General features: G+C 71.2%; 394 protein-coding genes, 2 tRNA genes and 1 other RNA gene (2 of these 397 running past the window's edge). 234 read left to right on the top strand and 163 right to left on the bottom strand.

Annotated elements, in window-relative coordinates:
• The 9 genes from IE195_RS07105 to guaA all read left to right on the top strand — a co-directional run.
• Positions 1-419 carry the end of a lytic transglycosylase domain-containing protein gene (locus IE195_RS07105; RefSeq protein ID WP_191268655.1) on the top strand. The gene continues 448 nt to the left of window position 1, outside the view, so only the last 419 of its 867 coding nucleotides appear in the window; the start codon falls outside the window, past its left edge; the stop codon is at positions 417-419.
• A 172-nt stretch (positions 420-591) separates the two neighbouring features.
• Positions 592-2,310 carry a glycerol-3-phosphate dehydrogenase gene (glpD, locus tag IE195_RS07100; protein WP_191268653.1) on the top strand — a complete coding sequence of 573 codons (1,719 nt, stop codon included), beginning with the start codon at positions 592-594 and terminating at the stop codon, positions 2,308-2,310.
• Positions 2,311-2,344: 34 nt separating this feature from the next.
• Positions 2,345-3,388, top strand: coding sequence for a tetratricopeptide repeat protein (locus IE195_RS07095; protein WP_191269078.1), 1,044 nt, complete (start codon positions 2,345-2,347; stop codon positions 3,386-3,388).
• A 33-nt stretch (positions 3,389-3,421) separates the two neighbouring features.
• Positions 3,422-3,886: a hypothetical protein gene (locus IE195_RS07090; protein WP_191268651.1), complete on the top strand. Its 465-nt coding sequence runs from the start codon at positions 3,422-3,424 to the stop codon at positions 3,884-3,886.
• A 64-nt stretch (positions 3,887-3,950) separates the two neighbouring features.
• Positions 3,951-5,480, top strand: a complete 1,530-nt coding sequence (locus IE195_RS07085) for a 3' terminal RNA ribose 2'-O-methyltransferase Hen1 (protein WP_191268648.1) — start codon at positions 3,951-3,953, stop codon at positions 5,478-5,480.
• Positions 5,481-5,533: 53 nt separating this feature from the next.
• Entirely contained in the window at positions 5,534-8,071 is a 2,538-nt protein-coding gene (locus IE195_RS07080; protein WP_225942727.1) for a polynucleotide kinase-phosphatase, read from the top strand.
• A gap of 276 nt (positions 8,072-8,347) precedes the next feature.
• On the top strand, positions 8,348-10,786 hold the full coding sequence (locus IE195_RS07075) for a DUF8508 domain-containing protein (RefSeq protein ID WP_229826107.1): 2,439 nt from the start codon (positions 8,348-8,350) through the stop codon (positions 10,784-10,786).
• 163 nt (positions 10,787-10,949) lie between these two features.
• Complete coding sequence (gene galE, locus IE195_RS07070) at positions 10,950-11,963, top strand: UDP-glucose 4-epimerase GalE (protein WP_191268644.1); 1,014 nt, start codon at positions 10,950-10,952, stop codon at positions 11,961-11,963.
• Positions 11,964-12,083: 120 nt separating this feature from the next.
• A complete protein-coding gene (gene guaA / locus IE195_RS07065) occupies positions 12,084-13,664 on the top strand; it encodes a glutamine-hydrolyzing GMP synthase (RefSeq protein WP_191268641.1) in 1,581 nt (526 codons plus the stop codon).
• Between the two features lie 81 nt (positions 13,665-13,745).
• Here the strand turns inward: guaA and IE195_RS07060 are convergent, their stop codons facing one another.
• Complete coding sequence (locus IE195_RS07060) at positions 13,746-15,596, bottom strand: serine/threonine-protein kinase (RefSeq protein WP_191268639.1); 1,851 nt, start codon at positions 15,594-15,596, stop codon at positions 13,746-13,748.
• A gap of 259 nt (positions 15,597-15,855) precedes the next feature.
• Here IE195_RS07060 and IE195_RS07055 point away from each other — a divergent pair, with 259 nt between their 5' ends.
• The 5 genes from IE195_RS07055 (at position 15,856) to IE195_RS07035 (ending at position 21,109) form a co-directional block, all read left to right on the top strand.
• Positions 15,856-16,806 carry a 4-(cytidine 5'-diphospho)-2-C-methyl-D-erythritol kinase gene (locus IE195_RS07055; RefSeq protein ID WP_191268637.1) on the top strand — a complete coding sequence of 317 codons (951 nt, stop codon included), beginning with the start codon at positions 15,856-15,858 and terminating at the stop codon, positions 16,804-16,806.
• Positions 16,807-16,902: 96 nt separating this feature from the next.
• On the top strand, positions 16,903-17,613 hold the full coding sequence (locus IE195_RS07050; protein ID WP_191268634.1) for a thiamine pyrophosphate-binding protein: 711 nt from the start codon (positions 16,903-16,905) through the stop codon (positions 17,611-17,613).
• 12 nt (positions 17,614-17,625) lie between these two features.
• On the top strand, positions 17,626-18,525 hold the full coding sequence (locus tag IE195_RS07045) for a transketolase family protein (RefSeq protein WP_191268632.1): 900 nt from the start codon (positions 17,626-17,628) through the stop codon (positions 18,523-18,525).
• Positions 18,526-18,699: 174 nt separating this feature from the next.
• The gene (locus IE195_RS07040) at positions 18,700-20,481 is read left to right on the top strand and encodes an ABC-F family ATP-binding cassette domain-containing protein (RefSeq protein ID WP_191268630.1); all 1,782 of its coding nucleotides are present in this window, start codon (positions 18,700-18,702) and stop codon (positions 20,479-20,481) included.
• Positions 20,482-20,614: 133 nt separating this feature from the next.
• Positions 20,615-21,109, top strand: a complete 495-nt coding sequence (locus IE195_RS07035; RefSeq protein ID WP_191268628.1) for a glutathione peroxidase — start codon at positions 20,615-20,617, stop codon at positions 21,107-21,109.
• 150 nt (positions 21,110-21,259) lie between these two features.
• Here IE195_RS07035 and IE195_RS07030 read toward each other — a convergent pair whose 3' ends face one another.
• The gene (locus IE195_RS07030; protein ID WP_229826105.1) at positions 21,260-21,508 is read right to left on the bottom strand and encodes a DUF397 domain-containing protein; all 249 of its coding nucleotides are present in this window, start codon (positions 21,506-21,508) and stop codon (positions 21,260-21,262) included.
• A complete protein-coding gene (locus IE195_RS07025) occupies positions 21,505-22,272 on the bottom strand; it encodes a helix-turn-helix domain-containing protein (protein WP_191268626.1) in 768 nt (255 codons plus the stop codon). Before IE195_RS07025 ends, IE195_RS07030 begins: the two co-directional genes overlap by 4 nt.
• Before the next feature lie 98 nt (positions 22,273-22,370).
• Between IE195_RS07025 and IE195_RS07020 the strand changes: the two genes are divergently transcribed.
• Complete coding sequence (locus IE195_RS07020; RefSeq protein WP_308428412.1) at positions 22,371-22,721, top strand: hypothetical protein; 351 nt, start codon at positions 22,371-22,373, stop codon at positions 22,719-22,721.
• Between the two features lie 64 nt (positions 22,722-22,785).
• Positions 22,786-23,289, top strand: coding sequence for a hypothetical protein (locus tag IE195_RS07015; RefSeq protein WP_191269116.1), 504 nt, complete (start codon positions 22,786-22,788; stop codon positions 23,287-23,289).
• A gap of 271 nt (positions 23,290-23,560) precedes the next feature.
• Here IE195_RS07015 and IE195_RS07010 read toward each other — a convergent pair whose 3' ends face one another.
• Entirely contained in the window at positions 23,561-24,874 is a 1,314-nt protein-coding gene (locus IE195_RS07010) for an HNH endonuclease signature motif containing protein (protein WP_191268624.1), read from the bottom strand.
• A gap of 475 nt (positions 24,875-25,349) precedes the next feature.
• Here IE195_RS07010 and IE195_RS07005 point away from each other — a divergent pair, with 475 nt between their 5' ends.
• Positions 25,350-25,895 (top strand): CPBP family intramembrane glutamic endopeptidase, encoded by a 546-nt coding sequence (locus tag IE195_RS07005; protein WP_191268622.1) that lies wholly within the window; start codon positions 25,350-25,352, stop codon positions 25,893-25,895.
• A gap of 90 nt (positions 25,896-25,985) precedes the next feature.
• Here IE195_RS07005 and IE195_RS07000 read toward each other — a convergent pair whose 3' ends face one another.
• From IE195_RS07000 to IE195_RS06985, 4 genes are all read right to left on the bottom strand, one after another.
• Positions 25,986-26,978, bottom strand: coding sequence for a GDSL-type esterase/lipase family protein (locus IE195_RS07000; RefSeq protein WP_191268620.1), 993 nt, complete (start codon positions 26,976-26,978; stop codon positions 25,986-25,988).
• A 99-nt stretch (positions 26,979-27,077) separates the two neighbouring features.
• Positions 27,078-27,587, bottom strand: a complete 510-nt coding sequence (locus IE195_RS06995) for a MarR family winged helix-turn-helix transcriptional regulator (protein ID WP_191268618.1) — start codon at positions 27,585-27,587, stop codon at positions 27,078-27,080.
• A 111-nt stretch (positions 27,588-27,698) separates the two neighbouring features.
• Complete coding sequence (locus tag IE195_RS06990) at positions 27,699-28,355, bottom strand: TetR/AcrR family transcriptional regulator (RefSeq protein WP_191268616.1); 657 nt, start codon at positions 28,353-28,355, stop codon at positions 27,699-27,701.
• Positions 28,356-28,368: 13 nt separating this feature from the next.
• Positions 28,369-29,346, bottom strand: a complete 978-nt coding sequence (locus tag IE195_RS06985) for an acyl-CoA desaturase (protein ID WP_191268614.1) — start codon at positions 29,344-29,346, stop codon at positions 28,369-28,371.
• Positions 29,347-29,814: 468 nt separating this feature from the next.
• Between IE195_RS06985 and glmU the strand changes: the two genes are divergently transcribed.
• The 10 genes from glmU (at position 29,815) to IE195_RS06935 (ending at position 41,383) form a co-directional block, all read left to right on the top strand.
• Positions 29,815-31,281: a bifunctional UDP-N-acetylglucosamine diphosphorylase/glucosamine-1-phosphate N-acetyltransferase GlmU gene (glmU, locus tag IE195_RS06980; protein ID WP_191268612.1), complete on the top strand. Its 1,467-nt coding sequence runs from the start codon at positions 29,815-29,817 to the stop codon at positions 31,279-31,281.
• Between the two features lie 17 nt (positions 31,282-31,298).
• Positions 31,299-32,267, top strand: coding sequence for a ribose-phosphate diphosphokinase (locus IE195_RS06975; RefSeq protein WP_191268610.1), 969 nt, complete (start codon positions 31,299-31,301; stop codon positions 32,265-32,267).
• Positions 32,268-32,604: 337 nt separating this feature from the next.
• On the top strand, positions 32,605-33,201 hold the full coding sequence (locus IE195_RS06970; RefSeq protein WP_191268608.1) for a 50S ribosomal protein L25/general stress protein Ctc: 597 nt from the start codon (positions 32,605-32,607) through the stop codon (positions 33,199-33,201).
• Between the two features lie 135 nt (positions 33,202-33,336).
• Entirely contained in the window at positions 33,337-33,972 is a 636-nt protein-coding gene (gene pth, locus IE195_RS06965) for an aminoacyl-tRNA hydrolase (protein ID WP_191268606.1), read from the top strand.
• 333 nt (positions 33,973-34,305) lie between these two features.
• Positions 34,306-35,850, top strand: coding sequence for a sugar transferase (locus IE195_RS06960; RefSeq protein ID WP_191268604.1), 1,545 nt, complete (start codon positions 34,306-34,308; stop codon positions 35,848-35,850).
• A gap of 3 nt (positions 35,851-35,853) precedes the next feature.
• The gene (locus IE195_RS06955; RefSeq protein ID WP_191268601.1) at positions 35,854-36,645 is read left to right on the top strand and encodes a 3'(2'),5'-bisphosphate nucleotidase CysQ; all 792 of its coding nucleotides are present in this window, start codon (positions 35,854-35,856) and stop codon (positions 36,643-36,645) included.
• A gap of 59 nt (positions 36,646-36,704) precedes the next feature.
• Positions 36,705-37,637, top strand: a complete 933-nt coding sequence (gene cysD / locus IE195_RS06950; protein ID WP_191268599.1) for a sulfate adenylyltransferase subunit CysD — start codon at positions 36,705-36,707, stop codon at positions 37,635-37,637.
• Between the two features lie 176 nt (positions 37,638-37,813).
• Positions 37,814-39,082 carry a sulfate adenylyltransferase subunit CysN gene (gene cysN, locus IE195_RS06945; protein ID WP_191268597.1) on the top strand — a complete coding sequence of 423 codons (1,269 nt, stop codon included), beginning with the start codon at positions 37,814-37,816 and terminating at the stop codon, positions 39,080-39,082.
• Positions 39,083-39,230: 148 nt separating this feature from the next.
• On the top strand, positions 39,231-40,139 hold the full coding sequence (locus IE195_RS06940; protein ID WP_268249158.1) for a sulfotransferase: 909 nt from the start codon (positions 39,231-39,233) through the stop codon (positions 40,137-40,139).
• A 104-nt stretch (positions 40,140-40,243) separates the two neighbouring features.
• Positions 40,244-41,383 carry a glycoside hydrolase family 26 protein gene (locus IE195_RS06935; RefSeq protein WP_191268595.1) on the top strand — a complete coding sequence of 380 codons (1,140 nt, stop codon included), beginning with the start codon at positions 40,244-40,246 and terminating at the stop codon, positions 41,381-41,383.
• A gap of 24 nt (positions 41,384-41,407) precedes the next feature.
• Here the strand turns inward: IE195_RS06935 and IE195_RS06930 are convergent, their stop codons facing one another.
• The 9 genes from IE195_RS06930 to IE195_RS06890 form a co-directional block, all read right to left on the bottom strand.
• Complete coding sequence (locus IE195_RS06930) at positions 41,408-42,004, bottom strand: GNAT family N-acetyltransferase (RefSeq protein ID WP_373295640.1); 597 nt, start codon at positions 42,002-42,004, stop codon at positions 41,408-41,410.
• Positions 42,005-42,135: 131 nt separating this feature from the next.
• Positions 42,136-43,641, bottom strand: coding sequence for a glycosyltransferase (locus tag IE195_RS06925; RefSeq protein WP_191268593.1), 1,506 nt, complete (start codon positions 43,639-43,641; stop codon positions 42,136-42,138).
• Positions 43,638-44,096, bottom strand: a complete 459-nt coding sequence (locus tag IE195_RS06920) for a glycosyltransferase family 28 protein (protein WP_191268591.1) — start codon at positions 44,094-44,096, stop codon at positions 43,638-43,640. Before IE195_RS06920 ends, IE195_RS06925 begins: the two co-directional genes overlap by 4 nt.
• A gap of 70 nt (positions 44,097-44,166) precedes the next feature.
• Positions 44,167-45,741, bottom strand: coding sequence for a lipopolysaccharide biosynthesis protein (locus IE195_RS06915; protein ID WP_373295637.1), 1,575 nt, complete (start codon positions 45,739-45,741; stop codon positions 44,167-44,169).
• Complete coding sequence (locus tag IE195_RS06910; RefSeq protein ID WP_191268589.1) at positions 45,711-46,586, bottom strand: sulfotransferase family protein; 876 nt, start codon at positions 46,584-46,586, stop codon at positions 45,711-45,713. Before IE195_RS06910 ends, IE195_RS06915 begins: the two co-directional genes overlap by 31 nt.
• Positions 46,587-46,736: 150 nt before the next feature.
• Positions 46,737-47,960 (bottom strand): phosphotransferase, encoded by a 1,224-nt coding sequence (locus tag IE195_RS06905; RefSeq protein WP_191268587.1) that lies wholly within the window; start codon positions 47,958-47,960, stop codon positions 46,737-46,739.
• On the bottom strand, positions 47,957-49,369 hold the full coding sequence (locus IE195_RS06900; RefSeq protein WP_373295636.1) for a ligase: 1,413 nt from the start codon (positions 49,367-49,369) through the stop codon (positions 47,957-47,959). The genes IE195_RS06905 and IE195_RS06900 overlap by 4 nt, the downstream gene beginning before the upstream one ends.
• Positions 49,366-50,988, bottom strand: coding sequence for a chain length determinant family protein (locus tag IE195_RS06895; protein ID WP_191268585.1), 1,623 nt, complete (start codon positions 50,986-50,988; stop codon positions 49,366-49,368). Before IE195_RS06895 ends, IE195_RS06900 begins: the two co-directional genes overlap by 4 nt.
• A gap of 230 nt (positions 50,989-51,218) precedes the next feature.
• Positions 51,219-51,611: a DUF4190 domain-containing protein gene (locus IE195_RS06890; RefSeq protein WP_191268583.1), complete on the bottom strand. Its 393-nt coding sequence runs from the start codon at positions 51,609-51,611 to the stop codon at positions 51,219-51,221.
• A gap of 323 nt (positions 51,612-51,934) precedes the next feature.
• On the opposite strand from IE195_RS06890, the gene purN reads away from it, so the two are divergent.
• From purN to IE195_RS06875, 3 genes are read left to right on the top strand one after another with little or no spacing between them, the layout of a single operon-like run.
• A complete protein-coding gene (purN, locus tag IE195_RS06885; RefSeq protein ID WP_191269062.1) occupies positions 51,935-52,546 on the top strand; it encodes a phosphoribosylglycinamide formyltransferase in 612 nt (203 codons plus the stop codon).
• Complete coding sequence (gene purH / locus IE195_RS06880; protein ID WP_191268581.1) at positions 52,543-54,111, top strand: bifunctional phosphoribosylaminoimidazolecarboxamide formyltransferase/IMP cyclohydrolase; 1,569 nt, start codon at positions 52,543-52,545, stop codon at positions 54,109-54,111. Before purN ends, purH begins: the two co-directional genes overlap by 4 nt.
• Before the next feature lie 22 nt (positions 54,112-54,133).
• Positions 54,134-54,994 carry a bifunctional methylenetetrahydrofolate dehydrogenase/methenyltetrahydrofolate cyclohydrolase gene (locus tag IE195_RS06875; protein ID WP_191268579.1) on the top strand — a complete coding sequence of 287 codons (861 nt, stop codon included), beginning with the start codon at positions 54,134-54,136 and terminating at the stop codon, positions 54,992-54,994.
• An 83-nt stretch (positions 54,995-55,077) separates the two neighbouring features.
• Here IE195_RS06875 and IE195_RS06870 read toward each other — a convergent pair whose 3' ends face one another.
• The gene (locus tag IE195_RS06870; protein ID WP_191268577.1) at positions 55,078-55,683 is read right to left on the bottom strand and encodes an FHA domain-containing protein; all 606 of its coding nucleotides are present in this window, start codon (positions 55,681-55,683) and stop codon (positions 55,078-55,080) included.
• A 521-nt stretch (positions 55,684-56,204) separates the two neighbouring features.
• Between IE195_RS06870 and IE195_RS06865 the strand changes: the two genes are divergently transcribed.
• Together IE195_RS06865 and IE195_RS06860 are read left to right on the top strand one after the other, a co-directional pair.
• The gene (locus tag IE195_RS06865; protein WP_191268575.1) at positions 56,205-56,564 is read left to right on the top strand and encodes a DUF3017 domain-containing protein; all 360 of its coding nucleotides are present in this window, start codon (positions 56,205-56,207) and stop codon (positions 56,562-56,564) included.
• 183 nt (positions 56,565-56,747) lie between these two features.
• Positions 56,748-57,965 (top strand): NADP-dependent isocitrate dehydrogenase, encoded by a 1,218-nt coding sequence (locus tag IE195_RS06860; protein ID WP_191268573.1) that lies wholly within the window; start codon positions 56,748-56,750, stop codon positions 57,963-57,965.
• Positions 57,966-58,493: 528 nt separating this feature from the next.
• Here IE195_RS06860 and IE195_RS06855 read toward each other — a convergent pair.
• Both IE195_RS06855 and IE195_RS06850 read right to left on the bottom strand, forming a co-directional pair.
• On the bottom strand, positions 58,494-59,747 hold the full coding sequence (locus tag IE195_RS06855; protein WP_191268571.1) for an LCP family protein: 1,254 nt from the start codon (positions 59,745-59,747) through the stop codon (positions 58,494-58,496).
• A 154-nt stretch (positions 59,748-59,901) separates the two neighbouring features.
• Positions 59,902-61,020 carry a galactokinase family protein gene (locus tag IE195_RS06850; protein ID WP_191268569.1) on the bottom strand — a complete coding sequence of 373 codons (1,119 nt, stop codon included), beginning with the start codon at positions 61,018-61,020 and terminating at the stop codon, positions 59,902-59,904.
• 202 nt (positions 61,021-61,222) lie between these two features.
• Between IE195_RS06850 and IE195_RS06845 the strand changes: the two genes are divergently transcribed.
• The 5 genes from IE195_RS06845 to IE195_RS06825 all read left to right on the top strand — a co-directional run bounded on the left by IE195_RS06845 (position 61,223) and on the right by IE195_RS06825 (position 66,736).
• Entirely contained in the window at positions 61,223-62,338 is a 1,116-nt protein-coding gene (locus IE195_RS06845) for a YihY/virulence factor BrkB family protein (protein WP_191268567.1), read from the top strand.
• A gap of 150 nt (positions 62,339-62,488) precedes the next feature.
• Positions 62,489-63,661, top strand: coding sequence for a glutamate--cysteine ligase (locus IE195_RS06840; RefSeq protein WP_191268565.1), 1,173 nt, complete (start codon positions 62,489-62,491; stop codon positions 63,659-63,661).
• A gap of 27 nt (positions 63,662-63,688) precedes the next feature.
• A complete protein-coding gene (locus tag IE195_RS06835) occupies positions 63,689-64,924 on the top strand; it encodes a M20 family metallopeptidase (RefSeq protein ID WP_191268563.1) in 1,236 nt (411 codons plus the stop codon).
• A 79-nt stretch (positions 64,925-65,003) separates the two neighbouring features.
• Positions 65,004-66,101, top strand: coding sequence for an adenosine deaminase (locus IE195_RS06830; RefSeq protein WP_191268561.1), 1,098 nt, complete (start codon positions 65,004-65,006; stop codon positions 66,099-66,101).
• Positions 66,086-66,736, top strand: coding sequence for a PH domain-containing protein (locus IE195_RS06825; protein ID WP_229826102.1), 651 nt, complete (start codon positions 66,086-66,088; stop codon positions 66,734-66,736). The genes IE195_RS06830 and IE195_RS06825 overlap by 16 nt, the downstream gene beginning before the upstream one ends.
• 452 nt (positions 66,737-67,188) lie before the next feature.
• Here IE195_RS06825 and IE195_RS06820 read toward each other — a convergent pair whose 3' ends face one another.
• A complete protein-coding gene (locus IE195_RS06820) occupies positions 67,189-68,013 on the bottom strand; it encodes a purine-nucleoside phosphorylase (protein WP_191268559.1) in 825 nt (274 codons plus the stop codon).
• 321 nt (positions 68,014-68,334) lie between these two features.
• Here IE195_RS06820 and IE195_RS06815 point away from each other — a divergent pair, with 321 nt between their 5' ends.
• The 3 genes from IE195_RS06815 (at position 68,335) to IE195_RS06805 (ending at position 70,883) form a co-directional block, all read left to right on the top strand.
• A complete protein-coding gene (locus tag IE195_RS06815; protein ID WP_191268557.1) occupies positions 68,335-69,717 on the top strand; it encodes an NAD(P)H-quinone dehydrogenase in 1,383 nt (460 codons plus the stop codon).
• A gap of 148 nt (positions 69,718-69,865) precedes the next feature.
• On the top strand, positions 69,866-70,234 hold the full coding sequence (locus tag IE195_RS06810) for a TFIIB-type zinc ribbon-containing protein (RefSeq protein ID WP_191268555.1): 369 nt from the start codon (positions 69,866-69,868) through the stop codon (positions 70,232-70,234).
• 13 nt (positions 70,235-70,247) lie between these two features.
• Positions 70,248-70,883 (top strand): P-loop nucleotide/nucleoside kinase family protein, encoded by a 636-nt coding sequence (locus IE195_RS06805; protein WP_191268553.1) that lies wholly within the window; start codon positions 70,248-70,250, stop codon positions 70,881-70,883.
• On the opposite strand, the gene IE195_RS06800 is transcribed toward IE195_RS06805, so the two are convergent.
• Both IE195_RS06800 and IE195_RS06795 read right to left on the bottom strand, forming a co-directional pair.
• Positions 70,880-72,118 carry a chemotaxis protein CheA gene (locus tag IE195_RS06800; protein WP_191269058.1) on the bottom strand — a complete coding sequence of 413 codons (1,239 nt, stop codon included), beginning with the start codon at positions 72,116-72,118 and terminating at the stop codon, positions 70,880-70,882. The genes IE195_RS06805 and IE195_RS06800 overlap by 4 nt on opposite strands.
• A gap of 199 nt (positions 72,119-72,317) precedes the next feature.
• Positions 72,318-73,775 (bottom strand): dicarboxylate/amino acid:cation symporter, encoded by a 1,458-nt coding sequence (locus IE195_RS06795; RefSeq protein ID WP_191268551.1) that lies wholly within the window; start codon positions 73,773-73,775, stop codon positions 72,318-72,320.
• A gap of 478 nt (positions 73,776-74,253) precedes the next feature.
• Between IE195_RS06795 and IE195_RS06790 the strand changes: the two genes are divergently transcribed.
• Positions 74,254-74,925 (top strand): Uma2 family endonuclease, encoded by a 672-nt coding sequence (locus tag IE195_RS06790; protein ID WP_229826101.1) that lies wholly within the window; start codon positions 74,254-74,256, stop codon positions 74,923-74,925.
• Positions 74,926-75,000: 75 nt separating this feature from the next.
• Here the strand turns inward: IE195_RS06790 and IE195_RS06785 are convergent, their stop codons facing one another.
• The 3 genes from IE195_RS06785 to IE195_RS06775 all read right to left on the bottom strand — a co-directional run bounded on the left by IE195_RS06785 (position 75,001) and on the right by IE195_RS06775 (position 78,704).
• Positions 75,001-76,770 (bottom strand): acetyl/propionyl/methylcrotonyl-CoA carboxylase subunit alpha, encoded by a 1,770-nt coding sequence (locus IE195_RS06785; protein WP_191268549.1) that lies wholly within the window; start codon positions 76,768-76,770, stop codon positions 75,001-75,003.
• Between the two features lie 87 nt (positions 76,771-76,857).
• Complete coding sequence (locus tag IE195_RS06780; protein ID WP_191268547.1) at positions 76,858-77,097, bottom strand: acyl-CoA carboxylase subunit epsilon; 240 nt, start codon at positions 77,095-77,097, stop codon at positions 76,858-76,860.
• Positions 77,094-78,704, bottom strand: coding sequence for an acyl-CoA carboxylase subunit beta (locus IE195_RS06775; protein ID WP_191268546.1), 1,611 nt, complete (start codon positions 78,702-78,704; stop codon positions 77,094-77,096). The genes IE195_RS06780 and IE195_RS06775 overlap by 4 nt, the downstream gene beginning before the upstream one ends.
• Positions 78,705-78,967: 263 nt before the next feature.
• On the opposite strand from IE195_RS06775, the gene IE195_RS06770 reads away from it, so the two are divergent.
• Positions 78,968-81,613: a phosphoenolpyruvate carboxylase gene (locus tag IE195_RS06770; protein ID WP_225942322.1), complete on the top strand. Its 2,646-nt coding sequence runs from the start codon at positions 78,968-78,970 to the stop codon at positions 81,611-81,613.
• Positions 81,614-81,721: 108 nt separating this feature from the next.
• Here the strand turns inward: IE195_RS06770 and IE195_RS06765 are convergent, their stop codons facing one another.
• Complete coding sequence (locus tag IE195_RS06765) at positions 81,722-82,330, bottom strand: Uma2 family endonuclease (protein ID WP_191268544.1); 609 nt, start codon at positions 82,328-82,330, stop codon at positions 81,722-81,724.
• Between the two features lie 129 nt (positions 82,331-82,459).
• Between IE195_RS06765 and IE195_RS06760 the strand changes: the two genes are divergently transcribed.
• The 4 genes from IE195_RS06760 (at position 82,460) to IE195_RS06745 (ending at position 85,843) form a co-directional block, all read left to right on the top strand.
• Positions 82,460-83,302: a biotin--[acetyl-CoA-carboxylase] ligase gene (locus tag IE195_RS06760; protein ID WP_191268542.1), complete on the top strand. Its 843-nt coding sequence runs from the start codon at positions 82,460-82,462 to the stop codon at positions 83,300-83,302.
• Positions 83,303-83,403: 101 nt separating this feature from the next.
• Positions 83,404-83,925: a PH domain-containing protein gene (locus IE195_RS06755; RefSeq protein ID WP_191268540.1), complete on the top strand. Its 522-nt coding sequence runs from the start codon at positions 83,404-83,406 to the stop codon at positions 83,923-83,925.
• A 142-nt stretch (positions 83,926-84,067) separates the two neighbouring features.
• Positions 84,068-85,063, top strand: a complete 996-nt coding sequence (locus tag IE195_RS06750) for an adenylate/guanylate cyclase domain-containing protein (protein ID WP_191268538.1) — start codon at positions 84,068-84,070, stop codon at positions 85,061-85,063.
• 144 nt (positions 85,064-85,207) lie between these two features.
• The gene (locus IE195_RS06745; RefSeq protein WP_191268536.1) at positions 85,208-85,843 is read left to right on the top strand and encodes an MBL fold metallo-hydrolase; all 636 of its coding nucleotides are present in this window, start codon (positions 85,208-85,210) and stop codon (positions 85,841-85,843) included.
• Between the two features lie 96 nt (positions 85,844-85,939).
• Here IE195_RS06745 and IE195_RS06740 read toward each other — a convergent pair whose 3' ends face one another.
• Both IE195_RS06740 and IE195_RS06735 read right to left on the bottom strand, forming a co-directional pair.
• Positions 85,940-87,700 carry a glycosyltransferase family protein gene (locus IE195_RS06740; RefSeq protein ID WP_191268535.1) on the bottom strand — a complete coding sequence of 587 codons (1,761 nt, stop codon included), beginning with the start codon at positions 87,698-87,700 and terminating at the stop codon, positions 85,940-85,942.
• A 163-nt stretch (positions 87,701-87,863) separates the two neighbouring features.
• A complete protein-coding gene (locus IE195_RS06735; RefSeq protein WP_191268532.1) occupies positions 87,864-88,862 on the bottom strand; it encodes a LysR family transcriptional regulator in 999 nt (332 codons plus the stop codon).
• 131 nt (positions 88,863-88,993) lie between these two features.
• Here IE195_RS06735 and IE195_RS06730 point away from each other — a divergent pair, with 131 nt between their 5' ends.
• From IE195_RS06730 to IE195_RS06720, 3 genes are read left to right on the top strand one after another with little or no spacing between them, the layout of a single operon-like run.
• Positions 88,994-89,644, top strand: coding sequence for a succinate dehydrogenase cytochrome b subunit (locus IE195_RS06730; protein ID WP_268249157.1), 651 nt, complete (start codon positions 88,994-88,996; stop codon positions 89,642-89,644).
• Positions 89,645-91,591 (top strand): fumarate reductase/succinate dehydrogenase flavoprotein subunit, encoded by a 1,947-nt coding sequence (locus tag IE195_RS06725; protein WP_191268528.1) that lies wholly within the window; start codon positions 89,645-89,647, stop codon positions 91,589-91,591.
• Entirely contained in the window at positions 91,588-92,334 is a 747-nt protein-coding gene (locus tag IE195_RS06720; protein WP_191268526.1) for a succinate dehydrogenase/fumarate reductase iron-sulfur subunit, read from the top strand. Before IE195_RS06725 ends, IE195_RS06720 begins: the two co-directional genes overlap by 4 nt.
• A gap of 63 nt (positions 92,335-92,397) precedes the next feature.
• Here the strand turns inward: IE195_RS06720 and IE195_RS06715 are convergent, their stop codons facing one another.
• The 6 genes from IE195_RS06715 to IE195_RS06690 form a co-directional block, all read right to left on the bottom strand.
• A complete protein-coding gene (locus IE195_RS06715; protein ID WP_191268524.1) occupies positions 92,398-92,916 on the bottom strand; it encodes a P-loop nucleotide/nucleoside kinase family protein in 519 nt (172 codons plus the stop codon).
• A gap of 34 nt (positions 92,917-92,950) precedes the next feature.
• The gene (locus IE195_RS06710) at positions 92,951-93,583 is read right to left on the bottom strand and encodes a GNAT family N-acetyltransferase (protein WP_191268523.1); all 633 of its coding nucleotides are present in this window, start codon (positions 93,581-93,583) and stop codon (positions 92,951-92,953) included.
• Positions 93,584-93,691: 108 nt separating this feature from the next.
• A complete protein-coding gene (locus tag IE195_RS06705; RefSeq protein ID WP_191268522.1) occupies positions 93,692-94,327 on the bottom strand; it encodes a GNAT family N-acetyltransferase in 636 nt (211 codons plus the stop codon).
• 49 nt (positions 94,328-94,376) lie between these two features.
• Positions 94,377-95,105: a TrmH family RNA methyltransferase gene (locus IE195_RS06700; protein WP_191268521.1), complete on the bottom strand. Its 729-nt coding sequence runs from the start codon at positions 95,103-95,105 to the stop codon at positions 94,377-94,379.
• A gap of 123 nt (positions 95,106-95,228) precedes the next feature.
• Positions 95,229-95,618: a DUF3054 domain-containing protein gene (locus IE195_RS06695; RefSeq protein ID WP_191268520.1), complete on the bottom strand. Its 390-nt coding sequence runs from the start codon at positions 95,616-95,618 to the stop codon at positions 95,229-95,231.
• 172 nt (positions 95,619-95,790) lie between these two features.
• Entirely contained in the window at positions 95,791-98,016 is a 2,226-nt protein-coding gene (locus IE195_RS06690) for a S9 family peptidase (protein ID WP_191268519.1), read from the bottom strand.
• A 100-nt stretch (positions 98,017-98,116) separates the two neighbouring features.
• On the opposite strand from IE195_RS06690, the gene mshB reads away from it, so the two are divergent.
• Both mshB and IE195_RS06680 read left to right on the top strand, forming a co-directional pair.
• Positions 98,117-98,983, top strand: coding sequence for an N-acetyl-1-D-myo-inositol-2-amino-2-deoxy-alpha-D-glucopyranoside deacetylase (gene mshB / locus IE195_RS06685; RefSeq protein ID WP_191268518.1), 867 nt, complete (start codon positions 98,117-98,119; stop codon positions 98,981-98,983).
• A gap of 92 nt (positions 98,984-99,075) precedes the next feature.
• Positions 99,076-99,555: a hypothetical protein gene (locus tag IE195_RS06680; RefSeq protein ID WP_229826100.1), complete on the top strand. Its 480-nt coding sequence runs from the start codon at positions 99,076-99,078 to the stop codon at positions 99,553-99,555.
• Here IE195_RS06680 and IE195_RS06675 read toward each other — a convergent pair.
• The 3 genes from IE195_RS06675 to IE195_RS06665 form a co-directional block, all read right to left on the bottom strand.
• On the bottom strand, positions 99,552-100,607 hold the full coding sequence (locus tag IE195_RS06675) for a site-2 protease family protein (RefSeq protein WP_191268517.1): 1,056 nt from the start codon (positions 100,605-100,607) through the stop codon (positions 99,552-99,554). The genes IE195_RS06680 and IE195_RS06675 overlap by 4 nt on opposite strands.
• Before the next feature lie 92 nt (positions 100,608-100,699).
• Complete coding sequence (locus tag IE195_RS06670; protein WP_191268515.1) at positions 100,700-102,061, bottom strand: hypothetical protein; 1,362 nt, start codon at positions 102,059-102,061, stop codon at positions 100,700-100,702.
• A gap of 161 nt (positions 102,062-102,222) precedes the next feature.
• Positions 102,223-102,480 (bottom strand): putative acetyltransferase, encoded by a 258-nt coding sequence (locus IE195_RS06665; RefSeq protein WP_191268514.1) that lies wholly within the window; start codon positions 102,478-102,480, stop codon positions 102,223-102,225.
• A gap of 184 nt (positions 102,481-102,664) precedes the next feature.
• Between IE195_RS06665 and fdxA the strand changes: the two genes are divergently transcribed.
• Together fdxA and dapC are read left to right on the top strand one after the other, a co-directional pair.
• Entirely contained in the window at positions 102,665-102,985 is a 321-nt protein-coding gene (gene fdxA, locus IE195_RS06660) for a ferredoxin (RefSeq protein ID WP_014908468.1), read from the top strand.
• Between the two features lie 120 nt (positions 102,986-103,105).
• Positions 103,106-104,227: a succinyldiaminopimelate transaminase gene (gene dapC, locus IE195_RS06655; protein ID WP_191268513.1), complete on the top strand. Its 1,122-nt coding sequence runs from the start codon at positions 103,106-103,108 to the stop codon at positions 104,225-104,227.
• Positions 104,228-104,302: 75 nt separating this feature from the next.
• Here the strand turns inward: dapC and IE195_RS06650 are convergent, their stop codons facing one another.
• Together IE195_RS06650 and IE195_RS06645 are read right to left on the bottom strand one after the other, a co-directional pair.
• A complete protein-coding gene (locus IE195_RS06650; RefSeq protein ID WP_191268512.1) occupies positions 104,303-104,860 on the bottom strand; it encodes a DUF4232 domain-containing protein in 558 nt (185 codons plus the stop codon).
• A 256-nt stretch (positions 104,861-105,116) separates the two neighbouring features.
• Entirely contained in the window at positions 105,117-106,019 is a 903-nt protein-coding gene (locus IE195_RS06645) for a hypothetical protein (protein WP_191268511.1), read from the bottom strand.
• Between the two features lie 334 nt (positions 106,020-106,353).
• Here IE195_RS06645 and IE195_RS06640 point away from each other — a divergent pair, with 334 nt between their 5' ends.
• The 3 genes from IE195_RS06640 to IE195_RS06630 all read left to right on the top strand — a co-directional run bounded on the left by IE195_RS06640 (position 106,354) and on the right by IE195_RS06630 (position 109,333).
• The gene (locus IE195_RS06640) at positions 106,354-107,190 is read left to right on the top strand and encodes a 2,3,4,5-tetrahydropyridine-2,6-dicarboxylate N-succinyltransferase (RefSeq protein WP_191268510.1); all 837 of its coding nucleotides are present in this window, start codon (positions 106,354-106,356) and stop codon (positions 107,188-107,190) included.
• Between the two features lie 188 nt (positions 107,191-107,378).
• Positions 107,379-108,443: a succinyl-diaminopimelate desuccinylase gene (dapE, locus tag IE195_RS06635; protein WP_191269050.1), complete on the top strand. Its 1,065-nt coding sequence runs from the start codon at positions 107,379-107,381 to the stop codon at positions 108,441-108,443.
• Positions 108,444-108,556: 113 nt separating this feature from the next.
• The gene (locus IE195_RS06630) at positions 108,557-109,333 is read left to right on the top strand and encodes an LOG family protein (RefSeq protein WP_191268508.1); all 777 of its coding nucleotides are present in this window, start codon (positions 108,557-108,559) and stop codon (positions 109,331-109,333) included.
• A gap of 64 nt (positions 109,334-109,397) precedes the next feature.
• Here IE195_RS06630 and IE195_RS06625 read toward each other — a convergent pair whose 3' ends face one another.
• On the bottom strand, positions 109,398-109,829 hold the full coding sequence (locus IE195_RS06625; RefSeq protein ID WP_191268506.1) for a hypothetical protein: 432 nt from the start codon (positions 109,827-109,829) through the stop codon (positions 109,398-109,400).
• 61 nt (positions 109,830-109,890) lie between these two features.
• Here IE195_RS06625 and IE195_RS06620 point away from each other — a divergent pair, with 61 nt between their 5' ends.
• The 4 genes from IE195_RS06620 to IE195_RS06605 all read left to right on the top strand — a co-directional run bounded on the left by IE195_RS06620 (position 109,891) and on the right by IE195_RS06605 (position 113,251).
• Positions 109,891-110,388 carry a hypothetical protein gene (locus IE195_RS06620; protein ID WP_191268504.1) on the top strand — a complete coding sequence of 166 codons (498 nt, stop codon included), beginning with the start codon at positions 109,891-109,893 and terminating at the stop codon, positions 110,386-110,388.
• A 221-nt stretch (positions 110,389-110,609) separates the two neighbouring features.
• Positions 110,610-111,215 carry a hypothetical protein gene (locus tag IE195_RS06615; protein ID WP_191268501.1) on the top strand — a complete coding sequence of 202 codons (606 nt, stop codon included), beginning with the start codon at positions 110,610-110,612 and terminating at the stop codon, positions 111,213-111,215.
• Positions 111,216-111,496: 281 nt separating this feature from the next.
• The gene (locus IE195_RS06610) at positions 111,497-111,664 is read left to right on the top strand and encodes a DUF3117 domain-containing protein (RefSeq protein WP_191268499.1); all 168 of its coding nucleotides are present in this window, start codon (positions 111,497-111,499) and stop codon (positions 111,662-111,664) included.
• Between the two features lie 93 nt (positions 111,665-111,757).
• A complete protein-coding gene (locus tag IE195_RS06605) occupies positions 111,758-113,251 on the top strand; it encodes a leucyl aminopeptidase (protein ID WP_191268497.1) in 1,494 nt (497 codons plus the stop codon).
• 68 nt (positions 113,252-113,319) lie between these two features.
• On the opposite strand, the gene IE195_RS06600 is transcribed toward IE195_RS06605, so the two are convergent.
• Entirely contained in the window at positions 113,320-113,910 is a 591-nt protein-coding gene (locus IE195_RS06600; protein ID WP_191269047.1) for an O-methyltransferase, read from the bottom strand.
• A gap of 319 nt (positions 113,911-114,229) precedes the next feature.
• On the opposite strand from IE195_RS06600, the gene sigE reads away from it, so the two are divergent.
• From sigE to IE195_RS06580, 4 genes are all read left to right on the top strand, one after another.
• Positions 114,230-114,847 (top strand): RNA polymerase sigma factor SigE, encoded by a 618-nt coding sequence (gene sigE / locus IE195_RS06595; protein WP_191268495.1) that lies wholly within the window; start codon positions 114,230-114,232, stop codon positions 114,845-114,847.
• A 2-nt stretch (positions 114,848-114,849) separates the two neighbouring features.
• On the top strand, positions 114,850-115,551 hold the full coding sequence (locus IE195_RS06590; protein ID WP_191269045.1) for an anti-sigma factor family protein: 702 nt from the start codon (positions 114,850-114,852) through the stop codon (positions 115,549-115,551).
• Positions 115,548-116,621 carry a transcriptional regulator gene (locus IE195_RS06585; protein WP_191268493.1) on the top strand — a complete coding sequence of 358 codons (1,074 nt, stop codon included), beginning with the start codon at positions 115,548-115,550 and terminating at the stop codon, positions 116,619-116,621. The genes IE195_RS06590 and IE195_RS06585 overlap by 4 nt, the downstream gene beginning before the upstream one ends.
• Positions 116,622-117,127: 506 nt before the next feature.
• Entirely contained in the window at positions 117,128-118,183 is a 1,056-nt protein-coding gene (locus IE195_RS06580; RefSeq protein ID WP_191269043.1) for a S1C family serine protease, read from the top strand.
• A gap of 103 nt (positions 118,184-118,286) precedes the next feature.
• Here the strand turns inward: IE195_RS06580 and IE195_RS06575 are convergent, their stop codons facing one another.
• Entirely contained in the window at positions 118,287-119,426 is a 1,140-nt protein-coding gene (locus tag IE195_RS06575) for an Mrp/NBP35 family ATP-binding protein (protein WP_191268491.1), read from the bottom strand.
• A 394-nt stretch (positions 119,427-119,820) separates the two neighbouring features.
• Between IE195_RS06575 and IE195_RS06570 the strand changes: the two genes are divergently transcribed.
• On the top strand, positions 119,821-120,819 hold the full coding sequence (locus IE195_RS06570; protein ID WP_191268489.1) for a CPBP family intramembrane glutamic endopeptidase: 999 nt from the start codon (positions 119,821-119,823) through the stop codon (positions 120,817-120,819).
• Here the strand turns inward: IE195_RS06570 and IE195_RS06565 are convergent.
• On the bottom strand, positions 120,810-121,334 hold the full coding sequence (locus IE195_RS06565) for a GtrA family protein (RefSeq protein WP_191268487.1): 525 nt from the start codon (positions 121,332-121,334) through the stop codon (positions 120,810-120,812). The genes IE195_RS06570 and IE195_RS06565 overlap by 10 nt on opposite strands.
• Before the next feature lie 195 nt (positions 121,335-121,529).
• On the opposite strand from IE195_RS06565, the gene IE195_RS06560 reads away from it, so the two are divergent.
• Positions 121,530-122,687: a 5-(carboxyamino)imidazole ribonucleotide synthase gene (locus IE195_RS06560; protein ID WP_191268485.1), complete on the top strand. Its 1,158-nt coding sequence runs from the start codon at positions 121,530-121,532 to the stop codon at positions 122,685-122,687.
• Positions 122,684-123,217, top strand: coding sequence for a 5-(carboxyamino)imidazole ribonucleotide mutase (gene purE, locus IE195_RS06555; protein ID WP_191268483.1), 534 nt, complete (start codon positions 122,684-122,686; stop codon positions 123,215-123,217). Before IE195_RS06560 ends, purE begins: the two co-directional genes overlap by 4 nt.
• Positions 123,218-123,275: 58 nt before the next feature.
• Here the strand turns inward: purE and IE195_RS06550 are convergent, their stop codons facing one another.
• Positions 123,276-123,875 (bottom strand): TetR/AcrR family transcriptional regulator, encoded by a 600-nt coding sequence (locus IE195_RS06550; RefSeq protein WP_191268481.1) that lies wholly within the window; start codon positions 123,873-123,875, stop codon positions 123,276-123,278.
• A 69-nt stretch (positions 123,876-123,944) separates the two neighbouring features.
• Here IE195_RS06550 and IE195_RS06545 point away from each other — a divergent pair, with 69 nt between their 5' ends.
• Positions 123,945-125,495: an MFS transporter gene (locus IE195_RS06545; RefSeq protein ID WP_191268479.1), complete on the top strand. Its 1,551-nt coding sequence runs from the start codon at positions 123,945-123,947 to the stop codon at positions 125,493-125,495.
• Positions 125,496-125,507: 12 nt separating this feature from the next.
• Here the strand turns inward: IE195_RS06545 and IE195_RS06540 are convergent, their stop codons facing one another.
• The 4 genes from IE195_RS06540 to IE195_RS06525 form a co-directional block, all read right to left on the bottom strand.
• A complete protein-coding gene (locus IE195_RS06540) occupies positions 125,508-126,233 on the bottom strand; it encodes a TNT domain-containing protein (RefSeq protein WP_191268477.1) in 726 nt (241 codons plus the stop codon).
• Between the two features lie 167 nt (positions 126,234-126,400).
• Entirely contained in the window at positions 126,401-127,807 is a 1,407-nt protein-coding gene (locus IE195_RS06535; RefSeq protein WP_268249155.1) for a UDP-glucose dehydrogenase family protein, read from the bottom strand.
• A gap of 183 nt (positions 127,808-127,990) precedes the next feature.
• Positions 127,991-128,686: a YIP1 family protein gene (locus IE195_RS06530; RefSeq protein WP_191268475.1), complete on the bottom strand. Its 696-nt coding sequence runs from the start codon at positions 128,684-128,686 to the stop codon at positions 127,991-127,993.
• 22 nt (positions 128,687-128,708) lie between these two features.
• Entirely contained in the window at positions 128,709-130,211 is a 1,503-nt protein-coding gene (locus IE195_RS06525; protein WP_191268473.1) for an LCP family protein, read from the bottom strand.
• A 296-nt stretch (positions 130,212-130,507) separates the two neighbouring features.
• On the opposite strand from IE195_RS06525, the gene IE195_RS06520 reads away from it, so the two are divergent.
• The 3 genes from IE195_RS06520 (at position 130,508) to IE195_RS06510 (ending at position 133,628) form a co-directional block, all read left to right on the top strand.
• Positions 130,508-131,503 (top strand): glycosyltransferase family 2 protein, encoded by a 996-nt coding sequence (locus IE195_RS06520; RefSeq protein WP_191268471.1) that lies wholly within the window; start codon positions 130,508-130,510, stop codon positions 131,501-131,503.
• A 104-nt stretch (positions 131,504-131,607) separates the two neighbouring features.
• Positions 131,608-132,492, top strand: coding sequence for a DUF4429 domain-containing protein (locus IE195_RS06515; RefSeq protein ID WP_191268469.1), 885 nt, complete (start codon positions 131,608-131,610; stop codon positions 132,490-132,492).
• A gap of 104 nt (positions 132,493-132,596) precedes the next feature.
• Complete coding sequence (locus tag IE195_RS06510) at positions 132,597-133,628, top strand: DUF4429 domain-containing protein (protein ID WP_191268467.1); 1,032 nt, start codon at positions 132,597-132,599, stop codon at positions 133,626-133,628.
• Between the two features lie 15 nt (positions 133,629-133,643).
• Here IE195_RS06510 and IE195_RS06505 read toward each other — a convergent pair whose 3' ends face one another.
• Together IE195_RS06505 and IE195_RS06500 are read right to left on the bottom strand one after the other, a co-directional pair.
• Positions 133,644-134,423, bottom strand: a complete 780-nt coding sequence (locus tag IE195_RS06505) for a glycerophosphodiester phosphodiesterase (RefSeq protein ID WP_191268465.1) — start codon at positions 134,421-134,423, stop codon at positions 133,644-133,646.
• A complete protein-coding gene (locus IE195_RS06500; protein WP_191268463.1) occupies positions 134,420-135,190 on the bottom strand; it encodes an IspD/TarI family cytidylyltransferase in 771 nt (256 codons plus the stop codon). Before IE195_RS06500 ends, IE195_RS06505 begins: the two co-directional genes overlap by 4 nt.
• A gap of 725 nt (positions 135,191-135,915) precedes the next feature.
• Here IE195_RS06500 and IE195_RS06495 point away from each other — a divergent pair.
• The 9 genes from IE195_RS06495 (at position 135,916) to IE195_RS06455 (ending at position 143,274) form a co-directional block, all read left to right on the top strand.
• A complete protein-coding gene (locus IE195_RS06495) occupies positions 135,916-136,764 on the top strand; it encodes an ABC transporter permease (RefSeq protein WP_191268461.1) in 849 nt (282 codons plus the stop codon).
• Positions 136,764-137,681: an ABC transporter ATP-binding protein gene (locus tag IE195_RS06490; RefSeq protein ID WP_191268459.1), complete on the top strand. Its 918-nt coding sequence runs from the start codon at positions 136,764-136,766 to the stop codon at positions 137,679-137,681. Before IE195_RS06495 ends, IE195_RS06490 begins: the two co-directional genes overlap by 1 nt.
• A gap of 258 nt (positions 137,682-137,939) precedes the next feature.
• Positions 137,940-138,644 (top strand): hypothetical protein, encoded by a 705-nt coding sequence (locus IE195_RS06485; RefSeq protein ID WP_229826099.1) that lies wholly within the window; start codon positions 137,940-137,942, stop codon positions 138,642-138,644.
• Positions 138,641-139,372: a DUF5941 domain-containing protein gene (locus IE195_RS06480; protein WP_191268457.1), complete on the top strand. Its 732-nt coding sequence runs from the start codon at positions 138,641-138,643 to the stop codon at positions 139,370-139,372. The genes IE195_RS06485 and IE195_RS06480 overlap by 4 nt, the downstream gene beginning before the upstream one ends.
• A gap of 33 nt (positions 139,373-139,405) precedes the next feature.
• Positions 139,406-140,137 carry a phosphocholine cytidylyltransferase family protein gene (locus IE195_RS06475; RefSeq protein WP_191268455.1) on the top strand — a complete coding sequence of 244 codons (732 nt, stop codon included), beginning with the start codon at positions 139,406-139,408 and terminating at the stop codon, positions 140,135-140,137.
• 5 nt (positions 140,138-140,142) lie between these two features.
• Positions 140,143-141,192 carry an iron-containing alcohol dehydrogenase family protein gene (locus tag IE195_RS06470; protein WP_191268453.1) on the top strand — a complete coding sequence of 350 codons (1,050 nt, stop codon included), beginning with the start codon at positions 140,143-140,145 and terminating at the stop codon, positions 141,190-141,192.
• Complete coding sequence (locus tag IE195_RS06465; RefSeq protein ID WP_191268451.1) at positions 141,170-141,940, top strand: CDP-alcohol phosphatidyltransferase family protein; 771 nt, start codon at positions 141,170-141,172, stop codon at positions 141,938-141,940. Before IE195_RS06470 ends, IE195_RS06465 begins: the two co-directional genes overlap by 23 nt.
• Before the next feature lie 295 nt (positions 141,941-142,235).
• Positions 142,236-143,066 (top strand): glycosyltransferase family 2 protein, encoded by an 831-nt coding sequence (locus tag IE195_RS06460; protein ID WP_191269036.1) that lies wholly within the window; start codon positions 142,236-142,238, stop codon positions 143,064-143,066.
• A gap of 28 nt (positions 143,067-143,094) precedes the next feature.
• Positions 143,095-143,274, top strand: coding sequence for a hypothetical protein (locus IE195_RS06455; RefSeq protein WP_191268449.1), 180 nt, complete (start codon positions 143,095-143,097; stop codon positions 143,272-143,274).
• A gap of 64 nt (positions 143,275-143,338) precedes the next feature.
• Here the strand turns inward: IE195_RS06455 and IE195_RS06450 are convergent, their stop codons facing one another.
• The 4 genes from IE195_RS06450 to IE195_RS06435 all read right to left on the bottom strand — a co-directional run bounded on the left by IE195_RS06450 (position 143,339) and on the right by IE195_RS06435 (position 148,704).
• A complete protein-coding gene (locus IE195_RS06450) occupies positions 143,339-143,944 on the bottom strand; it encodes a malonic semialdehyde reductase (RefSeq protein ID WP_191268447.1) in 606 nt (201 codons plus the stop codon).
• 135 nt (positions 143,945-144,079) lie between these two features.
• Positions 144,080-145,246, bottom strand: coding sequence for a glycosyltransferase (locus IE195_RS06445; protein WP_191268445.1), 1,167 nt, complete (start codon positions 145,244-145,246; stop codon positions 144,080-144,082).
• 244 nt (positions 145,247-145,490) lie between these two features.
• On the bottom strand, positions 145,491-146,855 hold the full coding sequence (locus IE195_RS06440; protein WP_191268444.1) for a nucleotide sugar dehydrogenase: 1,365 nt from the start codon (positions 146,853-146,855) through the stop codon (positions 145,491-145,493).
• 100 nt (positions 146,856-146,955) lie between these two features.
• A complete protein-coding gene (locus tag IE195_RS06435) occupies positions 146,956-148,704 on the bottom strand; it encodes a glycosyltransferase family 4 protein (protein WP_229826098.1) in 1,749 nt (582 codons plus the stop codon).
• A gap of 253 nt (positions 148,705-148,957) precedes the next feature.
• Here IE195_RS06435 and wecB point away from each other — a divergent pair, with 253 nt between their 5' ends.
• The 3 genes from wecB to IE195_RS06420 all read left to right on the top strand — a co-directional run bounded on the left by wecB (position 148,958) and on the right by IE195_RS06420 (position 154,274).
• Positions 148,958-150,067 (top strand): non-hydrolyzing UDP-N-acetylglucosamine 2-epimerase, encoded by a 1,110-nt coding sequence (gene wecB, locus IE195_RS06430; protein WP_191268442.1) that lies wholly within the window; start codon positions 148,958-148,960, stop codon positions 150,065-150,067.
• Positions 150,068-150,171: 104 nt separating this feature from the next.
• Complete coding sequence (locus IE195_RS06425; RefSeq protein WP_191268441.1) at positions 150,172-151,926, top strand: hypothetical protein; 1,755 nt, start codon at positions 150,172-150,174, stop codon at positions 151,924-151,926.
• Positions 151,927-152,081: 155 nt separating this feature from the next.
• Positions 152,082-154,274 carry a glycosyltransferase gene (locus IE195_RS06420; RefSeq protein ID WP_191269034.1) on the top strand — a complete coding sequence of 731 codons (2,193 nt, stop codon included), beginning with the start codon at positions 152,082-152,084 and terminating at the stop codon, positions 154,272-154,274.
• 23 nt (positions 154,275-154,297) lie between these two features.
• Here IE195_RS06420 and IE195_RS06415 read toward each other — a convergent pair whose 3' ends face one another.
• Positions 154,298-155,584, bottom strand: a complete 1,287-nt coding sequence (locus IE195_RS06415; RefSeq protein WP_191268440.1) for a sensor histidine kinase — start codon at positions 155,582-155,584, stop codon at positions 154,298-154,300.
• 64 nt (positions 155,585-155,648) lie between these two features.
• Entirely contained in the window at positions 155,649-156,317 is a 669-nt protein-coding gene (locus tag IE195_RS06410; protein WP_017570862.1) for a response regulator transcription factor, read from the bottom strand.
• A gap of 217 nt (positions 156,318-156,534) precedes the next feature.
• On the opposite strand from IE195_RS06410, the gene IE195_RS06405 reads away from it, so the two are divergent.
• Entirely contained in the window at positions 156,535-157,251 is a 717-nt protein-coding gene (locus tag IE195_RS06405; RefSeq protein WP_191268439.1) for a hypothetical protein, read from the top strand.
• Positions 157,252-157,418: 167 nt separating this feature from the next.
• On the top strand, positions 157,419-157,952 hold the full coding sequence (locus IE195_RS06400; protein WP_225942323.1) for a hypothetical protein: 534 nt from the start codon (positions 157,419-157,421) through the stop codon (positions 157,950-157,952).
• 98 nt (positions 157,953-158,050) lie between these two features.
• Here the strand turns inward: IE195_RS06400 and IE195_RS06395 are convergent, their stop codons facing one another.
• Entirely contained in the window at positions 158,051-160,159 is a 2,109-nt protein-coding gene (locus IE195_RS06395) for a bifunctional metallophosphatase/5'-nucleotidase (protein ID WP_191268438.1), read from the bottom strand.
• Between the two features lie 383 nt (positions 160,160-160,542).
• Here IE195_RS06395 and IE195_RS06390 point away from each other — a divergent pair, with 383 nt between their 5' ends.
• The gene (locus IE195_RS06390) at positions 160,543-161,031 is read left to right on the top strand and encodes a hypothetical protein (RefSeq protein WP_225942324.1); all 489 of its coding nucleotides are present in this window, start codon (positions 160,543-160,545) and stop codon (positions 161,029-161,031) included.
• Here the strand turns inward: IE195_RS06390 and IE195_RS06385 are convergent.
• Entirely contained in the window at positions 161,016-162,116 is a 1,101-nt protein-coding gene (locus IE195_RS06385) for a serine/threonine-protein kinase (protein WP_191268436.1), read from the bottom strand. The genes IE195_RS06390 and IE195_RS06385 overlap by 16 nt on opposite strands.
• A gap of 167 nt (positions 162,117-162,283) precedes the next feature.
• Between IE195_RS06385 and IE195_RS06380 the strand changes: the two genes are divergently transcribed.
• The 8 genes from IE195_RS06380 to IE195_RS06345 all read left to right on the top strand — a co-directional run bounded on the left by IE195_RS06380 (position 162,284) and on the right by IE195_RS06345 (position 171,539).
• On the top strand, positions 162,284-163,144 hold the full coding sequence (locus IE195_RS06380) for a hypothetical protein (RefSeq protein WP_191268435.1): 861 nt from the start codon (positions 162,284-162,286) through the stop codon (positions 163,142-163,144).
• A gap of 100 nt (positions 163,145-163,244) precedes the next feature.
• Positions 163,245-163,646 (top strand): MmcQ/YjbR family DNA-binding protein, encoded by a 402-nt coding sequence (locus IE195_RS06375; RefSeq protein WP_191268434.1) that lies wholly within the window; start codon positions 163,245-163,247, stop codon positions 163,644-163,646.
• A gap of 19 nt (positions 163,647-163,665) precedes the next feature.
• Positions 163,666-165,918, top strand: a complete 2,253-nt coding sequence (gene recD2 / locus IE195_RS06370; protein ID WP_373295635.1) for an SF1B family DNA helicase RecD2 — start codon at positions 163,666-163,668, stop codon at positions 165,916-165,918.
• A gap of 361 nt (positions 165,919-166,279) precedes the next feature.
• Complete coding sequence (locus IE195_RS06365; RefSeq protein WP_191268433.1) at positions 166,280-166,708, top strand: (deoxy)nucleoside triphosphate pyrophosphohydrolase; 429 nt, start codon at positions 166,280-166,282, stop codon at positions 166,706-166,708.
• Between the two features lie 168 nt (positions 166,709-166,876).
• Positions 166,877-168,769 carry a translational GTPase TypA gene (gene typA, locus IE195_RS06360; protein WP_191268432.1) on the top strand — a complete coding sequence of 631 codons (1,893 nt, stop codon included), beginning with the start codon at positions 166,877-166,879 and terminating at the stop codon, positions 168,767-168,769.
• A 110-nt stretch (positions 168,770-168,879) separates the two neighbouring features.
• On the top strand, positions 168,880-169,545 hold the full coding sequence (locus IE195_RS06355; protein WP_191268431.1) for a DUF6758 family protein: 666 nt from the start codon (positions 168,880-168,882) through the stop codon (positions 169,543-169,545).
• Positions 169,546-169,605: 60 nt separating this feature from the next.
• Positions 169,606-170,481 carry a PHP domain-containing protein gene (locus IE195_RS06350; protein WP_191268430.1) on the top strand — a complete coding sequence of 292 codons (876 nt, stop codon included), beginning with the start codon at positions 169,606-169,608 and terminating at the stop codon, positions 170,479-170,481.
• A 104-nt stretch (positions 170,482-170,585) separates the two neighbouring features.
• A complete protein-coding gene (locus tag IE195_RS06345; protein ID WP_191268429.1) occupies positions 170,586-171,539 on the top strand; it encodes an MBL fold metallo-hydrolase in 954 nt (317 codons plus the stop codon).
• Between the two features lie 88 nt (positions 171,540-171,627).
• On the opposite strand, the gene IE195_RS06340 is transcribed toward IE195_RS06345, so the two are convergent.
• Positions 171,628-172,536: an alpha/beta fold hydrolase gene (locus tag IE195_RS06340; protein WP_191268428.1), complete on the bottom strand. Its 909-nt coding sequence runs from the start codon at positions 172,534-172,536 to the stop codon at positions 171,628-171,630.
• A 52-nt stretch (positions 172,537-172,588) separates the two neighbouring features.
• Positions 172,589-174,097: a DEAD/DEAH box helicase gene (locus IE195_RS06335; protein WP_225942771.1), complete on the bottom strand. Its 1,509-nt coding sequence runs from the start codon at positions 174,095-174,097 to the stop codon at positions 172,589-172,591.
• A 625-nt stretch (positions 174,098-174,722) separates the two neighbouring features.
• On the opposite strand from IE195_RS06335, the gene IE195_RS06330 reads away from it, so the two are divergent.
• From IE195_RS06330 to IE195_RS06320, 3 genes are all read left to right on the top strand, one after another.
• Positions 174,723-175,412: a ferritin-like fold-containing protein gene (locus tag IE195_RS06330; protein WP_191268427.1), complete on the top strand. Its 690-nt coding sequence runs from the start codon at positions 174,723-174,725 to the stop codon at positions 175,410-175,412.
• 175 nt (positions 175,413-175,587) lie between these two features.
• Positions 175,588-175,899: a DUF6401 family natural product biosynthesis protein gene (locus tag IE195_RS06325; RefSeq protein WP_191268426.1), complete on the top strand. Its 312-nt coding sequence runs from the start codon at positions 175,588-175,590 to the stop codon at positions 175,897-175,899.
• A gap of 267 nt (positions 175,900-176,166) precedes the next feature.
• Entirely contained in the window at positions 176,167-176,409 is a 243-nt protein-coding gene (locus tag IE195_RS06320; RefSeq protein WP_191268425.1) for a hypothetical protein, read from the top strand.
• 100 nt (positions 176,410-176,509) lie between these two features.
• Here the strand turns inward: IE195_RS06320 and IE195_RS06315 are convergent, their stop codons facing one another.
• The 3 genes from IE195_RS06315 to IE195_RS06305 form a co-directional block, all read right to left on the bottom strand.
• The gene (locus tag IE195_RS06315; protein WP_191268424.1) at positions 176,510-177,310 is read right to left on the bottom strand and encodes a mechanosensitive ion channel family protein; all 801 of its coding nucleotides are present in this window, start codon (positions 177,308-177,310) and stop codon (positions 176,510-176,512) included.
• A gap of 310 nt (positions 177,311-177,620) precedes the next feature.
• Positions 177,621-178,268 (bottom strand): TetR/AcrR family transcriptional regulator, encoded by a 648-nt coding sequence (locus IE195_RS06310; protein ID WP_191268423.1) that lies wholly within the window; start codon positions 178,266-178,268, stop codon positions 177,621-177,623.
• Between the two features lie 271 nt (positions 178,269-178,539).
• Positions 178,540-178,770 (bottom strand): Rv3202a family protein, encoded by a 231-nt coding sequence (locus tag IE195_RS06305; RefSeq protein WP_191268422.1) that lies wholly within the window; start codon positions 178,768-178,770, stop codon positions 178,540-178,542.
• Positions 178,771-179,052: 282 nt separating this feature from the next.
• On the opposite strand from IE195_RS06305, the gene moeZ reads away from it, so the two are divergent.
• Positions 179,053-180,216: an adenylyltransferase/sulfurtransferase MoeZ gene (moeZ, locus tag IE195_RS06300; RefSeq protein WP_191268421.1), complete on the top strand. Its 1,164-nt coding sequence runs from the start codon at positions 179,053-179,055 to the stop codon at positions 180,214-180,216.
• A 179-nt stretch (positions 180,217-180,395) separates the two neighbouring features.
• Positions 180,396-180,782: an SPW repeat domain-containing protein gene (locus tag IE195_RS06295; protein ID WP_191268420.1), complete on the top strand. Its 387-nt coding sequence runs from the start codon at positions 180,396-180,398 to the stop codon at positions 180,780-180,782.
• Positions 180,783-180,805: 23 nt separating this feature from the next.
• On the opposite strand, the gene IE195_RS06290 is transcribed toward IE195_RS06295, so the two are convergent.
• Positions 180,806-181,048 (bottom strand): DMT family transporter, encoded by a 243-nt coding sequence (locus IE195_RS06290; RefSeq protein ID WP_225942325.1) that lies wholly within the window; start codon positions 181,046-181,048, stop codon positions 180,806-180,808.
• A 94-nt stretch (positions 181,049-181,142) separates the two neighbouring features.
• Between IE195_RS06290 and IE195_RS06285 the strand changes: the two genes are divergently transcribed.
• The 3 genes from IE195_RS06285 to IE195_RS06275 all read left to right on the top strand — a co-directional run bounded on the left by IE195_RS06285 (position 181,143) and on the right by IE195_RS06275 (position 188,346).
• On the top strand, positions 181,143-181,499 hold the full coding sequence (locus IE195_RS06285; protein ID WP_191268419.1) for an MGMT family protein: 357 nt from the start codon (positions 181,143-181,145) through the stop codon (positions 181,497-181,499).
• 87 nt (positions 181,500-181,586) lie between these two features.
• The gene (locus IE195_RS06280) at positions 181,587-184,727 is read left to right on the top strand and encodes an ATP-dependent helicase (protein WP_191269026.1); all 3,141 of its coding nucleotides are present in this window, start codon (positions 181,587-181,589) and stop codon (positions 184,725-184,727) included.
• Positions 184,720-188,346: a UvrD-helicase domain-containing protein gene (locus tag IE195_RS06275; protein WP_191268418.1), complete on the top strand. Its 3,627-nt coding sequence runs from the start codon at positions 184,720-184,722 to the stop codon at positions 188,344-188,346. Before IE195_RS06280 ends, IE195_RS06275 begins: the two co-directional genes overlap by 8 nt.
• A 336-nt stretch (positions 188,347-188,682) precedes the next feature.
• Here the strand turns inward: IE195_RS06275 and IE195_RS06270 are convergent, their stop codons facing one another.
• Positions 188,683-189,354: a DUF4333 domain-containing protein gene (locus IE195_RS06270; RefSeq protein ID WP_191268417.1), complete on the bottom strand. Its 672-nt coding sequence runs from the start codon at positions 189,352-189,354 to the stop codon at positions 188,683-188,685.
• A 258-nt stretch (positions 189,355-189,612) separates the two neighbouring features.
• Positions 189,613-190,155: an EF-hand domain-containing protein gene (locus IE195_RS06265; protein WP_191268416.1), complete on the bottom strand. Its 543-nt coding sequence runs from the start codon at positions 190,153-190,155 to the stop codon at positions 189,613-189,615.
• 162 nt (positions 190,156-190,317) lie between these two features.
• On the opposite strand from IE195_RS06265, the gene IE195_RS06260 reads away from it, so the two are divergent.
• Complete coding sequence (locus IE195_RS06260; RefSeq protein ID WP_191268415.1) at positions 190,318-191,700, top strand: dipeptidase; 1,383 nt, start codon at positions 190,318-190,320, stop codon at positions 191,698-191,700.
• A gap of 119 nt (positions 191,701-191,819) precedes the next feature.
• Positions 191,820-192,770 carry an NAD(+) diphosphatase gene (gene nudC / locus IE195_RS06255; protein WP_191268414.1) on the top strand — a complete coding sequence of 317 codons (951 nt, stop codon included), beginning with the start codon at positions 191,820-191,822 and terminating at the stop codon, positions 192,768-192,770.
• Positions 192,771-192,912: 142 nt separating this feature from the next.
• On the opposite strand, the gene IE195_RS06250 is transcribed toward nudC, so the two are convergent.
• Positions 192,913-193,395 (bottom strand): ANTAR domain-containing protein, encoded by a 483-nt coding sequence (locus IE195_RS06250; protein WP_225942326.1) that lies wholly within the window; start codon positions 193,393-193,395, stop codon positions 192,913-192,915.
• Positions 193,396-193,504: 109 nt separating this feature from the next.
• Positions 193,505-193,765: a mycoredoxin gene (locus IE195_RS06245; RefSeq protein WP_191269023.1), complete on the bottom strand. Its 261-nt coding sequence runs from the start codon at positions 193,763-193,765 to the stop codon at positions 193,505-193,507.
• Positions 193,766-194,026: 261 nt separating this feature from the next.
• Here IE195_RS06245 and IE195_RS06240 point away from each other — a divergent pair, with 261 nt between their 5' ends.
• The 6 genes from IE195_RS06240 to IE195_RS06215 all read left to right on the top strand — a co-directional run bounded on the left by IE195_RS06240 (position 194,027) and on the right by IE195_RS06215 (position 199,234).
• The gene (locus tag IE195_RS06240) at positions 194,027-196,138 is read left to right on the top strand and encodes an ATP-dependent DNA helicase UvrD2 (RefSeq protein WP_191268413.1); all 2,112 of its coding nucleotides are present in this window, start codon (positions 194,027-194,029) and stop codon (positions 196,136-196,138) included.
• On the top strand, positions 196,131-197,018 hold the full coding sequence (gene tesB, locus IE195_RS06235) for an acyl-CoA thioesterase II (RefSeq protein ID WP_191268412.1): 888 nt from the start codon (positions 196,131-196,133) through the stop codon (positions 197,016-197,018). The genes IE195_RS06240 and tesB overlap by 8 nt, the downstream gene beginning before the upstream one ends.
• Before the next feature lie 240 nt (positions 197,019-197,258).
• Complete coding sequence (locus IE195_RS06230) at positions 197,259-197,612, top strand: hypothetical protein (protein WP_191268411.1); 354 nt, start codon at positions 197,259-197,261, stop codon at positions 197,610-197,612.
• A 204-nt stretch (positions 197,613-197,816) separates the two neighbouring features.
• Positions 197,817-198,095 (top strand): WhiB family transcriptional regulator, encoded by a 279-nt coding sequence (locus IE195_RS06225; RefSeq protein WP_191268410.1) that lies wholly within the window; start codon positions 197,817-197,819, stop codon positions 198,093-198,095.
• Between the two features lie 56 nt (positions 198,096-198,151).
• The gene (locus tag IE195_RS06220) at positions 198,152-198,310 is read left to right on the top strand and encodes a hypothetical protein (RefSeq protein WP_191268409.1); all 159 of its coding nucleotides are present in this window, start codon (positions 198,152-198,154) and stop codon (positions 198,308-198,310) included.
• 357 nt (positions 198,311-198,667) lie between these two features.
• On the top strand, positions 198,668-199,234 hold the full coding sequence (locus tag IE195_RS06215) for a M48 metallopeptidase family protein (RefSeq protein ID WP_191268408.1): 567 nt from the start codon (positions 198,668-198,670) through the stop codon (positions 199,232-199,234).
• A gap of 13 nt (positions 199,235-199,247) precedes the next feature.
• Here IE195_RS06215 and IE195_RS06210 read toward each other — a convergent pair whose 3' ends face one another.
• The 6 genes from IE195_RS06210 to IE195_RS06185 all read right to left on the bottom strand — a co-directional run bounded on the left by IE195_RS06210 (position 199,248) and on the right by IE195_RS06185 (position 202,439).
• Entirely contained in the window at positions 199,248-199,508 is a 261-nt protein-coding gene (locus tag IE195_RS06210) for a Txe/YoeB family addiction module toxin (RefSeq protein WP_191268407.1), read from the bottom strand.
• The gene (locus IE195_RS06205; protein ID WP_268249154.1) at positions 199,505-199,759 is read right to left on the bottom strand and encodes a type II toxin-antitoxin system Phd/YefM family antitoxin; all 255 of its coding nucleotides are present in this window, start codon (positions 199,757-199,759) and stop codon (positions 199,505-199,507) included. Before IE195_RS06205 ends, IE195_RS06210 begins: the two co-directional genes overlap by 4 nt.
• A 72-nt stretch (positions 199,760-199,831) precedes the next feature.
• Positions 199,832-200,029 (bottom strand): hypothetical protein, encoded by a 198-nt coding sequence (locus IE195_RS06200; protein ID WP_191268406.1) that lies wholly within the window; start codon positions 200,027-200,029, stop codon positions 199,832-199,834.
• A 29-nt stretch (positions 200,030-200,058) separates the two neighbouring features.
• Positions 200,059-200,442 (bottom strand): hypothetical protein, encoded by a 384-nt coding sequence (locus IE195_RS06195; RefSeq protein WP_191268405.1) that lies wholly within the window; start codon positions 200,440-200,442, stop codon positions 200,059-200,061.
• Positions 200,433-201,005, bottom strand: coding sequence for an NUDIX hydrolase (locus tag IE195_RS06190; protein ID WP_191268404.1), 573 nt, complete (start codon positions 201,003-201,005; stop codon positions 200,433-200,435). The genes IE195_RS06195 and IE195_RS06190 overlap by 10 nt, the downstream gene beginning before the upstream one ends.
• Positions 201,006-202,439, bottom strand: coding sequence for a zinc-dependent metalloprotease (locus tag IE195_RS06185; protein WP_191268403.1), 1,434 nt, complete (start codon positions 202,437-202,439; stop codon positions 201,006-201,008).
• Between the two features lie 120 nt (positions 202,440-202,559).
• Between IE195_RS06185 and IE195_RS06180 the strand changes: the two genes are divergently transcribed.
• The 3 genes from IE195_RS06180 to IE195_RS06170 all read left to right on the top strand — a co-directional run bounded on the left by IE195_RS06180 (position 202,560) and on the right by IE195_RS06170 (position 205,353).
• Positions 202,560-203,630, top strand: coding sequence for an NAD-dependent epimerase/dehydratase family protein (locus IE195_RS06180; RefSeq protein ID WP_191269019.1), 1,071 nt, complete (start codon positions 202,560-202,562; stop codon positions 203,628-203,630).
• A gap of 91 nt (positions 203,631-203,721) precedes the next feature.
• The gene (locus IE195_RS06175; RefSeq protein WP_191268402.1) at positions 203,722-204,159 is read left to right on the top strand and encodes a molybdenum cofactor biosynthesis protein MoaE; all 438 of its coding nucleotides are present in this window, start codon (positions 203,722-203,724) and stop codon (positions 204,157-204,159) included.
• Between the two features lie 126 nt (positions 204,160-204,285).
• Positions 204,286-205,353 carry a YlbL family protein gene (locus IE195_RS06170; RefSeq protein WP_191269017.1) on the top strand — a complete coding sequence of 356 codons (1,068 nt, stop codon included), beginning with the start codon at positions 204,286-204,288 and terminating at the stop codon, positions 205,351-205,353.
• A 487-nt stretch (positions 205,354-205,840) separates the two neighbouring features.
• Here the strand turns inward: IE195_RS06170 and IE195_RS06165 are convergent, their stop codons facing one another.
• Positions 205,841-206,350 carry a PPA1309 family protein gene (locus IE195_RS06165; protein ID WP_268249153.1) on the bottom strand — a complete coding sequence of 170 codons (510 nt, stop codon included), beginning with the start codon at positions 206,348-206,350 and terminating at the stop codon, positions 205,841-205,843.
• Positions 206,351-206,604: 254 nt separating this feature from the next.
• On the opposite strand from IE195_RS06165, the gene IE195_RS06160 reads away from it, so the two are divergent.
• The 3 genes from IE195_RS06160 (at position 206,605) to IE195_RS06150 (ending at position 210,286) form a co-directional block, all read left to right on the top strand.
• Positions 206,605-209,610, top strand: coding sequence for a UPF0182 family membrane protein (locus IE195_RS06160; RefSeq protein ID WP_225942327.1), 3,006 nt, complete (start codon positions 206,605-206,607; stop codon positions 209,608-209,610).
• A gap of 262 nt (positions 209,611-209,872) precedes the next feature.
• Positions 209,873-209,949: transfer RNA gene (locus tag IE195_RS06155), tRNA-Met, on the top strand.
• Between the two features lie 260 nt (positions 209,950-210,209).
• Positions 210,210-210,286: transfer RNA gene (locus IE195_RS06150), tRNA-Met, on the top strand.
• Between the two features lie 108 nt (positions 210,287-210,394).
• On the opposite strand, the gene IE195_RS06145 is transcribed toward IE195_RS06150, so the two are convergent.
• From IE195_RS06145 to hisN, 5 genes are all read right to left on the bottom strand, one after another.
• Positions 210,395-211,114, bottom strand: a complete 720-nt coding sequence (locus tag IE195_RS06145; RefSeq protein WP_191268401.1) for an ABC transporter ATP-binding protein — start codon at positions 211,112-211,114, stop codon at positions 210,395-210,397.
• A complete protein-coding gene (locus tag IE195_RS06140) occupies positions 211,115-212,149 on the bottom strand; it encodes a permuted SH3 domain-containing protein (RefSeq protein ID WP_191268400.1) in 1,035 nt (344 codons plus the stop codon).
• A 10-nt stretch (positions 212,150-212,159) separates the two neighbouring features.
• Positions 212,160-213,395: an ABC transporter permease gene (locus IE195_RS06135; protein WP_191268399.1), complete on the bottom strand. Its 1,236-nt coding sequence runs from the start codon at positions 213,393-213,395 to the stop codon at positions 212,160-212,162.
• Positions 213,396-213,622: 227 nt separating this feature from the next.
• Positions 213,623-214,147, bottom strand: coding sequence for a hypothetical protein (locus IE195_RS06130; protein WP_373295634.1), 525 nt, complete (start codon positions 214,145-214,147; stop codon positions 213,623-213,625).
• A 102-nt stretch (positions 214,148-214,249) separates the two neighbouring features.
• On the bottom strand, positions 214,250-215,059 hold the full coding sequence (gene hisN, locus IE195_RS06125) for a histidinol-phosphatase (RefSeq protein WP_191268397.1): 810 nt from the start codon (positions 215,057-215,059) through the stop codon (positions 214,250-214,252).
• Between the two features lie 170 nt (positions 215,060-215,229).
• Here hisN and IE195_RS06120 point away from each other — a divergent pair, with 170 nt between their 5' ends.
• Positions 215,230-215,817, top strand: coding sequence for a TetR/AcrR family transcriptional regulator (locus IE195_RS06120; protein WP_191268396.1), 588 nt, complete (start codon positions 215,230-215,232; stop codon positions 215,815-215,817).
• A 10-nt stretch (positions 215,818-215,827) separates the two neighbouring features.
• Positions 215,828-216,130 carry a DUF2087 domain-containing protein gene (locus IE195_RS06115; protein ID WP_191268395.1) on the top strand — a complete coding sequence of 101 codons (303 nt, stop codon included), beginning with the start codon at positions 215,828-215,830 and terminating at the stop codon, positions 216,128-216,130.
• 59 nt (positions 216,131-216,189) lie between these two features.
• Here IE195_RS06115 and IE195_RS06110 read toward each other — a convergent pair whose 3' ends face one another.
• Positions 216,190-217,083 (bottom strand): NAD(P)-dependent oxidoreductase, encoded by an 894-nt coding sequence (locus tag IE195_RS06110; protein ID WP_191268394.1) that lies wholly within the window; start codon positions 217,081-217,083, stop codon positions 216,190-216,192.
• 108 nt (positions 217,084-217,191) lie between these two features.
• Here IE195_RS06110 and IE195_RS06105 point away from each other — a divergent pair, with 108 nt between their 5' ends.
• Positions 217,192-217,551, top strand: a complete 360-nt coding sequence (locus IE195_RS06105; RefSeq protein WP_373295633.1) for a winged helix-turn-helix transcriptional regulator — start codon at positions 217,192-217,194, stop codon at positions 217,549-217,551.
• 148 nt (positions 217,552-217,699) lie between these two features.
• Here IE195_RS06105 and rsgA read toward each other — a convergent pair whose 3' ends face one another.
• Positions 217,700-218,731: a ribosome small subunit-dependent GTPase A gene (rsgA, locus tag IE195_RS06100; RefSeq protein ID WP_191268393.1), complete on the bottom strand. Its 1,032-nt coding sequence runs from the start codon at positions 218,729-218,731 to the stop codon at positions 217,700-217,702.
• A complete protein-coding gene (gene aroA, locus IE195_RS06095) occupies positions 218,728-220,068 on the bottom strand; it encodes a 3-phosphoshikimate 1-carboxyvinyltransferase (RefSeq protein WP_191268392.1) in 1,341 nt (446 codons plus the stop codon). Before aroA ends, rsgA begins: the two co-directional genes overlap by 4 nt.
• A 118-nt stretch (positions 220,069-220,186) precedes the next feature.
• On the opposite strand from aroA, the gene IE195_RS06090 reads away from it, so the two are divergent.
• A complete protein-coding gene (locus tag IE195_RS06090; RefSeq protein WP_191268391.1) occupies positions 220,187-221,359 on the top strand; it encodes a cysteine desulfurase family protein in 1,173 nt (390 codons plus the stop codon).
• Positions 221,360-221,402: 43 nt separating this feature from the next.
• On the opposite strand, the gene IE195_RS06085 is transcribed toward IE195_RS06090, so the two are convergent.
• Both IE195_RS06085 and IE195_RS06080 read right to left on the bottom strand, forming a co-directional pair.
• Positions 221,403-222,515, bottom strand: coding sequence for an NAD(P)H-dependent flavin oxidoreductase (locus IE195_RS06085; protein WP_191268390.1), 1,113 nt, complete (start codon positions 222,513-222,515; stop codon positions 221,403-221,405).
• Entirely contained in the window at positions 222,512-223,111 is a 600-nt protein-coding gene (locus tag IE195_RS06080; RefSeq protein WP_191268389.1) for a flavodoxin family protein, read from the bottom strand. Before IE195_RS06080 ends, IE195_RS06085 begins: the two co-directional genes overlap by 4 nt.
• Before the next feature lie 134 nt (positions 223,112-223,245).
• Between IE195_RS06080 and IE195_RS06075 the strand changes: the two genes are divergently transcribed.
• Positions 223,246-223,845 (top strand): TetR/AcrR family transcriptional regulator, encoded by a 600-nt coding sequence (locus IE195_RS06075; protein WP_191268388.1) that lies wholly within the window; start codon positions 223,246-223,248, stop codon positions 223,843-223,845.
• A 46-nt stretch (positions 223,846-223,891) separates the two neighbouring features.
• Here the strand turns inward: IE195_RS06075 and IE195_RS06070 are convergent, their stop codons facing one another.
• Together IE195_RS06070 and IE195_RS06065 are read right to left on the bottom strand one after the other, a co-directional pair.
• Positions 223,892-224,494 (bottom strand): peptidylprolyl isomerase, encoded by a 603-nt coding sequence (locus IE195_RS06070; protein ID WP_191268387.1) that lies wholly within the window; start codon positions 224,492-224,494, stop codon positions 223,892-223,894.
• A 104-nt stretch (positions 224,495-224,598) separates the two neighbouring features.
• On the bottom strand, positions 224,599-225,069 hold the full coding sequence (locus IE195_RS06065) for a PLD nuclease N-terminal domain-containing protein (protein ID WP_191268386.1): 471 nt from the start codon (positions 225,067-225,069) through the stop codon (positions 224,599-224,601).
• A 203-nt stretch (positions 225,070-225,272) separates the two neighbouring features.
• Here IE195_RS06065 and IE195_RS06060 point away from each other — a divergent pair, with 203 nt between their 5' ends.
• From IE195_RS06060 to IE195_RS06050, 3 genes are all read left to right on the top strand, one after another.
• Positions 225,273-226,091, top strand: coding sequence for a helix-turn-helix domain-containing protein (locus tag IE195_RS06060; protein WP_191268385.1), 819 nt, complete (start codon positions 225,273-225,275; stop codon positions 226,089-226,091).
• Positions 226,092-226,271: 180 nt separating this feature from the next.
• Entirely contained in the window at positions 226,272-227,486 is a 1,215-nt protein-coding gene (locus IE195_RS06055) for an amidohydrolase (protein WP_191268384.1), read from the top strand.
• A gap of 213 nt (positions 227,487-227,699) precedes the next feature.
• Entirely contained in the window at positions 227,700-227,867 is a 168-nt protein-coding gene (locus IE195_RS06050) for a hypothetical protein (protein WP_191268383.1), read from the top strand.
• 12 nt (positions 227,868-227,879) lie between these two features.
• On the opposite strand, the gene IE195_RS06045 is transcribed toward IE195_RS06050, so the two are convergent.
• Positions 227,880-228,821: a DUF3592 domain-containing protein gene (locus IE195_RS06045; RefSeq protein WP_191268382.1), complete on the bottom strand. Its 942-nt coding sequence runs from the start codon at positions 228,819-228,821 to the stop codon at positions 227,880-227,882.
• A gap of 68 nt (positions 228,822-228,889) precedes the next feature.
• Positions 228,890-229,696 carry a TIGR03089 family protein gene (locus tag IE195_RS06040; protein WP_191268381.1) on the bottom strand — a complete coding sequence of 269 codons (807 nt, stop codon included), beginning with the start codon at positions 229,694-229,696 and terminating at the stop codon, positions 228,890-228,892.
• A gap of 153 nt (positions 229,697-229,849) precedes the next feature.
• Between IE195_RS06040 and IE195_RS06035 the strand changes: the two genes are divergently transcribed.
• The 3 genes from IE195_RS06035 to IE195_RS06025 are packed head-to-tail and all read left to right on the top strand — an operon-like array spanning position 229,850 to position 234,049.
• Positions 229,850-231,946, top strand: coding sequence for a hypothetical protein (locus IE195_RS06035; RefSeq protein WP_191268380.1), 2,097 nt, complete (start codon positions 229,850-229,852; stop codon positions 231,944-231,946).
• A 10-nt stretch (positions 231,947-231,956) separates the two neighbouring features.
• A complete protein-coding gene (locus tag IE195_RS06030) occupies positions 231,957-232,892 on the top strand; it encodes a glycosyltransferase family 2 protein (RefSeq protein ID WP_191268379.1) in 936 nt (311 codons plus the stop codon).
• Positions 232,893-232,930: 38 nt separating this feature from the next.
• Positions 232,931-234,049: a glycosyltransferase family 4 protein gene (locus IE195_RS06025; RefSeq protein ID WP_191269009.1), complete on the top strand. Its 1,119-nt coding sequence runs from the start codon at positions 232,931-232,933 to the stop codon at positions 234,047-234,049.
• Positions 234,050-234,082: 33 nt separating this feature from the next.
• On the opposite strand, the gene IE195_RS06020 is transcribed toward IE195_RS06025, so the two are convergent.
• Together IE195_RS06020 and IE195_RS06015 are read right to left on the bottom strand one after the other, a co-directional pair.
• The gene (locus tag IE195_RS06020) at positions 234,083-234,856 is read right to left on the bottom strand and encodes a hypothetical protein (RefSeq protein ID WP_191268378.1); all 774 of its coding nucleotides are present in this window, start codon (positions 234,854-234,856) and stop codon (positions 234,083-234,085) included.
• Between the two features lie 98 nt (positions 234,857-234,954).
• Complete coding sequence (locus IE195_RS06015) at positions 234,955-235,944, bottom strand: lysylphosphatidylglycerol synthase domain-containing protein (RefSeq protein ID WP_229826097.1); 990 nt, start codon at positions 235,942-235,944, stop codon at positions 234,955-234,957.
• Positions 235,945-236,047: 103 nt separating this feature from the next.
• Here IE195_RS06015 and IE195_RS06010 point away from each other — a divergent pair, with 103 nt between their 5' ends.
• Positions 236,048-238,675 carry a bifunctional FO biosynthesis protein CofGH gene (locus IE195_RS06010; protein WP_191268377.1) on the top strand — a complete coding sequence of 876 codons (2,628 nt, stop codon included), beginning with the start codon at positions 236,048-236,050 and terminating at the stop codon, positions 238,673-238,675.
• A 126-nt stretch (positions 238,676-238,801) separates the two neighbouring features.
• On the opposite strand, the gene IE195_RS06005 is transcribed toward IE195_RS06010, so the two are convergent.
• From IE195_RS06005 to cofD, 4 genes are all read right to left on the bottom strand, one after another.
• On the bottom strand, positions 238,802-241,174 hold the full coding sequence (locus IE195_RS06005) for a chitinase C-terminal domain-containing protein (protein WP_191268376.1): 2,373 nt from the start codon (positions 241,172-241,174) through the stop codon (positions 238,802-238,804).
• Positions 241,175-241,293: 119 nt separating this feature from the next.
• Entirely contained in the window at positions 241,294-242,529 is a 1,236-nt protein-coding gene (locus IE195_RS06000; RefSeq protein WP_191268375.1) for a glycosyl hydrolase family 18 protein, read from the bottom strand.
• A 418-nt stretch (positions 242,530-242,947) separates the two neighbouring features.
• Positions 242,948-244,243: a coenzyme F420-0:L-glutamate ligase gene (locus tag IE195_RS05995; protein ID WP_191268374.1), complete on the bottom strand. Its 1,296-nt coding sequence runs from the start codon at positions 244,241-244,243 to the stop codon at positions 242,948-242,950.
• Positions 244,240-245,229 carry a 2-phospho-L-lactate transferase gene (cofD, locus tag IE195_RS05990; protein ID WP_191268373.1) on the bottom strand — a complete coding sequence of 330 codons (990 nt, stop codon included), beginning with the start codon at positions 245,227-245,229 and terminating at the stop codon, positions 244,240-244,242. Before cofD ends, IE195_RS05995 begins: the two co-directional genes overlap by 4 nt.
• A gap of 249 nt (positions 245,230-245,478) precedes the next feature.
• On the opposite strand from cofD, the gene IE195_RS05985 reads away from it, so the two are divergent.
• From IE195_RS05985 to IE195_RS05935, 11 genes are all read left to right on the top strand, one after another.
• On the top strand, positions 245,479-246,789 hold the full coding sequence (locus IE195_RS05985) for a hypothetical protein (RefSeq protein ID WP_191268372.1): 1,311 nt from the start codon (positions 245,479-245,481) through the stop codon (positions 246,787-246,789).
• Positions 246,790-247,029: 240 nt separating this feature from the next.
• Entirely contained in the window at positions 247,030-247,317 is a 288-nt protein-coding gene (locus IE195_RS05980; protein WP_014908913.1) for a WhiB family transcriptional regulator, read from the top strand.
• Between the two features lie 311 nt (positions 247,318-247,628).
• Entirely contained in the window at positions 247,629-251,192 is a 3,564-nt protein-coding gene (locus tag IE195_RS05975) for a glycosyltransferase (RefSeq protein WP_191268371.1), read from the top strand.
• A 3-nt stretch (positions 251,193-251,195) separates the two neighbouring features.
• On the top strand, positions 251,196-252,836 hold the full coding sequence (locus IE195_RS05970) for a DUF5719 family protein (protein WP_191268370.1): 1,641 nt from the start codon (positions 251,196-251,198) through the stop codon (positions 252,834-252,836).
• 232 nt (positions 252,837-253,068) lie between these two features.
• Entirely contained in the window at positions 253,069-253,782 is a 714-nt protein-coding gene (grpE, locus tag IE195_RS05965; protein WP_229826096.1) for a nucleotide exchange factor GrpE, read from the top strand.
• A 92-nt stretch (positions 253,783-253,874) separates the two neighbouring features.
• Entirely contained in the window at positions 253,875-255,458 is a 1,584-nt protein-coding gene (locus IE195_RS05960) for an Hsp70 family protein (RefSeq protein WP_191268369.1), read from the top strand.
• Between the two features lie 22 nt (positions 255,459-255,480).
• Positions 255,481-258,180, top strand: a complete 2,700-nt coding sequence (locus IE195_RS05955) for a fibronectin type III domain-containing protein (protein WP_191268368.1) — start codon at positions 255,481-255,483, stop codon at positions 258,178-258,180.
• A 6-nt stretch (positions 258,181-258,186) separates the two neighbouring features.
• A complete protein-coding gene (locus tag IE195_RS05950) occupies positions 258,187-259,380 on the top strand; it encodes a hypothetical protein (protein ID WP_191268367.1) in 1,194 nt (397 codons plus the stop codon).
• 1 nt (position 259,381) lies between these two features.
• The gene (locus tag IE195_RS05945; RefSeq protein ID WP_191268366.1) at positions 259,382-261,844 is read left to right on the top strand and encodes a GAP1-N2 domain-containing protein; all 2,463 of its coding nucleotides are present in this window, start codon (positions 259,382-259,384) and stop codon (positions 261,842-261,844) included.
• Complete coding sequence (locus IE195_RS05940; protein ID WP_191268365.1) at positions 261,845-263,494, top strand: TRAFAC clade GTPase domain-containing protein; 1,650 nt, start codon at positions 261,845-261,847, stop codon at positions 263,492-263,494.
• Between the two features lie 5 nt (positions 263,495-263,499).
• Complete coding sequence (locus IE195_RS05935) at positions 263,500-263,709, top strand: hypothetical protein (RefSeq protein WP_225942328.1); 210 nt, start codon at positions 263,500-263,502, stop codon at positions 263,707-263,709.
• 57 nt (positions 263,710-263,766) lie between these two features.
• On the opposite strand, the gene IE195_RS05930 is transcribed toward IE195_RS05935, so the two are convergent.
• On the bottom strand, positions 263,767-264,162 hold the full coding sequence (locus IE195_RS05930; protein ID WP_191269005.1) for a metallopeptidase family protein: 396 nt from the start codon (positions 264,160-264,162) through the stop codon (positions 263,767-263,769).
• A gap of 236 nt (positions 264,163-264,398) precedes the next feature.
• Between IE195_RS05930 and IE195_RS05925 the strand changes: the two genes are divergently transcribed.
• The 4 genes from IE195_RS05925 (at position 264,399) to IE195_RS05910 (ending at position 268,107) form a co-directional block, all read left to right on the top strand.
• Positions 264,399-264,797, top strand: coding sequence for a DUF3499 domain-containing protein (locus IE195_RS05925; RefSeq protein WP_191268363.1), 399 nt, complete (start codon positions 264,399-264,401; stop codon positions 264,795-264,797).
• Between the two features lie 141 nt (positions 264,798-264,938).
• Positions 264,939-266,309 (top strand): phosphomannomutase/phosphoglucomutase, encoded by a 1,371-nt coding sequence (locus IE195_RS05920; protein WP_191268362.1) that lies wholly within the window; start codon positions 264,939-264,941, stop codon positions 266,307-266,309.
• 63 nt (positions 266,310-266,372) lie between these two features.
• Positions 266,373-266,549 (top strand): Trm112 family protein, encoded by a 177-nt coding sequence (locus IE195_RS05915; RefSeq protein ID WP_014911237.1) that lies wholly within the window; start codon positions 266,373-266,375, stop codon positions 266,547-266,549.
• Positions 266,550-266,727: 178 nt separating this feature from the next.
• The gene (locus IE195_RS05910) at positions 266,728-268,107 is read left to right on the top strand and encodes a serine/threonine protein kinase (RefSeq protein ID WP_191268361.1); all 1,380 of its coding nucleotides are present in this window, start codon (positions 266,728-266,730) and stop codon (positions 268,105-268,107) included.
• Positions 268,108-268,134: 27 nt separating this feature from the next.
• On the opposite strand, the gene IE195_RS05905 is transcribed toward IE195_RS05910, so the two are convergent.
• Both IE195_RS05905 and IE195_RS05900 read right to left on the bottom strand, forming a co-directional pair.
• The gene (locus IE195_RS05905) at positions 268,135-269,286 is read right to left on the bottom strand and encodes a hypothetical protein (protein ID WP_191268360.1); all 1,152 of its coding nucleotides are present in this window, start codon (positions 269,284-269,286) and stop codon (positions 268,135-268,137) included.
• A gap of 82 nt (positions 269,287-269,368) precedes the next feature.
• A complete protein-coding gene (locus IE195_RS05900; protein ID WP_191268359.1) occupies positions 269,369-269,806 on the bottom strand; it encodes a MerR family transcriptional regulator in 438 nt (145 codons plus the stop codon).
• A 128-nt stretch (positions 269,807-269,934) separates the two neighbouring features.
• On the opposite strand from IE195_RS05900, the gene ahcY (IE195_RS05895) reads away from it, so the two are divergent.
• Entirely contained in the window at positions 269,935-271,371 is a 1,437-nt protein-coding gene (ahcY, locus tag IE195_RS05895) for an adenosylhomocysteinase (protein ID WP_191268358.1), read from the top strand.
• A gap of 18 nt (positions 271,372-271,389) precedes the next feature.
• On the top strand, positions 271,390-272,652 hold the full coding sequence (gene ahcY, locus IE195_RS05890) for an adenosylhomocysteinase (protein ID WP_191268357.1): 1,263 nt from the start codon (positions 271,390-271,392) through the stop codon (positions 272,650-272,652).
• Between the two features lie 10 nt (positions 272,653-272,662).
• Here ahcY (IE195_RS05890) and IE195_RS05885 read toward each other — a convergent pair whose 3' ends face one another.
• Positions 272,663-273,544, bottom strand: a complete 882-nt coding sequence (locus IE195_RS05885; protein WP_191268356.1) for an RDD family protein — start codon at positions 273,542-273,544, stop codon at positions 272,663-272,665.
• Positions 273,545-273,660: 116 nt separating this feature from the next.
• Between IE195_RS05885 and IE195_RS05880 the strand changes: the two genes are divergently transcribed.
• On the top strand, positions 273,661-274,656 hold the full coding sequence (locus tag IE195_RS05880; RefSeq protein ID WP_191268355.1) for a stage II sporulation protein M: 996 nt from the start codon (positions 273,661-273,663) through the stop codon (positions 274,654-274,656).
• A 227-nt stretch (positions 274,657-274,883) separates the two neighbouring features.
• Here IE195_RS05880 and IE195_RS05875 read toward each other — a convergent pair whose 3' ends face one another.
• From IE195_RS05875 to IE195_RS05855, 5 genes are all read right to left on the bottom strand, one after another.
• On the bottom strand, positions 274,884-276,182 hold the full coding sequence (locus IE195_RS05875) for a DUF58 domain-containing protein (RefSeq protein ID WP_191268354.1): 1,299 nt from the start codon (positions 276,180-276,182) through the stop codon (positions 274,884-274,886).
• On the bottom strand, positions 276,182-277,165 hold the full coding sequence (locus IE195_RS05870) for an AAA family ATPase (RefSeq protein ID WP_191268353.1): 984 nt from the start codon (positions 277,163-277,165) through the stop codon (positions 276,182-276,184). The genes IE195_RS05875 and IE195_RS05870 overlap by 1 nt, the downstream gene beginning before the upstream one ends.
• A gap of 106 nt (positions 277,166-277,271) precedes the next feature.
• Positions 277,272-278,456 carry a DUF4350 domain-containing protein gene (locus IE195_RS05865; protein WP_191268352.1) on the bottom strand — a complete coding sequence of 395 codons (1,185 nt, stop codon included), beginning with the start codon at positions 278,454-278,456 and terminating at the stop codon, positions 277,272-277,274.
• Positions 278,453-279,103: a DUF4129 domain-containing protein gene (locus IE195_RS05860; RefSeq protein ID WP_191268351.1), complete on the bottom strand. Its 651-nt coding sequence runs from the start codon at positions 279,101-279,103 to the stop codon at positions 278,453-278,455. The genes IE195_RS05865 and IE195_RS05860 overlap by 4 nt, the downstream gene beginning before the upstream one ends.
• Positions 279,100-280,110: a DUF7847 domain-containing protein gene (locus IE195_RS05855; RefSeq protein ID WP_229826095.1), complete on the bottom strand. Its 1,011-nt coding sequence runs from the start codon at positions 280,108-280,110 to the stop codon at positions 279,100-279,102. The genes IE195_RS05860 and IE195_RS05855 overlap by 4 nt, the downstream gene beginning before the upstream one ends.
• Positions 280,111-281,047: 937 nt before the next feature.
• Between IE195_RS05855 and mtrA the strand changes: the two genes are divergently transcribed.
• From mtrA to hpf, 5 genes are all read left to right on the top strand, one after another.
• Positions 281,048-281,725: an MtrAB system response regulator MtrA gene (mtrA, locus tag IE195_RS05850; RefSeq protein ID WP_191268349.1), complete on the top strand. Its 678-nt coding sequence runs from the start codon at positions 281,048-281,050 to the stop codon at positions 281,723-281,725.
• Positions 281,726-281,741: 16 nt separating this feature from the next.
• Positions 281,742-283,523 carry an MtrAB system histidine kinase MtrB gene (mtrB, locus tag IE195_RS05845; RefSeq protein ID WP_191268348.1) on the top strand — a complete coding sequence of 594 codons (1,782 nt, stop codon included), beginning with the start codon at positions 281,742-281,744 and terminating at the stop codon, positions 283,521-283,523.
• Positions 283,524-283,567: 44 nt separating this feature from the next.
• Positions 283,568-285,418 carry an LpqB family beta-propeller domain-containing protein gene (locus IE195_RS05840; RefSeq protein ID WP_191269003.1) on the top strand — a complete coding sequence of 617 codons (1,851 nt, stop codon included), beginning with the start codon at positions 283,568-283,570 and terminating at the stop codon, positions 285,416-285,418.
• Positions 285,419-285,527: 109 nt separating this feature from the next.
• A complete protein-coding gene (locus tag IE195_RS05835; protein ID WP_191268347.1) occupies positions 285,528-286,355 on the top strand; it encodes a ComF family protein in 828 nt (275 codons plus the stop codon).
• Between the two features lie 737 nt (positions 286,356-287,092).
• Positions 287,093-287,764 carry a ribosome hibernation-promoting factor, HPF/YfiA family gene (gene hpf, locus IE195_RS05830; RefSeq protein ID WP_191268346.1) on the top strand — a complete coding sequence of 224 codons (672 nt, stop codon included), beginning with the start codon at positions 287,093-287,095 and terminating at the stop codon, positions 287,762-287,764.
• Positions 287,765-287,854: 90 nt separating this feature from the next.
• Here the strand turns inward: hpf and IE195_RS05825 are convergent, their stop codons facing one another.
• Entirely contained in the window at positions 287,855-288,277 is a 423-nt protein-coding gene (locus IE195_RS05825; protein ID WP_308428405.1) for a hypothetical protein, read from the bottom strand.
• Positions 288,278-288,675: 398 nt separating this feature from the next.
• Here IE195_RS05825 and secA point away from each other — a divergent pair, with 398 nt between their 5' ends.
• The gene (secA, locus tag IE195_RS05820; RefSeq protein WP_191268344.1) at positions 288,676-291,525 is read left to right on the top strand and encodes a preprotein translocase subunit SecA; all 2,850 of its coding nucleotides are present in this window, start codon (positions 288,676-288,678) and stop codon (positions 291,523-291,525) included.
• A gap of 127 nt (positions 291,526-291,652) precedes the next feature.
• On the opposite strand, the gene IE195_RS05815 is transcribed toward secA, so the two are convergent.
• Positions 291,653-292,696 (bottom strand): SIS domain-containing protein, encoded by a 1,044-nt coding sequence (locus tag IE195_RS05815; protein WP_191268343.1) that lies wholly within the window; start codon positions 292,694-292,696, stop codon positions 291,653-291,655.
• Between the two features lie 298 nt (positions 292,697-292,994).
• On the opposite strand from IE195_RS05815, the gene IE195_RS05810 reads away from it, so the two are divergent.
• The 18 genes from IE195_RS05810 (at position 292,995) to IE195_RS05725 (ending at position 314,315) form a co-directional block, all read left to right on the top strand.
• The gene (locus tag IE195_RS05810; protein WP_191268342.1) at positions 292,995-293,732 is read left to right on the top strand and encodes a GntR family transcriptional regulator; all 738 of its coding nucleotides are present in this window, start codon (positions 292,995-292,997) and stop codon (positions 293,730-293,732) included.
• A 48-nt stretch (positions 293,733-293,780) separates the two neighbouring features.
• The gene (locus IE195_RS05805; RefSeq protein ID WP_191268341.1) at positions 293,781-295,247 is read left to right on the top strand and encodes a PTS transporter subunit EIIC; all 1,467 of its coding nucleotides are present in this window, start codon (positions 293,781-293,783) and stop codon (positions 295,245-295,247) included.
• A gap of 119 nt (positions 295,248-295,366) precedes the next feature.
• Complete coding sequence (locus tag IE195_RS05800; RefSeq protein ID WP_191268340.1) at positions 295,367-295,603, top strand: PTS sugar transporter subunit IIB; 237 nt, start codon at positions 295,367-295,369, stop codon at positions 295,601-295,603.
• Positions 295,604-295,694: 91 nt separating this feature from the next.
• Positions 295,695-296,183 (top strand): PTS sugar transporter subunit IIA, encoded by a 489-nt coding sequence (locus tag IE195_RS05795; protein WP_191268339.1) that lies wholly within the window; start codon positions 295,695-295,697, stop codon positions 296,181-296,183.
• Positions 296,184-296,287: 104 nt separating this feature from the next.
• Positions 296,288-297,967, top strand: coding sequence for a glycoside hydrolase family 3 protein (locus IE195_RS05790; protein WP_191268338.1), 1,680 nt, complete (start codon positions 296,288-296,290; stop codon positions 297,965-297,967).
• Positions 297,968-298,062: 95 nt separating this feature from the next.
• Complete coding sequence (locus IE195_RS05785; RefSeq protein WP_191268337.1) at positions 298,063-298,719, top strand: HAD family hydrolase; 657 nt, start codon at positions 298,063-298,065, stop codon at positions 298,717-298,719.
• 91 nt (positions 298,720-298,810) lie between these two features.
• Positions 298,811-299,269 (top strand): DUF6912 family protein, encoded by a 459-nt coding sequence (locus IE195_RS05780; RefSeq protein WP_191268336.1) that lies wholly within the window; start codon positions 298,811-298,813, stop codon positions 299,267-299,269.
• Between the two features lie 257 nt (positions 299,270-299,526).
• Entirely contained in the window at positions 299,527-300,222 is a 696-nt protein-coding gene (locus IE195_RS05775; protein ID WP_191269001.1) for an HAD family hydrolase, read from the top strand.
• A 438-nt stretch (positions 300,223-300,660) separates the two neighbouring features.
• On the top strand, positions 300,661-305,541 hold the full coding sequence (locus IE195_RS05770; protein WP_191268335.1) for an NAD-glutamate dehydrogenase: 4,881 nt from the start codon (positions 300,661-300,663) through the stop codon (positions 305,539-305,541).
• Positions 305,542-305,646: 105 nt separating this feature from the next.
• On the top strand, positions 305,647-306,765 hold the full coding sequence (gene prfB, locus IE195_RS05765) for a peptide chain release factor 2 (RefSeq protein WP_191268334.1): 1,119 nt from the start codon (positions 305,647-305,649) through the stop codon (positions 306,763-306,765).
• A gap of 367 nt (positions 306,766-307,132) precedes the next feature.
• The gene (gene ftsE, locus IE195_RS05760; protein WP_191268333.1) at positions 307,133-307,822 is read left to right on the top strand and encodes a cell division ATP-binding protein FtsE; all 690 of its coding nucleotides are present in this window, start codon (positions 307,133-307,135) and stop codon (positions 307,820-307,822) included.
• An 89-nt stretch (positions 307,823-307,911) separates the two neighbouring features.
• Entirely contained in the window at positions 307,912-308,823 is a 912-nt protein-coding gene (gene ftsX / locus IE195_RS05755; protein WP_225942330.1) for a permease-like cell division protein FtsX, read from the top strand.
• Positions 308,824-308,902: 79 nt separating this feature from the next.
• The gene (gene smpB, locus IE195_RS05750) at positions 308,903-309,367 is read left to right on the top strand and encodes an SsrA-binding protein SmpB (RefSeq protein WP_191268332.1); all 465 of its coding nucleotides are present in this window, start codon (positions 308,903-308,905) and stop codon (positions 309,365-309,367) included.
• 35 nt (positions 309,368-309,402) lie between these two features.
• Entirely contained in the window at positions 309,403-311,439 is a 2,037-nt protein-coding gene (locus tag IE195_RS05745) for a penicillin-binding transpeptidase domain-containing protein (protein WP_191268331.1), read from the top strand.
• A gap of 404 nt (positions 311,440-311,843) precedes the next feature.
• Positions 311,844-312,215: a transfer-messenger RNA gene (gene ssrA, locus IE195_RS05740) on the top strand.
• Positions 312,216-312,494: 279 nt separating this feature from the next.
• Entirely contained in the window at positions 312,495-313,232 is a 738-nt protein-coding gene (locus tag IE195_RS05735) for a CPBP family intramembrane glutamic endopeptidase (protein WP_191268330.1), read from the top strand.
• Positions 313,233-313,242: 10 nt separating this feature from the next.
• The gene (locus tag IE195_RS05730) at positions 313,243-313,575 is read left to right on the top strand and encodes a PadR family transcriptional regulator (RefSeq protein WP_191268329.1); all 333 of its coding nucleotides are present in this window, start codon (positions 313,243-313,245) and stop codon (positions 313,573-313,575) included.
• Positions 313,572-314,315, top strand: a complete 744-nt coding sequence (locus IE195_RS05725; RefSeq protein ID WP_191268328.1) for a DUF2812 domain-containing protein — start codon at positions 313,572-313,574, stop codon at positions 314,313-314,315. The genes IE195_RS05730 and IE195_RS05725 overlap by 4 nt, the downstream gene beginning before the upstream one ends.
• A gap of 12 nt (positions 314,316-314,327) precedes the next feature.
• Here IE195_RS05725 and IE195_RS05720 read toward each other — a convergent pair whose 3' ends face one another.
• From IE195_RS05720 to nagA, 4 genes are all read right to left on the bottom strand, one after another.
• Positions 314,328-314,540, bottom strand: coding sequence for a type II toxin-antitoxin system RelE family toxin (locus IE195_RS05720; protein ID WP_229826094.1), 213 nt, complete (start codon positions 314,538-314,540; stop codon positions 314,328-314,330).
• Between the two features lie 276 nt (positions 314,541-314,816).
• Entirely contained in the window at positions 314,817-315,323 is a 507-nt protein-coding gene (locus IE195_RS05715; protein ID WP_191268327.1) for an SRPBCC family protein, read from the bottom strand.
• Positions 315,324-315,429: 106 nt separating this feature from the next.
• Positions 315,430-315,738: a hypothetical protein gene (locus tag IE195_RS05710; protein WP_191268326.1), complete on the bottom strand. Its 309-nt coding sequence runs from the start codon at positions 315,736-315,738 to the stop codon at positions 315,430-315,432.
• Positions 315,739-315,840: 102 nt separating this feature from the next.
• Positions 315,841-316,974 (bottom strand): N-acetylglucosamine-6-phosphate deacetylase, encoded by a 1,134-nt coding sequence (gene nagA, locus IE195_RS05705; RefSeq protein ID WP_191268325.1) that lies wholly within the window; start codon positions 316,972-316,974, stop codon positions 315,841-315,843.
• Between the two features lie 632 nt (positions 316,975-317,606).
• On the opposite strand from nagA, the gene IE195_RS05700 reads away from it, so the two are divergent.
• Positions 317,607-318,122: an NADPH-dependent FMN reductase gene (locus IE195_RS05700; RefSeq protein WP_191268324.1), complete on the top strand. Its 516-nt coding sequence runs from the start codon at positions 317,607-317,609 to the stop codon at positions 318,120-318,122.
• Positions 318,123-318,190: 68 nt separating this feature from the next.
• Here the strand turns inward: IE195_RS05700 and IE195_RS05695 are convergent, their stop codons facing one another.
• A complete protein-coding gene (locus tag IE195_RS05695) occupies positions 318,191-319,102 on the bottom strand; it encodes a hypothetical protein (protein WP_191268323.1) in 912 nt (303 codons plus the stop codon).
• A 189-nt stretch (positions 319,103-319,291) separates the two neighbouring features.
• Here IE195_RS05695 and IE195_RS05690 point away from each other — a divergent pair, with 189 nt between their 5' ends.
• From IE195_RS05690 to IE195_RS05650, 9 genes are all read left to right on the top strand, one after another.
• Complete coding sequence (locus IE195_RS05690) at positions 319,292-321,097, top strand: SGNH/GDSL hydrolase family protein (protein ID WP_191268322.1); 1,806 nt, start codon at positions 319,292-319,294, stop codon at positions 321,095-321,097.
• Positions 321,097-322,989 (top strand): MmpA family trehalose lipid delivery protein, encoded by a 1,893-nt coding sequence (locus IE195_RS05685; protein WP_191268321.1) that lies wholly within the window; start codon positions 321,097-321,099, stop codon positions 322,987-322,989. The genes IE195_RS05690 and IE195_RS05685 overlap by 1 nt, the downstream gene beginning before the upstream one ends.
• A complete protein-coding gene (locus tag IE195_RS05680; protein ID WP_184366037.1) occupies positions 322,986-323,126 on the top strand; it encodes a hypothetical protein in 141 nt (46 codons plus the stop codon). The genes IE195_RS05685 and IE195_RS05680 overlap by 4 nt, the downstream gene beginning before the upstream one ends.
• Before the next feature lie 231 nt (positions 323,127-323,357).
• Entirely contained in the window at positions 323,358-324,710 is a 1,353-nt protein-coding gene (locus IE195_RS05675; RefSeq protein ID WP_191268320.1) for a glycosyltransferase family 4 protein, read from the top strand.
• Entirely contained in the window at positions 324,707-329,149 is a 4,443-nt protein-coding gene (locus IE195_RS05670; RefSeq protein ID WP_191268319.1) for an alpha-(1->3)-arabinofuranosyltransferase, read from the top strand. Before IE195_RS05675 ends, IE195_RS05670 begins: the two co-directional genes overlap by 4 nt.
• A complete protein-coding gene (pgfA, locus tag IE195_RS05665; protein ID WP_191268318.1) occupies positions 329,146-330,222 on the top strand; it encodes a cell envelope lipid trafficking protein PgfA in 1,077 nt (358 codons plus the stop codon). Before IE195_RS05670 ends, pgfA begins: the two co-directional genes overlap by 4 nt.
• Before the next feature lie 10 nt (positions 330,223-330,232).
• Positions 330,233-331,087, top strand: coding sequence for an SOS response-associated peptidase (locus tag IE195_RS05660; protein WP_191268317.1), 855 nt, complete (start codon positions 330,233-330,235; stop codon positions 331,085-331,087).
• A 232-nt stretch (positions 331,088-331,319) separates the two neighbouring features.
• Positions 331,320-332,987 (top strand): phosphomethylpyrimidine synthase ThiC, encoded by a 1,668-nt coding sequence (thiC, locus tag IE195_RS05655; protein WP_308428404.1) that lies wholly within the window; start codon positions 331,320-331,322, stop codon positions 332,985-332,987.
• A gap of 246 nt (positions 332,988-333,233) precedes the next feature.
• The gene (locus tag IE195_RS05650; protein WP_191268316.1) at positions 333,234-333,413 is read left to right on the top strand and encodes a hypothetical protein; all 180 of its coding nucleotides are present in this window, start codon (positions 333,234-333,236) and stop codon (positions 333,411-333,413) included.
• 90 nt (positions 333,414-333,503) lie between these two features.
• Here the strand turns inward: IE195_RS05650 and IE195_RS05645 are convergent, their stop codons facing one another.
• Positions 333,504-334,322 (bottom strand): class I SAM-dependent methyltransferase, encoded by an 819-nt coding sequence (locus IE195_RS05645; protein ID WP_191268315.1) that lies wholly within the window; start codon positions 334,320-334,322, stop codon positions 333,504-333,506.
• Between the two features lie 357 nt (positions 334,323-334,679).
• On the opposite strand from IE195_RS05645, the gene IE195_RS05640 reads away from it, so the two are divergent.
• The 4 genes from IE195_RS05640 (at position 334,680) to IE195_RS05625 (ending at position 339,161) form a co-directional block, all read left to right on the top strand.
• Positions 334,680-335,354 (top strand): sigma-70 family RNA polymerase sigma factor, encoded by a 675-nt coding sequence (locus IE195_RS05640; protein WP_229826093.1) that lies wholly within the window; start codon positions 334,680-334,682, stop codon positions 335,352-335,354.
• Complete coding sequence (rsrA, locus tag IE195_RS05635; RefSeq protein WP_191268313.1) at positions 335,351-335,662, top strand: mycothiol system anti-sigma-R factor; 312 nt, start codon at positions 335,351-335,353, stop codon at positions 335,660-335,662. Before IE195_RS05640 ends, rsrA begins: the two co-directional genes overlap by 4 nt.
• A gap of 821 nt (positions 335,663-336,483) precedes the next feature.
• The gene (locus IE195_RS05630; RefSeq protein WP_191268992.1) at positions 336,484-337,830 is read left to right on the top strand and encodes an HD-GYP domain-containing protein; all 1,347 of its coding nucleotides are present in this window, start codon (positions 336,484-336,486) and stop codon (positions 337,828-337,830) included.
• The gene (locus tag IE195_RS05625; protein ID WP_191268312.1) at positions 337,830-339,161 is read left to right on the top strand and encodes an HD-GYP domain-containing protein; all 1,332 of its coding nucleotides are present in this window, start codon (positions 337,830-337,832) and stop codon (positions 339,159-339,161) included. Before IE195_RS05630 ends, IE195_RS05625 begins: the two co-directional genes overlap by 1 nt.
• Before the next feature lie 27 nt (positions 339,162-339,188).
• On the opposite strand, the gene IE195_RS05620 is transcribed toward IE195_RS05625, so the two are convergent.
• The gene (locus tag IE195_RS05620) at positions 339,189-339,929 is read right to left on the bottom strand and encodes a GntR family transcriptional regulator (RefSeq protein ID WP_013154702.1); all 741 of its coding nucleotides are present in this window, start codon (positions 339,927-339,929) and stop codon (positions 339,189-339,191) included.
• Positions 339,930-340,073: 144 nt separating this feature from the next.
• Between IE195_RS05620 and IE195_RS05615 the strand changes: the two genes are divergently transcribed.
• Positions 340,074-341,618 (top strand): sensor histidine kinase, encoded by a 1,545-nt coding sequence (locus IE195_RS05615; protein ID WP_191268311.1) that lies wholly within the window; start codon positions 340,074-340,076, stop codon positions 341,616-341,618.
• 174 nt (positions 341,619-341,792) lie between these two features.
• Here the strand turns inward: IE195_RS05615 and IE195_RS05610 are convergent, their stop codons facing one another.
• Positions 341,793-342,047: a WhiB family transcriptional regulator gene (locus IE195_RS05610; RefSeq protein ID WP_191268310.1), complete on the bottom strand. Its 255-nt coding sequence runs from the start codon at positions 342,045-342,047 to the stop codon at positions 341,793-341,795.
• A gap of 286 nt (positions 342,048-342,333) precedes the next feature.
• A complete protein-coding gene (locus IE195_RS05605) occupies positions 342,334-343,266 on the bottom strand; it encodes a diacylglycerol/lipid kinase family protein (RefSeq protein WP_191268309.1) in 933 nt (310 codons plus the stop codon).
• Positions 343,267-343,377: 111 nt separating this feature from the next.
• On the opposite strand from IE195_RS05605, the gene IE195_RS05600 reads away from it, so the two are divergent.
• On the top strand, positions 343,378-343,776 hold the full coding sequence (locus IE195_RS05600; protein WP_191268308.1) for a hypothetical protein: 399 nt from the start codon (positions 343,378-343,380) through the stop codon (positions 343,774-343,776).
• Positions 343,777-343,807: 31 nt separating this feature from the next.
• On the opposite strand, the gene IE195_RS05595 is transcribed toward IE195_RS05600, so the two are convergent.
• From IE195_RS05595 to IE195_RS05565, 7 genes are all read right to left on the bottom strand, one after another.
• Complete coding sequence (locus IE195_RS05595; RefSeq protein ID WP_014909463.1) at positions 343,808-344,566, bottom strand: RNA polymerase sigma factor SigF; 759 nt, start codon at positions 344,564-344,566, stop codon at positions 343,808-343,810.
• Between the two features lie 41 nt (positions 344,567-344,607).
• A complete protein-coding gene (locus IE195_RS05590; RefSeq protein ID WP_191268307.1) occupies positions 344,608-345,033 on the bottom strand; it encodes an ATP-binding protein in 426 nt (141 codons plus the stop codon).
• A gap of 125 nt (positions 345,034-345,158) precedes the next feature.
• Positions 345,159-345,650, bottom strand: a complete 492-nt coding sequence (locus tag IE195_RS05585; protein ID WP_191268306.1) for a GNAT family N-acetyltransferase — start codon at positions 345,648-345,650, stop codon at positions 345,159-345,161.
• Between the two features lie 124 nt (positions 345,651-345,774).
• Entirely contained in the window at positions 345,775-346,365 is a 591-nt protein-coding gene (locus tag IE195_RS05580) for a class I SAM-dependent methyltransferase (protein ID WP_191268305.1), read from the bottom strand.
• A 210-nt stretch (positions 346,366-346,575) separates the two neighbouring features.
• Positions 346,576-347,409, bottom strand: a complete 834-nt coding sequence (locus IE195_RS05575) for an amino acid ABC transporter ATP-binding protein (protein ID WP_225942333.1) — start codon at positions 347,407-347,409, stop codon at positions 346,576-346,578.
• A complete protein-coding gene (locus IE195_RS05570) occupies positions 347,409-348,371 on the bottom strand; it encodes an amino acid ABC transporter permease (RefSeq protein ID WP_191268304.1) in 963 nt (320 codons plus the stop codon). Before IE195_RS05570 ends, IE195_RS05575 begins: the two co-directional genes overlap by 1 nt.
• A 43-nt stretch (positions 348,372-348,414) precedes the next feature.
• Positions 348,415-349,338, bottom strand: a complete 924-nt coding sequence (locus tag IE195_RS05565; RefSeq protein WP_191268303.1) for an ABC transporter substrate-binding protein — start codon at positions 349,336-349,338, stop codon at positions 348,415-348,417.
• 385 nt (positions 349,339-349,723) lie between these two features.
• On the opposite strand from IE195_RS05565, the gene IE195_RS05560 reads away from it, so the two are divergent.
• Positions 349,724-350,917 (top strand): NAD(P)-dependent malic enzyme, encoded by a 1,194-nt coding sequence (locus IE195_RS05560; protein WP_191268302.1) that lies wholly within the window; start codon positions 349,724-349,726, stop codon positions 350,915-350,917.
• 69 nt (positions 350,918-350,986) lie between these two features.
• Here IE195_RS05560 and IE195_RS05555 read toward each other — a convergent pair whose 3' ends face one another.
• The 5 genes from IE195_RS05555 to IE195_RS05535 all read right to left on the bottom strand — a co-directional run bounded on the left by IE195_RS05555 (position 350,987) and on the right by IE195_RS05535 (position 357,561).
• Complete coding sequence (locus IE195_RS05555) at positions 350,987-351,166, bottom strand: hypothetical protein (protein ID WP_191268301.1); 180 nt, start codon at positions 351,164-351,166, stop codon at positions 350,987-350,989.
• An 85-nt stretch (positions 351,167-351,251) separates the two neighbouring features.
• Positions 351,252-352,247 (bottom strand): PadR family transcriptional regulator, encoded by a 996-nt coding sequence (locus IE195_RS05550; RefSeq protein WP_191268300.1) that lies wholly within the window; start codon positions 352,245-352,247, stop codon positions 351,252-351,254.
• Entirely contained in the window at positions 352,248-353,099 is an 852-nt protein-coding gene (locus IE195_RS05545) for a DUF4097 family beta strand repeat-containing protein (protein ID WP_191268299.1), read from the bottom strand. It abuts the gene before it with no gap.
• 630 nt (positions 353,100-353,729) lie between these two features.
• Positions 353,730-353,909, bottom strand: a complete 180-nt coding sequence (locus IE195_RS05540) for a DUF6104 family protein (RefSeq protein WP_191268298.1) — start codon at positions 353,907-353,909, stop codon at positions 353,730-353,732.
• Between the two features lie 10 nt (positions 353,910-353,919).
• Positions 353,920-357,561, bottom strand: a complete 3,642-nt coding sequence (locus IE195_RS05535; RefSeq protein WP_191268297.1) for a multifunctional oxoglutarate decarboxylase/oxoglutarate dehydrogenase thiamine pyrophosphate-binding subunit/dihydrolipoyllysine-residue succinyltransferase subunit — start codon at positions 357,559-357,561, stop codon at positions 353,920-353,922.
• A 563-nt stretch (positions 357,562-358,124) separates the two neighbouring features.
• Between IE195_RS05535 and IE195_RS05530 the strand changes: the two genes are divergently transcribed.
• Positions 358,125-358,520 (top strand): BlaI/MecI/CopY family transcriptional regulator, encoded by a 396-nt coding sequence (locus IE195_RS05530; protein ID WP_191268296.1) that lies wholly within the window; start codon positions 358,125-358,127, stop codon positions 358,518-358,520.
• Here the strand turns inward: IE195_RS05530 and IE195_RS05525 are convergent.
• A complete protein-coding gene (locus IE195_RS05525) occupies positions 358,506-359,732 on the bottom strand; it encodes an MFS transporter (protein WP_191268295.1) in 1,227 nt (408 codons plus the stop codon). The genes IE195_RS05530 and IE195_RS05525 overlap by 15 nt on opposite strands.
• A 142-nt stretch (positions 359,733-359,874) precedes the next feature.
• A complete protein-coding gene (locus tag IE195_RS05520) occupies positions 359,875-360,960 on the bottom strand; it encodes a suppressor of fused domain protein (protein WP_191268294.1) in 1,086 nt (361 codons plus the stop codon).
• A gap of 211 nt (positions 360,961-361,171) precedes the next feature.
• On the opposite strand from IE195_RS05520, the gene rlmN reads away from it, so the two are divergent.
• A complete protein-coding gene (gene rlmN, locus IE195_RS05515) occupies positions 361,172-362,269 on the top strand; it encodes a dual-specificity RNA methyltransferase RlmN (RefSeq protein ID WP_191268293.1) in 1,098 nt (365 codons plus the stop codon).
• 6 nt (positions 362,270-362,275) lie between these two features.
• Positions 362,276-362,749: a YqaA family protein gene (locus tag IE195_RS05510; protein WP_191268292.1), complete on the top strand. Its 474-nt coding sequence runs from the start codon at positions 362,276-362,278 to the stop codon at positions 362,747-362,749.
• 4 nt (positions 362,750-362,753) lie between these two features.
• Here the strand turns inward: IE195_RS05510 and IE195_RS05505 are convergent, their stop codons facing one another.
• From IE195_RS05505 to IE195_RS05495, 3 genes are all read right to left on the bottom strand, one after another.
• Positions 362,754-363,386 (bottom strand): TetR/AcrR family transcriptional regulator, encoded by a 633-nt coding sequence (locus IE195_RS05505; protein ID WP_229826092.1) that lies wholly within the window; start codon positions 363,384-363,386, stop codon positions 362,754-362,756.
• A gap of 3 nt (positions 363,387-363,389) precedes the next feature.
• On the bottom strand, positions 363,390-364,760 hold the full coding sequence (locus tag IE195_RS05500; RefSeq protein WP_191268291.1) for an amidohydrolase family protein: 1,371 nt from the start codon (positions 364,758-364,760) through the stop codon (positions 363,390-363,392).
• Between the two features lie 126 nt (positions 364,761-364,886).
• Complete coding sequence (locus IE195_RS05495) at positions 364,887-365,741, bottom strand: alpha/beta hydrolase (protein ID WP_229826091.1); 855 nt, start codon at positions 365,739-365,741, stop codon at positions 364,887-364,889.
• 142 nt (positions 365,742-365,883) lie between these two features.
• Here IE195_RS05495 and IE195_RS05490 point away from each other — a divergent pair, with 142 nt between their 5' ends.
• Together IE195_RS05490 and IE195_RS05485 are read left to right on the top strand one after the other, a co-directional pair.
• Entirely contained in the window at positions 365,884-366,498 is a 615-nt protein-coding gene (locus IE195_RS05490; protein WP_191268290.1) for a hypothetical protein, read from the top strand.
• Positions 366,499-366,500: 2 nt separating this feature from the next.
• The gene (locus IE195_RS05485) at positions 366,501-366,827 is read left to right on the top strand and encodes a transcriptional regulator (protein WP_191268289.1); all 327 of its coding nucleotides are present in this window, start codon (positions 366,501-366,503) and stop codon (positions 366,825-366,827) included.
• A 23-nt stretch (positions 366,828-366,850) separates the two neighbouring features.
• Here IE195_RS05485 and IE195_RS05480 read toward each other — a convergent pair whose 3' ends face one another.
• From IE195_RS05480 to IE195_RS05470, 3 genes are read right to left on the bottom strand one after another with little or no spacing between them, the layout of a single operon-like run.
• Complete coding sequence (locus IE195_RS05480; protein ID WP_191268288.1) at positions 366,851-368,449, bottom strand: ABC transporter permease; 1,599 nt, start codon at positions 368,447-368,449, stop codon at positions 366,851-366,853.
• Entirely contained in the window at positions 368,446-369,375 is a 930-nt protein-coding gene (locus tag IE195_RS05475; protein ID WP_191268287.1) for an ABC transporter ATP-binding protein, read from the bottom strand. Before IE195_RS05475 ends, IE195_RS05480 begins: the two co-directional genes overlap by 4 nt.
• A 48-nt stretch (positions 369,376-369,423) precedes the next feature.
• The gene (locus IE195_RS05470; RefSeq protein ID WP_191268286.1) at positions 369,424-370,086 is read right to left on the bottom strand and encodes a TetR/AcrR family transcriptional regulator; all 663 of its coding nucleotides are present in this window, start codon (positions 370,084-370,086) and stop codon (positions 369,424-369,426) included.
• Positions 370,087-370,208: 122 nt separating this feature from the next.
• Here IE195_RS05470 and IE195_RS05465 point away from each other — a divergent pair, with 122 nt between their 5' ends.
• Entirely contained in the window at positions 370,209-371,021 is an 813-nt protein-coding gene (locus IE195_RS05465) for a carbon-nitrogen hydrolase family protein (RefSeq protein ID WP_191268285.1), read from the top strand.
• A gap of 240 nt (positions 371,022-371,261) precedes the next feature.
• On the top strand, positions 371,262-371,504 hold the full coding sequence (locus IE195_RS05460; RefSeq protein ID WP_191268284.1) for a hypothetical protein: 243 nt from the start codon (positions 371,262-371,264) through the stop codon (positions 371,502-371,504).
• Positions 371,505-371,786: 282 nt separating this feature from the next.
• On the opposite strand, the gene IE195_RS05455 is transcribed toward IE195_RS05460, so the two are convergent.
• A complete protein-coding gene (locus tag IE195_RS05455) occupies positions 371,787-373,295 on the bottom strand; it encodes a CoA-acylating methylmalonate-semialdehyde dehydrogenase (protein ID WP_191268283.1) in 1,509 nt (502 codons plus the stop codon).
• Between the two features lie 30 nt (positions 373,296-373,325).
• On the bottom strand, positions 373,326-374,615 hold the full coding sequence (locus IE195_RS05450; protein WP_191268984.1) for an aspartate aminotransferase family protein: 1,290 nt from the start codon (positions 374,613-374,615) through the stop codon (positions 373,326-373,328).
• A 183-nt stretch (positions 374,616-374,798) separates the two neighbouring features.
• Between IE195_RS05450 and IE195_RS05445 the strand changes: the two genes are divergently transcribed.
• The gene (locus IE195_RS05445) at positions 374,799-376,403 is read left to right on the top strand and encodes a PucR family transcriptional regulator (protein ID WP_191268282.1); all 1,605 of its coding nucleotides are present in this window, start codon (positions 374,799-374,801) and stop codon (positions 376,401-376,403) included.
• Between the two features lie 46 nt (positions 376,404-376,449).
• On the opposite strand, the gene gabT is transcribed toward IE195_RS05445, so the two are convergent.
• Positions 376,450-377,784 carry a 4-aminobutyrate--2-oxoglutarate transaminase gene (gabT, locus tag IE195_RS05440; RefSeq protein WP_191268281.1) on the bottom strand — a complete coding sequence of 445 codons (1,335 nt, stop codon included), beginning with the start codon at positions 377,782-377,784 and terminating at the stop codon, positions 376,450-376,452.
• A gap of 162 nt (positions 377,785-377,946) precedes the next feature.
• Here gabT and IE195_RS05435 point away from each other — a divergent pair, with 162 nt between their 5' ends.
• From IE195_RS05435 to IE195_RS05385, 11 genes are all read left to right on the top strand, one after another.
• Complete coding sequence (locus IE195_RS05435; RefSeq protein ID WP_191268280.1) at positions 377,947-379,395, top strand: PucR family transcriptional regulator; 1,449 nt, start codon at positions 377,947-377,949, stop codon at positions 379,393-379,395.
• Between the two features lie 138 nt (positions 379,396-379,533).
• Positions 379,534-382,617: a DEAD/DEAH box helicase gene (locus tag IE195_RS05430; protein WP_191268279.1), complete on the top strand. Its 3,084-nt coding sequence runs from the start codon at positions 379,534-379,536 to the stop codon at positions 382,615-382,617.
• A gap of 101 nt (positions 382,618-382,718) precedes the next feature.
• Complete coding sequence (locus IE195_RS05425) at positions 382,719-383,597, top strand: Fpg/Nei family DNA glycosylase (protein ID WP_191268278.1); 879 nt, start codon at positions 382,719-382,721, stop codon at positions 383,595-383,597.
• 164 nt (positions 383,598-383,761) lie between these two features.
• Complete coding sequence (locus tag IE195_RS05420; protein ID WP_191268277.1) at positions 383,762-384,808, top strand: LacI family DNA-binding transcriptional regulator; 1,047 nt, start codon at positions 383,762-383,764, stop codon at positions 384,806-384,808.
• A 172-nt stretch (positions 384,809-384,980) separates the two neighbouring features.
• Positions 384,981-386,675, top strand: coding sequence for an ABC transporter substrate-binding protein (locus tag IE195_RS05415; protein WP_191268276.1), 1,695 nt, complete (start codon positions 384,981-384,983; stop codon positions 386,673-386,675).
• 68 nt (positions 386,676-386,743) lie between these two features.
• On the top strand, positions 386,744-387,739 hold the full coding sequence (locus IE195_RS05410; RefSeq protein ID WP_191268275.1) for an ABC transporter permease: 996 nt from the start codon (positions 386,744-386,746) through the stop codon (positions 387,737-387,739).
• Positions 387,736-388,647: an ABC transporter permease gene (locus IE195_RS05405; protein WP_191268274.1), complete on the top strand. Its 912-nt coding sequence runs from the start codon at positions 387,736-387,738 to the stop codon at positions 388,645-388,647. The genes IE195_RS05410 and IE195_RS05405 overlap by 4 nt, the downstream gene beginning before the upstream one ends.
• Positions 388,647-389,600: an ABC transporter ATP-binding protein gene (locus IE195_RS05400; RefSeq protein ID WP_191268273.1), complete on the top strand. Its 954-nt coding sequence runs from the start codon at positions 388,647-388,649 to the stop codon at positions 389,598-389,600. The genes IE195_RS05405 and IE195_RS05400 overlap by 1 nt, the downstream gene beginning before the upstream one ends.
• Positions 389,601-389,604: 4 nt before the next feature.
• On the top strand, positions 389,605-390,516 hold the full coding sequence (locus tag IE195_RS05395) for an ATP-binding cassette domain-containing protein (protein ID WP_191268272.1): 912 nt from the start codon (positions 389,605-389,607) through the stop codon (positions 390,514-390,516).
• 49 nt (positions 390,517-390,565) lie between these two features.
• Positions 390,566-393,082 carry a glycoside hydrolase family 2 protein gene (locus IE195_RS05390; protein ID WP_191268271.1) on the top strand — a complete coding sequence of 839 codons (2,517 nt, stop codon included), beginning with the start codon at positions 390,566-390,568 and terminating at the stop codon, positions 393,080-393,082.
• 279 nt (positions 393,083-393,361) lie between these two features.
• Positions 393,362-393,565 carry a cold-shock protein gene (locus IE195_RS05385; protein ID WP_191268270.1) on the top strand — a complete coding sequence of 68 codons (204 nt, stop codon included), beginning with the start codon at positions 393,362-393,364 and terminating at the stop codon, positions 393,563-393,565.
• Positions 393,566-393,731: 166 nt separating this feature from the next.
• Here IE195_RS05385 and IE195_RS05380 read toward each other — a convergent pair whose 3' ends face one another.
• Positions 393,732-395,300: a glycerol-3-phosphate dehydrogenase/oxidase gene (locus IE195_RS05380; protein ID WP_191268269.1), complete on the bottom strand. Its 1,569-nt coding sequence runs from the start codon at positions 395,298-395,300 to the stop codon at positions 393,732-393,734.
• 422 nt (positions 395,301-395,722) lie between these two features.
• On the opposite strand from IE195_RS05380, the gene IE195_RS05375 reads away from it, so the two are divergent.
• Entirely contained in the window at positions 395,723-396,577 is an 855-nt protein-coding gene (locus IE195_RS05375; RefSeq protein WP_191268268.1) for a helix-turn-helix domain-containing protein, read from the top strand.
• A 78-nt stretch (positions 396,578-396,655) separates the two neighbouring features.
• Here the strand turns inward: IE195_RS05375 and IE195_RS05370 are convergent, their stop codons facing one another.
• The 5 genes from IE195_RS05370 to IE195_RS05350 form a co-directional block, all read right to left on the bottom strand.
• Positions 396,656-397,405 carry an MIP/aquaporin family protein gene (locus tag IE195_RS05370; protein ID WP_191268267.1) on the bottom strand — a complete coding sequence of 250 codons (750 nt, stop codon included), beginning with the start codon at positions 397,403-397,405 and terminating at the stop codon, positions 396,656-396,658.
• Positions 397,406-397,622: 217 nt separating this feature from the next.
• The gene (gene glpK, locus IE195_RS05365) at positions 397,623-399,122 is read right to left on the bottom strand and encodes a glycerol kinase GlpK (protein ID WP_191268266.1); all 1,500 of its coding nucleotides are present in this window, start codon (positions 399,120-399,122) and stop codon (positions 397,623-397,625) included.
• Positions 399,123-399,411: 289 nt separating this feature from the next.
• The gene (locus IE195_RS05360; RefSeq protein ID WP_191268265.1) at positions 399,412-400,200 is read right to left on the bottom strand and encodes an IclR family transcriptional regulator; all 789 of its coding nucleotides are present in this window, start codon (positions 400,198-400,200) and stop codon (positions 399,412-399,414) included.
• A 180-nt stretch (positions 400,201-400,380) separates the two neighbouring features.
• Positions 400,381-401,385, bottom strand: coding sequence for a threonine aldolase family protein (locus IE195_RS05355; RefSeq protein ID WP_191268264.1), 1,005 nt, complete (start codon positions 401,383-401,385; stop codon positions 400,381-400,383).
• 94 nt (positions 401,386-401,479) lie between these two features.
• Positions 401,480-402,109, bottom strand: coding sequence for a DJ-1/PfpI family protein (locus IE195_RS05350; RefSeq protein ID WP_191268263.1), 630 nt, complete (start codon positions 402,107-402,109; stop codon positions 401,480-401,482).
• A 407-nt stretch (positions 402,110-402,516) separates the two neighbouring features.
• On the opposite strand from IE195_RS05350, the gene IE195_RS05345 reads away from it, so the two are divergent.
• Positions 402,517-403,893 carry a GntP family permease gene (locus tag IE195_RS05345; protein WP_191268262.1) on the top strand — a complete coding sequence of 459 codons (1,377 nt, stop codon included), beginning with the start codon at positions 402,517-402,519 and terminating at the stop codon, positions 403,891-403,893.
• Between the two features lie 24 nt (positions 403,894-403,917).
• Here IE195_RS05345 and IE195_RS05340 read toward each other — a convergent pair whose 3' ends face one another.
• A complete protein-coding gene (locus IE195_RS05340; RefSeq protein WP_191268261.1) occupies positions 403,918-404,631 on the bottom strand; it encodes a FadR/GntR family transcriptional regulator in 714 nt (237 codons plus the stop codon).
• Between the two features lie 142 nt (positions 404,632-404,773).
• Between IE195_RS05340 and IE195_RS05335 the strand changes: the two genes are divergently transcribed.
• A complete protein-coding gene (locus tag IE195_RS05335; RefSeq protein WP_191268260.1) occupies positions 404,774-405,289 on the top strand; it encodes a gluconokinase in 516 nt (171 codons plus the stop codon).
• 98 nt (positions 405,290-405,387) lie between these two features.
• Positions 405,388-405,882, top strand: coding sequence for a hypothetical protein (locus IE195_RS05330; protein WP_308428402.1), 495 nt, complete (start codon positions 405,388-405,390; stop codon positions 405,880-405,882).
• Positions 405,883-405,997: 115 nt separating this feature from the next.
• On the opposite strand, the gene IE195_RS05325 is transcribed toward IE195_RS05330, so the two are convergent.
• Positions 405,998-406,399 (bottom strand): hypothetical protein, encoded by a 402-nt coding sequence (locus IE195_RS05325; protein WP_191268259.1) that lies wholly within the window; start codon positions 406,397-406,399, stop codon positions 405,998-406,000.
• A 341-nt stretch (positions 406,400-406,740) separates the two neighbouring features.
• On the opposite strand from IE195_RS05325, the gene IE195_RS05320 reads away from it, so the two are divergent.
• From IE195_RS05320 to IE195_RS05300, 5 genes are all read left to right on the top strand, one after another.
• The gene (locus IE195_RS05320; protein WP_191268258.1) at positions 406,741-408,411 is read left to right on the top strand and encodes an ABC transporter substrate-binding protein; all 1,671 of its coding nucleotides are present in this window, start codon (positions 406,741-406,743) and stop codon (positions 408,409-408,411) included.
• 183 nt (positions 408,412-408,594) lie between these two features.
• Complete coding sequence (locus IE195_RS05315; protein ID WP_191268257.1) at positions 408,595-409,599, top strand: ABC transporter permease; 1,005 nt, start codon at positions 408,595-408,597, stop codon at positions 409,597-409,599.
• Positions 409,599-410,597, top strand: a complete 999-nt coding sequence (locus IE195_RS05310; RefSeq protein ID WP_191268256.1) for an ABC transporter permease — start codon at positions 409,599-409,601, stop codon at positions 410,595-410,597. Before IE195_RS05315 ends, IE195_RS05310 begins: the two co-directional genes overlap by 1 nt.
• Positions 410,598-410,599: 2 nt before the next feature.
• The gene (locus IE195_RS05305) at positions 410,600-411,670 is read left to right on the top strand and encodes an ABC transporter ATP-binding protein (RefSeq protein ID WP_191268255.1); all 1,071 of its coding nucleotides are present in this window, start codon (positions 410,600-410,602) and stop codon (positions 411,668-411,670) included.
• The gene (locus IE195_RS05300; protein ID WP_191268254.1) at positions 411,667-412,776 is read left to right on the top strand and encodes an ABC transporter ATP-binding protein; all 1,110 of its coding nucleotides are present in this window, start codon (positions 411,667-411,669) and stop codon (positions 412,774-412,776) included. The genes IE195_RS05305 and IE195_RS05300 overlap by 4 nt, the downstream gene beginning before the upstream one ends.
• Positions 412,777-412,885: 109 nt before the next feature.
• On the opposite strand, the gene IE195_RS05295 is transcribed toward IE195_RS05300, so the two are convergent.
• On the bottom strand, positions 412,886-413,938 hold the full coding sequence (locus tag IE195_RS05295) for a type IV toxin-antitoxin system AbiEi family antitoxin domain-containing protein (protein ID WP_191268253.1): 1,053 nt from the start codon (positions 413,936-413,938) through the stop codon (positions 412,886-412,888).
• Positions 413,939-414,659: 721 nt separating this feature from the next.
• On the opposite strand from IE195_RS05295, the gene IE195_RS05290 reads away from it, so the two are divergent.
• Entirely contained in the window at positions 414,660-415,463 is an 804-nt protein-coding gene (locus tag IE195_RS05290) for a hypothetical protein (RefSeq protein ID WP_191268252.1), read from the top strand.
• Positions 415,464-415,648: 185 nt separating this feature from the next.
• Positions 415,649-417,277: a serine hydrolase domain-containing protein gene (locus IE195_RS05285; protein WP_191268251.1), complete on the top strand. Its 1,629-nt coding sequence runs from the start codon at positions 415,649-415,651 to the stop codon at positions 417,275-417,277.
• Between the two features lie 8 nt (positions 417,278-417,285).
• Here the strand turns inward: IE195_RS05285 and IE195_RS05280 are convergent, their stop codons facing one another.
• Positions 417,286-417,966, bottom strand: coding sequence for a response regulator (locus IE195_RS05280; protein ID WP_191268250.1), 681 nt, complete (start codon positions 417,964-417,966; stop codon positions 417,286-417,288).
• The gene (locus IE195_RS05275) at positions 417,963-419,255 is read right to left on the bottom strand and encodes a sensor histidine kinase (RefSeq protein WP_191268249.1); all 1,293 of its coding nucleotides are present in this window, start codon (positions 419,253-419,255) and stop codon (positions 417,963-417,965) included. The genes IE195_RS05280 and IE195_RS05275 overlap by 4 nt, the downstream gene beginning before the upstream one ends.
• Before the next feature lie 105 nt (positions 419,256-419,360).
• Here IE195_RS05275 and IE195_RS05270 point away from each other — a divergent pair, with 105 nt between their 5' ends.
• A complete protein-coding gene (locus tag IE195_RS05270; RefSeq protein WP_191268248.1) occupies positions 419,361-419,795 on the top strand; it encodes a thiol-disulfide oxidoreductase DCC family protein in 435 nt (144 codons plus the stop codon).
• A complete protein-coding gene (locus tag IE195_RS05265) occupies positions 419,795-420,208 on the top strand; it encodes an SdpI family protein (RefSeq protein WP_191268247.1) in 414 nt (137 codons plus the stop codon). Before IE195_RS05270 ends, IE195_RS05265 begins: the two co-directional genes overlap by 1 nt.
• A 24-nt stretch (positions 420,209-420,232) precedes the next feature.
• Here IE195_RS05265 and IE195_RS05260 read toward each other — a convergent pair whose 3' ends face one another.
• Entirely contained in the window at positions 420,233-421,117 is an 885-nt protein-coding gene (locus IE195_RS05260; RefSeq protein WP_191268246.1) for a 3-methyladenine DNA glycosylase, read from the bottom strand.
• Positions 421,118-421,168: 51 nt separating this feature from the next.
• Here IE195_RS05260 and IE195_RS05255 point away from each other — a divergent pair, with 51 nt between their 5' ends.
• A complete protein-coding gene (locus tag IE195_RS05255; RefSeq protein WP_191268245.1) occupies positions 421,169-421,765 on the top strand; it encodes an HD domain-containing protein in 597 nt (198 codons plus the stop codon).
• Positions 421,766-421,787: 22 nt separating this feature from the next.
• On the opposite strand, the gene IE195_RS05250 is transcribed toward IE195_RS05255, so the two are convergent.
• Entirely contained in the window at positions 421,788-423,587 is a 1,800-nt protein-coding gene (locus IE195_RS05250; protein WP_191268244.1) for a mediator of RNA polymerase II transcription subunit 21, read from the bottom strand.
• A gap of 273 nt (positions 423,588-423,860) precedes the next feature.
• Between IE195_RS05250 and IE195_RS05245 the strand changes: the two genes are divergently transcribed.
• Positions 423,861-425,285, top strand: a complete 1,425-nt coding sequence (locus IE195_RS05245; protein ID WP_191268243.1) for an aldehyde dehydrogenase family protein — start codon at positions 423,861-423,863, stop codon at positions 425,283-425,285.
• 120 nt (positions 425,286-425,405) lie between these two features.
• Here the strand turns inward: IE195_RS05245 and IE195_RS05240 are convergent, their stop codons facing one another.
• Positions 425,406-426,491 carry a trypsin-like serine peptidase gene (locus tag IE195_RS05240; RefSeq protein WP_191268242.1) on the bottom strand — a complete coding sequence of 362 codons (1,086 nt, stop codon included), beginning with the start codon at positions 426,489-426,491 and terminating at the stop codon, positions 425,406-425,408.
• A gap of 159 nt (positions 426,492-426,650) precedes the next feature.
• The gene (locus IE195_RS05235; RefSeq protein WP_191268241.1) at positions 426,651-428,285 is read right to left on the bottom strand and encodes a CocE/NonD family hydrolase; all 1,635 of its coding nucleotides are present in this window, start codon (positions 428,283-428,285) and stop codon (positions 426,651-426,653) included.
• Positions 428,286-428,575: 290 nt separating this feature from the next.
• Here IE195_RS05235 and dxr point away from each other — a divergent pair, with 290 nt between their 5' ends.
• From dxr to IE195_RS05200, 7 genes are all read left to right on the top strand, one after another.
• On the top strand, positions 428,576-429,778 hold the full coding sequence (gene dxr / locus IE195_RS05230; RefSeq protein WP_229826119.1) for a 1-deoxy-D-xylulose-5-phosphate reductoisomerase: 1,203 nt from the start codon (positions 428,576-428,578) through the stop codon (positions 429,776-429,778).
• 28 nt (positions 429,779-429,806) lie between these two features.
• A complete protein-coding gene (locus tag IE195_RS05225) occupies positions 429,807-431,165 on the top strand; it encodes a M50 family metallopeptidase (RefSeq protein ID WP_191268239.1) in 1,359 nt (452 codons plus the stop codon).
• Positions 431,166-431,409: 244 nt separating this feature from the next.
• Complete coding sequence (ispG, locus tag IE195_RS05220; RefSeq protein WP_191268238.1) at positions 431,410-432,564, top strand: flavodoxin-dependent (E)-4-hydroxy-3-methylbut-2-enyl-diphosphate synthase; 1,155 nt, start codon at positions 431,410-431,412, stop codon at positions 432,562-432,564.
• A gap of 417 nt (positions 432,565-432,981) precedes the next feature.
• Positions 432,982-434,442 carry an amino acid permease gene (locus IE195_RS05215; RefSeq protein ID WP_191268237.1) on the top strand — a complete coding sequence of 487 codons (1,461 nt, stop codon included), beginning with the start codon at positions 432,982-432,984 and terminating at the stop codon, positions 434,440-434,442.
• Between the two features lie 262 nt (positions 434,443-434,704).
• Entirely contained in the window at positions 434,705-435,508 is an 804-nt protein-coding gene (locus IE195_RS05210; RefSeq protein ID WP_191268236.1) for a carbon-nitrogen hydrolase family protein, read from the top strand.
• 55 nt (positions 435,509-435,563) lie between these two features.
• A complete protein-coding gene (locus IE195_RS05205) occupies positions 435,564-437,285 on the top strand; it encodes a flavin monoamine oxidase family protein (protein WP_191268235.1) in 1,722 nt (573 codons plus the stop codon).
• A 148-nt stretch (positions 437,286-437,433) separates the two neighbouring features.
• Entirely contained in the window at positions 437,434-437,988 is a 555-nt protein-coding gene (locus IE195_RS05200) for a hypothetical protein (protein ID WP_191268234.1), read from the top strand.
• Positions 437,989-438,075: 87 nt separating this feature from the next.
• Here IE195_RS05200 and IE195_RS05195 read toward each other — a convergent pair whose 3' ends face one another.
• On the bottom strand, positions 438,076-438,540 hold the full coding sequence (locus tag IE195_RS05195; RefSeq protein ID WP_191268233.1) for an Lrp/AsnC family transcriptional regulator: 465 nt from the start codon (positions 438,538-438,540) through the stop codon (positions 438,076-438,078).
• A 145-nt stretch (positions 438,541-438,685) separates the two neighbouring features.
• On the opposite strand from IE195_RS05195, the gene IE195_RS05190 reads away from it, so the two are divergent.
• The 3 genes from IE195_RS05190 (at position 438,686) to IE195_RS05180 (ending at position 442,663) form a co-directional block, all read left to right on the top strand.
• Positions 438,686-440,323, top strand: coding sequence for an alpha/beta fold hydrolase (locus IE195_RS05190; protein WP_373295632.1), 1,638 nt, complete (start codon positions 438,686-438,688; stop codon positions 440,321-440,323).
• Between the two features lie 109 nt (positions 440,324-440,432).
• Positions 440,433-441,269 (top strand): GNAT family N-acetyltransferase, encoded by an 837-nt coding sequence (locus IE195_RS05185; RefSeq protein WP_191268232.1) that lies wholly within the window; start codon positions 440,433-440,435, stop codon positions 441,267-441,269.
• Positions 441,270-441,418: 149 nt separating this feature from the next.
• Positions 441,419-442,663 (top strand): multidrug effflux MFS transporter, encoded by a 1,245-nt coding sequence (locus IE195_RS05180; protein ID WP_191268231.1) that lies wholly within the window; start codon positions 441,419-441,421, stop codon positions 442,661-442,663.
• 117 nt (positions 442,664-442,780) lie between these two features.
• Here the strand turns inward: IE195_RS05180 and IE195_RS05175 are convergent, their stop codons facing one another.
• The 4 genes from IE195_RS05175 to IE195_RS05160 are packed head-to-tail and all read right to left on the bottom strand — an operon-like array spanning position 442,781 to position 447,931.
• Positions 442,781-444,469 carry an ABC transporter ATP-binding protein gene (locus IE195_RS05175; RefSeq protein WP_373295631.1) on the bottom strand — a complete coding sequence of 563 codons (1,689 nt, stop codon included), beginning with the start codon at positions 444,467-444,469 and terminating at the stop codon, positions 442,781-442,783.
• Entirely contained in the window at positions 444,466-445,350 is an 885-nt protein-coding gene (locus IE195_RS05170; RefSeq protein ID WP_191268230.1) for an ABC transporter permease, read from the bottom strand. Before IE195_RS05170 ends, IE195_RS05175 begins: the two co-directional genes overlap by 4 nt.
• Positions 445,347-446,282 (bottom strand): ABC transporter permease, encoded by a 936-nt coding sequence (locus IE195_RS05165; protein ID WP_191268229.1) that lies wholly within the window; start codon positions 446,280-446,282, stop codon positions 445,347-445,349. The genes IE195_RS05170 and IE195_RS05165 overlap by 4 nt, the downstream gene beginning before the upstream one ends.
• A gap of 44 nt (positions 446,283-446,326) precedes the next feature.
• Complete coding sequence (locus IE195_RS05160) at positions 446,327-447,931, bottom strand: ABC transporter substrate-binding protein (RefSeq protein WP_191268228.1); 1,605 nt, start codon at positions 447,929-447,931, stop codon at positions 446,327-446,329.
• A gap of 722 nt (positions 447,932-448,653) precedes the next feature.
• Between IE195_RS05160 and IE195_RS05155 the strand changes: the two genes are divergently transcribed.
• A complete protein-coding gene (locus IE195_RS05155) occupies positions 448,654-449,181 on the top strand; it encodes an ATP-binding protein (RefSeq protein WP_191268227.1) in 528 nt (175 codons plus the stop codon).
• Positions 449,182-449,259: 78 nt separating this feature from the next.
• Here the strand turns inward: IE195_RS05155 and IE195_RS05150 are convergent, their stop codons facing one another.
• The 4 genes from IE195_RS05150 to hisS all read right to left on the bottom strand — a co-directional run bounded on the left by IE195_RS05150 (position 449,260) and on the right by hisS (position 457,156).
• Entirely contained in the window at positions 449,260-450,108 is an 849-nt protein-coding gene (locus IE195_RS05150) for an AMP-binding protein (RefSeq protein WP_191268226.1), read from the bottom strand.
• 410 nt (positions 450,109-450,518) lie between these two features.
• Positions 450,519-453,044: a LuxR C-terminal-related transcriptional regulator gene (locus tag IE195_RS05145; RefSeq protein WP_191268976.1), complete on the bottom strand. Its 2,526-nt coding sequence runs from the start codon at positions 453,042-453,044 to the stop codon at positions 450,519-450,521.
• 164 nt (positions 453,045-453,208) lie between these two features.
• Positions 453,209-455,659: an ATP-binding protein gene (locus tag IE195_RS05140; protein ID WP_191268974.1), complete on the bottom strand. Its 2,451-nt coding sequence runs from the start codon at positions 455,657-455,659 to the stop codon at positions 453,209-453,211.
• 177 nt (positions 455,660-455,836) lie between these two features.
• Complete coding sequence (hisS, locus tag IE195_RS05135; RefSeq protein WP_191268225.1) at positions 455,837-457,156, bottom strand: histidine--tRNA ligase; 1,320 nt, start codon at positions 457,154-457,156, stop codon at positions 455,837-455,839.
• 1,272 nt (positions 457,157-458,428) lie between these two features.
• On the opposite strand from hisS, the gene IE195_RS05130 reads away from it, so the two are divergent.
• The gene (locus IE195_RS05130; protein ID WP_191268224.1) at positions 458,429-459,046 is read left to right on the top strand and encodes a GTP-binding protein; all 618 of its coding nucleotides are present in this window, start codon (positions 458,429-458,431) and stop codon (positions 459,044-459,046) included.
• A gap of 121 nt (positions 459,047-459,167) precedes the next feature.
• Positions 459,168-461,373, top strand: partial view of an accessory Sec system translocase SecA2 gene (gene secA2 / locus IE195_RS05125; RefSeq protein WP_191268972.1) — the 5' portion only. It continues 104 nt past the right edge of the window; the window shows 2,206 of its 2,310 coding nt (coding positions 1-2,206); the start codon lies at positions 459,168-459,170; its stop codon lies beyond the right edge, outside the window.

The raw sequence follows: 461,373 nt of genomic DNA, 5'->3' as shown, positions 1-461,373 counted from the left end.
CGGGGATCGGCTACGTGGAGTCCCGCCACGGCACCTACGCGGGCGGCGAGCTCGGCCCGGACGGGAACACCACCGTGGACGTCATCGGTATCCCGCTGGACGGCACCAACAACACGCAGGCCATCCCGGACACCGACAGCGGAGAGCTCGACGGCGACACCGACTGGGACCGGGCGATCGGCCCGATGCAGTTCATCCCCGGGACCTGGGCGCAGTGGGGGGAGTCCCTGGAGGGCGTGACCCCGGACCCGCACAACATCGACGACGCCGCACTGTCGGCCGCCCGCTACCTGTGCGCCAGCGGCCGGGACCTGACGTCGGCGCAGGACTGGGAGTCGGCGGTCCTCTCGTACAACCGTTCCGACACCTACGTCAGCGACGTCCTGGCCTACGCGCACGCCTACGCCGGCGCCGCCTGAGCACCGCCGCGCGCGGCCGCCGCGCACGGGGAGGTAAATCGGTCGTGTCGCGTGTGGCGGCATCCGGCGTCCCCGGCACCCGGTTAGCCTGAGGGCGTGTTCGGCGGACGCTCAGGCCCCACCGGTCGGGTAGGCGCCTCGCCGGGACACCGATCGAGAGGGAGGACGACCAATGGCGACCACCTGGTTGGGGCCGAAGGGGCGCACCGAGGCGCTCGCGGCGATGGCTGACGAGGAACTCGACGTCCTCGTGGTCGGCGGTGGGATCGTCGGGGCGGGCATCGCCCTGGACGCGGTCTCACGCGGCCTCTCCACGGGGCTGATCGAGGCGCGGGACTTCGCTTCTGGCACCTCCAGCCGGTCCAGCAAACTGATCCACGGCGGACTGCGCTACCTGGAGCAGTTCGACTTCGAGCTCGTTCGCGAGGCCCTCCAGGAACGCGGGCTCCTGCTCACCACCATCGCCCCGCACCTGGTCCGCCCGGTGCCCTTCCTCTTCCCGTTCGAGCACCACTGGGAGAGGTTCTACATCGGCGCCGGGGTCACGCTCTACGACGCCCTGGCACTGACCTCGCGGAACAACCGGGGACTCCCGGCGCACCGGCACCTGTCCAGGTCCGGGGCGCTCAAGGTGTTCCCCGCCCTCAAACGCAGTGCGCTGGCCGGGGCCATCCAGTACTGGGACTGCCAGGTCGACGACGCCCGCTTCGTCACCACGGTCCTGCGCACCGCCGCCGGGCTCGGGGCGCGGATCGCCTCCCGGGTCCAGGCGGTCGAGTTCCTGCGCGAGGGCGAGCACGTGGTCGGTGCGGCCGCCGCCGACCTGGAGACCGGGGAGACGAAACAGATCCGTGCCCGCCAGGTGGTGAACGCCGCCGGGGTGTGGACCGACGACATCCAGGAGATGGTCGGCGGCCGCGGCCAGGTCCACGTGAGCGCCTCCAAGGGTGTGCACCTGGTGGTGCCGCGGGACCGCATCCAGGCCTCCTCCGGGATGATCCTGCAGACCGAGAAGAGCGTGCTGTTCGTCATCCCATGGGGCCGCCACTGGATCATCGGGACCACCGACACCCCCTGGGACCTGGACAAGGAGAACCCGGCGGCGAGCCGGACCGACATCGACTACGTCCTGGACCACGTCAACCGGGTGCTGCGCACGCCCCTGACCCGCGACGACGTGGAGGGTGTCTACGCGGGGCTGCGGCCGCTGCTGACGGGTGAGTCCGAGGAGACCTCGAAGCTCTCGCGCGAACACACGGTCGCCCACCCGGTACCCGGGCTGGTCCTCATCGCGGGCGGCAAGTACACCACCTACCGGGTCATGGCCGAGGACGCGGTGGACGCGGTGGCGCACGGGCTGGGCGGGGCGGTCCCCTCCTCGGTCACCGCCAGGCTGCCCCTGGTGGGTGCTGACGGGTACGCCGCGCTGTACAACCAGCGGCACCGGCTGGCCCGGGACTCGGGACTGCACGTCTCCCGGGTCACGCACCTGCTGCGCCGGTTCGGCTCCTCGGTGTACGACGTGCTCGACCTGATCAGGGAGCGGTCCGATCTGGGCAGCCCCCTGGCAGGCGCCGAGGACTACCTGAGGGCCGAAGTCGTCTACGCGGTGGAGGCCGAGGGCGCCCGCCACCTGGAGGACGTCCTGTCCAGGCGCACCCGGATCTCCTTCGAGACCTGGGACCGGGGCATCGCCGCGGCCGAGGAGGCGGCCGAGCTCATGGCCGAACCCCTGGGCTGGGACCGGGAGCAGATCGAGCGGGAGGTGGAGTACTACCGCAAGGGCATCGAGGCCGAACGCGCCGCCCAGGAGCAGGACACCGACCAGGAGGCCGACGCCGTCCAGCACGGGGCTCCGGAGATCGTCCCGGACATCCACGTCGGCCGGTGACACGGGATGCCATAACCTCACTGGCATGGCTGGCATGTGGCGATTCGGACGGAACCCGGCGAGGGTGCTGCGCGGCACCGACCTGGAGACGGCGCTGGTCTCCGCCTCCTACGGGACGGACCCGCTGCTGCGCTCCGGCTGCGAGGCGGTGCGCGGGGGCGACGCGGAGGCGGGCGCGGCCCTGCTCGTGGAGACCCGGGAGGACCCGGAGGTCCGCGCCTACCAGGCCGAGGCGCTGGGACGGGCCGCCGTCGACCGCCCCGACGAGGTCGCAGCCCTGGTGGAGGGTGGTGCCGACCCCGCCGACACGATGCTGTGGCTCGGCCACGCCCTGCTCGCCCGGGCCGTGGCCGCGCCCGCCGGAGGAGCCGACACCACCCGGGCCGACCGGAAGGCCTTCGAGGCCGCCCTGCACGAGGCACGGGTCCCGTTGGAGGAGGCCGCCCGGCGCCGCCCCGACGACGCCGCCCCCTGGGCAGCGCTCCAGACGGTGGCGATGGGGCTCGGCGACCGGGAGGAACGGGAACGGGCCTGGACCGAGGCGACCGCGCGGGCGCCCCACCACTTCCCCGCGCACCTGACCCGGGTGCGCTCCCTGGCACCCAGCCGAGGGGGCTCGGCCGAGGAGATGTTCGCCGCGGCCGGGGCGGCGGCCGACACCGCCCCCGAGGGCAGCCCGCTGTCGGCCGTCCTCGCCCTGGCACACGCCGAGTACCTGCGCGGCGAACAGCGCAGGCTCCTGCGGGAGGGCAACAGCGCCTACATCGCCGCCATGAGCCTGGGCCGCCTGCACGGGGAGGCGGTCCGGGAGCTGTTCGCGCTCGCGCGGGGGTGGGCGTCCGCGGCCGTGCCGCACGTGCGCGGCGTCCAGGCCCACCACCTGTTCGGCTGGGCCTTCCACCGCGCGGGGGAGAAGGACCTGGCCCGGTGGCACCTGGGGGCGGTCGGCCGGTACGTCTGCGACATCCCGTGGGCCTTCTTCGGATCCGCGCGCGCCGAGGCCGCCCTGGCCATGGCCGAACTGGGGGTGGACCCGCGGGCGGACCGGGGGACCGGCACCGGTTCCGGGATCGGGTAGGCGCGCCGCGGCCTATGCGGCAAGAATGGGCCCATGAGCCGCACACCCCCCGTGAGTCCCCGCCAAGCCCTCCTCCTCGGCCTCGTGGCCGGGGCCGGGGCGACCCTGCTGTCCCTGCTGATCGCCTGGTTCTACCTCGTACTCGTGGTCGAGGTCTCCGACACCGGGGTGCTCGGGGTCGACGCCGACGAGCTGCGCGTCACCGTGTTCGTGACACTGACCGCCGCACCCCTCCTGGCGTGGCTCCTGCTGAGGCTGCTCGGCCTGCCCCACCCCCTGCCGACCGCGCTGCTCTCCGTCCCCCTGTACCTGGTCTACGCCGCCCTGCCCCTCACCGAGTACCCGGTCATGCAGCACCCGCTCTGGGGCAGGACCCTGGGCCTGTTCGCCATGACCCTCGCGGTCACCCTTCCGGTCCTGGTGACCAGCAGCCTCCACCGGCGCCGCGCCGCACCCCCGGTCTCCCCCGAGGACGACAGCAGCGATCCCCGGGCCTGACACGTCCGTGCCGCGGGCCGAAAAACACTGGTCGGCCGTGGGCGGGGTCGGACACAATGCACGGGTGCTACTGACGATCACCACCACAGCCCGGCCGGCGACGGACCTCGGACACCTGCTTCACAAGCACCCCGACAAGGCGCAGAGCTTCGAGCAGTCCTTCGGGACGGCGCACGTCTTCTACCCCGAGGCCACCGAGGAGCGCTGCACCGCGGCCCTCCTCCTCGAAACGGACCCGCAGGCGCTGTTGCGTACGCGCACGTCGGTGAGCACACCCGACTTCGCCCTGGCGCAGTACGTGAACGACCGGCCCTACGCCTCCTCCTCCCTGTTCACGGTGGCCCTGGGCAAGGTCCTGCGGACCGCGATCCGGGGCGTGAGCCGGAGCCGTCCCGAGCTGGCCGGCACACCCATCCCGCTGGTCCTGCACCTGCCCGCGGTCCCCTGCCGCCCCGGCCCGGAGAAGGCCAGGGCGCTCTTCGAGCCGCTGGGCTGGACGGTCCGGGCCGAACCGGTCCCGCTCGACCCGGGGCTGCCCGGCTGGGGCGACTCGCACCACCTGTCGCTCACCCTGACCGGGACCCTGCGGCTGTCCGAGGCGCTCAGCCACCTGTACGTGCTGCTGCCCGCGATGGAGGGCGGCAGCAAGCACTACTGGGTGGACTCCACCGAGATCGACAAGCTCCTGCGCGCGGGCGGCGCCCCGGTCGACGGGGTCGAGGACGGGACCGGGGCGGGCGCGGGCTGGCTGGTCGGGCACCCCGAACGGGGGTGGATCGCCCGGCGCTACCTCGCCCGCCGGGACCGCTACGTGCGCACCGCCATGGCCCGGCTGGCCGAGGCCGACGACCGGAGCGCCGAGCCCGAAACCGAAGCCGAGGAGGCGGAGGCGGTCGGGGCGGTCCCGCGCGATCCGGCGGTCGAGGAGCGCGAGCCCTCGCTGGCCGAGCAGCGCGCGGGCGCGGTCCTGGCGGTGCTGGAGGCCGAGCGGGCCACCAGCGTCATCGACCTGGGTTGCGGCGGCGGCAGACTGCTGGAGCGGCTGGCCGGAGTCCGCGCCCTGGACCGGATCACCGGGGTGGACGTCCACGCGGGCAGCCTGGAGGCCGCCCACCGCAGGCTTTGCAAGGGCTGCCACCCGGACGGGGGCGGGCGGCACCGGAGCCTGTTCACCGACCACGACGCCCGCCCCGGCGACCGGTCGGCCCGTCGGCCCCGCCCCGAACTGCTGCTGGGCTCCGTGGTCTACCGGGACCGGCGCTTCCACGGCCACGACGCGGCGGTGCTCATGGAGGTCGTCGAACACCTCGACCCCTCCCGGCTGCCCGCCATGGAGAACGTGGTCTTCGGCGACGCCGCCCCCCGCGTCGTCGTGGTCACCACACCCAACGTCGAGTACAACCGCCACTACGAGGGCCTGGCCGAGGGCGCGTTCCGGCACGCCGACCACCGTTTCGAGTGGACCCGCGCCGAGTTCGCCGCCTGGGCCGACCGCGTCGCCGCCGAACACGGTTACACCGTCCGCCGCCTGCCGGTCGGCCCCGAACACCCCGAGACCGGGGCCCCGACCCAGATGGGAGTCTTCACCAAGTGAACGAGTCGAACGACGAGGCCGCCCGCGAGCCCCGGGTGCTCCGCGTGCCCCGGATGGGACTCGTCCTGTTGGTCGGGGTCTCCGGGTCGGGCAAGTCCACCTTCGCCGCCAGGCACTTCGAACCCACCCAGGTGATCGGCTCCGACTTCTGCCGGGGCATGGTCAGCGACGACGAGAACGACCAGACCGCCACCTCCGACGCCTTCGCTCTGCTCGGCACCATCGTGGACATCCGGCTGCGGCGCGGGCTGCTCACCGTCGTGGACGCCACCAACGTCCAGCGCGGTGCGCGTGAGCACCTGATCCGTATCGCCAAGGACAACAACGTCCTCACCACCGCGATCGTGCTCGACGTGCCCGAGGCGCTGGCCCGCGAACGCAACCGCGTCCGCCCCGACCGCGACTTCGGCGACCACGTCATCCGCCGCCAGCGGCGCGACCTCACCGGCGGGATCAAGCGGATGGCCCGCGAGGGCGTGCGCAGGGTGTACGTCCTCAGGGGGCAGGAGGAGATCGACGCCGTCCGCATCGAGCTGGAACGCCCCTGGCCGGACCGCACCGAGCTCACCGGGCCCTTCGACATCGTCGGTGACGTCCACGGCTGCCGCTCCGAACTGGAGTCCCTGCTGGCGGAGCTCGGCTACGAACTGCGCCGCGACGGCGAGGGCCGCCCGGTCGGGGCCCGGCACCCGCAGGGCCGCACGGCCGTGTTCGTCGGCGACCTCGTGGACCGGGGGCCGGACAGCCCCGGGGTGCTGCGCCTGGTCATGGGCATGGTCGCCGACGGCGACGCCCTCTGCGTGCCCGGAAACCACGAGAACAAGCTGGTCCGGTACCTCAGGAGCGGCAAGGGCCGGCTGACCCACGGTCTTGCCGAGACCGTGGAACAGCTGGGCCGGGAGAGCGAGGAGTTCCGCGCACGGGTGCTGGACTTCTGCGACGGCCTCGTCAGCCACCTGCTGCTGGACGGCGGCAGGCTGGTGGTGGCGCACGCCGGGCTGAAGGAGGAGTACCACGGCCGCGCCTCGGGCCGGGTGCGCTCCTTCGCCCTGTACGGCGAGACCACCGGCGAGACCGACGAGTTCGGCCTCCCCGTCCGGCTGCCCTGGGCCCGCGACTACCGGGGCAGGGCGATGGTGGTCTACGGGCACGTGCCCACGAACAGGGCCGAGTGGCTCAACCGGACCATCTGCCTGGACACCGGCTGCGTGTTCGGCGGAAGGCTCACCGCGCTGCGCTACCCCGAACGGGAGATCGTGGACGTGGACGCCGAGCGCACCTGGTACGAGCCGGTCCGGCCGCTGGTGGACAACCCGCCGGAGCGGGACGAGGGGGGCGCGGGCCAGGTCATCGACATCAACGACGTCGGGTTGGGCGACCAGGGGTCCGGGCTGTTCGTCGAGACCGCCCACGGCACCGTGCGCGCCGACGCCGAGAGCACCATGGCCGCGCTGGAGGTGATGAGCCGCTTCGCGGTGGACCCCCGGTGGCTGGTGTACCTGCCGCCGACCATGGCCCCCGCACCGACCGCCGCCGACCCCGGGCTGCTGGAGCACCCCGACGAGGCCTTCGCCTCCTACCGGAGCTCCGGCGTCGGGCAGGTGATCTGCGAGGAGAAGCACATGGGCTCGCGCGCGGTCGCCGTGCTGTGCCGGGACGAGGCCGCCGCCGAACGGCGCTTCGTCCCGGGTGAGCTCGGAACCGTCTACACCCGCACCGGGCGCCCCTTCTTCAGGGACCCCGCGGTCCAGGACGAGGTGGTCCGCAGGCTGCGGCAGGCGGTCACCGACGCCGGCCTGTGGGACAGGCTCGGCACGGACTGGGTGGCCCTGGACGGCGAGATGCTGCCCTGGTCGGCCAAGGCGCGTTCGCTCATCCGCGAGCAGTACGCGTCCGTGGGCGCCGCCGCCCGGGCCTCGCTGCCCGCTGCCGCGGCCGCCCTGGCCGCGGCGGCCGAGCGGGGCGTGGACGTCGGGGGACTGGCGGAGACCACCGCGCGCCGCACCGAGCAGACGGAGGCGTTCAGCGCGGTCTACCGCCGTTACTCTTGGGAGACCGAGGGTGCGGACGGGCTGCGCTACGCCCCGTTCATGCTGTTGGCCTCCGAGGGCCGGGAGTACGGCGAGGCCGACCACCTCTGGCACATGGGGGTGGCCGAACAGCTGGCCGGGACCGGCGGGATGGTGTCCACCACCCGCTACCGGGTGGTGGACACCACGGACCCGGACGCCTGCGCGGCCGCGGCCGCCTGGTGGCGGGAGATGGTCGACCGCGGCGGTGAGGGCATGGTGGTCAAGCCGCTGCTCGGTGCCCGGGCCAAGGGCCGCAAGGGTCTGGCCCAGCCGGGGCTGAAGGTCCGCGGACCGGAGTACCTGCGGATCGTCTACGGGCCGGACTACACCGACCCGGAGCGGATCGCGGTGCTCAAGGACCGCAAGCTCGGCCGCAAGAGCGGGCTGGCCATGCGCGAACACAAGCTCGGGCTGGAGGCCCTGGCCCGCCAGGCCGCGGGTGAGCCCCTGTGGCGGGTGCACGAGCCGGTCTTCGCGGTCCTGGCCCTGGAGACCGAGCCGGTGGACCCGAGGCTGTGACCGTGCGGGACCGACGGGCGGGGCACCTCGTGCGCCCCGCCCCCTCCGGGGCGGGCGGCGGACCCGGCGGTTGGACCGGTCCGGACCAGTGACTCGGTCGCCCGACCCCGGGAGCCCGGGCTTTGGAGGATCACACCGAAGTCAGAGCTCTCGGTTGTCGTGTGATCACAACAATCGGGCACCGGGCCGCCTTCTTTTCACGTCGTCTCTTTCGGGCGGACATCCGCGAGCGCCATGATGTGGCCGCACCAGACCCCCGGAGAAATCGGAGCAGGCGTGTCCCCAACTCCCTCCAGACCCACAACCCGTGCCTCGGCGGCGGTCGCGGCGGCAGCCCTGGCCGCGGGCCTGCTCGCCCCGGTGCCAGCCCTGGCCGCGGCCGACGGTCCGGTCATCAGCGAGGTGTACGGCGGCGGTGGCAACAGCGGAGCCGAACTGCGGCACGACTTCGTCGAGCTGGGCAACCCCACCGACACGGCCGTCGACCTGTCCGGGTGGAGCGTGCAGTACCTCCCGGCACGGCCCGGCGACGCCACCCGGGTCCAGGTCACCCCGCTCGACGGCAGCATCCCCGCGGACGGGCACCACCTGATCCGGCAGTCGGCGGGCAGGGGCGGCACCACCGAACTGCCCGAACCCGACGACACCGGAAACACCAACATGTCGGCCACCGCCGGGGCCGTCCTCCTGGTGGAGGGCACCGACCCCGTCGAGTGCCGCACCGCAGCGACCTGCGCCGAGGACGGAAGCATCATCGACGTGGTGGGCTACGGCGGCGCCGTGGTACACGCCACCTCGCCCGCTGCGGGAACCAGCAACACCACCTCGGCCTCCCGGGACACCGCCTTCACCGACACCGGGAACAACTCCGCCGACTTCACCGTGGCGGAACCGAACCCCGTCAACAGCGCGGGCGAGACGGTCGGGGACCCCGGCGGCGGCGACCCCGGGGACCCGGTCGAACCCGGTGACCTGGCCGTCCACGACATCCAGGGGACCGGCCGGACCTCGCCCCACGTGGGCGAGGAGGTCTCCGGCCTGTCCGGCGTGGTCACCGCGGTCAACGCCTTCGGCAGTGCCCAGGGCTTCTGGTTCCAGGACCCCGAGGGCGACGGCGACCCCCGCACCAGCGAGGCGCTGTTCGTCTTCACCGGCTCCACCACCCCCGACGTCGCGGTCGGCGACGAGGTCCTGGTCGCCGGACGGGTCAGCGAGTACCGCCCCCAGAGCGGAGCCCAGAGCATCACCCAGCTCGACCGGGCCCGGTGGACCACCGTCTCCCGGGGCAACGACCTGCCCGAGTCGGTCCTGCTCGACGCCGACGCCGTCCCCGGGACCTACGCCCCGGACCACGGCGGCGACATCACGGATCTGGAGCTGCGACCCGACGAGTACGCACTGGACTTCTGGGAGGCCCACGAACACATGCGCGTCCGGGTGGAGGACGCCCCGGTCATCGGCGCCACCGACGGCTACGACGCCCTGTGGGTGACCACCCGGCCCGACGAGAACCCCACGGCCAACGGGGGCGTCCGCTACGGCTCCTACGAGGAGCCCAACAGCGGCCGGGTGAAGATCGAGTCCCTCCTGGACCGGGACGTGCGCCCGTTCCCGAACGCGAACGTCGGCGACACCCTCGCCGGGGTCACCGAGGGCCCGGTCTACTACAGCCGGTTCGGCGGCTACCTGGTCCGCGCCACCACCCTGGGCGAGCACGTGCCCGGCGGTCTGGAGCGCACCCCGGTCCGGGAGACCGAGCGGCACGAGATCAGCGTCGCCACGTACAACGTCGAGAACCTCGGCGGCGCGGACGACCAGGCCGACTTCGACGCCCTGGCCGAGGGCTTCGTGGACTACCTGGGCTCACCCGACATCGTCGGGCTGGAGGAGATCCAGGACAACAGCAGCGCGAGTGACGACGGCACCGTGGACGCCGACGTGACCCTGGACCGCCTCACCGGGGCCATCGCGGCCGCGGGCGGGCCCGTCTACGAGTGGCGCCAGATCAGCCCCGAGGACAAGCAGGACGGCGGCCAGCCGGGCGGCAACATCCGCAACGCCTTCCTCTTCAACCCGGACCGGGTCCGCTACGTCGACGCGGCGGGCGGCGACGCCACCACCTCCGTCGAGGTCCTGGAGGGCGGGCGCGGCGCCGAGCTGTCCGTCTCCCCGGGCCGGATCGCCCCGCAGGACGAGGCCTGGGAGTCCAGCCGCAAGCCGCTGGTCGGCCACTTCCGCGCGCTCAACCGCGACGTGTACGTGGTCACCAACCACTTCAACTCCAAGGGCGGCGACCAGGCCCTGCACGGGGTCAACCAGCCGCCGGAGCGGGTCAGCGAGACCCAGCGCCACGCGCAGGCCGCCCTGGTCCGCGAGTTCGCCGACGAACTCCTCGCGGTGGACCCCGAGGCCAACCTGGTGGTGATGGGGGACCTGAACGACTTCCAGTTCTCCACCACCCTGGACATCCTCACCGGGGACGGTGCGCTCACCAACCCGATGGTGGAGCTGTCGGAGCCGCAGGAGCGGTACAACTACGTCTACGACGGCAACTCCCAGGCTCTCGACCACATCCTGGTCAACGGCGCCCTGGCCGGGCGGGTCGACTACGAGGTCGCCCGGATCAACTCCGAGTTCCACGACCAGGTCAGCGACCACGACCCGCAGGTGCTGCGGATCGACACCCGGCGCAGCACCTCGCCCGGGCGGGGCTGAGCCGCAGGGCCGGGAACCGAATCCCGACCAACCGTGACGGGGCGGGCACCGCGAGGGCGTCCGCCCCCTCACGCGTCCGGGACACCCTCCCGGAGCCCCCGGACGGCTCGGCGGCTGCCCCTATCCTGGAGGGGCCCGCACAGCCCTCTCCCAGGGAAGATCGATGAACGTACTGCTCACCGGCGGCGCCGGGTACATCGGCACCCACACCGCCGTCGAACTGCTCCAGGCCGGGCACGAGGTCGTGGTGGTCGACTCCCTGGTCAACAGCCACGAGGAGGCCCTGCGCCGGGTGGAGCGGATCACCGGTCGCACGCTCACCTTCCACCGGGCGGACTGCACCGACCCCGAGGCGATGCGCGCGGTGTTCGACCGGCACGACATCGACGCGGTCATCCACCTGGCCGGGCTCAAGGCGGTGGGCGAGTCCGTCCAGCAGCCCCTGCGCTACTACCGCAACAACCTCAACGCGCTCCTGACCCTGTGCGAGACCATGGACGCCGCCGGGGTGCGCGACCTCGTCCTCAGCTCCTCGGCCACCGTCTACGGCGACCCCGACCGGATGCCCATCACCGAGGACACCCGGCTCTCGACCACCAACCCCTACGGCAGCAGCAAGCTGTTCTCCGAGCAGATCCTGGACGACCTGGCCACCTCCGACCCGCGGTGGAACATCATCTCGCTGCGCTACTTCAACCCGATCGGCGCCCACGCCAGCGGTCTGATCGGGGAGGACCCCCAGGGCGTCCCGAACAACCTCTTCCCCTACATCGCGCAGGTGGCCTCCGGGCGCCGCGAGCGGCTGAGCGTGTTCGGCGACGACTACGACACCCCCGACGGCACCGGCGTGCGCGACTACCTGCACGTCGTGGACCTCGCCAACGGCCACCTGGCCGCCGTCGACCACCTGGCCGACGCCCCCGGACACCGGGTGTACAACCTCGGCACCGGACAGGGCACCTCGGTCATGGAGGGCCTGCGCGCCTTCGAGCGCGCCACCGGGTCACCCATCCCGTACGAGGTGGTCGGCCGCCGCCCCGGCGACATCGCCGTCTGCTACGCCGACCCCTCCGCCGCCGCCCGAGACCTGGGCTGGAAGGCCGTACTCACCATCGACGACGCCTGCCGGGACGGCTGGCGCTGGCAGTCCGCCAACCCCGGCGGATTCGCGGGCTGACGCGGCCCCGCCGCCCGGCCGGATCCGGGTGCCGGGCGGCACGTCCGCCGGTGCGCCCCGGCCCCGGGCAACGCCCTAGACTGGACGGACATCCCATTTTTCTGCGGAAGGTCCTCCGTCGTGTCCGTTGGTGCTGACAGCACGTTCGACACCGTCCTCGTCGTCGACTTCGGTGCGCAGTACGCGCAGCTGATCGCACGGCGGGTCCGGGAATGCCACGTGCACAGCGAGATCGTGCCCTCGACCATGCCCGTCGAGGAGATGCTCGCCAAGAAACCCAAGGCCATCATCCTCTCCGGCGGCCCCTCCTCGGTGTACGCCGAGGGCGCCCCGAGCGTGGGGCCCGAGCTCTTCGAGACCGGGGTTCCGACCTTCGGTATCTGCTACGGCTTCCAGGCCATGACGCGCGCCCTGGGCGGGGTCGTGAACAGGACCGACCTGAGCGAGTTCGGCCGCACCGAACTGTCCGCCGAGGTCGACTCCGTGCTGTTCGAGGGCCTGCCCGAGGGGCTGAGCGTGTGGATGTCGCACGGGGACTCCGTGGTCCGGGCTCCCGAGGGCTTCAGGAGCACCGCCAGCACCGACGGCGCCCCGGTCGCCGCCTTCGAGGACACCGACCGCCGCCTGTTCGGCGTGCAGTTCCACCCCGAGGTGATGCACACCGAGCACGGCCAGGACCTGATGCGCCGATTCCTCTACGAGGGCGCCGGGTGCCGTCCCACCTGGACGATGGTGAACATCGTCGAGGAGCAGCTGGAGCGCATCCGCGGGCAGATCGGCGACAAGCGCGTCATCTGCGGTCTCAGCGGCGGTGTGGACTCCGCCGTGGCCGGGGCCCTGGTGCAGCGCGCCGTGGGCGACCAGCTCACCTGTGTGTTCGTCGACCACGGCCTGCTCCGCAAGGGCGAGGCCGAGCAGGTCGAGAAGGACTTCGTCGCGATCACCGGCGCCAAGCTGAAGGTGGTCGACGCCGAGGAGCGCTTCCTGTCCGCGCTGGCCGGGGTGAGCGACCCCGAGGAGAAGCGCAAGATCATCGGCCGTGAGTTCATCCGCGTCTTCGAGCAGGCGGCCCGTGAGGTCGTCTCCGAGGGCGGCGACGGCGGCGCCGAGGTCGAGTTCCTGGTCCAGGGCACCCTGTACCCGGACGTCGTCGAGTCCGGCGGGGGCACCGGCACCGCGAACATCAAGTCGCACCACAACGTGGGCGGGCTGCCCGACGACCTCCAGTTCACGCTGGTGGAGCCGTTGCGCGAGCTGTTCAAGGACGAGGTGCGCAAGGTCGGCGAGGAGCTGGGCCTGCCGCCCGAGATGGTGTGGCGCCAGCCCTTCCCCGGTCCCGGCCTGGGCATCCGGATCATCGGGGAGGTGAACCGGGAGCGCCTGGAGATCCTGCGTGAGGCCGACGCGATCGCCCGTGAGGAGCTCACCCGCGCCGGGCTGGACCGCGACATCTGGCAGTGCCCGGTCGTGCTGCTCGCCGACGTGCGTTCGGTGGGCGTGCAGGGTGACGGCCGCACCTACGGCCACCCCGTGGTGCTGCGTCCGGTCAGCAGCGAGGACGCGATGACCGCGGACTGGTCGCGGGTGCCCTACGACGTGCTCGCCCGTATCTCCAACCGGATCACCAACGAGGTGCGTGAGATCAACCGGGTGACGCTGGACGTGACCAGCAAGCCCCCGGGCACCATCGAGTGGGAGTAGAGCTCCCCAGGACATGGGCGGGGCCCGGCACACCGTGTGTGCCGGGCCCCGCCGCCGTTCCGGGAGCCGCTGCTCCGGTGGTCAGTCCCTGGTCGGGAAGACGTCGATCCGGGTGGGCTCGGTGTCCGGGGCGTGGGTGAGGGCCAGCATCTCGGGCTCCTCGTCGATCCGGACACTGAACACCAGTTCGCCCTGGGCCTCCTCGCCGGAGGGGACGGCCGACCACAGTTCGGCCTTCTCCTCGCTCGCGGTCGGGGTGTCCGCGGTGACCCACCGGTTGGTGTCGGTCACCAGTTGCTGTTCCCGCGAGCTGAACACGACGGCGGTGTCGCCGAGGTTCTCCAGGACCAGGTCGGCCATGCAGTACAGGCCGTTGTCGATGTTCGATCGGCCCGGCAGGTTGTCGACGCAGCGGAAGTCGTTGACGCGATACCGGACCGCGCCGTCCTCGGAGACCCCGGTGCCGTCCTGCTCGGTGGGCTCCGCGTCACCGAGGCCGTCGTCGGGCACGGTCGGCCCGGGGACGGAGTCGCCGGTCTCCTCCTGCTGGGTGCCACCGCTGCCGAAGTCCACGTTCCTGACGACGAAGGTGATCAGCAGGACGAGGGCCAGGACGAGGCCGACGGCGCCCAGGAACAGACCCCAGTAGAGTCCGTTCCGCCTGCCGGGGGCGGCGGGCCGGTGCGGCGGCGGCGGGACCGGCGGCACGTACGGCTGGGGTCCCCGCTGCTGCTCCGCGGGGGGCGGCACCATCGGGATGGGGCCGGTGGCCGCGGGGTGCTGTGCGGGTGGCGGGCCGGGTGGCGGACGGCGCTGCTGGCCGTGGCCGCCCGGCGGCGGACCGGGCGGGTGTCCCGCCGCGGGGTGGCCCGGGGGCGGCCCCTGCTGGGAACGGGCGAAGTTGCCGGTCTGGTGGGCGGGGGGCGGCATCTGCGGCGGGGCCTGGTAGGGGCCGGGGACCGGATGACGCATCCCGGTCATGGTCTGGTGCGCCGGGTGGGGCATGCCGGGCGGCGGCCCGGGCGGCATCGGGGGCAGGTTGGGCCGCCACGACTGGTGCAGGGCGTGGGAGACCATGTCGTTGGGGTTGGTGGTGTCCTCGCCGCCCGCGAGTTCCAGGAGGAGGTCCTGGGCGGTGGGCCGACGGCCCGGTTCCTTGGCCAGGGCCCGGGTCACCAGGCGGTCCAGCGGGCTGTCGAGGTTGCCGATCTGCGGTTCGGCGAACAGGACCCGTTTGCCGAGCGTCATCGCGTCGCCGTTGCCGAAGGGGTGCGTGCCGTTGCCGGCGAAGGCCACCAGACAGCCCCAGGCGAAGATGTCCGCCGAGGTGGTGACCTGCTCCTCCAGCAGTTGTTCGGGCGCCATCCAGCCGGGGCTGCCCATGACGATGCCGGTCTGGGTGTGGTTGGTCGCGGTGTTCATCGCGCGCGCGATACCGAAGTCGATCACCCGGGGGCCGGACAGCGAGAGCAGTACGTTGGCGGGCTTGAGGTCGCGGTGGACCAGCCCGGTGCGGTGGATGGCCGCGAGCGCGGCGGCCACGCCCAGGGCGAACCCGTGCAGCGTGGAGGAGTCCAGGGGACCGTTCTCCGCTATGTGCTCGGCCAGGGCCGTGCCCGCGATGTACTCGGTGACCATGTAGGGACGGTTCTCGAACGTCCCGTGGTCGAGCACCTTGGCGGTGCAGAAGGAGGCGACCTTGCGGGCGTTCTCCATCTCGTCGCGAAAGCGCGCCCTGGTCTGCTCGTCGAAGGCGAGCTCAGGGCGGATGACCTTGATGGCTACCTGGTTGTTCTTCTCCGGCGTGCTGCCCAGGTAGACGGTTCCCATGCCGCCACTACCCAGCTTCCCGGACAGCACGTAGGGACCGATGGTGGCCGGATCTCCGGCGGCCAGCGGTTCCAGGTTCTTCGGGAGCCCATCCGACGGCAAGCGACCCTCCCCGACGGTGTCCAAACTCCGCCTTGCCCCAAGGTAGCGGTGTTTGTGCCCTGATTCCCACTCACGGGCCGGATCGGGCCGTTCGGGGGTCGGGCGGTAACTGACATGACAGTGGTGACGAATCCCGGACCGCCGGGTCCCGCCCTCCTCGGCGCCGGTGTCCGCGCCGGTGGGATGCGGTGAACACGGCGGACCCCGTGCGGGGGTGTGTGTTCACGCAAGGTGGGGGTTCCTTTACGATTGGGGACTCGTGACCGTTAATACCACCGTAACCGTGCGGGTACCCGCGAAGGTGAACCTCCAGTTGGCGGTGGGGCCCAGACGCGAGGACGGATTCCACGCCCTCGTCAACGTGTTCCACGCCGTCTCGCTGTTCGACGAGGTTACCGTCAAGGCGGCGCCGCCGCGTCAGTCGCGTGCCCTCACCGAGTTGACCGCCGCCGGCCAGTCGGAGTCGCACCTGGCCAGAGTGCCGCTGGACGGGAGCAACCTCGCTGCCCGTGCCGCGACGCTGCTGGCAGAGGAGACGGGGGCCGGTTCTCCCGTCGACATCCACATCGACAAGCGCATCCCGGTGGCCGGGGGCATGGCCGGAGGCAGTGCGGACGCCGCGGCCGCCCTGGTGGCCTGTGACCGCCTGTGGGGCTGTGGCCTGCCCCGGGAACGCCTCCTCGAACTCGCCGCCCGGCTGGGCAGTGACGTGGCCTTCGGTCTGGTCGGGGACACGGCGGTGGGTACCGGGCGCGGTGAGCTCCTGGAGCCCCTGGCGAGCCCGGGGCGGTTCCGCTGGGTCTTCGCGCTCTCCACCCGCGGTCTGTCCACGGCCGACGTCTTCGGTGAGTACGACCGCCTGCGTCCGGACGCCCCCGAGCCGCGCCTGGACGCCGCCCTGGAGAAGGCCCTGGCCGGCGGCGGGGCCCGGGCCCTGGGCCGCGCCCTGAGCAACGACCTCCAGCCCGCCGCGCTGTCCCTGCTGCCCGAGCTCGAGCGGACCCTGGAGGCGGGGCGCTCGGCCGGAGCCCTCGGGGCCCTGGTGTCCGGTTCCGGGCCCACCTGCGCGTTCCTGCTCGGCGGCGGGGACGAGGACCCCGACGAGGTCGCCGAGCGCGAGGCCGGGGTGGTGGCCGCCCTGCGGTCGACGGGGCTGTGCGAGCAGGTGGTCCCTGCGGACGGGGACGTCCCCGGCAGCACCGTCCTGTGATTGTTGTGTTGTGAGTTAAATCACCTTCGATTTCTCCGGCATGGAAGGGTCTCCGCCAATTGACCTCAACCTTTGTTGAGGAAGAACACTGGCGGCATGACGACCACAGCCACCTTCTCCAGGTACGCCGACCTTCCGGCGCTCATCGGGCTCATGGAGGGTGACGAGAAGCACAACGGGGCTTCCGTCTCCACCCTCGACGTGCTCTGGGTGCTCTACGACCGGGTCCTCGAGGTCACCCCCGACACCGCCGAGGACCCGGCCCGGGACCGCTTCCTGCTCTCCAAGGGGCACGGCCCGGCCGCCTTCTACGCCGTACTCGCCGCCAAGGGCTTCCTCGACGTGCCCACCCTGCGCGGCTGGACCGCCTTCGACTCCCCGCTCGGCCACCACCCCGACCGCGTCCTGGTCCCCGGGGCGGAGATCGGCAGCGGCTCCCTGGGCCACGGGCTGCCCCTGGGCCTGGGCACCGCCCTGGGACTGCGCGCCCGGGGCGTCCGCAGGGCCGACCGAACCGAACCCCGCGTGGTGGTCCTCGTCGGCGACGGGGAACTCGACGAGGGCAGCAACCACGAGGCCATCGCCGCCGCGGGCCGTCTGGGCGCGGACAACCTGACCGTCGTGGTCATCGACAACGCCTCCGCGCAGCACGGTTGGCCCGGAGGGGTCGGGCGCCGTTTCGAGGTCGAGGGGTGGGCGGTCCGTGAGGTGAACGGGCGCGACCACGACGCACTCGACGAGGCCTTCACCCGTACCCGCGACGGACGGCCGCTGGCCGTCGTCGCCCGCGTCCGCAACGGAAGCTGAGGAGCACCGGCCATGCGTGAGACCTTCGCCGCCACCGTCAACCGGGCCCTGGAACAGGACCCCCGCACCGCACTCGTCCTCGCCGTCATCTCCTCCGGTATGTTCCGGCGCTCGGCCGCGAGGTACCCGGACCGCGTCATCGACCTGGGCATCCGGGAACAGGCCATGATCGGGGTCGCCGGAGGGCTGGCGCTCACCGGGATGCGGCCCGTCGTGCACAGCTACGCGCCCTTCCTCGTCGAGCGCCCCTTCGAACAGATCAAGCTCGACCTCGGGCACCAGGACGCGGGGGCGGTGCTGGTGAGCATCGGGGGCTCCTACGACGCCGCCGAGGCGGGACGCACGCACCAGTCGCCCGGCGACATCGCCCTGCTGGACACCCTGCCCGGCTGGACGGTCCGCGTCCCCGGCCACCCCGACGAGGCCTCCGAGGCCCTGGAACTGGATATCCCGGGAGACCACCGCGCCTACCTGCGGCTGTCCGGCACCTCGAACCGGGCGGCCCTGCCGGTCGGCCCCCGCCTGCACGTCCTGCGCACGGGCTCGCCCCGCTCCGCCGGGGTGGTGGTCGCGGTCGGCCCGATGCTGGACCGGGTGCTGGAGGCCACCGCGGACCTCGACGTCACCGTCGCCTACACCTCCACGGTGCGCCCCTTCGACCGGGAGGGGCTCAGCACCCTGGCCGCCGCCGCGGGCAACGCCGACGTGCTCCTGGTCGAGCCCTACCTGCGGGGGACCTCCGCCCACGAGGTCTCCGAGGCCCTGGCCGACCGGCGCCACCGCCAGCTGTCCCTGGGCGTGCCCAGGGACACCGAACTGCGCGCCTACGGCACCCCGGCCGAGCACGCCAGGGCGCACGGTCTGGACACCGAGGGAATCGCCAAGGCCGCCAGGGACTTCTTCCTGGTGTAGGCCCTTTCCGGAGGCCTGACGCCCAGAACCCGCCCGGGACCGTGCGTGGTGCGGACCCGGGCGTTCCCCTGCGTCCGCCCGCCCCGCGTCCGCCTGCCCGGTGCCCGGCTGTGCGGGCTGTGCGCGCGGCCGTGTGTTCCGCGCACTGGGGCGCTGACGCCACAATGGAGAGCGATGACAAATCTGGTCAACCTTCAGGACGTGTCCCTGGCCTACGGGCCGCTCGTACTCCTCGACAAGGTCTCCCTTGGCGTGGACGAGGGCGAACGCATCGGTGTCGTGGGCCGCAACGGTGGTGGTAAGTCCACGATGATCTCCGTGCTGTCCGGATTCACCAAGCCCGACTCCGGCCGGGTCGTGCACAACCGCGGGCTGCGGGTCGGTTTCCTGCACCAGCGTGACGACTTCCCGGACAGCACCGTCGGCGAGTTCGTGCTGGGTGACCGGGCCGAACACGAGTGGGCCGGCGACCCGCGCATCCGCGACATCCTGAAGGGCCTCCTCGGGGGCTGGGACCTGGACCTGCCCATGTCCGGCCTGTCCGGTGGCGAGCGCCGCCGTTCGGGGCTGGCGCGCCTGCTGGTCGGCGACCACGACCTCATCGTCCTGGACGAGCCCACCAACCACCTCGACATCGAGGGCATCGCCTGGCTCGCCCAGCACCTGCGCGGCCGTCCCGAGGCGCTCGTGGTCGTCACACACGACCGCTGGTTCCTGGACGCGGTGACCAACCGGACCTGGGAGGTCGGCCGCGGCGCCGTCGAACGCTACGAGGGCGGGTACGCCGCCTACGTGCTGGCCAAGGCCGAGCGCGACCGCCAGGCCGCGGCCGAGGAGGACCGCCGGCAGAACCTCATGCGCAAGGAGCTGGCCTGGCTGCGCCGTGGGGCGCCCGCGCGCACCTCCAAGCCCAAGTTCCGGATCGAGGCGGCCAACCAGCTCATCGCGAACGAGCCGCCGCCCCGTGACTCCGTGGAGCTCGTCCGCTTCGCCAGCTCGCGGCTGGGCAAGACCGTCATCGACCTGAAGAAGGTCTCGGTCGCCATCCCCGAGCGCACCCTGCTGGACGAGCTCACCTGGCAGCTGGGCCCGGGTGACCGGGTCGGGCTGGTCGGGGTGAACGGCGCGGGCAAGTCCACCCTGCTGAAGATCCTCGCCGAGGAGCGCGAACCCGACTCGGGCACCGTGCGCACCGGCCGGACCGTCAAGCTGGCGCACCTGTCGCAGAACATCGCCGAGCTGGACCCCGCCATGCGTCCGCTCCAGGCCGTGATGGACGTGCGGGAGCACATCACCATCGGCAAGCGGGACTACACCGCCAGCCAGATGCTGGAGAAGTTCGGTTTCCGGGGCGACCGGCAGTGGACGCCGATCGGCGACCTGTCCGGCGGTGAGCGGCGCCGTCTGCAGCTGCTGCGCCTGCTCATGGACGAGCCGAACGTGCTGCTGCTGGACGAGCCCACCAACGACCTCGACATCGAGACCCTCACCGAGCTGGAGGACCTGCTCGACGGCTGGCCCGGCTCCCTGGTGCTGGTCAGCCACGACCGGTACTTCCTGGAGCGGATCACCGACCGGGTGCTCGCGCTCATGGGCGACGGTTCGCTGGCGTTCCTGCCCGGCGGGGTCGAGGAGTACCTGGACCGCCGCGCCGCCACCGCGGACGAGGTCACCGTGCCGCTGGGGGCCTCGGAGACGGCCGCTGCCCAGACGCCGACCGAGCAGCCCGCGGTCTCCCAGGCGGAGCGCCGCGCCGCGCAGAAGGAGATGCAGCGCGTCGAGCGCCGGATGGACAAGATCGCCAAGCGCGAGGCCCAGCTGCACGAGCAGATGGCCGCCGCGGCCGAGGACTACACCAAGCTGGCCGAGCTCGACGCCGAGGCCAAGACCCTCACCGCCGAGAAGGACGAGCTGGAGATGGTCTGGCTGGAGCAGGCCGAGCTGATCGGCGACTGAACGGGGTTCCCTTCGGGGAGTGCCTGCCACGGGCGGTCGCCCGGGCCCCTGTGCCCGGACGGCCGCCCGTAGTCTGCTCACAGGGCGCGTAGCACTGTTTCCGTAGCACTGTTCCGAACGTAGAGGAGACCCCATGGCCGACCTGGACCAGATCCCGGTGACCCTGATCGACGGCCGCGAGACCACCTTCGGTGAGTGGTCCGGGAAGGTGCGGCTGGTGGTGAACGTCGCCTCCCGTTGCGGCCTCACCCCGCAGTACGGCGCGCTGGAGGACCTCCAGAAGCGCTACGCCGACCGCGGGTTCACCGTGCTGGGCTTCCCCAGCAACCAGTTCCTCCAGGAGTTCGGCGGTGAGGACAAGATCGCCGAGTACTGCTCGATGACCTGGGGGGTCACCTTCCCGATGATGAGCAAGGCGAAGCTCAACGGGAAGGGCCAGCACCCGCTCTACGCCGAGCTCACCCAGGTTCCGGACGCGGAGGGCAAGGCGGGGAAGGTGAAGTGGAACTTCGAGAAGTTCCTGGTGCTGCCGGACAACACCGTCCACCGTTTCCGTCCGGCCACGGTTCCCGACGCTCCCGAGATCGTCGAGCTCATCGAGAAGCACCTCCCCGAGTCCGCTGCCTGAGTTCTCAGAGCCGGAGCGTCCGGGCGAAGTGCAGGCCCCGGGGGCCAGGACCCCGGGGCCTTGCTGCGTGAAGAGCCCGGTCGGGTTGGGGCCGTCGTCCCTCGGAACCCGGCGGGGAGGGGCCGGAAGGGTCGGGGGAGGGGCAGGGGGCTAGCGGGCCAGGAGGGAGAGCAGGCGTTCGGCGTCGAACTCGCCGTCCTTGGCTCCGGCGACGAAGGCGTCCCACTCGGCACGGGTGAAGACCAGCGGGGCGGCGTCGGGGTTCTTGGAGTCACGAAGGACGAAGGCCGCGTCTCCCGTGTCCTTGTTCTCTGCCGCGACCTGGTTCCCCGGAACGGCCGCCACCTCGACGCACTGACCAGTCGAAGCGCTGTAACTACTTTTGCGCCAATCACTCACGGTAGCTTTTCCAATACATTTCGTGATTCCCTGTGGGGGAGAGCTGATTGCATGAACCGCTTGACGAGTTCGAGTAGTCGGGGGAGCCCCCCACCCTCTCGGTACACAATATTCCCGGTCGCATGTTCGCTGGTCGCTACTGTGGAGCCGTCTCGCAGTCGGAAGACCATCAAGGGCGACGGAAGACTGACCAGGAGCGTTCCTTCGGGGATCAGCAGTACACGTACGCGCCCTGTGTCCATCAATCGCAGCAGGTGAGCCGATTGCTCTGCGCGCTCGTCCTGAGGGGCGCTGGTTAAGGCGCTCACCGGGAACACCGCTGTCACGCGGAGGTCGGGGAGTTGCTCCAGCCGCTCGCAACGAAGCTTGGCCAGTCTGTCCAGTTCCTTCTCGGGGAAGAAGGGCTGTCCCTCTTCAAACACCAAGCGCGCATATTTCGGTGATTGCAGCAATCCTGGCACGACCGACAGCGGAGACACCCACTCGACCGCAAGGGACGCCCCTTCAAGTTCGGCGACGTCCACTCCCCAGTCCGGGAATGCAGAGCCGCCTGCAGCAGTGCGCCACGCCGCGAACAACTTGCCCTTGGCTGTGACTGCTTTGTCCAAAAGCTCTGCATTCTTCCGCTTTGGGAGTACCTTCCCCGCCTCCCAACGGCAGACCGAGGACGAAGATGTCTGAGCCAAGTCTGCAAGTTGGTACTGCGTCAAGCCAGCAAGTTCACGGTAGCGAGTGAGAGTTATTGCAAAGTCTGCAGCTGCCATATCCCACAGAGTAGCCAGAAAATCCCTCAGGCGACCGGAAAATAGAGGGATCTCAACGGACGCTATGCAATCTCGGTTGTTGCCAGGACGCTGAACCCATGGACGTTTTCGGACAGCGGCAGACGCAGACCACCCGGACCACTCAGAGCCAGAACACCGGCCCTCGGGCGGAGGTCCTGCAGGCCTTCCGTGAGATGCGGGGGCTGACCTTCACCGTGGAATGGCGGCGCTTCCCCTGGACCCGGGGCGCTGATCTCGAACGCGCGCTGGTCGGCCCCGCCTATCTGGGCAATGTCGCCCTGGGGCTGAAGGACCGCAGCCACTGGGCCTACCAGTCCCGGGACGGCCGTACCTGGCGCTACATCCCCCGGGCCCAGGTTCGCCGCCTGGTGCACGAGGTGGTCGAGGAGTTCGCCGGGTTCGTCCCGCCCCTGCCCCGCAGGCCCTGACAACCGAAGCGGCCCGGCGGTGCTGTAACACCCCGGGCCCGGACAAGTGAAGGAAGCACTTGCCATGACGTACGTTACCGCCGCTTTGTGCACCCTGGTGCGCCTGCTCCGCCCCTGTGGCGGGCTGCACGCCGACCCCTCCGGCTACCTGCGCACCCTGGCCGCCGAGTACCGGCGCCGCTCCCGCCGGGTCCGCCGCTACACCCTGCCCGAGTACGGCAAAGTCCCGCCCAGCAGCACCGACACCCGTGCTTCGGAACCGGCTCCGAACCAGGTCGGCCCGTTCATCCCCCGGCCCCGACGTCCGGTCGACAGCCGCACCCCGGTCCCGGGCACGAACACCCCGGCGCCCCCGCACCCGACCGGGCACCTGTCCCCGCCTCCGGCGCTGCTGCCGACTTTCCGTGTTCGTCCCGGCCGTCCCTCGGCTGTGGGTGCCGGCGCTGTGTCCGTCGCCGTACAGACCGACCTGGTGCGTACCTACTACCGGGAGCACGAACAGCGGGCTCGCGCCGCCCGGGGCCGGGTCGGTCAGGGTTTGGGGGTTTCCCCGTTTCCTGCCGCGTGATGGTGGCCGTCTTTCGCTTCGCGCGTCAAGGTCGTACGTCCTCGCTTCGCTCCGGGCGCTCCACCCTGACCCGCTTCGCCACGACGGCGGATCGGCGGCTGTCAGGAAACGGGGGGCGTGTGGTCGGGGTGGGAGCGACGGCCCCCGAAAGGGGCCCAACCACCACCAGCACGACAGCAATAGGAATGGCGGCAGGGGCGGTGGAGGTGGGCCCAGGGCGCCGGGTTCCTGCGGAACGGGCATGCGGGGGTAGGGACCTGGTCCTTCGGGGTCATTCACGCAGTGGGGATGCCTGGACTGGTGGTCCTGGCGGGCGCCCCGGCCGTCCCCGGGTCCGCCCGGCCCACCTCTTCTTGTCCCGGCGCAGTCCCCACCGGTGTTTGAGCCGGTTGTGGGTCGAGCACAGGGGCTGGATGTTGTCGGCGCTGGTCGTCCCGCCCTGCCACCACTCCACGATGTGGTCGGCCTGCGTCCACTTCAGAGGCACGTCGCACCCGTGCTGCCAAGCGCAGGTGGTGTGCCCGAGGAAGGCGGCCGCCCGAATCCGGGGGGTGGCGACCCGGTACTCATGGCCCACATCCAGCACCGCGCCGCTGTTCTGTTCCACCATCAGGTGGCGGACCAGGGAATCGGTGAGGAGTTCGCGCACGGCACTGGTCGGCACTACCTGCCCGTCCCGGGTGGTGGCCGGGTCGTCCCCGTCCAGACCGGCCAGGGTGGTGGCGGGGACGAGGATGTTGATGACCGCCGCAGCCGTGGTGGGCTTCTCGCACTTCTGGTGGGACTGGGCGAACCCCACCGCGTTGCAGAACGCGTCATAGGTGCTCTGGGACCGGGAAAGGCCGTCCTCGGCGTCGTAGGGGTTGGCGTAGCCCTCCAGCGCCGCCTCCAACCGCAGTGCGTCGGCGGCCGACCCCCAGGCCTGGAACAGGAAGCTCCCGCCGAAGGTCCTGGTCAGCTTCGCGCCTCGTTCGGCGTGGGCGGCCTCGTGGTCGAGTTCGGCCCGGTTCGGGTTCAACCGGGTGCTGAGCTGGTGGGCGGCCTGGCCGATCCCGGAGACCGAGGTGTTCGGACGCATTTCCTTGAAGGACAGCAGTCCGGATTCCATCTTCGCCCGAAACAGATCCGGATCTTCGTTGTCCCGGGCATCCCTTTTCTCCACCGCTCGTTCCACGCTCTTGACGATGGCGGCGGACTCTCCGAAGGAAAGTGTTCCGGATTCCAGTGCCTTGATGGTGTCCGGCATCGAATTGCGGGCATCCGCACGCCCCACGGAGGCCAGTTCGCCGGCCTGGGCGGCGGAGATCGCGAAGGAGTGGCGCAACCACTTGGCCAAGTCCCGGTGGCCGCCCTGGTCCAGGAGCTGTCCGCTGGCCTCGATACGGGCCAGGGCCGCGACCATCTGGTGTTTGAGCAGGTCCAGTTCCTCCCAGACCCGGGTCGCCTGGTCCAGGACCTCACCCGCGCACCCGGGTGCGAGCTCCTTGGCGAAGAAGGCGGTGACCTGTTCCCGGGCAGCGCGCACCGCCGCGTCCACCGGGGTGGACCCGGTGGTCGACGTGGGCGCTGCGAAAGAAAAGGTCATAATTCAATAGTAGGAAACTCTCCACTGAGCGCCTATATCCCGGAAGTCTTATTATTGTCACCGCCCGTCCTTGAAATGGCCCATAATCACCCTGTGGATAACCCAGCGAATGCCGCAATTACATGCTAGGAAAACCCCAGGCGCCCTGCCCCCAACCCGATTGCTGCCGTACTGGGGCGCTGGTTGTGGTTGGGCCCCTTTCGGGGGCCGTCGCTCCCACCCCGACCACACGCCCCCCGTTTCCTGACAGCCGCCGATCCGCCGTCGTGGCGAAGCGGGTCAAGGTGGAGCGCCCGGAGCGAAGCGAGGACGTACGACCTTGACGCGCGAAGCGAAAGACGGCCACCATCACGCGGCAGGAAACGGGGTCCCCGACACCCGGTGGGGAACAGGAAAAAGCCTGGCCGAGCCAGCCCGGAATCAGTTCCCTGGCCTTGCCGGGCTACGGCCGCGGCGCTCTCGATAGCCTGCGGGCATGGTGGAGTTCGTCCTGTTCTGCGCGCCCGTGCTTCTGTACGTCCTCGTGTGGTCGCGCCGGAAGGAGCGAACGTTCGGGGAGGCACTGACACGCGTGGGCGCCTCCCGGGGTTCGGCGTCCGCGTACGGGTGGGCGCTGCTGCTGCTCCCGCCGCTGCTGCTGACGAGTTGGCTCTCGATCGTGCTCGTTCCCGCCGGGGTGCTCACAGCCCCCGGGGTCTCGATCGCCCTGATCACCTCGGTCGGTGCCGTGGTCGCGGTGGTGCTGCGCGCCTTCGGTGAGGAGGCCCTCTTCCGGGGCCTGCTGGCCGGTGCGCTGATCAGGCGGCTCGGTTTCCTCTGGGGCAACCTTTCGCAGTCGGCGCTGTTCCTCATCCCGCACACGGCCCTGCTCCTGGTGGACACCCGGCTGTGGCCGGTGCTGCCGGTGCAGTTCGCCGCGGGGTGGCTGCTCGGGTGGCTGCGGCACCGGACCGGGACGTTCCTCCCCGGCGCGGCGGTGCACGCCGTCGTGAACGTCGGGGCCGGGCTGATCGCCCTCTGAGGGCCCCACCCCGGCGCCGTCCCGATGATCCGGGCCCCGGACGGACACCGACCGGCGTCCAACCGGGGCCCGACCGAGGCCCGAGCAGGGCTAGCGGACCTGTTCCTCGAAGACCCCGGCGATCGCCTGGGCTCCTGCCAGGTTGGTGTGGATGTCCGGACCCCGGGTGAGGTCGCACATCCACGTCAGGTCGCAGATCTGCTGGAGGTTGGCGGGCATGCCCGTCTCACTGTCTGCGGGGACCCCGGTGTCGGTGCCGTCGAAGACGGTGTCCACGTCGGCCACGTCGATCCCGGCCGCCTGGTAGGAGTCGGTCAGCGACTCGTTCACCTGGCCCAGGATCTCGACGGTCCGGGCGGCCAGGTCCTCGTCCGCCTCCTCGGCGGGCTCCGGCTCCTCCCCGGATTCCCCGCTCGCCTCCCCGTCCCCGCTCGCCTCCGCGTCCCCGGAGTCCTCGGCGTCCTCCCCGGACTCCGGCTCCTCCAGCAGCGCCAGCGCCAGGAACGGGTTGTAGTAGGTCATTCCGATGATCTGGGTGTCCGGGCCCGCGGCCTCGGTCAGTCGTTCGGCGATCACCGGGACCTCGGTCTCCAACCGCTCCAGGCCGTTCGCGACGCACTCCTCGTCCACACCGACGTCGTCGATGTCGAGTTCGGCCCCGGTGTCGCGGTCCGCGTCCACACCCTCCACGCAGTTGGTGAAGTTGTTGCCGCCGATGGTGAGGGTGACCAGTTCGACCTGGTCGCCGTGCTCCTTCAGGAACGCCTCGGCCCCGTCGAGCTGGGACCCCGCCTCGTAGCGGCTGTCGCAGCCGGCGATACCGCCACCGACGAAGGTCGTGGTGTCCTCGCCGCCGCAGCCCATGCGTTCGTGTTGGAGCGTGGAGTCGGCGTCCTTCAGCGAGCGGTACAGGACGTCCGTGTACCCCTCGGAGGTCTCCTCGGGCTGTCCCTCGGGATCGGGCTGCACGCCCACCGTCAGGGAGTCGCCCAGGGACAGGTAGAAGCTCTGCGCCGTGGCCGGCTCCTCCTCGCCCCCTGCGGAGCAGCCCGCCACCACAACGGCCGCGGCGACCGCGGCCATCCATCGGATTCTCAAAGTGCTCTCCAACCAAGGCCCATACTGGAAATGTCGCGCGCCCAGAGGCGGGTTCCCGGTGAGCAGACGGATACCGCCGAGTAACTACCCTTGCTGACCCGAGGGTGCCCTGTCGAGGGGGGCCAGGAGGCGTCTCAGTAACGATGCCAGCTGTTCGCGCTCGGCGGCCGGCATGGGCGCCAGGAGGGTCTCCTCGTAGCTGAGGAGCGAGGCCAGGGCGGCGTCGATCCGCTCGGCCCCCCTGTTGGTCAGCCGGACCAGGACCCCGCGCTTGTCGGCGGGGTCGGGGCGGCGGCGGACGAGCTCTGCGGCGGCCAGCCGGTCCACCCGGTTGGTCATGGTCCCCGAGGTCACCAGGGTGGCCCGCAGCAGGCGTCCGGGGCTCAGCTCGTAGGGCGGCCCGGACCGCCGCAGCTCGGCGAGCACGTCGAACTCCCAGGGTTCCAGTTCGTGCTCGGTGAAGACGGTGCGCCGGGCACGGTCCAGGTGGCGGGCGAGCCGGGACACCCGGCTGAACACCTCAAGGGGCGTTACGTCCACGTCCGGCCGTTCGGAGCGCCACGCCTCGATCAGCCCATCCACCTCATCGCGCATGGCACCAGCATATCTCTTGACATCAAGATAGTGGGGCGGGTATGCGTCGCACACCCGCCCCACCGGTGCCGGGGGTGGCGCCCCCGCGGCGGTTCCGCACCAAAGATCCGGTCAGCCGGAGCGCCTCCGGCGCGTCTGAAGCTTCGGTTTGGCCTCCAGCGAGGAGAGCCCGTTCCATGCCAGGTTGACCAGGTGGGCCGCGACCACCTCGCGCTTGGGCTTGCGCACCTCCAGCCACCACTGGCCGGTCAGTGCCCACATACCCACCAGGGCCTGCGCGTACATGGGGGCGAGTGCCGGGTCGTAACCCCGCTCGGCGAACTCGTCGGCCATGATGTGCTCGACCTGGCTGGCGATGTCGTTGATCAGGCTGGCGAAACTCCCGGTGCCGGAGGCGACGTGCGAGTCACGGGTGAGCACCCGGAATCCGACACTGTCCTCCTCCACGTAGCGCAGCAGGCCCAGGGCTGCCTTCTCGATCCTGTTCCGTGCGTGGTCGGCGGTGAGGGCCTCGCCCATCATGTCCAGGAGCGTGCGCATCTCCCGGTCCACGACAACGGCGTAGATGCCCTCCTTGCCACCGAAGTGCTCGTACACCACGGGCTTGGACACACCAGCCCGCGCGGCGATCTCCTCGACGGAGGTCGCGTCGAAGCCTCGTTCGGCGAACAGCTCCCGGCCGATCTCCAACAGCTGCTGTCGTCGCTCTCTGCCCGTCATGCGCTTGCGGCGCACACGGGGCCTCTGCTCGCTGTCGGCTACTCCCATATGGATTCTGATCCTAGACCTTGACCCGCTTGGCGGCGAGCCGTTTGTTGTTGGGCCAGCGGACCTTGGTGGCCCAGCCGAACTTCTCGAACGCCCAGATGACACGGGCGGAGATGTCGATCTGGCCCTTGAACACACCGTGGCGGGCGCAGGTCGGGTCGGCGTGGTGCAGGTTGTGCCAGGACTCCCCGAAGGAGGGGATGGCCAGCCACCACACGTTGCGGGAGCGGTCGCGCACCTCGAAGTTCTCCTCGCCGATGGTGTGGCAGATGGAGTTGATCGACCAGGTCACGTGGTGCAGCAGTGCGACGCGCACCAGGCTCGCCCAGAAGAACGCGGTGACCGCGCCCCACCAGGACATGGTGACCAGGCCGCCGATGGCGGCGGGGGCGAACAGGGAGAAGAGCACGATCGGCAGGAAGAGCCTGTCGACGAGGACGACGTCCTTGTCCTTGAGCAGGTCGGGGGTGAAGCGGCGCGGCGAGGTCTTCTTGTCGTCCAGGTACATCCAGGCCATGTGCGCGTAGTACAGGCCCTTGGCCACGGACTTCCAGTCGTCGCCGAAGCGCCACGGCGAGTGCGGGTCGCCCTCGGCGTCGGCGTACTTGTGGTGGCGGCGGTGGTCGGCCACCCACTTGATGACGCTGCCCTCGATGGCCATGCTGCCCGCGACGGCCAGGGCGATCCGCAGCGGCCGGTTGGCCCTGAAGGAGCCGTGGGTGAAGTGGCGGTGGAAACCGACCGTGATGCCCAGGCCGCTGATCAGGTAGAAGACCGTCGCGATGGCGATGTCGGTCAGCGACAGCCCCCAGCCCCAGAAGAACGGCACCGAAGCGACCAGCGCGATCAGCGGGACGAACACGAAGGCGAAGACGGTGTAGCGCTCGGCCTTGCCCCGCAGTTCGGGTTCGTACTCGGGGTTGGCGTCGCGCTTCGGCGCGCCGGGGTCGGTCAGGGCGCTTTCGGTCGGCACCTCAGGGGCTGCGGTCATGGTCTTGCACACCTCGTTATGGAGAACGTCGTCACAGGTCAGGACGGCGTCAAAAGCGCGCAGAGTACCCGCTGGGACGGCCCAACCTATTCCTACGTAACCGTAACCTACGAACCCGTAGGTTTGGCAAGCCCCCGGGGGGAGGCGCTATGTTGGTGGCGAGCGTTCGGACGACACGTCCGCAGCGTTCCCGGATGATGTAATGGCAGCATCTGGGGTTTTGGTCCCCATCGTCCAGGTTCGAGTCCTGGTCCGGGAGCAACTCCGCCGCCGGGGCGCCCCGCGCCCGGGCGCGCCGCGCGATCCCCCTCGCCGCGCTCTCACACGGCTGATGGACGCCCGTGACGCGCATGTATCCTTCCCATGTCGGCCGCTGGTCATCCGACGGCCGCCCGCGCGGCATGCGGGTCGCGCCGCCGCAGGGTGAGCCGACGTTCATATGCCAGCTATCACGAGGGGTCTCCTCCAGTGAGCGTGAACCGTCCGGCTGCCGTGATCATCCTCGCGGCGGGTGAGGGCACCCGAATGAAGTCGAAACTTCCCAAGGTCCTCCACGAACTCAACGGCCGCAGCATGCTCGGCCACGTGCTCCACGCATCCCGCGAACTCGATCCCCGAAGCACGGTCGTGGTCGTCGGCCACGCCCGCGACCAGGTGCGATCCCATCTGGAAGAGGTCGCCCCGGAGGCGACCACCGCGGTCCAGGAAGAGCAGAACGGCACCGGCCACGCCGTGCGCATGGCGGTCGAGGACCTCGCCGCCAGGGGCACCGAACTCTCCGGAACCGTCGTCCTCACCTGCGGCGACACGCCCCTGCTGCGCGGTGCGACGCTCGCCTCGCTCGTCGCGGAGCACGAGAAGGAGGGCAACGCGGTCACCGTGCTCTCCGCCCGTGTCCCCGACCCCCACGGCTACGGGCGCATCGTCCGAGACGCCGACGGGAGCTTCACCGAGATCGTCGAACACGCCGACGCCACGCCCGAGCAGCACGGCGTCGACGAGATCAACTCCGGGATGTACGCCTTCGACGGCGCGCTCCTGAGCAGGGTCGTCCAGCGCCTGTCCACCGACAACGCCAAGGGTGAGGAGTACATCACCGACGCCGTCGCCCTGCTCCGCGGTGACGGGCACCGGGTCGACGCCTGGAGCGCCCAGGACTGGAACGAGGTCCAGGGCGTCAACAACCGGGTCCAGCTCGCCGAGGCCCGGCGCGTCCTCAACGACAGGCTCCTCACCGAACACATGCTCTCCGGTGTCACGATCGTCGACCCCGCCACGACCTGGGTGGACGCCCAGGTGCACATCGGCGCGGACACCGTGCTCCACCCGAACTGCCGCCTCCACGGCACCACCAGGATCGGCGAGAACGCCGAGGTCGGCCCCGGCGCCGACCTGCGCGACACCCTCGTCGGCGACGGCGCGAAGGTTCGCGAGACCACCGCGGACCGGGCCGAGATCGGCCCCGGGGCGGCCGTCGGCCCCTACACCTACCTCCGGCCGGGCACCCGCCTGGCCGAACGGACCAAGGCCGGAGCCTTCGTCGAGGTCAAGAACTCGAACGTCGGCACCGCGTCCAAGATCCCGCACCTGACCTACGTCGGGGACGCGGACATCGGCGTGGGCAGCAACATCGGCTGCTCCTCGGTGTTCGTCAACTACGACGGGGTCACCAAGTCCCGGAGCACGATCGGCGACCACGTCCGCATCGGCAGCGACAACACGATCGTCGCTCCCGTGCACGTCGGCGACGGTTCCTACTCCGGGGCCGGGACCGTGGTCCGTGACGACGTCCCTCCGGGCGCCCTGGCGATCTCCGAGGGGCACCGGCAGCGTAACGTCGAGGGCTGGACGCAGCGCAAGCGTCCGGGAACTCCGTCCGCCGAGGCGGCGGAGCAGGCGGAGCGGCACAGAGCCGACGACGCGAACAAGCAGTGACTGTGGGGGAGAAACACGTGACCGGCATGAAGGCCACCGGCCAGAAACAACTGATGCTTTTCTCGGGGCGCACGCACCCCGCACTGGCCGAGGAGGTCGCGAAGGAGCTGGGGATCGAGGTGGTCCCCACCCGGTTCGACACCTTCGCCAACGGCGAGATCTTCATGCGGTACCTGGAGTCCGTGCGCGGCAGTGACGCGTTCGTCATCCAGAGCCACGCCGACCCGGTCAACGAGTCGATCATGGAGCAGCTCATCATGGTGGACGCGCTCAAGCGCGCCTCCGCCAAGAGGATCACCGTGGTCACGCCGATCCTGGGCTACGCCCGCCAGGACAAGAAGCACCGGGGCCGCGAGCCCATCTCCTCCCGTCTGGTGACCGATCTGTTCCGGACCGCGGGCGCGGACCGGATGATGGCGGTCGACCTGCACACCGACCAGATCCAGGGCTTCTTCGACGGCCCGGTGGACCACCTGTTCGCGCTGCCGATCCTGGCCGACCACGTCGCCCACCAGGTCGAGCACTCCGAGATCACCGTGGTCTCCCCGGACGCCGGCCGGGTGCGCACCGCCGACCGCTGGGCGGACCGCCTGGGCGCGCCCCTGGCGATCATCCACAAGCGCCGTGACCCGGACGTCGCCAACCAGGTGAAGGTCCACGAGGTCGTCGGTGAGGTCAAGGGCCGGGTCTGTGTCCTGGTGGACGACATGATCGACACCGGCGGCACCATCGTGAAGGCCTCCGAGGCCCTCTTCGAGCAGGGCGCGAAGAAGGTCATCGTCGCCGCCACGCACGGTGTGCTGTCGGGCCCCGCGGCCGAGCGCCTGCAGAACTCGCGCATCTCCGAGGTGGTCATCACCAACACGCTGCCCGTCCCCCAGGAGCGCTCCTTCGACAAGCTCACGCAGCTTTCGATCGCGCCGCTGGTCGCCCGCGCGATCAGTGAGGTCTTCACCGACGGCTCCGTCACCAGCCTGTTCGAGTAGGACCTGCCGCCCGCGGCCCACCGGCGGGGCCGACCCCGGCCCCGCCGGTAGGGCATGTACGGAGTCGTCACCAGAGCCAGTAGACTTGGCCGAGTGTCCCCGTGCCCGGGTGGATTCCTGCGTGTCTCCGCCTGGAAACAACGCGGGCAGGGGTGCGCGACGAGCGTTCCCGGGCCGGACGGGTCCGGTGGCGGCTCGCCGGGCACGCCTGGAACCAGGGCGGTTGCGTCCCCTGCAAGCTGGGTGACCCCGCCGCTTCCCCGCCCAGGGCGGGAATCGTTCGTACTACTGGAGTCGTGTTCCCCGTACTGCGGGGTTGAACCCGAGGAGTTTTGTCGTGTCCGAGGTACGTATCGCTGCCGAGCCCCGCACGGAATTCGGCAAGGGCGCCTCCCGTCGCGCCCGCCGCGCGGGTAAGGTGCCGGCCGTCCTCTACGGCCACGGCACCGAGCCCCGCCACCTGAACCTGCCGGGCCACGATCTCATGCTCGCCCTGAAGACCCCGAACGTCCTGATTCGTCTCGACGGCCTGGACAAGGACAACCTTGCCCTGCCCAAGAGCGTGCAGCGCGACGCCATCAAGGGCTTCCTGGAGCACGTCGACCTGCTCGTCGTCTCCAAGGGTGAGAAGGTCGAGGTCGAGATCAACGTCTCCCTCACCGGTGAGGTCAAGGCTCCCGGCGTGCTCAACCAGGAGCTCGTCACCGTGACCGTCGAGGCTGAGGCCACCCACATCCCCGAGGGTGTCGAGTTCGACATCGAGGGCCTGGAGGTCGGCGCCAACCCGACCGCCGCCGACCTGAAGCTGCCCGCGGGCGTTTCCCTGGTCACCGACCCCGAGTCGATCCTGCTCACCGTCTCCGCGCCGCGCGTGGAGGAGGAGCCGGAGACCAGCGGCGAGGCCTCCGAGGCCACCGAGGCCGCCGCCGAGTAGGTCCTGTTCGGCCGAACACGACCTGGCGGTGCGCACACCACGCGCCTGACGACCGAACGCGCGGTCCCCGGAAGACGGGGGCCGCGCGTTCGGCGTTTTCGGGGGTGCCCCCGCTGATCGGTAGTGTCGGTCGGCATGTGGAACTTGTTGGGCAGGTTGGGAATCCGGAAGAGCAGGGACGGCGAGGACATGGCTGAGGCTGAGCGCTGGCTGGTCGTGGGGTTGGGCAACCCGGGCCCCAAGTACGCGGGCAACCGGCACAACGCCGGGTTCATGGTGGTGGACGCCATGGCCGCGGACAAGGGTGAGCGGTGGAAGGCGCACAAGGCGCACGCCGAGGTCGTCCAGACCCGGATCGACGGCGTTTCGGTGGTGCTGGCCAAGCCGCGCACCTTCATGAACCTGTCCGGTGGGCCGATCGCCGGGCTGGCGAAGTTCTACCGGGTCCCGGTGGAGCGGGTCGTCGTCGTGCACGACGAGTTGGACATCGACTTCGGGGCCCTCCGGCTCAAGAAGGGCGGCGGCTCCGGCGGCCACAACGGGCTGAAGTCGACCACCGCCTCCCTGGGCGGCCCCGACTACCTGCGGGTCCGCTTCGGCGTCGGCCGTCCCCCCGGCCGGATGGACGCGGCCGCCTACGTGCTGCGCGACTTCTCCTCGGTCGAGCGCTCCGAGCTGGACCTGAACGTCGAGCGGGCCGCCGACGCGGTCCGCACGATCCTGACCGAGGGCCTGGACCGGGCCCAGAACATCTTCCACACCGCCGCCTGACCCCGGTTCGGACCCGGCCCGCCCGGAGGGCTCTCCCGGCGGGTCACGTTCCGCACAGGGTTTCGGTCCTGGAAGTTCTCGGCGGGTGCCTGTCCCTTGAGGAGGGCCCCGCCGGTCTCAGAACAGACACATTCTCGGTGGGACCGGGACTTCTTCCCCAACAGGCCGCAACTCCGAGCGACTTTTCCACTACTTTTGGTTACTGTTCGGGGTGGCAGTACGCGTTCTGCGCCCGACGACACGCCCCGCTCACATCCTCCGCGTGAGTCCCGTGGCGCCAGGGGCGGTTACTCCTAGTGAGTGCTTGAATCCGTACGCGGTCTTGGGGGACACGTGGTCACAACCAGCGGGGTGGACACCATCCAGGGGAAGCCCTCCGCACAGCAGAAGAAGCGGCCGGAGCCGCGGCGTCCGCACCGGGAGGCGAGGCCGTTCGCGCCCGCCCCGCGGCAGGGCGAGCCGAACACCGGTCCGAGGTCCGAAACCTGGCTCCGCCCCTACGTCATCGGGCTGGTCGTCCTCGACCTGGCAGCCGCGTTCGCCGCGGCCCTCGCCGGAACCGGGGTCCGCTTCCACGGCTCCCTGCTGGCGGACACCACCGTCCCCTACCTCCTCCTCTCCCTGATCCTGCCCCCGGTCTGGGTCGCCTTCGTCCGGCTGGGCGGCGGCTACGAGCGGCGTTTCCTCGGGATCGGAACCGAGGAGTACCGCAGGGTCGCGGTCTCCGGGGCGGTTCTGGCCGCGACCGTCGCGATCGGCGCCTACGCCGTCAAGTTCGACCTCGCCCGCGGGTACGTGCTGGTCGCGCTACCCCTGATCGTCCTGCTCAGCCTCGGCCTGCGCTACGCGCGCCGCAAGGCGCTGCACCGGCGCCGCCGGTTCGGGGCGTGCATGAGCGGGGTCGTGGTCGTCGGCCACGGGGTGGCCGCCAGCGACCTCATCCGCCGGTTCCGCGACGAGAGCCACCACGGCATGCGGGTGGTGGGCGTGTGCCTGCCCGAGCGCGAGGCCCCGAGGGCCGAGGTGGAGGGCTGCCCGGTGCTGGGCACCTTCGCCGACGCCGCCGACGTCGCCGCCCTGACCGGGGCGGACACCGTCGCGGTCCTGGCCTGTCCGGAGATGGACGGCGTGGAACTGCGCCGCCTGGCCTGGCGGCTGGAGAAGACCGGCACCGACCTGACCGTCGCCTCCGCCCTCATGGAGGTGGCCGGTCCGCGCACCACGATCCGCCCGGTGGCGGGCCTGCCCCTCCTGCACGTGGAACACCCCGAACTCGTGGGTGCGCGCCGCCTGGTCAAGGGGGCCTTCGACCGCTGCGCCGCGGCGCTCGCCCTGATCCTGCTCTCGCCCCTCTTCCTCGTGCTGTGCGCGCTCATCCGCGCCGAGGGCGGACCCGCCCTTTTCAGGCAGACACGCGTAGGACGGGGTGGGATCGAGTTCACCGTGTACAAGTTCCGTACGATGGTGGTCGGGGCGGAGACCCTGAAAACGGTTCTCCAGTCCCACAACGAGCACGACGGTGTGCTGTTCAAGATGCGTCGGGACCCCAGGGTCACGCCCGTCGGGGCGTGGCTGCGCCGTTACTCGCTCGACGAGCTTCCCCAGCTCGTCAACGTGGTACGCGGGGAGATGTCGCTCGTCGGACCCAGGCCCCCGCTGCCGGAGGAGGTCGCCCAGTACGGGCACGACGTCCGACGACGGCTGGTGGTCCAACCGGGAATGACGGGCCTTTGGCAGGTCAGCGGCCGATCCGACCTTTCCTGGGAGGAATCGGTCCGCCTGGATCTGCGGTACGTGGAAAACTGGTCGCTGACGTTGGACATCCAGATCCTGTGGAAGACGTGGTCAGCGGTGATCCGTGGGGCGGGAGCATACTAGCCGGTGAAGAGCATCCGAAACGATCATGAGGTGGCCCGAGACCTGGCGAGCGAGGCCGGACAGCTGCTGCTGCGCCTGCGCGCCCGCCACGGCTTCGACGAGCCCGAGGTTCTGCGCACCCTGGGTGACCGCACCTCGCACGAGTTCCTCTTCTCCGCGCTCGGGCGGCTGCGGCCCAGCGACGCGGTGCTCTCCGAGGAGGGCTCCGACGACCTGGCCCGGTTGAAGGCGAGGCGGGTGTGGATCATCGACCCGCTCGACGGGACCCGCGAGTTCTCCGAGCCCGGCCGCACCGACTGGGCGGTGCACGTGGCGCTCTGGGAGAACGGCGAACTGGTCGCCGGTGCGGTGGCCCTGCCCGCCCAGGGCAGCTGCCTGTCCACGGTCGACCCGCCGTGGCTGCCGGAGGAGCGCCCGGAGGGCCAGCGGCTGCGCATCACCGCCAGCCGGACCCGGCCGCCCGCGTTCGTGCAGCGGATGGCCACCCAACTCGGCGCCGAGGTGGTCCCGATGGGGTCGGCCGGCGCGAAGATCTGCGCCGTACTGCTCGGGATCGCCGACATCTACGTGCACGCGGGCGGCCAGTACGAGTGGGACAGTGCCGCCCCGGTGGCGGTCGCGCGCGCCTCGGGTCTGCACACCTCCCGGATCGACGGCTCGGAGCTGCGCTACAACGTAGCCGATCCGCTACTCCCGGATATCCTTGTATGTCGATCGGAATTGTCGGGTATGTTGTTGGCAAGCATCCGCGACGGCGCGGACCTTGACAGCGCCGGTCCGCACGCGGGGGGCTGAACCGAAGACCCTCCGCGGTGGAACCGGCCGTGTGTGTCGGTACTTCTAAGGCGGATTCCATGGGTCAGGCGAGTCAGCAGGCGCTCGGGCGTTACCAGCTCTCCCAGCTGGACGTCCTTGAGGCCGAGGCGATCTTCATCATGCGCGAGGTGGCGGCGGAGTTCGAGCGCCCCGTGCTGCTCTTCTCCGGCGGCAAGGACTCCATCGTCATGCTGCGGCTGGCGGAGAAGGCCTTCTGGCCCGGGCCGATCCCGTTCCCCGTCATGCACGTCGACACCGGCCACAACTTCGAAGAGGTCATCGAGTTCCGGGACCGCAGGGTGGCCCAGGCCGGGGTGCGCCTGGTCGTCGCCTCGGTCCAGGAGCAGATCGACTCGGGCAAGGTCACCGAGCTCACCGGCCGCTGGGCCAGCCGCAACCGCCTCCAGACCTCGGCTCTGCTGGAGGCCATCGAGGACAACGGCTTCGACGCCGCCTTCGGGGGCGCCCGCCGGGACGAGGAGAAGGCCCGGGCCAAGGAGCGGGTCTTCTCCTTCCGGGACGAGTTCGGCCAGTGGGACCCCAAGAACCAGCGCCCCGAACTGTGGAGCGTGTTCAACACCCGGATCAACCGGGGCGAGCACATCCGTGTCTTCCCCATCTCCAACTGGACCGAGCTCGACGTGTGGGGCTACATCCAGCGCGAGCGCCTGGAACTGCCCTCGATCTACTTCGCCCACGAGCGGAGCGTGTTCGAGCGCGACGGCATCCTGCTCGCGGACTCACCGCTCATCCAGCGCGACGCCACCGAGGTGCCCTTCACCGAGACCGTTCGCTACCGCACCGTCGGCGACCTGACCTGCACCGGAGCGGTCAAGTCCACGGCCGTGGAGCTGGACGACATCATCACGGAGATCGCCGCGACCAGGGTCACCGAGCGCGGCCAGACCCGCGCCGACGACCGGGCCAGCGAGGCCGCGATGGAGGACCGCAAGCGCGAGGGCTACTTCTGACCGTGTTTGCTTTGGGCCTCCGCTGGCGCTTCGGCCCGTGTCCGGGCGCCTCATAGGAGGAACCCAAAGAACACCCCCCGGGGTTCCTGTCCCGCTTCGGCCCCGCGCCCTGACCGGCGCACCTCGCACTCCCGGTTGTTGAACCGCCCCACCCTTCGCACATTGGACCAGGCAACATGAGCAACGACATCCTGCGGTTCGCCACGGCGGGTTCCGTGGACGACGGTAAGAGCACCCTGATCGGCCGCCTGCTGTACGACTCCAAGTCCATCTTCGAGGACCAGCTCGACGCCGTGGAGCGCACCAGCGTCGCGCGCGGCGAGGAGCAGACCAACCTGGCGCTGCTCACCGACGGGCTCCGCGCCGAGCGCGAGCAGGGCATCACCATCGACGTGGCGTACCGCTACTTCGCCACGCCCAAGCGCACCTTCATCATCGCCGACACCCCCGGGCACATCCAGTACACCCGGAACATGGTCACCGGCGCCTCCACCTCCGACCTGGCGATCATCCTGGTGGACGCCCGCAAGGGCCTCCAGGAGCAGAGCCGCCGCCACGCCTTCCTCGCGACCCTGCTGCAGGTGCCGCACCTGGTGCTCGCGGTGAACAAGATGGACCTGGTCGACTACTCCCAGGACCGCTTCGAGGAGATCAAGGCCGAGTTCAGCGAGTTCGCCGCCAAGCTGGACGCGCGCGACCTCACCTTCGTGCCGATCTCCGCGCTGCACGGCGACAACGTGGTGAGCCGGTCCGAGAACATGCCCTGGTACACGGGCTGCTCGCTGCTGCACCACCTGGAGAACGTGCACATCGCCTCGGACCGCAACCTGATCGACGCGCGCTTCCCGGTGCAGTACGTGGTCCGTCCGCACAAGTCGGACGACCCCGAGCTGCACGACTACCGCGGCTACGCGGGCCAGCTCGCGGGCGGCGTCCTCAAGCCGGGGGACGAGGTCACCCACCTGCCCTCGGGGCTGTCCACGCGGATCACGAAGATCCTCACCGCGGACGGGGAGGTCGCGGAGGCGTTCTCGCCGATGTCGGTCAGCCTGCTGCTGGAGGACGACATCGACATCTCCCGGGGCGACATGATCTGCCGTCCCAACAACACCCCGGTGGTCTCCCAGGACATCGAGGCGATGGTCTGCTGGATGACGGACTCCCGCAAGCTCACGCCGCGCTCCAAGCTCATCGTCAAGCACACGACCCGTACCGCGAAGGTGATGGTCAAGGACCTGCGCTACCGGTTGGACGTCAACTCGCTGCACCGTGACGAGTCCGCCGACCACCTCGCCCTGAACGAGATCGGCCGGGTGCGGCTGCGCTCCGCCCAGCCCCTGTTCGTCGACGAGTACGCGAAGAACCGGCAGACCGGCGGGTTCATCCTCATCGACGAGGCCACCAACACCACGGTGGGCGCGGGAATGGTCGTCAAGGCCGAGTAGCGCGTGCTGGGAGAACAGCCCGATCCGAGCGGGGCCGCTTCCGGCGGCCCGGCTTCGTGTCACCGGGAAAGGGCCGAGCTATCGTCACGTTCCGGCAAAATCAACTGACCCAAAGTAATAACCTGGGGAAGTGGATGGATATCGTCTGGTGTTCGTCGGTGGGATGGGCCGCTCCGGCTCCACCCTGATCGAACGCCTCCTCGGTGAGCTGCCCGGATTCTGCTCCGTCGGTGAGATCGTGCACCTGTGGCGCAGGGGGCTGGTGGAGAACGAGCGCTGCGGCTGCGGCCTGGCCTTCGCGGACTGCGGTTTCTGGAGCGACGTGGGCAGGAGGGCGTTCGGCGGCTGGGACCGCCTGGACGTCCAGCGGGTGCTGCGCCTCAAGGACAGCGTCGACCGCACCCGTTTCCTGCCGGGCCTGCTCAACGGGCCGACGGGGGAGGGCCCCCTCGCGCTGCGCAGTGAGCGTTACACCGAGTTCTACCACCGCCTCTACTCGGCGGTCGCGCAGGTCAGCGGTGCTCGGGTGATCGTGGACGCGAGCAAGCACGCCTCGCTGGCGGCCTGCCTGCGCCAGCGGTACGGAGCCCGGATGCGCCTCCTGCACGTGGTGCGCGACCCCCGGGCGGTGGCGCACTCCTGGGGCAAGCGGGTGGTGCGCCCGGACGCCGCTCCGGGCAGTAGCGAGCCGGAGATGGCGCGGTACTCGGCCGGTCGTTCGGCGGTGCAGTGGATGACCCAGAACTCCTCGCTGGACGCGCTGGCCCGGCGGGGGACCCCGACCCTGCGGGTGCGTTACGAGGACTTCGTGGCCGCGCCGGAGGACGAGTTCGGCCGTATCGCCGACTTCGCGGGCCACACGGGGGATCCGCTCGTCCTGGGTGAGGGCGGTGTGGAGCTGTCCGGGGGGCACGCGGTCTCCGGCAACCCGATGCGTTTCCGGTCCGGTCCGGTCGGCGTCCGCGCGGACCACGGCTGGCGGGAGGGGCTCGCTCCGTGGCGTCGGCGCCTGGTCACCGCGGTGACCACCCCGACACGCGGTCGCTATGGGTACTGATGTCCGCTAGGCGAACCAGGGGGTGTTGCGCGTGCGAAACATGACGTATGGTCATCATGTGAACACTCTGTGTCGTATTCTGATGACCTAGGGGGCGATTGGCCGTGGGTAGCGGACCGGTACGAGGTACGGCGGTGGCGATCTCGGTGCTACTAGCCCTGGGACTGGTCGGGGCGGGAGACAGCCCCGGCGGCGCTTCGGTGCCGGCGGAGAGCCAGTTTCCCGAAAGCCGTCCGGGCCCGAACACGGCTCCGTTCCTCGGCCTGCCTCCGCCGCGTGAGACCCGCTGCACCGTCTCGGACATCCTCGAACCCTCGTGCGGGGTCTGGTGGGGCGCCAGCCCCTACGGCGGCGACGTGGAGTCGCTGGAGTCCGCGGCCGACCGGAACATGGACATCGTCTACACCTGGCGCGGCATCGACCAGGCCGACGTTCCGGGGGAGCGGGAGCGGAGGCTGGTCGCCCAGGGCCGCTTCGTGCACACCAACATCGAGGCCCGCCGGTTCACCCGGTCGGGGCATCCGGCCATCGCCTACCGCGACATCCTCGCGGGCCGGTTCGACTCCTCGCTGCGCTCCCAGGCCCGGGGCGTCGCCGAGCTGGAGGTGCCCTACTTCATCACCTTCGACCACGAGGCCGACGGCAAGAACCGCTACAACAACCGGGGCACCCCGGAGGAGTTCGTGCGCTCCTGGCGGCACATCGTCGACCTGTACCGGGCCGAGGGCGCGGACAACGCCATCTGGGTGTGGAACGTGACCGGTTGGCCCGGCAACGTGGACCGCCTCCCCGGCCTCTGGCCCGGCAACGACTACGTCGACTGGATCAGCTGGGAGGCCTACAACATGACCGGCTGTGACAAGATGTCGAACTGGGACCACGTCGACTCCTTCGAGGACGCGCTCTCCCCGACCTACGACTGGATTCAGGAGGAGGGGCCCAAACACGGCATCGACCCCGACAAACCGGTCATGATCGGGGAGATGGGCACCACCGACATCGGTCCCGGCGAAACCCTGAAGTGGTACGCGGACATCCCGGACGTCCTCCGGCGCTACGAGCGGGTGCGCGCCGTCAAGCTCTGGGACAGCAAGGTCTCCGACGGCTGCGACTTCCGCGTCCAGGCCAACGATTACGCCCGGCGCGGCTTCGAACTGGCCGGCCAGGACCCCTACGTGCACCTGCCGGACCGGGTCCGGCGCCTCGCGGAGTACGCCGCGACCCGGGACCGGTCCCGGGACTGACCCCGGGTTCGGCCGCCGGGCCGGTCAGCCGCCCGCCGGCCGGAGCATGGACCAGGTGCGCGGTCCGCCGTCGGGCAGGTCGTACTCCGCGGTGGCCCGGAAGCCCAACGACTCGTACAGTCCGACGTTCTCCGGTGCCGAGGTCTCCAGGAACGAGGGCACGCCCGCCGCGTCCGCCTCGCGCAGCCCGGCACTGACGACCCCGCGCCCCAGCCCGCGGCCCCGCGACCCGGGGCGAACCCCCACGGTTCCCAGGAACCAGACGGGTCCGGTCGGGCGGTGCCGCTCCATGGCCTCCTCCGCCGAGGCGTAGGCGTCCGCGCGGTCGCCCGCCAGCTGCACCAGTGTGGGCAGCAGGTCCGCCATGACGGACTCGGCCCCGCCGGAGTCGGGGGTGGACCAGACGGCGACGGCGTCCAGTCCGTCACTCACCCACACCCGGCCGTGCGGCAGCCCGATCTCGGCGAGGAAGAGCCGTTGGAACTCGCGCAGCCTGGCGAGGTGGTCGTCGGCGGAGATGGTGTGCCGGGTGAAGGGGTAGTCACGAAAGGCAGCGGCCAGTGTGTCCGCGGCCCCGTCCACGTCCTCGACGGCGGCTTCCCTGATCGTGTGCTTCCTGATGGCGCTGTCCCCTGGTCCGCTCCGGTGCCTGCGCCCCGTGCGGGGCCGCCCGTGAGGTTATCGAACGGGCCCGGACCGGAGCCACCGGGTTTTCGGCCCGCGGCTGCCGGTCCGCCCCGCGGACGCCGCCGCTACAGGCCTCTGCCGCGCAGGTGCAGCAGGCGCAGGACCCAGCCCGCCGGAAACCCGCAGACCACCAGCAGGGCCAGGTAGGCCCGCCCCTCCACCGGCCGCCTGCGCAGGGTCCGCCCGATCCACCCCAGCGCCCGGCCGCGCCGGCCGGCGGCCGCCTCGGCGAACGCGATCTGCCCCGCGACCCGGGCGTAGCCGCTCGGTACCAGGGCGAACTCCGGGTAGCGCTCCAGCAGCCAGCGCAACGCGGTGGAGATGGTCTGCCACCGCTCGGAGAAGAAGGACTTGCGGTGCCACAGCACCCGCACGCCGGGCTCGGGGATGTTGCGGATCGGGCCCCGCCGCGCCAACCGCAGGAGCAGCTCGTAGTCCTCCGCGTAACTGCCGGGGATCTCCTCGCTCACCGTCCCGCAACCGCCGATCATCGCCCCGCGGCGGATCAGGAAGGTCGACGGGTGCAGCTCGGTCAGGCGGGACCTCAGCAGGTCGCCGAAGGTGACGCTGGTCCGGTCCAGGACCCGCTCCGACTCCACCTTGTCGTAGACCACCTGGATGCCGCAGCACACCATGTCGGTCCCCGGCTCCGCGCGCATCACCTCCACCTGCGCCCGGAGCTTCTCGGGCATCCAGGTGTCGTCGTCGTCACAGAAGGCCACGAGGTCGGTGTCGGCGCCCAGCACACCGGTGTTGCGGGCCCCGGCCAGCCCCGGGGTGAGCGTGTTGGTCACCACCCGGACGGGGCGGTCGCCCTCGGCGTGGGCGAGCGAGGGGTCGGGCTGGTCGTTGTCGAACACCACGATGGTGGTGATCCGCCCCGGGTAGTCCTGCTCGACGATCGCCCGCAGGGTGCGGCGCAGCAGTTCGGGGCGGTCCCGGGTGGGCACGACCACCGTCACCGCGGGCCAGGTGTCGGCCGGGTCGGGGGCCACGGTCGCCGGGGCCGCGCCGTCCTGCCCGCCGTCGGTGAGCAGGTCGATCAGCTCGCCCGCGCGCAGCGCGGCGCGGTCGGGTCCGTCGTCGGACCCGGGGTCCACCCGGAAGTCCTCGGGGGAGGCCAGCGCCCTGTCGAGGAACGCGTGCAGCTGTTGGGCGGTCGAGCAGGCGTGCACCCGGCCCGCCTCCTCCACCCGCCGGACGAACAACAGCTGGTGGTCGTCCACGTGCTCCTCCAGTTCGGGGTCCCGGGCGACCACGACGGGCAGGTGTCCGGCGGCCCGGGCCTGGGTGATGGTTCCGGGGCCGCCGTGCGTGACGACCACGGTCGCCCCGCGCATCGCCCCGGACAGCTCCTCTCCGGGCAGGAACGGGGTCCCCGAGGCCCTCTCCGGGGCTGAACTGTGTCCGTGCTGGACGAGGACGCGCAGGTCAGGGCGGCGGCGCGCGTAGTCGTCGGCCCAGCGCACCAGTCGGTCGAACGCGTGGTGGTCGGTGCCCAGGCTGACCACCACGTCGGGGTGGTCGCTGCCGTCGGGGCGGTGTGCGGAGCGTGCGGTCTGTTCGGTCACAGGAGCGGTCCTACGGTGATGGCGGTCGGCATGAACGAACGCTGTTCCTCCCACTGGGCGAGGAACAGGCGGGTGAAGGGCTTGCAGAGCCTGGCGGTGAGGGTGGGGGTGTCGATGCGGTCGTAGACCTCGATGTAGACGGTGGGGACACGCGTCAGCCAGGCCAGGACGAAGAACGGCAGGGCGACCCCGGCCCCGGTGCTGACCACCACCGCGGGGCGCTGTGCGCGCATCACCCGCAGGGCCAGAACGGTGTTGCGCAGCAGGTTGCCGACGTTCCTGGTGGTGGGGTGGTGGGCCCAGCGCACCGACTCCCCGGCCAGCGCTGACTCGGCGTCCGTGGTGCGGAAGGTGACCCACACGCGTTCCCGCTCCCGCCACCAGGGACGCAACGAGCGCAGTTGGGTGAGGTGGCCTCCGCTGGAGGCCACCAGGAGAACCGGTCGTGCAGACATCTCGTGATCAGTCCATCGCTGTGAGTGTTCGATTGTGGGTACGGGGTGCACAGGAGAGCGAAGACCCGGGTCACCTCCGCGGTTCCAGGTGCCCGCGCGCGAGCCAGACCGTGCACAGGTGACCGGCCGCCCCCGCGAGCACCCCCGCGATCAGCGTCGGCACACCCGGGCCGGCCACCGCCTCCAGCAGCACCGGCAGGGCTCCGAACCACAGCAGGGCGCTACCGGTCGCCACCAGCACCGGCCGGCTGAACGGGTGCAGCACCACGAGGGACCTCAGCTGCCACAACGGCAGGAGTTTGCGGACCAGTACGGCGACCACCAGGGCCCCCGCCGCGCCCGCGGCCCCGTGTGAGGGCACCAGCAGGACACCGGCCACGACGCTGGCCAGGAGCGACATCACGTTGTTGAGCAGGTTCAACCCGGTCCGCCCGGTCATCGTCAGGACGAGGTCGCCCATCCCCAGCACCGAGGCGGCCAGCTGGCCCGCGCACACCACGACCAGTGCAGTCGCCCCCGCGGAGTACCCGGTGCCGAACAGCCGCATCACCTCGGGCGCGAACATCAGCGCCGACAGGTACAGCGGCCAGTTGAGACAGACCAGCCAGGAGGTCCCCGCCTGGTACAGCGCGCGCACCGATCCGTGCTCCCCGGCGGCCAGCAGTTCCGCGAACCGGGGCTGGGCCGTGTACAGCACCGCCTGGGTGCAGAACTGACCGACGACCATGATCCGGGTGGCCGCGGTGAACACCGCCGCGCCGGTCAGTCCGTGCAGCAGCGCCACCATGACCACACCGCCCCGTTGGACCCCGGCCTGGGCGACCCCGCCCAGGGCCCGGGGCAGCGCGAACGACCAGAACTCCGCCGGGGTGACCCGCTCCTGACGGTCTCCCGGCCCGCTCCGCTCCTCCACCGCCGGGGAGACGTCCCCGGGCGAGGGCGCGGCCTCTGCCCCGCGCACGATCCGGCCGAGCCAGAACCAGGCCAGCACCGCCGCGGGCAGGTACGGTCCGGCCCAGGCCAGGGCGAGGAACCCGGCGGAACCGGAGAGCGCGATCATCGCGACCAGGCCCAGCTGTGCCAGCGGACGGCCCACCTTGTCCACCAGGACCGTGACCGACATGTCGTGGTGGGCGCGGGTCGCCGCCAGCACGGAGTCGGTGAGCACCGCGAACGGCAGGAAGAGCGCGAGCAGCCGCAGGTAGGCGGCGGCCTCCTGCGGACCCAGGGCGTCCGCCAGCGGCCGGGCGAGGACCACCAGCAGTACGGAGACCAGGCAGGCCGCCAGGACCGCGGGGCCCAGCGCCAGCCGCAGCAGCGCCGGGACACCGCCGGGACGGCCGAACACCCGCAGCCGGGCGATGAAGTACACCAGACCGTCCGGGGCGCCCGCGTTGGCCACCGCGGCCGTGATCAGGAACACCGACGTGGCCGAGAACAGCAGCCCCGCCGTCTCCTGCGAGAACGCCCGGGTGATCGCCACGATCAGCGCGAGGTTGAGGGCGGCACCCACCACGGCACCCGCCATGTTGACCGCCCCGCCGCGCAGGATCCGCCCGAGGCCGCGGTCGCGGAGACCGCCGGGGCCCGCCGGGGAGGGGGCTCGCGTCGAGGTCACGCGCGCCACGAGGGGGTGCGCCCCCACCAGTCGGCGAGACGGGCGTCGCTGTCGGCGAACCGCTCGGTGAGCTCGGCGCGCAGGGAGTCGGGCATGACCGCGCGTTTACGGGCGTTGTGGCGGCCCGGAGCGGTCTCCGGTCCCGGCGGCAGGCCGAGGAACCGGACGATCCCGCCCAGGGCCCGGGGGGTGCCGTCGAACAGGTCGGCGTAGTCCACCACGTGCATGCGCTCGCGGCCCAGGTGCCGTTCCATCCTGACCAGCTGGTCGACGTAGCGGCCCCGGGCCACGTACCCGTGGTGCTGGTGGGAGTGCGAGTGGTGGCCGGGATCCGCCACCAGCCGCTCCTCGGTACCGGCCAGCCGCTTGTCCTCCAGCTCGACCGCCCGGGCGAACGGCTCCGTCTCGAACCCGCGCGCGCTCTCGTGGGCGTGCGCGGAGTAGGCGCGCTCGACCGGGTCGCGCAGGATCACCACGACCCGCACCCGGGGCAGTTCACGGGCGATCCGTTCGGCGGCCAGGGGGTGGAAGAGGTAGTACGGGCTGGACTCGAACGCCCTGATCCGGGGCCGCCCCCGGCGGGCCCGCAGGCTGGCGCGCAGGGGGAAGTGCGAGCGGTACCAGCCCAGCCCGTTGTGGTGGCCGGTGTCGAAGTAGTGGACCCCCTTGCGCAGGACGGGGCCGGTCGCCGCCGGGTGCTGGGACAGGGCCTTGAACAGCGAGGTGGTGCCCGAACGCTGGGCCCCGCAGATGAGGAAGTCGGGCAGGGCCCGGGCGGTGCTGGTCACACCGCCCAGGCCGTCGGCGATCGGTAGCAGGGCACGCCTGGCCGGGGCGGCGAGGCGGCTCAGAGCAGAGGTGGCCCGGGGCATCGCGAGCTCCTTCGGTGTGGGCGCCGGCGTTCCCCTGGGGCGGGGGCCGGCGCTGCGGGTGTCGGTGCTTGGGTCGCGCCGCTCGGATAGTCGGCGCCGTGCGTGCGGTTGTGTCGGCCGCCGCGGTGGCTCCCGCCCGCGGGCAGGGGCTCACACGGCGTGGGCCGCCTCGTGCGCGGCTCTGTCCTGGAGCCCCTCCAGCGCCGGCAGCAACCAGTCGTCAACGGCGGCGAGGTCGTTTCCGCTCTCCGACTGGCGGTCGTGGAGGTAACGGGTGGCGAGGTCGATCAGGTACAGCGCCATCACGGTGGAGACGGCGTGCTCCCGCAGTCCGCTCTCCGCCAGCAGCGGATCGCGCAGCAGCCGGGAACCGGTGTCCAACCAGCGGTGGACGCCCGGGTGCACCCCGGCCTGAACGGACTCGTTGAGGTCGTAGTGCAGGGCGTCGAACCCGGCGGGCGCGTCCATGGCGAGCCGCTCCCAGTCCCACACGAACGCCCTCCGCGCCGTGCTGGCGATGTTCCACCTGGTCAGGTCCCCGTGCCAGGCCCCGAAGGGCAGCGACACGTCCGGTAGGCGGTGGAGCGCGGCACGCAGGGGAGCGGCCTCGGGGCGGGCACCGAGCTTGGCGATGCGCTCGTCCAGCGACCGTCGGTAGGGGCTCGCCGAGAGTCTGCGCTCCCGCACCCGTGCCAGCCCCACGATCTGGGTGACGCAGCGCAGCAGCTGGTGCCGGGTGGGCCGGTCGGTCTGGTCCCCGACCGGCAGCGCCTCCTGGACCAGCAGGGGGTGGCCGTTCCACTCGCCGTCGTAGAGCAGGCGCGGCACGGTCACGTCCCGGAGCCTGGACTCCGCGAGGTGGCGCAGGGCCCGGGTCTCCGCCCGTACCAGACGGGAGGTGAGGTCGTTGATGGCTACCTTGGCGTAACCGATGGTTCGTCCGCCCGGTGTGAGCAGCAGCAGGACCGGTTTGCGGTTGGCACGCGGCGGACCCACGTGGATCGCGATGGCGAGATCGCGGTCCAGGGCGGCGCTGAGCGCGTGCTCGATCCCCGGACCCGCACCCACGTACAGCCGGTCGCGCAGCAGCAGTGGAGCGATCCCGGTGGCGAACGCACTGGTCAGGAGTAGTGTCCGCAACCGCTCCCGCAGGGAGTGCCCCTGGGAGAAGGAGGTGATGCCGCGGGCGGCCGCCGAACGGTTGTGGGCCGGCAGGATCACCCGCGGGTTGTGCGCGTTGGGCACCGGAAGGTACTGGTTGCCCCGGTTCCGGTGGGCCATCCGCCGCACGGTGCCGTCGTCCGGGCCGAGCAGGCCCCCGCAGGGCCACAGCACCGCCGCGAGGTCGGTCAGATAGGTGGTCTCGCTGTTCACCAGGCACCTCCGCCGGTGCGCGCGGTCCCGCGACTTCGGAGCACCGGTTCCTCGCACCGCCAGAGCAGGGCGACGGCGGTCATGGTGACGGCGAGCGGGGACATGAGCGCGACGTAGAAGAACATGTACCAGAACAGAAGCAGGACGGTGAGCAGGGCGCCCTGCCCGACCGCCGTCGAGGCGGCCCGGTAGCGCCAGGCCACCCGCGCGAAGAACGCGAAGAGCAGGAAGGCGCCCACCCAGCCGCTGGCGATGAGGGTCATCCACAGTTGTCCGGCGTTGCCGATGACGTGCTGACCGCAGCCCGGACAGCCGGGGGTGGGGCCCACGGCGATCGATTCCGAGCTGCCCAGACTCTCGCGGGTGGTACCCCAACCGACCACCGGGGACAGGTTCGCGGCCTCCACGGACGCGATGTTGGTCGCCGCCCGGCCGTCGTCGCTGTGCGGGTTCTCCGCACGGGCCCGTACGACCTCGGCCAGCGGCGACAGGGCCAGGGCGAGCAGGACCGCGACCACGGCGACCGCCCCGGCCCCGACCAGGACGACCCGCCCCCGGCGCAGCGCCTGTGCGGCACCGAACGCCAGCGACAGCGCCAACCCGGCCCAGAGCGCACGGTTCAGGGAGTACACGATCGGGACCACGGCCAGCGCGATCGCGGCCAGGGCGCCCAGACGGGACCACCCCGAGCCCCCGGCGACCCAGCCCACCACCACCCAGACCAACAGCAGGGACAGCATGTAGCCCCAGACGTTGGTGTACTCCCAGGGCGCCTTCGGGCGGGGCGTCTCGACACCGCCGAAGACGTCCATGATCTGCGCCGAGGCCGGGTGGATCAGTGTCTGCACGTAGGGGTCGGCGGCCAGCGGTCCCGGGACCAGGTACTCCATCGGGGCCGTGAACTCGAACCGGGGCGCGAGCATCCCGAGGTAGCCCCCGGCGATCGTGGTCAGGCACAGCACCGCCAGGGACCACACGACCAGCCGCACGGGGAGTTCGCGCTCGGTCAGGTTGCCCGCGTAGAGCAGCAGCACGGTCAGGACGAGGTAGTTGACCACCCGCAGCAGGGCCCCTGGGTAGCCGCCGCTGTCCGGGACCGTCCCGGGCATCTCCAGCGGGATCAGCGCCAGGCCGAGGACCGTCCACACCAGGAAGAGCCCCCACAGCCAGAACCCGGGCGGGACCCGCAGCCCCACCGTCCGGTGGCGGCGCACCAGTTCGGCCAGCATCGGCACGGCGAACAGCCAGTACGCGAACTGGCCCATGCCCAGCGCCCACCACAGCGGGTAGCCGGCCAGCAGCCACACCAGCGGCCACCCGGTGACCGGGGCGGCTTCGCGTCCCGGTAGGGGGTGCCAGGCCGTACCGGGCGCGGACGGGCCCGGTGCGGCGGTGCCACGGCCGGTCAACGCCGGGACCCGGCGGGTGCGGCCTCGTGGTCGGCGGGGACCGGAACGTCCTCGGCGGTACCGGAGCCGCTGGGTTCGCGCGGGGCCGGAGGCACGGGTCGCGGCGCGGCGGGTGCGGTCGGAACGGGGTCCGGTCCCGGCTGGCGCGGGACGGTGATCGCGCCCGGGACGGTGACGCCGAACCGGGCTCCGGCGGTTACCGTGCCGACCAGGTCCGTGCGGCGGCTCCGGCCCAGCTCGACCACGGGCAGGAGCAGGTCGGCGGAGGCGGCCAGAGCGTGGGCGTCCGCGCTCTCACCGAACGCGGCGGTGACGACCACCACGAACTCGGCGTGGCCGCGCAGCAGCTCCACCAGTTCCGCGGCGCTGCTCTGGACCGGCGCGGCCGTTCCGGCACGCCCGTTGCGCAGCACCCGTAGGCGCGGAACGGCGGCGGGGCGGACCTCCAGTCCAGCCGGGTCCTCGCCGTCGACCAGGATCTCGGCGAGGCCGGGGCCCTCGGCCAGCCCGAGCAGCTCGCCGACGGTGCCGGTGCGCGGGTCGGCGCAGACCAACAGGGTCTCGGAGCCGGTCCGGGCGAGGGCCGCCGCCAGGTTCACCGCGGCGGCGGAGCCCGAGCGCCCCGGGGCGGTCCCGGTGACCAGGACGACGCGGCCGGTCTCCCGGTCGGCGAGGCGGGCGCGGACCAGGTGCGCGAACCCGTTGGCGCGCTGGCCGTCCGGGTCCGCTTCGGTGGGCGGGCCGGAGCCGGACAGTTCCAGCAGGACGGGGACGGAGCCGATCCGTGCGGTGTCCTCGGTGTCGTGCACGCGCGGGTCCAGGCGGTCGCGGACCAGGGCGGCGAGGAGTCCGGCGACCAGACCGAGGGCGGCGCCCGCGACCAGCCACAGGAGGGGCGCGGGGGCGGTGGGGGCCTCGGGCAGGCCGGCCGGGGTGATGACCTGTCCGGGGGAGACCGTCTCGCGGAGGGCGCTCAGCGGGCTGATGCCGTTGCCGAGGTCGCTGATCTCCTGGCGTACCGCCTCGGCCTGGGCGTCGGCGCTGACCCGGTCCGCGCCGACCGCCCCGGCGTTCTCCGCGGTCAGGTCGGACAGCCTCTCGTAGAGCCCCTCCTGTTCCCCGCGCAGCGCGTCCAACCGGCCGCTGATGAGGGACCGCGCCTGTTCGCCCCGGTGCTCGAGGTAGGCGGCGGCGAGGGCGTCGGCCCCTTCCCGTGCGGCCTCGGGTGAGCGGTCGGAGTAGTGGAGTTCGAGGATGTTGCTGTTGGAGGGGACGGTCACGTCGATCCGCTGGCGCAGGTCCGCGGGGGCGGGGTCGCCGGGCAGGGAACCGGCCATGACGGTGGTGACCTGGTCGGAGAGTACGACCTGGGCCTCGCTGTCCAGGTTGACGTCACCGGTCAGGCGGCCGGACCGCTCCCCGGTGAACTCGGCCATTCCGGTCGGGCGGACCTGTACGGCGGCGGTCGAGGTGTAGGTCGACGGAACGGCGACCACCCCGGCGGTGGCGAGGACCAGCCCGCCGAGCACCCCGGCGCCCACCAGGCGCCAGCGGCGCCTCAGCAGAGCGGTGTACTCCTTCAGTTCCGGTCCGGATGAGCCGGGGACGTCGGTGTCCATCGGGTCCTCTCCACGCAGACATGGCAGCACTTTTAGTAAACGATTGCATACTAAGTGTAATACCTTTGGTCGCGCCTGGTGCTTTGGGAAACAGCCCTTTCCCCAGAGGAAGCTGTCCGGAAACCGGTCGTGACGTGCGGCGGCCGGGGATGGGTCCCGGGACGCGAGTGAGGGGGCGGCGGGCCCCTGCCCGCCGCCCCCTCATCGGGAGGTCCGCCCTCCTACCTCTCCTAGCCGCCCACGATCGCCGGCGGCAGGCCGGTGTCGGACTCCCAGGCGCTCTCGCACTCCTTCTGGGTGGACACCGTGTGGGCCCTGGCGGAGCAGCCACGGAATTCGGTGACCTCCTCCTGGTAGACGAAGAGGACCGCCAGCATGCTCGTGGACATCACGATCCCGACCACGCCCAGGGCCACGCTCATCAGGGCACCCGGCGCCTGGGAGCTGTGCGCGCGTGCGGCGCGGCGGGCACGGAACCCCTGGACGACACCGAACACGGACAGCACCACACCGTAGGGCGGGAGCAGTAGGCCCGCCAGGCCGAGGAACAGTCCCCACAGGCCTCCTCGCTCGACCTTGGGCGGCTGGCCTTCGGCACGGGGCTCCGGGCTGTTGTCGGTCACAGGTTCACTCCTTCGGGGACGCCCCGTACCGCGGGGCGCCGTGGTCCGCTCGCGCCTGCGCGCAGCGGGTGGCGATGGTGGCGCGGAGCCTCGGCCCCGGTGCCTCCGGGGAGGCGGGGAAGGGCCGGTCCGCGTGAGGTAGACGCTACCCGGCCCGATAGGGTGTGAACGCGGACGGGCCGGATAGGCCCAGGCCTGGCGTCTGTACCAGGCGTACGCGAATCCCGGATGCTGCGCCGTCCCCCGGCGCCCCCGGGGTGGGGACCGGGGGTCCCCACACCGTTCTTCTACACATGAGGGAGAAGCACGCTTTGTCCGCGCGAGTGGTGGTTCTCATATCGGGGACGGGCAGCAACATGGCCGCCCTGATGGAAGCCGCGAAGGACCCCGAATACGGGGCCGAGATCGTCGCCGTGGGATCGGACCGCGAGGGAACACGCGGTGTCGAGGTGGCCCGGGCGGCCGGTGTACCCACGTTCGTCGTACCGTTCCGTTCCTACGCCGACCGGTCGGCCTGGGACACGGCCATGTCCGACCGGATCGCGGAACACGCACCCGACCTGGTGGTCTCCGCCGGTTTCATGCGCATCCTCGGGCCCGCCGTGGTCGGCCGCCACCAGGCGGTCAACATCCACCCGGCGCTGCTGCCCTCCTTCCCCGGCGCGCACGCCGTACGCGACGCGCTCGCCCACGGCGTCCGTGTCACCGGCACCACCATCCACTTCCTCGACGAGGGCGTCGACTCCGGTCCGATCATCGACCAGGTCGCGGTACCCGTCGAGGACGGCGACGACGAGGCCAGCCTCCACGAGCGGATCAAGACCGTGGAGCGGCGGATGCTGGTCGACACGGTCGGCCGCCTCGCCCGCGAGGGCTGGACCATCGACGGCAGGCACGTGCGGTTCGGCCGCACCGACACAAGGAGTTCCAGGTGACCCAGCAGGCCATCAGGCGTGCGTTGATCAGCGTGTACGACAAGACCGGCCTGGAGGCGCTGGGCGTCGGCCTGGCCGAGGCCGGGGTGGAGATCGTCTCCACCGGCTCCACCGCCGCCCGCCTCACCGCGGCCGGCGTCCCCGTCACCCCCGTCGAGGACGTCACGGGTTTCCCCGAGATCATGGAGGGCCGGGTCAAGACCCTGCACCCGGCCGTGCACGCCGGTCTCCTCGCCGACCAGGGCAACCCCGACCACGTCGCCAAGATCGACGAACTGGGCATCGCCCCCTTCGACCTGGTCGTGGTCAACCTCTACCCCTTCTCCGACACCGTCGCCTCCGGCGCCTCCGAAGCCGACTGCATCGAGAAGATCGACATCGGCGGCCCCGCGATGGTGCGTGCCTCGGCCAAGAACCACGGCAGCGTGGCGATCGTGGTCGACCCCGCCGGCTACGACTCCACCCTGGAGGCCGTCCGGGACGGCGGCTTCACCCTGGAGCAGCGCAAGCGGCTGGCGGGCCTGGCCTTCCAGCACACCGCCGCCTACGACGCCGCGGTGGCCGACTGGTTCGCCGGTGCGTACGCGCCCGACGCCGAAGCCGAGTCCACCGGGTGGCCCGCGTTCCGTGCCTCCGCGCACACCCGCACGGCCGCGCTGCGGTACGGCGAGAACCCGCACCAGAGGGCCGCGCTGTACACCGCGGCGGGTTCGGCCGGCGGCGGCCTGGCCGGTGCCGAGCAGCTGCACGGCAAGGCCATGTCCTACAACAACTACGTCGACGCCGACGCCGCCCTGCGCGCCGCCCACGACTTCGACGAGCCGTGCGTGGCCATCATCAAGCACGCCAACCCCTGCGGCATCGCGGTGGGCGCCGACAACGCCGAGGCGCACCGCAAGGCGCACGCCAGCGACCCGGTCTCTGCGTTCGGCGGTGTGATCGCCACCAACCGCGAGGTCGGTGCCGAGCTGGCCGAGCAGATCTTCGAGATCTTCACCGAGGTCGTCGTCGCCCCCGGCTTCACCCCCGAGGCCGTCGAGAAGCTCTCCGGGAAGAAGAACATCCGCCTGCTGGCCGTGGCCGACCCGGCCCGGGGCCCGCGCGTGGAGACCCGCCAGATCAGCGGCGGTCTGCTGGTCCAGGACACCGACGTCGTCGACGCCGAGGGCGACGACCCCGCCACCTGGACGCTGGCCACCGGTGAAGCGGCCGACGAGGCGCTCCTCGCCGACCTGGCCTTCGCCTGGAAGGCCGTGCGCGCGGTCAAGTCCAACGCGATCCTGCTCGCCTCCGACGGCGCCACGGTCGGTGTCGGCATGGGCCAGGTCAACCGGGTCGACTCGGCCGGCCTCGCAGTCTCCCGCGCCGGTGAGCGGGTCAGGGGTTCCGTGGCCGCCAGCGACGCCTTCTTCCCGTTCGCCGACGGTCTGGAGATCCTCACCAAGGCCGGGGTGCGCGCTGTCGTCCAGCCCGGCGGTTCGGTTCGCGACGCCGAGGTCATCGCCGCCGCGGAGGCCGCCGGGGTCACCATGTACCTCACCGGCACCCGCCACTTCTTCCACTAGCCCAGTCAGCGAGGAGCAACGTATGAGCGCGATCGTTCTGGACGGAAAGGCCACCGCGAAGGCCATCCGCGAGGAGCTGGCGGAGCGGGTGGCCAAGCTGCACGCCAGGGGGCTCGCCCCCGGCCTGGGTACCGTCCTGGTCGGCGACGACCCGGGCAGCCACTCCTACGTGCGCGGCAAGCACCGCGACTGCGCCCAGGTCGGCATCGCCAGCATCCGCCGCGACCTGCCCGCTGACGCCACCCAGGAACAGGTGGAGCAGGCGGTGCACGAACTCAACGAGGACCCGGCCTGCACCGGGTACATCGTGCAGCTGCCGCTGCCCCGGGGGCTCGACGAGAACCGGGTGCTGGGGCTGATCGACCCCGCCAAGGACGCCGACGGCCTCCAGCCGGTCAACCTGGGCAAGCTCGTCCTGATGGAGGAGGCTCCGCTGCCGTGCACCCCGCGCGGCATCGTGGAGCTCCTCAACCGCTACGAGGTGCCGATCCGGGGCGCGGAGGTCGTGGTGGTCGGACGCGGCGTGACCGTGGGGCGTCCCCTCGGCCTGCTGCTGACCCGCCGCTCGGAGAACGCCACCGTCACCCTGTGCCACACCGGCACCCGTGACCTGGCCGAGCACACGCGCAAGGCCGACATCATCGTCGCGGGTGCGGGTGTCCCCGGGCTGATCACCAAGGACATGGTCAAGCCGGGTGCGGCCGTGCTGGACGTGGGTGTGACGCGCACCGACGCCGGGCTGGTCGGTGACGTCGCCCTCGACGTCCCCGAGGTCGCCGGGCACATGTCACCCAACCCCGGCGGCGTGGGCCCGATGACCCGGGCCATGCTGCTGGTCAACGTGGTGGAGGCCGCTGAGCGTCAGGCCGGTTCGCTGGTCTGATCCGGTTGTCCGGCGCTCCTGCCGCCTGTCCGAGGGGGCGGTCCCGTGCGGGGCCGCCCCCTCGTCACGCCCGGGCCGGGCGCTCAGCTCGCCCGGCGGGAGGAGCCGCCCAGCGGCATCGGGCGTACCAGGCCCAGGGCCACGACCTCGTTGGCCAGCCGGGTGCGGCGGTTCTGTCCCTCCGGGATGCGGAACTTCTGGTAGAGCCGGAGCAGGTGCTGTTTGACCGCGGCCTCGGTGACCACCAGTGCTTCGGCGATGTCGCGGGCGGTGGCGGGGGCGACGAAGGCCTCCTCGGAGAGCGCGGGCTGGCACAGGGCGGTCAGTACGTCCAGTTCGCGCCGGGTGAGCTCGGGGGCGGCGCCCCGGCGGAGCTCGATGTCGGGGCTGAGCTGTTCGTTGGGCAGGCCGCCGATCCGGCAGCGGGCGGTACCGAAGCTCACGACGTCGCCCTCGGCCAGGACGCGCCGGGCGATCGGACGGCCGTTGACCCGGGTGCCGTTGCGGGACAGGCCCAGGTCGACGACGTAGACGTAGGGTCCCCGGCGGACGAGTTCGGCGTGGAGCTGGGACACGCTCGGGTCGTGCAGCCGGATGTCGGTGCCCTCGCCTCGGCCGACCGTGGTGACCTCGGCGGGGAGCGGGCGGATGTCCCCGGACTCCTCCACCCGCAGATAGGGGCCGTCCACGGTGGCTCCTCCCGTGCTGGTGGGGCGCGGTCGGTGGGGGTGCGGTCGGCGGTGGGGAGGCTGTCGGGGGGTGGCGGCTCGGTCTACGCGTCGCGTGGGCTTCATGGGGGTGGTCCTCGCTCACCGGTGCGCTCATCTCCACTCTGGGTTACCCGGCTGGTACGCGTTCTACGCGCTTACTCCGGAGTTAGGCGGATAAGGCGTGGAAATACGGCTCTGTGGCCGAACCGGGAGCAGGAAACGGTCACTGGTGTCCCCGAAGGGAGACAAGTCCGTTTCCGTGCGCCCTGGGGCTTCGGCGGCGCCGTTCAATACAATGGGCGGGTCCTCTCCCAGGGCGGTCTCCGTGTGCGCACGGGCCCGACCGGGCCACCAGGAACATGAGCCACACTGGAGTGCTGTCCGGTTTCGGACAGCGTCCTTTCGAGGGTTGGCCGGTCTGTGCCAGACGCCCGGGGAGAGGTCGGCAGAACGAGCCGCGCGGCGGCCAAGCAATTCGGAAACGAACAGGTCGGGACTGGGTGGACGACGCGGAGCAGGCTGAGGTGGCGGAGTCGGACGGGCGCACCCCGGACGGAGGTCCGGGCGCGGTGGAGGGCGGCCGGAGGAAAGTGCCCTACTGGCTTTCCCAGGTGCCCTACGCCCTGGTCCTGTCGGCCCTGGCCGCGGGGATCGCGGTCGTGGCCGCGGCGCACTTCAAACGCGGACCGGCGATCATCGCGGGCGCCCTGCTGCTGGCGGCGACCTTCAGGTTGCTCCTGCCCAAGGACTGGATCGGCCTGCTGGCGGTACGTCGGAGGTGGGTCGACCTGCTCACCCTGGTCTCGCTCGCGGGCCTGCTGATCGTGTTGGCCTGGGTGGCGCCGCAACTCTCCGCCTAGGCGTCGAATAAGCTTGATGTCGAGATACTGCGACACCGACAAGCACCGCCTCCCCGGTAAGCACGGATACCGGGCGGGATCAGGGGATTGCCGCGCGCGCGGAACCCGGAACCGGCCACGAACCGGTTCCGGCCCTCCGCCGCACGAGGCGGTTGCGAAGACTGAAGGGACAGCCACACAGCCATGGCCAAGATCAAGGTCGAAAACCCCGTAGTCGAGCTCGACGGCGACGAGATGACCCGGATCATCTGGTCCTTCATCAAGGACCGTCTGATCCTGCCGTACCTCGACATCGACCTGAAGTACTACGACCTCGGCATCGAGGAGCGTGACCGCACCGACGACCAGATCACCGTCGACGCGGCCAACGCCATCAAGGAGCACGGCGTCGGCGTCAAGTGCGCCACCATCACGCCGGACGAGGCCCGGGTCGAGGAGTTCGGCCTCAAGAAGATGTGGCGGTCGCCCAACGGCACCATCCGCAACATCCTCGGCGGTGTCGTCTTCCGCGAGCCCATCATCTGCGAGAACGTGCCGCGGCTGGTGCCGGGCTGGACCAAGCCGGTCATCATCGGCCGTCACGCCCACGGCGACCAGTACAAGGCCACCGACTTCAAGGTGCCCGGCCCCGGCACGGTCACCATGACCTACACCCCGGCCGACGGCAGCCAGCCGGTCGAGTTCGACGTCGCGGACTTCCCCGAGGCGGGCGGCGTCGCGATGGGCATGTACAACTTCCGCAAGTCCATCGAGGACTTCGCGCGCGCCAGCCTGAACTACGGCCTGGACCGCAACTACCCGGTGTACATGTCCACCAAGAACACCATCCTCAAGGCCTACGACGGCATGTTCAAGGACGTGTTCGAGGAGATCTTCGAGACCGAGTTCAAGGACAAGTTCGCCGCCGCGGGCCTGACCTACGAGCACCGCCTCATCGACGACATGGTCGCCGCCGCGCTCAAGTGGGAGGGCGGCTACGTCTGGGCGTGCAAGAACTACGACGGCGACGTCCAGTCCGACACCGTCGCCCAGGGCTACGGCTCGCTCGGCCTGATGACCTCGGTCCTGCGTACCGCTGACGGCCGCACGGTGGAGGCCGAGGCCGCCCACGGCACCGTGACCCGTCACTACCGCCAGCACCAGCAGGGCAAGCCCACCTCGACCAACCCGATCGCCTCCATCTTCGCGTGGACCCGCGGTCTGGAGCACCGGGGCAAGCTGGACAACACCCCGAAGGTGGTCGAGTTCGCGAACACCCTCGAGGACGTCGTCATCAAGACCGTCGAGGGCGGCCAGATGACGAAGGACCTGGCCCTGCTGATCGGATCCGACCAGGAGTGGCTGACCACCGAGCAGTTCCTCGCCGCCCTGGACGAGAACCTGAGCAAGCGCCTCGCCTAGGAGGTCGGTTCGCGGCGGCCATGAGCCGGCGGTCGCGATGAGACCTTGACCACGCCCGGGCACCCGTACGAGGGGTGCCCGGGCGTCGTCGTGCCACCGGCACCGGTGCCGGGGGTGAAAAGCGTGGAAGGCGGTGTTCGCGGGGGTTCGGGGTCCCGTGGCGGTGGAAGTTCCCCGGCGTGTTTCCCGTGTTCGGGTCACATCGCCGGGGCCGCGGTGGGAGGATGGCAGAGCCGGACAGGGGCCCCGGGTCCCGGGTGCGACGTAGGACACGTGAACACGATTCGCACCTTTCGCGAACTTTGACCTATTGTGGAGACACGCCGGTGAGAACCGGCAGGCCAGAGCGGGTTCAACGCCCCTCGGCCACCACGAGCCGACGTGCCGGCCGTGCGCCCGCTGGGGGGTAGGCGCGCACAGTACGGAACGTCACGAAGAAGGGCCCGTCACTCCGGTGACGGGCCCTTCGCTCGTTCGCGGTCCGGTCCGGGACAGGGCGTCCTCGGCCGACACCCGCTCTGCCGCGCCCTAGTCCTCCACGACCTCCTCGGGGATGGGCTCACCGGTGCGCATGGCCTCGAACATCTGCTCGGACCTGCCCTCGTCCCACAGCACGACCGAACCCACGCCGTCCAGGGTCGGGGTGCTGGCCACCGGCACGGCGGTGGTCCGGGTGCCACCGCGCATCGCCAGCAGCATGCTCGCCAGGTGGCGCAGCTTGTCGCCCTCGTCGACCATGAACGTGTCGGTGCCCGCGAGCACCAGCGGCACCGAACGGAACGGGTTGACCATCGTGGCGGGGTCGCTGGCCTTCTGGATCAGCGCGGAGAAGAACTCGCGCTGGCGCTGGATCCGGTCCAGGTCGGCGCGCGCGGTGGCACGGGTGCGCACGTAGCCCAGCGCGGTGCCGCCGTCCATCTCCTGGCAGCCCGCCTCGATGTCCAGGCCCGCCTTCGGGTCCGCCATCGGCTCCTCCGGACACAGCTCCACGCCGCCGACCGCGTCGACCAGGTCGACGAAGCCGCCCATGCCGATCTCGACGTAGTGGTCGATCCGCACCCCCGAAGCCTGCTCGAAGGTCTGCACGAGCGGCCCCGGACCGCCGCAGACCTCCGTCCCCGCCTCGTCGGTGCCGCACACGGCGTCTGCGAAGGCGGTGTTGATCTTGTTGTCCGCGTAACCCGGAATGGCCATGGGGACGTAGGAGTCGCGCGGCACGCTGACGATCGTGGGGTCGCCGTCGCGGGGCATGTACAGCACCATGATGGTGTCGGTGCGACGGCCCTCGGCGCGGCCGGTGGCCAGGTCCTGGACCTGCTGGTCGTCCAGGCCGTCGCGGCTGTCGGAGCCGACGATCATGTAGGTGGTCCCGGGCTGGCGGTCCGGGCGGCCCTCGTAGTCCTGGAGCGCCTCGACCCGTTCCAGCCGCGAGTCAGCCCAGAGGTAGAAGGCGCCGGGGACCACCAGGAGGAGGACCAGCGCCACGACGAGCGTGTTACGGACCCTCCTCCTGCGGCGCTCCTGCGCGCGGCGCTTGATGCCGCGGCCGTCGTACTCGCGTCCGGCGCTGTGGGTGGGGCGCCTCTTCGGGCGGTGCGGGGGGACCCGGTCGGCCGGGGGGAGCCGGCGGGTCTCGCCCACCACCCGCTGCTCGGACTCGCGCGAACGGTAGAGCTTCTCGAACGCGTCCGCCCTGCCGGGGTCGCCCCCGCGCCGGAACACGCCGCCTCTGTTGTGTTCACCGGTCGAGCCGGGTTCCTCCCGCTGCCGTCGGTCAGCCATCGAATCGCCTATCTGCTCCGCGCCGTGCGCCGCTCGGGTGAGTGTTATGTCCCTTGTGATCGCTGAAAGAGTAGTCGGGTTCACTCCGATCTCCCCAGGCGGCCGGGGGCCGGCCCCGGGAGGGCAGCGGGGGCGGGGCTCCGGGACGGTGGGCTCAGGGTTTCCGGCGGGCCCCGTCGGCGGGGACCGCCGCGCGCACCCGTGGCTCGGGCCATCCCCTCTCCGCGAACGCACCGCGCACCGCCTCCGCGACGTCGGCCACGCGGTCCTCGCCGACCAGGGCGAGGGCTGTTCCGGCCCACCCCGACATCCGGCTCCCCCGGGCACCGGCGCGCGCCGCGGTCTCGACCGCCAGCTCCACGGCGGGCAGGGGCAGGCCGAACCGGCGCAGGGACAGGTGGGAGGCGGACAGCACCGGTCCGATCTGCACGGCGCGGCCCGCGCGCAGCAGCCCGACCGTCGCGTTGAGCCGGTGGACCTCGGTGACGGCGTACTCCACCCGGCTGCGCAGCACCGGGTTCTGGAGGCCGCGCAGCGCCTCCGGCAGGTCCTGGACGGCGCGCAGCGGGCCCAGTACGTCCTGGGCCCGCTCCAGCTCGGCGGCGCGGATCGGGCGCGGGTCCCGTCGGGGCAGCTCCCCGGTCTCCAGCACGACCAGCCGCAATCCTGCCCCGGAGAGGTCGAACGGCAGCACGGTGGTCCGGCCGCTGATCCGGTTCACGCGCACCGCGTGCCCGGCGCGGGCGTCCAGTGACACGCTCTGGTCGACGGGACTCCCAGGGGGGAGGCCGGTCCCGGCGAGGTCGGCCAGTGCCAGGGACACCGCCGCGCCGGCCGCAGCGGCACGGCCCAGGGAGGCGTGTGCGGGCAGGCCCGACCCGATGAGGACCCGCACGCCCGCCCCGGTGTCCAGAACGCCCCTGTCTCGCGCGTCGGCCACGGACCTGGCCACGGCCCGGGCCGAGCGGTCCCGGTCGCTCAGCGGGCCGCTGGGCGTCGCCACGCGCAGGTGCCCGTCCGTCGTGGTACCGACCGCGGCGGTCACCCCCCAGGGCAGGGCCGCGTACAGGGCCGGGCCGGCACTGGCCGCGATGTGTTCGCCCATGAGCGCGAGCCGTCCCGGCGCGTGCCACAGGCCCTCGGGCTCGGCTCCGAAACGCTCTCCGAAGGCGAGCGCCAGGGCCCCGTCACCGGGAAGCTCCGGCCAGGCTCCGACCGGGCCCCCGGTCCTCGCCCCCAACACAGCCCGCACCCGCGCCCCGGTGACCCCCACGCGCCGTCTCCGTTCTCGGTTCCATCAATGGAAATCCACGTCGATGTACGGTTCCAGTCTGCCGTCACTTCGGTACCGGACGGGTGTGGGGCTTTCCTCGCGAAGGCGCGGTGACGTTAGGTTGTGCCCCTGCGTACGCGGAACCGCCTGAAGGCCGCCGGGAGTGCGGCGGGCGACGGGGAACGGAACGGACAGGGGGACCATGGCCGCAGCGCTGGACCGGGCGAAGGACAAGGCACGGCACTACCGGAACCTGGCGATGGACACCTACTGGGGGCTGCGGCGCCGGTACCCGTTCGTCGACCACCTGGTGCGTGCCGGTGAGCGCTACTCGGACCGCAGGGGGAACCAGCTGGCGGGCGGGGTCACCTACTTCGCCTTCCTGTCCTTCTTCCCGCTGCTGGCACTGGCCTTCTCGGTCGTCGGTTTCCTGGCGGCCCGGCAGGTCGAGCTCACCTCCTATCTGGAGGAGGCGCTGGACGACGTGCTGCCGGGGCTGTCCCAGCAGTTGCCCATGGAACAGATCGCCGACGCCCGGGTGGGCGCGAGCGTGATCGGTCTGCTCGGTCTGCTGTACGCGGGCCTGAACTCGGTGTCGGCGTTGCGGGAGGCCCTGCACTCGATCTGGTTGAAGAACCTCAAGCACGGGCCCAACTTCGCGCTGCGCAAGGCGGGAGACCTGCTGGTCATGGTCGGGCTGGGGTCGGCCCTGTTCTTCACGGTCGCGTTCACCAGTGTCATGCAGACCGCCACGGTGTGGCTGCTCTCCCTGGTGGGGCTGGACGGGTCGTTGCTGGCGAACCTGTCCCTGCGGGTCCTGGCCCTGGTCATCGCCGTCGGTGTGAACATGTGCCTGTTCCTGCTGACCTTCGCGCTGCTGTCGGGGTCCGGGCGGCCGACCAGGATGATGTGGCGGGGCGCGCTGCTGGCGGCGGTGGGCTTCGAGGCGCTCAAGAACGTCGCGGCGCAACTGCTGGCCGGGACGCTCAGCAACCCGGTCTACGCGTCCTTCGCCGTGCTGGTCGGCCTGCTGGTGTGGATCAACCTGGTGATGCGCCTGGTGGTGTTCAGCGCGGCCTGGACGGCCACCTGGCTTCCGATGCCGCCGCCCTACACCGGTTCCCTCCCGCTGCCGGAGGAGAACGGTATGGACTGGACCCGGCCGATCCCGGTTCTGCGGCCGTGCGCGAAGGAGCTGGCCGAGCGCCGGTTCGCCCGGCGGGTGCTCGCCCTCGGGTTGTCGCTGGTGGGGGCCGTGATCGGTGCGGCGGCCGCCGCGACGGCTCTCCGACCACGGCGGGAGCCCCAAAGGAAGTGAAAAGCACTTGAAAAGAATTCGCTTTTTTCTGGGTGTTTGATTCCGTATGCGCGAGGTGTGTGACGGGTAGTCCTCCCCTGTCCCGGTTGGCCGGTTCGCCGGGATGAGCGGTGCGTCGGTCACAGCGGCCGCCCCACACCTGGAGGGCACATGGGAATCGCATTCAAAACGTCCGAACGTGCGACGCTCGGGGTCGAGTGGGAGCTTCAACTCGTCGACCGGAGCAGCCGCCATCTTCGGCAGGAGGCGCAGCAGCTTCTCGCGGCCCTCCCCGACCTGAGTAGTGCGGCGACGGTCCCCCCGCTGCGGCACGAACTCATGCAGTCCCAGGTGGAGGTGGTGACGGGGATCTGCGAGACGGTGGAGGAGGCCAAGCTGGACCTCTCCCGCAACGTGGCCCGGATGCGCGAGGTCCTCGAACCGCGCGGAACCACCCTGACCTGCTCGGGGACCCACCCGATCGATGACTGGCGGGACCAGGAGCTCAGCCCCGGCAAACGCTACGGCGAGCTGGTGGACCAGATGCAGTGGCTGGCCCGCCGGATCCTGACCTGTGGGGTCCACGTGCACGTCGGTGTGCGCGGGCGGGAGAAGGCCATTCCGATCGTGAACGCACTTGCGAAGTATCTACCGCATTTTCTCGCTTTGAGTGCTTCCAGCCCATTCTGGAGCGGCCACGACACCGGCCTGGCCTCCGCGCGCTCGATCGTCTTCGGTGCCCTGCCCACTTCGGGGCCCCCGCCCAACCTCCCGGGCTGGGCCGCTTTCGAGGAATACCTCGAAACCCTTCTCCGGGCAGGTACCATCGCCTCTATCAAGGAAGTGTGGTGGGACATCCGTCCGCACCCGGATTTCGGCACCATAGAGATCCGGATGTTCGACGGCATTCCCACCTTGCGCGAGGTGGGAATGGCCGCCGCTCTCTCCCAGAGCCTGGTGGAGATGTTCGATCACCAGCTCGACCGCGGGTACAGCTTGCCCAGCCCGCCGTCCTGGGTGGTGAAGGACAACAAGTGGCGGGCCACCCGCTACGGACTCGACGCTCGTGTCATCACGGACGCACACGGAACCACGGTTCCGATCCGTGACGACCTCTACGAGCTGGTCCACGAGTTAACGCCGGTCGCCACCCGTCTGGGGTGCGCGCAGGACCTGGACCTGGTCTTCGAGGTCCTGGACAAGGGCGCCTCCTACGAACGCCAGCGGGCGGTCGTCGCGGCGGGCGGTTCGCTCGAGGACGTCGTGGACCTGCTCTCCGCCGAGTTCGAGGGCGGCCCCACCCGTGCGACGGTCGGTGCCGGCGACGGAGCCGGTGCGCGGTAAGACGTGTAACGAAGAGGGGACCCTCGCATGCAGGGACGTGACCTGCCGGAACAGTTGACCGCTTTTCTGGCGCGCCATGAGCGGGAGCTCAAGGGCTTTCGCCGGGACCTGCACATGCACCCGGAGCTGGCCTTCGCCGAACACCGCACCACCGGCCGACTGGCCGAACGCCTGCGCGAGGTGGGACTGCGGCCGCGAACCCTCCCCCAGGGGACCGGTCTGATCTGTGACGTCGGAGACGGCCCCGGCCCCACCGTGGCCCTGCGCGCCGACATCGACGCGCTCCCCCTCCCCGACGAGAAGGACGTCCCCTACCGCTCCACCGTTCCGGGCGTCGCGCACGCCTGCGGACACGACGTGCACACCACGGTCCTGCTGGCGACGGGGGCCTTTCTCGCCCAGCAGGACCGTGCGGGAGCCCTGCCCGGCCGGGTCCGGCTGCTCTTCCAGCCCGCCGAGGAGCTCCCCGGCGGGGCGGTGGAGGTCGTCAAGGCCGGGGCGATGGAGGGCGTCGACCGGATCTTCGCCCTGCACTGCGACCCCCGCCAGGCCGTCGGCAAGGTGGGTCTGCGCACCGGCGGGATCACCGCTGCCTGCGACCAGATCATGGTCCGCCTGTCCGGCCCGGGCGGGCACACCGCCCGTCCGCACCTGACCTCGGACCTGGTCTACGCGCTCGGCAAGGTCGTCACCGAACTGCCCGCCGCACTGTCCCGCCGCATCGACCCCCGGGCCGGTTTCAGCCTGGTGTGGGGCCGGATCAGCGCGGGTTCGGCGCCCAACGTGATCCCCGACGACGCCGTCGCCGAGGGCACCGTCCGCTGCCTGGACGACGAGGCGTGGCACTCGGCCCCCGACATCCTCAAGGGTCTGGTCGAGTCGGTGGCCTCCGCCTACGGCGCCGACGTCGAGGTCACCTACCGCCGCGGTGTCCCGCCCACCATCAACGAGGCCCGCAGCGTGGAGATCATGCGGGAGGCCGCCACCGCGGCCCTGGGCGCCGACGCGGTCGGATCGACCCCGCAGAGTCTGGGCGGCGAGGACTTCGCCTGGTACCTGGAGCACGCGCCCGGAGCGCTGGCCCGACTGGGCACCCACTCCCCGGACTGGGGCGGGCCCATGCTGGACCTGCACCGGGGCACCTTCGACGTGGACGAGCGCGCGATCGGGGTGGGCACCCGGCTCATGGTGAGCACCGCGCTCACCGCACTGTGGGAGAACGCCCCGGAAGGCGTCCGGGTGGACGACCAGGCCCTGGCCTGACCGGCGGCTTCTGCCGGATTTTCGGCAACTTCGCGCCGCCGTGTCGGGTCCCCTCTCCGTCCGATGGCATCCTGAGTGGATGAACCAGCCACTCACAGTCGAACAGATCCGGCGGGCGCCGAAGGTACTCCTGCACGACCACCTCGACGGGGGCCTGCGCCCGGCCACGGTCGTCGAGCTGGCCAGGGAGGCGGGCTACACCGGACTGCCCACCTACGACCCGGTCGAACTGGGCCGTTGGTTCCGCGACGCCTCGGACTCCGGTTCCCTGGAGCGCTACCTGGAGACCTTCGCCCACACCACGGCGGTCATGCAGAGCCGTGACGCGCTGGTGCGGGTCGCCGCCGAGGCCGCCGAGGACCTCGCCGCCGACGGCGTGGTCTACGCCGAACAGCGCTATGCCCCGGAGCAGCACCTCGAGGGCGGGCTCACCCTGGAGGAGGTCGTCGAGGCCGTCCAGGAAGGGCTCGAACTGGGGGAGAAGCGCGCGGCGGACGCCGGCCGGAGTATCCGCACCGGGCAGTTGGTGACCGCCATGCGCCATGCCGCCCGTTCCTCGGAGATCGCCGAGCTGGCGGTCCGCTACCGCGACGCCGGCGTGTCCGGTTTCGACATCGCGGGGGCGGAGGCGGGCAACCCGCCCACCCGCCACCTGGACGCCTTCGAGTACCTGCGCCGGGAGAACTTCCACTTCACCATCCACGCCGGTGAGGCCTTCGGTCTGCCCTCCATCTGGGAGGCCCTCCAGTGGTGCGGCTGCGACCGCCTCGGCCACGGCGTGCGCATCATCGACGACATCACCACCAACGACAACGGTGTGCCCCGGTTGGGCCGTCTCGCCCAGTACGTGCGGGACAAGCGGGTCCCGCTGGAGATGTGCCCCAGCTCCAACGTGCAGACCGGTGCCGCCGAGTCCATCTCCGGGCACCCGATCCGGCTCCTGCACGACCTGCGCTTCCGGGTCACGGTCAACACCGACAACCGCCTCCAGAGCGGGGTCACCCTGTCGGAGGAGTTCGCCAAGCTGAGCGAGGCCTTCGACTACGACTGGGACGACCTCCAGTGGTTCACGGTCAACGCCATGAAGTCGGCCTTCCTGCCCTTCGACGAGCGTCTCGCGCTGATCAACGGGATCATCAAGCCCGGCTTCGCGCAGTTGAAGTGGGCGACGCACTGATGGCCGGATCCGGTGGTGGTTCCACCACGCACTACTCCACCTCCTCCCGGGTGATGGCGGCGGTGTGGGTCGTCATCGCGGTCCTGCTCCTGCTGGACCTGGTGTTGCGGGGCCAGGACCGGCTGGCCTGGATCGCCGGGGCGGTCCTGGTGATGAGCATCGCCGTGGTCTACGTGGCGTGGCTGCGTCCGCGGGTGGTCTCCACCGAGCGCGGAATCCGGATGGTCAACCCGCTGCGCGAGACCTTCGTGCCGTGGGCGGCCGTGCGGTGGGTGGACGTGGTGGACGTGCTGCGGGTGCACACCGCGGAACGGGTCTACCGCTCGTGGCCGCTGCGTGAGACCAAGCGGGCCAGGGTCCGCGAGAACATGCGCCGTGACTCGGGTTACCTGGATTCCGACGATGACGGGGACCCGGCCCGGATGCGCCCGGTCGACCTGGTCGCCCGCGATCTGCGCCGGGACGCGGAGCGGTACAAGACGCGCCCGCTGAGCGGTCCGATCAAGGACGTCGAGGAGGAGGGCCCGGCCGCCCTGGGGGCCCGGGACCGTCCGCAGACGATGGTCCCGGTCGAGGTCATCGTCGTCCTGGGCGTGCCCGTGCTGCTGTTCGTGGCGGTGCTCCTGCTGGCCTGAACCGTTCCCCTCCCTGACCGGACCCGGTCCCCGCACGGGGACCGGGTCCGGTCTTTGCCGGGCGGGGATTCGGGGCGCGGGGTTGACGAGCGCCCCGGGATTCTGCTTAGGTTAGGCATGCCTAAGGGAGAGCGTTCCGGGTGGGCGGGCTTCGCGCGGATGGCCACCCACCCGGATCCCCTCCCGAAGGCGACGCGCGCGGTTCAACTGAATATCGGTAGTAGAAGGTGTCGTCAGCCGCTAGTCCAACGGGGTCTGCGGGGATTCCGAGCGCGGACGACACCGGGGAAAGCACCACCTTCGACCGGACCCACGGCCGGTACCGTCCATCCCATGGCCTCGGGGTGTACGCTCGCCACGCCGGTACCGGACGCGCCGGGTCCGGTCGGGGGTGCCCCACCTCCCCACGCGCACGAAAGCCCGGCACCGCCGGGCTTTTCGCGTTTTCCGGGTCAGGCCGCGGCGAGAGTCCGGTGGAGCAGCTCCCCGAGCCTGCGCGCCCGCTGGGTGACGATCTCCAGGGCGCGCTCGGACTCGAACGGCTCCAACACGGCTCCGACCGCGTCGTTGCTGACCACGGACAGCCCCAGCACCTCGGCACCCATCTCCACCGAGGCGATGGCCTCCAGGGCGATCGAGCGCCCCACCACGTCCGCGCCCGCCTGGCGCAGGATCTTCAGTTCGGCCGGCGTCTGCAGTTGCGGACCCGAGGTGGCCACGTACACGCCTTCGGCCAACGAGGCGTCGACCTCGTGGATGATCCCGCGCAGCCGTTCGCTGTAGGCCTCGGTCAGGTCGACGAAGTCGGGTCCGGTCAGCGGGGACCTCGCGGTGAGGTTGACGTGGTCGCGCAGCACCACCGGCTGCCCCGGCCGGTAGTCGGTGCGCAGGGAGCCCGCGGATCCGGTCAGCACCGCGACCCGCGCGCCCGCGGCGATCCCCGTCCGCACGGCGTGCGTGACCACCATCGGGTCGGGGCCCTCGTAGAGGTGGACGCGCCCCATGAACACGACCACGCGCTTGTCGCCCACCCACGTGCTCCGGACCCTGCCGCTGTGCCCCTCCGCGGTGGGCGCCACGAAGCCGGGGAGTTCGGTCGCGTCGAACTCGATGTCGGGCGTGCCCAGGGTGTCCGCCGCGCCCGCCCAGCCGGAGCCGAGCACCACCAGGGCGTCGAAGCTGTCGGCACCCGCGCGGGCCAGCAGTTCCTTCGCCGCGGAGTTCGCCAGCTCCTTCGCCTCGCCGGTCGTCCGGGGCAGCTGCTCTGATTCGCTCACAAGTCGGATGCTACCGCTGTGTAACCAGATAGTTCCGGAACGCAACGCAGTGTGTCCGGCGGGCGGAATGTACGCGTCGTCTTGGGTGACCTCGGTGACCAGGGCACGTGGGCTTTCTCGCGTTCAGCGAGGTCAGGAGGGTCTCGGTGTGCCACTCCGACCGCCCCCGAGGGCGTTGGCCGGGGTGCCTGCGGTTTTCGACGGTCGGCATGGCCGACAATGGTGGGAAGCGATAAAACCAGGTGGTGCCCTGCCATGCCCGAATATCGCCCCAGACCGGGAACGGGTGTGCCGCACCGCCCGCAGAGGGAGTGAAGCAGCGTGACGAAGGTCGTGATCATCGGTGGCGGGCCCGGGGGCTATGAGCCGGCGTTGGTCGCCGCGCAGCTCGGCGCGGATGTGACTGTGGTGGAGCGCGACGGAATCGGCGGCGCCTGCGTCCTCACCGACTGCGTCCCCTCCAAGAGCCTGATCGCCACCTCCACCCGGACCACGTACGTACGTGAGTCCGCCGACCTGGGCATCCACATCCCCGAGGCGGCGCAGGACAAGTCCTCCGTCGAGGTCGACATCGACCAGGTCAACTCGCGGATCAAGCGCCTGGCCCAGGCGCAGTCCGAGGACACCCGGGCCCGCCTGGTCAAGGAGGGCGTGGAGGTCATCAGCGGGGAGGCCCGGCTGGTCGACCCGCACATCGTGGCCGTCGGCGACCGCCGGATCACTGCCGACATCGTCCTCATCGCCACCGGCGCGCACCCCCGTGAGCTGCCCACCGCCAAACCCGACGGCGAGCGCATCCTGACCTGGCGCCACCTCTACGACCTGGAGAAACTGCCGGAGAAGCTGATCGTGGTCGGCTCCGGTGTCACCGGTGCCGAGTTCGCCAGCGCCTACCAGTCCCTGGGGTCGGACGTGACCCTCGTCTCCTCCCGCAGGCTGGTCATGCCGACGCAGGACTCCGACGCCGCCGAGGTGTTGGAGGACGTCTTCATGCGCCGGGGTATGACCGTCCTCAGGCAGACCCGCGCCGAGTCGGTCGTACGCACCGACGACGGTGTCCGGGTCACCCTCTCCGACGGCCGCACGGTCGACGGCAGCCACTGTCTGATGACCGTCGGCATGATCCCCAACACGGAGGGCCTGGGTCTGGAGGAGGCCGGTGTCCGGTTGGGCGACGGCGGGTTCGTCGAGGTCGACCGCGTCTCCCGGACCACCGTCCCCGGTGTCTACGCCGCCGGTGACTGCACCGGTGTGAACATGCTGGCCTCGGTGGCCGCCATGCAGGGCCGTATCGCGATGTGGCACGCGCTCGGCGAGGCCGTGGCCCCGCTGCAGCTGTCCACCGTCGCCTCCACCGTGTTCACCCACCCCGAGCTGGCCGCCGTCGGCGCCAGCGAGGACGACGTGCGCAGCGGCCGTATCGACGGCCGCACGGTCACCCTGCCGCTGAACACCAACCCGCGCGCCAAGATGAACGAGGTCAGGGACGGTTTCGTCAAGCTCATCTGCCGCCAGCACACCGGCATCGTCCTCGGCGGCGTCATCGTCGGCCCGCGCGCCAGCGAACTCATCCTGGGCGTGTCCATCGCGGTCCAGCAGCGCCTGACCGTCGACGACCTCGCGCACACCTTCTCGGTCTACCCCTCCCTGTCGGGCAGCGTCACCGAGGCCGCCCGCTCCCTCATGATCGCCTCCCCCGAATAGGGCACGCTCCGGGGCCGGGGGCCGGCCGCCGCGGCATACCCGCCGTGTGCGAGTGCATGGCGCACGGCGGGCCGTTTCCTTACCCGTCCTTGACGGGGACAGGTGTATCTTTACCCGTTCTTGACGGGCAAGGGCGTATCTTTCCGGCGTGACCTGTCCAAAGTGCCAGAGCCAGATGCGTACCTTCGACCGCCAGGGCGTCCACATCGACCGGTGTGACGGCTGCCAGGGAATCTTCCTGGACCGGGGTGAGCTGGAACGCCTCGTCGCTGCGGAACAGCAGCACTACGGAGCCGCTCCGCCCCCCGACCCGCAGGCGCCCCCGTCCTACCCGGGCCAGCAGCCCGGCTATCCGGGGCGCAAGCCCGCCTACCCGGGCTCCCCGGCCGGCTACGGCGGCTACCGGGACTCACCGCCCGCCTACCGGGACTCGCCGCGGGCCTACCGGGGCTACCAGGACTCGCCCCGCCCCTACCGTCAGCGCCGCAAGGGATTCCTGGAACAGCTCTTCGACTAGTCGGACGAGAACCGTGCACCCGCTGATCTGTACACACTGCGGGGAATGGGACGGGGTACCGGACACCGGGGGCGGCGAGCACCTGCTGCGCTGCTCCTCCTGCGGTCTGACCCGACCCTTCCTGCGGCTCCCGCTCCTCTGCGTGACCGGGCCCAGCGGCACCGGGAAGTCCACCGTGGCCCGGAAGCTGCTGGACCGGCTGGGGGAGCGGTTCGTCGTGCTCGAACAGGACCTGCTCTGGGTGGGCGGTCTGCGCGACCCGGCCGAGGAGCACCGCCTGTTCCGCTCCACCTGGCTGCGCACCGCCGCCATGGTGCAGCAGAGCGGGCGGCCCGTCGTGCTCTGCGGGACCGTGGCCCCGCCCGAACTGGAACCCCTGCCCGAGCGGGCGCTCTTCTCGGGGATCCACTACCTCGCGCTCACCTGTGATCCCGGCGTCCTCGCCGGCAGGCTCAGGGCCCGCCCCGCCTGGCGCGGGTGGGACGAGGCGAGGGTCGCCGAGACGCTGGAGCACCAGGAGTGGCTGGTGACCGAGGCCGGGCGGCTCCGGCCCCCGGTCACCCTGCTCGACACCACCGAGGCCGGCCCCGGGGAGACCGCGGCCGCGATCCACCGGTGGGTGGACGCGACCGCCGGACCGGCCGACTAGAAGTCGAACCCGCCGAAGTCCCCGAAGTCGCCTCCGCCCATGTCTCCGCCGAAGTCGCCTCCGCCCATGTCCTCACCGGCGCCCATCATGCCGCCGCCCATCATCGACCCCATCATGGAGCCCATCATCATGCCGGTGAACATGCCCGCCATCATGTTCATGCCGAAGTAGCCGCCGGCGTAGGGCGAGTATGCGGGCCCGGCGTCGTAGTACGGGCGGCGCTCGCCGTCGACCTCGACCATGCGCACGTCCGGCTGGCCGCCGGTGCGCACGGCCTGGGCGCAGACCGCACACGCGGTGACCGACCGGGGCGAGCCACCGGGCGGGGCCCAGGTGACGTCCTCGGTGGACGGCCCGTGCTGCGGGTTGAAGAAACAGGGGCCGCGCCGCTCGGGGACCGGCTCGCCGTTCATCCGGGCGCGGGTGGCCGTCATGTAGTAGCGGCCGTCCTCCAGCGCGCCGGTCACCGACTTGACCTGCTCGGGTTCCTGGATGGTGTCCAGCAGGGACTTGGCCCGGTCGTAGGAGTCCATGGCCCGGGAGTAGTCGTTGCGGGTCTCCTCGTCCACCGCGGACAGGTCGATCTCCAGGCGGGCGACGTCCTCACCGAGGCGGACGACGTCCTCGGTGGCCATCTTCCTGATCTCCTCCAGCTGCTTGGCCTTCTCGGCCTCGCGCTTCTTGCGGCTGTTGTACACGTACCAGCCGCCCGCAGCCACGATCAGCACGAGCACGGCGAGCAGTACGAGCCCGGAGCCGCCGCCCCCGGCGGGGGCCTCGTCTGCGGTCTCCGTGCTCTGGACGGCGTCGGGCACCGCCGCGAGGGTGTCGATCGGGTTCTGGCCCCCCTCGTCGAGGGCCGTCTGCCTGATGGCCTCGGTGTCCTCCAGGTTGGGGGAGGTCACGAAGAAGTTCTCACTTCCGCCCAGGACGCCGTAGGCCCCGTCGCCGACCTCGGCCATGACCGGCTCCATCACGGCGTTCACCCCGGCCTCGGAGGTGGCCGCCTCCGACGGCAGGGCCACGTAGTAGACGGGGGTGTCCGCGCCCGCGGAGACGGACTCCAGCGCGGCCACGTCCGCGGCCGGGATCACGTCGATCGACGGGTCGACGAAGACGCCGTCGTCCTCCAGCTCCGCGACGATGTCCTGGGTCTGGGGCGGTTCCCCGGGTGCGTCGGCAGCGGCGGGAACCGCGGCGGTCACCACCGCCCCCAAGGCTCCGGCGGTCAGCAGTGCGGGTGTTACCAGGCGACGCAACATGATCGTTCCTCTCGCTTCCCTCAACCACAGGGACGAACAGGAGGCCGCCGCAGTTCCCGTCCCCCGGCCCCTGTTGCTGTTGTCTCCCGTGCGCACGCGACCTCCCCCGCACACGCGACGGGGCCCGCCGAAGTCACTTCGGCGGGCCCCGTCGCAGAACGGTACCTCGGAGTCAGCCTCTGGAACCCGAACCGGCGGACGCGAGCTCCTCCTCGCGGGCTCCGTCCGGACCCGCCCCGTCCTCGGCGGCGGCCGCGGCCTCCTCGGCGGTCGCGGTGCCGGGCTCGTCCAGCGGAACGAAACCGGTGGTGCCGCGCGGAGCGTGGTAGCGGACCGGGTCGAGGATGCCCTCGCGCTTGGCGACGATCGCCGGGACCAGGGCCTGACCGGCGACGTTCGTGGCGGTGCGGCCCATGTCCAGGATCGGGTCGACGGCCAGCAGCAGGCCGACGCCCTCCAGGGGCAGGCCCACCGTGGACAGGGTCAGGGTCAGCATGACGGTCGCGCCGGTGGTGCCCGCGGTTGCCGCGGAGCCGATCACCGAGACGAACACGATCAGCAGGTAGTCGGTGATCGCCAGGTCCACGCCGAAGAACTGGGCGACGAAGATCGCCGAGATCGCCGGGTAGATCGCGGCGCAGCCGTCCATCTTGGTGGTGGCGCCGAACGGGACCGCGAAGGCGGAGTAGTGGCGGGGCACCCCGAAGTTCTGCTCGGCGACGCGCTGGGTGACGGGCAGGGTGCCCATCGAGGAGCGCGAGACGAAGCCGAGCTGGACGGCGGGCCACACACCGGTGAAGTACTTGACCGGGGACAGTCCGTTGAGGCGGGCGATCACCGGGTAGACGACGAACACCACCAGGGCCAGGCCGAGGTAGATCGTGACGGCGAACTGGCCGAGCGCGCCGATGGTGGTCCAGCCGTAGCTGTAGACGGCGTTGCCCAGCAGGCCCACGGTGCCGATCGGCGCGAGGCGGATGACCCACCACAGGGCCTTGAGCACGACCTCCAGGGTGGAGGCGGTGAAGTTGATGAAGGGCTCGGCCGCCTTGCCGACCTTCACCGCGGCGATGCCCAGGGCCACGGCGATCACGATCAGCTGGAGCGCGTTGAAGCTCAGCGAGGTGGACAGGGAGCCGTCGTCGGCGGCGGAGGTGCTCGCGGCCAGTCCCAGGAAGTTGGCCGGGACCAGGCTCTCGATGAAGGCCAGCCAGGATCCGTGGGTGGAGGGCTCGGCGGCGGTGGACGCGTCCACCGCGCTGTTCAGGCCCGGACGCACGGTCAGCCCGAGGACGATCGCGATGGCCACCGAGATCAGCGCGGTGACGGCGAACCAGAGCAGGGTCTTCCACGCCAGCCGGGCGGCGTTGGCGACGTTGCGCAGGTTCGCGATGGAGGAGATGACGGCGAGGACGATCAGCGGCGGCACGATCGTGCGCAGCAGCGCCACGAAGGTCGAGCCGACGGTCTGGAGGGTGACGGCCAGCCAGTTCGGCGCCTCCTCCTCACCGACGGGACCGATCTGGATGGCGACGACACCGAGGACGAGGCCGAGCACCAGACCGGCGAGGACCTGGGCGGCGAAGGGGAAACGCAGTCTGCGTCTGGGAGCGGTGGTCTGCTCGGACACGGAAGAGAACTCCAGAGATGGGTGGCCGGGCGCACGCGTGCGACGTCACGGGTCGGCGCGGCGGGCCGCGGGATCCCGGCACAGGGGATATGGGCGGGCATCACCGGTAGGGGTGACCTGGGAAGGGTGAGCGGCGCGCTGCCCGGCAGAAGGCGCGGGCGCGCGTGGACCTAGCTACACGCGTGGCTGTCGAAGCGGCACAGGTCGATGTGCCACCTTCGCGTCAGTCCCCAGATGTTCGTCACAGTCGAGAACAATAACCCTGTTTCCTTACCTTTTCCATACGCAAGGGGATACTTCGGGCGGAGTCTCTGGTCGGAACGCCCGCTGCGCAGGCTCTTCCCGCCTTCGGGGGCGACGAGGATCACCCCGCCGCGGCGTCCACGGGTCCGGTGTCCGGGGCGCACGGGTGGGAACCATCCATGGAGGGGACCGGGGTGGGATGATTTCCCGAAAACACCGTTACGGGGTGACGTGAGTGGCTGCTTTGGGCGATGAGAACGATCCGACGACGGAAGACGACGCCATGTCCCCTCCCGCTGTGGCCGCATGCCCGGACCCTGAGCTCGACGGCATGATGCTGCTGCCGATGCCGCCACAGGACGGGTTCACCGCCGAAGATCTCGACCGGATTCCGAATCTTCCGCGCCATACCGAACTCATCGACGGGAACCTGGTGTTCGTGAGCCCCCAGAAGTTCTTCCACATGTTCGCCGTCACGCTGCTGAACCGTCAGATGGACGCGCAGGCCCCTGCGGATTTCATCGTCTGCCGTGAGATGACGGCCGTGCTAGGCAAGCGTCAGCGTCCGGAGCCCGATCTCATGCTGGTCCGTTCGTCAGCGCTGCGGAACCCGGATGACACGTGGTTCGCTGCGGAGGACGTGAGTCTGGTGGTCGAGGTCGTCTCACCTGAGTCCGAGATCAGGGATCGTGTGCGGAAACCACGGTTGTACGCAGAGGCGGGCATTGCGCACTTCTGGTTGGTGGAACAGGAGGAGAGGAGGGGGGCCACGGTGCACGTGTACGAACTCGACCCGTTGACCAACCAGTACGCACTCGTCGGATCGTACCGGGACCGGTTGAAGGTCGGTGGTCCCTGCAACTTCGATATCGACTTGACCCAATGGCCCTGGCCCGACCACGGGTGAAAACCGGAGGGCGGTACCCGAGGAGGGGAGGCACCGGCCACGGCGCCTCCCCTCCCGTGTGTTCCGGACCGGTCGTCAGGCGTCCTTGATCTCGCAGACCACTGCGCCGTTGCCGACGGTCTCGCCCGCGGTGACCTTCAACCCGGTCACCACGCCCGCCCGGTGCGCGCTCAGCGGCTGCTCCATCTTCATCGCCTCGATGACGACCACGGTCTCGCCCTCGGCGACCTGCTGGCCTTCTTCGGCCACCAGCTTGACCACGGTGCCCTGCATCGGTGAGACCAGTGAGTCACCACTGGCCGCCGCGGCGCCCCCGCTCCTACGGGCGGCACGCTTCTTGCGCCCACCGCCACCGCCGCCGGTGGCGGGGGCCGCGGCCGCGCCCAGGGAGGCGGGCAGCACGACCTCCACGCGCCTGCCGCCGACCTCCACGGTCACCCGCTCGCGCTCGGCCTCCTCGGCGGTGCCGGGCTCACCCGCCCAGGGCTCGATCCGGTTGTCGAACTCGGTCTCGATCCACCGCGTGTACACCCCGAACGCCTGATCCGCCTCGGCCGGCGCGAACGCCGGGTCCTCCACCACGGTCTGGTGGAAGGGGATCACCGTGGGCATGCCGCCCACGGTGAACTCGGCCAGGGCCCGCCGCGAGCGCGCCAGTGCCTCGGTGCGGGTGCGGCCGGTCACGATCAGCTTGGCGACCATGGAGTCGAAGGCCTGCGGGACGGTGAAACCCGCCTCGCAGCCGGTGTCCACCCGCACACCGGGGCCGCCGGGCAGGTTGAAGTCGGTGATGGTGCCGGGGGCGGGCATGAAGTTGCGCCCCGCGTCCTCGGCGTTGATCCGGAACTCGAAGGAGTGCCCGCGGATCTCGGGGTCGGTGTAGCCCAGCTCCTCGCCGTCGGCGATCCGGAACATCTCCCGGACCAGGTCGATCCCGGTGACCTCCTCGCTCACCGGGTGCTCGACCTGCAGGCGGGTGTTGACCTCCAGGAAGGAGATGGTGCCGTCCACACCGACCAGGAACTCACAGGTGCCCGCGCCCACGTACCCGGCCTCGGCCAGGATCGCCTTGGAGGAGGCGTACAGCCGCTCCGTCTGGTCGGTGCTCAGGAACGGGGCGGGGGCCTCCTCCACCAGCTTCTGGTGGCGGCGCTGCAGGGAGCAGTCCCGGGTGGAGACCACCACGACGTTGCCGTGGGTGTCGGCCAGGCACTGCGTCTCCACGTGCCGGGGCCTGTCCAGGTAGCGCTCGACGAAGCACTCGCCCCGCCCGAACGCGGTCACGGCCTCGCGTACCGCGGACTCGTAGGCGTCGGGCACCTCGGCCAGGGTGTGGGCCACCTTGAGGCCGCGGCCGCCGCCGCCGAAGGCCGCCTTGATCGCGATCGGCAGCCCGTGCTCTTCGGCGAAGGCCACGACCTCCTCGGCCGACTCGACCGGGTCGGGGGTGCCCGCCACCAGCGGGGCGCCGACCTTCTGGGCGATGTGGCGGGCCTGGACCTTGTCGCCCAGCGCGGTGATCGCGGCCGGGGGCGGACCGATCCAGGTCAGCCCGGCGTCGATGACGGCCCGGGCGAAGTCGGCGTTCTCCGCCAGGAAGCCGTAACCGGGGTGGACGGCGTCCGCGCCGGAGTCGGCGGCCACGGCCAGGAGCTTGGCGATGTCCAGGTAGGAGTCGGCCGGGGTGGAACCGCCCAGGCTGTGGGCCTGGTCGGCGACCTTGACGTGCAGGGCGTCCAGGTCGGGCTCGGCGTAGACGGCGACGCTGGCGAGCCCGGCGTCGCGGCAGGCCCGGGCGATACGCACGGCGATCTCGCCGCGGTTGGCGATCAGAACTTTACGCACGGTGGAAATCCTCCAGCTGGAGCGTGGAGCGGGTCACGCGCCGACCGCTCGACGAAGGGTCTGGGAAAACGGGGAGCACGGCAGGGGTCACCTCGTGCTCAGGCGCCAGGCACCGGGGCCCGGGCGCAGGGGGGCGCGCATACCGCGCGAGCGGTCCCGCCAGCCGGAGACGGGCCGTTCCGGCTCGGGCTCCTCGGCGGCGGCGCGGGCGGCCGCCGCGCGGGCGCCGAGGACGGCGGTGAGCACCGCGATCTCCTCCTCGGAGGGCTCGCCGCGGACCACGGTCAGGTGCGGTGGCCGGTGTGGGGGCAGGTCGGGCGCGCTCACAGCGGAATGTTCCCGTGCTTCTTCGGCGGCAGCTGCCTGCGCTTGTTGCGCAGCGCCTTCAGCGCCTTGGCGACCTGGACCCGCGTCTCGGAGGGCATGATGACCCCGTCCACGTAACCGCGTTCGGCGGCCGAGTAGGGGTTCAGCAGGGTGTCCTCGTACTCGCCGACGAGGCGGGCGCGCTCGGCCTCGACGTCTTCGGCCGCGGCGAGGGTCCGCCGGTGCAGGATGTTGACCGCCCCCTGCGCGCCCATGACCGCGATCTGTGCGGTGGGCCAGGCCAGGTTGACGTCGGCCCCCAGGTGCTTGGATCCCATCACGTCGTAGGCGCCGCCGAACGCCTTGCGCGTGATCACGGTGATCAACGGGACCGTGGCCTCGGCGTAGGCGTACAGGAGCTTGGCGCCCCTGCGGATGATGCCGTCCCACTCCTGGTCGGTGCCGGGCAGGAAGCCGGGCACGTCGACGAAGGTCAGTACCGGGACGTTGAACGCGTCGCAGGTGCGTACGAACCGTGCGGCCTTCTCCGAGGCGTCGATGTCCAGACAGCCCGCGAAGCTCATGGGCTGGTTGGCGACGATGCCCACGGAACGGCCGTCCACCCGGCCGTAACCCACCACGATGTTGGTGGCGAACTGGGCGTGCACCTCCAGGAAGTCGCCGTCGTCCAGGACCGACTCGATGACCTGCCGCATGTCGTAGGGCTGGTTGGCCGAGTCCGGGATGAACGTGTCCAGGGCCAGGTCGGCCTCGGTGGTCTCGTCGCCGGGGTCCTCCTCTGGGGCCAACGGCGGGGCGTCCTCCAGGTTGTTGTCGGGCAGGTGCGAGAGCAGGGTCTTCACGTAGTCGATGGCGTCCTGCTCGTCGGAGCCCATGTAGTGGGCCACGCCCGACCTGCTGGAGTGCGTGGTGGCGCCGCCGAGGTCCTCCATGGAGACGTCCTCGCCGGTGACGGTCTTGATGACGTCGGGGCCGGTGATGAACATCTGGGAGGTTCTGTCGACCATCACGACGAAGTCGGTGAGAGCGGGGGAGTAGACGTGCCCGCCCGCCGTGGCGCCCATGATCAGGGAGATCTGCGGGATGACGCCGGAGGCGTGGGTGTTGCGTTTGAAGATCTCCGCGTACAGGCCCAGCGCCACCACACCCTCCTGGATGCGCGCGCCGCCGCCCTCGTTGATGCCCACGACGGGGCACCCGTTGGTGAGGGCGTGGTCGAGGACCTTACAGATCTTCTCACCGTAGACTTCGCCCAGCGATCCGCCGAAGACGGTGACGTCCTGGCTGAAGACTGCGACGGGGCGGCCGTCAACGGTTCCGTGGCCGGTCACGACGCCGTCGCCGTAGGGACGGTTGGCGTCCAGGCCGAAGTTGGTGGAGCGGTGCCGGGCCAGTGCGTCGAACTCGACGAAGGAGCCCGGATCGAGCAGTGCGTCGATCCGCTCGCGTGCGGTCATCTTGCCTTTGGCGTGCTGTTTCTCGACGGCTCGCTCGGATCCGGCGTGGACAGCTTCGTACCTGCGTCGCTGCAGGTCAGCAAGCTTTCCCGCGGTCGTGTGGATGTCGATCTCAGCCGCGGACAGCGGTTCAGGGGCTTCGGTGGCCATAACTGCCCAGGTTAGCTTCGGGGGGCCGGGCGACCTGCACGCGGCCCGGGTTACTCGTCAGTAGGTTCGGCTCGGCGTGTCCGACTGTCGAGGCGGCGCCCCCGGGGCGGGTCGGAGTGTAAAAGGTGCGCGGAAACCGCCGGAAAGCGTGAGCCAATGTGAATTCGACCTGCCCGGCCACAATTGTTAACGCCAGGGCAAAACCGTAGAAATCCACCCCCCGCACGCGTGCCGCCAGGGGTGATCTCGGTAAGGTCGGCCCTATGACAGCGGTAAGTGCAGAACGCGACAGTGCCCGGCAGGAAGTCCCCGAACAGCTCAGAAATGACGTCAAGCTGCTCGGCGAGATGCTTGGAACGGTCCTCGCCGAAAGCGGCGGTGAGGATCTGCTCGCCGATGTCGAGAAACTCCGGCACGCGGTGATCGGGGCCCGGGACGGCGCCGTCACCACCGAGGAGATCACCGAGCTCGTCGGCGCCTGGCCGCTGGAACGCGCCAAGCAGGTGGCCCGCGCCTTCACGGTCTACTTCCACCTGGCCAACCTGGCCGAGGAACACCAGCGCATGCGCGCCCTGCGCGAACGCGACGACGCCGCGAACCCGCCCCGCGAGTCCCTGGCGGCGGCCGTACGCGCCGTCCGCGAGACCGATGGCGGCGAGGAGCGCCTGGCCGAACTCGTCGAGGGCATGGAGTTCCACCCGGTGCTCACCGCCCACCCCACCGAGGCCCGGCGCCGCGCCGTCTCCACCTCCATCCTGCGGATCAGCGCCCAGCTGGACGCCTGGCACGCCTCCCACGAGGGCAGCAGCACCGCGGCCGAAGCGCACCGCCGCCTGCTGGAGGAGGTCGACCTGCTCTGGCGCACCTCCCAGCTGCGCTACACCAAGCTCAACCCGCTCGACGAGGTGCGCACCGCCCTGGCCGCCTTCGACGAGACGATCTTCGCGACCATCCCGCAGGTCTACCGGGCCCTCGACACCGCCATCGACCCGGAGGGGACCGGAACGCGGGCGCCCCGCGCCACACCCTTCGTCCGCTACGGCAGCTGGATCGGCGGTGACCGGGACGGCAACCCCTTCGTCACCCACGACGTGACCCGCGAGGCGGTGACCATCCAGTCCGAGCACATTCTGCGCGGCCTGGAAACCGCGTGCAGCCGGGTCGCCCGCAACCTCACCGCCTACTCCAACCTCACCCCGGCCAGCCCCGCGCTGCTGGAGGCCATCTCCGAGGCCAAGGCCGCGCACCCGGCCCTGATGGGCGAGATCACCCAGCGCTCGCCCAACGAGCCGTACCGCCAGTTCCTGCTGCTGGCCGCCGCGCGCCTGCACGCCACCCGCGAACGCGACGCCGACCTCGCCTACCCGGGCGCCGAGGACTTCCTCGCCGACCTGCGCCTGGTCCAGGAGTCACTGGCCGCGGCCGGGGCGAACCGCCAGGCCTACGGCGAACTCCAGCACCTGGTCTGGCAGGCCGAGACCTTCGGGTTCCACCTGGCCGAACTGGAGATCCGCCAGCACAGCGAGGTCCACGCGGCCGCGCTCGCCGAACTGGAGTCCGGCGGCCCCCGCTCGGAGCGCACCGAGGAGGTCCTCGACACCATCCGGACCGTCTCCTGGATCCAGGAGCGCTTCGGCGTGGAGGCCTGCCGCCGCTACATCGTCAGCTTCACCCGCTCGGCCGAGGACATCGAGGCCGTCTACAAGCTGGCCACCTACGCGCTGCCGCCCAAGCGCGTGCCGGTCCTGGACGTCATCCCGCTCTTCGAGACCGGGGCCGACCTGGAGGCCTCGCCCGGGGTGCTGGCCGGGATGCTCGAACTCCCGCAGGTCCGCCAGCGCCTGGCCGACAACGACCGCCGCGTGGAGGTCATGCTCGGCTACAGCGACTCCGCCAAGGACGTGGGGCCGGTCAGCGCCACCCTGCGCCTGTACGACGCCCAGGCCCGCCTGTCCGCGTGGGCCAGCGAGAACGACGTACGCCTCACCCTCTTCCACGGCCGGGGCGGCTCCCTCGGCCGCGGCGGCGGCCCGGCCAGCCGGGCCCTGCTGGCGCAGGCGCCGGGCTCGGTCGGCGGACGGTTCAAGGTCACCGAGCAGGGCGAGGTCATCTTCGCCCGCTACGGCCAGGAGGCCATCGCCCGCCGCCACATCGAACAGGTCGGCCACGCCGTCCTGATGGCCTCCACCGACGCCGTCCAGGAGCGCGAGCGCGCAGCCGCCGAGCTCTACCGGCCCCACGCCGACACCATCGCCGCCGCCGCGCAGAAGGCCTACCTCGACCTCATCGGGACCGAGGAGTTCGCGGTGTGGTTCTCCCAGGTCAGTCCGCTGGAGGAGCTCGGCGAGCTCCGACTGGGCTCCCGTCCCGCCCGCAGGGGCGCGGCCAGGGGGCTCGGCGACCTGCGGGCGATCCCGTGGGTCTTCGCGTGGACGCAGACCAGGGTCAACCTGCCCGGTTGGTACGGCCTCGGCACGGGCCTGGCCGCCGTCTCCGACCTGTCGGCCCTCCAGGACGCCTACCGGGAGTGGCCGCTGTTCGCGTCCCTGCTGGACAACGCGGAGATGAGCCTGGCCAAGGCCGACCGCACCATCGCCGAGCGCTACCTCGCCCTCGGCAACCGGCCCGAACTCACCGAGACGGTCCTGCGGGAGTACGACCTGACCCGCGAACTCGTCCTGCGGGTGACCGGCCACAGCCGCCTGCTGGAGAACCGCGCGGTCCTGTCCCGCGCCGTGGACCTGCGCAACCCGTACGTGGACGCGCTGAGCCACCTGCAGCTCCGCGCCCTGGAGGCGCTGCGCGGCGAGGAGGCCGACTCCCTGTCCGAGCAGGACAGCCAGCACCTGGAGCGCCTGCTCCTGCTGTCCGTCAACGGTGTGGCCGCAGGCCTGCAGAACACCGGCTGACCCCGGCGACCACGCGGTCCGGGCCCCGCGCCAGGGGTTCCCAGGGGGTGCCACGCCCCCTGGGAACCGCCGGAGAGGTGCGGGGCCCGCAGTGTCTCCCCGGGCGGTTCAGGCGGGGAACGCGCCGGTGTCGAGCGTCAGGTCGAAGGGGTCCGGGATGTGGATCTCCTTGCCGAAGGGAACCTTGGTGATGCTCGTGTATCGGCCGCTCTCCGGATCGGAGAAGAGGGTGACCTCGCCCCTGCCGCTCTCCGGGTCCCAGCGGTCCACCAGCAGGTACAGGGGGATCCCGGCGTGCGCGTAGCCCCACAGTTTGGGCTTGCGGTCCTTCTTCGCGGTGCTCCTGGAGGTCACTTCGACCACGAGGAGCGCGTCCTCGGCGGAGTGTTCGGAGCTGCGCACCATGATGGAGCCCGGCAGGACCACGAGGTCGGGGATGTACAGGCTGCTGCGCCAGGGGACACGGAGGTCGATGTTCTGGTGCACACTCGCCTCCGCGAGAGGGCTGTTCTCACGCAGGGTCTCGCGGATGAACCACTTGTTGATCAGGGCGACGATATGGGCGTGCTCGTCCTTGGGGGGAGTCATGATCCTGATCGCGCCTTCGATGATCTCGGCCCGCCAACCTTCGGGCAGGTCCAGCTCTTCCCAGGCGCGCAACAGGACTTCCCAGTGAGACGGCATACTCAGCGCAGTCTCCGATTCCGCGATGGTCATCGGCCGCGACACCTCCAGTAGCTGAACGTAGCAATGCACGATCACCTGTGTGCTGGATTCAGCTTAACCGGGGCGCATCCGCCTCCGAGGGTTGTCCACAGAGGGTTCCGGCGCTGCTGTAATGGGGCCATGACCGGTGAACACAGCAGTGAGATCCCCCCTCTGGACCGGGCCGCGATCACGGCCGCGGCGGTACGCCCCGGCGGGCTCTGGCGGAGCGTGGAGGTGGTGCCCGAGGCCGGTTCCACCAACACCGACCTGATCGCCCGCTCCAAGGAGGGGGCGCCCGAGGGCACCGTGCTGGCCACCGAACACCAGACCGCCGGAAAGGGGCGGCTCGGGCGCGGGTTCACCACCCCGCCGAGGGTCGCCCTGACCTTCTCCGTGCTGGTGCGGCCCGTCGTGCCGCCCGACTCCCTGGGCTGGCTCTCCCCGATGATGGGGGCGGCCGCCGTCGCCGCGGTCCGTCGACTGGCCGGGGTCGGGGCCGTCCTGAAGTGGCCCAACGACGTCCTCGTGCCGGGGGAGGGGGGAGAGGGCAAACTCGCCGGGATCCTCGCCGAGGCCGACTTCTCCGACCCCGCGCGGCTCGGTGTGGTGGTGGGCATGGGGCTCAACGTCGCCCAGGAACGCGGGGAGCTCCCGGTGCGGACCGCGACCTCGCTGCGGGCCGAGGGCGCGTCCGGAACCGGCCGGGGCGCACTGCTCGCGGCGGTCCTGGCCGGGTTCGAGGAGCGCTACACGGCCTGGACCGGGACCGGGGGGGACGCCGGGACCAGCGGACTGGCCGCCGAGTACCGGGACGTGTGCGTCACGGTCGGGCGCGGTGTCCGCGTGCATCTGCCCGGGGACCGGCTCCTGGAGGGCACCGCGACCGGTGTCGACGACCAGGCCCGGCTGCTGGTGGCGGGTCCCGGGGGCGAACAGGCGCTCAGCGCCGGGGACGTCGTGCACGTCCGGCCGGGGGACTGAGACCGCCGAACGGGAACCGGGGCCGCGGAGCCCGGAAAGGTCGTCCACAGGGGAGAACTCGCCTCTCCCGCACGGGGTCGCCCTGTGCCATTATCACCGTTATGGCTATCGCGGACCGCTACCTTTCCGACGACGAGGAACTCGTCCACGTCGCACGCCAGCACTGGACCGTCCTCGTGGGCGAGTTCGTGGCGCTCCTGCTGATCGTCGCACTCGTGGGCACCGCCCTCTTCTTCGTCCCCTGGAACGAGGAATGGGGGCCGATCGCCGGGGCCGTCGCGGTGGGCGTCGGTCTCGTCGCCGCGCTGGCCTTCTGGCTCGTCCCCATGCTGCGGTGGGCCACCACGGTCTACATCCTCACCAACCGGCGGCTGATGATACGGGAGGGCATGCTTTCCAAGCAGGGCCGTGACATGCCACTGACCAGGGTCAACGATGTTTCCTTCAATATCACGCTCTGGGAACGGATCATGCGGTACGGAACGTTGTCCATTCAGTCGGCATCAGAGCAGGAGGGCATGGTCCTCCAGCGCGTGCCCCGACCCCAGTGGTTCCAGTCGGAGATCTACCGCCAGGTCAACGTGGCCCAGCGGCCGGACTACCCGGATGGTCCGCAGGGCTGACCAACCGTCCCCGGTGACCCGCGCCCCCTGACCCGGAAGTCCGCGGGCGTAAGCTGGTGACGGATCCGACACCGCGCCCCCCGGCCGGTGACAAAGAGATTGCTCCCCGCCGCGGCGGGGAAGGTCCCGTGAAAGAGAACGTATGCCGTCGCGTCCTGACCCGAAAGCGATCGAGTCCGTCCTGCTCGGTGGTGAAGCGGTCTACACCAGGGAACAGGCGGTCGAGCTCGCCGGAGCCGATCCCGAACTGGCCGGGCGCGTCTGGCGCGCCCTCGGCTTCCCCACCCTGGGTGACGACTCGATCATCTTCGCCGAGAGCGATGTCGAGGCGTTGCGTATCGCCAACTCCCTGCTCCAGGAGGGCATCCTCGACGAGGAGGGCGTGGTCCGGTTCGCCCGCGCCATGGGGCAGACCATGGCCCGACTGGCCGACTGGCAGACCAGCATCCTGAGCACGCTCATCTTCAAGGACGGCAACGACAGCGCCGCGGCCAGCCCCCTGATGAACCAGGTCAAGGAGCTCCTGCCGGACGTCGAGCGCCTGCTGCTGCACATCTGGCGCCGTCAGCTCGCGGCCTCCACCGCGCGCACCCTCGCCGTGATGTCCAACGGCCACGACATCGTGCCGAACTACTACCCGCTGATCGTTGGTTTCGCCGACCTGGTCTCCTTCACCACCCTCAGCCGTGAACTCGACGAGGTCGAACTCGCCGGGGTCGTGGAGGGCTTCGAGGCCACGGCCGCCGACATCGTCGCCTCCGGCGGCGGCCGGGTCGTCAAGACCCTCGGTGACGAGGTCCTCTACGTCGCGGACTCACCGCTCCAGGCCGCCGACATCGCGCTGCGCCTGGCCTCCGGGGTCAAGACGCACGTGGAGGTCCCCGACGTCCGGGTGGGTGTCGCCTACGGGCCGGTGCTCACCCTGCACGGTGACGTCTTCGGCACCACGGTCAACCGTTCCAGCCGTCTCACCTCCTTCGCCCGCCCGGGCACCGTACTCATCGACGACGCGCTCGCCGAGAGCCTCGAAGAGGAGGAGGGGCTCCAGGTGGTCAAGGTCCGGGCCCGACACGCGCACGGCCTCGGACTCATCCAGCCCTACGCTCTGCGCCGCGACTTCGACGCCCCGAGCACCTGACCGGGGCCGGACCGGGAGGGCCCCGCCGCCCCGCCACAGGAAATCCCCCGACACCGGGGTGACCGGCGCGGAACGGCGTGTGTGCGGGGGTCGGCGGGATAAGCTCGAAGCTCCAGCCCCCGTGAGACGTCAGGTGGTGAGCCAGTGAGTTCCCTTTCCCCCGTCCAGCGGCTACGTACTTCCGGAGTCCTCAGTGTGGAGGGCACCGAGTCCAACGTCGAGAACAACGTGTGGATCGTCGGCAACGACGACAGCGCGGTGGTGATCGACGCCTCCCACGACCACGAGTGCATCGCCCGGGGGCTCGGGGACCGTGAGCTCATGGCGATCGTGTGCACGCACGGGCACGGCGACCACGTCAACGCGGCGGTGGCCCTGGCCGAACTCACGGACTCCCCGATCCTGCTCCACCCGGACGACGCCGAGCTGTGGCAGCAGGTCCACCCCTACCGGGAACCCGACGCCCCGCTGCTGCACGGCGAGGTGCTGCGTGCCGGGGACGTGGAGCTCACCGTCCTGCACACCCCCGGCCACACACCGGGCGGGGTCTCCTTCCACGCCCCCGAACTCGGCGTGGTCTTCAGCGGGGACACCCTCTTTCCCGACGGGCCGGGGGCCACCGGTCAGCCCTCGTCCGACTTTCCGACGATCATCGCCTCCATCCGCGACCAGTTGGCCACCCTGCCCGGAGACACCGTGGTGCACCCCGGACACGGTGACTCCACCACCGTCGCCGAGGCCGCCGCTCACCTGGAGGAGTGGACCAGCCGCGGCTTCTGAGCCCGGCACGGCCCGCACCCGAGCGCACGGGTCGGCGCCCGGGGCTGCTCAGGGCCGTGGCCCGAGGCGGACACCGCCTCTCAGGACACCGGCGGCTCAGGGCACCGGTATCGGGTCGGCGGTCTCCAGGAACTCCGCCGGGACCCTGACCCCCAGGCGCGCCAGCCGACGCAGGTGGGTCCGGTGGCCGAACCGTTCACGCAGTACCTCGTGCCCGCGTTCGACCTGGTGCTCGTACCGCTCCCCGTCGGCCATCAGTGCCTCGACCTCGGCCCGGACCCCCGCGGGGTCGGTGTAGAGTGCCGCCGCGCCGAAGACGGGTTCGAAGGAGTGCGGCAGCAGGGTCGGCAGGCCCGCGGCGATGGCCTCCAGCGGTGCCCGTCCGAAGGGTTCGAGGTGGCCCTCCCTGGTGAAGTACACGTACGCGTCCAGACCGTGCAGGAAGTCGCGCACCCCGGAGTCGAAGCCGCGCACCCGCCAGTGGTCGGGCAGGACCCCCAGGACGCGCTCGGGCGCCTTCGCGCCGCCCAGGACGTGCGTCTCCCAGCCCGGCAGACCCGGATAGGCGGCGGTCAGCGCCGCCGGTTCCCCCGGCCACTTGTCCCGGTGGTCGCGCGAGTGCCGGCCGAGCAGGACCCGGCCGTCCGGCGCGCGCCGGGACTCCCGCCGCCAGGCGTCCAGGTCGATGATGTTGGTCCAGTCCTCGTCGGCCAGCGGTATCCCCGCCATCTCCGCGGCGTGGTGCGAGACCATCGCCTCGCGCACCCGCGGGCTGACCGGGTACCAGCTGTGCTCCCCGAGCAGGCTCCGGAACCCCTCCGCGCAGCGGGCGACGTCCCACGCCTCGTTCCTGGCCTCCTCGACCCCGTAGCGCCGGAGCGGGGTCTGGTTGAGCACCACGATCCGACGCGCGGCCTCCACCGAGGGCAGCACGTCCAACGGCCGCTGGCCGATCAGGGGGAACCTGACCACGAGCAGGTCGCAGGTCACCCGCTCGTCGGGGGCGACGAAACGGACGAGGTCGTTGTCCACGGCGGCCAGGACCCTGGGGTTGACACCCAGGGACTGGTCTCCGTGCAGGGCCGGGTGGTGGACCAGGCCGGTACGCAGCCCCGCGCGCCGCTGGGCGGTGATCTCCTCGAGGTTGCTGCCGGTCGTGCCCCCGGGAAGCCGGAAGTCGGACATCACCACCACGTCGAAGTGCTGGGCGGGTGCGGGCGGGCGCACCCGGGCGGTCAGCAGCAGGGGGACCCCGGACGAACCCCGGGCGTCCCGGGGAGCGGCCAGGTCGGCCAGGTGGGCGTGGTTGCGGGCCTGCTCGGATCCCCCCGTGGCGCGGTGCCAGTTGGACAGGGTCTTGTGCGCTTCGGCCCGGACCCCGGGGCTGGCCCCGTCGTCCGAACCCAGGGAGCGGAGCTGCTCCGTTCCCAGAGTGCTGTACCCGGCCCAGAGCAGGTCCTGTGCGCTCGTCAGGCGCTTCTCCGCCCGGGTCGGTGCTGGACCCTGCTCCCGCAGGGACCGCTCCCGCAGGACCCACCCCTCCACGGTCCGGTCCGCGCAGGAGTCAGCGGCCTCCTGGATCGTCTCCCGGAGCCGCTCGTCCCGCCTGCGCGCGTTACTCAGTTCGTCCCGGCGTTCGCGGGCCATCCCGTCCAGCCGTGTGCGGACCTCCCCCAGTTCCTCGGACAGGTGCCGACACCGTCCCTCCACGAGTCGCCCGGTCCCCAGAACCAGGAGGGCGAGTCCGGCGAAGGCCAGTGCCAGGGCGGGCCCCGGCGGACTGACGGCGACGGCGACGGCGGCCAGCCCGACGGCGGCCAGCACGATCTGCTTGCGGGAAATCGACCTGAGCCTCATGTTGCGACCACGTTCCGCGTAGAGGATGGGTGCCTCCCGCGCGGGCCCGGTGGGGCACGCCGGCGGCGGGAAGGACCAGCTTCACCCAGCGTGCGGCGGGGGTGAAGCACCCGGGGTTCAGAGGAGGGTCGCTGACAGAGCGGGTGAAGCTGCCGATGTCGGATCAGTCCCGGTCGCCGGTCCCGTCCGGGGACCGGGGCTCCTCCCGGTCGGGTTCGCCCGGGTTCCCGGCGGAGAGGAGGACCTCCAGGTCGGGCCCCAGGTCCTGGGGCGACATCGAGGACAGGTACCCGTTGAGGTGGTGGCGGAAGGCCTCCGCGGAGTGGGACGGTTCCACGTCCCTGCGCTGGGCCAGGGCCACCGTGCGCAGCAGCCGGGGCCGGGCCAGGGGGGTCCCGCGCAGGCCGGGCCGGTTGCGCAGCACCATGCTGGGCACCACCGCCAGGCCCAGCCCGGCCTCCACGAACCGCAGCACGGCGTCCATCTCGCCGCCCTCCACGGCCAGCTCCGGCTCGAAGCCCGACGCCCGGCAGGCGCGGAGGGTGGCCTCGCGCACGTCGTACCCCCGGCGGAACATCACCAGGGGCCGCCCCTGGAGTTCGGTGATGCGGATCGAGGCGCGCCCGTTCGGCGAGGGCTGGGCGGTGGGGCTCGCCACCACCAGGTTCTCCCGCAGGATCGGCGTGGTCGAGAAGTCGGGGTCGCTGCTGTGTAGCGGGAGGATGATCAGGGCCAGGTCCAGCTCGCCGCGGCCCAGGTCGCGGATGAGGTCGCGGGAACCGCTCTCCTCCACGTGGAGTTCGATGCCGGGGAAGCGGGTATGGAAATCGGAAAGCACGTCGGCCAGCAACCCGGCGCACAGGGACGGGGTGGCGCCCAGGCGGACCCGGCCCCGGCGGACCCCGGCGAGCTCGGCGACCTCGCGGCGGGCCGTCTCCAGGTCGGTGAGGATCCGCTGGGCCAACGGAAGCAGCGCCTCGCCGGCCGGCGTGAGTGTGATGTTTCCCCGAGCACGACTGAATAACGGCGCGCCCAACTCACGCTCAAGGCTCCGGATCTGTTTGCTCAAGCTCGGCTGGGCGACGCTGGAAAGCTCGGCTGCGCGGGTGAAATGGCGTGTGCGGGCCACAGCGACGAAGTAGGCGAGCTGTTGGAACTGCATGATCCATAGCCTAGGGCTATGGAGGCCAGGGTCCTGATGACTTGGACGTCAGACTTAACTCGAATTTAAAGTGGCAGGCTGTGGCGAACAGTACCTTGACCAAGAAGCGGTCTACGGCCTACGGGTCCACGGTGGCGCTCAAGTCAGCAATGGCGGCCTCCGGTGCGATCCTCGTGCTGTATTTGATCGCGCACATGTACGGCAACCTGAAAGTCTTCGCTGGCCAGGAGTCCTTCGACGGCTACGCCCACGCTCTCCGCGAGCTGGGCTACCCGCTCCTGCCCGAACACGGCTTCCTGTGGGTCTTCCGGATCGTGCTCCTCGCGAGCGTCCTGATCCACATCTACTCGGCGGCGGTTCTGACGATCCGCGCGCGTAGGGCCCGTGAGCACCGCTACGTGGTGAAGAAGCGGGTACAGCGCACCTACGCCTCCTACACCATGCGCTGGGGCGGTGTGCTGATCGCGCTCTTCGTGGTCTTCCACATCCTCCACCTGACGGTGAACTCGATCGCGCCCGGCGGCAAGTCCGACAGTCCCTACGAGCGGCTCGTGAACGGGTTCCAGCCCGAGTTCTGGTACGTGACCCTGTTCTACGTGCTGTCGGTCATCGCGGTCGGCTTCCACCTGCGGCACGGCATCTGGAGCGGCATGGCCACTCTGGGCGTCAACAAGGCCAGCCGCCAGGGCAAGATCAACGCCGTCGCCGTGGTGATCGCGCTGGTCGTGACCGTCGGTTTCCTGCTTCCGCCCCTGGCGGTCACCTTTGGACTGGTGAGTTAATTGTCTGAGAACGACCTCTACATCGAGGGCGCCCCGATCCGCGACGAGAAGGCGCCCGAGGGACCGATCAACGAGCGCTGGGACAAGCGCCGCTTCTCGGCCAAGCTGGTCAACCCCGCGAACCGGCGCAAGCTCTCCGTGATCATCGTCGGCACCGGTCTGGCCGGTGCCGCCGCCGCGGCGACCATGGGCGAGGCCGGCTACAACGTCCTCTCGTTCTGCTACCAGGACAGCCCCCGGCGCGCGCACTCCATCGCCGCGCAGGGCGGCATCAACGCCGCGAAGAACTACCGCAACGACGGCGACAGCATCCACCGCCTGTTCTACGACACGGTCAAGGGCGGTGACTTCCGCTCCCGCGAGTCGAACGTCTACCGCCTGGCCCAGACCAGCGTCGAGATCATCGACCAGTGTGTGGCCCAGGGCGTGCCGTTCGCGCGTGAGTACGGCGGTCTGCTCGACAACCGCTCCTTCGGCGGCGTGCAGGTCTCCCGTACGTTCTACGCCCGCGGCCAGACGGGCCAGCAGCTGCTGATCGGCGCCTACCAGGCGCAGGAGCGGCAGATCGCGGCGGGCACCGTCCAGATGAACACCCGCCACGAGATGCTCGAAGTCATCGTCGTGGACGGCAAGGCGCGCGGCATCATCGCCCGTGACATGGTCACCGGCGAGATCGAGACGCACTTCGCCGACGCCGTGGTCCTGGCCACCGGCGGATACGGCAACGTCTTCTTCCTGTCGACCAACGCGATGGGCTCCAACGTCACCGCCGCGTGGCGCGCCCACCGCAAGGGCGCGCACTTCGCGAACCCCTGCTACACGCAGATCCACCCGACCTGCATCCCGGTCAGCGGCGACTACCAGTCCAAGCTGACCCTGATGAGCGAGTCGCTGCGCAACGACGGCCGGATCTGGGTGCCCAAGGAGGGCGACGACACGCGCGACCCGCGCCAGATCCCCGAGGACGAGCGCGACTACTACCTGGAGCGCATCTACCCGGCCTTCGGCAACCTGGTGCCGCGCGACATCGCGTCCCGTGCCGCCAAGAACGTCTGCGACGAGGGCCGCGGCGTCGGCCCGGGCGGTCTGGGCGTCTACCTCGACTTCGCCGACGCGATCGAGCGGCTGGGCATGGATGCCGTCGAGGCCAAGTACGGCAACCTGTTCGACATGTACCAGCGCATCACCGGTGAGAACCCGTACGAGGTTCCGATGCGCATCTACCCCGCGGTGCACTACACCATGGGTGGCCTGTGGGTCGACTACGACCTCCAGAGCAGCATCCCCGGCCTGTTCGTGACCGGTGAGGCCAACTTCTCCGACCACGGCGCCAACCGCCTGGGCGCCAGCGCGCTGATGCAGGGTCTGGCGGACGGCTACTTCGTCCTGCCGAACACCATCAACGACTACCTGGCCGACGGCCCCTTCGAGAAGCTCGACGAGAGCCACCCCGAGGCCGTCAAGGCCAAGGAGCAGGTCACCTCCCGGATCGACAAGCTGCTCTCCATCAACGGTTCCCGCACCGTCGACTCCTTCCACAAGGAGCTCGGCCACATCATGTGGGACTACTGCGGCATGGAGCGCAACGAGGAGGGCCTGCGCAAGGCCATCGACCTCATCCGGGAGCTGCGCGCCGAGTTCTGGCGCGACGTCAAGGTGCTGGGCACGAACGAGGAGTTCAACCAGGCTCTGGAGAAGGCCAACCGCGTGGCCGACTTCCTGGAGCTGGGCGAGCTCATGTGCATCGACGCCCTGCACCGCCGTGAGTCCTGCGGCGGCCACTTCCGCGCCGAGAGCCAGACCGAGGACGGCGAGGCCCTGCGCCACGACGACGAGTTCGCCTACGTCGCCGCCTGGGAGTTCGGTGGCACGGACAGCAAGCCCGTGCTCCACAAGGAAGCCCTGGAGTACGAGTACGTCGAGATGAAGCAGCGGAGTTACAAGTGAACATCACCCTGCGCGTTTGGCGCCAGAAGGGCCGTGACGACGAAGGCCGGATGGTCACGTACAAGCTCACGGACGTCTCGCCGGACATGTCCTTCCTGGAGATGCTCGACGTTCTCAACGAGAAGCTCACGCTCGAGAACGAGGACCCGGTCGCCTTCGACCACGACTGCCGTGAGGGCATCTGCGGTGCCTGCGGTGTCGTGATCGACGGCGAGGCCCACGGGCCGGAGGTCACCACCACCTGCCAGCTGCACATGCGCAGCTTCAAGGACGGCGACACCATCACGGTGGAGCCGTGGCGGGCCAAGGCCTTCCCCGTCGTGAAGGACCTGGTCGTCGACCGGGGGTCGTTCGACCGCATCATCCAGGCGGGCGGCTTCATCAGCGCCCCGACGGGCACCGCGCCGGACGCCCACGCCAACCCGATCCCGAAGCCGGACGCCGACCGCGCCTTCGACGCCGCGACCTGCATCGGCTGCGGCGCCTGCGTGGCGGCCTGCCCGAACGCCTCCAGCATGCTGTTCACCGCTGCGAAGGTCACCCACCTGGGCATGCTCCCGCAGGGGCAGCCGGAGCGGGCCTCGCGCGTGGTGAACATGATCAACCAGCAGGACGCAGAGGACTTCGGCGGCTGCACCAACATCGGTGAGTGCGCCGCGGTCTGCCCGAAGGGCATCCCGCTGGACACCATCTCCCAGCTCAACCGCGACCTGCTGGGCTCCCTCAGCAAGGGCATCAGCTAACCGGTACCCGGTCGTGCGCACGGGCCGCGTCCCTCGGGGCGCGGCCCGTGCGCGTGCGCGGAGTCAGTTCCGGAACGGTTGGCGCAGTCGGTCCAGGGCAGCCCCGACGTTGGTTTCCAGGTCCCGCACGGAGTCGAGGACCAGTCGCTCGTCATCCCACGAGGCCAGCCCCGCCCCGCGCCCGGCCAACGAGTCCCACGCGGGTTCGGGGAAGCCGGGCAGGTCGCGCTGGCGTCCCTGCAACCTGCTGCGATGCAGGTCGGGGTCGGAGCAGACCACCTCGATCCAGGCCAGGGGGACGCGCTGGCGCCCGGCCAGCCCGCGCCACTGCTCCCGGGCCGCCCCGGCGTCGTTGACGGCGTCCACGACCACGGTCTGTCCCAGCGCGAGGACGTCGGCGGCGATCGCTTCCACAGCCACGTAGGCGGCCAAGCCCGTGGGTTGGGAGCGGTGGATTCCGGCGCGCCACAGGGCGGCCTCGACGGGGTCGACCGACAGTACGGGGGCGGGCAGGCGCCGCCCGAGTTCCTTGGCCACGGTGCTCTTGCCCGCGCCGGGCATCCCGGCCATCACGATCAGCATGCCTCCCACCCTCCCCGGGGCTACCGACAGGCGGTCAGACGGCGGGGCGGAGCATGCAGTAGGTAGAGGGGAAGGACGGGTCGTTGACCGACCGCACGACACGGAAGTCGTACCTCTCGTAGTAGCCGATGTTGCTCGGGTTCATGGTCTCCAGGTAGACCGCGACCCCGTCCGAGTCGGCCTGGGCCAGACCCGCGCGCAGCAGCGCCGATCCCACACCGGCCCCACGCGCCACGGGGTCGGTACCCAGGGTGGCCAGGTACCAGTGCGGTTCCTCGGGGGCGGACGCCTTCAGTTCCGCGAGGTAGCCCATGACCTCCGGGAGCCGCCCCGGGCCCACCAGCGCGGCCAGGTGCGGCAGCGACCGCAGCACGGTGGCCGTGCTCTCCGCGTTTCCCCCGGGCGGGGTCCACAGGGCCGCGCCGCGCACTATCCGGCGCCCCTCCTCGTCGGCCTCGAACACGTCGGCCCGGCCGTGGGGGACGTACCCGAACCCCGCCTCCAGGGCGCTCAACCGGACCGAACGGGCCATGCGCAGGTGTGGGTCCGGGAACAGCCACCGGAAGAGGGGGTCCTCGCAGAAGGCCCGGCCGAGCACCCGGGCCATCTCCGGGACGTCGTCCATGGTGGCGGTGCGGACCGACCTGACGGTGGTGGCGGGTGCCATACGCGCTGTCTCCCTCTTCCCGGGGCTCGTCACCGCTCATGTTAGATCACGGGAACATCACGGCGGGTGGTTTCCGGGAAGGGGTCGGGCGCCCCGGGGACGCCGGGGTCAGGAGGCCGGTCGGAGCAGGAAGTAGCTGGTCCCGACGTCCTGGTGCGGGACCTCGTGCACGCAGCGGAAACCGAAGTGCTCGTAGAAGCCGACACCCTTGTCGTTGAGGGTCTGGGTGAACACCGGCAGGCCCCGGGAGTCCGCCTCGTCCAGCCCGGCCGTGAGCAGTCCGCCGGCCACCCCGGTGCCCTCGGCGCTCGGGTCCACCCCGAGTGCGGCCAGGTACAGGTGGGGCTCCTGGGGGGAGGCCATCTTCCACTCGGCGAAGATCCGCACGAACGCGGCCAACCGGGCGCGGCCGATCAGCGCACCCCAGTGCGGCCAGGTGCGCAGGGAGACCAGGGGCCCCTCGGGGTTGTTCGTCGGCTGGGCCCACAGCGCTGCGGCGCGGGTCACCGGGGCGGCGCCGACGCCCTCGGCGGTCTCGGCGACCCGGGTGTCACCCGCGGGGACGTAACCGAACCCGGCAGCCAGCGCGAAGAAGCGGCGGACCTTGGCCATCCGCAGCTCCTCCTCGGGGAAGAGCCAACGGAAGAGCGGATCGTCGTGGAGCGAACGGCTGAGCACCCGGGCCACCCCGGGAACGTCGTCGAGTGTGCTGGCGCGGGCGACGGAGGCGACGATCGGACTCATCCTGGCTGCTTTCTGGTAGGGGGCGTCCCGCTCATGGTAAGCGGGACGGTCACGGTTGCCGGGCGGCTGCCCCGGCGGTGACCGGCTGGTCGAACACGTGCGCACGGACCCAGGCGTGCATGGCCACGGCGGCCGCGGCGCCGGCGTTGATCGACCGGGTCGACCCGAACTGGGCGATCGACAGCACGGCCGCGCACACCTTCCGCGCCTCCTCCGACAGGCCGGGGCCCTCCTGCCCGAACACCAGGACGGTGTCGCGCGGCAGCGGGTAGGTCTCCAGGGGGACCGCACCGGGCAGGTTGTCCACCCCGACCAGCACGAGGCCGCGCTCGGCGGCCCACGCCACCAGTGACTCCGTGTCCGGGTGGTGGTGGACGTGCTGGTACCGGTCGGTCACCATGGCGCCCCGCCGGTTCCAGCGGCGCTTGCCCACGATGTGCACGGCCGCGCAGCCGAAGGCGTTGGCGGTACGCACCACGGATCCGATGTTGAAGTCGTGCGTCCAGTTCTCCACGGCCACGTGGAACCCGTGTCGGACCGTGTCGAGGTCGGCGATGATCGCCTCACGGCGCCAGTACCGGTAGTGGTCGACGACATTGCGCCGGTCGCCGTTGGCCAGCAGCTCAGGATCGTAGTGGTCGCCCTCGGGCCAGGGGCCGGGCCACGGGCCCACGCCGACCTCGCGCGCCTCGTCCTCCCCGGGAGAAGGGGCGGCGGGCGTCGCGGTGGCGGTTTCGGGCAGCACGGCGGCGGCCTCGGATGCAGGGTGCTCGTTCATCGTTTCCAGCTTACGAACCGCCCGAAGCCGTCCGAGCAGGCCGGGGCTCCGTCCGGCCTGGCCCGGAACCCGGTCGTGGACCGGTGAAGGCCCGGCGCCCCCAGGCGGACGTTCCCGTGAAAGTCACGGCCCCGGACGACGTCGGCCCTGGCGCCTCCGCACGGTCACCAGCAGGACCGAGGCCCGCCAGCCGAGCATGGTCGCGGCCAGGAACAGGGAGGTCACCAGCACGAAGGAGAACGGCGCCCCCTCCCCGCCGAGCAGGCGCAGCGGCATCGCGCCCGCGACCGTCACCGCCCACACCAGGACCCCGGTCGGCCAGACGCGGACGGGGGAGCGCCAGGCCAGGGTGACGACCCATCCCAGGGCCAACGCGACCAGGAACGGCCACGCGGTCCCGGCCACGGCGGCCGGAGCCAGGCCGGTCGCGTGGTCGGCCTTGCCCACCACGACGAAGACGAGCACGCAGAGCAGGTCGGCAGCCAGGGCCACCAGCGGGGTGTACGAACGCATGCCACCAGGCTAGACCTGTCCTCCGAACCGCCTCAGCCGGGATCAGGCGGCCAGACGCGGACCCGGGACAGCGGTCCCTCGCGGGCACGGTCCTGCTCGGGGTGGAGGGCGGCGCCGCGCGTCCTGTGCGGGCACGCGGCGCCGGGCCGCCGACTCGGGGAAGGTCCAGCCGCTACTCGCCCGGCTTCACCTGCCCGCTCCTGAGGTTCTCCTTGAGGAAGTCCACCTGCAACAGCAGCAGGTTCTCCGCGGTGACCGGGTCCGACGGGCTGTGGGTCACGCCCGCCAGCGGCAGCACCGTGTGCGGGCGGCCCGCCGCGAGCAGGGCCTCGGACATCCGCTGGGTGTGCGCGAACACCACGTTGTCGTCGATCAGGCCGTGGATCAGCATCAGCGGCCGCTCCAGCTTGGCGGCGTCGGCCATCAGCGACGTCCTCGCGTACACCTCCTCCTGCTCCTGCGGGGTCCCCAGGTAGCGCTCGGTGTAGTGCGTGTCGTACAGCGCCCAGTCGATCACCGGGGCACCCGCCACCGCCGCGTGGAACACGTCCGGACGGCGCAGTACCGCCAGCGCCGCCAGGTACCCGCCGAACGACCACCCGTGGATGCCGACCCGGGCCAGGTCCAGGCAGCCGAACCGCTCCGCCGCGTCCTCCAGCGCCGCCACCTGGTCCTCCAGGACCGGTTCGGCGAGGTCGTGGTGGACCGCCTGCTCATAGGCCAGGTCCACACCCGGGGTGCCGCGCCCGTCCGCGATGAGGACCGCGAACCCCTGCTCGGCGAACCACTGGGACGACAGGTACGCGCCGCGGGCGTTGAGCACCCGCTGTGCGTGCGGGCCGCCGTAGGGGGCGACCAGCACCGGGAGGGGCGCGTCGCCCTCGCGGTACCAGGACGGCAGCAGCAGGGCGGTCGGGATCTTCCGCTCCCCGGCCAGCCAGGACTCCACCCGCGGGTCCGGGAGTTCCGGGACCTCGGCGAGGCTCTCGATCTCACCGTGGGTGCGGCGGGTCTCGGTGCTGGCGTTGCGGACCACCAGGGTCCGCACCCCGGTGAAGTCCAGGGACCGGTGCTGCACAACGAGGGTGTCGCCGCGCAGCCGACCGGAGCGCACACCCCCGTGCCCGTCGTCGGAACCCCCGGCCGACCCGAAACCGTCCGGCAGTTCCACCGGGGCGCAGGTGCCCAGCCGGGTGTCGGCCAGCCACAGCGACTGGTCGCCGGGGCGGCCCTCCGGTGAACCGGAGAACAGCACCCGGTCGCCGTCCACGCCCACCACACCGCGCACGTACACACCCGCGGGGCTGACCGCGCGCTCGCCCACGTACACCCGGCGCTCACCGTCACCGTTCTCGCGGCCGATCCACACCAGCTCGCCCGCGGCGGTGAAGTCCGGAACGCCCGGCATGATCTCGACCCACACGCCGTCGCTCTCGGTCCGGGTGGCCGACACCAGACCGGTCGCGGGGTCGGCGCTGAACAGGCTGAGGGTGCGCTGGTCACGGCTCTGGGCGGTGAACACCAGGACGGGGTTGCCGTCCGGACCGCTGGTCCAGTCCACGGTGGGCACGTACGGCAGCTCCCCGCGGTCCCACTCGATCGGCGTGGGTTCGGGGCGGCCGTCCCGCCGGTAGGCGGTCGCGGACGGCACGGGGAGCACGGCCAGCCGCACGTCCGGGTTGGCGGTCCCGGCCGCCGGGTAGCGCAGCGGCTGCGGCTCCTGTCCCGGCTGGTTCGGGTCGCCCACGAACCAGCGGTTCACCTCGGACTCGTCCACCCGGCTGACCGCCAGCGAACCGCCGTCGGGCGACCACCAGAAACCGCGCACCCGCCCCATCTCCTCGGCGGAGACCAGGTCGGCCAGACCCCAGGTGACGTTCTCTCCGTCCGGCTCCACCAGCACCCGGTCGCGGTCCTCGTCGCCGTTGTCCGCGAGGTCGACGACCCGGACCGCGCCCCGGTGGACGTAGGCCACCCGGTCGCCGGCCGGGTTGATCCGCGGGTCCACGGCCGGGCTGGCCACCGGCAGCTCACGCGGTTCGGTGTCGTCGCCGACCAGGTCGACGTAGAACACCCGGCCGGACAGGGTGAACACGGCCCGGGTGAAGGCGTCGTCCACCGTGTACGAGACGATGCCGCCGCCGTGCTCGCGCATCCGCTCGCGGCGGGCCCGTTCCTCGGGCGGCAGGTTCTCGTCGTCGGCGCCGAGCTCCCCGGGGTCGGCGAGGACCGTCGCGGTGCCCGCCCCGGCGGAGTACAGCCACAGACAGGTCGCCCTGTCCGTGCCGCTGCGCCCGCGCAGGAAGGTGACGCGCGCCCCGTCCGGGGAGATCTGGAACGCGCGGGGGACTCCGATCGTGAAGCGCTGGGTTCGGGCCTGTTGGCGAGGAAAGCTCATAGGCAGATTGTGTCCCATTCCACGCGGGTCCCGCTCCCGGGCGGGGCCGGTGCGGCCGTTTGGACCGGGAAGAACGCATCCGGGCGGTATTGTTCGCTGGGTGATGGACAGGCGACTGATGATGGTGCACGCGCACCCGGACGACGAGAGCATCGTCACCGGTGCCACGCTGGCGAAGTACGCGGCCGAGGGGGCCCGGGTCACCCTGGTGACCTGCACCCTGGGCGAGGAGGGCGAGGTCATCCCCGCCGACCTCGCACACCTGACCTCCGACCGCGAGGACACCCTGGGCGAGTACCGGGTCGGGGAGCTCGACCGGGCCTGTGTGGCCCTGGGGGTCCGGGACCACCGCTTCCTCGGCGGACCCGGACACTACCGGGACTCCGGGATGATGGGCGGTCCCGCCAACGGGCACCCCCGGGCCTTCTGGGGAGCCGACGTCGAGGAGGCGGCCAGACGCCTCGCCGAGATCATCCGCGAGGTCCGGCCGCACGTCCTGGTCAGCTACGACGAGCACGGCGGCTACGGCCACCCCGACCACGTCCAGGCCCACCGGGTCACCCGGCGGGCCTGCGCCAAGGCCAACGAGCGGGCCATGCCCGGCACGCCCTGGCAGGTCGGCAAGCTCTACGCGATCGCCCAGCCGGTCTCCCGGATCGAGGAGTCCATCGCCCGGCTCAACGAGGAGGCGGGGCCCTTCACCCCGCCCCAGGAGGTGTCGGACATCGCCCGGGGCACCCCCGACCCGGTCGTCACCACCCGCGTCGACGCCACCGACCACTGGGCGGCCAAGGCCCTGGCGATGCGGGCGCACGCCACCCAGATCACCGTGGACGGGGAACGGTTCGCGCTGTCCAACGGCATCGCCCAGGAGATCGACGCCGTCGAACACTTCACCCTGCTGATGGGCCCGCCGCCCAAGGCCGGGGAGGACGGTTACGAGTCCGACCTCTTCGCAGGTCTGTGAACCCGAAGGACCGGTCCACGGGCCCGGAGGGGCCGGACGACACGTCCGGGGGCGGCTCCGCCCCCGACCCGGAGCGCCTACCCTCGTCTTCCGTGACCACTCCTGAAACGGCCCAGACGCCGCAAAGCCGCCCGCGCCCGTTCGTGTCCTCGGCGGTGACCGTGCTCTCCTTCGCGGTCCTGTTCGTCGCGGGCCTGACCGTGGGGGTGCTGTCCGGGTTCGGGGTGGGGTGGCTCGCCCACTTCTGGAACCTGGGAGCGGCGGTGAAGGCCGGGAGCGTCGTCGCCGTGCTCGCCTTCCTGGTGCTGCTGTACGCGGTCTGCCGTCTCGCCGGGTGGGGGAGCCGTCGCCAGTCCGGCGCCCTGGGCTTCGCGGTCGGCTACGTGACGGCCCTGCTCGGCATGCTCGGCTACCTGCCCGGCGGCGACATCGTCTTCTCCGCCAAGCTGGTCAACTACCTCTTCCTGTTCGGCTCCATGGCCGCCCTCGCGGCCGGGGTGGTGCGCAGTGTCGTGCTTCCGGCGCGGCCCGCCCCCGCCCCGCAGCCGGACCGGGCCCAGGACCGGCCCTAGGCCCAGAACTGCAGGAGCAGCTTGCCGTGGAACATCATCCCGGGAACGCTCGGGTTCGGCAGGACCAGGTCGAACAGGGTGTAGACCAGGGTGTCGAACAGGTCCCGGACCACCGGCAGCCACAGCACCGCGAACACCGCGATCGAGCAGAACAGGCCGTTGGCCCTGACGAAACCGGTCCACCGGGCGCCCCGGAAGGCGGCCAGGACGTGGTACCCGTCCAGGCCCGGGAACGGCAGCAGGTTCACCAGCGCGCTGGTCAGGTTGGCGAAGGACAGGAAGGCCATCGCGGAGATCGCCCAGTTCACACTGTCCTGGCCGAGCGGCACCAACAGTGACACGGTGAGCGCCAGCGCGGCCGACAGCAGCAGGCTGGCCAGCGGACCGGCCAGCGCCACCATGACGCGGCGGCCGCGGGTCGGGACACGTTCCCAGTCCACGTAGGTGGGCGGCCCGTTCAGGCCGAACCCGCCCAGCCCCAGGTAGACCGAGGGCAGCACCAGACCGCCGAAGGCCTCCCGGTAGGCGAAGGGGTTGAACCGCAGGTAGCCGCTGCCGCGCAGGGAGCGGTCCCCGGCCAGGTAGGCGGTCAGGGCGTGCGCGAACTCGTGCACGGCCACGGACGCGATCCAGCCGAGCAGGATGAGCAGCGGCGGGATCAACGGGGTGACGGCAGTCCCCTCGGCGGCCCAGTCCAGCTCCACGGCACGCCAGGACAGCCACCCCGCGAACCCGGTCAGCCCGAGCAACAGGACGAACACCGGGCTGGGCAGGAAGTCCGCCCAGCTCTCCTGCCTGGGCGCGGTTTCCTCACGGTCGTCCCCGCCCGAAGCCTCCTCCTCGGACGTCGGAGCGCCCACCGTCCCGCCGTCACGGTCGGCGGCAGGGTCGTCTGCGCGCTCCGCGCCGACCCCGGCGGCGTTCAGTGCGTCGTCGGGCATCTGCTCCCACGGGTCGGCGACGTGTGCCCCGTCGCCGGAGTCCGGGTTCTCGGCGTCGGCAACGGTCACGTCGTCGGGTTCCGCCTTCTGCGGCGGCTCGGGCGTGGGCATGGTGCTCCTGCTGGTCGCGGGTGGTTCGCGCTCCAGGTTAGGCCCTGGTCCGAACCTTCTCGCAGCGGGTGCCGCGGGGCGCGGCTGGCGGGTCAGACCACCGCACGGGGCGCCACCGCGGACTTGTGCAGGCACGCGACCGCGAACGCCCTCCCCTGCGGGGTGAGTTCCCGGCGGCCGTCGCTGTCGCACCCGGCCACCAGGCCGAGCGCCTCCAACAGCCAGCCGACCGCCATGACCATCGCGCGCACCTGGTCGGAGGCGGTTTCGGCGGCGCGCCGGTGCGCGGCCGCGTGCCGCCCCGCGGTGACCGGCGGCTCCACGGGGCGCCAACCGGACTCGGTGAGCACCCGTTCGGCGGCCTCGGCGTCGGAGATCCCGCGCCGGGCGTGCGAGCCCAGGCCCTGCGGGGAACGGGCCAGCAGCATGCCCAGCAGGGTCTCCGCGGCGGCCTGCTCGAAGCCGCCGGTCCGGCACAGGGTCTCCGTGGCGGCCTGCCACAGTGCTTCGGGGTCCTCGCGCAGCTGCTGGCCCCGGCGGGTGAGTTCGAGCCGCCGACCGGAACGGCGCACGGCCCGCATGGTCCGCAGTACCTGGTGGAGGGAGATGAGCTGGGTGGCGTCGGTCTCGCTGCGCGGCGGCTCGGGTGAGGTGGACCAGCCGAAGTCCTCGCACATCTGCCGGACCACGCCGGGGGAGATGTAACCGATCTGGGTGAGGGCGATCCCGTCCGCGGCCAGGTCCAGCAGCCGTTGCAGCGGCGCCATGGCGGCGACGGAACCGCGCGGCACGTCCGCCCCGGCGATGATCTGCCCCACCAGGGGCCACAGGCGTTGCCGGTGCGGGTGCGAGGACGAGGACATCCACGCGCGTACCCGTTCCTCCCGGATCCGGTCCAGGTGGCTGAGCCCCCGCAGGTCGGGCTGGGTGAGGAAGGACCGCGCGAACCGTTCCTGGGCGGGGCGCCAACCGCGTTTGCCGGGGCGGATGTCGCCCAGGGAGATCGCGAGTTCGAGGGCGGCCGCGGTCTCCCGGCGGGCGTGCAGCTCGACGTCGCCGACGGCGGTGCCCCAGGTTAGCTCGGGCAGGTCGGGCGGTTCCACCCCGGACTCCCACATGAGCCTCTCGTACATGGCCAGGCCCGCGGTGTGGTCCCTGTCGTAGAGGGTGAGCAGGGTGGCGGTCTCGGGGGCCGAACAGATCTGCGCGTACCGGTTCAGCTTGAGGAGCTGGAGGAGGTGGCCCAGGGAGCGCACCGCGAACAGCCGGTCGTCGGCGGAGTCCTGGAAGCGCATGGGGAGTTCGTACCAGCAGAAACGCTGCACGGCGTGCTGGTTCAGCTGTTGGATCTCCTGCTCGGGGGCGAGCGTGTCCAGGGCCAGACGCGCCATGTCGGCGGCCCGCTCGTCCCGCCGGGCCAGTTCGGCGAGGGCGGACGCGACTGCCTCCCTCATGATGGGCGCCACCTCCCCGCGTACCTCGTGCCCGGTCCGTCAGGGTGGGACGGCCGGGCCCGGTGCTTCGTTGTCCGCCCGAGGCCGCGGTTGGGGGAACCACCGTGCCGGGGCTGAGCCTCTCCTACCCCGGAAAGGCCGAAGAATGCCTGGACGAACGCTCAGGGCGCCTCCGGGGGGCGCCCGCCGCGCCGACGCGGAGGAACCGGGGGAACGACACGGCTCGCGACGATGTCGGACTCGGCGACCTCCACCGTCGAGTCGTCCCTCCTGCGCAGTGTGAGCACGTTTTCGGCCCAGGACTCGACCACACCGACGATATCGGTGAATCCTCCTTCGGGGAGGGTGATTCGCACGGAGACCCGCCGGCCGAGGTCCTCCGGAACGATCCTGTGGACCAGTTGTCCTCGCAAGTGCATGAAATCCCGACCCCCGAGTGTGCGATGGGTGTTCTCCGACGCCATACTAGGAGGACGACATCTGTGCCAATAGCTTGCAGAGCCCGGACCGCGAACGACGCCCGCACGTCGGGACCGGCTCCGGGGAACTCTGAAGGTCCCCGCCTCCCCCGCGGGTAAGCGGGGGTGAGACAAGGAGTACGACGTGACCTACGTCATCGCGCAGCCCTGTGTTGATGTGCTGGACAAGGCGTGCATTGACGAGTGCCCTGTGGACTGCATCTACGAGGGCGACCGCATGCTCTATATCCACCCGGACGAGTGCGTTGACTGCGGTGCGTGTGAGCCGGTCTGCCCGGTCGAGGCCATCTACTACGAGGACGACCTGCCGGAGCAGTGGTCCGAGTTCTACAAGGCGAACGTCGATTTCTTCGACGACCTCGGTTCGCCCGGCGGCGCCTCGAAGGTCGGCAAGATCGACCGCGACCACCCGATCGTCGCCAAGCTGCCTCCGCAGGCCGAATAGCGTCAACCCACCACCGCATCCCCTTGGCGCAGAGGTTGCGTGGCGTGCACGTGTCGTGCCGACCCCCGGCCGGGGGTCGGCACGACACTGTTGTGTGAGATACAGGATGGAGAGTGCACGATGGGTGAACGGCGACCGGTGACCGACCGGCTCCCGACCTTCCCGTGGGACCGGCTGACGCCGTACAAGAGGACGGCCTCGGCCCACCCCGACGGCATCGTCGACCTGTCCGTCGGCACCCCCGTCGACCCGGTGCCCGCCAGCCTGCGCAGCGCCCTCGCCGACGCGGCCGACTCGCCCGGGTACCCGACGACCTGGGGCACGTCCGAGCTGCGCGCCTCGATCCGGGACTGGCTCGAACGCCGCCACGGGGTACGCGTCGCCGAAGGCGCGGTCCTGCCCACGGTCGGCTCCAAGGAGCTGGTGGCCTGGTTGCCGACCCTGCTCGGCCTGGGCGCCGGCGACACGGTCGTCCACCCCGAACTCGCCTACCCCACCTACGACGTGGGCGTGCGGATCGCGGGTGCCACCCCGGTCGCCTCCGACGGCCTCACCGCGCTCGGCCCGGCCGACGTGAAGCTGGTGTGGGTGAACTCGCCCGGCAACCCGACCGGTCGCGTGCTCGGCGTCGACCACCTCCGCAAGGTCGTGGAGTGGGCCCGGGAGCGGGGCGCGATCGTCGCCTCCGACGAGTGCTACCTCGACCTCGGCTGGACCGACCCGCGACCCGTGTCGATCCTGCACCCGGACGTGTGCGGCGACTCCCACGCCAACCTCCTGGCCGTGCACTCGCTGTCCAAGCGCTCGAACCTCGCCGGATACCGCGCCGCCTTCGTCGCGGGCGACCCCAACCTGGTCTCCGAGCTCCTCGCCGTGCGCAAACACGCCGGAATGATCGTTCCCGCCCCCGTCCAGGCGGCCATGAAGGCCGCCCTGGACGACGACGAGCACGCCGCCCGCCAGAAGGAGACCTACCGGGCCCGCCGCACCGAACTGCGCGCCGCCCTCGAAAGCGCCGGCTGGACCATCGAGCACTCCGACGCGGGCCTGTACCTGTGGGCCAGCCACCCCGAACACGACTCGTGGAGCGCCGTGGGCGCCCTCGCCAAACTCGGGGTGCTGGTCGCCCCGGGGACGTTCTACGGTCCCGCCGGCGCCGGTCACGTGCGGGTGGCCTTCACCGCCACCGACGAACGGGTGGAAGCCGCGGTGAAGCGCCTCAGCCCCGGCTCCGGGGCGTAGGGAGGGGAGCCGCGCGGATGCGGGTCCGGGGGCCCGGTGTCCGTCCAAGGGGGCGGGTGTCACCGACCTCCGGGGTCAGTACACCTCGCCCGGTTCGATCGTGTACCGGGGCACGGCGACCTCGGGGTTGGCACAGGCGGTGTCATGGCCGCCTGTGGGGACGGTGACCGGGGCCTCGGCGATGTAGAGCGACACCTCGATGCCCGCCACGGGCGTGGGCTCGCACAGTTGCGGGTCGTAGTTGTCCGGGTTGGGCTGGGCCACGGTCAGCAGCGCGGTCCCCTCCGGCTCCACGGTGAACGAGTCGCCCCCGCCCTCTCGCACGGCCCAGGCACCGACACGCTCGCCCTGGTCGTCCACCCAGTTCAGACTGGCGTGCCGGTAGAGGTTGCACGGTTCCTGGGCGGGTGTCTCCCCTTCGCCGGTCCGCGTCATGGTGAACTCGATGTAGGCGGTGCCCGCGGCGGCTCGGCGCTCGTTCTCGACGATCTCGAAGTCTGAGACAGCGCAGTCGCGCATGGGCTCCTGCGCGGCGGCGGGCACGGCGACGGCGGCGGGCGCGGCGATCATCGCGGCGGTGAGCACCGCGGTCCTGGTCCGGATGCGGGCTGTGGCCGTGGTCTTCCTCGTCATGCTGGTCCTCCTGTAGCCGGTATTGCGGTCATCGGGCGGTGTCGACGGTGACGCGCGCCGAGAGTTCCGATGTCCGTTGTCACTATCCGATCACCAAGAGTAGCGAATTGGGAGCGGGGCGGCCCGGCCACGCGCGTACGCGTACGCCCCGTGCCGTGGGCATCGGCCCTTCCCCGCCGCAGCGGCACTTCGCCCCGGTGCGGCCGTTCGACCGGCCCGGCCGCCGGCCGCAGCCCGACCGTGGCCCCGGCCGCCCCTACCGCAGCACCACACGCCCGTTTGCGGCCCGGTCCTCCTCGACCCGGGACCACTCCTCGGCGCCGTCCACCCCGTCGGACGCCTGCCACCGCTGGTCCTCATAGGTCACCGAGGTGATCCCGTACTCCTCGGCGTGCGCCACGGCCCACAGCGCCATCGCCCAGCCCAGATCACCCGTCCGGCCCACACTCCCGCTCCCGCTGTTGCTCTCCGGGTCCACGGGCAGCTGGGCCGGGTCGGTGCCGAACACGCGGGCCATCTCTTCCTGGGCCCCCGCGACGTCGGTGTCCGAGGCCCGCATTTCCTCCACGGACTCAGCGTCGAACCAACAGGTCATGGAGGGTCCGGCCCGTCCGGTGAACACCTCCGCCATGTCGGCTGACAGCTCTTCGTGCTGGTCGTAGGCGAACCCGTGGGCGCTGCGCTGGACATGCTGTGCGGCCTCGTAGACGGGCAGGCCCTCCCAGCCGTTCACCTCCGACAGCTTGTCGTAGAACGACCTGCTGGCGAAGACCGGGTCGAGGATCTCGTCCGGTTCGCCCCACTCCTGGGAGGGGCGCTGCTGGAACAGGCCCAGGGAGTCCAGGTCGCCGTACTCGACGTTGTAGAAGGTGGACTCCTGCCACACCGTCGCGTACGCCACCGTCACCGCTTCCTCCGGCAGGTCACGGCTGAAGGCCACACCGCCCACGGTCGCCGCGTTCACGGCCTGGGCGACCTCCATCTCGTAGCGTCCGTCCGCCAGTCCCAGACGGCAACCGGGCTCGGGCTCCTCCTGGGTGTCGAGGGGCTCGAAGGTGGTCAGCACGTAGTAACCCCCGGCGACGAACAGGCCGCAGACGAAGGTGAGGATGAGGAGGATCTTGGCGAACGCGGAGAACTTCCTGCGTTTACTGGGCACGGGCGAACCAAGGGTCGGCGAACGGGTGGAGCGCACCGGGCCCGGTCCCGGGAAGGGTCCGGAGGCGGTGGTGCGCGGGGCGCGCCGGGGTCCTGTCGAAGGTGTCCGGGGGCGGTCCCCGGCGGGCCTCGGCGAAATTGTAGTCGGCGTGGCGAACTCCCACGGGAGCCCTCCGGGCGGCTTCGCCGGGAGCCGCTGCGGCGCATGGTGCGCCCGCCCCGCGCCCCTCGCCCGCCCTCGGGCGGTCAGCCGCCCGCTGGAGTGGTGAAAGGCTCAACCCGGGCGGGCGGGGCGCATGCGCCGCACCCCCCGGGAGCGGCTAACGTGGGTTCACATGACCAGCTCGTACAAGAGTCCGCTGCCCGACCAGATCGACGAACTCTGGGCGCAGCGCTCCGAACTCACCCCCGGCCACACCGATGCGCGCGAGATCATCACCGGCGCCATCGACCAGATCGACGAGGGCAAGGCCCGCGTGGCCTTCGTCGACCCCGCCACGAACGACGTGGTGGTCGACGAGCGCGCCAAGCGCTCCATCCTCCTCGGCTTCAAGGTCCTGGACATGAAGGAGTCGCAGGTCGGTGACTTCTACTACCACGACCGCATGCCGCTGAAGACCCGATTCGACGGCGTCCGCGTCGTCGCGGGCGCGATCGCCCGGTGGGGTTCCTACCTCGCCCCGGGCGTCGTCCTCATGCCGTCCTTCACCAACATCGGCGCCTACGTGGGTTCCGGCACCATGGTCGACACCTGGGCCACCGTCGGTTCCTGCGCCCAGGTCGGCGAGAAGGTCCACCTTTCCGGCGGTGTGGGCGTCGGCGGCGTGCTGGAGCCGCCGCAGGCCTCCCCGGTCGTCATCGAGGACGAGGCCTTCCTCGGCTCGCGCAGCATGGTCGTCGAGGGCGCCCGTGTCCGTAGGGGCGCCAAGCTCGGTGCGGGCACCATCCTCACCTCGTCCACGCGCGTCTTCGACGCCGAGACCGGTGAGGAACTGCCCCGCGGAGAGGCTCCTGCCTGGTCGGTGTGCGTCACCGCCAACCGGACCAAGAGCTTCCCGGGCGGCGACTTCGGCATGCCGGTCCTGCTCGTGCTCAAGCGCCTCGAGGAGGGCCAGGAGCACGACAAGCTCGCCCTGAACGACCTCCTCCGCGAGCACGGCGTCAACGCCTGACGCCGACGCCCGAGCCGCGCGAACCGCGCGAACGGGGCGTCCTTCCACCACGGGAGGGCGCCCCGTCGTCTGTTCTAGGCTGGCCACGTGTCGCGTGCGCGCACCGCACCGCACACCGCGAGGTTTCCGTGCGCGCACGCACCGCACCCCACGACGACCCACCCACCTCACCGAAACGGGGCGACACCATGCTGGACCTGACCTCGGACGTGGCGGACCTGACCGCCGCCATCGTGGACACCCGTTCCGAGAGCGGCGACGAGAAGGCCCTCGCCGACGCGGTCGAGAGCGTCCTGTCGGCCCTGCCCCACCTCACCGTCACCCGAGACGGTGACGCCGTCGTCGCCCGGACGCACCTCGGCCGTGAGCGCCGGGTGGTGATCGCCGGGCACCTCGACACCGTGCCGATCGTCGACAACGTCCCCTCGCACGTGGAGGGCGAGCGCCTCTACGGCTGCGGCACCTCCGACATGAAGGCGGGGGTGGCCGTCCAGCTCAAACTGGCCGCTCTGGTCACCGAGCCGGTCCACGACGTCACCTACGTCTTCTACGACAACGAGGAGGTCGACGCCGTCCGCAACGGTCTCCTCCGCCTGTCCAGGAACCACCCGGAGTGGCTGGCCGGAGACTTCGCGATCCTGATGGAGCCCACCGACGGGGTGATCGAGGGCGGCTGTCAGGGCACCATGCGCGTGGACGTGCGGGCGTACGGCAAGCGTGCGCACAGCGCCCGCTCCTGGAAGGGCGAGAACGCCATCCACCGTGCCGGTGCGATCCTGGACGTCCTGCGCGCCTACACGCCCCGCCAGCCGGAGGTGGAGGGCCTCACCTTCCACGAGGGCCTCAACGCGGTGTTCGTCGAGGGCGGTGTGGCGGGCAACGTCATCCCGGACGAGTGCGTGGTCCGGGTGAACTACCGGTACGCCCCGGACCTCTCCCCGGCGGACGCCGAGGCCCACCTGCGCGAGGTGTTCGAGGGCTTCGAGGTCACGGTCACGGACTCCTCGGCCCCGGCGCGCCCCGGTCTGGACGACCCCTCGGCGGCGGCGTTCGTCACCGCGGTCGGTGAGGGCCGGGCCCGGGCCAAGCTCGGCTGGACCGATGTCTCCCGCTTCTCCGAGTTGGGTGTGCCCGCGGTCAACTACGGCCCGGGGGACCCGATGCTCGCCCACACCCGTGACGAGTACGCCGAGATCCCGCAGATCCGTGTGGCTCAGGAGCGCATGGCCGCCTGGCTCACCGGACGGCGCTGAACCGGTTCCGCCACCGGTCAGCACCGGTCGGCACCGGTGCGGCCGCCAACGGTCATCCGCGTGTCACATGTCGTTCGAGTGTGAGCTCGCCCAGGGTGGATAGCTTTACGGGCATGACGGAAGAAGAAGACGTCCGGCGCGCCGGACCACTCACCTACCGCGGCCGCGCCATCCCGGACACCACGACCGACCAGCGGCTCCTCGACCGTCGGGGCCCCTCCGACTGGGTGCACACCGACCCCTGGCGGGTGCTGCGCATCCAGTCGGAGTTCGTGGAGGGCTTCGGACTGCTGTCCGAACTCCCCTCCGCGGTGAGCGTCTTCGGCTCCGCGCGGATCAAACCCGGGACCGAGTACTACGAACTGGGTGTCGAGGTCGGCAGCAAACTCGCCGACGCCGGTTACGCCACCATCACCGGTGGCGGCCCGGGCATGATGGAGGCCGCGAACCGGGGTGCCCAGCAGGCGGGCGGCCTGTCCGTCGGGCTCGGCATCGAGCTGCCCTTCGAGCAGTCGCTCAACTCCTACATCGACATGGGGATGACCTTCCGGTACTTCTTCGTCCGCAAGACGATGTTCGTGAAGTACTCACAGGCCTTCGTGGTGCTGCCGGGGGGTTTCGGGACGCTCGACGAGTTGTTCGAGGCGATCACCCTGGTGCAGACCAGGAAGATCACCCGTTTCCCCGTGGTGCTGGTCGGCACCGAGTTCTGGGGCGGTCTGCGTGACTGGGTGGAGTCCAGCCTGCTCAAACACGGCCTGATCGCGGAGAAGGACATGGAGCTGCTCCACGTCACCGACGACCCGGACGAGGCGGTGCGGGTCATCCAGGAGGCGCACCTGCACCTGGAGGGCAAGTTCGAGCGTTCGGAGGCCGGCCCCTCCAGCTGACCCGCCGCGCCCCGTACGGGAGCCGCCGCGAGCGGGGTGCGCCCCCGGTCCGGGAACCGGTGCGTCAGGCGAGTCCCCGGCGCACGGCGGCCGGCGGGCGCTCGCCGCGCACCGACGCGACCATGTCCAGTGCCCGGCGCACCCGATCCGGGTGGTCGGTGACGAACACACGCGCACCCGCCCAGGCGTACACCGTGGCCAGGGCCACCTCCTCGGCCGCCGGGACCGGGACCGCACCCGCGATCCCGGGAGGTGCGGGAGGCAGGTCGGTGCGCGGGGCCTGTCCGTCGGGGCGCGTACAGCGGACCAGGACGGTGTGTCCCCGCGCGACCAGCTCCGCCACCCGACGGGCGGACGGCCGGTGCCCGGCGTCCGCGGTCCAGTGGGGAGCGGCGCCGTCGCCCCGGTCCTCCACGGTCGGGGCAGCGGTTTCGGCGGCTTCGGCAGGGCCGGAGACGGAACCGGGGATCAGGACTCGGAAGCGCGGTTTCGGCACCCGCCGAGTCTCCCACGCGAGGGCACTCCCGGGGGAGGGGCCGGTGTGGCACGATCGGTCCGTGCCTTTCTTCATCATGATCCTGGTCGCCGCGGCCGCGCTCGCCGTTCTCGTCGGCGTGGTCTTCGTCGTGCTCGGCAAGGGCGGCCAACTCGCCCGGTTCGAGGCCGACTTCCCCCCGCTGAACCTGCCCGAGGGGCGTCCCGTGGGCTCCCGCGACCTGGGCGGCCTTCTCCTTCCCCTGGCCATGTGGGGCTACCACGTACGCGCGGTCGACGAGCTGCTCGTTCGGCTCACGTCCACGTTGCGCGAGCGGGAGGCGCGGATCGAGGACCTGGAGCGGCACCTGGCCCGCCTGGACCCGTCCTACGCCCCGCGGGGGACCGGGCCCCGGCCCGGGGCGCACCTGCCGGGCGAGGACGCTCTGCCGGGTGAGGGCGACGCGGAGCGGGGCGGGGATTCCGGCACGGATTCCGGTACCGCCTCCCAGCCGGAGTGGGCCCCCTCCGACCCGGATGACGTCACCGCCGACGACGGAAAGAGCGGGAAACGGGCCTGACCCGGGTGCGCCGGGCCCCGCCCAACGCTGGTCCGCTCCCGCCGAAACGACCGCGGACGCGCCGCGGAGCCCCGCCCCGACCGAGAGATATATGTCGTGCATCACATCCGATGTGTCGTTCTTGGTCGGATGTGGTGCGTTCCGGTGCTCTATTCTCAGTCGCTGTACATGCGTACCCCCGCTCCGCCGGAGCGGGTGGACCGTCGGTGAGGATGGCGAGGATGGACACAGCAGCCGAACTCCGGGCGGACGCAGAGGACGGGTCCGGGAGCTCCTCCACCCCGGTGCGCCAGATGTCCCTGTGGCCTCCGCCCCGTTCGACCCGACACAGCGGCAGGCGCCGCCGCCAGTTCACCAAGGCGGCCGTGACCGTCGCCGCGCTCGCGCTGATCGGCGGCGGAGCCTTCGCGGCCCTGACCTACCTGGACGGTTCCGGCGACGACACGGTCACCGCCACGTCCGACCCCGACGAGTTCGTCGGATCGTGGTCGGGCCGGATGGACCAGGTCGACACCGAGGGCGACCCCGTCGCGGAATGGGACGCCCAGGTGAGGATCGAGGAGGGCGCCGAACGGGGCAGTACCGCCTGGACCACCTTCTCCTGCTCCGGGACCCTCGAACTCTCGGCGCGCGACGGCGATCGGCTGGTGTACTCCTACACCGAGACCTCCGACCCCGAGGACCGCTGCGTCGACGAGTCGGAGCTGACGCTCTGGCCGGCCTCGAACGGCGGAGCGCTCGAAGCGGAGTGGTCCGCGGTCACCCATGAGGGCACCCGGATGATCTCCACCGGGACCCTGGACACCTCCACCGGAGCCCTGGACTGAACCCGCCCCTGTCGGCCCCGGGGCGCCGCCGCCGGCCCCGTCCCGGACCGCTCTCGCGGACCTCGCCCCGCGCGGGTTTCGGGCGAGACCGATATAACCTTACTGACCAATGATTTCTTGTCGGTGGGCGCTCACGGAGGTGGCCCGGCCGTCGCCTGGCGCACACGCAGGGGTCAACCTCCGAGATAATGGTCGAAGCGTGACTCACGTCCCCCAAGCCACACGGGCGCGAGTCACACGGAACCGGCCACCTGCGAGGAACACTGAGAAAGGGGAATGGCATGGCGGCGATGAAGCCGAGGACCAGCGACGGGCCGATGGAGGTCACCAAGGAGGGTCGCGGCATCATCATGCGGGTCCCGCTCGAGGGCGGCGGCCGTCTGGTCGTGGAGCTCACGCCCGACGAGGCGATCGAGCTCCGGGACGCGCTTCGGGGTGTCGTCGGATAACCGGATACCACTCGTCCCCCACCTGGGCCGGAGCGCCCTGACGACCCCCAAGGTTCCACACCTCCTACACGAGTGAACGATTGTGAGCGGCCTGTGCCATTCGCCACGGAGATCCACCCCGTACCGGGGACCCTCGCCGAATCCACCGCGGACCTGCTGGTCCTCCCCGTACTCACGGGCGAGGAAGGCCCCGAGGCGGTCGAAGGGGTCGTCGACGGCGGACTGACACAGGTCCTTCCGGCTCCGCTCACAGATCTGTTCACGCACTACGCGCTCACCGGAAAACCCGGTGAGCTCTCCCAGTTCCCGGTGTCCCGGGACGGGGGCCTGGTCCGCCTGGCCCTTCTCGGGGTCGGTTCGGGCGGCCCCGACGACCTCCGGAAGGCCGGTGCCGCCCTCGCCCGGGCCGCACGGGGCAACGAACGCGCCGCCCTGGCCTGGCCCGGGGCGGGCGGGGAGGCGGCCACGGCCTTCGCCGAGGGCGCCCTGCTCGCCTCCTACACCTTCACGCTCAAGTCCGCCGAGGCTCCGTCGGCCCAGCGTCCCCTGGCCGCCGTCGACGTGGTCGGCGGCGGCCAGGGCCTGGCGGAGGCGCTGGCGCTGGGCACCTCCCTGGCCACGGCCACCGCTCTGGCCCGGGACCTGATCAACACCCCCTCGATGACCAAGGACCCGGAGTGGATGGCGGCCCGGGCGCGCGAGGTCGCGGCCGCGGACACCGGGCTCGACGTACGGGTCTGGGACGAGAAGGACCTGGACGAGGAGGGTTTCGGCGCCATCCTCGGCGTCGGGCAGGGCTCCTCCCGGCCGCCCCGGCTGGTCCAGTTGTCCTACACGCCGGAGAACCCCACCGAGCACGTGGTGCTGGTCGGCAAGGGCATCACCTTCGACACCGGTGGCCTGTCGCTCAAGCCCAACGACAACATGAAGCTCATGAAGACCGACATGAGCGGTTCCGCGATCGTGCTGGCCGTGTTGTCGGCCCTGGCAGCCGTGGGGTCCGGGGTCCGGGTCACCGGTCTGCTCGCACTCGCGGAGAACGCCGTCTCCGGTGACGCCACCCGCATCGGTGACGTGCTGACCACCTACACCGGCAAGACCGTCGAGGTGCTCAACTCCGACGCCGAGGGCCGCCTGGTCCTGGCCGACGCCATGGGCTACGCGAGCACCGAGCTCGCCCCGGACGTCCTGGTGGACGTCGCCACCCTGACCGGTGCGGCCAAGCTGGCGCTGGGCACCGGGACGGGTGCGCTGTACAGCAACGACGACGCGGTCGCGGCCGAGATCGAGAGCGCGGGCCAGGCCTCGGGCGAGCCGCTGTGGCGGATGCCGCTCACGGAGGACTACGTCCCCACCACCCGGTCCCGGGTGGCGGACCTGGCCAACATCGGCACCCGCGGCAGGGACTTCGGACCGGCGGGGGCCACCGACGCCGCACTGTTCCTGCGCGAGTTCACCGGCGGCCTGCCCTGGGCACACCTGGACATCGCCGGTCCGGGCCGGTCCATGCAGGAGAGCGGCCTGCTCTCCAAGGGCGGGACCGCCTTCACCACCCGCACCCTGCTGCGCTGGCTCGCCCGGCGGTAGGGGCCCTTCCACGGGGCCTGCGGCGGTCGACGGTGCCGCCCGGGCCCCGTCGCCGCGTCCGGTTGCGGTCAGGGCCGGATGGCCGCGAGCAGGCCCTCGCCCACCGGAACCAGCAGCGGGATGAACGACTCGTCCTCCCGCATCCGCTGCATCACCTCGCGCACCGCCACCTCGGCCGGGTCCGGCACCCGCAGCGGCCCGTCCGGCCCCCCGGGGGCGGTCATCACGTTGTTGAACACCACGACCCCGCCCGGGCGCAGCAGCCGGAGCGCCTCCTCCAGGTAGACCGGGTAGGAAGCCTGATCGGCGTCGACCGAGACCATGTCGTAGCCGCCGTCGGTCAGCCGGGGCAGTACCTCCAGAGCAGTGCCGCGGATCAGCCGGGCCCGCCCCGCGCCGAAACCCGCCCGGGCGAAGGCCGAACGCGCGTAGTCCTGGTAGGCGGCGTTGACGTCCACCGTGGTCAGGATGCCCTCCGGCGCCATCCCCCGCAGCAGCCAGATCCCCGAGGTCCCGCACCCGGTACCGACCTCCACCACCGAACGGGCCCCGATGGCCGCGGTGAGGAACCGCAGGGCGGCCCCGGTCGCCGCGTCCACCGGTGGGGCCGCGGACCGGACACCGGTGTCGTAGGCGTCCGCCAGGGGGCCGTCGCCCATGGCGGACTCCTCGAACCGGGCCTGCTCGGTCCGGACCCACGCCGTGCGGGCGAGGCTCTCTTCTGCGCTGATGACGGCCTCCCGTGTACTGCCGAATGTCGTAGCCGGGCGTTCTGACCGGGAGACCGTCACCCACCGTAGAATGGTGGTCGCGGCCAGGTAGTCTCCCTGGTCAAAAGACTAGCCTGATCCAGCCGAAACTCCGAGTGTGGCGACGGGAACTTAATCGGCGTCCTCCGGCGTTGAATCGGGATGAACGCACGTTGATCGCCACGAAGTAACCTCCCCCCGACCAACCCTCGTCTGGTGGATCAGCGGGATGAAGGGAGCAGCGGTGCCAGAGACCGGCCCTGCCGTTGAGTTCGAGGCATGGGAACCCCCGAGCTGGGAGGAGGTCGTGCGGACCCACTCCCCACGGGTCTACCGGCTGGCCTACCGTCTCACCGGTAACAAGCACGACGCCGAGGACCTCACCCAGGAGGTCTTCATCCGGGTGTTCCGTTCCCTCGCCAACTACACCCCCGGCACCTTCGAGGGGTGGCTGCACCGCATCACCACCAACCTCTTCCTCGACATGGCACGGCGCAGGGCCCGGATCCGCTTCGAGGGGCTGGCCGACAACGCCGACGAGCGCCTGGAGGGCCGTGAGCCCTCACCCGCCCAGCGCTATGACGACCGGCACTTCGACGCCGACATCCAGGGCGCGCTGGACGCCCTGCCCGCGGAGTTCCGCGCGCCCGTCGTGCTGTGCGACATCGAGGGCCTGTCCTACGAGGAGATCGCGGCGACGCTCGACGTCAAACTGGGCACCGTCCGCAGCCGCATCCACCGGGGCCGCGCCCAGCTGCGCCGCGCCCTGGAGCACCGGCGGGCCCTGACCGCGGAGAACGACGCCCGGGGCGGCGGAGGCAACGTGAAGACCGGGGAGGCGGAGTGAGCATGGACCACCTCGGGGAGCGCCTTTCGGCACTGATCGACGGGGAGCTGGGCGCCGCCGAACACGAGCGCGCCCTCATCCACCTGGCCAAGTGCGAGCCGTGCCGGTTCGAGGCCGACATGATGCGCAGGCTCAAACGCCGCCTCACCGGGCTCGGTGAACCCGAACCCGACATGGACTTCATGGGACGCCTGATGTCCCGGCCCGACCCGGGCGGACAGCACGGGCGGGGTGATGGCGGCCCCCCGGACCCGCCCCCGAACAGCCCTTTCGGGTCCAGCCCGCCCTTGGGGTCCTCCCGTCCCCTGGGCGGGTTCCCCGGGAGCGGGTACCCGGCGGTCGAGCGGGCCGAACCGGCTCCGCGCCGCGAGCAGCCGCGCACCAGCCCGGAGCGGTACGTCCCGGCCGCCGCGCGCCGGGGTGGCAGCGACCGGTTCTCCGGCCTGCTGCCGCACTTCTCCGGCGGGCGTTACGCGGTCGTGGGCCTGGCGGTGGCGACGGCGCTCCTGGGGAGCGCGTTCGTCGCGGGCGGTGAGGGGGAGGAGACTCCGGTGGTGGAGCCCCGTCTGTCCGACTTCGCCGTCGAACACGCGGTGACCAGCCGGCAGATCCCGGTGGTCGGGCCGCTACCCGCGGACCCGCCGTTCGACCCCCTGCCCGTCGTGGCCGAGCAGCCCCCGGACCCGACCGAAACGACCCGGTGAGGTCCGGGGAACCCTCTCCCGGTCCGAGTCTCGGCCCCGCATCCGCCGTCTCCGCGGCACTGCTGTGCGCGCTCCTGCTGACCGGCGGGGGCCCGCCCGAGGCGACCTCGGTCCCGGCCGAGGGCGCGGACGACGGTATGGCCGTGCTGGAACGCGCGGCCGACTCCAACGGCCGTGTGGCCTACTCCGCGATCCGTGAGGTCCGCGGCCCGGAGGGCTCCGGTACCGAGGAGGGGGTCGACGTGCACGTGGTCAACAGCCCGGGTGCGGGTCTGGCCATGTCCGCCCCGGGAGAGGACGAGCACGCCTTCGTCGTGCTCGCCTCCTCCGCCCTGGAGTCCCTCGACAGCCGCCTCCTGGACGTGCTCGGTGACACCTACCGTGTGGCGGACGCCGGACCGGCGCGCCTCGACGGCCGACGGGCCCGGCTGGTCGAGGCGCTGCGCGCGGACTCGACCGTGGCGGGGCGTTTCTGGGTGGACGCCGAGACCGGCCTGCTCCTCGGCCGCACCGTGTACGACCGGGCGGGGGAACGGGCGTTCAGCACCAGTCTCACCGGCCTGGACCTGGGAGAGGGGGACTGGCCGGAAGGGGCTCCGGGCGACGCGCCCTGGGGCGACGCGCTCAACGAGGGGGAACTGGACGGCCTGCGCGAGGCCGGCTGGGTGGTGCCCGAACACCTGACCTGGAACCTGCGGATGGTCGACGCCCGTGCCAAACGCTACGGGGGTGAGCGTGTCGTGCACGCGGTCTACTCCGATGGTTTGTCCCAGGTGTCGGTTTTCGTCCAACGTGGCAAGCTGGGAACCGAACATCCCTCCACACTTCGTGACGGATACACCGGAACCGGTGCGGGGGGAAGTGGCGTCACAACAGGACACGACACGATCTTCGGCGGAGACGTGGGCCAGTACCAGAGTGTGTGGCAGGCGAACGGTTTCGTCTACACGGTTCTGGCCGACGCCCCCGCGGACCTGGCCTCCTCGGCGGTGGCCGCGTTGCCAGGACCCGAGGACTCCGGCTTCTGGGCCAGGGTGCTGCGAGGTCTGTCCCGGCTGGGTCTTCTGTAGGGGCCTGGTCCACCGGCGGAGCGTGTGCCGAGTCGGAAGCCAAGCGATGTACGGAGCAGGTCTTGAGTCAGGACAACGACCGTTCGGAACCCGGTGAGGGGCGGGTTCCGCCCCCGCCGAACGGTGGAGCCCCCCAACGAGGCGTGCCGAACACCCCCGCCCCGGGTCAGGCGCCCGCGCAACCCCCGCAGCGGCCCGGCGGGGCGCCGGTCGTTCCGCCGCACCCCCAGGGAGGCCAGGCCCCCCGGACCGACCGTTCCGTGAACCAGGGCGCGGGCGGCCCCGGACCGGCCCCGCAGGGACAGCCCGCCCTGCAGGCCCCGCAGACCCCTCAGGCCCCGCAGACCCCTCAGGCCCCGCAGGGACAGCCCGCCCTGCAGGCCCCACAGGCCCACGGCCACTTCGCCGTGCCTCCGGGCACCTCCGCCCAGTACGCCTCGCCCGCCCCCGCCCAGGGGCCGCACCGCGCCAAACGCGGTGTCCCCGCCTGGATGGCGTTGAGCGGGATGCTCGTCGTCGCCCTCATCGCGGGCGGGGCCGGGGGGCTCGCCGGAGGGATGCTCGGTTCCGGCGGCGAACCGGAGGCGCCTCCCGAACAGGAGGGGCCGGTCATGAACGAACCTCCGCCCGAGGCGCCCGAGCGCGATCCCGACACCATCGCGGGCGTGGCCCAGCGCGTCAGCCCGAGCGTGGTCTCCCTGCGCAGCGCGGGCGGGCGCGTCGGGGCGAGCGGTTCCGGGTTCGTCATCGAGGGCGACTACGTGGTCACCAACGACCACGTCTCCTCGCCCCTGGAGGAGGACGGCATCGTCGTGGAGTACAGCGACGGCAAGTTCAGCCTGGCCTCGATCGTGGGCTCCGACCCCAGTTCCGACCTGGCGGTACTGGAACTGGAGGACCCCAACGACGTGGAGCCGTTGCCGTTCGGGGACTCCGAGGAGGCGATCGTCGGCGACGAGGTCATCGCGATCGGCGCGCCCCTGGGCCTGACCGGGACGGTCACCCAGGGCATCATCAGCGCCGTGGACCGCCCGGTCAGCTCGGACGAGGGCGAGAGCCAGTTCTTCGCGATCCAGACCGACGCGGCGATCAACCCCGGTAACTCGGGCGGTCCGCTCGTCGACGTCCAGGGGCGGGTCATCGGGGTCAACTCGATGATCGTCACCATGGGCGGGGGCTTCATGGGGGAGCAGCAGGGCGGCAACATCGGCCTGGGATTCGCGATCCCCTCCACCGAGGCCGAGGAGGTCGTCAACCGGATGATCGACCACGGTGAGACCGCCTACGCCGACCTCGGTGTCACCTACGACACGGAGAGCCCGGTCGTCGGAGCGGTCCTCGCCGAGGATCGGGACGCGGTCGAGTCCGGCGGCCCGGCCGACGAGGCGGGCCTGGAACCGGGCGACGTGATCGTCAGCTTCGACGGCCAACGGGTCAACTCCCACGGCGAACTCCAGGCCATGGTGCGGGACCGCGCTCCGGGCGAGGAGGTCGAGCTCGAGTACGAGCGGGACGGTGACCGGGAGAGCGTCACCGTCACCCTCGGCTCGGACGAGGACTGACCGGAGGACGGCCGGTACGACACCACGGCCCCCGAGTCCGATCGGACTCGGGGGCCGTCGCGTGTCTTCCAACCGACCCGGGCGCTCGGCCGCGGTCCGGGTGTCAGCGGCCGGCGGGGGAGATCCCCAGCTGCATTCCGGCCAGCCCGCGGGGCTTGCCGACCAGCTTCTCGGCGATCGAGATCATCACCTTGCTGGCCTCGGCCTCGGGCTCGGTGAGGACGAGCGGCTTGCCCTCGTCGCTGCCCTCGCGCAGGCGGGTGTCCAGCGGCACCTGGCCCATGAGCGGGATCTCGGCGCCCAGGGTCCTGGTCAGGGCGTCGGCGACGGTCTGACCGCCGCCCTGGCCGAAGAGGTACACCGGGTCGGCGCCCTCCTCCGGCAGGTAGTAGGACATGTTCTCGATGACGCCGGCGATGCGCTGGTGCGTCTGGGCGGTGATGGCGCCCGCGCGCTCGGCGACCTCGGCGGCGGCCTGCTGCGGCGTGGTGACCACGAGCAGTTCGGCGCCGGGGAGCATCTGCGCCACGGAGATCGCGATGTCACCGGTGCCCGGGGGCAGGTCCATCAGCAGGACGTCCAGGTCGCCCCAGAAGACGTCGGAGAGGAACTGCTGGAGGGCGCGGTGCAGCATCGGGCCGCGCCACACCACCGGGGTGTTGCCCTCGGTGAACATGCCGACCGAGATGACCTTGATGCCGTGGGCGGTGGGCGGGAGGATCATGTCCTCGACCTTGGTCGGGAAGTCCGACGCACCGAGCATGCGCGGCACCGAGTGGCCGTAGATGTCGGCGTCGACGACGCCCACCTTGTGGCCCTGGGCCGCGAGCGCGGCGGCGAGGTTCACGGTGACGGACGACTTGCCGACACCGCCCTTGCCCGAGGCGACCGCGTAGACCTTGGTGAGCGAGTTCGGCTTGGCGAAGGGGATCTCCTTCTCCGCCTGCCCGCCGCGGAGCTTGGTCTGGAGCTCCTTGCGCTGTTCCTCGTTCATGACGTCGAGTTCGACGGTGACCTTGGTGACGCCGGCGACCTTGGTCACCGCTTCGGTCACGTCCTTTTCGATGCGGCCCTTCATCGGGCAGCCGGCCACCGTGAGATAGATACCGACGTGCACGGCACCGCCGTCGGCGAGGTCGACGCTCTTGACCATGCCGAGGTCGGTGATGGGACGGTGGATCTCCGGGTCTTGCACCGTGGCCAGGGCCTCGTGGACCTGCTCGGTGGTTGGTGTGGAGGACATGTACTCAATCGTAGGTCAGCGGGACGGGGACTCGTCCTGTGGTGTCGCTCCCAGGACCACCTGTTCCAACAGGGGTCGTACTGCCCGGTATTCCGGTTCTGGAGGGGGTCCGCACCGGGCCGATCCGTACTGTGATCAGGCGATAACGGTATGGCCTTAACGCAGGCGATACATGCCCGGATAGTAGTCTCGGTGCACGATGGGAAATGTGCCACCACAGCCTGGTTCGTCCTGGCCCGCTGCGCCCGAGGGGGCGCAGGGGCCGGTTTCCGGTGGCCACACCCAGGAGCAGACCTGGGCCTGGCCGCCCGGCGGCGGAAGACACACCCCGCCCGGCGGGCATCCGGCGCTGACGCCGGACCCCTCCGTGTGGGCTTGGCCACCACCGCGTCCGGTGCGGTCGAAGCAGTTCGCCTGCGCCGCGATCCCCGGAAGTGAGTCCTATCACAGGCTTGCCCGGACCTCCCTGTTCCGGTGGTGGATCCCGCCGCTGGCGGTCCTGGTCTTCGCGGTCCTGTTGTTCTTCCTGTGGGTCGGCGTCGTGGTCGTGATGACGATCTTCGCCATCCTCGGCGGCAGCGGTCTGGCCCCGGACTCGGTCCGGGTGGGGGAGATCGCCGGGCTGGCCTTCGGGCTGTCAGCCATCGCGCTGCTCATACCCGTCACCCTCTTCGTGGCCCGCGTCGTGCAGTGGCGCCGGGCCGGGTCGCTGTTCTCGGTCGCGGGCCGGATGCGCTGGCGCTGGCTGGCCCGGTGCGTGTTCGGCGCGGCGGTGCCCCTCACTCTGGGCGCGGGGCTGTTCATGTTCCTCGGAGACACGGCCGCCGGTGCCGGCGCGGTCGGCGACAACGGGGGGACCGAGGTCCTCGCCGCGGCGGCCTTCGTGATCGTGCTGCTGGTGCCGTTCCAGTCCGCGGCCGAGGAGATGACCATGCGCGGGCTGGTCATGCAGCTCGTGGGCTCACTCGGCTCGCCCTCCGGCGACAGCGCCTTCTCCCGGGTGCTGCGCTCCCCGTGGCCCGCCGTCCTGGCGGGGGGAACCCTGTTCGCCGCGCTCTACGCGGCGACCCACCCGGGGGCCCTGTGGAACACGGTTTCGCTGGTCGTCTTCGGCCTCGGTATGGCCTGGCTGACCTGGCGCACCGGCGGCCTGGAGGCCGCGATCGGTCTGCACGTGGTGAACAGCCTGGTCCAGTTGTCCCTGTGCGCACTGACGGGACGCCTGTCCGAGATCGGTACCGGCGCCGTGGTCGGCGGCGGGCTGCTCACGGACACCGACACCCCGGTGACCCTGGTCCTGACCGTCGCCCAGGTGGGCCTCTACCTTCTCCTGGTCACCGGCTTCGCGCGCCGCCGCGGGGTCAGCCGCCGCAGCGCCGCCGCTCAGCCCTGAGCCCGGTTCGTTCCGTCCCCGGTCGCCCCGCCCGGCTGTTCGCCGTCCCCGCCGCTCCCGCGGCGGCCCCCGGGAGCGGTTTCCGGCTCGGGAGGGAACACCCAGGTGCGGTACGAGAAGAAACGGAACAGCGAGCCCAGGCCCACGCCCACCACGTTCCCGGAGAGGTTCTGCGCGAGGGGGCCGTCCAGGCCGAGTACGTACAGGGAGAAGGCCTGGCAGCCCACCTGGATGAGCATCCCGACCCCGTTCATCACCAGGAACAGGAAGGTCTCCCGGCCGTAACCCGTGCGGGCGCGGTTCCCGAAGGTCCAGAACCGGTTGCCCACGAAGGCCACCGCGATCGCGCACAGGGTGCCGAGCACCTGTCCGGTCATCGCCTGGACCCCGTTGGCCCACAGGAGGTTGGTCGCCGCCAACTGCACGACGTAGGCGACCGCGCCCACGGAGCCGAACTTGCCGAGTTCGGCGGCGAGTTCGGGCAGCCGGGGGTACCGGGGGCGGAAGTCGCGCATGGCCTGCGTCTTTCGGTCGTTGGTGGGGTCACGGTCGAGGGGGAGCGGCCCTGGGGGCTCCCCGCCCGCACGCCCTAGACTCTAACCGGGGCTGCGACAGACACCCCGGCCGCGGGTTCCGAGCCGAACGGCCAGGTTCCGCCATGCGCGGGACCGCCCCGCATCCGCGGTTGACGAGCATTGAGTTGAGGAACTGTGAGCGAGCGTAACCGCATCGTCCCCCGCGTAGGAATGGTGGGCGGAGGGCAACTCTCCCGGATGACCCACCAAGCGGGCATCGGACTGGGAGTGGACTTCTCGGTGCTGGCGGCCAGCCCCACCGACAGCGCGGCCCTGGTCTGCGGTGGCGTCACCCTGGGCGACGACCGCGGCCTCGACGACGTCCTGGCCTTCGCCAAGGCCCACGACGTGGTCACCTTCGACCACGAACACGTACCCGAACCCGTCCTCCGCGCGGTGGAGGAGGCGGGCGGGCTGCTGCGCCCGGGCCGCGACGCCCTCCGTTTCGCCCAGGACAAGCTCCGCATGCGCACCCGCATGGCCGAGCTCGGCGCACCCTCCCCCCGCTGGCGTGCGGTGACCACCCTCGAACACGTCACCGGGTTCGCGGAGGGGGCCGGCTGGCCGGTGGTGCTCAAGGCGGCGCGCGGCGGCTACGACGGCAAGGGCGTGTGGGTCGTCGGGGACTCCGGGGAGGCCCGGGGGGTCGTGGACCGCGCGGCCGCGGAGGAGGTGCCGCTCCTGGTCGAGGAGAAGGTGGACTTCAGCCGTGAACTCGCCGTGCAGGTGGCCCGCTCCCCGCACGGTCAGGTAGCCGTCTACCCGGTCGTGGAGACGGTGCAGCGCGGCGGGATCTGCCACGAGGTGATCGCTCCCGCGCCGGACCTGCCGGAGGACAAGGCCCTGCGCGCCCAGCAGTTGGCCATCGAGATCGCCCAGGCCCTGGACGTCACCGGTGTGCTGGCCGTCGAGCTGTTCGAGACCGACGACGACGTGGTCGTCAACGAGCTGGCCATGCGCCCGCACAACTCCGGGCACTGGAGCATCGAGGGCGCCCGCACCTCCCAGTTCGAGCAGCACCTGCGCGCGGTCCTGAACCTTCCCCTGGGCTCGCCGCGGACCAACGCCCCCTACACCGTCATGGCCAACCTGCTGGGCGGCGAGGACCCCGAGGTCTACCGCCGCTACCTGCACGTCATGGCCAAGGATCCCGAGGTGAAGGTGCACTTCTACGGCAAGGACGTGCGTCCGGGCCGCAAGATCGGGCATGTCACCGTCATGGGCGACGACTATCGGGACCTCCTGGAGCGCGCCCGTGACGCCGCCAGCTACCTGCGAGGAGAACAGAAGTGACCGACAGCAAGCCCGTGGTGGGCATCGTGATGGGGTCCGACTCCGACTGGCCGGTGATGCGCGAGGCGGCCGAGGCGTTGAAGGAGTTCGGTGTCCCGTTCGAGGCCGACGTGGTCTCCGCACACCGCATGCCGCACGAGATGATCTCCTACGGGACCGAGGCCGCCGGTCGGGGGCTCAAGGCGATCATCGCGGGGGCGGGGGGCGCGGCCCACCTGCCCGGGATGCTGGCCTCGGTCACCACCCTGCCGGTGATCGGTGTCCCGGTGCCGCTCAAGTACCTGGACGGGATGGACTCGCTGCTGTCCATCGTGCAGATGCCCGCCGGGGTCCCGGTGGCCACGGTCGCGGTGGGCGCGGCCCGCAACGCCGGTCTGCTGGCAGTGCGCCAGCTCGCCGCGCACGACCCGGAGCTGGCCGAGCGCATGGCCAGGTTCCAGGAGGAGCTCAGGGAGCAGGCGCACGCCAAGGGCGAGCGGCTGCGCCGCGAGGTGTCCAGCAGTGACTCGGCCATGGGTTTCGGCCGCTAGCGGACCGGCCGGGGCTGGCCGCGGGTGCGGGCCGGGCTCCCACCGCCTTCCGGCGGTCTCAGCCCGCCGCGCCCCCGGCCGGCTCCGGGCCGCCCTCGGACATAAGGGCGCGCAGGCCGTCCATCGCCTGGTCGACGGTGGGCAGGGAGTCCGGGTCGACGAGGTACTGGAGCACGTATCCGCTGACGATGTTGTAGAGCATCGAGCCCAGCCCGGCGGCGGTAACGGGGCCGATCCGCTCGGGGGGTACGCCGAGGACGAGCGCGGCCAGTGCGCGGCGGCCCTCGCTGATCCCCTCCTGGAGCGCCGTGCGCACATCCTCGTCGAACTGGGCCTGCGCGTAGGCCTGGACGCTCGCGACCAGGAGGTCCCGCTGCTCGGGGAGTGTATCGAGGAGCGCGGTGACCAGGAGGCGGGCCCGTTCCTCGGGGCTCTCGGTGACGGCCTCCCGCACGGCCTCCTCGAAGACGTCGCCCCAGTCGCTGGTCGCTTCGAGGACCGCGGTGTTCATGAGGTTGTCCTTGGACCCGAAGTGGTATCCGATGGACGCCAGGTGCGCGCCCGACGCGGCGGCGATGTCCCGTGCGGTGGTCTTGCTGTAGCCCTTCTCCGCCAGACACTTCTTCGCGCCCGCCAGCAGGTCCTCACGTTGGCTCATGCCTGCAGCCTAACATTTTGACGTACGTACATATTGACCGCTGATTTGTACGGACGTACGATCATTTGCATGCACACGACAACGCCACGCCGGCGCGCCACCGGCCGCACCTGGATCGGGCTGTCCCTGCTGCTGATCCCCGCGCTACTGGTCTCCATGGACCTGTCGGTCCTCTTCGTCGCCGCACCCGCCATCGCCCGGGACCTCGACCCCAGCGCCACCCAGTGGCTGTGGATGATGGACGTCTACGGCTTCGTCCTGGCCGGACTCCTCGTCACCATGGGCAGCCTCGGCGACCGGCTCGGTCGCAGGCGGCTCCTGCTCGGCGGGGCCCTGGCCTTCGGAGCGGCCTCCGTCCTGCTGGCCGTGGCGCCCACCGCGGAACTGTTCCTCGCCGGGCGCGCCCTGCTCGGCGTCGGCGCCGCCACCCTGGCCCCCTCCACCCTCTCGCTCATCCGCGCCATGTTCACCGACCCCGTCCAGCGCCGAACCGCCGTCGGGTTCTGGACCGTCGCCTTCACCGGCGGCGCCGTCATCGGCCCGATCATCGGCGGGGCCCTGCTGGAGTTCTTCGCCTGGGGGGCGGTCTTCCTGATCAACCTGCCGTTCATGGCCCTGCTGCTCCTCGCGGCCCCCTTCCTGCTGCCCGAGTCCCGCAACCCCGCCGGTGCCGCCTTCGACCTGTTCGGCGCGGCCACCTCGCTCACGGCCGTGCTCGGCCTGGTCTACGCCGCCAAGCGCTTCGTGGAGTACGGCGCCGACGGGACCGCGGCCCTCGCCCTCGTCGTCGGCCTGGTTCTCCTCGCCGCCTTCGTGGTCCGCCAACGGCGCGCGGAGCACCCGCTCATCGACATCTCCCTGTTCACCCGGCCCGCCTTCACCGCCTCCGTGGCGGGCAACACCGTCGTCGCCTTCGCCGTGGCCGGACTCGGCCTGCTGGCCTTCACGTTCCTCCAGGTCGTACACGGACTCAGCCCCCTGGTCGCGGCCCTGTACGCCCTGCCCACCATCCTCGGAACCGTTCTGGGCGCAGCCCTCGCCAGCTCCCTCGCCGACCGGATCCGCCCGGCCCGGCTCATGGGCCTGGGGCTGCTCGCGGGCGCGGCCGGCTTCGGGCTCGTGGGAGCCGGAGCCGACAGCGGGATCCTGCCGTTCCTGGCCGGGTACACCGTGGTCACGCTCGGCGTCGGGGTCGTGGCGACCCTGGCCAACACACTCGTCCTGGCCACCGCCCCGCCCGAGCGCGCGGGCGCCGCGGCAGGGGTGTCCGAGACCAGCACCGAGCTCGGTGCCGCACTGGGCATCGCCACCCTCGGCACCATCGCCGCCTCGCTCTACCGGTCCGGCGTGGAGCGGGGCCTGCCGGAGGCGGGCGGGGCCGCCCTGGAAACCGTCGCGGGGGCGGCCGCCACCGCAGCGCACCTTCCGGAGCCGCAGGCCCGGGACCTTCTGGACACGGCCTTCGCCGCCTACACGTCGGGGATCGCCACCGCCGCCCTGACCGGCGCCGCCGTACTCACCGCCGTGGCGGTCCTGGTCCTGGTCGCGCTGCGCCGCCTCCCCGCCGGGACCGAGGCCCCGGGAACTCGAAGCCTCGGCACGGAGCGGCCGCGAGCGTGACGTTCGTGCCGGTCAGGCGTTCAGGGTGTAGCCCTCGGTGCGCACGCACTCCTCAGCGGGGCGCTGCTCCAGGTAACCCCACTCCAGGAGGCTGTTGACCGCGACGTACCCGCCGCCCCCGGCCTCGGGCACCTCCTCCGCGGGGACCAGGAGCTGCTCGCCGCCGCCGGGCTGCTCGAAGTGCGGGGCGATCGGGCCGACCCACGCGTCGACGGGCAGGACCACCTCGTAGCAGTTGTAGTTGTGCTCGGGCCCGTCCGGCCAGGTGTTCAGCGAGTCCGGCGGCAGCGCCCGCTCGGAGTACGGCGCGCCCGCGGGGGCGAGGAACGAACCCCGGGGAGAACCGAACCGGTCCAGCATCCACCCCTGGGGCAACTCCTGGAGCTCCTTCAGGGGCTGGCCGTCGGAGACCACGAAACCGTCGTGCTCGGGGTAGTCCCAGCTCCCGTCGGCGGCCCACCACCGTTCCAGGAACTCGGCGGGGGAGAGGCCGCCGAACCGGTCATAGTCCTCCACCAGGGCGCCGACCGGCCCTTCGGAGGGCAGCTCGGCCGGGCCCAGGCGGCGATCGCCGCACAGGTAGCGTTCCAGGTCCTCCTCGCCGGGCGGCGGCGTCAGGACCGGGCACTCGGCGGACTGGACGGCGGGCGGGGCCGGTACGGTCCCAGCGGCCAGAGCCGGAGGCGCGGCCATCAGCAGGGCGACGGCGGTGCCGACCACCACGGGGAACTTCGACATCGGACTCCGTTCGGGTCTCTCGACCCCCTTGAATGCAGAGGGTCATCAAAGAACTACGGAACGAAGTGAATCATGTGCGGGGCGCCCCCGCCCCGCGAACACGGGAACGGCCGCCCCTTCCGGAGCGGCCGTTCGGCGTACGCGAGTGCGGGAGCGCGGGAGTGCGCCTACTGGCGGCCCAGGGCGCGGTAGGTCCAGCCGGAGGCGCGCCAGAACGTCGGGTCCAGGGCGTTGCGGCCGTCCACGATCCGCTTCTGCGCCACCACCGAGGCCAGCTCCTCCGGGTTGGCCTCGCGGAACTCCGCCCACTCGGTGAGCAGCAGGACCACGTCCGCGTCGCGGGCGGCGTCCAGCATGGAGGTCGCGTAGTTCAGCTCCGGGTGCGCCTCACGGGCCCGCTCCAGCGCCTGCGGGTCGTAGACCGTCACGTGCGCGCCCAGGGAGGCGATGGTGGCGGCCACGTCCAGGGCGGGTGAGTCGCGGATGTCGTCCGAGTTGGGCTTGAACGCCGCCCCCAGGACCGTGACGGTGCGCCCGGCGAAGTTGCCGCCGATCAGCTGGCGGGCGATGTCGATCGTGCGCGCCCTGCGGCGCTGGTTGATCGCGTCCACCTCGCGCAGGAACGACAGTGCCGGTTCCACGCCCAGTTCGTCGGCGCGGGCCATGAACGCCCGGATGTCCTTGGGCAGACAGCCGCCGCCGAAACCCAGGCCGGGGCCGAGGAACTTGCCGCCGATGCGGTCGTCGTAGGACAGCGCCTCGGCCAGCTGGATGACGTCGGCGCCCGCGACCTCGGACACCTCGGCCATGGCGTTGATGAAGGAGATCTTGGTCGCCAGGAACGCGTTGGCCGACACCTTGACCAGTTCGGCGGTCTGCAGGTCGGTGACCAGGAACGGGGTGCCCTCGTCGACCTGCTGCTGCCAGAGCGCGCGGACGGCCTTCTCCACCCGCGGGGAGTTGGTGCCGATCACGATCCGGTTGGGCCGCAGGGTGTCCTCCACACCGAAGCCCTCACGGAGGAACTCCGGGCTCCAACCCAGCTCGGCCTCCTCGCCCGCGGGGGCGAGCGCGGCCAGCCGTGCGGCCAGCGTGGCGGCGGTGCCCACCGGGACGGTGGAGCGGCCCACGACCACGGTCGGCCGTTTCAGGTGCGGTGCCAGGCACTCCACGGCGGAGTTCACGTAGCGCAGGTCCGCGGCGCCGGAGTCGTCGCGCTGCGGGGTGCCCACACAGATCAGGTGCAGGTCGGCGAAGTCGGCGGCCTCCGCGAAGTCCGTCGTGAAGTGCAGGCGGCCGGTCTTGAGGTTCTCGGCCAGCAGCTCGTCCAGCCCGGGCTCGTAGAAGGGGACCCTGCCGGAGCGGAGCATGTCGATCTTGTCCTCGTCGACGTCGAGGCCGATGACCTCGAAGCCCATCTCGGACAGGCAGGCGGCCGTGGTGGCGCCAAGGTAGCCGGTCCCGATGACGCAGACCCGCATACGTTCCGCTTCGACCACTGGGGGTTCCTTCCTCGCTTCCGCACGCGCCTCGTGTGCTGGTTGTTCCCGCTCATGGCGGATCACATCCCGCACGAGGGCAGAAAACGGACATGGTTCGGCCGACGGGTGCCCGTGGGGGACGGTGCATCACCTTACGCGCCGGGGTTCGGCGCGTGACCGAACAACACGTGAACAGTCAGGCGCACAGATTACCGGCGTGCGGGGGACGGTCCGCACCGGGGGAGGAGCGCCGGCACCGGCACGGTGGGCGGCGTCTCAGAGCCCGCCGTCCCCGGAGGGGCGTGTCCGCCCCGGGTCCTCGTCCGGCGGGGTCCACTCGGCGCCGGACTCCCCGCGACGAAACGGTGTCGTGGTCTTGTTCGGATCGTCATACTCGCGTACGGGCGAGGTGGGCGGCGGCACGTCCGGAACCGTGTCGCCCACCGGGCCGCCGTCGTTCCAGGGCGGGTCGGCGGCGGAGAGGCCCTGTTCCCCCTCGGCGGGGCGGCGTTCACGGCTGGTGTTCGCGACCGCGCGCTCCCGGGGCGGGCCGTGGGGCGGACCGGGGTCCTGCGAGGCGGTCCGCCAGCGGTTCGGCAGCATCGCGGAGCCCAGCAGCAGCACACCCAGGGGCAGGGCCACCCCGAGCCCCGCGCCGCTCGGGTAGAGGAAGCTCTCGTCGTTGAGCCAGTACAGGGCGGCATCCATCGACTCCGGGGAGAACACCGGCCACAGGCACAGCGCCGCCAGCAGGGCCCCGGAGGCGCCCGCGACCAAGGGCGAGAGCCTCGATCCCACCAGGTAGGCGCCGACAAACCCCAAAAGGCACAGAACCACCACGGACAACACTGTCGTCACGCTTACATCACCCTGGGTGATTTTCGGGAAGAGGTCGGCCGCCCAGGCGGCACCGACCCACAGCACCGGGGCCAGGGCGATACCGGCGAGCAGACCGACCAGGTGGCGGAGCACGCGACCCCTTCCTTCGCGGGGATCACCCGCAGACGTTGTCCCTAGCGGTCGTGGTGGCCAGCGCGCCCTCCTCGGAGGGCTCCTCCTCCGGCTGGGTCTCCTCGACCTCGGGGGCCTCGAACCTCGTGTGGTTGAATCCGATCACGACCTGGAGGTCGCCGTCCAGGGTGTCGTCCTCCACCGTCTCCGACCCCGGGAGCGTCCCGGCGACGTACTCGGCTGCGCGCTCCTCGCCCGGACCGTACCTGACCTCGGTGCGCGCCACGTCGTGGCGGCTCCAGTTCTCCGCGCTGTCCGTGACGTCGAACCCGGCCCCGCCGAGCTGTCCGTCCAGCCGGGCGCCCAGACCGGGGGCGGCGGTGCCGTTGAACACCCGGAGACTGATGCCGCTCGGAACCGGTTCCTCCTCCGCTCCGGCGTCGTCCCCGGGCTCCGGTTCGACCAGCGGGCGGTCCGCGTTGACCGCCGCGAACATCTCCCGCGCGGCGGGCTCGTCCCACAGTAGGGCGACGTCGCCGCGCGGCGTCCAGTGGTTCATGTCGGCGATGGGCACCTGGGCGAAGGTGACGTCCCTCAGGTCGAGGTCGCGCATCTGGTAGGCGAGGTCGTTGATGGTGCTGGTGTCCAGCCCTTCGTCCACGGTCACCGAGGACAGGGCGCTGTCCAGGAAGGCGGTCAGCTTGACCGGGTCGGAGAGCGTCTCGGTGCTCATCGCCCGGTCGAGCATCGCCGACAGCACCTGCTGCTGCCGGTCGATCCGGTCCAGGTCGCCGCGGGGGGTGGCCCGGGTGCGGGCGAAGGCCAGCGCCTCGGTCCCGTCCACCCGGTGTGTTCCGGCCGCCATGTCCAGGTGCGCCTTGGGGTCCTCGATCGCCTCGGGCAGGCACACGTCGATGCCGTCCAGGGAGTCCACCACGTCCACGAAGCCGCTGAAGTCCACCTCGACGTAGTGGTCGATCCGTACGTCGGTGACCGACTCCACCGTCTGGACCGCGAGCTGGGGGCCGCCGTAGGCGTAGGCGGCGTTGATCTTGTCCTCACCCTCGCCGGGTACTTCCACCCACAGGTCACGGGGGATGCCCACCACGGTGAGGTGGTCGCGTTCGTGGTTGAGGCGCACCAGCATGATGCTGTCCGAACGCTGCCCGGGGGTGGACCCCACGCTCAGCGCGTTCTTGTCCTCCATGCTCATCTCGTCCCGGCTGTCGGAGCCGATCACGAGGAAGGTCAGGCCGCCGGTCTCATCGGGGCGGTCGCCGTCCGCCATGTCACCGAACACGTCGAACCGGTTGAGGGAACCCGACATCCATCCGGTGATCGCCCACGAGGTGCCCGAGGCGAGCAGGACCAGCACCGAGAGCACACCCATCAGGAGCAGGCCGTTGCGGTGACGGCGGATCCGCGCATCGGGCACGGTGACCCTGCCGGATCGGGGCGAGCGCCGCCCGCCGGGGGGCAGGGGCTGTGAGCGCTCGCGTCGGAACTCGCCCGTTGGCCCGTGCCGTCCGGCGTCGTCGTCGCTCATCGGCATCCCCGTCCCACCCGTTCAACGGTGTCCTCGGTACCTAGGTTGTCACCCGATCGGCCGAAGGGCGCGGGATGTCGACCATCGGCGTGTTGTTCTCCCCTTTGGGTGTGACGCAGCGGACAGTGGAAGCGTTCGCCAGGACCCAAACGTCTCGAAAACCCTTCCCCACCCGGCACATCCGCACACCCGGGCGACACGGATGAGCGGTGGGTGCGTGTGCAGTACCGTTGAGCGCGCGCGGAACCCCCGTGGCCCCGCGCAGTCCCGACATGTCCTGACCTTGGGAAGTGCCCGTGTCCTGGCCGCCTGTCTCCGTCGTCATGCCCGTACTGAACGAAGAGCGCCACCTCGCCGCAGCGGTGGAGCACGTCCTCGCCCAGGAGTACCCCGGCGAGCTCGAGGTCGTTCTGGGCGTCGGCCCCTCCTCGGACCGCACCCGCGAGGTCGCCGACGGCCTCGCCGCGGCCGACCCCCGGGTCAAGGTGGTGGACAACCCCACCGGCAGGACCCCCGCAGCGCTGAACGCCGCCATCGGCGCCTCCTCACACGACATCGTCGCCCGCATCGACGGCCACGCGATGATGCCCTCCGACTACCTCCGGGTGGCGGTGGAGACCCTCGACGAGACCGGAGCCGACAACGTCGGCGGCATCATGGCCGCGGAGGGCACCACCCCCTGGGAGAAAGCCGTCGCCGCGGCCATGACCTCCAAGGTCGGCGTGGGCAACGCCCGTTTCCACACCGGCGGCGAGGGCGGCCCCGCCGACACCGTCTACCTCGGCGTCTTCCGCCGCTCGGCCCTGGAACGGGTCGGCGGCTACGACGAGGCCTTCCTACGGGCACAGGACTGGGAGATGAACCACCGCATCCGCACCACCGGCGGCACCGTGTGGTTCCAGCCCCGGATGCGGGTCTCCTACCGTCCGCGCCGCAACATGCGCCTGCTCGCCAAGCAGTACTTCCACTACGGCCGCTGGCGGCGCGTGGTCGCCCGCCAGCACAGGGGCACCATCAACCTGCGCTACCTGGCCCCGCCCGTGGCCGTGGCCGGAATCGTCGCGGGCCTGGTCGGAGGGGTGTTCCTCTGGCCGCTGTGGCTGGTGCCCGCCGCCTACCTGGCCCTGATCACGGCCGCCTCGGTCCCGCTCACCCGCGGCCTGCCCGCCCCCTCGTGGCCGCTGGTCCCGGCCGCGCTCGCCACCATGCACATGTCGTGGGGCGTCGGCTTCATCACCAGCCCGCCCGGGCTCGGCGCCGACTCGCGCTCCGCCCAGTCCACCCGGGCCTGATCCGCCCCGGCCCTGTAACGGCCGTATCCGGACAACGTCCGCCCTCGATCGGGGGCGGACGTTCTGCTAGGCAGGTCGGTGAAGGCAGAACCGGAGAGGGTGTCATGGACGAGTTGCGCGGAGACCAGGCCGCCTGGGGGTTCGACGGGGAGTCGGTCTCCATCAGGTACGAGACCAAGGGCTGGTTCAGGAACCCGCTGCTCAAGTTCCTCGGTGTCCTGGAGGTGCCGGTCGGCGTGATCGACAAGGTCGACTTCCGTCCCGGTGCCGGGCGCAGGAACGGCTGGGTCATGAACCTGCGGCTGCACGAGGGCATGGACCCCTACGCCGCCGCCGGGTCCGCACTCGACGACAAGGCCCAGCCCTTCCGGCTGACCGGTCCCGCCAGGACCGAGCTGGTCGCCGAGTACCTGGCCGACCAGCTCCGCTTCGCGGCCGGTCAGGCCGAGGCGCCCGACCCTTTGGCCCCGACGCGTCTGGTCCCCGCCCTCCCCCTGCACATCCGGACCTGTGAGGGAACCGCCCGTTTGGAACCCGACCTGCTGACCCTGGCCTGGGAGGGTGCATACGCGAGCGGTCGCACGAAGAGGGGCCAGCGCCGCGAGTACGGTCTCGCCGACATCACCGGGGTGGAGTGGGCTCCCGCCAACAGCGGGGGGTGGGGGCTAGTGCGTGTCTTCACCAGGGAGAACGCTCAGGGGACGATCAAACCCAGGGACGACCTCGGCGCGCTGCGCACGGGTATGGACGCCAGCAGCAATGAGAACTACCACGCGTTCCTGCTCGCTGCCACCCTCACCGCGCACCTGTGGGCCAGGGACCTCGGAGCCGTGGGCGTACCGGGCGCCGTAGGGCCGGCTCCCGGGCCTTCGGGTGACGACGAGTGGATCTTCGGGCAGATCGAACGACTCGGTGACCTACGTGCCAAGGGCCTGATCACCGATGAGGAGTTCAACGCGAAGAAGGCCGAACTCCTTGACCGGATCTGATCAGAACCGGGCCGGCAGCGGCCGTATCCGGACGACGTTCGCCCTCGATCGGGGGCGGACGTTCTGCTAGGCAGGTCGGTGAAGGCAGAACCGGAGAGGGTGTCATGGACGAGTTGCGCGGAGACCAGGCGTCCTGGGTGTTCGACAGTCAGTCGATCGCTGTCAGGTACGAGACCAAGGGCTGGTTCAGGAGCCCGCTGCTCAAGCTCCTCGAAAGGGTGGACGTCCCCGTCTCCGCGATCCAGGACGTGGACTTCCGTCCCGGTGCCGGGCGCAGGAACGGCTGGGTCATGAACCTGCGGCTGCACGAGGGCATGGACCCCTACGCCGCCGTCGGCGCCGCACTCGACGACAAGGCCCAGCCCTTCCGGCTGACCGGTCCCGCCAGGACCGAGCTGGTCGCCGAGTACCTGGCCGACCAGATCCGCTTCGCCGCCGGCCGGGCCGCGGAACCGGACCCGGCCACCCCCACCCGCCTCGTTCCCGCGCTACCCCTGCACATCCGGACCTGTGAGGGAACCGCCCGCCTGGAACCCGACCGGCTGACCCTGGTCTGGGCGGGAGCCCACGCGAGCGGCTACAAGAAGAAGAAACAGCGCCGCGAGTACGACCTCGCCGACATCACCGGAGTGGAGTGGGCGCCCCTCGACGACTGGGGGTGGGGCTTCGTCCGGATCATCGCCGGAGGGACCGCGGACGCGGCCAAACCCAAGAACGACCTCAACGTGCTGCGGGCGGGTGATGGTAGCAACGAGAGCCACCAGGCCTTCCTGCTCGCCGCGACCGTCACCGCGCACCGCTGGGCCCTGGGCGCGGCCACCCGCGCCGCACTCGGATCCGGCGAGGCCGCCCAGGACGGCGCCGGGCCCGGTTTCGACGACCCGGAGTGGTGGAAGAACGCGGCCCGCACCGCCCTGGAGGCCGTACGCGGTCCCCGTCCCACCACGGACCTCCCCGGTGACGGAGCCGCAGACGCCGCAGACGGCGGGGCGGGAGACGGCGGGGCCCCACCACGGCCCGCCGACACCACATGGATCTTCGAGCAGATCGAAAGGCTCGGCGCCCTCCACACCAAGGGCCTGCTCACCGACGAGGAGTTCAGCACCAAGAAAGCCGAACTCCTCGACCGGATCTGAGAGGTGAGGCCGGGGTCACCCGGCCTCACCGGTGGTTCCGGTCCCCTCCAGAGCCGCCACCGTTCCGGGCACGTCGTCCACCACCACCGCGTCCATCCCCGCCCCGGCGAACCGGGCCGCGTCCGCCGGGGCCGGGCACCAGGAGATGATCTCCAGCCCGGACCGGTGCGCCGTCTCCACCGTGTACTCCAGGCTGCGGCGGCCCGGCCGGGCCGCCTCCCCGGCCAGACCGAGTGCGCGGGCGTCCACCGCCACGATCGGGCAGCCCATGCCCACCGCGCCGGGGACCGCCGAATCCGCCGGGTTGCGCACGTACGGCATCCACGCGGTCGCCACCCCCGGTGCGCCCTCGCGCACCCCCAGGAGAAGGCCCGGATCGAAGGAGCAGACGAACAGTCGGCGACGCTTCGCCTCCCGGCGCAGGAACGGCAGGACGAGCGCGAGGGTCCGCCGCGCCGGGGCGTCCGCCCCGTCCTCCATCACCGTCTTGACGTCCACGTCCAGGCCCACCTCGGCCGGGATCGCGGCCAACCCCTCCTCCAGACCGGCCAGCCCCGCCTCCCGGCACTGCGCCTCGGTCAGGTCCACGACCGCTCGACCGTCGTCCAGCGCCGCGTTGTGGAAGAGCACCAGCCGGTCGTCGGCGGTGCGCCGCACGTCGATCTCGACCCAGTCGGCGCCGGCCCGCGCGGCCAGCTCGAACGAGGCGGGGGTGTTCTCCCGGGCGCCGTCGACCACGCCCCGGCCCGCGCCCCGGTGGCCGATCACCTCGGTCGCCCCGAAGACCCCGCTCACACTGTTCTCCCGGCTTCCGGGGGCGCCTCCACGGCCGCGTGCGCGCGCATCCGGCGCAGCAGGGTCTCGGCGACCTCCACGTCACCCGGGTTGGTCACCTTGATGTTGGTCTCCTCGCCCGGCACGATCCGAACCTCCTCCTCGGGCAGGTAGCGCAGCACCACCCCGCAGTCGTCGGTGGCCACCAGATCGGGGTCGGCCATCGCCCGTTCGTAGGCGCGCCGGACCACACCCAGCCGGAACCCCTGCGGTGTCTGCATCCTGCGCAGCCGGGAGCGGTCCGGGGTCGCCGCGATCGCCTCGCCGCCGCTCCTGCCGGGAGCCACCCGGACCACGGTGTCGGCGCTGGGCACCGCCACCCCCGCGGCCCCGGCCTCCCCCAGGGCGCGCACGCACGCGGCGACCGTCGCCGGGCGGACCAGCGGCCGCGCGGCGTCGTGCAGCAGGACCAGGTCGGAGTCGGCCGCCGAGGCCGTCGCGGACAGCGCCGCGTACGAGGTCTCCGTTCTGGTCGCCCCGCCGGGCAGGACCGCCGAGACCTTGGCGAACCCGGCGTCGGCGACGATCTCCTCGACCCGGCCCACGTACTCGCCCACCATCAGCACGACGATCTCGTCCACCTCGGGGCTGGCCTCGAAGGCCGCGATCGAGTGCTCGATGATGGGCCGCCCGTCCAGCGGCAACAACTGCTTGGGGGCGGGGGCGCCCATCCGGGCACCGACCCCTCCGGCCAGAACCGCCGCGATCACCCGCGGACCTGCGGACATTTTTCCTCCTGCTTGCTTTGGGCCTCCGCTTCGCTTCGGCCCGTGTGTGTGCTTGCTTGGGTCCTCCGCTTCGCTTCGGACCGTGTTCGGGCGCCTGAGGGGAGATGTTCGGGTTGTAGCAGGCACAGCATCCTCGTCCGCGCCTTGCTCGTTCCTCGCTGGCGGCTTGACTCGTCTTGCACTGTGTTTGCTGAAACCCAGACTCCCGCGCCCGAACGAAAGAACACCCCCTGGGGCGAAAGTGAGCGGGAAGAGGCTCCCCCCCTGGGGCGGAGGTGAGCGGGCAGTGGCGACCCCTTGGGGCTGGACGTCTGCTCCGGATATTGGCACACCCCCCGGGGGACGGGGTGAGCGGGACGGGGCATCCCCTGGGGCTCGGGCGATGGGCGACTCTCCGGGCGGGAGTACTGCGAGGACACCGACCCCGGTCGACGGCGGCGGGCGGGGCCGAGGAAGGTACGGATCCGGGGTGAGCGGCAGGTGGTTGGCACGGTCTGTCCGTTGCAGCGGTAACCTATGGACGCCTGTTGGGCGTGCCTGGTCCATACCTCCTCTGATTCGGTCGTGGAGCCGGGCGTGGTTGGTGACATCCCCCGGTCGCCCGGACACATCCCTGTGCCGGTCCGGTGAGGCTGCGACCGCGTTTTCGTGTGGACGGCCGGTACGCGCAGGCGAGTTCACAGACGCGACTGTCCGGCACACCGTGAACCGGACGATCTCAAACCTTGGAGGTGGCGGTGGCGTCAAGGACGCTGGCCGTCTGGGAGCACCGGAAGGTCGTCGGCCTCCTGGTCCGGCGCGACCTGAAGGTCAAGTACCAGCAGTCCGTGCTGGGTTACGCCTGGACGATGTTGGAACCCCTCGCGCTGACGTTGGTGTACTTCTTCGTCTTCGGTGTCGTTCTCCAGGCGAACCGGGGCATGCCCCCGGGGTCCGAGGCCTACGGTGGTTACGTCCTCTTCCTGGTCGCGGGCATCCTGCCCTGGACCACCTTCGGTGCGATCCTCAGCGAGGCTCCGCGCGCGATGATCACGCACTCGAAGCTGATCACCACCATGAAGGTCCCCCGCGAGATCTTCCCGATGGCCACCGTCGGCACCAAGTTCATCGAGTACCTGCTCACCTGGCCGGTCCTGCTGATCTTCGTGTTCGCCCTGGGCGGCCGGTTCAGCTGGGAGGGCATGCTCCTCTGGCTGCCGATGGCGATCGTGCTGACCTTCACGTTCGGTCTGGGTGTCACCCTGTTCCTGGCCTCGGTGAACGTGTTGCTCCGCGACGTGGAGCGTCTGACGCGTATCCTGACCCGGCTCCTGTTCTACGGCTCGGCGATCCTGTTCCCGGCCGCGATGGTGCTCGACGCCGACGCCGTGCCGGGCTGGGCGAAGACGGTCTACGAGCTCAACCCGCTGATGGGTATCTTCCAGATGCACCGCACCGTGTGGTTCCCCGGCTTCGAGGAACTAACACCCAGTCCTCTCGCGTTGACCTCTGCGGTGGTCGGTTCGATCCTGATGCTCGTTATCGGATACTGGACGTTCCGCCGTCTGGAGATGTCAGTTCTGAAGGAGTTGTGATGGCGTCCACCTACGAGGCCGCGGTCACCAGCGGTCCGGTCATCGAGGCCCGCGGCCTCGGTGTGAAGTTCGCCGTGAACCGCCGGCGCAAGCGCAGCCTCCGTGAGATGTTCATCCACGGCACCAAACGCGACCCCAACGCCGAGGGCAACGAGTTCTGGCCGCTGCGCGACGTGTCCTTCGACATCGCCAAGGGCGACTGCGTCGGCATCGTCGGCAAGAACGGCACCGGCAAGTCCACCCTGCTCAAGATGATCGCCGGGGTGCTGATCCCGGACGAGGGCAAGGTCAGCGTGCACGGCAAGGTCGCGCCGCTCCTGGAGCTGCGGGCCGGGTTCAACGACAACCTGACCGGCCGCGAGAACGTGTACCTGGTCGGTTCGCTGCACGGCATGACCGAGAAGGAGATCGACGAGCGCTTCGAGGAGATCGTCGACTTCGCCGAGGTCAAGCCGAAGTTCATCGACACCCCGGTACGGCACTACTCCAGCGGTATGAAGGTGCGGCTGGGCTTCGCGCTCATCTCCCAGCTGGAACACCCGATCATGCTGGTCGACGAAGTGCTGGCGGTGGGGGACAAGGCCTTCAAGCGCAAGTGCTACGAGGCCATCGACCGGATGCTGGCCAACGAGCGCACGATGGTCCTGGTCTCGCACAACGAGAAGGACCTGCGCCGCTTCTGCAACCGGGGCCTGTACGTCAAGGGCGGTTCGCTGGCCCTGGACACCGACATCGACTCCGCTCTGGCCGCCTACAACGAGGACACCAAGGCGGAGATCGAGGAGCGCAAGAAGAAGGACGAGGCCAAGAAGAAGCGCGCCGAGGCCGCGGAGAAGAAGGTCGAGGCCGAGGAGCGGGCCGCGGACCCGGAGGATCCCGACGGGACCGGGGGCAAGGACGGCGGCCAGGCCGCCTGAGGCGCCCGCACAGACCTGGAGAGAGCGCACCCCGGCGGTTCCGGAGGTGCGCTCTTTCGTGTCCGGGACTGTCCGGAACGCCCTCAGCGGTACCAAAACGGGATGTCCGCGGCCATGTGCGTGTCAGTGGTTGATTGCATACAGAGCGTGGGTGACGGTGACTCCCAGTTGAAACTGGGAGGGCACGGGCATATGACGGGCACGGTGGCGCGGGCGACCGCGCGGATGTTGGAGCACAGGCGTGTCACCAGGTCGGGGGTGACCCGCATCAGTGTCCTGGTGGCGGTCGCGGCGGCGGTCTGGTTCGGTCGGACCGACCTCGTCGGCGCCCTCGCGGGGTCGGCCCTCCTCGGGCTGGTCCTGTGCTGCGACGCGGTCCGGGACCGGATGCGGGCCAACCGCAGGGACGCACTCACCCTCTGGACCGTGTCCGTGGCGGCCCAGCTCCGGGAGTACGTCGTCTACGTCGGGCTCGCGTTCGGGGCGGCAGCCGACGGATCCGCCAGCGCCTGGGGGTGGGCGGCCGGGGCGCTGATCGCCCTGGCCCTGCGTGACTCGCTTCTGGTGGCCCGCACGGCCCCGCCGGCGCCTGCGGGTGCCAAGCCCCTCGTGCTGCCCGCACAGCGTCGGCCTGAGGGCGTACGGGTGCCCGCGCCCCGGGCCGGGGCCGCGGGGGCGGCGGACCCCGCGCAGGCCCGGGGGGACTCCGGGTCGGCGCGCGCCGACGCCGCGGCGGAGGGCGCCGCGGATCCGGGGCGCACCCGCCCCCCGTCGAGAGCCCTCCCCCTGCCGGTCCTGGCCCGCCGGGTGCTGCTCTTCGGCCAGCCGACCCGGTTCCTCGTGATCGCCGTCGCCGCGACGGTCGGGGACGCCCGGCTCGTCTTCCTCAGCCTCATCGTCGGCTGCGCCGTGGCGATCACCGGAGAGCTCGTCGACCCCTCCTCGCGAGGGGTGCGGCGATGAGCACCGCGGAGCCGGGGCGGGACCCCGGGCACGATCGGGAACGACTCGAACCCGTCCTCCCCGACCTGCGCTTTCTTCGTGATGACAGTCACATCGGGATACTGCTCGGCAGGATCGCCCCGGGGATGGCCCCGCCGCTGCTCACCGCGGTCGCGGGAGCCGTCGTCGTACTGGTGCTCCTCGCGGCGGGCGGGGGACGTCTGACAGGCATTAACCTGTTCGCACCGGTCGCTGCCCTGCTACTGTCCGGTCTGGCCTCGGGCCACCCCCACGACGGGCGGTACGACTGGCTGGTACCCCCGGTCCTGCGCGTCACCGAGTACGGCTGTCTGGCGGTCGTCGGGCTCGCGTCCGGCGTACCCGGTCCACTGGTGTTCGTACTCTTGATGACGGTCGGCTGCCACCATCGCGACGACGTCGCACGTCCCGCCGTCGGTGTGAGCCGACCGGCGTGGGTGCGGCGGGCCGCGCTCGGCTGGGACGGACGGATGCTCGTCATCGCGGTCGGGGGCGCGTTTTCCGCCCTCACCCCCGCCTACGGCATACTCGCCGGATACCTGGCGGTCCTGCTCGTTCGCGAGGCCGGGCGCACCTGGAGCGCGACACCGGTGACCGATGTGCGCGTCGGCGCGGCCACGCCGAGTGGCGGTGCCGTCCTGGGGGATCACCCGATCACCCGCCAGGGAGACGGGGGCCGACCGGCCGCCGGAACGAACGGGGAGGCGTGACAGCCTCCTCGACCTAAGGAGGAACACGCCCTCATGCTCGGAATGGTTCTCGCCGCAGGCGCCGGGCGCCGTCTGCGTCCCTACACCGACACCCTGCCCAAGGCCCTGGTGCCAGTCGACGGTGAGACGACCATCATGGACATCTCGCTGCGCAACCTGGCCGCCGCCGGGCTCACCGACGTCGTCGTCGTGGTCGGTTACCGTGCCGAGGCCGTGGAGGAGCGCAAGCAGGCACTGGAGGAGCGCCACGGCGTCAAGCTCACCCTCAGCTACAACGACAAGGCCGAGGAGTGGAACAACGCCTACTCCCTGTGGACCGCACGTGAGTTCTTCTCCGAGGGCGTCCTCCTCGTCAACGGCGACACCGTGCACCCGGTGAGTGTCGAGGAAACGCTACTCGCCGCCAGGGGACCAGAACTGCTCCTCGCGGTGGACAACGTGAAAAACCTCGCTGACGAGGAGATGAAGGTGACCCTCGACGAGAACGGTCACCTCAGCACCATCACCAAGCTGATGGACCCCGCCACCGCCGCGGGGGAGTACATCGGCGCCACCCTCATCGAGGGCTCGCTCGCCCCGCGCCTGGCCGACGCCCTGAAGGCCACCTGGGAGCGGGACCCGCAGCTCTACTACGAGGACGGTTACCAGGAGCTCGTCCGTCGCGGTGAGAAGATCTCCGTCGCCCCCATCGGCAAGGTGGACTGGGTCGAGGTCGACAACCACGACGACCTGGCCAAGGCAAGGGAGATCGCGTGCCGCTACTAGCCCGAATGCTCCCCTCCCCCCTGGCGATCGACGTGCGCCGGGGAGCCATCGCCTCGCTCGGAACGGTGCTGGCCGACCGCCGCATCGCCACCGAGGGACGCATCGCCGTCGCGGTGGGCCCGGGCCAGGGCGCACAGATCGCCGCTGACCTGGACCTGCCCCAGAGCGAGGTCTTCCAGGTCGAGGAGGGCACCGTCGACGCGGCGACCGAACTGGGCAAGAAGCTGCGTTCGGGCGCCTACGAGGCCGTGGCCGGCATCGGCGGCGGCAAGACCATCGACGTCACCAAGTTCGCCGCGACGATGGCGGGCATCCCGATGGTGGCCGTGGCCACGAACCTGGCCCACGACGGCATCGCCTCCCCCGTCAGCTCCCTGGAGCACGAGGGCGGCAAGCCGTCGATCGGGGTCACCATGCCCATCGCGGTGGTCATCGACGTCGACTACGTCCGGGCGGCCCCCGCCCACCTGGTCCGGTCCGGCATCGGTGACGTGGTCAGCAACATCTCGGCCATCGAGGACTGGGAGCTCGCGGGGCGCGAGAACGGCGAGCCGGTCGACGGCATGGCGGTCACCTTCGCCCGCGTCGCCGCCGAGGCGGTCCTGCACCGCCCGGACTCGATCGACTCCGACGGGTTCCTCAAGGTCCTGGCCGAGGGGCTGGTGCTGTCCGGCATGGCCATGTCGGTCGCCGGTTCCAGCCGTCCGGCCAGCGGGGCCTGCCACGAGATCCTGCACGCGATCACCCAGCTCTACCCGGGCACGAGCAACCACGGTGAGCTCGCCGGGCTGGGCGCGCTGTACGCGTCCTACCTGCGGGTCAAGCACCTGGACTGGCCGCAGTCGCGACTGGAGGAGATCCGGAACTGCCTGCTCCGCCACAACCTGCCCATCGTGCCCTCCGACGTCGGTCTCGACGAGGCTTCGTTCGCGCGTGCGGTGGCCCACGCCCCGGGCACCCGCCCGGGCCGGTTCACCATCCTTGAACACCTGAACCTCTCCGAGGACGAGATCGGGCGGAGTGTCGCGGACTATGTCGAAGCCGTCGGTCGCTGAGGTCCGCGCGGGCGGCCAGCCCGCGGGGATCAAGGAGCGCGTCAACGAGGAGCACTGGGCGGGCCGTCTCTACATGCGGGACATCTCCCCGTACCTGACGACCCTCTTCGTGCGCCTGCGCGTGCCGCCGAACCCCATCACCTACCTGATGATGGTGTTCGGCGTGCTCGCCGGGGTGATCGTGGCCTTCGGCGGTCTGTGGTCGGCGGTCCTCGCCGCCGTGTTCGTGCAGATCTACCTTCTGCTGGACTGTTCCGACGGCGAGGTGGCCCGGTACACGGGCCGCACCAGTGTGGCCGGCATCTACCTGGACCGCATCGGCCACTACGTCTCCGAGGTCGCCCTGCTGGTCGGTCTGGGCATCCGTGCCCAGGGCGGGTTCGAGCCGGGCGGCTGGGTCGTCCTGGGCATGGCCGCCGCGCTCGGTGTCGTGCTGATCAAGGCCGAGACCGACAACGTGGTGGTGGCCCGGGCCAAGGCCGGTCTGCCGGAGGGGATCTCCGAGGAGGCCATGCGGCCCAGGTCCTCGGGGCTGAGCCTGGCCCGCCGCCTGGCCTCGATGCTCAGGGTGCACCGCCTCATCCAGGCGGTCGAGCTCTCCCTGATCGTGGTGGTGGCGGCCGTGGCCGACCTCTTCCTCGGGGAGCCGGCGGCCACCCGGGTCCTGGTCGTGGCCTGTGCCGCCGTCGCGGTGCTGATGAGCTTCGCGCACTTCGTGAGCGTGCTCGCCTCCCGCCGCCTGGAGTAACGCGGCGGTGACGTTACGGCGTCACTTGTGGAGCCGTGGACGGTACCCCGTCCACGGCTCCGTACACTTCGCTTTTATTCTTTCGTTAGTCTGTTTCTGCGAACGTTGACATGTGTCCACCTGTCAGCCGCACGTCGTCCACTGAACGGTCGCAACCATGGCCACACCCGTGATCCCGCCCTCGCAAGGCTCCGGCACGTCCACGACGGGGGACCTCCGAGCGCCCAGAGCCGAACGGAGCAGCTCCCAGGTGCCCGGTACCGGTAAGCCCACACTGTCCTGTGTCCTGCTCACCATGGGCAACCGCCCGGCCGAGCTCAGGCGTGCGATCACCAGCGTTTTCGAGCAGGAGGAGGCCGACGTCGAGGTCGTCGTCGTCGGCAACGGGGCCGACCTGCCCAAGCTCCCCGAGGGCGTCACCACGGTGCGCCTGCCGGAGAACGTGGGCATCCCCGAGGGGCGCAACGAGGGTGTGCGGGCGACGCAGGGCGACGTCATCCTGTTCCTGGACGACGACGGCTGGTACCGCTCCATGGACCTCGCCCGCCACGTGCGCGAACGCTTCGCCGCGGAGCCCGGTCTCGGCGCGCTGTCCTTCCGCATCGCCGACCCCGACGGAGGCCCGGACCAGCGCCGCCACGTGCCCCGGCTGCGGGTGGGCGACTCCCGCCGGTCGAGTGCGGTCACCACGTTCCTGGGCGGGGCCTGCGCCATCCGCCGCACCGCTTTCGACGAGGGCGGCGGGCTCCCGGGCGAGTTCTTCTACGCCCACGAGGAGACCGACCTGGCCTGGCGGATCATGGACGCCGGGTACACCATCGAGTACGACGCCGACGCCGTGATGTACCACCCGGCCGTCGCGCCGACCCGGCACGAGAACTTCTACCGGCTCAACGCCCGCAACAGGGTGTGGCTGGCCCGGCGCAACCTGCCGTGGCCGCTGGCCGTCACCTACCTGGGCACCTGGGTGGGGCTGACCGTGCTGCGCGAACGCGACCGGGCCGCGCTGAAGTCGTGGTTCTCCGGTTTCCGGGAGGGCTGGCGCGAGGACGCGGGCCGCCGCACCCCGATCAGTTGGCGCACCGCCTGGCGGATGACCAGGGCCGGACGCCCCCCGGTCATCTGAGCACACCCGCGACCCCCAGGAGGCGGACTTGGCTGTCGTCAGCCCTCTCGTCATCGGATTCCTGCTTCTCGTCGTCGCCGTCATCGCTCTGGTGGTGACGCTCGTCGTCGTGTCGGCACGGAAGAAGCCGGACCCTCCCCGGAGCCGGGGACAGGCACCCTACGGCCAGCAGCCCGGGCCGGGGTCCGGACCGCAGGGGCCCGAGTAACCGCAGCCGTGAAAGGGGGGCGGGCGCCGCACGGCGCCCGCCCCCCTTTCACGGCTGTTCGGGATCAGAGTTCGGTGACGGCCTCTTCGTAGTCCAGCCGCGGCAGGCGGTCGAACCAGGCGTCGGGGCCGGGCTTGCCGATGTTCATGACCACCAGGGGGGTCTGCGTGGAGTCCTCGCCGAAGAACTCCTTGCGGACGCCCTCGGCGTCGAAGCCGGTCATCGGGCCCGCGGCCAGACCGGCGGCGCGAACGCCGACGATCAGGTAGGCGACCTGGAGGAGCGCGTTCTGCAGGGCCATGGACTCGCGGGCCTCGACCGGCATGCCGGAGAAGTTCTCCCGGGCCTCCGGAACGACCGGGAAGGTCTTCGGGAAGTGCTCGTGGAAGGCGCTGTCAGCGGACAGGACGAGTGTGAGCGGGGCCGTCGAGGTCTTGGGGGCGTTGCTGCCCGCCATGTGCTTCACGAGTCGCTCGCGAGCCTCGGGGGAGCGGACCGCGGTGACGCGCAGGGGCTGGTTGTTCATGGCCGTGGGGCCGTACTTGACCAGGTCGTAGATCGTGCGCAGCTGTTCCTCGGTCACCGGCTCGTCGGTGAAGGTGTTGGCGGTGCGGGCGCTACGGAACAGCAGGTCCTGCGCGTCCTTGTTCAGGACCAGTGTGTCAGTCATGTCGAAACCTCGGCCGTGCTCGTGGGTGGTGGTGCCGTCCGGGGGCGGCACGCAGCACAACCTAGTTGACTAGGAAGATATTTCTCCACAGAACGATGTGTGAGCTCATTCACCCACGGGTGCCAGGTGAGCGGCCTATTCGCTGAACGCCGTGTGCGGGCGTCCGCTCTGCCGGGGCGCACGGGGCCGGGGGATGGCGGGGGCCGGGGCGTTGGCTTCGGAGACCCACTCCTCCAGCCGCTTCACGAACAGTCGTGCCTGTACCGGCCAGTGGAAGGAGCGCTGCGCGATCCGGTGGCCGGTGCGAGCGTACTCGCGGCGGGTCTCCTCGTCCCGGCGCAGCTCCAGCACGGCCCGCGCTGCCGCCGCCGGGTCCTCGAACGGCACGACGGTTCCGGCGGGCCCCTCCGGGCGCTTGGTCACCAGGGCCTCGGCCATCGGGTTGGGGGTGGTGACCACCGGCAGCCCGTGGGCCATGTACTCCACGACCTTGGTGGGCAGGGAGTGCCGGTAGTTGTCGGTGTCGTGCAGCAGGCTGATCCCGGCCAGGGCGCCGGCCGCGATGCGCAGGGCGCGGTCGTTGGGCACGAAGCCGTACCAGTGCAGGGCGTTCTCCTGGTGGGCGTCGCGCAGCAGCTGCCGGATCCCGTGGTCGGCGCCGCCGATCACCTCCAGGCGCACCCCGTGGTCACGCAGCCGGCGCCCCATCTCGATCATGTCGTGGGCGCCCCGGGCCCTGGACAGGTGCCCCAGGTAGACGACCCGGTCCTCGCCGGGCGCGCGGAGCGGAGTCTCGGGCACGTCGGTGGTGTTGGGCACCACCGGGTGGTCGAGGCGGAACCTGGGCCGGTAGCCCTCCTCGGCCAGCAGTAGGTGCATCCGCCGTTCGGCGTACCGCTCGAAACCGCGCACCACACCGCCGAGCGGTCGGCGCAGCGGCTGCGGGACCCACGGTTTGGTGCGCAGGGCCGCCGGGGTGTCCTCGTGCACGTCCCACACCGTCACCGGTCTCTTGGCGGGCAGGGCCAGCAGCAGTTCGGGGTCGTGGAAGAGCAGGAGGTCGGCCTCGGGTGCCAACCGGGCCAGAACGGTCCGGGCCGCCCGGATCGAGGAGAGCCGGTCACGACCGGAGGCGCGGGGAACGTCCACCGAACGCACCTGGTCCCAGGGGGTCACCCCGCACTCCCGGAAGGGCGCCACGTACGTCACCGTGTGTCCGGCGTCCACCAGGGCCCGGATCTGGCGGTGCAGGATTCGTGCGTCCTCGGGGTGGTGCACAATCGTGGCCACAAGCGCGTGCATCGAGATCACCTACGTGTGTCACCGTTTTGGTCCGACTGGTCCGTGTTCGATGATCCGCCGTGAGGGTGCGGGATCAGCTGCACGACACGGTATTCACCTGCGGAAACACACTGAGAAAAGCCGGGTGGACAAGCGGGGTGGTTCCGGTGAACCTTCGGTGGGCGGACGGTGAACGCGCGAAGGCACGCCGCCGAACGCCGTCTGGCGTCCGGGTCGACGTGCCTCGTGCGGGCCCCTGCGGCCCCTACAGGACCTGGATGCCCTCCCGGTCGGCGCGGCGCCGGAACTGCGCCGGGACCTCGGCGGCCTCGTCCGGGTCGGGGCGGCGAAGAACGCCCCGGGTGTCCAGGAGCAGCCGCGCGTACTCGTTGAGCAGCTTGGGCCGGTACTCGCCGTGGTCGGTCAGCAGAACGGTCAGGTCGGCCTCGGCCAGGGCCTGCTCCAGATCGGTGGAGCGCGGCACGTTCACCCCGTCCACCTCCCAGGACTCCACGTGCGGGTCGTGGTAGGTGAGCGTGGCGCCCTTGGCGGCGAGCTTGCGGGCCACCGGTCGGGCGGGAGACTCGCGCTGGTCGGCGATGTCGGCCTTGTAGGTCACGCCGAGCAGCAGGACCTTGGACCGGGAGAGCGCGAGCCCGGAGTCGTTGAGCAGCTCCTGGGCGCGCTGGGTCACGTAGGACGGCATCCGCCCGTTGATCTCCTGGGCCAGCTCGACGAACCGGAACGGGTAGCCGAGGGTCTTGACCTTGTAGGAGAGGTAGTTCGGGTCGATGGGGATGCAGTGTCCGCCCACGCCCGGCCCCGGGTAGAACGCCTGGAAGCCGAACGGCTTGGTGGCCGCCGCGGAGATCGAGTCCCACAGGTCGACGCCCAGCTCCTGGCAGAAGACGGCCATCTCGTTGACCAGGGCGATGTTGACGTGCCGGTAGGTGTTCTCCAGCAGCTTGGCCATCTCGGCCTCGCGGGTGCCCCGGGTCCGGACCACGGTGTTCACGAAGTTCTCGTAGAAGGCGGCGGCCGCCTCCCCGCACTCCTCGGTGAGCCCGCCGACCACCTTGGGCGTGTTGGCCACGCCGAAGGTCTGGTTGCCCGGGTCGATCCGCTCGGGGGAGAAGGCCAGCCGGAAGTCGGACCCGGCGACGAGGCCGGACTCCTCCAACAGGGGCCGTACGACCTCCTCGGTGGTACCCGGGTAGGTGGTGGACTCCAGGATCACCAGGGTCCCGGGGGACATGTGGGCGGCGACGGCCTTGGAGGCGGAGGTGACCGCCCCCAGGTCCGGCCCGCCCTCGGGTGAGAGCGGGGTGGGGACACAGATGACGATGGTGCGCGCCGTCGCCAGGCACGCCGGGTCCGTGGTCGCGCTGAACCCCTTGTCCAGCATCGTGTTCACGTCTTCCGACGACAGGTCGTCGATGTGTGACACGGCGTTGTTGAGGCCGTCGACCACACGGGCGCTGACGTCGAAACCGGTCACCTTCAGCCCGGCTGACACGGCTTCGGCCGCCAGGGGCAGACCGACGTAGCCGAGGCCGAGGACGACGAGGTCGCTGGCCGAACCGGAACGCTGCTCGGGGACAGTTGCTGGGTTGGAGGCTGCGGCATCCACTTCGTGGTCACACTCGCATTCGTTTCGTGAACGGGCGCATATGTCGAGGACTGCCATTCGGAGTTCTGGACGTCCGAGTGTAGACAGGCATTGTCCTTGGTCACGGGATCTGTCCTGGATCGGACACTTTCCCGATGAGAACCCGATACGCCTGGTTGTAGCGGTATACGGCCTCGGTCCACGTGCGGTTCGCACCGACGCGTTTCTGGCCTGCTTGGCCGTAGGACGTCCGCTTTTCATGACTGTAGGCGAGTTTTGTGAGCACATCAGCTAGACGTGCCGATTCGCCCGCCGGAATTAACTCTCCGGTCACCCCGGGTTCCACGATCTCCCGCAGGGCGGGGAGGTCACTCGCGACGACGGGCAGCCCTCCCGCCATGGCCTCCACCGGTTTCAGGGGGGTCACCAGCCGACACACCCGCTCGTCGAGTCTGGGCACCGCGAACACGTCCAGGGCGGCGTGGTGGTGCCGGACCCGGTCCGCCGGGACCCGCCCCGGGAAGTGCGCCGCCCCGGACAGCCCGAGCCGATCCGCCCGCGCGCGCAGCGCGGCGAGTTCGGGCCCGTCCCCGACGATCAGGGCGTGGGCGGGCTCGCCCCGCTCCCGCAGCAGCGCCACCGCGTCCAGGAGCACGTCCAGCCCCTCGTAGCCGAAACAGCTCGTGGTGGTGCCCACCACGAACTCCCCCCGGCCGATCCCCAGCCCCTCGCGTACCGCGCCACCCGACGGCAAGGGCTCCAGGAAGGAGGCGTCGACGGCGTTGGGGACGACCAGCATCCGCTCCGCGGGCACCCCGCGGGCCTCGATGTCGGCACGCATGGCCTCGCCGAGGGTCACCACCAGGTCGGCGGCGAGCATGCACTCCGTCTCGCTGGCGCGTTCGGCCCGGTAGAAGGCGTCGTCGACCCCGCGGGAGGGGTCCCGGGACAGCCAGGACTCCTCCAGGAAGCCCCGGACCTCGTAGACCACGGGCAGTCCGTACCTGCGCCCCAGTTCCAGGGCCAGCCGCGCGTTGTGGTGGTTGCTCGCCGCGTGCAGCACGTCCGGGCGCACCGCCTCCACCAGCTCCGAGGCCAGCCGCAGCCCCGCATCGAGCTCCCCGGCGTGGTCGGCGGGCGCGGTCCAGGGGAGGAGGCGGTGGTAGGGGACCCCGTCCACCCGCACCAGCGTGCGCGGATCCACTACGCCCTTGGTCAGCGGGTACCCGGCCCTGGTGGCCACGTGCACGTCCATCCCGGCCTCCCGCTGCGCGAGGGCGATGCGGTGCGTGCGCTGGGTGTAACCGGCGTTGGTGTGCGGCAACGCGTTGGTGACCAGATGCAGGACCCGGACCCCCGCCCCCGGACGCTCCGGGTCGGGGTCCGTACACCGGTGTCCCGCTCCCGCCACCGCCGGTCGCTGAGCGTTCACCGTGTCGTCAGGCCGCGTTGGCGCACCGCGGGTTAACGTGATCCCGTGAAGGTCAGGCGAAACGGACGGGGACGCGGGGACCGCGCGCCCCGTGGCCAGCGCCGTCCGGTACTGCGCCGTGGTCCGGTGCGGCCCGGGCGGGATTCGTTCGACCAGTTCACGCGCGGTGTCCGCGTCCCCGGCGGCGAGGGCGGCCGCGACCAGGCGCCCCACCCGGCGGGGCGAGGAGCCCCGGGCGGTGGACAGCAGCACCTCGCGTGCCTCCTGGCGTCGCCCCTGGTCCCACAGGGCGTAGGCGCGCGGCAGGGCACCCGATCGGGCCGCCACGGCACGCGCCGTGGTCCGTACGGGACCGGGCATCAGCCGGGGCGCCAGCAGGGGCAGCCGAGCGGGTTCGGAACGCAGGTGGCGCCAGGCCAGGGACGCGGTGAACGTCACCGCCCTCGGCCAGCGGGCACGCGGGCGCGGAACACGGGGTTCGGAAGTCTGGGAGTCATGCACGGTCAGTCACACAACCACGTGGACGTGGCCGGATGGTGACAACACGGCGACTCCGGCGGAACGGCTGGGGCAAAGAACTCCCCGACCGGCCTCCGCGCCGCCCGGCCCGCCGAGCCGCCGCGGTCACCGGACCGACCGGGACCCGCAGCAGAACAGCAGACACCCCCACCGGAAGAAGAAGGAAGCAGCCGTGACAACGAGTGCCCCTCTTGGCAGTCAGGACACCGGGATCGTGCACGTGGTCGGGGCCCGCCCCAACTTCGTGAAGGCCGCGCCGGTGGTCTCGGCCCTGCGCGGCCGGGGCGCGCACCAGACGGTCCTGCACACCGGCCAGCACTACGACGACCGCATGTCGGCCGTCTTCTTCCGCGACCTCGGCCTGCCCACCCCCGACGTCGACCTCGGCGTCGGCTCGGGTTCGCACGCCGCCCAGACCGCCGCCCTCATGGTCGGCCTGGAGAAGGAGTTCACCCGGACCACCCCCGGCATGGTCGTGGTCTACGGCGACGTCAACTCCACCCTGGCCGCCGCCCTGGTCGCCGCCAAGCTCGGCGTCCCCGTCGCGCACGTCGAGGCGGGCCTGCGCTCCTTCGACAACGCCATGCCGGAGGAGGTCAACCGCCGGGTCACCGACCAGCTCAGCGACCTGTGCTTCGCGACCAGCCCGGAGGCGGTCGGCCACCTGGCCGCGGAGGGGGTGTCCCCGAACCGCGTCCACCTCGTCGGCAACCCGATGATCGACACGCTCCTGGGCAACCTCGACCGCTTCGACGCCGACGCCCTGCGCGCCCGCCTCGACCTGCCCGAACGCTATGTGGCGGCCACCCTGCACCGGCCCGCCAACGTCGACGACCCCGCCAACGTCGTCCGGCTCACCGAGCGACTGCACGAGATCGCCGACCTCACCGACGTCGTCATGCCCGTGCACCCGCGCGGGAAGGCGGCCTTCGACCGGGCCGGGCTCGGCGACCACCCGCGCGTGCACCTGCTCGAACCGCTCGGCTACCTCGACTTCGTCGCGCTCACCCGCGGCGCCGCGGCCGTGGTCACCGACTCCGGCGGCGTCCAGGAGGAGACCACCGTCCTCGGCGTCCCCTGCCTGACCCTGCGCCCCAACACCGAACGCCCGATCACCATCACCCACGGCACCAACCAGCTGGTCACCGAGGCCGACCTCCTGCCGGCCCTGCGCAAGGCCCTGGACGGACGGACCGCCGAACGGATCGGTGACGTGCCGCCGCTGTGGGACGGCCGGTCGGGGGAGCGCATCGCCACCGTCCTCACCCAGTGGACCCGGTGACCCCATGAACCCCCTCCCCGGGGCGGCACCCGCCCCCTCCCGACAGACGGACAGCCCGGGGCCCCGACCCGGGGTCTTTCGACCCGAGCACAAGGTGGCAGACCGTGAAACGGCGTGAACAGAGCCAGACCGAACAGCTTCGGCAAGCCCTGGCCGAACGCGAGGCCCAGCTCCAGGAGGCGCAGGCCCGCCTCGCCGCGGTCGAGGGGTCCACCTCACTCCAGGTGGGCCGTGCGCTCACCGCGGCCGCCAAACGCCCCGGCCGATCCCTGGTCAAACTCCCGCGCGACCTCTACCGTCTCTGGCGTCGCAGCGGCAGCACCAACCACGCCGAGCGCCGCCGGGCCGAACCCGTCCGCTCCTTCGACGCCGAACGCCAGGAGGCCCGCCTCCTCACCGGGCTCAGCGGGGGGCGCGAGGACCTGCTGGTCGTCGCCACCGTCGTCGGCCCGGCCGTCCAGACGGCCGTGGACCCCTACCTGCGTTCGGTGCCCCTGCGTCCGCACGACGCCCAGATCGTCATGGACGGGGTGGACGTCGACCTGCTCCTGGTGTCCGCCTCCGCGGCCGCGCCCGGGTCCCCCTGGGCGCACGTGGGGGACCCCGCGGCGGTCGACCGGACCAGGGCCCTGCACTGGGTGCTGGAGTCCGCCGCGGCGCGCGGCATCCCCACGGTCCTGCTCGACGACGCACCCGCACCGCCAGCCCTGCGCCAGCTCGGTTTCGACCGCGTGCACAAGGGGGACGCGGGGGTGCCGCTGCACCTGTTCAACCCGGTCGCGGCCGAACTCGTCTCCGGTCCCGAGGCGGTCTTCGTCCGCACCGCCCCGGACCTGCCGGTCCCCGACGTCCTCCTCGACCTGGGCGTGGGCGTGGTCGACGCCGACTCCCCGGAACTGCCCGACGCCCTGCGCGCCGCCAACGTCGCCGTCATCCCGGAGACCGGCCACGGCGACCTGCGCCTGCGCCGCCGGGCCTGGGCCTGCGGAACCCGGGTGATCCCCCACCCGGCCGTTCCCGTGCCCGAGGCCGAGGACCTGGCGGTCACCGTGCCCCGTCTGCGCGCGGACGGGCCCACCCCCCGAGAGGTACGCGCCATGCTCCGGCAGGTCTTCCTCGACGAGGCGGCGCCGGTCCGGCTGGCCGCGCTCCTGGACGGCCTGGTCTTCGCGTCGGGTACCCCCGGGACCGAACTCCCGCTGAGCGGCCGCGGCGTCGCGGTCCTGGCCGACCCGGCCTCGGCGGCCGAGGCGGACCGCCTCGCCGAGGACCTCCTGGGCTCCCGGCTGCGCCCCGCCGAACTGGTCGTGCCCGACACCGCCGCCCGGATGCCCGGCGTCCAGCGCCTGCGCGCCGAGGGCGTGACCGTGCACACGGTCCGCTCCACCGCCCCCGACACCCCCGAGGAACTCACCCGGGACGTGGTCCCGGCGGACGCCGGCGGTCCCGCCCCGGCCCACTGGGCGTCCCTCGCCGAACGCGCCACCTCGCCGTGGGCGCACCTGTGGACCGGCCCGGTCGGCAGACACCGGCTGGCCGACCTGGTCTGCGCCGCCGAGTGCTCCGGGGCCGACGCCGTGGGCACCCCGGAGACCGCGGTGCCGGACGGCCGGGAACCGTCCGGAGCGGGGGAGCGGGGCTTCTTCGACCGTGAGACGGGGAGCCGGCAGTACGTCTTCGTCACCTCGATCACCCCGGAACTGGCCCGTACCGGGCTGTTGCGGCGCGGCTGGCGCCCGACGGAGTGGAACCGGCGCGGTACCAGACTCCTCGCCCTGGGACCCGACCACGGATCCGGTACCGACGGCGACAGCGAGGGCCCCACGCACGCCGACGCCTCGACCGGAGCCCTCGGGTGACCCACCGCGCCCGATCCGCCGCCCTTCGCCCGCCACGGACGCCCACGGCGCAGCCCGACCGCCGCAGTTCTGATTGACTTTCCGGTCGCCCCCGCACGGGCGGCCCACCAGTATCCGAAGGGAAGAACGTGAGCACACCTCCTCCGCGCGCACTCTTGTACGGGGACGTGGACCTCAACATCATCGACGGCTCGGCCATCTGGGCCCAGTCGATGGCGCAGGCCCTGGCCGCAGCCGGATGCGAGGTCACCCTGCTGTTGAAGGCGCAGGTGCGGACCGACCGGCTCACGGCGCCGCTCACGCAGACCCCGGGGGTCCGGGTGGTGCGCCCCTACGAGGACCGGATGCTCCCCGACCTCGGACCGCGCGGCCTCACACCCGAGCAGGCCGTGGAGCTGATGGGCGGGCTGCACGCCCGCAAACCCTTCGACCTGGTGGTCGTGCGGGGCCGTCGCCTCGCCGGGCTGGCCGCCCAGGAGGAGGCCCTGACGGGCCGCCTGTGGACCTACCTCACGGACTTCCCGCACAGCGTCGGCGAACTCACCGCGACGGCCACCGCGGAGCTCACCGAGATCGCGCTCGCCTCCCGTTTCGTCCTCTGCCAGACCGAGGAGCTGCGGGCGTTCCTGGAGTCGACGGTGCCCGCCGCCTGCAGTCGTTCGGTGCTCTTCCCGCCGGTCGCTGTGGTCCCCCCGGGGGTGGCCGCGGACGGAGAGGCGCACGCCCGCACCCGGCTGGCCTACACGGGCAAGTTCGCACCCGCCTGGAACACCCTGGAGATGACCGGGCTCCCCGAGGAGCTCGCCCGCCTGGGGGTGGACTCCGAACTGGTGATGATCGGCGACAAGATCCACGCGGAGCCCGCCGACTGGGCCAAACGCATGCGCAGGGCGCTGGAGAGCACACCGCACGTGGACTGGCGCGGCGGCATGGCGCGGGCCGAGGCGCTCCGCGAATCCGCCACCTGCGACTTCGGGATCTCGTGGCGGGACCCGTCCATGGACGCCAGCCTCGAACTGTCCACCAAGGTCCTGGAGCTGGGGGCACTGGGCCTGCCGGTGGTGCTCAACCGCACCCCGATGCACGAGACCCTGCTCGGCAGGGACTACCCGCTCTTCGCCGGTGAGGACGCCTCCTCGGTGGCCGCGGTGGTCGCCCGCGCCTACCACGACCGCGCCGTGTACGCGGAGGCCGCCGAGCGCTGCCGGGCGGCGGCGGCCGAGCACACCCTGGAACGGGCCGCCGGGCGGTTGCGCGGCTACCTGGCCGAGGCCCTCCCGTCCGCTCCGCGGGGGGCCGACCCCGAACTGCCGCTCAAGGTCGTCATCGCCGGTCACGACCTGAAGTTCTTCACCCGCCTCGCGGAGTACCTGGACTCGCTGCCGGGGCTCGACGTGCGCATCGACGAGTGGGAGGGGCTGAGCACCCACGACCAGTACCGGTCACGGGAGCTCGCCGCCTGGGCCGACGTCGTCATCTGTGAGTGGTGCGGGCCCAACGCCCTGTTCTACGCCAAGTGGAAGCGCCCCGACCAGCGGTTGATCGTCCGTCTGCACCGCTTCGAGCTGTACGCGGAGTGGCCGCGCCGCCTGGACGTCGGGAAGGTGGACGCGGTGGTGTGCGTGAGCCCGCACTACGCCGACCTCACCCGCGAGCTCACCGGCTGGCCCGCCGACAAGGTCGTCGTCCTGCCCAACTGGGTGGACGACCGCCAGCTCGACCGGCCCAAACTCGCCGGGGCCGAGTACTCGCTCGGCATGATCGGGATCGCGCCCTCACGCAAGCGCCTGGACCGGGGGCTGGACGTGCTCGCGGAGCTGCGCCGCATGGATCCCCGCTACACGCTCTCGGTCAAGACCAAACAGCCGTGGGAGTACTGGTGGATCTGGAACCGGCCGGAGGAGCGCACCTACTTCGAGCGCGTCTACCGCCGGATCCAGCGTGACAGTACGCTCGCGTCGGGGGTGGTCTTCGACCCCTTCGGCCCGGACGTGGCGACCTGGTTGCGCAGAGTCGGGTTCGTGCTCTCCACCAGCGACGACGAGTCCTTCCACCTGGCGCCCGCCGAGTGCGCGGCCTCCGGTGGCGTCCCCGCGCTGCTGCCCTGGCCGGGAGCCGACACCATCTACGATCCGCACTGGATCCACGACGACCCGGTGGCGATGGCCGAGGCCATCCACGCGACGGTCTCCGAGGGCCGGTTCGGCGAGGAGAGCGAGCGCGCCCGCGCGGAGGTGAACTCGGTGTACGCCCTGGAGAGGGTGCGCTCCCTGTGGAGCGATCTGGTGGTCCGCGGTGAGGTTCCGAAGCCGCTGGACTCAGCCGCCCACGCGGGCACGGGGAACTGACCGGGCCCGGTCCCACCCCTACTTCAGACGGGGCCGGTCATCTTCGACAGCCCGCCGGCTCCGGCGGGCAGGAAGAGCGCGAAGGTGGTCGGCCTGGTCTGCACCAGTTCGACGCGGGCGCCTTCGGACTCGGCGATGTGACGGGCGAGGGCCAGACCCAGGCCGGTGCCGCCGCCCCCGCTCACCTCGCGTTCGAAGATCCTTCCGGACAGGTGCTCGGGGACCCCCTCGCCCTCGTCGCTGACCTCCACGCGGACGGACTGGCCGGTGTCGAGGCGGCGGAGGGTCACCGTCCCCGCGCCGTGTTTGTAGGCGTTCTCCACCAGGGTCGCCAGGATCTGGGCGAGGTCGGTGGGGACGGTCATGGCGGTCAGCCCGGGGTCCCCGGTGACCAGGAGCCTGCGTTGCTCCTGTTGGAGGACGGGCGACCATTCGGCCTGCAGGTGGTTGAGGACGGGGTCGAGCTCCACGGGTTCGACTTCGGGGTTCTGGCTCTTGCGGGCGCGGCCGAGCAGGCTTTCGACGGTTTCCACGAGCCGTTCGGTCTGGGCGAGGGCCGCTTCCCCCTCCTCCCGGACCACCTCGGGGTTGTTCGACTCGGCGAGGATCTCCTCCAACCGCATGGTCAGAGCGGTCAGCGGGGTGCGCAGTTGGTGTGAGGCGTCGGTGGCGAAGTGGCGTTCGGTGGCGATGAGACCGGCGATGCGTTCGGCGCTGCGGTCCAGCACCTCGGCGACGCGGTCGGCCTCCGGGATGCCGTAACGATGGCCCCACGGTGTGGTCACCCCGGAGCCGAGCCGTTCGGCGGTGGCGGCCAGGTCGACCAGGGGCAGGGTGAGCCTGCGGGCCTGGAACATGGACAGGCCCACGGCGACCCCGATGGCCAGCAGGGACAGGGAGGCGATCCCGAGCCAGGCCCGGACCACGCTCTCCTGCACGTCCTCGTTGCTGGCCCACACCTCGACCCGTGTCCCGCGACTGGTGGTGACGGTGGCTTTGAGCAGGTGCGGAGAGTCCGCGGCCTCCGGGTCCAACGACGGGTCGCCCGCGGTCACTGCCGTGGGCGCGTCCGCGGGTGTGATGCGGATGAACCGGTCCGGGTGCTCCTGGCTGAACCGCATCGGGTCCAGTTCGCCGCGGAGTCCGAGCATGTTGTCGCTCTCGGCACCGATCAGCTCGGCCTCGCCCTCAAGCTGCCTGCTGCTCTCGTCGTGCACCAGCTTGTAGGTGAGCGCACCCAGGGGCAGTCCGAGCAGCATGACGGCTATGACGGTCACCACCAGGGTGGAGAAAACCATCCGCCTGCGCATGTCACCTCACGTCCGTCCGACCCCGGGGCGGTCGACCGGCAAGTGTGCCGAACCCGAGGCCGGGTCAGTCTCGTTCGAACCGGAAACCCACACCCCGGACGGTCGTGATGTACGACGGCTGGTTGGCGTCGTCACCGAGTTTGCGGCGCAGCCAGGAGATGTGCATGTCCAGGGTCTTGGTCGATCCCCACCAGTTGGTGTCCCACACCTCCCGCATGATCTGTTCCCTGGTGACCACCTTGCCAGCATCGCGTACGAGTACGCGCAGCAGGTCGAACTCCTTGGTGGTCAGTTGCAGTTCGCGTTCGCCCAGCCAGGCGCGGCGCGAGTCGTTGTCGATCCGGACCCCGTGGACCACCGGGACCTCGGCCCCGCCCCGGCGCAGGAGTGCGCGGACACGGGCCAGGAGTTCGGCGAGTCTGAAGGGTTTGGTCACGTAGTCGTCGGCTCCCGCGTCGAGGCCGACGACGGTGTCGACCTCGTCCGCGCGGGCGGTCAGGATGAGGATCGGCGTTCCGTGACCCTCGGCGCGGAGCCGACGTGCCACCTCAAGGCCGTCCATTTCGGGTAGCCCGAGATCCAGGACCATGAGGTCGATGTCTCCCGCACGGGCGCGGTCGAGTGTCTCAATGCCGTTGACGGTCACGTCTACCGTGTAACCCTCGCGTCGGAGTGCGCGCGCGAGAGGCTCGGAGATCGAGACATCGTCTTCGGCCAGCAAAACGCAGGTCATGGAGCCGATCGTAGGTCCAGGGTGGCGCATTTCCCTATTATGCGCGCCGGATGGCCCAGGGTTGGCCGAAAATACGCTAATCACATATCGGTCAAATAGTACAATTGGCCACTATGGGTCTTTTCTTTGCACCTTCTTGGTGAAACTGGGAAGCTGGATCGAGAGGGTGTTCCCATGCGCCCCGAGAGACGTTTCCCGGACACGGAGGAGCCCGCACGTGAACCCCAACCCGCCGCCCGGCGGAGGAGAATTCGGATTCCCGCCGCAGGGCCCTCCGCCGGGACCGCCGCAGAACCACCCGCCCGCCGGGCCCCCGGCCCCTCCGTCCTCGGGCAGGTACGGGACCGGGCTGCTCGCGGTGCTCTCCGTGATCGCGGTGCTGGCCGGAGCGTCCTTCCTCGGCGGCGGACTCGCGCTCACCGGGGCGCTCACCGACCGGATCGCGGCCGGCCGGGGCGAGGGGGTCGCCGAACCCTCCGCCTCCCCGTCGGCCGCGCCCTCGCCGGAGGAGTCCCCGAGCCCGACCCGGACCCCCCTCCCGCCTCCGGAGCCCACCGGGGAGCCGAGCGAACCTCCCGCGGAGGAACCACCGGAGAAGGTCTCGGCCGAGGACGTGGTCGCGGAGCTGGGCGGGGACTACGGACTCCGGGCGGGCGCCGACATCACCGGTGAACTGTGCGAGGACGAGGAGGACGCCTTCGTCTGCACGAGCGCCGTGGACACCGATCTGGTCCGGGTCATCGCCTTCGAGGACGTCCTGGTGGCCTCCATCGTCATCACGGGCCTGACGGCCCAGATCGCGGAGGACGACAACGACATGGTCGACGCGCAGAACGCCTGCCACATCGTGTTCATCTGGTTCGAGGGCGGCGGTATGGAGCAGTCCGAACGGGACGACATGGCCGGCGACACCGAGGAGTTCGCCGGGTGCTGACGCCCGTTCCCGCCACACCCCGAGTCGATGCGTGCCCAATTGATCACAACGGGTAATAATGGGGTGTTGGTGACGGTTGGCGGGCCCCGGGACCCGGACCCTCACCGGACCTGTCCACTCATCTCGGACACCTGAGCCGGTCCGGGCGGGGCACGCGAGGAGCAGCGATGGCGCGCAGCAGCAGTACGAAGGTGAAGCGAGCGGAACCGCGGTCCCGCCGGGGCACGGTACGGACGGGAGGGCCCGGAACACGTGGCGGACGCGGTCCGGGTCCGCTGACCGCCCTCGCCCTGGCCCTGGTGCTTCCGGTCGCCTTCGCGGCACCGGCCGCAGCGGAGGGCACCGGACCCGGCACCGCCGAGTCCGGTGCGGTCGCGGCGCGGGACACGGAAGGGACGGCCCCCACCAGCCCGAACGCCGGGTCCCAGAGCCTCTCCCACCGCCACTACTACTCCACCTGGCGCGACGCCCGGACCTACTGGTCGCAGGGGAGCCGCTACCCCACGAGCGGCTGGCTGTGGGCGGGACGGCACTACTTCTTCTGCCAGGTCGAGGGTGAGCCCCACACCGACGGTGAGAGCTACTCGACCTGGTGGGCGCTGACCGACGACGACACCGGCAACCGGGACGTCTTCGTCAGCGCCACTGCCTTCCGGGACCACGAGCCCTGGCAACCGGTCGAGGGCCTTCCCCGCTGCTGAGGCGCCCCCGGACACGGCGCGGGCCCGGCCGAGCGACTGCTCGGACGGGCCCGCGTTCGTCGTCCCGGCCCGGACCTACCGGTAACCGGACAGCCGGATCAGGCGTCTCCCTCCCCGGTGTCCGTAGCCGACCTGCGCCTGCGGCTCAGGTAGATGGCGCTGCCACCGGCGGCCACGGCGATCGCGGCAACCAGGACCAGACCGGTCAGGGCACCACCGGTCACCGGCAGCGAACCCTTGTCGCCGTCCTCGTCGTCGGGGCGACCGGGCTTGTGCTCGTCGGGGTCGGTCGCCCCGTCGGTGGGCCCGTCGGTGGGACCGTCCGTCGGCTCCGGCGACTCCGGCGGGTCGGTGGGCGAACCGCCCCCGTCACCGGGGGGCTCGGTGGCCTGCTCGCCGACCACGATGCGGCCGGAACCGCCCTCGGGGTAGTCCGCCGCGGTCACGACACCGTCGAGGGTCTCGGTGAGGTGGCGCTCCAGGGCACCCTGGTAGGTCGAACCCACCACGGTGAAGTCGGCGCCGCGGAAGGGGTACATGTCGCCGCCGGAGGCGGAGAAGTCGATGGTCGCGATCGTGATGCCCGGGCCGTCCACGACCTCGCCGTCCTCGACGATCACCGTGCCGTCGTGCAGGACGGCGCTGCGCACGCGCTCACCGGGGGTGAGCACCTCCCCGTCACCGTCGACCTCCTGGGCGGCGTTGTCGGGGTCGTAGGCGAAGTTCACCCCGGCGACCTGCATGAACCGGCCGTCGGCGGCGGGCGCCGCGGAGACTCCGTGCTCCAGGAGCTCCTTGACCTGCGTCCGGGGGATCTCCGGTACCACCGCGACCTGGTTGGCGAAGGCGGCGATCGAGTACGTGTCGAGCGCGGTCACCGGCCCTGCCGGGATCACCGAGGAATTGCGGATACCGCCGCCGTTCTGGATACCGATCTGCGGCTCGGGGACGCCGTACTCCTCGGCGTTGCGCACACCGGTGTCCAGCAGCGAGTCCGCCATCAGGTTGCCCAGGTTGGTCTCCTGGGTGCGCACGCCCGGGTCCCGGGTCCCGTCCAGGGCCACCTCGCTCTGCGCCACCTCGGTCTCGGAGAGCTCGGCGACGTGGTCGGTGACCGGCTTGGTCACCTGGGCGTCGACCTCGGGGTGCGGCTCGACGGAGTCGTCGACCACGACCGGCCCGGAGCGGTCGCTGACGGAGACCAGGTCGCCCTCGGCGTCGAAGTTGATCACCAGGCGGCCGACGTACTTGTAGTCGGCGCCCGCGGTCACGACCGGGACCTCGGTGCCCTGCGCGTCCTCGGTGAGCAGCGGATAGGAGAGGGGGTCGCCGGTGCCCGGGTGGACGGTGACCTCGTCGCCCGGGACCAGGGCCTCGTCCTCGTCCGCCATCACCTCGTGGCCGCCGCCGGAGACCACGGCGTCGACGCCGGACAGCTCCTGGGCGACCCGCTCCTCGTAGGTGATGTTCTGCAGGTGGGAGATGAGGATGATCTTGTCGACGCCGTCCTCGGTCAGCCGGTCGACCTCGGCCTGGACCGGGCCGACGACCTCGTTCACCACCACGTCGCGCGGACTGGAGATGGAGGCCAGCTGCGGGTAGAGCGCCCCGACGACGCCGACCTGCTCGTCCTGCACCTGTACGACGGTGCTCGGGGCGATCCGGCCCGAGGCCTCGTGCGCGGCCAGTTCCGGTTCGCCGGACACGTCCACGTTCGCGGCGACCACCGTGGTGTCCTCGGGGAGCTCACCGATGAACTCGGCGTACAGGTCCGGGCCGAAGTCGAACTCGTGGTTGCCCATGGCGACCGCGTCGTACCCGGCGTGGGAGGCGGCGACCGCGTCGTAGAAGGGGGCGCCCTCCTCCTGGGAGGCGGCGAACTCGGGGCCGGGAAGGTACAGGTCGCCGGAGTTGACGGTGACCACGCCGCGGTCCTCGGCCTCGTCGGCCCCCGCGCCGGTGCCGGCGTTCTCGCTGTCCCGGAGCTGGTGGAGCAGCGTCGTGTAGCGCGCGGCCCCGCCGAAGCCCGGTTCGCCGGAGGCGTGCAGGAGGGCTGACTCGGGGTCGTTCCCGTGCAGGACCGTGAGGGTGAAGGCCGCGTCGCCGGGGGTGTCCATGGGCGCGGACGCGCCGGCCGCCGGGGCGAAGGGCACCACCAGAGCGCCTGTCAGGAGCAGTGCGCCGGATGCGCGCACGAGTCTGGACATGTCTGCTGTGACTCCTTTGGGGGATCGTGCGGGAAAGCCGCCCTGGGGAGGGTGGGGGCGGAGCTCGTTCACCCTAGAGGGGGACGGGTGTTGGGGCACGGGCCAGAGGGTTACGATTCGCAGAATCTCCTGTGCGCTCGGAGGTTCCCCGCCTCCGGCGTGTCGCCCGGTGTCACCCTGGGTGGTTTCCGGTTGCGCGGTGTGGTCCTTTTCGGGTGGAACTCCCGCCGTATCGTGCTCCGGGCCCGCGCCGCCGCGACCGCACGCCCTAACATGGAGGGGACCGTCGGCTCGATTCCCCTCGGAGGACGTCCGTGTTTCCCTCTGGCCAGGACCCGTATGACCCCGACGCGGGACAGGGCGGGATCCCCTCACAGCGGGGGATGCCCGGCATCGAACCCCACCTGGAGGCGCTCCGCCCCGACGCGCCGATGCCCGGGCGGGTGTCCACGGTCCGCACCCTGATGTTCATCGGCGGAGTCTGCGGGATCCTGCTCGCCCTGCTCTTCGGGATGGGCCTGGCCGCACCGACCGAGGCGATGAACGAGGCCCTGGACGAACAGGCCGCCCTCGCCGCGGAACAGGGCGTGGCCTGGTCCGTGGACGCCGACCTGATGCGTTCCCTCATGGTTTCCATGGCGCTGGTGACCGGCGTGTACGGGGCTCTGTCCACCTTCCTCGCCAGCCGGCTGCGCAACCGCACGGTGGGGGTCTTCTGGGGTGTCGTGCTCTTCCAGGGCCTGGCCGGGCTGATCCTGCTGTGGAGCCTGCTCTCCGGAGAGGTGCTCTCGATCGTGCCGCTCGGTTTCGCCGTCACCATGATCTGCTTCATGTGGGCCAAGGAGAGCCGCGCCTACTACGGGCTGCTCTGAACCCCTTCGCCCGAGCGGCCGAACAGGCCGCCCTCCCGCGGCGGCAGGGGCGCCCGCACCGCGACCTTGGTCCACTGGCGGTCCAGCAGGCCGCGCACCGCACCGGCACCGGTCCCGGCGGCCGCCCCGCCGTCCGTGCCGGAGGCCGCCCGCATCCCGCCCCCGGGCCCCTCCAGGGCCAGGGCGGCACGGAGCAGCTCCCCGGAGTCGGGCCGGTCCTCGGGGTCCTTGCTCATGGCCGCCACCACCAGCTTCTCCAGACCGCGCGGCAGGTGCTGCAGGTCCGGTTCCTCGAACATGACCCTGCGGGCCATCTCCTTCGGCGCCGCCCTGCCGAACGGGTCGTGCGCCACCGAGGCGAAGGCGACCGTCGCCCCCCACAGGAACACGTCGGACCGCTGGGTCGTGGGCTGGCGCTGGTACTGCTCGGGGCTCATCCACCCGGGGGTGCCCAGGCTGTCGCGCTGCCGGGTGGGGCGCTCGTCGGACAGGGCCTCCGGTGAGGGCAGTCCGAGGTCCCGGTAGGCCCGCCGCATCCGGCGCAGCCGGATCCACTTCGTGGGGTCGGGGTCCTCGACGGGGTGCGCGATCCCGAAGTCCAGCAGCTTGGGGCCCTGCCCGGACAGCACCACGTTGCTCGGTTTGAGGTCGCGGTGCACGACCCCCGCCGAGTGGATCGCGCGCAGGGCCTCGGCCACCCCGACGGCCACCCCGAGGAGCATGCCGCCGCGCAGCCGCCCGAACCTCTCCACGTGGTGCCGCAGGGTGGGGCCCGGTACGTACTCGGTGATCATCCACGGCGGTTCGGCTCCCACGTCGGCGCGGACGAACCGCGCCACCGCCGGGCTGTTGACCCTCGACAGCAGTCGGGCCTCGTGCGCGAACCTCTCCCGGAACCGCTGGTCGCGGGCCTGCTCCGGATGGACGACCTTCACCGCGAGGTAGCCGTTCACCCCGGGGGAGTCGGCGGCGTAGACCGTGCCCATGCCGCCCGAACCCACACGCCCCCGCACCCGGTGCCCGCCGATCTCGCGGGGGTCCCCCGGTTCGAGCGGGTCGAGTCTGCGTACACCGCGCGCCTTCATGGGTACTCCAACCGGCTGTGGGGGAGGGATCTGCCGAGTCCTATCCCCGGATTCTCCCCGTTCACTCCTCTTCCGCTCCGGTGTCCGCCTCTCCCGGATCGTTCGATTCCGGGGTCGGACGGCGGAGTGGTAGGAAGTCCCTGTCGAAATCGACGACGAGGACCCCCATGAAGCTCACGTTCCCCGACGGACACATCGTTCAGCTGACCCCCTGGCTACTGCAGGCGGTGCTCGGCGCCTTCCCCCTGCCCGGCGACGAGGGGCGGCTGGCCCCGTACGAGGCCGACCCCTCGGCCCGCGAGATGCTGATCCGGGAGGGGGCGGCCGCACACGACGGGAACGGCGACTTCGTACTCACCGGGCACGGCCTGGAACTCCACCGGCTGGCCACCGCCTCCGCCCCCGGTTCCGCGGACCGCGAAACGGAGGGCGGCAGGCTCACCTGCTCGCCCGAGCTGACCCCGGAGGAACTGGCCCGGGTACGGGAGGCGGAGGCACAGTTGCGGGCGGGAGCCCGGGCGTTCCGGCGCGGTGAACCGCTGCCCGCCAGGGTCAGGTACCCCGTCGGTGTCGGTCTCCTCCTGCCGCCCGTGGGCGCTTTCCTCGTCGAATGGCATCTGGACGTGTTCGGCCTGCCCCTGGCCATCACCCTGATCGTGCTCATACTCGTGGCGGAGTGGGCGGCCGTGGGCGCGATCCACCGTTACCGGCGCGCGAGGCAGGCCCGAGCCCCCGGCGAGGTCCTGCGCAGGCACGCGAAGCGCTGTCTCGCCCCCGCCGCGCTCGACCCGGTCTCCCGCGGGCTCCTGCTGCGGGTCCAGCGGGTGGTCGACGGCTCCGCGGACCCGGCGGCGCTGGCCGGGCAGGAGTGGGAGCTGGCCCGGGAGCTGGCCGGGTACAGCCTCCGCCGGTCGGAGCTCGAGGGGCTGACCGACCCGGACGAGCACGTTCTGGGCCTGATCGACCTTCTGGCCGATCTGGCCCGTACCGAGGAGCGGGTCCGGGAGCTGGAGGCGGCGTCGGCCTGAGGGGGCCGAGCGCGGGGGCGTCCACCGGTGGGCGGACGGGCTGCCGAAGGTCGGTGCCCTCTGGCAGTCTCGGAGGGGACAGCGACAGGGAGAGAAGAACGTGACACCGGAACAGTTCATCGACGCGGCCCTGTGGTTCCCCGAGTCCGAGGAGAGCGAGCCCTTCGGCCCGGGCGCCCTCGTGTACAAGGTGGTGCGACAGAAGATGTTCGCCCTGCTCACCGGGGGATCCGACGAGGAGCCCGCCACGGTGAACCTCAAGTGCGACCCCGAACTCGCTCTGGAGCTGCGCGGACAGTACCCGGCCGTCACCCCCGGCTGGCACATGAACAAGCGACACTGGAACTCGGTGCTGCTGGACGGCACCGTGCCCGACGACGAACTCGTGGAGATGCTCAGGCACTCCTACGTCCTGGTCGCCCGCAGCCTGCGCCGGGCGGACCGGGACCGGGTGCTGGCGGTCCTGGGGGAGGACGCCCCCGAGACCGGCGCCCGGAGCTGAGAGAGGACGAAGGTACACAGTGCCAGCCGCACCCGATTCCGCCGCTCCCCGGTCGGCGGTGGTCCAGGGGGTCCTGGAGCGGATCACCTACGCCAACGAGGAGACCGGCTACACCGTCGCCAAGGTGGACACCGGGCGCGGCGGCAACGACCTGCTCACCGTCGTCGGCTCCCTGCTGGGGGTCCAGCCGGGCGAGGCGCTGCGCCTGCGCGGCCGCTGGGGCTCGCACCCCCAGTACGGCCGCCAGTTCCACGTGGACGACTACACCACCGTGCTGCCCGCCACGGTCCAGGGCATCCGCCGCTACCTCGGCTCCGGGCTGATCAAGGGGATCGGGCCGAAGATGGCCGAGCGCATCGTCGGGCACTTCGGCACCGACGCCCTCGACGTCATCGAGGAGGAGCCCGAACGCCTCATCGAGGTCCCCGGGCTGGGCCCCAAGCGCACCGCGCTCATCGCCGCCGCGTGGGAGGAGCAGAAGGCCATCAAGGAGGTCATGGTCTTCCTCCAGGGCGTCCAGGTCACCACCTCCCTGGCGGTGCGCATCTACAAGAAGTACGGCGACGCCTCCGTCGAGGTGGTCCAGAAGGAGCCCTACCGGCTGGCCTCGGACGTGTGGGGGATCGGATTCAAGACCGCCGACACCATCGCCCAGGCGGTCGGTATCCCCCACGACAGCCCCCAGCGGGTCATGGCGGGGATCCAGTTCACCCTCTCCGAGTCCAGCAACGACGGGCACTGCTACCTGCCCGAGGAACGACTCATCTCCGCCGCGGTGAAGATCCTCCAGGTGGAGGCGGGCCTGGTCATCGAGTGCGTGGCCGAACTCGTCGCCGCCGAGGGCGTCGTCCGTGAGACCGTTCCGGGACCCGAGGGGGAACCGGTCCGCGCCGTCTACCTGCTGCCCTTCCACCGGGCCGAGATGGGACTGGCCTCCGGGCTGCGCTCCCTGCTCCACACGCCCGAGGAACGCATGCCCGCCTTCGCCGACGTCGACTGGCCCGCGGCCCTGGAATGGCTCGACCGGCGTACCGGCTCCTCGCTCGCCGAGGCCCAGCGGCTCGCGGTCCGTGAGGCCCTCTCCCGGAAGGTGTGCGTGCTCACCGGGGGTCCCGGCTGCGGCAAGTCCTTCACGGTCGCCTCCATCGTCGCCATGGCCAGGGTCAAGGACGCGAAGATCATCCTGGCCGCCCCGACCGGGCGCGCGGCCAAACGCCTCACCGAGCTCACCGGCTTCGAGGCCTCCACCGTGCACCGGCTCCTCGCCCTGCGGCCCGGCGGCGAGGCCTCACACGACCGGGACAACCCGCTCGACTGCGACCTTCTGGTGGTCGACGAGGCGTCCATGCTCGACCTGATCCTGGCCAACAAGCTGGTCAAGGCGGTTCCGCCCGGGGCGCACCTGCTGTTCGTCGGCGACGTCGACCAGCTGCCGTCCGTGGGCGCCGGGCAGGTCCTGCGCGACCTGCTGGACGAGGGGTCCCCCGTCCCCAACGTGCGCCTGACCCACGTGTTCCGCCAGGCCCAGCAGTCCGGCGTGGTCACCAACGCGCACCGTGTCAACCAGGGGGAGCCGCCCCGTTTCCAGGGGATGTCCGACTTCTTCCTCTTCCCCTGCGACGAGACCGAGGACGCCGCGGCGATGACCGTCGACGTGGTCGCCCGGCGCATCCCCCGCCGATTCGGCCTCGACCCGCGCCGCGACGTCCAGGTCCTCACCCCGATGAAGGGCGGACCGGCCGGGGCCGCCAACCTCAACTCGGAACTCCAGGCGGCGGTGACCCCGCCCGGGGAACGGGTGCCGGAGCGCCGGTTCGGCGGCCGGGTCTTCCGGGTCGGGGACAAGGTCACCCAGATCCGCAACAACTACGAGAAGGGGGAGAACGGGGTCTTCAACGGCACCCTCGGGGTGGTCACCGGTATCGATCCGGTCGCCCAGGAGGTGTCGGTGCGCACCGACGAGGACGAGGAGATCAGCTACGACTTCGCCGAACTCGACGAGCTCACCCACGCCTACGCCATCACCGTGCACCGCTCCCAGGGCAGCGAGTACCCGGCCGTGGTCGTCCCCGTCACCACGTCCGCCTGGATGATGCTGCAGCGCAACCTGCTCTACACCGCCATCACCAGGGCCAAGAAGCTGGTGGTCCTGGTCGGCTCCCGCCGGGCGCTGGCCCAGGCGGTCCGCAACGCCTCCTCGGGGCGCAGGCACACCGCCCTCGCCCACCGGCTGTGCCGAGCCCCCGCGGAGGAGGGCCAACCGTTCGGCTGATGGTCCGAAACCGCACGCGAGGCCCGTTTCGGGACGCGGAAAGTGCGGGAACCTTCGCTGATTCCGCCCTGCAGGACCTCCCCTGTGCATAGGCTCTCGACCAGTCACCTGATCTTCCTGGCGAGAATCTTCCCGAGGGGGATATCCGAGCCACCCCGGAAGCCGCCGCTCTTTCCACTCCCCCCCGGGGGGGGAGCGGCGGCCCGTCCCGGGTGCCGACCCGGCCGGATCGGCACCCGGGGCCCACCACCCCGGGGAAGCGGTACCCCGAGGAATCCGCGCGCCGGGACAGGCCCCTCCGGCCCGTGGAACCCGGAACCGCCGGCCCACGCTTGCACCGCAGCCCCTAGGCTGGTGTCTCGTGCGACAGACACTGATCGTGGTGGGCGCGGCCATCATCCGGGACGGACACGTCCTCGCCGCCCAGCGCGCCGAACCCCGGGCCGTACGCGGACGGTGGGAGTTCCCCGGCGGCAAGACCGAACCCGGGGAGAGTCCCGCCGAGGCGCTCGTCCGGGAGTGCCGGGAGGAACTGGGCGTGACCGTCCGACCCCTCGAACAGGTCGGGGACGACGTCTCCCTGCCCGAACTGGCCGAACGGTACTCCCGTCCGGCCGTCCTGCGGCTGCTGCGGGCCGACCTCCGGGTCGGGGAACCGCAGGCCCTGGAACACCTGGCGGTCCGCTGGGTCGCCTCCGGCGGCCTGTACGGACTCGACTGGATGCCCGCCGACGTCCCCTTCCTGGGGGCGCTCACCCCGCTGCTCCGAGCACAGGAGAGCCCCGCCTGAGGCGGCTTTCGGGATGCGTGCGACGCCCCGCCGGGGCGGACTCCGGGGTGACCAAACTAACCGGGGTGACCTGTACGTTTCCCAACCAGACCACTATGACCGCATAAACTGGCAACGGGCCGTGGCACTCTGCGGTCTCTACCCAGTACAGGAGATCGAGACTTAAGCATGTCCAGCGCTACGCCCGTCGAGGGCTCCGCCCGCCGCAGTGACCTGCGCAACGTCGCCATCGTGGCTCACGTCGACCACGGCAAGACGACCCTCGTTGACGCCATGCTCTGGCAGTCCGGTGTCTTCCGGGAGAACCAGGACGTCGACGACCGTGTGATGGACTCCAACGACCTGGAGCGCGAGAAGGGCATCACCATTCTCGCGAAGAACACGGCGGTGCACTACACCACGCCCGAGGGCGATGACGTGGTCATCAACATCATCGACACACCCGGCCACGCCGACTTCGGCGGTGAGGTCGAGCGAGGGCTGTCGATGGTCGACGGTGTCGTCCTGCTCGTCGACGCCAGCGAGGGACCGCTCCCGCAGACCCGCTTCGTGCTCCGCAAGGCGCTGGCGGCCAAGCTCCCCGTCATCCTCGTCATCAACAAGGTCGACCGGCCCGACAGCCGTATCGCCGAGGTCGTGGACGACACCTACGAGCTGTTCATGGACCTGGACGCCGACGAGTCGCAGATCGAGTTCCCGATCGTCTACACCTGCGCCCGCGACGGCAAGGCCTCCCTGGAGCGCCCCGGCAACGGCGAGGTGCCCGAGAACGACAACCTCGTCCCCCTGTTCAGCACGATCCTGGACACCATCCCGACCCCCAAGTACACCCCCGGCGCGCCGCTGCAGGCCCACGTCACCAACCTGGACGCCTCCCCCTTCCTCGGCCGTCTGGCCCTGGTCCGGGTCCAGGAGGGCGAGCTCCGCAAGGGCCAGCAGGTCGCGTGGATCCGCACCGACGGCACCGTCCAGCAGGTGAAGATCACCGAGCTCCTGATGACCGACGGTCTGGAGCGCAAGCCCGCCGAGATGGCCGGCCCCGGTGACATCGCGGCCATCGCCGGTATCGAGGACATCATGATCGGCGAGACCCTCGCCGACCTGGAGAACCCGGTTCCGCTGCCGCTCATCACGGTGGACGAGCCCGCCATCTCCATGACCATCGGCACCAACACCTCGCCGCTGGTCGGCAAGGTCAAGGGCGCCAAGGTCACCGCGCGTCTGGTCAAGGACCGCCTGGAGAAGGAGCTCATCGGCAACGTCTCCCTGCGGGTCCTGCCCACCGAGCGCCCGGACACCTGGGAGGTGCAGGGCCGCGGTGAGCTGGCGCTGGCCATCCTGGTCGAGCAGATGCGCCGCGAGGGCTACGAGCTGACCGTCGGCAAGCCGCAGGTGGTCTCCCGCACCATCGACGGCAAGGTGCACGAGCCGGTCGAGCGGCTCACCGTGGACGCCCCCGAGGACTACCTGGGCGCCATCACCCAGCTGCTCAGCGTCCGCAAGGGCCGGATGGAGAACATGGTCAACCACGGCACCGGCTGGGTGCGCATGGACTGGCTGGTCCCCTCCCGCGGCCTCATCGGCTTCCGTACCGAGTTCCTCACCGAGACCCGCGGCACCGGTATCGCCCACCACGTCTTCGAGAAGTTCGAGCCGTGGTTCGGTGACCTGCGCACCCGCCCGAACGGCTCCCTGGTCGCCGACCGCGCCGGTGTGGCCGTGGCGTTCGCGATGTTCAACCTCCAGGAGCGCGGCACGCTGTTCGTCGAGCCCACCACCGAGGTGTACGAGGGCATGATCGTCGGGGAGAACTCCCGCTCCGACGACATGGACGTCAACATCACCAAGGAGAAGAAGCTCACCAACATGCGTTCGGCCACCGGCGACGAGCTCGTCCGCCTGGTGCCGCCGCGCAAGCTCTCCCTCGAGCAGGCCCTGGAGTTCTGCCGCGAGGACGAGTGCGTCGAGGTGACCCCCGAGAACGTCCGTATCCGCAAGGTCATCCTGGACCAGAAGGAGCGCGGCCGGATCACCGCGAACAAGAAGCGTCAGCAGCAGTAGGACGCTCCGGAGGGCCGAGCGCCCTCCCGGTTCCGGAGCGGGCGGAGTGCGAACGGCACCCCGCCCGCTCCGCGTTTTCGCTGGTCTTCACTCGGGTAGACCCGTAGAACATGAGACCCGAGCCCTCGTGTCCACGTTGTGGGCGCACCGTACAACCCCCGGGGTTGTGGACCAGCGCCTGGCAGTGCGACGCCCACGGACCGGTGGCGCCCCTCCAGGGGATACGCGCCCCGGGTACCGCCGCGCTTGAAACCCTCCTGCCGCAGGCCCGGGTCCCGGTGTGGATCCCCTGGCCGCTGCCGGCGGGGTGGGTGGTCACCGGGTTCGCCGAGGCCGGGGACGAACGCAGCGGTTCGCTGGCCGTGGCCGTGGCCCTGTCCGGGCCGAACCCGCTCGGCGGCGTCGGCGAGGCCGTCATCGTCGCGGAGGACCCCGGTATCGGCCTCGGAGCCCGCCTCGCGGGGCTGGAGGGCCCCGATCCCGGCAACGGCTTCGACTCCGGACCGCCCGACGCCAAGGTGCGGTTCGACGGCCACGAGATGGCCCTGTGGAACCTGGACGTGGGCCGGGACCGGGCCGTCTACGCCGGGGAGGCGCTCGCCGACTGGCTGTGGCTGGTCTTCGCCTCCGCCGACACCGGCATGCTGATGTGCGAGGTCAAGTCGTTGCGGGACCTGCGTGACATGCGGGACGGCGGCGTGGCCCTGGAACTGCCGTACGGGGCGCCCAGCCCCTTCCTGGGCCGGGTCCTGGCGCCACGGGAGGAACCGGAGTGATCCGACCGCTCGGGCGACCTGGCCCGAGCGCGACCGTCGCGACTTACGTACAATCGCCCGGTGACACGTATCGACCTGCACTCCCACAGTTCGGTCTCCGACGGGACCGACGCCCCAGCCGAGGTCATCGCGTACGCGGTCGCCGCCGGACTCGACGTACTCGCCCTGACCGACCACGACACGGTCGGCGGGATCGAGGAGGCCGCCAGACACCTGCCCCCCGACTTCACCCTGGTCCCGGGGATGGAGCTGTCCTGCGCCTACGAGGGGTCCAGCGTCCACCTGGTCTCCTACCTGTTCGACCCGGACTCCCCGGGGCTCGACGCCGAGCTGCGCCGGGTTCGCTCCGACCGGGCCTCCCGCGCGGAGGAGATGGTGTACAAGCTTCAGGCGCACGGCGTGGAGGTGACCTGGGAGCGGGTCCTGGAGATCGCCGGGGCCGGACAGGACGAGTACGCCGACGCCAACACCATCGGCAGGCCGCACCTGGCGCGCGCCGTGGTGGAGGCGGGGGCCGCCAGGAACGTGCAGGACGCCTTCGACCGGTGGATCGGCTCCGGCGGGCCCGCGTACGCCTCGCGGTACGCGATCGACCCGGTCCGTGCGGTGGAGCTGGTCCGCCAGGCCGGCGGGGTGTGCGCACTGGCGCACCCCGCCCGCGCGGAGGGGGCCACCAACGGGGCGGTCCCGGTGGAGCTGGCCGAACGCATGGCCGAGGCCGGGTTGGGCGGTATCGAGGCCGACCACCCCTCGCACAACCGGCCGCAGACGAAGTTCTGGCGCGGGGTCGCCGCCGACCTCGGGGTGGTGGTCACCGGATCCAGCGACGACCACGGGGCCCTCACCGGCCACCGGATGGGCTGCCGGACGACCTCCCCGGAGGCGTTCGACGAGCTCATCGCCCCGGCCACCGGGGTACCCCTGATCAAGGGCTGAGAAGCAGCCGCCCCCCGGGGTTCGGTACGGTACGGACCACTGCGCGGGGACGCGACAATAGTCGCAGCGTTTTACTACCCATACCGGACGAAAGGTCTGACGCCGTGTTCTGGAAGCGGAAGTCGAAGAAGCAGGACGGCCAGGAGGCCACCGATTCCGCTGCGGAGGTCGCGGAGGACACCACTGAGGAGACCGAGGACGAGGCGGCCGCGACAGGGGCCGAGCCCGAGGACAAGGGCGCAGGGTCCGAGGACGACAAGGGCGGGTCGGTCAAGGACACCGCGGCCGGGGACGACAGCGCCGAGGACACCGGGGAGAGCGACGGGGCCGACGACGCGGAGGCGGACGACGACTCGGAGACCGCCGCCGGGTCCGAGGACGGCACCGAGGACGAAGAGGTCGAGGAGGTCGAGGAGGTCGGTGTGACCGGCCCCGACACCGACGGCATCACCCGTGTGCGCACCGCCGGAACCTTCGAGTTCGACGGCGAGAAGTTCGACGTCATCAGCAACACCTGGATCATCGAGGCGGACAAGGAGGGGGTCGTGGTCATCGACCCCGCCCACGACGCCGAGGCGATCATGAAGGCCGTCGGGGACCGCGAGGTCTACCTCGTGGCCTGCACCAACGCCTACAGCCCGCACATCGGGGCCGCGCTGGCCATCGCGGAGGAGACCGAGGCGGACATCGCCCTGCACCCCCGTGAGATGCGTGCCTGGCGCCGCATCCACGGCGCGGAGCACCGCCCCGAGATCGACGTGGAGGGCGAGGGCGCCCTGGACATCGGCGACCTGCACATCGACGTCCTGGCCCTGCCCGGCACCGCCAGCGGCACCGTCGGTTTCTACGTGAGCCAGCTCGGCGCCGTGTTCAGCGGTGACACCCTGCGCAAGGGCGAGCCCGGCATGGTCGGCAACACCTACATCGACTACACGACGCAGCTCGCCTCCATCGGCGAGAACCTGCTGTCGCTGCCGCCGGACACCCGGATCCTCCCGGACCGCGGCCCCTCCACCACCGTCGAGGCCGAGAGCCGCAACTTCGACTCCTGGGTCTGACCCCCGAGGCCCCCGGGCGGCCAGGACGAACCGCCGTGCCGCCGTCCCCTCCCGGGGCGGCGGCACGGCCGTTCCACGGTGTTGCGGGTCAGCGGCGGCCGACGGACTCCGTCTCGTTCCAGAAGGACGTCAGCGCGCTGGACGTGGTCTCCGGGGCCTCGACGTTGGGGGAGTGGCCCGCGCCGGGGACCACCAGGCGCCGAGCACCCAGCCGCTCGGCCATCCCGTCCTGCTCGGCCAGCGGCCAGGCGTCGTCGTTCTCGCCGTAGAGCACCAGCTTGGGCACGTCCACCTCGGCCAGCTCGTCGACCCGGTCCGGGGCGCCCAGCAGGTCCTCGGCCATGCGGACGAGGGCCAGCGCACTGCTGTTGACGAACCGCTCGCGCAGGAACGCGAGCATCTCCGGGCCGACCGCCCGGGAACGGGCCTCGAGCTCGAAGCGTTCGTCCCACAGTTCGCGGAGGCGTTCGGCGGTGGGGGCCATCGAGAGCGCGGCGATGAGGTTGCGGGTCCGGGCCGCCCCCTGGCCGCTCAACGGCCCGGGGCCGGAGCACATCAGGGTGAGGGAGGCCAGCGGGGAGAGTTCGGTCAGCGCCGCCTCACGGGAGACCAGACCGCCGAAGGAGTGCCCCACCAGGTGGACGGGGCCTCCGTCGCCGACCTGGTCCATGACCTCGGTGACCACGCGTCCCAGCGAGGAGAGCCGGTAGTCGGGGAGTTCGACCCCCGGAGGCGGGGTGAGGGTCTCCAGGCCCGGAGACCGGTGGGACCCGGGCAGGTCGACCGCTACCACCTCCCGCCCGGCCTGGGCCAGGCTCTGGAGGAGGGCGATGAAATCCTCCTTGCTGCCGGTGAAACCGTGCACCAGGACAGCAGGGGCCAACTCTGTGCCGCCGGACGTGGGCAGAGCCCGGAGTGCGGCCACCGGACCGTACGAAAGTCGCAGGTCCGTGTGCCGCACACCCGGCGGCAGATCGAGGAACTCAGGTGTACTCACGTCGGGCAACCCTAGACGATCGGCGGACCGGCCCGGGAGTACCCGACGGTGATCAGGTGTTCTCGGGGTCCCGGCGCACACCGCCGCGGGTGCGGCGACGGCGGCGGACCTTGCGGGCGCCCTCCCCGTCGGAGGACTTCTCGGAGCCGTTCGCGGGGCTCTCGGACTTCACCGCGGTCCGGCCAGCCGAGCCCTCGGCCCCGGTGGCGTTGTCGCCGCCCCGGGTCCGCTTGCGGGAGCGGTTGCGGCCGCCTCCGCCGGAGCCGCCGCGCCGACCGCCCTGCTCACGGCCCTCCTTGCGGTCACCGCGGCCCCGTCGGCCGCCGCGGTCGCCGCCGCGGGGCTGGCCGGTGTCGCCGATGTCCTCGACCTCCTCGGCCTCCAGGCCGGCGTGCTCGCCGCGCTTGTCCACGGCCAGTTTGCCCTTGGTCCCCTCGGGGATGTTGAGCGCCTCGAAGAAGCCCGGCGAGGTGGAGTAGGTCTCCTCGGGCTCGTGGAAGTCCAGGCCGAGCGCGCCGTTGATCAGCTTCCAGCGCGGCATCTCCTGCCAGTCCACGAAGGTGACCGCGGTACCGGTGCGCCCCGCACGGCCGGTCCGGCCGATCCGGTGCGTGTAGGTCTTCTCGTCGTCGGGCGTCTCGTAGTTGACCACGTGGGTCACGTCGTCGACGTCCAGGCCGCGGGCGGCCACGTCGGTGGCGACCAGGATGTTGATCTTGCCGTTGCGGAAGGCACGCAGGGCGCGCTCGCGCTGGCTCTGGCCCAGGTCGCCGTGGACGGCCGCGGCGGCGAAGCCACGGGTCTTGAGGTCGCCGGCGACCCGGTCGCAGGCCCGTTTGGTCTGGCAGAACACCATGCTCTGGCCGTGGTCCTGGGACTGCAGGAGGCGGGCGAGCATCTCCGGCTTGTCCATCTGGTGGGTGCGGAACGCGTGCTGGGCGATCCGGCTGGGGATGGTCGAGCCGTCGATCTCGTTGTCGTCACCGGCCCGCACGTGGGTGGGCTGGCGCAGGTAGTTGCGCGAGAGGGTGACGATCTCACTCGGCATGGTCGCCGAGAAGAGCATCACCTGGCGCTCGGTGGGGATCTTGGTGAGGATGCGTTCGATGTCGGGGAGGAAGCCCAGGTCGAGCATCTTGTCAGCCTCGTCCAGGACCACCGCCGAGACCTCGTCCAGTCGCAGGTGCTTCTGGTTCTCCAGGTCCAGCAGGCGGCCGGGGGTGCCGACGACGACGTCGACGCCCTCCTTGAGGCCGTTGATCTGCGGCTCGTAGGAGCGGCCGCCGTAGACGGTCAGGATGCGGCCGCTGCTGCGCTTGCTCGCGGTGGTCAGGTCGGCGGCCACCTGGATGGCCAGCTCACGGGTGGGAACCACGACCAGGGCGCGCGGCCGCTTGGCCGAACCCGGCTTCTCCTGCGCCCGCTGGAGCAGGGGCAGACCGAAGGCGAGGGTCTTGCCGGTTCCGGTGCGCGCCTGTCCGATGATGTCGCTTCCGTGCAGCGCGATCGGCAGGGCCAGTTCCTGGATCGGGAAGGGTTCGATGATCCCCTCCGCCTCCAGGGCGTCGGCGAGCTCGGGGCTGACGCCCAGGTCTCGGAAGGTGGTGCTGGGTTTCGTGGTCGTTTCTGTACTACTCAGGGCTCAGGCCTCCATCTAGGCGGGCCACAGCGTTGTTCGTGGCCGCGGCGGGGTGCGGTCGCGGGCGGCTTCTGGCCGCCGCGGAGGGCGCGGCTCACCGGGTTCCCGCTTCGGCGAGGGATCCGTGGTGGCGCTGCCGACTGGACCCGCGCGGCCCGGGGGGTGACCCTGGCCGCTGTCTCTCGGTTCCATCCGCTGGTTGTCGTGTGCGGTGCGTAGCTGGGCGCGTGGGCCGTTGCTCCCTCACGCCGCACTGCTCGTGAGGACACGTTGTGGTGTCCGGCTGACACGTCACCGGGCGCCCGCGTCCGCGGCGCCGAAACGTACTCGCGGGAGGGCCCGCGTCGCGGGGGTGCGGGACGCGGCGCCGTGATCGTGCACGCCGGTCATCACGCTGAGTCTAGCTGCTGGTTCGCCCGGTGCACATACCAGTTCGCCGGGCTGTGGACGGCTGTGACCGTACCCGCTCCCAGGTGGTGCAACCGTTTCCGATCAGCGTTTAGTCCCCGATTGGGGGGCCGGGGGGCCGGGCGATACCCTGGCGGGCATGACCAAAGGCCCCTCCGCCGACCCCGGCGTGATCGATCTGCTCGGACTGCTCGCCTACGCCGAGCTCGGTTCCTTCTTCCGGCTCGCGGACGACGCCGGACTGGCGCCCTCGCTGCGGACCAGGGGCCAGCTCGCCGGTCTGGCCGCCACCGAGCAGAACCACTACCAGGCGCTGCGCGAGCGCTTGGTGGAGCTCGGGGTGGACCCGGAGGAGGCCATGGAGCCCTTCGTCGGCCCGCTGGACCTGTGGCACGAGCGCACCGAGCCGCAGAGCTGGCTGGAGAGCCTGGTCAAGACCTACGTCGGCGACGGCATCGCGGGTGACTTCTACCGCAAGGTCGCCGAACTGGCCGACGCGGACACCCTGGCGCTCGTCGAGGACGTGCTCGCCGAGACCGAGCGGGCGGAGTTCCTCGCCGCCCAGGTGCGTTCCGCGCTGGCGGAGAACCCGAAGCTGGCCGGCCGCCTGTCCCTGTGGGCCCGCCGCCTGGTCGGCGAGGCGCTGAGCCAGGCGCAGGCGGTGGCCGTGGACCGGCCGGAGCTCGCCTCGCTTCTGGCGGGCAGGGGGCCGCGCGGGGGGGATCCTGGTGATTCGGGTCTGGACGACCTCGCCGCGGTCAGCCGGATGTTCGCCTCCCTCACCGAGGGTCACGCCGAGCGACTGAACGCCATGGGATTGGCCGATTAGGGCGCCGAATCGCCGATGCGCCACCGGCTCTGGTGCTTTTGCGATGTTTGACCAGGACTTGGCGTGACTTGGTCAAGGGCGGGTAATTTCCAACACATTCGTTACGATCCATTGGTCCGGCGCGCATAGAGTCGATGGAGTTTCCCGTCTCCTGACCACACGAGTAGGTACTTCCATGCCCCGTGGGACCTCCGTGCGCCATCCGCTGGCCGGACTCACCCGTGACTTCCACAAGATCGGCCCCCTGGACGGGCCGGTAGAACCCTGGATGAGCGCTGAGCTGGATCAGCACGCCGCACAGGTGTGCGAGGGCATCGTCTCCGGCGGTGCCGAACTCACCGCGAACACCCTCGGAACCTACCTCCACGGTTTCCTCGACGGCTGCCTCGAACGCGGCTGGGACTCCGAGGGCGCCGACTACGACTGGGAGACCCTCCGCATTCTCGCGATCTGCCGACTGGCGAGGGAGCGCGGTTTCGTCCGCTAGGTTGGTGGCATCCGCAGCCGGGTGTGACCTACGACGCGAGATGTATCGCGGTCACCGCCCCACGGGTTCTCCGGCGAAAAGCCGTTGCCGGGGCGTACGCTGAAACGTACCGGTGAACCCACAGTGGCCGACCCGGGGCCGGTTCACCCCGGTGTGACCAGGGTCCTGCGGAATGCAACGTGGGATTCACGGTGTTTCAGGGTCCAGGTGGATCTCGGGCGCCGTGACTGGCGGAGCGGCCCGAAGAGCCGCGAGAAAGGAATGCGAATGAGGAGCGGTCGGCATGGGGCGGCGCGCCCACCGGTCGGCGTCCTGATCCAGCAGGATCGCGTCGACTTCGCGCTTTTCGCACTGATCTTCGTCGTCGCACTCGCGTCGATGGTGTTCACCGGACCCGGGAGCGTTGTCTTCTGGTTGGCGTTCCTGCCGTTGATCGCCACCGGCGTCCTGGCCTTTCGGCGTATCGAACACCTCGCCCGACTGGAGTTGCGCGACTCCGAGTTCCTGTGAGCCGGGGCCGCGACGGCGGCACAGGACGAGGGCGAGGCCGCACGGCCCCGCCCTCCTTCGCTGCCCGGACCGCCCCCGCGGGTGACCCGGGTCCGTGCGGTCACACGGTGGGCTCGCCACCCGTGCCGCGCTGCCCCGGCATGCTGGTGGCCTCCCTCTTCGACTCGGTGCTCTTCCCGGCCTCGGCGCTCGGACGGTTCATCGCCGCCTCACGCCCGGCCTGGTAGCTGCCCTCGCCGGTGAGCTGTCCGGTCTCGCGTTCGGCGACCTCCAGCCAGCGCGCCCAGCGGGACTGCATCGGCTTGATCATGCCGCCGCCGACGCCGACGATCAGGATGCCGCCCACCGTGGCCAGCGCCGCGATCAGCACCGGCAGGGTGACGGAGACGGCCACGCCCATCTGGTTCAGCGCGGCGATGACACCGAGGGCCAGGATGGCCACGGCCGCCACGTTGGCCAGGAGGCGTCCGTAGGAGAGCCCGCCCAGGGCGCCGGTGACCAGGTCCCGGACTGCCTTGGCGATCATGGCCGTGACCACGACGATCACGAGGGCCACGAGGCCGTTCGGAATCCATGCGATGACGTCGCTGAGCAGTGTGCTCACCGGGTTCGGTCCGAAGACGTTGAACGCCATCGTCAGCACGAACAGCAGCCCGACGTAGTAGATGATCTTCCCGCACAGCTCACTGGCGGTCCAGCGGCTGCGCTCGAAGTACTCGCCCACACCTCCGCGGTGCAGCGCGCGGTCCAGTCCGACGCTGTGCAGGCCCTTGCCGACGGCCTTGCCCACGAACCAGGCGATGATCCAGCCCAGTACCAGGATCACCAGGAAGCCCAGCAGCATGGGCACAAAGCCCACAATCGTCTGCCAGGCGTCCGTCAGGCCCTGACCGATGTCCATACGTCTTCACCTCCGAATCGCTAGTTCCACTCAGGGCACCGGTTTGTCGGTGTCCGGCGGATACGGCGAAGAGAAGCGCGGTACTCCTCAGTTTCGCGATACCCGGAGAATGGGAATCGAACCGCTTGTGGGGTGAGCGTCCAGGTCATTGCCAAGCCTTTGCCGGACAATGGTTAATTCTTTGTTCTTTAATTTTTCGAGCGGTGGGAAAATGCCCGGTTCGCTGTCGTGTGAAGAGGATTGTTCGGAAAAAGGAGGGCCCCCGGCGCGCGTTCGCGCGTCCGGGGGCCGTGGCTCCGTCGGGCCGGGGTCAGTCCCCGTCCCCGTCCTCCTCGCCGGACCGGGTGAGGTCCCAACCGCTGATCCCGCGCCAGGCCAGCCGGGCCACCAGTTGCTCGGCGGCGTTCTGGGGGACCGAACCGTGGTTGTTCAGCCAGTACCGGGCGCTGGTCTCCGCCATGCCGACCAGGGCGATGCTCAGCAGGTGCGCCTCCTCGTCGGAGATGCTGGTGTCCTGCCGGATCACCTTGCCGATCAGCTCGGCGCAGCGCTGGAACGTCTCTTCGCTCTTCTCCCTGACCGCGGGGAGGTTGCGCAGGTCGGACTCGAAGACCAACCGGAACGCCTCTCCGTCGCCCGCGACGAAGTCGAAGTACGCCTGGAAACTGGCGGTGACGCGCTGACGGTTGTCGTCGGTGCTCTCCAGCGCCTCCCGCTGTTTCTCGACCAGGGCCTCGGAGTGTTCCTCCAGAAGGGCCAGGTAGAGCTCCAGCTTTCCGGGGAAGTGCTGGTAGAGGACCGGTTTGCTGACACCCGCGCGGTCCGCGATCTCGTCCATCGCCGCCGCGTGGTAACCACGGGCGACGAAGACCTCCTGAGCTGCGGCCAGGAGTTGGCGGCGGCGCCTGACCCGGGGCAAGCGGGTGCCCCGGGCGCGGGCGTCTGAAGGAGCTGTCACACCCACACCCTCCGAACTCGGCATGGCAGATGCACGCCATTCATTGGACATCTGCGTGGCTGACGCTGTCGGACCCGGCGTCGGCGCTGTGACGCGGCCCGCAGCTTTTCCCTCATCTTACTGCTGCGTAAGTTCGGTGTGGGCGGCACGGAGCCACGGCTTTCCCGCGCGGACCGGGCGGAAGGCCCGCGTCGCAGGTGGGGAGAGGCCTCGAACACCCGCCGGGCAGGCGAACGGGCCGCCCCCGACCCCGACGGCGCGCGGATCCGCCTCAGCGGTGTTCCTCCTCGTCCGGGCCCGCCTCACGCACCTGTTCGATCACGTCCGCTTCGTTGGCCTGGTCGAGGGCCCCCTCCGGAGGCTCCTCGAACCAGTCGTCGCGGTCCTCGTCCCCGGCCGGGGTGCGCTGTTCGGCCGCATCCGCCTCGGGTACGGCCACCGCCGGGTCCTCGCCTGCGGGGGCGGTGCGCCCTCTGTTCCCACTGGGATCGGAAGATGTCACGGGATCCTCCCAACGTCGTCGCGGAGCGTAGGAGCGACACTACCTCCGGGGCGCCACGGTGAGGGGGATCCGCGCGGGATGAACTCCCGGGCCGCCGTGGTTGGGGAGGTCAGGACACCACCCCGGGGGCGACGAGGGCCACGCCTCCCCGGGGTGGGAATGGAAAACCCCACCCGTTAGGTTGGGTATGAGTGCAAGCAGCTTCGCGCACCGCCCCATGTTCCCGTGGGCCCCTCGGCACGGGTGGATGCGAAGCGACCCGAACAGACATGAGGAGTCACCGTGTCGCTGCCGCCGCTGGTGGAACCAGCCGCAGAGCTGACCGTGGACGAGGTGCGCCGCTACTCGCGTCACCTGATCATCCCCGACGTGGGCATGGACGGCCAGAAGCGTCTGAAGAACGCGAAGGTGCTGGTCGTCGGCGCGGGCGGCCTGGGCTCCCCGGCCCTGCTCTACCTCGCCGCCGCGGGTGTGGGCACGCTCGGCATCATCGACTTCGACGTCGTCGACGAGTCCAACCTCCAGCGCCAGATCATCCACGGCCAGAGTGACGTCGGCCGGCCCAAGGCCGAGTCCGCCCGGGACAGCGTCAAGGAGGTGAACCCCAACGTCGAGGTCGTCCTGCACCAGGAGCGCCTGGAGTCGGACAACGCGTTGGAGGTCCTCGCCGACTACGACCTGATCCTGGACGGCACCGACAACTTCGCGACCCGTTACCTGGTCAACGACGCCGCCGTCATCCTGAACAAGCCCTACGTGTGGGGTTCGATCTACCGTTTCGACGGCCAGGTCAGCGTCTTCTGGAACGAGTACGGGCCGCAGTACCGCGACCTGTACCCCGAGCCCCCGCCGCCCGGCATGGTCCCCTCCTGCGCGGAGGGCGGCGTCCTGGGCGTGCTGTGCGCCTCCATCGGTTCGGTGATGGTCAACGAGGCGATCAAGCTGATCACCGGCATCGGTGACCCGCTGGTCGGCCGTCTGCTCATCTTCGACGCCCTGGAGATGAGCTGGCGCGAGGTCAAGGTCCGCAAGGACCCGGACACCGAGCCGGTCACCGAGCTCATCGACTACGAGGCCTTCTGCGGGGCCGTGTCCGAGGAGGCCACCGAGGCCGCCGCGGACTCGACCATCACCGCCCCCGAGCTCAAGGAGCTCCTGGACAACAAGGCCGACGACGTGTTCCTCGTCGACGTCCGGGAGAAGAACGAGTACGAGATCGTCAGCATCCCGGGTGCGACGCTCATCCCCAAGGGCCAGTTCCTGAACGGCAAGGCCTTCGAGCAGCTGCCGCAGGACAAGCGCGTCATCCTGCACTGCAAGTCGGGTGTGCGTTCGGCGGAGGCCCTGGCCGCGGTCAAGGCCGCCGGGTTCTCCGACGCCGTGCACGTGGGCGGCGGCGTCCTGGCCTGGGTCAACCAGGTCGACCCGAGCCTGCCCACCTACTAGGACCGCCCGGCCGACACGCCCGTCGCGGGCGCGGGGCCACCAGGACGGCGCCGGGGTTCCCCGGCGCCGTCCGTCGTTTTCCGGGGCCGCCCGGCCCTGGGAGCCTCCCGAGTGGGTACAGGTCCCACACGGGGTGCCGCGCCGACCGGTGCGCGCCCCCGCCGCAGGGAGGTGGCGTTATGCGTGTGAAGGGACGCTGGGCGGACTGGGCTTCGGTCGTCCTCGGTATCGCGGTGGGCCTGAGCTGGATCTGGCACGGGATGTACGGATTCTCCGGCGGGCTGTTCTTCGTACTGGGGCTGGCGGTCGTCCTCGCCGCGGCCGTGTCGCTGACCCGGCCGGGAGCGGTGTCGAGCGAGGTCGGGGTGCTCGCCGTCGGGGCCCTGATCTTCGCGCTGCCGTGGATCCTGGGCTTCACCGGGATCCTCGGAGCCGCCCTGACCGCCTGGATCGGCGGCGGGGCCATCGCCGTGCTGGGCGCCGTCGGTCTGGTCATGGCCGGGGCTGCGCGCAGGCGCGACCCCGAACTGGCCTGGGGCAGCCACAGCAACACCGTGCCGGATTGACGTCCTCCCCGGAGCCGCCCGCCTCAGCGCGGGCGGCTCCGCTCCGTCCCGGAGGGCTCCGCGGTCTCCGGCGGCTTCACGGACTTCGGGGGCTGCGCCGCCGTCCCCTGCCCGCGCCGGGAAACGGCCACCCCGGCCAGGCACAGCGCCCCGCCCAGCAGTGCGCCCGGCACCGGTGTCTCTCCCAGGAGAACCCAGGAGAGGGCTACAACCAGGGCGAGGAGTGCGGCCAGTGCCGCGAGGCCTCGGCCGTCGGTGTCGGACATGGATCCAGAATGCCCCAGGCCCGCCGCGCCCTGCGGCGGGCCCCGACCCCGCCGCGGAGCCGCTTCGTCGTGGCGGTTGGCTAGGCTTCGTGCCATGCCCGAGGAACCCCGACCCCGCACCCCCGGCGACGAGGCACCGGAGGAGACCCTCGACGACTACACCGAGGAGGTCCTCTCAGTGGTCGAGCGCATCCCCTCGGGCCGGGTGCTGAGCTACGGAGACATCGCCGAGTACGTCGGCCGGGGCGGCCCCCGGCAGGTGGGGGCCGTCATGTCCCGGTGGGGCGGGGGAGTGCCCTGGTGGCGGGTGGTGCGAGCGGACGGACGCCCCGCCGAGGGGCACCTGGTACGTGCCCGATCCCACTACGCCGCCGAGGGGACCCCCATGCGCCCCCGGAGCGACCGTGTGGACATGCGCCGGGCCCGGTGGGAAGGGGACTGCGGAGGCTGACGGCCCGCCCGCACCCCTGGCCGCCCGTCCGGGACGGTCATCCGACTCTGGTGAACTGGGGGCGTGAACACATCCCCGTACCGTCTCGTGCGGCGCGCCCACCAGGTGCAGCCGCCGCCGGTGCTGGACGAGAACCAGCAGCGCGTCGTCGACCACCCGGGCGGACCCCTGCTCGTCCTGGCCGGCCCCGGAACAGGCAAGACCACCACCGTCGTCGAGGCCGTGGTGGACCGCATCGACAACCGGGGCGTGGACCCCTCCCGCGTCCTGGTGCTCACGTTCAGCCGAAAGGCCGCCCAGGAACTGCGCGAGCGGATCACCGGACGGCTGCGCCGCACCACCCGCGAACCCCTGGCGCTGACCTTCCACAGCTACGCCTACTCCCTGATCCGGCGCGAGTTCCAGCGGATGGGCGACCTGCCGCCCCGGCTGCTGTCCGGCCCCGAACAGCTCATGGAGGTCCGCGAACTGCTGTCCTGGGAGTTCCAGGACGGCGCCCCCGGCTGGCCGGAGCGCCTGCGCCCCGCCCTGGAGACCCGCGGTTTCGCGGAGGAGCTGCGCGACTTCCTGATGCGCGCCCAGGAACGCGGACTGGGACCCGGCGAGCTCGCGGAGCTGGCCGCCGAACGCGACCGCGACGACTGGACCGCCGCCGCCGGGTTCCTGTCCCGGATGAACGGCCGCTTCGACATCGCGCCCGTGCCCACGCTCAACTACGCCGAGCTGGTGCGGGTGGCCGCCAACATGCTGTCCGACCCCGAGGTGCAGGAGCGCGAGCGCGCCGCCCACGAGGTGGTGTTCGTCGACGAGTACCAGGACACCGACCCCGCTCAGGAGGAACTCCTGCGCGCCCTGGCCGGGGACGGCCGCGACCTCGTGGCGGTCGGCGACCCCGACCAGTCCATCTACGGCTTCCGCGGCGCCGAGGTGGACAACATCCTCGACTTCCCCGGCCGCTTCCGCACGCTCCAGCGCACCGACGCGCCGGTCGTGGCGCTGCGCACCTGCCGCCGCAGCGGCTCCGCCCTGCTCGCGGCCTCGCGCGGCCTCACCCGCCGCCTGCCCGCCGTCGCCTCCGCGCACGGCCGGGTCAACGCCCACCGCGACCTCACCCCGGCCGCAGGCGTCCCCGACGGCGAGGTGCACCTGATGATGGCCGACAGCGCCACCCAGGAGGCCGCGGTCATCGCCGACACCCTGCGCCGGGCCCACCTGGTGGACGGGGTCCCGTGGTCGGACATGGCGGTCCTGGTCAGGTCCTCCAGCCGCCAGCTCCCCGTACTCCGCCGGGCCCTGGCCGCCGCCTCGGTGCCGGTGGTCGTGGGCTCCGACGACCTGCCGGTGGCCGCCGAACCCCTCGTCCGGCCCCTGCTCGGGCTGATCCGCCACGGCCTGCGCCCGGAGGAGCTGGACGAGGAGTCCGCCCGCGAACTCCTGATGAGCCCGTTCGGCGAGGCCGACACCGTCCGCCTGCGCCGCCTGGTGCGCGCCCTGCGCCGCCTGGACCTGGACCGGGCCCGGGAGGCCGGGGAAGGCGAGGACCCGGGGTACCGGCCCTCCGCCCGCCTGCTCGTGGACGCCCTGCGCGACCCGCGCGAACTCACCCTGGTGGACCCCGCGGTCGCCGCACCCGCCACCCGGGTGGCCAAGGCGCTGCGGACCGTGCGCGACCTGGCCGCCGAGGGTGCCGACGCAGAACAGGTCCTGTGGGAGCTGTGGCGCGACAGCGGCCTCGCCGACCGGCTGCTCCGCGCCAGCCTCGCGGGCGGCCGCCGGGGGGCCGCGGCCGACCGCGACCTGGACGCCGTGGTGGCCCTGTTCGAGAGCGCCGCCCGCTACTGCGACCGCCTGCCGCCCGGCACCCCCGGCGGCTTCCTGGAGGACCTGGCCGCCCAGGAGATCCCCGGCGACAGCCTCGCCGAACGCGCCCCCGACGGCGAGGCGGTGCGCATCCTCACCGCGCACCGCTCCAAGGGCCTGGAGTGGGGCCTGGTCGTGGTGGCCGGGGCCCAGGAGGGGGAGTGGCCCGACCTGCGCCTGCGCGGCTCCCTGCTCGGCGTGGAGGAGCTCGTCGACGCCCGGAGCCACGCCGCGGACTCCTTCGGCGCCGCCCTGGCCTCCAAACTCCTGCACGAGGAGCGCCGCCTCTTCTACGTGGCGCTCACCCGCGCCCGGCGCACCCTCCACGTCACCTGCGTGGGCGGCGAGGACACCGACGAACGCCCCTCCCGCTTCATCAACGAGATGGGTCTGGGCGAGCCCGAACAGGTCAGCACCGGCCGCCGCTGGCTCTCCCTGCCCGCGCTCGTCGCCGACCTGCGCTCGGTGGTCACCGACCCCGACGCGCCCGGACCGCTGGTCGAGGCCGCCGCCGCGCACCTGGCCCGCCTGGCCGAGGAGGGCGTCCGGGGGGCCGACCCGGCCGAGTGGTACGCGCTCACCCCCTTCACCGACGACCGCCCCCTCGCCGAGGAGGAGGACACCATCCGGGTGTCGCCCTCCCAGGTGGAGAGCTTCACCAACTGCCAGCTGCGCTGGCTGCTCGAACGCGCCGCCGGTGCCTCCTCCGGCGACTCCGCCTCCGCGCTCGGCACCGTGGTGCACGCCGTCGCCGTCCTGGTCGCCCAGGGCAGCAGCGCCGAGGAGGTGGGCGCCCGGATGGACGAGATCTGGGCCGACCTGGACTTCGGCGGGCCCTGGCAGGCCGACAAGCAGCGCGACCGCGCCGACGAGATGGTCCGCAAACTCGTCAGCTGGGACGCCGGAAACGAGCGCGAACTGGTCGTCACCGAGGAGGGGTTCCGGGTGGACGTCGGCGGTATCGAGATCACCGGCCGCGTCGACCGCCTCGAACGCGACGAGCAGGGCCGCGCCGTGGTGGTGGACATCAAGACCGGCCGCAACAAGGCCGACGACCTGGCCCGCCACCCCCAGTTGGGCGTCTACCAGATGGCCGTGCTCAGGGGCGCCTTCGCCAAGCTCGGCCTGGCCGAACCCGGCGGCGCCGCACTGGTGCACGTCGGCGGGGCCGCATTCAGCAAGAAGGCGCGCGAACAGGCCCAGCCCCCGCTGGGCGAGGACCCCGACCCCGGATGGGCGCAGACCCTCGTGCGCGAGGTCGCCACCGGCATGGGCGGGTCCCGTTTCGCCGCCACCCGCAACACCGGATGCAACTCGTGCGCCGTGCGCGCCTGTTGTCCGGTCCAGGACGAGGGCAGACATGTCTGAACCCAGCACCCCCACCCCCGACCCCCTCCCGGCCCCCGCCCCCGGATCCCCCGGACCGACTTTCACCCCGGCAGAGCTCGCCCGCCTCCTCGGGCGCCCCGAACCCACCTCCGAGCAGGCCCGGGTCATCTCCGCGCCGCTGGAACCCGGGGTGGTCATCGCCGGGGCGGGGTCCGGCAAGAGCGAGACCATGGCCTCCCGGGTGGTCTGGCTGGTCGCCAACGGGCACGTGCGCCCCGAGCAGGTCCTCGGGCTGACCTTCACCCGCAAGGCCACCGCCGAGCTGGCCGAACGGGTGCGCAGACGCCTGGAGCAGCTGCGCGCCACCGAACAGTTCCCCGAGGAGCTGCTGGACGGTGAACCCACGGTCTCCACCTACAACGCCTACGCCGGGCGCATCGTGGCCGACCACGCCCTGCGCGAGGCGGTCGAGCCCACCTCCCGGCTGCTCAGCGAGGGCCAGGCCTGGCAGCTGGCCGCCCGGATCGTCGGCGAGTACGACGGACCGATGGACCACGTCGACGTCGGTGCCGACACCGTCACCCGCCGGGTCCTGGACCTGTCCGGACAGATCTCCGACCACCTCACCGGCACCGACCAGGTGCGCGGCGTCGGCCGGTGGATCCAGGCCGAACTGGACCGGATGACCCGCAAGCCCACCAAGGAGACCCGGGACCTGGTGGACACCCAACGGCGCCGTGAGGAACTCCTCCCGCTGGTCGACCGGTACAACCACGCCAAACACGCCCGTGAGGCGATGGACTTCGGCGACCAGATGGCGCTGGCCGCCCGCATCGCCCGGAACCACACCGAGGTCGGCCTCATCGAGCGGGGCCGCTTCCGGGTGGTGCTCCTGGACGAGTACCAGGACACCAGCCACGCCCAGCTCGTGCTGCTGCGCGCCCTGTTCGGCGACGGGCACGCGGTGACCGCCGTCGGCGACCCCTGCCAGTCCATCTACGGCTGGCGCGGGGCGATCGCCGCCAACCTGACCAGCTTCCCCACGGACTTCCCGGCCGCGCCCGGGCGGCCCGCCTCCGTGCGCCGCCTGTCCGTCAGCTTCCGCAACGGCCAGCGCGTCCTCGACGTCGCCGAACGCATCTCCGAGCCGCTGCGCGCCGAGGCCGCCGACGTGCCCGTCCTGCACCCCGGGCCCGCCCGCCGCGACCGGGGCACCGCCCTGACCGCCCTGTTCGCCACCGAGACCGGGGAGGCCGCGTGGATCGCCGACCAGGTGCGCCGCCTGGTCAGGGCCACCGCCGAGGACCCCGGCGGCCCGGTGTTCGCCCCCGACGGCCGGGCCTGGCCCGAGGGCGAGACCGGGGGGGCCTCCGACGGGGCGGTCAGCCCCGGCGACATCGCCGTCCTGTGCCGCAAGCGCTCCCAGTTCCCGCCGCTGCGCGAGGCCCTGGAGGCGCAGGACATCCCGGTGGAGGTGGTGGGCCTGGGCGGGCTCATGCTGGTGCCCGAGGTCCGCGACATCATCGCCACCCTGCGCGTGGTCCACGACGCCTCCGCCGGGAACGAACTGGCCCGCCTGCTCACCGGCCCGCGCTGGCGGATGGGCCCCCGCGACCTGGCCGCCCTCGGCTCCCGGGCCGCCGAACTCGCCCGGCACACCCGTCGCGACCTGACCGGGCCCGCCGCGGAGGAGGGCCCGGAGGGCGAGGACGGCGAGGACCTGCTGCGCCGCACCGTCCTGGACCTGACCGCGGAGAGCGGCAGCCTGGTGGACGCCGTCGACGACCCCGGCCCCGCCGGGAACTACTCCGGGGCCGCCTACGAACGCCTGGGCCGCCTCGCCGAGGAACTGCGCTCCCTGCGCAAACTCGTCGGCCAGCCCCTGCCCGACCTCATCACCGAGGTCGAGCGCATGCTGGGCCTGGACATCGAGGTGGGCGCCCGCACCCACCGGGACCCGCTGTCGGCCCGGGCCGACCTCGACGCCTTCGTCGACCACGCCGTCCGCTTCGTGGGCAACACCGAGGACCCCACCCTCGGCAGTTTCCTGGGCTACCTCAACGCCGCCGAGGAGAACGAGAGCGCGCTCAGCCCCGGGGAGCGGGTCGGCGGTTCGGACAGCGTCAAACTCATGACCATGCACGGCGCCAAGGGCCTGGAGTGGCCGGTGGTGATCGTGCCGGGGGTGAGCGCGGGCAAGCGCGCGCCGCTGTTCCCGGCCAAGGCGCGCGACTCGCTGGCCTGGGTGAAGGCCGAGCACCTGCTGCCGTACCCGCTGCGCGGCGACCGCCAGAGCCTGCCCGTCCTGCAGGGGGTGGACAAGGAGTCCATCGCCGCCTTCAAGGAGGCCGAGGACGCCCGCCACCTGACGGAGGAGCGCCGCCTGGCCTACGTGGCGGTCACCCGCGCCTCCTACGCCCTGGTGTGCACCGGGCACTGGTGGGGCCGGACCGGCAGCAGCCCGCGCGGCCCCTCGGAGTTCCTGGAGGAGGTCCGCGAGGCGTGCGAGCGGGGCGCCGGGAGCGTCGTGCACTGGGCTCCGCCGCCCGACCCCGAGGACACCAACCCGCACGACGACGAGGAGGCCTCCTCCGTATGGCCGCCCGCCGAGGTGCCCGCGGTGGGGGGCGGGGCCGCCGCGGCCCCGGCCGAGGCCGCGCCCGTGGTGGACCCGGACCCCGGTGCCGACTTCGTTCCCGGCCCGGAGCCGGAGCATGAGTACGAGCCGGGGTACGACCCCGAGTACGACGACGGGCCCCCGCCCCCGTACGACCCGGGCCCCGAGCCCGTGTTCGAGTCGGAGCCCGGGTTCGAGACCGGACCCGCCCCGGTGGCCGCGCCTGCGGCGGACAGCCGCCGCGCCCAGATCCTGGCCGGGGCCGACCTGGTCGAACGCGCCCGCGCCCGGCTCCGCGCGGGCAGGCCCGCCGGTCCTCAGAAGACCCCCGAGGGGCTGCGCCGCCGCCTCCAGGGGTGGGAGCGCGACACCGAACTGCTGCTCGCCCACCGGGAGAGCGAGAGGGAGGGCCCCGGCGACGGGACCGTCCAGGTGGAGCTGCCGGACCACCTGTCGGTGTCCTCCATGGTCTGGCTGGCCCGCGACCCCTCCGCCCTGGCCCGGCAGATCCGCAGGCCGCTGCCCCGGCCGCCCGCGCCGCACACGCGGCGGGGCACGGCTTTCCACGCCTGGTTGGAGCAGCGCTTCGGGCAGCACGCCACCCTGCTCGACGAGCTCCCCGGGGCCGCTGACGAGACGGCGGGGGAGGACGAGGACCTGGCCGAGCTGCAGAGGAAGTTCGAGGAGAGCGAGTGGGGTCCGCGGGTGCCGGTCGAGGTGGAGGTGCCGTTCGAGACGGTCATCGGTGACCGGTTGATCCGCGGCCGGATGGACGCGGTCTTCTACGACACCCTCACCGGGCGCTACGACGTGGTGGACTGGAAGACCGGCCGCCCGCCCGGGAACGGGGCCGAGCAGCGGGCCGTGGGCGTGCAGCTCGCCGCCTACCGCCTGGCCTGGGCCGATCTGGCCGGGGTGGGGTTGAAGGAGGTCCGGGCGGCGTTCCACTACGTGAGGGCGGGGGAGACCGTGCGCCCCACCGACCTGCTGGACGCCGAGGGTCTGGCCGCGCTGATCGCCGGGGTCCCGGAACCGGAGTGAGTCCCGGGGCGCGGGGTGCGGGGCGCGGATTCCGCAGCCGAAGGCCCCGGCCGGGACCTGGGACGACCTGCTCGCCCACCTGTGGGCCCGCGACCAGCTCCGCCGACCGCACCACCAGCGACTCCCCGGGTGACGCCCGCCCTGCCGCTGACAGGTTCCTACCCGGAGGACGCTGTCGGCTGCCCCAGGGCGGGCGTTGCCTGCCTCGGTGGCTCGGGCCCCGTCGGCCCCTTTTTCGCGGTGATCTTGCTACCAGGGGCCATTTCGGCGCCGAAGTTGCTTCTGGTAGCAAGATCACCGGTGTCGGAGGCGCCGCCGGGCGGTGCGCCGATGTTGCTAGGCCTCGTCGACCTGGATGTCCCACAGGACGCTGCTGCCCTCGACGGTGGTCACCGTGATGGTGACGTCGTGGTAGACGCTGTCCTCGAAGAAGTTGCAACTCATCTCGGCTCCCACCTCCGCACGGAGGGAGGTGGAGGTGCAGGCGAGGTTCTCGGGGGCATAGCCCTCCGCTTCCAGCGCCGTGGTCGACTGCTCGATGACCTCTGAGACGGGGACCTCGCCGCCGCTCGCCGCGGTGCTGTTCTCGTCGCCGCCGGTCTCCTCGGCGGCCCCGTCCTCGGCCGCGCCCTCATCCTGGGTCGCGCCCTCATCCTCGGCGGCGGTGTCCTCGGCCGGAGCATCGTCGACCTTGATGTCCCACTCGGCCCGGTCGCCGTCCACCGAGGTCGTGGTGACGGTCACGCCGAGGCTCTCGCCGCCGTCGGTGAGCTCGCAGCGGATCTCGGCGCCCACCTCCGCGGGCAGGTCCTCGGAACAGGTGAACTCGTCCGGAGCCTCACCGACCTGCTCGGCCAGCATCTCGCTGGACCTCTCGGCGACCTCCTCGGCGGAGACGGAGCCGGGGCCGCCGATGCTGAAGTCGAACGAGCAGCCGGTGGACAGGAACAGGGGAAGCGCTCCCAGAACTACTCCGGCGATGATTCGGTGACGGGGGACCTGCCGCATCGCGGCCTCCTAGATATGTGGTGACATGCCACATGAACGGACGCCGGGTGTGGCGGGAAGGTTCCGAATCCGAGGGTTCCGATACCGGTTCGTGGTCTCGGCGCCTGATTCGTTGACCAGGTGTCGGCGGGGGGATCCCCTGGGTCACGGGCGGGTACCCTCCGCACCCCCTCGCGCACGCTCCGGCAGCGGGCCCCGGCCCCGGCGGACGACCGTGCCGGGCGGCGGAGATCCCCGTCCTCCGCCGCCCGGCTCCGGTCAGACCACCCCGAAGACGAAGCCGCCCGGGGAGTCGATGTCGTCACCGAACAGGTACAGCCGGGCGGACAGCACGAACTCCTCCCGGCTGACGAAGGCGTCCCCGTCCGTGTCCACGTGCGCGAACCTCTTCCTGGCCCCCGACTCCTCCGCGCCCAGGGCCTTCGCGTAGACCAGGAACTCCTCCTCGCTGATCCGGCCGTCCTCGTCGGCGTCCAACAGGTCGAACACCGCCTCCGCCACGGCCTCGGCGGCGTTGGACCGGCTCCGGTCCTCCGAGGCCGCCTGCATGGCCGCCACGAACGCCTCCCGGTCCAGACGGCCGTCCCCGGCCTCCTCGTGCCCGGCCAGCTTCCGCCACATCACCTCGTACGCCTCCCGGATGGCCAGGGCGCGGGGCGCCTGCGCCTCCAGGCCGTACCCGGACACGTACCGGTCCACCAGCCTCTGGTAGTCGTCCCAGGTCACGGACTTGTCGCCGTCGGTGTCCAGCACATCGAAGAGATCGCTGAACCTGGCGGCGATCCGGGGGTTGGTGCTCACGCTTTCCTCCTGTGGTCGGTCCGGGACGCCTTCCGCCCCGGGTCCTGTGAGTGATGCGGGCCCGGAACGGTTCCATGCGTTGTGCACCCACCACCGTTCTCGGGCCGTTCGTCCAGGTTCTAAGGTCGATCCTGACAAGGATGTCTAGGACAAGGACGGCTGATGGACGCACGTGCCTACATCGAGGCGCACCGGGACGAGTTCCTCACCTCGCTCAGGGAGTGGCTGGCGATCCCCTCGATCTCCGCCGACCCCGAGCACCACGAGGACGTGCGCCGCTCGGCCCGCTGGCTGGCCGACCACCTTACCGGGACCGGCTTCCCCACGGTCGAGCTTTGGGAGACCCCCGGGCTGCCCGCCGTGTTCGCCGAATGGCCCGCCGCCGACCCCGACGCGCCCACCGTGCTCGTCTACGGCCACCACGACGTGCAGCCCGTCGACCCGCTCGACGAGTGGGAGACCGAACCCTTCACCCCCACCGAACGCGGCACCTCCCTGTACGCGCGGGGCGCCTCCGACGACAAGGGCCAGGTCCTCTTCCACGCCCTGGGCGTGCGCGCGGCCCTGGCGGCCTCCGGCGCCCAGGCCCCGCCCGTCACGATCAAGCTCCTGGTCGAGGGCGAGGAGGAGTCCGGCTCGGTGCACTTCGCCGAGCTGATGAAGACCAACCGGGAACGCCTGGCCTGCGACGTCGCCGTCATCTCCGACACCACCATGTGGGCGGCCGACACCCCCTCCATGTGCGTGGGCATGCGCGGCGTCACCGACGTCGAGATCAGCCTGTACGGCCCCGAGCGGGACCTGCACAGCGGCTCCTTCGGCGGCGCCGTCCCCAACCCGCTCAAGGCCATGAGCGACCTCCTCTCCGGGCTGCACGACGCCGACGGCCGCGTCGCGGTCCCCGGCTTCTACGACGGCGTCGTCGAGGCCAGCGAGCAGGAGCGCGAACTCATCGCCCGGCTGCCCTTCGACGAGGCGGCGTGGCTGGCCACCGCCGGCTCCACCGCGGCCCGCGGCGAGAAGGGCTACAGCACCCTGGAGCGCGTCTGGCTGCGGCCCACCGCCGAGATCAACGGCATGTGGGGCGGCCACACCGGCGCGGGCGGCAAGACCATCGTCCCCCGCTCCGCGCACGCCAAGATCAGCTTCCGCCTGGTCCCCGGCCAGGAACCGCTGGACGTCCAGGACCGCGTCCGCGCGTACGTGGAGGCGGGCGTCCCCGACGGTGTCCGCGCCGAACTGGAGTTCGGCGGCCCGGGCGTGCGCGCCTGCGCCTCCGATCTGTCCTCCACCGCGCTGAAGGCCGCCCGCTCCGCGATGGGGCGCGCCTTCGGCAAGGAGGTCCTGTTCACCCGCGAGGGCGGCAGCGGCCCCGAGGCCGACATCGCCGACATCCTCGAAACCCCGCTGGTGTTCCTGGCCGTGGGCCTCAACGAGGACCGTATCCACGCCCCCAACGAAAAGGTCGAGACGCCCCTCCTGCTCAAGGGCGCCGAGAGCGCCGCCTACCTGTGGGAGGAACTGGGCGCCGCCGAGGAGGCCTGAGGCCGTCCGCGGCCGCACCCCGGGCGCGCCCCCGCCGTGTCACCGGTTCGCCCGGCGGGGGTGCGCACGGGGCCCGGAGGCGTTAAACCTTGAGGAGAACCACGAACCCGGAAGGCCGCATGGAATCCGAAGCCGCACCCCTGCTCGCCCGTTCCACCGTCGACCCCGTCGGCCACCGGCGCGGTGACGACGACTGGCTGGCCGCCGCCTGGGCGGACCCGGCCACCAGGGTCCTGGTCCTGGAGGGCGGTGAGCCCGGCAGCTACGGCTGGAAGGCGCTCATGGCCAAACAGTCCCGTGCCCTGGTCACCACCGGTCGCACCCGGGAACTCGTCCTCACCGACCCGCAGCACGCCCCCGAGGGCGAGCGCTACCTGCTGGGCAGCGACGGGGAGCGCGCCTACTTCGCGGTCCGCTCCACCACGGACCTGGCCGCCAACCCGGTGGCCGAACCGGCGTCCCTGCGCGAGGTCGGGGCGGTCCTCAACGACCACGACACCGGCCTGTTCACCCGTGCGATCGCCCTCGCCAACTGGAACGCCAGCCACGGCTTCTGTCCGCGCTGCGGTGCCGGCACCCGCATCGAGAAGGCGGGCCACGTGCGCGTCTGCGAGCAGGAGGGCACCGAACAGTTCCCCCGGATGGACCCGGCGGTGATCATGCTGGTGCACCGCGAGCGCGACGGCCGCGAGGAGGCGCTGCTGGGCAACAACCCGAACTGGGACGCGCACCGCTTCTCCGTGCTGGCCGGGTTCGTCGACGCGGGGGAGTCCCTCGAACAGGCCGTGGTCCGCGAGGTCGCGGAGGAGGCGGGCGTGGTCGTCGACCAGCCCCGCTACGTGGCCTCGCAGCCCTGGCCGTTCCCGCGCAGCCTCATGGTGGGCTACACCGCCCGCGCGGTGGGCCAGACCGAGCGCACCGACGACGAGATCGCCGAGACCCGCTGGTTCACCCGTCCCGAGCTGGCCGAGGCCGTGCACAGCGAGGAGGTCGTCCTTCCGGGACGGGTCTCCATCGCACGCACCCTCATCGAGCACTGGTACGGCTCGGAGCTCCCCGGCGGCTGGTGACCCCGCGGCCCGCGCCCGTCCCCGCGGCCCGCGCCCGTCCCGGCGGCAGCGCGCACGCCAGCGGCGGCGGGGCGCCCGTCCCCCCGGAAGCGGACGCCCCGCGCCTGTGCCGGCCCCGGCCGACCGGGACCGGCCGGCCGGTTCAGGTGGAGAGCTCCTCCGGCAGGACGGTCAGCGGGCTGGTGCTGCTCTCCACCACGTCCCGGGCCAGTTCCGCGACCTTGCGGCCACGGGAACGGGCCGAGGAGCGCAGCTTCTCGAACGCCTCGCGCGGCGGCATCGTGTGCCGTTCGGCGAGGACCCCGATCGCCTGCTCCACCACGACACGGGAGTGCAGCGCGTGCTCCAGCTGCGTGATCGTGTGCCGCAGGCGCTCCACCTCCGAAGCCCCCTCGGGGGCCCGGCCGGGCGCCTGCGTCCGAGGGCGGCCGGCACCCGCTTCGGAGGTGAGAAGGTCCGCCAGGACCATCGCGCTGACCAGGTCCGGTGTCTCGTGCCCGCTCTGGCCGGTGCCCACGCGCCACCCGTGCGGGGTGCGGTGCACCACCTCGACGTCCACCGCGTCGGTGCCCGCTATGTCATGAGGCCTCACATCGTCCCCCAACTCAACACTCCCCGTCATCATGGTCCGAGCTACGGTCTCGGCCGAGCCGTCCGTCGGAACGGGGGTGTCCGCCCCCGGGGGGAGGGGTCCCGCCGCGCGGGCCGCGTCCTGCGGCCCGCGCCGTCCGTCCTCAGGACAGTTCGGCCAGCTTCTTCTTCACCTGAGCGAGCGACGGGTTGGTCATCGCGGTCTCGTCCTCGAAGACCACGGTGGGGACCGTCTGGTTCCCGCCGTTCACCTTCATCACGAACTCCGCGGCCTCCGGATTCTCCTCGATGTTCACCTCGTGCAGGGCGATCCCCTCGCGGGACAGCTGGCTCTTGAGCCGCTTGCAGTACCCGCACCAGGGGGTGCTGTACATCGTGAATCGTTCGGTGCCCGTACTCGTCATCTCACTCACGTCTTCTCCGGTCGAAGGTCATGTTCGGGGATCGGTCCCCCCATCCCAACACCAGGGGGCTCCCACCGCTTCCCATGACCGCACGACACAACGTGGGACGCCTCACAGGCCCGACTGGTTCTGGAATGTGTCGATCGGCTCGTTCACCGACCCCGCCGCCGGCACAGGCGGATCCGCTCCCGACGACAGCCGATACTTGAGAGACTGTGCGCCCACGGTAGGACAACCGCCCCAACCAGATGCAGGAGCACCATGGACCCCGACCGCGTCCTGGAGGGACTGGACCCGGAACAGACCGAGGCGGCGCGCGCCCTGCGCGGCCCCGTGTGCATTCTGGCCGGTGCCGGAACGGGGAAGACCAGGGCGATCACCCACCGGATCGCGCACGCCGTGGCCAGCGGAATCGTCTCCGAACAGCAGATTCTCGCGGTCACCTTCACCGCCCGGGCCGCGGGGGAGATGCGCGGACGCCTGCGCTCCCTCGGCGCCCCCAGGGTCCAGGCCCGGACCTTCCACGCGGCCGCCCTGCGCCAGCTCGGATTCTTCTGGCCACAAGTGGTCGGCGGTGAGAAGCCCACCCTGATCGACAGCAAGATCCAGGCGGTGGCGCGGGCCGCCCGCTCGGTGGGCCTGCAACCGGACCGGACCGGGCTGCGCGACCTCGCCAGCGAGATCGAGTGGGCCAAGGTCACCCAGGTCAGGCCCAGCGACTACGACAAGGCCGTGGCCAAGGCCGGGCGCGAGGCGCCCATGTCCACCGGCGAGGTCGCCCGGGTCTTCGAGGCCTACGAGGACCTGCGCCGCGAGCACAACCTCCTCGACTTCGAGTCGATGCTCGAACTCACCGCGGGGATGATCACCGAGTACCCCGCGGTCGCCCAGCGGGTTCGCGACCAGTACCGGTACTTCGTCGTGGACGAGTTCCAGGACGTCAACCCGCTCCAGAAACTCCTCCTGGACGCCTGGCTCGGCGACCGCGACGACCTGTGCGTGGTCGGCGACCCCAGCCAGACCATCTACTCCTTCGCCGGGGCCAGCCCGGAGTACCTGACCGGGTTCGCCAACCGCTACCCGCACTCCACCGTCGTCCGGCTGGTACGCGACTACCGCTCCACCCCCCAGGTGGTGCGGGTGGCCAACCACGTCATCGCGCAGGCCAGGGGTGCGACCTCCGCGAACCACCTCACCCTCCGGGCGCAGCGCCCCGACGGGCCCGACCCGCTCTACCAGGAGTACGACGACGAACCCGCCGAGGCCACCGGCGTCGCGCGCAAGATCAGCGTCCTGCTGTCCGACGGGGTCCCCGCGAGCGAGATCGCAGTGCTGCTGCGCACCAACTCCCAGTCGGCCGCCTACGAGCAGGCCCTGGCCGACGAGGGTGTCCCCTTCACCGTGCGCGGCACCGCACGGTTCTTCGAGCGTCCCGAGATCAAACAGGCCGTGCACACCCTGCGCGGCGCCCGGCACGGCGCGGCGGGCGAGGAGGCCGAACCCCTCGTCCCGACCGTGCGCCAACTGCTCTCCCAGATGGGGTTGTCGGAGACCGCCCCCGAGGGACGCCAGGCCAGGGAGCGCTGGGAGTCGCTCTCGGCGCTGGTCCAGCTCGCCGAGGACATGGCCGCCGGACCCGGACCCGACGGCCGCCCCGTCACCATGGCGGGCTTCGTGGACGAGCTCGAAACGCGGATGGCCACCGAGCACGCGCCCGGGTTCGAGGGGGTGACCATCGCCTCACTGCACTCCGCCAAGGGACTGGAGTGGGACGCGGTGTTCCTGGTCGGCCTGACCGAGGGCATGGTGCCGATCATCTACGCCGAGACCGACGAGCAGGTGGAGGAGGAGCGCCGGCTCTTCTACGTGGGGGTCACCCGGGCCCGGTCCAGCCTCGCGATGTCCTGGTCGCTGGCGCGCTCGCCCGGCGGCAGGAGGACCCGCAAACCCTCCCGCTTCCTTGACGGCCTGCGCCCCGCCTCGCCCTCCACCGCCAACCGCCGGGAGCGGCGCAAGGGCGGGGTCGTGCGCTGCCGGGTGTGCGGGGGCCCGCTGTCCGACTCCACCGAGCGCAAACTCGGCCGCTGCCTGGACTGCCCGTCCACCTACGACGAGGCCCTGCTGGAACGCCTGCGCGAGTGGCGCAGGCAGAGCGCGCAGGAGCAGAAGGTGCCCGCCTACGTGATCTTCACCGACGCCACCCTCCAGGCCATCGCCGAACAGGAGCCCTCCAGCGTCTCCCAGTTGACGGCCGTGTCCGGTGTGGGCCCGACAAAACTGGACCGTTACGGTGAAGCGGTACTCGCGCTGGTCGCGGGGAGGGAACCGGCGGATGCGGACGCCGGTGACGAGGAGGAAGAACCGGATGAGTGAACAAGGTGCGGGGCACACCCGGCAGTCCCTGGCCGACCTGCTGCGGGTCCTGGACCTGGAGCAGATCGAGGTCAACATCTTCCGCGGGATCAGCCCGGACGAGGGCCCCCAGCGGGTCTTCGGCGGACTGGTCGCCGGGCAGGCGCTGGTGGCGGCGGGCCGGACCGTCCCCGCGGGCCGGTACGTGCACTCCCTGCACGCCTACTTCATAAGACCGGGCGATCCGGCGGTGCCGATCGTCTACGAGGTCGACCGGGTCCGCGACGGGCGTTCTTTCACCACCCGCCGGGTCGTGGCGATCCAGCACGGCAAGGCGATCTTCACCCTGTCGGCCTCCTTCCACAAGGAGGAGCCGGGGCTGGACCACCAGATCCCGATGCCGGACGTGCCGCCGCCCGAGGACCTGCTCAGTACGCGCGAGCGGCTGCGCGAGGCGTTCGGGAAGGTGCCGAACTTCGTGCAGTGGCACCCGATCGAGACGCGTCCGGTGGGCGCCATGTCGTTCGAGGCCGAACGCGACCCGCAGCTGCGCACCGCCACCAACCCGGTGTGGTTCAAGGTCGACGGCGAACTCCCCGACGACCGCCTCACCCAGGTGTGCCTGATGACCTACGCCTCGGACATGACCCTGCTGGACACGGTGCTGCTCCGGCACGGCCGGTCCTTCGCCGGTATCGCGATGGCCAGCCTCGACCACGCCATGTGGTTCCACCGCCCGTTCCGCGCCGACGAGTGGCTGCTCTACGCGCAGGAGACCCCGACCGCGCAGGGCGCGCGGGGGCTGGCCCGCGGCCTCGTCTACACCCGGGACGGACAACTCGTCTGCTCCGTGGTGCAGGAGGGGATGATCCGCGTGGTCGACGCGGAGGGCTGGGGCTGAGGACCCCCGTCGGCGCGGGCGGCCCCTGAGGGGGTCCGGCCCGCTGTCGGAGTGCGATGGGTAACGCTCCCAGGCCCTTTCCCATTCCCGTGAAGTTCTGGCCGGATGCGGACGTTTTCGCAGGTCAAAAATAGGTTGCCTTGTTTGTTGGGCTGACCGTAGTGTGTACACCGTCGTAATGACCGCTCTCGGCGCAGGTGCAAGACCCTGCGCCCGACTCTGAAGGAGGTGCCCGATCTGATGGCCACGAAGAACACGATGAACCCCGGTTTCGCTGCTGCTTGGCAGCTGTTCTCGCCGCGCGTCGCCCCGGGCACCAGCCTGGGCGGTAGCACCACCATGGTCGCCACCATGGGCAACCGTACGAACACCGAAAGTGGCACCTCCGCCATCGGCATGGCCCAGCTCCTCGGAGCCGGTCTCGTGTCCGAGCGGACCAGTGTGCCCGCTGGCGGTGCCATCGGCGGCCTGCGCCACGAGTCCGAGCTCGCCCTTGATCGAGGCAAGTTCACCGGCGGCTTCGAAGACGCATCGCACGAAACCCCGCGCCTGTACGGCGCATCGGGGGAGTGTCCACGGAAGATTCCGGCCTAGAGCAACACGGGCCGAGAGTTTCGACCGTGGCCGCGGACCCCGATACAGGGGCCGCGGCTTTCTTTGTATCTCCGTAGGTTTCCCGTCCCCCAGGGGCGAGGGAGAAGACGGCGGCATCGCAAGTCCAGGTCCCGCACCGGACCGGTTCCGGTGACTGAACACCGACCGCGTTGTACGAACGATCAAAGATCTTGGAGGGCACCGATGCTTGCGTCGGTCCTGGAAACGCCCGCGCTGGGCGAGGTCGACATCCCCTGCCGTAACGAGCCGGACCTGTTCTTCGCGGAGTCCCCCGCCGAGGTCGAGCAGGCCAAGGCGATCTGCGGAGCCTGCCCGATCAGGGAGCAGTGCCTGGCGGACGCCCTCGAGCGGCGTGAACCCTGGGGTGTCTGGGGCGGGCAGCTGCTCGTCTCCGGCCAGGTCGTGGCGCGCAAGCGCCCGCGCGGCCGCCCCCGGAAGAACCCCGCGCCGGTCGCCGCCTGACCGCTCGGGTGATCCCGGCCTCCCCGACAGACCACTGACAACCGAAGGACTTGACGATGATGCAGGAACTCATGCAGATGATGGAGCGTTCCGACGAGGAGCCGCGCGAGCGCCAGATCAGAAGGCTCGGTGCCCGACAACTGCGCGCCTGTCAGCGCGAGGAGCGCCGTGCGGAGCAGGCGATCATGGAAATCGCGTGGTCACGGCTATGTTGACCGGGGACCGCTGAGCGGTGTCGGAAGGCCCTGGTGAGCCGGGGTCGGGACGGCGCCGCTCAGCGCCCGGCGCGGTCATCCGTGCGGGACCGGCGGGCGGCGGGGCCGGACGGTCGCACCCTCGGCGGGGGCGCACCGTTCGGTCTCGTTTGTATAACCAAAAGTGCCGGAAGGTACCGAATCGGGCTCCGATGTGGTCTCCGTCACCGGCCAAAAATCGCCCTGGTCAGAGCGGAACCCGGTGCCCGGGGCCGTTTTCCGGTTCGGAGCCGGTGGACGGACATCGTGTCAGACAAATGACATTTCGGTACAAGGCACACCTGTTCGGGAGCGCTTCGCTGGGCTACCGTAAACTTCGTGCCCTCGAACACCAAAATCGAGGTACGACGCAGTCCTCGTCGCCGGCGCACAGTGTCGGCCTACCGGGACGGGGACACCACTGTCGTCCTCGTGCCCGCGACGTTCTCCCGCGCAGAGGAAAAGCGCTGGGTGGACCAGATGCTGCAGAAGCTCGACGCACGCGAGGGCCGCAGGCGCCCCGGGGACCGCGAGCTCCACGCCCGCGCGGTCGAGCTCGCCGAGCGCTACCTGGGCGGCACCAGGCTGCCCGACAGCGTCCGCTGGGTCGACAACCAGAACTCCCGCTGGGGCTCGTGCACCCCCGACACCGGCACGATCCGCATCTCCCGCCGCGTCGCCGGGATGCCCGCCTGGGTGGTGGACTACGTCCTCGTCCACGAACTCGCGCACCTGCACATCCCGCACCACGGCCGGGACTTCTGGGACCTGGTGCGCCGCTACCCCAAGGCCGACCGGGCCCGCGGCTACCTGGAGGGGTTCAGTGCGGGCAGCCGCTCCGAGGGCTGCGCCCACGCCGAGGAGGACGAGGACCTCGAAGCCGACGAGGTCGCCTTCGAGGAGTGAGTCGGAGTGCGTCCTACTTGCCGTAGTGGTAACGGCAGGCCACGATGCGGATCTCGTCCTCGTGAATTCGGTGGACCAAGCGGTGCTCGCCGGTGATCCGGCGCGACCAGTAGCCGTGGAAGCCGTGGCGCAGCGGTTCGGGCTTGCCCATACCGTCGTTGCCGTGCCGATCGATGTCCTTGATCAGGGTGTTGATGCGCTTCAGGACCTTGCGGTCCTGTCCCTGCCGCCAGACGTAGTCCTCCCAGGCCTTCTCCGCCCAGACCAGCTTCATTCGGCCAGACCCCGCTCTGTCCCGTGTCCGGACTCCAGCTGCTCGATAGCGTCGACCAGGCGCCGGGCGTTCTCCGGGCTGCGGAGAAGGTAGGCGGTCTCTCTGAGGGACTCGTACTCGGACAGGGCCATCATCACCACGGGCTCGTGTCCCGCTCTGGTGATGATGACCTCCTCGCGGTCGTTCACGACCGCGTCCATGGTGGCCGCGTAGTTGGCGCGGGACTCGGAGTAGGTGATCGTCTTGGTCACTGTTCCTCCTGGGGTCGCCAGCGCGATGTGCACCAGGAGTCGTTGTACGGAAAGTTGTACACCCGGGCGCGGTCAGTCGCCGAACCCGGTGACCGGCGGCGGCGAGGGGAGGAACGGGTGGCCGGGGTCGTCCGGGTCGACCGTCTGCCAGCCGTACTCCGGCTCCGGGGCCTGGCCCACCCGGCTCGGGGCGCCGGTCACCACGTACAGCAGCGCCATGAAGGCGGCCGCGACGAGGGCGAGGACGAGAACGGTGCGGGCAGGAACCATGGGGGCGTCCTTCCTCGGACCCGGTCCGGTCAGCGGCCCCGGGGACGGTCCGGTTCGCCCAGCCCGGCACGGGCCCCGGCGAGATCGGCGGCGACCCGGCGCAGAGCCAGCGCGCTCACCACCAGCAGGATCCCGAACACGGCCGCGTAGTAGGCGGTCATCCCGCCCCACTCGCCGGACACGCCCGCGCGCCCCAGCACCGCGACCAGCAGCACGGCCAGGAACGCGCAGATGACCTGGCCCAGGCGCAGGGAACGCTCCTTCTGCCGCACGCGGGCCAGGGCCACCTCACGGGGGGAGGCCAGACCCGCGCGCTCGTCGGCGAGCAGCCTGTCGAGGGCCTTCCTGCCACGGCGGGCAGCCAGCACGATGAACAGCCCGCCGAACATGCCCGCAACGGTGATCAGGGACACTGCGCCGCCCCCCGGGGAAGCCGGGACCGGACCGCCGCGGCGGCCGCCCCGACCAGGTCCCGCACCGAGTCGTCAGTGGGCTCGGGCAGCTCCCCGACGGGGAACCAGCCCAGGCCCTCGGACTCGTCGGGGTCCCGGACCAGGAGCGCCTCGGCGGGGGCCAGAGCCGCGTACTGCACGTCCAGGTGGAAACTGCCGCCGCCGCACGGCACCGAGTGGCGGTCCAGCCGCACCGGCCGCGGCAGCAGGGTCAGGCCCGCGATCCCGGACTCCTCGACGGCCTCGCGCAACGCGGCACCGCCCAGGGTCCGGTCCCCGGCCTCGCAGTGGCCGCCGGTCTGCAACCACATCCGGTGGATGCGGTGCAGCACCAGGGCCACCCTGGAACCGTCCGAGGAGATGATCGCCGCGGACGCGGTCAGGTGCCCGGGCATGCAGGTGCGCCACATACCGTCCGCGTGGGCGTCCAGGTGCTCCACGTAGGAGCGGCGAAGCTCCTCCTGCCCGTCGTCGGGCGCGTCCCAGCCGCCCAGCACCGATCGGGCGTCCGCGTGCAGTGTCACCTACTCGCCGTCCCTGTCGTCCTCGTCCCCGCGGGACCCCTCACCGGGCTTGGGCTTCTCCGAGCCGTCGGGTTCGGTCAGCGACGAGATGTCGAAGTCCGGCCCCTCGAACTCGCTCCGCCCGTGCACGAAGGCGTCCGGGTCGTCGAGGTCGTCGCCGGTGGGCATCAGGTCCGGGTGCTGCCAGACGGCGTCGCGCCCCTCCACGCCCCGGGCCTCCTCCAGCGCGGTCCACAGGGCTCCGGCCTCACGCAGACGGCGCGGGCGCAGCTCCAGACCGACCAGGGCGGCGAAGGTGTGTTCGGCGGGGCCGCCGGTGGCACGGCGTCGACGGGTCGTCTCGGCCAGGGCCCCGGACTGCGGGAGCCGGTCGGCGACGGCCGAGGACACCACGGTCGCCACCCAGCCCTCGATCAGGGCGAGAGTGGTCTCCAGGCGCGTCAGCGCGGCCTTCTGCTGCGGGGTGTCCTCCGGCTGGAGCAGGCCCTCGGGACCCATGCCGCCGGACATCGCCTCCTGCAGCGCCTCGGGGTTGGTGATGTCGATCTCGCCGAGTTTGTCCTCAAGGCCGCTGACGTCGAACGACATCCCGGCCGCGTACTCCTCGACCAGACGGGACACGTGCGAACGCAGCCACGGAACGTGCGAGTAGAGGCGGTGCACGGCCGCCTCCCGGGCGGCCAGGTACAGGCGGACCTCGTCCTCGGGGATCTCCAGGCCCTCACCGAAGCGGGCCACCCCCGAGGGCAGCAGGGCGGCGTTGCCCTCACCCGCGAGCGGCAGGCCGATGTCGGTGGTGCCGATCACTTCCTGGGCGAGCTCGCCGATGGCCTGGCCGGCCTGCTGGCCGACCATCATGCCGCCCATCTGCTGGATCATGCCCAGCAGCGGACCGGCGACGGAGGCCATCTCCTCGGGCAGGTTCTGCCCCATGGCCTGTACGGTCTTGGCGGTCAGCGGGTCGCACAGCTGCGCCCACGAGTTCATCGTCTTCTCGATCCACTCCGACCGGCTCCACGCCTGGGCCGTCTGGAGCCCCGACGGCAGATCGGTAGCCTGGTCGAGCCACAGGTCGGCGAGGCGCAGTGCCTCCTCCACCCGTGCGTAGTCGGCGGGCGGCACACTCGGGTCCCCTTGCTGGGACACCGCGTGCCGCGCGATGTTCTTGGCCATGTCCCAGTTGATGCCGGACGTCGAGGACGTCTTCTCCGCCTCGGGCGCGCCGGGGGTGGGCTGGGACGACATCATGTCCGCGAACTGGCGGAGCATGTTGGCCATCTGTTGCGGATCGCCGAACGGGAAACCGTCCGGCATTCCGGAGTCCCCCCCGCCCGGGCGGCCGCTGCCGGCACCCGAGCCGGAGTCGCCAGAACGGCGTCCGGACTCGTCATCGGGATCGTTCGGCATGCTGAAACCGAAAGGCAGGTCGCTCACAATCAGACCTCAGGCAGGATTAGGTTTGGTCTCCACTGTCACGTTAGCTGGGAGTCGCCCGGAGTGAATACCGAAAGCAACCAGGTTCGCCCAGAGCACAGCCCTCCGGACCCGGCGGGCATGGTCGTGGCGGTCACCGGTGCCGCCTCCGGAGTGGGCCGACTCCTCGTGCAACGCCTGGCCGCGCCAGAAGGTTCCATCGCCGCGCGCGAGGTCGTCGCGATCGACGAGGAGTTCGCTGACCTGCGCGGAGTCACCTGGCGGATCGCCGACGTCCGGGACCCCGGCCTCGTCTCGCGGCTGGGCGGCATCGACGTCCTCGTGCACACCGCCGTCGACCGCTCCCTGGACACCAAGCCCTCGCAGCGCCGTGCGGACAACATCCGGGCGGCCCAGACGGTCCTGACCGCGGCGGCGGCCTCCGGGGTCCCCCGGGTCGTCCTCGTCACCAGCACCATGGTCTACGGAGCGGCCCCTGACAACCCGGTCCCGCTGGACGAGAACGCCGCCCGCGTCTCCGACAACAGCGAGGGCCTGATGGGCGACTTCGCCGAGATCGAGGAGTTGGCCGAACGCGCCCGCCGGGCCCACCCCGGCCTGACCGTCACCGTGGTGCGGCCCGCGCCGCTCGTGGGGCCGGAACTGGACACGCTCCTGAGCCGGCACTTCTCCGCGCCCCGGCTGCTCACCGTCAAGGGCCACGAACAGCACTGGCAGTTCTGCCACGAGGACGACCTCGCCTCGGCCCTGGCCCACTGCGCCCTGCACGGGGTGACCGGTGAGGCCGGTGTGGTGGCTGTGGCCTGTGAGGGCTCCCTGACCCAGGGGGAGGTCGAGGCGATCGCGGGCATGAAGCACTTCGAGGTCCCCGCCAACCTGGCCTTCGGAGCGGTCCGCCGCCTGCACCAGGTCCGCATCACCCCGGCCGCCGCGGGGGAGATCAAGTTCCTGGTCTACCCGTGTGTGGTGGACTGCTCGGCCCTGCGCGAGGCGGGCTGGAAGCCCGGCCACGACAACGAGTCGGCGCTGGAGGCGCTCCTGGACGCCAAGAGCGGCAAGCACGCGATCGCCGGACGCAGCCTCGGCCGCAAGGAGGTCACCATCACCGCGGCCGGTGCCGCGGGCGCGGCGGCCGCCGCCATCGGAACCGCGGCCGCCATCCGCCACATGCGCAAGCGCGGAAAGGCCTGACCTGCGGAGGAAACCCGGGGCACGGGAAGCCGCGCGTGCGGACGGCACGTGCGGAAGCGTCGTTCGCGGGGCGTCTTGATACGGTTTCCACGTGGAACAGATCACTCTCGCGGCCGTACGCGACACGCCCCTGTCCGTCGACGAGGTCCTGGCGGCGGTGGCCGACCCCAGAGCCGGCGGCACCGCGGTCTTCATCGGCACCGTCCGCGACCACGACCACGGTCGGGACGTGTCCGCCCTGGCCTACTCGGCCCACCCGAGCGTCGAGGCGCAGCTGCGCGTCGTCATGGAGAAGGTGCTGAGCGACACCTCCGTCCCCGGGCGCCCGGTCGTGCGGATGGCCGCCACCCACCGCGTCGGCGACCTGCGGATCGGCGACACCGCCGTGGTCGTCGCCGTCTCGGCCGAACACCGCGAGGAGGCCTTCGCGGCCTGCCGCAGACTCATCGACGACCTCAAGGCCCAGGTGCCCATCTGGAAGAACCAGGCCTTCGAGGACGGCGGGGCCGAGTGGGTCGGATCCCCCTGACGGGGCGGGCCCCGGCCCTTCCCTGAACGCCGACACGCGCCCCCGCAGCCGGTGACGGCCACCGGGGACGCCTGAGCGCCGGAGGGTCCCCGGGGGCTCTAAGGTGTCAGCATGGTTCGTCGTGTCATGACCCTTGTCGCCGCACTCGTCCTGCTTGCCGGGCTCGGGTACGGCAGTCTCCTCCTGCCCATGCCCTATCTGGTGGCCGCGCCCGGTGTCACCCTGGACACCATCGGGGAGCAGGAGGACGGCCAGCCCATCATCGGTATCGAGGGGGCCGAGGGCTACGAGCACGAGGGATCGCTCTCCATGGTGACCGTCCAGTACGCGGGCGGCCCCCAGCACCGGCTCAACCTCTTCACCCTGGTGACGGCTTGGATCTCCCCGAGCCAGGCGGTCCTGCCGGAGGAGCTCCTCTTCCCGGCCGGGCGCTCCCAGCAGGAGGTCAGCGAGCGGCAGACGGTCCAGATGAACGACTCGCAGACCAAGGCCACCGCCGCGGCACTCAACCAGCTCGACATCGACTACGAGGCGGTCCCCCGGGTCGCCGAAGCCGTCGAGGGCATGCCGGCCGAGGGGATCGTCGAACCGGACGACGTCATCGTCGCCGTCGACGGCGACCCCGTGCCCACCAGCGCCGGCGGTGAGGGCCCCGAAGAGCTCGTGGGCAGCGCCTACGTCGTGGACCGGGTCAGCGCGCGCGACGCCGGAGAACCGGTCGCCCTCACCCTGGAGCGCGACGGCGAGGAGGTCGAGGTCGAGGTCGAGACGGTCAGCAACGACGACGGTTCCGCCGCGGTCGGTGTGCTCATCACCGACGACATGGACTTCCCCGTGGAGATCGACATCACCGTCGGTGAGATCGGCGGCCCCAGCGCGGGCATGATGTTCGCCCTCGGGATCATCGACCGGCTCAGCGAGGAGGGCATCACCGGCGGGGCCAGCGTCGCCGGTTCCGGAACCATTTCCACCGACGGCCGGGTCGGCGGGATCAGCGGTGTCCCGCAGAAGATGGTCAGCGCCGAGCGCGACGGCGCGGAGTACTTCCTCGTGGCCGCCGACAGCTGCTCACAGGTCGCCCAGTCGGCCGCCTACGGCGAACTCGACGTCGTGCGCGTCGAGACGCTCACCGACGCCGTGGACGCGCTGGAGACCATCCGCGAGGGCGGCGACGACCTGCCCCGCTGCGAATAGAGAGTGTTTTCTTTGGGCCTCCGCTTCGCTTCGGCCCGTGTTCGGCGCCTTTGCGGAGGGGTTCTTCGGACTCGTCCACGCCTGGCTCGTTCCTCGCTGGCGGCTTGACTCCTCCTGTAGAACCCTCCCCGGCGCTCGAACAAAGGAACACCCCCTGGAGCTGAGCTAGCAGGACCCCAGAGCTACGCGGTCCGGGGGTCCTGCCATCTCAGCTTCAAGGGGCGTGCTTGCTCTCCCGCCTCAGCCACAAGGGGAGTGCCTCCCACCCACCTCGGCCCGGGGGGCGCCCCTGCCCGCTCACCTTCGCCCCGGGGGGTGTTCTTTCGTTCGGGCGCGGGAGGGTTCTGGAGGTGCCGGAGGTGGGATCGCGAGGAACGAGTGATCACACCGTAGGTGCCGAAGGTTCCTCCCCTGAGGCGCCCGAACACGGTCCGAAGCGAAGCGGAGGACCAAAGCAAATACAGCGGAGGCCCCAAGCAAACACGGCTCAGCCCTCCTCCAGGTCCAGGGTGAGGGCCAGGGCCGAGGTCAGGGCGGGGATCAGGTCCGGGCCGTTGAGAACCTCGGTCTCGCTGTCGTGGCTGCGCATCCGCATCGCGCAGTGCCGCGAACCGTCGCGCAGCACGCCGGCGACCATGCGGATCTCCTCGGTCTCCTTGTCCGAGGCGGTGGGGTCCTCGCCCGCGGCCAGGGTCTCGTCCGAGCCCTTCACCACAAGGCGTTCCATGACCAGCGCGCAGCCGGCCACCCCTTCGGGCCACAGGATGCGGCCCAGGGCCTCCTCCAACGGGACGTCTCCGGGCAGCGCCTCCTGCTCGACGGGGGTCAGTTCGTCGGGGCTGACGGGGGATTCGATCCCCAGCATCCCGGCGAGGGCGGGTTCCGCGGCCAACAGCTCCGAGGTGGGGACCAGGGCGTACAGCCCCAGCGGGCGGTCCCACCCCTGTTCGGCGGCGTGGCGTTCCAGGTCCATGACGGCTTCGCGAATGTTCGACACGTTTCCATGGTGGCCGATGTGGGAGCCTCGCCGAGCCCGTTCGGCGGCAGTAGGGTCGCAAAGGTGCCGTGCGGTTGCGACTCCGATACCCCAACGATGCAGCCTTGTCACCCGCTGATGGGTGATTTCGGGAACCCGGCGGCCACCAAATAAGTTTTCAGTAATAAGGCGCCACACGCGCACCGAACGCACCTACCAAGTCAGAACGAGGGGGAGGCGTGAGCTTTCGATCGCCCGGCGCACCACCTGCGCGTATGCCTCGCCGATCAAGGTTGCTCGCGCCAGTCGCGGCGACCGTGGTCGTCATCATCGCGGCGTTGATGATCGCCGCGAACTTCTGGACCGACTACAAGTGGTTCAATTCCGTCGGCTACACCTCGGTCTTCCTGACCGAGCTGTGGACCCGAGTCCTGCTGTTCGCGGTGGCGGGGCTCGTGATGGCGGTCATCGTCGGCGCGAGCATCTTCTTCGCCTACCGGGCCAGGCCCGGTGTCCGGCCGATGAGCCTGGAACAGCAGGGCCTGGACCGCTACCGGCAGTCCATCGACCCCCACCGCAAGCTCTTCTTCTGGATCGCGGTGGGCGCCCTGGCCCTGCTGGCCGGTGCGGCCGCCAGCGGTGACTGGCGCTCCTACCTGCAGTTCATGAACGGTGTCGACTTCGGGGTGAACGACCCGGAGTTCGGTATGGACATCTCGTTCTTCGCCTTCACCTACCCGTTCATCCGGGTGCTGCTCGGCTACCTGTACGCGGCCGTCATCCTGGCCTTCATCGCCGCGGTGGTCGTGCACTACCTGTACGGCGGCGTCCGTCTGCAGAACGACTCCGGCCAGCGCGCGACCCCCGCCGCCCGCGTGCACCTGTCGGTCCTGTTGGGCCTCTTCGTGCTGCTGCGCGCCGGGTCCTACTGGCTGGACCGCTACGGGCTGGTGTTCTCGGACCGCGGGTACACCTTCGGTGCCTCCTACACGGACGTGAACGCGGTCAAGACCGCACTCACCATCCTCACCGTCATCTCGGTGATCTGCGCGGTCCTCTTCTTCGCCAACATCGTCTTCAAGAACACGCTGATCCCGGTGGCCTCCCTCGGCCTGCTGGTGCTGTCCGGCGTGGTCGTCGGTGTGGCCTACCCCGAGATCGTGCAGCGCTTCCAGGTCAGCCCGAACGAGCAGCGCCTGGAGAGCCCCTACATCGAGCGCAACATCGAGAGCACCCGTGAGGCGTACGGCATCGCGGACGCGGAGGTCGAGACCTACGACGCCACCACGGAGCTCACTCCGCAGGAGTTGGCGGCCGAGGCCGACACCATCCCCAGCGTCCGTCTGGCCGACCCCGCGGTGGTATCGCAGACCTTCCAGCAGATGCAGCAGGTCCGCGGTTTCTACCAGTTCCCGGACGTGCTGGAGGTCGACCGCTACCCGGACTCCGAGGGCAACCTGATCGACACGATCGTCGCTGTCCGAGAGCTCGACGGCCCGCCCGCCGACCAGGACAACTGGTTGAACCGGCACCTGATCTACACCCACGGCTTCGGCATGGTCGCGGCCGCGGGCAACCTGATCGACGACGAGGGCCGCCCGGTCTTCACCGAGTACAACATCCCGCCGCGCGGTGAGCTGAGCGAGGTCACGGGCGAGTACGAGCCCCGGATCTACTACGGCCGCGAGGGCGCCGACTACGTCATCGTCCAGGCCGAGCAGGAATACGACTACCCGCTCGACTCGCAGGAGAGCGAGGGGGACGTCCCGACCCTGGAGGACGCGGCGGAGCCGAGCGCCAGCCCCGAGGCCGACGAGGCCCGTGCCCCCGCCGACTCCGCCGAGGAGGACGCGGCCGCGGACGAGGACGCGGCTGCCGAGGAGGACCCGGCCACCGAGGAGGGCGCCGACGAGGAGGGCGCCGGCGGCGAGGGGTCCCAGCAGTACAACAGGTACGAGGGCGACGGCGGCGTCGAGCTCAACAACTTCTTCGACCGCATCCTGTACGCGATCAAGTACCAGGAAACGAGCATCCTGCTCAACAGCGCGATCACCAGTGAGTCGCGGATCATCTACGAGCGGGACCCGCTGGACCGGGTCGAGAAGGTCGCACCGTTCCTGACCGTGGACAGCCGCCCCTACCCGGCGGTGGTCGAGGGCAGGATCGTGTGGATCGTCGACGGGTACACCACCTCCGACGGCTACCCGTACGCCAACCGGATCGACTTCACCCAGGCGGTGACCGACACCTTCACCGACGGTTCGGCGCAGCAGGTCGGCGCGCTGCCGGGCAACGAGGTCAACTACATCCGGAACTCGGTGAAGGCCACCGTCGACGCCTACGACGGCAGCGTCACCCTCTACGGCTGGGACGAGGAGGACCCCGTCCTCCAGACCTGGAAGGGCGCCTTCCCGGGCGCCGTGGTCAGCAGGGACGACATGAGCGAGGAGCTCGTCCAGCACCTGCGCTACCCGGACGACCTGTTCAAGGTGCAGCGCGAGATCATGCGCGAGTACCACGTCACCGACGCCGCCTCCTACTACGGCGGTCAGGACTTCTGGTCGGTGCCCAACGACCCGACCACCGAGGGGGACCTGCCCGAGCCGCCCTACCGCCAGACCATCAACTACCCCGGCACCGAGGGGGCCAGCTTCTCGGTGACCAGTACCTTCGTGCCGCGCGGTCGTGAGAACCTGGCCGCGTTCATGGCGGTGGACAGTGATCCCCAGTCCGATGACTACGGCCAGTTGAAGCTGTTGCAGCTGCCTCGGAGTACGGTGATCTTCGGTCCCGGGCAGGTGCAGAACGCGTTCGACGCGGACGCGGCCGTGCGTGAGGTGCTGCTCCCGCTGGAGCAGTCCAACGCCGAGGTGACCCGGGGCAACCTGCTGACCCTGCCGTTCGCGGGCGGTCTGCTCTACGTGGAGCCCCTCTACGTGCAGGCCGGCGGTGGCGGAGCGGCGTCCTTCCCGCTGCTCCAGCAGGTCATGGTCGGCTTCGGCGAGGAGGTCGCCATCGGCGGCAACCTCCAGGAGGCCCTGAACAACCTGTTCGAGGGCGGAGAGGGCCCGCTGCCCGAGGAGGGCACGGACACCGAGGAGGGCACCGAGGACGAGGAGTCGTCCGAGGCCGGATCCGGTGACGAAGGCGCCGACACCGACCTGACCGAGGCCCTCAACGAGGCCGTCGAGGCCTGGGAAGAGGCACAGGAGTCGAGCGAGGAGGCCGACGAGCGCCTGCGCGAGGCCCTGGAGGCCCTGGAGGAGGCCGCGGAGGACTAGGTCCGCACCGGTGCCCTCGCGGCGACTGTCGCCGTGGGGGCACCGGACGCCCCCGAGAGCGCTCCGTACGACGGGGCGGGACCCTTCCGGGGTCCCGCCCCGTTCGGTTTCCCCCGTGCCCGTACGGCCTTCGTGCGGGCCCGCGCCCGAACGCCCGCCGGGCCCCGGGGTGTTCGGCGGCGTCCCGGGGACGGGGTGCGCCACGTCTCCGTCGGCTGATTTGGCTTTCCAGGCGGGGCGCGCTAATCTGAGAACACAACGACGCGGGGTGGAGCAGTTCGGTAGCTCGCTGGGCTCATAACCCAGAGGTCGCAGGTTCAAATCCTGTCCCCGCTACCAAGATCGGACCCGGGAGAAATCCCGGGTCCGGTGCTTTTCCCGGTTTTTCCGCCTCGGCGGGGAATCGGGAGCGCGTATCGGCGACGGTATGCGTGCACGGCGAAAATGCCGGTGCTGACCGCGAGGAAGGCCTGGTAGAGTAGCCGAAGGCCAGGTCGGCCAGCCGACCAGGACAAACAGGTGGATCTCCGATCGGTTTAAAGCAAAACAAGCCGATTTGCCACCCAGGGTTAAAGGCCCTAAAGTAGAGATCACAACGACGCGGGGTGGAGCAGTTCGGTAGCTCGCTGGGCTCATAACCCAGAGGTCGCAGGTTCAAATCCTGTCCCCGCTACCAAGAAAGCGCCGGGTGGAGAAATCCGCCCGGCGCTTTTTCGTGTGCGCGGCCCCGTACCCGACGGGATCGTGCCCGGCACCGTCCTCCGGGGGCGGTGCCGGGCACGGTTCAGCGGGTGCGGCCCTCCACCAGCTCCACGACCCGGTCGGCCCGCTCGGCCACCTTCGGGTCGTGGGTCACCACGACCACGGCGGCGTCGCGTACCCGGGACTGGTCGATCAGCTGATCCATGATCATGGTGCTGCTGGCGGCGTCCAGGGCGCCCGTGGGCTCGTCGGCCAGCACCAGGGCGGGTTCCCGGCTCAGGGCGCGCGCCAGGGCCACACGCTGCTGCTCACCGCCGGACAGCTGGTGCGGCTGGGAGTGCAGTCGGTGCCCCAGCCCCACCGCCTCCAGCAACTCCCTGGCGCGCGTTCGGCGGCGCAACAGGGGGACCCCGCCCAGCACCATCGGAACGCCCACGTTCGCCAGGGCGGAGCGTCGCTCCAACAGGTGGAACTGCTGGAACACGAAGCCGATCCCGTCCCCGCGCAGCCGCGACCTGCGGCCCTCCCGCAGGGACGTGGTGTCGACCCCGTCGAAGGTGTAGGCACCGCTGCTGGGTTCGTCCAGCAGGCCCAACACGTTCAGCAGGGTGGACTTGCCCGACCCCGACTGGCCCACGACGGCCACGACCTCGCCGCGGCTGACGTCGAAGGTGCAGTCGTGCAACACGTCGATCCGGGTGCCGGAAACCATGAAGTGCCTGGTCAGGCCCTCCACGCGGAGTAGCGGGGGAGTGGGCTGCCGTCCGGTCGCGGCCACCGGGTGGGGAGTGTCGACCGTCATCTAGCCGTCCACCCCGTACATGTCGTCCATCTCCTCGTCGGCGTCGCCGGGGACGTCGAAACGCGGGTCCAGCGGAACCGGGTCCATGACCGTCTCGCCGACGCTCAGCCCCTCGGTGACCTCGACGAGCTGCCCGTCGGACAGCCCCAGGGAGACCTCGCGGGCCTCCTCGGTGCCGTCGTCGCCGATCACGGTCACCTCGCCCTCCTCGGCGGTGCCGCGCACGGCGGTCACCGGTACGACCACGACGTCCTTGGCCTCGCCGGTGCTCACCGACAGTTTCCCCCGGACCCCGTCGAACACCTGCAGGTCCGAGGGGACCCGGCAGGACAGCTCGGCCCCGGGGCCGCCGCCCTCGGACCCGTCGGCGAACGGGTCGAACTCCTCCGGTTCGGGGGCGGGAGCCGAACCCTCCTCCGCCGAACCCAGGGAGAGGAACTCGCACTCGGCGGACGGCGGCCCCTTGTCGATCTTGAGCATGATGTCGCTCGGGTCCTCGTAGAGCCGGTACAGGTCGTTGGCGGGGACCGTGGCCACGGCGCGGAACTCGTCCGGTGCGACGGTGGCCACCGCCGCACCCGGTTCCAGGACGTCGCCGACCCGGACGTCGTCCATGCCCCTGATCGTCCCGGAGGCGGGCGCGTACAGGGTGACCTCGGTGGTCGCAGGTCCGGCGTCCGCGTCGCCCTCGGCCGCACCCGCGGCGCCCTCCGCGGGCACCGACACGTTGAGGACCGGGGCACCGTTCTCCACCGTGGCGCCGTCGTCCAGCCACAGGTGCGTGACGGTGCCGCCCTGGCGGGCCTTGAGCGACTCGCCCGGCTCCGGTCGGACGGTCGCGTCGAGCACGAGCAGGGAACTGACCGTGCCCAGCTCCACCTCCACCGGACCGCCGTCCGCGTCCGCCGCGGACTGCTGGAGGAGCTCCTCCGCCGCCGGGTCGGCGCCTCCGGTGCGGGACAGCAGGAGGTAGCCCGAACCGAACAGGCCCGGCACCAGGACGAGGGCCGCGCCGATGATGATCCACTTCTTCACGTGTTGTCTCCTATTCCCGCAGCCCGGCGACGACGGACGCGCGCAGCGCCCTGATCGCGGGGATGATCCCGGCCAAGAGCCCGACGAAGGCCGCACTGCCCAGGCCGACCAGCGCGGCCGAGGGCGGAACCGCCATGCTGATGTCGGGTGGCAGCCACACGAAGCGGCCGATGAGGGCCCCGCCGGCGGCGACCAGGGCCCAGGACAGGGCCAGGGCGATCAGCCCGGCGACGACCGCCACGACCACCGCCTCCATCACCACCGCCACGAACAGGGTGAACCTGCTCGCACCCAGGGCCCGGTAGGTGGCGAGCTCGCGGCGCCGCTCCCGTACCGTGACCAGCCCCACGTTGAGGACTCCGAGCAGGCCGGTGGTGAGGGTGATCACCGCGATGCCGATCAGGCCCAGGGACAGGTAGCCGATGAGCTCCTCGGTCTCCGCCGCGTAGTCGGTGCGGTAGACCATGATGTCCTCCTCGTTCTCGATCCCCCAGCGCCAACTGGCCGAGAGCAGGCGGTCGGTGAACACGCCCCCGGAGAACATCTCCTCGGCGGCCTCGTCGGAGGGGTCCACCCGTGCCAGGTAGGTGGGCTGGGGGAGGGAGTTGTCCTCGGGGTCCCAGGAGGGGCCGAAGACGATCTCCCCGGAGGAGGGTGCGCGCAGCAGGTATGCGCTGTACTGGTTGGCGTTGAAGGTGGAACCCTGCGAGACGCCGACGATCCGCACGTCCGCCCAGTGGTCGGTGCCGATCTGGACGTCGCCGAAGTCACCGAGCCGATCGGCCAGGGCCTCGTTGACCACCAGGACGGGGGCCCTGGAGTCGAGGTCGGCCTCGGTGAACCAGCGGCCCCGGGTCATGTTGATCCGCCGGATGTCGCCGAGGGCGGCGTCCACCCCGACGATGTCGGTGTTCCGGATGACCTCGTCGTCCGCCCGCAGCGGCGGGGCGGACTCCATCCGGTTGTAGACCGACACCTCCAGGGCGCCGGCCCGGCCGAGGTCCTCCTCGAACGAGTCCAGGTCGGTGACGGTGCCGAAGGCGCTGACCTCGAGGGTCGCCGCGCGTCCGGCGTTGGCCTCGCTGTAGGCGGTGGCGAAGCGCTGCCCTAGGTCGCCCGCGGTGACCACCAGGATCAGCGCGCCGACACCGACGACGATGCCGGCGCAGGACAGGATGGTCCGGGCCACGTTGGCCCTGGAGCCGGCGAAGGCCAGTACGATCCCGGCGGTGAGGGAACGCAGCATGAAGCCCCTTCCCGTGTGTCTGTAGGGGGTCCGGCGCGGCGCCGTCGGCGCCGGGGTGCCCCGCGTAGGGCGGGGTGCCAACAGTTCCATCGCGGACGCGGGGGGTTTCGGTTCACTGGGGACCGGGTTTTCCCGTGGCCGAACCCGGACGCGCGTCGTCACGGTCGGGGACCCGGACCCGGACACGGGGGCGGGGCGGCGGCCCGGTCCGGGGCGCGGGTGCGGACCTACTCGACCTCGAAGCCGTCGCAGGTGAGGGGCGCGCCGCTTCGGCTGTCGGACCACACCACCGTGTACACGCCGGGCACGGTCTCCCCGGCGCCGAAGTCCTCCGGGTAGTCCAGGCGCGCCCACGCGTCCCCGGTGAGGTCGGCCTCGGCGCTGGCGGTCTCCCCGTCGGGTCCGGTCACGGAGGCGAGGACGGGGTCGGAGTGCTCCGCTTCGGAGTCGGTGAGGCCGAGTTCGACCGGTTCGCCGCCCCCGGCCGCGGCGCGCGGTGCCACGCTGCGCCAACCACCGGGGAGCTCGGGATCGACGGCCGGGGTGCAGGCGTAGCGGGCCGGGTCGAACAGGGTGTCGGGCATGCCGAGCCCGGGCAGACCGGAGTCGGCGCTCTCGCGCACGGTCTCGGCGATCATCTCGCTGAGCTGCCGGGGGCTGTGGCCGTGGCCTTCGCCGCAGGCCGTGGCCAGGAGCAGGACCGCCCCGCAGAGCGCGACCGTGCGCCACGGGTGGGTTTCGGTGGTCAGCACACAGCGCACGTTACTACGCAGGGTGCTTAAGTGGGCGCTCTTTGTGTTTGTCTGGGTCGGGTCAGTCCGGGGCGGCGCACCGGGAACGCCCCCGCGAAGCGCTCACTCGGGTCGGCGCAGGGGGGTGGGTCCACCGTTGAGCCAGGTCAGTACCTGGTCGTGGATGGCTCCGTTGGTGCACACCAGCGGCCCGCCGTCCTCGAAGCCGTCACCGCGCAGGTTGGTGGCGCGGCCGCCCGCCTCCTCCAGGATGATCGGCAGCGGGGCGGCGTCCCAGAGCGAGAGCTCGGGTTCGGCCGAGATGTCCACGGTCCCCTCCGCCACCATCACGTGCGACCAGAAGTCGCCGTAGGCCCGGGTCCGCCACACCGATCGGGTCAGTCCCAGGAACGATTCCAGCCGCCCCTGCTCCTCCCAGCCGGTCAGTGACGAGAAGCTCAGCGAGGCGTCCGACAGCTCCGTCACCTTGGAGACGTGGCAGCGCGAGGCCTTGGACAGGCTCCTGCCCGTCCAGGTCCCGCCGCCCTTGGACGCCCACCAGCGCCGGTGCAGCGCCGGAGCCGACACCACGCCCACCACGGGGCGGTCGCCCTCCAGCAGGGCGATGAGCGTCGCCCACACCGGGACGCCGCGCACGTAGTTCTTCGTGCCGTCGATGGGGTCGATGACCCACACCCGGTTGCTGTTGCCGGTCCTGCCGTACTCCTCGCCGACCACCGCGTCGCGGGGGCGGGCGCGGGAGAGCACACTGCGCAGGGTCTCCTCGACCATGCGGTCGGCTTCGGTCACCGGGGTGAGGTCCGGTTTGGTGTCGACAACCAGGTCAAGCGCGCGGAAGCGCTTCACCGCGATGTCGTCGGCAGCGTCGGCGAGCACGTGGGCCAGCCGCAGATCATCGTCAAAGGACGCCATGGCCGGTAACGCTACCCTCCCCGGCACGAACACGCCCAAAGCAGCGCCCCCGCGTGATCAGAGTGTTAGGGGGAGCCCAGGGGGCCGGGGGAGCGAGGGGTGTGCCTGTGTGGAGGCGGACCCGGGTCCGGAGCACGACGGGAGGGGAGGGCGGATGCGAGGATGGGGGAATGGCAAGCGTGAGCGGAGACAGGCGGCCCCGGGAGGGAACCGGGGCGCGTGAACGCCTGATGGACGCCGCCTACGCCGAGGTGCTGGCGGGGGAGTGGGGGGATCGGCGGATGGCCGACATCGCCGCGGCCGCGCAGGTGTCCAGGCAGACCCTGTACAACGTCTTCGGCAGCAAGGAGGGGTTGCTCCAGGCGGTGGTGGTGCGTGAGGTCAGCGCGCTGCTCGACACCGTGGTGGGGGTCCTGGAGTCCGACGGGCGCGACCCCGCGCACGCGGTGAGCCGTACGACCAGGATGGTCCTGCTCGCGGCACGGGACAACCCGCTGCTGCGCGCGGTGGTCACCGGTGACGACGAGCTCCTGCCCGTCCTCACGACCAGGTCCGCGCCGCTCCTGGACGCTCTGGGGGAGCGCATCGTGTGGACGCTGCGGGAACACTGCCCGGAGGCGGATCCCGCCGTCACCGAGGCGGTCGCGGACGTGACCCTGAGGCTGATCGTGTCGTACTCCCTCCAGCCCGTCGACCCGGACCGGGCCGCCCACAGGGTGGAGATGGTCGTGCACGGCATGCTGCCCGTGGACCGCTGAGGAGGCCGTGGTGCTGGAAGGGCCGGGACCGAGGGAACCGAGCGAATCCGAGCGCCGCGAGGTGCTGCGGACCCACATGCCCCGGGGACGGATCACGTCCCTGCCCGTCCGCCGCACGGACCGCCTCGTCCTGCTCGACCAGGTCGCCCGTGCCTTCGAGCCGGGTGTCCGGTACACCGAGGAGGAGGTCAACGCGGTCCTGCGCCGGTTCACCGCCGATCTGGTGGTCCTGCGCCGCAGCCTCACCGACGAGGGCTTCATGGAGCACGACCGGACCCGCTACTGGCGGTGCGGCGGAACCGTCGACCTGTAGGGGGTGTCCGGCGTGCGGCGCACGCCGGACACCCTTCGGCGGTCCCGGGACGGTGGACTTCAGGAACGCTCGACGAGCAGTTCCAGGGCCCCGGTGCCGTCCTCGTCGGCGAAGCCCTGTGCCAGGCGCTCCGCCAACAGTTCGGAGTAGGGCGCCAGGAGCCGGAAGTCCACTCCCCGCTCCCGGGCCGCCGCGGCCAGGGTGCGGTTACCGGAGACCTGCATGGCCAGGTTGGAGACCACGTCCCTGGTGTAGTCGCCACTGTCGATCTGCTCGGCCATCGTGTCCGCCGCGGACGCCATCGCGGAGAGCCACGAGGTGAGGAGCCCGGCGAACTCCTTCAGCGGCATCTCCTCACCGCGGACCAGGGCGAAGGCGTGGGTGATCCCGGCCAACATGCCGTTCATCGCGCTGAGCAGGGCGATGTCGTACAGGGCGGCCGCCCCCGGCCGGGCCCCGGCGAAGTGGACGCCCAGGGGCGCCGCGAGAGCGGACCGGTGCCGGTCGAAGACCGCCCGCGAGCCGCCGTAGAACACGTAGCCCCCGGCCTCGGGAACACCGACCATGGGCGGGACCGCCATCACCCCGCCGCTGAGGAAGCGGGCGCCCCGGTTCTGGGCCCACGCGGCGCGGGCGTCCGCCTGGTCCGGGGTTCCGGTGGTCAGGTCGACCAGGTCCCTGCCGTGGAGGTCGGCCCCGGCCAGGGCCTCCTCGACCGAGGCGTCATCCAACAGGCAGGTCACCACCAGAGGGCCGGCGGCCACGGCCTCGGCGGCGGTGCCGGCCACGTCGGCGCCGAGCGCGCGGAGCGGTTCGGCACGGGCGGCGGTCCGGTTCCAGACGGTTACCGGGTACCCGGCCGCGAGCCAGGCCCTGCCGAGCGCGGCACCCATCGCGCCGAGGCCGAGCAGGACCACGCGGGGCTTGGTTGACTGTGCGGTGTCGTGTGTCATGCGTTCAGGTTCGGGCCGGGCCCGGAGAGCGGACAAGTACGCACTTCGAAGTGGGCGCGCACCTGTGGGTAAGCATCCAGTTGGACGAGACGGAACGGAGCGGTCACGTTGGTCACCAGGCGGGCGGAGAACGCGTACCACTGCGGTATCGACGCGGCGATGGACGTGGTGGGCGGTAAGTGGAAGGTGCTCATCCTGTGGGCCCTCGACGAGCGCCCGCGCAGGTTCGGCGAGCTGCGCAGGGAGTTGTCAGGCGTCACGGAGAAGGTCCTCGCCTCGCACCTGCGTGAACTGGAGGGCGACGGGATCGTGCACCGGGAGGCCTTCGCCGAGGTTCCGCCGCGCGTGGAGTACTCGCTGACGGATCTGGGGCGGAGCCTGAACCGGGCCCTGGAACCGCTGGGGCTCTGGGGCCGTGAACACGTGCTGGCGCAGGCACCGGTCGACGGTGACCCGCCGAGGCCCTGAGCCCGCGGAACCCGGGCGGAGCCACGGGGTTCACCGGGTCGGGGAGTACGGCGGGTTCTGCGGGGTGCGACGGCCGCACGGAGTACGCCCGGACGCCCCTGCGCGGCCTGGGGCAGCCGCGGAGGAGGGTGCGGGGCGGCCGGAGCGGTCAGGTGTGCGGGCCGGGCGGGGGCTCCGCGGCCTCGGGCTCCTCGTCGCCCTCACGGCTGCTGAGCAGGCGCCTGAGCGAGGCCACCCGTTCGGGGTCGGCCTCCCCCCGGTCCAGGGCCGCCCCGATCGCGCACTCCGGGGCCTCGGGCTGGTGGGTGCAGTCGGGCGGGCAGTCCTCGGCGAGTTCCGCGAGGTCGTGGAAACCGGCGACGATCTCCTCGGGTGAGACGTGCGCCAGACCGAAGCTGCGCACCCCCGGGGTGTCGATGAGCCAGCCGCCCCCGAACCGCAGGGCGAGCGCCGAGGTGGAGGTGTGGCGGCCGCGGCCGGTGACCGCGTTGACGTGGCCGACGGCCCGGTCGGTTCCCGGGACCAGCCGGTTGACCAGGGTCGACTTGCCCACACCGGAGGAACCCACGAACACCGTGGTCCTGTCGGCCAGGCGGGCGCGCAGCTCGTCGAGGCCGCCCTCCGGGCTGAGTACCTCGTACGGGAGCCCCAGCGGCTTGTAGGCGCCCAGCATCTCGTCGGGGGAGGCCAGGTCCGCCTTGGTGAGGCAGAGCAGCGGCTCCAGTCCGGCGTCGTAGGCGGCCACCAGGCACCGGTCCACGAAGCGCGGCTGGGGCGCGGGGTCGGCGAGGGCGCAGACGATGGCGAGCTGGTCGGCGTTGGCGACGATCACCCGCTCCACTGGGTCGGTGTCGTCGGCGGTGCGTCTGAGCACCGAGTCGCGCTCACGGACCCGGACCACCCGCGCCAGGGTGTCGGGCCGCCCGGACAGGTCGCCGACCACGTCCACCCGGTCACCGACCACGATGGAGCCCCGGCCGAGCTCGCGGGCCTTCATGGCGACCACGGGGACGCCGTCCACCAGGCAGCGGTACCGGCCCCGGTCGACGGCGGTGACCAGGCCCTCCACCGCGTTCTCGTGTTTGGGCCGCTTACGGGTGCGCGGTTTGGAACCGCCCCGGGCGCGTACGCGGATGTCGTCCTCGTCCAGATGGCGTCCCCCGCCCCGCGTGCGGCTCATGCCAGGACCTCCGACCACAGGCCCGGGAAGTCGGGCAGGGTCTTGCGTGTCGTGGCGATGTTCTCCACCTCCACTCCGGGCACCGCGAGCCCGATGACCGCGCCGGACGTGGCCATCCGGTGGTCGTCGTAGGAGTGGAACACACCGCCGTGCAGCGGCCTGGGGCGGATGACCAGGCCGTCGGGCAGCTCCTCGGCGTCTCCGCCCAACCGGTTGATCTCGGCGGCCAGAGCGGCGATGCGGTCGGTCTCGTGGCGGCGCAGGTGTGCGATGCCGGTCAGTCGGGAGGGGGAGTCGGCCAGGGCCGCCACGGCCGCGATGGTCGGGGTGAGTTCGCCGACGTCGCGCAGGTCCGCGGTGATGCCGTGGATTCCGCCGGTGCCGCGCAGGGTCAGGGCCGTGCCGTCGGCGCCGGAGCGGGAGACCTCGCCGCCCATCCGGGTGAACAGTCCGCGCAGGGCGTCACCGGGCTGGGTGGTCCGTTCCGGCCACCCCTGTACTGTCACTTCGCCCTTGCTGACCAGCGCGGCGGCGAGGAAGGGGGCGGCGTTGGACAGGTCCGGTTCGACGGTGATCTCGGTGGCCCGGACCGGCCCCGGCCCGACCTTCCACGAGTTCTCGGCGGTGGTGACGTCGACGCCGACCGCACGGAGCATCTCGACGGTCATGTCCAGGTGCGGCTGGGAGGGGACCGGGGGCCCCTCGTGGCGCACGTGCACCCCTTCGGTGAAGCGGGCGCCGCTGAGCAGCAGGGCCGAGACGAACTGGGAGGACCCCGAGGCGTCCAGGGTGACCTCGCCGCCGCGCACGGCACCGGTCCCGTGGATGGTCAGCGGCAGGGCGCCGCGCCCCCCGTCGTCGATGTCGGCACCCAGGGCGCGCAGCGCGCGGAGGAGTTCGTCCACGGGCCGCTCACGGGCCCGGGGGTCGCCGTCGAAGTGCACGTCACCGTCGGCCAGTGCGGCCAGCGGCGGTACGAAGCGCATGACGGTGCCGGCGTTGCCGACGTCCACGGTGGCCGGTCCGCGCGGGGGCGCCGGGGTGACGGACAGGTCGGGGACGGCGCCCGGGGAAGCCGCGGGCAGCTCCTCGATCCGGGTGCCGAGCGCGCGCAGGGCGTCCACCATGAGCTCGCTGTCCCGGCTGACCAGGGGGCCGAGTACCGTGCACGGCGTTTCGGAGAGCGCCGCGAGGATCAGGGCCCGGTTGGTGACGGATTTGGAACCGGGAAGGGAGATCCGGGCGTGCACCGGCTGGCGGGCGGTGGGCGCGGGCCAGTGCTCCCCGGCGGGGGCGGCGGCGGTCTGGTCGGGCTGCGTGGACGCGGAGTCAGGCATGCCCCAAGGTTATCGGGCCGGGCGCGGTCGGGCGGTGGCCGATTCCGGTCTGTGGACAACCGGGACACGGGTGCCCGGGGCCGGAGGGAGGTTGGTCGGACGTATCCTGGAATGCGCCATGGTGTATCTGGATCACGCAGCCACGACCGAGGTCCGCCCCGAGGTGATCGCCGATGTGGCGGCGGAGCTCGGTGCCCTCGGCAACCCCTCGTCCCTGCACGGCCACGGACGGGCCGCCCGGCGAACCGTCGAGGAGGCGCGCGAACGCGTTGCCGAGGCGGTGGGGGCGACCCCGCACGAGGTGGTCTTCACCGCGGGGGGGACCGAGTCGAACAACATCGCGCTCAAGGGCCTGTACTGGGCCCGCAACGCCGAGGACCCGGCACGCGTGCGGATCCTGGTCAGCGCCGTGGAGCACCACGCCGTGCTCGACCCCGCCCGCTGGATGGCCGACCACCAGGGCGCCTCCTGCGAGGAGCTGCCCGTGGACGCTCTGGGCCGGGTCGACCCCCGGGCCCTGCGCGCGGCGATCGAACGCGATCCCGCCTCGGTCGCGGTGGTGTCGGTGATGTGGGCCAACAACGAGATCGGCACGGTGCAGCCGGTGCGCGAGCTGGCCGCGGTCGCCGCAGAGTACGGCGTCCCCTTCCACACGGACGCGGTCCAGGCGGTGGGGGCGCAGGAGGTCGGGTTCGCGTCGAGCGGGGTGAGCGCCCTGACGCTGAGCGGCCACAAGCTCGGCGGTCCGGTGGGCAGCGGGGCGCTCGTGGTGGCGCGGGGGGTCGCCCCGGTGCCGGTCCTGCACGGCGGCGGCCAGGAGCGCGACATCCGCTCCGGAACCCTGTCGGCCCCGCTCGCGCGGGGGTTGGCGACCGCCGTGCACCTGGCTGTCGAGGGACGCGAGGAGCACGCGAAACACCTGTCCGCGCTCCGGGACGAACTGGAGTCCCGGGTCCGCGGGGTCGTCCCCGACGTGGTGGTCAACGGCGATCCGGAGCTGCGCCTGCCGGGGATCGCCCACCTGTCGTTCCCGGGCTGTGAGGGCGACGCCCTGCTGATGCTGCTGGACGCCAGGGGGATCTCCTGCTCCACCGGTTCGGCCTGTTCTGCGGGGGTGGCCCAACCCAGTCACGTGCTGCTGGCCGCCGGTGCCGGGCCCGAGGCGGCCCTGAGCAGCCTGCGCCTGTCCCTGGGCCGGACCTCGACCGCCGAGGACGTGGACCGGCTGGTCGGGGAGATCGGCCCGGCGGTCGAGCGAGCCCGTGCGGCCATGGCCAAGCGGCGGCGCTGACCCCTCGGGGCAGGCCCCGCCGACCGGGCCGGACCGGGGGCGGCTACGGCGGTGGCGCCTGCAGCGGGAGGCCGAGCACCGTGCCGGCATCGGCCACCAGCGCGGCCAGGTAGTCCCCGGCGGTGCCGCCGGGAGCCAGCAGAGCGGCCTGTCCGGACCAAAGGTTGAGCCGGTCGGGCCGTTCGAGCTCCGCGGCCCTGGCCCGGATCGGCAGCATGAGGTTGTTCTGTGCCGGGTAGGGCGGGACGCGGTCCTCGGCGTCGGCCATCCCCCGCACCAGGTCGTTGGCGATTCCCCTGGCCGGGCGTCCGGAGAAGAGCCGGGTGAGTACGGTGGTCCGCGCCTGTTCGGAGCCGAGCGCCCTCCGGTGGGCCGGGCTCGCACCCGACTCCCGGGTCCGGAGGAAGCCGGTCCCCACCTGGACGCCGTCAGCGCCCAGGGCCAGGGCGGCGGCGACGCCGCGTCCGTCGGCGATTCCGCCCGCTGCGACGACCGGGACGGTCACGGCGTCACTCACCTGGGGAACCAGGGAGAACGTTCCGACGAGTGACTCGCGCACGGGTGCCAGGAACGAGCCGCGGTGTCCGCCCGCGTCGCCACCGGAGGCCACGACCACGTCGCATCCGGCCTCCTGGAGCGCCCGGGCCTCGGCGACCGTGGTGGCCGTGCCGATGAGCGGTGCTCCGATCCGTCGGGCGCCCTCCACCAAACGCTGGGGCGGTGGGCCCATCACGACGCTGATCACCGGGGGCCGGGCCGCCAGGACCGCGTCCACCTGGGCCTCGAAGTCCACCCGGGTGTTGGCGGTGTCCAGGTCGGGCGGGGCGAGCCCGAACTCGGCGTAGTAGGCGGTGAGCCGGTCGGTGTGCGCCGTCAGCGCCGCAGTGTCCGGCACGGGCCGCTCCTCCTCGGCGCGCGGTATCCACAGGTTGACGGCGAACGGAGCCGAGACGGCCGCGCGGATCCGTTCCACCAGGGGGCCGATCCGTTCTGGGGCCGTGGCGTGCACGCCGTAGGACCCCAGACCGCCCGCCCCGGAGACCGCCGCGGTCAGTTCGACCGTGGACAGTCCGCCGCCGAACGGCCCCTGGACCACGGGGTGGCGGATGCCCAGAACCGAGGTGAGGGCGGCGCCGGGCCGCTGGCCGGTGTTCACGCGGCCACCGCCCTGCGCCCGTGCTCGAAACGCACCGCGGCCTGCGCGACCTGGGCGCCCAGGTGCTCGGCCGTGCGCAGGTCGCTGCCGTCGGGAGCCTGGTCGGGGCCCAGGTCGGACGGGGACTGGGCCATGGCGCCGGTGAAGCCCGCGAGGCGGTTGAGGTCCGCGCGGCTGCCCCGGCTGGAGTACTCGCCGCCCGGGGCCAGGCCGAGCGGTACCCAGATCATCCCGTGCTGTGCGGCGAACACCGCGAGTGCGCTGAGGGCGGTGTCCTTGTTGCCGTTGGTTCCGGCGGAGTTGGTGAACCCGGCCGCGAGCTTGCCCTGCCAACGCCGTTCCTGCCAGACGGGGGCGGTGGCCTCGGCGAAGCCCTGGAAGACGGCGGAGCCGCCGCCCATGTAGGTGGGGGTGCCGAACACGATCGCGTCGGCGCTGTCGAGTGCGGCCCACAGGGCGCCGTCGGGGGTGGTGACGTCGTGCAGTGAGGACCGGGCGCCGCTCGTGCTCGCGGCCCCCCGGGCGACTGCCTCGGCCTGGCGGGCGGTGTGGCCGTAGCCGCTGTGGAAGGCGACGGCGACTCGGACGTCGTGCATGGGGGACTCTCTTCCTCCGTCGGGCGGGCTCGTCGGCCCGCGTTGGGACAAACATAGACGACCGGTCAACTATTAGCAATGCCGCGAACCTTCGGCTCAACGCTGATAGTTGACCGGACGTATACTCTTGGTCCATGGGACGGACGAGTGACGCGAGGGAACGCATCCTGGACTCCTCGCGCAGACTCATGCGCGCGCGGGGCTACACGGCCCTCGGGATCGCGGACATCTGCACCGATGCCGGGGTGAAGAAGGGCAGTTTCTACCACTTCTTCGACTCCAAGCAGGCACTGACCGTCGAGGCGGTCGACGGGCAGTGGGCCCAGGAGCGCCGTGCGCTGGAGGCAGCCCTGGCCGAGGCCGCCGGAGGGCCCCTGGGGCGTCTCCGCGCCCTGGTCGAGTGCCTGCTCGGCACCCAGCGCACCGACCACAGCGAGTCGGGGGTGATCCACGGGTGCCTCTACGGCAACCTTGCCCTGGAGCTGAGCGGACAGGAACCGCAGGTGCGCCGGCGGCTGTCCGAGGTGTTCGACGAGCAGGTCGGCATGGTCGCCCGCCTGATCGGCGAGGCGCAGGAGGCGGGACTGATCGGATCGACGGCCGCAGCCGACGCCCTGGCCAGGTCGACGGTCGCGCAGATCGAGGGCATGGTGCTGCTCGCCCGGGTGCGCAACGATCCCGCCCTGCTGGACGAGGTCTGGCCCGGCGCCGCACGCCTACTGGGCGTGACCTGATCCCCGGGCCGCGGCCGTCGGCCCGGGAGCCCCGTGGGAACCGCCGCTAACCGTCCGCGTGGTTGACGGTCACCGACTCCAGGACGACGTCGCTGAGGGGGCGGTCGTTGGCGTCCGTCTCGACCACCGAGATCGCCTCCACGACCGCCATCGACTCCTCGTCGGCCACCCTGCCGAAGATGGTGTGCTTGCCGTCCAGGGACGGAGTCGGCTCCACCGTGATGAAGAACTGGGACCCGTTGGTGTTCGGGCCCGAGTTGGCCATCGCCAGTACGCCCGGCTCGTCGAAGGTCAGGCCCGAGTCGAACTCGTCCTCGAACTGGTAGCCGGGGCCGCCGCGGCCGGTGCCCTGCGGGTCGCCCCCCTGGATCATGAAGTCCTCGATCACGCGGTGGAAGACCGTGCCGTCGTAGAACTCGTCCCGGCCCGTCTCCGGGTTGGCCGGGCCGTTGCCCTCGGCGAGGTCGACGAAGTTGGTGACGGTCAGCGGCGCCTCGGAGGCCAGCAGCTCCACCCTGATGTCGCCCGCACTGGTGTGGAGCGTGGCGCCTCCCGCGTCCGAGGCGGGCTCCTCCTCGCCCTGGCACGCCGAGGTGGCGAACAGGGCGGTGCAGGCGAGGATCGATACCGGCAGGGTCAAACGGTTCATGGTTCACTTCCGAGATCAGGTGCGCAGCGGGCGGCACACAGAGTACTGCGCACAAGTGCACACCAAATCCCGGGGTGGCGCCTGACCGAAACTCGGCGGTCGGGTCAGCGCGCGGGGCCCGCCGGGTCCTCGCCCCCGTCGTGTCCGCGCGGCCCCCCGGTCTCCGGGCCGAGGCCGTCACCGGTTTCCGCCCCGGGTCCGCCGCCGGCCTCCCGGGCCTGCCGTTCCTGCATCTCCCTGGCCCGACGGCGCTGTTCCTCGGCGCGTTCGCGGCAGCGCCGCAGGAAGGCCTCGTCCTCCTCGGGGGAGGCGGCCCGGGCGCGTCCGGGGTGCTCGTACTCGGGGAAGGGCGGGGCGGGGCCGACCGGTCCGCCGGGCAGCGCCGGCTCCCGCCGCGGGCGCCCCAGCAGGAACCACAGCGCAGCACCGAGTTTGGGCAACAGGAGGACGATCACCGCCCACACCGGCTTCGGCAGGAGTCTGATCCGCTCGGTGTCCGACCCGATGACGTCGAACAGCACGTACACCCAGAACGCGAGCGACATCAGTGCGAGGAGGAGGGCGAACTGGACCAACGGACCTTCCAATCGGGGGAAACACTCGACAGAGAGGGGCGACATCGTCGACTTTGTACTGACTTATCACGGATGGCCGCACCCGCCCGGTCGCTTGACCAGCCGCCCCGGCGCGGGAGAGGGTTCGAACAGAGGGGCTGGGGCGTCGAACCGAGGGTACGTCACCACAGGCCCGCAAACCTCGGGCGAGGACGGGAGAGGTTATGGGTGTGAACACCGTGTTGCCGTCGGCGATGTGGCTCCCCTTCGGGGCTCGGGTACTGCGTGCCCGCTCCGACCGGGGCCTCTCGCGCGCCGAACTCGCCGAGAACGTCGGGGTCACCGACGACAAGCTCCGCGAGGTCGAGGACGCGCACTGCCGCCCGGCCCGCTCCCTGGTCGAACGGGTGGACACCGTCCTGGGCACCGAACACCAGCTGGTCGACGCCTGGGCGATCACCATCCAGGCGGAGGCCTTCCCCACCGAGTTCGGCGACATGAGCGAACTCGGCACGCACGCCGCCCGCCTGTGGGAGCACCAGCCGATGACGGTCCCCGTCTTCCTGCGCACCCGCGAGTACTCGCGGGCGGTCCTCGAACCCGGCCACCCCAACCTGGAGCCCGCGGAGATCGAGGCCATGGTGGACGGGGAGATGGCCGACCGGGCGGCGATGACCGGACCGGGCGGTCCGGTCCTGCGCGTGATCCTCAACGAGTCCGTGCTCCAGCGGCCCCAGGGCGGCGCCGACGTGCTCAACGGCCAACGCGACTTCCTCGCCGACCTCATCAAGGCGGGCATCGTCGACCTCGGGATCATCCCCGAACAGACACCGAACCACCCGGGGCTCGGCGGGGCCTTCCGGATCATGGAGTTCGCCGACCGCCCCAGCATGGTCTACGCCTTCGCCGCCCAGGGCGGCGAACTCACCGGGGACAGCGAGGACGTCGGCCACTGCCGGATGGTCCGCGACTCCATCGAGGAGGCCAGCGTCGACCTGAGCCCCGAGTCCGAACTCCTCACCGCGCGCTGGCCGGCCGACTGACCGGCCGCCGGGCACGGGCGGGCTCACCGCCCGGTTCCGCGCGAACGAGCCCGCGGGATCGGGCGGAGGGCGGGATCGGGCGCACCCACGGGCGCCGAGGGGCTTGCACGGCCGGTCGTGGGATGATCGGTTGCAAAAGAGCCTTGGGAACGTGACCTCCCATGGGCTAGGTTGCCCGCCATGGATATCGCTATCACTTCCGGATACGTCGTACCCGTCGACGGAGACCCCATCGACGGCGGCACGGTCCTCATCACCGACGGCAGGATCGCCGCCGTCGGCGCGGCAGCCGACGTCACCGTCCCCGAGGGCGCCGAGACCGTGGACGCCGCGGGCAAGTGGGTCCTGCCCGGCTTCGTCGAGGCCCACGGCCATGTCGGCATCCACGAGGAGACCATCGGCTGGGCCGGTGACGACACCAACGAGATGACCGACCCCAACGGTGCCCGTATGCGGGCGCTCGACGCCATCAACCCCGCCGACCAGGGGTTCACCGACGCCCTGTCCGGCGGTGTCACCAGCTCCGTGATCAAGCCCGGATCGGGCAACCCCATCGGCGGCCGCACCGTGGCCATCAAGATGTGGGGCCGCAGCATGGAGGACCGGCTGATCAAGGAGCCCGCCAGCGTCAAGAGCGCCCTGGGAGAGAACCCCAAGCGGGTCTACGGCAACAAGGACACGCTCCCCTCCACCCGCCAGGGTGTGGCCGCGGTCATCCGCGACGCCTTCACCAAGGCCCAGGACTACAAGGCCAAGCGGGACCACGCGGTGCAGGAGGGCACGCCCTTCGACCGCGACAACACCCTGGAGACCCTCGTCCGGGTACTGGACGGGGAGGTGCCCTGGTGCCAGCACGTGCACCGCGCCGACGACATGCACACCGCGATGCGGCTGGCCGACGAGTTCGGCTACCGGCTCATCATCAACCACTGCACCGAGGGCCACCTGCTGGCCGACGAGATCGCCGAACGCGGCATCCCGGTCATCACCGGGCCGCTGATGACCAGCCGGTCCAAGGTCGAGGTCGGCAACAGGACCCTCGCCAACCCCGGCATCCTGGACCGCGCGGGCGTCAAGGTCGCCCTGACCACCGACGCCCCGGTCATCCCGATCGAGTTCCTCGTCTACCAGGCCATCCTGTGCGTCAAGGAGGGCATGGACCGCGACTCCGCGATCCGCGCACTGACGCTCAACCCCGCCGAGATCATGGGCCTGGACGACCGGGTGGGCGCCCTCAGGCCGGGGATGGACGCCGACGTCGTGGTCTGGTCCGGGGACCCGCTCGACATCATGAGCCGCGCCCAGCGCGTGTTCGTGGGCGGCCGCGAGGTGTACACCTACGACGAGGCCAGGCGCGAGGGAGTGGCCGCCGACCCCTACTACCGGGAAGCCTGAGCCCGTCCCGCCGTCTGAGGCACCGGTAGCCCCGACCGGTGTCCTCTGAGGTACCTCAGACACCTCCGGCGCCGTGCCCCGCACCACTGAGGCGGGGGCACGGCGCCGGTTTCTGGTGCACTCTCCCGATGTGGGGGCGGGGGCCTTACCGGGAGTCTGAAGGCAGTCGGAGAGAGGGAATCCGACGGACACGGACTCACCGAAGGGGACACCATGCACCCGGAAATCGCCGCCCAGGCCGCCGACGCCTACCGGGCCGAGGCCGAACTCGCCGCCCGCGAGGAGCGCGCGGTCCGCAAGGCCGTACGGGAGCGGCGCCGACAGGAGCGCGAACGGGGCCGCGGCCCGCACGCGGCGGGCCGCCGGACCCCGGCGGTGTGATCCGGGCGGCCCTCAGAAGGGGGCGAGAACCCAGAACACGAACGTCAGCACCGACCCGACGAGGGTGAACACCACGCCCACGAGGAGCGGCAGCAGTACCGGCAGGGCGCCCGGGTTCGGGTGGTCGGCCAGGGCGTAGTGGGGCGGGTGGGCGGGGTCGTATTCGACGCGCAGGCGCTCCCCGGGATCGGGCGCGAAGTTGCTGCGGGCGATGGGGTGGCGCAGGTGGACCTCGCGTCCGTCGGCGGCCCGGAAGCGGACCGTGAACGGATGCAGACGCACCTTCCTGCGCCTGTTCCCGTCGCGCTTCCACCTGATCTCGGTCCAGCAGTCGGTGACCACACCGGTGGCGGAGGCGCTGTGCTCCCGGCGGACGACCTTTCCGGTGAGCATGCGGTACACCGTGCGCACCAGCAGTCCCAGGCCCACCAGCGCGAAGAGCGGCGGCACGAGGAGAAGCACCGTGCCGCTCATGTTCAGGGCGGCCAGCACGGCGGCCCCGAGGACCACCAGAGCTCCCGCGAGGGGGGAGACCGCCGCCGCGAGGGAGGGCGGCTCGGGGATCCCGTCGCGGTACAGCGGGTAGTCGCCCGTGGAGGGCTCCGGGAAGGCCGCGCGCTCGACCCGGGCGTTCGAGGGGTTTCCGGGGGCGTACAGCACCGTGACCGGGGTGCCCTCCCGAAGGAGGTAACCGCCCGTCCCCGAGTCGTCGGCGGTGTCCCAGGAGCGCCCCTGGCCGTCGTGCACCCGGACGGCCACCGAGTGCCGGCCCGAGGCGCGGTCCATGGGGTGTACGGCGGAGACCACCCCGTGGGCTCGGACCCCGGACCCGGTCAGTTCCAGGTCGCGTCGGCGTCGTGCGAGGGCGGCGAGGGTCCGGCGGCCGCCCGTGTAGAGGGCCACGCCCGCGGCGACCGCGAGCAGGAGCAGTGTGATGAGGGTTTCGTCGTCCACCGGGGTGTTCTACCAAACCGACATCACAGACATAAGGCCGACCTCGTCCGGGGCCGCCCGGACCGGGCTCAGCCCACCCGGCGGAAGGGCAGCTCGCCCGCGGGTTCGGTTCCGTACAGGGCGCTCACCCGCTCCGTCCCCATCCGGTCCAGGAACCGCTGGAGGCCGTCCTCGGCCGGGGCGGGGGTCAGCACCAGGGGGACCCCGGAGACGACCGCCGCGGTGAGCACCGCCAACTCCCCGCCCAGGGCGGTGAGCGGGGCGTCCGGGGCGACGACCACGGCGAGCCGGTCCTGCGCGTCCAGCTCCCACTCCCGGGCCAGGGACCGCCCGGCGGCCACCACCTCGGAGCCGGTGAGGGTGCGCCCGGCGGACTCCAGGGCGGGTTCCGCGGGGTCCACCGGGTACGCGGGGAAGTGGTCGCCGTGCCCGCGCACCTCCACGGTGTAGTCGGTGACCATGGGCGGGACCTCGCGCAGCGGCAGGCCCAGCGGGTCCAGGGAAGTGCCCACGACCTCCTCGGCGCCGCTGTCCAGGGCGTCCTCCAGACGGTCCGGGGAGGCCACCGCGACCTCGGCGCCCGGGGCGACCCCGTCCGCGGACAACACCGCCGCGGCACCCACCGACCAGCAGGACAGCAGCCACGCCAACGACTGCCAGTGTGGCGGCAGGGCGAGCGCGACCCGGTCCCCCGGCTGCGTACCGAAACCGTCCACGAGCATGTTGGAGGTCTTGGACACCCAGTTGTCGAGGGTGGCCCGGGACAGCTCGATCCGGTCGCCGAGTTCGTCGTAGGAGGTCACGAACGGTCGGGAGGGATCGGTGGAGACGAGGTCGCGCCAGAGCCGCGCGGGAGAGTCGGACATGGCGCCCATGTTAGGGCGTGTTCGGCGGGCGTCCGCCCTGCCGAGTGTCGCTCGGCACGCCTCCCACGGCGCTCACGGCCGGCCGCGCCGCCCCAGCCGCGCAACGGTTCCGACACGGGGGCGCGGTGTGCGTACCGTGCCGGGAAGTGCCAGAGTTGCCCCATGCGCCTGCTTCCCGGACGGTTCCTCGCCCGTGTGACCGCGCTCCCCGCGATCGCCCTGTCGGCCTGGCTCCTCGTGGCCTTCCTCCTCCTGGTCCTCGGCCAGTTCACCCCGCTGACCGGAGCCGCCCTGGGGCTCCCCGCCGTGGTCGCGGCCTGCGCCCTCCTGCCCCGCCTCGTCCCGGACCCGCCGGTCGACGAGGACGTGCCCTGGTGGCCGGTGATCGCGGTGCTGGCCGTCACCGCGGGCTTCGCGGCGGTCCAGATCGCCTTCCACGCCGAGGCGCTGGTGATCCGGCGCGACCCGGCCTCCTACGCGATGTACACGTCCTGGATCGCGGAGAACGGCTACCTGCCCATCCCGCAGCAGCGCGAACTCATCGCGGGCGACGACCCGGGGCTCAGCTACCAGAGCCTCGCCCACTACGAGCGCGACAACGTCATCTGGCCGCAGTTCATGGCCGGGGCGCCCCTGGTCCTGGCCGTCGGCTACTGGCTGGGCGGACTCGACGGCATGCTCGTGACCGCCCCGGTCCTGGGGGCCCTGGGCGTCCTCACCTTCGCCGGGCTCACCGCCCGCCTCGTCGGTGCCCGCTGGGCCCCGCTGGCCGCCCTGGTCCTGGCGGTCTGCCTCCCCCAGCAGTGGGTCAGCCGGTTCACCTACAGCGAACCCCTCGCCCAGGTCCTGCTCCTGGGCGGCCTGGTCCTCGCCTTCGACGCCCTGGCCCGGCGCCGCAACCTCACCGACCGCTGGCAGTCCCCGCAGACGCTGGCGGCCGTCGCCGGAGTGGTGTTCGGCCTGGGGGTGCTGGTGCGTATCGACGCCATCCGCGACCTCCTGCCGGTGGTGGGCTTCGTCGGCATCCTGCTGGTCGCCCGGCGCGGACAGGCGCTTCCGCTGCTCGCCGGGCTCTGTGCGGGCCTCGCCTACGGGCTGGTCGCGGGGTACGGCTACTCCTACCCCTACCTGGAGTACCTGTCGGACTCGCTGAACCCGCTCCTGCTGATCAGCGCCGGGGTCGTCTTCGCCACCGTCGTGCTCACCGCGGCCCTGTGGCGGTACGGGCTGCCGCACACCGAACGGGTGCGCTGGCTGCCCAACGCGATGGCGCTGTTCACGCTGCTGGTCATGGTCGGTTTCGCGGTCCGCCCGCTGCTGTGGCCGGACTACGGGCACGGCAGCGACTTCACCGACCAGTGGGTCGCCTACGTGCAGGGGGTGGAGGGCCTGCCGATCGAGGGCAGCCGCACCTACTACGACATGAGCCTGTACTGGGTGGGCTGGTACGTGGGGCTGGGCACCGTGCTGTTCGCCTCCCTGGGCGTGGCCCTCGTCCTGCGCAGGCTGACCCTGCGCCGGGACCCGTACTGGCTCCTGCCCGCCATGCTGCTCGTGTGGACGGTCGGCACGACCCTGCTGCGCCCCGCCATCACCCCGGACCACCCCTGGGCCAGCAGACGCCTGATCGTGCTGGTGATCCCCGCGTTCATCCTGTTCGCGGTGTGGTTCCTGGCCTGGCTGACCCGTTACTGCGAGAGGGCCGTCGACGCAGCCCGGGGCGGGCCGCTCGCCAGGTCGCTGCCGGCCGTGCTCGCCGCCGGCGCCGCCGTGTCCCTGCTCGTGCCCGCGGCCGTGACCTCCGCCTGGGGGATCATGGGGTACCGGCAGGACGTGGGGACGGTCGCGCAGACCGAACGGCTCTGCGAGTCGCTGCCGGCCCGCGCCTCGGTCATCGTGGTCGACTCCGGGATGGCCGGGGGGTACATGCCGCTGCTGCGCAACGTGTGCGGGGTGCCCACCGCAGCCCTGGACGACCCCACGCCGGAGTCGGTCGAACGCGTCGTCTCCGCCGTGCACGAGCGAGGCCGGGACGCCGTGCTCGCCGCACCGGAGTGGGATCTGCTGGCCGAGCTGACCGGCCCCCCGGTGGAGCCCGAACGGCACTTCCACGTGGTCGCCGAGATGGACCCGAGTACCCTCATGGAGCCCCCGACCGGGCACTGGACCTTCAACGGAAGCGTGTGGACCGCCGTCCTGCCCGCACCCGAGTGCCCTCCGACGGCCTCGTGCCCCGACCCAGTCACCAGCACAAGCTGAGAAGAACCGGATGAGACCAGCAGACCCGAACCGCCCCGAAGACCCCGAGCAGGACCCGCTCGTGCGGGTCACCGTCGTCCTCCCCTGCTACAACGAGGAGGAGCACGTCGTCGACGAGATCAAGCGGATCTGCTCGGCGATGGACGCCTCCGGGTACGGGTACGAGCTTCTCGCGGTCGACGACGCCTCCACCGACGGCACCCTCACCCGGCTGCGCGAGGCCGCCGGACTCTTCCCGCACATGCGCGTGGTGGCCTTCGGGCACAACGGCGGGTCGGGCACCGTGCGGCGGATCGGCAGCCAGCGGGCCCGCGGCGAGTACGTGGTGTGGACCGACGCGGACATGAGCTACCCCAACGAGCGCATCCCCGAGTTCGTCGCCATGCTCGACGCCGACCCCGAGACGGACCAGGTCGTGGGCGCCCGCACCCAGGAGATGGGCACGCACAAGGCGCTCCGGGTCCCCGCCAAGTGGCTGATCCGCAAGATCGCCGAACGCCTCACCAACACCCGCATCCCCGACCTCAACTCGGGTCTGCGCGTGTTCCGCCGCGACGTCGCCCGCCCCTACCTGCGCCTGCTGCCGCCCGGTTTCTCCTGCGTCACCACCATCACGCTGGCGTTCCTCTCCAACCAGCACCCCGTGAAGTACGTGCCCATCGAGTACGCCAAGCGCGCGGGCAAGTCCAAGTTCCACTTCGTGCGCGACGCCTACCGGTACATCCTCCAGGTGCTGCGCATGGTCATGTACTTCAACCCGCTCAAGGTCCTCATGCCGCCCGCCCTGTGGCTGCTGGGGATCGGCGCGGCCAAGTTCGTCTACGACCAGGTCCGCAACCCGCTCTACATGCCCAACAACACCGTCATGATCCTGATGACCGGGCTGATCATCGCGGCGATCGCGCTCCTGGCCGACCTCATCGTGCGTTCCAGGGAGCACCCGTGACCGAACCGGACCGGACGGCGGGCGGCCCGGGGGTCCCCGTGGCACGGCGCATCGTCCTCGTCGGCCCCGCCCACCCCTACAAGGGCGGCGGGGCCCGGCACACCACCGAGCTCGCGCACCGGCTGCGCGGCCTCGGCCACCGGGTGCGGATCGAGTCGTGGCGGGCGCAGTACCCGGCGGCGCTGTACCCGGGACGGCAGACCATCACCGACCCCGAGGGGGAGCCGTTCCCCGACACCCGGCACGACCTGGCCTGGTACCGACCGGACGGCTGGTGGCGGACCGGGCGGCGGCTGGCCCGGGACGCCGACCTGGTGGTGCTGACCCTGTTCTCGCCGGTACAGGTGCCCGCCTACCTGGGCCTCCTCGCCGGGATCAGGTCGCGGAGCCGGACCGGCACCGGGACCAGGGTGGTGGTGCTGTGCCACAACGTCCTGCCGCACGAACGCCGCGCGATCGACGTCTCCCTGGTCCGTGCGATGCTGCGCCGGGCCGACGGGGTCCTCACCCACTCGTCCGAGCAGGGCCGCCTCGCCGAGGGGCTCCTCGTGCCCGGGGGGCCGGCCCCCGTGGTCGCGGAGATGCCCCCGCACCTGCCCGAGACCGGGGGAGCGCGTTCGGGGGAGCAGCCTGGCGAACACCGGCACCTGTTGTTCTTCGGGATCGTCCGGCCCTACAAGGGTGTGGACGTACTGCTGCGCGCCCTCGCCGAGGGCGCGCCCGAGGACGTCACCCTCACCGTCGCGGGCGAGTTCTGGGGCGGCTCCGCGGACCTGGCCGCCCTGGCGGGGGAACTGGGACTGGCCGACCGGGTCCGGTTCCGGGAGGGCTACGTGCCCGCCGAGGAGCTCCCCGGCCTCCTCGCCGAGGCCGACGCCCTCGTGCTGCCCTACCGTTCCGCCACCGCCACCCAGAACGTGTGGCTGGCCCACGAACACGGGCTCCCGGTCATCGCCACCCGGGCGGGCACCCTCGCCGACCACGTCCGGGACGGGTCGGACGGCCTGCTCTGCGAGCCCGGAGACGTCTCGGACCTGGCCCGGGTGCTGGCCGGGTTCTACCGTCCCGGTGAACCGGCCAGACTCCGGGCGGGGGTCCGCCCGGTCGACGCCGCACCGTACTGGCGGGCCTACACCGACCGGCTCCTCGGGGCCTGAGCCGGTCTCCGGCGCGGGTCCAGGGCCCCGGGCCTACCGCGCGGCCCTGCCCCTCAGGTGCAGGACGGCCGGAACCAGCAGGCAGAGCGCGCCGAGCACGCCCACGGCCAGGGCGACCCGGGGCAGGTGGTCCCGCCGGTCGGAGGGCCCGGAGGCCTCGTCCGCTCCGGCCTCCCGCTGCTGTTCCTGTTCCTCCTCGGTGCCGACCTGGACGCTGGCGAGCGGGCCGCCGCCGACCACCGCGCAGTCGCCGAAGCCGGTCAGGGAGAAGGTCCCGGTGGCGACGCGGACCTCGTAGAAGCCCACCGGGGGCTCCCAGTCCTGCCAGGCCAGGGTGGGTGAACCGTCCCCGGACAGGAGTCGGCCGCCGGTACCGGACAGGGTGGCGGTCAGCGGCCCGGCACGGTCGGCTGCTTCGGTCATCTCCTCGGGGGTGACCCCGGGGAGGGGCTGTGCGTGCGGTGCCAGGGCGAGTTCGAGGTCGGCCACAGCCTCGGCGCCACCGGCGGTCCCGGCGTTCTCTGCGGCCTCCGCGTCCCCGGCGAGTTCGGCCGCCAGGTCCAGGGAGAGCTCCGACCGCCCCTCGGCGGACCGGCTCAGGACGGGGAAGACCTGCCCGACCACGGTGACGGTGCCCGCGCCCCGGTCGCACTCGACCTCGGCGGGTTGGACGTGGGCGTGCGAGGGGCCTTCGGGCGTCGGGTCGGTTGCGGTCGCCGCCGGGGCGGCTCCGAGCAGGGCCGGTACCGGGGCCAGTGACAGGGCGAGGGCGGACAGGACACGTGGGGAGCGGGGGGCCCAGTTCATACGGCATGAGCATAGGCCGCGCCGACCATAAAAGAAAGGTTTCTTTCCTGTTTTGGGCGGGCGTGCTCCGAAGGGACCCGGGCCCGAGGGGGCCGTGTTCAGCCGGGGCCGGTCGCCGGGTCGGACGCGGCGCCGTCAGCGTGCTCCGGCCCGCCTCCCCCACCGGAGCCCGGAGCCCTGGTCAGCAGTACCGCCGACCCGGCCCAACCCACGTCCGCCACCGTCATCACCAGCCGTGACAGGACCGCCACCACCAACGCCGCACCCGCGTCCACCACCGGGGCCAACGCCACCACCAGCACCGCCTCGCGCACTCCCAGCCCGGCGGGGGCGAACACCACCAGCAGCCCCAGGACCCAGGCCAGCGCGTAGGCGCCCACCGCCGGGCCGACCGAGCGCAGCGCGTCGCCGCCCACCGCCCAGGTCAGCAACCACACGTGCAGCCCCAGGGGCACCCAGGCCACCAGGGTCCAGCCCACGGACGCGGCGACCGAACCCCCCTCGACCCTCAGCGGCCCGGCCTCGGCCACCTCACGGAACCGGGAGAAGGGGCGCGCCGCCAACCGCACACCCCGGCCCAGCACACGCGGGTGCAGACAGGCCAGCAGCAGCGGGGCGGCGGCCAGCGCCCACCACCAGCGGCGGGCGGCCTCCACCGAGGACAGGGGCAGCGCCACGGCGGCCACCGCCAGGCTCACGGCCACCGTCACCGCGATCGCCGACAGGGTCGCGGCCGCCCCGCGCGAGCGCGGCACCCGCCAGTCCCGGGCCAGCTCCACCTGGGCCACGAACGCCCACACCGAACCGGGCAGGTACTTGCCGAGCTGCCCGACGAACATCACCCGGGCTGCCGCCGCGCGCGGCAGCGCGGAACCCAGACCGGCGAGCAGTGACCGCCACGCCAGCATCTGCGCCGCCAGTCCCGCCATCCCGGCCAGGGCGGCGGCGGGCAGCACCCACAGCGGGAGTCCGGACACGGCCCCGCGGGCCTGCGTCCAGTTGGCGTACAGGGCCGCGCCCGCGCACGCGCACACCAGCGCGAGCAGGGACAGGCGCACCCACATGTTGCGTCGGAGCCGAGTCAGCACCCCGCCACCCTAGTGCGGTGCGAGGGCGTGCTCCCTGTTCCGGGACGCTCAGACAGGGTGGCGGCCGAGACCGGGAAAGGCCAGGAGCGTAGGGTGAGCCGTTATGAGTGGTGCGAACGACCCTGCCCCAATCCCCACACCCACGGCCTCCGCGATGCGCAGGGCGCTGGCCCGAGCCCGGGACGGCAAGACCCTCGACGTCACCGAGGCCGAGGTACTCCTGCACGCCCGCGGCGAGGCCCTCGACCAGCTCCTGGAACACGCGGGGAGGGTCCGTGACGCGGGCCTGGAAGCGGCCGGGCGCCCCGACGTCATCACCTACAGCCGCAAGGTCTTCGTGCCGTTGACCCGCCTGTGCCGCGACCGCTGCCACTACTGCACGTTCGCGACCGTCCCCGGCCGCCTGGACGCCCCCTTCCTGTCCCCGGACGAGGTCCTGGACATCGCCCGCAGGGGAGCGGAGACGGGCTGCAAGGAGGTCCTCATCACCCTGGGGGACCGGCCCGAGGACCGGTGGAAGCAGGCCGCCGAATGGCTGAACTCGCGCGGCTACGACGACACCCTGTCCTACGTCCGCGCCATGGCCATCATGGTCCTGGAGGAGACCGGGCTGCTGCCGCACCTCAACCCCGGGGTGCTGACCTGGTCGGACCTGCAACGCCTCAAGCCGGTGGCCCCGTCCATGGGCATGATGCTGGAGACCACCTCCAGGCGCCTGTTCGAGGAGAGGGGCCAGCCCCACTACGGCAGCCCCGACAAGGACCCCGCCGTGCGGCTGCGGGCGATGGAGGACGCCGGGCGCTCCAGCGTCCCCTTCACCACGGGCATCCTGCTCGGGATCGGTGAGACGGTCAGGGACCGGGCCGAGTCGATCTTCGCGATGCGCGGGGTCTCCCGCCGCTACGGCGGCATCCAGGAGGTCATCGTGCAGAACTTCCGGGCCAAGCCGGACACCGCGATGATGCACCGCCCCGACGCGGAACGCGACATGATGGCCGCGACCATCGCCGTGACACGTCTGGTCATGGGCCCCAAGGCGCACATCCAGGCCCCGCCCAACCTCATCGCGGCCGAGCGGGGCGGCGTCGACGAGTACGAGCTGATGGTCCGTGCGGGCATCGACGACTGGGGCGGGGTGTCCCCGCTCACCGCGGACCACGTCAATCCCGAACGCCCCTGGCCCCAGATCGACGACCTCGCCGCCCGGACCGCCGCCCAGGGGTTCAGGCTGCGCGAACGCCTCACCGTCTACCCGGAGTACATCCGGGCGGGCGAACCCTGGGTCGACCCGCGCCTGCGCGCGCACATCGAGGCGCTCGTGGACCCGGAGACCGGTCTGGCCCGCGAGGACGCCCCCCTGGAGGGACGCCCCTGGCAGGAGCCCGAGGCGGTCCTGGTCTCCTCCGGCCGCACCGACCTGCACACCGGGATCGACGCCGAGGGGCGCACCTCGGACCGGCGCGGCGACTTCGACGCGGTCTACGGGGACTGGGACGAACTCACCGCGGGGGTGGACCGCAGGGGCGCCGAGCCCAGGCGACTGGACCCCGAGATCTCCGCCGCGCTGCGCAGCGCCGAACGCGACCCGGCGGGACTGAGCGACTCCGAGGCGCTGGCGCTGCTGCACGCCGACGGCGACGCCCTGGAAGCCCTCACCGGACTGGCCGACCGGCTCCGCAGGGACACCGTCGGCGACGACGTCACCTACGTCGTGACCAGGAACATCAACTTCACCAACGTCTGCTACACCGGCTGCCGGTTCTGCGCCTTCGCGCAGCGCCGCACCGACGCCGACGCCTACACCCTCTCCCTGGACCAGGTCGCCGACCGGGCGGAGGAGGCATGGAAGGCGGGGGCCACCGAGGTGTGCATGCAGGGCGGCATCCACCCGGACCTGCCCGGCACCGCGTACTTCGACATCGCCGCCGCCGTCCGCGAGCGGGTTCCGGACATGCACGTCCACGCGTTCAGCCCGATGGAGGTGGTGAACGGTGCGGCCCGCACCAACCTGCCGGTACGCGAGTGGCTGACCCGCGCCCGCGACGCCGGACTCGGCTCGATCCCGGGGACGGCCGCGGAGATCCTCGACGACGAGGTCCGGTGGATCCTCACCAAGGGCAAACTGCCGACCAGCGAGTGGATCGACGTCGTCACGACCGCGCACGACCTGGGCATCCCCACCACGTCCACGATGATGTACGGGCACGTGGACTCACCGCACCACTGGGTGGCGCACATCAAGCTGCTGCGCTCGCTCCAGGAGAGGGCGGTGGAACGCAACGGCAGGCGCGGTTTCACCGAGTTCGTGCTGTTGCCGTTCGTGCACACCAACGCGCCGATCTACCTCGCCGGGCTGGCCCGCACGGGGCCGACCGTCCGCGAGAACCGCGCGGTGCACGCCCTGGCCCGTCTGCTCCTGCACGGGCACATCGACAACATCCAGGGCTCCTGGGTGAAGCTCAACGAGGGCACCTTCCGCCAACTCCTCAACGGCGGCGTCAACGACGTCGGGGGCACGCTGATGGAGGAGACCATCAGCCGGATGGCCGGTTCCGGCCAGGGTTCGTTCAAGACGATCAGCGACATCAGGGCGCTCGTCGAACCCACGGGCCGTCCGGTGCGCCAGCGCACCACGACCTACGGTCCGGTCTCCGAGGAGCGGCAGCGCGTCGCGGAGGCCAGCGACGGCGTGGCCCCGAGCATCCTGCGCCCCGGCCTGCCCGTGGTCTGACCCGGAACAGGAAACGAGGAGCGGGGCGCCGGGTTGGCGTCCCGCCCCTCGTCACCGTGCGGCCCCTCGGGGATGGGCCCGGGGTGAGGGGCCGCCAGTCGCGGGGGTGGGGCCCCGCGGTGCGGGTCAGCAGGTGCCGAGTACCTCCCACGCGCCCCACTCACCGGTGGTGCCGGGCTCGCCCTGAGTCCACCACCGGGCCCTGTACGCCGTGCCGTTGTGCGTCACGGTGTCGCCCTGGGTGTAGGTCCCGGCGGTCCACGCCGGTGCGGTGCAGTCGGCAGGCGGTTCTCCGCCGCCGTCGTCACCGCCCGCGGGTGCGTCGACCAGTGTGCCCTCCCTCGGGTGGTCGTAGGTGATCGCGTACTCGTTGGAGCCGACCGTGACGCGGAAGTTCGAGGGCTGTGAGATCGGGAGCTGGTAGCTGAGGGTGAAGTCCAGCGAACCCCCGGCCGGGATGCTCTGCCAGCCGGGCACGGTCAGCTCCACCCGATGGAAGTCGCCGTCCAGGCCGCCGATGTTGTCCCCGCGGCTGTGCCCCGTCTGCACGTGGGTCAGCCCCATGCCGGACTGGTCGCTCATGTTGGCCGGGGCGGAGGTGCCGTAGTCGAACGTGATCGTCGAGCCGCCGGGGATCTCTCCCGCCGAGTTGTTCGTGACGGTCACGTCCGGGGTGATCGGGTAGTTGTTGTCTCCGAGGGAGAACCCGTGGAAGTCCACGTCGACGTCGAGGACCTCAGCGGGCGCGGCGGTCTCCGCCTTGACCGCGCCGTAGGGGCCCGCGTTGCTCAGCGTCTGGTGCAGCGAGGTGACGAGCGTGTCACCCATGAGGTACTGCTCGGAGTCGGCGTCGTAGGCGTAGTCGCCCGCCATCTCCCAGATCATCACGCCGCCCAGGCCGGTGTCGGCCACGTAGTCGGCCTTGGCGCCGATGGCCTGGTCGGCGTCGCCCGACAGGAACGTCCGGGTGTCCGCGTTCCACCACCACTCGTTCTTGGTCACGTCGTCCCAGTGGCGTGTGTAGGTGCCTTCTAGCCCGTCAGTGACGCCGTAGTCCGCCGCGTAGTCCCCGACGACCCCGTTCTCCAGGTTGAGCACGTGCCAGATCGGGTTCACGCCCGCACCGATCGCGTCGCCGGTCACCGGGTCGCTGTCGAACCACAGGTTGTCGACGCCCTCGGCGCCGTGTCCGCAGGGGACGTTGATGCCGGTGCCCGGTTGGCACTGGTTCTGGTCGGGCAGGGCCGCGGTGCCCCACAGGCCGTTCTCTCCGCCCTGCACGTCCTGCCAGCCACGGGTGTAGAAGGGCACGCCCAGGTTGATCCGGCCCGCCTGCATGGCGCCCCGGAAGTAGTGGTGCGCCCAGTCCGCGTTCAGGTAGCCGATGCCGTCGAAGGCTCCGTAGACGTCGCTCAGCTCGGGGTCCTGGCCGCTGTCGTAGAGCGCGGCGTTGTGCCCCACGAAGTGGTTCCAGGTTCCGTGCAGGTCGTAGGACATCATGTTGACGAAGTCCAGGTACTGGACGATCTGGTGCACCTCCTGGCCGCGCAGCAGCCAGCCGGAGGAGGGTGCAGCGACGGTCAGCTGGTAGTAGGTGCCGTCCTCGGCGGCGGCCTCGTCGAGCTTCTCGCGCAGTACGCGCATCAGCTCCTCGTAGCCCTCCCAGAGCAGGTCGCGCCGGGCGTCGGAGATCCAGTAGTCGTCCGGGCTGCCCGCGCCCTGCATCGAGGTCGCGTACTCGTAGTCGATGTCGAGGCCGTCGAACCCGTACTCGCGCACGAACTCCACGGCGGAGTCGGCGAAGGTCTCGATCCCGGCGTGGTTGACCCCGGTCTCGGTGGTGGTCGTCGAGTAGAAGCCGCCGCTGTCCACCCGCTCGCCTTCGGGGCCGAAGAACCCGCCGGTCTCGGCCCAGCCGCCGACGGCGACCAGGGTCTTCACCCCCGGGTTGTCCTTCTTGAACTTGTTCAGCAGGTTGAAGTGGCCGTCGTAGCCGAACTCGGGGTCAGGCTCCAGACCGGGCTGGTCCCAGGTCATCCCGGTGGCGGGGTTGTCGGGGGTGTCGGGGCCGACGGACAGGCGGTCGTTCTCGTCGACGTGTCCGAACGCGTAGTTGATGTGGGAGATCTTGTCCCAGGGGATGTCGTCGGCCAGGTAGGCGGGCTGCCCGTTGGCGCCGTTGCGCCAGCTGGTGAAGTAGCCGATCACCCTGCGGTCGAGGCCGTTGGGCAGGAGCTCGCGCCCCTCGGCGTCGTAGACGTCGCAGTAGGGGACGTCCAGGCCGGGGGTCTGGTGGAGCCCGTCGGGGCGGCAGTCCTCCCCGGCGGAGGCCGGGGCCGGCGCGCTCGGAGCCGACGGGGCCGGAGCGGGCGCGCTCGGGGCCGGTGCGGGGACGGCGGCGGCGGGAGGTGTGGCGAACAGCAGGCTCGCTGTGACGCCCAGGCCCGCGGCGGCGGCGCTCAGAGCGCGCGCCCAGCGGGGGGAGGGTGTGGCTGTCATCGGGGGTTCCTTCGGGGGAGGAGAAGGCAGACAGGACGGACGGGAAGGTGGTCGGGTGACAGGAGAGGGGAGCGGTCCGGGGAGGGAGTGGCCCCGGACCGCTCATCGGGGGGAGGAGGTCAGCAGGTGCCGACGCGGTCCCAGACGCCCCATTCACCGGTGGTGCCGGGCTCCTCGCCCCGGGTCCACCAGCGGGCGGTGTAGACCGAACCGTCATGGGAGACCGAGTCGCCCTGCGTGTACACGCTGCCGGAGCTCCAGGCGGGGGCGTCGCAGTCGGGGTCGGTCGGCTCGTCGGTCGGCGTGGGGGTGGGCGTGGGGTCCGGGCCGGGGTCGCCGGGGCCGCTGCCCAGTCGGGCGGAGATGGTGTCGGCGAAGGCGTAGCCGTTGGTGGCGTCCCAGTTGATCGACCAGGTCATCACGCCGCCGATGGGGCCGTACGGGGTGTCGGGGGAGAAGGAGCCGCAGTTGGTGCCGGCTTCCAGGCAGTCCAGGGCGGCGACGATGTCGCTGGTGGGCATGTGCCCGCCGCCCGCCGCGGAGGGGACTGCGGGCAGGCCCAGACCGACCTGGCTCGGGTCCAGGCCCATCTCCAGCTGGATGCAGGCCTGGGCGGCGACGAAGTCGCTGGTGCCCTGGTGGTAGACGCCGTTGTCACACCCCAGCATGGAGCCGGAGTTGTAGTACTGCATGTTCACGATGGTGAGGATGTCGGAGATGTTCCCGGCCAGCTGGTAGTAGCCGGCGCTGGTGCTCTGGAAGTCGATGGTCTGCGGGGCCATCGTGATGATCAGGTCGTCCCCGACCTGGTCGCTGAGGTCGCGCAGGGCGTTGGACATGTGCTCGGCGTTGATGCCGTGCTCCAGGTCGATGTCCACGCCGTCGAACCCGTAGTCCTGCATGAGTTCGCGGGTGGTGTCCGCGAAGTTCCGGGCCTGGGTGGGGTTGGTGACGTCGACGTGCCCGAGTTCGCCGCCGACGGAGATGATCACCTTGCGGCCCTCGGCCTGGATGCCCGCGATGTCCTCGCGGAACTGCTCCTCGGTGTAGCCGTTCAGTTCGCTGCTGGCCAGGTTGAAGGTGATGCCGCCGTCGAGTTCGGGGTGGTTGTCGGCGAAGGCCACCGCCACCAGGTTGTACTCGCTGGGGATCTCGGAGAGCGGCATCACCGTGGAGCCGTTGTCGAAGTTGTGCCAGTAACCGGTGAGCCACTGGTCCGTCTGCTGGACCTCGGCGGTGTCGGACACGGTCTCGATCTCCGTGAGCGTGGCCTGACCGCAGGCGGCGACGAGGGCGGTCGCGGCCGCGGCGAGGCCCCCGAGGAGGGTCAGCCGGGTCTTGCGGGGGGTGGACATGCGGGGGTGTTCCTTTCGTCGTGCGGAAGACGAAGAGGCGGCTCGCTGGGAGCCGGGTCGTGAGCCGGGCTAATTGTTAGGAAACTTTAAAGTTGCTGGGGCGGGGCGTCAACGGAAACGGTAAGGAAAGTTTGCAGTTTTCTTGGGCACCCGGTACCACCCGTGACCCCGCATTCCGCACACACGGGATCCACCGAGCCCGCACGAGCCCGCTCTACGCCCGGGTCCGCTCCGTTCGGAGCCCGCAACGCCCCCGCACGGGCGTTCGCGGTCTCCGCCCCTGTGACTGTGCCCCCGCCCCGGTACACCGGAGACGGGGGCACAGTCACAGGGGCACCAGACAGGGAGGCGCCGCGCGGGACCGGGCGGTCGGCGCGGTTCCCGTCAGCGCACGCCCGCCGTCAGTACACGCTCCCGGTCAGCGGACCTCGACGAAGTCGTCCGGGTCGCGAGGCGGCCGGTCCCTGGGCGCCTCGGCCGGGTAACCCACGGCCACCGCGCCCATCGGACGCCAGTCCCCGGGCACGTCCAGCACCTCGCGCACCACGTCCGCGCAGAACATCGTGGAGGAGATCCACGCCGAACCCAGGCCCTCCATGGCCAGGCCCACCAACAGGCTCTGCACCCCGGCGCCCATGGCCACCAGGAACATCGACTGCTCGGCCCCGGCCCGGCGCTCGTCCGGGTAGGGGTGCGCGCCGTCGGCGACCAGGAACGGGACCACCAGGTAGGGCGCGCCGCGCAGGACGTCGCCGCGCCTGGTCCGCCTGGCGATCTGCTCCTCGGTGAAGCCGTCGCCGCGCAGGTCGGCCACCCAGGCCTGGAGCATCGAGTCGAGCAGCCGCTTACGCGTGTCCGCCGACTCCACCAGCACGAACCGCCAGGGCGTGGTGTGGTGCGGGGCGGGCGCGGTCACGGCGGTGGCCACCGCCCGGCGCACCAGGGCCGGGTCGACCGGCCGGTCGGTGAAGGAACGCACGGTCCGGCGGGCCGGGACCACGTCCCGCGATCCGTACCGGAACATGTCGGCGTCGGCCGGGCGCACCAGCTCGGCGGCGCCGGGGCCGTCCTCCTCGGTGACCAGGTCGCCCAGACCCGAGACCACCGCGACCGGAACACCCGAGGTCTTGCCCTTGACCAGCTCCCCGGCGCCCGCGATCTCGTCGGCGACCGCGTTGACCGTCGCCTCCATCAGGTTGCCGTGGGTGTCGACGGTGCCGCGCAGGTCCTGCACGGCGCGCAACCCGGCCGCACCGATGGCCACGTCGGTCTGGCCCACCCGCCACGGGCGGCCGAACGTGTCCGAGACGATCACCCCCACGCGCACGCCCAGGCGTGCCCGCAGACCCGCGCGCAGACCGCGGGCCGAGGCGTCGGAGTCCTCGGGCAGCAGGAGCACGGTGCCGTGCTCGACGTTGGAGGCGTCCACCCCCGCCGCGGCCATGACCAGGCCCTGGCGGGTCTGCACGATCCGGGTCCGGCCCATCCGCGCGACCACGCGCTCGGTCTCGGCGTCGACGGCCTCGTCGCGGTCCCCGCGCACGGAGCGGCCCTCGGCCTTGCTGACGATCTTGGAGGTGACGACCAGGACGTCGCCGTCGAGCAGCGGCTCACCGGAGGCGGCCACGGCGTCGGCGATCAGCGCGGCGATGTCGTCACCCGGACCCACCTCGGGCATCCCGGTGAGTCCGCGTACCCGTACCCCGGCGCTCACCGCTGGCCGGCCCGGCGCTCGGACAGCTCCGCGGCCAGGTCCACGGCGGCCCGGGCGAGTGCCTCGGTGGCCTCGGGGCCGCTCATGTACAGCGGACGCGAGCGCACCTCGATCCCGTCCACCTCGGTGCCGGCGTCGGCCTCGTCGACCAGCCAGCCGTCCAGCAGGTCCGAGCCGAGGTGCTCGGCGACCGCGCCGGCGCTGGTCCGCACACCGATCGCGTCCAGACAGGCGTCCGCCATCCCGCGTACGGGGGCGTCCCCGATGATCGGTGAGACGCCCACCACCGTCTTGGCGGCCATGGCTTCCCGGATGCCCTCGATGTTGAGGATGGAGCCCACGCTCACCACCGGGTTGGACGGCGGGATGATGACGGCGTCGGCGTTGCGGATGGCGCGGATCACACCGGGAGCGGGCTTGGCCTTCTCCGCGCCCAGGCTGATGATCTCCTCTGCGGGCAGCGCGGCGCGGTGTCTGATCCACCACTCCTGGAAGTGGATGGCCCGGCGGCCGTCCCCGTCGTTGACGACCACGTGCGTCTCGACCTGGTCGTCGGTCATCGGCATCAGCCGCACACCGGGCTGCCAGCGGTCGCACAGCGCGGTGGTGATCGCGGAGAGGGGGTAGCCGGCGGCGATCATCTGGGCTCGGACGATATGGGTGGCGGTGTCCCGGTCACCCAACCCGAACCAGGTGGGTTTCATCCCGTAGGCGGCGAGCTCCTCCTTGACGGTGAAGCTCTCGTCGGTCCTTCCCCAGCCCTGCTCCTCGTTGATCCCGCCGCCGAGGGTGTACATCACGGTGTCCAGGTCGGGGCAGATCCGGAGACCGAAGAGGGTGATGTCGTCACCGGTGTTGCCGATGACGGTGATCTGGTTCTCTGTGGCCTGGTTCGATTCGGTGGCCGCGTCCGTTCCGAGGGCGGCCCTGAGGCCGCGGAGGAAACGTGCGCCGCCGATACCGCCGGCCGGTACGACTATCCGCATGCGCCCAAGTCTGGCAGGCTGGGGGCGTGTATGGGTCGTCTGCCCCGCAGTGGATACGATCCGGTGTGACCGATTCGGTACCGACGGTGCGTGAACCTTCGGGCGGCGGTCGCCATCCCATCTCATCGGCCCTGCGTTCGGTGTCCCCGTTGTTCCTTCCCGGGCGCGCTTGGGTCGATTCACCCGACAGCCCGACGATATGCCAAGCTTCCTCCGACGCGACGGCGAAGCAGCAGAGGGGAACCTCTCTTGAACAACGAAACACTAGAACGCCTGCGCCTGCCCGGGGCCTGGGTCCTGCTGGGCGCCGTGGGCGTCCAGATGCTCGCCGGACTCATCTCGATGATCATCCGGTCGAACGACCAGTACTCGAGCTTTCCCCTGGCGATGACCAGTAGCGGCGGCAGTTTCTACGGAATCACCACCACGCTCCTGATCATCGGCGCGGTCGCCCTGGTGCTCACCAGCGAGCGGGCCAGGGCCTCGGCCTTCCCCGTGGTCCTGACCTCGATGATCATGGTCGGTATCGGGTTGCTGTTCTGCCTCATCAGCGCGATCAGCGGTTTCGTGGACGTGAACGACGGCGGTCTGGCCTTCGCCGGCTTCCTCTCCACCGCTGCCCAGGGCGCGGTGCTCGGTTTCTTCGGGTTCTACCTGATCAAGATCTTCAACGACCCCACCGTGGTCCCGCGGGCGCAGCCGCAGCAGCAGATGTACAACCAGCAGCCGTTCCCGCCCGCGACCGGTGCCCAGCAGTCGTTCGCCCAGCCCGGCTACCCGGTGGCTGACCCCGCGCAGCAGGCCTACGGTTACGACGCCCAGCAGCAGGCCGCCTACGGCCAGGACGCGGCTGCCCAGCAGCAGGCCGCCTACGGCCAGGACGCCTACGGTCAGGTGCAGCCGCAGTACGGCCAGGACGCTGCCGCGCAGCAGGCCTACGGCTACGACCCGGCCCAGCAGGCCGCCTACGGCACCGGCGCCCAGCAGGCCTACGGTCAGGACGCGGCGGCGCAGCAGGCCTACGGGACCGGCGCGCAGCAGGCCTACGGCTACGACCCGGCCCAGCAGGCGCAGGCCTACGGCACCGGCGCCCAGCAGGCCTACGGCTACGACCCGGCCCAGCAGGCGCAGGCCTACGGCACCGGCGCTCAGCAGGCCGCCTACGGGACCGGCGCCCAGCAGGCCTACGGACAGGACGCCTACGGCCAGGTGCAGCCGCAGTACGGCCAGGACGCTGCCGCGCAGCAGGTCAACGAGTACGGCCAGGCCTACGACCCGTCCCAGTACGCGCCGCAGGCCGGGGCCGACCAGCAGGCCCAGGACGCCATCCAGCACGGTTGGTACCAGAACCAGGCCCAGCAGGGGCAGGACGCACCCGCCGAGCCCGGAGTTGAACCATTCTTTAACTCCGGTGAGAACACTGGTGGTGAGTCGTCCGACCAGAGTGGTGGGACGTACGGAAGCCAGTACGGCTCCGGCTCCGGCTACGGCTCTGACCAGCAGGGACAGGGCGGTACCGACAACCAGCAGAACTGGTACGGCAGCGACGGCCAGCGCTGAACCGGCTCGGGCCACCGCGCTCTCCGCACCTTGGGAAGGTACGTGAATTGCGTGGTAATCCACAGAACGGACATCGCGGGCCTGCCGTTCACGGTTCGTTACATGATATTCAGTGGATTACCACGTAGGGCGCTTGACTCACAGTGAGGCGCACGCGTGTAATTCCAATGTGGGATTTCCACCCGACCCGGGGGATGAAAAGGGTCGGGGACATCTATTGGGGGGCTACAGGAGGTGCGCATGAGCGAGGTCATCCCGCTGGCGCACGGCTCGGACGAAGATCTGGGCTGGCAGGAACGTGCCCTGTGCGCGCAGACGGACCCGGAGGCGTTCTTCCCCGAGAAGGGCGGCTCGACCCGGGAGGCCAAGAAGGTCTGCCAGTCGTGCGAGGTCCGTGCGGAGTGCCTGGAATACGCGCTGGAGCACGACGAGCGCTTCGGCATCTGGGGGGGACTCTCCGAGCGTGAGCGCCGAAGGCTGAAGAAGGCCGCCGGGGGAGATTTCGATTTCCTGGCGGACATGCTGTAGGAGTGCGCGTCACAGCGCGCCCGGGCCACGAGCCCGGGCGCGCTTTTTTCATGTTCGGTGTACTTGAGTACTTTTCGTGCCTTTGGGCATGATTGGTGACTCATGCCTTCTGGGCGCTGAATGCTCCGATATGGTCGCCCCGGGCAGCCCCCGGCCTAATAGGTCCCCAATGGTGCGGGGTGGCGTATCGTGATGTCCCGCGCCCGCGAGTCGCGCCCGGCGCACCCCAACGCCCACCGGCCGCCCCGGCCAGCAGAACCCGGGCCCGTACGCGGGCCCGCCCCTTCTCCCGGAGAGAACCCACTACAGCCGTGCTTGACCTGGATTCCGCCCGCCACGTCGTCACCGCGGTCATCGTGTCCCACGACGGTGCGCGATGGCTGCCGGAAACGCTGTCCGCGCTCCGCGCCCAGACCAGATCCGTGCAACGGGTCGTGGCCGCCGACACCGCGAGCTCCGACGACAGCACCGACGTCCTCGCGGACCACCTCCCCTCCGACGCCGTCATCGGCCTCCCCGCCTCGACCGGCTACGGCGACGCGGTCAGGGCCGCCCTCGAACTGCCGCGGGCCGACACCGAGGTGCACGGCTTCGACGAGGACGCCACGGAGTGGATCTGGCTCATCCACGACGACCTCACCCCGGAGAAGGACACCCTCGAACAGCTCCTCACCGCCGCTGACCGGGATCCGCGCACCGCCGTCCTGGGCCCCAAGCTCCGTGACTGGTTCGACCGCCGCCTCCTGGTGGAGGCCGGTGTCACCATCGACGGCGCCGGCCGCAGGGAGACCGGGCTGGAGCAGCGGGAGTTCGACCACGGACAGCACGACGGCACCAGGCAGGTCCTGGCCGTCTCCAGCGCGGGCATGCTGGTGCGCCGCGACGTGTGGGAGCGCCTCGGCGGGTTCGACCCGGCGCTGCCCCTCTTCCGGGACGACATCGACTTCTGCTGGCGGGTGGGCGGAGCCGGCCTGAGGGTTCGCCTCGTCACCGAGGCCGTCGCCTACCACGCCGAAGCCTCGGCCCGCCGCCGCAGGAGGATCACCGCCACCCGTAACCACCCCCGCCGGGTGGACCGCAGGCACGCGGTGTTCGTGCTGCTGGCCAACCTCCCCTTCGGCGGCATGGTGTTCGCGCTGCTGCGCAACTCCGTGGGCTCACTGCTCCGCGTGATGATGTACCTGCTCATCAAACAGCCGGCCAACGCCCTGGACGAGGCCGCCGCCATCACCCTGGTCTACGGTCGGCCGTTCCGCCTGGCCCGGGCCCGGTTCCGGCGCCGCCGCGACCGCCGCCGCACCTACAGCGCCATCCGGCCGTTCCTCGCCAGGGGCGTGGCCGTGCGGCAGTTCGCCGACGCGGTCACCGGCGTCCTGACCGGTGAAAGGGTCGGCGACACCGCCGGACGCCACCAGGCGGTCACCGTGCCGCCCGGAGAGGACGACGACGGCCTCGCCGACGACTCGACGTCGTTCTTCCGGCGGGTGGTCCTCCAACCCGGGGTCCTGCTCGTCATCGGCCTGACCGTCGTCACGATCATCGCCGAACGCCGACTGCTGTTCGGCGACATGCTCGCCGGCGGCGCCCTGCCGCCGGTCACCGGCAACGCCATGGACCTGTGGAACCTGTACCTGTCCAGCCGGCCCGACAGCGGGGCGGGGGCAGGGGGCCCGGCCCCGCCCTACGTCGGGTTCCTCGCGCTGCTGTCCACCCTGGCCCTGGGCCAGCCGTGGCTCGCGGTGATGGTCATCCTGCTGGGCTGCGTCCCGCTGGCCGGGCTCACCGCCTACCTGCTCGCCAGGGAGGTGCTGCGCTTCCGCCCGGCCCGCCTGTGGATGGCCGGGGCCTACGCCCTGCTCCCCATGGCCACCGGCGCGGTGGCGCAGGGGCGGCTGGGCACCGCCCTCGTCCACGCCCTGCTGCCCGTCCTCGGCCTGCTGCTGGTCCGCATGGTCTCGATGCCGCCCAAACCCTCCAGGCGGGCCGCCTGGGGGCTGGGCCTGACACTCACCGCCACCACCGCCTTCGTCCCCCTTGTCTGGCTCCTGTGCCTGGTCACCGGGGTCCTGGTCGCGGTCGCCTTCGGCCACCTGGGGCGCCGGATCTATGTCAGCGTCGCGATCAGCCTGGCCGCGCCGGTGATCCTGCTGATGCCCTGGTCGCTGGAGCTGCTGCTGCACCCGAGCCTGTGGCTGCTGGAGGCCGGGCTGCACCGGCCCGAGCTGTCCGACCCCGGGGCGACCCCCGTCGAGTTGCTCATGCTCTCACCGGGCGGCCCCGGCACGCCCCCGTACTGGGTGACCGCGGGGTTCATCGCGGCCTCCCTGTGCTCCCTGCTTCTGCTCCGCAACCGGATGCTGGTCGCGGCGGGCTGGTGCCTGGCCCTCTTCGGGATGCTCATCGCCGTTCTGACCAGCCGGATCGTCATCGAACCCCACTTCGGCGGTCCTCCCGCCCAGGTCTGGCCCGGCGTCGCTCTGGCCTTCGCCGCGACCGCCGTGCTGCTGACGGCGGCGACGGCGGCCCGAGCCTTCGGGGACATGATCAGGGGAAAGGCTGCGCCGCAGGCGTCCGTTGAGGGTGGCGGAGGGCGACGGGTGGGCGGTGGCCTGCGAAGGTACTTCGCGCTGGGCGTGGCCGCCCTGGCGCTGGCCACCCCCGTCTCCGCAGCGGTCCTGTGGATGTGGGAGGGCGCCGACGGGCCGATCACCGCGAACGCCCCCCGCTCGGTCCCCGGGGCGCTGGAGAGCGTCAGCTCCGACGGCACCGAGCCCCGGGCGCTCATCGTCACCCCGGTCGAGGACGGTGGCGTCGACTACGTCGTGGTCCGCGGCCGTGAACCGCGGCTGGGGGAGGAGCGGGTCCTGCCCGGTCCAGGGACCCGGGCCGCCCTGGACCGGGCCGTCGCCGAGCTCGCCGCGGGCCAGGGCGGCGAACAGCTCCGCACCCTGCTCGACCACGGCGTCCAGTACGTGCTCTACCCGCGCCCGGAGCTCGGCGGCCCAGCCGACGCCACCATGGTCGACACCCTCGACGGCACCCCGGGGCTGACCAGGCAGTCCCTGTCCGACCACTACGGGCTCTGGCGGATCGCCGAACCCACCGGGGCCCTCCGGGTGGTCGCCGAGGACGGACTGGAGACCGAGGCGCTCCAGGTCGCGGGCTCCTCGGACGAGCTCACCGCCGAGGCGGCCGAGGGGCGCACCGGTCGCCGCCTGGCCCTGGCCGCTCCGGCGGACGGCGGTTGGCGCGCCACCCTCGACGGAACCGAACTGTCCCCGGTGAGCACCGAGAACGGAACCCAGGCCTGGGCCCTGCCGGTACACGGCGGTGAACTGCGCGTCTGGCACACGGACCTGGTGCACACCGCCTGGATGGCCACCCAGGGCACCCTGCTCCTGATCGTTGCGGTACTCGCCGCCCCGGGCGTGCGCACGGAGGAGGAGCGAAGGCTCATCGAGGCCACCCCGATGCCGTCGCCGCGACGCCCCCGCCGGGGGCCGCCGGCGGGGGCGTCGGGGCCCAGGCGCCGGAGCCGGGTGAACAGGGGAGCCGCGGACCCCGGCCGGGGAGAGGTTCCCGGGGGGTCCGACGGCACTGGTGGCTCCGAGGACGGACCCGAGAGCGGTCCGCAGGACCGGCAGAGCACTCCGGAACCGACCACGACCGGGTCCATCCCCGTGGTGGGCGGCAGGCGCCGTTCCAGCCGGGGCACCCGGCGGGCCGGGAGCCGCAGCAGGCAGGAACCGGGTCGCAGGCGCCGCCCCAAGGCGGACGAGGGCGAGGACCGGACCGAGGGCCGGCGCCGTGCGGGCTCGCCCCGCCAGCCCCGGGACGCATCGGACGGCACCGGCACCGACGAGTGGGAGGAGTAGGTCGTGCGACTGATCGTGGAGAACCGGTTCGCGCTGTTCGGGCTGGTCGCACTGGCCCTGCTCGCGCTGTTCGGGGTCGCGTTCGTGATCCGGCCGATCGACGCGGAGCTCGGCGTCACCGAACCGGGGACCGTCCGGCCGGAGCTGGCCGCCCGGGTCTGTCCGGCCCCGCACGAGTCGGACGACGACGGAGCGGAGAGCTCCGTGGCCGCATTCGCGCCCCGGGTCAGCCGGGACGACGAGGGCGCGCTGTGGGCCGTCCCGTTGCCCGGGGTCCCGGAGGAGGACGAGGAGGGCACCGGGGACGAGCAGGACCCGGGCTCCGACGAGGCGGTGGACGAGGAGGGCCCGGCCTCCGGTGGTGAGGCGGACGAGCGGGGCGAGCTCCTGGGCGAGGAACAGACCGAACCCGGTCGCGTCTGGCGCACCGACACCGGCGACGCGGCCGTGCCCACCGCCCTGCACGCCGAGGGCTCCCTGGCCTCCGGCCTGGACGCCGCGCAGACCACGGTCTCCTCCGACGGTGTCACCGAGGTCCGCTGCACCGAGCCCGCCATCGGCACCTGGTTCGCCCTGCCCGGCGCCGCGGACCCCGAGGGCGTGGACCTGGACGCCCTCACCGTGCACCTGGCCAACCCGGAAACCTTCCGGGCCACCGTCAGCGTGGACATCTACACCATGGAGGGCCCCTCCTACTCGCCGGAGAGCCGCGGCATCCACCTGGGCCCGGGGGAGTCGACCCGGCTCGACGTCACCGAGCTCATCCAGAGCACCAGCTCGATCGGTGTCCACGTGCGCACCAGCACGGGCCGTGTCTCCGCCGCACTGCTCGCCGAGCACTCGGCCGGCTACAGCGACTGGGTCCCGCCCACCCGGGCACCGGACGAGCGGCAGGTCGTTCCCGGGGTCCCCGGAGGCGAGGGGACCCGCCGCCTGATCGTGGCGGCCCCCGGCGACGCACCGGTCGAGGTGCGCGTGCACGTGGTGGCCGCCACGGAGGAGACGGAGCCGGAGGGGGAGGAGGCCGGTGAGGGCGACGCCTCCGGAACCGCCGGTGACCCGCTGGTCCTGCACGTGCCGCCGGCGGCCTCGGCCTGGCTGACCCTGGAGAGCGTGCTCGACGGGCGACCGGGGACGGTCGTGGTGGAGGCGGACGCCCCCGTGGTCGCCGGGGTGATCGCCGAGGACTCCGAAGCCGAAGATGACGACATGCGGGTCGTGGAGACCGCGTACGCGGCGTCCGTGGACCCCTTGCAGGGGCCGCTGGACACCACGGCCGTCATCCCGGACATGCCCGAGGGGGCTGACGTCGAGGTGGTCCTGGGCGCACTGGAGGGCGACGCCAGGGTCGTGGCGACCCCGATCGCCGCCGACGGCAGCATGGGCGACTCCGTGCGCGCCGAGGTGGCCGCGGGGACCACCCACGTCTTCGGAACCGACACCGAGGGCTGGGGAGCCCCGGCCGGGACCGACCCCGAGGACGGACACGCGGTGCGGCTGGAGCTGCTGGAGGACTCCGGCCCGGTGTACATCGCCCGGATCCTGCGCGCGGGCGGGGGCGTCAGCGTTATGCCGGTACGCCCCGCACCCGTGTACGTCGAGCTGCCGGTCGTGCGTAACAGCATGACCGGTATCGTCCCCTGACCCCGAAGCCGTCCCGGCCTCGAAACCGTCCTGGCCTCAGAGCACACCCCTTCCCGGGCCCCGGTCTCCCACGGCCGGGACCCGGGGTCCCCCAGACGGGACCCGGCCGGGCTCTCCCAGGTCCGCGGGTGTGAGTGCCGCGGGGAGCCAAGAGAATGTCCGAAACGGCTAATCCGGGTCTGACATACTTGTCGCGGATCTGATCTGAGCCGGATGCGTCTGGGAGGTTTTCGTGGGTGAATCGTCGACCGGGGGGCTTGGTGCTTCTACCACGGATGCGGATTCCGGCGCTGAGGATGTCGCGCCGGGTTTCGATGGTCCGGTGACCTCGGAAAACGATCTGGATCCCCAGGTTTCGGAAGGTCCGGTGGAGCCGTCGAAACTTCCCTCGGAGACGGCGGGCGCGGCCGAAGCCGGCGGAGGCGGAGACGGAGTCGGTGATCCCCTGGTGGGGGAAACGCCATTCGGTGAAGTGGTGACGGCGGTCGGCGGACTCGAGGAACAGGTCCGGAAATTCCACGCCCGCAGTGAGAGCCAGGAGAACATCATCCGGCAGATGCAGAGCCGGATCGAGCAACTCCAGGGAGACCAGGTCCAGGCCCTGCTGAAGCCCGTGCTGCGCAGGCTCGCGGGTCTGCACGCCCAGGCGGCCGAAGCCGCGGAACAGGCCCGTGAACGCGGAGAGAAATCCGAGAAGGACTTTGATTTCTTCATGGATTCCATCGAGGAAGCGCTCGGCCTCATCGATGTGGAATCCGTCGAAGCCGAACCCTCCGCCGAGTTCGACTCCGGGAAACACCACGCGGCCCGCGTCGTCCCCACCGACGACGCCGAAATGGACAAGCGCATTCACCGCGTCCTGCGGCAGGGATTCACCTATGCCGGAGCTGACCGGGTGTTTCTTCCGGCCCAGGTGAGCGTCTACCGTTACCAGCCGCCTCAGTAGAGTGCTTCTGTCATTGTGAACAGTCGCGGATATCGACCGCGAGCGGGGTGTGGCGGTTGCCACATGACCAATTCCGGAGAAGGAGCTTTGCGTTGAGTGACAGCGTGTACGGAATCGACCTGGGTACGACGTACTCCGCTATTGCTCGGATCAATGATCTCGGGCAGGCCGAAGTCGTCAACAACTACGACAGCAACCCGACGACACCCTCGGTGGTCTACTTCGAGGACGGGAACAACATCGTCGTCGGCGAGGAGGCCAAACGCGTGCAGCGGTCGGCCCCCGACCACGCCTGCTCGCTGATCAAGCGCCACATGGGGACGGCCTACCCCCAGGACTTCCACGGCGAGAGGTACACCCCGGAGAGCATCTCCGCGCTGATCCTCAAGGAACTGGTCAACACCGCCAACAACGAGGGCCAGCAGCAGATCAGCAAGGTCGTCATCACCGTCCCGGCCTACTTCGGGGTCAAGGAGAAGGAGGCCACCCGGCAGGCCGGGGAGATCGCCGGGCTCGAGGTGGTCGGCATCGTGACCGAGCCGGTGGCCGCCGCGCTCTCGCTCGGGATCCGCGGTGAGAACGCGGAGACGGTTCTGGTCTACGACCTGGGCGGCGGCACCTTCGACACCACGGTCATGCGCGCGGAGGCAGGCAAGGTCGAGGTCGTTGCCGTCGACGGGAACAAGACCCTGGGTGGCGCGGACTGGGACACGGCCCTCACCGGGCTGGTCGTGGAGAAGTTCATCGAGGCCGCCGGTCTGGGCGATGACAACCCCCTCCACGACGAGGACTTCGAAGCCGAGCTGACGGGGCAGGTCGAGGAGACCAAGAAGTCCCTGACCAAGCGTGAGAAGGCGACCGTCCGCTGCCGCTACAAGGACCACGACGAGAAGATCGAGGTCACGCGGAACGAGTTCGACGCCGCCACGCGCCACCTGGTCGCGCAGACCTTGGAGATCGCCCAGCGGACCGTGGCCACCGCCGAGGAGAAGAAGCCGGGGCTGACGGTCGACCGCGTGCTGCTGGTCGGCGGTTCGGCCAAGATGCCCATGATCGAGGCCGCGCTGCGCGAGGAGCTCGGCTGGGACCCTGCCCGGAGCGACTTCGACCTCGCCGTGGCCAAGGGCGCCGCCATCTACGGGCAGGCGGCGGTGGACGAGGTCCTGTCCACCGACGGCACCGAGGTGGCGGTGGCGGCGGACGCCGAACAGAAGTACTTCCTCGGCGGCGCCAAGGCCCTGAGCGTCACCAACGTCCTCTCGCGCGGTCTCGGCGTCCGGTTCCAGGACGTGGAGAAGGACGAGGAGTACATCAGCTTCCTCGTGCACGCCAACGACTCCATCCCGACCCAGCTCGACCCCCTGACGGCACTGACCCTCCAGGACAACCAGACCGCGGTCAGCATCGCGCTCTACGAGCAGGGAGGTGAGCTCGAGTCGCCGTCCCCGCAGGACAACCAGCTCCTCCAGGAGAAGTCGCTGGATATCCCGCCCATGCCCAAGGAGTCGCCGGTCGAGATCACCCTCGCCGTGACCGCCGAGGGCCTGGCCCGGGTCACGGCCTACGAGCCGACCGGCAAGCGGACCATCGACGTGGAGGCCCAGGTCTCCGTGCTCTCCCGGAACGAGGTGGAGCAGGCGGCCAAGCAGGTCTCCGGCCTCGCCCTGCGTTCCTGATACGGCCGGGCTGGAGGCAAGGGTGGCTTTCGACGCCAAGCAGTACAGGAAGAGGATCCTGATCCCGTTGGAGAAGGACAGGGACCGGCTGGCCGCGCTCCAGCAGGCCATCCGGGACTTCCAGGGGGCGGATGGGGTCACCGCTCTGGCCCGGCTGAACATGGCCGAGCTCTTCACCGTGGAACCGTCGATGGACGGGGCGGAGCTAGAGAAGCACCTCGGCAGCGTCGAGGCGGGGTTCAACAGCCCCTCGGCCAAGCGCCTGAGTTCGGCGCAGCTGCTGAAGAAGCTGCTGGAGCTGCTGCGTCAGTCCGGGGAACCCGTCGCCGACCCCGCGTTCTGGTCCGGGATGTCCAGGGCCCGGACCCAGGCCGTGCGGGCGGAGCTGGACAAGTTCGCCCGGGTCGTGGCCCAGGAGCACCCGCTGAAGGTGCTGCTGCCGGACCAGGTCGCCGAACTGGCCGCGGGCATGGGCCTGGGCGGGGCGGCTGGGAGCGACCTGGCCGACGCGCTCTCGGCCCACGGGGTGCGGATCACCGATGACTTCGAGGTCCCCGGGGTCAGGGTGCCTCCGGCGGTGCGCGTGGTGACCGACTTCCCCGAGTTCCGGACGCTGGTCGACGTGGTCACCCGGCCCGAGCAGCACGAAGGGATCCGGGTCGTCGACGAACTCGCCTTCGGCCAGCCCGAACGGGCCCTGGACCCGAAGGACGTGGCCAGCGCCAGGAAGCTGCTGCAGCAGCAGGAGGCCCGGGTCGAGGAGGGCGCCCGCCAGGCGGCCCAGAACGCGCTGGCCGCGCTGACCGAGTACGCCTCGCCCGCCGACCTGCACGCCCTGACCCTGTCCGCTCTGGCGGACACCGTGCGGGGCCTGCTGCGCCGCGGCATGCCGAAGGTCACCGTGCTGGAGGACCTGTGCAAGCTCGGCGTGGACCGGACCGACGCGGCCCGGTTGGTCACCAAGCTGTCCGCCTCCACGAAGGTCCTCAGCCCCAACGACGTCGCCGACCGGCTGGCCGACGGCGCCCTCGGCGAGGCCCGCAGACTGCTCGACAGCCTTCCCGAGCCCGAGCGCGAGGAGCGCGCCGAACGGGAGCGACTGGCCAAGCGGGTCGAGGCGGCGGAAGGGAGGAAGAGCCAGAGCGTCGCGCGCTACGACGCCGCGGTCAAGGCCGGCGACTACGCGGCCGCCGCGGCCGCCCTGCGTGAGGCTTTGACCGTCGACACCCGCGACGAGGAGCTGCGCAACCGGCTCCAGCGGCTGCCTCCTCTGCCCCCGGCGAACCTGTCGCTGCGGGTCGACGGTCAGGCGCTCGCGGTGTCCTGGAGCGCCGACGGGGAGGGGAGCGCCCGCTACTCGGTGGTGCGGACCACCCGCGGCGTCCCCGCCAACCCCCGGGACGGCGACCTCCTCGCGAAGAGTTTCGAGGGCACGCTCTTCCGTGACGAGAAGCCCCCAGTCGGCACCCGGGTGCGCTACTCGGTGTTCGCCACCCGCGACGGCGCGGTCTTCTCGGCCCCGGCCACGGGCACCTGCGAGGTCCTGCCGCCGCCGTTCGACCTGGACGCCTCGGCCGGTTCCGCGCAGGTGTCGCTCTCGTGGGGGATCTCGCAGGAGGCCCTCGGCGCGGTCGTCACGCAGACGTCCCCGGACGGCGGTCAGAAGACGTACCGTCCCACCACGCCGGGGCAGATGACCGTCACCGGGCTGACGACGGGGACCAGGTACCGGTTCTCCGTCGCGGCCGTCTACCTCACGGAGGCCGGCCAGCGGCGCGAATCGGCTGCTGTCAGCACGGACGCGACCCCGCGGGGATCCATCCGTGCGGTGGAGGACCTGCGGATCGAGTCGTCCCCGGACGGCCACCGCGCGAGTTGGCCGACCGTCTCCGGCTACTCGGTCGAGCTGTGGGCGCTGCCGGTCAACGCGCGGGTCGAACCCGGAACCCGGATCGCCCAGGCCCAGCTCACCGGGATGCGCGGCCGACGGCTGACCCTGCGCCCCGGCGGGGGCACCGCCGAGCGCAGCGTGCGCGAGTTCGACGCCCTCCCGGAGGTCCACCTCCTGGTCCCCCTGACGGTGGACGGTGACGGCGGTCTGGTCGGTACCCCGCAGATCGCCGGTTCGGCGCCACAGGTGAAGGCGCCGACCGTCGAAAGGCTGGGTGACGAGCTCCGACTCTCCTGGGAGTGGCCCCGGGGCGATCACCTCATCGAGGTCGCCTGGCAGGCGAACGGCCAGCGCAGGACCCGCCGGGTCTCGCGGACCGCCTACAACGACGGTGGCGGGGTCCGCATCCCGCATGCGGACGCGGTCGGCGACCTCGCCCTGGCCACGGTGGTACGCGCCGGAGGCCGGGAGTGGGCGTCCGCCGCCGTCGCGGTCCCGCTGGGCGGGACCGTGCCCAAGGTGAGCTACACCCTCGAGGTCAAACGGTCCTGGGTGGGCGGGAAGGGCACCGCCAGGATAACCGTCCGGTCCCCGGAGTTCCGCGGGAGGGTCCCGGTCCTCACCGTGCTCAAGGAAGCCAAGTTCATGCCGGGAGGCCCCTCCGACGGAACGGTTGTGGACCGCCGCGAACTGGACTTCACCGACCAGAGCTCCCTCACGTTCGAGATCAGGATGGGAAAAGTCGTCACACCGTTCTGGGTGCGGCTCTTCGCCGAACCGGGCAGCGGAGCCCGGCTCCAGGATCCCCCGACAAGCCAGATGCGAGGCTGAGGCGCAGTGCTTTTCTCAACGACGGCCCCGTGCCCGTACTGCTACACCGAGATCAACCCCCGGAAACTGGCCTACCGTTGCTCCGGTCGGCACGCGGCCGGTAGGACCCCCTGCGAGAAGAAGGTCGACCAGGCACGCAGCAGGCACTTCAACGACACCAACGGGTACTGGCCCGTCATCGGGTCCGAGCGGACCGGGTTGCCCAAACTCGGCTCCTCCGGCAACTGCGAGGGCTGCGGCTCCGAGCCCGGTCCGCCGGTGTGCCCGGAGTGCCATTCGCTCCTGCCCTCCGAGTACGGCGCTGACTCGGCCCTCTTCGGCATGGTCGGCGTCCGAGGGTCGGGAAAGACCGTCATGCTCTCGGTCCTGGACTCCGAACTCCAGAACTCCGTCGCCGACCGCTTCGACGCGGCCATCGACGCCCCGGGCGGCAAGTCCGGGCTCACCAAGGACCTACGGGCCTACCACCAGCTCATGAGCGAGGGCAGCGGGACCGTCCCCGGGCAGACACAGGAGAACCGCAGCGGACGCAAGGAACCCGCGGTCTACTCGTGGCGGTACACCAAGAAGGGCGCTCTGGGGACCTCCCGGACCGCCTCCACGGTCTTCTCCTTCTACGACAACGCCGGTGAGGACTTCGCGACCACCGACGCCGCCATGACCCAGCGCTACCTGGGCGCCACCTCCGGGGTCATCCTGCTGCTCGATCCGTTCGGGTTCCCGGCGAACCGCGAACGGGCGGTGGACAAGGGCGCGGGCTTCATGGAGACCGGTCCCGAGGAGGTGGTCGACGCCATCACCTCCGTCCTGCGCGCGACCGGAAACGTCAAACGCACCAAGAAGATCAAGCAGCCCATCGCGGTGGTGGTGTCCAAGATCGACGCCTTCTTCGACCAGATCGACGAGGGGCACCCGCTGCGCAGCCCCTCGTCCCAGCGGCCGATGTTCGACGAGACGGAAGGGCAGACGGTGCACGACCACGTGGGCCTACTGATCCAGCAGTGGGGAGGGGCCGGACTCATCCGCAAACTCGAGCACAACTACACCAGTTTCCGCCTCTTCGGGGCCTCGGCCCTGGGAGCCGAACCGGACTACGCCTCCCAGCGCGTGAACCAGCGAGGCCTGCTGCCCCACCGCGTCGCCGAGCCGCTGCTCTGGCTCATGGCCATACGCGGCTTCATTCCGTCGACGGGAGCGTGAGATGGCCTTCGAGACAGCGACCTACACCGACGTCACGGCCGGTGAGGCGATCGACGGCGTCGACGGATTCAACTTCCAGGCGGTCTCCGCCGGCCTGACCGGGGTGGACCAGCAGCGCATCCGGGAGGGGCTGCTCCACCGGGTGGTCCCCACCTGGGCGCTGGGACACGACGCCCTCGACCACCCGCCCACCTGCGCCTTCGAGGTCAGGGACGGGCGCAGCTACCTCGCGCGCGGCAGGTCCACCGGCGTCACCAACAGCGGCCGCCCCGGGAACCAGGTCACCCAGGTCATCGCCACCTCCGACCCCGACGACTTCGTTCCCTACCGCCCCGCCCAGCTCTACGGGGCCCTCCAGTGGAACCTGGAGAAGGCCTCCGGGCCGGAGCCCGCACCATGGGTGACTCCGCTGGAGGTCCGCCCCGAGTTCGAGGTGGACGCCCTCCAGGAGATGGTCGGCGGCGACGAGTGGGCGGCGCGGGTCCTTCCGCAGTACCTGACGATGATCGACGCCTCCCTCGGCTCCGCACCGACCAAGACGGTGCTGTTGCACACCGACCTCGACGAGGTGATGCGGTGGATCGCGCTGGGCACGCTCTTCGTGGAGTCCGAACGCGCCCGGACCCTCCAGTTCCGGGCACTCGTGGACGACCCCTGGCGGGTCGACGCCGCCCTGGTCGGGGTGAGTCCCGAGTTCGGCGCGGTCGACCTCGGCTCCGCCAACGTCCTGGACCTGGTCAACCGCTCGATCCCCGACATCGAACCCAGTGACGCCGCGCGGGCGCGGGCCGCGCTGTTCATCGAGCACGACGCCGCCGAGGCCCTGACCGCCGTGGAGGTCTCGCGGCGCTGGGAGCCGGTGCTCGGCGCGGGGTTGGCCCAGGAGGCCGCCCGACTGGTCGGCGTACCGGACTCCGGCAACGACGGGGCCCGCGCCTGGCGCACCGCGGTCTCGGCGATCGACCGGTTGGCCGAGGCGGGGCTGGAGGACGACCTGGCCCTGTACGGGGAGGAACTGAGTGAGGCGGCCGTCACCTACGGTCCGACCACCTCCGAGGAGTTCGCCCTGGCCGGGCGCGCCGTACGCAACGCGCACGGCCTGGGGCTGGACGAGGTGGCCTGCGCGGTGCTCCTGCCGGTGCTGGAGGCGCTCACCGCCGTGCCCGCGCTCGCCGGTTCCTTCGCCCGGGAACTGTCCGGTGCCCGGACTCCGGTGGAGTGGGAGTCGGCGGAGGAGCGCGCGGAGGCCGGGAAGTTCCTGGGTACCGTGCTCGCCTCGGCGCCCAAGGAGAGTCTGCCCGACCTCTTCGGCGCGGCCGGAGCGGTCGGTGCCCCGGTGACGGCGGAGTCGCGCGCCGCCGCCGCGGAGAACCTCGCGGGACTGTGGCTGACCGACCCGGAACTGGGTCGGGACAAGTGGCGGCTGTGGCTCGGCGGGCAGGAGGTGGCCGCGGCCACCGCACGCCGTCTCAGAGAGGCGTTCCACGCGAACGACGGGCGGGCCGTCGACGCCCTCCTGCGCGGCGACTGGGACTTCCTCGCGCGGGACTACGACAGCCCCGAACTGCGCGGCTGGATCGAGGCGGGGAAGATCAGCCGCCTCCCGCCCGCCGAGCGCCGTGAGAGGATCACCGCCGCTCTGTCCATGCCCGCGGAGGCGTGGCTACTGGCCCTGGACGGCTCCGAGGTGCGGGACGACCCGGCACTGTGGGCGTCGTGGGTCTCCCGTCACGGGTACACCGCTTCCCTGGTGGTCAAGCTCAGAGCGGAGCTGGAGAAGGCCAGGACACTGATGCCCGCTCTGGGCTCTGAGGTGGGGACGGCGGACTGGGGACGGCTTCTGAAGGCCCTTGAGGGCGCCCCCGAGCCCCGGCTCGCCCAACTGTCCGACGACTACGTCAGGGCCCGAGCGGTCCTCGACGCCGCGCGTTCGAAGAGCCGCGAGGAGGCGGACGAGACCCTCGAGGCGGACCTGCTCAAGGTCCGGTCGATGGCCCCGTTCCTGCTGGCCGACATCGGTCGGCAGCTGCTGCGCCCCGACGGCCGCGAGAAGGGCGACCGCGACACGGTCAGCCGCGACAGGGAGGATCGCGAGAAGGCCAAACGTGAGAGGGCCGCTCGCGACGAGGACGAGCGCGAGAGGCGGGACAAGTTGGTCAGAGCGGTCACCCCCTGGGGTCCGGCGGCGATCCAGGTCTACCTGGTGCGCCTGGCGGACCACCGCCGGGAACCGAGCGTGGTCGACCGGGCGCTGCGGTTGCTCTCCGACCCCGACCGGAAGGTGTCCGACGCGGCAGACGCGGCCCTGACCCGGATCGCCGAGTCGCAACCGGACCTGATCCGCGAAGCCAGGGGCAAGTTTCGGCTCCGCAGCGAACTGGACGGCTACCTGAGGGGACGCCTGGACAAACCGGGCGATCACCGTAGGGGGACCGGTCGGTTCAGTTGGGGAAGGGGAAGATAGATGCCGCAGCTCATAGCGATTCTGGTCCTGCTTGCTCTGGGCCTGCTCGCGGTCACCATCGTCATCTACGTCGTCGGCTTCCTCCTCTGGCTGCTCCTCGCCCTCGTCGTGCGGATCTTCGCGTGGGTGCTCGTCATCTGGCTCGGGTCCTCACTGCTGGGCCTGGTCGGCGGTGTCCTGCGGGGTGTGGTTCTGCCCCCGTTCGTCCTCGCGGGCAGGGAGGAGGAGGAACCCAGGATCGCCTCACCCGAGGCGGTGGTGGCGGGAGAGGTGCTCGGCAAGGCCCCCCGCGGGCAGGCCAGGCACTCCGGCTGGGATCACGCCTGGCCGGTCTACATCCCTTACCAGTCCAAACGGGACGCCAACGCGGTCCTCGCGGCGGCGCGGCGGATCGGCTTCGACGCCTTTCTCTCGGCCTTCGACAGGTGGTTCATCGCCGTCCTCTTCCTGCCGGTCATCACCGGTTACACCCTGGGTGTGTGGGTGTCGGTCCTGTGCTGGTACCTGATCATGCAGGTCCTCGGCGGGACCGTGCACCTCTTCCAGAAACTCGGTGTCCTGGTCTACCGCTGGTCCGGCCAGGTGGCCCAGAAACGCAGGAAGGCCGAACTCCACTGCGTCAAGTGCTACCGGGTCACGCCCATGCCCAGCTACCGGTGCGCCAACCCCCACTGCTCGACCATCCACCACGACGTGCGCCCCGGCCCCCTCGGCGTCACCCGTCGGCGGTGCGGATGCGGAACCCGGATCCCGGTGACGGTCAGCAAGGCGGCCAGACACCTGACCGCCCTCTGCCCCTTCTGCCTGGAGAACGCCCCGGACGGAAGCGGTACCAGGCGGGTCCTGGCGGTGCCGGTCATCGGCGCGGTCGGCGCGGGCAAGACCCAGTTCCTGGCCACCGGCGTGGTCGAGCTGGGCAGCCGGGTGGAGTCGCTGTCGGGTTCGCTCGCCCCGATCTCCACGGGGGCCGAGGGGTTCGTGCGCACCGCCGCCAACGCCGTCTCCACGGGCCGCAGAGTGGCCAAGACCGCCTGGGACGACCGGCCCGAAGGGGTCCCGCTCCTCCTGTCCCTGCGGGGGCGTGAGGTCGAGGTCCACCTCATGGACGCGGCGGGGGAGAACTTCGTGAGCTGGGAGCGGTCGCAGTCCCTGAGCTACATCGACACGGCCGACACCCTGCTGTTCGTCCTCGACCCCCTGGCCCTGCCCGCGGTGAGAGAGCGGCTCAGGCTCGCGGACGAGGGGGACTCGGTCCCGCTCGCCCAGGGCGACCAGGAGGACGCCTACGCCAGCGTGGCCGACCGCCTCCGGGCTGCCGGGGTGCGGCTGGACGGCAAACGCCTGGCCGTCGTCCTGACCAAACTCGACGTGCTCCGGAGGCTCCCGGACACCGGCGGCCTCGACCCCGAGGACAGCGGTTCGGTCCGGGAGTGGCTGAGGGCGAACGGGGTGCAGGGTTTCGTGCGGCGCATCGACCAGGACTTCCGGATGGTGGACTACTTCGCGGTGGACTCGCTCGGGGCCCAGGACGGCGCCGACCCGTCCCACCCCGTCCGGGTCTTCGACTGGGCCCTGCGGTCCACCGACCCGCGACTGGCCGTGCTGTCGCCGCGCGAATCCGTGCCGGCGGCTGAGGGAAAGGGTGCGTGAGAGGGATGAGAGACGGTATCCCGCTGGTCTACCGGACGTTTCGCAACTCGTGGACCGTCCTGCACGTCCTGCTCGTGCTCGCCGGGGCGGGCGCCCTGGTCTGGTGGTGGACGGAGGGCAACCTCGTGCTGCTGCTGACGGCGTTCGCGGACACCCTGCTGGCCATCCAGAACGCGGTGGGGGGTCTCGTCCGCTGGCCCTGGAGCCGCTGGTAGCCGCAGGTAGACGCCAGCACCGCCCCGGGGCGTGCTCCGGGGCGGTGACGGGAGGACTCAGCTCTCCGGGTCGACCGACTCGGGTTCCACGCCGAGCAGGTTGGCGACCTCCTCGACCACGGTCTCGTGGACCAGGAGGGCCATCTCCTCGGGGTCCTTCGTCCGGATCTCCACGGGGCGCCGGTAGACGATGATCCGTGCCCGCCCGGCGGGATCGGTCTCCAGGCGGGAGAAGGGGATCGTCTCGGACAGCTCACCGTGGGGCGGGATCGGGGGAACGTCCTCCACGAGGAAGTCGACGTTCGCGAGCTCGCGGGCCCACAACCGTTCGAGGCGTTCGACCGCGTCCAGGACGAGATCGTCGAATGCCTGTGCCCGGCTGCGGGAAACAGGTAGGTCAGAGGGCACGAGAGGACCGCGGATGCCTCGGCCGCGGCGGTCCCGGCGCCGCACTCGGTCTGGTTGGCCACTGGAAAGGCGCACTCGTCGCACACCTTGAGACTAAGCCATCACGGGCCCACAGCGTAGCCCCGGTGGCCAACCGGCGTCAGGGCCGGCTCCGGGCGGGGACACGCCGGCTCTCCCCGGAGCCGCACGACCTGCCCGGGTCAAGAACAGTCGCCCAAAAACTGTGCAGGTCATGGGACGATGCTGGCGTGTCCCTCGGTAAAGGCATACAGTCAAAAGCTGTGAGCCATGTTCGACGCTGTTCCCGCACCGCGTGCAGGCAGCCCGCCGTATTCACGCTCACGTACGTCTACGCCGACTCCACGGCCGTGCTCGGTCCGCTCGCCGCCTACGTGGAACCGCACTGTTACGACCTGTGCGCCATACACGCCGAACGGTTGACGGCGCCGCGGGGCTGGGAGGTCGTCCGGCTTCCGGTCGAGACGTCGGGGGGTGGCCCCGGCAGTGATGACCTGGAGGCCCTCGCCGACGCCGTACGTGAGGCGGCGAGGCCGCCGACGCGCCCAGAGCCGTCCCCCGGGGAGCCCGTGGGTGAAGGCCAGGAGACGCTGCGCCGCGGGCACCTGCGTGTGGTCAAGTCCGACCGCGGTGAGCAGCGGCCACCGCACCCCGAGAGCTGACGGCCCCGGCCCGACCAGGCGGGCGTGCGCCCGGCCGGTGCCCGAGGGGCGGCCCGGCGGGCTCTTGCTAGTTTTGTACGGCGCTCGATTCACAGGGCGCTGGACCGAATTCGTCGCAGAACCGACCTGGCCGGAGCAGACGTGGCTGATCTCGGAAGCATCTTCAAGGCATACGACGTACGCGGTGTGATTCCGGACACCTTCAACGCCGACATCGCCCGGGCGGTCGGCTCCGCCTTCGCCCAGGTGGTCGGCGGCCCCGCCGTCGTGGTCTCGCACGACATGCGGCCCTCCTCCCCGGAGCTCGCCCGCGCCTTCGCCGACGGTGTCCTCTCCCGGGGCGTGGACGTGGTGTTCGCCGGGCTCGGCTCCACCGACCTGCTCTACTACGGTTCGGGCTCCCTCGACCTGCCCGGCGCCATGTTCACCGCCAGCCACAACCCGGCCGAGTACAACGGCATCAAGATGTGCCGCGCGGGGGCCGCGCCGATCAGCGCCGAGACCGGCCTGGACGAGATCCGCGAACTGGCGGAGCGGAACCTGACCGACCCGGAGGCCTCCGACGGCGGCCGGGGCCCGCGCGGCACCCTCACGGAGCAGGACCTGCTGTCCGGGTACGCCGACTACCTGCGCGACCTCGTCGACCTGTCCGGCTCCCGCCCGCTCAAGGTGGTCGTGGACGCGGGCAACGGCATGGGCGGACACACGGTCCCGGCCGTCCTGGAGCAGGGGCTGCCCCTGGAGGTCGTCCCCCTCTACTTCGAACTCGACGGCACCTTCCCCAACCACCCGGCCAACCCCCTGGACCCGGACAACCTGGTCGACCTCCAGGCGAAGGTCCGGCAGAGCGGCGCCGACATCGGCCTGGCCTTCGACGGCGACGCCGACCGCTGCTTCGTCATCGACGAGCGGGGCGAGCCCGTCTCCCCGTCCGCCGTCACCGCGCTGGTCGCCGCGGAGGAGCTCAAGCGCGAACCCGGCGGCACGGTCATCCACAACCTCATCACCTCCGCCGCGGTACCCGAGATCGTGGCCGAACGGGGCGGAAAGCCCGTACGGACCCGGGTCGGCCACTCCTACATCAAGGCGACCATGGCCGAGACCGGCGCGATCTTCGGCGGGGAGCACTCCGCCCACTACTACTTCCGGGACTTCTGGAAGGCCGACACGGGTATGCTCGCGGCCATGCACGTCCTCCGGGTCCTGGGGGCGGACGACCGTCCGCTCTCGGAGATCACGGAGGAGTACTCCCGGTACGCGGCCTCCGGCGAGATCAACTCCAAGGTCGCGGACGCCCCCGGGCGCATGGCCGCGGTGCGCGCCCGGTTCGCCGACAGGGACGGGGTCACCGTCGACGAACTCGACGGTCTCAGCGTCTCCCTGCCCGGCGGGGCGTGGTTCAACCTGCGAGCCTCCAACACCGAACCGCTGCTGCGACTCAACGTGGAGGCCCCGGACGACACGGCCGTGGCGAGCCTGCGCGACGAGGTCCTGGCCATCGTCCGAAGCTAACCCGGCTCCGCGCCCGAACCGGCCATCACACGAGGCCCGGCCATCACACGAGGAACGAGAAGCATGAGCACGAAGATCGACGGCTGGCTGCTGGAGATCCTGGCCTGCCCGCAGAGCCAGGCCCCGCTGCGCCACGACCCGGAGACCGACGAACTGGTCTGTGACGAGAGCGGTCTGGCCTACCCGATCCGCGACGGGATCCCGGTCCTGCTGGTCGACGAGGCGCGGAAAATCTCCTGAGGACGGAAAAAGGTGGGGCGGGGGGTGGAACGTTCTCCCCGCCGCGGTAGTCAGAGGGGGTACGCCCGGGTCAAGGGTCCCTCCGGGGGCCGGGGTCGCACGCGACCGTACCCGGCGTCGCCTGCCCGTACCCTGATCCTGCGCTCCCCGCCCACGACGACCTCCCTGGAGGACACCGATGCCCGGTCCCGAATCGCTACTGCCGAGCGACCCCTCATCGTTCGGTGACTACAGCGTGACCGGACGTCTGGGAAAGGGTGGCCAGGGGGTCGTCTACCTCGCCGAGGACTCCGCCGGCGACGAGTACGCGGTCAAGGTCCTCAACGACCAGTGGTCGGCCGATGCCGACCTGCGCAGACGGTTCGAGAAGGAGGTCCGCGCGGCCCAGAAGGTCGCCTCCTTCTGTACCGCCGCGATCATCGAGGCCCAGCTCGACAGCGATCCGCCCTACGTGGTCAGCGAGTTCGTCCCGGGCAAGGACCTGCAGGAGACCGTCGCCAAGGGCCGGGTGGTGCGCGGCTCCGCCCTCCAGAGGCTGGCCGTCTCCACCGCCACCGCGCTCGTCGCCATCCACCGGGCGGGGATCGTCCACCGCGACTTCAAACCCGGAAACGTCCTGATCGGCCCGGACGGCCCGCGCGTGATCGACTTCGGCATCGCCCGGGTCGACGACGGCACGGCCACCATGACCAACTCGATCGTCGGAACGCCCTCCTACATGGCGCCCGAGCAGATCGAGGGGCGCGGGATCACCGACAAGTGCGACATCTTCGCCTGGGGTTGCGTGATCGCGTTCGCCTCCACCGGCCGTGCGCCCTTCGGCTCCGACACCGTCCCGGCCGTGGTGCACCGCGTGGTCAGCGCACCGCCCGACCTGGAGGAGATCGACGAGGCGCTGCGGCCGGTCGTCGAGTCCTGCCTGGACAAGGACCCGGAGAAGCGTCCCAACGCCCAGACGCTGCTGATGCGGCTGCTCGGCCACGACGGCCCGGTCGGGTCCCCGGAGTCCGCCGACCCGTTCGAGCAGGGTGAGCGAGTCGCCCAGACCGGGCTGCTCAACGGCAACCAGCTGCCGCCCGTGCACCCGCAGGGGCCGCAGTACCCGCCCACCGGGGGTCAGCCCGGGATGGGCTACCCGCCGGGCGTCTCCGACCCGCGCCTCGGCCAGGGCCCCGGGGCGCCGAACCCCTACGGCGGTCCCGGAGCGTCCAACCCCAACCCGATGGCCAACCCGGGTGTGTCCAACCCCCGCCCCGGCCAGATGGGCCACCCGGGGAACTCGGACCCGCGGCACGGCGGGTTCGGCGCGCAGCCGGGCACGTCCAACCCCCGGCCCGGGATGCCGGGCCACCCGCAGCAGCCGCACGCCGTGCACCAGGGCGCCAACCCGATGATGACGGGCGCGGTGAACCCCAACCAGACCTACGCCCCGCACGCCGCCCGTTACCGGACCGGCGGACAGGACTCGGTGCTCCAGCAGGGCTGGGTGATCCCGGCGGTGCTGATCACCATCATCATCCTGCTGCTACTCCTGCTGATCCTGTTCCTCAGCCGATGACCGGGAGCCCGGGCCCGGCCCGGGAGGTCAGACGCGGGTGAGTTCGTTCATGGAGCGGGACACCGCCTCGTCGACCAGGTCGCGCACCTGGGGCCAGCGGTCGTCCACGCAGTCCGTGGGCATCACGGTGACGCTGTCGGTCCCGGACATCTCCAGCGTCTCCCGGACCCCCTCCGAGGTGACCAGGCGTGCGTTCGCGGTCACCGCCAGCACGCCCGAGGGCGGGCTGCCCACGTCCTGCACCACCACGTACAGGGACAGCGACGCCTCACCCGCCACCAGCTCCAGACACGTCCACCAGTGGGCGGCGCCCGGGGTGAACAGCAGGCGGTCGGTCGCGCGCGACCCGCGTGCGCCCATCGGGCCCCCCTCGTCCCCCGAGGACACCGTGGCGCTCGCCCGGGGGTCCAGGGCGCGGAGGATGAGGGCCACCGGCCCCCGCCGGGACCGCACGTACTCCAGGATGCGACGGCGCGTCACGGCGGCCAGCGGAGGAACCGGCGTCCCCGCAGTGGGCACCGCCCCCGGGTGCCAGCCGAGTTCACCGCGCAGGGCCCCGGTGACCAGCCGCGCGAAGTGGGCGGTCAGGACCGCGAGCCGCTCCGCCGGATCCTGCCCGGAGCCTGTCCCGGGCGGAGGCGTGCGCGGATCGAGGAGCAGCGGGGGGAGGTCGGCGCGTTGGAGCACGTGTGAGGCCAGGACCCACGGCAGTACCCAGGGCGGCCCGGCCCCGTCGGGCTCCTCCCCGGAGGCCTCGGCCAGGATCCGCACGCACTCGGCGTAGGTGTGCGCGGCTCGGACCACTGGATGGGCCGGGGCCGCGGCGGCCCGGGACAGTTCGAGGGTGTACTCGTCGGGCAGGGTGGTCCGGAGCGGTCGCAGCGCGTAGCCCTCGGGGAGTTCGGCGACCCGCTCCGCCAGCGCGGCGACGCGGGGCCCGGTCATCGGATCCCCGGACACGTCAGCACCTGTCAACAGCAGGTCGGTGAGGGCGCTGTCGCCTCCCCACTCCAGGACGCGGGCGTGCGTCAGCGCCCGCCGCGCGGCCCCGCGCGCGTCCGGGGGCTGGTTGTGGCGTTGCTCCGCCCAGACCTCCCGCAGGCGGTCGACGTCCCTGAGGTCTTCGCGCACGCGACCGGGGAGGGACTCCCGGACCGTGTCGCCGAGTTGGCTGTCCACGGTCTCTCCGTAGCCCGTGGGCTGTTTGCCAAAACATGCCGAACGGTTGGTCTGGGTGTCCGGTGGCGGCCACGGCCCCGGGTCAACCGGAGCGGTCGGTGCGCGTCCTGTCGCCGGGGCGGCGGGAGTACAGCAACCGCATCGCCTTCTCCTTCTCGAAGTCCAGGGCCCGGGCGGGGGCCGCGGCCAGCCTGCCCAGGCGTTCACCGTGCGCGCGCACCCGGGCCAGCACCTCGGGTTCGGCGAGCACGCGCAGGGCGAAGGCCAGCGCGGCGGGCGGGATGTCGAACTCGCGTTCCAGCTCCAGCCCGCCCGCGATCGTCTCCAGGTCCTCTTCGGTGAAGCGGCGGTGCCGGTGTCCCCGGCCGGTGGGCTGTTCCTGGGTGCGGGGGAGGAGGCCCAGGCCCTCGCGGTAGCGCAGCATGCGAGCGGTGCTGCCGACCCGTTCGGCGGCCACGGAGATGGGGACCGGGGAAGGGTCGGGTCCGGGCGCTGCGGGGTCGTCGTCGAGGGCGGCCATGCACGGACCCTAACCCACACCCGACGCCATACCGAGCAAACCTGACATCCGCGTGTGAGCTTTGTGCCCCAGAGGCGGGCGCGGGCCTAGAATCGGGTCGCAACCACGACTTGACGAGTGAGGAACGCATGGCATTCGACTTCAAGGTCGCAGATCTCTCCCTGGCCGAGTTCGGCCGCGACGAGATCCGCCTCGCCGAGCACGAGATGCCCGGCCTCATGGCCACCCGCGCCGAGTTCGGCGACAGCAAGCCCCTCTCGGGCGCCCGCATCATGGGTTCGCTGCACATGACCGTGCAGACCGCCGTCCTCATCGAGACCCTCGTCGCGCTGGGCGCCGAGGTCCGCTGGGTGAGCTGCAACATCTTCTCCACCCAGGACCACGCCGCGGCCGCCGTCGTGGTCGGCCCCGACGGCACCGTGGACGACCCCCGGGGCGTCCCGGTCTTCGCCTGGAAGGGCGAGACGCTGGAGGAGTACTGGTGGTGCACGGAGCAGGCGCTGACCTGGCCGGGCACCGAGGGCCCCAACATGATCCTGGACGACGGTGGCGACGCCACCATGCTCGTCCACAAGGGCGCCGAGTTCGAGGGGGCGGGGGCCGTGCCGGACCCCTCCACCGCTGACAGCGAGGAGTTCTCGGTCGTCCTGAGCCTGCTCCAGGAGAGCCTGAAGAAGGACTCCGGCAAGTGGACGAAGATCGCCCAGGGCATCCAGGGCGTCACCGAGGAGACCACCACCGGTGTGCTCCGCCTGTACGAGATGCAGCGTGACGGCAGCCTGTCCTTCCCGGCGATCAACGTCAACGACTCGGTCACCAAGAGCAAGTTCGACAACAAGTACGGCATCCGCCACTCGCTGCCGGACGGCATCATGCGCGCCACCGACGTCCTCATCGGCGGCAAGGTCGCCGTGGTCTGCGGTTACGGCGACGTCGGCAAGGGTTCGGCCGAGGCGCTGCGCGGCCAGGGCGCCCGCGTCATCGTGACCGAGATCGACCCGATCAACGCCCTCCAGGCGGCCATGGACGGGTTCCAGGTCGCCACCCTGGAGGACGTGCTGGAGACCGGTGACATCTTCATCACCACCACCGGCAACTTCAACGTGATCATGGCCGACCAGATCCTGCGGATGAAGCACCAGGCGATCGTCGGCAACGTCGGCCACTTCGACAACGAGATCGACATGGCCGGTCTGGCGAAGGTCCCCGGGATCAGGAAGAAGGAGATCAAGCCGCAGGTGCACGAGTGGACCCAGGAGAACGGCAAGTCCGTCCTGGTGCTCTCCGAGGGCCGCCTGCTCAACCTGGGCAACGCCACCGGCCACCCCAGCTTCGTGATGTCCAACAGCTTCACCAACCAGGTCATCGCGCAGATCGAGCTGTTCACCAAGCCCGACGAGTACCCGACCGACGTGTACACGCTGCCGAAGATCCTCGACGAGAAGGTCGCGCGTCTGCACCTGGACGCGCTCGGCGCCAGGCTGACCGAGCTCACCAAGGAGCAGGCCGCCTACATCGGCGTGGACGTGGCCGGGCCGTACAAGCCCGACCACTACCGCTACTAGGGGCGAGTCCGTTCACAGATGACACTCCCCTCGCATGAGGTGGCGGACCTCGGCCTGGCCGGGGCCGGGGTCCGCCGGGTGGCATGGGCCGAACGCTCCATGCCCGTGCTGCGCAGCGTCCGGGAGAGGTTCGCCCAGCAGCGGCCGCTGGACGGCCTCCGGGTGGCCGCCTGCCTGCACGTGACCGCCGAAACCGCCAACCTGCTCCGCGTCCTGCGCGCCGGCGGGGCCCAGGTGTGGCTGGCCGCCTCCAACCCGCTCTCGACCCAGGACGACACCGCTGCAGCGCTGGTCACCGAGTACGGGGTGGCCGTGCACGCCTGGGCGGGGATGGACACCGCCGCCTACGACCGCAACCTGGTCACCGTCCTGGAGGCGCGTCCGCACCTGCTGCTGGACGACGGCTGCGACCTGGTCAACACGGCCCACGCGGACCGTCCCGAACTGCTGGAGGGTGTGCTGGGCGGCTGTGAGCAGACCACCACGGGGGTCATCCGGCTGCGCAGGATGAGCGCGGAGGGCGAGCTCCGGCTGCCGATGGTCGCGGTCAACGACACCCGTACCAAGCGGATGTTCGACAACCGCTACGGCACCGGGCAGTCGACCGTGGACGGGATCCTGCGCGCCACGAACACACTGCTCGCCGGCCGGACGGTCGTCGTGGCCGGGTTCGGCTACTGCGGGCGCGGCCTGGCGGAACGGTTCCGGGGCATGGGCTCGAACGTGGTCGTCACCGAGGTGGACCCGGTCAAGGCGCTGGACGCCGTGATGCAGGGGTACACCGTCGCGACGATGGACACCGCGGCAGCGGCCGGGGACGTGTTCGTCACCGCCACCGGCAACCGTGACGTCATCCGCCGCGAGCACCTGGCGGTGATGCGGGACGGCGCGATCCTGGCCAACTCGGGCCACTTCGACCTGGAGATCGACCTCAACGCCCTGGACTCGTTGTCCGTCGCGGTCGACCGCGGCGTACGCGAACAGGCCGACGAGTACGTGTTCGCCGACGGGCGCAGGCTCCTGTTGCTGTCCGAGGGGCGCCTGGTGAACCTGGGCGCCGCGGAGGGCCACCCGGCGGCCGTCATGGACATGTCGTTCGCGGTGCAGGCGCTCACCACCGAGTGGCTGGCCCGCGAACACGGCGCGCTCGCACCGGGGGTGGTGGATGTTCCGGAGGAGACCGACAACGAGGTCGCCCGGCTCGAACTCGCCTCCCTGGGCGTGGGGATCGACGTCCTCACCCCAGGTCAGGAGGATTACCTGAACTCCTGGCGCCCCTGAGCGGGCCCGGTCAGCGGGCCGGGCCCCGGTACGGGTCGTTCCACTGCGGAGCCCGGTGCTGGTGGAACCCCTGGGCCCGGCCCGGGTCCTGCGTCTGCCCCGGCCCCTGGCCCATGGCCTCCATGCTGCGGCGGCGGCGCTCGGCGAGCACGGCGGCGAGGAAGTACGGCGGGGTGGTGCCGGCCGGCGGGGGCGGGCTGACCTGCGCGGCCACCGCGTCGGCCAGTTGGGCCCCCATCTCGTGCCGGGTGTGCTCGGCGAGCTCGCCGTAGCGCAGCACGTACTGGCGGGCGGCGTTCGCGGTCTCCGGGGACAGGCGTGAGAGTTCGGTGCCCGCCGCCCAGGCGGCCAGGTGCGGCGGCATCGGGACGACCGGGTCGCGGCGTCCGCCGGAGCGCTCCTCCACCACCATGGTCCCGGCCACGAAGTCCCCGATCCGCCGACCGTCCCGGTTGAGCATCGAGGTGATCAGGGCGACCACGCCGAAGGTCAGCCAGAGCTCCACGAACCCGGCGAGCGCCCGCCCCAGCGCCTGGCGGAAGCGTTCGGGCGAGCCGTCGGTTCCGACCACCCGCAGCCCCAGGGCCAGCTTGCCCAGGGAGTGCCCGCGCGAGACCGACTCGAACGCGGCGGGGTAGCCGACCATGATCAGGATCGAACCGGCGAGCGAGATCGCGGCGGTCGCGGCAGGGTCGACGCTCACCCCGATCCAGGAGACGACGACGGCCATGGCGATCAGGGCGATGACCTGTGCCAGGAAGTCGATGGCGATCGACGCCGTGCGTGTGGCGAACCCGGCCGGGCGTAGTTCGAGGACCACCGCGTCCCCCGTGACCAGCGGCGTCACGCCGTACACGTCGTCACGGGCCTGGCCGCCACCGGGATAGGACACCAGCGCACGCTCCCTTACCGGGTGTCTGAAACCGTCGCTTTGACACTACCTGCCAGCGGAGGAGTGCGTTAGCACCCGTCGCTGCCCCGGGGCCCGGATCCAGTAGTGTCCAGTGCGTGGATATCGACGTGTTCGCCGCGGCGCACGCCCGGGAGTGGGAACGGCTGGACGAACTGGTGCGCAGGCGCCGTTCGCTCACAGGTGAGGAGGTCGACGAACTCGTCGAGCTCTACCAGCGGGTGTCGACCCACCTGTCGGTGGTCCGCGCCTCGGGACAGGACCCGGTACTGGCGGGCCGGTTGTCCTCTCAGGTGGCCCGCGCCCGGTCCGCGGTCACCGGCTCGCACGCCTCCTCGTGGGCCGACTTCGCGGGGTTCTTCACCAGCGTGTTCCCGGCGGTGCTGTACCGGCTGCGCTGGTGGTGGATCGGCGTCACGGTGGGAACCCTCACGGTGTCGACGGTGACCGGGGTGTGGATCGCCACCAACCCCGACGTCCTGGCCGCACTGGGCACCCCGGAGTCCATCGCGCGCTACGTCGAGCACGACTTCGCCAACTACTACGTCGAGAACCCCCCGGGGTCGTTCGCGGCCCAGGTGTGGACCAACAACGCCTGGGTGGCGGCGCAGGCGATCATCTTCGGGGTGGCCTTCGGCCTGCCGACGCTCGGTGTGCTGTTCCTCAACGCGGTCAACCTGGGGATGGCCGCGGGCATGATGTTCTCGCTCGACCGCGGGGACGTGTTCTTCGCGCTGATCCTCCCGCACGGCCTGTTGGAGCTGACCGCCGTGTTCGTGGCCGGGGGAGTGGGGTTGAAGCTCGGCTGGACGCTGGTCTCCCCGGGGCCGCGGACCCGTCTGCGCGCCCTGGGCGAGGAGGCCCGCGCGGCCGTAGCCGTGGCCCTGGGCCTGGTGGCGGTGCTGTTCGTCTCGGGCCTCATCGAGGGCCTGGTCACCGGGTGGATCACCAACACCTGGCTGGCGATCGGCATCGGCGTGGTCGCCGAGGCCCTGTTCTTCGCCTACGTGTTCACCGTGGGTAGGAAGGCCCACCAGGAGGGCGAGACCGGCGACATCGAGAACGCCCCCGCGGCCGTCCCGGTGGCCGGTTAGGTACCGCGCCCGGAGCCCGGGACACGTCAGCGACCTGGGCGGGTGCCGGGGACGGCGCGTTCACGGTGACGCCGCCGCGGATGTCGTGTACCTGGAGCAGTTGCCCGTACACGGCGCCCCGGGCGTCGTCCGCGGTGTGGGGCCGGGCGTCGGGGGAGAGGCCATGCCCCCATAGTGCCCGAAGGGGGCACCCTCCGACGGAGGGCGCCCCCTTCGGGAAGCCGGTGCTACAACCGGCCCTGGGCCTTGAGGTTGATGTAGGCGTCGGCCAGGGCCGGGGCGATGCGGTCCGGTGCCGCGTCCACCACCTCCGCGCCCATGCGGCGCAGTTCGGCGCTGATCCGGTGCCGTTCGCTGAGCGTGCGCTCGGCGGAGGCGGCCCGGTACAGCGCCTCGGTGCTGCCCCGTTCCGCCGCCATCTCCTCCACCTTCGGGTCCTTGACCGCCGCCACCATCAGCAGGTGGCGCGAGGACAGCACCGGAAGCCTCGGCAACAACCCCTCCTCCAGGGAGGTGGCGTTGAGGTCGGTCAGCAGCACCACGAGCCTGCGGGCCCGCCCCTGGGCCATCACCGAGCTCACCAGCCCCGCCGGGTCCGACTCCACCAGTTCGGCCTCCAGTGGAGCCATGGCCTCCACCACGCGGTGTACCTGGCTTCCCCTGCCCGAGGCCCTCACCTGGGCGCGCACCCTCCGGTCGTAGGCCATGAAGTCCACCCGGTCACCCGCCCGGCCCGCCAGCGCCGTCAACAGCAGCGCGGCGTCCATGGCGTGGTCCAGGCGCGGGGTGTCCCCCACCCGCCCGGCCGAGGTGCGGCCGGTGTCCAGCACGACGAGGATCCGCCGGTCCCGCTCGGGCCGCCAGGTCCGCACCACCACGCCGTCGTTGCGCGCGGTCGCGCGCCAGTCGATGGAGCGCACGTCGTCGCCGGGCACGTAGTCGCGCAGGGAGTCGAACTCACTGCCCTGACCGCGCACCATCGCCGTGTGCTGCCCTTCCAGCTCACGCAGCCGCGACAGCTTGCCGGGCAGGTGCCTGCGGCTGTGGAACGGCGGCAGCGTCCGCACGGTCCACGGGACGGTGAGCGTGCGCTGCCGTCCGGCCAGCCCCAGAGGGCCGATGCTGCGCACCGTCACCCCAGCGGAGCGGGCGTCACCGCGCCGCGTCGGGGTGAGTGCGGTCCGGACCCGGCGGCGCTCGCCGGGGCCCACCCGCAGGGGTTGGGACCCGGGGGCGGCGTGCGCACTCGGCGGCCAGGCGTCCCGTACCGAGCCGCGCAGCCGGCGCCCGGTCGGGTTGGCCACCGTCACGTACACCCCGGCACTCTCGCCCAGCCGCAGCGAGGTGTCGCCCTCACGGGACAGGCGCATCCGCTTCGGCCCGGTCGCCAGCACCACGTCCGACGCGACCAGCAGCACCACCAGGCCCACGCAGACGTAGGCGACGGTCGCGCCGATCTGACCGGAGATCGCCACCGCGCCCGTCGCGAGGAGCGCGAGCAGCGCGGCCCGGCCGGTGACCACCATCAGCGCGGCACCTGGACGGAGGCCAGCACACCGTCCAGGATCCCGTCGGTGGTGGCCCCCTCCAACTCGGCCTCCGGGCGCAGCCCGATCCGGTGCCGCAGGGTGCCCTTGGCCAGGGCCTTCACGTCGTCGGGCGTCACGTAGTCGCGGCCGGACAGCCACGCCCACGCCCGGCTCGTGCGCAGCAGCGCCGTCGCACCGCGGGGTGAGGCGCCCAGCTGGAGGGAGGGTGACCGGCGGGTGGCCCGGCACAGGTCCACGATGTAGCCGAGCACCTCGGGTGCGATCCGCACCTGCGCCACCGCGTCCCGGGCCGCCTGCAACTCGGCGGCGCCCGCCACCGCGCCCACACCGGCGGCCGCCAGGTCGCCCGGGTCGAAGCCGGCGGCGTGGCGGCCCAGCATGTCCACCTCGGCGGCGCGTTCGGGCAACGGGACCGTCACCTTCAGCAGGAACCGGTCCAGCTGGGCCTCGGGCAGCGGGTAGGTGCCCTCGTACTCGACGGGGTTCTGGGTGGCCGCGACCATGAACGGGTCCGGGAGGGCGACCGGGCGCCCCTCCACGGTGACCTGACGTTCCTCCATGGCCTCCAGCAGCGAGGCCTGGGTCTTGGGCGGGGTCCGGTTGATCTCGTCGGCCAGCAGCAGGTTGGTGAAGACCGGGCCCTTCATGAACTCGAACTTCGCCGTGTGCTGGTCGTAGACGAGCGAACCCGTCACGTCACCCGGCATCAGGTCAGGGGTGAACTGCACCCTTTTGTGGTCCAGTGACAGGGCCTGCGAGACCGTGCGCACGAGCAGTGTCTTGGCGACACCGGGCACGCCCTCCATCAGTACGTGGCCGCGGCACAGCAGTGCCACGACCAGGCCGGTCACCGTCTCGTCCTGGCCCACGACCGCCTTGGCCACCTCGCGGCGCAGGGCGGTCAGCGCCGCCCGGGCCTCGTCGGCGGATGGCAGTGCCTCGGGTGTGAAGGCGCTCACGTGCCGTCTACCTCTCTCGATACCTCAGTGGTCGGTTCTCGTCTGCGGGGGGCGCGGCCGGGGACCGGAGCCGCGTCTGCCTCCGGCCCCGCTCCGGCCTCCGGGTTCACCGCAGCCTCCCGGAGAGCCGGTCGAGCTCGTCGGCGAGCCGCAGCATCGCCTCGTCGTCCGCCGTGTACGGGTCCGGTTGGGACGGGTACAGGAGCCGCCACAGGTCCTGGGGGTCCTCTCCGCTCCGGGCGGCGGCCGCGGCCACCACCGAATCCGGACCGGAGTCGGTGCGCAGACCCAGCTTGGGCACCGAACGCTCCAGGAACCCGTTGCGCAGGGCCGAGGCCGCGCGGTCGCGCGCCTTGCGTGACTGGTACAGCCCGGCACGGCCCTCGGTGGTCTCCGAAGCCCGGACCAGGGCGGGGAGCGACTCCGGGACCAGCGCGCCCATCCGCCGCCCGCGCCAGAGGGCGAACAGCAGCAGGGTCAGCGCCAGGGGGGCCAGGGACCAGCGCACGCCCGCGGGCACGAGCTCCCACAGGGTGGCGCTCCCGACCTCCTCGGGCACGTCCGGGCGCAACCACACCACGTCCTCGGCGGAGAGCAGGTTCAGCGCCAGGGCGGCGTTGCCCGCGGAGTCCAGCTCGCGGTTGGTGAGCGGGTCCCCGGTGCCCAGCACCGTCGTGGTGGAGCCGTCGGGTGCGGCCACCTGGAGCAGCCCGGAGCCGTCAGCGGCCGGATAACAGCCCAGGGCCTCGACCCCGTTCCCGGCCGTGTAGAGCTCACCGGTGACCCCGGCGTCCCCCGCCGAGGCCGCGGCGGGCAGCGCGCACCCGGGTTCGAGGGTGCGTTCGTCGTCGACCCGGCCGGTCATGTCCGCTCCGGGCGCGAAAGCCGCGAGGGAACGCAGGGAGGGCCGCACCAGGACGGTGTCGGACCCCAGTCCGGCCAGGGTGTCCAGCTCCTCGGGGAGCAGCCGGTGGTCCAGCAGGACCACCAGCACGGTGTCCTCCCCCGACCGTTCCACGGCCCGCACCGCCGCCTCCGAGGTACGGGCGACGGTGAGGTCGGAATCCTCGTCGAGCAGCCGCACCAGCGCCCGTGCCCCGTCGGGTTCGGGGCTCCCGGGCTCCAGGTGACCGGAGGGGAACTGTTCGCTGCCCAGTGACAGCAGGACCGACACCGCGACCAGCAGGCCGATCACGGCGGCGGGCGCCCGGCCGGCCCGCCACAGGCGTCCGGCGGCGGAGCCCGGCGCTGAGCCGGCCGGTGGGTGTTCGGGCGGCGCGGTGGTCGTCATCGTCGCCCTTCGTCATGGGTCGGGGACTCGGGTACGACCGGGCGTGCCGCGGCCAGCCGCACGTCCAGCTCACGCAGGGTGCGGGCGGATTCCGCGGTCGCGACCCGGTCGCCGTAGGCCACGTCGTTGAAGATCTCGGCCCCCTTGTGCAGGCCGGCCGCCTCGCCCGGCAGGGTCCGGGCTGCTTCGGCGGCGAGCTCGGTGGCGGTCCGTCCGGCCCGGGGGCCGATGACGGCCCGTTCCTCCAGGTCCACGCTGATCGCGCGCAGGCGCTCGGTCACCGCCGCGGCGAAGTCGCCCGCGGCCTCGCTCCGGTCCGCCGCCGCGCGGTGGTCGGCGGCGGTCCGGGCCTCGTCCTGGTGCACCGACACCTCGGCCCGGCGGTTCCGGGAGGGGCGCAGGTAGAAGATCAGGCCGACCACCAGGGCCAGAACCACCAGCAGGACGCCGGCGAGGAGCCAGCCGCCCGGGATGACTCCCTCGCCCGCGACGGCCAGTCGGTCCAGCAGTTCGCCCAGCCAGTTGAGGAACCGGTCGATCAGGGACGGTTCGTGGTCCCCGTAGAGCGGGTCGGACAACTCCTCGATCGCACGCCGCCGCCCCTCCTCCCGGGTGACTTCCAGGGGAGCCGAGTGCGGGGGGCTCACGTGCGGTACTCCGGAAGGTAGATCTCCGGGCCGACCGCCTCGCCCCGCTGTGCGGCCTGGTGCAGCTTGAGGTCCAGGCCCTCGCGGCGCATGCGCAGGTCGATGTAGAGCAGGGTGTTCACTCCGGCGAGGAAGGGCTGGGTGATGGCGTAGATCAGGACGGTGACCACGTAGGTGATCACGCCCGCCAGGACCGGCGCCCACACCGCGTCCCCGCCGAGGGTGCTGATGACGCCGGCGAGGAAGCCGAACGGCATGGCCAGGACCATGTTCACCACCAGCACGATCAGCAGGGCCAGCAGCCAGTAGCCCAGCGTCCGCCACCAGTTCTGCTGGGAGAGCCGCCAGGACCTGGCCATGGCCCGGCCCGGACCGAGCCGTTCGAGAACGACCAGGGGCATGGCGTAGTAGAGCCGGATCCAGATCCACAGGGCCGGGACTCCGACGAGGGCACAGCCGACCAGCACGACCAGGAAGCCGACGGCCACGCCCGCCCCCGGTTCGTTGGCGCCGAAGGCGATGGCGAAGCCGAGGATGAGCGCGACGAACAGGACGACGAAGGCGATGACCCCGATGACCACCTGGATGCCCAGTTTGATGAAGGCCAGGCCGATGATCGCGCCGACCCGTCCGCGTACGGCCTGCCACGCCTGCCCCATGGTGAGCCGGTAGCCGAGCACTGACATGCCGACGACCGCGGCGAGCAGGCCGAGCAGGACGGCCCCGCCGACGAGGAGGAGCAGGTCCCCGACGAACCCGAGCAGGGTGACCATCGGGGAGGTGTTGAAGAGCGGGTCCTCGGGGTCGACCGCGTACGGGTCCGCCATGATCTCGTCGATGGTCGTGACGTAGTCGTTCGTCAGCCAGGTCGCGGAGACGGTGCTGAGCACGGACGCGATCGCCATGACGAGCAGGGCCAGCCCGACGGTGGTCCTCGGGTTGTTGCGGACGTAGCTGAACGCGCCGTTGAAGATGTCGCCGAGCGTCATCGGCCGGAGCGCGACCACACCGGGTTTGACGGCCTGCGGTCGCGGACCGTGGGCCGCGGGCCCGTACCCCTGCTGGGGTCCGTATCCGGGAGGCGGTCCGTACCCCTGCTGGGGCCCGTATCCGGGAGGCGGTCCGTACCCCTGCGGCGGTCCATACCCTTGCTGGGGCCCGTAACCGGGAGGGACGCCCTGGCCGGGGCCGGGGTAGCCGGGGGCCGCCTGGCCCGGGGCGCCGTAGCCGGGTTGCGGTCCGTACCCCTGCTGGGGCCCGTATCCGGGAGGCGGTCCGTACCCCTGCTGAGGTCCGTGACCGGGGGGTGCGCCTTGTCCGGGAGCGCCGTGTTCCGGCGGCGGTCCGTGACCGGAGGGCGGGGGCGCGTGGCCCTCCCGAGGCGGTTCGGCGGAGGCCCCCTGGCCGGGTGCGGCCCAGCCGCCGGCCCCGGGAGCGCCTCCGGACTCGGGTGTCCCCTGGCCCTCCGGGCTGCCCTCCGGAGTCTCCCGGTGGCCGTCCTCCTGGCTCATCTGCCCCGCCCTCCGTGGGATTCGGTTACTCCGCGCGATCGTTTTCGCGCCAATTCTGACCTGTCGGGAACCAACCTACCGGCCGGTTCCACCGCGCCTCGGCGGTGTTGGAGTGTGTCCCACGACAACCGACGCACTTCATTCCTTTTGTATGCTTTCTGTTACCAACCGGCCAAGTCACGAAGCTTTCTGGGCCTTCCTGGCCAGGGACGACACCGCCGGCGACCGAAAACGGTCCAAAAGGGCCCAACACCGCGGACCGCTCTTCCAACCGCGTCCGAAGCTGGCAAGGTTGGGGGAGGCCGGACGCCGTTCCCCGCCCGGGGGACACGGGCACCGACCACTGACGCCGTTTGAGTGTTCCAGGAGAGAGGAGTAGGCGCCGCGGATCCCCGCCCGTGAGGCGGTGGACAACCCGGTGCCGGACACACCGATGAAGGGACGTGTACTGGTTGTCGATGACGACCTCGCCCTCGCCGAGATGCTGGGCATCGTGCTGCGGGGTGAAGGGTTCGAGCCCTCGTTCGTCCACGACGGGGACAAGGCTCTGGAGGCCTTCCACGAGACCAAGCCCGACCTGGTCCTCCTCGACCTGATGCTGCCCGGGGCCGACGGGATCGACGTGTGCCGTCAGATCCGCGCCGAGTCCGGGGTTCCCATCGTCATGCTCACCGCCAAGAGCGACACCGTCGACGTCGTCCTCGGTCTGGAGTCCGGGGCCGACGACTACATCGTCAAGCCCTTCAAGCCCAAGGAGCTCGTGGCCCGAGTGCGCGTGCGGCTGCGCCGCACGGAGGAGCCCGCGCCCGAGGTCCTCCAGATCGGCGACATCACCATCGACGTCGCCGGACACGCGGTGCGCCGCGACGGCGAGCAGATCAGCCTCACCCCGCTGGAGTTCGATCTCCTGGTCGCCCTGGCCCGCAAGCCGCGCCAGGTCTTCACCCGCGAGGTCCTGCTGGAGCAGGTCTGGGGCTACCGCCACGCCGCTGACACGCGCCTGGTCAACGTGCACGTGCAGCGCCTGCGCGCCAAGATCGAGAAGGACCCGGAGCACCCCGAGGTCGTCGTGACCGTCCGCGGCGTCGGCTACAAGGCCGGTACCGCCTGACCTGGCCGGGACCCACATGACCGCGTCCGAACCCGAGGAGGGGCGCAGGGCCGAACCCGAGGGGGAGCGGTCTGCCCCTCCCTCCGGCCTGCCCGAGACCGGGGGCGGCTGGCGTGACAACAACACCGGTCTGACCCGGGCCTACCTGCTCGCCCAACGGGCGGCCCGGGCCCTGGTACGCGTGGTGCACACCAACTGGCGCCGTTCGCTGCACCTGCGGGTCATCAGCACGACCCTGGTCCTCTCCCTGCTGGTGATGGCCGGGCTGGGATACGTGCTGATCTCCGAGGTGCGCGGGGGCCTGTTGGAGGCCAAGACCGAGGCCGCGGTCAACGACCACCGCGCCGGCCTCAACTACGCGCTCCTCGAACTGCGCGAGAACGAGGTCGGCGACCGCAACAGGCTCCTGAACAACATCGCGAGTGAGCTGACCAGCCGCAGCGGTGACACCGGGCTCTACAGCGTGTTCATCCTGCCGTCGGTGAGCGACGAACTCGGCTGGGCCACCGGTGAGGGCGACGTTCCGCCCAGGCTCGTGGAGCAGGTCCGCCAGTCCGAGGTGCTCGATCAGCAGTACCACACGTACACGCGCATCGACATGGACGACGGTTCGGTCGAGCCGGCCCTGGTCGTGGGTGCTCAGCTCACCCACGCCTACGAGCTCTACTACATCTTCCCGCTCCAGCACGAGCAGGAGATCCTGGACCTGGTCCAGGGCACGGTCGCCCTGGTCGCGATCCTGCTGGTCATCCTGCTCGGGCTCATCGCGTTCATGATCACCCGCCTGGTGGTCACCCCCGTGCGTTCCGCCGCGCAGTCGGCTGAACGCCTGGCCTCGGGCGATCTCACCGAGCGGATGACCGTGCACGGCGAGGACGACCTCGCCCGGCTCGCCATGTCCTTCAACGACATGGCGGGCAACCTGCAGGAGAAGATCCAGGAACTGGAGGAGCTGTCCAAGCTCCAGCGCCAGTTCGTCTCCGACGTCTCGCACGAGCTCCGCACCCCGCTCACCACCATCCGGATGGCCGGGGACCTGCTCTTCGACGACCGCGAGGAGCTCGATACCTCGCACCGGCGCTCCGTCGAACTGCTCCAGAGCCAGGTCGAACGCTTCGAGGAGCTCCTGTCCGACCTGCTGGAGATCAGCCGCCACGACGCGGGGGCCGCCACTCTGGGCACCGAGCCCACGGACGTCCGGGACTCGGTGATGAAGGCCGTCGGCGACGCCGAACAGATCGCGGAGCGGCGCGGTATCAAGGTCATCCTGCGCCTGCCCGCGGAGCCCTGCGTCGCCGAGTTCGACACCCGGCGGATCAACCGCATCCTGCGCAACCTGGTGGTGAACGCCATCGAACACAGCGAGGGGCGCGACGTGGTGGTCGCGGCGGCCGGCGACCGCGACGCGATCGCCGTGGCGGTGCGCGACTACGGCGTGGGGCTCAAGGAGGGGGAGGAGCACCTGTGCTTCGACCGCTTCTGGCGGGCCGACTACTCCCGGGTGCGCACCACCGGCGGCACCGGCCTGGGCCTGTCCATCGCCAAGGAGGACGCCGCCCTGCACGGGGGTTGGCTCCAGGCCTGGGGGATGCCCGGTCAGGGCTCGCAGTTCCGCCTGTCCCTGCCGCGGCGCTCCGGGGCCGAGCTGCGGGGGTCCCCGCTGCCGCTGGTTCCTCCGGAGATCGCCCTGGGGCGCAACTTCGCGTCTCTGGGCGACAAGGACGGCGCGAACGGTGTGCCGGAGACCCGGAGTCCGGAGAGGGAACGACCCGGAGCCGACGAGGAGGAGGCCCTGTGAGCGACGTGGCGAGCCCGGGACGATGGAGGCGGGCGGCGAGCACCATGGCCGCGGGCGCACTCGCCTGCGTGTCTCTGGGCGCCTGCGCGAGCGTTCCCATGACCGGCCCCGTCATCCCCGGTGAGGGCGGGGACACCTCGGGTGACCCCTACGGCAGCTACGTACGGCTCCTGCCCGCCGGACCCCAGCCCGGGGTGGAGCCCGAGGGCCTGATCAACGGTTTTCTCCAGGACATGGGCAGTTTCGAGGACGACCACAAGGCCGCCCGCAGCTACATGCTCCCCGAGATGAGCGAGAACTGGTCCCCGGACGGCTCCGTTCAGGTCTTCGCCGACCTGGACGCGGTGAACCTCGAGTCCGAGGTCTCCGCCGACGGCCTCACCGCCACGGTGCGGCTGCTCAGCAACGAGGTCGCCAGCATCGACGAGAGCGGCAAGTACGTCCCGGCCGACACCGGAACCGTGCTCGAGGAGACCTTCACCCTGGCCCGCGAGGGGGGCGACCCCGAAGGCGAGTGGCGGATCCAGGACCTGCCCGAGGAGATCATCCTCAGCCGGTTGGACGTCGAGCGCACCTACCGCCCGTTCAACCTCTACTACTTCAACCCGGACGGGACGGCCCTGGTCCCGGATCCGGTCTACCTGCCGGTGAGTACCGACCAGCTCGCCGACCGCCTCCTGCGCAAACTCGCCTTGGGGCCCACCGACTGGTTGGACCCGGCGGTGACGTCCTCCTTCCCCGAGGGGCTCGTGCCCGAGGTCGAGGTCGACTCCGAACGGGTCGTGATCAGCGTCATGGGCCCGACCGACGCGGACGAGTACAGCATGGGCGCGCAGATCGCCTGGACTCTGCGGCAGCTTCCCGAGATCCAGGAGTTCACGCTCCGGATCAACGGCGAGGAGGTCGGCTTCCCCCAGGCGGACGGGGAGAGCTCCGACCGGCCGCGCCCGGGCAGCGACTTCTGGGCCCGGGTGAGCCCCGGCGCCATGTCCCCGGACGTGCACGCCTACTTCACGCACGAGGGCCAGCTGTGGTCCGCCTCCGACTGGGAGCCGGACACCTTCGAGGACGCCGAGCGGGTCCCGGGCCCCCTCGGAGCCGGAGACGTCCAGCTGGACCGGTTCGCGGTCTCGCTCGACGAGAGCACCGTCGCCGGTGTCACCCTGGGCGGCGGGGAGGTCGTCACCAGTTTCACCAGCCCCGGAGCGGAGACCAGGGAGGTCCTCGCCGACGGGGTGTTCACCGATCTGTCCTGGGACGTGAACGGCAACCTCTGGGTGGTCGAGGAGATCGAGGGCCCGGACCCGGAGGAGGACCCGGATGACGAGGGAGCCCCGGAGCCGGACGCCGTCCAGCCCGACGGCGCCGGGGGTACGCGCTCGCCAGCCCCGGAGGACACCGCGCTGTGGCTGCTGCGTGACGGGGACGAGGTGGTCGAGGCCCAGGTGACGGGGCTGCGGGGGCACACCCTGGTGCACTTCAGGATCTCCCGGGACGGCTCCCGGGCCGCCGTGGTCACCGAACGGGACGGGGAACGCCTGCTCCAGGTCGGCCGAGTCGTGGAGGGTGAGGACGGCCAGGTCTCGGTGGGCGGCTTCATCCCCCTGGCGCAGCAGGAACTGGACGAAGTCACCGGTATCTCCTGGCGTTCGAGCGACCAACTGGTCGTCCTGGGCAGCCGTGACGGCGGCACCCAGCAGGCGCTGTTCGTCGCCCTGGACGGAGGTACGCCCGCAGCCAGCGCCGGAGCTCCGGGCGCGGGTACGGTCACCATCACCGGAGCCCCCGGACAGCCCCTGCTCGCCGGCTCCGACGACGGCAACGTCTGGGCGTCCAACGACCCCCTGAACTGGCAGGTCGTGGTGGAGGGCAGCTCGCCCACCTACCCGGGCTGACCCCGGGCCCGGCGCGCCCTCCCCGCAGGGGCGGGGGAGGGCGCGCCGGGTTTTCCACAGGCGGGCGGCGGCACTGGCGGGGACGGCCGCGGCGGTCGATCCTGGAACCATGGACCAACGGACCGGTGCTCTCCGCAGGCGGCCCCACGGTGTGCTCTCCCCGGTGCGACGCCTCCTGAACGGCCTGCTCGACCCCCTCCTCGAACTGCTGCTGCCGCACGCCTGCGCGGGGTGCGCGAGCCCGGAAGGGCCCCTGTGCGCCCGCTGCCGGACGGTTCTGGAGCGCAGACCGCACCCGTGCGCCCCGCGTGAGCGCTGCCCGCCGGCCTGGGCCGCCGGCCCCTACGCCGGGCACAACCGCAGGGTCCTGCTCGCCTACAAGGAACACGGGGACGGACGCTTGGCGGACCACCTGGGGGAGCGGCTGGCCGCCGCCTACCACGCCTCTGGGTGGGCGGGGCCGGACACGCTGTTGGTACCGGTCCCGGGGCGCGGGGGGTCCTCGTCCCGGCACAGCCCCGTCACCCGTCTGGCGTTGTCCTGCGCGCACCGTGCGGGCGTCGCGTCGACGGGCGGGGTGGTTCCGCTGCTGGGCTACCGGTGCAGGACGCGCCGACAGGTCGGGTTGGGGCGCGCGGAGCGACTGGCCAACCGGGCGGGGGTCTTCACCGTCGTCCGGTTGCCCCCGGGCCCGGGCGGGGACGGTCAGGGCGGTGGCTCGGGGGCGGCTCGGCGGGGCCTGCACGGGCGCAGGGTGGTCGTCGTGGACGACGTGCTCACCACCGGTGCCACGGTCGCGGAGGCGACCCGTGCGCTGCGCGAGGAAGGGGCCAGGGTGGTGGGCGCCCTGGTGCTGGCCGAACGGTCCGGGACCCGGAACCGACTGTCTCCGTTCCCGGGCGCGAGGTCGGAACGAAGGTTTTACGAACCCCCCTGAAGAGGCGAAAGATGCATGTTCGCAAGGGTTTGCGACGCTTCTCGGGCAGTTGGGCGCCCGTCCGCTACCTGACATCCGCGCCGGGACAGGTTACGGTCCAGGTATGGCACCCGTCCGGGTCCGTGGTTGCGCCGGATTCTTGAAGCTCCCGGGAACACCGGGGAGCGACTCCGGCAAGCCGATGCCAGGCGCAGGCGAAACGGCCCACGTAAGGCGACTTTTCGTCGACCGATCACGGTGCGCCTTAGAGGTAAGTCCTGCCCCGCGGAGGGTCCCGATGTCCCTCATGACAGGGAGAAGAGCAGTAGTCGCGGATAAGAGCGGCGACACTCTCAGCAGGCGGATGTGGGGACGAAGACCAGGTCGGCCGGACGGGTGGCATACCGACGCGCGGGGGTTCGCCGGTTCCGGAGCGCATGCTCCGGGGCCGCGGGCCCCCTCCCGTCCCCTCCGTACTGCCCCGGCCCGTTTCCCGTTCCTCCTACCCGCCGGGTGTTCGGTACCAAATGGACCGAAGGTCCTTTTCCCCAGTTCAGAAGTCGCGATCAATCGTGCCCGTGGGGCGCGTGATGACCCTGCTTCTGATGGGTATACGCACTTCCAACCGAGCCGTGACCCGGATCCGACCGGTTCACAGACGGAAGGGGGCTAGCGCGTCACACCCTCCCCGGCGAGGGAGGGGAGCAGAGCCAGCCTGGCCGTCGCCTTCACGGCGGTCACGCGATGAAGGGGGTCCTATGGACATCATCGTCAAAGGTCGACGCACCAGTGTGAGTGACAAGTTCCGACAGCACGTCGAGAACAAGCTCGACAGGCTCTCCAAGTGGGAGCGCAAGGGCATGAGCGTCGATGTGGAGGTGTCCCAGGAGCGCAACCCCAAGCTCGCCGACGTCCGCGAGCGGGTTGAACTGACCATCCACTCCGATGGCCCTGTCATCAGGAGCGAAGCCGCGTCCGCGGACCGCCACGGTGCGCTCGACCTCGCGGTCGACAAGATCGAGGCCCGCCTCCGCAAGTCCGCGGACCGCCGCAAGGTCCATCGGGGAAACCACACTCCCGTCTCCGTGGCGGCCGCGACCGCCAACCTCCCCGGAGACCTGCCCTCATCCACCCCGACAACAGCCGAGGCACCCCCGGCCCAGCGCAGCGGGGACGAGGAGATCAACGGCGTCGAGCTCGACGGCCGCTTCTCCGACGAGTTCGTCGAACTCGACACCCAGGGGGAGACTCCCGTGATCGTGCGGGAGAAGTACCACCGGGCGAAGCCGATGAGCATCGACCAGGCGCTGATGGAGATGGAACTCGTCGGCCACGACTTCTACCTCTTCCACGACGAGGTCAAGGACGCCCCGAGCGTCGTCTACCGCCGTAAGGGCTTCAACTACGGCGTACTGAGGCTTGTGGACTAGGAACCCCGTCTCCGAACTCCTCCGCACGGGAGGTGGAGCCGAGCCGAACACGCACCGCGGCGGGCCCGAACGGCCCGCCGCGGTCGTGCGTCACGCCTTCCGGCCCCGCTTGATGCGGTGCAGCGGGGTCTGGTGCGGTTCCTCGGACTCGTAGCGCGGCGGGTCGAGCACCACGTCGCCGAGGATGTCGCAGAACACCGCCACCGCGAGCGCCGCGACCAGCAGGATCCCGCCCGGGATCAGCAGCAGCGGGGCGCCGCCCAGGGCGATCGCCAGTCCGCCGAGGGAGAAGCCGGCCACGGCGAGGGCGACGCAGACCCAGGAGGCCGGGCTCCCCCGGTGGCCGTTGCTCGGGGCCAGGGTGCCGCCCTGGCGCTGGAACCCCCGGATACGTCCGTTCTCCCGTTCCTCGTCGGCCGTCGGGTGGTACTGCTCCCACGCCAGAGCCGGGTCGTACGCCGCGGCGGGACGGACGGACGTCCGCTGGGCGCCCTCGACGGCCGTCTCGATCACCTCGGCCGGCGTTCTCGGAGAGAACGTTCGTCCGACTCTCCCGGCTCGTTCGGTGCCTCTGTTCGCTCGCATGGTGATCCCTCCCGGGAGCACGTTCGCGTCGGCGGAGCCGCGGTCACACGATTCGGCGCACAACCGTTCGGAACCGCCCCTGCACCCATTGCACTACCCGAAGAAATGCGCGAGTCTGCACAAACATCATGAAAAAGGCGGGAACATCCATACCCGTTCCGCTCGTTTGCGGAGAGGACGGGAAGCGGTTCCGGGTCCTCTAGGATGTAGGCCCGAGGACCAGGGGTCCCCCTGATCTCCGTGGCCGCGGAAAGCGGTCAGCGGGCCTAGATCTGACTCTCCGCCCACGGTGGAGCCAACCGCGATCTGCGAGGAGCGCATAGGAAGTGCCAGGCATACTCGACAAGCTCCTGCGCGCGGGTGAAGGAAAGATCCTGCGCCGGCTCAACAAGCTGAAGGACCAGGTCAACGCGCTTGAGGACGACTACGTCGACCTCACCGACGAGGAACTGCGCGACCTCACCCGGGAGTACAAGGAGCGCTACGAGGACGGGGAGTCCCTGGACGACCTCCTCCCCGAGGCCTTCGCGACTGTCCGCGAGGCGGCCAAACGCACCCTGGGACAGCGCCCCTTCGACGTTCAGGTCATGGGCGCGGCGGCTCTGCACCTGGGCAACATCGCCGAGATGAAGACCGGTGAGGGCAAGACCCTGACCGGAAGCCTCGCGGTGTACCTGAACGCCCTCGCGGGCAAGGGCGCGCACGTCATCACGACCAACGACTACCTCGCTCGGCGCGACGCCCAGAACCTGGGCCGCATCTTCCACTTCCTCGGACTCGAGGTCGGTGTGGTCGGCCCCCAGATGACCGCGGAGGCCCGCCGCAAGGCCTACCAGGCCGACATCACCTACGGAACGAACAACGAGTTCGGGTTCGACTACCTGCGCGACAACATGGCGCTCTCGCTCAAGGACACGGTCCAGCGCGAGCACTTCTTCGCCCTGGTCGACGAGGTCGACTCCATCCTCATCGACGAGGCGCGCACCCCGCTGATCATCAGCGGCCCCTCCGAGCAGAACTCGCGCTGGTACTCCGAGTTCGCGAAGATCGCGCCCCGCCTGAAGAGGGACACCGACTACGACGTCGACGAGAAGAAGCGCACCGTCGGCATCACCGAGTCCGGTGTGGCCAAGGTCGAGGACTGGCTCGGGATCGACAACCTCTACGAGGCGGTCAACACCCCGCTGATCAGCTTCCTCAACAACTCCCTCAAGGCCAAGGAGCTGTACCGCAAGGACAAGGAGTACATCGTCAATGACGGTGAGGTCCTCATCGTCGACGAGTTCACCGGGCGCGTCCTGGCCGGCCGCCGTTACAACGAGGGCATGCACCAGGCCATCGAGGCCAAGGAGCGCGTCAGGATCAAGGACGAGAACCAGACTCTCGCCAAGGTCACGCTCCAGAACTACTTCCGCCTCTACGAGAAGCTCGCCGGCATGACCGGTACCGCCCAGACCGAGGCGGCGGAGTTCACCCAGACCTACGGCGTCGGCGTGGTCCCCATCCCGACCAACAAGCCGATGATCCGTGAGGACGTCAAGGACGTCGTCTACAAGCACGAGGACGCGAAGTTCCAGGCCGTGGCCGAGGACATCGCCGAGCGCCACGAGGAGGGGCAGCCGGTCCTGGTCGGTACGACCAGCGTCGAGAAGTCCGAACTCCTCTCCCGGATGCTCAAGCGCGAGGGCGTCCCGCACGAGGTCCTCAACGCGAAGAACCACGCCCGTGAGGCCTCGATCATCGCGCGTGCGGGCAAGCTCGGCGGGGTCACCGTGGCCACCAACATGGCCGGCCGCGGTACCGACATCATGCTGGGCGGAAACCCCGACTTCCTCGCCGACGAGGAGCTCCAGAGCCGCGGCCTGAGCCCGCTGGAGACCCCGGAGGAGTACGAGGCCGCCTGGCCGGAGGCGCTGGAGAAGGCCAAGGCCGAGTTCGAGGCGGAGCACGAGAAGGTCGTCGAGGCCGGCGGTCTGTACGTGCTCGGTACCGAGCGCCACGAGTCGCGCCGGATCGACAACCAGCTCCGCGGCCGCTCCGGCCGTCAGGGCGACCCGGGTATCTCCCGCTTCTACCTGTCCCTCCAGGACGACCTGCTGCGTCTGTTCAACTCCAGTCGTCTGGAGGCGTTCATGAACCAGCTGAACATCCCGGACGACCAGCCGATCGAATCCGGCATGGTGAGCAAGGCGATCGCCTCCGCCCAGGGCCAGGTCGAGACGCAGAACTTCGAGATCCGCAAGAACGTCCTCAAGTACGACGAGGTCCTCAACCGCCAGCGCAAGGTCATCTACGCCGAGCGCCGCAAGGTGCTCGAAGGCCAGGACCTGCGCGACCAGGTCGTGGAGATGCTCCAGGAGGTGCTCCGCGGCTACGTCGTGGAGGAGACCGCCCAGGGCGACCCGGAGGACTGGGACCTCGACAAGCTCTGGCGGGCGTTCAAGCAGGTCTACCCGATCAGCTTCACCGTCGACGAGTTCATCGAGCAGAACGGTGACCTGCACACCCTGACCGGCGACCTCATCGCCACCCAGGTGATCGAGGACGCCAGCACCGCCTACGACGCCCGTGAGGCCGAGCTGGGCGAGGAGGCCATGCGTGAGGTCGAGCGCCGGGTCATCCTGCAGGTGATGGACCGCAAGTGGCGTGAGCACCTCTACGAGATGGACTACCTCCAGGAGGGCATCGGCCTCCGTGCGATGGCCCAGCGCAACCCGCTGATCGAGTTCCAGCGCGAGGGCTTCGACATGTTCCAGCAGATGCTGGAGGCGATCAAGGAGGAGTCGGTCGGCTACCTCTTCAACGTCGAGGTCCAGGTCCGCAAGAAGGAGGAGCCGACCATCACCGCCTCCGCCGCCGCGCAGACCGCCGCGGCCGTGGGCGGTGGCTCCAGCGGGGCGGCCGCCGTCGCCACGGCGGTGGAGGAGGACGAGGAGGCCGTCGAGGCCGACGCTCCAGCCGAGGAGTCGGAGCCCGCCGGGGACGTGGTGGTCCCCGGTTTCGGTGAGGACCAGCCGAACCGTCTCCAGTACTCCGCGCCCAGCGAGGACGGCGGCGTCGAGCGGCACAGCGAGACGGTGGACCACGAGTACGCGGGCACCGCGCGCAACTCGCCCTGCCCCTGCGGTTCGGGTAAGAAGTACAAGAAGTGCCACGGTGACCCCACGGCCAAGTAGCCGCTGAGGAAGCCACGGACACGCGCGTGGGCGCGGCCCCCAGGGGGGTCGCGCCCACGCGCTGTTGTATGCGGTCCCCGGCCGCGTTGCGGCGGGCACCGGGGCCGCCCCCGGGCCGGGGCCGGGCTCAGGAGGTCTGGGTGACCTTGTTGAGGCCGCGCGGGACGTCGGGGTCGTAGCCCAGGCGGCGGGCGAGGTGTTCGGTGAGCAGCTGGGCGGGGACGATGAGGTTCATCGGGGACACCCACTCGGGTACGTCCGGTACCGGCACGGACAGATCGCTCGCCGCGGCCAGGGCCGCGCCGCCGCCGAAGCCGAACACCGGTGCGCCGGCGGAACGGGCCCGCTCCGCGAGGGCGACCGTGCCCTGCAGGGTGGGGCCGTCGGGCGCGGCCACCAGCAGCGCCGGGGTGCGCGGGTCCACGACCGCGATCGGGCCGTGCAGCAGGTCGGCGTAGGACAGGCCCATCGCGTGCAGGTAGCAGGCCTCCTTGAGCTTCAGCGCCGCCTCCAGCGCGGTGGAGAAGGCCATGCCGCGTCCGGAGATCACCGCTCCCTGGACGGCCACCATCCGCTCGACGATCTCCTCCAGGGCGTCCGCGGGCGCCGCGAGGGTCTGCTCGATGCCCTCCGGCACCAGGTCCAGTTCACCGGGGTCGAGGTCCGCGCCCAGACCCAGGGCGAGGACCGCGAGGGCGGCCAGCTGGGTGTTGTAGGTCTTGGTGGCCGGGACCGCGACCTCGTTCCCGGCCCGGGTGACCAGGGCGACGTCGGCCTCGGCCGCGAGCGGGGAGTCCGCGCCGTTGGTGACGCCGACGGTACGGGCCCCGCAGTCGGCGGCCCAGCGCATGGTCTCGACGATCTCCTCCGTCTTGCCGGACTGGGAGATGGCCACGGCGAGGACGTCCGAGAGGTCGATCCTGGCACCGTAGGCGGTCGCGATGGAGGGGGAGCCCAGGGTGGCCAGACGGCCGGTGTGCGCCTGCAGGAGGTAACTGCCGTAGACCGCGGCGTTGTCGGAGGAGCCGCGGGCGATGAACAGGACGTGCTTGGTGCTGCGGCCGAGCGCCTCGATCTCGGCGCGCAGGGGCAGCAGGTCGGCGAAGGTGCGGCGCAGCGCCTCGGGCTGTTCGGCGATCTCGGAGCTCATCAGGCTCGTCGTGCTGGTCATGGAGAACCCTCCGGGGTGGACGGGCGGGCCTGGACATGCGCCGGGGGCCGCGCTGGTCGCTCGTGGACGGGCCGGGGCAACGCCTACGGCCAGTCACGATGCTGGTTCGCTCCGCGTGCCACAAGGTGGATTGACACGCGGGTCGCGCTATGGTCTAGTCCGGACTATACCAGTTGATATCCGGTATGCGCCGGTACGAGTCAGGTGCCGGAGCAGGCCCCGCGCCAGGGCGTGTTCGGTGGATATGCCCTAGGGTCTAACGCCAACCCGACCGCCGACCGAGAAGGCCGCCCGCCCCATGCCGATCGACGCCAGCAACCCGCTGCCCAAGTACGTCCAACTCCGTGACCTGCTTCTGGACTGGATCACCGCGGCCGGGCTGGGCGTGGACGACATGGTGCCCTCCGAGCGCGAGCTCAGCACCACCTACGGCCTCTCCCGGATGACCGTGCGCCAGACCATCGACCTGCTGGTGGCGGAGGGGCGCCTCTACCGGGTTCCGGGCAAGGGCACCTTCGTCGCCCGGCCCAAGATCGAGATGTCCCTCGTCCTGGCGTCCTTCAGCGAGGACATGCGGGCCCGCGGCTACGAACCCGGCGCACGCGAGCTGATCCGTCAGGTCATCCCGGCCAGCGGCCACACCGCCCGCATGCTCGACATCGCCCCGGGGACCCTCGTCCACCACATCGAACGCATGCGCACCGCAGACGACGAACCCATGGCGGTGGAGCGTTCCAACATCCCCGCGGACATGGTTCCGGGGCTGGAGGACTACGACCTCGCCGAACGATCCCTCTACGAGGTCCTGGAAAACGAGTTCGACATCCTGTTGGATTCCGGGGAACAGACCATCGAGGCCGGGATCTGCGACTCGGCCGACTCCCGCCTCCTCGGCCTGCCCGCTGGAAGCCCGGTGCTGATCATGCAGCGCCGAAGCTTCGCCAAGGGACAGTGCGTCGAACTCGCGCTGTCCACCTACCGTGCTGACCGCTACCAGCTGCACTCCCGCCTCGACCCGAGGCAGCACGGCGACTGACGCACCGCGCCCTCAGGGCGCGCGTTCGAAAGGGAGGTACCCCCCGCCATGTCGGACCCGACCCCCGTTTCCCCGGACGCCGAACGCCGAACCGGACGCGGAACCAAACGCGGTTCCTCGGCGCTGGCCGTACTCCAGCGGCTCGGCCGCAGCCTCATGATGCCGATCGCGGTCCTGCCCGCCGCCGCGATCCTGCTCCGACTGGGACAACCCGACCTGCTCGGCGCCGACGGTCTGGCGGGGTTCAGCGGAATGGGCTGGATGGACCCCGTCTCGGGTGCCGTCGGCACCGCGGGCGAAGCGATCTTCGAGGCCCTCCCGCTGCTGTTCGCCATCGGTGTGGCCATCGGCTTCGCCAGGCGCGCCGACGGTTCGACCGCCCTCGCCGCCGTGGTCGGCTACCTGGTGTTCGACCGGGTGGCCACCTGGACGATGGTGACCTTCGACGGCGCCACCGGTGACATCGGCTCACGGCTGGTCAGCTACCCCCTCGCCGTCGATCCGGTGACCAGGGAGCCGCTCACCGGCCCGGAGGCGGTCAACGCCGTCGCCCCGATGATCAACCACGCGGTCAAGAACCCCACCGACGTGCTCGGCGGAATCGCGGTGGGCCTGGTGGCGGCGCTGCTGTGGCAGCGCTACCACCGGATCAAACTGCCCACCTGGCTGGGCTTCTTCGGCGGCCGCCGCTTCGTGCCCATCGTCACGGCCCTGGCCGCCCTGCTCATGGGTGTGGTGCTGGGCCTGGTCTGGCCGCTCGTCGGCATGTGGATCCAGAACCTCGGCGAGGCCATCATCGGTGCGGGTGCGCTCGGTGCCGGCCTCTACGGAGTCATCAACCGCGTTCTGCTCCCCATGGGTCTGCACCACGTGGTGAACTCGTTCATCTGGTTCGTCTCCGGTACCCACACCGCCGAGGACGGCACGGTCACCCACGGCGAGATCACCCGGTACTTCGCCGGGGACCCGGACGCGGGCGGCATGCTCTCCGGGTTCTTCCCCGTCCTCATGTTCGGCCTCCCCGGGGCCGCGCTCGCGATGTGGCTGACCGCGTCCAGGGCCAGGCGCGCGCAGATCGGCTCGATCATGATCCCCGCGGCACTGACCGCGTTCGTCACGGGTATCACCGAACCCGTGGAGTTCGCGTTCATCTTCGTCGCACCGGTCCTCTTCGCCGTGCACATCGTGCTGACCGGTATCTCGATGGCGCTGATGAACCTCCTCGACGTCCAGTTGGGCTTCGGCTTCTCCGCAGGCCTGATCGACCTGCTGCTGAACGCGACGAAGGACAACACCCAGGGGCTGGGGATCCTGCTCCTGTTCGGGGCGTTCTACTTCCTGGTCTACTTCGGGATCTTCTACCTGCTCATCACCAGGTTCAACATCCCCACCCCGGGACGCGAGCCGGATCCCGACGAGACCGCCGCCCCGCACACGGCCCCGGCCGCCGCGGACGGCACCTCCGAAACCGGGCCGGAGAGCCCGGCCGACGGGGACGCCGGGCGCTCCGGCTGAGGGCCGCGCCGACCCGGTGACGACCGGCCACCGCGCCCACCCTGGCAAGTGGGCGAAGTCACCCCTAAGCTCGGTCCAGGCCCCGGGGCACGCGATCCCGGGTAGAGCACGGAGGGCACATGGCGGACAAGGCAGCGGCGATCGTCGCCGGGTTGGGCGGCGCGGCCAACATCGAGGACATCGAGGCCTGCATCACCCGGCTGCGTACCGAGGTCGCCGACCCCGGACTGGTCCGGGAGAACGACCTGAAGGCGGCGGGCGCGCACGGCGTCCTCGTCTCCGGAAACGTCGTCCAGGTGGTGGTCGGCCCGGAGGCGGACTCCCTCACCGACGACATTCGGGACCTTCTCGACTAGTCCTGGCGGAACGGCGCCCGAAGGCAGGACTTTGGTCCTTTCGGGTGGCCGGTTCGCGGGTTAAGTTCTGTCCCTGGGGAAGATCTCCTCCATGTCAGACGTGAACGGTGCGCTGCGCGTACTCTCCCCCGTCACCGGAACGGCGATGTCCCTGGAGACAGTGCCGGACCCGGTGTTCTCCCAGAGCATGGTCGGCCCCGGGGTGGCGGTCCACCCCGAACCAGGACAGGAGGGCGGCCAGGAGTCCCAGCACGAGGCGGTCGCCCCGATCGCCGGGACCCTGGTCAAGCTCCACCCGCACGCCTACGTGGTCATGGCCCCCGACGGCGGGCGCGGAGTCCTCGTCCACCTGGGCATCGACACCGTGCAGCTCGCCGGCGAGGGGTTCGTCCTCCTCGCCCGGGAGGGAGCGCAGGTGGCGGCGGGCGCCCCGGTGATCCGCTGGTCGCCGGGGACGGTGGCCGCCCTGGGCAAACCCTCGGTCGTTCCGGTGGTGGCCCTGGACGCCCGGCCGGAGGCCCTCTCCGAACAGGCCGAAGGAGCCGTCGAACCGGGAGAGGCCCTCTTCCTCTGGGAGTGAGGCCCCCGAACCCGCCCGCGCCACGGCGGGGTGCGCCCTCCCCGGCGCCGCGACCGGGTAGTCTCCGGCGGCAAGCAGCGACCCGCCGGAGAATGAAGCCCGCCATGAGACCGTCCGTTCCACCTGCCCTGGCCTCGGCCTGTGTGGCCCTCACCCTGATCAGCACAGCCTGCTCCACACCAGAGGAGGTGGACACCTCGCCCGGGAGCGATGACCGGAGCCCCGGAGCCTCGGCCGAACCCTTCGAACCGGTCCTGGCCCCGCAGCTGCTCGAGGACATGGACCTGGACGACAAGATCGGCCAACTCCTGGTCCTCACCGCGCAGGGCACCACGGCAGCCGAGAACGCCGCCCAGATCGAGGCGCACCGTCCCGGCGGCCTCATCTACTTCGACGCCAACCTGAACGACGCCGAGCAGATCGCCCGGATGTCGGCGGGTGTCCAGGACCTGGCCGCCGAACAGGGGCAGGGCGTCCCCCTGCTGATCGGTATCGACCAGGAGCAGGGCCTGGTGGCCCGGATGCCCGTGGGCACCCGGTTCCCCGACGCCATGGCGGTCGGCGCCACCGGGGACACCGAACTGGCCGCCCTGCGCGCCGCCACCACCGCCGAGGAGCTCACCGCCGTCGGCGTCAACATGAACTACGCGCCCGACGCCGACGTCAACACCAACCCCGACAACCCGGTCATCGGAATCCGGTCCTTCGGCTCCGACCCGGAACTGGTGTCCGAGATGGTGCTCGCCGAGGCCGGCGCCTACGCCGAGCACGGTGTGGCCCCGGTGGTCAAGCACTTCCCGGGCCACGGGGACACCGACGTCGACAGCCACACCGGGCTGCCCGTCATCGACATGCCCCGGGACCAGTGGGAGGACGAGCACCTCCCGCCGTTCCGGGCGGCCGTGGACGCGGAGGTGGACGCGATCATGACCGCCCACGTGCTCATGCCGCAGCTGGACGCCGAGGAGGACCCGGACCCGGCCACACTGTCCCCGTCGATCATCGACGGCATCCTGCGCGGAGAACTCGGCTACGACGGGGTGGTCACCACCGACGCCCTCAACATGGAGGGCGTGCGCCAACGCCACGACGACGGCGAGGTGGCCGTCCGGGTGGTGGAGGCCGGTGTGGACCAGCTCCTCATGCCGCCGGACCCCGCGGCGGCGGTCTCCGCACTGCGCGAGGCCGTCGGGAGCGGGCGGATCACCGAGGAGCGCATCGACCGGTCCGTCCTGCGGATCCTCACTCTCAAGGAGAGGCGCGGGATCCTCGAAGGCGGATCCGCCGATCCGGCCGGGGCCGCCCAGGTCCTGGAGGAGCCCGGGCACGCCGAGGCCGCCCAGCGGGTGGCCGACGCCTCGGTCACCCTCGTCCGCAACGAGGCCTCCCTGCTGCCGCTCGCCGAGGGCACACGCGTGCGTGTGCGGGGCGTGGGCGCCGACCGGCTCTCCCCGGCCCTGGCGGACGCCGGCCTGGAGGTCGTGGACAGCGGCGAGGAGGTGCTCGTGGTGGGCACCGACGGCGCCCGGGGGTCGCAGGAGCAGCAGGGCCTGGTCTCCGCGGGCGAGGCCGCGGGCACACCGGTCGTCGTGGTCTCCCAGGGCGGCCCCTACGACCTGGAGGCGTTCCCCGAGGTGGACGCCTTCCTCGCCCTGTACTCGGCGGTGGAGGTCTCCCGGGTGGCCGCGGCGAAGGCGATCGCGGGGGAGCTCGACCCGTCCGGAACATTGCCGGTGGCCATCCCCGGGGCCGAGGTGAGCGCCGGAACCGGGCTCGGCTACTGACCGGACCGCGTGGTTGAACGGTGCGGGGAACGGGAAGAACCGTTCCCCGCCCGGCCCCCTCCGGGCGGAAGACGTCCAGGAAGGGAGGGGATCGGATGAACGGCGCCCGACGCGGTGTCATCTCGGACTGGGGCGGTGTCCTCACACCGCCCCTGCTCGACGGCATCCGGGCCTGGCTCCAGGCGGACCGGATCGATGCCGAGCACTACTACGAGGTCATGCGGCCGTACTTCGACGGAAGCCTGCCCGACAACCCCGTGCACGCACTGGAGCGGGGTGAGATCGACACGGGTGAGTTCGAACGCGACCTCGCCGCCCTGCTGCGCTCCACGCACGGCGGCCCCGTGGTGGCGGACGGGCTGATCCACCGCATGTTCTCGAACTTCGACCCGGTCCACGACATGTACGAGACCATCCGCTCGGTGCGGGGGAGCGGTGCCAGCACCGCGCTGCTGTCCAACTCCTGGGGCAACGGGTACCCGCGCGAACACTTCGCGGCCACCTTCGACACCGTGGTGATCTCGGGCGAGGTGGGTATGCGCAAGCCCGAGGAGCGCATCTACCTGCACACCTGCGAGCAGATGGGACTCAGCCCCCAGGACTGCGTGTTCATCGACGACCTGGGGCACAACGTGGCGACCGCCGAGTCGCTCGGGATGACCGGCATCCTGCACACCGACGTGGACAGCACCCGCCGGAAGCTGTCCCGCTTCCTGGCCCCCGAGGGCGAACCCGAACGCCAGCGGGTCTGACCGCGGAACCGGTCCGCGGGCGGGGAGCCGGTCCGGTCACCACGGGTTCTTTGGGAAACTCGTAGGGACCCGACCACGTCCTGGAGTGCCCATGTACGTCTTCCTTCCCAGCACCGTCCCCGCTCTGGCGGCCCTGCTCGACGCGGGCCGCCTGGAGGGTGCGGAACTCACCGCCTTCACCGCCGAGCCCGGGCCGGGCGGTGATCTCGAGGAGGCCGAGTACGACGCCATGTACGCGGCCGCCGACGCCTCGCTCGGACTCCTGGCACAGGTCCCCGGGGCGCCCCGCCGCCGCGTGGTGCTCGCCGCGGAGATGCCCGACCACGTCGTCGAACACGAGGCCCGCCACGCCGACGGCGTCGCCCGCGTCAGCGTCCGGGCCGGTGTGCCCTACAAGAAGCTCAGGTCCGCGCACGTGGACGACGCAGACGCGGCCGAGGACATCGCCAGGGCCGCGGCGGACCCCTCCTCCGACGCCGCCGACGAGCACGAACTCATGTGGTTCGCCGTCCAGGAACTGCGCCACCTCGTCGAGGAGTCCCGGATGTGACGGGGGTGGGAACCGCCTCCGCAGCCCGGCCGAACCACGGTGATCTTGCTACCAGGGGCAACTTCGGCGCCGAAATCGCCCCTGGTAGCAAGATCACCGCGAAAGGGGGGCGAACCTGTCAGGGCGGGCTCGGAACCCTGCCCCGGCCGCTGCCCTCTGGCCGGATTCGGACGTCGTTTCCTCCCTGAATCGCCCGTCCGGCACAATGGTTGCGTCCCCGAACCCCGACCGCCGAGGAGTCAGCCATCAGCCGCCTGGTGCTATGGAACATCGACCTCACCCTCCTCGACGTGGGGCAGGTGATGCGGGCCGCCTACGCCGAGGCCTTCGAGAAGGTCACGGGTGAACCGCTGGTCTACCTGACCTCGTCGGCGGGACGCACCGACTCGGAGATGTTCTTCGAGTTCTGCGCCCGGAACTACGTCGATCTCGAACCCGACACCGACACCCTGGCCGACTTCCTGGCCGCTCTCGAGACGGCGTTCGGCGCCCGCCACGAGCAGCTCCTGGCCAAGGGCCGGGTCATGCCGGGGGCCGCGGCCTCCCTGGCCGCCGTCGCCTCCATGCCGGACACCGTCCAGACCGTGGTCAGCGGAAGCACCCGGGCCAACGCCACCGCCAAACTGGTGGCCTTCGGCCTGGACACCCACCTCAACCTGGCCGTGGGCGGGTTCGGTTCGGTGAACTACCCCAAGTCCAGCCTCATCCAGTCCATCCGACTGCACGCCACGGGCGAGGGCGGCCGGGCCTACACCGAGGAGGAGACGGTGTTCGTCACCGGTTCGGCTCCGGACGTGCGCGCCGCCCTGATCGGCGGAGCGACGCCGCTCGCGGTGCTCAACGGGACGGCGACCGAGGGCCAGCTGCGGGAGGCCGGAGCGCAGATGGTGCTCCCCGACCTCAGCGATCCCAGGGCCGTGATGACCGCCGTCCACCGGGCGACGTCCCGATAACGGTCGTGCGCCGTCGGCAGGCGGGGCGCGGCTCCGTGCGCACCCCCGTCAGCCGCCTCGAGGCCCGTGCCGGGACCGGTGCGGCCAGGAGCCCCGGCGATCTCCGCAATCCGTTTCTTACAGTAGGTAACCACCGTGTAACGGTGTTGGTCCTGTTCTCGGGCGCGAAAAGCAGTAGCCTGTTCACGGTCCCCGCGTCGCGGGGACCGCGCAGGGGCAGGGACAACGATGTTCCACCGCCCCGTTTGACGCGACCTGTGCGCACAGGTACCAAGCCGACCACCGCCTTCACGGGTTCACTGCGACCCAAGGCACTCACGAAAAGTCACAACTCAGCACAGAAGTTCACAGGTCAACTGACGAGCCACACACGTCACATGACCGGGTGTTCTCTCATGCGCTCGTGCGACGTTGCTCACAAAGGAGTGAGAGATCCCTATGTCCGGGCAATCCGACGTCATCCTCCAGAAGCTGCTCAGCGACGCGGCCTCCCGGTGGAGTCCCGGGGACCGACTGAGCCCCGAGTCCGCCGACGCGGTCCGCCGCTTCCTTCCCTTCTACTACCGGCACACGGACCCCGAGGAGATCAGCGGGCGCAGCCCCGAGCAGATCTGCGGGACCGCCGAGGCCCACCGCTCCTTCGGCGCCGAGCGAGCCCAGGGGCGGGCCAAGGTCCGGGTCTACACACCGGACCTCGACCGGGACGGCTGGGAGCAGCAGACCAGCATCGTCGAGATCGTCACCGACAACGCACCCTTCCTCGTCTCCTCCGTCACCATGGCCCTGCGGGACCTGGGCGCCGGGGTACGGCTGATCATCCACCCCCAGATGACCGTCGGCCGGGACCTGTCCGGCCGCCTCCTGGAGGTCGACCCGGAGATCGGCGGCGACGGCCTGCTGCCCACCGACGAGTCGTGGATGCACATCGAGATCGACCGCCAGAGCGATCCCGACCGGGTCAAGGAGATCACCACCAGGCTGGAGCGCGTCCTCAACGACGTCCGCTGCGTGGACGAGGACTCCGCCAAGATGAACGACCGGGTCATCCGGATCGCCGACGAGCTGGCCGCCTACCCGGACCGCCTGGTCTCGGGCGGCGTCGACCAGCGTGAGATCGGCGAGAGCGTCGACTTCCTGCGCTGGATGGCCAGCCGCCACTTCACCTTCATGGGCTACCGCGAGTACTCCCTCGTCACCGACGAGAACGGCGACGACTCGCTGCGCCCCGAGCCCGGCACCGGCCTGGGCATCCTGCGGATGGACTCGCCCGCCTCCACCAGTTTCGCGGCCCTGCCCCCGGAGATCCGGGCCAAGGCCCGTGAGCCCTACGTCCTGGTGCTCACCAAGGCCAACTCCCGCGCCACCGTCTACCGGCCCAAGTACCTGGACTACATCGGGGTCAAGAAGTTCGACGCCCAGGGCAACATCGTCGGCGAACGCCGCTTCCTCGGCCTGTTCACCTCCCAGGCCAACACCAGCAGCATCGCCCAGATCCCGATCCTGCGCCGCAAGCAGGCCGAGGTCCTCTCCCTGGCCGGGTTCGAGGCCGAGAGCTACGACGGCAAGGACCTGATCGAGCTCCTGGAGACCTTCCCCCGCGAGGAGCTGCTCCAGATCCCCGTGGGCGAGCTCTACAACATCGTCCGCGGCGTCCTGCGCCTGCGCGACCGCCGCGGCACCAAGCTGTTCATGCGCCGCGACCCCTACGGCGGCCGGTACATCTCCTGCTTCGTGTACATGCCGCGCGACGAGTACAGCACCCGGGTGCGACTGGAGATCCAGAAGGTCCTCGCCGACGCCTTCCAGGGCGCCACCATGGACCACAACGTGATGATCGGCGCCGCCCCGCTGGCCCGCCTCTACCTGGTGGCCCGCGCCCGGCCCGGACACACCCTCGCCGACATCGACCAGGTCGCCCTGGAGGAGAAGGTCCGCCAGGCGGCCCGCTCCTGGGACGTCGACTTCGACGACGCCCTCATCGACGAGTTCGGCCCGACCCGCGCCACCACGCTCAAGGAGCGCTACGCCTCCGGGCTCACCGAGGCGTACAAGGTCGACAACAGCCCGGCCTTCGCCGCCAGGGACATCGCCCGGGTCGAGGACCTGCTCAAGCGGACCACCCCGGGCTCCCGCCAGGGCGAGTTCTCGGCCGGCCTCTACCAGCCCGAAGGGGCCGACGCCTCGACCTGGCGGTTCCGCCTGGCCCGGATCGGCGAACCCATCTCGCTGTCCCGTGTGCTGCCCGTACTGGAGCACCTCGGCGTCGAGGTGGTCGACGAGCGCCCCTACGACCTGCACGTCGAGGGCCTCGACAAGGTCTGGATCTACGACTTCGGACTCGGTCCGCTGGAGTCCTCGGACCTCTCGCCCGCCCGGCTCAAGGCGCTCTTCGAGGACGCCTTCGACGCCTCCTGGCGCGATCTCAGCGAGTCCGACCGCTTCAACGCCCTGGTCGTGCGCGCAGGGCTCGACTGGCGCCAGCTCACCGTCCTGCGCGCCTACGCCAAGTACCTGCGGCAGACCGGGTCCACCTTCAGCCCCGACTACCTGGCCGACGTCCTCGTCGCCAACGTGGGGATCGCCAACCTGCTGGTGGAGCTCTTCGAGAACCGCTTCGACCCCGACCAGGCCGACGAGGGCCGCGACGAGCGCTGCGAGGTGATCGCAGGCAAGGTCAGGAGCGAACTGGAGGGCGTGGCCAGCCTGGACCACGACCGCATCCTGCGCTCGTTCCTGGCGGTCATCCAGGCCACCCTGCGCACCAACCACTACCAGGGCGGAAGCGAACGCCACCCCTACCTGGTGCTCAAGCTCGACCCGCAGGAGATCCCGGACCTGCCCAACCCGCGGCCCCGGTTCGAGATGTACGTCTACTCGCCGCGCGTCGAGGGCGTCCACCTGCGCTTCGGCTCCGTGGCCCGCGGCGGCCTGCGCTGGTCGGACCGGTTCGAGGACTTCCGCACCGAGGTCCTCGGCCTGGTCAAGGCCCAGATGGTGAAGAACTCCGTCATCGTGCCCAGCGGCGCCAAGGGTGGGTTCGTCTGCAAGCGGCTGCCCGTCGGGGGCAGCCGTGAGGAGGTGTCGGCTGAGGTCGTCTCCTGCTACAAGCAGTTCATCAGCGGCCTGCTCGACGTCACCGACAACCTCGTCGACGGCCGCGTCGTGCACCCCGAGCGCACGGTCCGGCACGACGCCGACGACTCCTACCTGGTGGTCGCCGCCGACAAGGGCACCGCCACCTTCTCGGACACCGCCAACGCGATCTCCATCGAGCGCGGCTTCTGGCTGGGCGACGCCTTCGCCAGCGGCGGCTCGGTCGGTTACGACCACAAGGCGATGGGCATCACCGCCCGCGGCGCCTGGGAGTCGGTGCGGTACCACTTCCGCGAGATGGGCGTCGACGTCCAGCAGCAGCCGTTCACCGTTGTCGGGATCGGTGACATGTCCGGTGACGTGTTCGGCAACGGGATGCTGCTGTCCAAGCAGATCAAGCTGGTGGCCGCCTTCGACCACCGCCACGTCTTCCTCGACCCGGACCCGGACCCCGCGGCATCCTGGGCCGAACGCGAGCGGTTGTTCCGCCTCCCGCGCAGCACCTGGGAGGACTACGATCCCGAGCTGATCTCCGAGGGCGGGGGCGTGCACCCGCGCACCGCCAAGTCGATCACCCTCACCCCGCAGGTACGCGAGGCCCTGGGTATCGACGAGGACGTCACGGCGCTCACCCCGGACGAGCTCATCCGGTACGTGCTCACCTCGCCGGTGGACCTGCTGTGGAACGGCGGTATCGGCACCTACGTCAAGGCCAGCGGCGAGACCGACGCCGACGTCGGTGACAAGACCAACGACCAGGTGCGCGTCGACGCCTCCGCGCTGCGCGTGAAGGTGGTCGGGGAGGGCGGCAACCTGGGCCTGACCCAGCCCGCCCGGATCGAGTTCGCCCGGGAGGGCGGCCGGGTCAACAGTGACTTCATCGACAACTCCGCCGGTGTGGACACCTCCGACCACGAGGTCAACATCAAGATCATGCTGGACCGCGAGGTGCAGGCCGGCGAACTCGCCAAGGACGATCGCGACCAGCTGTTCATCGACATGACCGACGAGGTCGCCTCGCTGGTCCTGGACAACAACTACGCCCAGAACACGGTGCTGGCCGCCGCGCGCAAGCAGGCCCACGAGATGCTGCACGTGCACGGCCGCTACATGCGCCAACTGGAGCGCGCCAAGGTCCTCAAGCGCAAGCAGGAGGACCTGCCCTCGGACAAGGCGATCGCCGAACGGCGAGCCCAGGGCAAGGGGTTGACCGGCCCGGAGTTCGCGACGCTGCTCTCCTACACCAAGATCAGCCTCAAGGACCAGATCGAGCTCTCCGACCTGGCCGACGACCCCTACCTGGCGTCGACCCTGACGGACTACTTCCCGACGCCGCTGCGCTCGGACCGCTTCGCCCCGGGTGTGGAGTCCCACCCGCTGCGCAAGGAGATCATCGTCAACCAGGTGACCAACCAGATGGTCAACCGGTCGGGAATCACCTACGCGTTCCGCCTCAACGAGGAGCTGGGCTCCAGCGCCGCGGACATCGCCCGCGCCTACCTGGTGGTCCAGGACGTCCTCCAGCTGCGCAGGTTCTGGGGCGAGATCGAGGAGCTGGACCACCGGATCTCCGTGGACAGCCAGCTGGCGCTGTTGCTGGAGACCCGCAAGCTCGCCGAGCGCTCCGCCCGGTGGCTGCTGCGCAAGCGGACCTTCCCGTTCGACCTGAGCAGTGAGATCGGCTTCTTCGCCGAGGGCGTGGGCGAGGTCCTGCCCCAACTGGAGGACCTGCTGCGCGGCCGCGACCGGGAGGCCTTCGAGGAGCGCCGCGACCGGTACACCTCGATGGGAGTGCCCACCGGCCTGGCCGGGCAGGTCGCCGCCATGGTGCCCGCCTACTCCACCCTGGACCTGGTGGAGATCGCGCACCGCACCGGCCACCCGGTCGGCCGGGTGGCCAGCCTGTACTTCGAACTGGCCGACCGGTTCAACATCAGCTGGTGGCGTGAGCGGATCATCGACCTGCCGCGGGACGACCGCTGGGGCACGATGGCCCGTTCGGCGCTGCGCGACGACCTGTACACGGCGCACGCCGACCTGACCGGCCGGGTCCTGGAGTCGGGGACGGCGGAGTCCAACCCCGAACTGATCGCCGGCTGGACCGAGCAGAACGAGACCGCGGTGCAGCGCGCCGGGATCACCCTCTCGGAGATCCAGGAGAACGAGCGCTTCGACCTGGCCACCCTGTCGGTGGCCCTGCGGTCCATCCGTTCCCTGGTCGGCTAGGGAACGGGCACACGAGGGGCGTGCGGGTGACCGCGCGCCCCTTTCGCGCCTTCCGGGAAGTGCGGATGGGGGACCGCCCCTTCACTGGGTCCTACACTGGGTCCCGTGGCAGAACTGGACCCAGCAGAGAAGATCAAGGAACTCGCGGCGACCCTGGCGAGTGTGACCGCCGTGTTGGACCTGGAGGCGATGCAGACCCAGATCGCCGAACTGCGCGAGCAGTCCGCGGACCCCGACCTGTGGTCCGACCAGGGCAACGCGCAGAAGGTGACGCGCCAGCTCTCCGTTCTGGAGTCCATGGTCAACAAGGTCGGTGGCATCAGGCAGCGCCTCGACGACCTCGGGGTGCTCTACGAGCTCGCCGAGACCGAGGACGACCCGGACACCAAGGCCGAGGCGGACCGTGAGCTCGAGCAGCTCCGCAAGGACATCGGTGAGCTGGAGGTGCGTACGCTCCTCAACGGGCCGCACGACGAGAACGAAGCCATCGTCACCATCAACTCCCAGGCCGGCGGCGTCGACGCCGCCGACTGGGCGCAGATGCTCCAGCGCATGTACCTGCGCTGGGCGGAACGGCACGGATACCCCACGGATGTCTACGAGACCTCCTACGCGGAGGAGGCGGGCATCAAGTCCACCTCGTTCGTGGTCAAGGCGCCCTTCGCCTACGGCACGCTGAGGGGGGAGCACGGCACCCACCGGCTGGTGCGCATCTCGCCCTTCGACAACCAGAACCGGCGCCAGACCTCGTTCGCCGGCGTGGACGTCGTGCCGGTGGTCGAACAGAGCGACCACATCGAGATCGACGAGACCGAGCTGCGAGTGGACGTGTACCGTTCCAGCGGTCCCGGCGGTCAGGGCGTCAACACCACGGACTCCGCGGTGCGCATCACCCACCTGCCGACGGGCATCGTGGTCTCCTGCCAGAACGAGCGTTCGCAGCTGCAGAACAAGGCGACCGCGATGTCGATGCTCCAGGCCAAGCTCCTGGCCCGCAAGCGCGAGGAGGAGCAGGCCGCCCTGGACGAGATCCGCGGCGACTCGGTGAGCAGCTGGGGGACCCAGATGCGCAACTACGTCCTGCACCCCTACCAGAGTGTCAAGGACGTGCGGACCGGCGCGGAGACCGGTAACACCTCGGGTGTCCTGGACGGCGAGATCGACGGTTTCATCGACGCCGAGATCCGGTGGATGCGCAGTAGGGAGAAGAACGAGGAGAACTGACCCACCGGGCCCTCCGAACCGCGGTGTCCCCGCCCCGAAGGCGGGGACACGCCCGGTCGCGGCATTCCCACTCAGGGTGAGTGAATGCGCGTGGCGAGCGGCCTTGTATCCAGATGGTGACGCCCGCGTCTCCGTAGTTTTACCGAAACTACTATATGTGAACGTTATCATCGGTTGACACCTCCGATATGCTCGTGGCTGTTGTCCGATAGTGCTCTGATCTCCACAGATCTCGCGGGTGTGACGGGACCTGGACAATCCGGGCCGCGGCCCCCTCTAAACTGTCGGTGGCCATGCGGCCGGTACGATCCCGAGCGGAGCTCTCTCCGTCGGGTGCCCATACCTTCGAGAGCCTTGTGATGCGCCTGTGATCCACTTCGATAACGTCACCAAGCAGTACCTGACCCAGAAGCGCCCCGCGCTCGACGGTGTTTCCATCGACGTGGACAAGGGCGAGTTCGTCTTCCTGGTCGGCCCGTCCGGCTCGGGCAAGTCGACCTTCCTGCGCTTGGTGCTGAAAGAGGAGAAGCCCAACGAGGGTCGCGTGCACGTCGCGGGCAAGGACCTGGCGCGCCTGTCCAACTGGAAGGTTCCGCACCTGCGCCGCCGCATCGGCTGCGTCTTCCAGGACTTCCGCCTGCTGCCGAACAAGAACGTCTTCGAGAACGTCGCCTTCGCCCTGGAGGTCATCGGCAAGCCCCGGCGGTTCATCAAGAAGGTCGTGCCCGAGGTCGTCGAACTCGTCGGGCTCGAAGGCAAGGCCGGGCGGATGCCCGGGGAGCTCTCCGGCGGTGAGCAGCAGCGCGTGGCCATCGCCCGCGCCTTCGTCAACCGCCCGCAGATCCTGCTGGCCGACGAGCCCACCGGAAACATCGACCCGGCGACCTCCATCGGCATCATGAAGGTCCTGGACCGAATCAACCGCACGGGAACCACCGTCGTCATGGCGACGCACGACGCCGCCATCGTCGACTCGATGCGCAAGCGCGTGATCGAGCTTGAAGAGGGCTTGGTGGTGCGCGACCAGACGCGAGGCGTCTACGGCCAGGCGTACTGACCTCTGGCACGCTCGTCGCCGCGCGGTCGGTCGGCGACCGCGAGACAACCGGCACGGCGAAGCCCCGAAGGATGGACCTTTAACAGATCATGCGAGCACAATTCGTTCTCTCCGAGACGTGGATCGGCCTACGTCGCAACCTGACGATGACCATCGCCGTCATCACGACGGTGGCCATCTCCCTCGCCTTGTTCGGTGCCGGTCTGCTGGTCAACCAGCAGGTTTCCGAGATGCGCAACTACTGGGACCAGCGGATCACGCTGACCGTCTACATGTGTAACGACATCTCCCCGACCGCGGCCTGCCAGGAGAACGGCGCCGCGACCGAAGAGGACCGCGAGGCGCTGGAGGAGCAGCTCCGGTCGCTGTCGGAGGTCGAGGACTTCCGCTACCTCACCGCCTCCGAGGCGTGGGCCGACTTCCAGGAGCGCATCGGCTCCTCCAACGAGGCGCTCGCGGAGGCCGCGCAGGAGGGTGACATCCCGGAGAACTACCGGGTCCAGCTCACCAACCCCGACCACTACGACACGGTCCGCGCGGCGGTCGACGGCGCGTCCGGCGTCGACTCGGTCTCCAACGACCAGCGGGTCCTCGAACAGTTCTTCGGGCTGCTCGACGGGCTCAAGTGGGCCGCCCTCGTGGTCGCCGGCGTCCAGTTGGCCGCCGCCGCACTGCTGATCGGCAACACCATCCGCCTGTCGGCCTACAGCCGCCGCCGGGAGACCGGCATCATGCGGCTGGTCGGTGCGTCGAACTTCTACATCCAGCTGCCCTTCCTCCTGGAGGGCGCCATCGCCGGTTTCATCGGCGGTGTGATCGCGTCCGGGTTCATCGTGGCCACCAGGTACACGCTGCTCACCCAGATCGAGGAGTGGTTCCAGTTCGACGTGGCACTCGGCACGGGTGCCCTGCTCTACGTCATCGGTGTGTCGATGATCCTCGGTGTGCTCCTGTGCACCGTTACCTCGTTCCTCACCCTGCGCCGCTACCTGAAGGTCTGACGGGTCACCGCCGGACACGGGCGGGCCGGGTACCGGGGGGTCACACAGTGGCCCCCCGGACGCATGAAGGGATACAACCGTGGCCAAGGAAACCGGGCAGAAGAAGATCGCCCAGAACCGGCGGGCCCGGCACGACTACCACATCGACGAAACCTACGAGGCGGGTCTGGTCCTGACCGGAACCGAGGTCAAGTCCCTCCGGCAGGGGCGGGCCTCACTCGTGGACGGCTTCGCGCACATCCACGACGGTGAGGTGTGGTTGGAGGGCGTGCACATCCCGGAGTACACCCAGGGAACCTGGACCAACCACTCGGCCCGCAGATCACGTAAGCTACTCCTGCACCGCGAGCAGATCTCCCGGCTGATCGGCAAGACCCGTGAGCCCGGGCGCACGCTGGTTCCGCTGTCGCTGTACTTCAGCGACGGTCGGGCCAAGGTGGAGATCGCTCTGGCTCGCGGTAAGCGCGAGTACGACAAGCGCCACGCCATCGCCGAACGTGAAGCCAAGCGTGACATGGAACGCGCGCTTCGCCGACGCCGTTGAGCCGTCCCATGAGGCGCCTGAAAGGAACACACAAGGTGTCCCCCCGTCCCCTCGGCCGCAGGATCGCGGCCGCCAGCAGTGGCCTGATCGTCGCCCTGGGCCTTGCGGCGTGTACAACCCACCCCAGCCCGGAGGTGGCGGTCAGGTCCTTCCTCCTCGCCTGGCAGGACGGGAACTACGCCGAGGCCGCCCGCCACACCGACGGTGACCCCGAAGAGGTCGAGCGGGCCCTGGCCGACGTCCACGACCAGCTCGACCTCGCCTCCATCCGTTTCGACCTCGGCCAGATGTCCCTGCGGGGTGAGTCCGCGACCGCCCAGTTCGAGGTCGCCGCGGACCTGGGCATCGGGGACCCGATGTGGAGCTACACCGGGCGGATGCCCCTGGAGGACGGCCCGGCGGGCTGGCGGATCAGCTGGTCGCCCGGGGTCATCCACCCCGACCTGGGCGAGGGTGAACGCCTCGCGGTCAGCTACGAGATCGAGGACCGCGGTCAGATCCTCGACCGGGAGGGCGAACCCCTGGTCTCCGCGGACAGCGTCACCGCCTTCGGTGTGCTGCCCGCCGACATGGAGGACAAGGAGGCGGGCGTCACCGAGCTCGCCGAACTCCTCGAGGAGGAGCCCGAACCGCTGCTCAACCGGGTGCGTTCCGCTCCGCCCGAGCAGTTCCAGCCGCTGGTCCTGATGCGCGACGCGGAACTGGACGGAGCCCTCCTGCGCGAAGCCGGGAAGATCTCCGGTGTCGACACGCAGGAAGTCAAGATCAACCTGTCCCCCCGGGTCGCACCCTTCCTCCTCGGTGAGGTCGCGGGTACAGCCGAGCACCGGGTCTCCGCCCGGGTCTCCGGCTCCTACCAGGCCGGCGACACCGTCGGCCTGAGCGGCCTGCAGAACATCTTCCAGCACGAACTCGCCGGCTCGGCCACCACCCAGGTGGTGACCCTCGGAGGGGACGGCGAGCAGACCGACGTCCTGGAGTCGTGGGAGGGCGTCCGCAGCGGCGGCGTCGAGACCACCCTCGACCTGTCCACGCAGAGCGCCGCGGAGAGCGCGCTGGAGGCGCTGCCCGGCAACGGGTACATCGTCGCCGTCGACTCCACCAACGGTGAGGTCCTGGCCGCGGCGAACGCCTCGGGCAGCGCGGCCGACGACGGCGCCTTCACCGGCTCCTACGCCCCGGGCGGGGCCTTCACCCTGGTGTCGTCCCTGGCCGCCCTGGACTCGGGCGCGGTCACCGGGGACACCCCGATGCCCTGCGGCTTCCAGTCGGAGATCGGTGACCAGGTCTTCACCAACCCCAGCAGCGGGTTCCTCTCCGACAACCCCACCCTGGCCCGCAACCTGGCCTACATGTGCACCGTCGGCTTCGTGGACATCGCCTCCGAGGTCGGCCCCGAGGCGCTCACCGACACCGCCGCCCGGCTCGGCCTGGGCGCCGACTGGCAGCTCCCGCTGCCCGTCTCCTCCGGCACCGTCGACATCGACGGCGGTGACGCCGACGTGGCCTCCGCGATGGTCGGTGAGCACGGTGTCCGGACGAGCCCGCTCGCCATGGCCCTGGCCGCCGGCGCCGTAGCCGACGGCTCCTGGCACGCGCCCACCCTCGTCCGCGAGGAGGGGCCGACCCGGTCCGGGGAGAACTCACTCGACGAGGCGCACCTGGAAGTGGTCCGGGAGGGGTTGCGGAACGCGGTCGCCAACCGGATGCCCGAGCTGAACCTCGGCGGGGAAGAGGTGTCCGGCCAGGCCGCCCGCACCGAACAGGACGACACGGCCCTGCACTGGTTCGTCGGTTACCAGGGTGAGGTCGCCTTCGCGGTGCTGGCCGAGGTCGATCCCGAGACGACCCAGTGGCAGCAGTACGCCGTCACCGCCGCGGTGAGCTTCCTCAACGGAATGGCCGACGGGACCGTGACCGAGGGCCAGGTGCCCCCGGTCGAGGCCCCGGCCCCGCCGACGGACGCTCCGGGCACCCAGACCGGACCCGGTACCCAGACCGGTCCGGGAACCGAGGCCGGTCCGGGTACGGAAACCGGTCCGGGGACCGAAACCGACCTCAACGGGACCTGACCGGAAGACGCGGAGAAAAGAGGGACGCCGCCGGAGCAACCCACGGGTGCTTCGGCGGCGTCTTTCCCTATGACTGGGATCGCGACAGGGGGTAGCGGCCAGTCGCAGAGGGCAGGACCTCGTCTCGGGGGAGGCCCTGCCGGTTCCAAAGGTCGGCCCGACCCTGCCGACCGCCCCCGTGAGTTGCGTAGACCAGATCTGGAGTCCGCCTCACGGGGGTTTCTCCCTGTTCTGGAGGGTGTAGGGGGACCGCCCCGGTCCGAACCAGGATCTTTGCCCGTAGCGGGAATCAGCTTGGTTCCCACACTGTTCAACAGGTAGAGTGACGAACACGAGAGTGCTCGCACACTCGCATGTCGGCCTCCTCGAACCCACGGGTGACGGGGGGTCTTGACAACTTCACAGGGGGTGATCGGTTTCGACTTCGGTAGTCGTTCCAGGGGAAGCGGGTCGAGGGTTGCGTTTGTGACCTCGTTAATCCTGCATTCGCATAAATTCAAGTGCCAATTCTAAGCGCACTGAGTTCGCTCTCGCTGCCTAAGCGATTGTGACTCTGTCGGTCCGGGCTCGTCATCGGCTCGGGATCCGGCACCATTCAGATGACTCACCGCTCAGATCAGGCCACGGGGCCTGAGTGGGACATTTTCGTGGCTGGGCCTGTCAGCGATGTGTCTGTGCAAGCGCTGGGGCCGAGTAGAACGACATCGCAGACTGCACCCGGAGAAGCCCTGGCTCGGTGCTGAAGGACGCGGGTTCGATTCCCGCCACCTCCACCTCAACGAGACGGCCCTGTTCGCGCGTGCGGACAGGGCCGTTTTGTCGTTCCTGCCGGGGAACCGCCGCAGACCCCCTCGCACTCCTCGGTCTCCGGACCGCGGGGCGCTTTCCCGTGTCCGGGCCCGGGTGCGGGTCCGAGCGGGTCAAGGGGGTCCCGCGGGCGCTTCACCGTCTGCTCCCTCGCTCCCGGTGCTGGAGGGGTTCGTGCGGCTACCTAGGTTGTAATCCTAACTAGATTGCTTTACCTTCTAAGTAGTGCAACCGATGAAGGAGACACCATGCCCCCCGAGTTCCCCGTCCCCGACTTCTCTGCTCCGGCTCTGGCCGTGGCCGCGGTCATGGCCGCCTATCTGCTGCTGGTCGAGCCGCTGTGGGGGAAGAGCTGGTTCGAGCGGATGAAACGCGATCGCGACACCGACCCGAACGCCTTCACGCGTCTCTTCGGGTGGGGCATGGTGGGCGCCTGGGGCATGACCGCCCTCGTCGCGGCAGCCGTCCTGCTCTCCCCGGGGGTCTCCTGGGCGCACCTGGGGTTCACTCCGGGAATGGACTGGAGCTTGTTCGCGGGAATCGTGGCCGGGGCGTTCGCCGGGACCGCGCTGTTCGCCTTTCTGGCCTGGCGGTACGGGTTCGGTCCGCAGATCCTGACGGAGCTGCGGCCGAGGAACGGGCGTGAGCGCCGGTACGCGGTCGGTGTCTCGGTCACCGCCGGGATCTGCGAGGAGATCGTCTTCCGCGGCCTGTTCATCGCCGTCGGCGTCTCCCTGGGACTGCCGCTCTACGCTGCGGCGGGGATCAGTCTCGCGATCTTCACCCTCGCTCACCTGTACCAGGGTCCGAAGGCGATGGCGGGGGTCGGGCTTATCGGTTTCTTCCTGACCTACCTGTACCTGAGCACCGGGAGTCTGCTGCTGCCGATCCTGCTGCACGTGCTGATCGACCTGCGCGGGTTCCTGCTCACCCCTGAGCCCAGGAGCGCCGACAGGGAGCCCGAGAGCGTCGCCACCGCGGCCTGAAGGAGTACTGATGGACCGACGATCGAGCTGGTTGAAAGGCGTCCTCGACCTCCTGGTCCTGGCCGGGCTGACCGAGGGGGAGAGCTACGGCTACGCTCTGGCGGCCCGGCTGGACGAGGCCGGGTTCGGCCGGATCAAGGGCGGCACCCTCTACCCGGTGCTGAACCGGTTGGAGGAGGCGGGACTGGTGGTCGCGGAGTTCCGGGCGGCGGCGAAAGGGCCGGGGCGGCGTTACTACCAACTGACCGACCGCGGCCGTGAGGTCCTCGCGGAGCAGGGCGCCGCGTGGCTGGAGTTCGACGGATCCGTGCGCGAGGTCCTCGGGAAGGGCGGTATCCGATGAGTTACCTGGACGAACTGGAGAAGCTGCTGCGCGAGCGCGGCGTGGCGCCGGAGTGGATCCGGGCCACGACGGACGACCTCGCTGCCTTCATGGCCGAGGGCGGTACGGACCCGGAAGAGGAGTTCGGTCCGGTGGCCGAGTTCGCCGACGACCTCACCGGGGAGGGCTGCGGGACCGGATCCGCGACCGGGCCCGGGACCGAGACCCTGGTGTGGGGTGCGGACGCCTTCGAGTCGCCCGCCCGGATGAACGAGATGGGCGCCCAGGGGTGGGAGGTCGACCGGGTGGATCCCAGGGGCCGCTTCGTCAGCCACCGGGGCGAACACCCCCAAACCTGGGAGTACCGGCAGGAGTCCGCCCTCGGGAGCAGGGAGCGGGCACGGACGGCCGACCGGCTGGCTTCGGAGGGCTGGGAGCCGTGCGGCCACTACTTCGTCTTCGCCTACTTCAAGCGGGCCCGGGCCGCGCTGGTCGGCCCGCGGGCGGAGCTGACCGAACGGCCCGAGCCCGCCCGGAAACGCTTCTTCTGGAGTCTCCCGGGCCTGGCGGTGACCGCGATCGCCCTGGTTGTCGGGGTCACCGGGTTGTTCGGTCTGGCACAGACCCTCCGGGCGGGCGATACCGCGGACCGGGTGGCGACCCTCTCGGGCGCCCTGGCGGGCGCTGCCACGGGAGTGGCCGCCATGACCCTCGTGTTCTGGCTCCTCTTCAAACTGTTCGCCAAGGTCCGGAACCGCTGAACCCGGCCGGGTTCAGCGGCCGGGGTTCCGGTAGGTGTCCCCGCGGTGGCCCACCGCCACCATGCGGATGACCACCTGTCCGTCGATCACGTCGTAGATCACCCGGTAGCGGCCCGCCCAGAGGCGATAACGGTCCGCATAGCCGGAGAGAGCCCTGATGCCGGAGCCCGGGCGCCTCGGATCGTCCTCCTCCAGCTCGGCCTGCCGGGCGAGGTAGGCATCCACCGCGTCTTCCAGGGCTTCGAAGTCCTCGATCGGGACGATGGCCGCGGCAGGGAGCCGTTCCGGGTGAGCGCGGTCGGATCGCCGTGCTGGGCCTTGGTGATCAGCTCGGAGAGGTGGGCTCTGGCGTCACGGATGCCCGTGCTGTGCCCGCTCATGTCACCGATCGCACCTTGGTGCACATAAAAGTTGTACGCATTTGAGCTTTCTCCGCGTTGTCCGGTGAACCGTGCCCCGGTGCCGGGAGAGAGTCGGCTCGTGATCGGTCCGGATGCGGGGTCAGCGCACTTCGGTCAGTGGGCCGAAGTGGTTTCGGGTGTCCTTGACCAGGGAGGCGAGCAGGCTCTCGGCCAGGGGTCTGCCCAGCTGGAGAGCGCTGTCCAGACCCTTCCACGGGGTGAAGGCGAACGACCACACGAGCTTGCTTCCGCCGTCGAAGGGGAGCACGTGGTAGTCCTCGGCGAAGGCGCCGAACACGGGGAGGGTGCCCTCGGTGGCGTGGAAGGACTTGCGGCGGTCGGTCTCGTCCCAGCGGAAGAAGCGCTCGCGCATCCGGTACGCCCCCAGGACACTCGCCTCGCGGGTGGTGCCCACGCCGTAGGGCGCCTCGGAGGTGTAGCGCACGTCGGGCAGCGCCCGGCACCAGGACAGGGGCAGGGGCGAGGTGAGCTCGGCCCAGACCTCGTCGGGGGAGGCGGCCAGTTCGAGCCCCACGCGCCAGCGCATGGGCGCGGTGTCGAAGAAGGTCTCGTCGACGGGGTCGAGTGCGTAGCGGAAGGTGGTCACGAAGGGTCCTGTTCGTCCGGGGGCGCCTCCGGTGAAGGTACCAACTCCCGCGGTGGCACGGAGAGGGGGCGGCGCCGGCCGGCGCCGCCCCCTGGTGTACGGCTTCCTATTCCTTGGTGGCCCCGACGAGCCATGCGACCTTGTGGGCGGTGAGCGGCACGCTCCCGCTGTTGCCCAGATGAACCCCGAACGAGGCGATGAACGCGAAGTCGTGTTCACGGCGCTCGCAGATCACGTCCTCGACCGCGTGCGCGGAGGACGGGTTGCGCACCCGGAGACAGAGCGCGGGTTCGTCGACCACTTCCGCCCGGACCTCGTAGCGGGACAGTTCGCTGGCGAGTTTGCCGAGGTGTTCGTGTTCCTCGGAGGGCACCCGGGTCGGCTGCTGCTCGTCGGCCTGTCTCGACTTGGCCATGGCGAATCCTTTCGTGTCAAGCACGGTGCTTTCCTCGACGCCCTGTCCATAATTGTTGCCCAGGGGCAAGTTACTAATCCGTACCGTGCGCACGACACGCCGTTACGCTACCCAACTGCCCCGATACATCACGGCGTCGACCGAAAGGTCCTCATTGAGCACCACGAGGTCGGCGTGGCCCCCGACCTCGACGCTCCCGACGCCGGACAGCCCCAGCGCCGCGGACGGAACCGAGGACGCCGAGCGGATCGCCTCCGCCGCGGGAACGCCCGCGGCGACCGCGTTGCGCACCGCCTGGGGCAGCACGATCGTGCTGGAGGCGATCGCGCCCGTCTCCACCACGTGTGCCCTTCCGTCCGTCACGCGCACGCGCAGCTCGCCGAGCGTGTACTCGCCGTCCCCCAGACCCGTCGCCGACATCGCGTCGGTCACCAGCGAGACCCGGTCCGGGCCGGCCGCGTCGAACACCAGCCGTGCGGCCCCCGGATGGACGTGCACGTTGTCCAGGATCAGCTCCACGGTCACGCGTTCGTCCCCCAGCACCGCTGCGATCGGCCCCGGGTCGCGGTGGTTCAGCGGGCGCATCGCGTTGTACACGTGGGTGGCCACCCTCGCCCCGGCGTCGATCGCGGCGAGGGTCTGCTCGTAGCTGGCCTCGGTGTGTCCGACCGCCGCCACGACGCCGGAGGAGTGCGCCGCCCCGATCAGGTCCAGGGCTCCGGGCAGCTCCGGGGCCACCGTGATCATCCGGACGTGTCCGCGTCCGGCCCTGAGCCAGGCGTCGAACTCGGTGGTGTCGGGGTCGCGCAGCAGGTCGGGGTCGTGGGCGCCGCACTTGGACCGTGCGATGAACGGCCCTTCGAGGTAGATTCCGGCCAGTTCGCCCGCGTCGCACAGTTCGGCCAGTGCTTCGACCTGACGGAGCGTGTTCCGGGGGCTGGCCGCGACCAGGCCGCCGACCAGGGAGGTCACCCCGGCCCGGCGGTTGAAGGCCACGATCTCCCGAACCCCGTCCGGATCGGCGTCGGGGAAGGCGTGCCCCGTACCGCCGTGGATGTGGGTGTCGACCAGCCCCGGCGCGACCAACCGTCCGCCGAGGTCCTGCCGCTCGCCCGGGCCGGGATCGCCGGTACCGAGTTCGGCCACCCTGCCGTTCTCGATCCGGACCCAGGCTTCACGGGTTCCGTCGGCCGTCACGGCACGCGCGCCGGTCAGGATGAGGGGTGTCTGGAGCATGTTTCGGGCTCTCCCTGCGTCTGGGGGTCCGCTGTCGAGCGGGTGCCGAGTCTTGTGTGTCGTAAATTACATCCGGATGACCGAGTGGTTCGGCTGAGGCCGTGCGCACCTCAGCCGGGTCACGTATTCCCAGCGGAACAGGGTGATCCCGCTCCCTGGGACGGTTGTCCGCGAGGTGGACCGGGCCGCGCGGAGCCCGCCAGCCCCGAAGGAGGGGAGGCGGCACGCATTGACGATAGCGGCAGGAGCGCCCCATGATGGAGACATGTCCGCCGGTGAGCTGCTTGTCCAGCGCCTGCATGTCGATCTGAGACAGCAGGCGAGCGCGCTCTGTCGTAGCTAGCGCCTTGCGGGGTTCGCGCCCCGCGCCACGGTTCTGACCCGTGCCCCTGTGCCCTTACGCAGACACCGGACGCTCATCTCTCCCAACTGGGTCCCGGACCTCTTCCACTGGTCCGATTGAGCACCCCGCCCGAGCCGACGCACACGAGCCCCGGACGACGAGGTCCCGCTCCGCTTCGGTTCATGAGGAACAACGGTCCTCCTCCGGTGTCAACGATTCCGATCACCGCCCCCCGCGTTCCTTCCGGTCGATCCCGGCTTGCTCTGACCGAACCCAGGAGTTCTCCGCCATGACTCGTTTCACCGTGCTCGTCGCCGCACCCCAGACCCACTCCTCCGTGCACACGGCCGCGCTGCGCGCCGCGGCGGAGGTCGCCACCCGGGCCGGCGTGACCTCCCGCCCCGAACTCATCGACCTGGCCGAGCTGGGCCCGGACCTGCTCAACGAGTCCTCGGACGCCGTGGCCGAGGCCCTGGACCGGATCCAGCGCAGCGACGTGCTGCTGGTGGCCTCCCCCCAGGTGCACGGCACCTACACCGGGCTGCTCAAGGTCTTCCTGGACCGGCTGCCCGAGCTCGGCCTGGGCCACACGGTCGCGGTCCCGCTGGCCGTCGTCGAGGACCTGCGCAACAGCCGCGGCATCGAGGAGGACCTGCGGATCCTCCTCGCCGACCTGGGCGCCTGGGTCGCCGAGCCCGGCCTGATCCTGGCCACCGACGAGACCCGCCAGCCGGAGAGCGTCGTGCGCGCCTGGGCCGACGTGGCCGCACCCGGTCTGCGCGAGGCCGTCTCCGTCGCCGCCTAGCGCGGGTCCCGGCCGGGGCCGGGCGGCTCCCGGTCGCCGCGGGCCCGCCGGTGGTCCGCCGTCCGGGACTACTCGGCCCGTGCGGGGGCGCCCTCCCCGCGCAGCCTGCTGGTGTCGGCCTCCGCCCTGGCCACGTTGCCGCGGACCAGGACCACCACGACCAGGGTCAGCGCGAAACCCCCGACCCGCAGCGCCAGCGTCAGCGGGTCCTGGGGCAGTTGTTCGCCGAACAGGACCGTGCCGACCACCACCACGAACACGTTGCCGACCACGTTGGACACCGGAGCCGTGATGGAGGCGCGGGAGCGCTGGAGCGAGGTCTGGAAGAGCACGATGCCCACCGCCCAGCCCAGCGCGTACAGATAGGGGTAGGGCGAGAGCAGGGCGGGGACGATCGCTGCCAGCAGACCGTTGTCGGCGAGCAGGCCGCCCAGGCCCTTGCCCTGGAGCCCCGCGCTGCCCTGGGCGAGCCCGGCGGCGGCACCCATCGCGGCGGCCGAGACGTACCTGCCCCGGCCGCCCGCGAAGCCCATCGCGGCCACGCACGCCACGACCGTGACCACACTGACCGTGATCAGCAGCGGGGCGCTTGCGGTCGTGCCGGTCTCGGCACCGTCGGCGGTGGACAGGCTGAGCAGACCCAGGGCCACCGGCATGACGCCCAGCGCCACGTACTCGCCCCTGGTGATCCGCTCGCCCAGCACCAGCGTGATGACCAGCAGCATGGTGGCCACGCCCGCCGCGAAGGCCGGTTGGGCCACGGACACCGGGGCCAGGCCGAGGGAGACGATCAGGCCCACGCTGCCCAGGGCGGCGAAGAGGCAGCCGAACACCCAGCGCGGGTTACCCAGCAGTACCCTGGCCAGGTGCAGGGGGCGGTTGATCGAGATCGACTCGCAGCCGTGCAGGGCGCGCTGTTCGACGGTCAGGCCGACCGTGTAGACCACTGCGGAGAGCAGCGCGACCAGGAGTCCGATCACGGCGGGCACCTTTCGGCTCGGTGTGGTGGGGTCCGGCTGGGCAGCAGGTTGACGGGCTCCATATAACCAGTTCTAGTCTGGTCTGGCGAGCTTCTGCCCCCAGGTCCTCCGACCGGGGGTGATGGTGCTCTGATGTCGGACAGGAACCTGTAACTATCCGCGAGGCGCGGCGGCGGGAGATGGGGCACGGTGCAGGACCCGGGCGAGGACGACGCCACCCCCGAAGAGGAGCCCCCGGGACACGGCCCCCGCCGGAGCCGCTGGTCCCTGCGTGTGCCCCCCTGGCTGACCGCCGAGCACTGGCGCGGCCTGACCTGGCGCGATCTCGCGGCGCGGCAGCGGGCCGGATCCCGTTTCGAACCCGGCCCGCTGGGGCTGCTCGGCGTCATGCTCGCCGCCATGGCCGCCACCCTGCTGATCCTGCAGACCGGCTCCGGCGGGCTGGGCGGAGGCCGGGAAGAACTCGCCGACGAACCCGTCTCCGTTCCGGGGCCGCCCGACGGGCGGCTGCGCATGATGATGGTGGGCGACTCCGCGACCCAGGGCAGCAGCGGCGACCACACCTGGCGCTACCACCTGTGGTCTCACCTGTCGGACCAGGGCGTCGACTTCGACTTCGTCGGCCCCAGCGACGGCATGTACTCCCTCGACGAGCGGGAAGCCGGCGACCACACCTACGCCGAGCCGGACTTCGACACCGACCACGCCGCCCGCTGGGGCGCCACCGCCCAGGACCTGTCCTCCGACATCGCCCGGGTCGCCGCCGAGCACGAACCCCAGTACCTGCTCCTCCTCGCCGGGACCGAGGACATCCTGGCCGGGGGCGGCGCCGACCACGCCCTCGACGGCATCGCCGAGACCGTCTCCACGGTGCGGGTGGTGCTCGACGAGGCCCGGTTCGTGGTCGGCGAGCTCCCCCGCGTGCACGGCACCGACGACGACGGGCGGGTCAACGACGAGATCGCCCGGTTCAACATGGGCCTGGTCGACCTCGCCGGACAGATGTCCTCCGGGTCCTCGCCCGTGGTCGTCGCCCAGGTCGCGAAGGACTACTCCCCGGCCGACGACAACTGGGACGCGAACAACCCGAACGTACGGGGTGAACTCAGGATCGCCGCGGCCTTCGCCGACGCGCTCGCCGAACCGCTGGGCGTGGGGTCCCGTTTCCCCCGGCCGCTGCCGGAGCTCTCCACCGGCCCGCGGATCGCTCCCGAACCCGACTACGAGGAGACCGACGACGGACTCCTGCTCACCTGGGCGGCGGTCCCGGGCGCCACCGACTACCGGGTCCTGCAGCGCAGGGTGAACCCCTCCCCGGACGAGGCGTCGGTGATCCCCGCGGAGGTCGTCGGCGAGGGGGACCAGCGTTCCCTGCGTGTCGAGTCGCTCTTCAGCGGAGCCCGTTACGAGTTCACCGTACGTCCCCTCAAGGGCCGCGACGAGGGCGTGGAGTCCGAGCCCATCCAGCTGGTGTGGGACGACGATCCGCCACCCGGGCCCTCCTGGGTGCGGGTCCAGGCGGAGGGTTCGGTGGTGACCTGGGAGGACGTGGCGGAGGCCGGGCACTACGAGGTCTGGGTCCGGCAGTTGGAGTGCGTCCCCGACGACCGCCCGGCGCCCGCCGACGACCGGCGTGCGCCCGGTGACGTCCAAACGGAGGACTCGGGCACCGACGGGCAGGACGGTACCGGCAGCCGGGAGCCCGGGGAGGAGGATCCGAGACCGTCCCCCTCGTCGCCGCAGACACCGCGGCCCGAACCCGAACCGGCCCCCCGACCCTCCCCGCCCCCCGCCCCGGAGCCCTCGGGCGGCACGTCCTGCGAGCCCCGGGACGGGCGGGGGCCCGAGGACGGCGAGGGCTGGCGCACGCTCGGCTCGGCCGGTGAGCGGCCGCGCTGGGAGGCGACGGTCTCCGGGCCCTACGAGGTCGTGGTCCGCTCCTACCGGGACTACGTGGAGGGCGGCTACTCCGACAGCGTCGTCCTGGGGGACTGATGGGAGCCCCCGCGCGTGTGCTGCCCTGGACGGTGGGGCTGGTCGCGGCGGTGCTCGCGCTGGGGCCCGCGCTGGGGCCCGGGTACGTGCTCCGGTACGACATGCTCTTCGTCCCCGGGCTCTCGCTTCCCACGGTGCTGGCCGGGGCGGACGGTTTTCCGCGGGCGATCCCGAGCGACGCCGTGGTGGCGGCCCTGTCCCTGGTCCTGCCGGGTGACGTGGTGCAGGCCCTCGCCCTGCTGGCGGTGTTCACCCTGGGCGGAGCGGGCGCCTTCCGGCTGCTGGCCCGGCTGGTGTGCGGTGCCGGGCGGGTTCCGGGGCCCGTGCTGGCAGCAGGCGCGGCGGCCGGGACGGCCTACGTCTGGAACCCGTTCGTGGCCGAACGCCTGCTGTTGGGCCAGTGGGCGGTCCTGCTCGGTTACGCCGGGCTGCCGTGGGTGGTGTGGGCGGTGGTTCGGACGGCGTCGGCACGACCGGCGGCGGGCCTGTCCGGGCTGGTGTGCTCGTTGGTTCCGGCCGCGGTCGGGGGTTTCTCCTCGGTGGTGCTGAGCGCGCTCACCGCCGGACCGCAGGCTCTGGCGGGACCGCGTCGCTGGCGGTCCGCGGGCCTGTTCCTGTTCGCGTTGGTGCTGGTGTCCCTGCCGTGGCTGGTGCCGTCACTGTCCAGCGGCGCGGCCACGGACCCGGCCGGGGTGGAGGCCTTCGCGGCCCGGTCGGACACCCCGTTCGGCGCGGTGGGGTCACTGCTGGCGCTCGGCGGGGTGTGGAACTCGGGCGCGGTGCCGCCGGGCTACGGCGAACCGGTGACGGCGCTGGCGCGCCTCCTGCTCTGCGCGGCCTCCCTGGCCGGGTGGGCGTGGTGGCTGTACCGGGCCCCTCCGGCGGTGGGGACCGGGCTCTCGGTGTCGGCCGCGGCGGGGTTCGGGATCGCGCTCCTGGGGGTGTTCGCTCCGGGGAGGGAGTTCCTGGCCGCGCTGATCGGCCTGTGGCCGGGGTTCGGGCCGCTGCGCGACGGTCAGTTGTACCTGGCGCCGCTCGCCCTGGTGCAGGCGCTCGGGTTGGGAGCGGTGTTGCTGTGGCTGTTGCGGGCGCTGCCGGTCCGGGGAGGCGCGGGCCTTGCTGCGGACACGGGCGGAACGGGTCCGGCGGGGGAGAGGGACCGGAGCGGTTTGCCTCTGTGGCGGGTGGGGGCTGTGGTGTTCACGGTGTTCCTGCCCGTGGTGGTGCTGCCGGGGTTGCTGTGGGGGGCGGGGGGCCGGTTGGCCCCGGTGCAGTACCCGGATTCGTGGCTGGCGGCGCGGGACGCGGTGGCCGCCGACGACCGCCCCGGTGCCGTCCTGGTACTGCCGTGGAGCGCGTACCGGGGGCTGGAGTGGTCCGGTGAACCTGTGGTGGTGCTCGATCCGGCGACCAAGCTGTTCGACCGCCGCACGCTCTGGAACGACGACCTGAGGGTGGGCGCCGAGGACGGCGGGTCCGTCGTGGTGACCGGTGAGGACGCCCGGGCGCGGGAGGCGGCCCGCCTGCTCGAACCCGATCCCGAGACCGCTCTGCCCGGGTCCGGCCGGTCGCGTGATCCCGACGCGTTGGCGGAGCTCCTGGGTGGCCTCGGGGTGCGCTACGTCGTCGTGTCGGCGCCAGTCGATAACCGGTTCTGGTCCGGTGCCGAAACTTTGTCGCCGGTGGTCGAAGAATCCGACATGACCTTGTTGGAAGTGTCGGACCAGCACATCAAGGCGGATAAAGACGACATCTCAGGGTTGGAAGTTACCGGGGGGTTAGTTACAGTTGGGGCAATCATCTGGTCTATAGCTAGATCAGGTTCTAGTCTCGGGTTCCAGCGCCCCCAACCACGAACGGGCCGGGGCGCGCGGAAGGAGATCCCCAAGTGATCAAGGTAATCGCCGCCTGTGTGATCGGTGCGGCTCTGGCGGGAGGTGCCACCGTGGTGGCCACCAGCCTCGCCACCGAGTCCACCGCGACCGCGGAACCGGTGAACGAAACCCTCTACAACTACGGCGACCGCTAGACAGCCGTTTTCTGCGGAGGGCGGGCGTCCCGTCGCCGGCGGGGCGCCCGGCCCCGCACACCCCTCGCGACCGCACCCCACGCGGCCGCCCACCCCCCACTGACGTCCGGTCGACGGGTCTGTTCGGCGTGCGCTCGGCACACCCCGAAGCAGTCACACAAGGTTCCTGGTCAATTCCCAAGGGTGATCAGGCTCAGGAGTCGCGCCGGACACCGCGCGGAAGGAGTGCGTGTGGTCTTCCAGAAGGTCCCGACCCGGGTGGAGCCCGGGTACCACCCGGTAGCCCCCGCCCCGGCCGCCATCCCCGCCCCCGCCCGGGCGGAGGCCGGCGAGTCCGCAGCACCCGAACCCGTCACGGTCCCGCCCCGGACCGACCTCGGGCCCCGTCTCGACGGCGCCCGGATCGTCATGGTCAACTGGCGCGACCCCTGGCAGTCCGCCGCGGGCGGCGCCGAGGAGTACGCCTGGCGGATCAGCCGCCACCTGGCCGAACGCGGCGCCATCGTCACCTTCCTGACCAGCCGCGAACCCCACCAGGCCCGAGTCGAGACCAAGGACGGCATCGTCATCCGCCGGATGGGCGGCAAGTTCACCGTCTACCCGCGGGTGATGGCCTGGCTCACCCTGTGGAGGCGCGAATTCCACCTCGCCTTCGACTGCATGAACGGCATCCCCTTCTTCTCCAGGCTCGTCCTGCGCCGTCGCACCAGGGTCGTCAGCGTCGTCCACCACGTCCACGACCTGCAGTTCAACGCCTACTTCTGCGCGCCGCTGGCCTGGATCGGCCGGTTCGTGGAGTCGGCCGTGGCCTCCCGGGTCTACCGGAACTGCACCACCGTCACCGTCTCCGAGTCCTCCCGCGCCGCCATGCGCGACAAGCTCGGCTGGCGGGCACCCGTGGAGATCGTCCACAACGGGGGCATCGCCCCGCAGAACCCGGGCGAGGCCGCCCCCGCCGCCCCCGTCCCGGACACCGCCCCCGCCCTGGTCAGCCTCGGTCGACTCGTCGTGCAGAAGCGCGTGTCCCGGGTCGTCGACCTCGCCCGCACGCTCAGCGACGACCATCCCGGCCTGCGGGTCCACATCATCGGCCGCGGCCCCGAGGGCGAGCACCTCGCCGAGCAGGTCGGCCGGGACGGTCTCCAGGAACGGGTGGACCTGCACGGCTTCCTGACGGAGGAGGACAAGAACTCCGTCCTGGCCTCCTGCCACCTGCACGTCACCGCCTCCGAGTTCGAGGGATGGGGCCTCACCGTCATCGAGGCCGCCCGGCTCGGTGTGCCCACCGTGGCCTACGATGTGGACGGACTTCGCGATTCGGTTCGCGACGGCGAAACCGGATGGCTCGTCCGCGAGGGCGAGACCCTTCAGGACGTCGTCTCCGGGGCCCTCAAGGAACTGTCCGACCCCCGCAGGGCCGAGGAGGTCCGGCGTGCCTGCCGCGCCTGGGCGGCCCACTTCACCTGGGAGGCCAGCGGCGCCCGGATGACCCGCCTCGTCGCCGCCGAACTCGGCACCGGCGGATCCACCCGCACACCCCTTGTCACCACCGACCCCACAGCAGGCAAGAAAGCGAAGATGTGACTTCGGCGGAATCCACCGCCAGGCGCGAACCGGAGGATTCCAGAACACCGACCGCCCCCGGCGGAGTGGACGAGAAGCTGCTGGCGCGGCTCAAGGTCCTCGCGGTGTGTCTGCTCCTGGGAGCACTGGCAGCGAGCATCGACCCCGGCAGGATCGTCAGCGACACCAAGATCGACCTGACGGTCAACCCCCTGGGGTTCATGGAGCGGGCCCTCCACCTCTGGGACGCCTCCTACTTCGGCCAGCTCCAGAACCAGGCCTACGGGTACTTCTTCCCCAACGGCCCCTTCCACCTGCTGTTCGACGTGCTCGGCATGCCCGAGTGGCTCATCCAGCGCCTGTGGATGGCGGTCCTGCTCATCGCGGCCTTCGTGGGTGTCTACAAGGTCGCCGGGGCCCTGGGGTTGGGCACCGTCAACACCCGGATCCTCGCCGGCGTGGCCTACGCGCTCGCCCCGCGCGTGCTCACCCTGCTCTCCTACAACTCGGCCGAGCTCCAGCCCATGCTGCTGATGCCGTGGATCCTGCTCCCCCTGGTCCTGGGGGCCAGGCGGGGGTACTCCCCGGCACGGGCGGCGCTGCTGTCGGGTCTGGCCTTCCTCCTGTGCGGCGGCACCAACGCCGCCTCCGAGCTCGCCGTCCTCGTCGTCCCCGGCCTCTACCTGCTCACCCGGGCGAACGGCCCGCGCAAGTGGCGGCTCATCCTGTGGTGGTCGGGCGCGCTCGTCCTCGCCTCGTTCTGGTACATCGTCCCGCTGCTCATCATGTCGCGGTACGTGTACTCGTTCATGCCCTACACCGAGGACGCCGCGGTCACCACGGGGATCACCTCCCTGTTCAACTCCCTGCGCGGTACCTCCAACTGGATGGGCTTCCTGCCCGACATGGGCAACACCGCCCTGCCCTCGGGAGCCGAACTCTCCCTCACCCCCTGGCTGGTCGCGGTCACCGCGCTGGTCGCGGGGCTCGGCCTGGCCGGGCTCGTCAACCGGCGCACCCCCGAACGCCTCTTCCTCATCAGCAGCCTCCTCGTGGGAACCGCGATCATCGTCGCGGGCTTCACCGGAGCCCTCACCGGGCCCTTCGCGCCCCACATGCGCGAGCTGTTCGACGGCGCCCTCGCGCCCTTCCGCAACGTCCACAAGTTCGACGCGCTCATCCGGCTGCCGATCGTCCTCGGCCTGGCACACCTGCCCCTCGTGGTCGCCCGGGGCCGGGCCGACCGCGCCGGCCCGTCCTCGTTCACCAGGGTCAGGAGGACCGTCGCCGGGGCCTGCGCAGCGGTCTTCCTGGTCACGCTGGTCCCCATCGCCACCGTCGGCATCGCGCCCAGGGGCGGTTTCGCGGAGATCCCCGACTACTGGTACGAGGCCGTGGACTGGTTGGAGGATCGGGGCGACGAACGCGGCATGACCATGGCGCTGCCCGGTTCGGCCCGCGGGGAGTACCAGTGGGGCCGCCCCCTGGACGAGCCCCTGCAGCCCCTGTTCTCCGGCGCCTGGACCAACCACCAGATCATCCCGTGGGGCTCCTCCGGCATCTCCCGGATCAACCACGAGATCGACCAGCGGGTCTCCTCCGGGCGCGGCTCCGCGGGGCTCGCGGACACCTTCGCGCGCCTGGGCGTCACCCACCTGCTCGTCCGCAACGACCTCCAGCGCGTGGGCAACAACGGCGGCTGGCCCGCCCGCGTCCACCAGTCCCTCCAGAACTCGCCGGGCATCACCGAGGCCGCCGAGTTCGGGCCGGTGCTCGGTTCCCTGGACCACCAGTCCGCCTCCCAGTGGTTCGACCAGCCCTACCCGGCGCTGACCGTCTACGAGGTCGAGGGGGCGGCGCCCCGGGTCGGCACCGTGCCCGCCGAAGACGCGCTGCGGGTCACCGGAGGGCCCGAGTCCGTCCTGAGCCTGGCCGAACAGGGCCTGCTCAACGACGACCGGCCGATCCTCCTCGGTGACGACCCCGGTGCCGAGGAGATCGCCGCCGGGGACACGATCGTCACCGACACCGCCCGCCGCCGCGAGGTCGTCTACTCCGACGTGCGCCGCAACGTGTCGGCAACCATGACACGGGACCAGGAACTCGAACGCGAGGTCCCCGCCCCCGACATCCTGGACCCCGCGTGGGAGGAGTACGTCGCCCACGCCGAGGACCTGGGCGTCGCCGGGGTCACCGCGTCCACCTCCGAAGCGGGGGCCGAGGCCCACGCCGCCAACCGGGACCCGGGACACGCCCCCTACGCGGTCCTGGACGACGACCTCGGAACCGCCTGGCGCTCCAGCGGTTTCGCCGGGGCCCTGCGCCAGTGGATCGAGGTCGAGTTCACCGAGCCCCGGGACCTCACCGGGCTGAGCGTGGCCTTCGAGCAACTGCCCGACGAGCCGCCGCCCTCGCGGGTCACCCTCATCACCGACAACGGCCGGTCCGAGGCGGCCGTCGCCGCCACCGACGAACCGCAGGAACTCACCGCCCCGCCGGGGCGGACCACCAGACTGCGGATCCGGATCGACGAGCTCGCCTGGGAACCGGAGTTCCGCTTCGGCACCAGGGTGGGCGTCTCCTCGATCTCCGTCCCCGGGCTGGAGGCCTCCCGCACCCTCAACGTTCCCGGGCCGGCCGACGCCGGCACCTTCCTCTTCACCGGGTCTACCGGCACCGCCCCCGGCTGCATGGAGGGTTCGCACGTGTGGGTGTGCAACCCCAGGCTGGAGGTGAACGGCGAGGACGCCAACAGGCTCGACCGCACCTTCGAACTCTCCGCCGAGGCGGCCGCCTCGGCCCACCGGATCTCCGGGGAGGTGGTCCTCACCGACCCCCGCGAGGCGGAGAACGCCGCCAACCGGTCCGGCGGCCTCCCGCACGTGACCGGCTCCTCGACCGCCGTCCAGCACCCCGCTGCCATGGGCCGGGGCGCTTTCGACGACGAGGAGGGCACCGTCTGGTACCCGGACCCGGAGGAGAAGGACCCCTGGCTCGACATCGAGTTGGGCGACCCGAGGACCGTGGACCACATGAAGGTCGACTTCCCCCGGGACGACAGCGTGATGCGGCCGATCAAGGTCACGGTCGAGGGCGGCGGAACCGTTCGCGAAGGATGGCTCGACGGCAGCGGCCGGGTCGACTTCGCGCCGCTGACCGCCTCCTCCCTGCGGCTGACCTTCGAACGCCCCGAGGGGCAGGCCCTGGAGATCGGGACCGTCGAACTCCCCGGCGTCCCCGCGGTGGACGCCTCGCCCGACGGCGACGCCGCCACCACCTGCGGCCTCGGCCCCACCCTGCGGGTCAACGGTCAGCGGGTGGAGACCCGGATCAGTGACGGGACCCTCGCGGACCAGCTCGCCGGTGGCCCGCTGAACTACGAGACCTGCACCGACCTGGACCTGACCGAGGGCGGGAACCGGGTCGTCGTCGATCCCGGCAACCGGTACCAGGTGCGGTCGGCCATGGTGGAGTCCGCCGAGGAGGGTGTCGCCGACCGTCCCGAGGTCCGGATGGCCGAGGTCGGGACCCTGCACTCCTGGGGGCCTGGCGAGCGCCGTTTCGACGTGGCCGCCGACGAGGACAGCCTGCTCGTGGTGAACGAGAACTTCAACGAGGGCTGGGAGGCCCGGATCGAGGGCGGGGACGGGCCGCTGGAACCGGTCCGGCTGGAGGGTTGGAAGCAGGCCTGGCTCCTGCCCGAGGGCAGTGCCGGCACGGTCACCCTCACCTACGCCCCCGATGCCGTCTACCACCGCGTCCTCGCGGTGGGCGGGGCGCTCGCCGCGCTGCTCGTGGTCCTGGCGCTGTGGCCGCGCCGCTGGCTGCCCGGCGGGCTCCGGCTCCGCACCGGGCCTCCGACGGGCTCACGCGCCCTGCCCGGCGCGGGCCCCGGCTGGCTGCCCCGCTGGGCGGTACTGCCGCTGGGTCTGGGCTACGGCGTGTGGATCGCGGGCTGGGCCGGGGCCGCGGTGGTCGGCGTGCTCCTGCTGTCCCTGTGGTGGCTGGCGCGCCGGGCGCCCAGAAGGCTGCGCCACGCCAAGCCGGGAAGGCCCGCCATGGGCGGCCGGATACTGCCCCACCTGGCCGGGCCGTGGGTGGTCGCCGTGTCCCTGTCCCTCGCCGGTCTGGCGGCGGCCTCGGGGACGTACCTGGCCCTGCACATGCCCTTCCACGACATCACGCAGACCCTGGGGACGGCCCTGCGCGGCTGGGTCCCGCAGGCGCTGTGCCTGCCCGCTGCGGCCCGCCTCGTCCTCGCCCTGGGACAGCGCGGACCGGAGCACGAGCCGCCGCCCGCCGTGCGGCCTCCGGCCCGGGCACGCACCGGTACGGCCGACGGGGACGCGGGCAGGCCGGGCCCGCCCGCCGCCAACGGGCACGGCGGTCCCGGCCCCGGACCGGACGGGGAGCCCGGGCGGGTCGTGGCCGGGCACGGAGCAGAGGAGGCCCACAGGTGAGCACGTCCTCGAACGCGGGTGCGGCGCCCGCCCCCGGACCCCGAGGCCCGGGGGCGGGCCTGCCCAGGGGCACCCTCCTGGTCGCGGCGGGCGCGTTCCTGCTGACCCTGTCGCTGCTGCTGCCGTTCTACGTCCACGACCGGGTCGCCCCGCTCCCCGCGGACGCCTCCTTCGACCTGCGCATGGTCGACAACCGGGCCAGCTACCTGGACACCGCCTCCTGGACCCGGACGCAGGACGTCCGAGTCGAACAGGTCACCCAGGTGGAGGCCTCCGCGCACACCGGCGACTGGTCCGCCTGGGAGATGACGGTGAACACCTCCGCCCCCGACCGGGTCATCGACTACTGGAGCCGCCGCGTCATCGTGCACCGGGAGACCGGCCGCGCGGTCAACTGCTGTGGTGAGCATGTCAACGGCGACCACGCGGTACGCCAGGCCGGTCTGGTCCTGTACTGGCCGCCCGGGGCGGCCGAGAGCGGACACTCCTTCTACGACGCCGAGGTGCGTTCGGCCCCCTCGGTCGAGTTCGAGGGGGACGACGAGGTCGCCGGTGTGGCGGTGCGCCGCTACACCCAGAACCTCGACGCGACCCAGGTCCCGGACTCCGCACGGGAGGTCCCCGCGGCACTCTTCGACCCCGGCGCCGAGGGCACGGCGACCGCGACACGCTGGCTGCGGGTGCGGAGGACGTTCTGGGTCGAACCGGTCACCGGCATGGTGGTCAACATCGAGGAGGACAGGTCCGAGACCCTGCGTCCACAGAACGGTTCCGGTGAGACGGCCCTGCTCGACGCCGAACTCGCCCTGGCCGACGGGCAGGTCTCCGCCTACGCGGAGCAGGCCCGGGTGCGTTCGCTGCTGCTCCGGGCCCTGGACGTCTGGGCCCCCCGGGTCCTGGGCCCGCTCGGTGCGCTCGCCGTGTTCGCCGGGTTGTTCCAGGCATGGCGGTCCCGCCCCCGGGCCGGGGGCGGGACCGCGGGGGTCGGAGAGCCGGTAGGAACCGCGGCGCGCGCGACCCGGACGGGGGGAGAGGCTGTGGAGAACCGGGAGCGGCGGGCACCCGCACCGTAGAATCGGACCCATGTGCGGTCGATATGCCCAGTCCAGGAACGTGCACCAGTTGCAGCTCGCCTTCGGCCTGCCGGAACAGGCGATCGGGGAGGAAGAGGACCCGCGGGCCTGGCCGCCGTTGGAGGAGCTGGAGCCCGACTACAACATCTCGCCGGGAAGACCCGTCCACGCCGTGCTCGGACCGCCGCCGCAGGGCGCTGACGAGGGTCCGACGGGCCCGCGTTCCCTGCACACGATGCGCTGGGGGCTCGTGCCCTCCTGGGCCAAGGACCGCAACATCGGCTACCGGATGATCAACGCCCGGAGCGAGACGGTGGCGGACAAGCCCGCCTTCCGCACGGCCTACCGGCGCCGCCGCTGCCTGCTTCCCGCCGACGCCTACTACGAGTGGCAGTTGCTCAACAGGGACGGCACCGCCCAGGCCAGCACCTCACCCGTCACCGACCCCGAGCACCGCAGACGCAAGGCCAAGGCGGCCAAGAAGCCCTTCTCCATCCACTACTCCGACGCGGAGCCCCTCGCCCTGGCCGGGATCTTCGAGCGCTGGCGCGACCCCGAGGTCCAGGACGAGAGCGACCCCGCCGCCTGGTTGTGGTCCTGCGCGGTCATCACCACCGAGGCCGCCCCCGAACTCGCCCACATCCACGAACGCATGCCCGTCGTGGTGCCCGCCGAGGGCTGGTCCGCCTGGCTCGACCCGAGGTCGGGCCCCGACGACCTGGCCCACCTGCTGGGGGAGACCCCGGTGGACAGGTTCGAGGTCGACGAGGTCTCCACCGACGTCAACAGCATCAAGAACAATCGGCCCGACCTGCTGGAACCCGTCGGGGACACCGGACCGGACCAGCCGGAGACACTTTTCTGACCCCTGAGGAGGCTGGACAGGCCCGGGGACGTCCTGTGTATGGTGTGCGAGGCCACAGGGGAGTGCTTCCCCGGGCTGGGGACACCGTGATCGAGGTGTCCCGGCACATTCGACGTGCACACATGTGAATACGCAACGCGGGAGCTCGCGCCATGGCGGGCTGAGAGGGCGACTCAAGGGTGCCGCCGACCGCAGAACCTGTTCGGGTAATTCCGACGTAGGGAGGCATGCCATGACGGCTCTTGACGGTCGTGAGGTTTCCACCGCCGACGAGCACCGGGTGACCACCGGTCCCATCATGGGATCACGGAAGGTCCACCGGGAGATCGACACCCCCGAAGGTCTCACGCTCCGCGTCCCCGCACGCCGGGTGGAACTCAGCAACGGCAGCCACTTCGATCTGTACGACACCTCTGGCCCGTACACCGACGACACCGCGGACATCGACGTCCACCGGGGTCTGCCCAGGACCCGTGAGGCCTGGGCCCTGGACCCCGTGAACGGATCGGTCAGCCAGCTGGCCTACGCCAAGGCCGGGATCACCACTCCCGAGATGCGCTTCGTGGCCGCCCGCGAGGGCATGGACCCCGAGTTCGTCCGCGAGGAGGTGGCGATCGGCCGCGCGGTCATCCCGGTCAACCGCAACCACCCCGAGTCCGAGCCGACCATCATCGGCAAGAACTTCCTGGTCAAGATCAACGCCAACATCGGCAACTCCGCGGTCACCTCCTCGGTGCCCGAAGAGGTCGAGAAGATGGTGTGGGCCACCCGTTGGGGCGGCGACACCGTGATGGACCTGTCCACCGGCAAGCGCATCCACGAGACCCGCGAACGCATCATCCGCAACTCCCCGGTACCCATCGGTACCGTCCCCATCTACCAGGCACTGGAGAAGGTCGACGGCGACCCCACCCGGCTCAGCTGGGAGATCTACCGCGAGACCATCATCGAACAGGCCGAACAGGGCGTGGACTACATGACCGTCCACGCGGGCGTCCTGTTGCGGTACGTGCCGCTGGCCGCCCGCCGCGTCACCGGGATCGTCTCGCGCGGCGGCTCCATCATGGCCGCCTGGTGCCTGGCCCACCACCGGGAGAGCTTCCTCTACACCCACTACGAGGAACTCTGCGAGATCTTCCGCCGGTACGACATCACCTTCTCCCTCGGTGACGGCCTGCGGCCCGGTTCCATCGCCGACGCCAACGACGAGGCCCAGTTCGCCGAACTGCGCACCCTGGGGGAGCTCACGCACATCGCCCGCTCCCACGACGTACAGGTGATGATCGAGGGCCCCGGCCACGTGCCGATGGACAAGATCAAGGAGAACGTGCGCCTGGAGGAGGAACTGTGCGGTGAGGCGCCGTTCTACACGCTCGGCCCCCTGGCCACGGACGTCGCCCCCGGATACGACCACATCACCTCCGCGATCGGCGCCGCCCAGATCGGCTGGTACGGCACCGCGATGCTCTGCTACGTCACCCCCAAGGAGCACCTGGGCCTGCCCAACCGGGACGACGTCAAGACCGGCGTCATCACCTACAAGCTCGCCGCCCACGCCGCCGACGTCGCCAAGGGGCACCCCGGGGCGCAGGCCTGGGACGACGAGCTGTCCAAGGCGCGCTTCGAGTTCCGCTGGCAGGACCAGTTCCACCTGTCCCTGGACCCCGAGACCGCCCAGTCCTTCCACGACGAGACCCTCCCCGCCGAACCCGCCAAGACCGCGCACTTCTGTTCCATGTGCGGGCCCAAGTTCTGCTCGATGAAGATCTCCCAGGACGTGCGCAGATACGCCGAGGAGAACGGCCTGGACACCGTCGAGGCGATCGAGAAGGGCATGGCCGACAAGTCCGCGGAGTTCGCCGAGGGCGGCAACCGCGTCTACCTGCCACTGGCTGACTGACCGGAAGCGGCTCCGTTACCTGCGGGCCCGCAGGTAACGGAGCCCCCGGGTGCCGGATCCCCCGGACCCGTGCCCGGGCGGGCCTCCCCCTCAAGAGAGGTCCGTATGGACTTCCTCCTCCGCGATGCCGCCATGACCCCGGCCTGGCGCTGCTCGGCGTGCCCGTGCTGCTGTCCATGGCCGCAGTGACTACTTCGCCCGGTGGGTCCGCCTCGTGGCGGGGGCGCACCTCTTCCCGCTAGCCCCGTGCTGGCCAACCCGGTGCTGTGTGTGCTGGGGGCGTGGCTGACCGTGTGGCCCTTCCTCGCGGTTCGCTGGGCCCACCGCCAGGACCTGGCTCCCGGCTTCACCACCGGCGCGGGCGCGGGCCCCGCCCTGCTGCTGGTCGCCCTGCCCGCCGCCGCTGCCCTCCTCACCGGGGTGTGAACGGAGGGCCTCCTCCGTCCCGTACCGCGGTGCCGCGGCCCCGCGGCGGGCCCGTCGTCCGCACCGCACCCGGGCGAGGGGCGACGGGCCTCAGCGAGGCTTGTGGGCGCTGGCCACCAGGTGGACTCCGACGTAGTCGTCGGAGTCGGCCGCGTGCAGTTCCATCTCCACCAGCCGCCCCATCGAGCGGGGGTCGCGGGCCAGCATCATCTCCACGGTGGAGGCCGACAGCACCGTACGCGGCTTGATCCACTCCAGTTCGAGCCCGGCCTCGGTGACCATCTCGGTGAGCTGTTCGGCGGTGAAGCAACGGGTGATGGAGCCGTCCGGCCAGGGGACGAGGAGCACGTCCGCGCTGGGAGCGTGGCTCAGTTCGGGCCAGTAGTCCTGTTCCGCCAGTAGCGCCATGCCCAGTACCACCGAGTCCACGCAGACCAGGATCCGGCCGCCCGGACGCAGGACCCGCGCGACCTCCGCCATCGACGACTCGGTCGCCAGTTGCCGCGAGAACACCCGGTTGTCGGCGATCACCCCGTCGAAGGAGCCGGGCGCGAAGCTGCGCAGGAAGGCGGAGTCGCCGACGACGTGGCGGAGCCGCCCCCTGCTGGCGGGACGCGGGACCGTGGCCCGCCCGTTCACCAGGGTGAGGGGGCGCATCGCCATGTCCGCGGAGGGCAGCAGGGTGACGACGTCGTGTCCGGCGGCCACGGCGCGGGGGGTCCCGTGGAAGTCGGGGCTGGACAGGTCGAGCAGGCGGGAGGGCGCGGCCGGGAGCCACCGGCTGATCTGCGCCTCCGCGACCGCCCAGTAGAACCGCCAGTAGTCCGAGAGTCGGTCGGTGGTGGCGAACTGCGCCGCGGGCGATCGGGGGCGGTCGGAGGCCGGAGTCGGGGACGGTCGCACGTGCACTCCTCTCCCATCCTTCAAGGTTTCTACCCGCACTCTGCCATGCCTCACCTTCACCGACCGGGCCAAACGACAAAGTTCGGCCGCGGAGGGGGCCTTGGTCCCCGGTACGGGCGGAATCAGCTCGCGGAGGACGTTGTTGTCACCAGCACCGTCCGAGGAGCAGATGCCCGGAGGGTGTTCGCGACACGAGGACAGGGAAGGGGCTGGGTTCGGAGCATGCCGACCGCTGGAGCGTGCCTTGAGCGCGGGGAAGCGGTGTCGACGCCACGCGACACCGGTGCGCAGGTCCTGGCTGTGGGGCCGTATCGTTGGGATATGGACGCCCCACCCGGGACCAGCGCGAGGAGGCCGAAGGGCTTGGATCAGAGCCAGGAGACAGCCGAGGAACGGGACGAGCGGTTCGAGAGGGACGTGCTCCCCTTCCTCGACCAGCTCTACTCGGCGGCACTGCGTATGACCCGCAACCCCGCCGACGCCGAGGATCTGGTCCAGGAGACCTTCGCCAAGGCGTTCGGTTCCTTCCACCAGTTCAAGGCGGGGACCAACCTCAAGGCGTGGTTGTACCGCATCCTCACGAACACCTTCATCAACTCCTACCGCAAGAAACAGCGGGAGCCGAAGCAGGCCGGGACCGAGGACGTCGAGGACTGGCAGTTGGCGCAGGCCGCCTCGCACACGGCGGCGGGGCTGAAGTCGGCCGAGGCGGAGGCGCTCGAACACCTCCCCGACAGCGACGTCAAGCGGGCCCTGCAGGAGTTGCCCGAGGACTTCCGGATCGCGGTGTACCTCGCCGACGTCGAGGGCTTCGCCTACAAGGAGGTCGCCGAGATCATGGGTACCCCGATCGGAACGGTGATGTCCCGTCTCCACCGGGGCCGGCGCCAGCTTCGCTCCCATCTGGAGGAGTACGCGGTGGACCGTGGTTTCCTCCCCTCCGAGAGAGCGGCCGAGACCGCCGGGGCCGTCGCCTCGGGAACGCCGGCCGGGAGCCGGGCACAGGTGAGTGGGTCGGATCGAGGAGATCTGCGATGAGCGGCGGCCACGACAAAGCGGAGACGGACACCCCGTGCAGCGAGGTGCTCGGCAAGCTCTACACCTACATCGACGGTGAGCTTGAGGAGGGCAACTGCGCGGAGGTCAGGGAGCACCTGGACGGATGCAGTCCGTGCCTGGACGAGTACGGCCTGGAGGAGGCCGTGAAGAAGCTCGTCGCCAAGCACTGCGGTTGCGATCCGGTCCCGCTGGACCTGCGCGACAAGGTCCTCGGGCGCCTGGCTGAGGCGCGTAACGAGCAGTTGGCCCGTGAGGCCAGGGCCGAGTCCCCCGGAACGCCCGCCTGAGCTCCGGCTGAGGGACGGGCCGCCGCGGGCGGATCGAAACAGGGTGGCGAGAGCTGGAATTCCAGCTCTCGCCACTTTTTGTGTGTTCGGTGAATGTTCTTGTGGTCTGCTGTCTTATGGTCCATTTGTGTGGTTTTGTGCAAAGGGGCCGGTTGCTCTCCTTCGTTACGGGGGTTTTGGTCATCGGGGCGCCCCCTGGGTGGTTCTCGGCGGGTTCGACACGCCCGGTCTTGGGAATCGGTTTTCGGTCGTGACCGACTCGGAATAAATTTCCTCGTCCTTCGCTGCGCCCGTTTCGCTTGGTAACTAACAGTAGTCATGGCTGATGGCTATCGGGGTGGGGTGTTACGGGATCTCCCGAAGGAAGGGGAGTCCCTGGGGGGTGCTTTGTGGGGTGTTGTAACTCTGAGTAGTGGTAATCAATTGCTAATTGAATTAGTAATTCCACGCTTCGGAACTTGGTCCCCCTGTCGGTGCCCGGGGTGACACCGGTTCGGGTCGGGGGTAATCAGGAAGGTGTCATGGCCCGTTAAACTGGACTCCTTATCCAACGAATGAGGTAATTTGCGCGGCGTGCTCGGTGGATGAGGGGGCCGCCGCCGTGGGGAGAAGGGGACAACGATGTTCGTCAGCGTGTTCGGTGCCATGATGGCTGCTGTTTTGATGGCTTCCACTTTTACCGGATGGTCTTGGTGGTAGAACAGAACCGGTGAAACCATGACAGGCCGGTCGTCGTCGGCGGGGGGTGAACGGGGGTGCGGGCTCTTCCTTGGGGCGCGCGTGTCTACGTCGGAATCATCGTTGTCAGTGCTGTCGCCATCGTGCTCATCGGTCCTTACACGGGTATCGATCTGGGGACCCTGGTGCTCATCGCGGTTCTCTTCGTCGTCGCGGAGTCGATAAGCACGCACGTCGTCGTCGACGTCAAGGAAGCCGGAATCTCACCGAGTTCGGCGGTGGCTCTCGCCGCCGTCGTCCTGGTGGGGCCGGTCGGCGCCGCGGTGGTCGGGTTCTCCTCCTGTCTGGCGGTACGCAGACAGGGCCCGGTCAAACGGGCCTTCAACGGAGCGCAGTTCGCACTGGCGGCCTACACGGCCGGACACGTCTATCTCCTGCTCGGCGGCACCGTCGGAGTGCCGGGTCAGTCGGACTTCCCCGGCATCGTGCTCCCGTACGTCGCCGCGGTCCTGACGCACACACTGCTCAACTCGGTGCTCATCGGCGTTCTCATGTGGTGCCTGGACGTCACCCGGCCGACCGGGCCCGGGCCCGTGCGCTGGCGTCCGCTGATCGTCCTGGAGGTCGCCTCCGTCGGCTACCAGATGCTCGGCCTGGCGATCGCGGCGATCTGGGGGGCGGTGGGGATCATCGCCCCGCTCCTGGTCCTGATACCGCTGTTCATCGCAAGGTGGGTCTTCGGCCAGCAGACCGCCGAGGCGCGGGCGCACGAGGCCACCCTGGCCACCCTGTGCCAGGCGGTGGAGACCAAGGACTACTACACCCGGGGCCACTGCATGCGGGTGGCCGAGGGATCCGCCATGATCGCCGCGGAGCTGGGGATGCCCGCCGAACGGGTACAGAAGATCCGGTACGCGGGCATGCTGCACGACATCGGCAAACTCGGCGTGCCCACCAAGGTGCTGCAGAAGAACGGGAAGCTCACCGACGACGAGTACGCCGCGATCAAGCTGCACCCCACGCGCGGTTACGAGATCGTTCGTGAGATCAGCTTCCTCGACGAGGCACTGGCGGGGATCCGGCACCACCACGAGCGCCTCGACGGACGTGGTTACCCGATGGGACTGCTCGGAATGGAGATCCCCGAGTCCGCCCGGATCATCAGTGTGGCCGACGTCTTCGACTGCCTGACCTCCACGCGGTCCTACCGCAGGGCCTGGTCGGTCGAGGCCGCCATCGCCGAACTCCGGCGCTGCGCGGGAAGCCAGTTCGACCCGAGGATGGTCGAGGCCCTGGTCCGGGCCGTCTCCCGCGAGGGATGGCAGACCCCGGACATCGCCGAGCCGCCCGGCGGGCGTTACTGCGCGACCGAGGACCCCGAGCCCGACGGTCCGAGCGCTCCGGTGCCCGCCCCCTCGGACCCGGAGAGGACGGTACCGGTGGCGGAGTCCACGTCGGCCGGAGCGGTGACGGGTGGTCAGGACCGGTGATGACGCAGAAGCAGCCGGACAGTTCCGTCCCCGCCGGACCCGGGTCCGGCGGGCCGGAGGGCGGCGCGCTCAGCCACCAGCGTTCCGGTGAGCCGCTCTGGCGCACTCCACGGCCCCTCCGGGCGCTCCTGGTCGGCGGGGTGGGCGCTGCCGCCCTGGCGGCACTGGTGTTCACGGCCGCCACCGGGTTCGCCGACCCCTTCGTGGCGCTGGCCTTCTGTCTGGTGATCGCCGGCGGCGAGCTGGCCAGGATCACGCTGCCCGGCCATCGGGAGTCCGCCCCGATCGCCCTGGCCGGGGCGATCGCCTACGCGTTCCTACCCAGCCTGGGCGGAGAGCCGGTACAGCACACCGTCTGGCAGGTGACGGCGGTGGTCGCCCTGGGGGTGGCCTTGGGCGAACTGCCGCACGTGGCGGTGGGACGCAGCCCCCGGCTGGAGGACGTCGCTCGCAGGGTGCTCACGGCACTCCTGCTCGCCGCGGCGTTCCGGCCGCTGGTGGAGTCGCTGTCGTTGACCGGTCCCTCGGTCGTCGTCGCCCTGCTCATGACGGCTCTGGTGGCGGTGGCCTGGGTGCTGGACGTGGCGGTCTCCGCGGTGCTGCGCGCCGAGCGGCTCCGCACCCGGCTGCGGGTGGCGATGCGCGACGAGACCCTGGCACAGGTCGCCACGGGCGGGGCGATCGCTTCCAGCGGTGTGCTCATCGCGCTGGCCTGCACGGTGACGGGGCTGGTGGGCCTGTTGGTGTTCACCGCCCCCCTCCTGGTGTCCCAGGTGGCCTTCCGCAGGCACTCCGAGGTCCGGCGCACCTACCTGGAGACGGTCCGGGCGCTGTCCCGCGTCACCGAGGTGGGCGGTTACGTGGAGAACGGACACTCACGCCGGGTCAGCCAGCTCTCCCACGGGATCGCCTGCGAACTGGGGCTGGCCGAGGCGGAGCTGCTGGAACTGGAGTACGCGGCCCTGATGCACGACATCGGCCAGCTCTCGCTCCGCGAGCCCATAGCGGGCGGGGCGACCGTGCTGGCCTCGCCGAGGGAGCAGCGCCGGATAGCGGAACTGGGCTCGGCGATCATCCGGGAGACCGGGGTGCTGGACAACGTCGCGGAGATGGTCCGCCGCCAGTGCGAGCCCCTGGCGGGGGACGGTGACGAGGGGGTGCCCCCGCTGGGCAGCCGGATCATCAAGGTCGCCAACGCCTTCGACGACCTGGTCGGTGAGAACGGCGACGCCGAGCGCAGGGCCGCCGTCGTCGAGCGCCTGCGCATGGACACCGCCAGCGAGTACGACCCCCGCGTGGTGGACGCCCTGGCCAGCGTGCTCGCCCGCTGACCGGTACGCCGCCCGGGGGCGCGGTGCTCAGTCCCGGGGCGGACGCAGGCGGGTGACGAACTTGTACCTGTCACCGCGGTAGAGCGAGCGGACCCACTCCACCGGGTGGCCGTCGCCGTCGAAGCTGTGCTGGCAGTGCAGGACCAGGGGCAGGCCCACGTCCACCCCCAGCAGCCGCGCCTCGTTCGGGGTGGCCAGGACCGTCTCGATCGACGCCTCCGCCTCTGCGAGGGAGACGTCGTAGGCGCTCGCCAGGGCCTCGTAGAGCGACGCGTAGCGGTCGAGCTGCCTACGGAGTCCGGGGAAGCGCCGTGCGGCCAGGTGGGCCGTTTCCACGGCCATGGGTTCACCGTTGGCGAGGCGGAGCCGCTCGATCCGCAGCACGCGGCCGCCGGAACGGATCGCCAGCAGTTCGGCGAGCTGGTCGTCGGCGTTGATGTAGCTGACGTCCAGGATGCGCGTGGCCGGGTGCAGGCCGTGCGCCCGCATCTCCTGCGTGTAACTGGTCAGTTGGAGGACCTGGGCGACCTTCGGCTTGGCGACGAACGTCCCCTTGCCCTGGATGCGCAGCAGCCGCCCCTCCACGACCATCTCGGTCAGGGCCTGGCGCACCGTGGTGCGCGAGGTGCCGAACTGGGTGGCCAGAGCACGCTCCGGCGGGACCGGGTTCCCGGCCGGCATCGCCTCGATCAGCTCCAGCAGCTGCTTCTTGACCTGGTAGTACTTCGGCACCCGGGGGTTGCCGTCCAGTGTGCGCTGCCCAGTCATCAGTCTCCTCCGCCGCGTCCCGCGCTTGTCCCACACCCCGCCCGGAAGTGGCCGGTCCGGCTGCCCTTCGGGCGCCGATTGGTGTGGACCACTGGTCGAGTGCGTGTCTCTTGAGTATGCACGGCTCCATGGGATGATTTGTGAGTGCCTCACCTCAGCGACCTCATTCGCCGCCACACGTCACTCAAGCAGGCGGACCTGGAGTGGATCCACTCCCTGGTCTCCGACTGGCAGCTCCTGGCCGACCTCTCCTTCGCGGACCTCGTGCTGTGGGTGCGCCTACGCGGGGACGACGGCTGGGTCGCCATCGCGCAGATGCGTCCCACCACCGGGCCCACCGCCTTCCAGGACGACCTGGTCGAGACGGTGCTCAGGGACGACATGACCGATGTCACGTCCCGTTCCGGCCCCAGGGTGGTCGGCCGCCGCGCGCTCATAGACCGGGCCTGGAGCGAGGGCCGGATCTGCCGGGACGGCGACCCCGACTGGTCGGGCGGCGTGCCGGTGCGGGAGGAGACCATTCCGGTCCGCCGCGCGGGCAACCTCATCGCCGTCATCCAACGGAGTACCAACCTGAGTTCGGCGCGCACACCGAGCCGTCTGGAGCTCACCTACCTCCAGAGCGCGGGCGACCTCGCCCAGATGATCGCCGAGGGCGCCTTCCCGTTCAGTGACCAGGGGCCGCTCATGGTCCGCTCCCCGAGGGTGGGCGACGGTCTGCTCCGACTGGACCAGAACGGCGAGGTGGTCTACGCCAGCCCGAACGCCCTCTCCGCCTACCGGCGCCTGGGGCTGACCGCGGACCTGGTCGGCGCGCGCCTGGACCGGACCACGCTGGAGCTGGCCGTCCAGGGGGAGGCCCGGGACGAGAACCTGACCTACACCGCGAGCGGGCGCGCCCCGCAGGAGGCCGAGGTCGAGGCGCGCGGGGTCACCGTCCAGTTGAGGTCCATACCGCTGGTCATCGACGGTGTGCGGATCGGCGCCCTGGTGATGGTCCGCGACGTCACCGAGCTCCGGCGGCGCGAGCGCGAGCTCATGACCAAGGACGCGACCATCCGGGAGATCCACCACCGGGTGAAGAACAACCTCCAGACGGTGGCGGCGCTGCTGCGCCTGCAGTCGCGGCGCCTGGACATCCCCGAGGCTCGGGCGGCCCTGGACGAGGCGGTCGGCCGGGTGGGTTCGATCGCGATCGTGCACGAGATGCTCTCGCACACCCCGGACGAGGTCGTGGACTTCGACGACATCGCCGACCGGGTCATGCAGATGGCGGCGGAGGTGTCGTCCACGGGCAGCACGGTGGTGCCCCGGCGGGACGGGCACTTCGGGCTGTTGAACGCGTTGGTGGCCACACCGCTGTCGATGGTTCTGGCCGAACTGGTGCAGAACGCGGTGGAGCACGGGCTGGGTCAGGGTCCGGGGTTGATCGAGGTGAGGGTGCACCGGTTCGATGCGGGGCCGGGCTTCCCGGGCACGAGCAGCCTGGAACTGGCCGTCTCCGACGACGGGGGCGGTCTCCCGGAGGACTTCGACCTGGAGGGGACCACGAGCCTGGGGCTGCAGATCGTGCGAACCCTGATCGTGGGCGAGCTCGGGGGGACTCTGGCGATCAAGCCAAAGGAGAGCGGCGGTACGGAGGTGGCGATCAGCCTGCCTCTGGAACACGAGGAGAGGGAGGCTCCCTAGGCGGCCGCGTCCGCCCGGCGACGGGACCGTGCCCGCACGGCCGTGTGCCGTCCCCCGCCGCGCCAGCGGGGGGTCGGTGGCATCACCGCCACGCGGTGCCCGGAGGCACCGTTGCGCTCCGGGGCGTACCGGGACGGTTCCCGCGTGTCGTCCGTCGGTGACGGAGCGGGAGGGTCAGCTGCGGACCATGGGCCGCAGTGCGGAGCCGCGGCGCTTGATGCGACGCCGCTCCTCCTCGGAGGTCCCTCCCCAGACCCCGCCGTCCTGGCCGCTTTCCAGCGCCCACTTCAGGCAGGCGGAACTGACCGGGCAGCGCTGGCAGACTGCCTTGGCCTCCTCGATCTGGATCAGTGCGGGGCCGTAGTTGCCGATGGGGAAGAAGAGTTCGGGGTCTTCGTCACGGCAGGCTGCGTCATGGCGCCAGTCCATGCGGTCCACTCCTCACAGTGAGGCGATCATTTGTGAAGCTTTTCACGATCGGAATGTGCAAGGGCGCCCGGTGGATGGGGACCACCGGGGGGGCGTCCAGGCCGAGGTAGTTGAGGTTTCACCCCACGGCCACGTGGGAAGCGCCCAAATTAACTCGCCCGTAACTCGCGGCGATAACTTGAGCGTGACAGGATCGCGGGGGCCATGCAAGAGCTCCCGAGGCCGAAGGTCCTGTTCGGCGTGTCGGGTGCGTCACAGTGGTCGTGAATGGTTGCTTTCTCGGTAATTAACAGAAGATTCGTAATGCCTTCGGTACCGAGTGGAAGTTGACCTGTTTGCGCTCTCCCAGGTATTCACCGTCGATTTGGAAGGCTCTCGGATGGCTTGACGAGATCCGGAGCGCCGACTGGTCGTGCCAGGTCACGTAGCCGTCCCCACGTGTGGGAAGACCCTTGGGGAAGAACATCTGGGAAAGAACCCAGCCAGTCAGCGCGTGCGAGGACTGGGTCAGCGCGAAAGCGTCCAGGCCGAGCTCGAAACGGGAGTCCGGGGTCGGTTGAAGCGGTAGCGCTCCCGCGTACGTCCACGGAGTGGTGTTCGTGACCAGTGCGAAATAGACATGGTCCAGAGACCTTCCGCCACCGGACACGCTGAGTGACGGATCGCGTATATCCCCTTGGAAGAACAGCTTTACCGCGGCTTCCGCGTAGAGAGCCGGAGTCGCCTTCCTGCCGTTGCCGCGTTCGTGTTCCACCTGTTGCACCACGTCGGCGTCCCAACCGAATCCGGCACAGAACGTGAAGTACCGGTCGTCCTGGTCGCTGGTGATCCGACCCAGCCCGATCTCCTTCTCGCGCCCCGCCCGGATCGCCTCCAGCACCGCGCCGGTGGCCTCGATCGGGTCGCCGGGGACGCCCAGGGCACGGATGAACACGTTCGCGCTGCCCCCGGGAATCACGGCGTAGCGGGGGCGGGCCAGCTCCTGCGGGGTGGCGAGGAGGCCGTTGACGACCTCGTTGACGGTGCCGTCACCGCCGAGGCTCAACACGAGTTCGTAGCCTTCGGCCGCGGCCGTCGCGGCCAGTTCACGGGCGTGGTCGCGGTAGGCGGTCTCGACGGTGGCGACGTCCAGCTCGGACGCCAGGGCGCCCAGGATCACCTCACGGGTGCGCGAGGTGGTCGTGGTCGCATGGGGGTTCACGATGAATAGGGCTCGCACCCGGCCAGTCTAGGCGGTGGGCGCCTCGCCGGGGGTGGAGCGGATCTCCGCGACCCGGAGCAGGGCGGGGGCGAGGAGGGGGGAGCCCCGGAGCACGTATAGGCTCGTCGGGTGTCCTCGCGTCCCATCACCCTCGTCGTCGCCGCCGCACTGGAGGCCCTGGTCGGGCTGGCCGCGGCGGTCGGCGGTCTCTACAGCCTCTACACCGCGATCACCGGCCGGGCCGGTGATCCGGTCACCTCCGCCATCCCGCTCACCCTGATCGGTGTCGGGGTCGGTGCGTTGCTGGTCTTCGTCGCGCGCGGGCTGTGGCAGCTGCGCGACTGGGCCCGCACCCCGGTGGTGGTCACCCAGCTCTTCATGGCCGTGGTGGCGTACTACATGTTCACGGGGGAGCAGTACCTGTTCGGCGCGGTCATGCTCGGCACGGCCGTCGTCGCCGCGGCCGCGGTCCTGGCACCGCCGACGACCGCGGTGCTGTTCCCCGGGACCGAAGAGGGTCGCCGGTAGCCAGCACCGCGGCCGAAGGCCACGGACCAGGTCAGTCGTCCGTGGTGAGAGCCTGCCGCAACTGTGCCAGGGTGCGCGCCAGCAGACGCGACACGTGCATCTGGGAGATCCCCAGCTCCTGGGCGATCTGCGACTGGGTCATGTTCCCGAAGAAGCGCAGCAGCAGGATGCGCTTCTCCCGGGGCGGTAGCTGTTCCAGAAGAGGTTTCAGCGACTCGCGGTACTCGACGCCCTCCAGTGACTCGTCGACGATCCCCAGCGAGTCGGCCACCGCGGGGGCGTCCTCGTCACCGCTGTCGGGAGCGTCCAACGAAACCGTCGAGTAGGCGTTGGCGGACTCCAGGCCCTCCAACACCTCCTCCTCGGTCATCTGGAGGTGCTGGGCCAGTTCCGCCACGGTGGGGGAGCGCCCCTCCCGCTGCGAGAGGTCGCTGACGGCCTTTGTCAGCGAGAGCTTCAGCTCCTGGAGGCGGCGGGGTACCCGTACCGCCCAGCCCTTGTCCCGGAAGTGACGCTTGATCTCACCGACGATCGTCGGGGTCGCGTAGGTGGAGAACTCCACCCCGCGCTCCAGGTCGAACCGGTCGATGGACTTGATGAGCCCGATCGTGGCCACCTGGGTGAGATCGTCCAGCCACTCACCGCGGTTGCGGAACCGCCGGGCCAGGTACTCCACCAAGGGCAGGTGGAGTTCCACCAGCTCGTCCCGGATCCTCCGGCGCTCGGCCGAGTCCGCGTCGAGTTCGTTAAGGCGCTCGAACAACTCTCTCGCGCGCGCCCGGTCGGGCACCGCGTGCTCGGTCTTCGCTGTCAGAGCGGGCCCCCTTTCGCTCACGCCGACTCCAGGGTGCCGCGGCGTTTGTACAGGACGATGTAGACGCGGTCGTCCGGGCCGACCCCCGCGTCGACATCCCCCGCGAGAGCGGACAGGACGGTCCAGGCGAAGGTGTCCCGGGCGGGGAGGCGTCCGTCCGCGGTCAGCACCGAGACGGAGATGCGCATCCCATCGGGGGTGAGTTCGAATTCCGTGGTCAGTTCTGTGCCCGGCAGCGCCTGGGAGAGGAGCATCGCGCACGCCTCGTCGACCCCGATCCTCAGGTCCTCGATCTCGTCGAGGGTGAAGTCGAGCCGTGCTGCCAGCCCTGCCGTCGCCGTGCGCAGGACAGACAGATAAGCGCTGTCGGCGGGCATGTTGACGGTGACAGCGTCGCGTACACCGGTGGCGTCGGCCGTGGGCACAGCGGTTTCTTCGGTCACGTCCCTCCTTCGGGGGGCGAGGTTGCCGCTTGAGAGCAATGTATCTCGTTTCACCCTGCCACTGACGCAGGGAGGGTGGGTCGTGTCCGTCCGTCAAGGCGCGGATACGAGACGAACGGCCCGGCTCAGCCCTTTGTGGAGCCCAGGTCGGCCAGCGCGTCGCCGTCCAGGCGACGGACCGTCCACTCGTCCATGGACGTCGAACCCAGGGACTCGTAGAACCCGATCGCGGGCATGTTCCAGTCCAGCACCGACCACTCCAGCCGGGTGTAGCCGCGTTCCACGCAGAGCCGGGCGAGGTTCCTCAGCAGGGCCAGGCCGTAGCCGTTTCCGCGTAGTTCGGGGCGGACGTACAGGTCCTCCAGGTAGATGCCGTGTCGGCCGGTCCAGGTGGAGTAGTTGCGGAACCACAGGGCGAACCCCGCGGGGGCGGGCGGGCCGCTGCCGCCCGCGTGCTCCGCCACGTGCGCGTACACCGAGGCATCCGGTCCGAACAGTGCGGTGTGCAGATCCTCCTCGGTCGAGACGACCGCGTCGGGTTCCTTCTCGTACTCCGCGAGTTCCCGGATCATCTGGTGGATCTCGGGAACGTCGTCAGGGCGGGCGGGACGGATCATCGGTCCACCTAGTCGCGGGTCGGAGCTGCGGTCGTTTCCAGGGTATGCGCTGGACGGAGGGGGTTCGCGGGGGCCGGGGGACCCGCGTGGCGTTCGGCCCGCGGGACCCGTCCGGTCGGTCCGCTCAGCGAGGCCGGTGCGCGACCAACCGCTCCACCAGTCCGAGGAGCAGGCGGTCGTGGTGGCCCACCTCGAAGCCGACCTCCTCGGCCACGGCCCGGGGCAGTCTGCGCGGGTGCTTGCGCAGGCGTTCACGCAGCCGGAACGGGAACCGGGTGTACTCGATGTGGTCGACCAGCAGCAACCGGCCCCCGGGCACCAGCACCCGGTGCATCTCCGCCAGCGCACGCTCCTGGTCGGGGACCGCGCACAGGGCGAGCACGCACACCACGGTGTCGAAGGAGCGGTCGGCGAAGGACATCTGTTGGGCGTCGCCCTCCACCAGGGAGACCGGACGCCCCTGTTCCTCGGCCCTGTCCCGGGCCCGGGACAGCATGGCGGGGCTCAGGTCCAGTCCGGTCAGCTTCACCTGGGGCGGGTAGTACTCCAGGTTTCGTCCCGTCCCCACGGCCACCTCCAGGGTGCGCCCCCTGGCACCGCCGCAGAGCAGGGCACGGGTCCGCAGGATCGCCGGCGGCTCGTAACGGCCTCCGGAGTCGTAGCTCCCGGACCGGTCATCCCAGAGCTTGCGGGCCTTCTCCGTACGCGCGTCCATGGCTCTCCCCGGGGTCCAGGCCCTGATTCACGGATCACCCCAGACCGTCTGGGTGCCCCTGGGAGATGACTCTGGCGTCGGGAGGCCCTCCGGTCAAGGGCATCGGGCCCCGGCTCGGCGGGCGTCTGCGCGAGGGGCCCGGGCGACGCGGGGGCCCCGCGCTCGCGGAGGAACGCGGGGCCGGGGCGATCCGACCGGGTGTGCCCGGTGTCAGAGGACCTTGGAGAGGAACGCCTGGGTGCGCTCGTGCCGGGGGTTGGAGAGCACCTCGGCGGGCGACCCCGACTCCACCACGACGCCGTCGTCCATGAAGACCAGCGAGTCGCCGACCTCGCGGGCGAAGCCCATCTCGTGGGTGACCACGACCATGGTCATGCCGCCCCCGGCCAGGTCCTGCATGACGTCCAGGACCTCACCGACCAGTTCCGGGTCCAGGGCGCTGGTGGGCTCGTCGAACAGCATGAGCGACGGCTCCATGGCCAGCGCGCGGGCGATGGCCACGCGCTGCTGCTGGCCGCCGGAGAGCTGTTCGGGGTAGGCGTTCGCCTTGTCCGGCAGCCCGACCCGTTCCAGCAGTTCCATGGCACGCTCGGTGGCTCGGGCCCTGGGCACCCGCTTGACCTGGACCGGCGCCTCGACGATGTTGCCGAGCACGGTCAGGTGGGGGAACAGGTTGAAGCGTTGGAAGACCATCCCGATGTCGCTGCGCTGGGCGGCGATCTCGCTGTCGCGCAGCTCGTACAGGCGCCCGCGCTTCTGGCGGTACCCCATCAGCTCGCCGTTGACCCACAGGCGGCCCGCGGTGAGCTTCTCCAGATGGTTGACGCAGCGCAGGAAGGTGGACTTCCCCGACCCCGAGGGGCCGACGATGCACATGACCTCGCCTCGCCGGACCTGCAGGTCGATGCCCTTGAGGACCTCCAGGCGCCCGAAGCTCTTGTGCACGTTCTCGGCCACCACGAGGGCGTCCCCGGGCGCGGCCGCGCCCTCCGCCGTTTCGGGGGCGGCCTCCTGCTCGCCGTGGTCCCTGGTCTTCTCAGCCATCAGTGCGCCCCTCCGACGATGCGCTCCCGGGCCGTGCCGCGCCCGCTCCGGTTGAACCTGCGTTCGATGAAGTACTGACCGGTCATCAGGACACTGGTGATCGCCAGGTACCACAGGCACGCCGCCACCAGCATCGGGAAGATCTGGTAGCTCCGGGTACCGATGGCCTGGAGCTGGTAGAACAGCTCGATGGTCACCGGTACGTAGGCGAGCAGCGCCGTGTCCTTGAGCATGGCGATGGTCTCGTTGCCCGTCGGGGGGATGACGACCCGCATCGCCTGCGGCAGGGTGATCCGCCGCATGATCTTGCTCTTGCTCATCCCCAGGGCCTGGGACGCCTCGGTCTGACCCTTGTCGACCGACTGCAGGCCGGCACGGATGATCTCCGCCATGTAGGCGCCCTCGGACAGGGACAGGGCCAGCAGGCCCGCGGTGTAACCGGTGAGCAGGGTGCGCGCGTCGATCTCGAAGAAGCGGGCGTCGCCCTCGAGGCCGAGCCACGGCATCCAGTAGTTGTCGAACGGCAGGCCGATGTGGATGGTCGAGTACAGGATGGCGAGGTTGCCGAAGAGCACCGCCAGTACGAGCCGGGGAACGCCGCGGAAGAACCACGTGTAGGTCCAGGAGACCGTGACCAGGACGGGGTTCCCGGACAGGCGCATCACCGCGAGGACGATGCCCAGGACGACGCCGATGACCATCGACAGCACGGTCGCGCTCAGTGTCACCCACACGCCCCGGACCACCGGTTCCGAGAACATGTTGTCGAGCATGAACGGCCAGTTGAACGCGGGGTTCGTGAACAGCATGTGCACGAACATCGCGGCGAGGACGAGGATGATCCCCGCTGCCACCCACCGTTCGGGGTACCGGACGGGGACGGCTGTGATCGGTGCGGCCGAACGGCCCGGGGTCGGTTCCTTCGACCCCGGGCCGCTCACCGGTTCGCTCGGTGAGGTCACGTTCAGACTTTCGCTTGGTGTCGGGCGGGAGCGGTCGGAGGAACTACTCCTCGACGGAGGGGTTCACCTCGGCGGTCTCCATGGCGCCGACCTCGATGCCCCACTCGCCGAGGACCTCCTCGTAGGTGCCGTCCTCGATCATGGTGTTGAAGGCGGCGGCGACGGCCTCCGCGAGCTCCTCGTCGTCCTGGTGGGTGAGGATGCCGTAGGGGGCGGCGTCGTACTGGTCGCCGATGAACTCCAGCTGTTCGCCGGTCTGCTGCAGGGCGTACAGCGAGGTCGGCAGGTCCGCCAGGGAGGCGTCGTTCAGGCCGGAGACGACGGTCTCGGTGGCCTGCGGCTGGGTCTGGAACTTCTCGACGGTGATGGCCTCCTCGCCGGCGTCGACGCACTCCTGGCTGCGGGCCTCGATGTCCGCGTCGTGGGTGGTGTTCGACTGTACGGCGATGCGCAGGCCGCAGGCGTTGTCGGGGTCCACGCCCTCGGGGTTGCCCGCCGGGGCGAACCACTGGGTGCCGGAGGAGAAGTAGCTGACCATGTTCACGGCCTCCATCCGGTCCTCCGTGATGGTGAAGGAGGACGAGCCGAGGTCGTAGTTGCCGGTGTCGACGCCGATGATGATCGAGTCGAAGGTGGTCGGCTCCCAGTCGGCCTCCAGACCGAGCTTGCCGAGGGCGGCCTCCAGCAGGTCGACGTTGAAGCCGAGGACGGTCTCGCCGTCCTCGTCCAGGTACTCACCGGGCGGGTAGGAGGCCTCGACGCCGATGGTGACGGAGCCGGCCTCGGCGATGTCCTCGGGGACGAGTGCGGCGAGCTCCTCGTCGACCGCCACCTCGGGAGCCTCGGGCGCCGCCGTGTCGTCGGTGGCGTCCTCTCCGCCACCGCAGGCCGCCAGGGCCAGGACACCGGCCGCGGTGAGGGCGGTGAGGTAGGTCCGGGGCTCGGACAGGGGCTTGCGCAGTGCCATGGTGGGGTCTCCTTCTGGGAGCACGGAGTGCCTGTTCAGAGCCGGGTTCAGCGTTGGACGCGGCCTGTCGGTAGCGACATTCAGGACATTATGCTTCATGCAGTGATGCGTCGGTAACGTTCCATCGTGTCGACCCGCGATTTTCCTCTGGTCACCGTTGTGAGAGGATTGCGTAACGGGTCATCCCCGTGAGAGGCGGACGCGCAGTACTCGCATAGGAGTCCGGCGAAGACTTGTCTCCCCCGGCGACACAACCGGTCATGGCCGACCGGCGCCGCGGAGAGCTCCCCTAGCACCCTTACGTCTTCGCGCGCGGTCCGTGGCTAACGCCGACCGTCCCCGTCATGGCCGACGTGGACGAACAGCAGACCGAGGGGTTTGAGTAGTGACCACCTTTTCTTCGCGTACCCAGAACACGTCCAAGCTGGACGAGGACCCGGCTTTCGCCATGCACCGCGGCGGCAAGCTGCACGTGACCTCCTCCGTGGACGTCAGTGACCACGAGGGCCTGTCCCTCGCCTACACCCCCGGCGTCGCCCGCGTCTGCGACGCCATCGCCGAGACCCCCGACCTCGTCGAGACCTACACCTGGAAGAGCAACCTGGTCGCCGTCGTCACCGACGGCACCGCCGTGCTCGGCCTGGGCAACATCGGCCCGGAGGCCTCCCTGCCGGTCATGGAGGGCAAGTCGCTGCTCTTCAAGCAGTTCGGCGACGTCGACTCCGTGCCTATCGCGCTCAACTGCACCGGCGTCGACGAGATCGTCGAGACCGTCGTGCGGATGTCGCCGTCCTTCGGCGGGATCAACCTGGAGGACATCGCGGCCCCGCGCTGCTTCGAGATCGAGGCCAAGCTGCGTGAGCGCCTGGACATCCCGGTCTTCCACGACGACCAGCACGGCACCGCCATCGTGACCGTCGCCGCGCTGCACAACGCCGCCCGCCTCACCGGCCGCACCTTGGCCGACCTGCGCGTCGTCGTCTCCGGAGCGGGCGCCGCGGGTGTCGCCGTCACGAAGATGCTCATCGACGGCGGTATCGGCGACATCGCCGTGGCCGACTCCAAGGGCATGATCTACGACGGCCGCGAGGGCCTGACCCCGGTCAAGCAGGAGCTGGCCTCCATCAGCAACAAGGCCGGGATCCAGGGTTCCATCGAGAGCGCCCTCAACGGCGCCGACGTGTTCGTCGGGCTCTCCGCGGGCGAGGTCCCCGAGTCGGTCGTGGCCACCATGGCCGAGAACGCGATCGTCTTCGCCATGGCCAACCCCAACCCGGAGGTGCACCCGGACGTCGCCCGCAAGTACGCGAGCGTCGTCGCCACCGGGCGCAGCGACTTCCCGAACCAGATCAACAACGTGCTGGCCTTCCCCGGGGTCTTCCGGGGCGCCTTCGACGTCCAGGCCACCGACATCACCGAGAACATGAAGCTGGCCGCGGCCAAGGCGCTGGCCGAGCTCGTCGGTGACGACCTGAGCGCCGACTACGTCATCCCCAGCTCCTTCGACGAGCGGGTGGTCCCGGCGGTCTCCGCCGCGGTCGCCGCCCAGGCCCGCCAGGACGGTGTCGCCCGCCGTTAGGAACAGGCCCGGGGCGAGGACCCGGGGCGTGCCACGGGGCCCGGTCCGCACGGTTGCGGACCGGGCCCCTCACATCAGCTCCGCCGGAGTGCCGAACTCCTCGGCCAGGAGCGCCAGGGCCGCACGCAGGTCGGCGAGTGCGGCGTCCGGGGTCTCCCCCTCGCCGCGGGCGCCGGTGCCGGGGCGGAGCAGGGCGCGGGCGCACCAGACGCCGTTCTCGTCCTGCTCGATCGTGTACGGGACCAGCACGGGCTCTTCCTTCTCCTTCGGATGACGCGACCGAGGGGCCCGGAGGACCACGCCCCCGCGTGGTCCTCCGGGCCCCTGCCGCCGGTCAGTCCCTCTTCCGGTCGTCCTCGCCGGTGGCGGCGGACCAGGGATCGCCGCCGGTGGGCGGCATCGGCCGGGCGTCCCGGCTCCGCGACCCGGGGCCGGACTCCTCGCCCGACGGCCCCTCGTCCGTGCTCTGCGATCGCCCGGGCCCCTCGGCCGCGCTCTCCGAGCCCCCGTGGCTCTCCTCGCGGTCCTTCTCGGGCGGGCCCCAGCGACTCATGTCGCGACGGATCACCTCGACGGTGTCGTCGAGGATGCGGCGCAGGTCGTGTGCGGCGGACCCGCCCACCTGTCCGGCGCCGCGGACCATGTCGCGCACACGCACCGAGAAGTCGCGCAGGGCGTGCTCCAGGTCCGGGCGGTCGTCCTCCCCGGCCCTCGCGCCGGTCTCCTCGCCTGCGTGCTCGTCCCGCTCGGCTCCGGTACGGCCCCAGGTGGCCCCGAAGGAGCCGAAGCCCTGGGCGAAACGCTCCCACTCGCGGGCCCACAGGCCGCTGTCCCCGCAGTCGCGGTCCCGCTGCCGCCCGCTGCCCCGGTCGTCGTCGGTGCGCTCGCCCGGCTCGTGCTCCTCGGGGCCCTGGTCCCCTCCGGCCTCCCCGGCCGGGTCGCGGCGGCTCCCGCCCGCGGTGAACTTGAGCTCGTCGCGCAGCGAGCTGATGGTGGCGCGCACGTCCTGCTTGACCGCCCGGGCGATGTCACGCACCGAGTCGGTGATCTCCTGCTCCAGGTCGTCCAGGTCGCCACTGCGGGCACGCAGCTCCGCGCGTCCCTTGTCGGTGAGGCTGTAGACCTTGCGGCCGCCCTCCTCGGTGTGCGTGACCAGACCTTCCTCCTCCAGCCGTGCGAGCCGGGGATAGATGGTGCCGGGGGAGGGCGAGTACACACCGAGGAAACGGTCGCGGAGCAGGCTGATGATCTCGTAACCGTGCCGCGGGCTCTCGTCCAGCAGCTTGAGCAGGTAGAGACGCAGCCTGCCGTGGCCGAAGATGGTACTCATTCAGGCCCCCTCGGGGATCGCGGCCGGAGCCTCGGGTGCGCGCCGCAGCAGCGCTGTCCGGCCGGACACGGTGTTGACACTGATGGAGGCGGGGTCGACACCCACGCCGATCTTGCCGCTCAGGGCGCTGCGGGCCGGAGCGCTGCGCCGGTCCAGGCCGAAGTCGGAGTCCACCTTCCCGGTGACGGTGCGCAGCTCCACGGTGGCGGAGCTCTCCGAGGGGACCCGCAGGGCCACCTCGCCGGAGACCGTGTTCACCCGGACCCGGGCGGAGGGTGCCAGGTCCGTGTCGACCAGCACGTGGCCGGAGGCGGACTTGGCGCGTAGCTCGGACAGGCGGCCGCCGGCCACCGCCAGCTGGCCGCTGGCGCTGTTGAAGCCCAGGGTGCCGCCGGGGGCGCGCACCGAGGCGTTGCCCGAGGCGGTGTTGAGCTCGGTCTCACCGGAGACGCCGTCCAGGGTGATCTCGCCGGTGGCGGTCCGCAGCCGGGTGCGGGAGGTCAGCCCGGCCACCACCACGGGGGCGCTGGCCGTGGTCACCTCGACCGGGCAGGCGCGCGGGACCCGCAGGTTGACCGTGGCCCGTCGCGAGCCGACGTTCCTGTACCCGCTCAGCTGGATGGGCTTGAGCCGGTCCAACAGGCCCTGACCGGTGAGGTCCCGGTAGTGGACGGTGAGGATGCCCGCTTCCTGGGTGACCTCCAGGGGCTCGCCCTCGATGTCGGTGATCTCGAAGGTGACCGGGTCATCCGTGGGGATGATGTTGACCTGGCCGCCGACGATCCGCACCTTCAGGGCGACGATGCCGTCCAGGGTGTGGGTCATCGGACTGTCGATGGTCCATCGTGCCATCGTGAACCCTTTCCACTCGCTCTCGATGCCTTCACGATATGTCTCGTGTCTGCCGAACTCAAGATATGTCGCGGATTTCAGGGTCGGCTCAGGGATGACTAGGGGCTGCCCCCGGCAGGCGTGGCGCGGACTGCGCTTGGACGGGGACTCAACCTGCGAATACGCACAGAACAGCGAGGAGTGCCCCACCGCGCATCCCCACAGGCCCCTCCCGAGAGGGCACCCCTGCCCGAGAGCCCGCCCATGCCGCGCGCCCTGCGGTTCCTCCGCGTCCTGTTCAGCCTCACGGCGACCCTCTCCGCCCTGTGGGCGGTCCTTTACGGCACCGCCGCCGCCCTGCTCGGCCGGGGCGGGCGGACCGGACGGCGCCGGGCCCTCGTGGCCATCGGCTGCGACGCGGCCCTCGCGCTGGCCGACGCGGCCCTGAACGGGGGCACGGAGCCCTTCGTCCGGGCCGCGATCCTGGGCGCGCTCACTCTGCCCGGACTCTCCTCCTCCTGCTGCTCGCCAGGTCCAGCCGGGAGTGGTTCCGCGCGACCACTGCCTGAGGCCCGGACACACGCGAGGGGCCCGGGTCGGATCGACCCGGGCCCCTCGGCCGGAGGCGCCGCTCAGCGCGGCCCCGTGTTACTACTCCTCGTCCTCGTCGTCCAACCGGGCCAACCAGGTGGCCAGTCGTTCGACCGGTGTCTCGAACTCGGGGTTGATGTCGGTGAACACCCGCAGCTGCTCGGCGAGCCAGGCGAAGCTGACCTCCTCGTCGCCGCGGCGGTTCTCCAACTCCTCGATTCCGCGATCGGTGTAGTACATACCGTTCCGCCTACTCGGCGGGCGGGAACACCGTGTCCACCAGGGCCCGCTGCTCGGCCTCGTGGCGCTTGGCCGAACCGGCCGCGGGCGCGGAGGAGGCCGGACGCGAGATCCGGGTGAACGGGCGGTCGAGCTGCTCGGAGAAGACCAGCGCGACGAAGGGCCACGGCCCCATGTTCGCCGGCTCCTCCTGGACCCACAGGACCTCGCCCGCGTTCGGGAAGGCCTTGAGCTGCTCCCGGATCTCCTCGATCGGCAGCGGGTAGAGCCGCTCCGCCCGGATGATCGCGGTGTGCTTGTCACCGCTCTTGCGGCGGGCCGCGTCCAGGTCGTAGTAGATCTTGCCCGAGCAGATGACCACGCGGCGGACCTTCTCCGGCGCGATCGAGTCGTCCCCGACCAGCGGCTGGAAGTAGCCCGAGGTGAAGTCCTCGGCGGCCGAGGTCGCGGCCTTCAGGCGCAGCAGCGACTTCGGCGTGAACACCACGAGCGGACGCTCGAACGGCGACTTGGCCTGCCACCGCAGGAGGTGGAAGTAGCTCGCCGGGGTGCTCGGCATCGCGACGGTCATGTTCTCCTGCGCGCACTGCTGCAGGAACCGCTCGATACGGGCCGAGGAGTGGTCCGGCCCCTGGCCCTCGTAGCCGTGCGGCAGCAGCATGGTCACGCTGGAGCGCTGGCCCCACTTCTGCTCGCCGGCGCTGATGTACTCGTCGATGATGGTCTGGGCGCCGTTGACGAAGTCGCCGAACTGCGCCTCCCACATCACCAGGGCGTCCGGCCTGGTCAGCGAGTAGCCGTACTCGAAGCCCAGCGCCGCGTACTCGCTGAGCAGCGAGTCGTGCACGTGGAACTTGGTGGTGCCGTTGTCGAACTGCTTGAGCGGCGTGTGGTTCTCGCCGGTCTCGCGGTCCATCAGCGTGGCGTGCCGCTGGCCGAAGGTGCCGCGGCGGCTGTCCTGACCGATCAGGCGGACCGGGTGGCCGTCCATCAGCAGCGAACCGAAGGCCAGCAGCTCACCGGTGGCCCAGTCGACGGTGTCGTTCTCGACCATCGACGCACGGCGGGAGAGCTGGGGCGACAGCCGCGGGTGCGGCGTGAAGCCCTCGGGCAGCGACACCTGGGTGTCGATGATCCGCTTGACCGTCTCGGTGCTGACCGCCGTCTCGACCTTGGAGTGGTCCAGCCGGGACTCGGTGAACACCTCGGGCTTGACCACGGCGCCCGCCTCGACCGGCTTCCGCTCGACCTCGCGGGTCTCGGTGAAGGCGCGTTCGAGCTCGGTCTGGTAGTCGCGCAGCGCCGACTCCGCCTCCTCCACCGTGATGTCACCGCGGCCGATGAGGGACTCGGTGAACAGCTTGCGGGTGGAGCGCTTGGCGTCGATGACGTCGTACATCAGCGGCTGGGTGAACGCGGGGTTGTCGCCCTCGTTGTGCCCGCGGCGCCGGTAGCAGACGAGGTCGATGACGACGTCCTTGTTGAACGTCTGACGGTAGGTGAAGGCCAGGTGCGCGACCCGGACCACGGCCTCGGGGTCGTCCCCGTTGACGTGGAAGATCGGCGCCTGCACCATCCGCGCGACGTCCGTGGCGTACACGCTGGAGCGGCTGTCGGTCGGCGAGGTGGTGAAGCCCACCTGGTTGTTCACGATGACGTGCACCGTGCCGCCGGTCCGGTAGCCGCGCAGCTGCGACAGGTTCAGGGTCTCGGCGACCACGCCCTGACCGGCGAACGCGGCGTCGCCGTGGATCAGGATGGGCAGGACCGTGAACCCCTGCGGGCCCTTGTCCAGGACGTCCTGCTTGGCGCGGACGATGCCCTCGGCCACCGGGTCCACCGTCTCCAGGTGGGACGGGTTGGCGGCCAGCGTGATCTGGATCTTGTCGCCGTCGGCGGTCTGGAACGTGCCCTCGGTGCCCAGGTGGTACTTGACGTCACCGGAGCCGTGCGCGCTGCGCGGGTCGAGGTTGCCCTCGAACTCACCGAAGATCTGCCCGTAGGACTTGCCGCAGATGTTGGCCAGCACGTTCAGGCGGCCGCGGTGGGCCATGCCGATGACGGCCTCGTCCAGCTCGGCCCTGGCGGCCTTGGAGATCACCCCGTCCAGCAGCGGGATCAGCGACTCGCCGCCCTCCAGGGAGAAGCGCTTCTGACCCACATACTTGGTCTGCAGGAAGGTCTCGAAGGCCTCCGCGCTGTTGAGCCGGCGCAGGATGTGCAGCTGCTCGTCGCGGTCGAGCTTCTCGTGCTCGCGCTCGACGTGCGCCTGGATCCACTCCCGCTCCTCCGGGCTCTGGATGTGCATGTACTCGATACCCACCGTGCGGCAGTAGGTGTCGCGCAGCACGCCCAGAACGTCGCGAAGCTTCATGACCTGCTTGCCGCCGAAGCCCCCGGTGGGGAACTCGCGGTCCAGGTCCCAGAGGGTCAGGCCGTGCTCCAGCACGTCCAGGTCCGGGTGCTTGCGCTGCTCGTGGTCGAGCGGGTTGGTGTCGGCCATGAGGTGGCCGCGCACGCGGTAGGCGTGGATGAGCTCCTGGACCCGGGTGGTCTTGTCGAGCTGGGTCGCCTTGTTGACGTGGATGTCCTGCACCCAGCGGACCGGCTCGTACGGGATCCGCAGCGAGTTGAAGATCTCGTCGTAGAAACCGTCGTCGCCCAGCAGCAGCTGGTGGATCCGGCGCAGGAACTCGCCCGACTGGGCGCCCTGGATGATCCGGTGGTCATACGTCGAGGTGAGCGTCATGACCTTGCTGATGCCGAGCTCGCTCAGGGTGTCCTGGGACGCGCCCTGGAACTCGGCCGGGTACTCCATGGCGCCGACACCGAGGATGGTGCCCTGCCCGGGCATCAGGCGCGGCACGGAGTGCACGGTGCCGATGCCGCCGGGGTTGGTCAGGCTGATCGTGGTGCCCTGGAAGTCCGGAACGCCCAGCTTGTTGTTGCGGGCCTTGCGGACCAGGTCCTCGTAGCCGCCCCAGAACTCGTTGAAGTCCATCTCGTCGGACTTCTTGATCGAGGGCACGACCAGCTGACGGGAGCCGTCGGGCTTCTGCAGGTCGATCGCCAGACCGAAGTTCACGTGTTCGGGCTTGGCGACGCCGGGCTTGCCGTCCAGCTCCGTGTAGGAGTGGTTCATCTCCGGCATGGCCTTGAGGGCCTTGACCATGGCGTAGCCGATGAGGTGGGTGAAGGAGACCTTCCCACCGCGACCGCGCCGGAGATGGTTGTTGATGACGATGCGGTTGTCGAACAGCAGCTTGACCGGCACCGCGCGCACGCTCGTCGCGGTCGGCAGGGCCAGGCTCGACTCCATGTTGGTCGCGGTGCGAGCGGTTGCGCCACGCAGCCGCTCCTCCTTGACCTGGAGTGCATCATCGGTGCTCTTGTTGTCCTTGGCGGCAGCGGCGGGGGCCGCGGCCTTCTTCTTCGGCGCGGGCGCGGCAGGGGCCTTCTCGGTCTGCGCCTTCGCGGCCGCAGTGCCCCCACCCTTCCCGTTGGCCGAGTCCGCGGGCTTGTAGTCCGCGAAGAAGTTCCACCAAGCCTTGTCAACCGAATTCGGGTCGGTGAGGTACTTCTGGTAAAGCTCCTCGACCAACCACTCGTTCGGGCCGAAATCTGTCAGGGGTTGAGACGCCTCAGACGACACGGCGGAGATCGCCCACTTCCGCAGCTCGCTTGTGAATGTGTAGGAAAGACGGGTGGCTGCTGGCAAGGCGGGCTCAAAGAAGCATGTGGTCGCTCCCCGCACAGGGGGAGAATCTGCCCTGGCCAGCACTCGTCGGATACCAGGCTACTTGTACCGGCCTCCCTGACGGGAACTTCGGTGTTGTTGAAACTGGGAGATAGCTAACAATCTTTCACACGAACCTTGTCGCTGCGTGTCCGTGTCTTTGCATTGCGTGGCCATCATGTCGTGTTTGCTCATGTTTGACGGGTTTTTTGGCGCGCCTGTGCGTGTCCGTCTCCGGCCACCCCCGCTGTGGCGCGTCACACGTTTCCGGGCGGGGGCGCGGGCCCCGCACGCGGAAGCCTGAACGGGGCCGCGGGACAGCAACCGACGGCGCCCGCGGGCCGTCCGGCGGTGAAACGCCGGTGATCGGCGGCGGGGATGCCCGGATCTGTGCGCTCTCCCCGGTTCTCCCACCCCGCGACCCCGCCGGTACCTACGATCGCCTGTGCAGACACCGGCACATCGGGTGGGGGAGGCGCATGAGGGGGCTCGGGGAACTGGAGGCGGCCATCATGGGTGCCCTGTGGCGCTCGGAGGGGCCGCTGTCCGTACGCGGGGTCCGGGAGAGCATGGTCTACGACCGGGACATCGCCTACACCACCGTCATGACGGTGGCGAACATCCTCTTCCACAAGGGACTGCTGGACCGGAAGAAGCACGGCCGCGCCTGGGTCTACTGGCCCAGGGAGAGCCACGCCGAGTACACGGCCCGGGTGATGGGCGAGGTCCTCGAAACCGGCCCCGACCCCGACGCGACCCTGCTCCGCTTCGTCGAACGCTTCAGTGACGAGGAGATGGCCCGGCTGCACCACGTGTTCCGCCAGGTCCGCGACCGTCGCGGCGCCGGCCGCGCCCGCACCTCACCGACGGCGTAGCGAACGCACGCTCCGCGCGCAGACCGCTGCCAGTGTCGCCGCCAGCGTCAGCGCCGCCACGACCAGCAGCGACCGTCCGGGCCCGATCGCCTCCGCGACCGGCCCGATCGCCACCTGCCCCACCGGCATCGCCACGAACGAGCCCAGCGCGTCGTAGGAGTACACCCGCGAGAGCAGTTCCGGCGGGACGTTCTCCTGTACCGAGACCTCCCACGCCACACTGAACTGCTCCACCGCCGCCCCGGCGACGAACATCGCCGCGAACAGCAGCGGCACCGCCGGGGAGGGGGCGGCCAGCACGAAGAACGGCAGCGTCTGCACCGTGACCAGCGCCGTGCCGTAGAACAGCGCCCGCTGCGGTTGCCACCGGGCCGCCAGCACACCGCCCACCAGCAGCCCCACGCTGTTGGTCGCCATCAGCAGTCCCCAGACGGTCCGCCCGAACGCGGCGTCGGCGATCCCCGGGCCCAGTACCGAGGTGGCCGCCGACCACCCGGCGTTGACCACCATGAACTGCAACACGATGATCCACACCCACGGCCGCGCCACGAACTCGCTCCACCCCTCCAGCAGGTCGCGCAGCACGCCGTTGCCGCCCGGCACCGCCGTGGACGGCACCCGCAGGAAGAGGAAGGCCACTCCGGCCGCGGCGAACATCACCGCGTCCGCGCCGATCGCCCACCCCGGCCCCAGGAGCCCCACGGCCACGCCGCCCGCCGACATCCCGGTGAACATCCCCAGTTGTCTGGCGATCCCCGCCAGGGCGTTGGCCTGGCGCAGCAGGGCGTGCGGCACGGTCTGCGGGGTCAGCGCCGCCACGGCGGGCAGGTTGGCGGCGGCCGCGGCCCCGTTCAGCAGACTCAGCGCGACCATCAGCGCCAACGAGGCCGTGCCGGTGAGCAGGGCCAGAGCCAGCAGCCCCTGGGAGAGCGCCGCGAGCACGCAGGCGCCCTGGATCACCAGGGCGCGCGGCAGCCGGTCGGCGAGGACCCCGCCCAGCAGCAGGAGGGACACGTTGGCGGCCGAGCGCGCGCCCACCACCAGCCCCACCTGGGCCAGGGACCCGGTCACGTCCAGTACCGCGAAGGCCAGGGCCACCGAAGCCATGCCGTTGCCGAAGAGCATCAGGACCCGGCCTGTGACCAGGGCCCGGAAGGGCCGGTACGCCAGCGGCGCGGTGATGCCGGGACCGGGGCCCCTCGTCTGCGTCATCTCGGATCCGTCCCCGCGGTCAGCCTGCCGACCGGAGCACTCTCCCCGAACGCGGAGGCGGGGGCAATCCTTTTTCCGAGGCGCCGCGCGACCCGGCGCCGGGACGTGCCGCCAGCCCGGGACCCGGCGCCGGGGAGCGCCTCTAACCCAGGACCCAGCTGCGGCCCTCCGCAGCCAGCTTCTCCACCAGGGTGGCGCTGTCGTGCTCCTTGGCGAACAGGTGCTCGGGGCGGCTGATCGGCACGATCCACAGCCACCGCACCGGGTCGCCCTGGAAGGCCAGCCCGGAGGTGTCCGGCGGTGTCCGGGAGGGGTCGTCCACCAGAGGTCCGGGGTCCTCCAGCAACAGGACCGCGCCCGCGCCCCGGCGCATCGCCCGGTCCTCGGGGTTGTCCAGCCACTTGACCGTGTGCCCGGCCCCGAACCAGGTGACCGCCCGCCACGGAAACGCCCCGATCCACCGGAAGATCCGCGCCGCGTGGTGCGCGGGCAGCGTGGTGGCCAGTGCCAGCTCCACCCGGGCGTACCCCGAGGTGTCGGCCATGTACCGGTCCAGGGTGGGCATCCGCTGCCCGCACATGCCCACCGTGGACAGGACGGTGAACGGCCGCTCCTGCGAGGGCGGGCGCTCCGAGACCCGCAGCAGCGGCGGGTGTCCGTCCGAGACGTCCCAGTAGTGTCCGGCCTCGCCCACCCGGCGGTTCAGATGGCTCAGCACCGTCCGCTGCACGCTGCGCCAGGCGCCCGAGGCACGCCGCCAGTCCCAGTACGCCTCGGCGTGCACCACCCGCGGCCACAGCTGGTTCCGCACCGAGTCCAGTTCCCAGGCGTAGGCGCTGCGTCCGATCGCCTCCCGGGCGTACCCCGGCAGGCCGCTGTCGGCCTCCGCCCAGCCCGGTATCACCGCGAGCAGGCCCTCCTCGTCCACGAGGGCCACCCCGTCGCCCTCCTCGAACCACACCGCGCGCAGCGCGGCCGGGTCGAAGCGGGGGCGCCCCTGCGGGTGCTTGGTGTAGGCCTCCGGCATCAGCGGCGCCCGGCCCTGGTAGAGACCGCTCGAATCGCTCTCCAGGGGCGCGATCTCGTGGTTGGCCAGCCACACCGGGACCCGGATGCGCTCACGGGCGTCCAGCAGGTAGGCGGCCGTGGTGTGGGAGTCGCACTCGACGACGACACGACGGCTCTGATAAGGACTGATCTCGTCGAGCAGGACGTCGATCTCGGTCACCGGCCCTCCCAGGCACCGACGGGCTCTCGTGTTGTCGTGGCTGCCGCCGGGGCGGACCTGCCCGGGCTGTCCCCACATTAAGTAGAATCGACGCTAGTGCCCTGACAGGCGGAGCAGCACCGCGGTCGCGTATAGGTCGTATAACGACCCGCGACACCACATCCCTCCCGCGCCGGGCGCAGTCCACCGACTCCACTCCTTACGGATTCTTATGCCCGCCGAGCTCACATTCGTCGCACCCCGTCGCGCCAAGCCGCCCCGGCACCTGGCCGACCTCAGCCCCGAAGAGCGGCAGGAGGTCGTCAGGGAGCTGGGCGAGAAGCCCTTCCGGGCCAAGCAGATCGCCAAGCACTACTACGGCGGGCTGGAGTCGGACACCGCCAAGATGACCGACCTCCCGGAGGCCTCCAGGGAGAAGCTCGGCGAGGCGCTGCTGCCCACCCTGCTCACCCCGGTCCGGCACATCACCTGTGACAACGGGATGACCCGCAAGACCCTCTGGAAGGCCTTCGACGGGGTCATGTTCGAGTCGGTGCTGATGCGCTACCCGGACCGCGTCACCCTCTGCATCTCCTCCCAGGCCGGATGCGGCATGAACTGCCCGTTCTGCGCCACCGGCCAGGCGGGCCTGACCCGCAACCTGTCCACCGGTGAGATCGTCGAGCAGGTGGTCGCCAGCGCCCGCGACCTGGACCGCGGCGAGGTCGCCGGCGGCCCGGGCCGGATCAGCAACATCGTGTTCATGGGCATGGGTGAACCCATGGCCAACTACAAGCGGGTGCTGCAGACCGTCCGCCAGATCACCGACCCGGTCCCGGGCGGCATGGGCATCTCCCAGCGCGGCGTGACCGTCTCCACGGTCGGCCTGGTCCCGGCGATCAACAAACTCATCGACGAGAGGATGCAGGTCCGCCTCGCGATCTCGCTGCACGCCCCGGACGACGAGCTCCGGGACGAGCTGGTGCCGATCAACACCCGGTGGAAGGTCCAGGAGGTCCTGGACGCCGCCTGGCGCTACGCCGGGACCACCGGTCGCCGCGTCTCCATCGAGTACGCGCTGATCAAGGACATCAACGACCAGGCCTGGCGGGCCGACCTGCTGGGCAAGCTCCTCAAGGGCCACCTGGTGCACGTCAACCTCATCCCGCTCAACCCCACACCGGGGTCGAAGTGGACCGCCTCGCGTCCGGAGGACGAGCGCGAGTTCGTGCGGCGGCTCCAGTCCCACGGGGTGTCGGTGACCGTCCGCGACACCCGCGGCCAGGAGATCGACGGCGCCTGCGGACAGCTCGCCGCCGCCGAGAAGTAGCCCGAGGTGGTCGAGACCGCCCTGGCCTTCGTCGTGGCCACCGCGGCAGGGCTGGTCCCGCTCATCAACATCGAGGTCTACCTGCTGGGCGCCGCCGCCCTCAACGGCGACGGCGCCCTCGTCGCGATGGCCGTGGCCGCGGCGGCGGGGCAGACGCTCGGCAAGATCCCCTACTACTACGTGGGGTACGGGACGATCACCGCGCCCTGGCTCAGGCGGAAGGCCGCCACCCCGGGCAGGTGGACCGAGCGGACCGCCCGCTGGCGGGCGAAGGCGGAGGAGCGCCCCGCCTGGGGCGCGGGCCTGCTCGCCCTCAGCTCCTTCGCGAGCGTGCCGCCGTTCATGGTGGTGGCCGTCCTGGCGGGGGTCCTGCGGATGAACATCGCGCTGTTCTGCGCGGTCACCTTCGTCACCCGCACCGCGCGCTTCCTCGTCCTGGTCCTGGCCCCCGGCTGGGCGATGGACGTCCTGCCCCTCTGAAGCCCTACCCGCGCGGCCGGGCGGGACCGGCCCCCCGGACTTCGGTACCGCCCACCACCCGGACCAGCAGCGACCGCAGTTCGCGGATGTGCGCCGCGGCGTCGAATCCGGGTTCGGTGGCCGCGCGCAGGAAGAGCGCGCCGACAAGCGTCTGGATCCAGATCGCGGTGGCCTCCGCGCTCAGGACCGGATCGGCCCGGCCCTCCCGGGCGGCCCGGGACACCAGGTGGGTGAGGGTTTCGAGTTCGCAGCTGCTGTCGGCCTCCAGCGCCTCGGCCAGTTCGGGGTCCCGCCGGGCCTGCCGTAGCCCCTCCATCACCAGTCCCGCGGCCACGGGGCTCGCCGACGGCGCGGCGAGGTGCTCCACCAGTTCCAGGAGGGCCGTCCACGGGTCGTCGTGGGCGCGTGCGGCGGCGATCCGCTCGGCGTTGTCACCCCCCTCGTCGGTCAGGAGGGCGACGAGGATCGCGCGCTTGTTGGGAAAGTAGTGGAACAGTGCCCCCGAACTGATCCCGGCGGCCCGGCGGATCTCGGTGGTCGAGGTTCCGTCCAGACCCCGGGCGGCGAACAACGGGGCGGCCGCATTCATGACGTTGCGGCGTTTGGCCCGGTACCGGGCGGGGTCGACCTTGCGCACGACTCACCTTTCTACCACCGGGCGGCCGTCACGGTAGACCGCGGCCACGTCGCGGATCGCGGCGATGTCGGCCAGCGGGTCGCCGGTGACGGCCACCAGGTCGGCGGCGCGGCCCACCTCGATCGCGCCGACCAGGTCGGTGCCCAGGACCCGGGCGGCCTGGCTGGTCGCCGCCCTCAGAGCCGCGTGCGGGCCCAGCCCGCTGCCGGCCAGTAGTTCCAGCTCCCGGTGCAGGCCGGCGCCGAAGGGGACCCCGGGCACGGCCGCGTCGCTTCCGGCCACGATCCGGCCGCCGGCGGCGTGCAACTCCTCCAGCCGGTCCCTGAGCTGACGGTGCTGGTCCGGGTCGGTGTTCACCTCGGTGACGGCCAGCGTCGGCGTGAGAGCGATGTCGCGCTCGACCAGCTCGGCCAACAGGTCCTCGGGCCAGCCGTCGAGGACGCCCCGGGCCTCCAGGTGCTCGACCCCGTCCACCCCGGCGGCCAGGACGTCGGCCAGGTCCTGTTCGGAGCCCCAGTGCGCGGTGACGGAGAGGCCGTGTTCGTGCGCCTGGGCCACGATGGCGTCGAGTACCCCGGTGGGGAGGGGGTCCATCTCCATGCGTTCGGGGTCCCCCCGCTCCTGCACCACCTTGACGAGGTCCACCGGAGCGCTGCCGGTGGCGAGCTCGTGCACGGTACGGCGGGCCTCCTCGGCGGTGGCGGGCAGGCGGACGGTGTCGGAGTCGGCCGACACCCCGAAGGTGACGACGGGGTGGCCGCCGCGGGTGGTGAACAGGGGGCCCGAGGTGTACAGGCGGGGCCCCTCCAGTTCTCCGGCGCGGAGCAGCTCCCGCATCTCCACGATCCAGGCGTGGTCGTCGCCCAGGCAGCGCACCGTCGTCACACCGTGTTCGAGCAGGGCCCGGCGCGCGGTGGGCGCGTGGCGCACCGCCTCGTAGACCAGACCGGGCATGTCGGCCGGTCCCAACCCCTCCCCGGGTTCCTGCTGCGGGAAGCCCATGTGCACGTGGAGGTCGATGAGACCGGGCAGGAGCGTGTGGCCGCTCAGGTCCACGGACGCGGTGCCCGCTGGAAGCGTCAGGGCGCCGTCGTCGGCGATCTCGGTGATGACGCCGTCGGAGACCAGCACCGTGGTGTCCGCACGCGGTTCCAGGCCCTCCCCGGTGAGTACCGTGGCGCCGGTCAGGGCGAGGTGGCCCCGGTGCGGCCCCTCCCGCGGGCGGTACAGGGTGGCGAGGTAGTGGCCCACGCCTCCGGCTCCGGCGAGGACCCCCAGGCCGCCCAGCACCAGCAGCCCGCGCAGGAACCGCCGCCGGGTGCTCCTCCCGGGGCCCCGGGGGTGTTTCTCCGTCCTGCAGTCCGTTTCGCTCATCGACCTTCCAGGGGCTCGCGCTTTAATAGACCGAGTGCTCTGTTTATAGCAGAGTCCGCAGCGGTCCCGAAGGTGCCGGTTCTCGCTGTGGTCGCCGGGAGCGGTGAGGGGGAGGAAGCGCGGGCGCTAGGAGGCTCCGTCGGCCAGGCGGACGAACGCCCGTACCACCTCGGGGCCGTGGATCGTCTCGGGGTCGTTGTGGCCGGCCCCGGGCAGTACGACCTCCTCGAACAGGTTCGCACTGGCCGCGGCCACCCCACGGCTCTGCTCCGGCGGCACGACGCGGTCGGCGGCGCCGACGACCACGGTGGTGGGGCTGTCCACCTCCGCCACCTGCGCGGTCACCGGGTAGCGGTCCCACAGCAGCAGGCGCACCGGCAGAAACGGGTAGTGGCGGGCGCCCATGTCGGCCAGGGAGCTGAAGGGCGAGCGTAGGAACAGCGCGGCGGGCGGCCGTTCGACGGCCAGTTCCGTGACCACCGCGGCGCCCAGGCTCTCCCCGAAGTAGATCGTGTCCCCGGCGTCGAAGCCCCGCTCGGCCAGGAGGGAGGCGGCGGCTCGGACGTCGGCGGCCAGCCCCTCCTCGGAGGGGCCTCCGGGGTTGCCGCCGTAGCCCCGGTAGTCGAACAGCAGCACGGAGAACCCCTCGGCGGCCAGTGCGCGGGCCAGGGGCGCCCGGCTCTCCCGGTTCCCCGCGTTGCCGTTGGCCACCAGCACGGCGGTCTCCCGGTCCGCGCCCCGGGCGGGAACGAACCAGCCGCCGAGTTCGAGTCCGTCCCCGGTGTGCAGGCGCACGTCCTCGGCGCCCTCGATCACCTCGGCCGCGGGCGGTGGCTCCCCGCCCAGGGGCACGTAGACGACCGATCTCTGCATGGCCCACAGGAGTCCCAACAGCACCACCAGTACAAGCGCCACCACCGCGGCCACGGTCAGGGCACGCCTTCCCCGACGCCCGGAAGGTCGGGCGTTGGCGCTGGTCACGATGGTTCCCTTCAGCGGGTGTTCGGTGTTCCTGCCGTGCGGGTTACCCGGTGACGAGCGGAAGCATCCAGGTTTGTATTGCAAACCAGAAGGAGGCCGCCTACGGTGAAGGAAAGGTTTGCACTACAAACCGGAGGTTCGAATGCCCACCCCCCCCGAGATCGACCGCTTGGAGAACGCCCGAGCGGTCACCGCCAGCTACACCGACTTCAAGGGTCTCTACCTGGTCATCATCGGCCTCCTCCTGGGCACGATGGCGTTCCTCGTCCGGGACGGGAACCTGGAACCCCTGATCCTGGGGCTGCCCGTGTTCGTTGTCCTGGGCCTGCTGGTCAGGGCGTACTACCGACGGCGTTTCGGTGACGTCCGGCCGTTACAGACACCACAACGGATCGCCGCGCGCACGTTCTTGCCCGTCCTGGCCCTCGTGGCCTTCTTCACCGCGATCGCCGTCGCCAACAACCTCGGGGTGAACGGGGTGTGGCTCTTCATCGCCTTCATGGTCGGTGTCTTCCTCATGATGGTCGGGAGCCCCTGGCGGAAGCGGATCCACTACCTGGTCAGCGCCGCGGTCCTGGCCGTGCTGTTCCTGGCTCCCCTCGGGATGCTCACTCCCTCCGGGGTGCACCCCTTCGAGTGGGAGTACCCCAACCTGGCCCAGGTGACCGTGGCGGTCCTGTTCGTGGTGAACGGATTGTTGGACCACCGTACGCTGGTGCGGACCCTCACCCCGGTGAGCGAGAACGGGACGGACTGACCATGGGCACGCCCTTCGAGGACATGGCGGAGATCGACCGCCTGGTGCACGAACCCTCGCGGCTGGCGATCACCAGCGCGCTGCTGTCCTGCGAGAGCGCGGACTTCCTCTTCCTACAGCGGATCACCGGGCTGTCCAAGGGCAACCTGTCCAGCCACCTGTCCAAGCTGGAGCGGGGCGGCATCGTCACCGTCACCAAGAGCACCGGTGGCCGACCCCGCACCACCATCAGCCTCACCCCGGCCGGGCGCGGCACCGTTGCCGAACACTGGGACCGGTTGACCCGGCTGCGTGACGCCGCACGTGAGTGGACCGCCCCCGAGGAGTGATCCCCGGAGGCGGCCCGGCGGTGTCAGGCCGTGGCCAGGTCCCGGTTGCGGAACCCGACCAGCGACAGCGCACCGAGGAGGAGGACCGCGCCCGCGTACAGGACGTAGTGCAGGGGCTCGAAGTCCTCCACCGGCAGTCGCGGCAGGATCTCGAAGGCGCTGAGGTTCATCGCCCACTCGGGGAACTCCAGCAGACCGCCCATCACGGTGGCCAGGATGCTGTACCCCAGCCACAGCCAGAGCAGGCCGGTCAGCCGCGGGGCGGCCCCCAGCACCAGGGCCGCCAGGGCGCCGAACACCAGCGCCGCCGGAAGCTGGGCCAGGACCGCCTCCAGCAGTCGGCCGACCCACGCCCCGTCCTTGAGGACGGCGGCGGCGCCCAGACCGAGCCCGAGGCCGCCGGCCACCACGACGAACAGGGTCGACAGGGCTGCCACCACCAGTGCGGAACCGAGCCAGGCCACCCGGCCCACCGCGGTGGCCAGGACCAGTTCGGTGCGGCCGGAGTTCTCCTCCGCGCGCAGCCGCAGCACGGACAGGGCGCCGAAGGCCGCGGCGCCCATGATCACGTAGCTGGTGACGAAGGACAGGAACCCGCCGATCACGTCGTCGACGCCGGTGCCGAAGACCGCCTGCAGGTCCGGGTTGGTCTCGAACATCCCCTCGACCTCGACGGCGAGGGTGCCGAAGGAGACCGCGAACAGCAGGACCGCCAGCGTCCAGACGATGATCGAGCCGCGCTGCTGGTGCAGCTGGAGGGTGGTCACACCGCGCAGCAGCCGACCGGCCCCCTCCGGGCCGGGGCGGGCCGCGACCAGGCCGGCACCCAGGTCACGGCGGCCGGACAGCAGGTGGGCGGCGACCACCAGGGCCACGATGACCAGGCCGTACAGGGCGAGCGGGACCCAGCGCAGATCGTGGAAGGGCTGGGCCTGCTGTCCCCAGGCGAACGGGGAGAGCCAGGAGAGCAGGTTGCCGCCGGACTCGGCCATGTCCCCCACCACGCGGAGCATGAAGAGGAGGCCCACGGCCAGGAAGGCCAGCCCCGAGGCGGTGCGTGCGTGCCCGGAGACCTGGGCGCACACGGCGGCGATCGCGCCGAAGGTGATCCCGCCCAGCGCCAGGCCGAGGCCGTAGGCGAGCGAGTCGGCGGCAGCCAGGTCGAAGCCGATCAGCGTGAGCGCGATGGTCCCGCCGATGAGCAGGTTGACCAGGGTGATCGTCAGCAGCGCGGAGGCCATCGGCGCTCCGCCGCCCAGGACGTTGGCGCGCAGCAGTTCGGCGCGCCCGCTCTCCTCCTCGGCCCGGGTGTGCCGGATGACGTGCAGGATGCTCATCACCGCCATGGCGATGAGCAGGGTCATGGTCATCTCGTTGACCATCATCGGGCCGAGGGTGTAGTCGTCCAGCCCGTAACCGGGGCCGCCGAAGACGATGCCGGTCGGCGTGTCCATGAGGGCGGCGCGGCCCTGACGCTCCTCCACGGTGGAGAACATGTCGTCCAGGACGGGGACGGTGGCGGCGGTGGTCCCGGCCAGTGCCAGGGTCCACACCGACAGGCGGATCCTGTCGCGCCGCAGGATGAACCGGGTCAGCGTTCCGGTGCCGGTGAAGCCGCTCACCTGCGCTCACCTCCCTCGGTGCCGCCGTCGGGCGCGGCCGTCTCGTCGCCGTAGTGGCGCATGAACAGCTCCTCCAGCGAGGGCGGGTTGCTCACCAGGGAGCGCACCCCCAGGGAGGTGACCTCGCTCAGGACCGGCCCCAGGTGCTCGTGGTCCACCGAGAACGAGATCCGGCGGCCGTCGGTCTCCGGGTCGTGCACCCCGGGCAGGGAGGAGAGGGGGGCGGGGTCGCCCTCGACCTCCGCGTGCACGGTGGAGCGGGTCAGGTGGCGCAGGTCGTCCAGGGTCCCCGACTCCACGGCGCGTCCCTGCCGGATGATGGTCACGGTGTCGCAGAGCTTCTCGACCTCGGACAGGATGTGGCTGGAGAGCAGGACCGTGCGCCCCTCCTCCTTGACCTCGCGTACGCACTCGGTGAACACCGCCTCCATCAGCGGGTCCAGTCCGGAGGTGGGTTCGTCGAGGATGAGCAGTTCGGCGTCGGAGGCCAGTGCCGCCACCAGGGCGACCTTCTGCCGGTTGCCCTTGGAGTAGGTCCGGGCCTTCTTGGTGGGGTCGAGCTCGAAGCGCTCCAGGAAGTCCTTCCTGCGCCGGGCGTCGAGTCCGCCGCGCAGGCGGCCCAGCAGGTCGATGGCCTGGCCCCCGGTGAGGTTCGACCACAGTGAGACGTCCCCGGGCACGTAGGCCAGGCGCCGGTGCAGGGTGACGGCCTCCTTCCACGGGTCGCCGCCCAGGAGCCGGACGCTGCCGGAGTCGGCGCGGAGCAGGCCGAGCAGGACGCGGATGGTGGTGGACTTGCCCGAGCCGTTCGGGCCGAGGAACCCGGCGACCTGGCCGGTCCCCACGGTGAGATCGAGCTTGTCGAGCGCCTGGAAGCGTCCGAAGTACTTGTCGACGCCGCGGGCGTCGATGACGGGTGCGGTCATGGTGGTGCGACTCCTGGTCCGGTGGGGATCCTCTGTTCCTGGGGGAGGTCAGCGCTCCGCCGGGGGATCGCTGACGTAGAGCAGGTAGCCGTCCAGCATGGTGCGGTCCACGAGCAGGCCCTCGGTGTACACCTCCAGGGCCGGGAGGACGTACTGCTCCTGCCAGTCGCGCAGGACCCGGCCGAAGTCGGGGTTCTCCTGGTCCTGGTACATGGTGGCGAGCACCAGGAGCGATCCGAAGCCGTTGGCGGCGAGCCAGCGGGCCCGCTTGGCCGGGTCGCGGCTGGGCCGTACGGTGCCCTCCCGCACGCCCAGTTCCAGGTAGCTCTGCACGTCGTCCACCATCGCCTCGTACAGGTGGCGGCCGAGGTCCCCGCCCGTCTGCATGGAGCGGAAGAGGTAGGCCAGCAGCCCGGAGTACCTGTCGATCTCCTGGAGCGAGCGGGCCATCCCGTCCGCGCTGGGGCGGCTCACCGACTCCTTCTTGGTCTCGTAGACCACCCGCCTGACGTGCTCGTCACAGGCCTCCCGCAGCTTGGCCTTGCTGCCGAAGTGGTGGATGACCAGCCCGGGGGAGACCCCCGCCCGGTCCGCGATGGCGCGCACGGTGACGCCGAACCCCCGTTCGCCGAAACAGGCGACGGCCGCGTCGCGGATGCGCGCGCGGGTGCTGAGGTCCTCGTCGGGAGGGGCCTTCTTCCTTGAACTCATGTTCAATAGATTAAACGCCTGTTCAGTCATGACGCAAGGGGCCCTCCGGGCCGGGGACGTACACTCGGGGCACGTTCGGCGCGGCCGAAGGGGTCGCGTTCAGGCCACGAGGGGGAAGTTCGATGGTGCAGGTCGCGGTCGCCCAGTTCGCGCCGGGGCAGGACAAGGCCGAGAACCGGCGTTCGGTGGCGGAGCTGACCGCCCGTGCGGCCGCGGGCGGGGCGCGTGTCGTGCTGTTTCCCGAGTACACGATGTTCACCGCGCCGCGCACCGACCACCGCTACGTCGAGGCCGCGGAGCCCCTGGACGGACCCTTCCTCGCGGACGCCGCGGACACCGCCCGCCGCGAGGGCGTGTACCTCGTCCTGGGGGTGAACGAGTCCGGGGGCGAGGGCGCCACCCGCTTCACCAACACGCTCGTCGCGCTCTCCCCCGAGGGTGAGCGGATCGCGCTCTACCGCAAGATCCACCTCTACGACGCCTTCGGGGTGAAGGAGTCGGACGTGGTGGCCCCGGGGCCGGTCGAGGCGCCGGAGACCTTCACCGTGGACGACGTGGTCTTCGGCCTCCAGACCTGTTACGACCTGCGCTTTCCCGAGGTGACGCGGCGGATCGCCGATGCCGGCGCGCACGTGGTGCTGTTGGCCGCCCAGTGGGTGCCCGGCCCGCTGAAGGAGGACCACTGGCGCACGCTGGCCCGGGCGCGCGCCATCGAGAACACGGTCTACGTGGCAGCCGCGGGGCAGGCGGCGCCCACGGGGGCGGGCAACAGCATGGTGGTCGACCCGATGGGGACCGCGCTCGCGGCACTGGGGGAGCAGGCCTTCGAGGTCGCTTCCGCCCGGGTTTCGGCCGCGCGTGTGGAGGCGGTGCGTGTCACTAATCCGGCGCTGTCGCTGCGCCGTTTCGGGGTCACCTCACAGGGCGAGGACTGAGTCCCAGGTCCCCCTCCGTCCGTACATTTCTGGCGCTTCGTATGAAAAACCGACTGTGTTCTGGGGTCTTCCCAGGGTCCGTTACTTAGGGTTATGATCGCCGTGCACGGAGTGATTTAGATCGGTCCGGGCCCTTCCAGGCGCCGAGAGCTTCTGATTCAATTAAGAGCCGGTAACTATCGGCCCGCCAGACTGTCCTAAACCACGGGGGGAGCAAGGACATTGCGCGGAACGAGCACGATGTGCAAACCAGACACGACGCCTGACACCGCATCCGAGAGCTACGTCTACGACCCGAGCTGGCTGAGCAGGGCGCAGCGCATGGGGGATGCCTGCGCCGTCTGCCACACCAAGTGGCCCCGGCCCCGCCGGGTCCTGGGCGAACAGCCGGACGGGAGTCACGTGTACGGATGTGACGAGTGCGCGGGGATCATCGGCCACCAGCCGGTCTCCGCGGGCGGACCGCTGGTCGCGGCCCGCTGACGGGTGGCGGCCGCGGGCGGTCGGCGAAGAGGGGAAGCGAAGAGGAGGAGACGGTCGCGCTCCGGGTCCGGGGGGAGTCGTGCGGACCCGGAGCGCTTCCGCTGACACGCCCGCTTCCATGGGGAGGAGGGGAAATGAGCGCGTCCATCCAGGATGGTCTCTCGTGACGTACGTGGCCCACGGCCACGCCCCGTGAGGGGCGTCGGTGCACAACGATACTCCGTGTCGCGCTCCGTAGACCGTCAGTGAGAGACATCCGACCGTCATTTCGGTGAACTCCGGTTAGCCGTTGGTCGGGAAGCCCAGGTTGACGCCGCCTTCGGGCCGTTTGCCCGGGTCGGTCCAGCGGGCCGTGACCGTCTTCGTGCGGGTGTAGAAGTGAACACCCTCCGTGCCGTGCGCGTGCGAGTCACCGAACAGCGACTGCTTCCAGCCGCCGAAGGAGTAGTAGGCCATGGGCACCGGGACGGGCACGTTGATGCCCACCATGCCCACCTCGATCTCGTTCTGGAAGCGCCGTGCGGCGCCGCCGTCGTTGGTGAAGATCGCGGTCCCGTTGCCGTAGGGGTTGTCGTTGACCAGCCTGACGGCCTCGTCGTAGTCGCCGACGCGGACCATGCTCAGCACCGGGCCGAAGATCTCCTCCCGGTAGCAGGACATCCGCGGACCGACGTGGTCCAGGACGGAGGGGCCCAGCCAGAACCCCTCCGGGGCGCCGCCCAGGACCGGGTGGATCCGTCCGTCGACGGCCAGGGTCGCGCCCTCGCGGACCCCCGACTCCAGGTAGGAGGCGACCCTGTCCCGGTGTTCACGGGTGACGAGCGGACCCATCTCGCTGCGGTCGTCGTCGCCGGGGCCCACGCGCAGCCGTGCGACGCGCTCCCTGATCCGCTCCAGGAGGTCGTCGGCGACCGACTCCACCACCGCGACCGCGGAGATGGCCATGCACCGCTCGCCCGCGGATCCGAACCCGGCCGAGACCGCGGAGTCCGCCGCCAGGTCCAGGTCGGCGTCGGGCAGCACGACCATGTGGTTCTTGGCGCCGCCCAGAGCCTGCACCCGCTTGCCGTGCTCGGCCGCCGTCCGGTACACGTAGCCCGCGATCGGGGTGGATCCCACGAAGCTGACCGCGGCCACGTCCGGGTGCTCCAGGAGCGCGTCCACCGCCTCCCTGTCCCCGTGGACCACGTTGAAGACCCCGTCGGGCAGTCCGGCCTCGGCCCACAGCTCGGCCAGGAGCAGCGACGCGGAGGGGTCCTTCTCGCTGGGCTTGAGCACGAAGGTGTTGCCGCAGGCGATCGCCACCGGGAACATCCACATCGGGACCATCGCCGGGAAGTTGAACGGGGTGATCCCGCTGACCACGCCGAGCGGCTGCAGGATCGAGTAGGAGTCCACCCCGGTGGACACGTTCTCGGAGTAGCCGCCCTTGAGCAGGTGCGGGATGCCGCAGGCGAAGTCGACGACCTCCAGGCCCCGGGCCACCTCGCCCCGGGCGTCGGAGAGGACCTTGCCGTGTTCGGCGCTGACCAGGGCGGCCAGCCGGTCGCTGTTGGCGCGCAGCAGCTCCCGGAACCGGAACAGCGTCTGCACGCGCCTGGACAACGACGTGTCCCGCCACCCCGGGAAGGCCGCCGCGGCCGCGGCCACGGCGGCTCCGACCTCGTCGGGGCCGGCGAGGTCCACCGTGCCGGTGACCTGGCCGGAAGCCGGGTTGTAGATGTCTCCGGTGCGTCCGGCGGGCCCCTCGTGCGCCCTGCCGCCGATCCAGTGGGTGACGTGCTCGCTCATGGTTTCCCCTTCTTCCTCGTCACGGGGGCCTCAGGCCCGGTCGGCGGCGACCGCGTGGACGGCGTCCAGCAGGATGTCCCGGCCCTCGGCGGCCTCCTCGGCCGACAGGGTCAGCGGCGGGGCCATGCGCAGCACGTTGCCGTGCACGCCGCCCTTGCCCACCAGCAGTCCGCGCTCCCGGGCGGCCTCCAGGACCCTGCCCGCCAGCGGTGCGGAGGGGGCGCCGGTCTCCGGGTCGACCATCTCGACCGCGAACATCAGGCCCTTGCTCCGGACGTCCTTCACGCACGGCAGTTCGCGCAGTTCGCGCAGGCCCTGGACGACCGTGGCGCCCTGGCGCAGCGCGTTGCCCTGGAGGTCGTGTTCCAGGACGTAGTCGAGGGTGGCCCCGGCCGCGGCCATGGACACCGGGTTGCCGCCGAAGGTGGCCACGCCCAGCGCCGTGAGCCCGTCCATCAGGTCACCGCGGGCCACGACGCCGCCCACGGCGAAGCCGTTGCCGAGCCCCTTGGCGAAGGTCATGGCGTCCGGGGTCACCCCGTGGTTGCCGATCCCGAAGAAGCTGGTTCCGGTCCGCCCCCAGGCGGTCTGCACCTCGTCGGAGACGAACAGGATGCCGTGTTCGTCGAGGACCTCCTTGTAGGCGGCGTACAGGCCGTCCGGCGGCATCGCGAACCCGCCGACGCCCTGGACCGGCTCGGCGATCAGGCAGGCCACGTCGGGCGCGGCGGTGTCGAGGACCTCGCGCAGGTCGGCCACGCACACGTCGACGTACTCGCGTTCGGACAGTCCCCGGAAGGCGGGGGAGGCGTGGTCGGTGCCGTGCAGGTAGTGCACGTTGAGCGGCGACAGCGAGGAGTTCTTCCAGGCCTTGTTGCCGGTCACCGCCACGGTGCCGAAGGAGCGTCCGTGGTAGCTGCCGCGCATGGCCAGTACCTCGTCGCTGCCGCGCGCGTGCGTGGCCAGGAGCAGGGCGGTCTCGTTGGCCTCGGTGCCGGAGTTGGTGAAGAACACCTTGGCGTCGGGGATCCCGGACAGACGGGCGATCTTCTCCGCCAGCTCCACCTGGGAGCGGATGAGGTACAGGGTGGAGGTGTGCACGACCCCCCTGGCGATCTGGCGTTCCACCGCCTCGCGCACCTCGGCGACGTCGTAACCGAGCATGTTGGTCACGATGCCGGTGAAGAAGTCCAGGTAGGTGCGTCCTTCGGAGTCCGTGACACGGGCGCCACTGCCGCTGACGAGCTCCAGCGGGGACTCGTAGTACAGGGGCAACCAGGAGGGCATGACCGCGCGGTGGCGGGAGAGCAGTTCCGACATGCCCTCAGTCTCCCGGGGAGCGGAGGGCATGGCCAGGATCAGCATGTTGACAACATGCTGGGTGCGTTTACGGTCTGTAAAGCGCCCGCCGGGCTGCGAAACCGGAGCTCAAAGCCAGGTCCGCGGATGCACGATGTAAAGCGAAATGCCCTCCTGGCTGACAGAACGTCCTAGACTGTCGGCGTGCTTCCCACCCTTGCCGAGGTCCTCCGACTCCCCGCCCTGCAGCGGGCCCGACCCCGTGTGGTGGCCGGTTCCGAGTACCTGGACGTGGCCGTGCGCTGGGTGCACATCGCCGAGGTCACCGACCTCGCCCACCTGTTGCGCGGCGGGGAGCTGGTGCTCAGCACGGGCATCGCCATGCCCGACGACCCCGACGCCCTGCGCCGCTACATCGAGGACATCGCCGACGCCGGGGTCAGCGGCATCGCGGTCGAGCTCGGCCGCAAGTACCACGCGGAACTCCCCGGGGCCTTCCTCGACGCCGCCCGCGCCGCCCGGATCCCCGTCATCCTGCTCGACCGGGAGGCGCGCTTCGTCGAGATCACCGAGGCCGTGCACATCCGGGTGGTCAACGAACAGCTGGAGGAGCTGCGCGAGTCCGAGAAACTCCACTCGGTCTTCACCCAGCTCTCCGTCGAGGGGGCCGACACCGGGCAGATCCTGCACGAGGCCGCCCAGCTCTCCGGTTGCCCGATCGTCCTGGAGAACCTCACCCACCAGGTCCTGGCCTGCGACCTCAACGGCGAGGACCCCGGGACCCTGCTGACCTCCTGGGAGAGCCGCTCGCGCGCGATCCGCACCGGAACCCGTACCGTGCACGCGCCCGCCACCGGGTGGCTGGTCACCCCGGTCGGCGCCCGGGGGCAGGACTGGGGCCGCCTGATCCTCATCGCCGGAGCCACGCCGCCCGCCCGCCAGACCATGCTCGTCGAGCGCGCCGCCACCACCCTCGCCCTGGGGCGCCTGCTGGAACGCCACCAGGAGAGCCTGGAACGCCAGACCCACCGCACGATCATCGCGGGCATCATCGACCGCGCCTACTCCGACCCCGAGGAGGCCCTGGTCCGGGCCCGCGCGGTCGGGGTACCCCTCAACGGACGTGAACTGGTCGGCCTCGTCCTGCGCCTGCGCGAGGGCGGGACGGGCCTGGCCGCCCAGGCCCGCCTGTCCGACACCGCCGAGGGCGCGGCCAGGGCCTGCCGTGAACTCCGCCTGACCGCCCTGGTGGGTTCCCTGGACGACCTGCGCGTGGGCATCCTGCTGGCCCTGCCGAACCGGCAGGGCCTGGACGCCGCACTGCACCTGCTCGCGGACCGCCTGCGGGGAGCGGTCGGGGACGGGGCCGTGCTGGCGGTGGGTTCCACCGCCGACGGCATCCGCGAGGTGCGCCGCTCCTTCCTGGAGGCCCGCCAGGTCGGTGACGTGGCCATCAAGCAGAGCGACCGGCGCCCCTTCTACCGGCTGCCCGACCTGCACCTGCGCGGGCTGCTGCACCTGTTCCGCGACGACGAGCGCCTCCAGACCTACGTGGAGCGCGAACTCGGCCCGCTCCTGGACCACGACGCCAGGCACGGCGGCGACCTCGCCGACATGCTGCGCCACTACCTCGGCGCGGGACGCAACAAGGCGCTGGCCGCGAGCCGCGCGCACCTGTCCCGTCCGGCCTTCTACGAACGGTTGCGCCGGATCTCCAACGTGCTCGACGCGGACCTGGAGTCGGTGGAGACGTGCCTGTCGCTGCACGTGGCACTGCTGTCGCTGGACTCGGTCCGCAACGAGCGCTGAGGCGCCTCCCCGGAGGCGCCCCAGCACGGCCCGCCGCTCTGGCGGACTACAGCCCGGCCAGGGCCTCCTCCAGGATGTTCAGGCCCTCGTTGAGCAGCTCGTCGCCGATGACCAGCGGCGGAAGCATGCGGATCACGTTGCCGTAGGTGCCCGCGCTCAGCAGGACCAGACCGCGGGAGTGGCAGTGCCTGAGCACCTGCGCCACGGCCTCGGGGTCGGGCGTCCTGCCGTCGGAGACCAGCTCGATCGCGATCATCGCGCCGCGGCCGCGCACGTCACCGACCACGTCGAACCTGTCGGCGAAGGAGCGCAGGCGGTCCAGCATGAGCTCGCCGATCTCCCGGGCGCGGCCGGTCAGGTCCTCGGACTCGATGACTTCGAGCGAGGCCAGCGCCGCCGCGCAGGCGGCCGGGTTGCCGCCGTAGGTGCCGCCCAGACCGCCACCGTGCACGGCGTCCATGAGCTCGGCGCGGCCGGTCACCGCGGCCAGGGGCAGGCCGCCCGCGATGCCCTTGGCGGTGGCGATCAGGTCCGGCACGACACCCTCGTGGTCACAGGCGAACATGTCGCCGGTGCGGGCGAAACCGGTCTGCACCTCGTCGGCGACGAACACGATCCCGTTGGCGCGGCAGAACTCCGCCAGCGCGGGCAGGAAACCGGGGGCGGGTTCGATGAAGCCGCCCTCGCCCTGGATCGGCTCGATGACCAGCGCGGCCACGTTCTCGGCGCCGACCTGCTTGGCGATCTGGTCGATCGCCGCGGCCGCCGCCTCGGGGCCGCAGTTCTCCGGGCCCGTGGGCCAGCGGTAGGGGTAGGCCATGGGCATCCGGTGGATCTCGCCCGCGAACGGACCGAACCCCTGCTTGTAGGGCATGTTCTTCGAGGTCAGGCCCATGGTGAGGTTGGTGCGGCCGTGGTAGGCGTGGTCGAACACCACGACGGCCTGGCGCCCGGTGGCGCTGCGGGCGACCTTGACGGCGTTCTCCACCGCCTCCGCGCCCGAGTTCAGCAGGACCGAACGCTTCTCGTGGTCGCCCGGGGTGATCCGGTTGAGCGCCTCGCAGACCTCCACGTACGCCTCGTACGGGTTGACCATGAAGCAGGTGTGCGTGAAGCGGCCGAGCTGTTCGGCGGCGCGCTCCACGACGCGGGGGTTCGCGTTGCCGACGTTGGTCACGGCGATGCCGGAGCCGAAGTCGATCAGGGCGTTGCCGTCGACGTCCTCGACGATGCCGCCGCCCGCGCGCTCCACGTACACGGGCAGCACGCTGCCCACGCCCTGGGCGACGGCGGAGGAACGGCGCTGCTGGATCGCGCGGGACTTGGGGCCGGGGATCTCGGTGACGATCCGGCGGGACTGGGCGACCTCGGTCGGGGCCATACGGCTGCCTCCCTGTGGAGTGGTGGTACGGGGTGCGGACTCGCAAGACACTAGGCCGCGTCGAACCGGACACCCATGGACACAGTGGATAATCGAATGAGCGTCCTGCGCCATTGCGTCAGGGCGTGGCGGACCACGGGCAGAGCTACGGGGGGAGACCGGATGCCGCCGACACTGGGGGCCCTGTTGCGCACGCCCCACCTGCGCCTGCGGCTGCTCGCCGGGCAGGACCGGGTGCACCGTCAGGTGGAGTGGGTGGCGGTCAGCGAGCTCGGCGACCCCACCCCCTACCTGGCCGGGGGAGAGCTGGTGCTCACCACCGGCGTGCGGTGGGTCGAACGCCTGCCCGACCTGCGCGCCTACGTGCGCCGCCTGGCGGAACGCGATGTCGCCGGGCTCGGCTTCGGCGCCGCGGTCAACTTCGAACAGACCCCCGGGGAGCTGCGCGCCGCGGCCGAGGAGTTCGGCGTCGCCCTGCTCGAGGTCGACCGCCGGACGCCCTTCATCGCGGTCGGCAAGGAGGTCTCACGGCTGCTGGCCAAGGAGGAGTACGAGGGGCTGAACAGGGCCTTCAACGCCCAGCGCGAACTCACCCGGGCGGCACTCACCGGGGCGTCCGCCGTCGTGGACCGGCTCGCCCGGGAACTGGGCGGGTGGGTCCTGCTGCTGGCACCCGACGGCTCCGTCCGGCACGCGGCCCCCGCCGCCGCGGCCGACCGCGCCCCCGGGCTGGCCGCGGAACTCTCCCGGTTGCGCGGCGCGGGCCCCAGGTCCAGCGTCTCGGTGGCGTCCCGGGACGACCGTGTCTCCGTCCAGCCCCTGTCCACGGGGCGCCGACCCCGCGGGTTCCTGGCGGTCGGCGGGGTGCGGGTGTCCGGCTCCGAGGACCGCACCCTGGTGAACGCGGCGGTGTCGCTGCTCTCCCTCGAACTCGAACGCCCGTCCCCGGGCCGGGTCGGCCTGCTGCGTGCGGGCGTGCTCTCGGCCCTGCTCGACGGAGCCCTCGACCCGCTGCACCCGGGCGCCTCCGGGCTGCGCGCGGTCCTGCCCGCCGAACCCGTGGTGGTGGCCGTCGCTGAGGGGGCGCAACCCGAGGGGCCCCTGCCCGAGGGGGCCCTGGTGACGGAGCACGAGGGGCGCACGGTGCTGCTGACGGCCGCGGTGACCGGGGAGAGCGTGTTCGGTGAGGTCCTGGACGGGCCCGTGGGGTTGAGCGCCCCGGTCGGCTACCCGGACCTGGCCGCCGCCCGTGCCCAGGCCGAGCGCGCCCGCACGGCCGCGGCGGAGGACGGCAGCGCCCTTCAGCGCTTCGACCTGCTTCCGGGCGGCCTCCTCGGCCTGCTGGACACCCCCGAAGGCGCCCGGTTGGCCGACGATCTGCTCGCTCCGATCGACGACCAGCGCGGTGCCCCCGAACTCCTCGCCTCGCTGCGCGCCTACCTGGCCGCATCGGGGCGCTGGGACGCCGCCGCCGAACGGTTGGGCGTGCACCGGCACACCCTGCGCTACCGGATGAGGCGCATCCGGGAGCTGCTCCCCGGGGACCTGGACGACCCCGACCACCGCACGGAACTGTGGATCGCCCTGCGCGTGCGCGAGGGCCGGTCCTGACCCGTCCCGACGGCCGGGGCCGAAGTGGTGACGGGTTCCGGCGTTCTCCGGGCAGCCCCGCGGAAAATGCACCACAATGAACCCTGATGGCGGGGAGTAGTCGTCTGATCACCAAAGGTCGGACGGTCAGGGGGGCTCGTGAGGTCACTGCGGGACGACGAACAGATCACCGGAACCGGACCGTACCCGCCGCCCGGCGGACACGCTTCCGGCGGATACGGCCAGACCGGCAGGACCGGCATCGGCGCCGCGTCCCGGCTCTGGAACCCCCCGGTGGACCAGGGCGAGGTCCGCGCCTTCCTGGCCTACCTCAGGGCCTGCCTGCGCAGGGAGGCCGTACACACCCACACCGTGCGGGCCGAGCACCTGGGCTCCGACGCCTGTGTCTGCCTGCCCGCCGGCCCCGAACTGCTGTTCAGCGGCGCCCGGGACACGCTTCCCCTGCACCCGGAGGGCGCACGGGTCCTGCGCCTGGCCGGACGCCACGGCCAGGCCCTGCGCTACGGCTACCCCCTCGTCGTCCTGGGGCGGGGGGCCGAGCGCGTGGTCCTGCCGCTGCTCACCGTGGACGTGCGGGCCGCGGACGGGGCCGAGGAGCACGGCGGCCGTGCGGGCGGCGCCGCCCCGCTGGTCCGCGCCGTGGGACCGCCCGACATCAACACGGCCCTCCTCGCCCGGCTCGGCATCACCGACCCCGAGGACCTCTTCGAACTGCGTGCCCGGCTCCGCGCCGGAGCCCCCGACACCTCCCGGCGCCCCGCCGCCGTCGCCGACCTGGCGGCCAAGGTGCGTACCCTGCTCACCCGGCTGGAGATCGAACGGGTCGACGACATCGCCCCGCTCGGCCCCCGGGGCCGCCCCCGTACGCTTTCCGAGGGGGCCCACAACACCGCCGTGCTCTTCCGCGCCGGGCCAGGCGGACCGGACGGCGCTCAGGAGCGTGGCGGTGCCGAGGGCGTTCTCGCCGACCTGGACCCCACGGACCGCGACGGGCTCGACCCGGACGCCGTCCCGGGAACCGCTCTGGAGCCCCTGCTCTGCAGCCTCCCGCGCGACCGGGGCGCCGAACCGCGGACGGCCCCCGGCCTCCTGCGCAGGAGCTCCCGGTCCCAGCGCCGCGCCGCGGGAACCGACGACCACAACCCGGCACCGGTGCCCGTCTCGACCACCCTCCTCAGCCAGGCCCAGTACGCGGTCCTGCGCTCCGCCATGCGCGAGCAGCTCACCGTGGTCGCCGCCCCGCCCGGAAGCGGGCTCCACGACCTGGTCGACGCCCTGGCCCGCACCGCCGTCAACCACGGCCAGCGGATCCTGGTGTGCGGCCGCACCGAGGCCGACCTCGACGAGGTCCTGGCCCGGGCCGACACCGCGCCGGGCCATCCCGCGGTCCGAGCGGGCGGGCCCGGACACCGCGCCGCGGAGCACCGCCTCCTCACCGGGCTGCTCGCCCGGGACGCCGACGCCCCGCCCGTCGCGAGCCCGTCGGCTCCCGGGGAGGAAGGCACCCCCCACCGGGCCGAGCTGGCCGCGTCCTGGAACAGGGTCCTGCGGGTCTGGGCGGCCATGGACACGATGGCCTCGGACGGGCACGTCCTCGCCCGCCTGGCCGAGGAACGCAGCCGCAGCATCGCCCGCGGCTGGGACCCCGACAGCCTTTTCACCCCCGAACGCGGTGGCCCCGAGTACTGGCTGCACCGAGCAGAACGCGCGGCCGCGGGTGGTCTGGGCGGGTTGCACCACCGGGCGGCCGTCCGCCGGGAGCTGGGGGTGGCCACCGACCCCGAAGGGCTGAGCCAGCTGTGCTCGGTGGCCCGCCTGGAGAGCGAGTGGCGCGAGGCGGTGGACCGCAGAACGCGGTGCGCGCCCCTGAACGAACTCACCGGAGAGCTCGCCGATGCCCTGGCCGCCCACCGGCGAGCCGGCTCCGACTGCCTGGCCGCCGTCACCGGGCCCCGCCTCCGGCGCGGCCGCGCGGCCGTCGAGAACCGTCTCGAAACGCTCAACTGGAACCACGGAGAGGGCTGGCCCGGGCTGGCCAACCTCCTCGACACCCTGCCCGTCTGGGTGTGCCGTACCGACCAGGTCCGCTCCCTGCCGCCGCAGGCCGGCCTGTTCGACCTGGTCGTCGTGGTGGGTGCCGAACAGACCCGGGTCGGCGAACTGCTGCCGGCGCTCTACCGGGCCAACCGTGCCGTGGTGGCGGGCGACCCCGCCCATCCCGGTCCGGGGACCGTGCTGGAGCCGGAGGAGGAGCGCCGGGCCCTGGCCGCCGCCGGACTCGCCGCCGACCAGTGGGACGATCGCGCGTTGCGGCACGGTACGGGTTCGGCCCTGCACGCGGCGCGGGAGGCCGGGCCGCCGGTGCTGTGGTTGGACGAGCACGAGGGGGCGCCCGAGGCCCTGGCCGGCGCCGCGTCCCGGCACTGCTACGGCGGGCGGGTCCGGGTGCTGAGCCGCCCCGAGCCCGCCGGCGCGCCCGTCCTCGACTGGCGGGACGTCAGCGGGGAGTGCGAGGCGGCTCCGGGCTCCTCCTACGTCAACCGGGAGGAGGCCTACCGGGTCGCCGTGGTCGTGGCCGGGCTCGACCGGGAACTGCCGGAGGGGCACGGCCTGGCGGTGGTGGCTCCGATGCAGCCGCAGGTGGCGCTGGTCCGCAGGTTGCTGCGCCAGCGCCCCCTGAGCCGTCCGGTGCGGGTCGGCGGGCCCGCGACGCTGGACCGCGACACCGCGGCCGCCGACGTCACCGTGCTCTCGCCGATGCTGACGGCCGGGGCCCCGGCCATCGCCGAACGCCGGGTGCGCGGGACGAGCCACCTGTGGTCGTCGGTGCTCACCCGCACCCGGGGGCGGCTCGTGGTGGTGGGCGACCGCGCGTACTGGTCCGGCGGCCAGGGGCCGCTGGGCGAGCTGCTCGCCGGGCGCCCCCGGCCCGGAGCCGACCCGGTGGGCGCCGCTCTGGTGGACGCCCTGCGCGCGGCGGGCACGGAGGTGGCCGTGGGCGGGAGCATCCGCGGCTGGACCGCGGACCTGGTGGTCAGCTACGGCGCCCGGCGTGTGGTCCTGTTGCTCGACCGGGAACCGGACGGGCCGTCCCTGCGGCGCCTGCTGGCCAGGGGCGAGGCCCTCAACCGGGCCACGGAGGACCTCGTGGTGGTGGTCCCCGCCTGGCGGTGCCTGGCCGACCCCCGGGGGTTGGTGGAGGAGATCCTGTCCGCCTGTTGACCGCCGGGCGCGCACTATCCTGTGGGCGACGAGAACATGCCCGAAAGGACCTGGTTCGCCCGGCTGCCCGGGCGGTGTGACGGGCGGAGAGGGGAGCACGGGTGCCTGAGGGCCATACGCTGCACCGGTTGGCGGCGCACTTCGACAAGACCTTCGGCGGCACGGCCGTACGGGCCAGCAGCCCCCAGGGGCGCTTCGCCGGGGGAGCGGCCCGCCTCGACGGACGGGTCCTCACCGAGAGCGAGGCGCACGGCAAGCACCTCTTCCTCGGCTTCGACTCCGGGGAGTGGCTCCGCGTGCACCTGGGCCTCTACGGCGCCTGGACCTTCGGTGACGCCGACGGCGAACGCCACCTGGGCGCGCCCAGGTCCGAGGGCGCCGGCCGGGCCGACCTGGAACACGACCCCGACGGCTTCGTCGTCCCGCCCGAGCCGGTGGGCGCGGTCCGGGTCCGGCTGGTCAACTCCTCCGGCTGGGCCGATCTGCGCGGCGCCTCCGCCTGCGAGGTCATCACCGCCGACGACAAGCGCGCCGTCCAGGACCGCCTCGGCCCGGACCCGCTGCGACCCGACGCCGACCCCGAGCGGGCCTGGCACACGGTGAGCCGTTCCCGCAGCAGCCTCGCGGTGCTCCTCATGCGCCAGGACGTGATCGCGGGCATCGGCAACATCTACCGCGCCGAGTCCCTCTTCCGCGCCGGACTCGATCCGAGGACCCCAGGCCGCGAGCTCACCAGGGAGCGTTGGGACGCCCTGTGGGCGGACCTCACCGGGCTGCTGCGGGACGGCGTCCGGGACGGCTACATCATCACCACGCGCCCGCAGGACCGCCCCGACCCGGAGGCGTACCCGGTGCCCCGGCCCGACACCCTCTACGTCTGCTACCGGACCGGTGAGCCCTGCCGTGTGTGCGCCTCGCCGGTCGCCGCCGCCGAACTGTCGGGGAGGACCCTGTACTGGTGCCCCGGCTGCCAGGCGTAGTCCGAACTGCCCCGCCCGCCGCGCTCCGGACCGAGAACCCCCTGTGAGCCCGGGACCCCCGTGTGTACAATCCCCACCGATCGCTTAACCGGTTCAGCCGAACCGGGCTCCGCGCGGTGCGTCGGGGAGGAACCTGTGCTGGGGGGAACACTGTGGGGGCTCTGATGCGGCGGCCGACCATCATGGACATCGCCAAGGCCGCGGGGGTGTCCAAGGGGGCGGTCTCGTACGCGCTCAACGGGCGTCCGGGGGTCTCCGAGGGTACCCGAAAACGGATCCTGGACATCGCCAGTGACCTGGGCTGGGCCCCCAGCAACCCGGCCCGGGCGCTGGCGGCCGGCGGCCGTGTGGGCGCCGTCGGCCTGGTGGTGGACCGGCCGTCCCGCTCGCTGGGGATCGAACCGTTCTTCATGCAACTGGTCTCCGGTATCGAGACGGAGCTGTCCGCCACCGGGGTCGACCTGTTACTCCAGGTCACCGAGGATACGGACACGGAACTGGCGGTCTACCGGCGCTGGGCGTCGGAGCGCCGCGTCGACGGGGTGGTCATGGTCGACCTGCGGGTCGACGACCCCCGGCCGGCCGCGGTCCGCGGCCTGGGTCTGCCCGCCGTGCTCCTCGGCGGCCCCGGTGGGGCGGGTGACCTCCCCTGCCTGTACACCGACGACTCCTCCTCGGTGCGCGAGGTGGTCCGTTACCTGGCGGCACTCGGCCACCGGCACGTCGTCCAGGTCTCCGGGCCGGAGGAGTTCGCGCACACCGTGGACCGGGGCGAGGCCTTCCGGGAGGCGGCGGACCGGGCGGGTCTGGCGGGGGCGTACTCGGTGCACTCCGACTACACGGGGGAGGCGGGGGCCAGGACCACGCGGCGGCTGCTCGCCGCGGCCGAGCGCCCCACCGCGCTGGTGTACGACAACGACCTCATGGCCGTGGCCGGTCTCGGTGTGGCGGCGGAGATGGGGGTGGACGTGCCCTCCCAGTTGTCCATCGTGGCCTGGGACGATTCCGCGCTCTGCCGTCTGGTGCGGCCCTCACTGACCGCGATCGGCCGGGACGTGGTCGGTCACGGACGCCAGGTCGCCAGGATGCTCGGCCGCGTCCTGGAGGGCGAACCGGTGGCGAGCCAGGAGTCCTCGGCCGGTGAGCTGCACCCCCGCGGGAGCACGGGTCCACTGGTGGTTTCCCACGTATCTGCTGTTACAAGCGAATAACAGCAAAGTGTCGGGGATTGACGGGGTTCGTCAGTCCGTGTTGTTGTTAACGTCACTTACCCGGTTCAGCAACGGTCCTTTGCGCTCCCGATTGGGAGCGCTCCCAGCCTTCCGAGACAGGAATCGGCTTCCCCCCATGTGGAGGGCCGACCGGGTGGAAGGAGGAGTCGAGATGAGATTTCTGAGGCTTCCCGCCGTTCTGGCGGCGGCGGCGCTCATTGCCACCGCCTGCTCGAGCGAGGGCGGAGACAGCGGCGGTTCGGAGGGTTACCCCCGGGACGAGACGCTGTACACCACCGGCACCGCCTGGGGTCCGCCGGTCAACTGGAACCCGATCATGCGCGGCCAGTACGCCGTGGGCACCTTCGGTCTGGCCTACGAGCCGCTCTTCCACTACGACCCGGAGGAGAACGAGTACGTCCACTGGCTCGCCGAGAGCGACGAGTGGACCGACGAGACCACCCACGTCATCACCCTCCGCGAGGGGATGACCTGGAGCGACGGCGAACCGATCGTGGCCCAGGACGTGGTGACCACCATCGAGCTCGGCCAGAAGGACGTCTCCTACAGCAACATCTGGAACTTCATCGAGGGCGTCGAGGCCACCGGGGACCGCGAGGTCACCGTGACCTTCTCCGAGTCCCGCCCCCAGGAGTGGATGAACTGGGCCTACAGCAACCCCATCGTCCCGGACCACATCTGGGCCGACAAGGACCAGCAGCAGCTCACCGACGACCCCAACGAGGAGCCGGTCGGCAGCGGCCCCTACGTCTACGAGACGCACGCCGACGACCGCATGGTCTGGAGCCGCAACGACGACTGGTGGGGCACCGAGGCACTCGGCCTTGAGATGCAGCCGACCTACATCGTGGACATCGTCAACGCCTCCAACGAGGTGACGATGAACATGATCAGCAACAACGAGGTCGACCTGTCGAACAACTTCCTGCCCGGGATCGACCAGATGATCGACGGCCAGGCCATCACCAGCTACTACGACGGACCGCCCTACATGCAGTCCGCCAACACCGCGTGGCTGGTGCTCAACCACGACCGCGAGCCGATGAACGACGTCGAGTTCCGCAAGGCGCTGGCGCACTCCGTCGACATGAGCGCGATCATCGACGGCCCCTACTCCAACCTGGTCGAGGCGGCCAACCCGACCGGTCTGCTCCCCCAGTGGGACGCCTACATCGACCACGAGCTGGTCGCGGAGGAGGGCTACACCTACAACGCCGACGAGGCGGTCGCCCTCCTGGAGGACGCCGGCTACACCGACCAGGACGGGGACGGCTTCATCGACACCCCCGACGGCGACCCCATCGAACTGACCCTGCAGGTGCCCTCCGGCTGGACCGACTGGATGGAGGCCGCCCGGGTCATCGCGGAGAACGCCCAGGAGGTCGGGATCAACCTCGAGGCGGAGTTCCCCGACCACGACCTGCTGGTCGAGGACCGCAACTCGGGTGAGTACGACCTGGTGGTCAACAACGACCGCCAGCTGAGCAACACCCCGTGGACGTACTACGACTACCTCTTCCAGCTGCCGCTCCGCGACCAGCAGACCACGGTCAACTTCGGCCGCTACGAGAACGAGGAGGCCTGGGACCTCGTCGAGGAGCTCGCCGCCGTCCCGGCCGACGACGTGGAGGCCGCCGCGGAGATCACCTCGAAGATCCAGGAGATCCAGTTGGCGGAGCTGCCGGCGATCCCGCTCTGGTACAACGGCCTCTGGTCGCAGCAGACCAACACCACCTGGACCAACTGGCCCAGTGACCAGGGCAACCCTGGTTACGCCACGATGTGGGACGGATGGTTCGAGCTCGGAGCCGTCCGCACCCTCGCCGAGATCGAACTGGCCGAATAGCACGTGTGGAGCGCGCCCCCGGTGCGGGGCGCGCTCCACACCCGTGCCCCCGCACCTGGAGGACACCCGTGTGGCGTTACATGGGCCGCAAACTCGGGATCTACGGCATCACCTTCGTCGTCGCGGTCACCATCAACTGGATGATCCCGCGGTTCATGCCCGGCGACCCCGTCAGCAGCATGCTCAACAGGGCCTCGGTCTCCGACCCGGAGGCCCTGGAGCGAATGAACACCTACTACAACGAGGTCTTCGGCCTCGACACCCCGCTCTACCAGCAGTACCTCAGTTTCTGGAGCGGTCTCCTACGCGGTGACCTCGGCATCAGCGTGTGGCTGTACCCCGAGCCCGTCACCGACATCATCCTGCGGCACATCCCGTTCACCCTGGGCCTGCTGCTCCCCGCCATCATCCTGAGCTGGATCGTCGGCAACCGCTTCGGCGCGTTCGCCGCCCGCAGCAAGATCCTCGACAACACCGTGCTCCCGCTCGGCTACATCCTGACCGCGACCCCCTACATGTGGCTCGCCCTACTGCTGGCCTGGGCGCTCGGTGTGGTGGGCGGCTTCTTCCCGACCGCGGGAGGCTACAGCTTCGCGCTCACGCCCTCGTGGTCGTGGCCGTTCATCTCGAACCTGCTCACCCACTGGTTCCTGCCGTTCCTGTCCATGTTCCTGGTGGCCCTCGGCGGCTGGGCGATCGGTATGCGCAACATGATCATCTACGAGCTGGAGGCGGACTACTCGAACTACCTCCAGGCGCTCGGAGCCCCGCGCCGGCTGATCCGCCGCTACGCCTTCCGCAACGCGATGCTGCCGCAGATCACCGGTCTGGCCGTGCAGCTCGGCACCATCATCGCGGGCGCGCTGCTCACCGAGATCGTCTTCAACTACCCCGGCCTGGGGACCCTGGTCCTCAACTCCCTGAACAACAACGACTTCTTCCTGCTGCAGGGGATCTTCCTGTTCGTGGTCGTCGGGGTGCTGATCGCCAACTTCATCATCGACATCATCTACGTCCTGGTCGACCCGCGCACGCGAGTCCAGATGACGGGAGGCGCCTCATGACCAACGTCCCCGCGACCCCTGGCGCGGCCGACTCCGGCGCGGCACCGGAACCGGCCGGCGAGCGCAAGGTCTCCGAGGGCCTGCACTTCGCCCGGCGCAACCCCAAGCTCCTCATCGGCACGGGGATCGTGCTCGCGCTCCTGTTCACCGGCCTGATCGGACCCCTGTTCATCGACCAGGGGCCCAACGTCTACGTCGGTCCCAAGAGCCAGCCGCCCAGCTCCGAGTACTGGATGGGCACCACCTCCTTCGGCCAGGACATCTGGGCCCAGTTCGTCTACGGGCTGCGTTCGACCTTCCTGGTCGGGGCCCTGGGCGGAGGCATCGCCTTCGTCGTGGGCACCGCGGTCGGGTTCGTCGCCGGTTTCAAGGGCGGGCTCGTCGACGAGCTGCTCAACATGTTCACCAACGTGGTGCTGGTCCTGCCCACCCTGGTCGTGCTCATCGTCGCCGTCGCCTACCTGGACGTGCGCGGTGTTGTCGTCCAGGCGCTGTTCATCGGGCTGACCTCGTGGCCGTGGGCGGCGCGCGCGGTCCGCTCCCAGGCGCTGTCCCTGGCCACCCGTGACTACGTGGACCTGGCCCGGCTGAGCGGCCGCCGCACCTGGCGGATCATCACCACCGAGATCGCCCCGAACATGAGCTCCTACCTGGTGATGTCGTTCATCCTGCTCTTCGGCGGGGCCATCCTCATCGCCGCCGGACTCGACTTCATCGGCCTCGGACCCGCGAACGGCGTCTCCCTCGGCCTCATGCTGGAGAGCGCCGTCGCCTGGAGCGCCCTCCAACTCGGCATGTGGTGGTGGTTCATTCCACCGGGTGCCGGGATCACCCTCCTGGTCGGTTCGATGTACATCCTCAACGTCGGGTTGGACGAGGTCTTCAACCCCAAGCTGCGGGAGCTGTAATGACCCTGCGCGTCAACGACCTGAAGGTCTACTACCAGACCCTGCGCGGGGACGTCCACGCCCTCGACGGGGTGAACTTCGACCTCGCCGACGGGGAGATCATGGGCCTGGCCGGGGAATCCGGCTGCGGCAAGAGCACCCTGGGCAAGAGCCTGATCCGGCTGGACGGCCGGATGCGGCACGTGGACGGCACGATCGAGCTGGACGGCGAGAACGTGCCCATCGCCGACGACCGCGCGATGAACAGGTTCCGCTACCACGAGATCTCGCTCATCCCGCAGTACGCGATGAGTGCGCTCAACCCCACCCGCAAGATCGGCCGGATGATCAACGAGCTGCTGCGTTCACGCGGCGTGCGTCCGGCCGATGTCGCGGAGGAGCTGGACCGCCGCCTGGAGCTGGTCGGCCTGGACCCGGACGTACTCAAGCGGTTCCCGATCGAGCTGTCCGGCGGGATGAAGCAGCGTGTGGTCATGGTCATGGCCACCCTGCTCGACCCCTCGCTGCTGATCGCGGACGAGGCGACCTCGGCCCTGGACGTGTCGACCCAGCGGTCGGTGGTGGAGTCCATGGTGGAGTTCCGCGACCGCGGTTACGTCAAGAGCATGATCTTCGTGACCCACGACATCTCGCTCGTCTACCAGATGGCCGACACGGTCATGGTGATGTACGCGGGCCGGATCGCGGAGAAGGCCCCGGCGTCCACGATCATCAACGATCCCCAGCACCCGTACACCAAGATGCTCATCGGTGCGCTGCCGGAGGTCGGTACGACCACGGAGGACACCCGCCTGGAGGGCATCCCGGGCACCCCGCCCGGGCTGCTGCACCCGCCGACCGGCTGCCGGTTCAAGGACCGCTGCCCGATCGCCTCCGAGGAGTGCTCGCAGACTCCGCCCCTGGTGGAGATCGAACCCGGCCACTGGGCCGCCTGCTGGAAGACGGGGAGGTAGAACCGTGCTGGAACTGAGCCACGTGCACAAGGTGTACCGGGTGGGCGCCTTCGGCGGCGCCAGGCTGCGCGCGGTCCGTGACGTCAACCTGACGGTGGAACCCGGCGAGGTGGTGTCGCTGATCGGTGAGAGCGGCAGCGGAAAGAGCACGATCGGGAAGATGGTGCTGGGCCTGACCGGGGTCAGCTCCGGCCAGATCCTCTTCGAGGGGAACGACGTCTCCCGGATCCGCGGGTTCTCCGCGAAGAAGGAGTACTACCGGAGGGTGCAGGGCGTCTTCCAGGACCCCTTCAGCTCCTTCAACCCCATCTTCAAGGCCGACCGCGTCTTCGAGATGATCCGCTCCTCCTACTTCCCCGCGACCTCGGACGCGGACTGGAGACAGAAGGTCCTGGACGCGATCGGCACGGTGCGGCTGGACCCCGGCAACGTCCTCGACAAGTACCCGCACCAGCTCAGCGGCGGGCAGCTCCAGCGGCTGCTCATCGCGCGTGCGCTGCTCCTGGACATCAAACTGCTGGTGGCCGACGAGATCATCAGCATGCTGGACGCCTCCACCCGCATCGACGTGCTCAACCTGCTCGCCGACCTCAAGGAGCGCGGCCTGGGCATCCTGTTCGTCACCCACGACCTGTCCCTGGGCAACTACGTCAGCGACAGGTCCGTGATCCTGCGCAAGGGCGCCATCGCCGAGATGGGGCCCACCAGGGCGGTGTTCGAGAACCCGATGCATCCCTACAGCCGGCACCTGCTCTCGTGCGTGCCCCAGCTGCACCGCACCTGGACCGAGGTGGACGAGGAACTGGCGGCCAACCCGCCGGAGGACGTCGTCCTGCCCACGGTCGGTGAGGACGACGACTCCGCTCCCCTCACCGAGGTCGAGAAGGGGCACTTCGTCGGGATCGACCAGCACTGAGCCGCGCCGCGCCGCGACCGCCACACACCACGGGAAAAGAGGAACACGCATGACCGCGTGGTTCGACCTGCACGACGGCTGGAAGCTGACGGCGGTGCCCCACGAGGGCGCCCTGTCGGGACCGGCCGCCGAGGTCGGCGAGGTCGGTGCCACCGTGCCGGGCTGCGTCCACACGGACCTGCTCGACCACGGCCTGATCGCCGACCCCTACCTGGACGACAACGAGGACCGGCTGGGCTGGATCGGCCGGACCGACTGGAGGTACACGCGCTCCCTGGCCGCGGAGGCCCGGGCCCTGGGCGGCGCGGACCGGGGCGCTCCGAACGCGGAGCGCGTCGACCTGGTCTGCGAGGGCCTGGACACCGTCGCCACCGTCCGGGTCGGCGGACGGGAGGCGGGCCGGACGGCCAACATGCACCGTTCGTACCGCTTCGACGTCACCGATGCGCTGGCGGCCGGGGAGGCCGACCCCTCCCTGGAGGTGGAGTTCGCCTCGCCCTACCGCTACGCGGAGGCCAACCGGGAGCGGATGGGCGCGCTTCCCGCCGCCTATGACGAGCCCTACCAGTACATCCGCAAGATGGCCTGCAACTTCGGCTGGGACTGGGGGCCGACCGTGGTCACCTCCGGGATCTGGCGGCCGATCCGGTTGCACGCCTGGTCGACGGCGCGGCTGGCCTCGGTCCGGCCGCTGGTGTCGGTCTCCGCGGACGGATCACTGGGACGGGTCGGCGTGCGGGTGGAGGTGGAGCGCACCGGGCCCGGGCAGGACACGGACCTGACGCTGACCGCCTCGGTCGCGGGCGCGGAGGCCACCGCGGTGGTGGCGGCCGGGGAGACGGAGGCGGCCCTGGAACTCGTGGTCGCCGAACCGGACCTGTGGTGGCCGCGCGGCCACGGCGGTCAGCCGCTGTACGGCCTGGGGGTGGAGCTCTCCGCGGACGGGGAGGCCCTGGACGGCTGGGAGCGCCGGATCGGTTTCCGGAACGTGGCGGTGCGCAGCGAGCCCGACGCGGACGGCTCCGCCTTCGCGGTCCGGGTCAACGGCCGCGACATCCTGGTCCGGGGGGCCAACTGGATCCCCGACGACGCCTTCCCGCACCGGATCGGCCGGGACCGCTACCGGGAGCGGATCGAGCAGGCCCGGGACGCCGGGATGAACCTGCTGCGCGTGTGGGGCGGCGGGATCTACGAGTCCGAGGACTTCTACGAGCTCTGCTCCGAGCGCGGCGTCCTCGTGTGGCAGGACTTCCTCTTCGCCTGCGCCGCCTACCCCGAGGACGAACCGCTGGCCTCGGAGGTCGAGGCCGAGGCGCGTGAGGCGGTCGCGCGGCTGGCGCCGCACCCCAGCCTGGCGGTGTGGTGCGGCAACAACGAGAACATCTGGGGACACGAGGACTGGGGGTGGAAGGAGGAGCTCGACGGTCGGGCCTGGGGCGCCGGGTACTACCTGGACGTGTTGCCCCGGGCGGTCTCCGAACTCGACCCGACCCGCCCCTACTGGGCAGGCAGTCCCTACTCCGAGGCCGAGGGGGTCCACCCCAACGAGCCCTCGCACGGGACCATGCACCTGTGGGACGTGTGGAACGAGCTCGACTACACCGTCTACCGGGAGCGCCGCCCCCGGTTCGCCGCGGAGTTCGGGTACCAGGCGCCGCCGACCTACGCCACGCTGCGCGGTTCGGTGTCCGACGACCCGCTCACCCCGACCTCGCCCGGGGTGATGCACCACCAGAAGGCGATCGACGGCAACGGCAAGCTCGCCCGCGGGCTCGCCGCGCACTTCGGTGACCGCGAGTGGGGGTTCGAGGACTGGCACTACCTCACGCAGGTCAACCAGGCGCGGGCCCTGACCCTGGGCATCGAGCACTTCCGCGCCACCTGGCCGTACTGCACGGGCACGGTGATGTGGCAGCTCAACGACTGCTGGCCGGTCACCTCGTGGGCGGCGGTCGACGGGCAGGGGCGGTACAAACCGCTGTGGTACGCGCTGCGCCGCGTGTACGCGGACCGGGTGGCCACGGTGCAGCCCGCCCCCGGAGGCGGACTGCAGGTGGTCCTGGGCAACGACACCGGTCAGGAGTGGGTCGCCGAGGTGACGGTGGCCCGTCGCGACACCGTGACGGGAGCCGAGTTGTCCGCCTCCGCGCATCCGGTCCGGGTGGCGCCCCGCGGGGCGTTGCGGATTCCGGTGCCCCCGGAGGTCGCGCGGGCGGGTGCGGCCAGCCGCGAGGTGCTGACCGTCGACGGTGCGGGAGAGCGGGCCTGGTGGTTCTTCTCCCGGGATCTCGACCTGGACTACCGAAAACCCGAATTCGAAGTCGAAACACGGGTGGACGGTTCCGATTTGCGGGTGAACGTACAAGCCCGTGTGCTGTTGCGGGATCTGGTGCTGAACGTCGACAGACTCGACCCCGGGGTGAGCGCCGACAGCGCGCTGGTGACGCTGTTGCCCGGCGAGTCGCACACGTTCACGGTGCTCGGCGGCGCGGCTCTCGACCCGGGGGCCGTGACGGCGCCACCTGTGCTGAAGTGCGTCAACGATGCCCTCGTGAACCCTGGGTAACATTTGCGTGACACGCCGGTGATCTTCACCCGGGTCACACGCGTCCCCCGCACGGCCCGCCGGTATTCCCCGGCGGGCCGTGCGAGTTGCCACACCGGAAGACCTCGACAGCCGCTCAGGCTGTGGTACGTTCGTTAGAGATTGTTAGTCGTTGAATTTCGCAGTTGGTGTCTTGCCCGCGGAGTTTGTGACCGGCGGGCGGTTTCTCTTGGAGTCGGCTCGCGGCAATTTTCGGGCGTGTGAGTATGCGTCCGTGTACACCGAGCTGAAGGAGAAAACATGGCTCAGGGAACTGTGAAGTGGTTCAACGGCGAGAAGGGCTTCGGCTTCATCTCCCCCGACGACGGTGGCCCCGACGCCTTCGTTCACTACAGCGCCATCCAGGGCACGGGCTTCCGTAACCTGGAGGAGAACCAGCGCGTGGAGTTCGAGGTTGTCGCCGGCACCCGCGGCCCGCAGGCCGAGAACGTCGTCGGTATCTAAGACCGCAAAGACGTAGCGTCGTCACCCCTTGCAGGCGTAGACGTCGCTGAACGCCCCCGGAGGGTTTCCACCCTCCGGGGGCGTTCGCGCGTCCGGGGTCCGGCCCCGGACGGCACAGGACCCCGGAACCGTCACTGACGGTTCCGGGGTCCTGTGCGTGCGGGGGTCAGGCCTCCAGCAGGGCCCGGGTGCGTTCGCGGACCTCGGCGGTGTCCAGGCCCCGCACGGTGACGGTGGTCCGGCGCCGCAGCACGTCGTCGACGGTCACCGCCCACTCGCGGTCGCGGGCGAACACCACCTGGGCCCACACGTCCGGGCCGTCGGGGTGGATCCGCTCGCCCAGCCCGGGGTCGGCGCGCACCAGGCCGGCGATGTCCATGGCCAGGCTCCCGTAGTGCGAGGCCAGGTGCCGGGCGACCAGCGGGTCCAGGCGGGTACCCGGCTCACGGTCGATGATCAGGCGCTGGGTGACCGCGTCCGGACTGGCCAGCCCCGGCAGCGGCACGGTCCGCAGCGGGTCCGCCATGTCCTCGGCCAGCGGGACCGTCGCCACCTTGCGCAGCTCCTCCAGGACGGTCCGGCCGATGTGCCGGTAGGTCGTCCACTTGCCGCCGGCCACGGAGAGCATCCCGCCCCGCCCCTGGGTGACCACGGTCTCCCGTTTGGCCGAACTGGTGTCGCCCGGGCCGCCCGGTAGGACGCGCAGCCCGGCGAACGAGTAGGTCATGCGGTCGCGGTCGAGGTAGGGGGCGTCGATGCCCAGGGCCGCCTCGCCCAGGATCTGGTCCACGTCCGAGGACACCACCCCCACGTCGGCGGGGTCGCCCTCGTAGGCCTCGTCCGTGGTGCCCAGGAGCAGGTGCCCCTCCCAGGGGATGGCGAAGGAGACCCGGTACTTGTCCACCGGGATGGTGAGCGCGGCCCGCCACGGGTCCGGGGTGCGCAGCACCAGGTGGGCGCCCTTGGACAGCCGGACGCTGGGCGCGGCGTTCGGGTCCTCCAACCGGCGCAGGTGGTCCACCCAGGGGCCGGTCGCGTTGAGCACCAGCCGTGCGTCGATCCCGAACTCGCTCCCGTCCACCCGGTCGCGCAGGTCCGCCCCGGTCACCCGGCCCCGAGTGGTGCGCAGGCCCCGGACCTCGGCGTGGTTGAGCACCACGGCTCCGGCGTCCACGGCGGCGCGTACCGTCATGACCGCCATCCGGCTGTCGTTCATCTGGTGGTCGCTGTAGGCGGCGACGGACTTCAGGCCCTCGGTGCGCAGCCCGGGGGCGAGGCGCTTGGCCTGGAGCGGGGAGAGCAGGCGGCCCATGCCGTCCCCGAAGGCGGACAGCGCCGAGTAGAGGAAGACGCCCGCGCCCATCTTGGCGGCGCCGTGCGGGCCGCCGGAGTAGATCGGAACCAGGAAGGGGCGGTGGTTGACCAGGTGGGGAGCCACGTCGGAGGCGAGGGAGCGCCGTTCCTTGTGGTTCTCCGCGACCAGGCGCACGTTGCCGGTCTGGAGGTAGCGCAGGCCGCCGTGTACGAGCTTGGAGGAGGCGCTGGAGGTGGCCCCGGCGAAGTCGCCGGCGTCGACCATGGCCACCCGCAGGCCCGCCTGGGTGGCGGTCCAGGCGACGGAGGTGCCGAGGATCCCGCCGCCGATGACGAGGAGGTCGAAGGTACCCCGGGTGAGTTCCTCGCGCGTGTGCGCGCGGATGGTGGGGGCGTCGCTTCGGTGGGTGCTGGCGGTCATGGCTGGTGCTCCGTCCGTTGGGAAGGGGGGCGGTTACCGCACGTACCTGAACGGGCTCCACGATTCAGGTGGGCGTCGTATGCATGATACGACAATGCCGAACGTTGGTGAAGATGGGCACCGCTATTGGCGCGAGTCCCCTGGAGTGTCCCGGTTCTGGACCGTGGAGAAAGGGGTGGTTGTTACCCAAGGGGTTCGGGGTGTTGCTTACTGTTCCTGGAGTTCGGCATTGTCGAACGCTTACTCTGGGCGGAGGGGGTGTCGGGGCGGGCTCCCGCCGGAGGTGCCGGGGCGGGGCTCGATCAGAATGAAGCTGGAATCCGGGTTCTGAGAAGATGGCGTCCAGGTTTTGCGAGACGAAGCGATGTCTGGACTCCGGGTTCCCCGGATTGCCCCACTTGGGGGGCATCTCCGGTCCTACGATGAACGACATCATGGCCACTAGGTACTCACCCACGATCCGGCGGCGCCGGCTCTCCGCCGAACTCAGGCGCGTCCGGCTCGCCGTCCGCAAGACCAGCGAAGAGGCCGCGGCGGACGCGGGCCTGTCCAAGTCCACGTACTCCAACATCGAGTCCGGGGTGAAGAAGCGCCCCAGCCTCCAGGAGGTCAGATCGATCCTGGACGCGTGCGAGGTGCCGCGGGGCAGAGAGTTCGACGAGATCCTGGACCTGTGCCGGCAGTCGCTCGAACGCGGCTGGTGGACGCGGTACCGGGACGTCCTCGCGGCCAGGTTCGTCGGCTTCGAGACCGAAGCCCGGTCCATCACGACCTGGCAGCCCCTGATGATCCCCGGACTCCTCCAGGTCCCGGAGTACATGACGGTCACCGCGCAGTCCTGCCTGGCCAACCCCCAGGAGATCCGCCGGGCCGTCGACGCCCGGATGACCCGGCAGCGGATCCTCCAGGACCAGGACCCGCCGGAGCTGTGGGCGATCTTCGACGAGGGCTCCCTGCTGCGCCTGACCGATCACCCCGAGGTCCGGCGCACCCAGGTGAAGCACATCCTGGAGATGGCCCAGCGTCCCAACGTCACCGTGCAGATGACCAGGGCGGCCAAGCTCAACCCCGGGTGCGGGGGCTCCTGCGTGATCCTGGAGTTCCCCGACACCATCGACCCCACCGTCGTCTTCCTGGAGACCGCGACCGACGGCATCTACCTGGAGGAGCCCGACGACGTGGCCCGGTACCAGAACCTGGTCAACCACCTCAGGCTGGTCGCCCTCAGGCCGGGGGAGACCCTCGACTACCTGGAGGAGGTCCACCTGAGCTCGTAGGGCGGACCGGTCACCCCGAACACGTCGGGGGCGCCCGGCCCGAGCCGGGCGCCCCCGGGAGCGCGGAGGAGGGGCCGATCAGCCCCCGAAACCGGTCAGGTTCCAGATCCAGGCGCCGATCACGCCGCCCAGCAGAGGGCCGACCACCGGGATCCAGGCGTAACCCCAGTCGGAGGAGCCCTTGCCCGGGATCGGCAGCAGCGCGTGCGCGATGCGCGGGCCCAGGTCGCGGGCCGGGTTGATGGCGTACCCGGTGGGGCCGCCGAGGGACAGGCCGATCGCGAGCACCAACAGGCCGACCAGCAGCGGGGACAGGCCGTGGGCGAACAGGGCGGACAGGTCGGCGTCTCCCTGGGTCACCGAACCCTCGTTGGCTCCGATGCCGAGGATGCCCAGCACCAGCATCGCGGTACCGATGACCTCGGTGACGAGGTTGGCGACCGGGCGGCGCACCCCGGGCGAGGTGCTGAACACGCCGAGCTTGGCGTCGGCGTCCTCGGTGTGCTCCCAGTGCGCCAGGTAGACCAGGTAGACCAGGCAGGCGCCGAAGAAGGCGCCGGCGACCTGGGCGCCGAGGTAGCCGGGCACCATGGTCCAGTCGAACTCGCCGATACTGGCGAGGCCGACGGTGACCGCGGGGTTGATGTGGGCGCCGCTGGTGGTGCCGACCACGTAGACGGCCATCGCGACCGCCATACCCCAGCCGAACGTCACCACGATCCAGCCCCCGTTGAGGGCCTTGGACCGAGCGAGCGAGACGCCGGCGACGACGCCGCCGCCGAGAAGGATCAGGATCGCCGTACCGACGAACTCTGCCAGATAGACCATGGGGACCTCCGCCCCGTGCGGGGCAGCCGAGTCACGGGAGTGCCCTGCCAGGGGGACGGAACCGTTCCACCACAGGCATAATCGGACTCACCCGTCACGAGTTGATGGGGGAGGGACACCGGACAGGTGTCCCCGAACCGCGCCCCAGGGGTTCCAGTTGGCGCTAGTGTCCCTGGGGCGCGGTCGTGTGTGTGGGAGGCGGGGAGCGTTCGCCCCGTTACTTGTCGTCCTTGTGCTCGACCCAGCCCAGGGTGCGCTGCACAGCCTTGTTCCAGTTGTGGTACTCGCGCTCGCGGACCTCGGGGTCCATCTTCGGGTTCCACTCGGCGGCCTTGTGCCAGTTGGCGCGCAGGGTCTCCACGTCGGGCCAGTAGCCCACGGCGAGCCCCGCCGCGTACGCCGCGCCCAGGCAGGTGGTCTCGGCGACCATCGGTCGGACGACCTCGGCGTCCAGCACGTCGGACAGGATCTGCATGAGCAGGTTGTCCGCGGTCATGCCGCCGTCGACCTTCAGCGTGGTCAGGTCGAGCTGGGAGTCGGCGTTCATGGCGTCGACGACCTCACGGGTCTGCCAGGCCGAGGCCTCCAGGACGGCACGGGCGATGTGGCCCTTGTTGACGTAACCGGTCAGCCCGGCGATCACGCCCCGGGCGTCGCCGCGCCAGTGCGGCGCGAACAGCCCGGAGAAGGCGGGGACGACGTAGCAGCCGCCGTTGTCCTCCACCGAGAGCGCGAGCGTTTCGATCTCGGGTGCGGTGGAGATCAGCCCCAGGTTGTCGCGGAGCCACTGGACCAGGGAACCGGTGACCGCGATGGAGCCTTCCAGGGCGTACACGGCCGGTGCGTCGCCGATCTTGTAGCCCAGCGTGGTGAGCAGGCCGTTGGTCGAGGTCACGGGCTCGGTTCCGGTGTTCATCACCAGGAAGGTGCCGGTGCCGTAGGTGCCCTTGACGTCACCCTCGTCGAAGCAGGTCTGGCCGAACAGGGCGGCGTGCTGGTCACCCAGCGAGGCGGCCACGGGCGTGCCGGCCAGGTAGCCCCGGGCCTCGCCGTAGACCTCGGAGGAGGAGCGGATCTCCGGCAGCAGGCTGGACGGGATCTGCATGGCCTCCAGGATCTCGGGGTCCCACTCCAGGGTGGCCAGGTTCATCAGCATGGTGCGGCTGGCGTTGGTCACGTCGGTGACGTGGCGGCCGGTCAGCTTCCAGATGAGCCAGGTGTCCATGGTGCCGAACAGCAGCTCGCCGCGCTCGGCCCGCTCGCGCACCCCCTCGACGTTGTCGAGGAGCCAGCGGATCTTGGGGCCGGAGAAGTAGGTGGCCAGGGGCAGGCCGCACTTGGGGCGGAAGCGGTCCTGGCCCTCCTCGGCGCCGAGCTCGCGCGCGAGGTCGTCGGTCCGGGTGTCCTGCCAGACGATGGCGTTGTGGACGGGCTCGCCGGTCTCGCGGTCCCACAGCAGGGTGGTCTCGCGCTGGTTGGTGATGCCGATCGCGGCGACCTGGTCCGGGGTGATGTCACTCTTCTGCAGGGACTCCTGGACCACCGCCTCGACGTTGGTCCAGATCTCCAGGGCGTCGTGTTCCACCCACCCCGGCTGCGGGAAGATCTGACGGTGCTCTCGTTGGTCGACCGAGACGATGCGCCCGTCCCGGTCGAAGAGGATGCAGCGGCTCGACGTGGTGCCCTGGTCGATCGCGGCGACGTACTGCTGACTCATCGGTGCTCGCCTTCAGGAGAACGGCTCTGGGTGCGGACTCGGTTGATTCTCGGTCGGTGCGCAAGTAGCGGTTGACCCCGCACGATGTACGACATTGACGTATGATTAGGCGTAAGTTTCATCCGACTTTCCTGCCCGTGTCAAGGCAGCGTGACGTAATCGTGTCGCGTGGATCACGTGTTCGGATGGTTACTGTCTCAGGGGGAGCGGAGTCGCGGAAGCACCGCACCGGGGAGTCCCGCGGTGCGGTCGGGCGGTCCTTCGGCGGCACACCCGCCGCCCCGGGCGCTCAGTAGGGTGTGGCGCCCAGTTCGCGGGAGATGGCCCGGGCGGCGTCGCGCACGTAGGAGACCTGCTCCATGTCGGGTTTGCCGTCGCCGCTGCGCAGCCGCTCGACGGCGCCGCGCACTCCGATGGCGCCGACGGTGACTCCGCGCCGGTCGCGGATGGGCGCGGCGATGGAGACCTCGCCGTCGACCAGTTCCTCGGCCTCCCAGCCCCAGCCGCTGTCCCGGATTGCGGTCAGCCGTCCCTCCAGCGAGGCCATGGACGTGACGGTGTGCCTGGTGAAGGCGGTCAGCTCCACCGGTGAGTCGGGCTCCACCGAGGCGACCTCCTCGGGAACCGCCAGCGGGTCGAAGGCCATCAGCACCTTGCCCAGCGCGGTCGCGTGCAGCGGCAGCAGGGTTCCCACGTCCAGGGTCTGCCGGGTGGAGTCCGGGCGGAAGACGTGGTGCACCACCAGGACCTGGTGCTTGTGCAGAGTGCCGATGCGCACACTCTCCCCGCTGCGCGAGGCGAGGGTGTCGGCCCAGTTCAGCGCCCGGGTGCGCAGTTCGTTGCCGTCCAGGTAGCGGGTGCCCAGGCTGAGCATCCCGCCGCCCAGCCGGTAGCGGCCGGACTCCGGGTCCTGCTCCACGAAGCCCACGTGCTGGAGCGTGCGCAGGATGCCCAGGGCGGTGCCCTTCGGCAGTTCGAGGGAGCGGGAGACCTCCGCCAGGCTCAGTCCGCGGGCGCCACTGGCCAGGAGCCGGAGGATCGCGGCGGCGCGTTCGATGGACTGGATTCTTCCCGGCATTGCGGTGCTACCACTCTCTAGTACGACAATGTCATACGCTCGATGCTACTACGCGATGTGATGCGCAACACCTCCAGGTGCCTCGTGTTCGCGCGCGACCGGCCAAGTGTACCGACGGCCCACCGCGCTGACCTGCGAGGCTCCCTGAGGCGCCGATTCGGTCACACCGGGCGAGCACCCTCAGAGCTCCGCGACGGCCCTCGCGATCGCCTCGGCCGCCTCCTCGACGTCGCTGTCGGTGACCTCCAGGCTCAGCACCAGCCGGATCCGGGAACCCCCGCCCAGGCCGCGGACCCCCTGCTCGGCGAACGCCTCCGCGTACCGGGCCGCCTCCCCCTCGGGGGTCGAGAGCAGCACCATGTTGGTTCGGGCGGCAGCGGAGATCCCCGGCAGGCCGTCCACCCGTTCGGCCAGCCGGGCCGCGCGCTGGTGGTCCTCCACGACCCGCTCCCGGTGGTGGCGCAGCGCGTGCAGGGCGCCCGCGGCGATGATCCCCGCCTGGCGCATGCCCGCGCCCAGCAGTTTGCGGCCCCGCCGGGCCCGCCGGATCGTGTCGGCGTCACCGGCCAGCGCCGAACCCACCGGGGCGCCCAACCCCTTGGAGAAGCAGACCGACACCGTGTCGAACCCCCGGGCCGCCTCCTCCGGGGAGACCCCCAGGTGTGCGGCGGCGTTCCACAGGCGGGCCCCGTCCAGGTGGGCGCGCAGCCCGTGCGCGTGCGCGAAGTCCGTCACCCGCCGCTGCTCGGCCAACGGCACCACCTGACCGGTGAAGGTGTTCTCCAGCCAGAGCAGGGCGGGGTCGGCCCGGTGGACGTCGCCGAGCCCGGAGATCCAGGACTCCAGCAGTTCCTGCGGGGGGAAGGGGTCGCCCGAGTACAGGCGGGGCAGGACCCGGGAGAGCACCGCCGCGGCACCCTGTTCGTCCCCGATGAGGTGGTGGTGCTCGTGTGCCCACACCTCCTCGCCGCTGCGGGTGGACACGTACAGCCCGAGCTGGTTGGCCATGTGACCGGAGGGAACGTAGAGGGCGGCCTCGCGGCCCAGGAGGGCGGCGGTCTCCTCCTCCAGGGCGCGCACCGTCGGGTCCTCGCCCCAGACGTCGTCGCCCACCTCGGCCTCGGCCATGGCCCGGCGCATGTCGGTGGTCGGACGGGTCAGGGTGTCCGAGCGCAGGTCGATCAAGGGTTCCCCCGGTGTGGTGCGGTGCCGTCGCGAGTACGCGGTGCTGCCCCGACGATACTGGGGCGGGCGGCGACCGGGTTCCGCCAGGTGCGGATCAGCCCTCGTCCGCCAGGGTCAGTCGGGCGCTCCGGTCGTGCAGGGCGTGCAGCCGGTACCAGGCGTCCAGTGTGCGGGAGGTGTGGGCGTCGAGCCTGGCGAGGACCTCGCGGGCGAACTCCACGGCGGCGGTGGGCCCGGCGGTGACGAGGTCGGTGTCGGTGACCGCCGGTTCCGACCGGTACCGGTGCGCGCCCGCGTACCCCGTCGCCAGCAGTTTCTCCCGGGTGCCGGTGTGGTCCCGGTGGTCGAGCAGGCCCTCCCGGGCCAGCCCCGCGGTGGCGTCACCGACCGCGGCGACCGGGATTCCGGCGTCCAGGAAGATGCCCGCCGCCGAGGCCAGCGGGGCCATCATCTCGGGGGAGGTGTCCCACTCGGGGGCGCCCGGCAACACCAGCATCGCGCTGGCCGAGGGCTTGAGCTGCGGCAGCGCGAGGTCCGGCAGAACGGTGAGCCCGCCCGCCGTCGTGACCGGTGCCCCGGTGAACCCCACCGTGAGGACCCGGCGGCTCCCGGCCCCGTGCGGACCGATGCCCGCACGCACGTGCGCGACCGCGTGGCCGTACTGCCAGTCGGCCATCTGGTCGTAGACAGCCAGGTGGAGGGGGGTGCGGGGCTCAGCGTCCATGGCACGAGGTTGGGGGCTGGGGCGCAGGGGTGTCAATTTTCGGAAACCGGGCCCCCGGAGGCCGCTGCGAGCAGCTCCGGTTTTATTCGCCGGTGCCATGAAAAAACCGTTCTGCCCCGGGCGGGGCACCGGCCCGCGGCGGTCGTGCCCCGCGGGCGGTCGTGCCCCGCGGGCGGGGGAGCGCCGGGGCGCGGGAGCACTCCAGGAGGTCGGCGGGAAGGCCGCGTCGAGGGGTGCCTCCCACGGATTCCAGCCCTGTGACCTGCGCCTCCATCACAAAATCGAAGCCTGAGTTCACATGGGATCACAAATGGTATTACCATTCTCGGGGCCTGCTCCAAGAGCAGGTCAAGGGCGTGTTCCGGCACGGCCGAGCACCACCGTCCCGTCCACTGGAAGGCTCCGTCGTGGAGAACTTCGCACCCGTCTACGGCACGGGTCCCCTCCTCGGGATCGCGGCAGGGGCCATCGCGCTCCTGCTGTTCCTGATCATCCGCTTCAAGCTGCACGCGTTCATCGCGCTGGTCCTGGTCAGCGTGCTCACCGCCCTCGCGGCGGGGATCCCGGTCGACGGGGTGGTGCCCACCCTCCTCGACGGGTTCGGCGGCACGCTCGCCAACGTGGCCCTGCTCGTGGGGCTGGGCGTGATGATCGGCCGCATGCTGGAGGTCACCGGCGGTGCGGCCGTCCTCGCCGGGGCGCTCATCAAGCTGTTCGGCGAGAAGCGCGCGCCCCTGGCGCTCGGCGCGGCCTCGCTGCTCTTCGGCTTCCCGATCTTCTTCGACGTCGGCCTCGTGGTCATGCTGCCGATCGTCTTCAGCGTGGCCCGCCGCCTCGGCGGCTCCGTGCTCACCTACGCCCTGCCCACGGCGGGCGCCTTCGCGGTCATGCACGCCTTCGTGCCGCCGCACCCCGGTCCGGTCACCGCCGCCGTCGAGATCGGCGCGGACATGGGCCTCACCCTGCTGGTGGGCGCGGTCCTGGCCATCCCCACCTGGTACCTGGCCAGCTACCTCTACGGCCTCTGGGCGGGCCGGCGGTTCGAACTTCCCGCCCCCGACGACGTCACTCCCGAGGGCGAGGTCAACCACGAGGACCCGCCGCGTCTGGCCACGGTCCTCAGCATCCTGCTGCTGCCGATGCTGCTCATCTTCGCCAACACCGGCACCGGAACCCTCGTCGCCACCGGGACCCTGTCCGAGGGCGCCGTCTGGGTCCAGTCACTGCTGCTGCTCGGCCAGACGCCCATCGCTCTGCTCATCACCGTCCTCTACGCGATGGCCGTGCTCAGCAGGGGCCGCTTCACCCGGCAGCGGGTCGAGGAGATCGTCGGCGGCGCGCTCGGTCCCGTCTGCGGCATCATCCTCATCACCGGCGCCGGCGGTATGTTCGGCGGCGTCCTGCGTACCAGCGGGATCGGTGACGCACTCGCGAGCAGCCTGGAGTCCACCGGGATGCCGGTCATCGTCGCGGCGTTCGTCATCGCCCTCGCGCTGCGTGTCGCACAGGGGTCGGCCACGGTCGCCCTCACCACGGCCGCCGGCCTGGTCGCCCCGGCCGTGCAGAACACCTCCGGACTCAGCTCGATCGACCTGGCCCTGATCGTGATCGCCATCGCCTCCGGTGCGACGGCGCTCTCACACGTCAACGACTCCGGGTTCTGGCTGGTCGGCCGTTTCCTGGGGATGGACGTCAGGACCACGCTCAGGACCTGGACCGTGATGGAGACCCTGATCGGCTTCGTCGGCTTCGGGTTCGCCTTCGGCCTCCACCTGATCCTGTGACCCGGGGCGCGGGCGGGCTCCGGGTCAGGGCGAAGGCGGGGGGCCGTCACCCCTGAGGGCGTCCGCGACCTCGGTGACGATCGACCGCATCGCCGCCTCGGCCACGTCGGGCAACCCGTCCCGGATGGCCTGTGCCACCGCCGTGTGCAGGCGCAGGGCCTCCGGGCGGGGGTTGTGCGGCATCAGGTCGTAGGAGGTACGGCCGACCAGTACCTCGGTCACCACCTCGGCCAGGCCGGACAGCATCTCGTTGCCGGACAGCTCCAGGATGCGGCGGTGGAAGACCACGTCGAGTTCGAGAAAGGTCTCCAGCTCGCCGGCCCGGCCGGTCCGGGACATCTGCTCGGCCACCACCACGAGTTGGGCCCGCTCGTCGGCGGGGCCGCGTTCGGCGGCCAGGGCGGCGGCGCCCGGTTCCACCGCGGCGCGCAGTTCGTTGAGCGAGCGCAGCTGCTCCATCCGGCCCGAACCGGTCAGGCGCCAGCGGATCAGCTGCGGGTCGAAGACGCTCCAGTCCCGCTGGGGCCTGACCCGGATACCGGTCCTGGGCCGGCTGACCACCAGCCCCATCGACTCCAGGACGCGGACCGCCTCGCGGGCGACCGTCCGGGACACCCCGAACTCCTGTTCCAGCCCCTGGAGGGTGAAGGCGTGCCCGGACACGTACTCCCCGCCGGCGATCGCGGGGCCGAGGACCGCCAGCACCCGGTTGTGCAGCGTTCGGTGCTCGGTCGCCATCGTCGTTCCCCGTTGCTTCCCAGGTTTCGTCCGCTCCGGCCGGGTCCGGCCGGGGTCTCAGGCTGAAGCCTAGCCGGATTGATTGATACCACTATTGGTGGCGGCGTCGCGGCCGGGCGGCGAGCCAGGACACGGAGAGATCATGCACTTTGTCTTCATGGGCGTATCTGGCAGCGGTAAGACCAGTGTCGCCGAACGGGTCGCCGAGCAGCTGGGGCTGCCCTTCGCGGAGGCCGACGACTTCCACCCCGAGGCCAACATCACGAAGATGTCCTCCGGGGTGCCGCTGGCCGACCGGGACCGGTGGCCCTGGCTGCGCGAGCTGGCCGGGTGGATCGCCGGACACGAGGAGCGGGGCGAGGCCACGGCCATGGCCTGCTCCGCACTCAAGCGCACCTACCGGGACGTGTTGCGGACCGGGGCCCCCGGGGTGAGCTTCCTCCACCTGCACGGGCCCACCGAGGTGATCTGGGAGCGGATCGGGGCCAGGGAGGACCACTTCATGCCGCCCGCCCTCCTGCGCTCCCAGATGGAGGCGCTGCAAAGGCTCGGCCCGGACGAGGCGGGCGTGGAGCTGGACGTGCGCGGTGACCTGGACTCGCTCGTCGCCCAGGCCCTGGAGTACGTGTCGGGGCGGCTACGCGCCCCACAAGTCTGAGCAGAGGTTTCTGTGTATATGTGACGATATGGCAACCGTGTGTGCGGGAGTTCGTGCTCCACTTGTGTAGTGCGCCCCGGCACGCGACCCTGTTCGTCATGCAAGACACCCAAACGTCCCCCGTCTCCTCCGCCCCCCGGCCCTTCAGCGTGGTTCCGGCGCCCCGGCAGAGCATTCTCGCCGTACGCCACCCGGGCGTGCGGCCCCCGCAGGACGTTCGGCAGACCTGTGTCCTGATGTTCGTCGCCGCCGCCGGGTACGTCCTGCTGGCCTACCAGTCCTGGGCGATGCTTGACGCGGGCGCTCCCGGGCCGGTCGTGAGCGACCTGCGGTTCCTGCTGGTCCTGGCTGCGCTGGTCGCCCTGGGAATGGCCGTGCTGGCGCTGCCCGTGCGCCGCGCGGGCCACGTGCTGTGGCGCTCGGCCCAGTTCGGTGCGCTGGTCGCGCTCGGTACGGCCGTGTCCGCGCTGTACACGGCCGCCAAACTGGCGGACACCCCGATGCTGGCCGTCGGGCTGTTGGTGATCCTCTTCGCGATCATCGTGAACATCGCGCTGTGGAGCACCAGCGTGCGCCGCTGGTGCGGCCTGTAGGCCCGCGCGGGGCCGGTACGCCAGGGCCCGGTGGGGCGGGGTAACTCCCCGCCCCACCGGGCCCTTCACCGTGCGGGGGACGTGCGGCGGCCGACCCGGGGCCGCTCCGGTCGGATCAGTCCTCCTCGCCGTCGGCCAGGACGTGCAGGCGGGCCAGGTGTTCGCTGTCGTCCTGGCCGTGCCGTGCCGTGTAGAGCTCGCGCGCCTCGTCGGCGATGTCGCCGACCTCGTCCTCGAAGCCGTAGTCGAGGAGGTCGTCCAGCAGGTCGAGCGCCCGGTGCAGCGGGTCCCCGTCGTCGGGGTCCTGGGCCGAAGCCGCGGAGGAGTGCTCCGTGGTCCGGGACAGCACGACGGCCCGGGCCTCCTCCACCGCGCTCTCCGCTCCGGCCGCGGCGCTCAGGCGGATGCGTGTGATGGGGTCCTCGTCGGCGACGAGCATCAGCTGCTCGGCCAGCCAGGCGCTGTCCTGGCCTTCGAGGAACGCGGTGAGGTCCGCGTCGTCAAGGGGAGTGTTCATCCGCAGATCATAGGACGCGCGGCGCCCCCCGCGCGGCCCCCGGGCTGGCTCGGGAAACGGACACCGCGTCGAAAAAGTTATTCGTCCCATGGTCGGATAAAGGAATTGGCAATGGTGGGCGGGCGAATGGCCGAGACCGCCGAAGCGAACCCCGGAGAGCCCGCGGAGGCGGGCATCAGTTGAACATCTGTGGGCCGAAAACCGACCTATGGATCACGGCACAGATCTGAAACGGTTGTATTAATACCAAGCCGTCTACCTTCCCAGGCGGTCATGGTGCGGTTTAGGGTCCGACTCATCGTTCAGGGACCCGACCCCCCGGCCCCACACTGAGGTGGACCATGTTCACGAAGTCTTCCCGAAAGCCGCTCGGCCTCCTGGCCGCCGCGGCGTCGCTCACGCTCGTGGCGACGGCCTGCGCGGAAAGCGACCGAGACGCCTCTGACGGCGGCGAACAGCCGTTCGTCTTCGCGTCCGCCGGCGACATCGCATCGCTCGATCCCTTCCTCGCGACCGACGGAGAAACCTTCCGTTACAGCCGCCAGGTCTTCGACACCCTTCTGCAGCACGAATCCGGCGGTTCCGAAATCGTCGGTGGACTGGCCGAGACCTGGGACCAGTCCGAGGACGGAACCGTCTGGACCTTCGGCCTCCGTGACGGCGTGGAGTTCCACGACGGAGACGAACTGAACGCCGAAGCGGTCTGCGCCAACTTCGACCGCTGGTTCAATCTGACCGGTGCCTACCAGAGCTCCAACAACTCGTACTACTGGCAGAAGATCTTCGGTGGTTTCGCCGAGAACGAAGAGGACCACGCCCCGCCGGAGCCGCGTTTCGCCTCCTGCGACGCCGAGGACGAGCTCACCGTCGTCATCGAGGTCAGCGAGTACTCCTCCCTCTACCCGGGTGGTTTCAGCCTCGCGGCCTTCGGCATCATGAGCCCCAGCAGCCTGGAGGCCATGGAGGGCCAGGAGATCGGTGGTGAGGAGGGCAACCCGACCCTGCCCGAGTACAGCCAGGTCCCGGGGACGGTCGCCGGTACCGGTCCGTTCACGGTGGAGGAGTGGAACCAGGACCAGGGCGAGATCACCCTCAACCGCTTCGACGGCTACTGGGGCGACCCGGCGGGCTTCGAGACGATGATCATCCGGGCCATCCCGGACGAGAACGCCCGCCGCCAGGCGCTGGAGGCCGGCGACATCCACGGCTACGACCTGGTCGCTCCGGCGGACGTCGCCCCGCTCCAGGAGGCGGGCTTCGAGGTGCCCACCCGCGACGTGTTCAACGTCCTCTACCTGGCCTACCAGCAGGACCACGAGGCCCTGGCCGACCTGGAGGTCCGTGAGGCCCTCTCCCACGCGGTGAACCGCCAGCGCATCGTGGACACCATCCTCCCCGAGGGCGGCGAGGTCGCCACCCAGTTCCACCCGGACACCCTCGACGGATGGTCCGAGGACGTGCGCGAGTTCGAGTACGACCCGGACCTGGCCCGGGAGGCGCTGGCCGACGCCGGTTACGGGGAGGGGGAGCTGGAGGTCGAGTTCTGCTACCCCACCGAGGTCACCCGTCCCTACATGCCCGCCCCCAAGGACATCTTCGACGTCATCACCGAGGACCTCCAGGAGGTCGGCGTGACGGTCGAGGCCACCTCCTACGAGTGGGCCGAGTACCTCAACCAGACCGACAGCGGTAACTGCCCGCTCTACCTGCTCGGCTGGACCGGTGACTACAACGACGCCTACAACTTCATCGGCACCTGGTTCGCCGGCCCCAGCAGTGCCTGGGGTCTGGACGACCAGGAGCTGTTCGACCGGATGGCCGAGGTGAGCTCCAACCCGGACGCCGAGGAGCGCGTCGTCGGCTACCAGGAGCTCAACGAGATGGTGATGGACGTCCTGCCGGGCCTGCCCATCTCCAGCTCACCGCCCTCCATCGCGTTCTCCGGGGACGTCAACCCGCCGAACGTCAGCCCGCTGACCCAGGAGAACTTCGCCGAGGCTTCCTGGAAGTAGCCGGACCCCCTCTCCCCGCCCCGGGAGAGGCACGCACCGGGCCCGGCCGGCCCAGACCGGCCGGGCCCGCCTCGCAGGACCACCTCCCTCCCGGGCACCCCGGGACCCACACGTACATCCCGCCACACCCCGGCGGGGACGCTTCGCGTCCATCGTTCCCACCACTGGCGAAAGGCGGCGAAGGTGCTGCGATTCATCGTCAGGCGACTCCTACAGCTGATCCCCACCCTGGGCGGCCTGTCGATCCTGCTGTTCGTCTGGCTCCAACGGTTGCCGGGCGGTCCGGAGTACGCCCTCCTCCCCGACGACGCGACCGCCGAACAGCGCGCCGCGCTACGGCGCTCGCTCGGCCTGGAAGAACCCGTCGCGGTCCAGTACCTGGCCTTCCTCCGTCGCATCACCCAGGGCGACCTGGGAACCTCCATCCAGACCGGGCGCCCCGTGCTGGAGGAGTTCCTCCTCCGGTTCCCCGCCACGTTCGAACTCGCCGTGACCGCGATGCTCATCGCCGTCACGGCCGGTCTGCCGCTGGGCTACCTCGCCGCGCGCCGACGCGGCACGGTGCTGGACTTCGCCGCCGTCGGCGGCTCCCTCCTGGGCATCTGCACACCGGTGTTCTTCCTGGCCTTCATCCTCAAGGTGATCTTCGCCGAGCGGCTCGGCGTGTTCCCTTCGGCCTTCCGGCTCTCCCCGGGGCTCAGCCGCACCGACATCACCGGGTTCGTCGTCCTCGACGGCCTGATGACCCGGGAATGGGACGTCGTCACGGACGCCCTCGCCCACCTGGTGCTGCCCGGGCTCGCGCTGGCCTCCATCCCGCTCGCCGTCATCACCCGGATGACCCGGGCCAGCGTCCTGGAGGTCATGGGCGAGGACTACGTCCGCACCGCCAACGCCAAGGGCCTGCACCGCACGACCGTGCGCACCCGCCACGTGCTCCGCAACGCCCTGCTGCCGGTGGTCACCGCCGTCGGCCTGCTGGCCGGAAGCCTCTTCGCCGGAGCGGTCCTCACCGAGAGCGTCTTCGCCTTCCCGGGCATCGGATCGTTCGTCTACGAGGCCACGCAGAACCGCGACTACCCGGTGCTCACCGGGTTCATCCTGCTCATCGCCACCATGTACGTGTTCATCAACCTCCTGGTCGACATCTCGTACAGCCTCCTCGACCCGAGAGTGCGGGCCCAGTGATGCCTACGACACCGAGCACCAACCCGTCCCAGGTCCCGCTCCACCAGCGCAGGGCCGCCAAGGTCGACCGACTCGCCGAACTCATGGGCGAGCGCGGCGACGAGGGCCACGGCGCCGGGGTCTGGCGAGAGGCCCTCCAACGGATGCGCCGCAGCCCGATGGCGATCACCGGAGCGGCCATCGTCGCGCTGTTCGTCGTCGTGGCGCTGCTCTCGGAGTTCATCGCCCCCTACGGCGCCACCTCCCAGACCTGGGGCGGCGAGGTCTTCCCCAACCGCAACGAGTTCGTCGGCCCGCGGGCCGAGAACTGGCTGGGCCTGGACCACCTGGGCCGGGACATGTTCTCCCGGATGGTGATCGGCGCCCGCCAGACCCTTCTGGTCGGCGTGGTAGCCACCCTCGTCGGATTCCTGTTCGGCGCTCTCCTCGGCGGTGCCGCCGGCGCCTGCTCGGTCCTGGGCGGCCGGTGGGGGCGCCAGGTCGACAACGTCGTCATGCGCGTCATCGACATGATGCTGGCCATGCCGACCCTGCTGCTGGCCGTCACCGTCGCCGCCCTGGTCGGACCCAGCCTCACCACGGTCATGGTCGCGGTCGGCGTCGCCCAGATCCCGATCTTCGCCCGCCTGCTGCGCGGGGCGATGATCTCCCAGGGCAGCCGCGAGTACGTTCTGGCCGCCGAGGCGCTGGGCGTGCGAAGGCACAGGATCGCCCTCACACACATCCTGCCCAACTCCATGGGCCCGGTGATCGTGCAGTCCACGCTCACCCTGGCGACCGCCATCATCGACGCGGCCGCACTGTCCTACCTGGGCCTGGGAAACCCGGACGCCTCCTCCCCCGAGTGGGGGACGATGCTCTCGGAGGCCCAGCGGTTCCTGTCCAGCGCACCGTCCCTGGCCGTCTACCCGGCCCTGGGCATCATCATCACCGCGCTCGGCTTCACCCTGCTGGGTGAGGCGCTGCGGGAAGCGCTCGACCCGAAGTTGAGGAAGTGACCATGACTACCAGCACACCGCTGCTGGCGGTGGACGAGCTGTCCGTGGTGTTCCACCGGAAGGGGCAGGGCGAGACGCGCGCCGTCGACGGGGTCTCCTTCACCCTGGAGGAGGGCCGTGTCACCGGCCTGGTCGGCGAGTCCGGCTGCGGCAAGAGCGTCACCTCCCTGGCCCTGATGGGGCTGCTGCCGGACCGGGGGGTGAAGGTCGGCGGGAGCGCCCTCATACGCCTGCCCGACGGAGAGCAGGACCTGTTGAAGGTCTCCCAGCGGCGGATGCGCGACCTGCGCGGATCCCAGTTGGCGATGATCTTCCAGGATCCGCTCAGCTCACTCAACCCGGTGGTCCCCATCGGCGTCCAGGTCACCGAGATCCTCAGCCGGCACCGGGGCATGCGCGGCGCCGCGGCCCGCAGGGAGGCGGCGGACCTGCTGCAGCGGGTGGGCATCCCCGACCCGACCCGGCGCCTGGGCGAGTACCCGCACCAACTGTCCGGCGGTATGCGCCAGCGCGCACTCATCGCGATGGCGGTGGCCTGTCGGCCGAAGCTGATGATCGCGGACGAACCCACCACCGCCCTGGACGTCACCATCCAGGCCCAGATCCTGGAACTGCTCAGGGACCTGGTCACCGAGGAGGGCACCGCCCTGCTCATGATCACCCACGACCTGGGCGTGGTGGCCGGGCTGTGCGACGAGATCAACGTCCTGTACGCGGGCAAGGCCGTGGAGACCGCCCCGCGCGGCCCGCTGTTCGCCGACCCCGCCCACCCCTACACGGTGGGCCTGCTCGGCTCCATCCCCCGTCTGGACGCGCCGCGCGGCGAACCGCTCACCCCGGTGCGCGGTTCGGTCAACGACAACATCGCCTGGGCGGACGGGTGCGCGTTCGCCCCCCGCTGCGACCACTACACGATGGAGTGCCTCCAAGGGCCGCCCCCGCTCGTCGGGGCATCCGGCGATGAGGAGGGCCCCGGCCACATCCACCGGTGTGTGAACCCCGTCGGCCGCGCCGGCCCGGACCGACCCGAACCGGAGACCCCGGCCGCGGCGAGCGAGGAGGAGCGGGGATGAGCCTGCTGGAGATCAGGGACCTCAAGGTCCACTTCCCGATCAGACGCGGGGTGGTCGTCGACCGCACCATCGGTCACGTGCGCGCCGTGGACGGGGTCTCGCTGAGTGTCGAGCGCGGCCGGACCTACGGTCTGGTCGGCGAGTCCGGCTGCGGCAAGACCACCCTGGGCCGCGCGGTCCTGCGGCTGAACGAGATCACCCACGGCGAGGTCCGGTTCGACGGGCGCGACCTGGCCGGGCTCGATCCGGAGTCGATGCGCCGTGAGCGCGCCAACCTCCAGATGGTCTTCCAGGACCCGCTGGGCAGCCTCAACCCGAGGCAGAACATCGGTTCCATCCTCCTGGAGGGCCTGCAGACCCACGGGATCGGCGGGCCCTCCGAGGAGGAGGCCGAGGGGCTCGGCCGGAGACAGCGGCGCGCGCGGACCGCGCAGGACCAGCGCCGCCGGGTGGTGGCGGCGCTGGAACGGGTGGGCCTGTCCGCCAAGGCGCTCCAGCGCTACCCGCACGAGTTCTCCGGCGGCCAGCGCCAGCGCATCGGCATCGCCCGCGCCCTGGTCCTGGAACCCGACCTGATCATCTGCGACGAGCCCGTCTCCGCGCTGGACGTGTCCATCCAGGCGCAGGTGCTCAACCTCCTGGAGGAGCTCCAGGAGGAGCTGGGGCTGACCTACCTGGTGATCGCGCACGACCTCGCGGTGGTGCGGCACGTCAGCGACGTCGTGGGGGTGATGTACCTGGGGTCGTTGGTGGAGGAAGCCACCGGTGACGAGCTGTACGGGACCCCGGCGCACCCCTACACCCGGTCGCTGATGTCGGCGGTGCCGGTACCGGACCCGACGGTGGAGGACACCCGGGAGCGCATCCTGCTCGCCGGCGACCTGCCCTCGCCCGCGGACCCGCCCCCGGGGTGCCGGTTCCACACCCGGTGCCCGTGGCGGCAGGAGGAGCGCTGCGACACCGAGCGCCCCGAGCTGCGCCCCCTGCACGGCGTGCAGGGCAGCGGTACCCACCGGGTGGCCTGCCACTACGCCGAGCAGATCCTGTCCGGGCAGCTCCGGCCGAGCGCGGACCAGGCGGAACGGATCGTGCGCGGAGCGGGCTGAGCCGGGGCGAACGCGCTCTCCCATCCGCCGTGATCTTGCTACCAGAAGCGAAATGAGCGCCGAAATCGCCCCTGGTAGCAAGATCACGGGCCACGGGCTGGGGAGGTGCCTACCCTCCCGCGCGGGTGATGGCGGCGAGAATGTACTGGGGCCGATTCAGGTCCTGCCAGGTGAAGCGGACGATGCGCACACCCGGATGCCAGCGTTGGAGGGCGTTCTGCCGCTCCCGGTCCCTGAGCAGTGCCTGGGGCAGGCCGTGCGGACCGTGCCCGTCGGCCTCACCGATGAGCTGGTACTCCTCCCACCAGAAGTCGGCGATGCCGATGGTACGGCCGCGGCCGTCTCGAAAGCGGTGCTGCAGGTCCGTCGGAGGTGCTCCTCCGTCCACGCAGATCAGGCGCACGCGGGTCTCCAGAGGGCTCTCGGCGCGCCCGTCGGCCAGGGGCCACCACCGGCGAACGTTCACACAGCCCTTCCGCCCCCTGTTGGCCAGCTCCAGTTCCTCCGTGTCCTCTTCGAGGATGAGCCCACGGTGCAGCGCGGAGTCCATGAGGCAGACAGCGGTCTCCCGATCCACCCGCAGCAGGGTGTCACGCAGGGTCCTGCCGGGGTCGGTCAGGCGGATGCCCGTCGTTGTGGTGACCTCGCCAGGAGATACCTGCCAGCTGTGCAGGGTGATGCGGTGGTGGTGACGCTGGGCTCCGAGCGCGGGGATGACCATGTGAACGGTCCGTCCGTCCCACCGCGGAAGACCCTGCATCCCCCACAGGAGTGCGGCGGTCTCGCCACCGGCGAAGGCGTCCGGTCCGAGAGCCAGTTGGGCGGCCATGGCCGCCGAGCGAAGGTGCGCGTCCGGGCCGGAAGGGGCGGTCAGGCTTCGTACGGAGTAGACGCCGGTGTGCGGGCGCCCCCATTCACCACTGCGAACAAGGCGGCGCACGTCGCTCTTGGTGACACCGGCGGTACGGGCCTGTTCCCAGCTGAGTACGCCGTGCTGCCGAGCGGCGACAGCGAGAGCGGAGCCGGGGACCGCGCGGGTACCGCGCGCGGCAGGGCACGGATGGGTGCGCCGTCGCTGAGCGGTAGCGGCGGGTCGCCCCGGGGCGTGGAGGTCGGACTGTCGCGGTGCGGTGAGACCCCGGTGGGGTTCGGGAGGGTTCATGCCTTCAGCGTGCGGTGGCGTCCCTTCGGAAGCGAGACCCTGTTGCCAGGCTGTGGATAACCCCCTGCTTCTTCCGTGATCTTGCTACCAGAAGCGAAATGAGCGCCGAAGTTGCCCCTGGTAGCAAGATCACGGGTCGAGGGTGGGCCGGGTGAAGCAGCGGCACACGTACACCTGGGTGTCGAGCGGGCCCGCCACGGTGCCGTCCTGCAGGGCGATCGACCCCATGGATCTCACAGACCCCATGGATCTCACGGATTCCACTGATCTCACAGACCCCGCGGATCTCACAGACCCCGCGGATCTCATGGATCCCGGAGGACTCGCGGACTCCCGGCCCTGCCGGAGGGAAGGACAGGGCCCGGCAAGGAGCCACTGGTCTTCGTGGCAGGGGGCCGGGGCGGTAGGGGCGGATCTCCGCGTCGGTCATGGGTCCGGCCTCGGTGGCCCGAACGCGGGCCACCAAGGGCTTTGCGTCCGCGCGGGCCGTCCTCGCGGCCACAGTCCGGCCCGGGCGGAGTCCTGAACAGGCAGAACCTCGCGGTCACCCTTCGCGGTCGAACCATTCCGAGTCTTCCGAGCCAAGTTTCTTGATCGTGATTTTTCGGTTATGGGTTTGTCAGGCCTGCCACGGGGAAGAGCAGTAAGTTTCTTGTGTACCTTCCGCAACTTCTGTCCACTCCCGCCCCGGTGGACCGTATCGACCACACAGGAGTCCCCCGTGTTCCCTTCCCCCGGCACCGGTGCGCTCAGCACCCGACTCATCACCGGCGTAGCCCTCACCGCCGGTCTCGTCCTCGGCAGCGGTGCCTTCGCCGCCGCGGCCCCCGGCGCCCCCGGTGACAACGGAACGGTGAAGATCCACAACCCCGAGACCCCGGACGAGGACAACAGCAACGAACCGAAGGTCTGCGACTTCCGGGTCGCCGCCTTCGGCTTCGACTCCGTCCAGGAGGTGTCCTGGGAGATCCTGGCCCACGGCGGGTCGAACGACGCGGGCACGGTGAAGCTGGACGGCGAGCTCGTCCTCGACGAGGAGGGCGCCGGCAGCACCGAGCTCCTCACCCTCGACGACGGCCACTACAAGCTGGAGTGGACCTTCGAGGGGCAGAAGGGTAAGGCCAAGCACAAGGTCTTCAAGGTCGAGTGCGCCGACGAGGAAGAGGAAGGCGAGACCGACCCGACCCCGACGCCGACCCCCACCCCGACCGACGAGCCGGAGACGGAGACCCCCGAGGACCCCGAGAACCCGGAGGAGACGGAGACCCCCGAGGTCCCGGACGACGGCAAGACCCCCGGCGGGGAGACCGAGCAGCCTGGGGACGGGGCCACCGAGGAGCCCGAGCCCACCACCCCCGTCACCGAGCCGGGCCAGACCCCGGAGGACGACGGTGACGACCTCGCCGTGACCGGTTCGGCCCTGGCCGGCCTGGTGGCCGCGGGCGCCCTCGCGGCGGCCGGCGGCGGTGCGGCCCTGTACATGAGCCGTAAGCGCCGCGGCGAAGGCGCCGACACCGAGGCGTAGGCAGAGCGCGGCGCACCGGCTCCGCCAGGTGCGCAACAGGGGCGGGATCCGCACGGGTCCCGCCCCTCGCCGTGTCCGGGCGGAGGAGGCCGGGGCTCGGTCATGACAGCAGGCACGGCCCGACGTGCAGCGGACCGTGACATCCGTGACTGGTCCCCGGGGCCCGGGGCGCGAAGAATCGGGGCATGCCCTCCCCCGACTCACCGCACCCGGCACCGTCCCAGGGCCGGACCGCACCCCAGCCCCCCGACCCGCACCGCGTCCGGCCGGTCCGCGCCCGGCCCGCGCCCCGTGCAGTTCTGTTGAGGGCGCTCGCCGTCGGCGCGGCGGTCGGAACCACCGCGTTCCTGCTCTTCCCGTTCCTGCCGAACCGCTCGGCGGCACCGGCGGCGGAGTTCGAGGGCGACGAGGCCCTGGCCGCCGACGTCTCGGCCGCCCTGGACCCCGACCGGGTCCAGGGCCTGGCCGTCGCCCGCTTCCCCAACGGCGCCCCCGACCAGGTCGAGTGGGTGACCGCGGGCACCGCCGACGGCACTGCGCCGATCACCCCGGACACGCCGTTCGAGACCGCCTCGGTGTTCAAGGTCTTCACCGCGATGACTCTCGCCGACATGGTGGCCGAAGGCGAGACCTCCCTGGACCGCACCCTCGGGGAGATCTTCCCGGACACCGGGTTCGCCGACCCGGCGTTCGCCGAGGCGACCCTGGAGGACCTGGCCACCCACCACGCCGGGTTCGTGACGCAGACCGAGACCGGCCCGCTCGGGATGCTGCGCGCTCAGGGGACCGGCGACAGCTACCGCACCGCCGTGCCGCCCCTGGAGTTCGCGGCCACTACCGACTCCCTCGCCCCGGGCAGCTTCATGTACAGCAACGCCGGGTACGCACTCCTCGGTGAGGCCCTCGCCGAGGAGTCCGGCATCCCCTACCCGGAGCTGGTCCGGGAACGGGTTCTGGACCCGCTGGGCCTGGACGACACCGTGATCAGCGACGCGGGGGTGCCGGAGGGCGGGGCCGGTCCGCACACCGAGCCCGGGGCGCGCGTCCAGGACTGGCGCAACGCCGACTACGCAGCTGCCGGGGTCGCGACCTGGAGCACCCCCGAGGACCTGGTCCGGTTCATGGCCGCGGTGGCCGAGGGCGACGCCCCCGGCGCGGACTCCCTGGAGCCCGTCCACGAGGCGGTCGGGTTCGCGGTGCCCCAGCCGGAGCTGGAGGGGCTCGGCATGGCGCTGGGCTGGCACCTGATCGACGTGCCCGGCGTCGGCCAGGTGACCTGGCACAGCGGCGGCACCCTGGGTACCCGCACCATGGTCGCCACCGACGGGGAGAGCTCGGTCGTGGTCATGGCCAACAGCTTCGGCGTCGAGGCACCCGCCCTGGCCTTCCAGCTGCTCGGTGACGACCCCCGGGAGATCCCCGGGCGCTCGGACCCGGCCAAGCTGGCGCAGACCGGCGCCATGGTGCTGGTCCCCGCCGTGCTCCTGCTCGCCCTGGTTCTGCGCCGCCGCACCCTCATCACCCAGCGGCCGCTGGACCGGCTGAGGATCGTCTCGCTCACGCTTGGCGCCCTGGCCTGGAACCTGGTCGCACTGCGGCTCGGTAGCTGGACGGCGACCCCGGCGCTGGCCTGGGCTCTGGGCACGGCCCTGGTCGCGGCCGCGATCGCGGTCGGTGCGTGGCACTGGCGGCGGGTACCGGTGGAGGCGGGCCGGTTCCGCTGGCTGCACGTGCCCGTGTTCGCCCTGTCGGTGCTCCTCTCCCTCGGGCTGGGGTCGCTGATGCTGTGGGGGCTCGCGGTCGCCTGGTCCTGAGCCGGGGCTCACCCGTGCCGGTCCTGCTCCCACGACCTGTACCAGAGCGCGAGTGCGGTGCGGTCCCGCAGGTCCAGTTTGCGCAGGATGTTGGTGACGTGGTTGCGGACGGTCCCCTCGGACAGGAAGAGGCCGCGGGCGACCTCGCGGTTGCTGGCCCCGGACCCGACGAGGCGGGCCACCTCCAGCTCCCGTCCGGTGAGACCGTGGCCGACGGGGGCTGCCGGAGCGGCGGCCGTTCCGGGGACCGCCGGGGGCAGCACGGCGATCAACCGTTCCGCGGCGTGCCCGAACAGGACGCTCTCCCCGCGCGCCGCCCGCCGGACGGACTCCGCGACCTCCTCGGGTTCGGCGTCCTTGAGCAGGTACCCCTTCGCGCCCGCCCGCAGGCAGGCGAACAGGTGCTCGTCCTCGTCGAAGCTGGTGAGGACGATCGCGGCCACCTCGGGGTGCTCCGCCGCGAGGCGTCCGAGCAGCTCGGTGCCGTCCATCCGGGGCATGTGCACGTCCACCAGCGCCACCTGCGGGAACACGGCCCGGTCGGTCGAGGCGAGCAGTTCGAGGGCGGCCAGTCCGTCGGCCGCCTCACCGACCACCTCGATGTCGCCCTCCGCGGCCAGGAGCCGGGCCATCCCGCGCCGTACGATCCGGTGGTCGTCCACCAGCAGTACCCGAACCCGCTCCGTCACGGTGCCACCTTCGGTCGGCGGGCCCCGTCCCCTGCCATGACCGGGAGCCGGACCCGGAACTCGAACCCGCCGCCGTCGCGGGTTCCGGTCTCCAGTGTGCCGCCCAGCCCGGCGAGGCGCTCGCGCAGCGCGGTCAACCCGAACCCGGGGGCGCTGTCGCCCGGCCCCCGGCCGTCGTCGGTGACGAGGAGGTCGAGCCGGTCCGGCCCGGCCTGCACGGCCACCTCGATCCGGGTCGCCGCCGAGTGCCGGAGCGCGTTGGTCAACGCCTCCTGGACACTGCGGAAGGCGACCAGCTCGGCCTCTCCGTCCAGGTTCTCGGGCCACCCGCCGCTGCTGGTGAAGGCGGTGGACACCCCCAGCTCCCCGAAGGAGTCGGTGAGCGAGCGCAGCGCGGCCGGCCCGGACCGCCCGGTCAGCCCGACGGGCTTGAGCGCACGGACCCAGCGGCGGGTGTCGGCCAGGGTCTCCTTGGTCAGCCGCCGGGCCCGCCCGATGTCCTCGCGCAGATCGTCGATCAGCTCCCGGGACAGGTCCGTCGGCAGTGCGGCGGCGGTCCGTTCGGCGTTGACCAGGCTCAGGTGGACGGCGCTCAGGTGGTGGCCGGTGCTGTCGTGCATCTCCCTGGCCATCCGGGCGCGCTCGTCGGCGATGGCGCGCTCCCGGTCGCGTGCGGCGTGCGCGCGCAGCAGGGCGTGGGCCTCCTCCAGCTCCGCCAGGAGTTCACGGGTGCGCCGGGCCTGGCGAGCGGCACCGGCCAGGGCCAGCACGGCGGCGAGCACACCGAGGCAGTAGACGGACATGAGCGCGCCGTTGAACAGGGCGTACCCGTTGGCCAGCGCCGGGTGCGCCAGACCGACGCCGGCGTTGACCAGACCGAACACCACTGCCATGACCAGTCCTCCGGCCAGTCCGAAGGCGCACGCGGCGGCGGCGACGGAGACGGCCACCAGTCCGTAGGCACCGAAGTCCATGGCGGGCAGGAGCAGGGGAGCGGCGGCGAGGAAGGCCGCGGTCGCGGCCCGGCGGCGGAGCGGGGCACCGCGCTCCCAGGCGGTGAACGGCCACAGCGCGCACACCGGGACGGCGGCGCCTAGCATGACGAGGAAGAGCGGGTCGGGGTGCGGGAAGGGCGCCGGGACGACCCTCCCCTCGGCAAGCGATCCGAGGCCGCGCACCAGGACGAAGCCGAGCATGGTGGCGCCGAACAGCAGGTGGAACAGGAGCCGGGGCCGGGGGCCGTGCGGATCGAGGAGGTCGGGGAGCGACCGCTGTGGGTGGTCGGGCATGGGCCAACTCTGCCAAACGGGCCCCGGGCCCGCGAAGGGGGCATGACGGACGGACCATGACATCCGTGACTGTCACGGCGCGCGGACCTGCGGCAGAATGGGGGTATGGGACGAGGAACGGACACGAGCGCGTTTCCCGGTGCCGGGCTCTTCCTGTACGACCGGGACTGCGGTTTCTGCCAGCGGGCGGTCGGCTTCGCCCGGGACCGGCTGCGCACCCGGACCGCCTTCGCGGCCTGGCAGGACGTTGACCTGGCCGCCGCGGGGCTCACCCCGGAGCAGGCCGACGAGCGGGCCTGGGTCGTCTACCCGGACGGGCGGCTGCTCGCCGGGGGCGACGCGGTCGCCGGGGTCCTGCTGGCGTCGGGACTCCCAGCCAGGGTCCTGGGCCGCCTCATGCTGCTGCCCGGGGTGCGCCTGTTCAGCCGTGCCGCCTACCGGGTCGTGGCCGCCAACCGGTACCGGCTCCCGGGCGGAACCGCCGCCTGCGCCCTGCCCCCGGAGGACACCTCCGCACGGAGAACGACGAAGGACCGGTAGTGACCCTGATCGCCCAGCCCGCCGAGCAGACCATCCCCCTCGCCCCGCTGATCCTGGTGATGCTGAGCCTGTCCGGCGCGGCCGTGGCACTGGTGGCGATGGGTGTCCTGGGGGCGCGACGGCGGATCGGACCCAACGAGCTCTTCGGGATCCGCACCAGGTACACCCGGTCCAGTGACGCCGCCTGGTACGCGGTGCACGAGGCCTGCGCCCGCTGGTCGGTCCTGGCAGGACTGGCCTTCCTGCCGGCCGTGGTGCTCACCCCGCTGGTCTCCGACCCGGACGCCCAGACCGTCGCGATCCTGGGCCCGGTGTCCGCGGGCATGCTGCTGCTGATCACGGGCTTGCGGCGGGGCCACCGCCTCGCCCGGGAACGCCTGGCCCGTGAGGAGGGCCGGGCCGACCTGCCCTGAGGCGCTCCGCCCCTCGCGGCCCCGTCAGGACGCCGCGCGCAGGTCCCGGCACACGGCCAGGAGCCGCTCGCGCAGGACCGCGCCGCGTTCGGCGAAGTCCCGCTGGTACTCCATGTAGGCGGCCTTGCCCTCGGCGGTCTCGATCCGCACCGGCTGGTACCCCCAGTCCCGGAGGTCGTACGGCGAGGCGCGCATGTCCAGCACGCGGATCTCCCTGGAGAGCTCGAAACAGTCCGCGACCAGTTCCGACGGCACCGCCGGGGTGAGCTTGTACGCCCACTTGTACAGGTCCATGTTGGCGTGCAGACAGCCCGGCTGGTCCAGCTCCGCCTGCGCCTCCCGGGTCGGCTGGAGTGTGTTGAGCGGGCGCGCGGGTCCGGTGAAGAACCGGAAGGCGTCGAAGTGCGAGCACTGGACGCGGTGCGACTCCACGACCCGGTCGGTGCCCTCGTGGCCCAACCGCAGCGGGACCTGGCCGTGCCGGACCTCCTCGGTCCGGTACACCATCGCCCACTCGTGCAGGCCGAAACAGCCCAGGTGCGCGGGGCGCTCGGCCACCGAGGACAGCAGGCGCTCCACGAAGTCCAGCACCGGGCGGGCGGCCAGGAACGCGGGCACGTCCAGACCCACCCCGCCGGGGAGTTCGGTGTAGAACCGCTCCGGGAGCCGGTCCCGGGCGCCCCCGCCCAGCAGCACCGACCCGACACCGGGATGCCAGCGCCGCAGCTGCGCGGGTTTGAGGTTGTAGTAGGTGAACAGGAAGTCCTCGACCGGGTGCCGCTCACCCGCGCTTCGGCGCCGCAGGTGGTCGCCGACCAGCGCGTCCACGCGCCGCTCGTGCCGCTCGGCGCGCTCGCGCCACTCCGTCTCCGCCAGGCCCGTCACGGCCTCGGTGCTCGTTCCCGTCACGGGCCCCAGGGTATGCGCAGACGGGGCGGGGCCTGCGGTTAGTGTGCGGATGTGCTGATTCCCACCGACGAACAGATCCGCGCCCTCCACGAGCGGCACGCACCCACCCCCGAGGCCTTCGAGCGCGTGTACACGCACTGCCGGGCGGTGTGCGCCGTGGCCGAACAACTCCTCGACCGCGCGGCCCCCGGGGTGAACGCCGACCTGGTCCGCGCGGGGTGCCTGCTGCACGACATCGGCGTCTACCGGTTGATCGACGGCTCCGGGCGCATCGACCACGCCCGCTACGTCAGCCACGGGGTGCTCGGCCACGGGCTCCTCGCGGGGGAGGGGATGCCCGAGACCCTGTGCCGGTTCTGCTCACACCACACCGGTGTGGGGGTGACCAGCGACGACGTTCGTGAACAGGGCCTGCCCATTCCGGTCGCCGACTACCTCGCCGAGTCCCCCGAGGAGGAACTGGTGATGTACGCCGACAAGTTCCACAGCAAGACCGACCCGCCGGTCTTCCACTCCGTGCAGAGCTACGCCGCCAAGGTCCGGCGGTTCGGCGCGGACAAGGAGATCCGGTTCAAGGAGATGGTGGACTCCCACGGTGAACCGGACCTGGCGCCGCTCTCCCGGAGCTTCGGGCACCGGGTGCTCTGAGCGCGCGCCCGGGCCCGGCGGCTCAGTTGGACTGCTGGACGGGCAGGTGGCGGCCCAGGTAGCCCACGTACACCCGGTTGGTGGTGTCCGGGCCCAGGTGCGGGAAGAAGTACAGGCGCGGACAGATGCCGTACTCGATGTCCAGTTTGATGTGCGCGTACATCGGTACCCGGCCCGCCGGGTCCACCTCGGCCGGGACCCGGAACACCCGCTTCTCGTTGAGCTTTCCCCGGTTGCGCACGTAGTCCGACTCCTGCGAGGCCAGCCTCTTGACCGGGATCACCCGGTAACCGTCCGGGGGTTCGCGCAGGTAGGAGTGGAACCCCAGACCACTGCCGGGGTTGTCGAACTGGTAGCGGGCGTAGTCGTTCAGGGCCAGCAGGGCCTCCCAGGCCCGGGTCACCCAGAGCGTCTCCTTGCGGCTCTCGGACAGCTCGTACACCGTCTGGTCCTCGATGGTGAAGAACAGGTGGGGCAGCGCCGTCCCGTCGGTGATCCGCTCCAACAGCTCCGACACGCTGGACGGGGGGCGCTGCTCGGGGTCGCGTGGTGCCGGGGCCGCGGCCAACCGGAACAGGCCCGCCTCCCGCACCTGGTCGCGCAGCCACCGGGCCTCGTGACGGGCGGCGCGCCGTTCCTCCCGGGCGGTGTCCAGTTCCTCGGTCAGGTCCGCGGTCTCCGCGAGCAGCGCCTGGCGTTCCTCCGACAGCTCCCCGATCCGCGTGCTCAGCCGGCGCACCTCCTCCCTGAGGCGCCGTGTCTGCTCCTCCTGGGCCTGGGTGGCGGCGAGTTCCGCCATGGTGACCGAATCCTGCTCGGACTGGTGGGCGATGGCGTTCCCCGATCCGGTAGGCGTTGTCCGCGCAGGGAGCGGAGCGGGAGCGTACGGTCTCCGGCGCAGGTCCTCGGTCTCCTCCGTCAGGAGGGCGTCGATCGCTCTGAGCGGCCCGGGCAGGGTGAGTCCGAGGGCGTTGTCGCGGACCTTCCGGGAGAGGGCGGCGCCCACCCAGTTGCGCACGCGTGCGCCGTCGCGGGCGGTGTCGAGCGTGGCCGGGCTCATCCGGGGGTGGCGCTGGGCGTTCTCCGTGTCGGTGAGGTCCACCCCGGGTAAGAACGTGCGCACCCCGCCGGCGGGGACGTCCAGGTCCCGGGGGAGCAGGCGGCCCACCCGTTCCAGCGCGGCCCCGTCCAGCACGTACCCGGCGCACATGCCCATGCAGCGGGACAGCACGCCCGCCATAGTGTTGCGCCAGTCGGCGACGGTCACGCCCTCGGGCGCGCCGGTGGCGACGACCGCCATCCGTCTGAGGGGGTCGCGGACGGTCGAGAGCAGGGCGGACACGTCGGCTTCCTCGCGGCCGCGCACGATCCTGGGGCAGGGGTGCAGCGGGTGCGCACCGTCGTACGCGCCCACCGACTCCAGCAGCATCCGTGCCGCCTCGGGCGGCATCACGTCCAGCCGGGGGGCGTCCGGTGCCGGGGCGGCGGTCGCGGCGTCGACGGTCATGTCGATCCACACGTGGTTCCACGGGGAGAGTTCGGGGTCGACGACGACGGTGGCAAGGGTCCGCCACACCCCGTCCGGCTTCTCGGACTCCGTGGTCAGGCGGAGGAAGGTGAGGCCCTCGTCTGCGTTGTCGTGCCGCGCGACCAGCGCACGGGAGCGGTTGCTGAGTTCATGGCGGCCGGAGGACCCGAAGTCCACCCGCGCGCCCGAGTTGCCGCGTTTGCTCAGCCAGCGGGAGAGTACGGCCGAGGCGACGGCGACGAGGTCCCCCTCGTCGTCGGGGACGGCGACGAGCGTGCGGTAGACGAGCGGCAATGGGCACTCCCGGGTTCCCGTCGGCGGCGGTGGACCCGAGGGTCTGGCCGAACGTGCTGGCAGAGCCCTCTCCCACCACTGTGTATCAAGGAGCGCGCGGACGCCAGCCGGTTGACGGAAGATCCGCTGGCGGGATTGTCGTCCCGCAGCCGTCGCGACCGCCGACCACGCGGGGTCCGACGCCGTCAATGCGCCACAGTGGCCAACGCGAGCGTTCGGATTGGCAACTGTGGACAAGGCGGCCGGTGTCTTCGGGGGTCTAGCGTCGCGGACATGACCACGCACCCGTTCTGGCTGGCCGGCACCGCTGCGACCGGCGACACCGAGATGACCGTTCTCAACCCCTACACCGGCGGGGCGGCCGGCGTCGTCGCCGTGCCGACCGCGGCCCAGGTGGAGGCCGCCGTCGCCGCCGCGCACGCGGTGGCCGCCGAGGCCGCCGCCCTGCCCGCGCACGTGCGGGCCGGGGCCCTCGACCACGTCTCCCGGCGGATCGCCGAACGCGCGGAGGAGATCGCCCGGGTCATCACCGCCGAGAGCGGAAAGCCGATCAAGTGGGCCCGTGCCGAGGCGGGGCGCGCCGTCTCGGTGTTCCGCTGGGCCGCGGAGGAGGCCCGCCGGGACAGCGGCGAGCTCCAGCGCCTGGACACCGATCCCGGCGGCACCGGGCGGATGGCCCTGGTCCGCCGGGTCCCCAAGGGGCCGGTCCTGGGCATCTCCCCGTTCAACTTCCCGCTCAACCTGGTCGCCCACAAGGTCGCCCCGGCCATCGCCGTCGGCGCTCCGGTGGTCCTCAAGCCCGCACCGGCCACTCCGATGACCGCCCTCCTCCTCGGTGAGATCCTCGCCGAGACCGGACTTCCCGAGGGCATGTTCTCGGTGCTGCCCATGCCCAACGAACTCGCGGCGCCGCTGATCACCGACGAGCGGCTGCCCGTCATCTCCTTCACCGGCGGCCCGTTCGGCTGGGAGATCCAGCGGCGCGCCCCGCACAAGCACGTCACCCTGGAACTGGGCGGCAACGCCGCGGCGGTGGTGCTGGACGACGCCGACCTGGACTGGGCTGCCCGGCGGGTGGCGCTGTTCGGCAACAACCAGGCCGGTCAGGTGTGCATCGGGGTCCAGCGGGTCGTGGTCACCGACGCCGTCCACGACGACTTCCTTTCGCGCCTGGTCGACCGGGTCGAGGCACTGGGCACCGGCGACCCGGCCGACCCGGGGACCGACGTCGGTCCGCTGGTCGACGAGGCCGCGGCCGAGCGGGTGGCGTCCTGGGTCGAGGAGGCGGTCGCCGCCGGGGCCCGGCTCCTGACCGGCGGTCACCGTGACGGCGTCACCATGGCGCCGACCGTCCTGGCCGACGTTCCCTCCGACGCCAGGGTGGTGCGTGAGGAGGTGTTCGGCCCGGTGCTGGTCGTGCAGCGGGTCGCTGACACCGACGCCGCCTTCGCCGCGGTCAACGACAGCGACTTCGGCCTGCAGACCGGGGTCTTCACCCGGGACCTGCCCACCGCCTTCCGGGCCCACCGGGAGCTGGAGGTCGGCGGTGTGGTCATCGGTGACGTGCCCACCTTCCGCGCCGACCAGATGCCCTACGGCGGCGTCAAGCGCTCGGGCGTGGGCAAGGAGGGGCTGCGCGCGGCCATGACCGACCTCACCCACGAGCGCGTCCTGGTGCTCACCGGCATCGACCTCTAGTGCCGAGGCGTCGTCCCGTGCCGGCACGGGACGACGGCCGGGTGTCCGGCGGGGCGGCGGCGGCCGGTCGGGGCCGCCACCGCCCCGCCGTTTCCGGTGGGTTCGCGGTTCCCGGCGGTCCTACAGCTTGGCGGCGTGTTCGAAGAGGCGCTCGGCCTCCGCGCCCAGGCGCGGCCCGTACTGGGTGTTGCGGTCGTCGGCGTACTTGAAGCTGACGACCGAGGAGACGGTGCCCCTGCCGGTGGCGGTGTCGAAGTCGCTGAACCAGGGGCCGCCGCTGGAGCCCTGGGTCATGGTGCAGCGGACCCCGTTGGCTGTGGTGCCGCCGGTGTCCGGGACGGTCCGCCCGGAGCAGTAGTGCAGGTCGCGGCCGTCGTAGGGAGAGGCCGACGGGTAGCCGAAGGTGTACACCTGTACGCCCTCGCGGACCCGCTCCTCGGTCCAGGTGTCGAAGGCCAGGCGCTGGGCGCCGACCCGGTCCTGTACCGGGGTGCCGTCGTCGCTGTTGAGCACCACCATCGCGAAGTCGTAGCTGTCGTCGGCCTGGCGGGCCCACTTCGGGGAGACCATCAGGTCGCGGGCGGTGAACCTGCCGTAGGGGTCGGCGCCGTCGTCGTGGCCGGGGACGAAGGTCCAGTTGCGGGCCCAGGAGCCCCGGCCGTCCTTGGCGCAGTGCCCCGCGGTCACCAGGGTGCTGCTGTTGGCGGCGTCCACGACCGAGGCCGAACAGGTGAAGTCGCGGCCGTCCATGGTCAGGTACACCTTGCCGGTGGTCCTTGCGACCGGGCCCCCGTCGCCCCAGAGTTCGCCGTCGCTGTCGGGGCGGGCGGCCTGGGGCTCGGTCTCGGCGGCGTCGCGGCGGGGCCCGGAGAGTCCGAGGGCGGAGTCGACCAGGCTGGAGATGGGCTGGGCCGCGGCCATCCTGTCGCTGGTCCAGTAGTCGAGGACGGCGTCGTGCTGCTCATCGGTGACCGCTCCGGCCTGGTGGACGACCCCGTCCGTCCCGTCCGTTCGGGAGAGGGAGGCCTGGCTCTGGCGGGCCGGCGCCTCGGGGGCCTGGGAGGCCGGGAGCACGGCCGGGGCGTGGATGGCCCGGGTCACCGCCGCTGCCGGGGCGGGAAGTCTGTCGATGAGGGCCAGACCCCCGACGGCGACCGCGGCGGCGGCCAGCGGGGCGAGGATCTTCTGTGTGGTGGACGAGGTCATGGCCACGATCTTTGCATACTTGGAGTAGTCTATTGACTACTTTAGGTTTGTGTCGTGGCTTTCTCGGGAAGCAGCCCCCGGCCCCGGCGTCTGCGCGCCGGGGCCGGGGAGGCGGCCGACCGGCCGCCGGCTCTGTCGGCCGCCGAACGGCCGGAGGGGTCAGCCGAGCGGGACGGTCACCCGAGTCGGGTTCTCCTCGGGGGAGGTCACCTCGACGCGGTCCCCGAGATCGCTCTCACCGAGGTAGCGGGCGTCCTTGCTGTCCACCACCACCGCCAGCCGGTGCCCGGCCGGAACGTCCCACACCACCGAGGAGAGCTCGGTCTCCACCGTCACCGGCTCGCCCGGGACGGAGCCGCGCAGGGTGACGGGCGCGTGGCTCAGCAGCGAACCGGTGCCCCGGCCGTTGACCGCGTACAGGTACACGAACACCGACTGGTCCTCGGTGGTCGGGGTGAACGTGAACGTCGCCTCGGGGGTGCCGGCCACCCGCGCCCCGTCGGGGTAGGCGGGGCTGGTCCACACCGCCGCCCGGTAACGGTCCACGAGGGGCAGCGAGACCCCGGTGGGCACGTCGAAGAACTGCTGGAGCGCCCCGGACAGGATCACGGTGCCGCTGCGCGCCGTCGTGCCGATACCGGTGCGGAAGTCGTAGTCCCATCCGGTCGAGGGCTCGGGCTCCATGGCTCCGCTGCTCTGCCAGCGGCCCCAGCTGGTGCTGGGCCTGTCGAGGAAGTACTGGTCGCTTCCGGTGCTCACCGAGGTCCAGTCCGGGTGCGAGGTCCAGTCGCCGTTCCCGTTGTTGGGCCTCAGGCGCACCGGCTGCTCGGTGTCGATGCCGTTGTCCTCGCCCTTGAGGTGGTGGTCGAACCAGCGGGCCAGGTCCTCCCACACCTCGTTGGGCAGGCCCACCGCGCCGAACGCCTCCTGGGTGGCGTGGTCGCCGGGGGCCAGCATCAGCCGTTTGGGGCCGGAGAGCTCCTCGTAGAAGTCGGCGAGGTGCCCGACGGGGAACATCCCGTCGTTCCACCCGTGCGCGATCATGACCGCGGTGCCGTTGGCGTTGATCTCGTCCACCTTGGTGGCGGCGGAGCGGTCCGGGGCCAGTTCGAGGATGGGTTCGACGTTGCCCCTCCGGTACTCGCGCTCCATCTCGCGGAGCGCCTCCCCGGGGGTGCCGAGCAGGTTGCCCGCCAGGAGCAGGAGTTCGGCGGACTGCACGTCGATGGTCTCGTTGGGGTAGAGGGAGGCCTGCAGGTCGGCCCAGCCGCTCATGGAGCCGACCGCCCGGACCCGTTCGTCCTCGGCCGCGGTGAGCAGGCTGATGCCGCCGCCGTAGGAGATGCCGGCCATGCCGATGCGGTCGGCGTCGGCCTCGGTGTTCTCCAGGGCCCAGTCGATGACGGCGCTGGCGTCGGCCCGGTCGTCGGGCCCGGCCACCTCGATCCCGCCGCCGGAGTCCCAGAAGCCGCGCGAGGTGTAGGCGACGACCTGGTAGCCGGACTCCTCGGCCAGCTTCTTGGCCGCCCCGACGTAGAGGATGTGCGGGGTACCCCAGGCGGAGGGCATCACCAGCAGCGGGCGCGGGCCCTCGGCGCCGGTGGGAGTGATGACCTTGGCCTTCAGTTCGGTGCCGTCGTGGCTGACGATCGTCTCGTAGCTGATGCTGGAGCCGACGGCGGCCGCGGCGACGGGTGCGGGGGACAGGGTGGCGGCGGCGACCGCCGCCGCGACGACCCAGGAGAGCGTTCGGGTGCGCGCGCCCCGGGCGGGGCGCACTCTGGTGGTGAACATGTCGGGAACCTCGGGGGTGGGGGAGGCGGGGAGGCTCCGATGGACACTCGCGCCGTCGCCATCGGGGCGGGCCGGTGTTCGGTCGCACCGGCAGTGATCGGCATCTCTCTTTACTGTGAGGTAACTTACTCACGGGTCAAGTTAAACGATTCCGACGTCTCTGTAAACCTCCCGTGTCCTCCGGGGCCCGGAGCCGCGGACCGGCCGCGGGCCCCGTCCACAACCCCTCGGCGGGCGGGCGCCGGGTGCGCGACAATGGAGCGGTGCGAGAAGAACAGCAGCGAACAGTAGTGATCCTCGGTTCCACCGGCTCCATCGGGACCCAGGCCATCGACATCGTCCAGCGCAATCCCGAGCGCTTCCGGGTGGTGGGCCTGGCGGCCGGGGGCGGCCGGGTGGACCTGCTCGCCAAACAGGCGGTCCAGCTCGGGGCCGACCGGGTGGCCGTGGCCGACCCGGCGCGCGCCGAGGAGCTCACCCGCCTCCTCGCCGAGCAGGGCGCGGCCGCCGAGGTCCTGGTCGGCGCCGAGGGCGTGGCCGAACTGGCCGCGACCCCCTGCGACGTCGTCCTCAACGGGATCACCGGCGCCCTGGGCCTGGAGTCCACCCTCGCCGCGCTGCGTGCCGGGACCACCCTGGCCCTGGCCAACAAGGAGTCCCTGATCATCGGCGGGCCGCTCGTGCGCGACCTGGCCGCACCGGGACAGATCGTCCCGGTCGACTCCGAGCACTACGCCATCGCCCAGTGCTTCCCGTACCTGCCCGAGGGGGAGCTGGCCAGCCCGGCCCAGGGGCTGGTGCACGCCCGGCGCGGCGACGTACGCCGCCTGGTCGTCACCGCCAGCGGCGGCCCCTTCCGCGGTCGCCGCGCGGACGAACTCGCCGACGTCACCCCGGCCGAGGCGCTCGACCACCCCACCTGGAGCATGGGTCCGGTCATCACCGTCAACTCCGCGACCCTGGTCAACAAGGGGCTGGAGGTGATCGAGGCCAACCTGCTGTTCGACGTGCCCTTCGAGCGGATCGACGTGGTCGTCCACCCGCAGTCGATCGTGCACTCCATGGTCGAGTACGTGGACGGCACCACCCTGGCCAAGGCCAGCCCGCCCAGCATGATGATTCCGATCGCCTACGGGATCGGCGCCCCCGAACGGGTCCCCGACGCCGCGCCGGGCATGGACTGGACCAGGGCGCAGAGCTGGACCTTCGAGCCGCTGGACCACGAGGCCTTCCCCGCCGTGCGGCTGGCCGCGGAGGTCGGCGCCGCGGGCGGAACGGCCCCTGCCGTCTACAACGCGGCCAACGAGGAGGCGGTCGACGCCTTCCTCGGGGGAAACCTCGCGTTCCCGGCCATCATGGACACCGTCTCCCGGGTAGTCTCTGAACACCAGCGGGTGGACCGTCCGGGAACCTCGACCCTGACCCTGGACGACGTGTACGCCGCTGACACCTGGGCCCGAACCCGCGCGCGCGAGCTGCTCACCCGCGGCTGAGGACCGACGTCGGCTTGAGGAGAGATGCATGGTCGTGCTGCTGACCGTGGTCGGGATCGTCCTGTTCGTGCTGGGACTGCTGTTTTCGATCGCTTGGCACGAGCTCGGCCACATGTCCACCGCGAAGATGTTCGGCATCAAGTGCACCGAGTTCATGGTGGGCTTCGGCCGGACACTGTGGTCGGTGCGCAGGGGTGAGACCGAGTACGGGATCAAGGCCGTGCCGCTGGGCGGGTTCGTGCGCATGGTCGGCATGCTGCCGCCCGCCCGGGCCCGGGCGGGCGCCGGCGCCCGGAAGATCTCCCGTTGGCGGGCGATGGCCGAGGACGCCCGGGAGGCCTCCTACGTGGAGCTGTCCCCCGAGGACCAGGACCGGCAGTTCTACCAGCGGGCCCCCTGGAAACGCCTGATCGTCATGTTCGCCGGCCCGGCGATGAACCTCGTCCTCGCGGTGGTCCTGCTGGGCGTGCTCTTCATGGGCATCGGCGTCCCCAAGGACGTCCCCCAGCTCGGCGCGGTCCGTGAGTGCGTGGTCCCCGCCCAGGTGACCGCCACCGAGTGCAGCGACGAGTTCGCCCCCACCCCGGCCCACGAGGCCGGGCTGGAGCCCGGTGACACCATCGTCTCGATCGACGGCGAGCCCACCCCCGACGGGGCCACCGTCAACCGGGCGATCCGTGCCTCGCTCGGCCCCACCGAGTTCGTCATCGAGCGTGACGGCGAGCAGTTCACCACCACCGTCGACATCGTCGAGAACGAGCTGGCCGCCCGGAACGCCGACGGCGACCCCGTCTACGAGACCGACGCCGAGGGCGACCTCGTCTACGACGAACAGGGGCGCCGGGTCGTGGCCACCGAGACGGTCGGCTTCCTGGGCGTGCTGTTCACGCAGGAGCGCCAGCCCCTCACCGTCACGGAGTCGGCCTCCGAGATGGGTTCCATGCTGGTCAGCGTCGGCGAGGCCATCATCGCGCTGCCCAGCCGGGTCCCGGAGGTGTTCGGCGCGGCCTTCCTGGGCGAGCAGCGCACCGAGGACTCCCCGGTGGGCATCGTCGGCATCTCCCGCATCGGCGGCGAGATCATGTCCCAGGGCCTGCCGCTGATCGACACCGTGGCGATCATGCTCAGCATCCTCGCCAGCGTGAACCTCTTCCTGTTCGCCTTCAACATGCTGCCGATCCTGCCGCTGGACGGCGGGCACATGGCGGGGGCGATCTGGGAGTCCGTCAAGAGGTGGACGGCCCGGCTGTTCCGGCGCCCGGACCCGGGGCCGGTGGACGTGGCGCTGCTGACCCCGGTGGCCTACGTGGTCGTGGCCTGTTTCCTCGTGTTCAGCGTCATCCTGCTCGTGGCCGACCTGATCAACCCGGTCCGACTGTTCGGATGACCCCGCCGCGGGAACCGCGGGTGAACTCTGTCCGAACCGGTGTGAGCAGGGCCACGACGTGCCGAGCGTTCGCCCGGGGGCGGGTAACCTTGGGGTCGCGTTGCGGGAACGACGCCGCGGCCCAGGCCGCCCGGACGGAATCCCGGACGCGGTTTCGGGCGCTGTGCTCCGTGTGCCCTTTCCCACGAACCGGACGACATCAAGTGCCGCTCTCCCTCTCGGCGGCAGACGAGGTGAATCAAGCGTGACCATCGATCTCGGTATTCCCGCCACACCGCCGCGCCCGCTGGCGACCCGGCGCAAGACCCGGCAGATCATGGTCGGGAACGTTCCTGTCGGCGGGGACGCCCCGGTGTCCGTGCAGTCGATGACGACCACCCGCACCTCCGACGTCAACGCGACCCTCCAGCAGATCGCCGAACTGACCGCTTCCGGCTGCCAGATCGTCCGTGTGGCCGTCCCCACCAACGAGGACGCCGACGCGCTGCCGATCATCGCCAGGAAGTCGCAGATCCCGGTGATCGCCGACATCCACTTCCAGCCCAAGTACGTGTTCGCGGCGATCGAGGCGGGTTGCGCCGCGGTCCGCGTGAACCCCGGCAACATCAAGAAGTTCGACGACAAGGTCGCCGAGATCGCGAAGGCCGCCGGTGAGGCCGGTACCCCGATCCGGATCGGGGTCAACGCCGGTTCGCTCGACAAGCGCCTGCTCGCCAAGTACGGCAGGGCCACCCCCGAGGCGCTGGTGGAGTCGGCGCTGTGGGAGTGCTCGCTGTTCGAGGAGCACGGCTTCCGGGACATCAAGATCTCGGTCAAGCACAACGACCCGGTGGTGATGGTCAACGCCTACCGGCTGCTGTCGCAGGCCTGCGACTACCCGCTGCACCTGGGTGTGACCGAGGCGGGCCCGGCCTTCCAGGGCACCATCAAGTCCTCCGTGGCCTTCGGCGCGCTGCTCTCGGAGGGGATCGGCGACACCATCCGCGTCTCCCTGTCCGCACCGCCCGCCGAGGAGGTCAAGGTCGGCGCGCAGATCCTGGAGTCGCTGGGTCTGCGTGAGCGCGGCCTGGAGATCGTCTCCTGCCCGAGCTGCGGCCGCGCCCAGGTGGACGTGTACACGCTCGCCGAGGAGGTCACCGCCGGGCTGGAGGGCATGGAGGTGCCGCTGCGGGTGGCCGTCATGGGCTGTGTCGTCAACGGTCCGGGCGAGGCGCGCGACGCCGACCTGGGTGTGGCCTCGGGCAACGGCAAGGGGCAGATCTTCGTCAAGGGCGAGGTCATCAAGACCGTTCCCGAGTCCAAGATCGTGGAGACCCTCATCGAGGAGGCCATGCGCATCGCCGAGGAGATGGGCGAGGCCGGGGCCGAGGGCGAGCCCAGCGTCTCCGTGGCGGGCTGACCCGCACCACGTTCTCCGAAAGGGGGGTACGGCGGCCGCCGTACCCCCCTTTCGCGTGTCCGGGGTCGCCGGGCGGCCCGGGCGGTGGCGGCGGGTCCGGCGTCCGCTCCCGGCCGGGACGGAACAGCACGGGGCTGCGAGCGTTACACCTACCGGTGCGCTCCACTGACGTCGTCGCAGGTCAGACGATGCCAGTCACGGAGCGTAATTTTGTATGACCTGCATCACGCCCGCGTGCGTTTTCTTGTCCGGCAACGCACGATTGCAGCGTTTAAGCCAGACAAATGCAATGAATGTGGGTCATGTTGCTCAGGCAACACCATTACCGTTGCCTGGGGCACATTTGGGGCGCCGCTGGTTCGATGAGCGGCGCCGGTTCCGGTGTGCCCGTCCCGCAGAACGTCGAGGAGTCATTTCGTGGTGGACCAGAAGACCCCCGCGCCGGTGGGCACGTCCGTGCCCACGCTCGGGCAGCGCCTGAGCCGGCGCAAGCCGGTCGAGAAGCTGGTGGCGGAGACCGAGAGCGGCACCGGGCTGCGCCGAACCATGGGTTTCTGGCAGCTGTCCATGATCGGTATCGGTGCCACCCTGGGCACCGGCATCTTCGTCGTCCTGGGTGAGGCCGTCCCCGTCGCCGGACCCGCCGTCATCCTGGCGTTCGTCCTGGCCGGCGTCACCGCGCTGTTCTCCGCGCTCGCCTACGCCGAGATGGCCGGGATGATCCCCGCCTCCGGTTCTGCCTACTCCTACAGCTACGCCACCATGGGCGAGTTCATGGCCTGGGTGTGCGGCTGGTGTCTGATGCTCACCTACGGCGTCTCCGTCGCCGCGGTCGGCGTCGGCTGGGGCCAGTACATCAACGAGCTCCTCGAACTGACCACGGGTCTGGCGCTGCCCGGCGCCTTCCTGGCCGGCCCCCTGGAGGGCGGCCTGGTCAACCTGCCCGCCGCCGTCGTGGTCCTGCTGTCCATGTTCGCCCTGCTCGCCGGGGTCCGCGAGAGCACCCGCGCCAACGCCGTCATGGTCGCCATCAAGATCGCCGTCCTGGTGATGTTCGTGGCCATCGCGATCACCGCCGTCCAGGACGGCAACTTCGCCCCGTTCATGCCGATGGGTATGGCCGGTGTCTCCGCCGCCGGCGCCACCCTGTTCTTCTCCTACATCGGCTTCGACTCGGCCTCCACCGCCAGCGAGGAGGCCAAGAACCCCCAGCGCGACCTGCCGCGCGCCATCATGTTCTCGATGATCGTGGTCACCGCGATCTACTGCCTGGTGGCCTTCAGCGCGATCGGCGCCCTCAACTGGACCGAGTTCGCCGCGGGACGCACCTCCCTGGCCGGGATCCTGACCGCGGTCACCGGAACCCCGGTCTGGGCGGTCATCTTCGCCGCCGGCGCCGTCCTGGCCCTGGCCAGCGTCGTCCTGGTGGTGCTCTACAGCCAGACCCGCATCCTCTTCGCGATGTCCCGCGACGGGCTCATCCCCAAGGCCTTCTCCGAGGTCGACGCCAAGGGCACCCCGCGCGCGAACACCGTCATCACCTCGGTGTCCATCGCCGTCCTGGCGGCGCTCATCCCGCTCGGCCCCCTCGCCGACGCCACCGCGATCGGTACCCTGTTCGCCTTCGCCCTGGTCAACGTGGCCGTCCTGGTGCTGCGCAGGAACCGCCCCGACCTCAAGCGCGCCTTCCGGATGCCCGGAGCCCCGGTCACTCCGGTCCTCGGTGTCCTGGCCTGCGCCTACCTGATGATCAGCATGCCGCTGAGCGTGTGGGTCGCCTTCGGCGCCTGGCTCGTGGTCGGCCTGGCGGTCTACTTCGGCTACGGCATGCGCCGTTCCGCGCTGGAGGCCGAACCGGCCGCCGAGGTCCGCGCCTGAGACGCGCACGGGCCGTGCTCCGAGCCGGGCTCGGTGTGACCTGACCGGGGGCGGGCCCGGGGAATCCCCGGGCCCGCCCCCGTGTTCTCCGTCGGGGCCGTGGCTGAACGATCCTGCGCATGTGTGCGCATCTGCGCAAAGAAACGGGGCATGTCGGCGATAACTCGCAACAGAGTGCCCGTCCGACACACGGTTCCCACGTCCCCGCCCGCCTAGAGTGGACGCGGCCGACCAGCGACGAAACACCGGGAGGTGCCAGGTGATGCCCGAAACACTGCGAGTGGCCCTCGACCAGGGCACGGGGCGCAGCGGCGATCCCGCATCCTCCCTGGACCGGCTCCGGGAGCGGGCCCGGGCGGCCGCGGCCGACGGTGCCGCCCTGCTGGTCACCCCGGAGATGTCGATGACCGGCTACAACATCGGGGCCGAGGTCGAACGGCTGGCCGAGCCCGCCGACGGGCCCCTCTTCCGGGCGGTCTCCCGGATCGCCGTCGACACCGGGGTCGCGATCGTCTACGGCTTCCCCGAGCGGGCGGACGGGAACGTGTACAACGCGGTGCGGTTCGTGGACGCCACGGGGGCCTCCCGCGCGCTCTACCGCAAGACGCACCTGTTCGGCGACCTGGACCGGAACCTCTTCGCCCCCGGCGGCGAACTGGTCGTCCAGGTCGACCTCGGCGGTCACCGTGTCGGCCTGCTGGTCTGCTACGACGTGGAGTTCCCCGAGGCCGTGCGGGCACACGCACTGGCCGGGACCACCGTCCTCGTCGTGCCCACCGCCCTGATGGGACCGGACACCTCGGTGGCCACCCTCCTCGTCCCCGCCCGGGCGATGGAGAACCAGATCCACCTGGCCTACGTGAACCGCTGCGACACCGAGGGGGAACTCGACTACGTCGGGCTGAGCACCCTCGTGGGCCCCGACGGCACCGAACTGCTGCGGGCCGGTCCCACAGAGGCCCTGCTGGTCGGTGACGTCGACCCGGCCGCCACCGAGGCCGCCCGGGCGGAACCGTCCTACCTGGACGACCGCCGTCCGGCCCTGTACTCGGCGCTCGAGCGCTGAACCCCGAACCCGTATCCCGAACCCGTACACCCAGCCCCAGCGTAAGGAGGGCCTCATGACGTCTGCCGTGCCCACGGCCGCAGGTACCGCACCCGCCACCGCCCCGGCGGATGAACGGCCGCTGACCATGTCCGGGCCCGACTTCCCGTTCGCCTACGACTCCTTCCTGGAGCACCCCGCCGGGCTGGGCCAGGTCCCCGCCGAGCACCACGGCACCGAGGTCGCCGTCATCGGCGGCGGCCTCTCGGGCATCGTCACCGCCTACGAGCTCATGAAGATGGGCCTGAAGCCGGTCGTGTACGAGGCCGACCGGATCGGCGGCCGCCTGCGCACCGAGCGCCTCCCCGGCTGCCCCGACGACGTGGTCGCCGAGATGGGCGCCATGCGCTTCCCGCCGTCGTCCACCTCCTTCTGGCACTACGCGGACCGGATGGGCCTGCGGACCAGCCCCTTCCCCAACCCGCTCGCGGCGTCCACCCCGAGTACCGTCGTCGACCTCAAGGGCGAGTCGCACTACGCGACGCACCTGGACGACCTGCCGCAGGTGTACCGGGACGTGGCGCAGGCCTGGGACCGGACCCTGGAGAGCGTCGAGCACACCCGGATGCAGAAGGCGATCCGGGAACGCGACACGGCCACCCAGAAGGAGATCTGGAACCGGCTGGTCGAGAAGCTGGACAACCAGACCTTCTACGGCTTCCTGTGCGAGTCCCCGGGCTTCTCCTCCTTCCGCAACCGCGAGGTCTTCGGCCAGGTGGGCTTCGGCACCGGCGGTTGGGACACCGACTTCCCCAACTCCATCCTGGAGATCCTGCGGGTCACCTACACCGGTGCCGACGACGACCACATGGGCATCGTGGGCGGGGTCGACCAGCTTCCGCTGCGCCTGTGGGAGGACGCCCCGGACAAGCTCGTGCACTGGGCGCAGGGCACCTCCCTGGCCTCGCTGCACGGGGGCGAGCCGCGGCCGGCCGTGACGGCCCTGCGCCGTACGGCGGCCAAGGGCTCCCCGGCGGGCAACATCACCGTCACGGACTCCTCCGGCTCCATCCGCACCTACGCGTCGGCGGTGTTCACGGCGCAGTCCTGGATGATGCTGTCCAAGATCGACTGTGACGACGACCTGCTGCCGATCGACCACTGGACGGCGATCGAGCGGACCCACTACATGGAGTCCTCGAAGCTGTTCGTGCCGGTGGACCGTGCGTTCTGGCGGGACAAGGACCCCGAGACCGGGCGGGACGTCATGAGCATGACGCTCACCGACCGGATGACCCGGGGCACCTACCTGCTGGAGGGCGAGGACCCCGAGGCCCCCGCGGCGATCTGCATGTCCTACACCTGGTGCGACGACTCGCTGAAGTGGCTGCCGCTGTCGGCCAACGAGCGCATGGAGGTCATGCTCGCCTCGCTCGGCAAGGTCTACCCGGACGTGGACATCCGCTCCCACATCACCGGCGACCCGGTGACCGTCTCCTGGGAGGACGAGCCCTACTTCATGGGCGCGTTCAAGGCCAACCTGCCCGGCCACTACCGGTACCAGCGGCGCCTGTTCACCCACTTCCACCAGGACGACCTGGCCGAGCGCCACCGGGGGCTGTTCCTGGCCGGTGACGACGTGTCCTGGACCGCCGGCTGGGCCGAGGGTGCGGTGCAGACGGCCCTGAACGCCGTGTGGGGCGTCATGCACCACTTCGGCGGTCGGACCGACCCGTCCAACCCCGGCCCGGGCGACCTGTTCGGCGAGCTGGCCCCGGTCACCCTCCCCGAGGACTGACCCGCGGGCCGATCCACGGAACGAGGCCCCTTCCGGGTCTCCGAGGACCCCGGACGCGCTCCCCGACAGCGCGCCCGGGGTCCTTTCCTGCGCCTACCTGGTACTTTGTTCCGGTTCTCTGCCCCAGAACCGTGAAAGCACATCCCCCATGCCATCCCACACGAGGGCCTCGCTTCGTCAGGTGCTCTGGTCTCCGGCGCCGCTCGCTCTGTGCCTCCTGCTCTTCATGCCCCTGGGCATGCTGTACGTGTCCGCGGACCCACGCATAGGTCCGGTCGACGCTGTTCCGGTGTTCTTCCTGGTAATGGGCCTGATCTGGCTGATCCTCGCCACCGTGTTCGGGCGCCATGTGTGGATCGGCCCCCGACACATCCGGGTGAACGGCGTCCTGTCCACGACTCGGCTGGACCTGTCCGACATCCGGAAGGTCACGGTGGACGAGTGGGGCGTGATCAGGATCGTCCTCCTGAACGGTCAGGTGGTGAAGGCCACCTCCCATCAGCGTGGCCCGAAGTTTCCGTTTCCGCTCAGCAGGCAGGCGGAGCGGGCGGCCGCCGCGATCCGCCGGGCGGCGCGTGCGGCCCGCCCCCGGCGCTGCGGCCCGGTGACCCTGGACCGCAGTTGGTGGCCGGTTCCGGCCTACCTCGGTCTCTCGCTGGTCTTCTGCCTGCTCATGCGGGCCGTCTTCGCGCAGACCTACTAGGGCGGTGACCGCAGGGCTCCACCGGGCTCGTCCTTTCCTGGGCGAGGAGGCCCCCGGTCCGCGCTGGACAACGCTCCCGGTCGGCCACTAGTCCAGGCCGGCGGCTCCGGCGAGGACGGGCTGGTCGACCAGGCGGGACAGCACCAGGGTGCTCTTGGTGCGCACCACGAAGGGTTCGGCGCCGATGCGTTCGATGACCTCTTCCAGGTGGTGGGTGTCGCGGGCGCGGACCTGGACTATGGCGTCGGCCTCACCGGTGACGGTGCACGCCGAGGTGATCTCCGGGTAGCCCGCCAGGCCGACGCGGATCTCGCCCGGGGAGGTGCGCGCCCGGCAGTAGAGCTCGATGAAGGCCTCGGTGGTCCAGCCGATCGCCTGGGGCTCGACGACCACGGTGAAGCCGCGCACGGCGCCGGACTCGATCAGGCGGTCCACCCGGCGCTTCACGGCGGAGGGACTGAGACCGACCTCGCCGCCGATCTCGGCGAAGCTCATCCGCGCGTCCGCGCCGAGTATCGCGATGATCCGCTCATCGACACGATCAAGCCGCATTGTGCCCCTTTTGTCCACGTCTGATCCGACCAGGGCACATGTTACCGGGAGAGTGTCCACCTGGGCCCCGTGTCGCTTCCCCACGTCACCCTCAGTAACAGAGACAATGCACAAGGACAATATGGTCGGCATCGGGGGTAGACGAGTGCGATCGACGGGCACGCAGTGGGCAGCCATCTCCGCCGGGGCCCTGCTGGCCTCCCTGCTGACCGCACCGGCGGCGCACGCCGCCCCCGGCGAGGCGGCGGCCGAGCCCGCCACCCGCATCGATCAGAAGGCGTTCGACTGGCAGCCCTGCGAGGACCTCGAACCGGTCGGCGGCACGAGCCTGGAGTGCGCCGCCATCACCGTCCCGCTGGCCCGGACCACCGGCGGCGAACGCGTCGACGACCTCGCCGAGACCGTGGAGATCGCCCTCTCCCGCGTCCCCGCCACCGGCACCGCGGAGCACACCGTGCTGGTCAACCCCGGCGGGCCGGGCAGCGCGGGGCGCATGTGGGCCGCGCACACCCACAACCGGATGCCCGAGGAACTCCGCCTGACCCACGACGTGGTCGCCTTCGACCCGCGCGGCATGGGGGCCTCCACCCCCGCCGTCAACTGCGACCCCGGCTTCTTCGCCCCGGTCCGCAGGGACACCGTCCCCGCCGACGCCATGGCGGAACGTGCCCTGCTCGCCGACGCCGAGGCCTACGCCGCGGCCTGTGCCGAGGCCGCCGGACCGCTCCTGGACCACATGCGCACCGAGGACACCGCGCACGACATGGACGACATCCGGGTCGCCCTCGGCCTGGAGCAGATCGACTACCTGGGCTACTCCTACGGCAGCTACCTCGGCACCGTCTACGCCTCGCTCTACCCCCGCAGCGTGCGCGCCCTGGTCCTGGACAGCGTCGTCAACCCGGACAACCCCTGGTACGAGAGCAACCTCGTGCAGAGCCGCGCCCTGGACCGGTCCGCCGGAAACTTCTTCGACTGGGTCGCCCGCCACGACGACACCTACGGCCTGGGTGCCGACGGGGAGACCGTCGCCGGGGCCTACTACGACCTGCGCGCCGAACTGGGGGAGGACCCGGACCGGGACACGGTCGGCCCCACCGAACTGGAGGGCGCCGTCATCGTCGTCGCCTACAGCGGGAGGACCTGGCCCGCCGTCGCGGGCGCCCTGGCCGCCCGGATCAACGAGGACGACCCCGAGCCGCTCCTCGCCCTGCACGGGGCCTACGGCGACGACGCGGACAGCGACGCCGGTTACGGCGGCTACCTCGCGGTCCAGTGCACCGACGCCCTGTGGCCCCGGGACTGGGACACCTGGCGCTCGGACGCCCGGGAGGTCCACCGGGACGCACCCTTCATGGGGTGGCACAACATCTGGTACAATGCCCCCTGTCTCTTCTGGGAGGGCGAATCCGACCCCTGGTTCCAGGTCGGAGACGGCCCCTACGAGCACCCGGCCTACGACGGCGGCGTCCTCCTCGTCCACGCCACCGAAGACGGCGCCACCCCCGTGGAGGGGGCGCACGCCCTGCGCGACCGCCTGTCCGGCTCCTCCCTGGTCGTCGAGGAGGGCGGTGTCACACACGGCGTCGCACTCACGGGCAACACCTGCGTCGACGAGGCCGTCGTCGCCTACCTCCGGACGGGGGTCCTGCCGCGGAGCCGAAGCCAGGGACCGGACCTGACCTGCGATGCCCGGCCCGAACCACAGCCGCGTACCGCCCGGAGCACCCCCCGCATGCCGGTGGACCGGCTCGGCCCGGTCGGACTCGAAACATCCAGGTGAGTCCGGGCAGGCGGTCGAATAGTCTGGAATCGGCGCGAATTCGTCGTGGGCCCGCGAGCCGCTCCGGCACCCCGCCGGACACGGTGACCGGGTAGATGGGGGAGATGCGATGCTGCGAACCTCGGCGGTTCGGATCCTTGGAGAACGAGACCGGGAGGCCGTCAGCGCGCTCCTGGACACCGACCCCGTGGGCAACGTCTTCGTCGCCTCACGCCTGATGACCACCGGTATCTCCGGGGGCGGCGCCGAGGTCTGGGGCCACACCGAACGCGGCAGGCTCACCGCCCTGTGCTACTCGGGCGCCAACCTCGTCCCGGTCAACGCCGGGCCTGCCGCCGTGCGCAGCTTCGCCGACCACGCCCGCTGGCGGGGCCGCCGCTGCTCCTCGATCGTCGGCCCGGTGGAGGCGGTCAACGACTTCTGGCAACAGGTCACCCCGGCCTGGGGACCGGCCCGCGTGATCCGGGCCAGCCAGCCGGTCCTGGAGATCGACGGGCCGCCCGAGGTCGCCCCCGACCCGCTGGTGCGACGCGTCCGGATCCACGAGATCAACACCCTGGTGCCCGCCTGCGTCGCCATGTTCACCGAGGAGGTCGGGGTGCCGCCGGACTCCGGCGACGGCGGCGCGCTCTACCGCGCCCGCGTCGAGGAACTGGTCCGCACCGGCCGCGCCTTCGCGCGGATCGAGGACGGCCGCGTGGTCTTCAAGGCCGAGATCGGGGCCGTCACCCGGCACGCCTGCCAGGTCCAGGGCGTGTGGGTGCATCCGGACCTGCGCGGCCGGGGCCACTCCAGCGCGGGTATGGCCGCGGTGGTCAACTACGCGCTGGCCGAGATCGCACCCCGGGTGACGCTGTACGTCAACGACTTCAACGCCCCTGCCCGCGCCACCTACCAGCGGGTCGGCTTCCGGCAGGTCGGAGAGGTCATGTCGGTGCTCTTCTGACCGTGCCCGCCCGATGCCCGCGCCCGTCCGAACCCCGTTCCTGACCGGTTCCCGTCAGGTTGGACCCGGGCACGGGGGCGTCGGCGCGACGGCTCGGTACCGTGGACGGGCCGCCCCGCCCACGTCCCCCGGTGCCCGAGAGAGGCCTGATGCTCCGCAACCCGACCGGGCGCGCCCGCCTGGGCCTGGCCCTCCTGCTCGCCCTGCTCACGGTGTTGGGGCCGCTCAACATCGACATGTACCTTCCGGCCTTTCCGGAGATCTCCGCCGACCTCGGGGCCAACGCCTCACGGGTGCAGTTGAGCCTGACCGCCTGCCTGGTCGGGCTCGCCGTCGGGCAGGTGGTGATCGGGCCGCTCAGCGACGCCCGGGGGCGCAGGGGTCCGCTCCTGGTCTGCCTCGCCCTGTTCGTCCTGGCCTCGGCCCTGTGCGCACTCGCCCCCGACACGGCGGTGCTGGTGCTCGGCCGCTTCCTCCAGGGGTTCACGGCTAGCGCGGGCGTGGTGCTCTCCCGGGCGGTGGTGCGCGACGTCTTCGACGGCGCGGCGCTGACCCGGTTCTTCGCCCTGATCATGGCCGTGGTCGCGGTGGCCCCGATGGCGGCGCCCGTCCTCGGCGGCGGGGTCCTGTGGTTGCCCTTCACCGACTGGCGGAGCATCTTCTGGACGCTGGCCCTGCTCGGCGCCGTGATCGTGCTGGTCGTCGCCCTGCGCCTGCCGGAGACCCTTCCGAGGGGGCGCCGCATCCCCGGCACCCCGGGCGGCAGTCTGCGCACGATGGGCGCACTGCTGCGCGACCGCCGGTACCTGGGGTACACCCTGGTGGTCGGGCTGCTGCACGGCGGCAGCTTCGCCTACGTCGCCGGGACCCCGTTCGTCTACCAGGACCTGTACGGGGTGTCCCCGCAGGTCTTCGGGGTGCTCTTCGGGGTCAACGGCATCGCGATCATCCTGGGCAGCACCGCCGTGGGCCGTCTCAGCGAGAGGTTCGGTGAACGCTCCCTGCTGCGTCTGGCCGTGGCCACCGCTGTGGCGGCCACGTCGGTGGTGCTCGCCACCGCGCTCCTCCAGGGCCCGCTGGTGCTCCTGGTCGTGCCCATCTTCGTCTACATGACCTGCATGGGCATGGTCCTCACCGGCTCGTTCGCCCTGGCGATGGAGGGCCAGGAGAACCGGGCCGGGAGCGCCAGCTCGCTCCTGGGCGCCCTGCCCATGCTGATCGGGGCCGCAGTCGCCCCCCTGGTCGGCCTGGACGAGTCCACGGCGGTCCCGATGGGCGCGCTCCTGTTCGGCACCTCGGCCCTGGGGCTGCTGGTCATGGCCACCATGACCCGTCCGCCGGCCAGGGCCGGAGAGCCCGGCCCGCACACCGGCGCCCCGACCCCGGGGGAGTAGCCCTCCGGGGGGTGTGGGCGTCGTCCGCGACGCCCCCGGCGAAAGCGGAGGCGGGGCGCGCATCACGCGCCCCGCCTCCGGACGGTCGGCCTCCGCGGGCCCGCGGCCCCGTCGGGCTCAGCCCTCCACGGCCCGTTCCTCCTCCGCCAGGCCCAGACGCTCCTGGGCGCCCGGGAAGGACAGCTCGAAGTCCGGGGTGTCGGCGATCAGCGCGCGCGTGTACTCGTGCTCCGGCGCCGACATGACCTGACCGACCGGACCGTACTCGACGATCTCGCCCTTGTTGAGGATGGCGACCCGGTCCGCGATGTTGGACACCAGCGCGATGTTGTGCGTGACGAACAGCAGCGCCATGCCCTGCTCCTGGAGGCCGTGGAGCAGCTTCACGATCTCCGCCTGCACCGACACGTCCAGCGCCGAGGTGATCTCGTCGCACACCAGCAGGGCCGGGTCGGTCGCCACCGCACGCGCGATACACACGCGCTGGCGTTCGCCGCCGCTGAGCTGCTCGGGGAAGCGGTCCGCGTAGGAGGCGGGCAGCGCGGCCCGCTCCAGGGACTCGGCCACCACGGCGTCCGGGTCCTCCGGACGGCCCACCAGGTGCCGGTACGGGCCCAGGATCTGCTCCCGCACCCGCTTGCGCGGGTTCAGTGCCTCGTACGGATTCTGGAACACGTACTGCACCCGGCGGCGCTGCGCGGCCGTACGACGGTAGCTGCTGGTCGCGAGCCGATCGCCGTCGAAGAGGACCTCACCGGTGAACTGGTGGTGCAGGCCCGCGACCGAACGCGACAGGGTCGTCTTGCCCGAACCCGACTCACCCAGCAGGGCCACGCACTCGCCGCGGGAGACCGAGACGTCGATCCCCTCCAGCACCTTCGTGCGCCCGTACCCGGCGGTCAGACCGGAGACCCGCAGCAGCGGTTCCTCCTCCGGCTCGGCCTCCTCGTGCCCGGACGTCCGCAGCAGCGGCACCGCCAGCAGCAGTTTCCGGGTGTACGCGTGCCGGGGGTCGGAGAGCACCTCGGCGGCGCGTCCGCGTTCGACGACCTCGCCCTGGTACATGACCGCGATCTCGTCGGCCAGGTCGGCCACCACGGCCATGTCGTGGCTGATGTACACACCGGCGGTCCCGTAGTCGCGGGTCATCGCCCGGATGGTCTCCAGCACGTGCGCCTGCGTGGTCACGTCCAGTCCGGTGGTCGGCTCGTCGAGCACGATCACCTCCGGACGGCCCACGAACGCCATCGCGATCGCCACCCGCTGCTGCTGACCGCCGGACAGCTGGTGCGGGTAACGGCGCAGGAAGGCGTCGTCGTCGGGCAGCGCCACCTCGCGCAGGACCTCGCGGACCCGCCCGAGGACGTCCTGCTCCGACAGCGAGTCGTCGTGCAGGGCCTCCCGCAGCTGCACACCCAGGCGCAGGGCCGGGTTGAGCGCGGAGGCGGGCGACTGGGGGATGTAGGCCACCGCGCGGCCGCGCAGCCTCCGGACCCCCTTCTCGTCCAGCCCGGCCAGGTCCTGGCCGCCGACACGCACCTGGCCGCCGGTGATCTCCGTGGCGCGCTTGCAGTGCGCCAGCAGCGACAGTCCCAGCGTGGTCTTTCCCGAACCGGACTCCCCGACCAGGCCGAGGATCTCGCCCCGCTTCACGGTGATCGAGACGCCGCTGATGATCTCGACGTCCGAGGGGCGACCGATCACGGTCAGCCCGTCGACCACCAGCACGGCCTCGCCGCTGCGTGCCGCGCCGCCGGTGGCCGCGGACCCGGTGTCCGTGTTCTCCGTGTGCTCGTTCTCCGTCACTTCTCGACCCCCCGGTCGATACCGATCGCCGCACGGGAGAGCCCGTCGGTGATGAGGTTGGCGCCGACGGTCAGCACCGCGATCGCCGTCACGGGCAGTGCCACCGCCCACGGCTGCACGGCCATGCCCTGGCGGTTCTCGTTGATCATCAGGCCCCAGTCCGCCGTGGGCGGCTGCAGGCCCATGCCGAGGAAGCCGAGCACGGCCACCACGCCGATGGAGTAGGTCAGGCGCAGACCCAGCTCCACCAGCAGCGGGCTGGTCACGTTCGGCAGGATCTCCACCGTCATGATCCGCCAGCGCGGCAGTCCGATCGCCTCGGCGGCCTTCACGTAGTCCTGCTCGATCACCTTGCGGGTGGCCTCGCGGATGACCCGGGCCACCCGTGGCATGTGCGAGACGGCGATGACCGCCACGATCAGCCACACCTTCGGGCCGATGATCGACATCACCAGCAGCGCGGCGATCAGCTGCGGGAAGGCCAGCAGCACGTCGTTGGTCCGCATGAGGACGTCGTCCACCCAGCCGCGGCGGTAACCGGCGATGATGCCGACGACCGTCCCGGCGGCCACGCCGACGGCGGCGGCGGAACCGGCCAGCAGGAGCAGCGTCCAGCCGCCCCACATGAAGCGGGTCAGCACGTCGCGGCCGAGGTTGTCCCCGCCGAACAGGGCGCCGTCGACGCCCGTCTCGTACGGCTTGGCCACGAACTCGGTCGGGGTGTACGGGGCCACGAACGGGCCCAGTACGGCGATCAGGACGATGAGGGCGGTCAGGGCCACACCGACCTTGGTGCGGCCGAACCGCCACGCGGTCCGGAAGAGTCCCGGACGGCGCCGCACCGACGCCTTGGGGGTGGTGTTCTTCGAAGGTCCACTCATCGGTTCGCGACCCTCACCTTCGGGTTGGCCGCCAGCCCGATCACGTCGGCGATCAGGTTGACCAGGATGTAGATCCCCGCGATGAGCAGAACCACGGCCTGGATCAGCGGTACGTCGCGGTTCTCGATGGCGTCCATGAGGTCCTTGCCGACACCGGGGAAGTTGAACAGGAACTCGATGGCCACCACGCCGCCGGCCAGCCAGGCCAGCTGGAGGGCGATCACCTGGGCCACCGGGCCGATCGCGTTGGGTGCGGCGTGTCGCCACAGCACCGTGCGCTCGCTCACGCCCTTGAGCCGGGCCTGCTGCACGTACTCGCTCTCCAGGACCTCGATCATCGTCGCCCGCATCATGCGGACGATCGGCGGGGCGACCGCCAGCGCCAGCGTCAGCACCGGGAGGATCCACTGCTCGGGGCCGCCCTCACGGGCGTAGACGGACGGGAACAGTCCCAGACCGCCCGGGCCGAGCGCCAGGATCAGCAGGATGCCGACCACGAACTCGGGGATGGACGCCACGACCAGGGTGCCCATCGAGGAGGCGTGGTCGAAGGAGCGGTCCCGGCGCAGGGCGCTGAACGCGCCGATGAACAGGGAGACGGGTGTGGCGACCAGGGCGGCCAGCCCCATCAGGGCCAGTGAGCTCTGGACGGAGCTCCTGAGGTACTCGGCGACGGGCAACCCGTTGGAGAAGGAGTTGCCCAGGTCGCCCTGGAGGATCCCCTGGAGCCACTGCATGTACTGCACGGCCACGGGTTCGTGCAGGTTGAGCTGGTCGCGCAGCGCCTCCAGCCGCTCCGGGGTGGCGTCGCGGCCCAGGATCAGCTGGGCCGCGTCGCCGGGCAGTGCCTGCGTGGCCGCGAAGACCACGAGGGACACCGCCCAGAGCGTCAGTGCGCCGAAGAGGAGGCGGACGACGATGAGTCGGGTCATGGTGAGCTTTCGTCAGCGGGGTGGGCTCGGGAACCGGGCGTCCGCTAGGACTGCTCCTTCCACATGGTGTGGAAGGCGTAGGAGCCGAGCGGGTGGCCCGAGACCGACGGCTCCAGGCCGTGCACGGAGGCGGCGTAGGCGTCGAGCAGGTTCACGAAGCCCCACACGATGTAGCCGCCCTCCTCGTACTCGATCTTCTGCGCCTTGCGGATCAGTTCGTTGCGCTCGTCCTCGTCGGCGGTCTGGCGCGCCTCCTCCAGGTAGCCGAGCCACTCCTCGTGCTCGCCCCACATGGTCTCGTTGTAGGGCGCGCCCACGATCGAGCCCTGGGCGGTCTGGGTGATGTAGTTGCGGGCGCTCCAGAAGTCCTGGCCGAAGGCGTAGGGGAAGCCCTCCTCCGGGCTCCAGTAGTCGCTGGGGTTGACCCGGCGCAGGTTGACGGTGACCCCGGCCTCGCGGGCCTGCTCCTGGAAGACCTCGGCGGCGGCGACCACACCGGCGTTGATGTCGGAGGTGACCAGCTCGACCTCCAGCCCGTCCTCGTGGCCGGCCTCGGCCAGCAGGCGCTTGGCCTCGTCGATGTCCTGCTCGCGCTGGTCGAAGTCCTCGGGGTAGGAGGGGTCCATCCGCGCGTACATGTCGTTGCCGATCTGGCCGTATCCGGCCAGCGCCTGGTCGATCATCTCCTGGCGGTCGACGATCAGTCGGAAGGCCTGGCGGACGCGGACGTCGTCGAAGGGCTCCTTCTCGACGTTCATCGTGAACGGCAGCCACATGCCGGTCTCGGACTCCAGGATGTTCACGTTGGGGTCACCCTCGATGATGGCGACCTGGGCGTGCGGGACCTGGCTGATCACGTGGACGGTGCCGCTGCTGAGCGCGTTGACGCGGGCGTCGTCCTCGGGGAAGTCCACGATCTCCAGCTCGTCCACGTAGGGCTGGCCCTCGACGTGGTAGCCCTCGTGGCGCTCGAAGACGCTGTACTCGCCGACCTTGAACTCGGAGTACTTGAAGGGGCCCGAACCGATCGGGTTCTCGGGGTCGTAGCCCACCGGGACGACGCAGTTGTAGTACTCGGCGAGCGCCTCGGGCAGGGTCACGAAGGGCTCGCCGGTGCGGATGACCAGTGTGCGGTCGTCGACGATCTCGGTCTTCTCCAGGTCGACGCCCTCCAGGTCGCCCGCGCCGCGCATGGGGTTCTCGGGGTCGAGGATGCGCTCCAGGGAGAAGAGGACCGCCTCGGCGGTGACCGGGGAGTCGTCGTGGAAGAGCAGACCCTCCCGCAGGACCACGGTCCACTCGGTGGCGTCGTCGTTGGGCTCCATCGACTCGGCCAGGTACGGCTCGAGCGTGCCGTCGTTGGCGAAGTGCATGAGCGAGGTGTAGAGGGCGTAGTTGCGCGCGATGTCGACGTTGTCGGTGGGGTTGTGCGCGTCCAGCGTGTCGTTGGCGCCACCGCCGGCGATGCCGACCTTCAGGCGGCCGCCGTACTGGGGCTCGTTGCTGCTGGAGCCGCCGGACTCGGAGTCACTGCCACAGGCGGCCAGGACCGGGGCGACGGCCGCACCGGCGGCGGAGGCCTTGAGCAGGCTCCGGCGGGAGGTGAAGCGCTTTGCGGCGGGGGTGGAGTCTTCGGGCAGGGCAGGCACGGGACACCTCATGTGGGACGGGGAACTTCGGGCGGCCGACACCGTGGTGACACGGCAGGGCTGGAGGTACCCCCGGGGTTTTTGTCGGTATCGGCCCCCAACGATCCTTGTTCGCACTACAGGAAGCGTCAAACGACGGTGTGAGCGGGATGGGGATGTCCAGGAGATTTCATGCCGTCTGTCTGGAGTGGTGCTGGGGAGACTGTTGAAACACGCTGTGGCCTGGGGGTTTCAGGTGGTATCGGCGGAAGCGGCGAGCGGTCGTCTGCGGATGCCGCCCGAGCCGTGCCAGCGCTCATGGGCGCGCTTCCATCGCTTCCCGTTGTGTCCTCATCGTTGTCGCCGGGTAGCGAAAACGTGGCGTTTAGTCGCTGCTTTTCCGTGTTTTCCGGGGGGTCGGCTACCCCGGGTGACGCTTGTTCGGGGGAGGGGCCGGCTTCGGGTGCGTTCCCGCGACGACGGTTCTCGTTTCGGGGTGTGAGCGGGTCGGACGGCGGTCCGGTAGCTGCCGGGTATTGCCAACGTGTTACACCTCACATGGCCGGTACTGGACCCCGGGCAGTTTCCTTTGTCCTCATCGGGGAGGACACGGGACGGGGTTTTGTGGCCAATCCCCAGCGTTGGGAACGCGGGTGTGCTGTTCTGGAGCAGGTACACCCTTGTCTAAGGTGAGTGCAGGCGGCGCAACCCGCGCGCCCGTCGCGGGTGATTGGAGTGACCGGATGGCTGAGGCGAGGCAACTCCGGGACCACGTGCCCGCGGATGCCCCAGACGCCGCGACGTCGACCGCACCGACGATCGACGTCGGCGACCTCACGGGTGGGGTCACCGACCACACCGTGTGGAGCTGTGCGGGGAACCTGACCGCGGTGCGGTCCATCCGTGCCCGGGTCCGTGAGTTCCTCACCAGGACCGGGCACAGCGAGGGGGCCATGGACGACGCCGAGCTGGCCGTCAGCGAGCTGGCCACCAACGCCCTGCTGCACTCGCGTTCGGGGCAGAGCGGCGGGGTGATGACCCTGTTCATCCGCTCCGACGCGGGTCGGCTCCGGGTGGCCGTCGCCGATCAGGGCGAACGTGACCCGGCCGACTCCGAGGTCGGTAACGTCCGAGAGGACGGCGGCGACTATGGGCGCGGCAAGCTCATCGTCGACAGCTGCGCCACGCGCAGCGGCGAGTACCGGAGCGAGGCGACCCACGTGGCCTGGTTCGAGATCGACGACGAGGTCGCCGTCGCCGAGCCCGCCTGAGCGGCCCCGCGCGGGGCCCGGCACGGGCCCGCGCCGACGGCCCCCGCGCGGGCGCCCCGACCCCGGTGATCAGTACGCCTAACGCACGCCGTCCGGGTGGGGGAGACTGATCCGGACGGGCGCGGGGTCGCACGCGACCGTCACCCGACGGCCCTCCGGCGGAGGGCAGCCGTCACCCGCCACCACGCAGGCCCCGGTCCACAGCGCCAGCGCCACCAGGGCGAGCCGGGTGGCCTCGTCCCCCCGCTCGCCCACCGCGACCACGTCGTCGGCGGTCAGGGCCAACCCCTCACGCAGTTCCGCGAAGCGGGCCAGGAGGTCGTGGTGGGTGTGCAGGGTGGTGAGGATGTCGTCGCCGACGGTCTCGTAACCCAGGAGCCCGTTGTCGAACAGCCCGCGTGCGGGGCTGTAGCCGTTTCCGTCGGGGCTGGGCAGCAGCAGGTCGGTGAAGGGCGTCGCGCCCAGGGCGGTGCCGAAGGTGATGATCTGCCGGATCCTCGACCGTTCCGCCAGTTCCAGGGCCCGTCCGGCCAGGTCGGCGCTGACCAGGAGCAGCCGTGCGTCGGTCTCCGCCAGGGCCCGGTACTGGGTGCGCAGGTCGGATTCGGGCGAGACGGTCAGGGCGCGTCCGCCGACGGCCATCACCGTGTACGAGGCGAGGAAGCGGTCGGGGGAGACGGGGGCGAGTACCCCGACGACGTCCCCGAGGCACATGCCGCGGCGGCTCAGCCCCGCGGCGGCCTGTTCGACCGTCGCGGCGAAGGCCAGCGCGTCGGTCCGGCCGGACCTGCCCCGGATCGTCCCACCGCGGCCGGGCCGCAGTCTCAGACGCTCGCACAGGCCTCCGGTGAGTGAGCCGATCGGGTCGTCCCGACGCGGCAGGTGACGGCCGGGTCGTCCGGTTCCAGAAGTCAGCCCTACCCCCATGCGTTCTCCCCTCCGACCAGCGTTCTGGCGGGACCGCTACCCGGGCTCGTCACGCCCCCTCCACGTGACGAGCCCGGAAGCGCCGTGCCGGGCGTTCGCCGCGAGGGACCTCCCCAGGTTCTCCCTCGCGCCGACACGGTTGCCCACCGGCTCCGGAGCCGCCTCCGGAACCGACGGCGCGACGGGGCCCCGGTGCTCAGCCCGGGATCCGACGGCCGTTTCTGGGACCGGCAGGGCCCTGTTCGCGCAGTGCCGAGAGCCTGATGTCCCATGGCTTGAAGCCTAGCGTGTTCACAGCCATATGCACATGCATCTTGCCATGCAGATGCATATGTAGATTCATGGCAGGGGGAACTACACAACCCTCGCGCGGCCGGAGCGCACGTTCGGGTGCGGCGTTGCGGCGGGGGTCAGGCCGTCCGGTGCCGCTCGATCCACGCGGTGATCTGTGTCCGCGAGTGGAATCCCATCTTCCGGTTGATGTTGGCGACGTGCCTGGCGGCCGTGGACGGTGTGATGAACAGGTCCCGGGCGATCTCGGGGTTGCTCCTGCCCGTGCTCACCAGTTGGGCGATCTCCAGCTCCCGGCGGGTGAGGATCTGTCGGGGATCCGTCGACTCGGGACAGGGCCTGGCGGTCCGCCCGCCACGGTCCCCGCCCTTGGCCCCGCGCCCCCGACGCGAACCGGGCCGGGGGCTCGGCGGTGAGGAGGGACGACGGCCCTCCTCGGCCAACCGCTCCGCCTCCCGGACCGCTTCGGACAGACCGAGGACGTAACCCTGCTCCCACCAACCCACCAGGTGCCGACGCCGCCGGCGGACCCGCTCCACGTCCAGGAAGGGCCACGGGGCCCCGTGTACGGGCAGGCCGACCTGGGCCCGCGCCGCCATGGCCGCCCCGGCCAGGCGGCAGGCGGGCTCGCGCAGCCCCGAACCGAACGCCGCCCGGGCCAGCGAGACCAGGGTCCGGGCCGCTTCGGCGCGCTGTCCGCTCCCGTGGCTGAGCAGCAGGCCCTCGCTCAGGTAGTCGTAGGCCTGACCGACGGAGCCCTGGGCGTGCGCGACCCGGCCGATCCCGGCCAGGCAGCGCGCCTCCTCCGAGGTCGCGCTGATCAGCCGCTGGGTGTCCAGCGCCTCCCGGTAACAGCGGTCGGCGGTCATCAGGTCGCCGTTGGCCTCCGCGGCGCGGGCCTGCCCGATCAGGACCACCCCCACCCCCCAGCGGTGGTCGATCCCCCGCAGCAGGGTCAGCGCGGCGTTGTAGTGGTGGTCGGCGGCGGGGTAGTCGCCCTGCTGGGCCACCAGCGAGGCCCTGGTCCCCAGGGCGATGGCCTCCCCCCACAGGTCACCGGCCTCCCGGCACAGCCGAAGGGCCTCCTCGACCCGGACCGAGGCCAGGTCCGGCCTGCGGTCGCGCACCTCCACCAGCGCCAACAGGTTCAGACAGGTGCGGACGAACACGTCGTCGCCGGCCTCCCGGCACAGCCGGAGCCCTTCCTCACCCGTGGAGCGCGCCAGGGCGTGGTCCCGCCGGACACGTGCCAACTGGGCCCGGGCGACGAGCGCCCTCGCCCGGGAGGGCGCCTTGGCGGTCTCCTCCAGGGCCAGCAGCCGGTCCATCCAGTGGGCGCCCTCGGAGTAACTGTTGTGGCTCACCCAGTGCGCCACCAGGCTCACGCACAACCGGAGCCCGGGTTCGGCCGCCCCGCGCTGGTGGGACCAGCGCAGTAGCGACCTGAGCGTGTCGTACTCGGCGATGACCCGCTGACGACCGGAGTCGCGTTCGGACCACGGCATCGACCGGCTCGACTCCAGCTTCTGCCCCAGGTCCTCCACCAGGTGCAGCATGCGCACCAGCAGCCGGTCCTGGAAGGCCTCGCCCTCGCCCGCGGAGATCAGGCGCTCCTGCGCGAACTGGCGCACCGCCTCGGGGAGCCGGTAGCGCACCCGGCCCTCGAACTCACCGGTCACCGTGATCAGCGCCCGGTCCAGCAGGCAGGTGAGCAGGTCGAGAACGTTCGACTCCGGCAGGTCCTCGTCCGCGCACACCTGCTCGGCCAACTCCAGGTCCCAGCCCCGGAACACCGAGAGGCGGCGCAGCAGCACCTGTTCGGGGCCGGGCAGGGACCGGTAGACGAAGTCCAGCACCAGCGGCAACACCTGGCTGCGGGACACGGCCTGCCCCGGCCCGGGCTGGAGCGCGGGGGAGGCCAGGTGGGAGCGCAGCCCCTCGGTGAGCGCCCCGATGCCCTCGTCCGGGGCCCGCGCGCCCAGCACCTCGATCCCCAGCGGGACGCCGCCGGCCAGGTCGCACAGGGTCGCCACGGTCTCCAGTTCCGTCTCCGAGGAGGTGAACCGGGGGTCCCGGGCGCGGGCCCGGTCCAGGAACAGGCGCACCGACTCGGCGTCGGCCGGATCGGGCGGCGGAGCGTTGCGCGCGGCCACCGGCAGCGCCATCGGGGGCACCCGCCACACCGTTCCGCCGGCGAGGCGCACCGGCAGCTCGCTGGTCAACAGGACCGACACCGCAGGGCACTCCGCGAGCAGGGCCTCACCGACCTCGGCCACCTCGTCCGCGATGTGCTCGCAGGAGTCCAGCACGAGCAGCAGCCGGCGGTCGCGCAGCGCCTCGGTCACCGTGTCCGCGAGGGGGAGCCCGGGCTCCTCGACCACGCCCACGGCGTGGGCGATCCGCGCGTGGACCTCCAGGGTCGTGCGCACGTCGGTCAGGTCGGCCATCCACACACCGTCCGGGAAGGACACGGTGGACTGCTCGGCCACGCGCAGAGCCAGCCGCGTCTTACCGATTCCGTCGGCACCGCACAGGGTTACGGACCGGCTGGAGCCGAGCAGGCGGAGCAGATCGCTCAGATCTCGCTCCCGGCCCACGAAGCTGGTACCCGGCCGGGGGAGATTGTGCCGCGCGGGCGCGGTCAAAGGTGCCATGGCCTTCACAAGTAGGGGCTGTCGGGGGTGGTCCCACCGGGGCGGGACGAGGGGGCGGCGGAGACGGACGTCATGAGGTGGGCACTGGGGCTTGGGCTTTCTGGTTTAGCGGGTGCACGCGCACTGTGCAAGTGCTTCCGGGTGAACGCGTCCGTTCAGCCGGACTCCTGCGGGGCGGCCCAGCCGGTCAACTGCGTTCTGGAGGAAATCGAGAGTTTTCTGAAGATGTTCGCGATATGGCGTGCGGCGGTGGCCTGGCTGATCGTGAGCAGTTCGGCGATCTCCCTGTTGGACAGGCCCTGCCCGGCCAGCGTGGCGATCTCGCGTTCCCGGGGGGTCAGGGAGCCGGGGCCGCTCGCCCGGGACTCCGGAGGCCGGGGAAAGGCCAGGGCCCGGTCGCGCACCTGCTCCAGGGGCAGCGAACGCCAGGCGTTCCACGCCTCGGTGGCCCGCCCGGCCCCCACCCGCCGCTCCACCGCCGAACGCAGCCGGACGGTCTCCGCGGACGGCCGGTCCAGCGCGGTCCTCAGGTCCGCGGCCACCCCGGCCAGGGCCGCGGCACGGGTGGGCTCCTCCTCGGCCAGGGCCAGTTCCGCCAGGGCCTCCAGGGCGTGTGCCACCGCGATCCGCCGACCGGAGGTGAAACTCACCCGCAGGCACCGGCCGAGCGGTTCGCGGGCGGCCAGGGTGTCGCGCGCGGCCAGGTGGAGCCTGCCCAGGTCGGCGGCGCACTGGGCGGCGTAGGGGGCCGAGGGCAGTTCGCCGAAGACCTCCAGGGCCTCGGACAGCAGCGCACGGGCCCGGTCGTGGTCGCCTGCCTCCGCCGCGATGGAACCCAGCCCGTGCAGGCAGCGCGCCTCACCCCACCGGTCGCCCAGCTCCCGTGCGAGGCCGGCGCTCTCCTCCAGGTGGGCGACGGCCTCCTCGGTGGCGCCCCGACGCCGGGCCAGTTGGGACAGCACGTCCCGCGTGGTGCCCTCGGTCATCGGGTCCGCGGCCCGGCCGACCCACTCCAGGGCGCGTTCGGCCTGCCGACCGCCCTCCTCCAGAGCACCGCTGCGCAGGGAGAGGGCCGCCATCGTCGCCAGGGCGGAGGCCGCCGCGACGGGTTCACGGCAGGCCCGTGCCGCCTCCAGGGCACACGCGGCCAGGGTGTCGACCCGTGGCGCGGAGTCCGTACCCAGACGCAGCTCCGCGTGCAGGGCCAGGGCGCGGGCCCGCAACGGGGGCGACTGCTCGTCGGGTTCACAGGCCAGCACCTGCTCCAGGAGCCGACTGCCCTCGGCGGACAGGTCCCGCACCAGCCAGTAGGGGCGCAGGGCCACGCAGATCCGCAGGGCCTCGTCCACCCGGCCCCTGGACAGGGCCCACGCCACCACCCGGGCGTGGTTGTCCCGGTGGTGGTCGTGCATCCGCAGCCGCCCCAGGCGCTCCTCCCAGGTCTGCGGACAGGCGCCCTCCTTGGCCTCCTCCTCCAGACGGGCGACGCAGAACCGCAGATAGCGCTCCCAGCGCTCGTCACCGTCGGCGCCCAGGCGCTCGGCGGCGTAGACGCGTACCGTCTCGGTCAGCCGGTAGTGGGCGGTGCCGTTGATCTCGGAGTCCATCACCACCAGCGACTTGTCCAGCAGCGAGAAGTGCAGGGGCAGGATGTCGGCGGCGTCGACCCCCGCGCCCGAGCACACGTCCTCCGCGGCCTCCAGGTACCAGGTGGAGAACACCGACAGGCGGTGCAGGAGCAGGCGCTCGGCGTCGGTGAGCATGCCGTGGCTCCACTCCAGCACGGCGCGCAGGGTGCGCTGGCGGGCGGGCAGGTTGCCGGTCCCGTCACTGGTCAGGAGCTGGAAACGGTCGTCGAGGCGGCGCAGGATCTGTTGGACCGACAGCACCCGGACCCGGGCGGCGGCCAGTTCGATGGCGAGCGGCATGCCGTCGAGCATTCGGCAGATCTCCGCCACGTAACCCGAGTTCTCCCGGGTCATCTCGAACCCGGAGCGGGCCGCGTGCGCGCGGGTGAGGAACAGGCGCACGGACTCGTAGCGCTGGGCGTCGCGCCGGGGGATGGGGGCCGGCACCGGCGCGTAGGGGTCGGTGGGGGTGGGGCGCGCGGGCAGGGAGAGCGGGGGGACCCGCCAGATGTTCTCCTCGGGCATGTGCAGGGGCTGGCGGCTGGTCACCAGGATCCGCACCCGGGGGCAGTCGCGCAGGACCGCCTGGCAGAGTTCGGCCACCGGTCCCACGGCGTGCTCGCAGGTGTCCAGCAGCAGGAGGAGGTGCTGGGTGCGCAACGCCGTGATGATGCCGTCCATCAGGGTCCGGTCGTCGCCGGTGACGGCGTGCAGCCCCGTCGCGACCGTGCGCAGCGCCTGTTCGCGGGTGGAGGCCTCGCTCAGGTCGATGAACCGCACACCGTCGGGGAAACGGCGCAGTACGCGCTCGGCGAGGTGGAGCGCCAGCCTGGTCTTGCCGATCCCGCCGGTACCGGTCAGCGTGATCATCCTGGCCGTGCCCAGCAGGCGGCTCAGGTCGACGATGTCGCGTTCACGTCCGACGAATCTGATGAACTCGCCGGCGGACAGGGGCAGGTTGTGGCGGGGAGGAGACATGGCCTCGATTACTAGGACACCGAATCGGCCCGCGTCGTACGCGCGGTACGGCACGGAGTACAGCCTGTCCCAGTCTGGCACCCGGTTCCCGGAACTGTCTCGGGAATGGCCGGTTCCGGCACGGGAGGTCGAAAACCACCCGTGCCGGGCCGATAACTGCTAAGTGGGGTCGCGGGGCTAACCCCCGGGGGTCCACGCGGCCGGGTCGGCCGTGCCCTGCTCACCCCTGGCCATGTCCTTGACCTCGTGCTCCCCGCCCTGTTCGAAGGGCGGGAACCACACGAAGGGGATGCCCTTCTTCGAGGCGTACTGGATCTGCTTGCCGACCTTGGCGGTGGAGTGGAACACCTCGGTGTTGAAGCCGCGCTCGCGCAGCAGTTCGCCGGTGCGCAGCGCCTCGGCGCGCTGGTCGGCGCTCGGGACCACCACCATCACGTCGGTGGGGCAGACCCGGCCCCCCTCGATCCTGCCCTCGGCCACCAGCTTGGCGAAGATACGGGTGAGGCCGATGGAGATGCCCACGCCCGGCAGCCGCCTGCGGATGAACTGTCCGGCGAGGTTCTCGTACCGGCCGCCCGCGCAGATGCTGCCGTAGCCGGGATCGTCGTCGAAGGAGGCCTCGTAGACGGTCCCGGTGTAGTAGTCCAGGCCGCGCGCGATGGACAGGTCCGCGACCACGCTGTCCTCGGGCAGGTCGGCGAGGTCGTTCAGGACGAAGGCGAGCTCCTCCAGGCCCTCCTCCAGCAGCTCCGAGGCGACCCCGAGCGCCCGGACGCTCTCGACCACCTCGACGCCGGTGCCCTTCACCCGGGCCAGGGCCAGACAGGGGTCGATCTGCTCGGCGGTCAGCCCCTCACCCTCCAGGATCGCGCGCACGCCGTCGTCCCCGATCTTGTGGAGCTTGTCCACGGCGCGGATGACCGCGATCGGGTCCTTGATGCCCAGGCCCTCGTAGAAGCCCTGGAGCACCTTGCGGTTGTTGACGTTGAGGGTCCAGGCGGGGATGTCGAGCCCGCTGAGCACGCGGTGCACGATACGGGGGAGTTCGGCGTCGAAGTGCAGGGGCACCGAGTCCACGTTGATGACGTCGATGTCGCACTGGGTGAACTCGCGGAAACGGCCCTCCTGGGGGCGCTCACCGCGCCAGACGCGCTGCATCTGGTAGCGCTTGAACGGGAAGGTCAGCTCGTTGAAGTGCTGCGCGACGTACCGGGCGAAGGGCACGGTCAGGTCGAAGTGCAGACCGAGCTTGGCGTCGGAGTCATCGGAGTCGTCGGCCTGGAGCCGGTGCAGGGTGTAGACCTCCTGGGAGGTCTCGCCCTTGGCCATCAGCACGTCCAGGTTCTCCACGGAGGGTGTCTCCACGGAGGCGAAGCCGAAGGACTCGAACCCGCTGCGGATATGGTCCAGCCAACGCTGCTCCACGGCCCGGACCTGGGGGGTCCACTCGGGGAAACCGCTGATGGGAGTGGGGCGGATGACGCGCTGATCGGACATGTGGGGTTCTCGGCTCCGGAGTGTTCGGCCTGTTCGGGAAATCGGCCCTCGACCCGTTCGCGCGCGCACGCGTCGCACCGCGGCGGGAGCTGTCCGGGGAGGGTGCCCGCCCATCCTACGCACCCAGCCGCCGGGACGCTCCCGTCCACAGCTCCCACTCGTGCGATGGGGCCCACCCGGCGTGATCTTGCTACCAGGGGCAACTTCGGCGCCGAAATCGCCCCTGGTAGCAAGATCACGGCGAAAGAGGAGCCCGAATTCGCCCGGTAGAGGGCTCGGGACTCAGTCCCCGCCCCTGGCCAGTGGTCAACCTCGGCCACAGGAGTGCCCTCGAGCGCCTACCTCCGCGCCCCACGCCCCAGGAGGCGCCCCTGTGCAGCCACCTCAGCCACAGGGGGAGTCCCCTCTGCCCCAGGGGGTGCCCCTTCCCGCTCGCCTTCGCCCCAGGGGGTGTTCTTTCGTTCGGGCGCGGGAGTCCGGGTTTCAGCAGACACGGTGCAAGACGAGTCAAGCCGCCAGCAGGGACGGGTACCGCGCCGTAGGCGTCCGTTGAGGGCGAAGGGCGACGGGTGGGCGAGCCAGGCGCAGCCGAGGATGCTGTGCCCGCTATAACCCGGACATTCCCCTCAGGCGCCCGAACACGGGCCGAAGCGAAGCGGAGGCCCCGAGCAAACACAGCAAACACGTCACCGGCCCACGTGGACGGTTGTGGGCCGGTGACGGTTGTGGGGGCGTCCTGTGGGGGTACGGCCGGTCCGACGTCGAAGAGCGAGACGTCGGCGGTGGTCGTGTGCCCCGGGGCGCCGCCAGGGCCCCGTGGTGGCCGCGCCTCGTGCCAGGAGATTCGTGCGACCGCGCTTGGGTGGTGCCCTGTTCTCCACCGTAGATGGCGTGAGCGGCGCCGGACAGGGATCGGCGCGGCCGAAAGCGGCCGAAAACGGCCTCTCACAATGTCGTAAAGTCGACCGTCCGGGGTACGGGAGTGTGCTTGTCTGACTACGGTCCGTCGGCCAAGGCGGACTCCCCGCCACGAGGTGGACATTCGACCTTGGGGTCTCTCGGGGTGCCTGGTGGCCGGAAAGGGCGCAATGGCCGGGGTTGTGACCTCGCTCCCCACTGTTCGGAAACCCCGGATTCCAGCGCCGTCCGGTGTTAGGTTCCAGATGCGGTCGTTCCTGTGGAAGTTCGGACCCGGGAGCGCCGCGCCCCCTCCAGACCGGGTCGTGTGAGCCAACCGTCCGTGCAGGCCCGGCACTCTCGCTAGGACAAACTGTGACCCACTCAGCTAACAGCACGAACAACGTCCACGCACCCACCGAACTGTCCACCAAGATCATCATCGCCGGGGGCTTCGGGGTCGGAAAGACCACGTTCGTCGGGGCTGTGTCGGAGATTCCCCCGGTTCGCACCGAGGCCGCGGTGACCGCGGCCAGCGCGGGTGTGGACGACCTCTCGCACACCCCGGACAAGACCAGCACCACGGTGGCGATGGACTTCGGCCGGATCTCCCTGGACACCGACCTCACCTTGTTCCTGTTCGGCACGCCCGGTCAGCAGCGTTTCTGGTTCATGTGGGACGACCTGGTCCGGGGTGCCCTGGGCGCGGTGATCCTCGCTGACACCCGGCGCCTGGAGGACACCTTCCAGGCCCTGGACTACTTCGAACGGCAGTACCGTCTGCCCTTCGTCGTCGCCGTCAACGAGTTCGACCCCGAGGCGGCCTACAGCGCGGAGGAGCTGCGCGATGCCCTGGACCTGACCCCGGACGTCCCCGTCGTCTACTGCGACGCCCGCGACCGCAGGTCCGTGGTGCGGGTCCTGGTCACCCTGGTCAAGCACGCGATGGCGGTGGAGGCACGGCAGCGGACCCAGCGTCAGCTCGTCAACTGACCCCCGGAACCCTCAATGCCGGACGTATGTGGTGTTTTGTCCTCTTTGGTTCGGTCAAGCGAGCGTTCGGGGGGAACCAATCGGTTGTGTCCAGCGTTACCCTGGCGTGGTGTTCGGACGAATGGCGGAAAGCGTCCGCCGCCTACTGGGCAAGCCCGGTGCGGTGGACCTGCGGCCCTATACCAAGCTCCTGCCGGCGATCGAGGCCGAAGAGGAGGGTCTGCGAGAACTCAGCGACACAGAGCTGACGGAGAAGGCCATCGACCTCGGCTACGCCGAGCTCCCCTACTCCCCGGGTGACCTCGTCAACCTGTGTGCGGTCGGCCGTGAGGCCGCCCGGCGCACCCTCGACGAGCGCCCCTTCGACGTGCAGCTGCTCGGTGTCATGGCCCTGCTCGACGGCCACGTCGCCGAGATGGCCACCGGTGAGGGCAAGACCCTCGCCGGAACCCTCGCCGCGGCGGGGTTCGCCCTGCGCGGCAAACGTGTCCACGTGCTCAGCGTCAACGACTACCTCGCCAGGCGCGACGCCGAGTGGATGCGGCCCCTCTACAAGATGCTCGGGGTGACCGTCGGCTTCGTCAGCGAGGAGTCCACCGTCGCCGAGCGCAAGGACGCCTACGTCTGCGACGTCACCTACGCGGCCGTCAGCGAACTCGGCTTCGACGTGCTGCGCGACCGCATGGTGACCGACGTCGACGACAGGGTGGTCCCCGAACCCCACGTGGCGATCGTCGACGAGGCGGACTCCGTGCTCGTCGACGAGGCCCGGGTACCCCTGGTCCTGGCCGGCGCGGCGGAGAGCATGCCCGCCGACGTGGAGATGGCCGACGTCGTGCGCACCCTCAAGCCGCGCCTGCACTACGAGGTCGACAGCGAGGGGCGCAACGTCCAGCTCACCGACGCCGGGATCGACGCGGTCGAGAAGTCCCTGGACGGGGTCGACCTGTACTCCGAGGAGGACACCTCGGTCCTCCCGCAGGTCAACCTGGCCCTGCACGCGCACGTGCTGCTCCAGCGCGACGTGCACTACGTGGTGCGTGACGGCGAGGTGCGGCTGATCAACGAGTCGCGCGGCCGTATCGCCCTGCTCCAGCGCTGGCCGGACGGCCTCCAGGCCGCGGTCGAGGCCAAGGAGAAGGTCGCGGTCAGCGAGACCGGCGAGGTCCTGGACTCCATCACCGTGCAGGCCCTGGTCATGCGCTATCCGACGCTCGCGGGCATGACCGGTACCGCGATGGCCGTCGCCGAGCAGCTTCGTGAGTTCTACGAGCGCGAGGTCGCGGTCATCCCCTCCAACAAGCCGAACATCCGGGAGGACCACGGCACCCGCCTGTACGCCACGCGCGAGGAGAAGGAGGACGCCCTCGTCGCCCGGGTGAAGGAGGTCCACACCACGGGCCGCCCCATCCTCATCGGTACCCAGGACGTGGCCGAGTCCGAGCTCCTGGCCGACCGGCTGCGCGAGGCCGGCCTGGAGAGCGTGGTCCTCAACGCCAAGAACGACGCGGACGAGGCTTCCATCATCGCGGAGGCGGGCACCCACGGCGCGATCACCGTCTCCACCCAGATGGCCGGCCGCGGCACCGACATCCGGCTCGGCGGCAGCGACATGGCCGACCGTGACCGGGTCGTGGAGGCCGGAGGCCTGTTCGTCATGGGCTTCGGCCGCTACCCCAGCAGCCGTCTGGACGGACAGTTGCGCGGGCGCGCCGGACGTCAGGGCGACCCCGGTGACTCCATCTTCTTCGTCAGCATGGACGACGACCTGCTGGTGAACCACGCGCCCGAGACCACGGGCTTCCAGACCACGGCCGAGGGCGAGATCACCGACGAGGCCTGGCTGGGCATGGTCGACCACGCCCAGCGGGTCTCCGAGGGGCAACTGCTGGAGGTGCACCGCAACACCTGGCGGTACAACAAGCTCATCGACGTGCAGCGTGAGGTGGTCCTGGAGCACCGGGAGCTGGTCCTGTCCGGGGACGAGGGCGACCGGCACATCAGGGCGGACCGCAAGGAGCGTCACGAGGAGCTGGTGGAGGAGTTGGACGCCGAGAAGGTCGCCAGGGCCGCCCGGTTGATCACCCTCTACCACCTGGACCGGGGCTGGACCGACCACAACGCGTTCCTGTCGGAGCTGCGGGAGGGCATCCACCTGCGCTTCCTCGGCCGCCGGGACCCCCTCGACGAGTTCAACCGCGAGGCCGTCCCCGTCTTCAAGGGTTTCCTGGACGAGGCCCGGACGCGGGCCGCCGCCAGCTTCGAGGAGCTGGAGGTGGTCGACGGGGAGCTCGACGTGAGCTCTGTCGGGGTCAAACGCCCGACGA

Origin of the sequence: Nocardiopsis terrae (assembly GCF_014651695.1) — a bacterium.
Taxonomy (GTDB): Bacteria; Actinomycetota; Actinomycetes; order Streptosporangiales; family Streptosporangiaceae; genus Nocardiopsis; species Nocardiopsis terrae.
This window is presented reverse-complemented; position numbering and strand designations above follow the sequence as displayed.

Excerpts from the sequence above, each read along its gene's own strand:
- glpD (WP_191268653.1), top strand. The coding sequence starts at position 592 with ATGGCGACCACCTGGTTGGGGCCGAAGGGGCGCACCGAGGCGCTCGCG.
- IE195_RS07095 (WP_191269078.1), top strand. The coding sequence starts at position 2,345 with ATGTGGCGATTCGGACGGAACCCGGCGAGGGTGCTGCGCGGCACCGAC.
- IE195_RS07090 (WP_191268651.1), top strand. The coding sequence starts at position 3,422 with ATGAGCCGCACACCCCCCGTGAGTCCCCGCCAAGCCCTCCTCCTCGGC.
- IE195_RS07080 (WP_225942727.1), top strand. The coding sequence starts at position 5,534 with ATGGGACTCGTCCTGTTGGTCGGGGTCTCCGGGTCGGGCAAGTCCACC.
- galE (WP_191268644.1), top strand. The coding sequence starts at position 10,950 with ATGAACGTACTGCTCACCGGCGGCGCCGGGTACATCGGCACCCACACC.
- IE195_RS07050 (WP_191268634.1), top strand. The coding sequence starts at position 16,903 with ATGACGACCACAGCCACCTTCTCCAGGTACGCCGACCTTCCGGCGCTC.
- IE195_RS07045 (WP_191268632.1), top strand. The coding sequence starts at position 17,626 with ATGCGTGAGACCTTCGCCGCCACCGTCAACCGGGCCCTGGAACAGGAC.
- IE195_RS07040 (WP_191268630.1), top strand. The coding sequence starts at position 18,700 with ATGACAAATCTGGTCAACCTTCAGGACGTGTCCCTGGCCTACGGGCCG.
- IE195_RS07035 (WP_191268628.1), top strand. The coding sequence starts at position 20,615 with ATGGCCGACCTGGACCAGATCCCGGTGACCCTGATCGACGGCCGCGAG.
- IE195_RS07025 (WP_191268626.1), bottom strand. The coding sequence starts at position 22,272 with ATGGCAGCTGCAGACTTTGCAATAACTCTCACTCGCTACCGTGAACTT.
- IE195_RS07020 (WP_308428412.1), top strand. The coding sequence starts at position 22,371 with ATGGACGTTTTCGGACAGCGGCAGACGCAGACCACCCGGACCACTCAG.
- IE195_RS07015 (WP_191269116.1), top strand. The coding sequence starts at position 22,786 with ATGACGTACGTTACCGCCGCTTTGTGCACCCTGGTGCGCCTGCTCCGC.
- IE195_RS07010 (WP_191268624.1), bottom strand. The coding sequence starts at position 24,874 with ATGACCTTTTCTTTCGCAGCGCCCACGTCGACCACCGGGTCCACCCCG.
- IE195_RS07005 (WP_191268622.1), top strand. The coding sequence starts at position 25,350 with ATGGTGGAGTTCGTCCTGTTCTGCGCGCCCGTGCTTCTGTACGTCCTC.
- IE195_RS07000 (WP_191268620.1), bottom strand. The coding sequence starts at position 26,978 with ATGGCCGCGGTCGCCGCGGCCGTTGTGGTGGCGGGCTGCTCCGCAGGG.
- IE195_RS06995 (WP_191268618.1), bottom strand. The coding sequence starts at position 27,587 with ATGCGCGATGAGGTGGATGGGCTGATCGAGGCGTGGCGCTCCGAACGG.
- IE195_RS06990 (WP_191268616.1), bottom strand. The coding sequence starts at position 28,355 with ATGGGAGTAGCCGACAGCGAGCAGAGGCCCCGTGTGCGCCGCAAGCGC.
- IE195_RS06985 (WP_191268614.1), bottom strand. The coding sequence starts at position 29,346 with ATGACCGCAGCCCCTGAGGTGCCGACCGAAAGCGCCCTGACCGACCCC.
- pth (WP_191268606.1), top strand. The coding sequence starts at position 33,337 with ATGTGGAACTTGTTGGGCAGGTTGGGAATCCGGAAGAGCAGGGACGGC.
- cysD (WP_191268599.1), top strand. The coding sequence starts at position 36,705 with ATGGGTCAGGCGAGTCAGCAGGCGCTCGGGCGTTACCAGCTCTCCCAG.
- cysN (WP_191268597.1), top strand. The coding sequence starts at position 37,814 with ATGAGCAACGACATCCTGCGGTTCGCCACGGCGGGTTCCGTGGACGAC.
- IE195_RS06920 (WP_191268591.1), bottom strand. The coding sequence starts at position 44,096 with ATGTCTGCACGACCGGTTCTCCTGGTGGCCTCCAGCGGAGGCCACCTC.
- IE195_RS06910 (WP_191268589.1), bottom strand. The coding sequence starts at position 46,586 with ATGCCCCGGGCCACCTCTGCTCTGAGCCGCCTCGCCGCCCCGGCCAGG.
- IE195_RS06895 (WP_191268585.1), bottom strand. The coding sequence starts at position 50,988 with ATGGACACCGACGTCCCCGGCTCATCCGGACCGGAACTGAAGGAGTAC.
- IE195_RS06875 (WP_191268579.1), top strand. The coding sequence starts at position 54,134 with ATGAGCGCGATCGTTCTGGACGGAAAGGCCACCGCGAAGGCCATCCGC.
- IE195_RS06860 (WP_191268573.1), top strand. The coding sequence starts at position 56,748 with ATGGCCAAGATCAAGGTCGAAAACCCCGTAGTCGAGCTCGACGGCGAC.
- IE195_RS06855 (WP_191268571.1), bottom strand. The coding sequence starts at position 59,747 with ATGGCTGACCGACGGCAGCGGGAGGAACCCGGCTCGACCGGTGAACAC.
- IE195_RS06845 (WP_191268567.1), top strand. The coding sequence starts at position 61,223 with ATGGCCGCAGCGCTGGACCGGGCGAAGGACAAGGCACGGCACTACCGG.
- IE195_RS06840 (WP_191268565.1), top strand. The coding sequence starts at position 62,489 with ATGGGAATCGCATTCAAAACGTCCGAACGTGCGACGCTCGGGGTCGAG.
- IE195_RS06835 (WP_191268563.1), top strand. The coding sequence starts at position 63,689 with ATGCAGGGACGTGACCTGCCGGAACAGTTGACCGCTTTTCTGGCGCGC.
- IE195_RS06830 (WP_191268561.1), top strand. The coding sequence starts at position 65,004 with ATGAACCAGCCACTCACAGTCGAACAGATCCGGCGGGCGCCGAAGGTA.
- IE195_RS06775 (WP_191268546.1), bottom strand. The coding sequence starts at position 78,704 with ATGGCCACCGAAGCCCCTGAACCGCTGTCCGCGGCTGAGATCGACATC.
- IE195_RS06770 (WP_225942322.1), top strand. The coding sequence starts at position 78,968 with ATGACAGCGGTAAGTGCAGAACGCGACAGTGCCCGGCAGGAAGTCCCC.
- IE195_RS06765 (WP_191268544.1), bottom strand. The coding sequence starts at position 82,330 with ATGACCATCGCGGAATCGGAGACTGCGCTGAGTATGCCGTCTCACTGG.
- IE195_RS06760 (WP_191268542.1), top strand. The coding sequence starts at position 82,460 with ATGACCGGTGAACACAGCAGTGAGATCCCCCCTCTGGACCGGGCCGCG.
- IE195_RS06755 (WP_191268540.1), top strand. The coding sequence starts at position 83,404 with ATGGCTATCGCGGACCGCTACCTTTCCGACGACGAGGAACTCGTCCAC.
- IE195_RS06750 (WP_191268538.1), top strand. The coding sequence starts at position 84,068 with ATGCCGTCGCGTCCTGACCCGAAAGCGATCGAGTCCGTCCTGCTCGGT.
- IE195_RS06740 (WP_191268535.1), bottom strand. The coding sequence starts at position 87,700 with ATGAGGCTCAGGTCGATTTCCCGCAAGCAGATCGTGCTGGCCGCCGTC.
- IE195_RS06735 (WP_191268532.1), bottom strand. The coding sequence starts at position 88,862 with ATGCAGTTCCAACAGCTCGCCTACTTCGTCGCTGTGGCCCGCACACGC.
- IE195_RS06715 (WP_191268524.1), bottom strand. The coding sequence starts at position 92,916 with ATGCTGATCGTGATGGCCGGGATGCCCGGCGCGGGCAAGAGCACCGTG.
- IE195_RS06710 (WP_191268523.1), bottom strand. The coding sequence starts at position 93,583 with ATGGCACCCGCCACCACCGTCAGGTCGGTCCGCACCGCCACCATGGAC.
- IE195_RS06705 (WP_191268522.1), bottom strand. The coding sequence starts at position 94,327 with ATGAGTCCGATCGTCGCCTCCGTCGCCCGCGCCAGCACACTCGACGAC.
- IE195_RS06700 (WP_191268521.1), bottom strand. The coding sequence starts at position 95,105 with ATGAACGAGCACCCTGCATCCGAGGCCGCCGCCGTGCTGCCCGAAACC.
- IE195_RS06695 (WP_191268520.1), bottom strand. The coding sequence starts at position 95,618 with ATGCGTTCGTACACCCCGCTGGTGGCCCTGGCTGCCGACCTGCTCTGC.
- IE195_RS06690 (WP_191268519.1), bottom strand. The coding sequence starts at position 98,016 with ATGAGCTTTCCTCGCCAACAGGCCCGAACCCAGCGCTTCACGATCGGA.
- IE195_RS06675 (WP_191268517.1), bottom strand. The coding sequence starts at position 100,607 with ATGCCCACGCCCGAGCCGCCGCAGAAGGCGGAACCCGACGACGTGACC.
- IE195_RS06670 (WP_191268515.1), bottom strand. The coding sequence starts at position 102,061 with ATGAGGGAGGCAGTCGCGTCCGCCCTCGCCGAACTGGCCCGGCGGGAC.
- IE195_RS06665 (WP_191268514.1), bottom strand. The coding sequence starts at position 102,480 with ATGCACTTGCGAGGACAACTGGTCCACAGGATCGTTCCGGAGGACCTC.
- dapC (WP_191268513.1), top strand. The coding sequence starts at position 103,106 with ATGGGTGAACGGCGACCGGTGACCGACCGGCTCCCGACCTTCCCGTGG.
- IE195_RS06650 (WP_191268512.1), bottom strand. The coding sequence starts at position 104,860 with ATGACGAGGAAGACCACGGCCACAGCCCGCATCCGGACCAGGACCGCG.
- IE195_RS06640 (WP_191268510.1), top strand. The coding sequence starts at position 106,354 with ATGACCAGCTCGTACAAGAGTCCGCTGCCCGACCAGATCGACGAACTC.
- dapE (WP_191269050.1), top strand. The coding sequence starts at position 107,379 with ATGCTGGACCTGACCTCGGACGTGGCGGACCTGACCGCCGCCATCGTG.
- IE195_RS06630 (WP_191268508.1), top strand. The coding sequence starts at position 108,557 with ATGACGGAAGAAGAAGACGTCCGGCGCGCCGGACCACTCACCTACCGC.
- IE195_RS06615 (WP_191268501.1), top strand. The coding sequence starts at position 110,610 with ATGGACACAGCAGCCGAACTCCGGGCGGACGCAGAGGACGGGTCCGGG.
- IE195_RS06610 (WP_191268499.1), top strand. The coding sequence starts at position 111,497 with ATGGCGGCGATGAAGCCGAGGACCAGCGACGGGCCGATGGAGGTCACC.
- IE195_RS06600 (WP_191269047.1), bottom strand. The coding sequence starts at position 113,910 with ATGGGCGACGGCCCCCTGGCGGACGCCTACGACACCGGTGTCCGGTCC.
- sigE (WP_191268495.1), top strand. The coding sequence starts at position 114,230 with ATGAAGGGAGCAGCGGTGCCAGAGACCGGCCCTGCCGTTGAGTTCGAG.
- IE195_RS06590 (WP_191269045.1), top strand. The coding sequence starts at position 114,850 with ATGGACCACCTCGGGGAGCGCCTTTCGGCACTGATCGACGGGGAGCTG.
- IE195_RS06580 (WP_191269043.1), top strand. The coding sequence starts at position 117,128 with ATGCTCGTCGTCGCCCTCATCGCGGGCGGGGCCGGGGGGCTCGCCGGA.
- IE195_RS06575 (WP_191268491.1), bottom strand. The coding sequence starts at position 119,426 with ATGTCCTCCACACCAACCACCGAGCAGGTCCACGAGGCCCTGGCCACG.
- IE195_RS06565 (WP_191268487.1), bottom strand. The coding sequence starts at position 121,334 with ATGCGCGACTTCCGCCCCCGGTACCCCCGGCTGCCCGAACTCGCCGCC.
- IE195_RS06550 (WP_191268481.1), bottom strand. The coding sequence starts at position 123,875 with ATGAGCCAACGTGAGGACCTGCTGGCGGGCGCGAAGAAGTGTCTGGCG.
- IE195_RS06545 (WP_191268479.1), top strand. The coding sequence starts at position 123,945 with ATGCACACGACAACGCCACGCCGGCGCGCCACCGGCCGCACCTGGATC.
- IE195_RS06540 (WP_191268477.1), bottom strand. The coding sequence starts at position 126,233 with ATGTCGAAGTTCCCCGTGGTGGTCGGCACCGCCGTCGCCCTGCTGATG.
- IE195_RS06525 (WP_191268473.1), bottom strand. The coding sequence starts at position 130,211 with ATGAGCGACGACGACGCCGGACGGCACGGGCCAACGGGCGAGTTCCGA.
- IE195_RS06515 (WP_191268469.1), top strand. The coding sequence starts at position 131,608 with ATGGACGAGTTGCGCGGAGACCAGGCCGCCTGGGGGTTCGACGGGGAG.
- IE195_RS06510 (WP_191268467.1), top strand. The coding sequence starts at position 132,597 with ATGGACGAGTTGCGCGGAGACCAGGCGTCCTGGGTGTTCGACAGTCAG.
- IE195_RS06500 (WP_191268463.1), bottom strand. The coding sequence starts at position 135,190 with ATGTCCGCAGGTCCGCGGGTGATCGCGGCGGTTCTGGCCGGAGGGGTC.
- IE195_RS06490 (WP_191268459.1), top strand. The coding sequence starts at position 136,764 with ATGGCGTCCACCTACGAGGCCGCGGTCACCAGCGGTCCGGTCATCGAG.
- IE195_RS06480 (WP_191268457.1), top strand. The coding sequence starts at position 138,641 with ATGAGCACCGCGGAGCCGGGGCGGGACCCCGGGCACGATCGGGAACGA.
- IE195_RS06475 (WP_191268455.1), top strand. The coding sequence starts at position 139,406 with ATGCTCGGAATGGTTCTCGCCGCAGGCGCCGGGCGCCGTCTGCGTCCC.
- IE195_RS06470 (WP_191268453.1), top strand. The coding sequence starts at position 140,143 with ATGCTCCCCTCCCCCCTGGCGATCGACGTGCGCCGGGGAGCCATCGCC.
- IE195_RS06465 (WP_191268451.1), top strand. The coding sequence starts at position 141,170 with ATGTCGAAGCCGTCGGTCGCTGAGGTCCGCGCGGGCGGCCAGCCCGCG.
- IE195_RS06460 (WP_191269036.1), top strand. The coding sequence starts at position 142,236 with ATGGGCAACCGCCCGGCCGAGCTCAGGCGTGCGATCACCAGCGTTTTC.
- IE195_RS06450 (WP_191268447.1), bottom strand. The coding sequence starts at position 143,944 with ATGACTGACACACTGGTCCTGAACAAGGACGCGCAGGACCTGCTGTTC.
- IE195_RS06445 (WP_191268445.1), bottom strand. The coding sequence starts at position 145,246 with ATGCACGCGCTTGTGGCCACGATTGTGCACCACCCCGAGGACGCACGA.
- IE195_RS06415 (WP_191268440.1), bottom strand. The coding sequence starts at position 155,584 with ATGCGCAGGCGGATGGTTTTCTCCACCCTGGTGGTGACCGTCATAGCC.
- IE195_RS06410 (WP_017570862.1), bottom strand. The coding sequence starts at position 156,317 with ATGACCTGCGTTTTGCTGGCCGAAGACGATGTCTCGATCTCCGAGCCT.
- IE195_RS06400 (WP_225942323.1), top strand. The coding sequence starts at position 157,419 with ATGGCGCGCAGCAGCAGTACGAAGGTGAAGCGAGCGGAACCGCGGTCC.
- IE195_RS06395 (WP_191268438.1), bottom strand. The coding sequence starts at position 160,159 with ATGTCCAGACTCGTGCGCGCATCCGGCGCACTGCTCCTGACAGGCGCT.
- IE195_RS06390 (WP_225942324.1), top strand. The coding sequence starts at position 160,543 with ATGCCCGGCATCGAACCCCACCTGGAGGCGCTCCGCCCCGACGCGCCG.
- IE195_RS06385 (WP_191268436.1), bottom strand. The coding sequence starts at position 162,116 with ATGAAGGCGCGCGGTGTACGCAGACTCGACCCGCTCGAACCGGGGGAC.
- IE195_RS06380 (WP_191268435.1), top strand. The coding sequence starts at position 162,284 with ATGAAGCTCACGTTCCCCGACGGACACATCGTTCAGCTGACCCCCTGG.
- typA (WP_191268432.1), top strand. The coding sequence starts at position 166,877 with ATGTCCAGCGCTACGCCCGTCGAGGGCTCCGCCCGCCGCAGTGACCTG.
- IE195_RS06355 (WP_191268431.1), top strand. The coding sequence starts at position 168,880 with ATGAGACCCGAGCCCTCGTGTCCACGTTGTGGGCGCACCGTACAACCC.
- IE195_RS06330 (WP_191268427.1), top strand. The coding sequence starts at position 174,723 with ATGACCAAAGGCCCCTCCGCCGACCCCGGCGTGATCGATCTGCTCGGA.
- IE195_RS06325 (WP_191268426.1), top strand. The coding sequence starts at position 175,588 with ATGCCCCGTGGGACCTCCGTGCGCCATCCGCTGGCCGGACTCACCCGT.
- IE195_RS06320 (WP_191268425.1), top strand. The coding sequence starts at position 176,167 with ATGAGGAGCGGTCGGCATGGGGCGGCGCGCCCACCGGTCGGCGTCCTG.
- IE195_RS06315 (WP_191268424.1), bottom strand. The coding sequence starts at position 177,310 with ATGGACATCGGTCAGGGCCTGACGGACGCCTGGCAGACGATTGTGGGC.
- IE195_RS06295 (WP_191268420.1), top strand. The coding sequence starts at position 180,396 with ATGCGTGTGAAGGGACGCTGGGCGGACTGGGCTTCGGTCGTCCTCGGT.
- IE195_RS06290 (WP_225942325.1), bottom strand. The coding sequence starts at position 181,048 with ATGTCCGACACCGACGGCCGAGGCCTCGCGGCACTGGCCGCACTCCTC.
- IE195_RS06285 (WP_191268419.1), top strand. The coding sequence starts at position 181,143 with ATGCCCGAGGAACCCCGACCCCGCACCCCCGGCGACGAGGCACCGGAG.
- IE195_RS06275 (WP_191268418.1), top strand. The coding sequence starts at position 184,720 with ATGTCTGAACCCAGCACCCCCACCCCCGACCCCCTCCCGGCCCCCGCC.
- IE195_RS06270 (WP_191268417.1), bottom strand. The coding sequence starts at position 189,354 with ATGCGGCAGGTCCCCCGTCACCGAATCATCGCCGGAGTAGTTCTGGGA.
- IE195_RS06260 (WP_191268415.1), top strand. The coding sequence starts at position 190,318 with ATGGACGCACGTGCCTACATCGAGGCGCACCGGGACGAGTTCCTCACC.
- nudC (WP_191268414.1), top strand. The coding sequence starts at position 191,820 with ATGGAATCCGAAGCCGCACCCCTGCTCGCCCGTTCCACCGTCGACCCC.
- IE195_RS06250 (WP_225942326.1), bottom strand. The coding sequence starts at position 193,395 with ATGATGACGGGGAGTGTTGAGTTGGGGGACGATGTGAGGCCTCATGAC.
- IE195_RS06245 (WP_191269023.1), bottom strand. The coding sequence starts at position 193,765 with ATGACGAGTACGGGCACCGAACGATTCACGATGTACAGCACCCCCTGG.
- IE195_RS06240 (WP_191268413.1), top strand. The coding sequence starts at position 194,027 with ATGGACCCCGACCGCGTCCTGGAGGGACTGGACCCGGAACAGACCGAG.
- tesB (WP_191268412.1), top strand. The coding sequence starts at position 196,131 with ATGAGTGAACAAGGTGCGGGGCACACCCGGCAGTCCCTGGCCGACCTG.
- IE195_RS06230 (WP_191268411.1), top strand. The coding sequence starts at position 197,259 with ATGGCCACGAAGAACACGATGAACCCCGGTTTCGCTGCTGCTTGGCAG.
- IE195_RS06225 (WP_191268410.1), top strand. The coding sequence starts at position 197,817 with ATGCTTGCGTCGGTCCTGGAAACGCCCGCGCTGGGCGAGGTCGACATC.
- IE195_RS06220 (WP_191268409.1), top strand. The coding sequence starts at position 198,152 with ATGATGCAGGAACTCATGCAGATGATGGAGCGTTCCGACGAGGAGCCG.
- IE195_RS06210 (WP_191268407.1), bottom strand. The coding sequence starts at position 199,508 with ATGAAGCTGGTCTGGGCGGAGAAGGCCTGGGAGGACTACGTCTGGCGG.
- IE195_RS06200 (WP_191268406.1), bottom strand. The coding sequence starts at position 200,029 with ATGGTTCCTGCCCGCACCGTTCTCGTCCTCGCCCTCGTCGCGGCCGCC.
- IE195_RS06180 (WP_191269019.1), top strand. The coding sequence starts at position 202,560 with ATGGTCGTGGCGGTCACCGGTGCCGCCTCCGGAGTGGGCCGACTCCTC.
- IE195_RS06170 (WP_191269017.1), top strand. The coding sequence starts at position 204,286 with ATGACCCTTGTCGCCGCACTCGTCCTGCTTGCCGGGCTCGGGTACGGC.
- IE195_RS06160 (WP_225942327.1), top strand. The coding sequence starts at position 206,605 with ATGCCTCGCCGATCAAGGTTGCTCGCGCCAGTCGCGGCGACCGTGGTC.
- IE195_RS06145 (WP_191268401.1), bottom strand. The coding sequence starts at position 211,114 with ATGACGGTCGACACTCCCCACCCGGTGGCCGCGACCGGACGGCAGCCC.
- IE195_RS06135 (WP_191268399.1), bottom strand. The coding sequence starts at position 213,395 with ATGCTGCGTTCCCTCACCGCCGGGATCGTACTGGCCTTCGCCGGCTCC.
- hisN (WP_191268397.1), bottom strand. The coding sequence starts at position 215,059 with ATGGCGTCCTTTGACGATGATCTGCGGCTGGCCCACGTGCTCGCCGAC.
- IE195_RS06120 (WP_191268396.1), top strand. The coding sequence starts at position 215,230 with ATGGCAAGCGTGAGCGGAGACAGGCGGCCCCGGGAGGGAACCGGGGCG.
- IE195_RS06110 (WP_191268394.1), bottom strand. The coding sequence starts at position 217,083 with ATGACACACGACACCGCACAGTCAACCAAGCCCCGCGTGGTCCTGCTC.
- rsgA (WP_191268393.1), bottom strand. The coding sequence starts at position 218,731 with ATGAGCCGCACGCGGGGCGGGGGACGCCATCTGGACGAGGACGACATC.
- aroA (WP_191268392.1), bottom strand. The coding sequence starts at position 220,068 with ATGCCTGACTCCGCGTCCACGCAGCCCGACCAGACCGCCGCCGCCCCC.
- IE195_RS06090 (WP_191268391.1), top strand. The coding sequence starts at position 220,187 with ATGGTGTATCTGGATCACGCAGCCACGACCGAGGTCCGCCCCGAGGTG.
- IE195_RS06080 (WP_191268389.1), bottom strand. The coding sequence starts at position 223,111 with ATGCACGACGTCCGAGTCGCCGTCGCCTTCCACAGCGGCTACGGCCAC.
- IE195_RS06075 (WP_191268388.1), top strand. The coding sequence starts at position 223,246 with ATGGGACGGACGAGTGACGCGAGGGAACGCATCCTGGACTCCTCGCGC.
- IE195_RS06070 (WP_191268387.1), bottom strand. The coding sequence starts at position 224,494 with ATGAACCGTTTGACCCTGCCGGTATCGATCCTCGCCTGCACCGCCCTG.
- IE195_RS06060 (WP_191268385.1), top strand. The coding sequence starts at position 225,273 with ATGGGTGTGAACACCGTGTTGCCGTCGGCGATGTGGCTCCCCTTCGGG.
- IE195_RS06055 (WP_191268384.1), top strand. The coding sequence starts at position 226,272 with ATGGATATCGCTATCACTTCCGGATACGTCGTACCCGTCGACGGAGAC.
- IE195_RS06050 (WP_191268383.1), top strand. The coding sequence starts at position 227,700 with ATGCACCCGGAAATCGCCGCCCAGGCCGCCGACGCCTACCGGGCCGAG.
- IE195_RS06040 (WP_191268381.1), bottom strand. The coding sequence starts at position 229,696 with ATGGGCGCCATGTCCGACTCTCCCGCGCGGCTCTGGCGCGACCTCGTC.
- IE195_RS06035 (WP_191268380.1), top strand. The coding sequence starts at position 229,850 with ATGCGCCTGCTTCCCGGACGGTTCCTCGCCCGTGTGACCGCGCTCCCC.
- IE195_RS06030 (WP_191268379.1), top strand. The coding sequence starts at position 231,957 with ATGAGACCAGCAGACCCGAACCGCCCCGAAGACCCCGAGCAGGACCCG.
- IE195_RS06020 (WP_191268378.1), bottom strand. The coding sequence starts at position 234,856 with ATGAACTGGGCCCCCCGCTCCCCACGTGTCCTGTCCGCCCTCGCCCTG.
- IE195_RS06010 (WP_191268377.1), top strand. The coding sequence starts at position 236,048 with ATGAGTGGTGCGAACGACCCTGCCCCAATCCCCACACCCACGGCCTCC.
- IE195_RS06005 (WP_191268376.1), bottom strand. The coding sequence starts at position 241,174 with ATGACAGCCACACCCTCCCCCCGCTGGGCGCGCGCTCTGAGCGCCGCC.
- IE195_RS06000 (WP_191268375.1), bottom strand. The coding sequence starts at position 242,529 with ATGTCCACCCCCCGCAAGACCCGGCTGACCCTCCTCGGGGGCCTCGCC.
- cofD (WP_191268373.1), bottom strand. The coding sequence starts at position 245,229 with ATGCGGATAGTCGTACCGGCCGGCGGTATCGGCGGCGCACGTTTCCTC.
- IE195_RS05980 (WP_014908913.1), top strand. The coding sequence starts at position 247,030 with ATGAGCGAGGTCATCCCGCTGGCGCACGGCTCGGACGAAGATCTGGGC.
- IE195_RS05945 (WP_191268366.1), top strand. The coding sequence starts at position 259,382 with ATGGCCTTCGAGACAGCGACCTACACCGACGTCACGGCCGGTGAGGCG.
- IE195_RS05940 (WP_191268365.1), top strand. The coding sequence starts at position 261,845 with ATGCCGCAGCTCATAGCGATTCTGGTCCTGCTTGCTCTGGGCCTGCTC.
- IE195_RS05935 (WP_225942328.1), top strand. The coding sequence starts at position 263,500 with ATGAGAGACGGTATCCCGCTGGTCTACCGGACGTTTCGCAACTCGTGG.
- IE195_RS05915 (WP_014911237.1), top strand. The coding sequence starts at position 266,373 with ATGAGCACGAAGATCGACGGCTGGCTGCTGGAGATCCTGGCCTGCCCG.
- IE195_RS05910 (WP_191268361.1), top strand. The coding sequence starts at position 266,728 with ATGCCCGGTCCCGAATCGCTACTGCCGAGCGACCCCTCATCGTTCGGT.
- IE195_RS05900 (WP_191268359.1), bottom strand. The coding sequence starts at position 269,806 with ATGGCCGCCCTCGACGACGACCCCGCAGCGCCCGGACCCGACCCTTCC.
- ahcY (WP_191268358.1), top strand. The coding sequence starts at position 269,935 with ATGGCATTCGACTTCAAGGTCGCAGATCTCTCCCTGGCCGAGTTCGGC.
- ahcY (WP_191268357.1), top strand. The coding sequence starts at position 271,390 with ATGACACTCCCCTCGCATGAGGTGGCGGACCTCGGCCTGGCCGGGGCC.
- IE195_RS05875 (WP_191268354.1), bottom strand. The coding sequence starts at position 276,182 with ATGGTGGTCACCGGCCGGGCCGCGCTGCTCGCGCTCCTCGCGACGGGC.
- IE195_RS05865 (WP_191268352.1), bottom strand. The coding sequence starts at position 278,456 with ATGACGACCACCGCGCCGCCCGAACACCCACCGGCCGGCTCAGCGCCG.
- mtrA (WP_191268349.1), top strand. The coding sequence starts at position 281,048 with ATGAAGGGACGTGTACTGGTTGTCGATGACGACCTCGCCCTCGCCGAG.
- mtrB (WP_191268348.1), top strand. The coding sequence starts at position 281,742 with ATGACCGCGTCCGAACCCGAGGAGGGGCGCAGGGCCGAACCCGAGGGG.
- IE195_RS05840 (WP_191269003.1), top strand. The coding sequence starts at position 283,568 with ATGGCCGCGGGCGCACTCGCCTGCGTGTCTCTGGGCGCCTGCGCGAGC.
- IE195_RS05835 (WP_191268347.1), top strand. The coding sequence starts at position 285,528 with ATGGACCAACGGACCGGTGCTCTCCGCAGGCGGCCCCACGGTGTGCTC.
- hpf (WP_191268346.1), top strand. The coding sequence starts at position 287,093 with ATGGACATCATCGTCAAAGGTCGACGCACCAGTGTGAGTGACAAGTTC.
- IE195_RS05815 (WP_191268343.1), bottom strand. The coding sequence starts at position 292,696 with ATGACCAGCACGACGAGCCTGATGAGCTCCGAGATCGCCGAACAGCCC.
- IE195_RS05810 (WP_191268342.1), top strand. The coding sequence starts at position 292,995 with ATGCCGATCGACGCCAGCAACCCGCTGCCCAAGTACGTCCAACTCCGT.
- IE195_RS05805 (WP_191268341.1), top strand. The coding sequence starts at position 293,781 with ATGTCGGACCCGACCCCCGTTTCCCCGGACGCCGAACGCCGAACCGGA.
- IE195_RS05800 (WP_191268340.1), top strand. The coding sequence starts at position 295,367 with ATGGCGGACAAGGCAGCGGCGATCGTCGCCGGGTTGGGCGGCGCGGCC.
- IE195_RS05795 (WP_191268339.1), top strand. The coding sequence starts at position 295,695 with ATGTCAGACGTGAACGGTGCGCTGCGCGTACTCTCCCCCGTCACCGGA.
- IE195_RS05790 (WP_191268338.1), top strand. The coding sequence starts at position 296,288 with ATGAGACCGTCCGTTCCACCTGCCCTGGCCTCGGCCTGTGTGGCCCTC.
- IE195_RS05785 (WP_191268337.1), top strand. The coding sequence starts at position 298,063 with ATGAACGGCGCCCGACGCGGTGTCATCTCGGACTGGGGCGGTGTCCTC.
- IE195_RS05780 (WP_191268336.1), top strand. The coding sequence starts at position 298,811 with ATGTACGTCTTCCTTCCCAGCACCGTCCCCGCTCTGGCGGCCCTGCTC.
- IE195_RS05770 (WP_191268335.1), top strand. The coding sequence starts at position 300,661 with ATGTCCGGGCAATCCGACGTCATCCTCCAGAAGCTGCTCAGCGACGCG.
- ftsX (WP_225942330.1), top strand. The coding sequence starts at position 307,912 with ATGCGAGCACAATTCGTTCTCTCCGAGACGTGGATCGGCCTACGTCGC.
- IE195_RS05735 (WP_191268330.1), top strand. The coding sequence starts at position 312,495 with ATGCCCCCCGAGTTCCCCGTCCCCGACTTCTCTGCTCCGGCTCTGGCC.
- IE195_RS05730 (WP_191268329.1), top strand. The coding sequence starts at position 313,243 with ATGGACCGACGATCGAGCTGGTTGAAAGGCGTCCTCGACCTCCTGGTC.
- IE195_RS05725 (WP_191268328.1), top strand. The coding sequence starts at position 313,572 with ATGAGTTACCTGGACGAACTGGAGAAGCTGCTGCGCGAGCGCGGCGTG.
- IE195_RS05710 (WP_191268326.1), bottom strand. The coding sequence starts at position 315,738 with ATGGCCAAGTCGAGACAGGCCGACGAGCAGCAGCCGACCCGGGTGCCC.
- nagA (WP_191268325.1), bottom strand. The coding sequence starts at position 316,974 with ATGCTCCAGACACCCCTCATCCTGACCGGCGCGCGTGCCGTGACGGCC.
- IE195_RS05700 (WP_191268324.1), top strand. The coding sequence starts at position 317,607 with ATGACTCGTTTCACCGTGCTCGTCGCCGCACCCCAGACCCACTCCTCC.
- IE195_RS05685 (WP_191268321.1), top strand. The coding sequence starts at position 321,097 with ATGGGAGCCCCCGCGCGTGTGCTGCCCTGGACGGTGGGGCTGGTCGCG.
- IE195_RS05660 (WP_191268317.1), top strand. The coding sequence starts at position 330,233 with ATGTGCGGTCGATATGCCCAGTCCAGGAACGTGCACCAGTTGCAGCTC.
- thiC (WP_308428404.1), top strand. The coding sequence starts at position 331,320 with ATGACGGCTCTTGACGGTCGTGAGGTTTCCACCGCCGACGAGCACCGG.
- rsrA (WP_191268313.1), top strand. The coding sequence starts at position 335,351 with ATGAGCGGCGGCCACGACAAAGCGGAGACGGACACCCCGTGCAGCGAG.
- IE195_RS05625 (WP_191268312.1), top strand. The coding sequence starts at position 337,830 with ATGACGCAGAAGCAGCCGGACAGTTCCGTCCCCGCCGGACCCGGGTCC.
- IE195_RS05620 (WP_013154702.1), bottom strand. The coding sequence starts at position 339,929 with ATGACTGGGCAGCGCACACTGGACGGCAACCCCCGGGTGCCGAAGTAC.
- IE195_RS05610 (WP_191268310.1), bottom strand. The coding sequence starts at position 342,047 with ATGGACTGGCGCCATGACGCAGCCTGCCGTGACGAAGACCCCGAACTC.
- IE195_RS05585 (WP_191268306.1), bottom strand. The coding sequence starts at position 345,650 with ATGATCCGTCCCGCCCGCCCTGACGACGTTCCCGAGATCCACCAGATG.
- IE195_RS05580 (WP_191268305.1), bottom strand. The coding sequence starts at position 346,365 with ATGGACGCGCGTACGGAGAAGGCCCGCAAGCTCTGGGATGACCGGTCC.
- IE195_RS05575 (WP_225942333.1), bottom strand. The coding sequence starts at position 347,409 with ATGGCTGAGAAGACCAGGGACCACGGCGAGCAGGAGGCCGCCCCCGAA.
- IE195_RS05565 (WP_191268303.1), bottom strand. The coding sequence starts at position 349,338 with ATGGCACTGCGCAAGCCCCTGTCCGAGCCCCGGACCTACCTCACCGCC.
- IE195_RS05550 (WP_191268300.1), bottom strand. The coding sequence starts at position 352,247 with ATGAGTACCATCTTCGGCCACGGCAGGCTGCGTCTCTACCTGCTCAAG.
- IE195_RS05545 (WP_191268299.1), bottom strand. The coding sequence starts at position 353,099 with ATGGCACGATGGACCATCGACAGTCCGATGACCCACACCCTGGACGGC.
- IE195_RS05540 (WP_191268298.1), bottom strand. The coding sequence starts at position 353,909 with ATGTACTACACCGATCGCGGAATCGAGGAGTTGGAGAACCGCCGCGGC.
- IE195_RS05530 (WP_191268296.1), top strand. The coding sequence starts at position 358,125 with ATGAGGGGGCTCGGGGAACTGGAGGCGGCCATCATGGGTGCCCTGTGG.
- IE195_RS05525 (WP_191268295.1), bottom strand. The coding sequence starts at position 359,732 with ATGACGCAGACGAGGGGCCCCGGTCCCGGCATCACCGCGCCGCTGGCG.
- rlmN (WP_191268293.1), top strand. The coding sequence starts at position 361,172 with ATGCCCGCCGAGCTCACATTCGTCGCACCCCGTCGCGCCAAGCCGCCC.
- IE195_RS05500 (WP_191268291.1), bottom strand. The coding sequence starts at position 364,760 with ATGAGCGAAACGGACTGCAGGACGGAGAAACACCCCCGGGGCCCCGGG.
- IE195_RS05490 (WP_191268290.1), top strand. The coding sequence starts at position 365,884 with ATGCCCACCCCCCCCGAGATCGACCGCTTGGAGAACGCCCGAGCGGTC.
- IE195_RS05485 (WP_191268289.1), top strand. The coding sequence starts at position 366,501 with ATGGGCACGCCCTTCGAGGACATGGCGGAGATCGACCGCCTGGTGCAC.
- IE195_RS05475 (WP_191268287.1), bottom strand. The coding sequence starts at position 369,375 with ATGACCGCACCCGTCATCGACGCCCGCGGCGTCGACAAGTACTTCGGA.
- IE195_RS05470 (WP_191268286.1), bottom strand. The coding sequence starts at position 370,086 with ATGAGTTCAAGGAAGAAGGCCCCTCCCGACGAGGACCTCAGCACCCGC.
- IE195_RS05465 (WP_191268285.1), top strand. The coding sequence starts at position 370,209 with ATGGTGCAGGTCGCGGTCGCCCAGTTCGCGCCGGGGCAGGACAAGGCC.
- IE195_RS05460 (WP_191268284.1), top strand. The coding sequence starts at position 371,262 with ATGTGCAAACCAGACACGACGCCTGACACCGCATCCGAGAGCTACGTC.
- IE195_RS05455 (WP_191268283.1), bottom strand. The coding sequence starts at position 373,295 with ATGAGCGAGCACGTCACCCACTGGATCGGCGGCAGGGCGCACGAGGGG.
- IE195_RS05450 (WP_191268984.1), bottom strand. The coding sequence starts at position 374,615 with ATGTCGGAACTGCTCTCCCGCCACCGCGCGGTCATGCCCTCCTGGTTG.
- gabT (WP_191268281.1), bottom strand. The coding sequence starts at position 377,784 with ATGGCCCCGACCGAGGTCGCCCAGTCCCGCCGGATCGTCACCGAGATC.
- IE195_RS05435 (WP_191268280.1), top strand. The coding sequence starts at position 377,947 with ATGCCGCCGACACTGGGGGCCCTGTTGCGCACGCCCCACCTGCGCCTG.
- IE195_RS05420 (WP_191268277.1), top strand. The coding sequence starts at position 383,762 with ATGCGGCGGCCGACCATCATGGACATCGCCAAGGCCGCGGGGGTGTCC.
- IE195_RS05415 (WP_191268276.1), top strand. The coding sequence starts at position 384,981 with ATGAGATTTCTGAGGCTTCCCGCCGTTCTGGCGGCGGCGGCGCTCATT.
- IE195_RS05405 (WP_191268274.1), top strand. The coding sequence starts at position 387,736 with ATGACCAACGTCCCCGCGACCCCTGGCGCGGCCGACTCCGGCGCGGCA.
- IE195_RS05400 (WP_191268273.1), top strand. The coding sequence starts at position 388,647 with ATGACCCTGCGCGTCAACGACCTGAAGGTCTACTACCAGACCCTGCGC.
- IE195_RS05390 (WP_191268271.1), top strand. The coding sequence starts at position 390,566 with ATGACCGCGTGGTTCGACCTGCACGACGGCTGGAAGCTGACGGCGGTG.
- IE195_RS05385 (WP_191268270.1), top strand. The coding sequence starts at position 393,362 with ATGGCTCAGGGAACTGTGAAGTGGTTCAACGGCGAGAAGGGCTTCGGC.
- IE195_RS05380 (WP_191268269.1), bottom strand. The coding sequence starts at position 395,300 with ATGACCGCCAGCACCCACCGAAGCGACGCCCCCACCATCCGCGCGCAC.
- IE195_RS05375 (WP_191268268.1), top strand. The coding sequence starts at position 395,723 with ATGAACGACATCATGGCCACTAGGTACTCACCCACGATCCGGCGGCGC.
- IE195_RS05370 (WP_191268267.1), bottom strand. The coding sequence starts at position 397,405 with ATGGTCTATCTGGCAGAGTTCGTCGGTACGGCGATCCTGATCCTTCTC.
- glpK (WP_191268266.1), bottom strand. The coding sequence starts at position 399,122 with ATGAGTCAGCAGTACGTCGCCGCGATCGACCAGGGCACCACGTCGAGC.
- IE195_RS05360 (WP_191268265.1), bottom strand. The coding sequence starts at position 400,200 with ATGCCGGGAAGAATCCAGTCCATCGAACGCGCCGCCGCGATCCTCCGG.
- IE195_RS05350 (WP_191268263.1), bottom strand. The coding sequence starts at position 402,109 with ATGGACGCTGAGCCCCGCACCCCCCTCCACCTGGCTGTCTACGACCAG.
- IE195_RS05340 (WP_191268261.1), bottom strand. The coding sequence starts at position 404,631 with ATGGCGACCGAGCACCGAACGCTGCACAACCGGGTGCTGGCGGTCCTC.
- IE195_RS05335 (WP_191268260.1), top strand. The coding sequence starts at position 404,774 with ATGCACTTTGTCTTCATGGGCGTATCTGGCAGCGGTAAGACCAGTGTC.
- IE195_RS05330 (WP_308428402.1), top strand. The coding sequence starts at position 405,388 with ATGCAAGACACCCAAACGTCCCCCGTCTCCTCCGCCCCCCGGCCCTTC.
- IE195_RS05325 (WP_191268259.1), bottom strand. The coding sequence starts at position 406,399 with ATGAACACTCCCCTTGACGACGCGGACCTCACCGCGTTCCTCGAAGGC.
- IE195_RS05320 (WP_191268258.1), top strand. The coding sequence starts at position 406,741 with ATGTTCACGAAGTCTTCCCGAAAGCCGCTCGGCCTCCTGGCCGCCGCG.
- IE195_RS05310 (WP_191268256.1), top strand. The coding sequence starts at position 409,599 with ATGCCTACGACACCGAGCACCAACCCGTCCCAGGTCCCGCTCCACCAG.
- IE195_RS05305 (WP_191268255.1), top strand. The coding sequence starts at position 410,600 with ATGACTACCAGCACACCGCTGCTGGCGGTGGACGAGCTGTCCGTGGTG.
- IE195_RS05300 (WP_191268254.1), top strand. The coding sequence starts at position 411,667 with ATGAGCCTGCTGGAGATCAGGGACCTCAAGGTCCACTTCCCGATCAGA.
- IE195_RS05295 (WP_191268253.1), bottom strand. The coding sequence starts at position 413,938 with ATGAACCCTCCCGAACCCCACCGGGGTCTCACCGCACCGCGACAGTCC.
- IE195_RS05285 (WP_191268251.1), top strand. The coding sequence starts at position 415,649 with ATGCCCTCCCCCGACTCACCGCACCCGGCACCGTCCCAGGGCCGGACC.
- IE195_RS05275 (WP_191268249.1), bottom strand. The coding sequence starts at position 419,255 with ATGCCCGACCACCCACAGCGGTCGCTCCCCGACCTCCTCGATCCGCAC.
- IE195_RS05270 (WP_191268248.1), top strand. The coding sequence starts at position 419,361 with ATGGGACGAGGAACGGACACGAGCGCGTTTCCCGGTGCCGGGCTCTTC.
- IE195_RS05245 (WP_191268243.1), top strand. The coding sequence starts at position 423,861 with ATGACCACGCACCCGTTCTGGCTGGCCGGCACCGCTGCGACCGGCGAC.
- IE195_RS05240 (WP_191268242.1), bottom strand. The coding sequence starts at position 426,491 with ATGACCTCGTCCACCACACAGAAGATCCTCGCCCCGCTGGCCGCCGCC.
- IE195_RS05235 (WP_191268241.1), bottom strand. The coding sequence starts at position 428,285 with ATGTTCACCACCAGAGTGCGCCCCGCCCGGGGCGCGCGCACCCGAACG.
- IE195_RS05225 (WP_191268239.1), top strand. The coding sequence starts at position 429,807 with ATGGTCGTGCTGCTGACCGTGGTCGGGATCGTCCTGTTCGTGCTGGGA.
- IE195_RS05210 (WP_191268236.1), top strand. The coding sequence starts at position 434,705 with ATGCCCGAAACACTGCGAGTGGCCCTCGACCAGGGCACGGGGCGCAGC.
- IE195_RS05205 (WP_191268235.1), top strand. The coding sequence starts at position 435,564 with ATGACGTCTGCCGTGCCCACGGCCGCAGGTACCGCACCCGCCACCGCC.
- IE195_RS05200 (WP_191268234.1), top strand. The coding sequence starts at position 437,434 with ATGCCATCCCACACGAGGGCCTCGCTTCGTCAGGTGCTCTGGTCTCCG.
- IE195_RS05195 (WP_191268233.1), bottom strand. The coding sequence starts at position 438,540 with ATGCGGCTTGATCGTGTCGATGAGCGGATCATCGCGATACTCGGCGCG.
- IE195_RS05185 (WP_191268232.1), top strand. The coding sequence starts at position 440,433 with ATGCTGCGAACCTCGGCGGTTCGGATCCTTGGAGAACGAGACCGGGAG.
- IE195_RS05180 (WP_191268231.1), top strand. The coding sequence starts at position 441,419 with ATGCTCCGCAACCCGACCGGGCGCGCCCGCCTGGGCCTGGCCCTCCTG.
- IE195_RS05170 (WP_191268230.1), bottom strand. The coding sequence starts at position 445,350 with ATGAGTGGACCTTCGAAGAACACCACCCCCAAGGCGTCGGTGCGGCGC.
- IE195_RS05165 (WP_191268229.1), bottom strand. The coding sequence starts at position 446,282 with ATGACCCGACTCATCGTCGTCCGCCTCCTCTTCGGCGCACTGACGCTC.
- IE195_RS05155 (WP_191268227.1), top strand. The coding sequence starts at position 448,654 with ATGGCTGAGGCGAGGCAACTCCGGGACCACGTGCCCGCGGATGCCCCA.
- IE195_RS05150 (WP_191268226.1), bottom strand. The coding sequence starts at position 450,108 with ATGGGGGTAGGGCTGACTTCTGGAACCGGACGACCCGGCCGTCACCTG.
- IE195_RS05140 (WP_191268974.1), bottom strand. The coding sequence starts at position 455,659 with ATGTCTCCTCCCCGCCACAACCTGCCCCTGTCCGCCGGCGAGTTCATC.
- hisS (WP_191268225.1), bottom strand. The coding sequence starts at position 457,156 with ATGTCCGATCAGCGCGTCATCCGCCCCACTCCCATCAGCGGTTTCCCC.